We start from the raw sequence: 457,498 nt of genomic DNA, 5'->3' as shown, positions 1-457,498 counted from the left end.
CGGCATGCACCTGCATTGGCTGGGCTATGGCGGTTATCGCGAGCGGCATGCGCCGGGGTTCTGGTTGCCTTGGCATGAGCAGTATCCGCATTTGTACCCGGTGGCCGAAGGCGGTGGCGGATTGACCGGAGCGTTGGGTTGCGCGGTATTGCTCGAACAGGCGCAGGCGCAATTGGCGAACCTGGGCTGGGCCGACTACGACGCCTGGTGGCTGGCGGCTGGCACCGGCACCACCCTGGCCGGCCTGGCGCTGGCCGAGGCCGGCGCGCATGCGGTGTACGGGGCGATGGCGGTGCCGGATGATCACGGTGTGGCGCAGAACGTCAATGCCATCGTGCAGCACGGCTACCACTTGCTTGACGCCAGCCGTGGCGGCTTTGCCAGCGTCGACCCGCTATTGCTCGAATTCATCGACAGCACGCAACAGGCGTGTGGCATACCCCTGGAGCCGCTCTACACCGGCAAGGCGCTGCTGGCGCTGAAGCAGCAGATCGACGCCGGACGTTTTGCGGCCGGCACTCGGCTGATCTTCCTCCATACCGGCGGCTTGCAAGGCCGCCGAGGCTTCAACGCCTAGCTCAGCGAATACTCCGGCCCGGCATCATGCGCAGCGCCGTGTTATCGCGCAGCACATAATGATGAAAGATCCCCGCCAGCGCATGCAGCCCGATCAGCCAATAGCCGGCCTTGCCGAACCACACATGCCAGCCTTCGATCTGCTTGGCCAAGGCCTTGTTCTCGCCAATCAGCGGCGGCAACTCCATCCCATAGAACATCACCGAATGCCCCTCGGCACTGACGATCAGCCAACCGGCAATCGGCATGCCGATCATCAGGGCGTACAGCGCAGCGTGCGTCAGGGTTGCCAGCAGGCTCTGCCATTGTGGCGGCTGCGGCAGTATTTTCGGTGCAACGCCCAGGCTGCGCGCAAACAGGCGCAACCACACCAGCACGAACACGGTGAGGCCAAGCATGAAGTGCATTTCGACAATCAGCGTGCGTGCGCCGCTGCCTTTGGGGAACTGCCCGCGCAGTTCAATGCAGGCGTAAACCACCGCCAGCAGCACCACCATCAACCAGTGCAAGGCAATCGACATGGTGCTGTAGCGTGTATCGGAATTTTTCCACGGCATTACTGGGTTCCTCACTTGTCAGGGCATGCCTCCGTTCTTTGACGGAGTAGGGTAACTGTATGCCTGTTTCAAGCGCTTCGCCCGTTGCGAATGCGGTTGCCTTGACCTCGGTCAGTCGCTTTGCGGCATTTCCCCTCGCACCAGGCGCGCGTTGATATCGGCGATCACCTGCGGCAGCTCGATAATGGTGTCCACCTGGTAGTGCGGGCGTGAGCCTTCGAACAGCGCTTCGATTCGCTGGCGCTCGCTGGCCAGTGTGGCACTGTCCAAGCCCCGAAATTGCTCGTAGGTCAGGCCCAGGGCGTTGCCGGAGCAGGTCAGCGCCACGGTCCACATGCCTGCGCGGCGGCCTTCCAGTATGCCCGGCACGGTGTCGTCGACCTTCACGCACGCCGCCACATCGTCAATGCCCAGCGCGATCACATTGGCCAGGGCCTGTGCCGGCCACGGGCGGCCGTTGGGGACTTCGTCGGTGGCCACCACATGGTCGGCGACATAGCCGTTGCTGGCGGCCAGGGCGACCACTTTGTCCATCACTTGCCTGGGGTAGCCAGAGCAGGATCCTATCTTGATACCTTGTGCGCGCAGCCCGGCGAGGGTGTCGAGGGCGCCGGGGATCAGCGCCGAGTGCTCGGCGATTTTCTCGATCTGCAACGGCATGAAACGCTGGTAGATCGCCGTTACGTCGTCGTCGGTGGGCGTGCGACCGAACGCCTGGCGGTAGCGCTCGGCAACCTGCGGCTGGTTGCACAGCGTGCGGATGTGGTCCCACTTGCCCATGCCCATCGGGCCACGGGCTTCTTCGATGGAAACCTGTACGCCGAACTCGGCGAAGGCCTCGACGAAAATCTGCGTGGGCGCAAACGAGCCGAAGTCGACCACGGTGCCGGCCCAGTCGAGGATGACGGCCTGGAGGGTGGTGGGGTTTTGATAGTTCATGGTGCAGATCCTGTCGGTAAAGGGGAAATCAGATGTCCAGCACGTCCATGTCTTGCAGCACTTGGGCAATGGCGTTGACGGCGGCCTGCATGCCTGCGGCATCGACCTGGCCGATGCAGCCCACGCGGAAGGTCTCGACCTGGGTCAATTTGCCCGGATACAGGAGGAAACCCTTGGCCTTGACCCGTTCGTAGAATTCTGTGAACTGGTAGCGCGGGTCCTTCGGTGCGTGGAAGGTGACGATGATCGGTGCCTGGATCGCCGCTGGCAGGAAGCTGCGCAAGTGCAGTTCGGCCATGCCGTCCAGCAGTGTCCGGCAGTTAGTGGCGTAGCGTTGATAGCGGGCGCTCAGGCCGCCTTCTTCGTGGTATTGCAGCAGCGCTTCGTGCAGGGCAGCGACCACGTGGGTGGGCGGAGTGAAGCGCCACTGGCCGGTTTGGGCCATGTAGTGATGCTGGTCGAACAGGTCCATCGCCAGGGAGTGACAGTTGCCTCGGCTGGCGGCCAACGCGGTTTTTTCGACGAAGACAAACCCCATGCCCGGCACGCCTTCCAGGCATTTGCCGGAGGCGGCGATCAGCGCGTCGAACGGCACTTCGCGGGCGTCGATCGGCAATGCCCCGAAGGAACTCATGGCGTCGATGATCAGGCGCTTGCCGTGGCGTTTGACCACCTCGGCGATCTGCGCCAGCGGGTTGAGGATGCCGGTGCTGGTTTCGCAGTGGATCAGCGCGACATGGGTGATGGCGGCGTCGGCGTGCAGCAGGCGGTCCACATCGGCGGCGGCGGTGGGTGCGTCCTCCAGGGTTTCAAAGGTGCTGAACGCCCGGCCGAGCACGTCGCAGATTTTCGCCAGGCGCTTGCCGTAGGCACCGTTGATCAATACGAGCACCTTGCCGTTGCGCGGCACCAGGGTGCCGATGGCGGCTTCGACGGCGAAGGTGCCGCTGCCTTGCAACGGCACGCAATGATGACGCTCGGCACCCTGAATGATCGCCAGCAATTGCTCGCAAACGCTGGCGGTGAGTTGGTTGAAACGCTCATCCCATGAACCCCAGTCCACCATCATCGCCTGACGGGTGCGGTTTGACGTGGTCAGGGGGCCGGGGGTCAGCAGGATTGGCGTGGCAGTGCGCATCGCGGCAGTGCTCATCTTGGCTCCTCGTAAAACAACGGGTCGACTCTACGGCGCCTAAATTGCAGTTTGGCTTGTCATCAATCAAATTGTTTGTTGTTATGCGAGCCATCAGTGAGGCCGATAGCTATGAACCTGTTTCAACTGCGCGCATTCGATGCCGTGGCCCGCGAGGGCAGTTTTACCCGGGCGGCGGCCCGGCTGTTCATCAGCCAGCCGGCGGTGACCGGGCATATCAAGGCCCTGGAAGAGCACTACCAGATTCCCTTGCTGCGACGCACCGCGCGGCGAGTGGAGTTGACCGAAGAGGGCGCGCGCCTGGCGGCGATCACCCGCGCGATCTTCGGTCTGGTCGACGAGGCGCAGGCCATGCTTGAAGCCAATCGCCAATTGCTCACCGGGCGCCTGGAAGTGGCGGCGGACGGCCCGCATCTGGTGATGCCGATGATCGCCCGCTTGCGGGCCTGCTATCCAGGGATCACGGTGAACCTGCGCCTGGGCAATGCCCAGGAAACCCTCGCGGCCTTGTTGTCGGAGCATGCAGACGTGGCGGTGCTGACCGAAGTGGAACCGCGCAATGGCCTGCACCTGCAACCCTTGGGCGAGTCGCGTATCTGCGCGCTGGTGCCGGCCGCGCATCCCTGGGCGGCGCAGCCCGAGGGCATTGAACTGGCGCAGTTGAACGAGGTGATCATGGTGCTGCGCGAGCCCAGCTCCATCACCCGGCGTACGTTTGATGACGCGTGCCTGGCCGCCCAGGTGCGGCCCAGGGTGCTGCTGGAACTCGACAGCCGGGAAGCGGTGACCGAAGCGGTTGCCGCCGAGTTGGGCGTGGGGGTGGTGTCGTCGATAGAGGTCAGCCAGGACCCGCGCGTACACGCCGTGCCGATTCTCGGCGATGGCCTGCTGAACCGGCACAGTCTCGGCTGCCTGGAGCGGCGCCGGCCGCTGCGCTTGATCCAGGCGTTTTTCGAGTTGGCGCCTTGAGGGTTTTTTGGTGGAACGATGCGTGGCTGCGCTATAAACTCTGCCCCCAAAGCGCCGGCCAGTAGACGTTTCGGCGCCATGGATAGTAGAGAGTGAGTCATGGGCGCACAGTGGAAAGTCAAACATAAAGAAGCGGCAGCCAATGCCAAGGGCAAGATTTTCGGCAAGCTGGTGAAAGAAATCACCATCGCCGCCCGCAACGGTGCGGACACCTCGACCAACGCCCACCTGCGGCTGGTGGTGGAGCAGGCCAAGAAGGCCTCGATGCCCAAGGAAACCCTGGACCGCGCAATCAAGAAGGGCGCCGGTCTGCTCGGTGAAACCGTGCAGTACCACCGCGTGACCTACGAAGGTTTCGCCCCCCACCAGGTGCCGTTGATCGTCGAGTGCGTCACCGACAACATCAACCGCACCGTGGCGGAAATCCGCGTGGCGTTCCGCAAGGGGCAACTGGGCGCTTCCGGCTCGGTGGCCTGGGACTTCAACCACGTCGGCCTGATCGAAGCATCGCCGGACACCCCGGACGCTGACCCGGAAATGGCCGCCATCGAAGCCGGCGCCCAGGATTTCGAAGACGGCGAAGAAGCTGGCACCAGCCTGTTCATCACCGAAACCACCGACCTGGATGCGGTGCAGAAAGCCTTGCCGGAGCAGGGTTTCACCGTGCTGTCGGCCAAGTTGGGCTACATCTCGAAGAACCCGGTGACCGGCTTGAGCGAGGAGCAGATGGCGGAAGTCGAAGCCTTCCTGGAAGGCTTGGACAACCACGATGACGTGCAGGATATGTTCGTCGGCCTGGCGGGTTAAAACGCGGTAAAAAATGTGGGAGGGGGCTTGCTCCCGATCGCGGTGTATCAGCCACACTATCTGTGTCTGACCCACTGCTATCGGGGGCAAGCCCCCTCCCACATTGGTTAGTGGTGTTGGAAAGATTGCAGTACGGCTTCGATATCTTCGAAGCTCGGGCGCGCCAGCACATCGGGCTGGCAGCAGCGTGTTTGCAGCTGTTCCAGTTCGGCAGCGATCTTCGTATCAACCCGCTCCAGCAACTCCCCCAACAACACCCCAAAAGCGCGTACTTCAATGCGCTGCAACGCCCTGGTTTCCAGGGTGTCCGTCGTGGCATGAAACGACGCCGCGCCGAAATCCCCCAATAAACACTCGCCCGCGCTGTTCCACAAAATATTGTGGCCGTACAGGTCGCCATGGGTAATGCCGTGCCGGTGCAGGTGCGCCGCCACCGAGGCGATGCCGCGGGCCATGCGCAGCGCCACGTCGAGGCTCAGGCGCAGGCTCGGTTCGTAGATATCCCGCGTGCAGGACGCCAGACTCGGCAACGCCGCGAGGTTGCGGTAGCTCGGATCGATCAGGTCCATCACCAGCGCGGCCTGATCGGCGGGGTGGCCGACGATGCGCCCCTGCACCCTGATCAGGTTGGGGTGCAGCCCGGCGGCGATGCACGCTTGCATTTCGTGCAGCGGCGAGCCGTCGCTGGTGATCGTGCCTTTATACAGTTTGACCGCGACGGGTAACGCGCGGGGCTTCCACAAGGCCTTGCGAATAATCCCCGAGGCGCCTTCGCCGAGTACGTCACCCAGTTCCAGTTCGTCCCAGGGAATATCCGCTGTCTCGTCGTCACCGGCCACGTCCACGGCCATTTCCACCGGGTTGCCGGCATAGGCCAGCCACGTCAGGCTGGGCAGCGTCAGCAGCCAGTGCGGCAGGTGCGTCAGGCGGTTGGACGCGATGCGGATCAGCTCGAGGTTTTCGCATTGGGCCAGGCTGGGCGGCAAGTGCGTCAGTTGGTTGCCGGCCAGCATCAGCTTTTGCAGCAGCGGGCGCTGGCCGAGTTCGTCGGGCAGTTGGCTGATGCAGTTGTCGGTGAGGATCAGCCAGCGCAACTGCGGCGGCAGGGCGGCGGCGGGCACGTGGCGGATCTGGTTGGCCTTGAAGCCGATCATGCTCAGCGCGGCGCACTGGCCCAGGCATGCCGGCAGTTCGGTGAAAGCGTTATCCGAGCAGAACAGCACGTGCAGGTGTTTGAGGCGGTGCAGGTCGTCGGGCAGGCTGCTCAAGGCGTTGCCCGTGAGGTTGAGGATTTCCAGCGAGTCGGCCAGTTCGAAGATTTCCCGGGGAAATTCGGTCAGCCCGCAGGCCAGGTCCAGGCGTGTCGCACCGGCCAATTGGCCGGCCTTGAGTTGGGCGAGGGTATTGATCAACGGCGGTCACTCGGCAAGGGGCGTGAAAAGGCGCTCATGATACCGGGTCGGGCGCCGGTTGCACGCTGCTCACGTGCAATTGCCCCAGGCGGCTGGCGGTACGGGCAAGGTCGATGGCCTCGCCACTCAAGGCGTGCTCCAGGGGTTGTTCACCGATCAGGACCAGCTGTTTGTCGCGGTCGTAGAGCACGTCAATCAGGTTGATGAAGCGTTGCTGCACGGCAATCGGGCAGTCGGCGAGGTGGGGCAGGCCGTCGATGACCCAGTGGTCGTAGTCCTGGCACAGCAGCAGATAATCCATCACGGCGGTGAGCTGTTCGCACAGGTCGTTGAAGGTGAAGGCGATGCTGCGTGCTTCACAGCGACGGCACAGCAATTGCCGGTTGCCGACGGCCAAGGGCAGCGCCGGGCTATCGGCGGCGGGCAGGCCAAGCGCCGCACGTTGCGCCACGCTGCCGGGCCAGACGTACTGGCCAGTGCTGAAGCGCTGCTCGGCATGCGCTTGGGGCAGGCGGCGAAAATCCTCGGGAGCGCTGACTTCCAGCACGTCCATGCGCGCAGCGATCAGATCGATCACCGGCTTGAAGCGCTGGTGGTACAGCGGATTGGGCAGCAGGCCCTCGGGCGCATAGTTGGAGGTCACCAGTACCAGCACACCGCGCCGGAACAAGGCCTGGAACAAGCGGCTGATAAGCATGGCATCGCCGATATCGTGCACATGGAACTCGTCGAAACACAGCACGCGGCAGCCCGCCAGCAGTTCGTCGAGGGTGACGGCCAGCGCGTCGTTCTGCTCGCGGTGCCGGAACATGCCCCGGTGCAGTTCGGCAAAAAAGTCGTGGAAGTGCACGCGCTGCTTGTTGGTGATCGGCAGCGCCTGGAAAAAACCGTCGAGCAGCCAGCTTTTGCCGCGCCCCACCGGGCCGTGCAGGTACAGGCTGCGCGTGGGTCGGCCATCGAGCAGGTGCTGGGTCTCGCGGGCCATGGCCGCAATTGCCTGCACCTGGCCGGCACTGAGGGTGTAGCCCTGTTGCCGGGCCTTGTTGTGGAAAAACGCCGGAACGGGCGAGGCGTGCGAAACTCGATGGGTATTGCCCAGCAGGCGGCGGATCAGGGAAAGCACGGCCAATACAGCTCACTCGTTATTGCGTTGGTCGCTTACTTTAGGGCGCCTGATGCGATTTGACCAATAGAGAAGGCGGTGCATAGCTGGCCGGACGTGGGCGTCTAGAACTTGATTTGCGGCGGGGCGGCCTGATCCACCGGGCTGACCATCGCATAGTTGTACCCGCCGCCCGACCAGTAGTCGGCCTGCAAACCGTCGGCGCTGCGACTGCCACGGGGCAGGAAGCCGTTGTTCGGGCCTGGCGGACGAATGTAGAAGCTGATGCGCCGTCCTTGCGCGTCTTCGTACAGCACCATGGCCGCTGCGCCTTGGTCGGTGGTGAGCAGGCGCCCGCTGACCGGGGTGAACCCCGCCTGGCTCAAGTCGGGCAAGCGATGGGCCTGGTTGAAATAGCGGTCGAGCCAGGCTTGCATCGTGGTGCGGTCCTGGGCGTTGTAGTCGGCAGGCATGATGCCGTCCTGGGCAAACAAGCGATACGCCTGCATGGCATCGGCCATCGGCAGCAGCGCTGGCTGGGCGGCGTCGCGGGCGTGCCAGCCGCCGATCCCGCCGAGGCTGATGGCAATCAGCAGCAGCGCGGCCGTGGCGAGGTGGCGGCGGGACTGGCGCTTGATGCGCTGGCGAATCAGCGCCGGGTCCAGTGCCGGGTTACCCGGCTGTTGCAGGGCACCGCTTAAAGAGGCGCGCAATAATTGCGCATCCTGTTGCCAGGCATGCACTTGGGCAGCCACGTCGGGGTGGCTCGCCAGCCAGGTTTCAAGTGCCCGGCGATCACTGTCGAGCAATTGGTGATCGACGTAGGCGTGTAAGTCGCGTTCGCTGGGGGGTAGGCTGATCATTTGAGTATCCGCAGGGAAGGGCTGGCAATTTCGCCATCGCTGAGTTGACGCAGGGCCTGGCGGGCGCGGGACAGGCGCGACATCACCGTACCGATGGGCACGTCGAGTATTTCGGCGACTTCCTTGTAGCTCAAGCCTTCGACCGACACCCACAGCAGCAGGGCGCGTTGCTCGGTAGTGAGCTGGTCGAAGGCTTGCAGGGTGAATTGGGCCATCACTGTGCGCTCCACCGAGGGCTGCGCATCGTCGCGGCCGGTGAAGAATTCGAGCATGCGTGCGTAGCGTCGGCTGCGCCGGTGAGCATCGAGGAACTGCCGGTAGAGGATCGAAAACAGCCACGCACGCAGGTCGCCTTCGATGCGTTTGTCGGCCCACGCGATGATCGCCCGTTCCAGGGTGGCCTGCACCAGGTCGTCGGCGCTGCTGGCGTTACGGGTCAGGGACACGGCAAAGCGCCGCAGCCTGGGGATGAGTTCACGTAACTGTTCGTCGAGTTCATGCATGGGGGGCTGGCTGGTCGCTACGCTGGGACTAGGGAGACGTCCGGCGCTCAAGGTTATTCCATGGGGCTGAAAAATAAACGCGGCCAGGGAATAGAGCCTGTCGGCGTGCGTCTTTAGTGTTCCGACCTTATGTTTTACCCCCTAAGGCCTCTGGCCCTGGAGTTCTTTCATGGTAGATCACTCTTCACCGCCTCGTCCTGCGTTGAGCACTGCGAGCCTTATCGCGCGGCTCGCGGGTATTGGTGCGGTGGTTGCCGTTGTTGCCGGGGCATTTGCCTACGTCAACGGCACCCTCGACCCACAACGCCTGCGGCCAAAAACCTTGGTCAATGCCCTGGAAACCAATAACGGTGTGCACCCTGGCTTTCGACGTAACCATGCCAAGGGCGTGTGCGTAGCCGGCTACTTCCAGAGCAGCCCAGAGGTGCGCGCCTACTCCAGCGCCCAGCTGTTCAACGAGGCGAAAACTCCGGTGATCGGGCGGTTTGCCTTGCCCAGCGGCAACCCTTATGCACCGGACAACAGCGTGCCGATCCGCAGTTTTGCCGTGCAATTCAGCCAGGCCAACGGTCAGCAGTGGCGCACCGGGATGAACAGCATGCCGGTGTTCCCGGTGGGCACGCCCGAGGCGTTCTACCAACTGCTCAAGGCCGGCGCGCCGGACCCCGCCACCGGCAAGCCGAACCCTTCGAGCATGCCGGCGTTTTTTGCCGCACACCCGGAGACCGCAGCGTTCCTGGCGTGGGTTAAAACCGCCAAGCCATCGGCCAGCTACGCCACCGAAACCTACAACGGCATCAACGCGTTTTACCTGGTGAGCGCCGACGGCAAGCGCCAGGCCGTGCGCTGGGCCGTGGTGCCACAGAGCCGCGACGCCGCCGGAGATACTGCGCCCGAGGGCGGCGACTTCCTGGAAAAAGACTTGGTGCAGCGCCTGGCTGCCGGGCCGCTGCAGTGGCAATTAAACATGACGCTGGCCAACCCCGGCGACCCGCTGGATGACGCCAGCAAGACCTGGACCGGTGAACACAAAGTGCTCAATGCCGGCACCCTGGTGTTGCAGAGCAGCCAGCCACAAGCCGACGGCGATTGCCGCGATATCAACTTCGACCCGCTGATTCTGCCCAGCGGTATCGAGGCCTCCAATGACCCGCTGCTGGCTGCACGTTCAGCCGCCTATGCCAGTTCCTACCTGCGGCGTGCCGGTGAAGTCGGCCCGTTGCACAGTGCCTCCCAGGAGTCGAAGCCATGAATGTTCAACCAAGGTTTTTCGCCCCGTTGGCGCGTTTGCTGCACTGGCTGATGGCGCTGATGATCATCGCCATGCTGTTTATTGGCGCGGGGCTGGCGGCGTCGGTTTCCGAGCGCCACGAGTGGTTGATTCACCTGCACAAGCCGCTGGGGATCGCCATTCTGGCGCTGGTCATCGTGCGGCTGGTGGTGCGTTTTTCCACGCGCCAACCGCCGCTGCCGGCGGACTTGCCGCTGTGGCAAGTGTTGGCGGCCAAGGCTTCTCACGTGGTTTTGTACGGGTTGATGCTGGTGTTGCCGTTGCTGGGCTGGGCAATGATTTCGGCCGCCGACGACCCGGTGATGCTCAGCAGTGCCGTGCAACTGCCGGCACTGGTCTCGGCGAATGCGCCGTTGTTTGCGCTATTGCGCAAGGCCCACGGTTATCTCGCCTACCTGTTGTTCCTGACGGTGCTGGTGCATTTGGCGGCCGCGCTGTTTCACGGGTTGATCCGCCGTGACGGCGTGCTGCAAAGCATGACCGGCACCAAACACTGACCGAGCGTTAACGCACGTGGCCGATGATATCGGCCACGCTGCTCAACACATCCTTGCCCAGCTGCTTGGAGCGATCGCCGGACCAACCGGTTTTCGGGTTGGGTGCGTCGTCATTGTCCTTGAAGGGCATCTCCAGGGTCAGTGACAGGCAGTCGTATTTCTCACCCACCGCATTGCAGGCCAGGGTCATATTGGCTTCGCCGGGTAGGTCGCGGGTGTAGCCGTGGGTGGTCTGAAAGTCACGGGTCAGGTGGCTCAGGTGGCTGCGGAAACGGTTTTCCAAGGCTTCGATACGCGGGTTGTAGCCGGGATTGCCTTCGCAGCCGGCGGTGAAGACGTAGGGGATTTCTTCGTCGCCATGGATATCGAGGAACAGGTCGACACCGTGTTTTTCCATCTGCTGTTGCACGAACAGCACTTCCGGGCTGAGTGCCTGGCTGGCGCTCTGCCAGGCGCGGTTGAGGTCCTGGCCCATGGCGTTGGTACGCAGGTGACCATGGAACGCGCCATCGGGATTCATGTTCGGCACCAGGTACAGGTCGGCCACCGCCAGCAGCTTTTTCAGCTCGGCGTCACCGTCCTGTTGCAGGCGTTCGATGACGCCTTCCATGAACCATTCGGCCATGTGTTCGCCGGGATGTTGCTGGGCGATGATCCAGACCTTGCGGCGACCTTCGCCGCCTTTGCCACGGCGCAGCAGTTGGATATCGCGCCCCTCGACACTCTTGCCGGTGGCCAATAGCTTGACGCCAGCGTACTTCAGGGCCTGCTCGATCAACCAGTCGTGGCGTTCGCGGCTATAAGGCTCGAAGTAGGCGAACCACGCGTGTTTTTCCCGGGTCTGGAGGCTGATATGCAGGATTTCGCCGTCAAAGCGCGACGGCACGCGGAACCAATTGACATGATCATAGGACGCTACGGCGTTATAGCCGCTCCAGGCATGCTTGTAAGACGAGCGGCCCGCGTTGCTCAGGCGAAACGTGTGGGTGTGGCCCACGTGCATGCCTTCGGCCTTGAAGTGGAACCACTGATAGTGCTGGCTACGAGTGTCGGGCTTGATGGCCAGCAATAGCTGGTAGGCATCGCTGGCATCCAGGACCTGGATATTGCCGCTGTCGAAAGCACTGCTGATCTTGATGGAGGTCAAGGCCACGGTCATAGTCTGGTTGCCTGAATATGAGGATGTGGCGGCTATCTTACACAGGCGGTAGGCACATTCTGGAAGCAAAATTGTTGCACGGGGGAGGGGGCGTCATCCGTGACGCTGCGGCAGCTTAGGGTTTGTGAGATTGATTCTCAAGCGCTAAATCGCAAAGATCCGGGCTAGAGCGGTGCTGTGCCTTTCTTTTCGCAATGGGCTTTTGCTACCATGCGCGCCATCACGCACCACACAGTCTTCATTAGCCTGAAGCCACGCCAGGAAAAACTGGCAAAAAAAGACCCGGCCAAAGAGCCGGGTCAAAAACCGTGATTAGCCTGATGAGGAGATATTCCAAGAGTCCGACCTAAGGTCTCTTGGTCTATCGACTGATCTCGCGATCAGCTGGGTCCAATAATAATCATTATCATTTGCAAGTCAAATGTTTTTATCCGCTAGATAGAAATTTTTTCGTGCACGTCCTTTAAATGTTCGCCTGCGCCTCAGTCGCTCGCAACGACCGCTCCACCATCGCTTTCGCCATATCGATCAAGTAAACCACCGAAAACGCCAGGTCGCGATGATTGCCTTGATGGCTGCTCGCCGATTCGTAGGCCGTTGCCGCAGCACTGCGCAGCAGGTCAGAGGCATGCACCAGCGCTTCTTCCTGGCTGATGCCTGGCTTGATGGTGAAAAAGGCCTCGTCCACGTCTCGCGCAGACATATCTTCTTTCAAGTAATAGTCCAGCGCGCGCTGGGCGGCGCCGCTGCAGCGCATGTCATGCAGGTCAGTGTGTTCGGGTGTTTCAGGCAGATGATACGGGCTCGTCGTCATAAGAGGCGGTACTCCGGGTGGGTGTCGAAAACCTTATGTCGATGATAGTACGTATCGTATTTATGTCGTTTTATGGATTACTACAAACTGTTTATTGCCCTGGAAAATACGCAACGTATTGTCAGCGCCATGGATAACTGGATAGCGTTGGTGCGAGCCAACATGAAAGACCGCAAGGTCACGCAGGATGAACTGGCGGAGCGCCTGGGCATGTCCCAGGGCGGCGTCGGCCACTGGCTCAACAAGCGCCGCGTGCCGAGCCTGGCGGACATGAACCGGGTACTGGCGGAACTGGGGCTGGGCTACCTGGAGGTCGCGCTGGAGATTCGCGAGAGGGCGGACACCAAGGCGGCACTGGAGCATCACCACAACCCGTACTTTCGCTACCCGGTCAGCGATTGGAACGGCGTGTGCGAGCTGCGCGAAGAACGCGCCAGCTATGGGCCGGCACGTTTCGAATTGACGGATTACCATGCCCACGGCGACGCCTTCTGGCTGCCGGTGGTCGGCGACGCCATGACCGCGCCCAGTGGCCTGAGCATCAGCGCAGGCATGCTGATCCTGGTCGACCCGGCCATCGAGGCCGAGCCCGGTAAACTGGTGGTTGCGCAATGGCTCGACAACCCTCAGGCGACTTTTCGCCAGTTGCAGGCAGACAGCGGCCAGCTTTACCTGGCGCCGCTCAATCCCACCTATCCCAAGCTGCTGTTCACCGACGAGTGCCGCATCCTTGGCGTCGTCGTGCAAGCCACGGCGAAGTTCTAGTCCGCCGTTTCCAGCTCCACCAGCGCACTGCCTTCGGCGACCATCTCGCCCTCCTGGCAAAACAGCGCCTTGATCACACCCGCCTCAGGTGCGCGGATGCTGTGTTCCATCTTCATCGCTTCCAGTACCACCAGTTGCGCGCCGGCTTCGACGCGTTGACCGACCTCCACCAGCACGCGCACGATGCTGCCGTTCATGGGCGCGGTGAGGCCGCCTTGAGGGGAGTGGCTGGCCTCGGCCGCCGCAATCGGGTCGAACAGGCTGACCGCCTGCATCTCGCCGTCCCAGCGCAGATACACCGTGCCTTCATCGCGCACGGCCAGGTGGGAGCGGCGCACGCCCTGGTGTTCGATCACCAGTTGCTCGCCGGTGAGCTGCGACGATTGCCCGGCCAGTGTGACCAGGCGATCCTGCCCGTTACAGCTCAAATGCAGTGTAACCTGCGCCGGCAACCCCGCACGAAAGCCCCGGGTGTCTGCCCACGGCCCGTCACCGGCCGGCAGGCTCTGCATAAAGGCCGATCCCGCTGCCTGCCAGAACTCATCGTCCAGCGCGCCGGCCGCCGGCAGCAGCTCTTGCTGATAGCGCGGAATGAATCCGGTATCCAGTTCAGCCGCGGCAAAGGCCGGGTGACCAATGATGCGCCGCAGAAATCCCAGGTTGGTCTTGAGCCCACCCACCGCACATTCGTCGAGCATGCTCAGCAAGCGCAGCCGCGCCTGCTCACGGTCCTCGCCCCAGGCAATCAACTTGCCGAGCATCGGGTCGTAGAAGGGCGAAACGCTGTCGCCTTGCTCGACGCCGCTGTCCACGCGCCGACCCGGACCGGGGTTGGGCTCGCGGTACACCGCCAATCGTCCGGTTGCGGGCAGGAAATCATTGGCCGGGTCTTCGGCATACAGCCGCACCTCGATCGCATGCCCCATCAGCGGTACCTGCGCTTGAGTGATCGGCAGCACCTCGCCCTGGGCCACGCGAATCTGCCAGGCCACCAGGTCCAGGCCAGTAATCGCCTCGGTGACCGGGTGCTCCACTTGCAGGCGGGTGTTCATCTCCATGAAGAAAAACTCACCGCGCGCATCCAGCAGAAACTCCACCGTCCCCGCGCCCACATAGCCGATCGCCTGCGCCGCGCGGACCGCCGCTTCGCCCATGGCCTTGCGCTGTTCGCTGCCGAGCCCCGGCGCGGGGGCTTCTTCCACGACCTTTTGATGGCGCCGCTGGATCGAACAATCGCGCTCATTGAGGTACAGGCAGTTGCCGTGTTGATCGGCAAACACCTGGATTTCCACATGGCGCGGTTGCAGTAGGTATTTCTCCACCAGCATCTGCCCGTTGCCGAATGACGACAGGGCCTCACGCTGGGCCGAGGCCAGGGCTTGCGCCAACTGGCTGACATCCTCGACCACCTTCATCCCTTTACCGCCACCGCCGGCCGTGGCCTTGAGCAGCACGGGGTAACCGATGCGCGCACAGGCCTCGCGGAAGGTCTCCAGGTCCTGGGCCTCACCGTGATAGCCCGGCACCAGCGGCACGCCAGCGGTTTCCATCAGCGCCTTGGCCGCCGACTTGCTGCCCATGGCGTCGATCGCCGAGGCGGGCGGGCCGAGGAAGATCAAGCCCGCTGCCTCGATGGCCCGGGCGAACCCGGCGTTTTCCGAGAGGAAGCCGTAGCCCGGATGAATCGCCTGGGCGCCACTGGCGTGGGCGGCGGCGATCAGTTTGTCGATTTGCAGGTAACTGTCAGTGGCCTTGCTGCCGCCCAGGTCGACGCGAATATCCGCTTCGCGACTGTGCCGGGCGTCGCGGTCGATTGCGCTGTGCACGGCCACGGTGGTCAGCCCCATCGCCTTGGCGGTGCGCATGACGCGGCAAGCGATTTCGCCCCGGTTGGCCACCAGCACGGTAGTGAGTGTGCTCATGGGCGCGGCTCCCGGGATTGCCAGCTCGGCGTGCGTTTTTGCAGAAATGCGCGCAAGCCTTCCTGGCCCTCGACACTTACCCGGATACGCGCGATGGCGTTTTCACAGTAGCGGCGCAGCGCCGGGGTGAGGGCGCCGTTGCCCACCTCACGCAACAGGTCTTTGCTGGCGCGCATCGCCGCCGGGCTGTTTTGCAGCAGGTTGGCGACCCACTCATCCACCCGCTGGTCCAACGTATCGGCCGGGTAGCTTTCCGCCAACAGACCGATGTCGCGCGCGCGCTGGCCGCCAAACCGCTCGGCCGTCAAGGCATAGCGGCGGGCCGCACGTTCACCGATGGCCTGCACCACGAACGGGCTGATCACCGCTGGCGCCAGGCCGATACGCACTTCCGACAGACAGAACTGCGCGTCATCGGCGCCAATTGCCATGTCGCAGCAACTGATCAAGCCCAGCGCGCCGCCGTAGGCCGCGCCTTGCACCACCGCCAGCGTAGGGATTTTCAGCTTGGCCAGGTTGTACATCAGCTCGGCCAGCTCACGGGCGTCGTCCAGGTTGGTGTGGTAATCCAGCTCGGCCGACTGCTGCATCCAGGCCAGGTCGGCGCCGGCGCTGAAGTGTTTGCCGCGCCCGCGCAGGACCAGAAAGCGCAGGGCAGGGTCGGCCTGTACCTGGTCTAGGGCGATGATCAGTTCGCGGATCATCTGGGCGTTGAACGCGTTGTTCTTGGCTTCACGACTGAGCCACAGCGTGGCAAAGCCACGGCTGTCGGTGATCAGTTCGAGGGTGTTGAATTCGCTCATGCAAGAAGCTCCATGAAAATGAGAGGCCTCCTGTAGGAGCGAGCTTGCTCGCGAAGGTCGTCAACGATAACGCGGGTATCCAGGATGCACGCGTTGACTGGACGTTTTTCGCGAGCGAGCTCGCTCCTACAGGTTACATGCGGAACACGCCGAAGCGGCTCGGCTCGATAGGGGCATTCAGCGCGGCGGACAGCGCCAGGGCCAGCACATCGCGGGTCTGCAGCGGATCGATGACGCCGTCATCCCACAAGCGTGCGCTGGAATAATAGGGGTGGCCCTGGGTTTCATACTGGTCGAGGATCGGCTGCTTGATCGCCGCTTCATCGCTGGCACTGAATGCCAAGCCTGCGCGCTCTGCCTGCTCGCGCTTGACCTGCACCAGCACGCCCGCCGCCTGTTCGGCGCCCATCACGCCGATGCGTGCGTTGGGCCACATCCACAGGAAACGCGGGTCATAGGCGCGACCGCACATGCCGTAGTTACCGGCGCCGAAACTGCCGCCGATAATCACCGTGAACTTCGGCACCTTGGCACAGGCCACCGCCGTGACCAACTTGGCGCCATGCTTGGCGATACCGCCGGCTTCGTACTTCTGGCCGACCATGAAGCCGGTGATGTTCTGCAGGAACAGCAGCGGAATCCCGCGTTGGCAGGCCAACTCGATAAAGTGCGCGCCTTTTTGCGCGGCTTCGGCGAACAGGATCCCGTTGTTGGCCAGGATCGCCACCGGATAGCCGTGCAGGTGCGCAAAGCCACAGACCAGGGTGGCGCCGAACAGCGCCTTGAACTCATCGAATACCGAACCGTCCACCAGCCGGGCGATCACTTCGCGCACGTCGAACGGCTGCTTGGCATCGGCCGGGATCACGCCGTAAAGCTCTTCGCGGCTGTACAGCGGCGCCACTGGCGGACGTTGGCGCAACTCACCCAGCTTGCGCCAATTGAGGTTGGCCACGCTGCGACGGGCCAGGGCCAGGGCGTGTTCATCGTTGTCGGCATAGTGGTCGGCCACGCCGGAAATCCTGCAGTGCACATCGGCACCGCCGAGGTCTTCGGCGCTGACCACTTCGCCGGTGGCGGCCTTCACCAGCGGCGGGCCGGCGAGGAAGATGGTCGCTTGCTGGCGCACCATGATCGCTTCGTCGGCCATCGCCGGTACATACGCGCCACCGGCCGTGCACGAGCCCATCACCACGGCAATCTGCGGGATGCCCTGGGCGCTCATGTTCGCCTGGTTGAAGAAGATCCGCCCGAAGTGCTCACGGTCCGGGAACACTTCGTCCTGGCGCGGCAGGTTGGCTCCGCCGGAGTCCACCAGGTAAATGCACGGCAGGCGGTTCTGCTCGGCGATGGTCTGGGCGCGCAAGTGTTTTTTGACGGTCAGCGGGTAATAGGAGCCGCCTTTGACGGTGGCATCATTGGCGACGATCATGCATTCGACGCCTTCCACGCGGCCGATGCCGGCAATCACACCGGCGGCCGGCACATCTTCGCCATACACCTGATGGGCGGCCAACTGGCTCAATTCGAGGAACGGCGAGCCCGGGTCGAGCAAGCGATCGATGCGCTCGCGCGGCAGCAGCTTGCCGCGTGAGGTGTGGCGTTCCTGGGCCTTGGCGCCGCCGCCTTGTTGGACCTGGGCGAGCAGGTTGTGCAGCGCGTTGACCTGTTGGCGCATCGCCGCGCTGTTGGCGATAAATTCCGCCGAGCGTGGGTTGAGCTGGGTGTGCAGGGTGGCCATGGGCGCGCTCCTCAGCGGGTTTCGTTGAACAGTTCGCGACCGATCAACATCCGTCGAATTTCACTGGTGCCGGCGCCGATTTCGTACAGCTTGGCGTCCCGCAGCAGGCGCCCGGCGGGGAATTCATTGATGTAGCCGTTGCCGCCCAGGATCTGGATCGCATCGAGGGCCATTTGCGTGGCGCGCTCGGCGCTATAGAGGATCACCCCGGCCGCATCCTTGCGCGTGGTTTCACCGCGCTCGCAGGCCTGGGCCACCGCGTAGAGGTAGGCGCGGCTGGCGTTGAGCTGGGTGTACATATCGGCGACCTTGCCCTGGATCAGCTGGAATTCGCCAATGCTCTGGCCGAACTGCTTGCGGTCGTGGATGTAGGGCACGATCAGGTCCATGCAGGCCTGCATGATGCCGGTGGGGCCGCCGGAGAGCACCACGCGCTCGTAGTCGAGGCCGCTCATCAGCACTTTGACGCCGCCGTTGAGCACGCCGAGGATATTTTCCTCGGGGACGTGCACGTCATCGAAAAACAGCTCGCAGGTGTTGGAGCCGCGCATGCCCAGCTTGTCGAACTTGTTGCTGCGGCTGAAGCCTTTCCAGTCACGCTCGACGATGAACGCGGTGATGCCGTGGGCACCCTTTTCCAGGTCGGTCTTGGCGTAGATCACGTAGGTGTGGGCATCGGGCCCGTTGGTGATCCAGGTCTTGCTGCCGTTGAGCACGTAAGCGTCACCCTGCTTGTCGGCGCGCAGTTTCATCGAGACCACGTCGGAGCCGGCATTCGGCTCGCTCATGGCCAGCGCGCCGATGTGCTCGCCGCTGATCAGCTTGGGCAGGTACTTGAGTTTTTGTTCGTGGCTGCCGTTGCGGTTGATCTGGTTGACGCACAGGTTGGAGTGAGCGCCATACGACAACGCCACCGAGGCCGAGCCACGGCTGATTTCTTCCATGCTCACCACGTGCGCCAGGTAACCCAGGCCGGCACCGCCGTACTCTTCCGGCACGGTGATGCCCAGCAGGCCCATATCGCCGAACTTGCGCCACAGGTCGGCGGGGAACAGGTTGTCGATGTCGATCTGGGCAGCGCGGGGAGCAATTTCCTTGGCCACGAAGGCCTGCACCTGGTCGCGCAGCATGTCGATGGTCTCACCGAGGGCGAAGTTCAGGGACGGGTAACTCATGGACAGACACCTTAATGTGAGCTTTTGTTGTTGTGTCGGCGAGGCGCGGAGGAGGGCGCTTACCTTTACGTTAACGTAAGCTTGCGTTGAGGCGCTGTCAATCGTAGTTTACGTTTACGTCAACCTACAAAAAAGACAACAGGGGCCGTTATGGATCAACCGAACCTGAGCTACAGCCGTGGCTCCCAGGACAAGACCTTGCTGGCCGAGACCATTGGCCAGGCCTTTGATCGGACTGTCGCACGCTATCCCGAGGGTGAAGCGCTGGTGGTGCGTCATCAGCACTGCCGCTACACCTGGCGGCAACTGGCCGAGACGGTGCAAGTGCATGCCCGTGCGTTCATGGCCCTGGGGATGCAGGTCGGCGACCGCCTGGGTATCTGGGCGCCCAACTGCGCCGAATGGCTGATCTGCCAGGTGGCAAGCGCCAAGCTCGGAGTGATCCTGGTCAATATCAACCCGGCGTACCGCAGCAGTGAATTGGAATACGTGCTCAAGCAATCCGGCTGCGCGCGGCTGGTGTGCGCCGGTTCGTTCAAGACCTCCGATTACCACGCCATGCTGCAAGCGCTCCAGCCCGACCTGCGCGCCATCGTCAGTCTCGACCCCGACCCGCCCGCAGGATTCCTGCCTTGGTCACACCTGTCGGCGTTGGCGGCGCAGGTTGCGCCTGAACAACTGCACGCTCGCCAAGCCGGCCTGCACGCCGACCAACCGGTCAATATCCAGTACACCTCCGGCACCACCGGTTTCCCCAAGGGCGCCACCCTCAGTCACCACAACATTCTCAATAACGGCTACATGGTCGGCCAAAGCCTTGGCCTTACGGCGCACGACCGCCTGGTGATCCCGGTGCCGCTTTACCATTGCTTCGGCATGGTGATGGGTAACCTTGGCTGCATCACCCACGGCACCACCATGATCTACCCCAATGACGGCTTCGACCCACTGCTCACGCTTACCGCCGTCGCCGAAGAACGCGCCACGGGCTTGTACGGCGTGCCGACCATGTTCATTGCGCTGCTCGATCACCCGCGCCTTGGCGAATTCGACTTATCCAGCCTGCGTACCGGGATCATGGCCGGGTCGACCTGCCCGATCGAGGTGATGCGCCGCGTCATTGGCCAGTTGCACATGAGTGAAGTGCAGATTGCCTATGGCATGACCGAAACCAGCCCGGTGTCGTTGCAGACCGGCGCGGATGACGACCTGGAACGCCGCGTGACCACCGTGGGCCGCACCCAGCCGCAGCTGGAAAACAAGATCATCGACGCTGACGGCAACACGGTGCCACGCGGTGAGACAGGCGAACTGTGCACGCGCGGCTACAGCGTGATGCTCGGCTACTGGAACAACCCCGAGGGCACCCGCGATGCTATCGACGCGGAGGGCTGGATGCACACCGGTGACCTTGCGACCATGGACGAGCATGGCTATGTGTGCATCGCCGGGCGCAACAAGGACATGATCATTCGCGGTGGTGAGAACGTGTATCCACGCGAGCTTGAGGAGTTTTTCTTCACCCATCCGGCAGTGGCCGATGTGCAGGTCATCGGTATTCCCGATGAGCGCTATGGTGAGGAAATTGTCGCCTGGATCAAACTCCACCCAGGCCATGTGGCGAGCGAACTGGAACTGCAAACCTGGTGCAAGGGCCGCATCGCACACTTCAAGATGCCCAGGCACTTCAAGTTCGTAGACGCGTTTCCAATGACGGTGACGGGCAAGATCCAGAAATTCCGCATGCGCGAAATCTCGATTGAAGAGCTGCAGGCGCGCTAGATCGTTCCCACGCAGAGCGTGGGAACGATCAGCCAGAAAGCACAAAGGGGACCCGAAGGTCCCCTTTAATTTGTCGTTGCGTGCTCTTTTTTTATTATTGAGGGGCGGTTTATTGTTGTTTTTGGCAACCGTTACCCTTTACCGCTGTTTTGGCGACCCCCATCCGGGGTCAAGAGCAAACGTATTTTTTTGAACGCTGATCTGCTTCTTCGTAAACGATCCAACCAGTGGGCAGCTACCTGAGGTAGTTTTATTTTTCTCTGACCGGTTGCGGGTTTCGGCATGCCGTACCCTGCGAAGCACATCTTCTCCAAAAAAATCTGTTAGCTGCGTCTCTGCCGTGTTGTTTTTGTTATGTCAGAGTCGTTTCGTCTTATTTTTATTAGGTTTGGCGCTTTTTATTTTTGTTATGCAGGAGAGATAGCAGAAGCCGTGCCAACTTTTTAAATTCCTTTAAAATCAAGCAGTTGATTTTTTAGCACGTCATATCTTTCAAAAAACGCGACGGATTCTGTTCCCTCGTTACCCGCTGTGTCGGCGTGCGGTAACACATTGTCACATCCGTGCTACTCAACCGGCGTTACGCGCCTTCGCCACCCGTGAGCCGCTCGCCCGTCCCAGCACCTGGCTGATGTGCTGGCCTGCGTCAATCAAGCGTTCCAGGTCGATACCCGTGTCGATCCCCAGCCCATTGAGCAGGTACACCACATCCTCGGTGGCGACGTTACCGCTCGCGCCCTTGGCATAAGGGCAGCCGCCGAGGCCCGCGATAGAGCTGTCGAATACCTGGATACCTTCCAGCAGGCTGGCATAGATATTGGCGATCGCCTGGCCGTAGGTGTCATGGAAATGCCCTGCGAGCTTGTCGCGTGGCACCTGTGCACCGACCACCTCGAACAGCCGCCGGGTCGCGCCGGCCGTGCCGGTGCCGATGGTGTCGCCCAGGGACACTTCATAGCAGCCCATGGCATACAGTTCGCGGGCGACCGCCGCGACCTGCTGCGCGGCGATTTCGCCTTCATAGGGGCAACCCAACACACACGACACATACCCGCGCACGCTGACCCCATGCTGCCGGGCCGCCGCCATGATCGGTGCAAACCGCTCCAGGCTCTCGCTGATGGAGCAGTTGATATTGCGTTGGGAAAACGCTTCGGACGCCGCCGCAAATACCGCGACTTCCTTGACCCCAGCCGCCAGCGCATCTTCAAAGCCGCGCAGGTTCGGCGCCAGCGCACCGTAGGTCACGCCAGGCTTGCGCTGGATCTGCGCGAACACCTCGGCGGAGCCGGCCATCTGCGGCACCCATTTGGGCGACACGAAACTGCCGACCTCGATATAGCTCAAGCCGGCGCCGCTCAAGGCGTCCACCAACCGCACCTTGTCGGCCACGCTGATCGGCTGGGCTTCGTTCTGCAAACCGTCGCGCGGGCCGACTTCCACCAGGCGTACGTGTGAGGGGAGGGACATGACGGTTACCTTCTGATCAATGGCCGGCCTGGCTCATGGTAGTTGCCAGGGCCTGGGTGCAGCGCTCTTCGGCGGTGTCCAGTTCCAGCTTCATCTGTTCGATATCCAGCAACTGTTGCTCGAGCTGCTCGCGGCGTTCAGCGATTTTTGCGAGCATGCTGTTGAGTTGGACGTGGTTGCCGCTGGTGGGGTCATAGAGTTCGATCAGCTCGCGGCATTCAGCCAGGGAGAAGCCGATGCGCTTGCCGCGCAGAATCAGCTTGAGGCTGACCTTGTCCCGCGCCGAGTAGATACGCTCCTGGCCCCGACGTTCCGGGGCCAGCAGGCCTTGTTCCTCATAGAAGCGAATGGCGCGGGTGGTGATATCGAGCTCGCGGGCTAGGTCGGAGATGCTGTAGGTGGTGCTCATGGCGGTGCTCAAGAAGGTCTTGGCGCTAAGCTAATTGCAGGTTGACGTAAACGTCAAGGGCTGCTGCACAGCCCATCGGGGGCAAGCCCCCTCCCACAGGAGAACTCCTCCACCTCAGACTTGTTGTTTATCCAGCTTTTTTTCGTGGGCCGTCACCTGCTGGCACAACTCGATCATCTGCTCGCGCATCCAGCGGTTGGCCGGGTCCTGGTCGGTGCTTTCGTGCCAGTACAGGTGGGTTTCCACCGCTGGCACATCATTGACCGGCAGGTTGAACCAGTGCAGTTCATGGCGGCGGGCGAAGCGTTCGGGTACGGTCATGACCATGTCGGTCTGCTGCAATACCTGCGACGCCATCAGGTAGTGCTGGGAGCGCAGGGCGATCTTGCGCTGGATGCCCATCTTGCCCAGGGCCAGGTCGACATGGCCCAGGCCGTTGCGGCGGCTGGAAATATGGATATGGGTCAGGGACAGGTAGTCATCCAGGGTGAATTTGTCCTTGCCTGCCATCGGATGGCCCTTGCGCATGGCGCACACGTAGCGGTCTTCCATCAGCTTGACGTGACGCACCTGCGGGTCGGTGTTGAGCGGCGCATCCACGGCAAAGTCCAGGCGCCCGGCGGCCAGCTCCTTGGTGGTTTCGCGGCGTTTGGACAAAAAACTCTCGATGACCACCGTCGGCGCCAGGCGACGCAGGCGCTGGAACAGCGCTGGCAGAATGACCGCTTCGGTCAGGTCGGTCATGCTGATGCGGTAGGTCTTGGCCGCCTGTTGCGGATTGAAAATCCGGCTTTCCTGCACTGAAACCCGCAGCAACGACAACGCATTACGCACCGGGCCGATGATGTTCTGTGCCATCGGCGTGGGCACCATGCCCTGGGCGGTGCGCACGAACAGCGGGTCGTTGAAGGTCTCGCGCAGGCGTGCCAGCGCATTGGACACCGCCGGCTGGGTGATGCCGACAATCTGCCCGGCGCGGGTCAGGTTGGCTTCGGTATAGATCGCGTCGAAGACGATAAAGAGGTTGAGGTCGACCTTGCTCAGATTCATGTCGTTGCACTCTTATTGTTAGGTATTCATACGCCGATCATATATCGGTGATGAATGTTAATACACGCCGAGAATAGGCTAGGTAAATTATCAGCGCTGTTCTAGCATCGATTGCATGACTTAAACAACCTCTCAGAGAAGGGAGCTGCTCATGGATTTCGCCTATTCGCCCAAGGTTCAGGAACTGCGTGAACGCGTCAGCGCATTCATGGACGCTTACGTCTACCCGGCCGAGCCGGTGTTCGAACGCCAGGTCAGCGAAGGTGACCGCTGGCAGCCCACCGCGATCATGGAAGAACTCAAAGCCCGGGCCAAAGCCGAAGGGTTGTGGAACCTGTTCCTGCCGGAATCCGAGCTGGGCGCCGGCCTGAGCAACCTCGAATACGCACCGCTGGCCGAAATCATGGGCCGCTCGCTGTTGGGCCCGGAACCGTTCAATTGCTCCGCCCCCGACACCGGCAACATGGAAGTGCTGGTGCGCTACGCCAATGAAGAGCAGAAACAACGCTGGCTTGAACCGCTGCTGCGCGGTGAGATTCGTTCCGCCTTCGCCATGACCGAGCCGGACGTGGCCTCCTCGGACGCTACCAACATGGCCGCCCGCGCCGAACGCCAGGGCGATGAATGGGTGATCAACGGCAAGAAGTGGTGGACCTCCGGCGCCTGCGACCCGCGCTGCAAGATCCTGATCTTCATGGGCCTGAGCAACCCGGATGCACCACGCCACCAACAGCATTCGATGATCCTGGTACCGGTGGATACCCCCGGCGTAAAAATCCTGCGCCCGCTGCCGGTGTTCGGCTACGACGACGCGCCCCACGGTCACGCCGAAGTGCTGTTCGACAACGTGCGCGTGCCGTACGAAAACGTACTGCTCGGTGAAGGTCGTGGGTTTGAGATCGCCCAGGGCCGCCTCGGCCCTGGCCGTATCCACCACTGCATGCGCTCCATCGGCATGGCCGAGCGCGCGTTGGAATTGATGTGCAAGCGCTCGGTCAGCCGCAGCGCATTCGGCAAGCCCCTGGCGCGCCTGGGGGGCAATATCGACAAGATCGCCGACTCGCGCATGGAGATTGATATGGCGCGGCTGCTGACCTTGAAAGCGGCGTACATGATGGACACCGTGGGGAATAAAGTCGCGAAAAGCGAAATCGCCCAGATCAAGGTGGTCGCGCCGAACGTGGCACTGAAGGTGATCGACCGTGCGATCCAGATTCACGGCGGTGCCGGTGTGTCCAATGACTTCCCGCTGGCCTATATGTACGCCATGCAACGCACCCTGCGCCTGGCCGACGGCCCGGACGAAGTGCACCGCGCGGCGATCGGCAAGTTCGAGATTGGCAAGTATGTGCCCAAGGAGTTGATGCGCGGCGGGCAGTAGCACCGCGTCGCCTGCCATCGGGAGCAAGCCCCCTCCCACACTTAGATTTGTGAATACAGTCAAAATGTGGGAGGGGGCTTGCTCCCGATGAGGCCAGTCCAAGCACCACAAACCCCAAGATTCAGTACACCCAAACCTCCACCCGCCGATTCTTGATCCGCCCCTCATCCTCGGTATTCGCCGCCACCGGCATCTGCGCGCCAAACCCGCGAATATCACGCAGCACCACGCCGCTTTTCACCAGTTCCCTGCGCACCGCCATCGCCCGCAACTTGGACAGCAGGGCCGCCCGCTGCGGATCATTCTTGGCATCGCCGAAGCCCACCAGCGTCACCTGCTTGTGCAGTTTGTCGTGGCTTTCCAGATACGCCACCACCCGCTGCACATCCTGGCGCGCCTTGTTGTCCAGGCTGGCGCTGCCTTCCTCGAAACGAAAATTCACAGTCAGGCGCTGGGCGCTGCGCGCAATCGCCTGATACGCCTCGGGCATCGAGGCGCGTGGGGCTACGCCAATCGCCTGCACATGCTGGGCGACAAAGCCGTTGGCCGCCACGATCGCCTGGCCCTGATCGCTTTGGGCAAAGTCCACCAAGGCCTTGGCCCAGGGATTACGCGTCGCCGGCGGCAGATAAAAGTACAACCGCCGTGACAGCGGGTAATCCTCGGTGGCGATCAGGCTGTTCAGCGCCGGCATCGGTTGCGAGTCGCCATCGACAATCGCCACGGCCTTGGCTTGGCGTACGTAGGGCAGGCCGATAAAACCGATGCCTTGGGGGTCTTGGCTGACCGCATCGGACAGCGCTTCGCTGGACTCGAAACGGCGAGCTGACGTGGCCAGCGGTTTGCCGCGTCGGTTCAGCACCAGCTCCTTGAAGGTGTCATAGGTGCCGGACTGATCGTCCCGCGCATACAGATGAATGGCTGCGCCACTGCCGCCGAGTGTTTCCCAGGTGCTGATCTCGCCATTGAAAATCTGCGCCAGTTGCTCGGTGTTGAGGCTGTTCAGCGGATTACGCGGGTTAAGGATGATCGCCAGGCCATCAATGGCAATCACGTGTTCGGCGCCGGGGCTTTTCAGGTCGCCGAGGGGCGCGAGGGCTAGCCGTTCGCTGTCCTTGATCGGGCGGGACGAGGCGGCCAGGTCGGCGCTGTGGTTTTTCAGCGCGGCAAACCCGGTGCTGGAACCATGGGCGGCGACCTCGACCCTCACGGTTTTGCCCTCACGGGTCGTGCCGATCACACGCTGTTCATTTGCGCTCTCGGCGGGTTCGCTGTGCACGCCTTGCAAACCCTGCTGCTCCATCAAGCCCCTGACCAATGCCGGCACCAAACCCGCGCCAATGGTGTTGGAGCCCTGGATACGCAATGCCGGGCCTTGGTCAGGCAGGGGCAGCGGGGCGGACACTGCGAAGAAAGGGAAAAGGGCCAGCAGTAATAGAACGCGCAGCATCATGCCGACACCTTCGTCAGCCAAAGGGAGTGCCGCGAGATTAAGTCAGTTGGATTGCAGCAATGTGACTGACACACCATGGGTCAAAATGTGGGAGGGGGCTTGCTCCCGATGGCGGTGTATCAGCTACAGATCAGCTGGCTGACACACTGCTATCGGGAGCAAGCCCCCTCCCACATTGACCGAGTAGAGTCAGAGAAATCAGCTCAACTCCAACCAGATCGGCGCATGGTCCGACGGTTTTTCCAATGCGCGCAAATCGTAATCCACTCCCGCGTCCTTGAGCCGAGGCACCAGGCCGGTGGAGGCCATGATCACGTCGATGCGCAGCCCGCGCTTGGGCTCATCCTCAAAGCCACGACTGCGGTAATCGAACCAGCTGAAGCGGTCGGTCACCTCAGGATTCAAGTGCCGGAAGCTGTCCACCAGCCCCCAGTTTTTCAGGCGGGCCATCCATTCGCGCTCTTCCGGCAGGAAGCTGCACTTGCCGGTTTTCAGCCAGCGTTTGGCATTGTCGGCGCCGATGCCGATGTCGCAGTCCTGCGGGGAAATATTCACGTCGCCCATCACCACCAGTGCCTGGTCATTGCTGAACTGGCTCTCCAACAGCTGTTGCAGGTCTTCGTAGAAACGCTGCTTGGCCGGGAATTTGGTGGGGTGGTCGCGGCTTTCGCCTTGGGGAAAGTAGCCGTTCATGACAGTGACCGGGTGGCCGTTCTCGTCGGCGAAGGTGCCCCAGATGAAACGGCGCTGGGCGTCTTCTTCATCGCTGGCAAAGCCTTTGTGCAGGCTCAACGCCTCTTTGCGCGAGAGCAGGGCCACGCCGTAATGTCCTTTCTGGCCATGGTAATAAACGTGATAGCCCAGCGCCTGGACTTCGGCCAGCGGGAACTGGTCATCGTGGACCTTGGTTTCCTGCAGGCCAATGACATCCGGTTGATGCTTTTCAATCAGCGCCGCCAGCTGATGAGGGCGGGCACGCAGCCCGTTGATATTGAAGGAGACGATTTTCATGGTCGGCAGTCCAGTCTGGCAAAAGGGCGATGCTAGCCGACAAGTCGGACGGCGGCCAGCGTGGCGGTAGGGCGCATGCGCTGCTACTGTCTGGGAACGACTGGCGCTGCGCAGGTTCGTACCCATAAGAACGCCACCTTTTTGAGTGGCGTCCAGGAGATTGACTGTTATGCCTGACACTTCGACGGCCGCTGCCGAAATCCGTGTGCTCAATAGCGGCTATTCCCGCGAAGCGCGTTCCCTGCTGTACCAGGCCTACCGTCACGAACCGACCTTCGCCTACATCTTCGAGGCCGAGCGCCCCGGTTATGAACAGCGGGTACGCGCCACCGTGCGCGAGCTGGTCAAGCAACATTTCTTCCAGAAGCTTCCCGCCATTGGCCTGTTCGTCAACGACCGTCTGGTCGGCGTTGCCCTGATCGCCCCGCCGCAACGGCGCCTGGGCATCACCGAGAGCTGGGCCTGGCAAATCCGCATGTGGCTGAGCACCGGAGTACGCGGCACGCGGCGTTATCTTGAATACCATCAGGCCGTCCTGGCGTGCCTGCCCAGCGAGTCGGTGCATGTGTTGCCATTGCTGGGCATTCACCCGCAGTTGCAGGGCCACCACTACGGCGAACAATTGCTTGAAGCGGTTCACAATTGGTGCGCCGAAGACCCGCACTCATCGGGCGTGGTGCTCGACACGGGCAATTCCCGTTACCTGGAGTTCTATAAGCGCCAGGGCTATGAGGAAATCGGTGAAATTGCCGTAGGACCTGTACTGGAGCATGTGTTTTTCCATCCCAACCCCCAGCCGTTAAGTGCTGCAGCGACTTGAGACAGAATTATTCAGACAAATCCGGGTTCAAAGTTCCTCTCTCGCTCGTGTAGCATCCGCGCCTATGAAGTTTCCAGGAAGATTTACCAGCGGCTTGATCCTGCTGTTCACAAGCTGCGGCGCATGGGCGCAAAGCGAATTGGACGTGCGGATCAAGCCCTCTAACGACGCGCTGAAAGCCAACATCGAAGGCTACATCGGCGGGGTGGGCGATCGTGATGAAGAAGCGCTGCTGCGGTTCAGCCGTGGCGCCGAGGAGCAGGCGCGCAAAGCGGCCCAGGCCCTGGGCTTCTATCAGCCACAGATCGCCAGCGATGTGCAGGGCGGCAAGAACCCGCGCCTGATTCTCACCATCGACCCCGGCGAGCCCGTGCATTTGCGCAACGTCACCCTGCGGGTCGACGGCCCGGCGGCGAACCTCAAGGCGTTTCGCGTGCCTGCCAGTGACGATCTCAAGCCCGGCGCAGTGCTCAACCACGGCCATTACGATGATGCCAAGCGTCTGATCCAGAACCAGGCCTCGCGCTACGGCTTTTTCAGCGGGCGCTTTACGCGTCAGACACTCTCCGTCGATCCCCAGGCAGGCGTCGCCGATATCGAGCTGGTTTACGACAGCGGCCCACGCTACAGCATGGGCAAGGTCAGCTTTAGCGGCGACACTCCATTCGATGAAGAACTGCTGCAACGCATGGTGCCCTTTGAAAGTGGCACCCCTTACGACTCCGAACTGATCGCCGAACTCAACCAGAACCTGCAAGGCAGTGGCTTCTTCGACAGCGTGCGCGTGGACGCCAGCCCCACGGCCTCGACCAACGACGTAATTCCGGTGGCCGTGCAACTGGACACGCGCAAGCCACGCACGATGGGCCTGGGCCTGGGTTTTTCGACGGACGTCGGCCCGCGCGGCAAGGCCAACTGGACGCGGCACTGGGTCAATCCCCAGGGCCACAGTTATGGCTGGGAGGCCGAGCTTTCGGCGCCACGGCAGAACGTCGGCCTGTGGTATGACGTTCCGCTCGACCCACCGCTCACCGACAAATTGCGCTTCGCCGGCGGTTACCAGAATGAAGAGCTGGCCAACACCGACACCCTGAGCAAGCTGCTCACCGTCGGGCCCGAATGGCACAGTAAATTGCCCAGTGGCTGGACACGGGTTATCTCGCTCAAATACCAGCGTGAAGAGTACCGCCTGGGCAATGACTCGGGCCTGAGCAACCTGGTGATGCCGGGGATCAGCTACTCCTACCTGCGCAGCGACAATCGCATCGATCCGCACAACGGTTATCGCCTGATGTTCGACAGCAAGGTCGCCAAGGAAGGGCTCGGTTCCGACACCAATCTGCTGTACGGCACGGCCACGATCAAGGGCTTGACCACCTTGTGGGATAACCACCGGTTCCTGGGCCGCGCGCAGGTGGGCGGCAGTGCCACCAACGGCTACAAGTCGGTGCCGCCGTCGCTGCGCTTCTTTGCCGGTGGCGACCAGAGCGTGCGCGGCTATGAATACCAGACCCTGTCACCGGAAAACGATCGCGGTGACCGCATCGGCGGCCGCTATATGGTGGCGCTGAGTGCCGAGTATCAATATTCCATCGCCGACAAATGGCGGATCGCGACGTTTATCGACCAGGGCAACTCGTTCAATACCCTGGAAATGCCCAGCCTGAAAACCGGTGTCGGTGTGGGCGTGCGCTGGGTCTCGCCGGTTGGCCCGATCCGCCTCGACCTGGCCCATGCCCTGGAAGACCCGGGCGGCATTCGATTGCACTTTTCCATGGGGCCTGAGCTGTGATGCGTGGTTTGAAAATAGCGGGGCTGGTCCTGATGGCCATCCTCGCGGTGACGGTGTTGGCGCTGTGGTCGGTACTCGGAACCCAGGCGGGCAGTCGCTGGGCACTGGGCCAGGTGCCGGGTTTGAGCCTGGAAAACTTCCAGGGGCGCCTGGGCGGGCAGTGGAGCGCCGATCACCTGCTATGGCAGCAAGACAGCAGCCGCGTCGAGCTTGATGCGCCCAAGTTTGATTGGTCGCCGGGGTGCCTGTTGCGTATGACCCTGTGTATCGATCGCCTGGATGTGGAGCGGGTCAGCCTGCAATTTCCCCCCAGCGCCGAAGCGAGCAGCAGCGGGCCCATCGCGTTGCCCGACCTGAAGCTGCCGCTGGCCATCCAGTTGGGCGACGTTCGCGTCGGTAGCCTGTTGTTCAACGGCAGTGAAGAACTCAAGGGCCTGCAACTGGCGGCGCACTGGACCTCTGCAGGTATGCAGATCGACGCCGTGCACCTGCAACGGGACGGCCTGGTGCTGGACCTCGCCGGCCTGCTGCAACCTGTTGGCGACTGGCCTTTGATGGCCAGCGGTAATCTCAGCCTGCCTTACGCGCCGGGCGGCGCACCTTGGACGGTGGCCCTCAAGGTCGATGGCGACTTGCTCAAGACCCTCAAGCTCGACGCTGACAGCAGCGGCTATCTGCTGGCCAAGCTCAGTGGCGAGTTGCAGCCGCTGGTGGACAATCTGCCGGCGCAATTGCGCATCACCGCTGACGCCTTCAAACCCAGCGCCGACCTGCCCGACACCCTGCAACTCAATCAATTGGACCTGAGCGCCAAGGGCGACCTGAAACACGGTTACCAATTGCTGGGCAAAGCGGTACTGCCGGCGGAAAAAGGCCCGGTGGACCTGCTGCTGCAAGGCAAGGTCGACGCCAAGGGCGCACAGATCGCCGGCCTGGACCTGACAGCCGGCGACCAGCAAAGCCTCAAGCTCAGCGCCAACCTGGACTGGCAACAAGGTTTCAGCGCCGATGCCAAGGTCGCCTGGCTGGACTTCCCCTGGCATCGCTTGTACCCGCTGATCGACGAACCGCAGGTGACCTTGCGCACCTTCAACGGTGAAGTTTCCTATAAAGACGGCAACTACCTGGGCAACCTCAAGGCCGATCTCGACGGCCCGGCGGGCAAGTTCAACGTGGTCACGCCGTTCAGTGGCGACCTCAAGCAAATCTTCCTGCCCGAGCTCAAGTTGACAGCCGGCCAGGGCAAGGCCGAAGGCCGTTTGAACGTACAGTTCGCGGACGGCATCGCCTGGGACACCGCGTTGGATTTGACCGCGTTGAACCCGGCGTATTGGGTCGCTGAGTTGCCCGGCACCCTGGCCGGGCCGCTGCGCAGCAAAGGCGAATTCAACAACGGGCAACTCAAGCTCAACGCCGACCTTGACCTCAAGGGCCGTCTGCGCGGGCAAACCGCCGTGCTGGCCGCCAAGGCCGAAGGCGCGGGCGAACAATGGACCCTCGCCAACCTGGACATCCGCCTGGGCGACAACCGCATCAACGGCAGCGGCAGCCTGCAGCAACGCCTGGCCGGGCAGATCGACATCAAGCTGGCCCGCCTGGCCCAGCTATGGCCGCAACTGCGTGGGCAGATCAACGGCCGCGTCGATGTCACCGGCACTCTGAAAGCGCCGCAGGGCAAACTCGATCTCAAGGGCCAGCAACTGGCATTGGCCGACAACCGCCTGCAAAACCTTAACCTCAACGCGACACTGGACAGCGCCCAGCGCGCCAGGATCGACCTCAAGGGCAGCGGCATCCAGAGCGGCGAGACCCAGGTCGGTACGCTCACCGCCAGCGCCCAGGGTGATATCAAGAGCCAGAAGGTCCAACTGGATCTGGCCGGTCCTTTGCTCAAGCTGGCCCTGGCCCTGGACGGCAACCTCGATAAAGGCAACTGGCGCGGGCGCCTGGCCAGCGGCGACGTGCAAGCGGGTGGCCAGGACTGGAGGCTGCAAGCCCCGGCGAAAATCGAGCGCCTGGCCGATGGCAAGCTGACCTTTGCCGCCCACTGCTGGGTGTCCGGTGGCGCCAGCCTGTGCGGCGAAGACCAGCGCCTGATGCCCGAGCCGAAGCTGCGTTACCACCTCAAGCAATTCCCCCTCGACAGCCTCGCGGGCTTTTTGCCCAAAGACTTCGCGTGGCAGGGCAGGCTCAATGCCGACGTGCAGCTCGATCTGCCGGCCAGCGGCCCCAAAGGCGTGGTGTCGGTGGACGCCGGTGGCGGCACCCTGCGCGTCAAGGGCAAGAATCAGTGGCTGGATTTCCCGTACGACACCCTCAAGCTGGAAACCACCCTCAACCCCAAGCGCATCGACACTCAGTTGAACTTCCGTGGCGGCAAGCTCGGCGAGTTGCTGTTGCAGGCGCAGATCAATCCGCTGCCGGCCAACAAGCCGATCACCGGCAATTTCAGCCTCACCGGGCTGGACCTGGCGGTGGCGCGACCGTTCGTGCCGATGGTGGAAAAACTCACCGGCAAGCTCAATGGCAACGGGCGGATTTCCGGCGGCCTGCTCGCACCCCAGGTCAACGGTAGCGTCAATCTGGTCGACGGCGAAATCTCCGGGCCCGAGCTGCCAGTGAGCCTGGAAGGCCTGAACGTACAAGCGCTGATTGCCGGCGAAAGCGTGCAGCTTAATGGCGCCTGGCGCAGTGGCAAGGTCGGGCAGGGCAGCCTCAAGGGCGAGATCGACTGGGGCCGCGCCCTGGTGGTGGACCTGAGCCTCAAGGGTTCGCAACTGCCGGTGACGGTCGAGCCCTATGCCGTACTGGAAGTGGCGCCCGACCTGAAGATCAGCCTCAAGGACGACAAGCTGGCGATTGCCGGCAAGGTGCACATCCCGCGCGGCGATATCACCGTGCGCGAGCTGCCGCCGTCGACGGTCAAGGTGTCCGATGACACGGTGATCGTCGGCAGCCAGACCGAAGAGGGCAAGCCGCCGATGGCGATGGCCATGGATATCGACGTGGAAGTGGGCGAAGACCAACTCAACTTCGCCGGCTTCGGCCTCACCGCCAAAGTGCAAGGCCACGTGCATATCGGCGACAACATGGACACCCGTGGCGAACTGTGGCTCAACGATGGCCGTTACCGGGCCTACGGCCAGCGCCTGAATGTGCGCCGTGCGCGCCTGTTGTTCGCCGGGCCGTTGGATCAGCCGTTTCTGGATATCGAGGCGGTACGCGTGACCACCGAGTCCTCCCGCACGGTCACGGCCGGCATTCGGTTGAGCGGCAGTGCCGAGCAGCCGACCACGCAGATCTTCTCCGAGCCCGCCATGGCCCAGGAAGACGCGTTGTCCTACCTGGTGCTGGGGCGTTCGCGCACCAACAACGGTGAAGACAACAATATGCTCGCCGAAGCCGCCCTGGGCCTGGGCCTGATGGGCAGCGCTGGGGTGACCTCAGACATCGCCACCAAGTTGGGTATCCAGGATTTCGACCTGGATACCCAAGGCAGCGGCAACAGCACGGCGGTGGTGGCCAGCGGCAAGATCAACGAAAAACTCAGCCTGCGTTACGGGGTTGGGGTGTTCGAACCGGCCAATACCATCGCGTTGCGCTACCTGCTGAGCAAGAAGGTGTACCTGGAAGTCGCAACCGGCGTCGCCAGTTCGCTGGACATCTTCTACAAGCGCGATTTCTAAACACCGCTTGGTCAAAAATGTGGGAGGGGGCTTGCCCCCGATAGCGGTGGGTCAGCCAAAAAATATGCTGACTGGTCCACAGCCATCGGGGTGTAGAACCGTAGACATCGTTTACATCTGAAACCGGGGACATCGTTTACACATTTGAGGCTTGGACGCGGGTCATACCTCGCCCAAGCCTTCCCAGGGGATAATCACACAAGTACAAATCCCAAACATCATCCTCAGCCTCTTTAAGCCCTATCTGCTCCCCTGACAGCGCCTCGCTGATAAATACCAACTTGCCTTTCCACTTGATCGACCCGTCCTGCCTGACGCTTCGAACCTTCATTTCGGACGGATACGCCACATCCGGCAAGCATCCTGGGTAAATCCGGGTAGACGGCACATACACGTCCCCTGGACGCTTCATACCGAGCGCTTCATGAGGGCGCACGTAATTGAACTCATGCCTGAAATGCTCCAGCAAAAGCTGCTGCTCGATTAAGTTTTCTCCTAAAGGCAGCTCCAGTTTCAAGCTACGGTGCATCCGCTCATGGCGACCATTTTGGGCCGGTCTTCCTGGCATGGTGCGCTCCGGATAGATGCCCAGACGTATCCACCAAACTGCCAGCGTGGACATTCTTGCCAGGCCAGGAGAGGCAAACGGAACACCGTTGTCCGACCGAATAACTTCGGGCATGCCGTACTCCTCAAATAGTCTCTCAAAGGCGTGTTTAACAGGTTCAGTCTTGATCTTTGAATGAGCCCTGCACGCCAAAATCATCCGGGACGCGTGGTCTGTGATGGTCAAAGGGAAGCACATCTGCGCGTTATGCATTTTGAATTGCCCTTTGTAGTCGGCGCACCATGTCTGGTTAGGTTCGTTGGCCTCGCGCATTGCTACAGGGGAAGTACCGTGTCTGCGCTTGAAGCGCCGCTTTTGGACGAGCCCAAGTCGATCAAGCCATTGGCCTGCTGTACTTGGGGAAGGCCAGGCGATGGAGGGATCTTCAAGTCGCAATAGCTCGAGAAGCTTCTTCGGACCCCATTTATCGTGCGCCTCCTTCATCGCCACCACACGGGCCAGGATTTCATCGTCGATTTTATTGGGGCTGTTGTGAGGGCGTCGGGACAGTTCGGCTAAAGACTTTAAATCGCCATTGTGCCGGCCGATCCATTTGTCGACGGTAGGCCGACTTACGTTAAAGCGGCGCGCCAGCTGGCTTTTGGTGTAGTTACCAGAAAGCCAGTCAGCGACCAGTCTGATTCGTTGATTCATCGGAGACTCTTGGTTCCAGGGCATGATCAGTTACCTCCTGATCATGCGTATTAACCTGTAAACCATGTCCCCGGTTAGAAATGTAAACGATGTCCCCGGTTTGTACCGGGGCAAGCCCCCTCCCACATTGGTTCTTTATTTCACTCAAGCTTTCCGCCAATTACCAAGCAACCTAACTATTCCATTTGACATTCGCTGCCTAAGCAGTAATATCTCGTCACACATTCACTGCCTAGGCAGTAATAAGGTGACTTCCGATGCCGCATTTCACCCCTGAAAACTTCCACAACTGCCATCTCGGGCTGTTGCTGGGCCGCGCTGCGATCCTCAAAGACCGCATCATCGACACCCATATGGAACCCCACGGCATTACCGCCGCGCAGTTCAAGGTGTTGATCATCATGGCCCAGTTCGGTGTCGACACACCGGCCGAGCTATGTCGCAACCTGTCCCTGGACAGCGGCTCGATGACGCGCATGCTCGACCGGCTGGAGCAGAAAAAGCTGCTCAGCCGCAAGCGTTCCGACCTGGACCGCCGCCAGGTGCAGTTGGTGCTCACCGCCGACGGCCAGCGCCTGGCGGACATGCTGCCGCAGATCGGTGCCCAGGCCCTCAATCAGCTGGCCGGCGTACTCGAGCCGGGCGAGCTGGAAACCCTGGAACGGATCCTCAAGAAAATTCTGATAGCTGCGGGTGATCCCATCACCCTTCAGCGGGTAGGACAATGATGAACACACGCGCATTCAGCCTGGTGCTGATGGCGATGACGTTGGCCGGTTGTGCCAACTACAGCGGCCTTGACACCCAAGGCAAACGCCTCGACGCCAATAGCTTGCACACCGGCAAATCCCTGAGCGGTGTGAGCCTTTCCAGCGCCGCCTGGCCGGCCGCCGACTGGTGGAAAAGCCTCGGCGACCCACAGCTCGACGGCCTGATCCAGGAAGCTCTGCAATACAGCCCCGATATGCAGGTCGCCAGTGCCCGTGCGCACCAGGCCGAAGCTGCGGCCTATGCCGCCAACGCCGCGCGCATGCCCACCGTGGATGCCAGCGCTGGTGTCAGCCGTTCGCGGCTGGCCAAGGACCAGGACCCGCGCGGGGAGGGCGATGCCTATTCGACGGTGCGCAACATCGGCGCCAGCTTCAATTACGACTTCGACCTGTGGGGCGGCCAGCGCGCCGCCTGGGAAGCCGCCCTGGGCCAGGCCCGCGCCGCCGAAGTCGACCAGCAGGCCGCGCGCCTGACCCTGGCCGCCAACGTCGCCAAGGCCTACAGCGATCTGGGCCAGGCGCATATCGTGCGTGACCTGGCTGCCGACGACCTCAAGCGCACCCGCCAGATGCTCGACCTGAGCAAGCGCCGCCTGAGTTCCGGCATCGACAGCGAATACCAATACCAGCAAACCGAAAGCCTGGAAGCCAGCTCCCAGTCGCAGTTGATCGATGCGGAAAAACAACTGCAAAGCGCCAAGATCGCCCTGGCCGTGCTGCTCGGTAAAGGCCCGGACCGTGGCAACGAACTGGCGCGCCCGAACGTATTGAAACCCACGGCGGTCGCCGTGCCGTCGGTGTTGCCCGCCGAGCTGCTCGGCCGGCGCCCGGACCTGGTCGCCGCGCGCTGGCGGGTGGAAGCTGCGAGCAAGGACATCGCCGCCAGCAAGACCCGTTTCTATCCCAACCTCAACCTGAGCGCGAGCGCCGGCGCCGAATCGTTGTTGGGCGACGCCATGTTCGGTTCGGCCAGCCGCTTCTTCAATATCGCGCCGACGATATCGCTGCCGATCTTCGACGGTGGCCGCCTGCGCGCCGACCTCGACGCCCGCGACGCCGATTACGACCTGGCCGTGGCCCAGTACAACAAAACCCTGGTGCAAGCCCTGGGCGATATCGGCAGCACCCTGTCGCAACTGCGCGACACCGGGCGGCAGATCCAGGCGCAGCAACACGCCGCCGATATCGCCCAGCAGTCTTACGACACCGGGGTGCAGCGCTACAGCTCCGGCATCGGTAACTATCTGGATGTGCTCAGCATCGAGCAGCAATTGCTGCAGGCCCAGCGTCAGTTGGCGACCTTGAATGCTGCGCAGATCGATCTGTCGATTCAATTGATGCAGGCCCTGGGTGGCGGGTTCAACGCCAGCAACGTGGCCGCGACCACCCCAGCCAACCGCACGGAATAATTTGAGGTATTTGTCATGGCCACTGCCGACAGCAACACCGCACCCGAACAAACCAAAGACAACAACCCGCGCAAACGCAAAGTCATGCTGATCGGCCTGGCGCTGATCGTCATCCTTGGCGTCGTCGGCGTCTGGGCCTGGTACGAGTTCTACGGGCGCTTCAACGAAAGCACCGATGACGCGTACGTGAATGGCAACGTGGTGGAAATCACCCCGCTGGTCACCGGCACCGTGGTCAGCATCGGCGCCGATGATGGCGACCTGGTCCATGAAGGCCAGGTGCTGGTCAACTTCGATCCCAACGACGCCGCCGTCGGCCTGCAAAGTGCCCAGGCCAACCTGGCCCGCACCGTGCGCCAGGTTCGCGGTTTGTACAGCAACGTCGATGGGATGAAAGCCCAGGTCAACGCGCAGAAAGCGGACGTGCAGACCGCCCAGGACAACTACAACCGGCGTAAGACCCTGGCCCAGGGCGGGGCGATCTCCCAGGAGGAGCTGTCCCACGCCCGTGACAGCCTGACCGCCGCCAAAAACGCCTTGACCAACCTTGAGCAGCAACTCAAAACCAGCAATGCCCTGGTGGATGACACGGTGATTTCGTCCCACCCGGATGTGCAGGCCGCCGCCGCGCAACTGCGCCAGGCGTACCTGACTAACGCGCGCAGCACCTTGATCGCCCCGGTCACAGGCTATGTGGCCAAGCGCACCGTGCAACTGGGCCAGCGCGTGCAACCGGGTACCGCGCTGATGGCGGTGATTCCGCTGGACCAGCTGTGGATCGATGCCAACTTCAAAGAAACCCAGCTGCGTGATATGCGCATCGGCCAGCCGGTGGATATCGAATCGGACATTTACGGCAGCGATGTGAAGTACAGCGGCACCGTCGACAGCCTGGGCGCCGGCACTGGCAGCGCGTTTGCCTTGCTGCCCGCGCAGAACGCCACCGGCAACTGGATCAAGATCGTGCAGCGGGTACCGGTGCGCATCCATATCAACGCCGAAGAGCTGGCCAAGCACCCGTTGCGGGTCGGCTTGAGTACCGTGGTCAACGTGGACCTGCACGACCAGAGCGGCCCGGTGCTGGCGCAACAGGCGCCGCAGAAGGCCTCGTTTACCACCAACGTGTATGACCGCCAATTGGCCGAAGCCGATGCCATGATCAACCAGTTGATCCATGACAACAGCGTCGCCGCTCCCAAGGCTGCGCAACGCTGATGAGCAATAACGCCTCGTTCACGCCGCCCAGCCTGGTGATGGCCACCATCGGGCTGTCGCTGGCGACCTTCATGCAGGTGCTCGATACCACCATCGCCAACGTGGCGTTGCCGACCATTTCCGGCAACCTGGGCGTGAGTTCGGAGCAGGGCACCTGGGTCATTACCTCGTTTGCGGTGAGCAACGCCATTGCCTTGCCGCTCACCGGTTGGTTGAGCCGGCGCTTCGGCGAGGTGAAGCTGTTTCTGTGGGCGACCCTGCTGTTCGTGCTGGCGTCGTTCCTGTGCGGTATTTCCACCTCGATGCCCGAATTGATCGGCTTTCGCGTGCTGCAGGGCCTGGTTGCCGGGCCGCTGTACCCGATGACGCAAACCTTGCTGATCGCGGTGTACCCGCCGGCCAAGCGCGGCATGGCTCTGGCACTATTGGCGATGGTCACGGTGGTGGCGCCGATTGCCGGGCCGATCCTCGGCGGCTGGATCACCGACAGCTACAGTTGGCCATGGATCTTCTTCATCAACGTGCCCATCGGCATCTTTGCGGTGATGGTGGTGCGTGCGCAGTTGAAGAAACGTCCGGTGCAGACCAGCCACCAACCGATGGATTACGTCGGGCTGCTCAGCCTGATCGTCGGCGTCGGCGCCTTGCAGATCATCCTCGACAAGGGCAATGACCTGGATTGGTTCGAGTCCAACTTCATCATCATCGGTGCGGCCATTTCGGTGATCGCCCTGGCGGTATTCGTCATCTGGGAAATGACCGACAAGCACCCGGTGGTCAACCTGCGCTTGTTTGCCTACCGCAACTTCCGTATCGGCACCATTGTGTTGGTCGGCGGCTATGCGGGTTTCTTCGGCATCAACCTGATCCTGCCGCAATGGCTGCAGACCCAGATGGGCTACACCGCCACCTGGGCCGGCTTGGCGGTGGCGCCGATCGGTATTCTGCCGGTGCTGATGTCGCCGTTCGTGGGCAAGTACGCGCACAAGTTCGACCTGCGCCTGCTGGCGGGGCTGTCATTCCTGGCGATGGGCTTGAGCTGTTTCATGCGTGCGAGCTTCACCAACGAGGTGGATTTCCAGCACATCGCCCTGGTGCAGTTGTTCATGGGTATCGGCGTGGCGCTGTTCTTCATGCCGACCTTGAGCATCCTGATGTCCGACCTGCCGCCGCAGCAGATTGCCGACGGCGCCGGTCTGGCGACCTTCCTGCGGACCCTGGGCGGCAGCTTCGCGGCGTCGCTCACCACCTGGATCTGGATTCGCCGCGCCGACCAGCACCATGCCTACATGAGCGAGAACATGACCGTCTATGACTCGACTACGCGCGATGCCGTGCAGGCGCTGGGTGGGGCAGGGCACAAGGCCTATGCGCAACTGGACCAGATTCTCACCAGCCAGGCGTACATGATGTCTACCGTGGATTACTTCACGTTGATGGGGTGGGTCTTCGTGGGGTTGATGCTGTTGGTGTGGCTGGCCAAGCCGCCGTTTGGCGCCAAGGCCGGGCCGGAGGCGTCCGGGCATTGACCCGCAGAGGTTGGAGTGCAATCCAATGTGGGAGGGGGCTTGCTCCCGATTGCGGTGGGTCAGTTACAGATTGGCTGACTGACCCGCTGCTATCGGGAGCAAGCCCCCTCCCACATTTTGATCTCTGTTTACATTCAATAGGTGGTGTTTGAAGTTTAGGCGCCAGGCAATGCCAACTGCGGGTTGACGAAGTCAAACGCCGCCAGTTGAAAGCCTTGCTCATCCACCTGCAGCGCCCACCCTTGCTTGTCCCAATCCCCCAGCACAATGCGCCTGGCCGCCTGGTCACCAATCTGCAGCTTATGAATGGCGGGGCGGTGGGTGTGGCCGTGAACTAGGGTGCGCACGCCAAAGTGTTGCATGACCCGTGGCACTTCTTCCGGCGTGACGTCGACAATGTCGTTGGCCTTCATCCGTACCTGGGCACTGCTTTCACTGCGCAGCTTGCGTGCCAGCTGGTGGCGGGTACGCAGGGGCAGGTGGCGCAGGATGAACAGCACCATCGGGTTGCGCAGAATGCGCCGCAACTTCATATAGCCGAGGTCGCGGGTGCAGAGGCTGTCGCCGTGCATCAGCAGCACGGGTTCGCCGGCGAGCTGCACGACACTCGGGTCCTTGAGCAGCGTTGCGCCTGCCGCTTTGCAGAACGCCTTGCCGATCAGGAAATCGCGGTTGCCGTGCATGATGAAAATCGGGGTGCCGCTGTCGCTCAGTTCGCGCAGTGCGGCGCAGATCGAGCGCTGGAACGGTGTCATCCCATCGTCGCCAATCCAGGCTTCGAAGAAGTCGCCCAGAATGTACAACGCCTGGGCGCCACGGGCGCGGCCGTGGAGCAGATCCAGAAACGCCCGGGTGATGTCCGGGCGCTCCTCTTCCAGATGCAAATCTGAAATCAGCAATATCACGCTTCGATGATCTCGGCTTTCTCGACGATCACGTCTTCGGCTGGAACGTCCTGGTGGCCGGCCTTGGAGGTGGTCGACACGCCTTTGATCTTGTCGACAACGTCGGTGCCTGCGGTGACTTTACCGAACACCGCGTAACCCCAACCCTGTACGTTCTTGCCGGTGTGGTTGAGGAAGGCGTTGTCGGCCACGTTGATGAAGAACTGCGCGGAGGCCGAATGCGGCTCCATGGTACGGGCCATGGCGACGGTGTACTTGTCGTTGGAAAGGCCGTTGTCCGCTTCGTTCTGGATGCTTGGACGCTTGTCTTTCTTCTCTTTCATGCCGGGCTCGAAACCGCCGCCCTGGATCATGAAGTTGCCGATGACACGGTGGAAAACGGTGTTTTCGTAGTGGCCGGCTTTGACGTACTCGATGAAGTTGGCGACGGTGATCGGCGCTTTCTCGGCGTTCAGCTCGATGACGATGTCACCGTGGTTGGTGGTCAGTTTGACTTGAGTCATGTTCACTACTCTTTTCAGGGAATTCGTGGGGGTGGGCGAATAAACGCTTTACCTGCCTGGCTAAACGGCGGCCAAGTCGCGCAGTTTAGCGTGCCCTGCAGGAATTTCGAGGTGGTTTTTTACCGCCAAGGCAATTAAAGCAGCAGTTTTTGACCGCGCTCTGTCAGGCGGTTGACAGGTTCGGCTATGATAAGCCCTTTGTTTTATCTGGCCTCACCCGGCCACGAACCTGTCTGTTCAAGGATCCTATGAGCAAGCCCACTGTCGACCCTACCTCGAATTCCAAGGCCGGACCTGCCGTCCCGGTCAATTTCCTGCGCCCGATCATCCAGGCGGACCTGGATTCGGGCAAGCACACGCAGATCGTCACCCGTTTCCCGCCAGAGCCCAACGGCTACCTGCACATCGGTCACGCCAAGTCGATCTGTGTGAACTTCGGCCTGGCCCAGGAATTCGGCGGCGTCACGCACCTGCGTTTCGACGACACCAACCCGGCCAAGGAAGACCAGGAATACATCGACGCCATCGAAAGCGACGTGAAGTGGCTCGGTTTCGAATGGTCTGGTGAAGTGCGCTATGCCTCGCAATATTTCGACCAGTTGCACGACTGGGCCGTCGAGCTGATCAAGGCCGGCAAGGCCTACGTCGACGACCTGAGCCCGGAACAGGCCAAGGAATACCGCGGCACCCTGACCGAGCCGGGCAAGAACAGCCCGTTCCGCGACCGTTCGGTAGAAGAGAACCTCGACTGGTTCGCCCGCATGCGTGCCGGTGAGTTCCCGGATGGCGCCCGCGTGCTGCGCGCCAAGATCGACATGGCCTCGCCGAACATGAACCTGCGCGACCCGATCATGTACCGCATCCGCCATGCCCACCACCACCAGACCGGTGACAAGTGGTGCATCTACCCCAACTATGACTTCACCCACGGTCAGTCGGACGCCATCGAAGGCATCACTCACTCCATCTGCACCCTGGAGTTCGAAAGCCACCGTCCGCTGTACGAGTGGTTCCTGAGCAACCTTCCGGTGCCGGCACAGCCGCGCCAGTACGAGTTCAGCCGCCTGAACCTGAACTACACCATCACCAGCAAGCGCAAGCTCAAGCAACTGGTGGATGAAAAGCACGTATTTGGCTGGGACGACCCGCGCATGTCGACGTTGTCTGGCTTTCGCCGTCGCGGCTACACCCCGGCGTCGATCCGCAATTTCTGCGAGATGGTCGGCACCAACCGTTCCGACGGCGTGGTCGACTTCGGCATGCTCGAGTTCAGCATCCGCCAGCACCTCGACGCCAATGCCCCGCGTGCCATGTGCGTGTTGCGTCCGTTGAAGGTCGTGATTAGCAACTACCCGCAAGACCAGGTCGAAAACCTCGAACTGCCGCGTCATCCGCAGAAAGAAGAGCTGGGCGTGCGCAAGTTGCCATTCGCCCGTGAAATCTACATCGACCGCGATGACTTCATGGAAGAGCCGCCAAAGGGCTACAAACGCCTGGAACCCAACGGCGAAGTGCGCCTGCGCGGCAGCTACGTGATCCGTGCCGATGAGGCCATCAAGGACGCCGATGGCAACATCGTCGAACTGCGCTGCTCGTACGACCCGGACACCCTGGGCAAGAACCCCGAAGGCCGCAAGGTCAAGGGCGTGGTCCACTGGGTCCCGGCCGCTGCCAGCATCGAGTGCGAAGTGCGCCTGTACGATCGGCTGTTCCGCTCGCCGAACCCTGAGAAAGCCGAAGACAGCGCAAGCTTCCTCGACAACATCAACCCAGATTCGCTGCAAGTCCTCACGGGTTGTCGTGCCGAGCCATCGCTTGGCGACGCACAGCCGGAAGACCGGTTCCAGTTCGAGCGCGAAGGTTACTTCTGCGCGGATATCAAGGACTCCAAACCCGGTCAACCGGTATTCAACCGTACCGTGACCTTGCGTGATTCGTGGGGCCAGTGATTCTCTAAGGAAGCCGTTGTGCTAACGATCTACAACACACTCAGCAAGACCAAAGAAGTCTTCAAGCCGCTGGATGGCAACAAGGTACGCATGTACGTGTGCGGCATGACCGTGTACGACTACTGCCATATCGGCCATGGCCGCAGCATGGTTGCCTTCGACCTGGTGACCCGCTGGTTGCGTTTCAGCGGCTACGACTTGACCTACGTGCGCAACATCACCGACATCGACGACAAGATCATCAACCGCGCCAATGAAAACGGCGAGGCGTTCGACGTGCTGACCGAGCGCATGATCGCCGCCATGCATGAGGACGAGGCGCGCCTCAATATCCTCAAGCCGGACATGGAACCGCGCGCCACGGACCACATCCCTGGCATGCACGCGATGATCCAGACCCTGATCGACAAGGGTTACGCCTACGCCCCGGGCAACGGCGACGTGTACTACCGCGTCGCCAAGTTCATGGGCTACGGCAAGCTGTCGCGCAAGAAAATCGAAGACCTGCGCATCGGCGCGCGCATCGAAGTCGACGAGGCCAAGCAGGACCCGCTCGACTTCGTGCTGTGGAAAGCCACCAAGCCCGGCGAGCCGAGCTGGGAGTCGCCGTGGGGCGCCGGGCGTCCGGGCTGGCACATCGAATGCTCGGTGATGTCCACCTGCTGCCTGGGCGAGACCTTCGATATTCATGGCGGCGGCAGCGACCTGGAGTTCCCGCACCACGAAAACGAAATCGCCCAGAGCGAGGCGGCCACCGGCAAGACTTACGCCAATGCCTGGATGCACTGCGGCATGATCCGCATCAATGGCGAGAAGATGTCCAAGTCCTTGAACAACTTCTTCACCATCCGCGACGTGCTGGAAAAGTACCATCCGGAGGTTGTGCGTTATTTGCTGGTGTCCAGCCACTACCGCAGCGCCATCAACTACTCGGAAGACAACCTCAAGGACGCCAAGGGCGCCCTGGAGCGGTTCTACCATGCGTTGAAAGGCTTGCCTGTTGTGGCTCCGGCCGGTGGCGAAGCGTTTGTCGAGCGCTTCACCGCCGTGATGAACGATGACTTCGGCACCCCCGAAGCTTGCGCTGTCCTGTTTGAAATGGTCCGCGAGATCAACCGCCTGCGCGAGAGCGATCTCATTGCTGCGGCTGGCCTGGCGGCACGTCTCAAGGAACTGGCGAGCGTGCTGGGCGTGCTGCAAATGGAAGCCGACGACTTCTTGCAAGCCGGCGCCGAAGGGCGTGTGGATGCAGGCGAAGTCGACGCACTGATCCAGGCCCGCCTGAATGCCCGTGCCAATAAGGACTGGGCAGAATCCGACCGCATCCGCGACCAACTCACCGCCATGGGCGTGGTGCTGGAAGACGGCAAGGGCGGGACGACGTGGCGCTTGGCTGACTGACGGCGGATGGCTGCATGCTGAATAAAAACGCCCCGACTGGTTCGGGGCGTTTTTTTGCCATCATTTTAACGGTTCACTCAATCCAGTCCCGGGCTTGCTCGCGAATGCGGTGTGTCAGTCCGCTCATTTGCAACTGACCTAGAGTATTCGCGAGCAAGCCCGCTCCCACATTTTCACTGGGTCCGCTTTACAGATGCTTCGTTCTCAGATTTGCCCCTGAGTGGGGTTCTCGTTGAGGCTCATTGCTTTGTCCACCAACAATTGGACCCCCTCCAGCATCCTGCAGATGCCCAGTGCCACACTGCGAGGATTACCGTCGATCTCAAAAGCCAAATGACTTGCCAGTGCCTGAGCCGACGCAAGATCCTCCGACGCGTTGACCAGCAGCGTCTCGACGTCTAATCCTTCGCGCACGGCAAACACACCATGGTCCTCAGATGCAGGCTCTGGTTTCTCAGAAGTATTCAGATAATGGTTAATGGCTCGATGAGCAGTGGTGTGAAACGCGGTTGAATCCGATGGCGGATTCGGACTGTCTTTGATCATGGCGAAGCTCCTAGAGTATTGGAGTCACCACCCATCGCTGCGAAACGATACCCGGGTGGCAGCTGTACGCAGGTTCGCAGACCGGGACTCTAGGCACCCGGCATACCCGAAGGTATCCCGCGCACAGCCGCCATAACATCAGGCATAAAAAAGCGCCCGCTATCTGAGGTGGACGCTGTGCGTCTAGAGTTTAACCGGGCTGCGAAACCCGGTCGCTGAATTTGCAGCGACCACCGAAGATTAGGCAGCCATCTTCCGAGCGACAACCCTAAAACGCTGTCGGAAATTTCCTGCTGAGACTCATGCTTGATCTGAGTTGTTCGGCGGGACGCGGAGCGCCCCAGGCGGCATTACCACGCGGAGCGTGGGAACGATCAAAATGGGCGGCGCGCATCAGGTCTTTCGTCTGATGCAAAACCAACTGTGGGAGCGGGCTTGCTCGCGAATGCAGTCTTTCATTCAGAGCAGCAGTGGCTGACACACCGTATTCGCGAGCAAGCCCGCTCCCACATTTTTGACCGTGCTCACCTTGCGACGTCTTCGGTTTCACATTTATTGGGGATGCGCGCGCACTTCAATGTCCGGGCAGGCACGTAAAACCAATGGCTTACTTTGCAGTAAGCCCATTACCTTTTTGTGCGTTCTTGTGGCGAGTCCCGGCGGTTTCTATCCTGACGGCCTATCGAATGTTCAGGAGTACCCACCATGACCCTCGCGCTTCCTCCAGCCATCGCCCGTTACTTCGCCGCCGACGCCGCCAAGGCAGGCGATTTCAGCGAGTGTTTCACCGCCGACGCGGTGGTGAAGGACGAAGGCCACACCTATGTCGGATTGACGGCTATCCAGGCCTGGAAAACCGACACCGCCGGCAAGTACAGCTACACCAGCGAACCTTTTGCCTGTGAAGAGCAGGGCGGTAAAACCGTAGTGACCAGCCATCTGGTAGGGGATTTCCCGGGAAGCCCGCTGGACTTGCGGTATCGCTTCAGTCTGGAACGCGACAGGATTGCCGCGCTGGAGATCGGCGTATGAGCTTCGACCTCGGCCTGAAAGGCCTCCGCGCGCTGGTCACTGGCGGTACCAAGGGCATCGGCGCCGCCGTGGTAGCTGTGCTGCATGAACAGGGCGCCCAAGTGTTTTCGGTCGCACGTTCGGCGGCAGATTCGACACCCGAAGGCGTGCATTTCATCGCCGCCGACCTCGGCACTGCCGCCGGGTGTGCGAGCGCAACCGAGGCGGTGAAAGACCGGTTTGGCGGTGTGGATATCATCGTTAATGTGCTCGGTGGTTCCAGCGCACCAGGCGGTGGTTTTGCCGTGCTGGATGATGAGCAGTGGGCAAGTGCGCTGGGGCAGAACCTGATGGCGGCGGTGCGGGTGGATCGGGCGCTGTTGCCGGGGATGATAAAGCGTGGGGCTGGGGTGATTATTCATGTCACGTCCATTCAGCATGAGTTGCCGTTGCCCGAATCGACTACGGCGTATGCTGCCGCGAAGGCGGCGTTGGCGACTTACAGCAAAAGCCTGTCAAAGGAAGTGACGCCAAAGGGGGTTCGGGTGGTGCGGGTTTCGCCGGGCTGGGTGGAGACCGAGGCGGTGGTGGCTCTGGCAGAGCGCCTGGCGCACCAGGCGGGAACGGATTATGAGGGCGGCAAACAGATCACCATGCAGGCGCTGGGCGGCATTCCTCTCGGGCGTCCGGCCAAACCTCGGGAGGTGGCTGATTTGATCGCCTTCCTGGTATCGCCCCGGGCCGCTTCGATCAGCGGTACCGAGTACGTGATCGACGGCGGTACCGTGCCCACGGTCTAAATCGCCGGCTTGACCGCCTGCCATTTGAGCAGGCCATCGAGCACCGGGCACAGGCTCTGGCCCCATTCGGTCATGCGGTATTCGACCTTGGGCGGCACCACCGGGTAGACCGTGCGGTGCACCAGGCCGTCGGCTTCAAGCTGGCGCAGTTGTTGAGCGAGCATCTTCTGCGAGATATCCGGGATCAGCCGCTCCAGGTCGGAATAGCGCTGTACCTGGCCACCGAACAAGTGGAACAGGATGATCAGCTTCCAGCGCCCGCCGAGCCAGGCGAGGGTGGTTTCGACGTCGGCTGCGGCGGTGGCGGGGGTGTAGGCGTTGCTCATCGCTCGATTCCTGGAAGGTGGCAAAATGGGCGGCACGAATGCGATCCATCGCTTGGCATCGATTGCACATTTTACATCAGGCGTAAAAAACGCCCGCTACCCAGGTGCGGGCATTATGCGCTCGGAGTTTAACCGGGCCGCGAAACGCGGTCGATGAATTTGCAGCAACCGCCGAAGGGTGTGCAGCCATTTTCCAAGCAACACCCTAAACACTCTCGGAACTGACTGGCGGTCAAAATGTTGACTTTCGCTTTGATTATAGTCTTGCCGAATTAACCCGAGGTTTCAGAGTTTCCTTACAGTCTCCCCTCAAGCAGGGCAGCTAATGTTTTGTTTATTACTTGTCGTTGTAAGAAGGGAAACTATATGCAAATGCTTACAGAAACCAGAGACGCGGGTTCAGGCTTGCCGCCGCATGGCGGTAAGTTGATCGTCGGCCTCGCCAGTACATCAGAGCAACTGCGAGAAGTACAAGCCCTTCGTTATAAAGTGTTCAATGAAACTTTTCAGGCGCCAGCACTTACGAACGTGCAAGGTTTGAATGCCGATGCGTTTGATGATTATTGCGACCATCTTATAGTACGGGACATCACGACTGGCTGTGTGGTCGGTACCTATCGTTTAATGAGTCCTACGGCAGCCCGACACCTGGGATACTACTCGGAAAAGGAATTCGACCTGAGCCGATTGGATCATTTGCGCGATCGTATTACCGAAGTGGGGCATGCCTGCGTGCACCCTGACTACCGCAGCGGCAGCGTGATCATGATGCTGTGGTCGGGCTTGATAGCCTACATGCAACGTAAAGGATGTGATTATTTAATGGGGTGCGCCAGCGTCAGTTTGGCCGATGGCGGTTACCAAGCGTCGGCCATTTATCGTGCAATTACACCCAAACAATTCGCGCCGTCTGAATACCGTGTTACCCCTCATATACCCTTTGCACTTCATGACGTTAAAAATGAAAAACCTGTGCCCATGCCACCCTTATTAAAAGGTTATTTGCGCGGTGGTGCCTGGGTATGTGGCGACCCGGCCTGGGACTGTGATTTTCATACGGCTGACTTCTTTGTGTTGATGCCGTTATCGAATATAGATCAGCGCTATGCGCGCCATTACGTGAAGTAAATAAGCCGGCACTCCGTTAGTGTGAATCGGGATGCTGCATGAACCATCGAAGGGGTTAACGCTATGTTGTTGACAGAAGAACGAACCACTGCATTTGAACTGCTACCGCAATTGGCAGCCTTTCTTGAGTCCGCATCGCTTTTGGAACTGGAACAGGGCCCGTCCCAACGACTGGCCGATCTGTTTCGCACCGTTGGCCGGCCTGGGCTTGCCATTGCCGAAGCGCTGGGTGGTGGGGTGTCAGTGCACGCCAATTTGCGCAGTTGCACACGTGGGTCGGCGCACATTGCCCTTCACTGGCAGTGATGATGACCATGCACCACCACACCATCGCCGGCATGATGGCCGCCAGTTATTTCTTTCCTGATCTTGAGAAGTTGTTGAGCCTGGTTGCACGCAACGACTTGTTGGTGGCGTCCGGGTTCGCCGAAGGGCGTGCGCATTCGGATATTCTGGCCTCGACCATGACCGTGGAAAAAACCGCCGACGGCTATGTCGTGAATGGCAGTAAGAAACCCTGCACGATGACCCATCACTTCGACGTGATCACGTTTGGCGTCAATTACATCGATCCAGAAGGCCGCACGCATCTTGGCATCGGCGCGGGGTTGGCGGGTGATCCACGTATCGAGCGTAAGAAGTTCTGGGGCGTTCCTCATCTGCAAGCGGCGGACAGCCATGAGGTCATCTTCAATAACCTGGTGGTTCCCGAGTCCATGATGCATTTCAGCAACACGGTGGATGAGCAGCTCGATGAGGATCAACAGGGGATGGGTAACCACCTGTTTGCGATCTGGTTCCAGCTGCTGGCTGCGGCGTCCTACCTGGGCATGGCGTCCGCGTTGGTCTCGCGTGCTTTGACGGCGGGTAAAGGTTCGCCGGAAGACCGGGCACTGTTGCTGATCGACCTGCAAGGGGCGACGATGGCGTTGCAGGGGTTGGCCACTTCGATAGACGAAAACCGCTTCTTGCGCGCCGACCTGGCGCGTGCACAGGCCACACGCTTCTCGGTGCAGGAAGCGGTCAATCGTATCGGCACGCGTGCCTTCGAACTCATGGGCGGCATGGCGTTCATCTCGTCGGAAGAAGTCGCCTATCTGCTGGTGGCAACGCGTGTGTTGGCGTTCCACCCGACTTCCAGGGTCGCCAGCAGCGCATTTCTATGTGAGCAACTGGGCTAAAAAGGTTGGGGGGAACCAGATCTTTCGCCTGACACAAAACCAAATGTGGGAGGGGGCTTGCCCCCGATGGCGGAGTGTCAGTCACAGAGGGTCTGACTGAACCACCGCTATCGGGAGCAAGCCCCCTCCCACATTTTAAATCAACGGCGGCTGCTGACCTCGGCGGGCACGTCGTCACCGGCCATGCGCTTGCGGAACAGTGCTGTACGGGCCAGCAGCAAGGTGGTCACCGGCACGGTGATCGACAACAGAATAGGGATCAACCAGCCGTGCAACACCGGCCCGGACTTGAGCACCGAAAAGTAGATGATCGAGGCCAACGCCACGCACCACGCCCCAATCGTAGAGGCCAGGGCTGGCGGGTGCATGCGCTGGAAGAAGTCTTTCATCCTCAGCAAGCCAATCGCTCCGATCAACGCGAACACGCTACTGAGCACCAGCAGCACGGCCACGACGATTTCCATCCATAACGGCATCATTCAATCACCTCCCCACGCAGCAGGAATTTGGCCAGGGCGAACGAGCCGACGAAGCCGAACAGTGCGATCAACAGCGCGGCTTCAAAGTAGGTGTCACTGGCATAGCGAATGCCCAGCACCAGCATCATCAGCATCGCCAGGATGTACAGGTAATCCAGCGCCAGTACCCGGTCTTGGGCCGAGGGGCCTTTGAACAGGCGGATCAAGGTCAGCACCATGGCCAGGCTGAACAGGAACAGGCTGAACAGGATCGCATTGGAGAGCAGGGCGCTCATTCGAAGATCTCCATCAGGGGCCGCTCATAGGTGGCTTTGAAGTGCGCGATAAACGGCGCCTCCTCGTCCAGGTCGAATACGTGCAAGAGCAGGATGCTGCGGTCCAGCGCCAGTTCGGACCAGATGGTGCCGGGGATCACCGTGGTGATCATCGACAGCGCCGCGAGGCCGTTGGGGCTGCGCAGATCCAGGGGGATCTTGATAAAGCGCGAACGCGGCGGGCGTGAGCCACAGGTCAAGACGCCCCAGGCCACTTGCAGGTTGGACACAATCACGTCGCGGCCCACCAGCAGGAACAGGCGCAGGATCACGCCGGGACGGCGCAGGCTGATCGGTTGCGGGCGCAGTGGCGCCATCATCAACGGCGCAAGCACGCCCAGCAGCGCACCGAGCAGCAGGTTGCCGGGGCTGATGGACAGGTTCAGCACCAGCCATAAGCCCAATAACGCCAGCGACAGCCACGGCGCGGGAAACAGGCGTTTCATGGCTGCACCTCCAGGGCGGCGGCCTTGGCTTCAGGGCTGGGCACCGGACGCGTCGCCATCACTGCCATTACGTAATGCTCAGGGTTATTCAGGCTGTTGGCGGTGGCCAGGGTGTAGCGCATCAGGGGCTCGGCCTTGAAGGTCAGCGCAATGCTCAGGCCCAGCAGCAGGAAGATCGGTATACATTCGTAACGGCGCAGGGGCGATGGGCGCTCTTCGGGTGTCCAGAAGCGCTGGATGCCGAGCCGTGCGAAGGCGATCAGCGAGGCCAGGCCAGACAGGATCAACAGCGCCACCAGGCCCCAGGCCGCCGGGCGAATGGGTTCATCCAGCGCATTGCCCAGGCCCAGCGGATTGACCAGCGCGCTTAACAAACTGAGCTTGCCGATAAACCCGGACAGCGGCGGCATGCCGATGATCAGCAGCGCGCAGGCGACAAAACTCAACCCCAGGAACGCCATGGTCCAGGGAATCACCTGGCCGACCACGGCTTTCTGTTCATCGTCGAGGTTGACGCCGGGCCGTGGATGCAGGGATTCCATGGCCTTGGGCAGTGCGTCGATCTCTTCATCCAGCGGCAGGTCATTGGCTGAGCGCGAGCGTTCGATCAATTCAGCCAGCAGGAACAGCGCGCTCAGCGCCAGGGTGGAGCTGACCAGATAAAACAGCGCCCCCGCCGTCAGGCTCGGCTGGGCAAAGCCCACCGCCGACAGCAGGATGCCGGCCGAGACCAGAATGCTCAGGCTCGCCATGCGTTCCAGGCGCTGCGCCGCGAGCATTGCCAGTGCCGCGCAGACAATCGTGGCCATGCCGCCGTACACCAGCCAGTCACCGCCGAACAACGCCGAAGCGCCGGCCTGGCCGGAAAACAGCAGCGTCCACAAGCGCAGCACGGTGTACACGCCCACTTTGGTCATGATCGCGAACATCGCCGCCACCGGAGCACTGGCCGAGGAGTAGGCCGGGGCCAGCCAGAAGTTCAGCGGCCACATACCGGCCTTGGCCAGGAATGCGGTGGCCAGGATCGCCGCACCGGCGTGCAGCAGGCCGCGATCGGCCTCCGGCACCAGCGGGATTTTCAGCGCCAGGTCAGCGAAGTTCAGCGTGCCGGTGACCCCGTAGATCATCGCCGCGCCGATCAGGAACAGCGACGACGCCAGCAGGTTGATTGCGATGTAATGCAGCCCCGACGACACCCGCGCGCGGCCCGAACCGTGCAGCATCAAGCCGTAGGACGCCGCCAGCAGCACCTCGAAAAACACGAACAGATTGAACAGGTCAGCGGTGAGGAAGGCGCCGTACAGGCCCATCATCTGCACTTGGAACAGCGCATGGAAACTGGTGCCGGCACGGTCCCAGCGGGCCATGGCGAACAGCAGCGCGCTCACGCCGATGATCCCGGTCAGCACCAGCATCAGCGCCGACAGTTGGTCCACCACCAGCACGATGCCGAACGGCACTTGCCAGTTGCCCGGCAGGTACACGCCGATCGAGCCGGGGCCGCCTTTTTGCGTCCAGTACAACAGCAGCACGGCGATGCCCAGCCCCAGCATGCTCGAAACCAGATTGATTTTCGCCTTCAGCGGGCGGCGTTTCTCGCCGAGCATCAGCATCAGCGCGGCGGTCAGCAAGGGCAGCAGGATCGGCGCAACGATCAGTTGATTGACCCAATTCATGCCTTGGGCTCCCGGCCATCCACATGGTCGGTACCGGTCAGGCCCCGGGAGGCCAGCAGCACCACCAGGAACAACGCGGTCATGGCGAAGCTGATCACGATCGCCGTGAGCACCAGCGCCTGGGGCAAGGGGTCGGTGTAGTTGAGCAGGTCCTGGGGCACGCCGTCCTTGATGATCGGCTCCTTGCCGATAAACAGGCTGCCCATGCTGAAAATGAACAGGTTGACGCCGTAGGACAACAGGCACAGGCCCATCACCACCTGGAATGTCCGTGGCCGCAGGATCAACCAGACGCCGGAGGCCGCCAGCACCCCAATGGCAATTGCAATGACTTCTTCCATCAGGCGGCAGCTCCTTGTGGGTTGGCGACGGCTTTGAGCTGGTTGCTCGGTTTGTGCGCGCGCACCGATTGGTGACCGAGGGCGGTGAGCATCAGCAGGGTCGAACCGACGACCATGGCGTAGACGCCGACGTCGAAAAACAATGCGCTGGCGACATGGATATCGCCCAGCACCGGCACGCTCAGGTGCCAGGTATGGGTGGTGAGGAACGGGTACCCGGCGAACAACGCACCAAGCCCGGTGAGGGTCGCCGACAGCAGGCCGAAGCCCATCCAGCGCATCGGCCGCAGGCTCATCTGCGCCTCGACCCACTGCGTGCCGGCCACCATGTATTGCAGGATGAACGCCACCGACATCACCAACCCCGCGACAAAGCCGCCGCCCGGTTGGTTATGGCCGCGCATGAACAGGTAGAACGACACCACCAGCGCTATCGGCAACAGCAGGCGCACCAGCACCGCCGGCACCATCATGAAGCCCAGGGCGGTGTCGCTGGCCTGGCGCGGGTTGACCAGGTCGGTGGCGACATCGGGTGCGAGCTGGCGCTGTTGAGGCGGCAGTTCCATGCTTTCTTTCGACGGGCGGAAGCGCCGCAGCAGCGCGTACACGGTCAGCGCCACCGCGCCGAGCACGGTGATCTCGCCAAGGGTGTCGAAGCCGCGGAAGTCCACCAGCATCACGTTCACCACATTGCTGCCGCCGCCCTCGGGCAGGGCGCGGCTGAGGTAGAACGAGGAGATATCGTTGGGCGTCTGGCGGGTCAGCATCGCGTAAGACAGCAGCGCCATGCCGCCGCCCACCACGGTGGACAGCAGAAAGTCGCGCAGGCGCCGGATACGCGCCTTGCGCAGCGAGCTGGGCAGCGGCGAGACTTCTTCGATCCGCCGTGGCAGCCAGCGCAGGCCGAGCAGGATCAGCACGGTGGTCACCACTTCCACCACCAGTTGGGTCAGCGCCAGGTCCGGCGCCGAGAACCACACAAAGGTAATGCAGGTCATCAGGCCGCATACGCTGACCATGGTCAGGGCCGCCAGCCGGTGGTACTTGGCCTGCCAGGCGGCGCCCAGCGCGCAGGCAATCGCCAGCAACCACAGGGTGACGAACACGATGGAACCGGGGATTTTCGGCCGGTCGCCCCAGCTCAGGCCGCTGTTGAACATGGGGATCATGGCGCCGATCACCGCGACGATCACCAGCAGGAACAATTGGGTTTGCAGGCGCTTGGTGCTGATGCGTTTTTCCAGGCGACGCACGCCGCGCATCATCAGCACCAGGCAGCGCTCGAAGCCGCGCTTGCCGTTGAAATAGCCGACCAGGGGCGGGTAGGCGAAGCGGCCACGCTTGAGTTGTTTGCGTAGCATCAGGTACAGCACCACACCGCCGCACATGGCCACCAGGCTCATGATCAACGGTGCGTTCCAGCCGTGCCAGATCGCCAGGCTGTACTCGGGCAGCACGCCGCCCACCACGGGCAACGCGGCGGCGGCGAGGATCGAACCGACCATCTGGGCCGGGAAGATCCCCACCAGCAGGCAGGTGAACACCAACAGTTCAACCGGCGCGCGCATCCAGCGCGGGGGTTCATGGGGCGTGTGGGGCAAGTCGGTGGCAGGCGGACCGAAGAACACATCTACGGTAAACCGCAACGCATAGGCCACGCTGAAGGTGCCGGCGATGGTCGCGATCAACGGCAGCGTGATTTCCACCCATTTTGTCGCCGAGATAAACACCGTTTCGGCGAAGAACATCTCTTTGGACAAGAAGCCATTGAGCAATGGCACGCCGGCCATCGAGGCACTCGCCACCATCGCCAGGGTCGCGGTGAACGGGATCAGGCGCACCAGCCCACTGAGCTTGCGGATATCCCGCGTGCCGCTTTCGTGGTCGATGATGCCCGCCGCCATGAACAGCGAGGCCTTGAACGTGGCGTGGTTGAGGATGTGGAACACTGCCGCGACGGCCGCCAGCGGGCTATTGAGGCCCAGCAGCAGGGTGATCAGCCCCAGGTGACTGATGGTGGAATAGGCCAGCAGGCCCTTCAGATCATTTTGAAACATGGCGCAGTAAGCGCCGAGGAGGAGGGTGATGGCGCCGGCGCCGCCGACGATCCAGAACCATTCTTCGCTGCCCGACAGCGACGGCCACAGGCGGGCCAGCAGGAACACGCCGGCCTTCACCATCGTGGCCGAGTGCAGATAGGCCGACACCGGCGTTGGCGCCGCCATGGCGTGGGGTAGCCAGAAGTGGAAGGGAAACTGCGCGCTTTTGCTCAAGGCGCCGATCAGCACCAGGGCCAGCATCGCCGGGTACAGCGAGTGCGCGCGAATCTGCTCGCCCGCCGCCAGCACCTGGTCCAGGTCATAGCTGCCGACGATATGCCCCAGCAACATCACGCCCGCCAACAGGCACAAGCCGCCCGCGCCGGTGACCATCAGCGCCATATAGGCCCCACGGCGCGCATCGGCGCGGTGGTGCCAATAGCCGATCAACAGGAACGAGAACAGGCTGGTCAGTTCCCAGAAGAACACGATCTGGATCAGGTTGCCGGAGATCACCAGGCCGAGCATGGCGCCCATGAAAGCCAGGAAAAAAGCGAAGAAACGCGGCACCGGGTCGTCCGGCGACATGTAGTAACGCGCATACAGCGACACCAGCGCACCGATGCCCAGCACCAGCATCGAGAACAGCCAGGCGAAGCCATCCAGGCGCAGCACGAAGTTCAGGCCCAGGCTGGGCAACCACATGAATTCTTCACGGATAACGCCACCGTGGGCGATCTGGGGGTAAAGCATGGCGACTTGTATGGTGCCGACCAAGGCCACCAGGCCGGCCAGCAGGGATTCGGTGTTGCGTGCGTTGTGCGGCAGCAAGGCCGCCAGACAGCTGCCAATGAAGGGCAGAAGCAGTAGAACTATCAGGGACATAGGCTTCTAATCTGCGGGAGTTTGGGATGCATCATACGTGCCGCTTTCGTGATCACCAAACGGCAAGATGTGGCAGGATCCTACAAGAGCAGTAGAAAACAGCTACAACGTGGACGCGGAGCGTCCAGGTCGGCGTTACCACGCGGAGCGTGGGAACGATCAATCATCCGACCTTAGCCCTGGCGTTCCTGTTCCATCTCATCCTGCGCTTCGAAAGCCTTCTGCCCCTTGGTTTTCATTTCACTCACGATCACCGCCAGCACAATCAACGCCGCGCCCACCATCGCAATCGGCGGGAAGCGCTCGCCGGCAAGCCGTCCCACCACGCCCGCCCACACCGGCTCGCCGGCATAGATCAGGGTAGCCCGGGTCGGCGAAACACTCTGCTGCGCCCAGTTCATCGCCACCTGGATCACCGCGCTGGTCAAGCCCAGGCCCACCGCACTGAACAGCAGCAACCACGAAAAGCCCGGCAACGCCTCGCCCATCGGCACCACCATCAGGAACGACAACAGCGACGCCGTGGCCAGTTGCACCACGGTTACCCGACGCACGTCCACTTGCCCGGCATACGCGCTGATCAGAATGATTTCGGCGGCTACCGCCATTGCGCAGATCAGCGTGGCGATTTCACCGGGGCTGAAATTGAAAGAAGCGCCGGCCGGCCCGGTCAACAGCATCAACCCGGTAAACGCCAGCATGATGCCAATACTCGGCAGCAGTGCCGGGCGCCGCCCCAGTACCAGCCATTGCAATAACGGCACGAACGGCACATACAATGCGGTGATAAACGCCGACTGACTGCTCGGAATGCTCTGCAGGCCAATAGTCTGCAAGCCGTAGCCGAACATGATCGCCACGCCGATGAACACCCCGGCCTTCAACTCGAACAGGGTCAGGTCGCGCAAGGTACGCAAGGAAAAAAAGCCGACCACAATGGCCGCCGCCGCAAATCGCAGGCCGACGAAAAACATCGGTCCGCTGACGGTCATGGCATGCTGCACCAGCAAAAAGGTGGCGCCCCAGATCATGGTGATCACCACCAGGATGCATTCGGCTTTGCTCAAGCGATTGAAACGCGAAGGAGAGTTCGGGGCAGTCATGGCGGCTCGGTCTTGCAAGGGAAAGGCACGGACCGCACAATGCGCCGCACGCTGGGCAGTATACTGCGCACACCCACCCATTGAGCAATATAGTGCACAAAGAAAATCCACACCGGGCTTCGGTCCTGCAACACGTCAGCCAGAACGTGCGTCGCCTGCGCCATGCCGCCGACCTCAGCCAAACCGCGCTTTCGGAAAGATCCGGGGTCAGCCGGCGCATGCTGGTGGCGATCGAGGCGGGGGAGAAGAACGTCAGCCTCTCCACCCTCGACCGCGTGGCCGAAGCGTTGGATGTGGCGTTCAGCGACCTGATCCAGGCCCCGGATGCGCCCGACCACAGCCGCATCAACGAACTGGCCTGGGCCGGTGACATCCCCGGCAGCAAGGCCGTGCTGCTCGCCAAGGCCACTGCCCGGCGCGAAGTGGAGTTGTGGGAGATGCGTCTGGAGCCGGGAGACCGCTACAGCCCCGAACCGGACCCGGAAGGCTGGAGCGTGCAGGTGTTTGTGTTTGAAGGCAGCCTGAGCCTGCTTTTGGACGGGCAGGAAACACATGTTGCCGCGGGTGAGTTCTACATGTTTGCCAGCCGTCAGGCCCACGCTTATCGCAATGATGGCGACGTGGCCGTGCGTTTCGTACGCAACGTGGTGCTTTAGTTTTAATTTGAAGCAGCTACTGCATTGTCAACTGTCAACGTTCACAGGTGTCAAGGCGGCATTAACAGCTTATTATCGGCCGAGTAGTCTTCATAAAGAACATCGTGTGTTTGAATGCTTGCATGTTTTGTCCGTCTCGAGCGTTCTTAGTTGGCTACCTAACTCAGCATACGGAGATGGTCTAATGAGCGAAATATATATTGCATCGGATAGAACGGTTCCAGCACCTGCTATCGAACCTCTACATAATGGCGTTATTCATTATCAGGATATGTTGGACGGTAAGGGCGTATTGGTGATCAACCCCTATAAAGGGATGGCGCCAGGGCAAGAAATCAGGTGGAAAATCCGTGGTGATGGCACGTTGTATGGCTTTATTGATGTGACAGAAGTTAAACAGTACACCGCACGGCTGAGTGCTCGCGTTTTTAGTATTCATGAAGTCACTGCTTCTTATGTAGTGACGTTGGCGGGCGAACCAATACTTGACTCATCTGATGTGACTTACAGAGTACAAGGCTACCCGACCAAGTAAAAGTCGTTTGGTTTCCGGCAAGACTCCTGTTGTAGTTTTGGTACCTCTTCCATGCTTGGAGTCTGCCTGTCGGCCCGCGCATTCGCCCGTTATCCCCTGTTTTGGAACGCCTCTGCCAGCCCGGTCGCCGAACGCTGGAACGACTTACACTGTTCGCTGAACAACAGGCAACGAACAGTTTGCTGATTTATTGTATTCGGGCTGAGTGTTATTCGATTGTAACTTATTGAATTTATTTGATATTGGCTTTAGGCACGACTCCTGCAGTCACACAGGTCATCCCAATCGGAGCCTGGAGTCGGCTTATGTCAGCCCACCCTCAACACCCTGCCCACATCATTCGCTCGGACGCGGAGGCCATCGAGATCGCCACGCGCCTGGCCGAACGTTTTGCCGTCGACGCCAGCGCGCGTGACCGTGACCGCCGCCTGCCCGTTGCCGAACTCGACGAGTTTTCCGCCAGCGGCCTGTGGGGCATCACCGTTCCCAAAGCCTACGGCGGTGCCGGGGTGTCCTATGTGACGGTGGCCGAGGTGATCAAGTTGATCTCCGCCGCCGACCCGTCCCTGGGGCAGATCCCGCAGAACCATCTGGGCGTGGTGGATATCCTGCTGCAAACCGCCACTGAGGAGCAAAAGCGCTACTACTTCGGCAAGGTGCTGGCGGGCTATCGCTTCGGCAATGCGTTTTCCGAAGCCAAGAGCAAAAACGCCGGGACCTTCGACACGCAGATTCGCGTCGACGGCGACACCGCCCGCATTGACGGCGAGAAGTTCTATTGCACCGGCGCGCTGTTTGCGCACATCGTACCGACCGTCGGCAACAACGAGCACGGGCAGGCGCTGATTGCCTTCATCGAACGCGATGCGCCCGGCCTCACGGTGATCGACAGTTGGGATGGCTTCGGCCAACGCACGACCGCCAGTGGTGGCGTAACCCTCGACGGTGTGAGCGTGCCCTCGAGTGCGGTCATCCCCGCACACCTGGCGTTCGATCAACCCACCGCCAACGGCCCGATCTCGCAGATTATCCAGGCCTCAGTCGACACCGGCATCGCGCTGGGAGCTCTGGAGCAGGCGAAGATTCACGCCCGCCAGGCACGACCCTGGATCGACAGCCAGCAGGAACACGGCTGGCAAGACCCGTTCACTATTGCCGCGATCGGCGACCTGGAATGGCGCGTGCACGGCACCGAAGCCATTCTCGCCAAAGCCGGCAAGGCAGTGGACCAGGCGCTGGCCGAGCCGAGCGAAGACAGCGTGGCCCACGCCTCGTTGGTCGTCGCCCAAGCCAAAGTGCTGTCGGCGGAAACCGCCTTGCTCGCCAGCAGCAAGCTGTTCGAACTGGCCGGCACCCGCTCGGTGACCGGCAAGCACAACCTCGACCGCTTCTGGCGCAATGCGCGCACCCACACCCTGCACGACCCGGCGCGCTGGAAGTACCACCTGATCGGCAACTTCGTGCTCAACGGCGTGAAGCCTGCGCGCCACGCCTGGAACTGAGGAACCTTACCCATGACCGCACTGAATCAGGCGCGCCAACTGCTGGAAAGTACCCGACGTTTTGTCGCAAAAAGTGATGACCCTTACGTGATCAGCCGCTTCGGTGATTTGCAGATCCGCGTCGACGTGGCCGCCGCTTTGTTTGAACGCGCCGAAACCCATCCGAGCCCGGTCGCCTTGGCCGAAGCGCAAATCGCGGCTGCCGAAGCCCTCATCGTCGCCAGTAATGCCGAGTTCGAACTGACCGGTCAACGCACCGCGCTGCCACCCACACTCGATGACCCGCTGCGTTGGAAATACCAGATTGTCGGCAACTACCACCTCAACGGAGTGCTTTGATGTCCCGTGAAATCCGCTTGAATGCCTTCGACATGAACTGTGTCGGCCACCAATCCCCCGGCCTGTGGGCGCACCCGCGTGACCGCTCGTGGCAATACAAAGACCTGGAATACTGGACCGACCTGGCGAAGATCCTTGAGCGCGGCAAGTTCGACGGCCTGTTTATCGCCGACGTGCTGGGCATCTATGACGTGTACAACGGCAACGGCGACGCGGCGATTCGCCAGGCGACCCAGGTGCCGGTCAATGATCCGTTATCGCTGATCACGCCGATGGCGCTGGTCACCGAGCACCTGGGGTTCGGCCTGACCGCCTCGCTGTCCTTCGAGCATCCGTATCCGTTTGCACGCAGGCTCTCCACCCTCGATCACCTGACCAAGGGGCGCGTCGGTTGGAATATCGTCACGTCCTACCTGGAAAGCGGCGCCAAGAATCTTGGCCAGAAGGCCCAGACCGAACACGACGCACGTTATGACTACGCCGAGGAATACCTGGAAGTTTGCTACAAGCTCTGGGAAGGCAGCTGGGAAGAGGGCGCCGTGCTGCGTGACCGCAAACGCCGGATTTTCAGCGACCCGAGCAAGATCCACGAGATTCGCCATGTGGGCAAACACTTCCAGGTACCCGGCATTCACCTGTGCGAACCCTCGCCACAGCGGACACCAGTGCTCTACCAGGCGGGGGCCTCGAGCCGTGGCAAACAGTTCGCCGCCGAACAGGCCGAGTGCGTGTTCGTGGCCGCGCCGTCCAAGGTGCTGCTGAAAAAGACCGTGGCCGATATTCGCCGGCGCGCGGCCGAGGCAGGGCGTGATCCGCGCAAAATCCTGATCTTCAACTTGCAAACGGTGATCGTCGGCGAGACTGACGCGCAGGCCAAGGCCAAGTTCGATGAATACAAGTCCTATGTCAGCTACGAAGGCGCGATGGCGCTGATCTCTGGCTGGACCGGTATCGATTTCAGCCGGTTCAGGCCCGATGAGCCGCTCAAGCATGTGCATACCAACGCCATCCAGTCGGCCGTGGAAGCCTTCTCCACAGCGGACCCGAACAAGGTCTGGACGCCGAATGAACTGGCCGACTGGGTCGGCATCGGTGGTTTTGGCCCGCTGTTTGTCGGCGGACCGCAGACGGTCGCGGACCTGCTCCAGGAATGGGTGGAAGAGACCGATGTGGACGGCTTCAACCTGGCCTATGCGCTGACCCACGAAACCTTCATCGACGCGGTGGATTTGCTGGTGCCGGAGTTGCAGAAGCGCGGTGTGTACAAGACCGAATACGCCCAGGGCACTTTGCGTGAGAAGTTGTTTGGCGAGGGGCCGAGGTTGGGCGCCAATCACCCCGGCGCCGGCTACCGTGACCTCTCTGGTTCACACAAAACCCCTGTGGGAGGGGGCTTGCCCCCGATAGCGGTGGGTCAGCTTTAGATAGGTTGACTGACACACCGCCATCGGGGGCAAGCCCCCTCCCACAGTTGATTTGCATTGCCTGATAGAACCCAGCCAGCGGACCACCGCACGCCCACCACTGATAGGAGCATCACCCCTATGAGCGTGCCCGAACCCAAAGCCGCCCTGGAACGCCTGCACCACTGGGCACAGCTCACACCATTGCACATCGCCCTGCGCCACAAGCGCCAGGGCCACTGGCATGCCTGGCGCTGGATCGACGCGTTGCGCGACGTCGAACGCGTGGCTGACGGTTTGCGCCAGCAGGGCTTCAGCGAACAGTCGCGGCTGGCACTCAGCGGCGCATTCGAGCCGAACCTATTGTTGCTGGCGCTGGCCGCCCAGTCGGTGGGCGGGCAGGTGCTGACGCTGGCCGACAGCCTCGAGCCCCAGGCCTTGCAGCAACAGCTGTGGCGCATTCGCCCCAGCCACGCCTACGTGCAGGGTCGCCAACCCGATTGGGAGTTCACCCAACGGTTGGACTTCGCCCAGCTGCTTGGCCCCTTAGATCCCGCGCAACGCATCAGCCGCTGGTGGCACCCCACCGGCGAAACCCTGCTGTGGAGCGAGGAGGGCACCCACTGGCAAGGTGGCCTCGCCGTGGTGTTGGAACAATGGCTGAACAGCGGCCACGGCCTGGCCTTCCCGGAGACCCTGGCCTCGGCGCGGCGCGACCGCAGCGAAGTCGCCCCCACCGGTCTGCTGCTGTCGCCCGAACGCTTGCAGCACCTGGCCGACGACATCGAAAACCGCCTTGCCCCACGCGGCACCTGGCGTCGACGCCTGTGTGACTGGGCCATCGCCCATCCGCAAAGCGGCCTGCGCCGGTTGCTGAAGAATCGTGTGCGTACGCTGCTGGGCTTCCAGCGCCTGGGCTACATCTGGCAACCGCTTAAAGCCACCGCCGAGCCTACCTGGCTGGCCGAATTCAAACGGGACATTGCATGAGCCAGGCCATTCTCCAGGTGCGTGATATTTCGCTGTCGTTCAAAGGCGTCAAGGCCATCAACGCGTTGTCTTTCGAGGTGCGGCGCGGTGAGATCTGCGCGCTGATCGGCCCTAACGGCGCCGGCAAAAGCTCGCTGCTTAACGTGCTCAATGGTGTGTATCGCTTCGATGCCGGCGAGATCCTGTTCGAGGCGCAACACTTGCATCGCATCGACCCGCTGGGCGCTGCACGCAGAGGCATCGGCCGTACGTTCCAGAACAATGCGCTGTTCAAGAAAATGAGCGTGCTGGACAACCTTCTCACCGGCCTGTCGCGGCATATGCGCAGCACCTTCATCGAACAGGCCCTCGGCTTGCCCCGCGCGCGGCGTGAAGCCGAAGCGTTCCGTGAGCGCGCCCAGGGCATCCTGGACTTCCTGGAGTTGCAAGCCCATCGCGAGGTGCTGGTGGGCAACCTGTCCTATGGCTTGCAAAAGCGCGTGGAACTGGGCCGAGCGTTGATCGCCGGGCCCAGCCTGTTGTTGCTGGATGAGCCCATGGCCGGGATGAACGCCGAGGAAAAACAGGAAATGGCGCGCTTCGTCGCCGACGTGAACCGTGACCTGGGCACCACCGTGGTGTTGATCGAGCACGACATGGGCGTGGTCATGGGCCTGTCCGACCATGTGGTGGTACTCGATTACGGGCGCAAGGTCGGCGACGGCACACCCGGCGAGGTGCAGGCCAATCCCGAGGTGATTGCGGCCTACCTGGGAGTGACACATTGATGACCTTCTTCTTCGAAACCCTGCTCGGCGGCCTGCTCGCCGGGACCTTGTATTCGCTGGTCGCCATCGGCTTTGTGCTGATCTACAAGGCCAGCGGCGTGTTCAACTTTGCCCAGGGCGCGATGCTGCTGTTTGCCGCGCTGACATTCGTCAGCCTGCATGACCAGGGCGTACCGTTTGCCTTGGCGTTGCTGCTGACGGTGATCGTGATGGTCGTCGGCGCCTTGCTCATCGAACGCCTGGTGCTGCGGCCACTGGTGAACCGGTCGCAGATCACCCTGTTCATGGCCACCCTCGGCCTGTCGTTCATCATCGAGGGCCTGGCCCAAGGCTTGATGGGCTCGCAGGTGCGCGCGCTGGACCTGGGCATCGATGACGTGCCGCTGTTCGTCGGGCCGCTGATGCTCAGCCAGTTCGACCTGATCGCTGCGGCCACCGCCGTGGTGCTGGTGACGGTGCTCGCGCTGCTGTTCAACAAGACCCGTATCGGTGTGTCGTTGCGCGCGGTGGCGGATGACACCACGGCGGCGCTGTCCATCGGCATCAACCTCAACCGCATCTGGCAGATCGTCTGGGCAGTGGCCGGCATCGTCGGGCTGGTGGCCGGACTGTTGTGGGGCGCGCGCCAGGGCGTGCAGTTCTCCTTGTCGCTGGTGGTGCTCAAGGCCTTGCCGGTGCTGATCATCGGCGGCTTCACCTCGATTGGCGGGGCGATTGTCGGCGGGCTGATTGTCGGCGCGGCGGAGAACCTCGCCGAGGTGTATATCGGCCCGTGGATCGGCGGCGGCATCACGCCGTGGTTCGCCTATGTCGTGGCCCTGGCCTTTCTGTATATCCGTCCCGCCGGCCTGTTTGGCGAGCGCGCTATCGAGCGAGTCTGAAGCCATGTCGACTTCTGTTGCACAACCCACCGCGCCGCTGCTGCTGGTGCCGCGTCGCTTGCCCTTGGGTCTGTTCGCCTGGCTGGCGCTGGCGTTTATCGCGGTACCGCTGTGGGGCGATGATTATTGGCTCAATGCGATTCTGGTGCCGTTTTTGGTGCTGTCGCTGGCCGGGCTGGGCCTGAACCTGCTCACCGGTTACACCGGGCAGACATCGGTCGGCGCGGCGGGCTTCATGGCGGTCGGGGCCTTCGCCACCTACGGTTTTCTGTTGCGCCTGCCGGAGTTGGGCTTGCCGCTGGCGTTGCTCGGCGGTGGGATTATCAGCGCGCTGGTGGGCCTGTTGTTCGGCCTGCCCAGCTCGCGGATCAAGGGTTTCTACTTGATGGTGACGACGCTGGCGGCGCAGTTTTTCCTTGAGTGGCTGTTCGTCAAATTCCCCTGGTTCTATAACTATGGCTCTTCCGGGACGATTTCCGCCCCGCAGCTGACGCTGTTCGGCCACGACCTCAACACCCCGTTGGGCCGCTATTGGTTGACCCTGGTCACGGTGCTGCTGTTGACCTGGACCGCCGTCAACCTGGTGCGCAGCCAGGTGGGGCGCAACTGGATGGCGATCCGCGACATGGACACCGCGGCCGCCGTGGTCGGCATTCCGGTGGTGCGCTACAAGCGCCTGGCGTTCGCGATCAGCTCGTTCTATTTAGGCGTGGCCGGTGCGCTGTGGGCCTTCGCCTACCTGGGCACGGCCAGTGCCAGCAGTTTCGATATCAACCGCTCGTTCCAGATCCTGTTCATCATCATTATCGGTGGCATGGGCAGCATCGCCGGCAACTTCGTGGGCGCGGCCTTTATCAGCTTGCTGCCGATTCTGCTCAGCCACGCCGGGCAGGCGCTGTTCGGCGGCGCGGTGGATGCGGGGCAGTTGCAGAACCTGCAGAAAATCATCTTTGGCGTGTTGATCATCGTGTTCCTGATCAAGGAACCCGAGGGCCTGATTCGCCTGTTGCACAACCTGCGTGAGCGTCTGCGGCAGTGGCCGCTGCGCTTCTAACCTTCCCTCAAGAGAATCTCCATGCGTGCATCCCTGAAACGTTCCCTGGTCGGCACCGCATTCGCGCTGGCGGCCTTGACCGGCGCCGTGCCCCAGGCCATGGCTTCGCCCGACCAGCAATTCATTCCCCTGGCCACCTACCGGGTCGGCGCCTATGCCTCCAGCGGCGTGCAGGTGTGGGCCGGGATGATCGACTACCTGCGCTATATCAATGAAGTCGAAGGCGGCATCAACGGCGTGAAGCTGGTGTGGCAGGAGTGCGAGACCGAATGGACGGCGGAGAAGGGCATCGAGTGCTACGAGCGCTTCAAGAATGGCTTGGACGGCGCGCCGGTCGCGGTGTACCAGCCCAACGGCGCGCCGGCGGCCTACGCACTCAGCGAACGGGCGGAAGTGGACAAGATCCCGCTGATCACCTTGGGTTACGGGCGCACCGAAGCCACCGACGGCAGAGTGTTTCCCTACAACTTTCCGGTAATGCTGACCTTCTACAGCGAGGCCTCGACCCTGGTGAACTACATCGCCGAGCGCGAAGGCGGCTTCGACAAACTCAAGGGCAAGAAGATCGCCACGGTCTATCACGACTCGGCCTACGGTCGCGAAACCCTCGGCCCATTGAAGCTGCTTGCCGAAAAGTACGGCTTTGAAAATATCCAGATCCCGGTGGCCGACCCCGGCAACGAGCAGTCGGCGCAGTGGCGTCAGGTCCGCCAGGCCAATCCGGATTGGGTATTCCTGCGCACCTGGGGCGTGTCGACCCCGGTGGCGGTGAAGACGGCGGCGCGCTTCGGCTTCCCGGTCGACCATATCATCGGCGATATCTGGGCCAGTTCCAGCGAAGACGTGTTGCCCGCCGGTGTTGCCGCCAAAGGCTACCTGGCGCTTACGCCGTACCCGTCAGGCAGCGATTTCGAGATCCACAAACGCCTCAAGCAATACGTCCTCGACAAGGGCCACAGCGACCTCAAGGACCTGAAAAACTTCGGCAGTGTTTACTACAACTCAGGCCTGGTGAACGCCGCTGTGGCGGTGGAGGCGATCCGCACGGGCCAGGCCCGCTTCGGCAAGCGCCCGCTCAATGGCGAAGAGGGCCGCTGGGGCCTGGAACACCTGAATATCGACGATGCGCGCCTCAAAGACATGGGCTACCTGGGCCTGATGCAGAACCTCAAGCTGTCCTGCCGCGACCACGAGGGCGGCGGCTCGGCGCGGGTGCAGCAGTGGGACGGTGCCAACTGGGCGCTGATCAGCGACTGGATCGCCGCTGACCGTGCGCTGTTGCGTCCGCTGATCGATGAAAAATCCGCCGCGTTCGCCAAGGAAAAACACCTGACGCCACGCACCTGCAACGGGGATGAATAAACCATGAATCAGCCTGCCATCGAGCCAGGGCGCCCGGCGTTGCTGACGGTCGACGACATCGAGGTGATCTATGACGGTGCGATCCTGGCGGTGGCCGGGGTGTCGCTGAGTGTGCCCAAGGGCGCCATCGTTGCGTTGCTTGGCGCCAATGGCGCCGGCAAGAGCACCACTCTCAAGGCCATTTCCGGGTTGGTGCGGGCCGAGCGCGCCGAAGTCAGCCGTGGCCGCATCGAATACGCCGGCCACGACCTGGCGGGTGTGGACCCCAGCCAGCGCGTGCGCCAGGGCATGGTGCATGTGCTGGAAGGCCGTCATGTGTTCGGCCAGCTCACGGTGGAAGACAACCTGCGCAGCGGCGGCTTCGTGCGGCGCTTGAGTCGCAAGGAACTGGCCAGCGACCTGGAGCGTATCTACACCTGGTTCCCCAGGCTCAAGACCAAGCGCCACACCCGCGCCGGGCTGACCTCCGGGGGCGAGCAGCAAATGGTCGCCATTGGCCGGGCATTGATGACCCGTCCTGCGTTGGTGCTGCTCGACGAGCCATCAATGGGGTTGGCGCCGATGATCGTGCAGGAGATCTTCGCGATCATTGCGCAGCTCAACCGCGACGAGCAGGTGAGCTTTCTGATCGCTGAGCAGAACATCAACGTCGCGCTCACCTATGCGTCCCACGGGTACGTGTTGGATACTGGGCGGGTGGTGTTGAGTGGCAGTGCCGCCGAGCTGTTGGCACGGGGTGATTTGCATGACATTTATCTGGGTAAACGCTAAGGGCGAACGTGCATGAGTGAATCGATCCGCAACGCTGATGTACTGATCGTCGGCGGCGGCCTGAGCGGTACGATGCTGGCGGTGCAGTTGCTGCGCCTGCCAGGCCGGCGGCGCATCCTGGTGATTGAGCCGCGCGCGGAACTGGGGCGGGGCGAGGCCTACAGTGCGGTCGAGCTGGGCCACACCTTGAACGGCAATGCGGCGCGCATGAGTGTCGACCCGGACAATGCCGATGACCTGACCCAATGGCTCACCGCCTACATTGGCGCCGGGGGGTGGCCGGAATCGGCCCAACAGCCTGTGCCCATCAGCGAACTGTTCCCGCCACGCGGGATTTTTGGTCTGTACGCGCAGCAGCGCCTGGCTGAGGCCAAGGCGCTGTCGGCTTCCACGGTCGAGCATGTCCGTGCAGAGGTGGTCGACTTACAGGTTGAGGCTGCGGGCACCTTGGTGTCCCTGGATAACGGCGAACGCCTGCGTGGCACCTTTGCGGTATTGGCCACCGGCATGTTCCCGGCGGCACGCACACCGCAGACCGAATCCAGCGGACTGAACGCTGCGGCGCTAGACCCGTGGGACGTACAGGCCATGACCCAGCTCGACCCGCATGCGACCGTGCTGATCATCGGCTCCGGGCTGACCATGGTGGATGCCGTGGTGTCCCTGGAACACGCCGGGCACCGTGGGCCGATCGAGGTGTTCTCGCGCCATGGTCTGTTGCCCCATGTGCGCCGCCAGCCGCCGGGCTGGGACGACTTTCTTGGCGCTGATCCCGCGCTGCGCAGCCCTCGACAACTGTTGCGCGAAGTGCGACGTCAATGCCGTATCGCGCTGGACCGGGACATCGATTGGCAGGCGCCGCTGGACACGGTGCGGGTGCACATCGCGAGGTTGTGGAGCCAGGCCAGCGACCGCGAAAAACGCCAGTTCGTGCGGCATGTGCGGCCGTGGTGGGAAAGCCATCACCACCGTTCGCCGCCGTTGAGTGCGCAGTTGGTGGAACGCTTGCATGCAGAAGGACGCCTGCAGATTCACGCGGCGTCGTTCAAGGGGCTGGTGCCTTCGGCCAGCGGTGTGGCGATTCGCCTGCGCCATCGCGGTGAGCAGGCGCTCACCCAGGTGCACGGAGCGGCGCTGATCAACTCCAGCGGCATCGAATACGACTGGCGCCGCGTGGCCCGGCCGTTGCCGCAACAACTGCTCAAGCGCGGGTTGATCCGGCCGGGGCCGTTGGCGCTGGGGATTGCGGCGGATACGTCTGGCGCAGTGCTGGATGCCCAAGGCCAGGTGAGTGAGCGGCTGTTCGCCATGGGCCCGCCGTTGCGGGGTATGTGGTGGGAGAGCACCGCTGTCACGGACGTGGCGATTCAGGCCAAGGCACTGGCCTTGAAACTGACTCAAATCTAAATGTGGGAGGGGGCTTGCTCCCGATGGCGGTGGGTCAGTTAAAGCATGTGTGACTGATTCACCGCTATCGGGAGCAAGCCCCCTCCCACAGTTGGATCTTCATTTATCTTGAGGTCTTCACAAATCCTGGCTTGAGGCCGAACACCTCGACGCCTTGCGGCGTTGATTGCCCGGTCGTCACCTTCACCCGCTCCAATGGCTGGTCCATCGCCGCTCGGTACTCGACGGTGCTGTCCGGGCCGAGTGCCTCGCTCGGCACCACAATCGCCTGCGCATTGTTGTAAGTCACAATGGTCAAGCGCGCGCTCATTCCCAGCCGCACCCGCTGCAATTGCTGCGGCGTGAGCCTGGGGATCGACAAGGTCACCGCAAACTGCGCGCTGCCCTGGCTGTCGTTGGCGATCGCCAGGCCGCTGACCACGCTTACCGAACCGGTCAGGCGCTCACCGTCAAACCCATCGCCCATAACTTCCACCGCCTGCCCTTGATGCAGTTGGTTGATGTCCAGTTCAGAGACCTTCGCGACGATTTTCAAACGCTCGATATTGGCCAGGCCGAACAGCACCTGGCCCTGGCTGACCTTGCTGCCGGCTTGTACCGGTGCGTTGTTAGTGCTGCCGCCCTGGGACGAGGTGCTGATGCCGGGCGCGGGCACCACGATGCCGGAGAAGGGCGCCTTGACCTCCTTGCCTTCGAGCAGGGTGTGCAGGGCGTCATATTTGACCGTGGCGTTGGTCAGCTCCATATCGGCGATCTGCCGGTATACGCCCTTGCCCTGCTCCAGCGCCTGTTGCAGTTCACTGCGCGCCGCTGTCAGGTCCAGCTGTTGCTGCTGGGTCTGTTGCTTAAGGTCGTCGAGCTCGTTGCGCGGGATGATGCCGCGCTTGAACAGGTTTTCGCTTTCAGTGAGTTTGCGCTGGGTATTGCCGGCAGTCATTTCTGCGGTGCGCAGGCTGCGCCGGGCACGGCTGACGGCGGCGCTGCTGTCCCAGTCCTGCATTTCCTGCACGGTGCGCCGGGCCTTGAGCTGGGCCGAAAGGGCTTCGCGCAGTTGCACTTCTAAGGTGGCCGGGTCCATGCGCAACAGCACCTGGCCGGCCTCGACGCGTTGGCCTTGCTCGACCAGGTTGGCCAAGACATTGCCGTCGAACGGCGCGGTGAGCGTAACGGTGGTGTCGGGCTCGATCTTGCCCACCAGGCCGATCTGGTGCACCAGCGGGTCGGGCTTCACCGCCAGCCATTGTTCACGGGTGGCCGGCCCTTCGGCCGGGCTGCGCAGGGCGAGCCCCGCCGCTGCCAGCAGCACGATCAACCCAGCACCCAGCAGGCGTTTGCGATTAGTAGTCATTGAGGGCGATTTCCCAGCTTTCCAGGGTCATGCCCAGCGTCAAGTCAAGCTGGGTCTGAGCGTTCAAATAAGCGATCAGCGCATTGAGGCGCGCGTTTTCGGCGTTGCGCAGGTCAGTCTCGAAGCTCAGCACCTGAAAGTTGGTGGAGCGCCCGGCGCTGAGTTTTTCCCGTTCGATCTCGATCTTGCGCCGCGACAGCTCCACGGCGCGCTGGGAGATTTCATATTGGCGCCAACGGGTGCCGAGGTCGCGCACCACGTCGTTGACGTTGCGTTCCAGTTCCTGGCGGGCGTCGGTGATGCGGATTTCCTGGTCCTCGACATTCACCCGCGCGCGTACTTCTGCCTGGCGCGTGCTGATGTCACCAATGGGGATCTGCACCTGTACCCCGGCGTAGCTGTCCCAGGTGCGGTTATTGGTACGGCCGTTATCGTTATCGTAGGCGTCGCGCACCTGATTCGCACCGGCCACCAGGTCCACTTGCCAACGCCCGGAGTCCTTGGCGATCACCAGGTTCAGGTCGGCTTGCTGGCTGCCCAGCAGCGCGGCGAGGTATTCCGGTTGCTGGGTTTGCGCGAGGTTGAACGCTTGGCGCCTGTCGATTTGCATGGGCCTGGCCTCCAGGGCTTCGGTGGCGCGAATCGGCGTGGACAGGTCCAGGGCCAGCAGGCGCAGCAGGGCCAGGCGACTGGTATCGAGTTGGTTCTGCGCTTCTTCGACGCCCAATTGCTGGGTGGCGATGTCGGCTTCGGTCTGCACGATCTCGAACTCGGCCATGCGCCCGGCGCTGATCAATGCCTTGTTCACCTCCAGCAGGGTGTTGGAACGCTTGAGCGCGTCCTGGACGATCACCTGTTGTTCTTGGGCCCGCAGCAGCTCGCGGTAAGTCGCGATGATCTGGCTGATGGTTTGCGCCACGGTAGCCTTGAGGTTGAGACGGTTGGCCTGCTCCGCCAGGCGCGACAGGCGCAGCGGCGCCGTGGTGGCGTCCCAGCCGGCGCCGCGCATCAGCGGCTGGATGACGGCCAGGTCAAGGCCGTCGCTGCGGTAACGGCCGGCACGGTCGGCGTTGTTCAATTGCTGGGTCCAGGCCATGCTCAAACGGGTGCCGTATTCGCCGAGCAGGCTGGTGGACGGTGCGAGGTTGGCGTTGCGCGCGCTGTCCTGGGAACCGCGTGTGCCACGGTAATAACTGTTGAGGGTGAGCTTGGGGTTGAACACGTCTTCGGCGACCCGCAGGTCGAACTTCTGCGCGACCCGCTGCAGGTAAGCGCTGCGGATCGCCGGGTTGTTGCGCAGGCCCAGGTACACGGCGTCGCCCAGGGTCAAGGTCGTCACCTGGGCGTTCAGCGATATGCCGCGGTCATAGCCGCTGCGGGTGCTGCTGGGCGCCGAGGGTTTGACCACCACGTCGGCCGCCATGCCGTGCAGGCTGACCAGCGCCAGCAGCAGTAGCCCCTTATTCATCGCGCAAGGCCTCCACCGGTTGCAACCGTGAGGCCGAGACCGCCGGGTAGATGCCAAAGAACAGACCCACCAGCAACGTACTGCCGACGCCCAGGGGCAGGGCGGCCACCGCCAGGGAAAATGCCCAGCCCGACAGCCACGCGTAGAACCAGGCGGCGGTCATGCCCAGTACCGCGCCGCACAACGCGCCGACGGCGGTCAAGGTGACGGCTTCGAGCAGGAACAGGTTGCGGATATCCCGCTGGCGCGCGCCCAGGGCCATGCGAATGCCGATCTCACGGCGCCGCTCCGATACGTTCATCAGCATCACATTCATCACCCCGACACCGCCGCCCACCAGCGAAATCGCGCCGAGGGCCAACAGCAGATAGGCGAAGGTGCGGCTTTGGCGGGTCATGCCGTCGATCATTTGCTGGGGTACGGTGATGTCGACCGTGTGCTCAGTCAATTGCGGTTGCAGCGCGGCGGCGGCGTCCCGCGCCACACGTTCCATGTCTTGTCCAGGCTGGGCGCGGATGATCACATTGTTGATCTGCGGGCTGGCGAGGATACGCCGCATGCCCTCGACGGGAATGAACAGCGATTCATTGGCTTGCACCGGCATCAGCATCGCGCGGGGCTGGTTGTGCAGGATGCCGATGATCAGGAACAGGTAGTCGTTGATGCGCACGCGGTCGCCCAGTTTGAGCGGCTCACCGGGTGCGCCGAGCGCCTGGGCGACCTGGTCACCGATCACACCATAGGTTTCATTGGCATCGAAGGCGGACAGGAAACGCCCCTCGCGCAGCGCCAGGCGCATGGCGGCGTGTACATCCGGGGTGCTGCCGACGAAGTTGGCATTGGCGCTGCGGCCATGGAACACGATGGGCCCGCTGAACAGGCTGAGCGCGCCGATATGGGCGATGCCCGGCACAGCCTGGCGCACCGGTTCCAGGTCGATCTGGCTGCGCATCGCTACGTTGCTGGTGCCTTTGGGCGGGAACTGGACGACCAGGGTGTCGGTGCCCATGTCCTTGAAAATCATCGCGGCGTCGGTCGCGGCGTTATGGCCGATATTGATCAACGCCACCACCGATGAGCTGCCGATCACGATACCCAGCAGGGCCAGCACCGAGCGTTTGCCCAGGGTGCGCAGGCTGATGAACGCTTCATGCAGCAGTTGGCTCAGGCTCTGCTCGACCCGCAGGCTCATCGGCGCTGGTCCTCGTGCACTACGCCGTTGCGCACCCGGATCTTGCGCTCCAGCCGCTCGGCGATCTGCGCGTCGTGGGTGACGATGATCAGCGTTACCTGTTGCTCGCGATTGAGGGTGAGGAGCAGGTCCATGATGTCTTGGGCGGTGCTGCTGTCGAGGTTGCCGGTGGGTTCGTCGGCGAGGATGACCGAGGGCTTGCCGACCAGCGCCCGCGCGATGGCGACGCGCTGGCGTTGACCACCGGAGAGGTCAGCGGGACGATGATGGGCGCGCTCGGCCAGGCCGACTTGCTCGAGCATGCGCAAGGCCTGCTCCACCGATTCATGGCGAGATACGCCACGATAACTGAGCGGGAGCGCGACGTTGTCGAGGGCGCTGAGGCGCGGCAGCAGGTTGAAGCTCTGGAACACGAAACCGATCTGCTGGTTACGGATCGCCGCCAGTTCATCCGCCGTGGCGTTGAAAATGTCATGGCCGGCGAAGTGGTACTGGCCGCAGTTGGGCAAGTCCAACAGGCCGAGGATATTGAGCAGGGTGCTTTTGCCGGAGCCGGATGCGCCGAGGATGCCGCAGCTGTCACCGCTGGCGATGGACAGGCACACGTCATTCAGAATCGACAGCTGTTGCCCGGCAAGCTGATAGCTTTTGCCGATGCCTTGCAGGGAAATCAAGCTGGGGTGCGCGGGGGTCTCGGTCATCATGACTACGCCTGCAGTCTCGACGGTCTTGGGTGGCCCTGCAAATCTTTGTAACAAGTTTGCGGGGCTGCCGATGCCGTCACCGACTAGTTTAATTTCTTGTTTTTAAAAAATTGTTTGAATAGTAACCGCGTTCAATCCGCTTCGCCAGCTGTGGATGTAGAGCGGTTTGTTGCGTTGAGACGACGTTTGCGCAGGCCTTGCGAAGGGTTGAAAATCCGTTGGCGGCCATGAATATTCGCGCATGCAAGGCTTTTGCTCATATGGCACCGTGTCATTACTTGCATTCGAACGAAGGCCCCGGTATAAAAAATCAAATTATTTTTTAAAACAATATTTCCCCCGTGGAACCCTTATGGCCGCGAAGAAGCTCAGCGCTCCAAACATTACCAAGACTCGACTGCTGGATGCGACAGAGGCGCTCTTTATTAAGTACGGATATGACGCGGTTTTATTACGGCAGATTACCGAGCGCGCCCAGGTCAACCTGGCTGCGGTGAACTATCACTTCGGGGACAAGGACTCCCTGATGAAAACCCTGCTGATGCAGCGCCTGGAGCCGCTCAACGAGCAGCGCCTGGAATTGCTGGCGCGTTGCGAGGCCGAGTCCGATGGCCCGCTGGACTGCGACACGCTGCTCGGCGTGCTGTTCGCCCCGGCCATGGGCCTGGAACGCAGCGATCCAGCCAGTGGGGAAGGGCGTTCCTTCATCCGTTTTCTCGGTCGGGTGTACAGCGACACCTCGCCGTTTATCCAGGAATACCTCAAGGTGCATTACCAGCCGGTGTTCCAGCGTTTCTTCGAGGCGTTCGCCCTGGCATTGCCGGATTTGCCACGCAATGAACTGGGCGTGCGCCTGCAATTTGCGCTCAAGGCGATTTCCGGGGTGATGGCCGGCACTGAATTGCGCCTGCTGATGAACTCCATGAGCCTCGGGCGCCCGGCGACGGATGCCGAAGTGATGGCCAAGTTGATCACCCTGGTATCGGCGGCCATTCGTGTGCCGCAGCAGAGCGCTGAGGCCGAAACGGCCTTGGCCAAAGTGCTGGAGACCCAGCGGGCGATTCGTGAGCAGGCAACAACGCCTGCCGGCAAGGTTGCGCGCTAGGTCAAATCCAGGGCAAAAAAAAGCCCGCTGGGGCGGCGGGCTTGATATGCAACGTTTGTAACGGATGAGGCTTCACACTACGTCTCGGCTTGTGAATAAAACGTGAAAAATATGTAAGAGAAAGTGTGAATACGTTAATGCGAGCAAATTTACCCAACGGCCTTCTCTAGATTTTCCAGCGAGGGGCACTTTTCGCCAGCCGCTGGCGCATCTGATCCACGTTATCCGCCAGTTGTACGGTTAACAATCGATAACCATCCAGCGCACTGTATACGGGTGCATCCAGTTTGGTTTGGGTGCCGCTGGCGGTATGGGGGCGTTGCAGACGCTCCGTAACGCCCGATTTCAACGCCCGTGCCATTCCCACCAACTGCACCCGAATCTGCCGATGCTCGGCCTTGAGCATCACGCGCATCCGCGCGCTAGCTTGCTCATCACGCGGGTCCGGTCGGGTATTGCCAAGAATCTCCAGGGTGCTGATGCACATGCGCAGGTGCCGCTGGAGTTTATCCAGCTCGGTCATGGAAATTCGCACTTCCTTGGACACCGACGGCATCAGCGAGCGCAGTTGCAGCATGGCCGCGTTCAAGCGGTTGAGGAGTTTGAGGTGTTCGTCATCGGTGACCGATTGGCCATTGATGATCCGGCTGTAGATCGCTGCACAATCGCGTAAGGCACTGGCCAGGTTGTAGCGCCATGAGTACACCGCGTACAACGGCAGGGCGAAGGAAAACGCCAGGGCCAGCGCGATGCCGATCAGGATGTCGACGGTGCGCCACAACCCATCCGAGATCGGGTTGTCGCCGTGCCCGGCCACGATAAACACCGTGATCGCCGACAGCAGCGCGATATAGCCGCCCTTGCCGATGGCGTGGTAGGAAAAGAACCCGCACACCGCCGACATCAATAAGTAGGTGAGCAGCGGCATACCCAGCCAGGCATGTTGCACCACCACCAACAAGCCGACGCTGGCCCCGATCAACGTACCGTAGGCGCGTTCCACGGCTTTCTTGCCGATATTGCCGTGGTGCTGCAACCCGCCGATCACGATCAGCATGGTCACCGACGCCCACTCACCATGGGGCAGGTTGATGCCGGTGGTCAGCAGGATCGTTGCCAGCAAGCCGATGGACACGCGTACCGCGTGGATCAGCTTGGCATGGCGATAGCGGCGGTACGGGTCGAGCACAGGGCGCAGCAGGCGCCGGGCGAGCATAGGCAGGTTCATCGGTAGTAAAGGGGCCTCGATTGCAGGAGCGCGCGCGGTGCGCTCAAAAAATGTAGTCGGTGCTGATGAAGCTCGAGTCACGGTTGCGCAGAATCTCGCTGACCAAGGCTTTATTGCTCTCCTGGAACTTGGTCGCGACCAAGGTGCGGATCGAGAACACACGCAGCGCGTCATGTACCGACAACGTGCCCTCGGCCGAGTTCTTGCGCCCGTTGAAGGGGAAGGTGTCCGGCCCGCGTTGGCACTGGGCGTTGATATTGATCCGGCCGACCTGGTTGGCGAAGGTATCCACCAGGCGTCCGACTTCGACGGGGTTGGTACCGAAAATGCTCAACTGCTGGCCGAAATCCGAGTCCAGCACGTAGTCGATCACGGTATCCAGGTCACGGTAGGGCACGATCGGCACGACGGGGCCGAATTGTTCTTCGTGGTACACGCGCATCTGCGGGTTCACCGGGTATAGCACCGCCGGGTAGAAGAACGACCCACGGCTGCTGCCACCTTCGGCGTTGACAACCTTGGCGCCGTGCCGCGCCGCATCGGCCACCAGTTCGTTGAGATAATCCACCTTGCCCACTTCCGGCAGCGGCGTCAGCGCTACGCCATCGTCCCAAGGCATACCGGGCTTGAGCGTCGCTAGCTTGGCGTTGAACTTCTCGATAAAGCTATCGACCACATCCGCGTGCACAAACAGGATTTTCAACGCGGTGCAGCGTTGGCCGTTGAACGACAGCGAGCCGGTGAGCGCTTCGCTGACCGCGTTATCAAGGTCGACCTCGGGCAGCACGATGCCGGGGTTTTTCGCATCCAGGCCCAATGCGGCGCGCAGGCGGTGGGGTTTTGGATGCAGTTTTTTCAGGTCGCTGGCGGCTTTGTTGGTGCCGATGAAGGCAAAGATATCGATCTTGCCGCTGGCCATCAGCGCGCTGACGGTTTCGCGGCCGCTGCCGTAGATCACGTTGATCACCCCGGCCGGGAAGCTGTCGCGGAACGCCTCCAGCAACGGGCGGATCAACAGCACGCCGAGCTTGGCCGGCTTGAACACCACGGTATTGCCCATGATCAGCGCCGGGATCAGCGTGGTGAAGGTCTCGTTGAGCGGGTAGTTATAAGGCCCCATGCACAGCGCCACGCCCAGCGGTACGCGACGGATTTGCCCGAGGGTGTCCTGTTCCAGTTCGAAGCGGCTGCTGCGCCGGTCGAGTTCCTTGAGGGCGTTGATGGTGTCGGTGATGTAGTCACAGGTGCGGTCGAACTCTTTCTGCGAGTCCTTGAGGTTCTTGCCGATCTCCCACATCAGCAGCTTGACCACCGCGTCGCGCTGTTCGCGCATGCGCCGCAGGAAGGCTTCCACATGCTGGATGCGGTCGGCCACGCGCAGGGTCGGCCATTCACCCTGGCCCCGGTCATATGCGCGCACGGCCGCGTCGAGGGCGGTAAGGGCGGTCTCGGCATCCAGCAGCGGGGTGCTGCCGATGTGCACGCGTTCATCGCCAAGTTGCACCGGGCTTTGGATGCGCGCCAACGGGCCATTCCACACCCGCAACTGGCCGTCGACCAGGTAATCACGCTGTTCAATCGGCGCGCCCAGGCGAAATGGCTCGGGAATGTCGGCGGTAGAGGCGGGAAACAACTGGGCGAGCAGGTTACTGGTGGTCATGGCGCTACCCCTGGAATAGTTGCAAAACATGACTAGAGAGTCACCCATACCAGGGTTCTATGGCAAGGCTTGCGCGCTTTCCCCTGCGCATTCCGGGTGCTTCGGGATAAACTGCGCGGCTTTCTTGAAGGAGTTCACATGAGTCAGTACCAGCCGGGCATTCTTGCCGCACCGGTGCCGTTGCAGGCACGCCATCTGTTTTTTGCCATTGAGTCCCTGGACGCCTTGCCCGCTGCGCTGGACGCACTGGTGCAGTTGACGGACTCCGCGGCGGTGGTCGGTTTCGGTGAGCCGCTGGTAAACGCATTGGGTGCACGCATCGAAGGGCTGCGTAGCTTCCCGGCCCTCAGCGGCCCGGGCGCGCATAACCCCTCCACCCAGCAGGCCCTGTGGGTATGGCTGCATGGCGTGGACCGGGGTGAGTTGTTGCTGCGCAGTCGCGCGTTCGAAAAAGCCCTGGCGCCGGCGTTGCGCCTGGTACAAATGACCGAAGGCTTTCGCTACAAGACCGGTTTCGACCTGACCGACTACGAAGACGGCACCGAAAACCCTCACGACGACGCGGCCGTTGAAGCGGCCCTGACGGACAGCGGCGCCAGCTTCGCCGCTATCCAGCAATGGCAGCACGACCTCGACGGTTTCGCTGCGCTGCCTGCCCAGGAGCGCGACCACATCATCGGCCGCCGCCATGGTGACAACGAAGAGCTCGACGACGCCCCTCAATTTGCCCACACCAAGCGCACCGCACAGGAAAGCTTCACCCCGCAGGCCTTCGTGGTGCGTCGGTCGATGCCATGGGCCGAGAACGGTCAGGCGGGGCTGATGTTTCTCGCGTTCGGGCATTCCTTCGATGCATTCGAAGCGCAACTGCGCCGCATGAGTGGCCTGGAAGACGGGATTGTCGATGGTTTGTATCGCATCAGCACACCGTTGACCGGTGGCTACTACTGGTGCCCGCCGTTGAAACAGGGGCATTTGGACCTGAGCGCGATTACCCCGGCTACGCCGATCCACAGGTGACAGCTTGCCCCCTGAAGCCTTGGAACTGACCGATGGTCGCTGGCCACAGAACAGCGACCTCGGCAAACTTCCAGGAGCACTTAACCATGCTGATCTCAAGCATTTGCGTGTCGCACGTTTCACCGGCACGTCCGTCCCCCAGCAATTACTCGAGGATGTCGGATTCGGATCTGGCCAAGGCGTTTGGTGACAACTTCCAGGCGTTCAAGCACCCGACGACTCCGAATGCAACCACGGACAAAATCCGTGAAGTAGCGGGACGTTCGCTGACGGGCGATGCGCAAAAAGACAATGAAACCCAACTGGCCCGCGAAGTACTCAAACGTGACAACGTCCTGAAGGCACTGGATTCAGTGGATGACAACGGCAAGCGCGACGGCGTGATCGGCCCTTGGAATCCGCAGATGGCGGCTGATCAGTTAGCCTGTAATCGCTGCATGAGCCCGTCCGTTACCACCGTCCAAATCACCTATTGAGCCGGGCCAGGCCAGGCCAGGCCAGGCCAGGCCTCGGCGAACATGAAAAAATTGACAGCCACGCCAATGACCGCTGAAAAAAATCTGCACTGGTCGTAATCTGAGCGCCCTTGCCACCCGTGCGGATCGTTCATGTCTTCTGTTGCCGATGGGCTGCCCCTCAATAAACGCTTGCCGGCCGTGATTGCCCTGTCCTTGGGGATCGGCATGGCGACCCTCGACACCGCCATCGTCAATACCGCCTTGCCTACGCTGGCAGAGGGTATTGGCACTGACTCGGCTTCGGTGATCTGGGTGGTCAACGCCTACCAGTTGGCGATTGTCGCGACGGTGCTGCCGTTCGCGGCGCTGAGCGATGTACTGGGGCATCGCCGCGTGTACCTGGGCGGGTTGCTGCTGTTCATTGTTTCGTCGTTGTTGTGCGGGCAGGCCGATTCGCTGCTGACCCTGACTGCCGCACGGGTGGCGCAAGGCCTGGGGGCGGCGGCGCTGATGAGCGTCAACACCGCGTTGCTGCGGCATATCTACCCCGCAAACATGCTCGGGCGTGGCCTGGGCTATAACTCGCTGGTGGTGGGGCTGGCGTTCACCTTGGGCCCCACCGCCGCATCGGCGATCCTCTCGGTCGCCACCTGGCACTGGCTGTACCTGATCAATGTGCCGTTGGGGCTGCTGGCCCTCGGCCTGGGCCTGCGATCGTTACCCGTGCTGCCAATCATGGGTCACGCTTTCGACCGTTTGGCGGCGCTGTTGTGCGCAGGCTTGTTTGCCTTGCTGGTCTTGGGACTGGGCGCCGCCGTGCATGGCGCACAGGGCGCGCTGACCCTGGGGCTGATCGCGCTGGCGCTGGTGTTCGGCGCGTTGCTGCTGCGCCGCGAGGCCGGGCACCCGGCGCCGATGCTGGCGGTGGATTTGTTCAAGCGCCCGGTGTTTGCATTGTCTTCGCTGACCGCGATCTGTGCCTTCAGTGCCCAGGGCCTGGCGTTTGTGGCGCTGCCGTTTCTGTTGCAGACGACGCTGGGCCACAGCCAAGTGGAAACTGGTTTTCTGATGACACCGTGGCCGGCCGTGGTGGCGGTCATGGCCTTGATCGCAGGGCGCCTGGCCGATCGTGTGTCACTGGGCCTGCTGTGTGGCATTGGTTTGTTGATGCTCAGCGTCGGCATGGCTGCGCTGGCCACCTTGGGCACTGACGCCTCGGCCTTCGAAATCGGCTGGCGCATGGCCCTCTGCGGCGCCGGTTTCGGCTTTTTCCAATCACCCAATCTCAAGGCCTTGATGACCAGCGCACCGTTGGCTCGCAGCGGCGGGGCCAGTGGCATCGTGGCGATCTCGCGGCTGCTGGGGCAGACGCTGGGCGCATCGTTGGTAGCGTTGTGTTTTCATCTGTTCGTGGCCAGTGGCCCGCAATACGCATTGTGGCTGGGGTGTGTGTTCGCACTGGCCGGGGCCGTGGCCAGCGGCCTGCGTTTATTGCCCTATAAACGCACGGATCAGCCTTTATAGCTGTAGCCACGCCGGATCAAGGCGGGTCTGTTCGGTATCGATGCCCAGTGCCTGCATTTTCGCCGCATGCGCGTCGATCTCACCGGCCAGTTGCGCCTGGGCGCTGGAGTTGGCATCCAGGGCATGCATCTGCGTCAGGCCCAGGTGGTAGAAGCGCAGTAGCTTGATCGCGCTGGGGTCATTGGCCTGGACTCGTTCGCTGACCTTATGCATCACATTGGTCACGCTCATCAGGCTACGCTTGAGCTGCCAGCCGTATACCGCCGGCGCCAACCACGCCTGGTTCCAGAACGGGCCGCGCACCAGGGCGACGGTGATCAACACTCCGGCAAACACCCCGCCGACATTGAAGCGTAAGTTATCACCGCCCGGTTCACCGAACAGCATCACCGCCAGGCTCGACAGCAACATCGCCAGGGCCAGGAACACCACAGCGACGATCAGCGTGCTGCGGCGGGTCTGCTGCCGGTAGACAGCGGGGTCACAGGGTTTGAGTTCGAACATTCGGGTCAGGTCTCCAGCACGGGAGGGCATCTTCTCATGCTTGAAGCAATCAAGTTGAACGATGGCCACAAGGGGTTCCTCTAAATCCGTGAAGTCCCCATGAGGTAAGCCATCATGTCCGAACACAAGCAACCGCCACCTGGCACGCCTGATCCTGATCGAACGCCCGGTGAAGAGGAGCGCGATAACGATGCACTGCGCCCCAATGATCCGGCGGAGCGTCAAGACAACGACGACGTGGAGCGGGTCGAACACGACCTGGAAACCCTTCACGACAAAGCCCGCCCGTTGTAAGCAAGGAGGTCTTCATGAGTAATCCCCCGAACGGCCCGCGTTCCGACGAACACGCCAGCGGTAACGATGAGTTGGGTTTCGATCCCGATTCGCCTGATTTGGCTGACCCGCAGGTCGACCCCGTCGGCCCGGCCATCGCGCCGCTGGACAAGCAAAAAGAGCAGCCGGAAAAAAAGCCGCCCTACGATCCGCTGGGCGACTTGAAGAAGTGAACCAGGCCCCGCAATTTGCGGGGCTTTGTTTATTTGGAGGGGCTTATTTTGGAGGGTTCCAGCTCACGTCAGTGATGCCGTACTTTTCAGCCCAGGGCCGGGTGGTTTTCTTTACTTGCTCGTGCCCGACGCGGCCGATGCGGCTGACGTGCGCGATGTCGGCATCGACGGCCGCCCAATGCCAGGCTTCGGTGCTGTTCATCACCTCGGCGCGTACCACGAAAGACTTGGGTTTACCGTGTAGTTGATAGTGGATGGTGTAGATCTTAGCGGTACTCATGTTGCCTCCCTGTCTTGTTATAGATGGATAGGTAGGCGCGCGGAAAGGTTCATTCAAAATCACAATTCGCAGCGGCACTTGCGCGGGGACTTGAACACTGGCTCCTGGCCGATAGCGAAGAGTATTGACCTAGAGCCTTCGCTGAACCGTTTTTTGTCCATTTTGGTGCAAATCCGTTCGAACTTTTTGCAACCGCCGAGGTTCGAACCGATTCCTGAATACTTTGCTCACTCAAAAATGGAGATGTAAACGATGTCCAGACTATTCGGAAAATTTCTCAAGAACACCTCGTTGCTGGCCCTGGTGGCCGCGCCAACCGTGGTGTTCGCTGCGCCGTCCACCGACCCGATTTCCACCTTCGGGATTCTCGGCAGCTATAACGACTTCAAACTCGAAGGCGGTAGCGACAGCGACAAGGAGCACATGCCCGAAGCGGGCCTGTTCTATAACTTCGGCAACAAGCTCACCGCTGAATCCGGCTTTATCTACCAGGCCGGTATCGAAGCCAAGTACGGTGAGAAAAGCGACAACAAACTCAAGGAAGGCCAGGCCGACCTCGACCTCGGCTGGCGTGCCGCGCTGGATGCGCGCAACTTTGTCGATGTGATCGTCGGCGGTGGCTACACCTGGACCCGTTACGAGCCGGACACCAATGGCTACGACATGAAGCTCACCAACAAGTCGCCGTTCGCCAAGGCGGCCCTGGGCTACAACCACCAGTTCGATGACATGACCCTGCGCGTTGAAGCCGGCGCCCGTCATACCATCGATGGCCGCGCCAAACTCAAGGTGGACGGCGTCGGCAGCGACAGCGTCGACCTCAAGGACCGCACCAACCCTTACGCCGAAGTCAGCCTGCTGATGAACCAGAAGGGCGACCTGCCGGTAATGGCGGGCCTTTACTACACCCGCACCGAGTATAAGCTCGATGACGACTCCTATGTGGCCGACAACACCAAGCTCAAGCGTGATGAGTATGGCTTCAAGGTCGGTATCGCGTTCTGACGCTGTAGCCCTGTAAAAAACGCCCCGAACTGTCGGGGCGTTTTTTTTGAGGAGTTTTACAGGTCAGCCCAGCGCGGCAAGTTGCGCAACGGTTTCAGGAAAACGCGCCACCAGGCGTATCAGCGTGACCGCCTGTGCATTGGGCTTGGCGCGGCCCTGTTCCCAATTCTCCAGGGTGCGGGTATTGGTGCGCAGGTACATGGCGAATACCGAGCGGGAGAGGTTGAGTTGCTGGCGCACTGCGATCACTTCTTCGGCGGTGAGCGGCGCCAGTTTGTTGAGGTGGACTTTATGGGTGCGCAGGGTGATTTTGCCCTGGCGTTCGTCGGCCAGGGCGTCAAAGCCTTCGACCAGTTCGGAAAAAATTTCACGTTTCATTGTGTGCTCTCGCTTTGATTTCCCTGTCCAGCATGTGTTTAAGGGCTTTCTTGTGGTGTGGTGCCAGGTCGCTCTGTTCGTGTTTGCCGTACAAGGTGAATAACCAGAATTGCGTGCCGCCCGACCACCAGTAATAGATGACCCGCAGGCCACCGCGCTTGCCTTTGTTTCGTCGCTCATCGACGAAGCGAACCTTACGTAACCCTCCCGTTCCTTCGATCACGTCTCCCGCTTCCGGATTTTTCATCAGCTCCTGTTGAAAACCGTGGAAAAGCTCGTCACTCAGATAGTCCCTGCGATGCCGTTCGAATGCCGGCAGTTCGATAAATAGAGCATCCATGTTCTGTACGTAGCCTGCGTATAGTTTGGTGGCCCACTCGCGACCGGTCAAGTGACCTTGCTGTGGGAACTTTCTTAAAACGCAACCACCTTAAGGCCACTTCCGGCGGGCAGATGCCAGACGAAGCGGCAGGTCAAGGAGGAAAAGTCAGCGAGCAGGGAAGGGGAAAACCAGGCCTTGGAAACGCAAAACGGCGCCCGAAGGCGCCGTTCTGTTTACTGCATCAACTTAAGCGATCAAACCCCCAGCACCGCATGCTGCACCAGCGTCAGCAACGGTTGCGGGTACACACCCAGGAAGAAGGCGAGCAGGGCGATGGCCAGCAGCATCACGCCGCCTGCCTTCTGTTCCCAATGCAGCTCGGCATCCACACGGCGCAGGTTCGGCTCGATCAGGTACAGAGTGACCATCACGCGCAGGTAGTAGAACACGCCGATGGCGCTGCCCAGGACCAGGGACGCGACCAGCCACCACTGGTGGGCCTCGACGCCGGTGGCGACGATGTAGAACTTGCCGATAAAACCGGCAGTCAGCGGGATACCCGCCAGGGACAGCATCATCACGGTGAGTACGGCGGTCAGGTACGGACGGCGCCAGAACAGGCCGCGGTATTCGTACAGGGCGTCGGCATCACGGCCTTTGTATGGCGAGGACATCAGCGTAATCACACCGAATGCACCAAGGCTGGTGATCACGTAGGTGACCAGGTACACGCCGATGGCCTCCACGGCCAGGCCTTTGCTCGCCACCAGGGCGATCAGCAGGTAGCCGAAGTGAGCGATGGACGAGTAACCGAGCAGACGCTTGAGGTTGTTCTGGGTCAGCGCCAGCAGGTTGCCGAACAGGATCGACGCGATGGCGATCACAGTCAGTACATTGCTCAGCACGCCGGTATTGGCGGCAGGCGAGATCTGGAACAGACGCACCATCACCGCAAACACGGCCACTTTCGACGCAGTGGCCAGGAACGCGGCCACAGGCGCCGGGGCGCCTTCGTACACGTCGGGGGTCCACAGGTGGAACGGCACCAAGGAGAGCTTGAACGCCAGGCCGATCAGCATCATTGCCAGGCCCAGTTGGGCAATCGGCGCCGGGCTGTTGGTGGCGGCCAGGGCGTGGCCGATACCGGTGAAGCTCAAGCTGCCGGCTTCGGCGTAGAGCAGGGCCATGCCGAACAACAGGAACGCGGAACCGGCGGCCGACAGCACCATGTACTTGATGCCGGCTTCCAGGGAGCGTTTGTTGAAGAAGGCGTAGGCCACCAGGCCGTAGGTCGGGATCGACAGCAATTCCAGGCCGATGAACAAGCCGGCCAGGTGCTGCGCGCTGACCAGCACGATACCGCCGGCCGCAGCCAGCAGGATCAGCAGGTACAGCTCTTCCTTGTTGCCTGGGTAGCCGGTGCCGCCTTCGCCGAGGTAGGCGTGGGCGAGGGTGACGCAGGCCAGGGTCGCGACCAGGATCAGCGCGATATACAGCAGCGCGAAGTCATCGACCATCATCAATGGCGTGACCGCCAGTGGTGCGACCTTGAGGGCCGGGATGATCGACAGCAGGGCCAGGTTCAACCCGGCGCAGGACAGCAGGAACGTTTGCGAATGATTGCGGCGCCAGGCGATCGCCAGCATCACCACCACGATGGTGAGGCTGGTGATCAGCAGCGGCGCAAGCGCGATAAAGTGTTGGATCGTGAATTCCATAGCGCTCTTACCGGGCCGAAGCGAGTTGAGAGAAGGCGGTGCCGAACCACTGCTGCACGCCATGCATCGTTGCGGCAGAAGTGTCCAGGAACGGCTGTGGGTATACGCCGATGTAGATCAGCAGTACCGCCAGGCCGAGCACCATGATCAGTTCGCGCGCATCCATCCCTTGCAGGACGGTGTCGGACTTGGCCGGGCCGAAGTAGGCGCGGTGGATCATGATCAGCGAGTAGACCGAACCGAACACCAGGCCGGAGGTAGCAATGGCGCTGATCCACGGCGTCTGCACGAAGGCACCCATCAGGATCAGGAACTCGCCGATGAAGTTGCCGGTACCCGGCAAGCCCAGCGATGCAGCGGCGAAGAACAGGCTGATTGCCGGCAAGTACGCGATGCGCGACCACACCCCACCCATTTCACGCATGTCACGGGTGTGCAGGCGCTCATACAGCTGGCCACTCAGGATAAAGAGGGCAGCGGCCGAGACACCGTGGGCCAACATCTGGATCACCGCGCCCTGCAGCGCCAGTTGGCTGCCGGAGTAGATGCCGATCAGTACGAAACCCATGTGGGAAACGGACGAGAAGGCGATCAGACGCTTGATGTCGGTTTGCGCGAAGGCCAGGAACGCACCGTAGAAGATCCCGATCAGACCCAGGGTCATGGCGATCGGCGCGAACTCGGCCGAGGCATTCGGGAACAGCGGCAGGGCGAAACGCAGCAGGCCGTAGGCAGCGGTTTTCAGCAGGATACCGGCCAGGTCCACGGAGCCGGCGGTCGGCGCCTGGGCGTGGGCGTCAGGCAACCAGGAGTGGAACGGCACCACCGGCAGCTTCACCGCGAAGGCGATGAAGAAGCCCAGCATCAGCACGTACTCGGTGGTCAGGGACATCTTGGTTTTCAACAGGTCGGCGTAGTTGAAGGTAATCACGCCGGTGTTGTTGAAGTTGACCAGTACCAGGCCCAGGATCGCCACCAACATGATCAGGCCGGAAGCCTGGGTGAAGATGAAGAACTTGGTCGCCGCGTAGATCCGGGTTTTCTTGCCGTCCGAAGAACTGTGACCCCAGAGCGCGATGAGGAAGTACATCGGCACCAGCATCATTTCCCAGAAGAAGAAGAACATGAACAGGTCCAGCGCCAGGAACACGCCGACCACGCCGCCCAGGATCCACATCAGGTTCAGGTGGAAGAAGCCCACATGACGCTGGATTTCTTTCCAGGAGCAGAGTACCGAGAGGATACCCAGCAGGCCGGTCAGCAGGATCATCAACAGCGACAGGCCGTCGAGGGCCAGGTGCACGTTGATGCCGAAGCGCTGGATCCATACGTGCTTGAATTCAAGCGCGAAGGTCGGATCGACACCCGGAGCGGGGGCGAATGAATAGTCGCCATGGGCCCACAGCCAGAGGCCGAGCGCGAGTTCCAGGGACATGGTCAGCAACGCAATCCAGCGGGGGAGGGTGGCGCCGAAGCGTTCACCCATCCAGCAGAGCAGGCCGCCGATAAAGGGGATCAGGATTAGCCAGGGCAGAATCATGACGGGCTCGTTTCCTTTCGCAAGTTCGCAAAGTACGCAGTGCACTTAAACATAGTCAGACCGCTACCACGACGATGGCGCCGATCACCAGCACGGCACCCACTGCCATGGACGCCGCATACCAACGCAACTGGCCGGTCTCGCTGCGGCTCAGGGCGGTGTGACCGGCCTTGGCGGCGCGCGGGATCAAACCGATGGTCTGGTCGAGCGGGTCTTTGCGCAGCACGTGGCTGATCGCAAGGTAAGGTTTGACGAACAGTTTGTCGTAGATCCAATCGAAGCCCCAGGCAGCGAACCACCAGGCCGACAGGAAGCGGCCGATACCGCTGTTGGCCACGGCGGTGACGAAGCGACGCTTGCCGAGGAACAACAGGGCTGCCAGCAGGATACCGGCGATGGCAATGGCGCCGGAGGCGATTTCCAGGCTGTGCTTGGCTTCGCCGCCGGCATGGCCGACGCTTTCCGGCAGTACACCGGCCAGTGGCGGAGTGATCAGGGCGCCGATGAAGGTCGACAGGATGATCAGCACCGACAGCGGCAACCAGTGGGAGATGCCGTGGCCTGCGTGCGCTTCGGTCTTGGCTTCACCGTGGAAGGTGATGAAGATCAGGCGGAAGGTGTACAGCGAGGTCATGAACGCACCCACCAGGCCTGCGTACAGCAGGTTCTGGTTACCGCTGGCAAAGGCTTCCCAGAGGATTTCGTCTTTGGAGTAGAAACCGGCGGTCACCAACGGCAGGGCGGCGAGCGCGGCGCCACCGACGATGAAGCTGGCGTAGGCCAACGGCAGTTTCTTCCACAGGCCGCCCATCTTGAAGATGTTCTGCTCGTGGTGGCAGGCCACGATCACCGCACCGGAAGCAAGGAACAGCAGGGCCTTGAAGAAAGCGTGGGTCATCAGGTGGAAGATCGCCGCGTCCCAGGCGCCAACGCCCAGGGCCAGGAACATGTAGCCGATCTGGCTCATGGTCGAGTAGGCGAGGATGCGCTTGATGTCGGTCTGCACCAGCGCGGCGAAGCCGGCCAGTACCAGGGTCACGCCACCGACGATGCCTACCAGATGCAGGATGTCCGGCGCCAGGGTGAACAGGCCGTGGGTACGGGCGATCAGGTAGACACCGGCGGTGACCATGGTCGCGGCGTGGATCAGTGCCGACACCGGGGTAGGACCGGCCATCGCGTCCGCCAGCCAGGTTTGCAGCGGCAGTTGCGCGGATTTACCCACGGCGCCGCCCAGCAGCATCAGGGTGGCCAGGGTGATCCAGAAATCGCCGACCTGGAATTTCTGCGGTGCCAGCACCAGCAGTTCCTGGATGTTCAGCGTGCCCACCTGTTGGAACAGGATGAACAGGCCAATCGCCATGAACACATCGCCGATACGGGTGACGATGAAGGCCTTGAGTGCCGCGTTACCGTTGTTGCGGTTGCTGTAGTAGAAACCGATCAACAGGTACGAGCACAGGCCCACGCCTTCCCAGCCGAAGTACAGGAACAACAGGTTATCGCCGAGCACCAGGAACAGCATGCTGGCGATGAACAGGTTGGTGTACGAGAAGAAGCGCGAGTAGCCCGCTTCACCGCGCATGTACCAGGACGCGAACAGGTGGATCAGAAAGCCTACACCCACCACCACGCCGAGCATGGTGATCGACAGGCCGTCGACGTAGAGGGCGAAGTTGGGCTTGAAGCCTTCCACCGACATCCACTGCCACAGCACCAGGGTGTAGTGACCGCCTTCCGGCGGCGCTACGTTGAATTGCCAGATGACGTAGGCGGCCACGATGGCCGACAGGCCAATCGAGCCGACGCCGATCAGGGCCGAGAGGTTTTCCGACCAGCGTCCGCGGGAGAACGACAGCAGCAGGAAACCGATCAGGGGAAATACGAAAGTCAGAAAGATCATGTTCATCCGCGCATCTCACTGGCAGCGTCGATATCAAGCGTGTGGAAGCGACGATACAGTTGCAGCAGGATCGCCAGGCCGATACTGGCCTCGGCGGCTGCCAGGCTGATCACCAGGATGAACATGACTTGTCCATCCGGCTGGCCCCAACGCGCACCCGCCACGATGAACGCCAGTGCGGCAGCGTTCATCATGATTTCCAGGCTCATCAACACGAACAGAATGTTACGGCGAACCATCAGGCCGACCAGGCCAAGGCAGAACAGGATGCCGGCGACCGCCAGACCATGCTCCAAAGGGATAGCAGGCATCGTCATTGCTCCTTGGCTTCGTTGCGGCCCAAGTGGAAGGCGGTGATGGCTGCGGCGAGCAGCAGCATCGACGCCAGTTCGACCACCAGCAGGTATGGGCCGAACAGGCTGACGCCCACGGCTTTCGCGTCTACGGTGGTGTGGCCGATGGCCTGGCCGCTCTGGTGAGCGAACAGCACATACAGCAGTTCACCCAGCAGCAGCGCTGCCAGCACGACCGGGCCGAGCCAGATGCCGGGCTTGAGCCAGACGCGTTCCTGGGCGACCGAGGCCGGCCCGAGGTTGAGCATCATCACCACAAACACGAACAGCACCATGATGGCGCCGGCGTAGGCGATCACTTCCAGCACACCGGCGAACGGTGCGCCGAGGGCGAAAAAGGTCATGGCCACGGCGATCAGCGAAATGATCAGGTAGAGCAGGGCGTGCACGGGGTTGGTGTTGGTGATCACGCGAAGCGTGGACACCACTGCAATACCCGATGCGAAATAGAAAGCGAATTCCATCTTTCTTCCTTAAGGCAGCAAGCTCTTCACGTTGATCGGCTCGGCTTCGTTTTGTGCGGCGCCCTTGGGCTTACCGGCAACGGCCATACCTGCAACACGATAGAAGTTGTAATCAGGGTTTTTACCGGGACCGGAAATCAAAAGATCTTCTTTCTCGTACACCAGGTCCTGACGTTTGAACTCGGCCATCTCGAAATCCGGTGTGAGCTGGATCGCGGTGGTCGGGCAAGCTTCCTCGCAGAGGCCGCAGAAAATGCAGCGCGAGAAGTTGATGCGGAAGAAGTCCGGGTACCAGCGACCGTCTTCGGTTTCAGCTTTCTGCAGGGAGATACAACCCACCGGGCACGCCACGGCGCACAGGTTGCAGGCTACGCAACGCTCTTCGCCATCGGGATCGCGGGTGAGCACGATGCGGCCGCGATAGCGCGGCGGCAGGTATACCGCTTCTTCCGGGTATTGCAGGGTGTCGCGTTTGCGAAAGCCGTGACCGAACACCATCACCAGGCTTCGCAACTGGGTACCGGTACCCTTAACGATGTCGCCAATATATTTGAACATGGGTCAAATCCTCACTGAACCGCGGCTGCTGGCGTGTTCAACAACACGACGGCGGCCGTCACCAGCAAATTGATCAGGGTCAGCGGCAGGCAGAATCTCCAGCTGAAATCCATCACCTGGTCATAGCGCGGGCGCGGAATCGAGGCGCGCAGCAGGATGAACAGCATGATGAAGAAAGCGGTCTTCAAGAAGAACCAGAAGAAGGCCAACTGCGGCAGGATGCCGAACGGACCGTGCCAGCCGCCGAAGAACAGCGTGACCAGCAGGGCCGAGATCAAGATGATGCCGATGTACTCACCGACGAAGAACATGCCCCATTTCATGCCGGCATATTCAATGTGGTAACCGTCGGCCAGTTCCTGCTCCGCTTCCGGCTGGTCGAAGGGGTGACGGTGAGTCACAGCCACGCCGGCGATGAAGAAGGTGCAGAAGCCAAAGAACTGCGGAATGATGAACCACAGGTTCTGCGCCTGGTACTCGACGATATCGCGCATGTTGAACGAACCAACCTGCACCACGATGCCCATCAGCGCCAACCCCATGAACACTTCATAGGAGACGGTCTGCGCCGAGGCACGCAAGCTGCCCAGCAGGGCGAACTTGTTGTTGCTCGACCAACCGGCGAACAGCACCGCGTACACAGACAGGCCAGCCATGGCGAAGAAGAACAGCAAGCCGATGTTCAGGTCCGCCACGCCCCAGGTCGGGGTGATCGGGATGATCGCGAAGGCGATCAGCAAGGCGCTCATGGCCACCACCGGTGCCAGGGTGAAAATCACCTTGTCGGCAAACGGCGGGGTCCAGTCTTCCTTGAAGAACATCTTCAGCATGTCGGCGGCGATCTGGAACATGCCGAACGGGCCAACGCGGTTCGGACCGTAACGGTCCTGCCACCAGCCCAGCAGGCGACGTTCGACGAAGCTGAGCAGGGCGCCCGCGACGACCACGGCCAACAGGATCACGATGGCCTTGACGACCGAGATGATCACGTCGATCACTTCAGGGGTGAACCAGGTCATTGCGCTGCCTCCTGCAGACCGTCAACGGTTTGGCCAAAGATCGCTGGAGGAATACCGGCGATGCCTTTAGGCAGTGCAACCAGGCCGGCACCCAGCTCTTCGTTGATGCGCAGCGGCAGGCGCAAGGTCTGGCCGGCCACGTTCAGGCTGAGCAGGGCACCGTCGTTGACGCCCAGGCGGTCGGCTTCGGATTTGGCCAGGGCCACGTAGGCGGTTGGAATGCGTTCTTGAACCGGCGCGGCCTTGGAAGAAGTCTCTTCGCTGCCGAACAGGTGGAAGAACGGCACCACTTGCCAGGTACCCGGGGCCGGGTTGAACGGACGCGGTACGGCAGCGAACCAGTTCAGCGAGTCACCGCTGCTCTCGATCAGGCGGGTGCCTGGGTCGCCAGCGCGGATATGCCCACCGACTTCGTCCTGGAACTTGTTCCAGGCCTGCGGCGAGTTCCAGCCCGGCGACCAGGCGAACGGCACCTGCTGACGCGGTTCGGCCGAACCCGAATAGCCTTCCATGGAGAAGGCGAACGCGGTGTCGATGTCTTGCGGGGTACGCGGTTCATGCACGCTGATGTCGGCGCGCATGGCGGTACGCCCGGAATAACGCAGCGGTTCACGGGCCAGCTTCAGGCCCTTGATGCGGAACGTGGCGGACGGTGCGGCATCGACAATCCGCGCCAGCTGCGGTGCGCTTGCAGCGGTAGCGGCGGTGACGTGGTCGAGCTGGGTCCAGTCGATCGGCTGGTTCAGCAGGGTCGCGCGCAGGGCATGCAGCCAGCGCCAGCCTTCGTGAACCAGGATGCTGGCGTCCATGTACTTCGGATCGAACACCTGGAAGAAGCGCTGGGCGCGGCCTTCCTGGCTGACCAGGGTACCGTCGCCTTCGGCGAAGGTGGCCGCTGGCAGCACCAGGTCGGCACGCTCGCTGGTGGCGGTTTTCTGGTGATCGGCCACGATCAGCACCTTGGCGGCGTTGAGCGCAGCGTCAACCTTGGCCGCATCAGTGCGGGTGTACAGGTCGTTTTCCAGCACCACGATGGCGTCGGCGTTGCCGTCGGTCACCGCTTGCAGAGCGGCGTCCAGGGACTCGCCACCGAGCATGGCCAGGCCGAGGCTGTTGGCTTCCGGTACCACCAGGCTGATGGAGCCGTTCTTGTCGCGCAGCTTCAAGGCCTTGGCGATGTTGGCGGCGGCTTCGATCAGCGCCTTGGAACCCAGCGAGGTGCCGGCGATGATCAATGGGCGTTTGGCGGCCAGCAGGGCGCCGGCGATACGCTGGGCCAGTGCCACGGCTTCGGCGTCCAGGCCGTCGACGGCAGGCGCGCTGGCGTCAAGGGCGTGGGCCACGGCGAAACCGATGCGCGCCAAGTCGTCCGGTGCAGCGTGGACGCATTCTTCGGCGATGTCGTCGAGCTTGGTTTCAGCCAGGGAGGCGATAAACAGCGGGTTCAGCGCGTGCTGGCCGATGTTTTTCACTGCGGCGTCGAGCCAAGGCTGCACGCGCATGGCGTCGGCCATGGCTTCGGCCTTGCCTTTGACCGACTGGCGCAGCGACAGCGCGATACGCGCAGCGGTCTGGGTCAGGTCTTCACCGAGCACGAAGATCGCATCGTGGTCTTCGATGTCGCGCATGTTCGGCACTGGCAGCGGGCTGTCGTTCAGCACTTGCAGGACCAGGCGGATGCGCTCCAGCTCGCCGGCTTCGATGCCGCTGTAGAAGTGCTCGGCGCCGACCAGTTCGCGCAGTGCGAAGTTGCTTTCGAGGCTGGCGCGCGGCGAACCGATACCGACGATGTTACGGCCACGCAGCAGGTCGGCGGCTTTATCCAGCGCCGCGTCCAGGCTCAGCTTGGCGCCATCGGCCAGCAGTGGCTGGCGCGGGCGGTCTTCGCGGTTGACGTAGCCATAGCCGAAGCGGCCACGGTCACACAGGAAATACTGGTTGACCGAGCCGTTGAAGCGGTTTTCGATACGACGCAGTTCACCGTAGCGCTCGCCCGGCGAGATGTTGCAACCGCTGGAGCAGCCATGGCAGATGCTCGGGGCGAATTGCATGTCCCACTTGCGGTTGTAGCGCTCGGAGTGAGTCTTGTCGGTGAACACACCGGTCGGGCAGACCTCGGTGAGGTTGCCGGAGAATTCGCTTTCGAGCACGCCGTCTTCAACACGACCGAAGTACACGTTGTCATGGGCGCCGAATACGCCGAGGTCGGTGCCGCCGGCGTAGTCCTTATAGAAGCGCACGCAACGGTAGCAGGCGATGCAGCGGTTCATCTCATGGGAAATGAACGGGCCGAGGTCCTGGTTCTGGTGGGTACGCTTGGTGAAGCGATAGCGGCGCTCGTTGTGGCCGGTCATCACCGTCATGTCTTGCAGGTGGCAGTGACCGCCTTCCTCACAGACTGGGCAGTCGTGGGGGTGGTTGGTCATCAGCCATTCGACGACACTGGCGCGGAACGCCTTGGATTCATCATCGTCGATGGAAATCCAGGTGTTGTCGGTGGCTGGGGTCATGCAGGACATGACGATACGACCACGGGTGTCGTTTTCGTCGGTGTACTGCTTGACCGCGCACTGGCGACAGGCACCGACGCTACCGAGCGCGGGGTGCCAGCAGAAATACGGGATGTCGAGGCCGAGTGACAGACATGCCTGTAACAGGTTGTCTGCCCCATCGACTTCGAGCGCTTTGCCGTCTACGTGGATAGTGGCCATGGTTCAAAGTTCTTCGTTGGCCCGTTGTCAGCGGGCGTGGCTAATGGAATCTTGTTATTCATGTGCATCTACACAGCCATCAAGGCGTCCGCACATGAGAAAAGCGAAGGGCACGAACCCTTCGCTTCTTTAAGCGTTACGCACCGACCATGGTCGGTGATACCACCTGAGTGAGTTCGCCCGCGCGGGTTGGCGCGATGCCGGCCTCGAATTCAGGGCGGAAGTATTTGATTGCGCTGCCCAACGGCTCCACGGCGCCCGGTGCGTGAGCACAGAAGGTCTTGCCTGGACCGAGGAAACCGACCAGCCCGAGCAGCGTTTCGATGTCACCCTCGCGGCCTTCACCGTTTTCCAGGGCCATCAGCAGCTTGACGCTCCACGGCAGACCGTCACGGCACGGGGTGCAGAAGCCGCAGGATTCACGGGCAAAGAACTGCTCCATGTTGCGCAGCAACGAGACCATGTTCACCGTGTTGTCCACCGCCATCGCCAGGCCGGTCCCCATGCGGGTGCCCACCTTGCCGATGCCGCCGGCATACATCTGTGCGTCGAGGTGCTCGGGCAGCAGGAAACCGGTGCCGGCGCCGCCTGGCTGCCAGGCTTTCAAGGTGTAGCCATCGCGCATGCCGCCGGCGTAGTCCTCGAACAGCTCGCGCGCGGTCACGCCGAACGGCAGCTCCCACAGGCCAGGGTTCTTGACCTTGCCGGAAAAGCCCATGAGCTTGGTGCCCATGTCTTCGCTGCCTTCACGGGCCAACGATTTGTACCAGTCCACGCCGTCGGCCATGATCGCCGGGACGTTGCACAGGGTCTCGACGTTGTTCACGCAGGTTGGCTTGCCCCACACGCCCACGGCGGCAGGGAAGGGCGGCTTGGAGCGCGGGTTGGCGCGGCGGCCTTCGAGGGAGTTGATCAGCGCGGTTTCTTCACCGCAGATATAACGCCCGGCGCCGGTGTGCACGAACAGCTCGAAGTCAAAACCCGAACCGAGGATGTTCTTGCCCAGCAGGCCCGCCGCCTTGGCTTCGGCCACGGCACGGTTGAGGTGCTTGGCGGCAGTGGTGTATTCACCGCGCAGGAAGATATAGCCACGGTAAGTTTTCAGCGCGCGGGCACTGATCAGCATGCCTTCGATCAGCAGATGGGGCAGTTGCTCCATCAGCATGCGGTCTTTCCAGGTGTTGGGCTCCATTTCATCCGCGTTGCACAGCAGGTAGCGGATGTTGATGGATTCGTCTTTGGGCATCAGGCCCCACTTCACGCCCGTGGGAAAACCTGCGCCGCCACGGCCTTTGAGACCGGCGTCTTTCACGGTCTGGACGATGTCGTCCTGGGCCATGTCGGCGAAGGCTTTGCGCGCGGCTGCATAGCCGTTCTTGGCCTGGTACTCGTCGAGCCACACGGGTTCGCCGTCGTCACGCAGGCGCCAGGTCAGCGGGTGGGTCTCGGCCGAACGCTTGATCAGGTTGGCCGGGCCGAAGGAAGTCAGGGTCATGGGTAGCCCTCGAGCAATTGGGTCACGCCAGCAGGCTGCACGTCACCGAATGTGTCGTCGTCGATCATCAACGCCGGCGCCTTGTCGCAGTTGCCCAGGCAGCACACCGGCAGCAGCGTGAAGCGGCCGTCGGCGGTGGTCTGGCCGAGGCCGATGCCCAGCTTGGCCTGGATTTCGCTGACCACGGACTCGTGGCCACCGATGTAGCAGACCATGCTGTCGCACACGCGAATGATGTGGCGGCCGACCGGCTGGCGGAAGATCTGGCTGTAGAACGTCGCCACCCCTTCAACGTCGCTGGCGGGGATGCCGAGGATCTCGCCGATGGCGTAGAGGGCGCCGTCCGGCACCCAGCCACGTTCCTTCTGGACGATCTTCAAGGCTTCGATCGACGCCGCGCGCGGGTCTTCGTAGTGATGCAGCTCGTGCTCGATGGCCGAGCGCTCGGTTTCACTCAAGGTGAAACGGTCTGTCTGGATAAGCGTGCTGTTCATGCTTAGCGGTCCACGTCGGCCATAACGAAATCGATACTACCCAGGTACGCAATCAAGTCCGCGACCATCTCGCCTTTGATCACCGAAGGGATCTGCTGCAAGTGCGGGAAGCTTGGGGTGCGAATCCGGGTGCGGTAGCTCATGGTGCCGCCATCGCTCGTCAGGTAATAACTGTTGATGCCCTTGGTCGCTTCAATCATCTGGAAGGACTCGTTGGCCGGCATCACCGGGCCCCACGAGACTTGCAGGAAGTGCGTGATCAGGGTTTCGATGTGCTGCAGCGTGCGCTCTTTGGGCGGCGGCGTGGTCAGCGGGTGATCCGCCTTGTACGGGCCGGCCGGCATGTTGCGCATGCACTGCTCGATGATCTTCAGGCTCTGGCGCATTTCTTCGACGCGCACGATGCAGCGGTCGTAGGCATCGCCGTTGGCCGCCAGCGGCACTTCAAACTCAAAGTTTTCGTAGCCGGAGTAAGGGCGCGCCTTGCGCAGGTCGAAGTCCAGGCCGGTCGCGCGCAGGCTTGGGCCCGTGACGCCCCATTCCAGCGCTTCCTTGGTGTTGTACTGGGCGACGCCGATGGTACGACCCTTGAGAATGCTGTTGTCCAAGGCGGCTTTCTGGTATTCGTCCAGGCGCTTGGGCATCCAGTCGATGAATTCCTTGACCAGGCGTTCCCAGCCGCGTGGGAGGTCGTGCGCAACGCCGCCGATGCGGTACCAGGCAGGGTGCAGCCGGAAACCGGTGATCGCTTCGATCACGGTGTAGGCTTTCTGGCGGTCGGTAAAGGTGAAGAACACTGGCGTCATGGCGCCCACGTCCTGGATGTAGGTACCCAGGAACAGCAGGTGGCTGGTGATCCGGAAGAACTCGGCCATCATGATGCGGATGGTGTCGACGCGGTCCGGTACCTTGATGCCGGCCAGCTTTTCGACCGAGAGCACGTACGGCAGGTTGTTCATCACGCCGCCGAGGTAGTCGATGCGGTCGGTGTACGGAATGTAGCTGTGCCACGACTGGCGCTCGCCCATCTTCTCGGCACCACGGTGGTGGTAGCCGATGTCCGGTACGCAGTCGACGATTTCTTCACCGTCCAACTGCAGGATAATACGGAAGGCACCGTGGGCCGAAGGGTGGTTCGGGCCCAGGTTGAGGAACATGTAGTCCTCGTTGGTGCCGGAACGCTTCATGCCCCAGTCTTCCGGGTTGAAGCGCGCAGCTTCTTCCTCAAGCTGTTGCTTGGCCAGGGTGAGGCTGAAAGGGTCGAACTCGGTGGCGCGCGCCGGGAAGTCCTTGCGCAGCGGGTGACCTACCCAGGTCGGTGGCATCATGATGCGGGTCAGGTGCGGGTGCCCCGGGAAGTCGATGCCGAACATGTCCCAGACTTCACGCTCGTACCAGTTGGCGTTCGGCCAGATTCCGGTGACGGTCGGTACGCTCAGGTCGCTCTCGCTCAGGGCGACCTTGAGCATCACGTCGCTGTTACGTTCCAGCGACATCAAGTGGTAGAACACGGTGAAATCGGCGCCGCTCGGCAATCCCTGGCGCTTGGTGCGCAGACGCTCGTCCACGCCATGCAGGTCATAGAGCATGACGTAGGGCTTGGGCAGGTTGCGCAGGAAGGTCAGGACTTCGATGAGCCTGGCGCGGGCAACCCACAGCACGGGCATGCCGGTGCGGGTCTCCTGGGCGGTGAACGCCTCGGCGCCAAAACGGTTGTTCAGTTCGACGACCACGTCCTGGTCGTTTGCCTTATAAGGCGGGATGTACAGAGCACTGCCTGTAGTCATGGTTTTTTATCGCTTTCGGTCAACGTAAAGAATGAAGCCAGGTTTTCGTTCTATAAAAGAAGCGGGCTGGATCAGACTTCGTCGGGGCTGCGCAGATTGGTGACTGCGATTCGCTGTTCGCGGCGCTGTTCCTTTTGGGACGGCATCTCGGCGCGGTACACGCCTTGATCACCGACGACCCAGGAAAGCGGGCGACGCTCCTTGCCAATCGATTCCTGCAACAGCATCAAGCCTTGCAGGAAAGCTTCGGGACGGGGCGGGCAGCCGGGCACGTAGACATCCACGGGGAGGAACTTGTCGACCCCCTGCACTACGGAATAGATGTCGTACATACCGCCGGAATTGGCACAGGCGCCCATGGAAATGACCCATTTGGGTTCCAGCATCTGTTCATACAGGCGCTGGATAATGGGGGCCATTTTCAGGAACGGCGTACCGGCGATAACCATGAAATCCGCCTGGCGCGGTGATGCCCGGATGACTTCGGCGCCAAAGCGCGCGATGTCGTGTGGCGCCGTGAAGGCGGTGGTCATTTCCACGTAGCAGCACGAAAGACCGAAGTTGTACGGCCACAGGGAGTTTTTGCGCCCCCAGTTGACCGCGCCATTCAGCACGTCTTCCAGCTTGCCCATGTAGATGTTTTTGTGGACTTGGTCTTCTAACGGGTCGGAAACGGTTTCGCGTTCGCCGATGGGGTACTGCTCGTTAGGAGCGTCCGGGTTGATCCTGGTGAGATTGTATTGCATCGCCAAAGCCTCATTGTTTCAGCTTCGCTTGCCGCTTGCGACGAGCTTCCGGAGCCCAGTCAAGGGCGCCCACTCGGAACAGGTAGACAAGACCTGCCAACAGAATTGCTATGAAAACGAGAGCTTCGACGAATCCGGTCCAGCCGCTTTCGCGGACGGACACAGACCAGGCAAAGAGAAAGAGGGCTTCGATATCGAAGATCACGAAGAGCATCGCGACCAGATAGAATTTGGCTGAGAGCCGCAAGCGGGCGCCACCTGTAGGTAGCATGCCGGACTCGAACGGTTCGTTTTTGCTGCGGCCCCAGGCTTTTGACCCGAGGAGGCTGGAGACGCCGAGCATGAAAGCGCAAAGGCCTACAACACCGAGGAGGAAAATGGCAAAGCCCCAGTTGTGGGCCATGAGTCCTGTCGCGTCGGTCATGCTGGAAATCCTTAACAGAGAGCAAAGGTCTCTGAGCTCGAAAAAGTAACGATGCAGTGACGATATGTCGCACTGCAATCAATCGCGGTGATTTTATGGCTAAACACCGGGCAAGTAAAATTCCTGTGGCGAAATTATTCGATGGAATAAGCACATAGTGCACCGTTGTGGGGCTGTAGCCCTTGCAGCATGGGCATTAGCGGGCTTTTGAACAATTGCGTTTTGTTTGACCGGTAAGAAAGTTTTCATGGTTTAAATGATAATGAATATTGTTTGCGCAGGGTTTAAGCGAATGTTTCTCGTGTGGCGGGGGAAGTTGCCGTTACTTGTGTGATTGTCGCCGGTTGATGGAACGGATTTTGTAACCGATTTATCTGCAGCGAATACCGCTCTGGATCAAGGTTTTGCACAAAATCTTCAGGCTGATCGCATTCCAATGTGGGAGGGGGCTTGCCCTAATGCAAGTCAGCTAAGCGTACACCACCGTCTGTAGGAGCGAGCTTGCTCGCGAAAAACGTCAACGATAACGCGTGCTTCCTGAATAAACGCGGTGCCTGTGAGTTTTTCGCGAGCAAGCTCGCTCCTACAAAAAGCCTTAACTGACTGGCATTAGGGCTTGCCCCCGATGGCGGTGGATCAGCAACAGATGTGCTGACTGGCACTCAGCAATCGGGAGCAAGCCCCCTCCCACAGTTGATTTTGGGTGTGGCTGAAACAAAAAAAACGCCCCGAACCAGTCGGGGCGTGATTTTGTGCGGCACTGCGGTTAGGTCTTCCCTGGGGCCGCAATGGCCGGGTACTCAGTCACTCAGTGGAACTGCTCTTCTTCGGTCGAACCGGTCAGCGCGGTCACGGACGAGGTGCCGCCCTGGATCACGGTGGTCATGTCGTCGAAGTAGCCGGTGCCCACTTCCTGCTGGTGCGCCACAAAGGTATAGCCTTTGGCGGCGTCAGCGAACTCCTGCTCCTGCAGCTTCACGTAGGCGGTCATGTCGTTGCGGGCGTAGTCGTGCGCCAGGTTGAACATGCTGTGCCACATGTTGTGAATGCCGGCCAGGGTGATGAACTGGTGCTTGTAGCCCATGGCCGACAGTTCACGCTGGAACTTGGCAATGGTCGCGTCGTCCAGGTTCTTCTTCCAGTTGAAGGAAGGCGAGCAGTTGTAGGACAGCAGCTGGTCCGGGTATTCCTTTTTGATCGCTTCGGCGAAGCGGCGGGCTTCGTCCAGGTCCGGCTTGGCGGTTTCGCACCAGATCAGGTCGGCGTACGGTGCGTAGGCCAGGCCGCGAGCGATCGCCTGGTCGAGGCCGGCGCGTACTTTGTAGAAGCCTTCCTGGGTGCGTTCGCCGGTCACGAACGGTTGGTCGTACGGGTCGCAGTCCGAGGTCAGCAGGTCGGCGGCGTTGGCATCGGTGCGCGCCAGGATGATGGTCGGCGTACCGGCAACGTCAGCGGCCAAGCGGGCAGCGGTCAGCTTCTGTACAGCTTCCTGGGTTGGGACCAGTACTTTGCCGCCCATGTGGCCGCATTTTTTCACCGAAGCCAGCTGGTCTTCGAAGTGAACGCCGGCGGCGCCCGCCTCGATCATGCTCTTCATCAGCTCGTAGGCGTTGAGTACGCCACCGAAACCGGCTTCAGCGTCAGCCACGATCGGCGCGAAGTAATCGATGTAGCCTTGGTCGCCCGGGCCTTTACCGGCTTTCCACTGGATCTGGTCGGCGCGACGGAACGCGTTGTTGATGCGCTTGACCACGGTTGGCACCGAGTCCACCGGGTACAGCGATTGGTCGGGGTACATGGATTCAGCGGAGTTGTTATCCGCTGCCACTTGCCAGCCGGACAGGTAGATCGCCTGGATGCCGGCTTTTACCTGTTGCACTGCCTGGCCGCCTGTGAGGGCGCCCATGCAGTTGACGAAATCTTTGTCGGGACGGAAGGACGGCTTGGCGCCTTGGGTGACCAGGTTCCACAGCTTCTCGGCGCCGAGTTTTGCAAAGGTGTGCTCGGGTTGGACCGAGCCACGCAGGCGGACGACGTCAGCAGCGGAATAAGCGCGGGTCACGCCTTTCCAGCGTGGGTTTTCAGCCCAGTCTTTCTCAAGGGCTGCAATTTGCTGTTCACGTGTCAGTGCCATGTAGATAAACCTCGTCGTCGCGTCTTGTAGGGTTCGAAGGCCCTTGCCAGGGCCCCTGATAAGCGGGAGCGAGGCCATCATGCACAGCCTTTTTGAGGGCGTCAAATGTTTTGTAGTGCTTTTTTTCGAGCACTACATATTTGTTCCGGGACGACTCGGCGGTCAGTTTTTGGTGCTTCAGTTCAGCGTGTCGACCTTGACCCGCAAAGTCAGGTCATCGCGGCCCCGAGTAGAGTAGCTGCGGGTTGTAGAGGATTTGTCGGCTTGGGTTTCGCGGTTGACGCCGGCCAGGGAGATCCACTCGCCCAGGCGCCCGCTGACGCTTGTGTCGGTACTTTGCACGTTCACTACATCGGGACGTTCCTGGCTCATGCGGTCACGGTTGGTACTGATGGCGAGGTGAACGGTCTCGCCGGTGACGCTGGCGGTCACGTAGAAACCCTGGGTGACGTTGCGATACTGGGTCTGGTTCTGCAGGCGCCCGTAGCTGTCCTGCTGGGTCGTGGTCAGCGGTACGCTTTGACCGACCTGGATCAGCGCGGGTACGCCTTCGCTGGCCTGGATCTGCTGGATGCCCCCGTCGCGGCTGGTAGTGCCGTAGCTGATGATGCGGGTCTGGCTGTCGCCGCTGTTCTGCTGGTTGTTTTCGTTGGTGTCGACGGTGATCAGCAGGCGTTTGGCGGGGGTGTCGAGTTGAGAGAGCAGGGTGCGCAGGTCCTGGATTTTGCCGGGGGCGGCGTTAATGATCAGTTGATTGCCATAGGCACTCACGGTGCCGTCCTTGCCGATGAAGTTCTGCGCCACGGGCAGCAGGTCGGCGCTGGTGCGGTTGCTCAGGTTGACCACTTCGGTGTCGGCCATGGCTGATGCGCTGGCGGCCAGCAGGAGGGCGGTGAGCAGGGTGCGTAGGGACATGTCCGTTATCTCGGCGAGTCAAAGGCTGGATAGTGCCAGTTTGTCGGCCTGGCGGGTCGCAAGTTGAATACTAGACGGCAAAATGCCCTGGCAAGGCAGGGCATTCTGGGGTGTTGCTGGAATAGCCATCGGGGGCAAGCCCCCTCCCACATTTTGACCTGTGAACCCAATCAAGTGTGGGAGGGGGCTTGCCCCCGATGGCAGCGCTGCGGTCTCGGCTCAGCCCTCGCGCACCATATCAACATGCGGAATCCCGACCTCCAGGAACTCATCACTGACGATCCTGAAGCCCAGCCGCTCATAAAACGGTGCCGCGTACACCTGCGCACTGAGGAATTGCCGGGTCTGGCCACGCTTCTCGGCTTGGCCGATCACCGCTTCCATCAGCTTGTCGCCGACTTTAAGCCCGCGCCAGTCCTTGAGCACCGATACGCGTCCGATTTCGCCACTGGGCAGCAAGCGAGCGGTGCCAATCGGAAAGTCGCCTTCGAATGCCAGGAAATGCATTGCGCCGGCGTCGTCCGCGTCCCACTCCAGCTCCGGTGGGACCGATTGTTCAGCGATGAATACCGCTTCACGAATGCGCCGAATCTCGTCGATATCCTTTCGCCAGTCCGCGACACTTACGTGAATCTTATTCATCCGCAAACCCCAGGCTGCCTTGCTTGACCAGTTCGCACAGCAGGTCGCGACCGTCTTCGTCCGCCAGCCAAGCGCCCAGATTTTCGTTGTGCAGGGCGTCTGCCGAGCACACCAGTTTCAACAGTTCGCGCAGTTTGCCCGGCAGGTAACGGCTCTGGCCGCTGGCGAACAGCAGCACATCGTCGTCCACTTCCGACCAGGCCAGGCGCGCGCTCGGGTTGCGTACCAGGATCGCGCCGTCTTGCAGGCTGCTGATGAAATCGTCCTCGCCCAACTCTTCACCCGCCACCAGCTCCGGGTAGCGCGGTTCGGTCATGAACTGGCCGAACCAGGTCAGCAGCATGCGCTCGTCGCTCATGTGCTCGGCCAACAGGCTCTTGAGGCGGTCCAGGGCGTCGCTCTGGATCTGGTGCGGGTCGCTGACCGGTTGGACGTCGGCGTCGGTGTAGCGCTCTTCGTCGGTCAGGTACTGGCTGAGGAAGTCGGTGAAGTGGGTCAGCACTTCGGCGGCGCTTGGGGCGCGAAAGCCCACCGAATAAGTCATGCAGTCGTCTTCGGCGATGCCGAAGTGCGCCAGGCGCGGCGGCAGGTACAGCATGTCGCCCGGCTCGAGCACCCATTCGGCACTTTCTTCGAATTCGGCGAGGATGCGCAGGTCGGCGTGCTGCAGTAGCGCGCTTTCAGAGCTGCACATCTGGCCGATCTTCCAATTGCGCTTGCCCTGGGCTTGCAGCAGGAACACATCGTAGTTGTCGAAGTGCGGACCGACGCTGCCACCCGGCGCGGCGAAGCTGATCATCACATCGTCGATGCGCCAGCTCGGCAGGAAGCGGAAATGCTCGAGCAATTCGGCAACTTCCGGCACGAACTGGTCGACCGCCTGCACCAGCAGCGTCCACTCGCGCTCGGGCAGGGTGCTGAAAGCGTCTTCGGCGAACGGGCCGCGACGCAGTTCCCACGGACGCTCGCCGTGTTCGATCACCAGGCGCGATTCGACTTCCTCTTCCAGCGCCAGGCCGGCCAGTTCGTCGGCGTCGATCGGGCTTTCGAAATCAGGGATGGCCTGGCGGATCAACAGCGGTTTTTTCTGCCAGTAGTCGCGCAGGAATTCCCGTGCCGTGATGCCGCCCAGAAGTTGAAGAGGGATATCAGGATTCATGTGTAACCTATTGAAAAAAAGCACTTTTAAGACAGGAATAAAAACGCCCGGCGCGGCCGGGCGTCTCAAAGGGTCGCGCGATGGTCAGATGCGCTTGGCTTGCTCTACAGCGTTGCCGATGTAGTTGGCCGGGGTGAGCAGTTTCAGCTCGGCCTTGGCAGCGGCTGGCATGTCCAGGCCATCGATGAAAGTTTGCAGTGCGTCGGAGGTAATCCCCTTGCCGCGCGTCAACTCTTTGAGCTTCTCGTAGGGGTTTTCGATGTTATAGCGGCGCATTACGGTCTGGATCGGCTCGGCCAGCACTTCCCAGCAGGCGTCCAGGTCAGCGGCGATTTTCTGCTCGTTGAGTTCCAGCTTGCTGATGCCTTTGAGGCTGGCTTCGTACGCGATCACGCTGTGGGCAAAGCCCACGCCGAGGTTGCGCAGTACGGTGGAGTCGGTCAGGTCGCGCTGCCAGCGCGAGATCGGCAGCTTGCTGGCCAGGTGCTGGAACAGGGCGTTGGCGATACCCAGGTTGCCTTCGGAGTTTTCGAAGTCGATCGGGTTGACCTTGTGCGGCATGGTCGACGAACCGATTTCACCGGCAATGGTGCGCTGCTTGAAATAGCCCAGGGAGATGTAGCCCCAGATATCGCGATCGAAGTCGATCAGGATGGTGTTGAAGCGCGCGATTGCGTCGAACAGCTCGGCAATGTAGTCGTGGGGTTCGATTTGCGTGGTGTAGGGGTTGAAGCCCAGGCCCAGCTCGTCTTCGATGAAGGCGCGGGCGTTGGCTTCCCAGTCGATCTCGGGGTAGGCCGACAGGTGGGCGTTGTAGTTGCCCACGGCACCGTTGATCTTGCCAAGCAATGGCACGGCGGCGACTTGAGCGATCTGGCGCTCCAGGCGGTACACCACGTTGGCCAGTTCTTTGCCCAGGGTGGTCGGCGAGGCCGGCTGGCCGTGGGTGCGCGAGAGCATCGGCACGGCGGCGAAACGGATCGCCAGCTCGCGGATGGCCTCGGCGGTCTGGCGCATCAGCGGCAGCATCACCTCATCACGGCCTTCGCGCAGCATCAGGGCGTGGGACAGGTTGTTGATGTCCTCGCTGGTGCAGGCAAAGTGGATGAACTCGCTGACTTGGGCCAGTTCCGGCAGCTTGGCCGCCTGCTCCTTGAGCAGGTACTCAATGGCTTTGACGTCGTGGTTGGTGGTGCGCTCGATCTCTTTCACACGCTCGGCGTGCTCCAGGGAGAAGTTTTCCGCCAGGGTGTTCAAGACAGCGTTGGCTTCGGCGGAAAACGCCGGCACTTCGCTGATGGCAGGGTGAGCGGCCAGGCGCTGGAGCCAGCGCACTTCAACCAGGACACGGGCACGGATCAGGCCGTACTCGCTGAAAATAGGGCGCAGGGCCTGGGTCTTGCCGGCGTAGCGGCCGTCAACAGGGGAAACCGCAGTGAGCGAAGAAAGCTGCATGGGGTGTTCTCGGACAGTCGGGCAACGAAATGGGGCGCGTATCATACATGAAAATATTCGCCGGTCCGTCGCCAACTGACCGGCGTATTACGCGTAACAGCTTGAAAAAGGTCTGCTGGTGCGACTTATTCGTTGCGCATCAACGGGTAAAGCTCTTTGAGCAATTTGCGCCGGCTGATTACCAGTTGCCAGCGATGGCCACCCAACTGGCGCCACAACCGCGCCGAACGAATACCCGCCAGGAGCAGGGCGCGGATTTTCGAGGCGTTGTTCGGTTGCTGCAGGTTGCGCATGTCGCCGTGCACCTGAATGCGCTGGCGCAGGGTGCTCAGAGTGTCCTGGTACAGCGCGCCACAGGCGGCGATCACGTTCTCGTGGGCCGGGCCGAAGTGCTCCACCTGGGACTGGATCTGCGGCAGGCGCTTGCCAATGGTTTCCAGCAGGTCGTCGCGCTTGGCCAGTTGACGCTCCAGGCCGAGCATCGACAGGGCGTAGCGCAGGGGTTCGCGCTGCAGGGTGCTGGGGTCGCGTTCCAGGGCGCCGATCAGGGCGCGGTAACCTTCACGCAGCGCCAGGTCGTCGCCACCGTAGACTTCCAGGGTGTCCTTGGGGTCGCGGATCAGCAGGCTGCCGAGCATGCAGGTCAGGCCCGCCTCGGTGACCTGGCCGGTCTTGGCGATCTTGTCCACCAGCACCGCCGCAAGGAAAACCCCGCCCAGTGCGGTCAACTGCTCCTGGGTCGGGCTCATGCCGGGTTGCTCCAGGCTTGCGCAACTTCAATCACGCCGCCGCCCAGGCAGATGTCGCCGTCATAGAACACCACGGATTGGCCAGGGGTGACTGCGCGCTGCGGGTCATCGAAGGTGGCACGGTAGCCGGTAGCGGTTTTTTCCAGGGTGCAGGGCTGGTCGCTCTGGCGATAGCGCACTTTGGCGGTCAGGCGGCGCGGGGTGCTCAGGTCGATGGGGTTGACCCAATAGATTTCTGAAGCGAGCAGGGCGCCGGAGAACAGCAAGGGATGCTCATTGCCTTGGCCGACGATCAGCACATTGTTTTCCAGATCCTTGACCAGCACGTACCACGGCTCTTCGCCGGCATCTTTCAAGCCGCCGATGCCCAGGCCCTGGCGCTGACCAATGGTGTGGTACATCAGGCCGTGGTGACGGCCGATCACTTCACCGTCGGTGGTCTTGATCTCGCCCGGTTGTGCCGGCAGGTATTGCTTGAGGAAATCGCTGAAGCGGCGCTCGCCGATAAAGCAGATTCCGGTGGAATCCTTCTTCTTGGCGGTGGCCAGGCCGTGTTGTTCGGCGATCCTGCGCACTTCGGGCTTTTCCAGCTCGCCCACCGGGAACAGGGTCTTGGCGATCTGTTCACCGCCCACGGCGTGCAGGAAGTAGCTCTGGTCCTTGTTCGGGTCCAGGCCCTTGAGCAGTTCGGTGCGGCCATCGATATCGCGGCGGCGCACATAGTGGCCGGTGGCAATCAGGTCGGCGCCGAGCATCATCGCGTAGTCGAGGAACGCCTTGAACTTGATCTCGCGGTTGCACAGGATATCCGGGTTCGGCGTGCGCCCGGCCTTGTATTCGGCGAGGAAGTGCTCGAACACATTGTCCCAGTACTCGGCGGCGAAGTTGGCGGTGTGCAGCTTGATACCGATCTTGTCGCACACGGCCTGGGCGTCCGCGAGGTCGTCCATGGCGGTGCAGTATTCCGTTCCATCGTCTTCTTCCCAGTTCTTCATGAACAGGCCTTCCACCTCATAACCCTGCTCCATGAGCAGAACGGCGGAAACGGAAGAATCCACGCCGCCGGACATACCGACGATGACGCGCTTCTTTTGTGTGTCAGAAGGGGCTGGATCACGCATAGGGTTTCAACGGGTGTCTTGAAAAAGGACGCGATTCTAGCAGGCCTGGGCCCGCAAGGCTAAAGAGAAGGACGGATCAATTCCAGGCTGTGACGCTGGCCGCCAAGATAATCATCGATACAGCGGATGATCAGCTCGCTGCGCCAGTCGTCGCGCAGTTCCATCAGTTCGTCACGGGTCAGCCAGCGGGCGCGCAGGATGCCTTCGTCGAGTTGGTACTCCGGGTGGTGTTTCAGGGCCTTGGCGATGAAGCAGACCCGTTGATAGGTCACGCCATTGCTCGGGGCTGTGTACAGGTAGATGCCGACGATGCCGGTGGCTTCGACGTCCCAGCCGGTCTCCTCGAGGGTTTCACGCACCGCGGCTTCGGTCAGGGTTTCGTTCGGGTCGAGATGGCCGGCCGGCTGGTTGAGCACAGCGCGACCGCCCTTGAGTTCCTCGACCATCAGGAAACGGCCATTGTCTTCGACGATCGTGGCGACGGTGATGTGGGGGAGCCAGGTCATGGGATGCCTCTCGATTCTGAATGCAGCGCGGTCTTGGTGCAGGATTACAGTCAGTGTGGGAGGGGGCTTGCCCCCGATGGCGGAGTGTCAGGCTCAAATGTACTGGCTGACATACTGTCATCGGGGGCAAGCCCCCTCCCACATTTGGATTCGGTTTCGTCAGGTGAACGCTGGAAACAGAAACCCCGGCGCAGGGCCGGGGCTTCTTTGCATCCTTACAACCTTACTTCAACTTGGCAATCGCCGCATTCAGCGTGTTGCTTGGGCGCATGGCCTTGCTGGTCAGCTCCGGGTTCGGTGCGTAGTAGCCGCCGATATCCACTGGCTTGCCCTGTACGGCGTTGAGCTCGGCAACGATGGTTGCTTCGTTCGCGGCCAAGGTCTTGGCGAGTTCGCCGAACTGCGCTTGCAGTGCCGTGTCTTCGGTCTGGGCGGCCAGGGCCTGGGCCCAGTACAGTGCCAGGTAGAAGTGGCTGCCGCGGTTGTCGATGTTGCCGACTTTGCGCGATGGCGACTTGTTGTTGTCGAGGAACTGGCCGGTGGCCTGGTCCAGGGTCTTGGACAGGACCAGGGCTTTCGGGTTGTTGTACGTCACGCCCAGGTGCTCGAGGGACGCGGCCAGGGCCAGGAACTCGCCCAGGGAATCCCAGCGCAGGAAGTTTTCTTCCAGCAGCTGCTGCACGTGTTTCGGTGCCGAACCGCCGGCGCCGGTTTCGAACAGGCCGCCGCCGTTCATCAGCGGCACGATCGACAGCATCTTGGCGCTGGTGCCCAGCTCCATGATCGGGAACAGGTCGGTCAGATAGTCGCGCAGTACGTTACCGGTCACCGAGATGGTGTCCAGGCCCTTGCGGGTGCGTTCCAGGGTGAACTTCATCGCGTCGACCGGGGCCATGATGCGGATGTCCAGGCCTTCGGTGTTGTGGTCTTTCAGGTAGGCCTGAACTTTCTCGACCACCACGCCATCGTGAGCGCGCTGAGGGTCCAGCCAGAAGATGGCCGGGGTGTTGCTGGCGCGGGCACGGTTGACGGCGAGCTTGACCCAGTCCTGGATCGGCGCGTCTTTGGTCTGGCACATGCGGAAGATATCGCCGGCTTCGACGATCTGTTCCATCAGCAGGTTGCCCTTGCTGTCGGTGACGCGGACTACGCCGTCAGCCTTGATCTGGAAGGTCTTGTCGTGGGAGCCGTACTCTTCGGCTTTCTTCGCCATCAGGCCAACGTTTGGCACGCTGCCCATGGTGGTGGGATCGAAGGCGCCATTGGCCTTGCAGTCTTCGATGACCGCCTGGTAGATGGTGGCGTAGCAGCGATCCGGGATCACGGCCTTGGTGTCGTGCAGTTGGCCGTCGGTGCCCCACATTTTGCCGGAGTCACGGATCATGGCTGGCATCGAGGCGTCGACGATCACGTCGCTCGGCACGTGCAGGTTGGTGATGCCTTTGTCGGAGTTGACCATCGCCAGCGAAGGGCGAGCGGCATAGACCGCCTGGATGTCCGCTTCGATCTGCGCTTGTTGCTCGGCAGGCAGGGCCTTGATGCGCGCGTACAGGTCGCCGATACCGTTGTTCAGGTTGAAGCCGATCTGCTCCAGCACGGTCGCGTGCTTGGCCAGGGCGTCTTTATAGAATTCGGCAACGATCTGGCCGAACATGATCGGGTCGGAGACCTTCATCATGGTCGCTTTCAGGTGAACCGACAGCAGCACGCCTTGCTTCTTGGCGTCTTCGATCTCGGCGGCGATGAACGCGCGCAGGGCTTTCTTGCTCAGTACGGCGGTGTCGATGATCTCGCCAGCCTGTACCGAGGTCTTTTCTTTCAGGACGGTGGCGGTGCCGTCTTGAGCGATCAGCTCGATTTTGACAGCGTCAGCGGTTTCGATCTGTACGGCTTTTTCGCTGCCGTAGAAGTCGCCATTGCTCATGTGGGCAATGTGCGATTTGGAGTCGGCAGACCAGGCGCCCATCTTGTGGGGGTGCTTGCGTGCGTAGTTCTTGACCGACAGCGGTGCGCGGCGGTCGGAGTTGCCTTCGCGCAGGACCGGGTTCACGGCGCTGCCCTTGACCTTGTCGTAACGGGCACGGGTTTCTTTTTCCGCGTCGGTAGTTACGGTTTCCGGGTAGTCCGGCAGGGCGTAGCCCTGGGCCTGCAGTTCCTTGATTGCGGCTTGCAGCTGCGGGGTCGAGGCGCTGATGTTAGGCAGCTTGATGATGTTGGCTTCAGGCGTAACGGCCAGGTCGCCCAGTTCGGCGAGGTGGTCCGGGATAGCCTTGTCGCCCAGTTGCTCGGGGAAGCTTGCGAGGATGCGCCCGGCGAGGGAAATATCGCGGGTTTCCACGGCAATATCAGCGGAAGCGGTGAAGGCCTCTACGATAGGCAGCAGTGAATAGGTGGCGAGGGCTGGGGCTTCGTCGGTGAAGGTGTAGATGATCTTCGAGCGGGTGGGCATATTCGGATTAACTCTCTTCTTTGCTGAAAGCGTGCGCAGAAACTCGAGATGCGCCGGGTGGAGCGCGTTCGTTCAAAGTCATCCATGAGCGAAATGTCGAGGTTTCTTCGCGGTGATGTTGGGTTGCATCAGTCGAGCGTCAAGCGTTTGGACTATTGTAATAGTCCTGCTTTCTGGCTGAAGGCTACTGTCTAGAGCGGTCAACCGTCGTGACTCTTTGGTCAGCGGCGGCATTATACATAGGTCGCTATGCTTACGCTGAGCCTTCATACAAAAGGTGGGTCGTCCATTGGTCTAAAGGTCGCAGGCAGCGCCTGTGCGGCTAAAGTCGCACGGGGTGCTCAAGATTGGCGATTTTGCCTTTGCTTTCAGGCTTGTAGGCGACAATTTATGCTGTTTTCGATGCAAATGAGCATGGCGCAAGGTTTCAGTCGCCATTTATCTGGAGTAGGCTCGAACGCAGCCAGATGTTCAATCCATAGATGGAGTTCAGCATGGGATACAAGAAGATTCAGGTTCCGGCAGTCGGCGACAAAATCACCGTCAATGCAGACCATTCTCTCAATGTTCCTGACCAACCGATCATCCCCTATATCGAAGGTGACGGTATTGGCGTCGACATCAGCCCGGTGATGATCAAGGTGGTCGACGCAGCTGTTGAAAAGGCCTACGGCGGCAAGCGCAAAATCTCGTGGATGGAGGTGTACGCCGGTGAGAAGGCCACCCAAGTCTACGACCAGGACACCTGGTTGCCTCAGGAAACCCTGGATGCGGTCAAGGATTACGTGGTGTCCATCAAGGGCCCGCTGACCACCCCGGTCGGCGGCGGCATCCGTTCGCTGAACGTAGCCCTGCGCCAGCAACTCGACCTCTATGTATGCCTGCGTCCGGTGCGCTGGTTTGAAGGCGTGCCCAGCCCGGTCAAGAAGCCGGGGGATGTGGACATGACCATCTTCCGTGAGAACTCCGAGGACATTTACGCCGGCATCGAGTGGAAGGCCGGTTCGCCTGAGGCGATCAAGGTGATCAAGTTCCTCAAGGAGGAGATGGGCGTTACCAAGATCCGCTTCGACCAGGATTGCGGCATTGGTATCAAGCCGGTATCGCTGGAAGGCACCAAGCGCCTGGCGCGCAAGGCCCTGCAATATGTGGTGGATAACGACCGCGACTCGCTGACCATTGTCCACAAAGGCAACATCATGAAGTTCACCGAAGGTGCCTTCAAGGAATGGGCCTACGAAGTGGCGGCCGAGGAGTTCGGCGCGACCCTGCTCGATGGCGGGCCGTGGATGCAGTTCAAGAACCCGAAGACCGGCAAGAACGTAGTGGTCAAGGATGCGATTGCCGATGCGATGCTCCAGCAAATCCTGCTGCGTCCGGCTGAATATGACGTGATTGCGACACTTAACCTGAACGGCGATTACTTGTCTGACGCCCTGGCGGCAGAAGTGGGCGGCATCGGTATCGCGCCGGGGGCCAACCTGTCCGATACCGTGGCCATGTTCGAAGCCACCCACGGCACGGCACCGAAGTACGCGGGCAAGGATCAGGTCAACCCGGGCTCATTGATTCTGTCGGCGGAAATGATGCTGCGGCATATGGGCTGGGTAGAGGCGGCTGATTTGATCATCAAGGGCACCAACGGTGCGATTTCGGCCAAGACCGTGACCTATGACTTTGAACGCCTGATGGAAGGGGCGACATTGGTGTCGTCGTCAGGCTTTGGTGAGGCGTTGATCAAGCATATGTAAGCAGGTGCATGAAAACCGGCCATCCGATGACTGGAGTGGCCGGTTTCTTTGCCCGACGGGGAATCAGGCAGTTTCTTTTTTTTCTGCTTGAGTGGCCAGTGCCACAGACGCTTCGGTTGCAGGGCTCATGGACGCAAAAACGCCCTCGGCTTGCTTTCCTTTCCGTCCTTCAACAATTTTTTCGAACTGTACTGACTGGCCCGCTTTCAGCGTTTTATACCCATCCATTTTTATCTGCGAGAAATGCACGAAAATATCTTCTTCGTAGCCTTCTACCCTAAGGAACCCGAATCCTTTGGCGTTGTTGAACCAGCTGACCTTACCACTAGTCATTCCCTTATCCCTCTGCACCAGACTCCATCACTGGAGTATCATCCCGTTTATCCGTCCTAACCCGAATAAATAAGGTTGACTGCGCGGACCTTTTTTACCCACTGTGGGCTCTATTGGTTGTAACACCGATTTGCCGATAGTCAAGGCGACCGAAGGGTCAGAGTTGAAATTCTGACAGCTCGCCCCCACCACTGTATTTGAACCACTGACGAACCTTTCTTTCCATGCATGCAAATAGCCAGATTCGACTAACATTCAATCAGGATCGCCCGGATCAGGAACATGACGACGACGGTTCTGCAGGCATTGCTGTTCAGGAGGCCAAGCCTGCTTTACAGGCGCCGCCGATGTACAAGGTGGTTTTGTTCAATGATGACTACACACCGATGGATTTCGTGGTCGAAGTGCTCGAGGTGTTTTTTAACCTGAACCGCGAGTTGGCGACCAAGGTAATGCTGGCCGTTCACACAGAAGGACGGGCAGTATGTGGAGTGTTTACCCGCGACATCGCCGAGACAAAGGCCATGCAGGTCAACCAGTACGCCAGGGACAGCCAGCATCCGCTACTCTGTGAAATCGAGAAGGACGGTTAACGCCGACCACTTGGGTATGAGGTGAAGCTATGTTAAACCGCGAGCTCGAAGTCACCCTCAATCTTGCCTTCAAGGAGGCTCGTTCGAAGCGTCATGAATTCATGACCGTCGAACACCTGCTGCTGGCACTTTTGGATAACGAAGCTGCCGCCACCGTTCTACGTGCGTGCGGCGCCAACCTCGACAAACTCAAGCATGACCTGCAGGAGTTTATCGACTCCACCACGCCACTGATTCCCGTGCATGACGAGGACCGTGAGACCCAGCCGACCCTGGGCTTCCAGCGGGTATTGCAGCGTGCCGTATTCCACGTACAGAGCTCCGGTAAGCGTGAAGTCACGGGCGCCAATGTGCTGGTGGCGATTTTCAGCGAACAGGAAAGCCAGGCCGTATTTCTGCTCAAGCAGCAGAGCGTTGCCCGTATTGATGTCGTTAACTACATCGCCCACGGTATCTCCAAGGTGCCGGGGCACGGCGATCATTCCGAGGGTGAGCAGGATATGCAGGACGACGAGGGCGGTGAGTCTTCCTCTTCAAGCAATCCGCTGGATGCCTATGCCAGCAATCTCAATGAGTTGGCGCGCCAGGGGCGGATCGATCCGCTGGTGGGGCGTGAGCTCGAGGTTGAACGTGTAGCGCAGATCCTCGCGCGCCGTCGCAAGAACAACCCGTTGCTGGTGGGTGAAGCGGGCGTGGGGAAAACCGCGATCGCCGAGGGCCTGGCCAAGCGTATCGTCGACAATCAGGTGCCGGACCTGCTGGCCAACAGCGTCGTCTACTCCCTGGACCTGGGCGCGTTGCTCGCCGGGACCAAGTACCGTGGCGATTTCGAGAAGCGCTTCAAGGCGCTGCTCGGCGAGCTGAAAAAACGCCCGCAGGCGATTCTGTTCATCGACGAAATCCACACCATCATTGGTGCCGGCGCCGCGTCGGGCGGGGTGATGGACGCGTCCAACCTGCTCAAGCCGCTGCTGTCGTCGGGTGATATCCGCTGCATTGGCTCGACCACGTTCCAGGAATTCCGCGGGATCTTCGAAAAAGACCGTGCCCTGGCGCGTCGTTTCCAGAAAGTCGACGTGTCCGAGCCTTCGGTTGAAGACACCATCGGCATCCTGCGCGGGCTCAAGGGCCGGTTTGAAGCGCATCATGGCATCGAGTACACCGATGAGGCCTTGCGTGCGGCGGCTGAGCTGGCGTCGCGCTACATCAATGACCGGCACATGCCGGACAAGGCGATCGATGTGATCGACGAGGCGGGGGCCTACCAGCGCCTGCAGCCGGTCGAGAAACGTGTGAAGCGCATCGACGTGCCTCAGGTCGAGGACATCGTGGCGAAGATCGCGCGTATTCCGCCTAAACACGTCAACAGCTCCGATAAAGAGCTGCTGCGTAACCTGGAACGTGACCTCAAGCTGACCGTGTTTGGCCAGGACGCGGCCATCGATGCGTTGTCCACCGCGATCAAGCTGTCGCGAGCGGGCCTCAAGTCGCCGGACAAGCCCGTGGGTTCGTTCCTGTTCGCCGGCCCCACCGGTGTCGGCAAAACCGAGGCGGCGCGCCAATTGGCCAAAGCCATGGGGATCGAGCTGGTGCGCTTCGACATGTCCGAATACATGGAGCGACACACCGTCTCGCGCCTGATCGGTGCGCCACCGGGTTATGTCGGCTTCGACCAGGGCGGCCTGTTGACCGAGGCGATCACCAAGCAGCCGCATTGCGTATTGCTGCTCGATGAAATCGAGAAGGCGCATCCGGAAGTCTTCAACCTGCTGTTGCAGGTGATGGACCACGGCACCCTGACCGACAACAACGGGCGCAAGGCGGATTTCCGCAACGTGATCGTGATCATGACCACCAACGCCGGCGCTGAAACCGCTGCGCGGGCGTCGATCGGCTTTACGCATCAGGATCACTCCTCCGATGCGATGGAAGTGATCAAGAAGAGCTTCACGCCGGAGTTCCGCAACCGCCTGGACACCATTATCCAATTTGGTCGCCTCAGCCATGAGGTCATCAAAAGCGTGGTGGACAAGTTCCTCACCGAGCTTCAGGCGCAGTTGGAAGACAAGCGCGTGCAACTGGATGTGACGGAGGCAGCGCGCAGCTGGATTGCGGAAGGCGGCTACGACGCGGCAATGGGCGCTCGCCCGATGGCGCGTCTGATCCAGGACAAGATCAAGCGGCCGTTGGCCGAAGAGATCCTGTTCGGCGAGCTTTCCGACCATGGTGGCGTGGTGCATATCGATCTGAAGGACGGCGAACTGACCTTCGACTTCGAAACCACCGCTGAAATGGCCTGACCGTTCCTGCAATAACACAAAGGCGCCGAAAGGCGCCTTTTTGCTGGAATGCCATTACCAAAACGATGTGTTTCCAATGTGGGAGGGGGCTTGCTCCCGATAGCGGTATATCAGTCACCCATCTACTGGCTGAACCACCGCTATCGGGGGCAAGCCCCCTCCCACATTTGGTCATTGATGGCCCAAAAAATCCCACGCACACAAAAACGCCCGGCAGAACCGGGCGTTTTGTATTGACTTGCTTAGCGAGCGCGGTAAGTGATGCGCCCTTTGCTCAAGTCATAGGGCGTCAGCTCGACGCGCACTTTGTCACCGGTAAGAATACGAATGTAGTTCTTGCGCATCTTGCCGGAGATATGCGCGGTTACGACGTGCCCATTTTCCAACTCCACACGAAACATGGTGTTGGGCAGGGTGTCGACGACAGTGCCTTCCATTTCGAAGCTGTCTTCTTTCGACATGCAGTAAAGCCCTCGGTATCCAGTGAATGGCCCGGTGCAACTGCGCCAGGCAAAAGCGGCGTGCATTGTGCCCGAAAAAGGGTGTTCAAGCCAAGGGGTTCTAGTTAAGCGTTACCCATCTTTGATTAATCAGCAGCTCAATAGGCCGATATTGGGTCTTGTAGTTCATCTTTTTGCAGTTCTTGATCCAGTATCCAAGGTACACCGCCTCCAGTTCCAGGCGCAGTGCTTCACCTATCTGCCAGAGAATGGCAAAGCGTCCCAGGCTCCGGCGCTCTTCGGCGGGCTCATAGAAGGTGTACACCGCCGACAGGCCGTTGGGCAGCAGGTCGGTGACCGCCACCGCCAGTAGCCGTCCGTCGAGGCGGAATTCGTAGAAGCGCGAAAAAGGCAGGTCACGCACCAGGAAGGTGGAAAACTGATCGCGGCTGGGCGGGAACATATCGCCGTCGGCGTGGCGCTGTTCGATGTAGCGCTGATAAAGATCGAAGTATTCTTCGCTGTACTGCGGTTTGACCGCATCTACCGTCAGGTCGGCGTTGCGCTTGAGAATGCGTTTCTGGTTGCGATCCGGCACAAATTGCGCCACCGGAATCCGCGCCGGTACGCAAGCGTTGCAATTTTGGCAGTGAGGCCGATACAGGTGATCGCCGCTGCGCCGAAAGCCCATCTCCGACAGGTCGGCGTACACATGCACGTCCATCGGTTGGCTGGGATCGAGGAACAGCGTAGTGGCCTGCTCGTCGGGCAGATAGCTGCAAGAGTGGGCTTGAGTGGCATAGAACTTCAAGCGCGCCAGCTCGGTCATGATCAACCCTCGGGATAAGCTTTGAAATAAGTGTAAGCCAGGTACGCGAATGGCGCCTAAGAAACCCACGGCCCAGAGCTGGGCACGTCCAGATGATTGCGCAGCCACTGCGCGAACTCACTGCGCGGTATGGCGCGTGCGCCCAGGCTGTGCAGGTGGTCGTTGGGCATCTGGCAGTCAATCAGCACAAAGCCCCAGGCCTGCAATTGCCGGGTCAGCGTGGCGAAGCCGAATTTGGAGGCGTTGTCGGCGCGGCTGAACATCGATTCACCAAAAAACAACTGGCCCATCGCCAGGCCGTAAAGGCCTCCGACCAGTTCCCCCTGGTCCCACACCTCCACCGAGTGGGCGTAACCACGCTGATGCAGCTCCAGGTAGGCGCTCTGGATGCCTTGCGTGATCCAGGTGCCATCGGCATAGGCGCGTGGCGCCGCACAGCCTTGAATAACCGCAGCGAAGTCCTGGTCGAAGGTCACGCGATAGCGCTGTTGGCGCAATAATTTGCCGAGGCTGCGCGAGACGTGCAGCTCGTCGGGGAATATCACTGTGCGTGGGTCCGGCGACCACCAGAGGATCGGTTGGCCTTCGGAGAACCAGGGGAAGCAACCGTGACGATAGGCCTGGATCAACCGTTCGGCTGAGAGGTCGCCGCCGGCGGCAAGCAGGCCGTTGGGTTCGCGCATGGCCTTGGCCAGTGGCGGGAATGTGAGGGTGTCGCGTTGTAACCAGGTCAGCATGGCATCCAGGCTTACGGAAGGGGAGGGGAGTGGCAGGTTATTGGGCCTGCCCCAAGCGGTGATTATTGTCGACACAGCGCCACGGGGCCAGCCCGAATAGGTTTTCGGCGCGGATTAGCTTGTAGGGGTGTTTCTGCAACTCTGTGCATAAGGCGCGGTCGTAATCGGGTCTGGCCAGTGCAGGCCATTTGCCAAGCTTGCCTGGTTTACTCAATACAGCGCATAAGTCTTTGTCAGCAAAGACAATGCATGCTCAAATTGAACAGGCTGCAACACCTGGAGGTTCCGCGCTGCCGGGTGACGGGCAAGTGCGTGGCATCGCGCACGCAAACCCGTACAATGCGGCGATCGTGGCGTTATCGCCATTTCGCCTATGGGTTTGGCAGTGTTAAAAGTAGATTCAGCAACATTCGTCATTTTTCAGCTGCTCGGGACAGGGCAGTCGTGTGCAGTCATTCAACAGATGGACGCGCTAAAAGGCGCAGGAAAAGACCCGTTTTGAAGAAATCCGCCGCAACACCCAAAGCAGCAGTCGTGCCGGCCTGGCGTCAGCACCTGCATTACCGACTCAAGGAAGGTGCGCTGATCGCTATCGGCGCGCTGTGCCTGTTCCTTATGATGGCCTTGCTCACCTATGGCAAGGACGATCCTGGCTGGAGCCATAACAGCAAAATCGACGACGTGCAGAATTTCGGTGGCCCCGTGGGTTCCTACAGCGCCGATATCCTGTTCATGATTCTCGGTTATTTCGCGTACATCTTCCCGCTGCTGCTGGCGATCAAGACTTGGCAGATCTTCCGCCAGCGGCATGAGCCGTGGCAGTGGAGCGGCTGGCTGTTCTCCTGGCGCCTGATCGGGCTGGTGTTCCTGGTGTTGTCCGGCGCCGCCCTGGCGCATATCCATTTCCACGCGCCCACCGGTTTGCCGGCGGGTGCGGGCGGGGCGCTAGGCGAAAGCCTGGGTGACCTGGCGCGCCGTACCCTGAATATCCAGGGCAGCACCCTGATGTTCATCGCGCTGTTTCTGTTCGGCCTTACGGTGTTCACCGACCTGTCTTGGTTCAAAGTGATGGATGTGACCGGCAAGATCACCCTCGATCTGTTCGAGTTGTTCCAGGGTGCCGCCAACCGCTGGTGGGCGGCGCGTGTCGAGCGCAAGCAAATGGTTGCGCAGCTGCGCGAAGTGGACACCCGCGTCAACGAAGTGGTGGCTCCCAGCACGCCGGACCGCCGCGAGCAGGCCAAGGTCAAGGAGCGCCTGATCGAGCGCGAGCAGGCCCTGAGCAAGCACATGTCGGACCGCGAGAAGCAGGTGCCGCCGGTGATCGCTCCCGCGCCGCCCAAGGCGCCCGAGCCAAGCCATCGCGTGCAGAAAGAGAAACAGGCTCCGCTGTTCATCGACAGCGCCGTCGAAGGCACCTTGCCGCCGATCTCGATTCTCGACCCGGCGGAAAAGAAACAGCTCAACTACTCGCCCGAATCCCTGGCGGCCGTTGGCCACCTGCTGGAAATCAAGCTCAAGGAATTCGGCGTCGAAGTGTCGGTAGACTCGATTCACCCAGGCCCGGTGATTACCCGTTACGAAATCCAGCCGGCTGCAGGCGTCAAGGTCAGCCGTATTTCCAACCTGGCCAAAGACCTGGCCCGTTCCCTGGCCGTGACCAGCGTGCGCGTGGTGGAAGTGATTCCCGGCAAAACCACCGTGGGCATCGAGATTCCCAACGAAGACCGCCAGATCGTGCGGTTCTCCGAGGTGCTGTCGACCCCGGAATATGACAATTTCAAATCGCCGGTCACCTTGGCCCTCGGCCATGACATCGGCGGCAAGCCGGTGATCACCGACCTGGCAAAAATGCCGCACCTGCTGGTGGCGGGTACCACCGGTTCCGGTAAGTCGGTGGGCGTGAACGCAATGATCCTGTCGATCCTGTTCAAATCCGGCCCGGACGACGCCAAGCTGATCATGATCGACCCGAAGATGTTGGAATTGTCGATCTACGAAGGCATTCCGCACCTGCTGTGCCCGGTGGTCACCGACATGAAGGACGCCGCCAACGCCCTGCGCTGGAGCGTCGCCGAGATGGAGCGTCGCTACAAGCTGATGGCGAAGATGGGCGTGCGTAACCTGTCTGGCTTCAATGCCAAGGTCAAGGAAGCCCAGGACGCCGGCACACCACTGACCGACCCGCTGTACAAGCGCGAGAACATTCACGACGAAGCGCCACTGCTGACCAAGTTGCCGACCATCGTGGTGGTGGTCGACGAATTCGCCGACATGATGATGATCGTCGGCAAGAAGGTCGAAGAACTGATCGCGCGTATTGCCCAGAAGGCCCGTGCGGCCGGGATCCACTTGATCCTCGCGACCCAGCGGCCGTCGGTGGATGTGATCACCGGCCTGATCAAGGCCAACATCCCCACGCGCATGGCGTTCCAGGTGTCGAGCAAGATCGACTCGCGGACCATCATCGACCAGGGCGGCGCCGAGCAACTGCTGGGCCACGGTGACATGCTCTACATGCCGCCCGGCACCAGCCTGCCGATTCGTGTGCACGGTGCCTTCGTGTCCGACGATGAAGTGCATCGCGTGGTGGAAGCCTGGAAACTGCGTGGCGCACCTGAATATAACGATGAGATCCTCGCCGGCGTTGAAGAGGCCGGTAGCGGCTTCGACGGCGGCAGCGGCGGTGGCGACGATGACGCCGAAACCGACGCGCTGTACGACGAGGCCGTGGCGTTCGTGCTGGAAAGCCGTCGCGCCTCGATTTCTGCGGTGCAACGCAAGCTGAAGATTGGCTACAACCGCGCAGCCCGCATGATCGAAGCCATGGAAAACGCTGGCGTCGTCACTGCAATGAACACCAACGGCTCGCGTGAAATCATCGCCCCCGGGCAGATGCGCGACTGATCCCGCGCCGCGTGGCAGCACGCGGCGCGCCCTGATTACTCAATGAGGATTCCCATGCGCATTATCCGCATGCTGTTGTTGCCGGTACTGGCCCTGACCGCCGTTTCGGCTCACGCTGACCCGGCTTCCGTGGCCAGCCTGAAGAACCTGCTGGACAAATCCCAGACCCTGACCGCGCGCTTTTCCCAGCTGACCCTGGACGCCGGTGGCACCCAGTTGCAGGAAACCGCGGGTGAAATGGCTGTGCAGCGTCCTGGCCTGTTCTACTGGCATACCGAAGGCAAGGCCGAACAGACCATCGTTTCCGACGGCCAGAAAGTCACGCTGTGGGACCCGGACCTGGAGCAGGCGACCATCAAGAAGCTCGACCCACGGCTGAACCAGACGCCAGCGCTGCTGCTGTCGGGCGATGTATCGAAGATCAATGACAGTTTCGATATTACCTCCAAGCAAACCAGCAACGTGATCGAATTCACCCTCAAGCCCAAATCCAAGGACACGCTGTTTGACAGCCTGCAACTGTCGTTCGGCAATGGCGTGATCAATAACATGCGCCTGGTCGACAGCGTCGGCCAGCGCACCGATATCCTGTTCTCCGGGGTCAAGGCCAACCAGCCGGTGCCCGCGTCCAAGTTCAAGTTCGACATCCCCAAGGGTGCCGACGTGATCCAGGAATAAACTCCCCCAGAGGTTTCAAACGCTGCCCATGGATCTGTTTCGAAGTGACCCGATTGCCCAGCCTCTGGCCGCGCGCCTGCGCTCGACCAACCTGGACGAGTACGTCGGTCAGGAACACCTGCTCGCTCGCGGCAAGCCCCTGCGTGAAGCCCTGGAGCAGGGTGCGCTGCACTCGATGATTTTCTGGGGGCCGCCGGGGGTGGGTAAAACCACCCTGGCGCGGCTGCTGGCCAAGGTCTCGGATGCGCACTTCGAAACGGTCTCCGCCGTGCTGGCCGGGGTCAAGGAAATCCGCCAGGCGGTGGAAATCGCCAAGCAGCAGGCCGGGCAGTACGGCAAGCGCACCATCCTGTTCGTCGACGAAGTGCATCGCTTCAACAAGTCGCAGCAGGATGCGTTCCTGCCGTACGTCGAAGACGGCACGCTGATCTTTATCGGCGCCACCACCGAAAACCCTTCGTTCGAACTGAATAACGCGCTGCTCTCGCGGGCGCGCGTCTACGTGCTCAAGAGCCTGGACGAAGCGGCAATGCAGAAGCTGTTGCAGCGCGCCTTGAGCGAAGACAAAGGGCTTGGCAAGCGCCAGCTGAGCGTCAGTGAAGAGGGCTTCAAGATCCTGCTCACCGCCGCCGATGGCGATGGCCGGCGGTTTCTCAACCTGCTGGAGAACGCCTCGGACCTTGCCGAAGATGGCGGCGAGATTGGCGTCGACCTGCTGCAAAGCCTGCTGGGCGACACACGCCGGCGTTTCGATAAGGGCGGCGAAGCGTTCTACGACCAGATATCGGCGCTGCACAAATCCGTCCGTGGCTCCAACCCGGACGGCGCGCTGTACTGGTTTGCGCGCATGATCGACGGCGGTTGCGACCCGTTGTACCTGGCGCGCCGCGTGGTGCGCATGGCCAGCGAAGACATCGGTAATGCCGACCCGCGCGCCCTGAGCCTGTGCCTGGCCGCCTGGGACGTGCAGGAGCGCCTCGGCAGCCCGGAAGGCGAGCTGGCGGTGGCCCAGGCCATTACTTACCTGGCGTGCGCGCCCAAGAGCAACGCGGTGTACATGGGCTTCAAGTCGGCGATGCGCGCGGCGGCCGAACACGGTTCCCTCGAAGTGCCGATGCACTTGCGCAACGCACCGACCAAATTGATGAAACAACTGGGTTACGGTGATGAGTACCGCTATGCCCATGATGAGCCGGACGCTTACGCGGCCGGTGAGGACTACTTTCCCGATGAGCTGGAACCGTTGCCGCTCTATCAGCCGGTGCCCCGTGGCCTGGAGCTGAAGATCGGTGAGAAGCTCAATCACCTGGCCGCACTCGATCGTTTAAGTCCCAGGCAGCGGAGAAAATCATGATTCCTTTAGTGGTCGCCGTCTCGGCGGGCGGTATCGCGGGTACACTGCTGCGCTTTGCGACGGGTAACTGGATCAACGCGAATTGGCCCAAGCACTTCTATACCGCGACGCTGGCCGTTAATATCGTGGGCTGCCTGTTGATCGGTGTTTTATACGGCCTGTTCCTGGTGCGTCCCGAAGTACCGATTGAGGTGCGCGCCGGACTGATGGTTGGCTTCCTTGGCGGCCTGACGACCTTTTCATCATTTTCACTGGATACCGTACGCCTGCTGGAAAGCGGGCAAGTGCTGCTGGCGATTGGCTATGCAGCTATCAGCGTATTCGGCGGGCTGCTCGCCACCTGGGCCGGCCTGTCCTTGACCAAACTTTGATAAACGAGAGACCGACATGCTCGATTCCAAACTGTTACGTAGCAACCTTCAGGACGTAGCGGACCGCCTGGCATCCCGTGGCTTTGCCTTGGATGTTGCGCGCATCGAAGCGCTGGAAGAACAGCGCAAGACCGTCCAGACCCGCACCGAAGCACTGCAGGCTGAGCGGAATGCGCGTTCCAAGTCCATCGGTCAGGCCAAGCAGCGCGGCGAAGACATCGCGCCGTTGATGGCGGACGTCGAGCGCATGGGTACCGAGCTGTCCGACGGCAAAGCCGAGCTGGACAAGATCCAGTCCGAGCTGGATTCGATCCTGCTGGGCATCCCCAACCTGCCCCACGAATCCGTGCCGATTGGCGCGGACGAAGACGGCAACGTTGAAGTGCGCCGCTGGGGCACGCCCAAAGCCTTCGATTTCGATATCAAGGACCACGTTGCCCTGGGCGAATTGACCGGCGGCCTGGATTTCGAAACCGCCGCGAAAATGTCCGGCGCGCGTTTCGCCCTGTTGCGTGGCCCGATTGCGCGCATGCATCGCGCCCTGGCGCAGTTCATGATCAACCTGCACACCGCCGAGCACGGTTACGAAGAGGCCTACACCCCGTACCTGGTGCAAGCGCCGGCGTTGATGGGCACCAGCCAGTTGCCGAAATTCGAGGAAGACCTGTTCAAGATCAGCCGCGACGGCGAAGCCGACCTGTACTTGATCCCGACCGCCGAAGTGTCGCTGACCAATATCGTCGCTGGCGAAATCCTCGATGCCAAGCAACTGCCGCTCAAGTTTGTCGCCCATAGCCCGTGCTTTCGCAGTGAAGCCGGCGCCTCGGGGCGCGACACCCGTGGCATGATCCGCCAGCACCAGTTCGACAAGGTCGAGATGGTCCAGGTGGTCGAGCCGTCCAAATCCATGGAAGCGTTGGAAGGCCTGACGGCCAACGCCGAGCGCGTCCTGCAGTTGCTGGAGCTGCCGTATCGCGTGCTGGCGTTGTGCACCGGTGACATGGGTTTCAGCGCCGTGAAGACCTACGACCTCGAAGTGTGGGTGCCGAGCCAGGACAAGTACCGCGAGATTTCGTCGTGCTCCAACTGCGGCGATTTCCAGGCCCGACGCATGCAGGCGCGTTTCCGCAACCCGGAAACCGGCAAGCCGGAACTGGTGCACACCCTCAACGGTTCGGGCCTGGCGGTAGGCCGTACGCTGGTGGCAGTGCTGGAAAACTACCAGCAGGCCGACGGTTCTATTCGTGTGCCTGAGGTGCTCAAGCCCTACATGGCGGGCGTCGAGGTCATCGGCTAAATGGAATTTCTGCCGCTGTTTCATAACCTGCGCGGCAGTCGTGTGCTGGTCGTCGGCGGCGGGGAGATTGCCTTGCGCAAATCCCGGCTGCTGGCCGATGCCGGGGCGTTGCTGCGGGTGGTTGCTCCCCAGATCGAAGACCAGTTGCGTGAACTGGTGCTGGGCAGTGGCGGGGACCTGATGTTGCGCGGTTATCAGGAGACGGACCTCGACGGTTGCGTGCTGATCATCGCGGCCACCGACGACGAGCCACTGAACGCGCAAGTGTCCAGTGATGCCAAGCGGCGCTGTGTACCGGTCAATGTGGTGGATGCGCCGGCCCTGTGCAGCGTGATCTTCCCGGCGATCGTCGACCGTTCGCCATTGGTGATCGCGGTGTCCAGCGGCGGCGATGCGCCGGTACTGGCGCGCTTGATCCGGGCCAAGCTGGAAACCTGGATTCCGTCCACCTATGGCCAGTTGGCCGGGTTGGCGGCGCGTTTTCGTGCCCAGGTCAAAGGTTTGTACCCGGATGTGCAGCAGCGACGGGCGTTCTGGGAAGAAGTGTTCCAGGGCCCGATTGCCGACCGGCAACTGGCCGGGCAGGGCGATGAGGCTGAGCGCCTGTTGATCGAGAAGGTCAATGGCGCGCCGCCTTACGCGCCGGGTGAGGTGTACCTGGTGGGAGCAGGCCCGGGCGACCCGGACCTGCTGACCTTCCGCGCCTTGCGCCTGATGCAGCAAGCCGACGTGGTGTTGTATGACCGGTTGGTGGCACCGGCGATCCTGGAACTGTGCCGCCGGGATGCCGAGCGCGTGTACGTCGGCAAGCGTCGCGCCGACCATGCCGTGCCGCAGGACCAGATCAACCAGCAACTGGTGGACCTGGCCAAGCAAGGCAAGCGCGTGCTGCGCCTCAAGGGCGGCGATCCGTTCATTTTCGGGCGTGGCGGTGAAGAGATAGAGGAATTGGCGGCCCATGGCATCCCGTTCCAGGTGGTACCGGGGATCACGGCAGCCAGTGGTTGCGCGGCGTATGCGGGCATTCCGCTGACGCACCGTGACTACGCGCAGTCGGTGCGGTTTATCACCGGCCACTTGAAGAATGGCACCTCGGACCTGCCCTGGCAGGACCTGGTGGGACCGTCACAGACCCTGGTGTTCTACATGGGCTTGATTGGCTTGCCGATCATCTGCGAGCAATTGATCAAGCACGGGCGCGCGGCGGATACGCCGGCGGCGTTGATTCAGCAGGGCACCACCGCCAACCAGCGCGTATTCACCGGCACCCTGGCCGACTTGCCGCGCATGGTGGCGGAGCATGAAGTGCATGCGCCGACGCTGGTGATTGTGGGTGAGGTGGTGGTGTTGCGCGAGAAGCTTAAGTGGTTTGAGGGCGCCCAGGCCCAGGTCTGAGACCAATTGATCGTTCCCACGCTCTGCGTGGGAATGCCACCTTGGACGCTCCGCGTCACGCGGTACAGCTCAATGTGGACAAGTGACGCAGAGCGTCACGGGGTGCATTCCCACGCAGAGCGTGGGAACGATCAGTGTGGGAGGGGGCTTGCCCCCGAAGAGGCCATCAGCTTCAGCTCATCATCCGGATCAGCTCCACACACCTTTGCCATTCAACCGCTTCCGATCATGCCCAACATCAAACCGCTGCAGCGGCCCCTTCGGCACAATCCCCGTCGGATTGATGGTGCGGTGGCTGGCGTAGTAATGCCCCTTGATGTGCTCAAAATCCACCGTCTCGGCCACCCCCGGCCACTGATACATTTCCCGCAACCAATTCGACAGATTTGAATAATCGGCAATCCGCCGCAGGTTGCATTTGAAGTGGCTGTAATACACCGCATCAAAACGAATCAGCGTGGTGAACAGCCGCACATCCGCCTCGGTCAGGTATTCGCCGGCCAGATAGCGATGCTCGCCCAGGTGCTGCTCCAAATGGTCCAGCTCGGCAAACACGTCATCGAACGCACCTTCATAGGCCTGCTGCGAGGTGGCGAACCCCGCGCGGTACACGCCGTTGTTCACGGCCGGGTAGATGCGTTCGTTCAGCGCATCGATGGTCGGGCGCAGTGCGTCGGGATAGAAATCCAGGGTATTACCGGTCAGCTCATCAAATGCGCTATTGAACATGCGGATGATTTCCGCCGACTCATTGCTGACGATGCGTTTGAGCTTTTTGTCCCATAACACCGGCACCGTGACACGCCCGGTGTAGTCAGCGGTCTCAGCGGTGTAGCGCTGGTGCATGAAGTCGAAGCCGTCGAGCGCGTCGCCGCTGGAGCCGTGGGCCTTGTCGAAGGTCCAGCCGTTTTCCAGCATCAGCCAACTGACCACCGAGACGTCGATCAGGCTTTCCAGGCCCTTGAGCTTGCGCAGGATCAAGGTGCGGTGGGCCCAGGGGCAGGCCAGAGAGACGTAGAGGTGATAGCGACCCGCCTCGGCCTTGAAGCCGCCTTCGCCACTCGGGCCGGGCTGGCCGTCGGCGGTCACCCAGTGGCGGCGTTGCGCCTGTTCACGCTGGAACGCACCGTCTGCGCTACTTTCGTACCATTGGTCTTTCCAGTGTCCTTCGATCAGCAAACCCATGACTGGCTCCTTGGCTAATAAGCGTTGGAGCCCAGTCTAAAGGGATGAGTTCGAACTAAAAGCGCAAAGACCCGAGGTGAATGATCGATTAAATCGATTTGTCGCGCGCATCCCAATACTGCTGGGCCAGTTCAAATGCCTGCTCCCGGGTGTGTCCGAGGCCGCGCAAAGCCAGGGCCATGGTCGCGATCAGTGCCAGTTGCGGGTAGCTGTCCTCGACCTCGCCACGCCACAGGGCTTTGAGATGCTCAGGCGCAAGGCTCGCGGGTTTGACGTGGCGTTGGGCGGAGAGGGCGGGCCATTCTTCGTCCCAGCTCAGGCCACCGGTGGTGCCGTACAGGTGGCTGAGGGTGTCGGGGTTGATTTCGACTTCGCCGCCATCGCCCTTGACCACAATCACGTTGTCGCCCAGCAAGCCACTGGCATCGCGGTGCACGCCCTGGTAACCCGGATGGAAGATGCTTTGCAGGCCGCAACGGGCGTTCAGCGGGTTGAGCAAGCGTGCCAGGGAATGGATCGGCGAGCGCAGGCCCAGGGTGTTGCGCAGGTCGATCATGCGCTGCAACTGAGGCGCCCAGTCGCCCAGCGGGATAAACGCCAGGTTGCCTTGTTCATACGCCGCCTCGACCTGCTGCCAATTGCGGCACAGCGGTATCTGCAAACGCTCCAGCAATTGCTCGGTGTACAGGCGGCCCGCCGTATGCGCGCCGCCGCCGTGCATGAGGATGCGCACGCCGTTTTGCGCCAGGCATTTGGCCGCCAGCAGGAACCACGGCAAATGACGCTTTTTGCCGGCGTAGGTCGGCCAGTCGATATCCACCTTCAAGGCGGGCGGGTTCAAGCGCTCGCGCACCGCTTCGGTGAAACCGGCGAGCTCTTCCGGGCTTTCTTCCTTGTGACGCAACAGCATGAGAAAGGCGCCCAGTTGGGTGTCTTCGACTTTTTCATCGAGCAGCATGCCCATGGCTTCCCGCGCTTCCTCACGGGTGAGGTTGCGCGCGCCGCGCTTGCCTTTGCCGAGGATGCGCACGAACTGCGCAAAAGGGTGCTCTTCAGGCGTTGAGAGGGTCAGTGGGGCAAAGTCGGTCATAAGCAATTCGTCGGCCTGGGCAGGCCCGCCAGCTTGGCGGCAAGTTTGGCGGGAGTGCCGTTGAACAGTTTATTGAGGTGCAGGCTGTTGCCCTTGTCCGGGCCGAGCTTCAAGGCGGCGTACTTGATCAGCGGGCGCGTGGCCGGCGACAGCTGATATTGCGCGTAAAAGCCGCGCAGCAGTTCGAGGATTTCCCAATGGTCCGGGGTCAGTTCCAGCGATTCGGCGGCGGCCAGGGCGTCGGCAATCTCGGCAGACCACGCGTCGAGGTCGACCAGGTAGCCGTCCTTGTCCAGTTCGAGGGTGCGCGTGCCTACGGTCAGCGTATTCATAACCAGGTATTAACCTTGTCATAGTCGATCGACAGCTGCACGAAGCCCGGATAATCCACGCTGTCGGCCCAGTCCGGCAACGGCAGGTTGCGCGCCTGCATGTCTTCAGCCAGCACGAACACCTTCACGCCTTTGGTGTGCAGGGCCGGGTGGCGCAGGCCGTAGGCGCCGTCGCCGCACAGCAGGATCGCATCTGCGCTGGCGCAGACGCGCAGGCAGCTGTCGAGACGGCTGTCGGTAAAGGGGGAGTGGGACACCACATGTAAAGTCGACATCAGAGGGTAATCACCTGGTCGTAAACTTCAATCAGTTGGGAAATGGCGGCAGGGGCCAACGGCTGCGCGCTGGCCGGCACACCCAGCCCGCGTTCGGCCAGGCTGTGGCTGCAGGCGAACACGTCATCGATGCCGAACAGCCCCAGGGCTTGCAGGTTGGCGCTCAAATCCTTTTGTTGCACGGCCTTGGCGTCCTGGTGCGATGCGAGCTGGAACACGCCGTCGTCCAGAAACAGCAGGCCGATCGGCAGATCGAACGCGCCACCGGCCAGCACGATATCCAGCGCTTCTCGCGCACTGGGGCCGGACCACGGTGCCTGGCGGCTGATCACCAGCAATGACTTGGCCATGTCATGAACCTCCAAAACAGATCAGGCGGTCGGCGTCCTGGATCGCGTCATGCAGTTGCCCCAGCCCCGACAGCGCCCAGGGCGCCTCCAGGTTCACCGCGCTGCGTTGATAGCGCATGGCTTCCTCGGCGTTGAGCACGCCACGACGCAGGGCTGCAGCGATGCAGACGACGCCGTCGAGCTGGTGGGCGCTGACGAACTCGCGCCATTGGCGCGCGATGTCTTGCTCATCCTGGGGCGCGACGATGTTATTGGACGCGCTGTACACGCCATCCTGATAAAAAAACAGCCGCACAATCTCATGCCCACCGGCCAGCGCCGCCTGGGCGAACAACAGGGCGCGGCGCGAGGAGGGCGCGTGGGCGGCGCTGAACACTGCAATCGCGAACTTCATGGAACACTCTGCCAATAAAACGTGGGCCAATGATAAAGCCGTGGCGACGAAAAAGCCCGCCGTGATCAAAACGGTCAGGGGGGTTGATCGTTCTGACGATTGCCGTCGACGCTCAAGGCTGACTACGCTGTGAACCGTCGAATCGAAAACGGAGTTTGTATGTCAGGCCCCTTGGCGTCCCTCAAAGTGCTGGATTTTTCCACCCTGTTGCCCGGCCCGTTCGCCTCACTGATGCTGGCGGACATGGGCGCCGAGGTGCTGCGCATCGAATCGCCGACGCGCATGGATCTGTTGCGCGTCTTGCCGCCCCATGATCAGGGCACCTCGGCGAGCCATGCCTACCTCAATCGCAACAAGCGCAGCCTGGCGCTGGACCTCAAGCGGGCCGAGGCGCTGCAGATTGTGTTCGAGCTGGTCAAGGGCACCGACATCCTCATCGAGCAATTCCGCCCCGGCGTGATGGAGCGCCTGGGCCTGGGGTATGCGGCCTTGAACGCGATCAACCCGAGGCTGATCTACGTGTCGATCACCGGCTACGGCCAGACCGGCCCTTACAGGGATCGCGCCGGCCACGATATTAACTACCTGGCCGTGGCCGGTGTGGCCAGCCACACCGGGCGGCGCGACAGCGGGCCGTTGCCGTTGGGGGTGCAATTGGCGGATATCGGCGGCGGGTCGTTGCATGCGGTGGTGGGCTTGCTCGCGGCGGTCATCTCGCGGCAGCAGAGCGGCGTCGGCCAGTACCTGGATGTGAGCATGACCGACTGCGCGTTCAGCCTGAACGCCATGGCCGGTGCGGGTTACCTGGCCTGCGGGGTGGAACCGGCGTGGGAAAACCATGTGCTCAATGGCGGCAGTTTTTACGATTATTACCGCACCCGTGATGGGCGTTGGATGTCGGTGGGCAGCCTGGAACCGGCCTTCATGCAGCAATTGTGCGAAGCACTGGGGCGACCGGAGCTGGCGCTGCACAGCCTCAAGCCTGAGCAGCAGCCGGCCCTCAAGCAGGCGCTGCAGGTGGAATTCGAAAAACGCAGCTTTGATGAAGTGTGCGCGTTGTTTGCTGGAGTGGATGCGTGCGTGGAACCGGTGTTGAACTTGAGTGAAGCGGTAGCGCATCCGCAGCTGCAGGCGCGCGGGCTGATCAGCCAGGTGCCCAGGGGCGATGGCTCGACCCAGGCGCAGATTGCCTGCCCGCTGAAGTTTTCCGAGGGGTTGCCGGCGCCACGGCATATTGGTGCCGCCGTAGGGGCGCACAGTGAGGAGGTGCTGGTGGAGTTGGGGTTCAGTGCTCAGCGGATAGGGGAATTGCGCCAGGCCAAGGTTGTGGGGTGACAGTTCTGACCCCATCGGGGGCTTGCTCCCGATGAGGCGCTCATTCCACCCGCGTTTCCCCAGTAAACACCAAGGTCTGCCGACACCGTCGACACAAATACCGCCGCCCCTGGCCTACCAGCCCATGGCGCTGCGGCGAAAACGGGAAGTCGCTGTCGGCACACGGGCACCGGTAGATATAGCGCGTCACCTGGCGCCGCTTGACTTCATAGGTGTGGCAACGGTCCGGCGGCAGTTCGTAAACTCCACGCATGATCAACTGCCATTCCTCACCATGGGGCTGGATGCGCTCGCCAAACAGTTGGTGGGCGATCAGGTGCGCCACTTCGTGGGCCACGGTTTGTTTGAGGAAATGTTGGCTGTTTTCACGGTAAAGCTGAGGGTTGAAACGCAGCAGGTTTTCGTGCAAATGCGCGACACCGGCTTTCTGGCCCCGCAGCTTGAGACTGACCTTGGGGCGTTTGAAGCTTCGTTTGAAAAAGGATTCGGCTTGCAGGAAACAATCTTCGACGCGGGTATTGAGTTGCTCGGGCATGCTGTACATATCTCCAGAGATGTCCAGTATGCCGCAAAGCAGGGTGTTTCCGAATCTGTCAGGCGCCGAATGGTCACGCATAACGCACAAAGCCACCTTGTGGTGGCTTTGCCTGCGGTAAAAAAGGCTTAACTGGTGTAGATCGGCCCAACGCCCAGGCCCCAGACGATCACGGTAAACGCCATGATCGCCACCAGCACCACCAGTCCTACAGCCAGTACCGAGCTGGAAAACAGGAAGCCTTCATCCGGGTCGATGCTCATGAAGGTCGGCAGCCCCACATACAGCAGGTATACCGTGTAGCAGATCGCCGCCGTGCCCACGACCATGCCCAGCCACATGTGCGGATAGAGCGCCGCCAGCCCGCCAATAAACAAAGGGGTTGCCGTGTAGGTGGCGAAGGCCACGCAACGCGCCATGCTGGGGTTGGCGTCGTAGGTGCGGGCCATCCAGTGAATGAACGCGCCCATCACCGCCACGCCGCCGAGCATTGCAGCGTAGGACATCAGGGTCATCCACAGCGCGCTTTCCTGGGTCAGCATGACCGGTGCGCGGCTGCCGATGACCCAGCCGACCTGGGTGGTGCCGATAAATGCAGAAACGGCGGGAATCGCCGCGAGAACCAGGGTATGGGTGAGGTACATGTGGCTGATGCTTTCTTCTTTATCGCCACGAATTTCCCGCCATTCCTGATCGGGATGGGTAAACAGCCCCACGACGTGATGGATCATGCCAGTCACTCCTGTCGTTATTACCATCGCCCCCCAGCGGAGCGCTACCGGCCAAATGGCCTGCAAGGTCCGGATAGTTGTGCGACCTCTAGTCGCAGTATAGGAAGTGATGTCCTGGAAAACTGTAGGGCCTTTAGAGTAAATCGCGCTGTAAACATAGGTGCTAATCGCGGCACGGTCTGTAGCGGGCAATGGATTCAAAGGGAGCAAGCCCCCTCCCACATTGAATCCAGTGCGCTCAGGTCGCTAAAATACCCCGCTTTTCGTCACACACTTGCAGCGGATCCAAGCGCCATGGGCACTCTTACGGTCAACCAGAACAAACTGCAAAAACGCCTGCGTCGCCTGGCCGGTGAAGCGGTCGCCGACTTCAACATGATCGAGGAGGGCGACAAGGTCATGGTCTGCCTTTCCGGCGGCAAAGACAGCTATACCCTGCTCGATGTGCTGCTGCACCTGCAGAAGGTCGCGCCGATCAAGTTCGAGATCGTCGCCGTCAACATGGACCAGAAACAGCCAGGTTTTCCCGAGCACGTGCTGCCGGCCTATCTCAAGGAACTGGGCGTCGAGTACCACATCGTCGAGAAAGACACTTATTCGGTGGTCAAGCAGTTGATCCCCGAAGGCAAGACGACCTGCTCGCTGTGCTCGCGCCTGCGGCGTGGCACGCTCTATACCTTTGCCGATGAGATCGGCGCGACCAAGATGGCCCTGGGGCATCATCGCGACGATATCGTCGAAACCTTCTTCCTCAACATGTTCTTCAACGGTTCGCTCAAGGCCATGCCCCCCAAGCTGCGCGCCGATGACGGGCGCAACGTGGTGATCCGCCCGCTGGCGTATTGCAATGAGAAGGACATCCAGGCGTATGCCGACTTCAAGCAATTTCCGATCATTCCGTGCAACCTGTGCGGCTCCCAGGAAAACCTGCAGCGCCAGGTGGTCAAGGACATGCTGCTGGAGTGGGAACGCAAGACGCCGGGCCGCACCGAGAGCATCTTCCGCAGCCTGCAGAATGTGATCCCGTCGCAATTGGCCGACCGCAACCTGTTCGACTTCACCAGCCTGAAAATCGATGAAACCGCCGCGTCGCGTTTCGTCAATGTAGTGAACCTCTAACGCTCTACAACGCTCTGAAAGACGGCGCTCACGGGCGCCGTTTTCATTTCACCTGCCAGGAGAGGGCATGCGCGATTACAAGTGGCTGCACGAATATTGTCTGAACCGTTTTGGTTCAGCGGCCCAGTTGGAAGCCCATCTGCCGGTGCCCAAGACCCCGGCGCAATTGCGCAGGATCAGCGCTGACCGCTACCTGTCGACCCTGGCGCTGCGCGTGTTCCGTGCCGGCTTGAAGCACAGCGTGGTGGACGCCAAATGGCCGGCGTTCGAACAGGTGTTCTTCGGCTTCGACCCGGAAAAAGTCGTGCTGATGGGCGCCGAGCATTTGGAACGCCTGATGCAGGACACCCGTATCATCCGTCACCTGGGCAAGCTCAAGAGCGTGCCGCGCAATGCGCAGATGATCCTGGATATCACCCAGGAGAAGGGCAGCTTCGGCGCGTTTATCGCTGAGTGGCCAGTCACCGATATCGTTGGGCTATGGAAATACCTGAGCAAGCACGGTCACCAGTTGGGCGGCCTGTCGGCACCGCGCTTTTTGCGCATGGTGGGCAAGGACACTTTTGTGCCGAGCTATGACGTGGTGGCGGCATTGAATGCGCAGAACATCGTCGACAAGGTGCCCACCAGCCTGCGCGACCTGGCGACGGTGCAGGGCGCCTTCAACCAGTGGCATGCCGAAAGTGGGCGGCCGATGTGCCAGTTGTCGATGATGCTGGCTTACACCGTCAACCATTGATCGTTCCCACGCTCTGCGTGGGAATGCTGCCCAGGACGCTCTGCGTCCCAGGCCTTGCTGTATCAGGCTGGCGCCAACCGCCGATTCAACTGGTGGCGCCAGCGCACATACAGCAACGCCGTACAAAACAGCGCCAGGCTTGCCACCATCTCAAGCACCCCGAACCCTTGGCGGTTCGGGTCATACGCTGCCAGCGCGCCCTTGATGAAATACAGGTTCACCACAAAGCACATCCACGAATGCCCGCGTGCGCTGCCCAGGATCATGCCAGGCGCCAGCACCAGCAGCGGCACCAGCTCGATTAGCAGGATCACCCACGGACGCGCCCCGTGCAGGTCGGCGACGAACAGGTAGTACACGCACAACAAGCCCACCAGGCCAAAAAAAGCCAGAAGGCTGAGTGCGCGCGCGAGCTTGACCCGCGGCTCCAGCCACGCCTGGGGCGGCAGAACCTTAGGCTGCCTGGCCACGGCCGTTCTCCAGCAGTGTGGCGGTTTTTGCCAGGCGCAGGCCCAGGGCGCGGCACAGGGTGATTTCATGCGGGTCGAGCATGCGCTTGCCATCAGGCCCGGCATGGTGGCTGGCCCCATACGGCGTACCGCCGCCCTGGGTGTCGAGCAGCGCCTGCTCGCTGTAGGGCAGGCCGGTGATCAGCATGCCGTGGTGCAACAGCGGCAGCAGCATCGACATCAGCGTGGTCTCCTGGCCGCCGTGCAGGCTGGCGGTGGAGGTGAACACGCCAGCAGGTTTGCCGACCAGGGCGCCGGTGAGCCACAGGTTGCTGGTGCCATCAAGGAAGTACTTGAGCGGTGCGGCCATGTTGCCAAAACGCGTCGGGCTGCCGAGGGCCAGGCCCGAGCAGTTTTTCAGATCATCCAGGCTGGCATACAGCGCGCCTTCGTCCGGAATACTCGGCGCCACGGCTTCGCACTCGGTGGAGATCGCCGGCACGGTGCGCAGCCGGGCTTCCATGCCGCCTTGCTCGATACCCCGGGCAATCTGCCGGGCCATTTCGCTGACCGAGCCATTGCGGCTGTAATACAACACCAGCACATAGGGGGTAGTCACGGCAGCAGCTCCAGTACGTTTTCCGGCGGACGGCCAATGATGGCTTTATCGGCGGTTTCCAGGATGGGACGCTCCATCAGCTTGGGGTGTTCGGCGATGGCGCCGATCAACTGCGCTTCGCTGAGGCTGGCGTCGGCCAGGTTGAGGCTTTTGTATTCCTCTTCGCCGCTGCGCAACAATTGGCGGGCGCTTAGGCCAAGTTTGATCAGCAGCGCCTGTATTTGCGCCGCGTTCAGTGGGGTTACCAGGTAGCGCACCACGGTAGGCGTGAGGCCGCGGGCTTCCAGCAGTTCCAGCGCACCGCGGGATTTCGAGCAGCGCGGGTTGTGATAAAGCGTCAGATCGGTCATGTGCGGGTCGCATCTTGCGTAAGGTGGCGGGTATTCTACCTGCGCTGCGGGCCGTCCTTAAACCGTAAGAGGCGATAGGCCGCAGCCAACGTTCATTTTTACGAAGGATTACCCCATGACAAGGCGACTGATCGGTGCATTGGCGATCATCACAACCCTGCTGCTCAGTGGCTGCGGTAACGATTACGGCGTTGACCAGTATGGCCAGAAAATACCGGCCGAACGCCTGGACAAGCAGTGGCTGGTGGTCAATTACTGGGCTGAATGGTGTGGCCCGTGTCGCACGGAAATCCCCGAGCTCAACGCCTTGGCCGAGCAACTCAAAGCGCAGAACGTGGGCGTGTTCGGGGTCAATTTCGACAATGTGCAGGGTGAGGAGCTCAAAGCCGCCAGCGACAAGCTGGGCATCAAGTTCACCGTGCTGGCGCAGAACCCGGAAGGGATCTTCGATATTCCACGCAGCGAGGCGCTGCCGGTGACCTATATCATCGATGACAAAGGCAAGGTGCGCGAACAACTGATGGGTGAGCAGACGGCGCAAGGGGTGTTGGCCAAGCTCAAGGCCCTGCGCGGTTAAAGCAACAACGCAAACAAATGTGGGAGGGGGCTTGCCCCCGATTGCGGTGGGTCAGCTTGATAATTGCTAGCTGATACACCGCTATCGGGGCATAGGTATCTACACAACTTTGTAGCAGCATAAGTAACCACGATGCGAAGCGAGCCGCTCTTGATCTTGCTCTTGATCTAGGCGCCCCGTTAAACCACGCTGGCCGTAATCCGATAGTGATTTGGGGGGTAAACCGGCAGGGATGCCGGTTTAGCCGCCCCGCGCCATGGATGGCGCGTGGCGGCGGCCCCCCAAATCACTGTCGGATTACGGGCACACCGAGCCTAAGCGAGGTGCCGAGTGGTGGGGCAAGAGCGTTTTGCTTACTTTTGCGCTTTTCAAAAGTGAGACGCCGTAAGGGCGGAACCCATAGCAGCCGTTACCGCAGCAACGGATATGTACTCGCTCTGATCCAGCATCCTGGTCGGCTGTCAGGCCGCCATCGGGAGCAAGCCCCCTCCCACATTTTGATCCCACCAGATCAAAGATCGGTGCCGTCAGCCTTCTTCCAGCCACAAGCGGATCGGCTTGCCTTCGGCCGGCCAGAAGCGGGTCTGTTCGATCGGCGAGATGTCCCAGCGCTGTACGCCCTGCAGGGCCTGGAAGAAGCGGTGCTCCTGTTCCATCAACGCCTCGGCGCACATTTTGCGGGTGCTGCCGATCGGGCCGAAGCTGAGCTTGTCGCCTTCGAGGGTGTACGGCGCAAACCAGTGGTTGCAGCCGCCATTGCCATAGGCGCGCCCATCGGCACCGAGGGTGACGGTCAGGTGCGCGTAGTCCATCAAGGGCCGCTCACCTATCCACTCCACCACATAGCTGTGATCCTGCTTGAGCTTGGCCGCATCGCCGGCGCAGCCACTCAGGGCCGCGCCCACGGCGGCGAGCAGCAGCAGGCCCTTCATTGTGCGGCCCGCTGGCATTTCGGGCAGCGGTGGTGGTCGCCTTCGCTGGCCCAGCCGAGTTCTTTGATACGTGCGTTGGCGGCCGGCTGCAGCGGTTCTTTGGTCAGCTTGGTTTCCACCGCGAATTCAAACTCCAGCACGCTGTCGCAGCTGTCGCAATTGACCTTCCAGGTGTGAATCTCCAGCTCGCCGAATTTCGGCCCCAGGGCCATGGCGACCCATTGGCCTGCCGGGCGGATGGAGTAGCGCGCGTCACCTTCCACGGTCAGGCGCATCGACAGGGTTTTGCTGCCGCGCAGGGTGACGATCAGCACGTCGCCATGCTTGATCGAACCACCGTTGCCGGTGACTTGATAACGGCCCGGCACCAGGGCGCGGCATTCGATCAGGGTGTGTTGCGGGCTCAGCAAGCTGAAGCGGAAATCGTGTTCGGCCATGGATCCTCCAAATAGGCGCGGCATCCTATCACGGGTGCCGGCTCATCATGAGCCCGGTATGTGACCGCTGATCATCCCTCGACGAGGTTCTGCGCGCGGCCATCGGCCCACGCCGCAATATTGGCCAGCGTCGTGCCGGCAATCGCCGCCAGCGCCTCGCGGGTCAGGAAGGCCTGGTGGGCGGTGATGATCACATTGGGAAAGGTCAGCAGGCGGGCGAGCACGTCGTCTTGCAGGGGCAGGTCCGAGCGGTCCTCGAAAAACAGCTGCGCCTCTTCCTCATAGACATCCAGCCCCAGGTAACCGAGTTGGCCGTTCTTGAGCGCCTCGACCAGTGCCGGCGTGTCGACCAGGCCGCCGCGACCGGTATTGATCAGCATGGCACCCGGTTGCATGTGTGCCAGGGCGCGGGTGTCGATCAGGTGTTTACTCTCGGCGGTCAGCGGGCAATGCAGGCTGATGATCTGCGCCTCGGCGAGCAATTCGGGCAGGCTCACGTAGCGCGCGCCCATGGCTTGCACCTGAGGGTTGGGGAAGGGGTCGTAGGCCAGCAACTGGCAGCCAAAACCGGCCATGATCCTGGCGAAGGTGGCGCCGATCTGCCCGGTGCCGACCACGCCGACGGTTTTGCCGACCAGATCGAAACCGGTGAGCCCGTGCAAGCTGAAATCGCCATCGCGGGTGCGGTTGTAGGCGCGGTGCAGGCGCCGGTTCAGGGCGAGAATCAGGGCCACGGCATGCTCGGCCACGGCGTGGGGCGAGTAGGCCGGTACGCGCACCACGCTCAGGCCCAGGCGCTTGGCGGCGCGCAGGTCGACATGGTTGTAGCCGGCCGAGCGCAACGCAATCAGGCGCGTACCGCCACTGGCTAGTTGCTCGAGCACCGGGGCGCTGAGGTCATCGTTGATAAACGCGCAGACCACCTCGTGCCGTTCGGCCAGGGCGACGGTGTCGAGGTTGAGACGGGCGGGTTGGAATTGCAGCTCGATGCCCTGAGGGCGCGGCTCACCGAGAAAACTCTCGCGGTCGTAGGCCTGGCTGCTGAAAAGAATCACGCGCATTAAAAGGCTCCCTGCAATTTACGAATTGAAATGCGAGCTGAATGTGGGAGGGGGCTTGCCCCCGATAGCGGTGTATCAGTGACAGATATTTCGACTGACACATCGCCATCGGGAGCAAGCCCCCTCCCACATTTTGATTGGCGTCGTCCATAAAATCGGGTTAGGCGCTAACCCTGGCTTCACTGGCCAGCCGCGCAATCGCCATGTCCAGTTCATCCAGCGCGGCCATGGCCTTGGCGTCGTCCTGCTTGAGCAGGGTTTCGGCGCGTTGGCAGGCCGCGCGCAATTGCGGCACGCCGCAGTAGCGGGTGGCGCCATGCAGGCGGTGGACGCGCTCGATCAGGGCGTGGTTGTCATTGGCTTCGCGGGCGACCGTGATCGCCAGGCGATCGGCTTCCAGGGAGGCCAGCAGCATGGCGAGCATGTCGGCCGCCAGGTCTGCCTTGTTGGCGGCCAGGCGCAAGCCTTCCTCATGGTCCAGCACCAGCAGTTGCACGCCTGGCCCAAGGCCTTCGGGGAGGCGCTCGGGCCCCTGGTTGCGCAGGGCCAGGCCGGTCCATTTCAGCACCACCTGGGCCAGCTGCCGCTCGCTGATGGGTTTGGTCAGGTAATCGTCCATGCCGCTTTGCAGAAGGGCACGTTTTTCGTTGGCCATGGCATGGGCGGTGAGGGCGACCACCGGCAGCGGCGTGCCATGGCGTTCGCTCTCCCATTGGCGAATCGCTTCGGTACTCTGGCGCCCGTCCATGCCGGGCATCTGCACGTCCATCAGCACCAGGTCGAACGTTTCCTGCTTCACGGCGTCAATGGCCGCAAAGCCGCTTTCCACGGCATGGACCTTGGCGCCCATGTCTTCGAGCAGGGTTTGCACCAGCAACAGGTTCGCCGGGTTATCGTCCACGCACAGCACCCGCGGCGCACGGCTGGACAACGGCTCACCCGGCTCGCTGCGCGAGGGGCGCGGGCTGATCAGGTCGGCCAGGGAGCGGCGCAGCTTGCGCGTACAGGCTGGCTTGGCCTGCAACTGGCTGTTGGGGTTGGGCACCGACTGGTTGAACAACATTTGTTCGGTGGTCGGGCACAGCACCAGCACCTTGCAGCCCAGGTGTTCGAGGTCCCACAAGTGCTGGTTGAGGCGCTCGGGCGGGATGTCATTGGCGGTGACGCCGAGCACTGCCAAGTTGATCGCCTGTTCGGTCTGATGGGCGCTGGTAATGCCATTGGTCAGGCTTTCCAGGGTATTGAACAGCGTGACTTCCAGGCCGCAGTCTTCCAACTGGTGTTGCAAGGCCTGGCGCGCCAGCTCGTGGTTCTCCAACACGGCCACGCGGCGACCGAGCAGCGGCGCGCTGGGCAGGTCTTCGATGTCGTCGCGGGTCTTGGGCAGGTTCAGGCTGATCCAGAACTCCGAGCCTTCGCCCGGTGTGCTGTCGACGCCGATTTCGCCGCCCATCTGTTCGATCAGGCGCTTGGAAATCACCAGGCCCAAGCCGGTGCCTCCTGGCTGGCGCGACAGCGAATTGTCCGCCTGGCTGAAGGCCTGGAACAGTGCGCGCACATCCTGGTTGGACAGGCCGATGCCGGTGTCCTGCACGCTGATGCGCAGTTGTACGCTGTCTTCCTGCTCATCCTCGATCATCGCACGGGCCACGATAGTGCCTTCGCGGGTAAACTTGATCGCGTTGCTGATCAGGTTGGTCAGGATCTGCTTGAGGCGCAGTGGGTCGCCCACCAGCGCCAGCGGCGTGTCGCGGTAGACCAGGCTGACCAGTTCGAGCTGTTTGGCGTGGGCGGCCGGGGCGAGGATGGTCAGGGTGTCCTGCAGCAGGTCGCGCAGGTTGAAGGGCACGCTGTCGAGCACCAGCTTGCCGGCCTCGATCTTGGAGAAGTCGAGGATCTCGTTGATGATGCCCAACAGGTTGTCGGCGGATTTTTCGATAGTGCCCAGGTAATCCAGCTGACGTGGCGACAGCTCGCTTTTTTGCAGCAGGTGGGTGAACCCGAGGATGCCGTTGAGCGGCGTGCGGATTTCATGGCTCATATTGGCCAGGAACTCCGATTTGATCCGGCTGGCTTCCAGGGCTTCTTTGCGGGCCAGGTCCAGCTCGATGTTCTGGATCTCGATGGTTTCCAGGTTCTGGCGCACGTCTTCGGTGGCCTGGTCGATGCTGTGTTGCAGTTCTTCCTGGGCGTTTTGCAGGGTTTCGGCCATGCGGTTGATGCCCGACGCCAACTGATCCAGCTCCTGGCTGCCCAGGGGCGGCAGGCGGGTTTCCAGGTTGCCGTCTTTAAGCTGGGCCACGGCTTGCTTGATCAGGCCGATCGGCGAATTGATGGTGCGGCTGATGCGCAGGGCCAGTGCCGCGGTGCAGATCAAGCCGATGGCGATCAGCAGCAGGCTGGCGAACAGGCTGCGATAACCGCGCAGCAACATGCCGTTGTGGGACAGTTCCACCTCGACCCAGCCCAACAGGCGGTCGGACTCATCCGGAATCAGCTCTCCGGCGAGGTTGCGATGACGGCCAAACACTGGCATCAGGTAACGGGTGGCATCGTTGCCGGTACGCTGCAGCAGGTGCGAACTGTTGCCGGTGGGCGGTGGATTGAGCATGGTCGGGCCGGCATGGGCCAGGGAGGAGCGGTCCGGCGCCAGGAACGACACCGCGCGCACGTCCGGTTGTTCGAGGGATTGGGTCGCGATGCGTTCCAGCAGGTCGGTGTTCTTGCTGCTCAGGGCGGGCGCGACCAGCGGCGCCAACTGCTCGGCGATCATTTCACCGCGTTGCAACAGTTGAGTCTGCAGCTCGGAGAGCTGCATCCAGGTGAAATAGCCCCCCAACAGCAGCGCCATCAAGCTGGTCGGCAATAACGTCAGCAACAGTACGCGGCCTTTTATCCCCATTCTTCTCAGCACGCCACTCTCCTGCTACCACATTGATATCAATCTTCCACACGGGCGTCCGGCCCGCGCTACCTGCGCAGTGTAGCCATTTGCGGCGCCAGGAATCTCGTAAATTAATGACACACGGCAATCTTCGGGCCATTCGGTAGCGGCCTGCGATTGCCTGTAACACTTTAATCTTGAATAATCAGTCATTGAGAATGACTTGCAGACGCTAATGAATCCCGCAACCGTTGGCCTACCCAGTATCCTGACCATCGAGGATGACCCCGTGTTGGGCGCCTACGTCCATGAACATCTGGGCCGCTGTGGCTTCGAGGTCACCTGGTGCCGCAATGGCCAGCAAGGCTTGCAGCTGGCCCGCGACCAAGCGTTCGACCTGGTGCTGATGGACGTTCTGCTGCCAGGGCTGGACGGGCTGTCAGTCCTTACGCATCTGCGCCAGAGTCATGCCATACCGGTGATCCTGATGTCGGCCCTGGGCGCCGAAGCCGACCGTGTCAGCGGCTTTCGCCTGGGCGCCGACGATTACCTGCCCAAGCCGTTCAGCATGATCGAGCTGCGGGTGCGCATCGAAGCCATCCTGCGCCGGGTGGCCCTGGACCGTCGCCCGCCGCCGGGCCTTGCGCCCCTGCGCGATGATGCGCAGGTCCTGCGGTTTGACGAGGGGCTGTGCGATGTCGTCTACCACACGCACTGGGCCGGCCTGACACGCAGTGAGTACCGCCTGCTGGAAACCTTGCACCGCAACGCCGAAGAGGTACTCAGCAAAGCCTTCCTTTATCAGCACGTGCTGCAGCGCGGTTATGCCCCACACGATCGCAGTCTCGACATGCATGTGAGCCAGATTCGCCGCAAGCTCAAAGCGATCGGCTACACCGAGCGCGAAGTGCGCACGGTGTGGGGCAAAGGCTATGTGTTGAGCGGTCACGATGAAGGGCTTTGAGCGGTTGCCGGGCAGGCATTCGTTGTTCTGGAAGCTGGCGTGCCTGCTGATCGCGTTTTGTTTGCTGATGATCTGGCTCAGTTGGTCCTGGGGCCGTTACATGGAGCAGCAAAGTGCCTATCTCACTGACGAAGCCCGCGACACGCTTCGCGGCTATGCGGCGGGCGCCGAGTTGGCGTGGAGTACCCAGGGCAGTGCCGGTGTGGATGCGTGGTTGCAGCATATGGGCGAGCGTGAAACCACTTGGCTGGGCGTCATCGGCAATGACTTGCAATCCCTTGGCAGCGCACCGTTGAGCGACAAGCAAAGCCAGCGCCTGACCTTCTTGCGCGGACTGGACTGGCCGGTGAGCCGGCATGCCAAAGGCCTGCCCTGGTTGAAAATCGCCTTTCCGGTCGACCCCGATGCGGGGTCACTGGTGATCGAGTTGCCCAAGCGCTTTATGCCGGGGCGTTATCAACTGTTCTGGCGGGTCATCACCAACGGCCTGATTCCCGGGTTGTTTACCTTATTGCTATGTATCGGCCTGTATCGATTGCTGATCATGCCCCTCAATCAATTGCGTGCGCAGGCCAATGCCTGGCGTGCGGACCAATTGACGGCGCGAATGTCCCGTGACGCGACCAGCCGCCAGGACGAGTTGGGTGAATTGGGACGCGCCTTTGACCAGATGTCCGAACGCTTGCAGGGCACGGTGCAGTTGCAGCAACAGCTGCTGCGCGACATGTCCCATGAGTTGCGCACGCCCCTGAGCCGCTTGCGTGTGGCCTGCGACAGCGAACAGGACCTGGCGCGGTTGCGTGAACGCCTGAGCCGGGAAATCGACGCCATGCAGCGCCTGGTGGAAGACAGCCTGCAACTGGCCTGGCTCGACAGCGACCGGGCGCCACTGCCCCAGGAGGACATCCAGCTGCCGGCGCTGTGGGACATGCTGCGAGAAAACGCTTGTTTCGAAAGCGATTGGCCGGCATCGCGCTTGCCATGCCTGTTGCCAGCTGAGTGCTGGGTGCGAGGCAATCTCAATGCACTGGCCCAGGCTCTGGAAAACATCCTGCGTAACGCAATACGCCACTCACCAGGCCAAGGCCGGGTGACATTGGACGGCGCACGCGAAGGCGAGCACTGGCATGTGTGGCTGGAGGATCAGGGGGGCGGCATCGATGAGGCCGACCTGGAGCGTATCTTCGCGCCCTTTATCCGGTTGGACGGTTCCCGGCCCGGTGACGGCGGCTTCGGCCTGGGCTTGAGCATTGCGCGCAACGCGGTGCAGCGCCAGGGCGGGCGTATCTGGGCGGAAAATACCGGGCAGGGCCTGCGTGTACACCTGCGCCTGCCTGCCCGTTAGCCATCAGCGGCGGCGCAGTTTGCGTTTCTTCCACTGGTGCGCGACCCACCAGCGCCAATAGCCCATGGTCAGGCAATAGGCCAATGCGCCCAACACCAATCCGGATACCACCGAGCCCAACAGGAAAGGTTGCCACATCGTGCTCAATTCGCCGCTGATCCATTCCCAGGTGAGGTTATCGGGGAGGCTGCGTGGCGGCACATTCATCAACCAGGCACCGGTCATATAGGTGCAAACAAACACCACCGGCATCGTGATCGGGTTGGTCAGCCACACCAGGCTGACGGCAATCGGCATATTGCCGCGCACCACGATCGCCAGGATCGCGGCCAGCAGCATTTGCAAGGGAATGGGGATAAACGCGGCAAACAGACCCACGGCCATGGCACGGGCCACCGAGTGCCGGTTGAGGTGCCAGAGGTTCGGGTCATGCAGCAGGGTGCCAAGAAACTGTAATGACTTGTGTTCCCTGATACTGCTGGGGTCGGGCATGTACCGTTTGAATAAGCGCCGGGGCATAAGGGGTCCAGGTCAGTTCGAGGGGCAAGTATGCGCGTATTCTATAAACAGAAAATTCAGACTTTGTGACAAAACATCAAAGGCGCCCCTGGGAACCCCGGCTAAGAATGAGTGGATCATTATAAGGAATGATTCATGAGGACAGGGATGTTCGCGCTTGCGCTGGGGTTGCTGACCCTGCGTTTTCTACCGGCGTTGCCGCCGACCGGATGGCTGTTGGCCATGCTGGTGCTGGCATTGATGTTAGTGCCGTTTCGTACCTATCCGCTGGCGTTTTTCCTGATGGGCTTGAGCTGGGCGTGCATCAGCGCGCAGTGGGCACTGGATGATCGATTGCGACCAGCACTGGACGGCGAAACACGATGGGTGGAAGGGCGCGTCGTCGGCTTGCCTCAGCAGACCGACACCGGCGTGCGTTTTGACCTGGCCGACAGCCGGTCGCGCAAAGCCCGGCTACCCAAGCGCATCCGGGTGTCCTGGCACGGCGGGCCGCCGGTGCGCAGTGGAGAACGCTGGCGCCTGGCTGTCACCCTCAAGCGGCCGTCCGGCCTGCTCAATTTTCACGGTTTCGACCACGAGGCCTGGCTGCTGGCGCAACGCATCGGCGCCACGGGCTCGGTGAAAGACGGTGAGCGCCTCGCGCCAGCCCGCAATGCCCTGCGCGACAGCCTGCGCCAGCGCCTGATGGCTGCGGATGCGCAAACCCATGAAGCCGCCGTGGCGGCGTTGGTGCTGGGTGACGGTTCCGGGCTGCGCACGGAGCAATGGCAGGTGTTGCAAGACACCGGCACCGTGCACCTGTTGGTCATTTCCGGCCAACACATTGGTTTGCTGGCCGGGCTGATCTACGCACTGGTGGCCGGGATGGCGCGTTACGGTTGCTGGCCACGCAACCTGCCATGGCTGCCGTGGGCCTGCGGCCTGGCCTTTATGGCAGCGCTGGGTTATGGACTGCTGGCGGGTTTCGGCGTGCCGGTGCAGCGGGCCTGCGTGATGGTGGGCCTGGTATTGCTATGGCGGCTGCGCTTTCGGCATTTGGGCGCGTGGTGGCCGTTGCTGCTGGCCTTCAACGCTGTGCTGCTGCTTGAGCCCCTGGCCAGCTTGCAACCGGGGTTCTGGTTGTCCTTTGCGGCGGTTGCGATCCTGGTGCTGACGTTCGGCGGGCGGCTCGGGCCCTGGAGTGTCTGGCAGGCCTGGACGCGTCCTCAGTGGCTGATTGCCATCGGTTTGTTTCCAGTCCTGCTGGTGCTGGGTTTACCCATCAGCCTCACTGCGCCTGTGGCCAATTTATTCGCCGTGCCGTGGATCAGTCTGGTGGTGTTGCCTTTGGCGTTGCTGGGCACGGCGCTGCTGTGGCTGCCGTTGGCCGGTGACGGTTTGCTCTGGTTGGCCGGCGGAGCGCTGGAGGGATGGTTCAAGGGGCTGACCCTGCTGGCGGGGCAGTTGCCGGCCTGGACGCCGGCTGAGGTGCCGCTGGTTTATTGGCTGGTCAGCCTGGCGGGCGCGGTGTTATTGCTGTTGCCCAAGGGCGTGCCATTTCGGTTGCTGGGCTGGCCCATGCTGCTGTTGGCGGTGTTTCCACCCAAGGAATCGGTACCCCATGGGCAGGTAACGGTGGTGCAGCTGGATGTCGGCCAGGGGCAGGCATTGATCTTGCGCACCCGCAACCACGCCTTGCTTTACGACGCGGGGCCGCGTGCGGGGGCGGTCGACCTGGGCGCGCGCGTGGTTCTGCCGTCGTTGAAAAAGTTCGGAGTAGAGCGGTTGGACATGCTGCTACTGAGCCATGCCGACGCCGATCACGCCGGTGGTGCTGCAGCTATCGCCCGTGGGCTGCCCATCCGGCGCGTGGTTGGCGGTGAAACCGAAGGGTTGCCGGCGTTTCTGGGGACCGAGCCTTGTATCAGTGGCGAACGATGGGAGTGGGATGGTGTGTCGTTCGTGTTATGGCAGTGGTCCGGCGCCATCAGTGGCAACGCCAAATCCTGTGTATTGCAGGTGCAGGCCAGCGGTGAGCGGCTGCTGCTCACCGGGGATATCGACCGTGCGGCGGAGCGCGCACTGCTTGACACACCATTGGCGGTGCCCACCGATTGGTTGCAAGCGCCCCATCATGGTAGCCGCAGCTCGTCATCCAAGCCCTTTGTGCAACGGCTTGCGCCTGGATCAGTGCTGATCTCCAGAGGCCGTGGCAATGCCTTTGGTCATCCTCATTCGCAAGTGGTAGAACGCTATCGGGCCCTGGGCAGCCGGCTATACGACAGCGCCGAACAAGGTGCCGTGCGTCTTCAGTTGGGCGCGTTCCAACCCGCTGTTGTTGCGCGCAGTCAACGCCGGTTCTGGCGCGAACCGTTACCGTAATCCGGCGTTACCAAACACCGCGGGCTGCGACAGTCCGGTCCGCGGTCGACGAACCCCGCCGCTGAACCTATATGATAAAGTGGCGCACTTTTTCGAGGGGGCATTCACTGTGTGGGAATTGGTCAAATCCGGCGGCTGGATGATGTTGCCGATCATCATGAGTTCCATTGCCGCACTCGGCATCGTCGCCGAACGCCTGTGGACCCTGCGCGCCAGTCGCGTTACCCCCGAGCACCTGCTGGGGCAAGTCTGGGGCTGGATCAAGAACAAGCAGCTCGACAAGCAGAAGCTCAAGGAACTGCGCGCCAATTCGCCACTGGGTGAAATCCTCGCCGCCGGCCTGGCCAACTCCAAGCATGGTCGCGAGATCATGAAAGAGTGCATCGAGGAAGCCGCAGCGCGGGTGATCCATGAGCTGGAGCGCTACATCAACGCCCTCGGCACCATCGCCGCCATGGCGCCGCTGCTCGGTTTGCTGGGCACGGTGCTGGGCATGATCGACATTTTCAGCTCGTTCATGGGCTCGGGCATGACCACCAACGCCGCGGTGCTGGCCGGTGGTATTTCCAAAGCGCTGATCACCACGGCTGCGGGCCTGATGGTGGGGATCCCGTCGGTGTTCTTCCATCGCTTTTTGCAACGGCGCATCGATGAACTGGTGGTCGGCATGGAACAGGAAGCCATCAAGCTGGTGGAGGTGGTGCAGGGCGACCGTGATGTGGACCTGGTCGAGGGCAAAGCGTGAAATTTCGCCGCAAGCAACGGGAAAATGTCGATATCAACCTCGCGTCGCTGATTGACGTGGTGTTTATCCTGCTGCTGTTCTTCGTCGTTACCACCACGTTCACCCGGGAAACCCAGCTGCGCGTCGACTTGCCCGAAGCCGTGAGCGGCTCCCCAGCAGAAGACCAGCAGGTCAAGCAGCTGGACATTGCCATCAGCGCCGATGGCGTGTTTTCGGTAAATAACCAGTTGCTGGAGAAAAACGACCTGGCCAGCTTGATGGAGGCCTTGCAGAAGGAGTCCGGGGGCGACACCAACATGCCACTGTCGATCAGCGCCGACGGCAAAACCCAGCACCAGGCAGTGATTACCGCGATGGACGCTGCCGGCAAGCTCGGTTTCAGTCATCTGCGCATGACCACCGTCGAGGCGGCGAGCCCACCCTGATGGCCATGTCCGATCGTTTGCTCAAGGCCTGGTACGACGGGCATCCGGCCCTCGTGCTGTTAAAGCCGCTGGAGTGCTTGTATCGTCGGGTGGTGCAGCGCAAGCGCGCGCGCTTCCTGGCGGGTGAGGGCGCTGTCTACCAGTCACCGGTGCCCGTTGTGGTCGTGGGTAATATCACCGTAGGCGGGACTGGCAAGACGCCGCTGATCCTGTGGATGATCGAGCACTGTCGGCGCAGTGGGTTGCGCGTAGGCGTGGTCAGCCGTGGGTATGGCGCCAAGCCGCCACAGTTGCCGTGGCGGGTCGAGGCCAACCACAGTGCCGAAGTGGCCGGCGACGAACCGTTGCTGATCGTGCAGCGCTGCGGTGTACCGTTGATGATCGACCCGGATCGCAGTCGTGCGGTGCAAGCGCTGCTGGCCAGCGAAACCCTGGACCTGATTCTTTCCGACGACGGCCTGCAGCACTATCGTCTGGCCCGTGATCTGGAGCTGGTATTGATCGATGCCGCCCGTGGCCTGGGCAATCGCCGCTGCCTGCCGGCCGGGCCATTGCGCGAGCCGGTTGAGCGCCTGCAGAGCGTTGATGCGCTGCTCTATAACGGTGCGGCCTCGGACCGGGAAGACGGCTTTGCCTTCCGCCTGCAGCCCTCGGCACTGGTCAACCTGCACAGCGGCGAGCGGCAGCCGGTCAGCTACTTTCCAGTAGGCCAACCGGTACACGCGGTTGCCGGTATCGGCAATCCGCAACGTTTCTTCAATACCCTTGAAACGCTACACTGGCAGCCGATCCCCCATGCGTTTGCCGACCACGCGCCCTACAGCGCCGAGGTGCTGGATTTCACGCCGTCATTGCCGCTGGTCATGACCGAAAAAGACGCGGTGAAGTGCCGCGCCTTCGCCCGGCCCGACTGGTGGTACCTTGCGGTGGATGCGCTGCCGTCGCCAGCGTTTGTCGCCTGGTTCGACACGCAGTTGATGCGCTTGCTGCCCAACCGTCTTTTGCCTTAAACCGCTTATTTCCAGGAACTACTCATGGACACCAAACTGCTCGACATCCTTGCTTGCCCGATCTGCAAAGGCCCGCTCAAGCTCAGCGCCGACAAAACCGAGCTGATCAGCAAAGGCGCCGGCCTGGCTTACCCTATCCGCGACGGCATTCCGGTGATGCTGGAAAGCGAAGCCCGCACCCTGACGACCGATGAGCGCCTGGATAAATGACTACCGCCTTTACCGTGGTGATTCCCTCGCGCTATGCGTCGACCCGCCTGCCGGGCAAGCCGCTGCAAATGATCGGTGCCAAGCCGATGATCCAGCTGGTATGGGAACAGGCCTGTAAAAGCAGCGCTGAACGGGTGGTGGTGGCGACCGATGATCCGCGCATCATCGAAGCCTGCGAAGGTTTCGGCGCCGAGGCGGTGCTGACCCGCGAAGACCATAATTCCGGCACCGACCGCCTGGCCGAAGTGGCCACGCAACTGGGCCTGGCGCCGGACGCCATCGTGGTGAACGTGCAAGGCGACGAGCCGCTGATTCCGCCAAGCGTCATCGACCAGGTCGCCGCCAATCTGGCGGCCCATGGCGAAGCGCGCATGGCCACCCTGGCCGAACCGATCGAAGACAGCGAAACCTTGTTCAACCCGAACGTGGTGAAGGTCGTCAGCGATATCAACGGCCTGGCCCTGACATTCAGCCGCTCGATCCTGCCCTGGGCGCGGGATGCCTTCGCCAACAACCCCGACGCACTGCCGCAAGGCGTGCCGTACCGCCGCCATATCGGCATTTATGCCTATCGCGCCGGTTTCCTGCATGACTTCGTCAGCTGGGGCCCGTGCTGGTTGGAGAACACCGAGTCCCTGGAGCAGCTGCGGGCCCTGTGGCACGGCGTGCGCATCCACGTGGGCGATGCGCTGGAAGCGCCGCCTGCAGGCGTCGATACCCAGGAAGACCTCGAGCGCGTCCGTCGCCTGCTGGGGGCTTGATGGAGGTCCTGTTTGTCTGCCTGGGCAATATCTGCCGTTCGCCTACCGCCGAAGGCGTTTTGCGCCATAAGTTGCGCGAAGCAGGTTTGTCCGGCCAGGTTGAGGTGGCGTCAGCGGGGACTGGGCAATGGCATATCGGCAACCCACCGGACCAGCGCAGCCAACGTGCGGCGCTGGCGCGGGGCTATGACTTGTCATCCCAACGTGCCCAGCAGGTCTGCCGCGCCGACTTTGCGCGCTATGACCTGATCCTGGCCATGGACCACAGCAACCTGCGCCACCTCAAAGCCATGCAGCCTGCACAGGGCAAGGCGCAGTTGGATATATTCCTGCGCCGCTTCGGCGGTGAAGTGGACGAGGTGCCAGACCCTTATTATGAAGGCGAACAAGGTTTTGAGCGGGTCCTGGACCTGATCGAGCGCGCCTGTGATTTATTGGTGATCGAATTGAAGGGGCGGTTATGACCTTGCAGGTACTGGCGCAGGTATCGCTCAAGCCGTTCAACAGCTTTGGCATCGACGTGCGCGCCCAGCTATTTGCCGAGGCCCGCAGTGATGCCGACGTGCGGGAAGCCTTGGCCTACGCCGAGGCGCACAGTGTGCCGCTGCTGGTGATAGGGGGCGGCAGCAACCTGCTGCTGACTCAGGACGTGCCTGCCCTGGTGTTGCGTATGGCCACCCAAGGCATTCGCGTGCTGCACGATGATGGCGTGCAGGTGGTGGTCGAAGCCGAAGCGGGCGAAGCCTGGCACCCCTTTGTGTTATGGACCCTGGAGCAGGGCTTCTGCGGCCTGGAAAACCTCAGCCTGATCCCCGGCACGGTCGGTGCGGCGCCAATGCAAAACATCGGTGCCTACGGCGTGGAGGTCAAGGATGTGTTTGCCGGACTCACTGCGCTGGATCGTGAGACCGGTGAACTGCGGGATTTCAGCCTGCAGGAGTGCCGGTTTGCCTACCGCGACAGCCTGTTCAAGCATGAAGTCGGCCGCTGGTTGATCCTGCGGGTACGCTTTGCCCTGAGCCGCGCCAGTCACCTGAAACTCGACTACGGCCCGGTGCAGCAGCGTCTGGCCGGGCAGGGGATTACCAACGCCACGCCAGCGGATGTAAGCCGTGCGATTTGCAGCATTCGCCGCGAAAAGTTGCCCGACCCGGCGCAGCTTGGCAATGCCGGCAGCTTCTTCAAGAACCCGCTGGTGCCCGAGGCCTTGGTTACTGAGCTGAAAAGCCAGTATCCGGACCTGGTGGCCTACCCTCAGGCAGACGGGCAAACGAAGCTCGCCGCCGGTTGGCTGATCGACAAGGCGGGCTGGAAGGGCTTTCGTGAGGGCGACGCTGGCGTGCATGCATTGCAGGCGCTGGTACTGGTGAACTATGGCTCTGCCACCGGGCGTGAGATTGCCAACCTGGCGCTGCGTATCCAGCAGGATATTGTCGAGCGCTTCGGGGTGGAACTGGAAATGGAACCTAACCAGTACTGATCGTCCTTGGGCCGGAAATGAAAATGCCCCGTATCTCGCGATACGGGGCATTTTTTATAGCGTTAACAATCAGTCGTCACGGCTCATGATGCCGAAGATCTGCAACAGGCTGATAAACAGGTTGTAGATCGACACATACAGGCTGATGGTCGCCATGATGTAGTTACGCTCGCCACCATGGATGATGGCGCTGGTCTGGAACAGGATGCACACCGACGAGAACAGCACGAAACCTGCGCTGATCGCCAGTTGCAGGCCGCTGATCTGGAAGAACATGCCGGCTACCACTGCCGCCAGCAACACGAAGAAGCCAGCGGTGATGAAGCCGCCCAGGAAACTCATGTCCTTACGGCTGATCAGCACGTACGCCGACAGGCCACCAAACACCAACGCGGTCATGGCAAATGCCGAACTGACCACTTCCGCGCCGCCGGCCATGCCGAGGTAGCGGTTAAGGATCGGGCCCAGGATAAAGCCCATGAAACCGGTCAAGGCAAAGGCCGACACCAGGCCCCAGGCCGAGTCACGCAGCTTGTTGGTCAGGAAGAACAGACCATAGAAGCCGATCAACACGACAAAGATATTGGGATAACCGACGCGCATCTGTTGGGCCACATAAGCCATCACGCCGCTGAATGCGAGGGTAAGGGCGAGCAGGCCGTACGTATTGCGCAAGACGCGGCTGACTTCAAGCTGCTCAGCCTGCGCGTTGCCATTCACTGCGTAATTCTGTTCGCGCATGGCGACTCTCCTTCAGTTTTGAAACGTTCAGTCGCAAAGATCATAACAGACGCTCTGTAACAAGCTATGCAGAGAGTTTGACAGTGTGTTTCATTCGGGTATTATTGCGCCCGCTGACGCAGGATGAGCTACTATGATCCTGTAACGCACAAGGGAAATTGGCAGAGTGGTTGAATGCACCGGTCTTGAAAACCGGCGGACGTTAAGAGCGTCTCCAGGGTTCGAATCCCTGGTTTCCCGCCAAGATTCACACGAAAGCCCCGCACTGCGGGGCTTTTGCGTTTCTGGGGTCAGGCGCAATTGTCAGCCTCACAGCTGATCATTTCCGCATCATTACAGGCTGTTTCCGCAACTCGTTGCAAGTTGTGGTCACCGGGTCGGTTTCACGATCTTCCCGACACGTCGATAAACCGTCTCGGTTATCCGCTTGTCAGTGTGCCCCAGCAGTCGGCTTGCATCCCCAAGGTCGAGGATCTCACTGGCAGCTTTTTGCTTTGTATTTCCATGGTGTGCCCCTCTATGCCTCTGGTTGGTCGAAAGAGCCCGTGGGGAGCGCTGTCTTGATGATGTGAACGGCCAGGCCGAACGTGATCAGCAGCCAGGCGCAGGTGCCGGCGAAGGCGTAGATCAGTGCGTCGGTGCTGCCGGTCCAGCAGGTCGAGTCCGGTCCAGGTGAACCTGCAGTCGCTGGCGACCAAGTACAGCAAAGCGCCCAGCAGTATCAGGGTGAATTTAATCAGCGTGATGCCGTCGGCATGAGCCTTGGATGCTTTCACTGCCCGCCGCGTGACCGTCTTCCGGCCTTCCAGGATGGCGCGCACCATCGGCGCCAAGAACAGGGTGGGGCGTTCTTTGATAGGGATCATGAGGTCACCTGTTTCATGTTGGAGTCGACCCATTGGCGCATCCTGGTCCAGCGCTCTTCCGGCGTTTCAGGTCGCTATCCAATGGTTCCGTCGGCCCTGAGCCCGTAAACGCTTGGGCGCTCGTCGTTTTCCCAAACAATTCCCTGGTCATTGCAGTCCGGGTCGCCAGCTTCGAAATAGCGCTCAGACACCGCTTCGGCGTTGTGGTATTCGAGTTGTACCATCTTCACCTGCAAGCGTTGCGCAGCGACCCAGGCCTTGCACTTGTCACCGTCGCCCTCGTCGAAGTCGGGCATATCGGGGTGAGCGAACATGCCGTATTCATCGCGACGACCGGGGCTGAGTGGATCAATTTGATTTCTTCAAGCATGACTTCGTCCTCGCCGCTATAGCGGCTATCAAATTCATAGAGGGGAGAGGTATCGTTGCCACCTCAGATAGGGAGGTGTGATGTGGTCGTACACGGAGTTGAATACCGATTTTGCTGCGCTTCAAGCGTTGTCGAAGGACACGATGGCCTCGCGATGGAGTGCTGGAAAGGCGACAACGGACCTTTGTTTGAGATTTTTCGAAATGATGAAACGCTTCGATTTGAGGTGACTTTTTTCGTACCGGATGTACCGCTTGAGTTGCTTGAGTACGCGGTGCCGACAGCTCGAGAGTGGTTAGGAGATTTTGTTCCCTATCCCTGATGCCGAGCCCTTGCCGCTAGCGGCTGACTTTGAAGGGGGGATGGGGAGGGGTGAAACGAAAGAGTGAGGCGCTAATTCCAGCGAACGTCGAGTTCTAAAATTTGTTGCTGCAGCTGCGCTATGAGTTCAAACCAAGAATCGAAACCATTTAATTCGTTCTGGACCAAGTGTTCGGCGAACTGGATGTTGGATTCGTCTGGGTCGTTGGCCTCTAAGGAGTAGACCAGCATCTTGCGCGATGTCAGGCGCCGCCCTCCGTAATATCGGATGGAAGCGGAATGATTGATAGCGTTACTGGATGGGGAAACTTATAATTTCTATTTTATCACGGAGATGAATAGATGTTCCCCAAGTACGTGCGTTCGGTTGGCTATGGTCTGGTGGTAGTAGGAACGATCTCACTACTATTTTCGGCATTCGAGTTGTTTGCTGGAAGAGATTCTCTGTTTGCCGTGGCTAAATCAGCAGTATTTGTACTGGTTGGTATCTGGATTATCAAAGAAGCAGTAAAGGTCTAGCTACATCCCAAAGGCAATTTCACATAGCTGTCGCACTCCGTTACCGGATGCGGCGAGCAGGATGGAATTTTGGAAAAAGATAAGGTATCAATCCGCACCTTGGATTTGAGCCTATAAAGGAGCACTGATGCGACACGAGATTTATTGGCGCTTTATAGCAATGATTTTGTTCAGCTTCACGCTGACCGGGTGTATTCATTACGAACACAAAAGTGCAGAAGGAAAATCAAACTCCGAGATCGCTACGATTCAGCAGTTCGATAAATCTTTGACAATATTTAAGATTGACGACGATCAAACCCTTTATTGGTTGAGCCGCCAAAGCGAATACCGGCTGGGTGCAGGCAGGCATAAGATTCAAGTTCGTAAATTTATTACCGCGGAGCAGCAAACTGCTCCAATTGAAATGACTGTTGATCTGGTAGGCGGCCGTACTTATGGGCTCTATGGGATCTCTTCGTCAACATGGTGGCGATACGAGGTTCGTGACGTGCAAACTGGGCAGCCGGCAGATGTCGCGGATCCTGTTGTCAACGAAACGCCTCCGATATCAGTTAACTAGATAGCTCGAATCTTGTCGCCTGCGTCTTTCTGAAGGGCGAGCAGGCTTTTATTGCGAAATTCCCGCGCCACGTTTTCGGATATATCGATTTCGTGGCGCGGCGGATTCAAGAGTGGCAGGCACTTAGCTGAGCCCAGCGCATGAAGGTGATGAATCATCAGCGTCATCGCCTCGCTCTGCTCAGTAATGCCTGACCATTCCATCAGAGCGGCCAGGGCCTGCCGGGTGCCTGGCCTAACCCCCGAGCCTCAATTCCTCTTCGGCATTCGCCACGCGCGTCCTGGCAGACTTGGCCAAGCTATCTTTCTGCGGTACTGCTGCCATGGCCTACCTCTTCTATTCCGCCATACTAACCAATAAGGTGGTTTTTAAATCCCTGCTCAATTAAGTACTTCCAGGCCGCTAGGACTTTTTCCGGTAATTCTTCTTCGATCTGAAATCCCTTTTTTGGATACAGCATAATACGCTGTATATCCCCCACCATTTCATCGATTAATCCGAGCACCCCCACCTGGTTGGAAGTTTGCTCAGGGAAACAATACCTCGGCGCATCAACCCAAGCGTCAAGGCCCGCCCACTGGATAGGTAAAGTCAACCTTACTCGGCGGATTGAGTTTGGCTTGGTAAGAAAAGTAGCGCTCTTTATTTGTGGAAACATTTCTTTGGTAAAGGCAATATTTTCAGCAAAGTTAGTGGCTCGTTTTTCCAAGCTGAATTGCTCATGTAAAACTCCGAGATCTAGCGCGCGCTGAGCAAAAATTTCGGCTTCAGTCTTGTCCCATAAATGTCTAGTCCAGTTGCCGGTATTGCCTGTGAACAATAAATGTCCAGCTACTCCCTTGCGAAGCAATTCGCAAGCGTAATCGCAGACACGAAGATCATACGATCCACAGACTACTAACAAATCACAGTTCTCATGCTGACGTCCTTCAGATAAGAACTCCCAAAGAATAGCGGCGTACTTTAGTGTTGATGTCATTAAGAAGGTAATCTCCTAGAGCTATGGTTGCCGAGAATCAAGAATTTTTCATTAAAAAGAGAGGTTGGTGTCAAACGTTCGATTGTTGGCAGTGTGTTAAAGTCGGTATACACAGCCTTAGCGCCGTAATTGCTTAGCGAAACGTCACTGCCGATACCGATACACCATGCGCCGCTGCTGACTGCCGACTGCACACCGCTTACAGAGTCTTCGAAGACAAGGCACTCATTTATGGGGGTGTTTAGTTTTCGAGCCGCTAGCTGATAACAATCAGGAGCTGGCTTTCCATTGCTGACATCCTCGCGTGAGACTCTACAGTCAAAGCTAGTTTCCAAGCCATGTTGTTTGAGCACGTAGGCGATACGAGCGGGCCAACTACTAGTCACCAAAGCCAACGGAACTGAGCGTTCCCGCAATTGAGAAATTAGCTCTCTCACCCCAGGTACCAACAAACAGGCGGCTACCTCTTCAGCAGCATCTACTTGTTTTTTAATAATGCTGCGGGTGGGCTGATTGAAGTTAGGGAAGAGTGCGTGAAGCGTATACTCCCCTGGTCGGCCATGGATGTGTTCATGGATAAAATCTTGGCTAATTTCAACTCCGTATTCCCGTGCCACGCTCGTCCAGGCATGTTCAATAACTTGCCGTGACTGAATAAGAACACCGTCCATATCAAAACAGACCGCTGTAAACGTGTGTGTCATCATGTTTAGAGTTCCGCATTTTTTGATGAGCGATTAAAGCTAGCAGCGCGCCGAGCAAGGCTATAATGGCCATTACATAAAAAGAGCCATTGGGTATTATCTCGTAAAGGTAGCCGGAAAAAGGCGTGGCCACCCCCATCGGTATTGCTACTGCGAAAGAATAATAGAATCCCTGCGTTAAAGTCTGTATGTCTTGCGGAGCGTGATCTCGGATAAAGCGCATAATCGCCGTGTGATAAGCAGCAAAACTCAGCGCGTGCATGCATTGCCCTATAATGATTAGTGATAGGGCATCGCTATTAGAGAAAAATGCCCAGCGAAGTGATGCGCATAAGCTGGACAGAACTACAATAGATAGCGGGGAAAAAGATTTTAAAACTTTATTTGAGAACGCAAAGTATGTAATTTCAGCAATCACAGCGACTGACCAAAATAATCCAATTGTAGTTGATGAGTAGCCTTTGATTCCCCAATTTATTGAGGCTGTGGCAAAATATAGTGTGTGGCTTAATTGGATTATACTGGCAGAGGCGATTGCAAGTAGCAGTATTTTGTTTTCGAATAGTCGTCTCCAATCTGGTTTTTTAATGATCTGAGTATTGCCAGAGAAGTTTAAATTTGGAATTCGATATCTCAACCATAAGCAACTTAGCGCTGTAAAAATCATGCTTGCGGCAACGATGACAGGCACCCAAGAAAGCCCATAAACAGTAAAAAAAACACCACCAAGTGTTGACGTTAAAATAAAGGCTGAAGAGCCAACCGCTCTTACCCAGCCGTAATTTTGAATGGACTGTTTGTCTCGTTTGAGCAGATACGACTCGGACAGAGGCAGCACGACCATCCATAGTCCGCCAAACGAAATGCTCAGCGCGATAAAAGTGAATAGAGAGGGAGGTAGAAAATAAAACAGCAGAGTACTGATGGCTGCTGAAAAACTTAATAGTGCGGCCAAGTAAATTTGATCTACGCGCCAGTCCGCAACGTAAGTAATTAACACTCCTGTTACAATTTGAGGCCAATAAGCTGCCGCGATCAGCAAACCTATCTGACTGGCGCTAAATCCTAAAGTATCTAGCCAAGTTGGCCAGAATGGATAAATAATGCCCTCGGCTGCAAAAAAACCAAAAAATATCATGTACATCGTGTCACCAAATAAAACAGTTGAACACCAATCTTGAAAAAAAAGGGGCTTCAGGAAGCCCCTAAGCGCATCGGTTTTACTCAAAGCGCTGTAATGCGAAACTGTTCTTGTTTTTACGCCATATGATTAACGACTCGCTCATAACCACCAAATCGACCATGCCGTCTTTAAGGGCAGCCAAGGCATCTTGTGAAGAGCATACAATCGGCTCTTCATGCCGATTGAAGGAAGTATTTATCAAAGCAGATTGCCCTGTTCGGGAGTGCCAGGCATTTAGAAGCTTGTGCATAAAACCATCCACTTCAGGACGAATTACCTGCGGTCTAGCAGTACCGTCAATATGCACGACAGCAGGGCTGGCCTCGATAAACTGCGGATGGCAATCATATGTCATCGTCATGGTATCAGCGGCAATATGCTCTTCGGACCAGTCAATATAGCACTCGGCGGCCTGCTCGACAGCTGTCACTGGGCCAAACGGCATAAACTCAGTTCGGTGCATGCGTTTGTTGAGCCAGTCGTTCACGTCAGCATCTTTGGCATGGTAAACGATACTCCTGTTGCATAACGACCTCGGGCCAAATTCCATTTTTCCTTTGAACATTCCTAGAACTTGGTTTTCCATTAAAGCATCTACGAGCGTTTCAATGATATTAGTCGGATTGTGATAACCCAATTCAGGGTAGTCACGATTTATCAGGTTTATGTTTTGTGAAACGCTCCGTGCCGCTGGGCCCAGCGTCATCGCCGGGTTTTTGAATCGTGTACCCTTTTCTAAGTAAGCAGCCCCCACTGCAGCAGCCAATGCCAGGCCGCCGTCTCCCATGCATGGCAGCACATAAACGTTACGCACGTCAGGGATTTCTCGTAACCGCTGGTTAAGCTTCACGTTGCCAAATACACCACCCGCCAAGCAAAGGTTACTACTCCCTATCTTTTCTAGATGGTAAGTTACAACTTTAACTAGCATGTCTTCGACATGGCGTTGAACGGCGGCTGCGATATCTTCCGGTTTTTCCTTGGCCAGTAAACTTTGTAATATATCGCTATAACCAGTATATGAAGGTAGGAAAAGATCTCCGCATTTGGCTCTAATTCGCCCGTCCTCAACATTGATCATTTGTTGCATTACGCCAAGCAATTTCTCAGGATCGCCGAATGCAGCTAAGCCTGTGATCTTGCCTTCATGACGATTAGGTTTGTAACCTAGCAGATGGGTGATGCGTCCGTAGAAGTACCCCAGGCTATCAACGCTTGTTTCACGCTGTAATACCGTGGTTTCGTTGGGTGTGTAATGTGTTAGCGTCAGTGATTGAAAATCACCTCGCCCGTCACATGTTAGGGTTAAAGCTTCATCAAAGGGGGAGCATACATAAGCACCCAGAGCGTGACATTCATGGTGGTCTATGTAGTATGCGGACAGCGCATTATCTGCGATAAACTTATCGAACTCAGCTCTTTTTTCTTTGTCGTTGGTGATTTCGTCAGTAATACGTTTTCGAAAAAGAGGTAGCCCATCAGGGTTGTTCTTAACTTCATCTACAATGCGATCGAAATATAAAGGTAAGTGCTTTTCAGCGGTGAAGCCTGCGTTCCAGCCATAGGCGACATAGTCTACGTCCTCTAAACTTACACCCGCCTCACCTAGTACAAATGAAATAGATTGCGCAGGCCAGACTTTGTCATCTTTGATGCGGGTAAAACGTTCTTCACTCACCGCCGAGAGGATTCGGTCGTCGCGGACCAGGCAAGCACCTGATAAATCATTGTTAGTAATTCCTAAAACTATCATAACAACTCCATGTTTTGCAGTTCAGTGATTATCAGAGATCACTGCATCAGTACCGCCCATAATTCTGTCCTCAGAATATTCCCTGGCGTCCAGTGGGCCGTTTAATAGCTCCCAAGTGGGCGATCCTGCCCTCTGACACAAACAGCGTAGCAGTGGATTGTGACACCCGTATGAAGATTTTTCATAAAGAAAAATTTTGCATGGATTTTGGTTATAAATATTGATTGTCCGAGAACGCAGTTAAATTCTTGTAGTTGTACATGCTGAATATGAGCTTTGCCAACGCGAGACGCTCGGACTCAATCCCGCCAAGCCCTGCTTGATGTGCCCAGCGTTTTCACCTATTAGGAAAAAGAGCATCACGTACGTTATTACCAACCTCATTCAAGTCTTGCTTTTCGCTGTGGAGAGCCATGAGTCGACCTACCTACCGCTTCGAAGGTAGTTGCCGTCGGGCACGACCTCTACCGCCTGTTTAGCGGCTCCATTGGTCTAAAGCCAGATCTGAGACTCGCCACCGCGACTATGCTGAATTCACCAGCAATCGAGATAGAGGCTCCCATGAGAGAGGCGCAGCGAAGACTGACCCTGACAGCATGGCGCGAGCTTTCCGCACTGGGCGGAAATCGAATGGATGCCGAAGTTAAATACTTCGAATTGCTGCGGCGGGCTGACGCCATGGAGCGAGCCGACCTCATCTCGAGTGATGAGTGGCGAAGCCTTGTCAAACACGCCGGAGCATTACTCTGCAGTACTGCGCAGTGTATGGGCGGACCGGGGTAGGCCAGAAAGACGCTAGTCTCCTGACGTGACGCCCCCATCGATATCGATATGAATGCCCAAATCCTGACGGCCGGGCGCAAGATGCGGTTTGAGTGTCAATGCCGGAATGTCATAGTCACCGGCATTCTGGCGACGAAATGGCAACGGCTGATCAGTGAACAGGTTGCCCAGCCGAGCAGCATAGGCCGTGCATAGCTGTTCGAACCGCGCGGCGTCCATTTTGCTGGTTTTATAGATGGGGAAGGGCGGCACAACGGTGAACCCAGGATAGAAGAGCACCCCATGCTGGATAGGGAATAGCAGGTCATCCAGCGCACCGTTCACCCCTCGACCACTGTAGTGGGACTCCCAACCGCCCATGCTGACCACCAGCATCGCGCGCTTTCCAGTCATGCTGCCTTCGCCGTAGCGGTCGCCCCAGTGGCTTTCGCTGTGTTCGCCGACACCGTAGGCAAATCCGTAGGCGTAGACGCGTTCGACCCAGCCCTTGAGGATCGCCGGCATCGAGAACCACCACAGTGGAAATTGAAAGATCACGGCGTCCGCCCATCGCAGTTTGGCCTGCTCTTGCTCGATGTCTGCCGGTTGGGTGCCGGCGGCAAATACACGTTGCGATTCCATGGCCGGATTGAAGGGGGTTGCGTCGTCATAGCCGGGGGCGTCGTCCGTATCGATGGGCGCTTTCCAACGCATGGCGTATAGATCGGAGACCTTGACCTCATGGCCTGCGGCTTCCAGGTGGGCGATCGCGAAATCCCTGAGAGCGCCATTGAGCGAGCGAGGTTCAGGATGGGCGTAGATCAGTAGCAGCTTCATAGTGGGCTCCGAGTGGATGTATACCTCACCGTAGCGACCCACGCGGTATGATAGAAATGAATTTCCGAAACATATGGTATTTACATGCACAATACCTTGCGACGTCTGGATCTCAATTTGCTGGTCACGTTGGATGCGTTGTTGTCTGAGCAAAATGTGACACGGGCAGCGCGCTTGCTCAATCTCGCGCAATCGACCGTCAGCCTGCAACTGGGTCGGCTGCGAGAACTTCTCGACGATCCATTGTTGCTGCCCGGCCCGCGAGGGATGTCGCCTACCGAGCGTGCCCGTGAATTGCGCGGGCCGCTGCGTGACGCGTTGGTCGCGTTGGAAGGCGCGCTGAGTCCTGGCGGCACGTTTGAGCCCGCGCTGTCTGATCAGACGTGGAAGGTGGCGGCCAGTGATTACGCCGCGACGGCTTTGGTCTGGCCGTCACTGGCCCTGCTCAGGCGCCTGGCTCCGAATACCCGCTTGGCATTGCTGAACAAACATCCCGTCAGCCTCGCTAACGATCTGGAAAGCGGTCAGCTCGATCTGGCCTTGCACACGCGCGATGATGCGCCGCCAAAACTGCGCCAGCGGTCTCTGGTTCACGAACGCTATGTGCTGGCCGGGCGGCGCGGCCATCCTGCGTTGACAGCCAAGCTATCGCTCAAAGCGTTTTGCGGCCTTGAACACGCCGTTATGTCACCCAATGGCGGCGGGTTCGTTGGGAGTACCGACCAGGCGCTGGCCGCTAAAGGGCTGGAGCGACGCGTCGTATTGTCAGTGTCCAATTTCAACTCGCTTGTCTCGGCACTGGTGCACAGCGACCTGGTGGCGGTGGTGCCGGAAAGGCTGGTGCGGGATGAGCCGGCGCTGCACGTGCAGGCACCTCCACTGGCCATTCCGGGTTTTGAAATGCTCATGTTATGGCCCGAGCGGCTGCACCGCGATCCCGCCCATCGGTGGCTGCGCGATCTGATTGCCGCGACGTTGCAAGCGGCTCCCGACCCCGAGGTTTGATGGGGTCGTTACTCGACCGTGCAGATCCAGCGGTGATTATGCCGATAGGGCGCGCGGGTGAAGTGCACATCTGAAACCAGATTCAGGCCGCGCTTTTTCAGCGCTTCGGTCAGTTCTACGAGTGTCTCTGCCTGGATAGTCATTGCGGTTACCTCGTCAGATTTACTGCGTTCATAATTCTTGACCGAGGGGGCAACTCGCTAATTCAAATTTTCTACACGCTTAATAGTTGAAGGCCGGGCCTGTAGTCCGATGCTTATCTGGCCCCCAGGGCTGCACTTTTTTCCATTCTCCTGATCTACCTCTGTCCCAGCCACCCATATCCTGCGGGTGGCCAACAGCCACAGACCCGGTACCGATGCATCGAACGCTAACTGTTTTTATCACCCAATGGCCGCGGTGGCTGGTTGCGATACTGGCGCTGTGTGCCGTCGGTTGCAGCCAGCAACAGGGGCGCGACATTGCCAGGCAGTTCAGCGATGGCAAACCCGATGAGTTTTTTCAAACCAGCGTTGATCGCATGGCCACCCTGGGCATGCGCGACAACCTGCAAAGCCTTTATCTGCTGATGAGCAAGCTTTACCTGCGTAACCCCAACCAGTGGCGCCAGTCCGGTTATCCGGATGCGGTAACTGCTGCGCGCACTATTCGCCAGGCTATCGAAAACCGTCAGCCATTGCCTGCGCTGGGGGAACGTCGTGATCTGGCGGCCTTGAGTTACTCCCTGAGCCCGGAGTTTCGGGGTGATCGGGTGGGGGCGTTCATCTACGCGATCGGCAGCATGCTGGTGACCGCACACGGTGGGCGCACGCAATTTTATGTGACCGACTCGATCAACCCGCAGTTTGTCAGCAACGCCGCACGGAATATCGAGAAAGCCACCTGGTTGCTCGGCCAGCGCCAGGACGCCAATGGCGTGTTGCTGCTGTTTTCCAATGAAATATCGGAGGAGGGCAGCAATCTCAGTTTCGCCGTCGAATTCGGCAAGATCGTCGCGCGCCTGGATCTGTTGACCCAGATACTCGATGAGCGCTACCGACGCATCGGCCTCAATTATGCGCAAAGTCTGTTGCTGATGAATTTCCTGCCTGTGCAGTGACAGGGCCAATGGGTGCGGTGTTTCCCTTTCCTCTGTAGGAAACTGCCTTTCATGCCCTGGACCGCTTGAACCACGCCCCGGTCAGCCCTAGCCTCGGACTTTTCTTAAACATGAGTGCCTACCTTGGGTAAGCGAAAAACGGTTTGGCCTACTGATCGCGAAATCCGCCTGCGATTTATCCTGTTTGCTGTAATCGACGCCGCGAGCGCTCAAGGAGTCGCTTCGGAAGTGTTGTTACCCGCGCACAAACTGCTGCGCGGCTCGCCTACGGAGGTGCAGCTGCGCGATACGCTTGCCGAGATCCTGGCCACCGATGAAATGTATGGATTCAGATTCCCCATCGGCTCGGATGCTGACGACTTGATGCAGACGCTGGAGTTGCCGGGCAATCAGGACCACACGTGACCTGACGGGTGTGGGCGTCTTCCCATGACTGTTCGCGTGCCGGCGCTGCCGTCCCCGCCCCCGTATTCCAAGGACCTGCCCATGCTGTTGCGACAACCTGCGCTACTGTTCGCCGCCCTGACCCTCAGTTCTCAGGTACAGGCCGAAGACCTGCAATTGGCGCCGGTCGAAGTCACTGCGTCTGAAGCCAGCGCCGGCGAAATCGCCCAGGCACAGCTCAAAAGCGTGCCCGGCGGCACTAATTTTATCGACATGGACAGTGTGCAACAGGGCCGGGTGAGCTCCAACGAGGATGTCTTCAAGTACCAGGCCGGGGTGTACGCCAAGGCGGCGAACAATGAAGGGGTCAAGCTGTCCATTCGCGGTTCGGGCTTGAACCGCAGCCCCGGTGCCCATGCCTCCGGGTTGTACGAAATGTTCGACGGCCTGCCGCTCACCGGCCCCGGCGGTACGCCCTATGAGCTCAAGGACCCGCTTTGGCAAAGCCGGGTAGAAGTGCTGCGCGGCGCCAATGGCTTCGACCGGGGCGCGTTGGCCCTGGGCGGCGCGGTCAACTACGTCAGCCGCACCGGTCTTGATGCGCCCAAACTGCAACTGCGCTATGAGGCGGGCAGCCATGGTTACGCCCAGCGCGAGATCAGTTCCGGCCAGGTGCTCGGGGATGCCGATTACTACATCAGCCTCACCGATTCTGCGTCCGACGGTTACCAACACCAGAGCGCCGGCACCGGCAAGGGCGTTGCGGCCAACTTTGGCTATCGCTTCAACCCGGACCTGGAAACGCGCTTCTATTTTCGCTACCGCGAAACCACCAACGACACACCAGGCAAGCTCACGCGTTACCAGATCAGCCATGACCCGCGTGCCGCCAACAGTCTCAACGCCGCCCGCGATTCCAAGCGCTTGCAACCGGGTTCCACCTGGATTGCGAACAAGACCACCTTGCAATTGGATGACGCTTCGCGCGTCGAAGTCGGCCTGGCTTATCACGACTACCCGATGGACCTGCGCGAAGGCACCAACCGCCTGAAAGTCGCCTACACCGACATCAGCGGCACCCTCAATTACATTCGCCAGGACAGCCTGTTCGGCCACGACAGCCACACCACGCTCGGCCTGCGCACCACCCAGGCGATGCCGAACAACGGCGCCTCGGAGTACGTGCGCACCCCGGCGGGCAATACGGCCGGCTACGCTCCGGGCACCAAGACCCGTGACTACACCTACCTGGGTTCCGACGCCGTGCTGCATATCGGCAACGAACTGGAGCTGGTGCCTGACCTATGGCTGACCAGCGGCCTGGCCGCGATCTATACCCGCCGCGAAACCCAGGTCACCTATCCAGACGGCCAGGCACCGACCAGCCAACACGATTGGGACTACGCGCCACGCATTGGCCTGCGCTATGACTTCACCCCGCAATTGCAGGTGTACACCAACCTGAGCCGTTCAGTGGAACCGCCGCACGCCTGGTCGATGATCTGGGGTTCCAACAAGTATTTCGGTACCGGCAGTGGCGCGGCCACCGGCTTGCAGCGCGAAGGCGTGAAGTTGCGCAACCAGACGGCGACGACGCTGGAAGTCGGTGGCCGCGGTGAGGCTTGGCTCGGCCAGTGGGACCTGGCGCTCTACCGCTCTGAAGTGCGCCACGAGCTATTGATCGTGGAAACCCAGGCCCAGACCGCAACCAGCAATGCCATCGTCGCCGAAGCCAACGCCAGCCCCACCGTGCATCAGGGCGTGGAACTGAGCCTGCTCAGCCCGCTGTGGGAGGGCGGTCGCAACGGCCAGCTTGCGCTGCGCCAAGCCTACACCTTCAGTGATTTCCACTACCGCGATGACGAGCGTTTCGGTGACAACACCTTGCCGGGCATTCCCAAGCACTATTACCAGGCGCAGTTGCGCTACAGCCATCCGAGCGGTTTCTACACCAGCCTCAACACCGAGCATGCCTCGCGGGTGGCGGTGGACTACGCCAACTCTTACTACGCCGCAGCCTACACCACCCTGGGCGCCACGTTCGGCTTTGACGCGCCCAAGCAGGATTGGCAGGCCTGGGTCGACCTGCGCAACCTGACCAACCGGCGTTATGCCAACACCGTTACCCCGGGCTATGACGACAAAGGCCTGGATGTCGCGCGCTCCACACCGGCCGATGGCCTTGGCCTCTACACCGGCGTGTCGTGGCGTTGGCGCTGAAGGGACATCTGGCTGACTGACGCGCCCGCTCAGCCTTCGTTCTGGCGCAGGCGCTTGTACAGGGTATTGCGGCTCACCCCGAGTTCGCGGGCGAGGTGCGATATGTTGCCGCCTGCCGCCTTCAAGCGTTGCGTCAGGTCGATGCTGTCATCCAGTCGCTCGCTGGCGGGCTGCGGTATCGGCCCCTGCAAATCCACAAAAAAGTCATCGGGCAGATGCTCCGGGCGGATCGGCTGTTCCTCAGCCATCGCCAATGCCACCTGCAACACACTGCTGACCTGGCGCAGATTACCCGGCCATGGATGCTGTTCGAACAGCTTCAGTACCTCGGCGCTCAGGCCGGCCCACTGCGTGGGGTCGCGGTGTCGCTGCCACAGTTGCTGGAACAACGCCTGCTTGTCGCTGCGCTCGCGCAACGGCGGCAGTTCCAGGGTCAGGCCACCAATGCGGTAATACAAATCCTCCCGAAAACGCCCGGCCTGCACCAGCTCCCGTAGCGCACGGTTGGTCGCCGAGATGATGCGCAAGTCCACCGGGAACACCTCACTGCTGCCCACCGGTTGCACGCAGCGCTCCTGCAGTACCCGCAACAGTCGCGCCTGGGTGGGAAGAGGCATATCGCCGATCTCATCGAGAAACAGCGTGCCCTTGTCGGCCTTGCGGATGAGGCCGATGCTGCCCTTTTGATTGGCGCCGGTGAACGCGCCTTTTTCATAGCCGAACAGTTCCGATTCCACCAGTTCAGCCGGAATCGCCGCACAGTTCACCGCGATCAATGCCTGGCTGCTACGGGAACTGGCCTGGTGCAGGGCTTTGACGAATACCTCTTTGCCCACCCCGGTCTCGCCGTGGATCAACAACGGAATGTCCTTCTCCAGCAGGCGCTCGGCCTGGCGCACGGCTTTCTCCACACGCATATCGCCAAAATGCAGGGTGGTGAGGCTGACGGCGCTCGGCTTCGACGGCGCCGGCTCATTGAACACCCGCGCCTGTACCGGCGTCTGCCTGGGGCGCTTGAGCAGGCATTGGAAGCGATTGCGTCCCGCTGCTTGCAGGGAAAACGCCAGCCCCTCCGGCTGATTCAACAACTCCAGCAGCGACACCTTGAACAAGCTGTCGATCATCACCCTCGACAAGCTGATCCCCAGCAGGTTGTCCGCGCGCCGGTTGGCCGACAGCACCTGGCCGCTTTCATCAAAAATCAGCAGGCCTGCCCACTGGCTGTCGAGGTTGCTCAGGCCGGTGTTGAACGTCAGCTGGAAATGCTCGCCGCGAAACAGGTTGAGGATCAGCCGGTTTTCCACGGTCTGGCTCATCATCTTGACCATGCCCAGGGTGTGGGAGGGCGGCAGGTAGCTGTCGCTGGAGACATCCAGCACCGCGATGATTTCGCGTTGTGCGTCGAAAATCGGCGCCGCCGAACCGGTCATGAAGCGGTTGGCCTTCAGGAAGTGTTCGTCGTGCTCGATATGCACCGCCTGGGCACAGGCCAACGCGGTGCCGATGGCGTTGGTGCCGCTGGCGTGTTCCATCCAGCTGGCGCCCGCGCTGAAACCACGGGCCAGCCCGGGCTCGATAAAGCGCTGGGTACCCCACGACGTCAGGACCTGGCCCTGGTTGTCGGCCAGCATGATCAGGCAGTTGGAATTGCTCAGGATGTTCTCGTAGTAGGGCAGCACTTCCTGATGGGTGGTCTGCACCAGTGAATGCTGGCTCTCCAACAACTGCCGAATGCCCTCGGCGGGCAGTTGGTCGAAGCTGGGGACGCTCTGGTGATCCAGGCCGAACGCGCGGCAACGGCGCCAGGAGTCCTGGATGATGGTGTCGTGAGTCAGTGGTTCGGCCATGTATTGACCTTCATTTTTATTGTTTTGGGGTCTTGCACAATCCAATGGATGTAACCAAGTCAATGTGGGAGGGGGCTTGCCCCCGATAGCGGCGGGTCAGTCAGCACGTTTTTCACCGATGTACCGCCATCGGGGGCAAGCCCCCTCCCACATTTGGCCTTTGTTGGGATCTGAAGAGTGTTGTTCAGAACTGTTCATTGTCAACCCCCCTGGCTGTTCAGTTGCGCAGTCAAATTGTTCACTCCCGAACAGCATATTTACCCATTCTCTTACGAATCAACCACCTGCCATTTCTGGCACGAAACTCGCTCTGATAACTGGCCAGATTCATTCCAATAATAAAAAGGTCGTGTCATGTCATTGACCCTGGAACATGTCTCCCGCGTTGTCGAAGGTCAAACCTGGATCGACGACGCCAACCTGCGCTTCGAGGCGGGCTCCTTCAACGTATTGCTCGGTCGTACCCTGTCCGGCAAAACCAGTTTGATGCGCCTGATGGCCGGTCTGGATAAGCCCGACAGCGGTCGCATCCTGATGAACGGTGTGGATGTCACGCAAAAGCCGGTGCGCCTGCGCAACGTGTCGATGGTGTATCAGCAGTTCATCAACTATCCGACCATGACCGTGTTCGAGAACATCGCCTCGCCTTTGCGCCAGGCCGGTGTGTCCAACGAGCTGATCCAGAGCAAGGTGCTGGAAACGGCGCGGATGCTGCGCATCGAGAAATTCCTGCAGCGCCACCCGCTGGAACTGTCCGGTGGCCAGCAGCAGCGTACGGCCATGGCCCGGGCGTTGGTGAAGGACGCCGAGCTGATCCTGTTCGATGAGCCGTTGGTCAACCTGGATTACAAGTTGCGCGAAGAGTTGCGCCAGGAAATGCGCGAACTGTTCAAGGCGCGCCACACCATCGCCATCTACGCCACCACCGAGCCGAACGAAGCGCTGGCGCTGGGCGGTACTACCACCATCCTGCACGAAGGCCGGGTGATCCAGAGCGGCAAGGCCGCCGAGGTCTATCACCAGCCACAAAGCGTATTAGCGGCCGAGTTGTTTTCCGAGCCACCGATCAACCTGATGCCCGGTCGCATCAGTGGCAACGAAGTGAGTTTCGCCAACTTCGTGCATTTCCCGCTCAATGTCGACCTGCGCCCCATCGGCGAAGGTGAGTTCCGCTTTGGCGTGCGCCCCAGCCATATCAGCCTGGTGCCGAGCAACGACGATGACCTGGAACTGGCGGTGACCGTGGAAGTCGCCGAGATCAGCGGTTCGGAAACCTTCCTGCATGTGCGCAGCGAACACTTCCTGCTGGTGTTGCACCTGCCGGGGGTGCACGAGTACGACGTCGATGCGCCGATCCGCGTGTACATCCCCACCCATAAACTGTTTGTGTTCGATGGCCAGGGACGTTTGGTCCAGGCCCCGGGCGCCGTGTCGCGAGGGTTGCCTGATGGCCGAGATCCATTTGCAGAACCTGGCGCACAGCTACAGCGCGACCCCGAGCGGCCCAGAGGATTACGCCATCCGGGAAATGAACCATGTGTGGGAGCAGGGCGGCGCCTACGCCTTGCTCGGGCCGTCGGGCTGTGGCAAGTCGACTTTGCTCAACATCATTTCCGGCCTGCTCAGCCCGTCCGAGGGCCAGGTGTTGTTCGACACCCAAGTGGTCAACGACCTCACCCCGGAAAAGCGCAATATCGCCCAGGTGTTTCAGTTCCCCGTTGTGTACGACACCATGACGGTGTTCGATAACCTGGCGTTTCCCTTGCGCAACCAAGGCATGGCCGAGGCGAAAATTCACAGCAAGGTGCAGGAAATTGCCGAGGTTCTCGACCTGCAAAACCTGTTGAGCAAAAAAGCCCGCAACCTCACCGCCGACGAAAAACAGAAAGTCTCCATGGGCCGTGGCCTGGTGCGCGACGACGTGTCGGCGATCCTGTTCGATGAACCGCTGACAGTGATCGACCCGCACCTGAAGTGGAAACTGCGGCGCAAGCTCAAGCAGATTCACGAGCAGTTCAACATCACCATGGTCTACGTCACCCACGACCAGCTCGAGGCATCCACCTTCGCCGATAAAATCGCCGTGATGTACGGCGGGCAGATCGTGCAGTTCGGCACGCCGCGCGAGTTGTTCGAGCGGCCGAGCCACACCTTTGTCGGTTATTTCATCGGCAGCCCTGGGATGAATCTGATCGAGGTGCAGGCCGAGGCGGGTGGCGTGCGGTTTGCCAACACGTCGTTGCCGTTGTCCGAGGCATTGCAGCAACGCCTCGCTGCCACCGATTACAAAAAGCTTCAGGTGGGCATTCGCCCGGAATTCATCCATGTGTGGGACGAGCATAACCCTGGCGCCTTGCAGGCCGAAGTCACACATCTGGAAGACCTCGGCACCTACAAAATCATGACCCTCAACCTCGACGGTGCCACCCTCAAAGTGCGCCTGGCTGAAGACAAACCGGTGCCCGAAGGCCGCGCCTGCATCAGCTTCCCCGCGCAATGGCTGATGCTCTACGCCGACGATTACCTGCTGGAGGAACTGCCATGAACAAGGTGCAGAACAACAAGGCCTGGTGGCTGGTATTGCCGGTGTTCCTGCTGGTGGCGTTCAGTGCCGTGATTCCGATGATGACCGTGGTCAACTACTCGGTGCAGGATATTTTCGACCAGTCCAGCCGCTACTTCGTCGGTGCCGACTGGTACAAACAGGTGCTGCTCGACCCGCGCCTGCATGACTCGCTGCTGCGCCAGTTCATCTATTCAGCCTGTGTGCTGCTGATTGAAATCCCGCTGGGCATCGCCATCGCCCTGACCATGCCGACCAAGGGGCGCTGGTCGTCGCTGGTGTTGATCGTGCTGGCGATTCCCTTGCTGATTCCGTGGAACGTCGTCGGCACCATCTGGCAGATTTTCGGTCGCGCCGATATCGGCCTGCTCGGTTACAGCCTCAACGCCTTGGGTATCAGCTATAACTATGCGGCGAACACCATGGATGCCTGGGTCACCGTGCTGGTGATGGACGTGTGGCACTGGACTTCCCTGGTGGCGTTGCTGTGCTATTCGGGGCTGCGGGCGATCCCGGACGTGTACTACCAGGCTGCGCGCATCGATCGGGCGTCGGCCTGGGCGGTTTTCCGACACATCCAGTTGCCCAAGATGAAAAGCGTGCTGTTGATCGCGGTGATGCTGCGCTTCATGGACAGTTTCATGATCTACACCGAGCCGTTCGTACTCACCGGTGGCGGGCCGGGCAATGCCACCACCTTTCTGAGTCAGACCTTGACCCAGATGGCCGTAGGCCAATTCGATCTCGGCCCGGCGGCGGCGTTTTCGCTGGTGTACTTCCTGATCATCCTGTTGGTGTCCTGGCTGTTCTACACCGCCATGACCCACTCCGACGCCAACCGCTGAGGCCGCCAACATGAGCAAGCGCAAGCTAATACCGCTTTTGATCTACATCCTGTTCCTGCTGGTGCCGATCTACTGGCTGCTGAACATGTCGTTCAAGAGCAACACCGAAATCCTCGGCGGGTTGACCCTGTTTCCGCAGGATTTCACCCTGGCCAACTACAAGGTGATCTTCACCGACCCCAGCTGGTACACCGGCTACCTCAACTCGCTGTACTACGTGAGCTTGAACACGGTGATTTCCCTGAGCGTGGCATTGCCGGCGGCCTACGCGTTTTCGCGCTACCGTTTCCTGGGCGACAAGCACCTGTTCTTCTGGCTGCTGACCAACCGCATGGCGCCGCCGGCGGTGTTTCTGCTGCCGTTTTTCCAGCTGTATTCGTCCATCGGCCTGTTTGACACGCATATCGCGGTGGCGCTTGCGCATTGTTTGTTCAACGTGCCGTTGGCGGTGTGGATCCTGGAAGGTTTCATGTCCGGGGTGCCCAAGGAAATCGACGAAACCGCCTACATCGATGGCTACTCGTTCCCCAAGTTCTTCGTGAAGATTTTCATCCCGTTGATTGGCTCCGGTATCGGCGTCACCGCGTTTTTCTGCTTCATGTTTTCCTGGGTCGAACTGTTGCTGGCGCGCACCTTGACCTCGGTCAATGCCAAGCCCATCGCAGCGGTGATGACCCGCACGGTCTCGGCCTCGGGTATCGACTGGGGCGTGCTGGCGGCGGCGGGGGTGTTGACCATCCTGCCGGGCATGCTGGTGATCTGGTTTGTTCGTAACCACGTGGCCAAGGGCTTTGCCCTGGGCCGGGTCTAGAGGAATCGACGATGGAATGGATGGCCTGGACCACCCCGACTGCACTGTTCTTTGGCGGCATCGCGCTGATTCTGGCGGGCATGACCACCTGGGAGTTGCGCGCGCCGAGTATCCCTCGGCGTGGTTTTCTGCCGATCAGCACCACCCGTGGTGATCGCTTGTTTATCGGTCTTCTCGGCAGCGCCTACCTGCATTTGCTGGTAATCGGCGCCACCGGCTGGAGCATCTGGGTGGCGACTGCGCTGTCCCTGGTGTGGCTGTTGAGTGTGATGCGCTGGGGCTAGGTGTGCACACCCTGTAGGAGCGAGCTTGCTCGCGAAAATCGTCAACGATAACGCGGTGTTCCTGGTAGCCCGCGGTGTCTTTGAGTTTTTCGCGAGCAAGCTCGCTCCTACAAGAGAGGGGTGTCTGCGAGTCCCGTCTGAAAATAACCAGGAGGTCTCTATGTTGAATAAAAACAATAAGCTGCGACATAGCATTTCATTGGCCGCCGTACTGGCCCTCAGTGGTTTGAGCGCTACGGCCTGGGCCGATGCGTATGAAGATGCCGCGAAAAAATGGATCGGCAGCGAGTTCAAGCCGTCCACCCTCACGGCCGAACAGCAATTGGAGGAATTGAAGTGGTTTATCAAGGCCTCGGAGCCGTTCCGTGGGATGAAGATCAACGTGGTGTCGGAAACCCTCACCACCCACGAGTATGAATCCAAGGTGCTGGCCAAGGCCTTCAGCGAAATCACCGGGATCAAGCTGACCCACGACCTGCTGCAAGAAGGCGACGTGGTGGAAAAGCTGCAAACCCAGATGCAGTCCGACAAGAATATCTACGACGGCTGGGTCAACGACTCGGACCTGATCGGTACGCACTTTCGCTACGGCAAGACCGAGTCCATCACTGACCTGATGGCCAACGAAGGCAAGGATTTCACCTCGCCAACCCTGGACCTCAAGGACTTTATCGGCCTGTCCTTCACCACCGCCCCGGACGGCAAGATCTACCAGCTGCCCGACCAGCAGTTCGCCAACCTTTACTGGTTCCGCGCCGACTGGTTCGAGCGCCCGGAGCTGAAAGCCAAGTTCAAGGAAAAGTACGGCTATGACCTCGGCGTGCCGGTGAACTGGTCGGCCTATGAAGACATCGCCAAATTCTTCAGCGAAGACGTCAAGGAAATCGACGGCAAGCGCATTTACGGGCACATGGACTACGGCAAGAAAGACCCGTCCCTGGGCTGGCGCTTCACCGATGCCTGGTTCTCCATGGCCGGCGGCGGCGACAAGGGCTTGCCCAACGGCTTGCCCGTGGACGAGTGGGGTATTCGCGTGGAGGACTGCCACCCGGTGGGCTCCAGCGTCACCCGTGGCGGTGACACCAACGGCCCGGCCGCGGTATTTGCCACGCAGAAATACGTGGACTGGATGAAAGCCTACGCGCCACCGGAAGCGGCGGGCATGACCTTCTCCGAATCCGGCCCGGTGCCATCCCAGGGCAACATCGCCCAACAAATCTTCTGGTACACCGCGTTTACCGCCGACATGGTCAAGCCGGGCCTGCCGGTGGTGAATGCCGACGGTACGCCGAAATGGCGCATGGCGCCGTCACCGGTCGGACCGTACTGGGAAAAGGGCATGAAAAAGGGCTATCAGGACGTAGGGTCCTGGACCTTCCTCAAGTCCACGCCCGAGAAGCAGAAACTCGCGGCCTGGCTCTACGCGCAGTTCGTGACCTCGAAAACCGTGTCGCTGAAGAAAACCATCGTCGGCCTGACGCCGATTCGTGAGTCCGATATCAACTCCCAGGCCATGACCGACATGGCCCCCAAACTCGGCGGCCTGGTGGAGTTCTACCGCAGCCCGGCCCGCACCGAGTGGTCGCCGACCGGCACCAACGTGCCGGACTACCCACGCCTGGCGCAACTGTGGTGGAGCAACATCGCGGCCGCCGCCAGCGGCGAGAAAACCCCGCAACAGGCCCTGGACAACCTGGCCAAGGAACAGGACGCAATCATGACGCGCCTGGAGCGCTCCAAAGTGCAACCGGTGTGCGGCCCGAAAATGAACCCCGAGCGTGACGCGCAATACTGGTTCGACCAGCCAGGCGCACCGAAGCCGAAACTGGCGAACGAGAAGCCTAAAGGCGAGACCGTGAACTACAACGACCTGCTCAAGCAGTGGGAGGCGGCGCGTAAATAATAGGGCTACGACAACCCTGGATGCGCTGAGTACCAGTGTGGGAGGGGGCTTGCCCTAATGCCAGTCAGTTAAGGCGACACCGAACCTGTGGCGAGGGAGCTTGCTCCCGCTGGACTGCGCAGCAATCCCATTGTTTGGGGCCGCTTCGCGCCCCAGCGGGAGCAAGCTCCCTCGCCACAAGTTAGTTCTCGCTCCTGCTACTTCTTAACTGACCGGCATTAGGGCTTGCCCCCTCCCACATCACTTGGGACAGAACGGAACCGTGTGTGCCATTTTTCATCTTGCGGGTAAGCTCGCCTGCATTTCATCTGGTGGTTCAAGACAGCTTCCCGGGTTGCGGCTAAACTGCTGAGCATTCATCCAGGAGATGACCTGATGGCAGTTCCACTTTCCCCAATTGTTTCGGAGTTTGAAACCGAAGAGCAGGCGAGTAGCCATGATCTCTGGTTTCGTAAAAAAGTCGAAAAAAGCCTGAACAATCCTGGCCCCGGTGTGGCGCATGATGAGGTCATGGCAAGGGTAGAGGCGATTATTCAACAAGCTGAGCATGATTAGCTGCCAACGCCTGCTGCTTGAAGGAAATCGCGACCGCTTATCCCCCCTTTTACAACCTCATTTGAATTTTCTGCACATTCCGATGCTCTGCATTCCATAAGCGTGTGTTTTGAAGCGCTTTTGCGGGGCCGCCTTGCAGGGTGGCCCGTTGTAACGGACTTTGCGGAAACTGCCACCATGACACTCCTCACTGCGCTGTCGGGCCAACCGGCCTCTCTCACCGACTCGGCCCCTGGCCGGCATCAACGGGTGTATCAACAGCTGTATGGCGAAGCTCCAGGCGCGGCGGCATTGGCGCGTGACTACCTGCAGGATCAACTGGCGCACGTGGAAAGCACCGCCTGCGACCTGCCCGAAGTGCCCGAGCAGTTGCTGGCCTGGGTCGAACAGCGTTGCGCCGCCGTGGCCGAGGCCTATGCCGAGTACCTGGAGCAACGCCAACAGGGCCGGCCGCGTCGCTATTTCCACAACAAGGCGCACGCGTTGTATGTGCTGCAGCGCGTGGCCCCGACCAAACAGGTCGACGGCGCCTGGCTCTACGGCCTGCTGCGCTATTGGCAGGACCAGCGTTTCGACGGCCTGCTGACCACCTACCTCGAAGAGTTGGGCGACGGCGAAGCGGCGCAGAACCACGTGGTGATCTATCGCAAGCTGCTCAGTGAGCACGATGCCGACAGCGAGGCCGGGCTTGAAGACGGCCACTACCTGCAAGGCGCCCTGCAACTGGCCCTGGGCCTGTGCGCCGACGAGTTCCTGCCGGAAGTCATCGGTTACAACCTGGGTTACGAGCAGTTGCCACTGCACCTGCTGATTACGTCATACGAACTCAGTGAGCTGGGCATCGACCCCTATTACTTCACCCTCCACGTGACCATCGACAACGCCAGCAGCGGCCACGCCAGCAAAGCCGCGCAATCGGTGTTGAACCTGCTGCCGCTGGGCGAGGGCAGGGAGGCGTTCTACCGTCGCGTCGCGGCCGGGTATCGCCTCAACGATCTCGGCCCAGGCACCACGGCGGTCATCGCAGATTTCGATCTGCAGGACGAAGTGGTGGCCATGCTCGAACGCAAGCGCACCTTTGGCCAGCACATGCATTCGGACTACTGCCGCTTCGAAGGCAAGACCGTCAACCAATGGCTGGCCAAGCCCGGCCAGATCGGGGATTTTCTCCGGGCGATGGAAGACAAGGGCTGGATCAAGCGCAACCAGGACCCCGCCGAGAGCCGTTTCTGGCAGTTGATCGAGGGGGCAGGGGCGGCGATGTTCGGCGTGTTCAGCGGGTATGAAAAACAGGTGCTGCATGACTGGATCGCCGGGGACTGGATCAGCAGCCAGCGCGTGCCGCCGGTTCGTCCGGGCCGTGGCAGCCGTTTCTCCCGCGAGCAGCATCGCCCTGCGGATCCTGACACCCAGGCCCTGGTGGATTCGTTATGGAACTTGCCCGATGACCAGCAGCTCACCGCGCTGATCCCGTGGATGTCAGCGCGACGCCACTGCAGTCCCGCAGGGTTGTACGCCACCCGCCGCTTTATCCAACTGCGCGCACGCCTGCGCTAAGGAAACATCCATGTCTGCACAACAACTGGCTGACCGCGCCCTGCTCAACCTCGGCCGAGGTTTGAAGGAGAGCGGTTACCGTTTTATCACGCCGACGCCGCTGACCCACGAACGCGTGTACCGGCGCCTGGGCACGCCGCTGGCGATGAATATGCGTGACGTATTCGGCTGGTCGATGCCGTTTGACAACGAGCTGTTGCCCGAGGCGTTTCGTGACGAGTTGCAGCAGGCCGAGGTGATCGAAAAACATGATGCGCTGTGGCGCAGCAGCGTGCGCTGGTCGAGCCTGGATGACCTGTTGTTTGCCCATTCGCCGTATCCCACCGTCGAGGCGGATGCGGTGTTCTTCGGCCCCGACAGCTATCGATTTGCGCAGGTTATCGAGGCCCATCTGCAGCAGCGTTTCGAACCGCTCAAGCGTGCGGTGGACATCGGTTGCGGGGCAGGTGTCGGCGCGCTGGTCATCGCCCATGCGCGGCACGACGCCGAGGTGCTGGCGGTGGATATCAATCCCCGTGCGCTGCGCCTGACTGCGGTGAATGCCGAGCTGGCCGGCCTGGCGAATGTCAGTGTGTACCAGAGTGATGTGCTGACCAGCGTCGACGGCGAATTCGACCTGATCGTCGCCAACCCGCCGTACATGAATGACGACCGCCAGCGCGCCTATCGCCACGGTGGTGGCGCGTTGGGCGAACAGCTGTCGGTGCGCATCGTCAGCGAATCGCTCCCACGCCTCGCCATTGGCGGTAGCCTGGTGTTGTATACCGGCGTGGCGATGGTGGCGGGCGGCGATGCGTTTCTGGAAGCGGTCAAGCCGCTGCTGACCAGCGATGCGTATGGCTGGACCTACCGTGAACTGGACCCCGACGTCTTCGGCGAAGAACTCGATAAACCCGGTTATGAACGCGTCGAGCGGATCGCTGTGGTTGCACTCACCGTCACACGCCTGCGCTGAACGCTCATGCTCACCTTCGGTATCGAAGAGGAGTATTTCATCACTGACCTGCACACGCGCCAGATGCTCGCCGCACCCCCGGCAACCGTAATCGCGGCCTGCCGAGAAGCCATCGGTGAGGGCTTTACCCATGAAATGTTCCAGGGCCAGATAGAGGCCGCCTCACCGGTGTTTCACTCCGGCGAAGAGGCGGCCCACTACCTGGCAACGGTGCGCCGCAACCTGGCGCGGGCCTTGGCTGACTTCGGCCTGGGCGTGGTGTGCGCCGGCAGCCATCCCTTGGCCGATTGGCGTGAGCAACGGCCAACCGAGCACGGGCACTTCCGGCAATTGTTCGAGGACGTGCAGTACGTGGCGCGACGCAGTGTGTTGTGTGGCTTGCACGTGCATGTCGAGGTACCGGCACGGGTCGATCGCATCGCGGTGATGAACGAGGTGTTGCCCTGGTTGCCGTTACTGCTGTTGTTCAGCTGCTCCTCACCCTTCTGGAACGGTGCGCCCACTGGCTTCATGAGCTACCGCCAAGCCGCTTGCGATGAGTGGCCGCGCATGGGTGTGCCGGAGCATTTTGCCGACTGGGACGAGTACCAGCGCTACCTGGCAATGTTGCAGCGCATGGGCGCGATCGAAGCCGATGGCAACGGCTGGTGGGGCATTCGCCCGGCGGCGCGCTATCCCACCCTTGAACTGCGCATGACCGATGCATGCCCACGGCTGGAAGATGGCCTGGCCCTGGCGACGTTATTTCGGGTGATGGTCAGCCATGCCTGCGCGATGCGGCAGCCCGGTGCGGGCTTCACCCCCGAGACGCGTTGGCTGCTCAAGGAAAACCGCTGGCAAGCCAAGCGCTTTGGCGCAGCCGGGACCTTTGCGCTGGACGCCTCAGGCGCCCTTTGCAGCGCGCACCAGTGGTTGCAACGCGCTTGCCAGAGGTTCGCCGACACGGCCGACGCCCTGGGCGAAGGCCAGCTGTTCGACAGCCTGCACAGGTTGCTGCGGCGTGGTAACAGTGCAACCGAGCAGTTGCATTGGTACGCGCAGGCGCGCAGCGCGGGTGCCGATGCGTCGGGCGGCTTGTGCCGCGTGGTGGATGGACTCCTGGCCCAGAGCCGCGGCGACCATTTATCGGTTGCCGCAGCAGGTTGAGGGAACACTGGGCACTGCATGCGCCCTTAACTAATAAGCCCAACCACAGGAGTGCAGAGCATGCGCGCGATGACCTACCAAGGCGCCCACAAAGTCCAGGTCGATACGGTACCTGACCCCATTATTGAACAACCCGACGACATCATTTTGCGCGTCACCGCCACCGCGATCTGCGGTTCGGATTTGCACCTGTACCGAGGCAAAATCCCCACCGTGGAGCATGGCGATATCTTCGGGCACGAGTTCATGGGCATCGTCGAGGAAACCGGCCCGGCCGTGACGGCGGTGCAGCGCGGCGACCGCGTGGTGATCCCCTTCGTGATTGCCTGTGGCGACTGTTTTTTCTGCCAGCTGCAGCAGTACGCTGCCTGCGAAACCACCAACGACGGGCGCGGTGCAATCCTGAATAAAAAGGCGATCCCGCCGGGGGCCGCGCTGTTCGGCTATAGCCGCCTGTATGGCGGCATTCCCGGTGGCCAGGCCGAGCTGGTGCGCGTGCCCAAGGCCAACGCCGGGCCGTTCAAGGTGCCCGGTGTGCTGGCGGATGAAAAGGTGTTGTTCCTTTCCGACATCCTGCCCACCGCCTGGCAGGCGGTGACCAACGCCGGTATCGGCAAAGGCTCGAGCGTGGCGATCTATGGTGCTGGCCCGGTGGGCTTGCTCAGCGCCGCGTGCGCACAGATGCTCGGCGCCGAACAGATTTTCATGGTCGACGACCATCCCTATCGATTGGCCTACGCGCAAAAGATGTACGGCGTGATCCCGATCAACTTCGAAGAGGATGACGACCCCGCCGACACCATCATCCGCCAGACCGCCGGCATGCGCGGTGTCGATGGCGTGGTGGACGCGGTGGGTTTCGAAGCCAAGGGCAGCACCACCGAAACGATCCTCACCACCTTGAAGATCGAAGGCAGCAGCGGCAAGGCCCTGCGCCAATGCATCGCCGCCGTGCGCCGTGGTGGCGTGGTCAGCGTGGCCGGAGTGTATGCCGGTTTTATCCACGGCTTCATGTTTGGCGACGCGTTCGACAAGGGCCTGACCTTCAAGATGGGCCAGACTCACGTGCAGCGCTTCCTGCCGGAGCTGCTGGAGCATATTGAACTGGGCCACCTGAACCCGGAAGCGATCATCACCCACCGGCTGTCGTTGGAACAGGCGGCACGCGGCTATGAGCTGTTCGATAAGTGCGAGGAGGAGTGCCGCAAGGTGATTCTGGTGCCGGGGAGCAGCGATCGGCCGCTGACCGAGCCGCTGGAAGAACTGACGCCTGAGATCCGGGTGCAAGGCGTTCCCGGTTTTTAATTTGCTAATACAAAACCAATGTGGGAGGGGGCTTGCCCTAATGCCAGTCAGTTAAGCGTACACCGCCGTCTGTAGGAGCGAGCTTGCTCGCGAAAAACGTCAACGATAACGCGTGCTTTCTGAATGAACGCGGTGCCTGTGAGTTTTTCGCGAGCAAGCTCGCTCCTACAAAAAGCCCTAACTGACTGGCATTAGGGCTTACCCCTCCCACATTTGAAGTGCGTTCAAGTCAATGCTTGTGGCTGAATGTGCAATTGGTCATCGACATCCTTCACCAACCCGCTGGCCAATAGCAGTGGCGCCACGCGCTTGTGCAACTGCGGCTCGACAAATTCCTTCACCGTCTCCAGCACCAGCACGCCGCTGAGCGGCAACTCCGCCTTGGTGTAGGACAACCAGGCTTTCTTCAGCACCATCACCACATCACTGCCCGCCGTGGAGGCGAAGCGGCGGTGTGTGGGCTTGCCGTCGAAATTGAAGGTGTGCTGAAACGCGTAACCGGTCTCATCGCCGCCGCTGGCGCTGCAGCGGATGCAGGTGCACGGGCCGTCGCCGAAAGCGCTGCGCAGGTAGGCGTTGAAGTCCACCACGGGCTTGAGTGACAGGCGCTTATCAACCTCGAACAGGTCCCCGGTCATTTTTTCGTCAGTGTTCAACGTCCATTTCCTCGCAAGTCGGTAGCGGTCTTTCAAAGCGCGGCACAATACCAGCCGAGCGCGTGTTTGGGGATTATTTGAACGCGGCGCTTGGTCAAGTGGACAACGCTCAGCGAAAAAACTCACCGGGCGTAGCCTCGAACTGCTGGCGAAACGCGTTGATAAACGCCGAAGTCGATTCATAACCACAGCCCAGCGCCACATCCGTCACCCGTTCACCTTGCTCCAGGGCGGGCAGGGCGCTCAACAGTCGCAGGCGTTGGCGCCACGCGCGAAACGTCAGCCCTGTGTCGCGCACAAACAAACGGCTGAGGGTCTTTTCGCTCACCCCCAGCTTGCGGCTCCACTCGCCCAGGGTGGTCTGCTGCTCCGGATGCAGGTTCAGGCTGCGGTAAATCTGGCGCAGGCGCGGGTCATGGGGCAAGGGCAGCATCAAATCCACATGGGGCGCTGCAGCTAGTTGGTCCAACACCACTTGGGCCAGGCGGCCGTCGGGGCCATCCTCGGCATATTCCACGGGCAGTTCGCTGAAGCTGCGGATCAATTCGCGCAACAAATTGCTCACCGCCAGCACTTGGCAGCGCTCGGCCGCCCAGGCGGTTACGCGGCAATCGAGGTAGAGGCTGCGCATTTCCGTATGGGGCGAGCTATAAACGCGATGGGGCATGCCCGCCGGAATCCACACCGCACGCTGCGGCGGCGCAACGAAGCGACCGGCGCTGGTCTGGATCTCCAGCACCCCGGAAATCGCATACGACAATTGCACCCATGGATGGCTGTGCCGCCGCGTCAGCGCGCGGTTGGGCAAGGATTCGGTGCGCCCATACACCGGTCGTGGCAGGCTGGACAGCCCGGGTACGCTGCGGCGGACGGTTTTTTCGTGTCCTTTAGGCGGCATTTACTGGCTCATTGGCGTTAGTCGGTAACAGGTCGTTACGTTAGAGTCGCCAAGATGCTCTTGGCAACCCCTGGAAGATTTGCTTATGACCCGTCCACGTTTCCTGCCCGACAACTTCACCCTGACGCTGATCGCCACGGTGACCCTCGCCTCCTTGCTGCCGGCCAGCGGCCAGACCGCCGTGGCCTTCGGCTGGGTCACCAACCTCGCCATCGCGCTGCTGTTTTTCCTCCACGGTGCCAAGCTGTCACGCCAGGCCATCGTCGCCGGGGCCGGACACTGGCGTCTGCACCTGCTGGTGTTCAGCCTGACCTTCTTGCTGTTTCCGCTGCTCGGCCTGGCGCTCAAGCCGCTGCTGTCACCGCTGATCGGCAACGAGCTGTACATGGGCATGCTTTATCTCTGCGCGCTGCCGGCCACGGTGCAATCGGCGATTGCCTTCACCTCCCTGGCGCGCGGCAACATCCCGGCGGCGATCTGCAGCGCGGCGGCCTCGAGCCTGTTCGGGATCTTCTTGACACCGTTGCTGGTGACCCTGCTGCTTGATGTGCACGGCGATGGCGGCTCCACCGTCGACGCGATCCTGAAGATCAGCGTGCAGTTGCTGCTGCCGTTCGTCGCCGGCCAAATCGCCCGGCGCTGGATCGGCGACTGGGTGGGCCGCAATAAAGCCTGGCTCAAATTCGTCGACCAGGGCTCGATCTTGCTGGTGGTGTACGGTGCCTTCAGCGAAGCGGTCAACGAAGGCATCTGGCACCAGATTCCGCTGTGGGAACTGGGCGGGCTGGTGGTGGCGTGCTGCGTGTTGCTGGCCCTGGTGCTGATGGCCTCCGCGCTGCTGGGCAAGGCGTTCGGCTTTAACCAGGAAGACCGCATCACCATCCTGTTCTGCGGTTCGAAGAAAAGCCTGGCCACCGGCGTGCCCATGGCCCAGGTGCTGTTCGCCGGGGCGACCATGGGCGTGCTGATCCTGCCGCTGATGCTGTTTCACCAGATCCAACTGATGGTGTGCGCGGCGTTGGCCCAGCGCTATGCAAATCGACCGGAAAGCATTCCTGAGTTGATGACGCAGGTGGATCCGTGAGTCAGGCTTGATCGACGGGCGGCCTTTGCCCTGAGACTGCGCGCGATTGTCGCAGGATCGGCGCCAACAGCACCGCAGGAAACCTATAGAATGCTCAACGGCCCCGCGTGTCCTGCGCGGCCGTTTGATCACTGTCAGAGTACCTCGCCCGTCAATGAGCCTTTCAGCCGCAACCCCTCAAGCCAATTGGCAACCGGTCATCGCCCTGGCGCTGGCCGCGTTTGTGTTCAATACCACCGAATTCGTGCCGGTCGGCCTGCTCAGCGCCATCGGCGCCAGCTTTGATATGCCCGTGGCCAGCGTCGGCCTGATGCTCACTATTTACGCGTGGATCGTGTCGCTGACATCGTTGCCGGTGATGCTGCTCACGCGTAACGTCGAACGGCGCAAGTTGCTGATCGTGTTGTTTGGCTTGTTTATCGCCAGTCATATTCTGTCCAGCGTGGCGACCAGCTTCGGCCTGCTGATGGTCAGCCGCATCGGTATCGCCCTGGCCCATGCATTGTTCTGGTCGATCACCGCGTCCCTGGCGGTGCGCCTGGCACCGGTGGGCAAGCAGGTGCAAGCCCTTGGCCTGCTCGCCACCGGCACCTCCCTGGCGATGGTGCTGGGCATTCCCCTTGGCCGCCTGCTCGGCGAAGCCATGGGCTGGCGCACCACCTTCCTGGTGATCGCCGCGTTTGCGGCCGCACTGGTGTTCTGGCTGGCGCGCACCTTGCCGCTGCTGCCGAGCCAGAACTCCGGCTCGCTGCGCAGCCTGCCGTTGCTGTTCAAGCGCCCGGCATTGGTGGCGCTCTACGTGCTGACCGCGATGACCGTCACCGCACAATTCACCGCCTACAGCTACATCGAACCCTTCGTCGAAGGTGTCGCCGGCCTGGGCGGCAGTGCGGTCACCCTGATCCTGCTGGTGTTCGGCGGCGCCGGCATCATCGGCTCGCTGCTGTTCAGCCTGGTGCATCGGTTCAATCCGCACCTGTTCGTGATCAGCTGCGTGTTCCTGCTCGCGGCCTGCCTGGCGCTGATGCTGCCGTTGAGCGGCGGCCAATCCTACCTGGTGGTGCTGAGCGTGTTCTGGGGCATGGCGATCATGGGCTTCGGCCTGGCGATGCAGTCCAAGGTACTGGTGCTCGCGCCGGACGCCACGGACGTGGCGATGGCGATGTTTTCCGGCATCTACAACATCGGCATCGGCGGCGGCGCGCTGATGGGCAGCTGGGTCGGCAGCCACTTCGGCTTCGCCTGGATCGGTGCGGCGGGCGGGTTGCTGGCGGCGCTGGGGTTGATAGGGTATTGCCTGGCGATTCGGCGGTTTGGGACGGGTGTGGTGCAGAGCTGAACGGGAAAAATAGAGGGCGGCCCTGGGGCTAATGCCAGTCAGTCAAGGCTTTTTGTAGGAGCGAGCTTGCTCGCGAAAAACGTCAACGATAACGCGTGCTTCCTGAGTAAACGCGGTGCCTGTGAGTTTTTCGCGAGCAAGCTCGCTCCTACAGACGGCGGTGTACGCTTAACTGACTGGCATTAGGGCAAGCCCCCTCCCACACGAAACCGGACAATTCCTACAGGGTTCATCGATGTCCATTGCTACCGTCACGCGGGACCGCCCACCCCCCGTGTGACGGCATGAACTGCAATGGAGTCGAGTGTGCAAAAGCGTTTGATCGCAGAGCTTCTGGGTACTTTCTGGCTGACCTTCGGCGGATGTGGCAGTGCCATTCTGGCGGCGGCGTTTCCAGAGTTGGGTATTGGTTTTGCAGGAGTGTCGCTGGCGTTTGGTCTTACGGTATTGACCATGGCCTACGCAGTGGGCGGTATTTCCGGCGGGCATTTCAACCCGGCGGTGACCATTGGCTTATGGGCGGGGCGTCGAGTGTGTGGTGCTGATGTGTTGCCTTACATCGCGGCGCAGGTGATTGGCGCAATTCTGGCGGCCGCAGCACTGTACTTGATCGCCAACGGCCAGCCCGGTTTCGAACTCGGCGGTTTTGCCGCCAACGGTTATGGCCCGCTGAGTCCCGGGCACTTCGACATGAAGTCCGCTGCATTGGCCGAGCTGATCGCCACATTCTTTTTTGTGTTGATCATCATGCGCGTCACGGCGCCGGGCGCGGTTGCCGGCTTTGCACCCATCTCCATCGGCCTGGCGCTGACCCTGATTCACCTGGCGCTGATCCCGGTGACCAACACGTCGGTCAACCCCGCGCGAAGCACGGGCCCGGCGTTGTTTGCCGGGGCGCACTACCTGTCACAGCTCTGGTTGTTCTGGCTGGCGCCAATCGCAGGCGGGGTGATGGGGGCGTTGGCGGCGCGTGCGTTGGATGAACGCGATCCGGCTTGATGTGCCTGGGGCTCCTTATAGCCCGTTACCACAGCCCGACGGTTACTTCACCGCGTGCGCGGCCAGCAACGTTGGACGCGCAACCGCACGGGCACACTTGCCCAGTGCCTGTTGCACATCCGCCAACAGGTCGGCGACGTCCTCAAGCCCCACCGACAAGCGCACCAGGCCTTCGCTGATGCCGTGTTGCGCGCGTTCCTCGGGGGTGTAGGTGGAGTGGGTCATGCTGGCCGGGTGCTGGGCCAGTGATTCGGCGTCGCCCAGGCTGACCGCACGGGTAAACAGTTTGAGCGCGTTCATGAAGCGCCGCCCGGTGTCGATTCCGCCTTTGAGCTCGAAGGCAATCATGCCGCCGGATTGCTTCATTTGCCGCGCAGCCAGTTCGTATTGTGGGAAAGACGCCAGCCCAGGGTAGGTCACCCACTGCACGGCGGGATGCGCCTGTAGGGCTTCGGCCACCGCCTGGGCGTTGCTGCAATGGCGGTCCATGCGCAGGGCGAGGGTCTTGAGGCCGCGCATCAGCAAGGCGGCGTCCTGCGGCGACATCACCGCGCCGGTCAAGTCCTTGAGCCCGTGCAGGCGGATGCGTTGCGCTATCGCGTGACTGCTCACCGCAATGCCTGCGGTGATGTCGCCATGCCCGCTGAGGTACTTGGTGGCCGAGTGCACCACTACATCGGCGCCCAGTTCCAGGGGCCGTTGCAGGTAGGGCGTGCAATAGGTGTTATCGACTACCACGGTGACATTCGGTTGCTGGTGGGCGAGCCGGGCCACGGCGGCGATGTCCACCAGGCGCAGGGTGGGATTGGCCGGGGTCTCGCAGTAGATCATGCGGGTTGCGGGGCAGAGTGCCGCTTGCAGGGCGGCCAGGTCGGTGAGGTCGACATGGCGCACCTTGATACCGAATTCGCCGATGCCGTGCAGCAGGGCGAAGGTGCAGCCGTACAGCGTCTGGCTGACGATCACCTCGTCGCCTGGGCGCAGCAGGGTCCAGAACGTCGCAGCAATCGCGCCCATCCCGGAACTGAACGCCACCGCCGCCTCGCCGTTTTCCAGGGCGGCCATGCGCGACTCCAGCAGGGCGAGGGTCGGATTCGAAATACGCGTATAGAAGTGACCGGAGGCCTCCCCGGCAAAGCAGGCGGCGCCGTACTCGGCGGTCGGAAAAGCGAAGGTGGCCGACAGGTAGATCGGCGGTACCAGGGCGCCGTGATGGTCCTTGGGATCGTAACCGTGGTGAATCGCGCGGGTAGAAAAACCGAACCCAGGGCGTTTATTGTTCATGTCGGGCACTCCTTATTTCCTACAATGCTATGCTCATAACCACAGTTGAACGTTGCAAAAAAGCCTGGAAACGCCGGCGTTCATGGATGAAAACCCGATAAAAATAATGAATAGAGGCACGTTATGCCTGTCAGCCTGGACCGCACCGATAAAGCCCTTTTAAACGCGTTGCAGGGCAACGCCCGCCTGACCGTGGCCGAACTGGCCGAGCGCGTTGCGCTGACCACGTCGCCGTGCTGGCGACGGGTGCGCAACCTGGAAGAGAGTGGGGTGATCAGCGGTTACCAGGCGATCCTGTCTCCCAAGGCCCTGGGCTATGGCGTGACCGCCTTCGTCAGCATCATGATGGAAAGTCACACCCAGGAAATCGCCCGGGCGTTCGAGCAGCGGCTGTTGGCGATTCCAGAGATTGTGGCCTGCCACAACGTGTCGGGGCGCTATGACTTCCTGCTGGAAGTGGTGGCCAAGGACCTGGAGTCATTCGGCGAATTCGCCAGGGAAGTCCTGCAGACGTTGCCCTGTGTGAAAGAAATCTATTCGAGCTTTTCCTACAAGTCGGTGCGGCCGTTGCGGGTGATGCCGTTGCCGGGGTGACGGCACCGCCACTCAAGCTGCCCGTACCGCCTGCACCAACAATGCCTCAAATACCCGCTGCACCCGCGGCTCATCACTGTGGGCCACATTGAACCGCATCAGGTCGCGATGCGCCGGGTCGTAGCCGAACAGCGTGCCGGGCGCCAGCACCATGCTGCGCTTCAAGGCTTCCTGGGCCAGCAGTTCGCCGTTGACGCCGGTCGGCAGGCGCGCCCAGATAAACATGCCGCCTTCAAACGCCATCGGCAGTTCGCAACCGCAGCGCTTGAGCCACTGCTCGACGCGCCCACCGGCTTCCATCAGGCGCTGGACCATGCGCTTGCGGTGCTTGGCATAACTGCCTTCACTGAGCATGCGGTACACGATCTGCTCGAACAGCTCCGAGGTCACGCCGCCGCTCATCAACTTCATATTGGTCAGGTTGGCGGCCAGTTGTGGCGCGGCCACCACGTAACTGACGCGGGTGTTGGCGCTGAGGATCTTGGAGAACCCCGACAGGTAGGTGACCTGATCCAGCCCGGCGACGGCGGCCAGGCGTGGCGGCGGGTTGGGGTGCAGGTCGCCGTAGAGGTCATCCTCGACGATATGGCAGTGGTATTGCTGGGTCAGTTGCAGCAGGCGAAACGCCTGGCTGGGACTGAAGGAATGACCGGTGGGGTTATGCAAGACGCTGGTGGTCAGGTACAGGCTGGGCCGGTGTTCGGCCAGCAGGTGTTCCAGGGCGGTGAAGTCGAAGCCGTCGGGGCGACGTTCCAGGGTCACCACCTTGACCCCATGCAGGGCCAGGTTGGCGTGGAAGTTGAAGTAGCACGGCGCGTCCAGCAGCACCGTGTCGCCGGGACGCACCAGCAGGCGCATGAGCATGTCCAGGCCTTGCACGGTGTTGGGCGTGGTGATGATCTGTTCCACCGGCACCGACAGGCCCTCGCCGTGCAGTTTCTGTTGCAGCGCCTGGCGCAACGGCAACAGCCCGGCCGGCGTGCCGAGCCCGGCGATGCGCAGCGACGGCGCGCGCACCACGCTGCGCATGGCCTGGCGGATGGCTTCGCCGTTCAACCAGTCTTCCGGCAAGTGCCCGCCGCCGGGGCGCAGCTCGCCACTGGCGGTCGTCAAGGGGCGGCGCAACACGCTGAGCAGGTCCTGGGGCAGCAGGTCGACCCAGGTCACCGACGCCGGGCGCGCAGTGTCCATCGCCACGAAATAGCCACGGCCCTGGCTGGAGGCGAGCAGATTGCGCCCGCGCAGACGGTCCAGGGCCTCATTGAGGGTGAATTTGCTGACGCCGAGGATTTCGGTCAACGCCCGCACCGACGGCAACTTGCTGCCGGGCGCCCATTCACCGGCCTCGATGGCCTGGCTGAAGGCCTCCACGATCTGCTGGACCTTGGGTGTGCCTTCCACAAAGGCGATGGCGGATACCAACATGAAGCGTCCTTTTGTTTGCCGGTACTTTTACCGGTGAAGTCAGGCCCGATTAGGCATCACTTTACCTGCCTGTCGCAATGCCATTCCCCCAGACTGCGCGCCATCTCGCCAGCAATTGACCGTTGTTGTTGCCCTATCCATTCAAGGTCCCTGACCATGACAAGTGCGTTAACGCTGTCTTCGTTTCTCTACTTCCTGTTGTTTTGCGCGACCATGACCTTCAGTCCCGGCCCCATGACCCTGTTGTTATTGAGCCTGGGCCTGAAGGACGGCCTGCGCAGTTCGATCCCGGCGCAGCTCGGTGCCAGTGTGTCGTACCTGATTTCGATCCTGATCTTCGCCGTGGGCTTTTCCGAGCTGATCAAGGGCAACCTCGCGATTACCCAGGCCATCCAGTTTGTCGGCGTGGCCTACATTCTTTACCTGGCCTACAAGCAGTGGACCAGCAGCGGCGTGTCGATTGACAAGGCCGGCGCGGTGGAGGGCTCGCGCAGCCTGTTCGGCAAGGGCTTGTTGACCGGCTTTTCCAACCCCAAGACCATCATCATGTTCAGCGCCGTCTTCCCGCAGTTCGCCGGGGCCGGGGAGCACAGCTCGGCGGCGGATATCGCGATCCTCGGCTTGACCTTCCTGTTGCTGCAATTTGCCAGTGGTTGCCTGTACTGCTATTTCGGCCAGCGCATCAAACATGTGCTGGAAAACCCCAAGCGGCGCGTGATGTTGCAGCGGATCACGGCGGTGATGTTGCTCGGCGTGGCATTGATGCTGGCACGCGGGTTTTCGCACTGAAGTAGCAGCCTGTAAGCAGTAGTGGCGATTTGCCGTCGCCCTGATAGACTCCAGGGACTCACCCAGGATTACCCCCCATCATGGCAGCCGTCGGAGGAAATGGACTTCCGCTCGCTTCGCGCTTGTACAAATCCCGCCTCCTGGGGCTGGGGCTCGGCTTTGTTTGTGTGGCGTTCGGCATGTATCCGCTGAACCCGTCCCCATGGGTGTGGGCCTGGATGCTGATCAACGCGTTTATCTGGCCGCACCTGGCGTTCCAAGCGTCTTTGCGTGCCGCTCATACCCTGCGCAGTGAGCGCCGCAACCTGCTGTTCGATTCCTTCTGCGGCGGCTTCTGGGTCGGCGCGATGCACTTCAACCCGCTGCCCAGCGTCACCACCTTGTCGATGATGAGCATGAACAACGTCGCCATCGGTGGGCCGCGCTTCTTGCTGGCGGGGTGGGTGGCCCAGGCCCTGGGCATCGCCACCGCGCTGCTGATAGTCGCGCCCGCATTCATCGGCGTCACCACCCAGGCCCAGCTGTATGCCTGCCTGCCGATCCTGACGCTGTATCCCCTGGCCCTGGGCTGGATCTGCTACCGCCAGGCCGTGACCCTGGCGCGGCACAAGCGCGAATTGCTGACCCTGAGCCGCACTGACAGCCTGTCGGGCCTGCTCAACCATGGCGCCTGGAAGGATCACCTGGAAATCGAGTTCCAACGTTGCCGCCGCGGCCAGGCCGGTGCGGCCATCGCGCTGATCGATATCGACCACTTCAAAATCATCAACGACACCTATGGCCATGTCACCGGCGATATCGTCCTGCGCCAGTTGAGCCGGGTATTGCGCCAGAACCTGCGCGCCACCGACCTTGCCGGCCGCTACGGCGGCGATGAGTTCTGCGTGATCCTGCCGGACATGCCGCTCAACCGTGCCACTGAAGTGATGGACGCCCTGCGTGATCGTTTCAACGCCCTGGCCTATGCCCAGGACCCGACCTTGCGCGCCAGTTTGAGTATCGGCCTGGCGCCATACCTGCCGAGCCACGCCGACGCCACCAGCTGGCTCAACGACGCCGACCAGGCTTTGTACGAGGCCAAAAGCAGCGGGCGCAACCGGGTCAGTTCGCTGCAGGGGGCTTGGTTGCGGTCCGTTTAGTGGGGTAGGGTGTGGCGGCACCCCCTCAACAAAAAACAAGGATCGGTCCATGCTCTTCACCTTCCCCCGTACCCTGCTGGCCGCCACCCTGGCCTTGTCCTTCGCCGTGCCGGCCTACAGCGCCGAACCCCACAAGCCGATCCAGGCGGACGCCGAACAGTACAAGGCCGAGGCCCTGAAACTGCTGGAGCGCCTGGTGAATATCGACTCCGGCTCCGGCTACGAGCCCGGCCTGACCCAAGTGCGCGACATCGCCGTGGATGAATTGAAACAGCTGGGTTTCAGCATCGAGCTGGTGCCGGACAAAGCCGCCAACAACAGCCATGTGATCGCCACCCTCAAGGGCACCGGCAAGGCCAAAATCCTGCTGATGGCGCACATGGACACCGTGTTCAAGGAAGGCTCGGCCGCCGAACGCCCATTCCACATCAAGGACGGCCGCGCCTATGGCCCCGGCGTGATGGACGACAAGGGCGGCATCGTCGCCGGTATCTACGCGTTGAAAGTCCTGAAAAACCAAGGCTTCAAGGACTATGCACAAATCACCTTCCTGCTCGACGCCAGCGAAGAAACCGGCTCCGACGCCGCCTCCGAACTGATCCGCACCACCGCCAAGGGCCACGACGTAACCCTCAACCTGGAACCCGGCCGCCCAGCCGACGGCTTGGTGGTCTGGCGCAAAGGCAGCGCCACCGCCGTGGTTGAAGTCAAAGGCAAAGCCGCCCACGCCGGCGTCGCACCTGAACTGGGGCGCAACGCCGCTATGGAAGCCGCACACCAGATCCTGCAACTGGGCAAACTGGGAGACGCCGAGAAAAAAACCACCATCAACTTCACCGTACTCAAGGCTGGCGACCGCACCAACGTCATCCCCGACCAAGCCACCGCCAAGGCCGACGTACGCGCCGCGCTGCCGGAAGAGTTCGACCGCATCGAGAAGGACCTGGCGCGGGTCTCCGCGAACAAGCTGATCCCGGACACCGAAGTGAAGACCAGCCTGCAACGCGGCTTGCCACCGATGCCGCAAACGGCGGAGTCAGACAAACTGGTCGCGATTGCCCAAGGCATCTACGGCGAACTGGGCAAAACCCTGACCATCGAAGGCAGCGGCGGCGCGGCGGATGCAAGCTTGTCGGCCGGGGTAGGGACGCCGACGCTGGACGGGTTTGGCATAGTGGGCGGGAATATTCACACGCCGGAGGAATATGCCGAGGTGGAGAGTGTGGTGCCTCGGGTGTATTTGTTGAGTCGGATGATTATGGAGCTTTCCAAGCGCTGAGCGGGTCGTGTACTTGTGGCGAGGGAGGTTGCTTGCTCGCCACAGGGGGATGTTATTTCAGGGGGCTACCAGGTTGATTGGTCTTCGCGGCTGGCTTTTTCGAGTTCGTCTTTCCAGGCCTCGTTAGCGAGTCGGTAGATGTCAGCGAAGAAACCTCGGGGGTCGGCTATTTCAGTTTCGTCCCAGGCCATTGTTATATATTCGTCGTAATCGCTTTCGAATTCCTTGGCGAAGTCAAATTCAGGGTTTTTTAAAGCAGTTTGAAGCATTGTTATTAATATGAAGCGATGCCTGTAAGTAAGGTACATAAGGTCTTTGAGAATAAAGTCCTTTATTATTGTTTCTCGCTCTTTGGCGTCGTTAGGATTATATCTCCAGAGCGCTTCGCCTTTGGTCTCCTCTAGGTCGTATATTGACAGTGCTGCCAAAATATAAGAGATCTTGGGAGTAAAAGGCATATTTCCAAATGGCGATTTCAATATTGTGACCTCAGTACGGAAATGCAGTGAATGGGCGAATTGTCCTCGTTGTCGAATCTGACTTCGACGTTATTCAGGCTTTTATATATTACTTCTAAACCACTTGACACATCTCATCGCCTTGATTGGGGCAGCTTCGCGGGCCAGCGCAAGCATGGCATTGCTCGATTCTTGAGAATGCGTTGTAGGATTTTTCGATTTTATCGGCTGGATCTTGTTGTCGAGGGTTTCTTGCATTAGGGGTGGGGTAATCTGAATTATTGATGCTTAGCTGTTAGATGCATTTAGCTACAAATCGGTAAACGCACTGACGGCGTGCGTTACAGGTCTGTGCGCAAGACATTGCGCATTTAATCTGAGGTATAACATGTTTTAATGCGAGACCACCGATCACAGTAATCATAAGGATAAAAATGCAATCTCCGTTTCTTTTAACTGTTGTTGAACACGAACGAACCACCTCTTTACGTGAACGCATGCGCACCGCAGGTTGTGTATTTGAATTTGTAGTCTTTTCTCCAAAGCCCAACACTGTTGTTGATGAGCATATCCATCGGCAGGCTTTATTAGGTATGGATTACTATCAGGGTGCAGCATACAAAACTCCAGAGCTGGCCGAGATAGGCGACTACCTTCCTTCTCAATATGCTCCGATTCCAGATTGGGATTGGGATGTAGAACGTGCGGAGGCTACGCCGTTGACCTTAGCTGAAGTCCAAAACCTGACGGTTATGCAAAAAAGTCAATTCGATTCTACTGCGCTCTATAGTGCTTTTTGCCATCCACCTTATAGCGCTCGGTTTAAAAGAGGCGAGAGTGAGGCTCAGTCTCTATATTGTGAGTGGTTGCAATTGCTCGGTATTGAGGTACAGGACGACGTCGTGGTCATAAATTGGGTGGATGCGTATGAGGAAAAATGGGAGCGATTACCAGATGGCAGTCTGCAAATGGAGCGGCCTTGGGGTGAGTTTTTCGAGTGGGGGCTGGAGTGGTGGGGCATTTGGTGCCTGACCGTGTGGAATTCAAGGAAGAATACTCTAAGTGTATTGGTTGCAAGCACTTCAGATTAATTCTTATCCTGCTGGCGTCGCTCGCAGCCGAGGGCGGGCAAGTTTGTGCACTGCAAGGTGTGGCGTTGTCTTGCAGAGCGGTGTTAGTTTTACCAAGTTGATTGATCTTCGAGGCCGGCTTTTTCGAGATCGTCTTTCCAGGCCTCATTGGCTAGGCGATAGATATCGGCGAAGAAACCTCGGGGGTCGGCTATTTCGGTTTCGTCCCAGGCCATAGTAGAGCACTTTTCTGGGTCATCCTCAAAATAAGAGTGGAAGTTGAAACTCTGGGTGTTTAGTGCGATAGATAAGTTTTCTGTTAATTTATACCTGTGTCGATAGGACAATTTTTTGTATGGATCCAGGCAGTATTTTACTATGAGAGTTTCTCTATCTTCACGGTCATTAGGATTGAAGCAGGCGAGCTCCTTCCCCTTGGTTTCCTCCCTGTCATAAGTATCAAAAGTTCCCACGAAATAGTAAAGGCTGGCGTCGAAGGGGATAGTGTCGGAGTCTGGGTGAAATAACATTTTTTCATTTCTTGGTTGGAAAGTTTACGGGTTTATTTGAAGCGCGCTTGTTGCTACAAGCACAGGTCTTTGGCTGACGAGTTTTTTGTAGCGGACGCGCGGCCTCGCTCGCCCGAGGAAATTTATTTTTCCGGAAAAGTGTCGGCATTTCTACCAAGTTGACTGGTCTTCGCGGCTTGCTTTTTGAAGGTCGTCTTTCCACACATCTTTAGCTAGAAGATAAATCTCTCTTAGAAAATCTTTTGGGTTATCCAGTTCATACCATTCGGCTCTTGGCCACGATCCTGTGTCGTCTTCGCTTATCTCAAATAAGCTATGGAAGTTGTAAGTTTCGTCATTCAGTTTGTCTTTTAAGTTTTCAGTTAGCGCGTACTTGTGCCTATACGATAGGTAGCTCAAATTCAATGCGTAATGCTTTATTAGTTCCTCTCTGTCTGACTTGATATTTGGGTCATATTTACTGAGCTCCATACCGAGCTCTTGCTCGCGGTCGTAAATATCAAATACCCCGATAAACCACATTAGGCTTGGGTCAAACGGCTCATTTAAAAATGGGTCTTTCAGCATTATTTTTTCTCGGTAGGAAATGCGGTGAATGGTCGATTTTTATTGTTTTTATCAAATTTTACTTCAAACCAATTCATATTTTCGTTCAGGTGTGGGTTTTCCGCATCTTTTTTGTTAGGTCTGTATCCTCTTCCCGCTCCAGTTAGCTCCAGCCTGAGTATGGGGTTTTTGTTGTGGTCTTGACCATTGAACGGATCGAGCCCAAGAGACTTACGTGTCAATGCCTTATTCAAGGCGTTTAGCTGCATTTTCCAACTATGAAATTGAGAGCTTAAATTTCCTTTTCCATCCGGTTTGGGCAAACCGGTGATGGGATCTGTTCCGTCAATAGCTCTTTGTCTCAACGCCGTATCGGTGATCTCAGGTCCGTGTTTGGTCACTGTGTGCATGTCATATTTCTCTTCAAGTTCCAGCACGCGCCGTTTTGCGTTTTCCTCGGTCAAGGCTTCGATGCGTGCTCTTCGTTCATTTGCCCTGGGTAGCGTTGGTTGGGCCCCGTCGACCTTAGCCTTTTTTATAGGATCTTCTAAGCCATTGGTGGGTTTGCATCCATCACTAGCGGGACATGAATTTAACCCTAGCGGATCTACCCATCCCGTAGGATTGGGCACGTACTGGTACGCGTTGATCCCACCCGCCAGCTTCACCGGATCAGGCGTCAGGTAACGACCAATATCAGGATTGTAGTAGCGATGACGGTTGTAGTGCAGGCCGCTTTCTTGATCAAAGTATTGGCCCTGGAAACGTAGCGGGTTGTCGACTTTGCCTACGTCGAGGCGGCTGATTTCTCCGTAGGCGCGGTAGTGGGCGGACCAGACGATTTCACCTTCGGGCGTGGTGAGTTCCTGTGGGGTGCCGAGGTGGTCGAGTTGGTAGTGGTAGGGCTTGGTTTCTTGTGGGCCGAAGCCTTCCAGCAGTGCCAGTGGGCGGAAGCTGTCGGGTTCGTAGAGGTAGCTACGATGACGATCCGCGTGATGCTCAGCGACTACTTTGTCGCCTTGCCAGAAGAACTCCGTGGTGATGCCGTCGACGGTTTTGTTGATACGCCGCCCAAACGGATCGTAGCGATAACTGGCGGTTTGGCCGTTGGGCTTGGTGATGCCGATCAACCGATGCTGGCAGTCGTAGCGGTATTCGGTAACGAGTTGATGGCCCTTGCCACGCCGCTCGCGGATCAGGTTGCCGAAGGCGTCATAGTCGTAATGGTGATCGCCTTGGATCACCAGCCGATTGCCCGCGACGATATCCGGGCCCGGCCTGTCCTGCATCAGCAAGTTGCCGGCCGGGTTGTGGCCGAAGCGTTCCTGGACGTCTTGCGAGTGATCGGCGCGGGCCAGGCGGTGGAGTGGGTCGTAGCGGTAAAGGTGTTCGCCTTTGCGGGTGTCGTGCAGGCGGGTGAGGTTGCCGGTTTTGTCGTAGTCGTAGTGGCGTTGGTAGAGGTGGTTTTGCTGTTGCGTGACGGCGTGGGTATGTAGCCGGTTTTGCTCGTCGTAGTGGTAGTGGCTGAGGAGTTGGCCTTGTTGGCGTTGGTGTTCGCGACCGCTCTTGAACAGATGCGAGGTGAGCACTTCTCCGTTCAGTTCGACAGTGGCAAGGTGGCCGCCTTTGTCGTGGTTGAAGGTGAGGCGGTTGTTGTCTGGCAGGCGCAGGTTTTTTAACTGGCCGCAGGCGTCGTAGCCGTAGCGCAGCGTGCCCCAGCCTTGGTGTTCGGCAGTGAGGCGGTTTTGGCGGTCGTATTCGTAGGCCAGGAACCAGTGGCCGTCGTCGACGCTGAGGAGGTTGCCTTGGCGGTCGTAGGTGTATTCAACCGTATTGCCGTCGGGCAGGGTTTTTCTTACGAGGCGACCGGCATGGTCGCGATGGTATTGAGTGACGAGCTGACTGCCGTCGTCGCCGTGTTCCGTTTTCTCCAGCAGGTTGCCGTTGAGGTCGTAGGCGTAGGCGGTGCGTTGGCCGTCAAAGCCGGTTTCCTGGTGGATCAGGCCGTTGGGGTGGTAGTCGAGCTGGTAGGTTTCGCCGACTTCGTTTTCGATGGCGGTCAGCAGTAAGCGGGCGTTGTCGTAGCGATACTTGACCTGGGTGCCGTCGGCATTGATGCGGCGGCTGATCAGGTGCAGGCCGTCGGCATATTCGTAGCGGGTAACGTGGCCCAATTCATCGCGTTCGGCGATGATTTTTCCATAGGGGTTGTAGCTGAACTCTCGCGTGGCACCGTCCGGCAGTACCAAGCGAGTTAACCGACCTACGGCGTCCCATTGATACTGGGTCAGCGCGCCTTGTTCATCCTCACGCGCAACCTGCCGGCCCAGGTCGTCATAGCGATAGCGCTTGATCCCGCCATTCGGTAACTGCTCTTCAACGAGCTGCCCGCGCTCATTCCACACCAAGCGATGGCAGCTGTTGTCGGGGTACCAAACCCCGGTCAATTGCCCCTGTTTGTCGTAGCTGTAGTCAGTCGCGTTGCCATCCGGATCGATCTTGCGAATGACATCGCCCTGGTCATTACGCTCGTATTTCCAGACCGCTTGGCCACGGCGCATAACCCGTACGAAACCGTTGTCATGCTCGTAGGCCGTTGGCTCGTCATCCCCCGGAAACAGCGCGACCAAGCGTCCGGCGTCGTCGTATTGATAGGCCGTCACCGCACCCAGCGGGTCCTGCTCGACGGTCAGGCGGCCCTTGTCATCGTAGGATTTGAAGTGCTGGGCGCCGTCGGGATCGATGCGCTGTATCAGCCGCGCCCGCTGGTCATGTACGTAAACTTCCTGGCTGCCGTCGGCGTTGTGCACGGTGACTCGACCGTCATCGCCCCAGACATACCGCGTGTCCATCTGCGAAAAACTGGCCCAATGCCGGACACAGCGCGCTGCCTTGCCAGCGCGCTCCCATTCCCAAAAGAAACTCGCCCCACCGGCCAGCTGCCGTTCAAGAATGACGTGCTGATCGTCGTACCGATAAATCTCGCTTTCACCGACAGCGTTTGTCGCTGAAACCAGTCGTCCAGCATCGTCATAGGCGTAGGAAACGACGTTCTGCTCGGTCACCCAGACGAAGGGTTCATGCCCTGTGGCGCGATGAACCTGGTAGTCCACCGCCACGATGCGATCCAGCTCGTAGCGCAAGAGCAAAGAGCGGCCCACGCCGTTATCCAGCCGCTCAATCCGTCCCAACCGATCCCGAACAACCAACAACCGGTTGTCATACGCATCGCTGATCGCCGTCAGCACTCCGTCGCGAAAGTGGTAGAAGCGCGACCCCTGGGCCAGCACCAGTTCACCAGGCAACGACCCCAAATAAATCGCCGTTTCCGCCAGGCTGTTGGTAATCGCCGGCCGAGCCACCGTCGGCAAGGGCAGGGTGGTCGAGCGATTCTCATGGTCGGTCCACACCACCGAGTCGCCCGCCACCACAAGCCTGTGCGCCAGCGCATGACTCCAACCAAACCCCAAGCCACAGTCCACTTCCACCGCACTGGTGCGATACAAGCGCGTCCACTCGAACGACAAGATCCCATCCAGCGCGCCATCGGTAAGGGTCAGCAGTTCCTCGCCGGTGACCATCGACACCGGGCAGCCGTGGGTGACGGTCTTGTCCGCCGGAGCCGCCGCATCGCCCTTCGGATTCGACGCAACAGCAGGCACATCATCCACATGCTCCTGCCGAACCAGCGCCGTACGCTGGGTCTTGCTGCGCACCGCCGGCACCGGATTCGAAACCAGCGTGTCGCCCGCCTTCAACGGGGCCACCGGCACCGCCTTGATCGGCGTCGCCGCACTGCTCAGCAGCGACGGCTTGGCCGCCTCCACATGGGTTTCCAGCCCAGGCCCCACAACCTGCTTGGCCAGCAGCTCCAACAACGCCCGCGCCCGCCCGGATCTAACATGACTGAGTACCTGGGGCCCCAACCGCACCGCCAACCCCATCGCCCCTAACACGCGAATCAGCAGCAGGTTGATCAGCACCTCACCAGTGATTTCGCCCCATAGTTCAGTCATCTCCGGCGGCGGCAGCATGCGCATCCAGCTGACCATCGCCGACAAATGGATAAACAACAGTGGCTCATCACTGAGCACGAGCAGCCCCTGGGCAAGCGTCTCCTTGCCCAGCTTCAGCAGCTCATCGAGTTCGACTTGAGAGAGGTACTGCAATAACTTTTCGCTGTCGGGCTTGAGGTCCGCCAGCAGGTCGTACAGCTCGGTAATGTTGTCCCACAGGCTATAAAGCGCTTTGCCCATGCCACTGAGAAACGCCGTTTCCAGCAGCCGTCGTCGGTCGAGGGGGCTAACGTCTGTGTAGTTTTTCCACTGTGCCTCAAAGGTGCCGGTCCACTCTTTGCGCAGCCGCGTTTCCAACTCCGCGATCACCGACTGGTAGGACGCGTACAGTGCCTTGACGTGATCCTGGGAAACGTTGGGGTAAAAGCTGACCCGGTAGCGCTGGTTGCGATCACACTCGGAAACTTCGAGGATGCCGCTTGGGCCGATGGTCTTGTGAATGGGCTCGCCCAACGGGCCGCCGTTTGGGTCGACGCGTTGCAGCAGCACCGGCGTGTTGCCGATAGGCACGAAGCGCGTGCTCTGGAACATGTGCGCCAGGGTCAAGGTACCCGTGGCCTGGCATGTAGCGACGGTGCTGCTGGGGAAGATCGAACGGTTGATGGGGGCGACCAACGTCACCTCATCCCCAACCTTGAATACCTGTTCGACATCCAGCGCCGAGACGCTCCAAAAACTCAAAGCCCATTCGTCAAATGTATTCAGGCAAGCGCGAAAGTCACGGAAGACGCTCTCAATGTCGAGCTTCTTCACGTCCATGGGCGTCAGGGCCAGCCTGCCAATAGCCGGGTTCAAGCGATGGCCCCGTTAAACAGGGCCCTAACGAAAAAAACCATCTGCATTCCCTCGCACTGTTTAATCAGGCGAAGGACTTTGCAGAGGTTTTCAGGGCAGGGGAGTAGAGCTTATCCGGCGGTTACGTGGGAAGTTTCAGCAACCCTGTCGCGCAGCACCAGGCTGCATAGCGCCGGCAGGAACAGCAGCGTCAAGACCGTGCCCACCAGCACGCCGCCGATCAGTACATAAGCCAGGGACGACCAGAACACCGACAGCGTCAGCGGAATGAACGCCAGCGCCGCCGCCAGTGCGGTGAGGATCACCGGCCGCGCTCGGCGCACGGTGGCCTCGACGATGGCCTCGCGGATCGGCATGCCGTGGTCCTGGTTCTGGCGAATCTGGTCGGTGAAGATCAGTGTATTGCGCATCAGAATGCCGCCGATGCCGATCAGCCCGAGGATCGCGTTGAACCCGAACGGCTGGTTGAACAGCAACAAGGTCGGCACCGCGCCAATCAGGCCCAGCGGCGCGGTGGCGAAGACCATCAACATCACGCCGAAGGAGCGCACCTGGAACATGATCACCGTGAGGGTCAGCAGGATCATGATCGGGAACAGCGCCGCCAGGGCGACGTTGGCCTTGGCGCTTTCTTCCACCGGGCCGCCGATGTCGATCCGGTAGCCGGTGGGCAGTTGGGCGATCAGCGGCTGCAGGTCTTTGTACACGGCCATTTCCACATCGGGCGGTTGTACGCCGTCGATGATGTCGGCGCGCACTTCCACGGTGGTGGCGCGGTTGCGGCGCTTGAGGATCGGTTCTTCCATCACCGCCTGGAAATGCCCGACCTGGGCCAGCGGCACCGACGTGCCGGCGCTGTTGGTCAGGGTCATGTTGTTGAGGTTGCCGAGGTCTTCGCGTTGGCTGCCCTGGGCGCGGGCCACCACGGACACGGTGCGGTTGCCTTCACGCACTTCGGTGATCGGGTTGCCGCTGAGCAGGGCGTTGAGCTGGGACTTGACCTCGTCCGGGGTGAAACCCAGCAGGCGCAGGCGATCCTGGTCGAGCACCAGGCGGTATCCGCTGGCGCGCTCGCCCCATTCGAGAAAGGCGTCGCGAGTCAGCGAGTTGCCGGCCACCACTTGACGCACCTGCTCGGACAGCCCGCGCAGCGTGTCAAGGTCCGGCCCGGACACACGGAACACCACGGGGAACGGCACCGGCGGGCCGAACACCAGTTGCGTGACGCGCACCCGCGCCGCTGGAAACTCGCCGGCAGCGATGCGCTCGCGCATGCGCACTTTCAAGGCATCGCGGGCGTGGGAATCCGGGGTTTGCACGATCAGCTTGGCGAACGCCGGGTCCGGCAGCTCAGGGTTCAACGACAGGAAAAAGCGCGGCGCGCCGCCGCCTACATAGGTGTCGACCAGGCTTGTCTGCGGTTCCTGCAGCAGGGCTTTTTCCACCTGCGCCGCCACCGCTTCGGTGCTTTTGAACGCGCTGCCGGGCGGCATGTACACCTCCAGAATCAGCTCGGAACGGTCGGAATCGGGAAAGAACTGTTTCTTCACCACCGCCATCCCCAGGCCGCACAGCACAAACGCCGCCACCACCAGCCCGGTCACCAGCCAGCGCCCTCGTACACAGGCCTCCACCAGGCCGCGCAGTTTCTGGTAATAGCGCCCGGCGTAAATCGCATCATGCCCGCCGGGCACCGGCTTGATCTGCGGCAACAGCTTCACGCCCAGATACGGCGTGAACACCACCGCCACCAACCAGGATGAAATCAAGGCAAAGCCTACGATCCAGAAGATATTCCCGGCGTACTCGCCCGCACCGGATCGCGCGAACCCCACGGGTAAAAAGCCGATGATCGTTACCAGCGTGCCGGTCAGCATGGGCGCCGCCGTGGAGCTCCAGGCATAGGTGGCCGCATGGATGCGGTCAAAGCCTTCTTCGAGTTTCACCACCATCATTTCGATGGCGATGATGGCGTCGTCCACCAACAGGCCCAGGGAAATGATCAGGGCACCGAGGGTGACGCGGTCGAATTCACGGCCGGTGACGAGCATGATCACAAACACGATCGACAGCGTCAGCGGCACGGCCGCCGCCACCACCAGCCCGACGCGAAAGCCCAGGGCCAACAGGCTGATCAGCATCACCACGGCCAGGGCGACGAAGAACTTGAGCATGAACTCGTTCACCGCCAGGCTGATGTTTTTCGCCTGGTCGGACACCTTGGCAAAATTTACGCCCAGGGGCAGGTCGGCCTGGATTCGGGCTTCCTGGGCCTGCAGGCTTTTGTCCAGTTCCAGGCCGTTCCAATGCTTCTGCATGATGACCCCGAGCATCAGCGCCGGGTCGCCCTGGTGGCGGATGCGGTAGCTGGGCGGGTCTTCATAGCCACGCCTGACGGTGGCCACATCGGCGATGCGCAGCACCCGGCCATTGGCTTGCACCGGCACGTTCTCGATCAGCGCCAGGCTGTCGAAGGCGCCATCGATACGGATGTAGGCGCGGGCGCCGGCGGTTTCGACGAAGCCCGAGGGCGCCACGGCGTTTTGCGCGGCGAGGGCGGCGAAGATCTGTTCGGGCTTGATGCCCAGGGTCGCCAGGCGCTCATAGGAGAACTCGACAAACACGCGCTGAGCCTGCTCGCCAAGGATATTGACCTTCTTCACTCCCGGCAGGTTGAGCAGGCCCTGGCGCAGCGCTTCGGCCATTTGCACCTGCTGGCGATGGGGCAGCTGTTCGGCCTCCAGGGCATACAGCGCAAAGTAGACGTCCGAATACTCATCGTTGAAAAACGGCCCGATCACGCCCTTGGGCAGTTTCGCGGCTTCGTCGCTGAGCTTTTTACGGGTCTGGTAGAACAGCTCCTGTATCTCGCTCGGGCGCGTGGATTCAAGAAAGGTCATGCGCATCGAGAGGAAACCCGGTTGGGCGATGGTCTCGACGCGGTCGTAGTAGTCCAGTTCCTGCAGGCGCTTTTCCAGGCGGTCGGCCACTTGTTCCTGCATTTCTTCGGCAGTGGCGCCGGGCCAGGCGGCGGTGATGGTCATGACCTTGACCGTAAACGAGGGGTCTTCGGCGCGCCCCAGTTTGCCGAACGAGAAGATCCCGGCAGCAATAATCGCAATGATCAGGAACAGCGTGACGGCGCGGTGCTTGACCGCCAGTTCCGAAAGGTTGATTCCACGCATGCTCATTGGTCCTGTTTGCGGTTGAGGGCCAGCGCCTGGGCGGGCAGCAGGCGTACTTTGTCACCGCTGTGCAACAGGTGCGCGCCGAGGGCGACGATGGTTTGGCCGGGCGTGACGCCGCTGTCGAGCAGGGCCTCTTCCTGGCCGAGACTGGCGACTTTCACCGGGGCGAAGCTGATCCGATTGTCTTCACCGATCAGCCACACGCCGGTGCCTTGCCCCGCATCCTGCAACGCACCGATGGGCACGCGGGTTTGTTGGGCCTGGCCGTTGCCTTGCAGGCGTACGGTGATGGTGGAGCCGAGGGCGAAACGTTCGAGCGGGCCATGCAGCACATAGCGTGCGCGGTAGGTGCGGGTGGTGGGGTCGGCGCTGGCGGACAGCTCGCGCAAGGTGGCGGTGACGGCCTGGTCCGGGGCACCGAAGGGGAAGGCCAAGGCGTTTTGCGTGGCCTGGGCGCGCTGCTGTTCCGGCAGGTTGACGATGGCTTCGCGGGCGCCGTCATGGGCCAGGCGCGCGACGATCTGCCCTTCGGCCACCACCTGGCCGCGATCCGCCAGGACGTCAGTGATGACGCCGTCGCCATCGGCCTTGAGCACGCTATAAGTGCGACGGTTTTCGATCTGGCTGGCATCCGATTGCGCCGCCGCCAGTTCCGCTTCGGCGACGCGCAGGTTGGTCGCCGACTGGTCGAAAATCTGCCGCGACACCGCGCCGGTACTGGCCAGGCGCTGGTAGCGGTTTTCGTCGTCGCGGCGCTGGCGCAGTTGCGCCTGCGCGGCGTTGACGCGGTTTTTTGCCGAGCGCAACGCCAGTTCGAAATCGCCGATATCCAGCACCAGCAGGGTGTCGCCCCGAGAGACATGCTGGCCGGGATCGACCTTGCGTTCGATCACCTTGCCGCTGACCCGAAAGCCCAGGTTGCTTTCGGTGCGGGCGGCAACCACACCGGTGTACGCGCTTTGCTGGGTGCCGCCAGCCTCGACCTTGACGGCGAGTACCGGACGCGGCGGGGAGATTTGAGCGGCGCTGTCGGCCTTGCTGTTGCAGCCACTGAGGAGCATCAACAGGGCCAGGGGCGTTAGGAGACGAAGAGGGAGGGGCGGCATGACGGACTCCAGGGTGACCATAGGGCAAAAAATTATGGACATAATTTTTCGCTCATATTATGGTCGAAATATAAATTAATCCAGCCCCGGATATTCCCTATGGCAAACGCCCCGGCACCCTCGCGCCGCTTGTTGTTCTTACTGGTTGCGCTGACAGCGCTGGGTGAAGTCTCGACGCAATTGATCATCCCGGGCCTGGGCGCCATCGAGCAGGCGTTGGCGGCGCCGCCAGGCTCGGCGTTGATGGCACTGTCGGCATTTGTGGCCGCGTTCGGCCTGGGGCAGTTGCTGTTCGGGCCGTTGTCGGACCGTATCGGCCGCCGTCCGGTATTGATCGGTGGCCTGACGCTGTACGTGCTGGCGACGCTGTCGATGCTGCTGGTGACGGACATCCAGCAATTTATCGCCGCCCGCGTGCTGCAAGGCCTGGGCGCCTGCGCCGCGTTGGTGCTGGCACGCACGGTGGTACGCGATGTATGGAAAACCGAGGCGGGCCCGGCCCTGGCGCTGACCATGATCGGCATGCTCTATGCCATTGTCGTGGCGCCGATGGCGGGCGGCTTGCTGATCAAACTGTTCGGTTGGCATGCGCCCATCGTGCTCGCTGTGGTCATCGGCAGCGTCGTGTGGCTGCTGGCGGTGGCGTTCTTTCGCGAGAGCAACCCTCACCTCGATCCCAAGGCCGCACATTGGCGCACCCTCGGCGGGCAATACCTGGATTTGCTCAAGGGCCGCCAGTACCGCGCCTATGCCGTGGCGCTGGCCTGTACCTACGGCGCGATGTTTGCGGTGATTGCCGGTTCGTCGGCGGTATTCATCAACCTGCTGGGGTTGAGCAGCCTGGAGTACGGCATCAATTTTGGCCTGATCGTGTCGATGCTGATCGTCGGTTCCACCTATACCCGGCGCAACATTTTGCGCCTGGGACCGCAGCGGATTGTGACGATGGGCGTGACGCTGGTGGCCGCCGGCGGGGTGTTGGCATTGGTGATTTATGCGCTGTTCGGGCTCTCGGTGGTCGGCCTGGACCTGCCCATTGCCCTGGCCACGCTCGGAGGCGGGCTGGTGCTGCCCGGTGCGGTCACGGGCGGGGTAATGCCCAACGCCCATCGTGCCGGGCTGGCGGCCGGGTTGATGGGGTTTGCGCAGATGTTCGGCGCCACCTGCAGCGGCGTGCTGTTGAGCCATTTACGTGATGGCAGCGCAACGCCGATGATCGTTATTCAAGCCGTTTTTGCCGTCGCGGCCTTCGTCGCGTTCCACCTGTTGCGCCAGCGCACGTCCAAGGTATTGTCCTATACGTAGAACGCTCAAAGCCGCGTTCGCCGCCTAGTGTTCAACGGTTGGGAGACTTATGGTGTAGGCACTTTGGAGGTACACCATGAAAAAACTGATCGGTATCTACACCAGCCCCCGCGCCCATTGGGTCGGCGACGGCTTTCCGGTGCGCACCCTGTTTTCCTACGACACGATGGGCAAACACATCAGCCCCTTCCTGTTGCTGGACCACGCCGGCCCGGCCGATTTCACGCCCACCGAAACCCGTCGCGGTGTCGGCCAGCACCCCCATCGCGGCTTTGAAACGGTGACCATCGTCTATGACGGCGAAGTCGAGCACCGTGACTCCACCGGTGCCGGCGGCAAAATCGGCCCGGGTGACGTGCAATGGATGACAGCCGCCAAAGGCATTCTCCATGAAGAGTTCCACTCCGAAGCCTTTGCGCGCGCAGGCGGGGCGTTGGAGATGGTGCAGCTGTGGGTCAACCTGCCCGCCAAGGACAAAATGGCCGACGCCGGTTACCAGACCATTGTCGATGGCGAGATTCCGGTGTTGGGGCTGCCGGGCGACGCGGGGCAACTGCGCTTGATCGCCGGTGAATTCGGCGGTACTCAAGGGCCTGCGCGGACCTTCACACCGATTGACGTGTGGGACTTGCGCCTGAAGGCCGGTAAGGCCGTTACGCTGGACCTGCACGCCGGGCGTAACACCGCGCTTGTGATCCTGAGCGGAACGGTGTTGATCAATGGCGAGGAAGTCGCGCGCCAAGGGCAACTGGCACTGTTCGAGCGTGACGGTGACCGGCTCACCCTTGAGCCCAATGACGACGCCAAGGTGCTGTTGCTCAGCGGCGAGCCGATCGACGAACCCATCGTCGGCCACGGGCCGTTCGTGATGAACAGCGAGCAGGAAATCCACCAGGCTTTTGCCGACTTCCAGTCGGGCAAGTTCGGGCGGATGCAGGCCTGACAGCCCGTGGGAGGGGGCTTGCCCTAATGCCAGTCAGTTAAGAAGTAGCAGGAGCGAGAGCTAACTTGTGGCGAGGGAGCTTGCTCCCGCTGGGGCGCGAAGCGGCCCCAAACAATGGGACTGCTGCGCAGTCCAGCGGGAGCAAGCTCCCTCGCCACAGGTTCGGTGTCGCCTTGACTGACTGGCATTAGGGCTCGCTCCCTCCCACATTTTTTTCTGCGCTATACCCGCCATCGCCATTTCATGCGATCTTCTCGGCATTCGCCCTGGAGTCGCCTGGATGCCCTCATTTATCGCTGATCACCCGATGTTGTGCGCCGTGGCGCTGATCCTTATCGACATCGCTGTGTGGCGCCTTATCTCGCCCAACCTCGCCAACTGGAAACTCGCGGCGCGGCTGGTGATCTTTGCGGTGTTCAGTGCGGTGTTGTTCAACGACGGCATGAACCCCATGCAAGCGGCGCCCTACGCCGATGACACCACCCTGCACCTGGCGGCCACCGCGTTGCAGATCGGCTGGTGGCTGTTCGCCGCGCGCACCCTCACGGTATTGCTCGGCGCGGTGATGATGCAGCGGGTCGGCCATACCGGGCGGTTGTTGCAGGACCTGATGGGCGCCGTGATTTTCCTGATCGCGATCATCGCCGCCATGGCTTACGTGCTTGATCTGCCGGTCAAAGGCGTGCTCGCCACCTCGGGCGCCGTGGCGATCATCGTCGGCCTGGCGCTGCAAAGCACCCTGAGCGACGTGTTTTCGGGGATCGTCCTCAACACCACCAAGCCTTACCAGATCGACGACTGGATCTCCATTGACGGCACCGAAGGCCGCGTCACCGACATCGATTGGCGTGCCACGCGGTTGCAGACGTCCCAGGGCAGCCTGGCGGTCATCCCCAATTCCCTGGCGGCCAAGGCCAAGATCATCAACTTCTCGCGCCCGGCGGACATGTTCGGCCTGGCAGTCAGCCTGCAAGTGAGCCCCCATGCGCGCCCGCAAACGGTGATCGAGGCCCTCGAGCGGGCGATGCAGGGCTGCCGGGCGCTGCTGGCCAAGCCGGCGCCCAGCGTGGCGTTCAAGGTGTCGAGCAGTGGCGGCGTGGAGTATGAAATCAGTGGCTTCGTGCCGGCCATGGGCCTCAAGCGCGAAGTGCGCAACCAGCTTTACGACCTGGCATTCCGGCACTTGCAGGCGGCGGGCGTGGGCCTGTTGTCTGCCACCGAAGGCAGCACGCCCGCCACGGTCTCCGGCGCGCGAGCCTTGCTTGAGCGTTCGTCGATCTTTTCCACGCTGCGCCAGGAGGAAAAAGACACCTTCAGCCAGAACATGACCCTGCACACCTACCGCGCCGGTGACATGATCCTGCCGGCGGGGGAGGTCAGCGACCATTTGTTCATCATTGAATCCGGCGTGGTTTCGGTGATGTTGCTCAAGGGTGGCCATAAGTTCGAAGCCGGGCGCATGGGACCGGGGGAGGTGATTGGCGAGTCCGGCATCCTGTCCGACCAGGCCACGCTGGCGGACTTCACCGCCAAGACTTATTGCACCCTGTACCGCATCGAAAACGAATACCTCAAGCCCTGCCTGGATGCACGGCATGACATCGGCGAAGCCATGAAGGCGCTGTTGGATTTCCGCGTGCATGCCGCCCAGGCGCTGACCGAGGACGCGCCGGTGGTGCCGGTGAAGAAGGGTTTCCTGCAGTGGTTGAAGAATCGTGGCCTGTAGATTGGTCACCTGTTCTTCGCCCGGATTGGCTATTTCTCCAGAACGCCCAGGTGACTAATCTGCTCACCAATCCCACCGTTCTGGAGTTCCACCATGCAAACCCGTACCGATTTCTACACCGCTTCCCCCGACGCCATGAAAGCCATGCTTGCCCTCGAGGCGGCGGTCGGCAAACTGTCCATCGAACTGCCGCTGCTGGAACTGGTGCGCCTGCGCGTCTCGCAGATCAACGGCTGCGCATTCTGCCTCGACATGCACACTGCCGACGCACGCAAGGGCGGCGAAACCGAGCGCCGCCTGTACACCCTGTCGGCCTGGCGTGAAACGCCGTTCTTTACCCCGCGTGAACGCGCCGCCCTGGCCTGGGCCGAAAGCCTGACCCTGCTCAGCCAGACCCACGCCCCGGACGCAGACTTCAACGCACTGGCCGCCGAATTCAGCCCGCAGGAACAGGTTGACCTGAGCGTGGCGATCGCCACCATCAACAGCTGGAATCGCCTGGCCGTTGGCTTTCGCAAGATGCCCAAGTAACCCTTAGAAATTCACCGAGGCACTCAGGCGCGCCGTCAGCGGCGCGCCCTGGAACAGGTAGTCATCGCCCATGTATTCGCCCGCGTCGCGCCAGTAGCGCTTGTCGAACAGGTTGTCGACGCTCAGGCGAAACACCGTTTCATAGCCATCGACCCGGGTGGTATAGCGGCTGCCGATATTGACCACCGCGTAATCCCCCACCTCCACATTGCCGGTGCGGTTGGCGTACTTTTTGGCGCTGTATTGCACACCACCAAGCACCGCCAGGCCATTGACCCAAGGCAGCGCATAGTCGGCATACACACTGGCGCGCAGTTTGGGCACGTTGATCGCCTGGTGCTCTTCGTATTCCGGCGTACCGCTGCCGTTCACCCGCGCCCGGATCGCCGCGACGCTGGTGGAAACCTGCAGGCGCTCGGTGGCCCAGCCGTTGGCCGACAGTTCGATCCCGGTGTTTTTCTGCTCGCCTTGTTGCACGTAGGTGAACTCGCCGTCTTCGGGCTTCGCGTACTGATAGGCCTGGCGTGTCTGGAACACAGCGGCGGCGAAGCTGATGCGGCGCCAGTCGTATTTCACCCCGGCTTCGATTTGCCGCGAGGTGGTAGGCGCCAGGGTTTCATCGGCGTTGTTCGCAAACCAGGGCGCGGTGCCGCCCAGGGACAGCCCTTTGCTATAGCTGGTGTACAGCGAGATGTTTTCAATCGGTTTGTAGATCAACGAAGCCTGCGGCAGGAACACATACTGTTGGGTGTGGCGGGCCTGGTTGCCGGTGACGCCGTCGAAGGCTGTTTCGTCCAGGCGTACTTCGCGGCCGCCGAGGATGGTTTGCCAGTGCTCGTTGAAGCGGATGCGGTCGGAGACGAACAGGCCGTACTGGCGGCTGTCGAGGTTGCGGTGGCTGTCGTTCAACGGTTTGTCAGTCGGCGGGAAGCTCGGCGCATCTGCGTCGATATTGGCGGTGCCAATGAGCTCATTGACCGACTTGCGCTTGTCGATCACCCGGCGAAACGCGCTGGTGCCGAAGGTCAGCTCATGGCCTATGCCTGCGGTGTCGAACAGGCCGGTCATGGCGGCCTGGACTTCGTCGTCACGCCGCGTGTCGTCAGGGCTGCGGTAGTCGTAGACGTCGTAATTGCCTTCGGGGCTGAAGTAGTTCGGCACGCTTGCCGAGCTGCAGCTGGCCGAGCCGTAGCAGCCCCACGCAAATGAGCTGTAATCGTCAATCACCACCTTGCTGCGCGCCGCGCTGATGTTGCCTTTCCACTGATCGCTGAAACGATATTCGAATTTGCCGTTGAGGTTCAGTGAGTCGATGCCCACTTGTCTGGAACCGGTCTGGTGGCCGAGCAGTTTTTTCGGCGAGGCGTCGTGGGGTACCTCGGTACCGCCCAACAATTGATAACCCGGCACCGAGCGCTGCTGTTTGTTCTGGTATTCGGCATCCAGTTGCAGCACGGCATCCGGGCTGATATTCCAGTCGAAGGCCAGGGACACAAAATCGCGCTGGCCGTTGGCATGCTCCACGTACGAATTCAGATCCTCGTGGGCGACGTTGGCGCGCAGGCCGAACTGCTGCTCACTGCCGAACCAGCCGCCGACATCGGTGGCCACATAACCGCTGCCGCGATCATCGCTGGACACCGTCACCGAACGCACGTCCTCAGGGCGCTTGGTCACGTAGTTGATCACCCCGCTGGGCTCGGAAATTCCGCTTTGCAACCCGGCCAGGCCCTTGAGCACTTCCACCTGTTGCTTGTTTTCCAGGGCGACGTTCTGCTCGCCGGTGATGGTGCGCCCATTGATCTTGTAACTGCTCGCCGCATTCAGCGAGAAGCCGCGCACCACGAAGTTTTCGTAGTAGCCGATCGGCGCGTAGCTGTCGCCCACCGAGGCGTCATTGCGCAGCACCTCACTGAGCAGGCGGGCCTGCTGGTCCTTGATCAGCGCGGCGTTGATCACACTGATCGAGGCGGGCGTATCGAGCAGGGGCGCCTCATCGAAGCCACCGACCGCGGCGGTTTGCGTGCGATAGCCGGCCTCATCCTGGCCCTGGATCTGCACCGCCGGCAGTTCAACCTGCGCCGCCAGGCTGTGACCGATGCCTCCACTGAACAACAGGCCAAGGGCGAAACGTGAAGTGACGACGGGACGAAAACGCAAAACCATGGGGCAAGGCCTTAAAGCGCTGGGCGGGGGGGCGCATAAGCTAGGGGGAAGTGCGGGAATTTACAAGATGCCAGTATGGACTCGGTCAAACTGTGGGAGGGGGCTTGCTCCCGATTGCGGTATATCAGCCATAGATGAGCTGACTGACCCACCGCTATCGGGAGCAAGCCCCCTCCCACAGTTTGGATTGCGTCAGCCTTGGGGTTCGGTCAGCACTTTGCGAAACGTCTCCACCAACGGCCGCAGGTTGATCCGGTGCCAGGCCGCCCACAGCGGGGTGGTGTAGTTCAGCCAGGGCAGTTCGCGCAACACCACGCCTGGTGGTGCGTTGCGGCTCAGGCCTTTTTGGACCATGGCCACGCCCAGTCCGGAGGCCACCAGGCCCAGTGCGGTGAAGGGCTCGCTGGCTTCCATGGGAATCTGCGGGGTGAAACCGGCACGGATGCACGCGGCGACGAAGTCATCAGCCGGGCTGGCGCCGGGTTTGCGCTGTACGCCGATCCATTGTTGATCGGCCAGGTGCTCGGGCAGCAGCTCGTGTTGCTGCGTCAGCGGGTGATGTTCGGGCAAGGCCAGCAGCATGGGTTCATCGAGCACCTGGCGGGCAGTCAGGTCCGGGTCGTCGGCCGCTGGTGGTTCGCCCACCAGGGCAATGTCCAGGCTGCGCTGGCGCAGGCCTTCCAACTGTTCAAGGGAGGGCAGGTTATACAGCTTGATATGCACGTTAGGCCGGTCATCGCGCAGCACGCGCAAGGCAGTGGGCAATACCCCGGCGTGCATGGCGTTCTCGATATAGCCGATGCACAAACCGCCTTCTTCCCCCCGGCCCAGGCGCTTGCCCAGGGACTCCAGCCGGTTGGCGTGGGTCAGCAGCGCCTTGGTTTCGGCGAGGAAGGTCTGGCCGTCGCGGGTCAGGCGGATGCGTTGCTGGCTGCGTTCGAACAGGGTCAGGCCCAGGCGTTCTTCAAGCTGGGCGATCTGCCGGCTCAATGGTGACTGGGAGATGTGCAGGCGCTCGGCGGCGCGGCCGACGTGTTGTTCTTCGGCGACCACTTCGAAGTAGCGCAGTTGGCGTAGATCAATCATGTAAGACCTATCGGGACTCAAGTTGGTCGTAGTATGTCTTGGACGGTCCGATCCAGGCAATCTAGGATCTGCTCAACGGTCATCGCGACCCTGAACCGATTGAGGAACCACCATGAGCTTGAAAGACAAACTGCCCGGCGTCCTGGGCTTTGGCACCGCACCGCTGGGCAATATGTTCCGCGCGATTCCTGAAGAAGAAGCCCAGGCCACCGTCGAGGCCGCCTGGAATCACGGCGTGCGTTATTTCGATACCGCGCCGTTCTACGGTTTGGGGTTATCGGAAATCCGCTTGGGCCAGGCCTTGTCCCATTACAACCGCGACGACTATGTGCTCAGCACCAAGGTCGGCCGGGTGATTCTCGACGAGGTCGAAGACAGCGCCCGTGACCTGGGCGAGAAAAGCGGCGTGTTCGAGCACGGCCGTCCGAACAAAATGCTCAATGACTACAGCGCCGACGCCACCTTGCGCTCGATCGAAGACAGCCTTGAGCGCCTGCGCACCGACCGCCTGGACATCGTGTGGATTCACGACATTGCCCAGGATTTCTACGGCGATCAGTGGCTGGAGTACTTCAACCAGGCGCGTACCGGCGCGTTCAAGGTGCTGACGCGCTTGCGCGAAGAAGGCGTAATCAAGGCCTGGGGCCTGGGTGTGAACCGCGTCGAACCGTGCGAGCTGACGCTGGACCTGGCCGAAGCCCAACCCGACGGCTTTCTGCTGGCCGGGCGCTACACCCTGCTCGACCACGAGCGTGCCTTGCAGCGCCTGATGGAAGCGGCCCTCGCACAGCACGTTGAGATTGTGGTCGGTGGCCCTTACAGCTCCGGCATCCTTGCCGGCGGTGCGCACTTTGAATACCAGCAGGCCAGCCCGGCGATCATCGGCAAAGTCGAGCAGATCAAGGCGATTGCCCAAGCGTTTGGCGTCAGCGTCAAGGCCGCTGCGCTACAGTTTTCCCTGGCTCACCCGGCCGTGGCCGCGGTGATTCCCGGTGCCAGTCGTCCGGGGCGTATTGCCGAAGACGTGGCGGCGTTGTCAGAGCAGATTCCAGCAGCCTTCTGGCAGGCGTTGCGCGATGCGCAGTTGATCTCGCTTCGCGCGCCTCTGCCGCTTTAACTTCAGGAGTTCAACCATGAAAATCGATGTGAGCGGCAAAGTAGCCATCGTCAGCGGCAGCACGGCCGGGATCGGCCTGGGCATCAGTCAGGCCCTGGCGCAATCCGGTGCCACCGTGGTGGTGATCGGGCGTGACAGCGGCAAAGTCGACGCGGCGCTGGCGAGCATCCGCCAGGCGGTGCCGGGCGCCGATCTGCGCGGGTGCGTGGCCGACCTGGGCACGGTCGAAGGCGCCGAGACACTGTTCGCCGCCGAACCCCGCGCCGATATCCTGGTCAACAACCTGGGCATCTTCAATGATGTGGATTTTTTCGAGGCACCGGACAGTGAATGGACGCGCTTCTATGAAGTCAACGTGATCTCCGGCGTACGCCTGGCGCGGCATTACGTACCGGGCATGGTCGAGCAGGGCTGGGGGCGGGTGATCTTTGTGTCGTCTGAATCCGGCGTGGCAACCCCGGCAGACATGATCAATTATGGCGTGACCAAAAGCGCCAATCTGGCGGTGTCCCATGGCCTGGCCAAGCGCCTGGCAGGTACCGGTGTGACGGTCAACGCGATCCTGCCGGGGCCGACGTTCACCGATGGCCTTGAGCACATGCTCAAGGACGCCACGCAACAATCCGGGCGCACCGCGCGGGATGAGGCCGATGTGTTCGTGCGCAACGCGCGGCCGACGTCGATCATCCAGCGCGCGGCGAATGTGGATGAAGTGGCCAACCTGGTGGCGTACATTGCTTCACCGCTGTCGTCTGCCACTACCGGCGCCGCGTTGCGGGTCGACGGTGGTGTTGTCGACAGCATGGCGATCTGATTTTTTAACGGTCTGGAGTATTTATTGTGGCAACAGCGTCTTCTGTGATCGAAATCCCTGCGTCGGCTGACCAGGTCTGGAAACTCATCGGTGGCTTCAACAGCCTGCCTGACTGGCTGCCCTTCATCGCCAAAAGCGAGCCGAGCGACGGTGGCCGCGTGCGTCACCTGCATACTGCCGATGGCGGCCAGATTGTCGAGCGGTTGCAGACCTTCGACAACGTGGCGCGCACCTACAGCTACACCATTGAGCAGTCGCCGTTTCCGGTGAGCGCTTACTTGGCGACCGTGCAGGTCGAAGCGCTGACCGAATCGTCTGCCAAAGTAACCTGGTCCGGCGTGTTCACGCCGGCCGAGGGCACCACGGATGCAGCGGCGGAGACGTTGTTTGCCGGCGTGTACAGCGATGGCCTGGAGGCGTTGCGCGCCAACTTCCCCGGCTGACGCCAACCCTCTGTCAGGGCTCGTTCCCACGCTCTCGCGTGGGAATGCCTGCTGGGAAGCTCCCCGTCCCCTTGCGCAGGTGACGCAGAGCGTCACGGGCTGCATGCCCACGTGGAGCGTGGGGACGATCAAGCTGTGCGTGGGCCGACGCGATGGCCTGTGCGGGTGTGAGCCGCGCCGTATCGAGCAGGTACGGCGGCTCATCCCAGGCTTCGTATTCATGTGCCAGCACCGACTGCCAAGTCGGCGGCAGCAACCCTGGAATATCGCTTTCACGGCTCTCGACCCTGCGCCGATGCTCCTGCTGATCAGAACAAATCACCTGAATATCGACCAGCTCAACGCCCGCCGCCCGCGCCACGCCTCGCCAGGCCTCGCGGCTCTCCCTCACCGGGTTCACACAGTCAGCGATCACTCGTTGCCCCAGGCGCACATTACTCAGTGCCAACGCATTCGCCACGCCATACCCGCTGGTACCCACATCGCCCGCCAACCCGCCAGCCTCCCGCAACGATTGCTCGATCACGTCGATGCGCAGGTAAACCGCACCCATCTGCCGGGCCAGCTCCCGGGCAATCGTGGTCTTGCCGGTGCCGGGCAGGCCGCTGAATACGATAAGCATGGTTGATCTCCTCGCTGCTACGGGGGTGTTAGAGTGGGGCTGTTTCGTTCGACTACAGGACCGTTCATGACCTTGCCCTTCGTGAAAATGCACGCCCACGGCGACGACTTCATCATCATCGACCGCCGTGGCCAGGATAACCCTATCACGGCGCAGATCGCCCGGCGCCTGGGCGACCGGCACACCGGCATCGGTTTCAATCAACTCGCGGTCATGCTCGACTGTGACGACGCCGCCGCCCGCATTCAGTTCTGGAACTGCGACGGCACGCCGCTGCAAACCTGTGGCAGCGCCACACGAGGCGTGGCCGACCGCCTGATGCATGAGGCCGGCACCCATGCCGTGGTGCTGCGTACCGACCGTGGGTTACTCACCTGCGTGCGCGTGGACGGGCAGCGTGTGTCGGTGGACATGGGCGAACCTTCGTTGGCGTGGGAGGCGGTGCCGCTGGCGCGGGCGATGGACACCCGCGTGCTGCCCATCGACGGTGAGCCGGCCGCCTGCGGCATGGGCAATCCGCACTGTACGTTCTTCGTGGAAGACATCGCTGCGGTGGATGTCGAAGCGGTGGGCCCGGCCCTGGAATATCACCCGCTGTTCCCGGCCAGGACCAATGTGCATTTCGTGCAGGTGCTCGAGCGTAACCGTATCCGCCTGCGGATCTGGGAGCGTGGCGGCGGCGTACCGCTGGGTTCCGGGTCATGTTGCTGCGCGGCGGTGGTCAATGGCGTTCGACGCGGGCTGCTGGATGACAAAGTGGAGGTCGAATGCGATGGCGGAACCCTGACGGTGCAATGGGACGGGCAGGGCGGGGTGGTATTGACGGGCAGCGTCGAGCCGATCATGCAGGGTGCGGCGTACCTGCCTGGAACGTCACGCTGAACGTGGTGCCGCGCGTCGCGCAGGAGTTCACCGCCACATCGCCGCCATGCACCCTGGCCAGTTCGCACGTTAGAGAGTCGCTGGCCCTGGGTCGCGTTTGCGCGTAGATAAGGTAAAGTCGGCGCCTTCAGGAAGAAACTTCAGGTAACAATACATGATGCTGATGCTGCGGCAATCCGTCTTGAGTTTGCTGGCCCTGGTGTTTGCCAGTCTGTGGAGCACCGCCCAGGCCGACACGTTGCCCATCGGCGTTGCGCTGGATAAGCGGGTCATAGACCTGACAAACACCCTCGACGCGGGCAGCGTCTTGCGCCTCAAGCAGCAACTGGCTGACCTTGAGCAGCGCAAAGGCGCGCAGCTCGCGGTATTGCTGGTGCCCAGCACCGGCGACACCGGCATCGAAGACTACGCCAACCAACTGTTCCGCGCCTGGAAGCTGGGGCGCAAGGACGTCGACGACGGCATCCTGCTGGTGGTGGCCAAGGCTGACCGCACCGTGCGCATTGAAGTGGGCTATGGCCTGGAAGGCACCGTCACCGACCTGCTGGCCCATCGCATCATCGAAGAGCGCATCACCCCGGCATTTCGCCAGGGCGACTTTGCCGGCGGCGTTCAACAGGGTGTGGACGCCCTGACCGTGCTGGTGGACGGCGGCGACCTGCCCAAAGTGGCCGGGCCTGGGATCAATCCACAAATCATCGCGGTACTGGCGGCGTTTGTCCTGGGCGGCCTCATTGGGGCGCTGCTCGCCGCCGGCAAGGTGCATTGGCGCAAGGCCTTGATCGTCACCGTGGCGGCCACGTTATTGCTGGCGCTGCTGGGCGGTGGTCGGGAATGGCCGATGTTTCTGTTCGTAATGCCGCTGACCCTGTTGATTGGCGGCGCCACCTTCGGCGCGTTGTGGCAGCTACGGCCGCTGTTTTACGGCGTGGTCGGGCTGCTGGTCTACAGCGCCGCGTTGGGGGTGGCGGACCAGTATGTGGACGTCAGTTTTATCCATTGGCTGGCGTGGCCGCTGGCTGCGTTGGTGGTGCTGGGGTTGTATCTGCTGCTGTTGATGATCATGAGGCACACCTGGAGGACCAGCCGCACAGGCTTTGTCGTGCGGCTGCTGGCGGCGGTCGCGGTCTATGGGGTGGCCGGGTGGATGCTGGATGACGGTCGCGACGGTTGGCTGCTGGCGTTTCCTATTGCGTCGTTCGTGGCGCTGATTATTTTCGGCAAGATCGGCGAGGGTTCGGGCTCGGGGTCTGGCGGTGGGTCGGGTTCGAGTTCCAGCGGTTCAAGTTCCAGTTCCAGTAGCAGCTCGTCCGGTGGTGGAGGTTCCAGTGGCGGTGGTGGGGCGTCGGGGAGTTGGTAGCGCGCCGCTGAGGTGGCTGCCAGGTCTGCCTGATGTATGAAGATTCAATGTGGGAGGGGGCTTGCTCCCGATAGCGGTAGGTCATTCATTCCACCAGTGACTGATCCACCGCTATCGGGAGCAAGCCCCCTCCCACAGTTTTGACCGAGTTCGCCATACTAACTTTGCCAAGGCGCACCATGCGCTTGTATCAGACCCCAGCCGCCAACTTGCCCCCCTCCATCCGGCGCTTATACGCACTGTCCCGACTCGCCAACCAGAAGTACAACGGCGACGTCACCACCAACCCCACCACCCAGGACAGATCCGCGCCGTTGATGTGTTCGGAAATCGGCCCGACGTACAGCGGCGTATTCATGAACGGAATCTGCACCGCGATCCCCACCGCATACGCCAGCAGCGCCTGTGGGTTGTACTTGCCGTAGATCCCGCCATCCACGCGAAAGATCGAGGCGATGTCATATTGGCCTTTGTGGATCGCGTAGAAGTCGATCAGGTTGATCGCCGTCCACGGCACCAGGACCACCAGCAGCACCAGCACCATGTCGACGAAGTGGCCGATGAAGTCCTTGGAGGCGAATACCGCCGCAATCGCGCAGGCGGCCAGCACCACCACCGAGATCACCGCGCGGCTTTTCGCCGTAGGGATCCAGCGGTAGGCGAAGGTCTGCACCAGGGTGATGATCGACAGCACCGCGCCGTACAGGTTGAGGGCGTTGTGGCTGATCACGCTGAGCAGGAACAGCACCAGCATCAGCGGGCCAATGGCGCCGGTGGCGAGTTTGACGGCGTCCATGGTGTCCATGCCCACGGGGGTGGCGAGCACGGCGACGGCGCCGAAGATGAAGGCCAGGCTCGAACCCAGCGCGGAGCCCAGGTAGGTGGTCCAGAAGGTGGACGCGACGGGCACATCGGCGGGCAGGTAGCGGGAATAATCCGAAACATACGGCGCAAAGGCGATCTGCCACAGCGCGGCGAGGGAAACGGTGGCCAGCCAACCGGAAATGTTGAAGCTGCCGCGGGTCAGGAAATCCGTGGTCTGCACATGGGTGAAGATGTAGCCGAAGCCCAGCACGATGCCGGCGCCAAGTACCCAGGTGCCGATGCGGTTGAGCACATGAATGAAGCGATAGCCGATGATGCCGATGATGCCCGAACCAATGGCGCCGATCACGATGCCGACGGGCACCGGCACCGCATCGACCACGCCATGCAGGGATTTGCCGGCCAGCACGATGTTGGAGGCGAAGAAGCCGATGTACATCACGCCGGCAATCACCACCACCAGCAACGCGCCGAGGGAGCCGAACTGGGCACGGCTCTGGATCATTTGCGGAATGCCCATTTGCGGGCCCTGGGCCGAGTGCAGTGCCATCAACACACCGCCGACCAGATGGCCGACCAGAATGGCAACGATGCCCCATACCAGGTTGAGGTGGAACAACTGCACCCCCAATGCGCCGGTGACGATCGGCAGCGGCGCGATGTTGCCGCCGAACCACAGGGTGAACAGGTCTCTTACCTTTCCATGGCGATCTTCCGGGGGCACGTATCCAATCGTGTGTTTTTCGATAAGCGGGGCGGAGGATGTTGCAGTGGTAACCATGACGAGCTCCAAGGCAAGGTGAGTACGTGGACGTACTTCGCTGTGCGCAGCAACGGCGGCGCTTTGTTGTTGGAGTGATCATCTGCAATGGGCACGGGGAGGTAAATTAGTAAGTTTGTTGCTATAGACCTTAAAAAAAGTATCTCGCGGCAGTTTTTGCTCCGGTATGTTGCATGGGCTTGAATCGATGAAAAAAGCCGGATTTTCTTGCACGTTCTTGGGGCGAAAACCCCCGTTTTCGGAGGCCCCGATGGCTGCCTACAACCTGCGCCAACTCAGATATTTCGTCACCACCGCCGAATGCGGCAGCGTCGCCGAGGCGTCGCGCAAGCTGTATATCGCCCAGCCGTCTGTGTCCACTGCCATCAAGCAGTTGGAAGACAGTTTTGGTGTGCAGTTGTTTATCCGCCATCACGCCCAGGGTGTGTCGCTGACCCCCAGCGGCGCGCGGTTTTATCGCAAGGCGCTGGAGCTGCTGCGAGTGGCCCATGAGTTCGAACAGAACGCCTTGGCCGACAATGATGTGGTGGCCGGGCAGATCGATATCGGCTGCTTTGAAACCGTGGCGCCGTTGTACCTGCCGCGCCTGATCGCCGGGTTCAAGACACGCTGGCCGGGGGTGGAAATCCGCCTGCGTGACGGTGAGCAACAGGAGTTGGTGCAGGCGCTGACGGCGGGCACCATCGATGTGGCGATGCTGTTCGAGCACGACCTGGGCGGCGCCATCGAAACCACGCCCTTGATGCCGCCGCAGCAGCCATACGCGTTGTTGCCGGCCGATCACCGTTTTGCACGGCAGGCCAAGGTGTCGTTGGTCGACCTGGTGCTGGAGCCGATGATTCTGCTGGACGTGCTGCCGAGCCGGACTTACTTCGTGAGCATCTTTGATGAGCGTGGGTTGACGCCGAATATCGTGTTCAGCTCGCCGTCGATCGAGATGGTGCGAGGCATGGTGGGGCGCGGGTTCGGGTTTTCGATCCTGGTGACCAAGCCGTTCAGCGAGTACACCTATGATGGGCAGAAGGTGGTGTGTATCCCGCTGGTGGAAACCGTCACTGGCTCGGGGTTGTCGGCGGTGTGGCTCAAGCGCGCCCCGCTGACCAAACCGGTGCAACTGTTCGTTGATTACTGCCGCGAAGAGCTGGCGCGATTGCTCGGCTGAACACAGAGCCCAATGTGGGAGGGGGCTTGCTCCCGATTACGGTGGGTCACCTACAGATAAGTTGACTGATACACCGCAATCGGGGGCAAGCCCCCTCCCACATTTGATTTGTGGTGTATTCAGAGGCGGATCGAATTCAGCATCCGCTGTAACAGGGCATCACACCCTGCCAGCTGCTCCACGCTCACAAACTCATCCGGCTTGTGCCCCTGGTCCATGCTGCCAGGCCCGCACACCACCGTGGGAATACCCGCTGCATCAAACAGCCCACCCTCAGTGCCAAACGCCACGGTGCCAAACGCACTGGAGCCGCAAAACGACGCAATCAATTGCGCGGCCTGGCTGTGCTCATCGGTGACCAAGCCCGGGTAGGCGGACAACTCGGTGAACCGGATCGAACTCTGCTTGCTCACGGCCTGCATGCGCGGCAGTACTTGCTGCATGGCGTAGGTGTGCAGTTCGTGCGCCACTTCACCCGGATCCATCGAGGGCAGGGCGCGTACTTCGAAATCAAACCGGCAGTCGGCGGGCACGATATTCAGGGCCTTGCCGCCGCTGATCACGCCGGTTTGCACGGTGCTGAACGGCGGATCGAAGCGAGGGTCCTGGTGTGCACGCAAGCGTTGGCCAATGCGCCCCAGTTCGCCGATCAACTCGGCGGCGTGCTCGATCGCATTCACGCCGGACGGTGCATACGCCGAGTGGCACGCCTCGCCCTGTACATCGCAGCGCATCGCCAGCTTGCCCTTGTGGCCGAGCACCGGTTTGAGCTCAGTCGGTTCGCCAATAATGCACAGCATCGGCTTCACCGGACGTTGCGCCAACACGTCGAGCAGCGAGCGTACCCCGAGGCAGCCGACTTCTTCGTCGTAAGACAGGGCGATGTGTACCGGCAGGCGCAACCGCGCCTCGACCAACTCCGGCACCAGCGCCAGCACGCAGGCGATGTAGCCTTTCATGTCGGCGGTGCCACGGCCGTACAGCTTGCCGTCACGCTCGGTCAGTTGAAACGGCGGCAGCGTCCAGGGCTGTCCATCCACCGGCACCACATCGGTATGCCCCGACAACACAATGCCGGGTAACTCCACCGGGCCGACGCTGGCAAACAGGTTAGCCTTGCTGCGCGACGCGTTGTAGATCAGCTCGCTGGCAACGCCGAACCCCTCCAGGTAGTCGCGCACGAACGCGATCAACTGCAGGTTGGACTCGCGGCTGGTGGTATCGAACCCCACCAGCGTCTGCAACAACTCGCGGCTGCGACTCATCGCTCGTCTCCGGCCACGCCATAGCCTGGGGAGCGATCCGGGGCAAGGGCGCGGTCGATGTAGTCCTGCACTTGCGGACGGTAGGCGTCCCACAGTGTTTGCAATTGACCGATGGGGGCTTCATCGGCCCAGTCCACGCGCAGGTTGATGATCGGCCAGGTCAGCTCACCCACCACCACCAGCGCGGCGGAATGCACCGGTCCGGCTTCGCCACCGGCGCCGATGGCGGCATGCATTGCCGCGAGCAAGCGGTCCGCCAACTGGCCTTCGCCGTGTTCGAAGGCGCTGACCATCGCCTCGATCACCCCTCGGTCGGCGAGCATATTCCCCGCCGCCACGCATTGCTCGCCCGACACGGCATTGTGGGTGCCGAGGGTTTCGCTGCCGCTGAAATGCACGCTGCGGCCCAGGTGATCAATTGCGGTCAGCTGGCGGTATTGGCTGTAGCCGTTGCGCGTCAGGGCTGTGTCGACGGCATCCGCCGGCGTGAGGCCTTGCTCCAGGCAGTCGAGCACTTGCGGGCCAAGGGCCGGCAGCGTGATGTTCTGGGTGGCGACCGCACCTACACCCGGCCGCAGCCATGGGCAACGCGCGCCCACGGCGATGCTCGAGGAGCTGATGGCGATGCCCAGCTGGCCGGTCTCCGCGCAGCGACCCACGATTGAAAAGGTCATGGCTAGTCTCCTTACTCTGGAATAACCGCGATCACATCGATTTCCATCAGCCACTGCGGCTGGCCCAGCGCTGAAACCACCAGCCCGGTGGAGATCGGGAACACGCCCTTGAGCCACTTGCCGACTTCTTGATACACCGGTTCGCGGTAGCGCGGGTCGATCAGGTAGGTGGTGGTCTTGACGATATGCGACAGATCGGAGCCCGCTTCCTCAAGCAGTTGCTTGACGTTGCGCATGGCTTGTTCGGCCTGGGCACGCGGGTCGCCCAGGCCGATCAGGTTGCCGTCGAAATCGGTGCCCACCTGGCCGCGCACATACACGGTATTACCGGCACGTACGGCTTGGCACAGGTCGTTGTCCAGGCTTTGGTTGGGGTAGGTTTCTTTGGTGTTGAACATGCGGATGCGAGTATGAGTAGGCATCAAAAAAACTCCGGCAAAGGGATCAGGCGCTGACAGGGGAGGGGCGAGCCACTGGGGCGGCTTCGCGGTACTCAAGGTATTGACGCTGAATGGCGATATGGTCGGCCACGTACTTGGCGTCGTGCCACACACCCCAGATAAACGACGAGCCACGGCGCGACTGCCACGGCAACCCCAGGAAATAAATCCCGGCTTCGCTGGCTACGCCGCGCTGGTGCCGGGGCTTGCCGGCTGCGTCGAATGCGTCCACCTTGAGCCAGCTGTAGTCCACGGCAAACCCGGTGGCCCAGATAATCGAAGTGATGCCGGCCTGGGCAAGGTCAAGTTCCAGGATCGGATGCTTGATGCAGTCGGCATCCGGGAATACGCGGCGGGCGTCGGGCTCAAGCGGCAGGTCGAGGCCGTTGCGCTCTATGTATGCATCGGCCGCATCCAGCAGGGCCAGGTAGTTCTCATCGCCACGGGCCAGATTCTCTGCCAGGTTCGGTTGGAACGTGGCGACGCTGCCGTTAAACGCTTGGGTGAGGCCGACCAGGGTCATGCCTTGCTGGGCCAGTTCCCGAAAGTCGATGGTCTTGCCGCCGTGGGCGCCGCTCACCGCGATGGTCACGTGCTCGCGGCCGGGTTTCATCGCGGCCTGGTCCCACTCGCCCAGCACCCCCAGCCACCAGCAGAAATCCCGGTTGCGATAAGCCCGAGGCGGACGGTCATGGGCGCCGACCGACAGGTACACCTGACGACCGGAACGTTGCAGTTCATCGGCGATTTGCACGCCGGAAGAGCCCGCACCCACCACCAGCACGGCGCCCGCCGGCAGTTGCGCCGGGTTGCGATAATCGGCGGAATGCAGCTGATGCAGCGCGGTATCTGTCGGCGCAATCGCCGGAATCACCGGCTTCTGAAACGGCCCGGTGGCGGCCACCACGCGGTTGGCTTCGATCACGCCTTGGCTGGTGTGTACGGTAAAGCCTGGACGGCCTTCATTGCGCACCACCGACGTCACCTCCACGCCCGTACGAATCGGCGCATTGAACTTGCGCGCATAGGCTTCAAAGTAGTCCGCCACGCGCTCCTTCGGCGCAAAGCCATCGGGGGCCACATCATCGAATTCCAGGCCGGGAAAACGGTCATGCCAGGCCGGCCCGTTGGCCACCAGTGAATCCCAGCGCCCGGTGCGCCAGCGCTCGGCGATACGACTGCGCTCCAGCACCAGGTGCGGCACGCCGTGCTTGCTCAAATGCTCGCTCATGGCCACGCCGGCCTGGCCGGCGCCAACCACCAGGGTGTCGGTTTTTGTTATTGATTCAGTCATGTGTCTGTCCTTGCGTCATGCAGTTGGATTCAACGTGGGCATGGCTTCAAGGCTAGGGGGAGGGTGGTTTTTAATAAAATATTATTAAGCTTGGGAGTGAGCATAAATATCGGATGCAGCGTCAGAGTTCGCCGTAATATTTCACCGCCGCCGCAGCCCGCGACGGCACCTTCAAACTGCGCAGCAACGACGACACATGAATGCGCACGGTAAACGGCGAGATCGCCAGGGCCTTGGCGATTTCCTTGTTGGTCTTGCCCTCGGCGATCAGGCGCAGCACTTCTCGCTGGCGGGCGGTAAGCGTGTGGATATCGAGGGGCAACAGGCCCGAGGGGGCGAACTTGACCAAAACTTCACCTTCACGGATCGCCAACAGCGCCTGGCCGATCTCGTCGGGGGCGATGTTCTTGCCGATAAAACCGTCGACGCCCAGGTTCATCACCTGTTCGATCAGCGCCGGGTCATCCACCATCGACACGACCACCAGCGTGGTGCGCCGCAGTTGTCGGCGCAGGTCGGCGAGCTGGCTCATGCAGGTCAGGCCGGGGAAGCGCAGGTCGAGGATCAGCGTGTCGATGTCGTTGGGGTCAAGCAGTAATCCATGCACGTCATCCAGGGTGCCGGCTTCCTGTACCACGGCCTCGGGTAGCAGGCGCTGTACGGTGCGCGCCATGCCTTCGCGAAACATCGGATGGTCGTCGGCGATGATGATCCTGTCGGTCATGGTGGGCTCCTTCCTGGGGCATGGCTGTGCTGAGGCATGTTACTTTACCACCGCGCCCGCAAAGGGCATGTCAAGGATATGACTATGAGTCTTGAGACCAACTCCGAACTCGACCAGGCCAACCTGCGCATCATGGTGGCCGCGATCGCCATTGTGTATATCGGCGTGCTGGGTTTTTTGCCCGGGCATTCGCTGGACACCTATCTGCCGGTAATTCTGTACATTTTCGTGTTCTTGCTCGCGTCCATCGCTCTGCGCCAGGTGATTGCGCGCTGGCCAGGGCATTACCCTGCGCGGCGGATTTTCGGCATGCTGCATGATTACACTGGCACCTCATTCGGCCTGGTCGTGGGTGGTGAAGCGGCGTTGCCGCTGTATGCGGTGATGGTGTGGGTCAACTTGGGCAATGGCATGCGTTACGGCTCGCGTTACCTGGCGATTGCCACCGGGCTGGCGTTGCTGGCGCTGCTGGTGGTGTACCGGCTTACGCCGTGGTGGCAGGCGCAGCCGTTCATGGTGCTGATGCTGATGATCACCAGCACGGTGATCCCGGTCTACGCGCACATACTGTTGGAGCGCACGCGCAAGGCCTCCGAAGAAGCCATCGCCGCCAACCTGGAAAAATCCCGCTTCCTGGCCCAGGCCAGTCATGACCTGCGTCAGCCGATCCACTCCATCGGCCTGTTCACCGCCTGCCTGCGCGAAGCCCGGCTGGGCGATGAAGAGCGGCGATTGGTGGACAATATCGACCGTTCGTTGCTCAACGTGTCGCAGCTGTTCCGCTCGATTCTTGACCTCTACACCCTCGATAACGCTCGGCTCCTGCCCAAGTACCAGGTGATCGATCTGGGGGAGTTCCTCTCCGACCTGGTGCGCCAGAACGCCGAGGCGGCGCGCTGGGCCGGGGTGCACTTGCAGCTGCGTCCGTGCGCGCACTGGGTGCAGGTGGATCCGGCGTTGTTGGCGACCATGGTGCAAAACGTGCTGTCCAATTGCTTCAAATACGGTGCGCAACGGCCGGTGTTGATCGGTGTGCGCAGGCGTGGCGGTGGTTTGGCGGTGGAGATTCATGACCGTGGGCGGGGAATTGCCGAGGAGCATCTGTCAAAGGTCTTCGAAGAATTTTATCGGGTGCGCCACGTGCGCGACAAAGACGTGGAAGGCGTGGGCCTGGGGCTGTCGATCGTCAAGCGCCTGGGACGCTTGATGGACCTGCAGGTAAGTCTGCGCTCGCGGGTGGGACATGGCACTTCGGTCAGCCTGTACGGCCTGACGCCAGTCTCCGCGCCACGTCAGCCGGCACCGCGCGATGAGGCGCGCCAGGCTGGGCTGCTGACGGGTTTGAAAGTCTGTCTGGTGGAAGATGACCACAACGTATTGCTCGCTACCCAGGCCTTGCTGGAGCGCTGGGGCTGCCAGGTGCAGGCAGAGTCATCAGGGCATGACCTGGTCAGCGACTGCGACATCATCGTCGCTGACTACGACCTGGGCAATCATGCTACCGGCATCGAATGCATCGACCATCTGCGCCGGCAACGCGGTTGGGCGGTGCCGGCGCTGATCCTCACCGGGCACGACGTGGAGAAAATCCAGGCCGCGTTGCACGATCGTCAGATCGCGATCCTGTCCAAACCGGTACGACCTGCGCAATTGCGCGGCACCCTGCGTGAGCTCAGTCGGGAACAAATTACTGCATAAATGGGGTCAGCGCGTTGCCACGTGCCCCTTTGGGTTGGCAGAAAGCGGCAGGCTTTATCAGGCCAAAGCTGCCGACTGCATGCAGTGCGCCACCCACGCCGGTTGAGAGCACGCAGTTATAGTCACCGGACGCGGTGCTCGCGATGTAATAGGTTGTCATGGAGTCGCTGCGCACATTGGCAATACGCTTCACGGGTTCACCCAAGTTGGTCTCCGACAGCGTCTTGAGATGGTCTTCGGTGGGTTTGATATTGCTGCAACCGGCGACGCCGATGATCAGTGCGCCAAGCAGGGCGAGACGAGTAACGGGGGAATGGAGTTTCATGGTGCTTCTTCCTTGGGTTGTTATGGTTTTTCCAATGCGCAACGGCGCCTCACGCGCTGAATGCGTGGTGTTGGTTGGGCGTTGGAAGTGCTGAGGAATATAGCGCTGGGGGAGGAGTGGGTCGATTAGCACAAATGGGCTAATGGCAGTTTGAATCCTGGAGAAGGGGAGCGCTGTGCTGGAGATAAAACGAGCCACACCAGACGAGCTCGGCTGACGCAGAGCGTCACGCGCTGCATTCCCACGCGGTGAGCTTTTATAGAGCGTGCGGGTATGTGGGGCATGAGCAGGCGGTGTATCGCTCGCCAGCGGGACTGGTGTTGGCGTGTGTGCCGATGGTGAAAAAGCTTGCGCAGAATTCCAGTGCGGCAGGCGACCAAAGCGAGTGCCTGGTTACGTAATCGCCTGCTCCGTCGATCACCGTATAGCCCTGATCGTTCCCATGCTCTGCGTGGGAATGCCTTCCGGGACGCTCTGCGTCCTGCCAGCCACTGCGCTCAGGTGACGCAGAGCGTCACGGGCTGCATTCCCACGCGGGAGCGTGGGAACGATCTTTACAAACAGCGTCAGTTCAGCCCCATCGGTCAGGGTTTTGGCCTGTGCTTGCGAGCCGAAATTGTGCAGTATGCGATAGCGTTCATCCTGCCAGAAGGCTTGCTCTACCCAGTCATAGACAGGGATGAAATGAAAGTGCAGCGCGAATCCAGGCATATGCCCGTAGCGGCTGATATACAGCCACGGCCGGGTTCGAGCCTCAATGCATCTTGCTGTGGTCCATCTGGCTGTGGTCCATCCCGTCAACACCCCGCGCAGCAGCCTTCACTTCAATGCTTTGCTCAGCGCCCTTGGCATCTTTTACCGTAAGGGTCAGCGGCACCTGGTCGCCTTCCTTGATCTGGCCGGTCAGGCCCATCAGCATGACGTGGTAGCCATTCGGGTCGAGCGTGACGGCTTTGCCGGCGGGCAGCGCCACCGAGTCCACCGGGCCCATGCGCATTACGTCGTCCTTCATGCTCATTTCATGGATCTGCACGTCCTTGGCCACGGGCGACGCCAAGCGCAGCAACTGGCTGTCGCTGTCGGCGGTGACGGTCATGAACGCGCCGCTGGAGGGCTGGCCCGGCACGGTGGCGCGGACCCAGGCGTCGGTCACTTGCACCTGGGCGCTGGCGTGGGCGGCGAGGCCGAGCAGGGTGAGGCCGAGGGTGAGACGCTTGAGGTGTTGAACGGCAGTCATTAGCAGACCTCCATGACGGTGAGCAGGTCTTCTGCGCACTCTTTAGCGGTAAGGGACGCCTGCAAGCCAAGGCGCAGGTTGCCACGGGTGTCGAACACGAAGCTGGTGGCGGTGTGGGACAGGGTGTAGGTGTCGCCGGCGGGGATCTTTTCATAAAAGATCCCGAACTCCTTGGCGGCCACGGCGATTTCCTGCGAGGTGCCGTAGAGGGCTTCAAAGCTTGGGTCGAAGGCCTTGACGTATTTGTCGAGAATCTCGGGGGTGTCGCGCTCGGGGTCCAGGGTGATGAACACCACTTGCATGATTTCACCGTCGCGGCCCATCAGCTTCTTGGCCTGGGCGGCGCGTGCCAGGGTGGTCGGGCAGACCGCCGGGCATTGGGTAAAGCCGAAGAACACCACGGGCATCAGGCCACGGTACGAGCTGAGGGTGACGGTTTCGCCGGCGGTATTCTTGAGCTTGAAAGTGCGCCCCATGATCTTGTCACTGAGGTCCTTGCCGTACTTGAAATTCAGCTTGGGGCTGTAGTCACAGCCGCCCAGCAGGCTGCCCAGGCCTAACAGGCCCATGCCGGTCAGCACTTTGCGACGGGTGAATAACGTACTCATCAACGGTGCGTCCTGTGAAACGCCTGAATGGCTGTGCAGCGGCCCACCCGGCTTTGAAAAGGAGTAACGAGAAGGGTGCAGAGTCTACCAACCTTGGCCACCGCGCGTAATCTGCGACGTTCTGCCACAGGGCAGCATTGCGCTGCGTCCTTTTGCGGGTTCGGTGGTAGCGGCGGCGCATGAAAAGGGGCGTCTCGGTTTCCGATAAAGGGTTGGCTGACCGGTGTTCCAGTAACATCCCGAACTACTTTGCCTGCTCGAGTGCAGCGCCGTTACCGTCGCGATCATATTCATGATTTTTCAGTTGCGATGGAACGCGACAGGGCCTGTGAGCAGGCCTGTCGCTACCGCAAATCAGGGAAGGGTTTGAAAACAGGGATCATGCGGCCAATGGCTTACTCGCCAGAGATTTCTTGTGAGTTGCTTTCATCGCTTCCATTTCCGCACCCAGCTCGTCCAGCTTCGCCTTGCCCAGCAGTTTCTTGGCCTGGGGAAACATCTCGGTTTCTTCTTCTTCGATATGGTGTTCCAGCAGCTCCTTGACCACTTTGACGCGGCCGGAAAACTCGGTGGAAGACGGATCGGTCTGCTTCAGGTCAGGCAGCACCAGTGAATCGACAGTGCGGTGCTCTTCCTTGGCTTCGTGGTACATGATGTCCTGTTCCTTGCCGCCGGCTTCCCTGAAAGCCGGGTAGAGGATTTCTTCTTCCAGCTTGGTATGCAGGGTAATTTCCATCTCCAGCTTGGCCAGCAACTCGGTGCGTTTTTTCACCCCGCGCTCGGTGGATTCGCTCAGTTGGGTCAGCAGGGTCTTGACGCGTTCATGGTCGGCTTTGAGAAGGTCGATGGCATTCATGTGGAACCTCACGGGTAGTCGTCGGGCATGTCGAAACGCACGCCTCGTGAGTCAGAAGATTGCATTACGCGTACCAACTTTTACGCAAAATAAATTGTCTTAAAAATCATATATATAGCGTCAAGCTAGCGTTTCGCTGTCGTGCAGCTTGCATGATCGGTCGTTGCCGGGATTGCACAACGCACATTTACCGCGTCGGCCCAGCTTCCGGTTGAAAAAATCCAATGGAACCCTTGGCGCTTCTGCTTGACCTAAGCCTTAGACCTCAGGAGGTGAAGCATGGAAATAAACTATATCTGGATCGTACTGGCGGTGATTCTGCTGCTCTTGGAACTGTGGGCGATCAATATCGTATTGCGCAGCACTGGGGGCTGGGAAACCAAGGGGTTGTGGGTGGTGGTGCTGGTCTTCGTACCGCTGCTGGGGCTGATCGCCTGGGCGATGTTCGGGCCCAAGCGTGAGATGGCGCAAGAGCGCAAAAACTAACAGCATTCAGCGATAAAAAAACAGGCGCCCCATGGGGCGCCTGTTTTGGTTGCGGCCTGAAGATCAGCTCGCGACTGCCTTGGCAATCGCTTCATTGAACGCCGGCAGATCGTCCGGCGTTCGCGAGGTGATCAAGGTCCAGCCATTGGCTTTGCATTCCTGCACCTGGGCATCGACCACGCCGGCGGCACCGGCGTTTTCCAGATCGATACGCACGCTTTTATACGCGGTGAGGGTCTTGCCTTTGACCACGCCGGCGTCGATCAACGCCCACGGGCCGTGGCAGATCGCCGCGATGGTCTTGCCGGCCTGGGCGAACTCATTGATCAAGCGCAGCGCAGCGGCGTCCTGGCGCAGGGTGTCGGCATTCACGGTGCCGCCGGGAATGACCAGCGCATCGAAGTTGCCGCCGACCACGTCCGACAGTTGCACGTCGGATTCCACGGTCTGGTCCTTTTCCGTATCGCCGACAAAGGTCTGGGTGGTGCCGCCTTTGCTGGAAGCGTGCGTTACCGTCGCGCCGTAGCTACGCAGGGTTTGCAGGGGCTTGAGCAGTTCGTCACGCTCGATGCCGGTGTTGGAGGTGATGACGAGGATGTGCTTGCCGTTGAGTTGCGAACTCATGGTCGAGTGTCTCCTTGGGTCATGGAAGGATTAATGGGCGTGTTTGGCTTGCAGCTCCTTGGCCATTTTCAGGTGTGCTTCCAGGGTTGGCAGAGTCTTGGTGGCGAAGGCCTTCAACTCGGCATTGTCCGAGGACTCAGCTTCCTTCTTGAACAGGTCGACGGTTTTTTGATGGGCGTCGACTTGGTTGTTGGCGTACGCCTTGTCGAACGATTCATCGCGCATTTCCAGGATGGCTTTCTTCGCCTTGTCGGTCAGGGCGGCGTCATCCGGTACTTCGATGTCGAGTTTTTTCGCCAGGGCCATCAGTTCCTGATTGGCCTTGGTGTGGTCAGTAATCATATGTTGGGCAAAAGTTTTCACGTCTGCCGAGCTGCTTTTTTCCAGGGCCAGCTTGCCGGCTTCCACTTCGGTGATACCACCCTCGGCGGCATTGTCGACAAAGTCGTTGGACGTGGCGGCCATCGCGGTGGAAATCGAGCCCGCAACCAGCGCGAATGTCAGGCCCATTTGTTTCATCAGTCGAGTCGTCATGGTGTCTCTCCTTGGGAAATGGCGTGATGCCGTTACATCAGTGTTGAGCCGCGCCCTGCGCAAAAGGTTTAAATTTTTTTTGCGTGAATTGACCCAACGGCCAAGCGGGCAATTTCCTTGAACTAATCCAAATTCCCAAGGTTCTGCTGCATAGGGCCGCCGCTGTGGGCGGCCGCCATTGCCAGGAGATAGCACTGTGACCGATCACGCGCCCGCCGATAAAACCCCCGCACCCATCAGTTCCGAAGACGCGCAAAAAGGCCATGCCGACGGCGCCAAGGGGCAGACCCTGGAACGTCCGAACCCCAAGACCGAAACTATCGACAAGGTTGTGACGCCAACCTCGATCAAGGATATCGAGCGCCAGACGGATGCGATCAACGAGAAGCTCAGCAAGGGGCAGTGAGCATGGCCCGTTCCATCAGCGCGGCCGAGTTGGGCATCGCGCTCAAGCCTGACGATGACAGCAGCCTGTTCAAGTGGTTTATCGCCAGTTTCCTGATGGGCAAGCGCATTCAGGCGCCCATTGCCGCGCAAGCCTACAAGGTGATCGTTGAAGAGGAGGGCCGCGACACCCCGCGCAAATTGCAGCACTGCACATCGCGGGAGCTGGTGGCGATGTTGGGGCGCGCGCATTACGTGCGCTACGACGAAACCACGGCGCAACGCCTGTTGGACCTGAGTGCGAAGCTCAACGCCGAGTACAGCGGCAAGATCACCCGCATGCTCGAGGCCAGCGATAACCGCCAGGCGTTCGAAAAACGCTTGGGTGAGTTCGAGGGTGTCGGCCCCAAGACCATCGAGATTTTCATGCGCGATGCCGCCACGGTGTTGTTTTGACAGCACCTCTGTATGTGGGCTGCGCCGGCTGGAGCTTGCCTCGCGAGCATTGGCCGGCGTTCGCTGAGCAGGGCACGCATTTACAGCGCTATGCCTCGCGTTTCAACGCGGTGGAAATCAACAGCTCGTTTTATCGGCCTCACCTGCCGAAAACCTACGAACGTTGGCGCGAGTCGGTGCCTGCGGGGTTCCGTTTTTCCGTCAAGGTGCCCAAGCGGATCACCCACGAACTGCGCTTGCAGCAGTGCGACACTGCCTTGGACGAGTTTCTCGCGCAATGCCTGCAACTGGACGAGAAACTGGGGTGCCTGTTGGTGCAGCTGCCGCCGTCCCTGAGGTATGAGCCTTTGGTTGCCGGCGCTTTTTTCGAGGCGCTGCGCCAACGGTTTGCCGGTACCGTGGTGCTGGAACCGCGCCATGCCAGTTGGCTCGCGGCTGGGGCTTTGTTGCAGTCGCTCGAAATCGGTTGGGTCAGCGCCGACCCTGCGGTGATCGCTGCCGGTGATGCCTGGCACGGCGTGCGTTATTGGCGTCTGCATGGCTCGCCGCGGATTTATCACAGCGCCTATGGGCACGAGCGGGTGCAGGCGTATGCGCGGTTGCTGCGCCAGTCGATTGAAGAGGGCATTCCCACCTGGTGCATTTTCGACAATACCGCCAGCGGCCATGCGGTCGCCGATGCCCTCGACCTGCTCGACGTCTACCCGCACCTCGACACTCGGCGAGGCTTATAAACGCAACGGCTGGTTAGCTGGGCGAGGGCCGGGTACTCTTTGTTTTCAGTGCAGTCTGTTCTCAGTTCAGTCTGTTCACAGTCCAGGGAGAGGTGACCCGATGTCGTTGATCACAACCATCGAAGACTTACGCAAGCTTGCGCAAAAACGTGTCCCGCGGATGTTCTACGACTACGCCGATTCCGGCTCCTGGACTGAGAGCACCTACCGGGCCAATGAAAGCGACTTTGCCCGGATCAAGTTCCGCCAACGCGTGGCACGCAATATCGATGAGCGTTCGATTCGCGCCAGTATGATCGGCCAGGACATGGCCATGCCGGTAGCCCTGGCACCCACCGGCCTGGCGGGCATGCAGCACGCCGATGGCGAGATTCTCACCGCTCGCGCCGCTGCGGCGTTTGGCCTGCGCTATACCTTGTCGACCATGAGCATCTGTTCACTGGAAGACATTGCCGAGCACGTCGGCCAGCCCTTCTGGTTCCAGTTGTATGTGATGCGCGACCGTGGGTTTATCGAGCGTTTGATCGAGCGGGCCAAGGCGGCTGGCGTTGATGCATTGGTGTTGACGCTGGACCTGCAGATCCTCGGGCAGCGCCACAAGGACTTGATCAACGGCCTGTCCGCGCCGCCCAGGCTGACCCTGCCGAACATCCTCAACATGATGACCAAGCCGCGTTGGGTGATGGGCATGCTGGGCACCCAGCGACGGGGCTTCGGCAATATCGTCGGGCATGTGACGGGGGTGGCCGATATGAGTTCGCTGTCGGCGTGGACCGCCCAGCAGTTCGACCCGCGCCTGAGCTGGGACGATGTGGAGTGGATCAAAAAGTGCTGGGGCGGCAAGCTGATCATCAAGGGCATCCTCGATGTGGAGGACGCGCGCCTGGCGGCCAATACCGGCGCCGATGCGTTGGTGGTCAGCAACCACGGCGGCCGCCAGCTGGATGGCGCGCCGTCGAGCATCAGCCAGCTGCCGGCGATTGTCGAGGCGGTGGGCAAGCGGATTGAAGTGTGGCTCGACGGGGGTATCCGCTCCGGCCAGGATGTACTCAAGGCCATGGCGCTGGGCGCCAAGGGCACCATGATCGGGCGCCCGCACCTGTATGGCTTGGGGGCGATGGGCGAAGCGGGCGTGACAAAAGCGCTCGAGATCATCGCCCGTGAGTTGGATGTGACGATGGCACTGTGTGGCTATAACGATATACGCGAGGTGAATCGCGAGATCTTGCTGCCTGGCACGTTTCCTGACGGCGCGTGATGCGCAAAAAAACCTGAAAAAGTAAAAAGAGTTGTCCACGAAAACCGTGGGTATCTCTGTGGATAACTTTGCAAGGGCCCGGCAGCGTTGGCGATTTAACCTGCGGTCAATATTTGATCAACTTTCAATGTGGGCCAATATGGCCAGGGTTTGCGCTTGACAGGCCTGAGCGAACCCAGTGCCGAAAAGCGCATTTATGAGTCACCCACGCGGCCTGTGGAGTGCGTGACCAGCGGTGAAGGCATGCTCGTTTGCATCAGCTTGTGCAGCGCCTGGCCATAATCGCGCCCGGCCAGGCTCATGCTGTTGTTATGACTGGCACCCGGCACCAGTAACAGCCGCTTGGGCTCCTGGGCGGCTTCAAATAATTGCTGGCTGAAACGCGGTGGCACGTAGCGGTCATCGAGGCCATGCACCACCAGCAAGGGCATATGGATATCGGCCATCTTGTCGATGGAGTCGAATTTCTGCGAGAGCAACCAGCGTACCGGCAACGAGGTATTGGCAACCGCCGTGGCAACATCTCCCAGGGAAGTGAACGTGGATTCGATCACCAGCCCGCGCACCGGCAGCGGTACCTGTTTGCTCAGCTCTGCGGCGAGGTCGATAGCCACTGCGCCACCCAGGGAATGCCCGTAGAGCAGGCGTTTGCCGGGGTCGGGTTGCAAGGTCTGGAAGCGCTCCCAGGCGATGCGTGCGTCTTCATACACCGTGGTTTCCGAAGGCAGGTCGCCCTGGCTTTTGCCAAAACCGCGATAGTCGATGGCCAACACCGAAAAGCCCATGGCGTGCAATTGTTCGATGCGAAACAGCTGGCCGGTGAGGTTCCAGCGTACGCCGTGCAAGTAGAGGATGGCGGGCGCATCTTTCTGCGCGGCCGGGTACCACCAGCCATGAATATTCTGGCCGGCTTTGAAAGCGGCGGGCTTGATATCGAACTCCTGTACGGCGTTGGGCAGCCCGGTGTACCAGCCTGCGGTGCCCGGCTCGATGCGAAATACCAGTTCGCGCTCCTTGTGTTGCAGCACGGCGCAGCCCACCGGCAGGCCGACGATCAACACGGCCATGCACAGCAGCGCCAGCCAGCGCAGGCCCCGGCGGGGCATAGAACGAGATGACATGAAGGTTCCATTACAAAGGGCGAAGCACGGGTTGTACCAGATGAGCCGGGAGGGGGAGAAATTAATGCGACGGCCGTGACCCAGGATTGCTTGCAAAGTGTTGCAGCGATGCAGCGGGGCGACCGGCTTGACGCTGCATGACCTGCACGCGATGCTCCGTTTCTTTGAGAAAAGGCCCGACCATGGACAACAGCCCCGTGCGCATCACCGCCGAAGAAACCCTTTCGGACAACTGGTACCTCCTGAAGAAATACAGCTTCGAGCTGCGCCGCCGTGACGGCAGTTGGCAAGCCCAGACCCGCGAGGTGTACGACCGGGGCAACGGTGCGACCATCCTGTTGTACAACCGCGAGCAGCGCACGGTGCTGTTGATCCGCCAGTTCCGCATGCCCACGTTTGTCAACGATTACGCCGGCTACCTGATCGAAGCGGCGGCCGGGTTGCTTGACAACGCCAGCCCCGAAGAGCGCATCCGCCTGGAGGCCGAGGAAGAAACCGGCTACCGCGTGGGGCATGTCGAGAAAATCTATGCGGCGTTCATGAGCCCAGGGTCGGTGACCGAACGGATTCACTTTTTTATTGGTGAATACCAGCCGGGCGACCGGGTTGGGGCTGGCGGCGGCCTGGCGGAGGAGGGCGAGGATATCGAAGTGCTGGAACTGGGGTTCGAGCAGGCGCTGGAGATGGTGGCCAGTGGGGAAATCGTGGATGGCAAGACCATCATGCTGCTGCAGCATTTGGAACTGCGCATGTTGAAAGAACGGTGGTAGCTCGATCGAGCATGAAGATCAAAAGGTGGGAGAGGGCTTGCTCCCGTGGCGGCCTATAGCTATCTGACTGATGCCGCGCGATCCAAATGTGGGAGGGGGCTTGCCCTAATGCCAGTCAGTTAAGCGTACACCGCCGTCTGTAGGAGCGAGCTTGCTCGCGAAAAACGTCAACGATAACGCGTGCTTTCTGAATGAACGCGGTGCCTGTGAGTTTTTCGCGAGCAAGGGCTAGCCGCCCGCCTCGTTCCTACAAAAAGCCTTAACTGACTGGCATTAGGGCTTGCCCCCGATGGCGGCCTGACAGCCGACCAGGATGTTGGATCAAGGCGAGTACATATCCGTTGCTGCGGTAACGGCGGCTTAGGGTTCCGCCCTTACGGCGTCTCACTTTTGAAAAGCGCAAAAGTAAGCAAAACGCTCTTGCCCCACCACTCGGCACCTCGCCTAGGCTCGGTGTGCCCGTAATCCGACAGTGATTTGGGGGGCCGCCGCCACGCGCCATCCATGGCGCGGGGCGGCTAAACCGGCATCCCTGCCGGTTTACCCCCCAAATCACTGTCGAATTGCGGCCAGCGTGGTTTAACGGGGCGCTTAAGATCAAGAGCAAGATCAAGAGCGACTCGCTTCGCATCGTGGTTACCGTAAGCTGTTACACAGTTGTGTAGATACCCATGGTCATCGAGGGCAAGTCGAATCGTCGCACCGCCCCTCCCACATTTGGACCGAGGTGTATCAGTGGGTCACCGCCGACTGACGGCTATTGTCAGAAATTTCCCACAAGAGTACAAATGTACTCCATGACGACCCTGACCCCCCGCCGTACCGCCATCCTGACCTTCATCCGCGAGCGCATCGCGCAGCAAGGTCAGCCTCCGAGCCTCGCCGAGATCGCCGAGGCGTTCGGCTTTGCCTCGCGCAGCGTCGCCCGCAAGCATGTGGTGGCCCTGACCGAAGCCGGCTTTATCGAGGTCAACCCCAACCAGGCCCGGGGTATTCGCCTGCTCAACCAACCGCCGCGCCCGGAATGGCTGGACATCCCGGTGCTCGGCCGTGTGGCCGCAGGTCTGCCCATCGGCGCGGATGCCGAAGTGCACAATCGCCTGCAGCTGGACCCCGCCACCTTCGCCAAGACCCCGGACTACCTGCTGCGCGTGCAGGGCGATTCGATGATCGAAGACGGCATTCTCGATGGTGACCTGGTGGGCGTGCGGCGCAGTGCCGAGGCCTTGAACGGGCAAATTGTGGTGGCGCGCCTGGACGGTGAAGTCACCATCAAGCGTTTCGAGCGCCATGGCGACAAGGTGCGCCTGCTGCCGCGCAACCCGGCGTATCAACCCATCGTGGTCGGGGTCGATCAGGACCTGGCCATCGAAGGGGTGTTCTGCGGCCTGGTGAGGCAAGGCTGATGGGCGCCGTGGTTGCCCTGGACTCGCTGTTCAATGGCGGGCGAGTCTGGAAGGGCCGGCCCGCCGCGCCACCGGCCAGTGTGTATCCCACCGGGCTTGCGGCGCTGGATGCGGTGCTGCCCAGCGGCGGCTGGCCGGAGGCGGCCTTGAGTGAAATCCTGATGGCCAAGGACGGTGTGGGCGAGCTGCAACTGGTGCTGCCGACTCTGGCGCGCTTGTCGGCGATGGGCGAACGTATTGTGCTGGTGGCACCGCCCTATACGCCGTATCCCCATGCCTGGCAGAACGCCGGGGTGGATGTGCGTCAGCTCGCGGTGATCCAGACCCAGGAGCGCGACGCGCTGTGGGCGGTGGAGCAATGCCTGCGCTCCGGCAGTTGTGGCGCGGTGTTGTGTTGGCCGCGCAAGGCCGATGACCGTGCCTTGCGCCGTTTGCAGGTGGCCGCGGAAACCGGGCAAACCCTGGCGTTTGCCTGGCGCGCCTTGAGTGAAGCGATCAACCCATCGCCGGCCGCTTTGCGCCTGGCGGTCGAGGCAAGGCCTGCGCAAGTGCGCGTGCTCAAATGCCGGGGCGGCCTGGCCCATCCGGCGCCGATTGCCCTGGCGGGGCATTGAGGTTGCCATGCGCTGGGTCTGTATTGTCTTCCCGCAATTGGCGCTGGACGGGGTGCTGCGGGCCCATCCCGAGCCCGACCAACCGCTGGCACTGCTGGCCGGTACGCCGCAGCGGCGCGTGCTGCAAACCGTCAATGCCGCCGCCCGCGCTCTGGGGTTGCGCCCCGGCCAGTCGCTGACGGCGGCGCATGCGCTGGCCAAAACCTTCGCCTGTGCCGAGTACGACCCGCTGGAAATCGAGCGTTGGCAGCAGTTTCTCGCCGCCTGGGCCTACCGCTTCAGTTCCCAGGTCAGCGTGTATTACCCACGCGCCTTGCTGTTCGAGATCGAGTCGAGCCTGGGCCTGTTCGGGCCCTGGCCGCAGTTCGAGGCGCGTTTGCGCAAAGAGTTGACCGAGCTGGGCTTCCGTCACCGCATCGTTGCCGCGCCCAACCCGGCGGCGGCACGGGTGTTGGCCAACCGTTACGATGGCCTGGCGGTGGCCGACGACAGCGCCTTGATGCAGGCCCTGGCGCCGTTGCCGGTCGACCGCGCCGGGATTGATCCGCAAGCCGCCACCGCGTTGTCGCGCATGGGCCTGCGCACCTTGGCCCAAGTGCAAGCGCTGCCCCGGCACACCCTGGCGCGGCGCTTTGACGCCAGCCTGCTCAAGCACCTCGACGCCCTGAGCGGGCAGCGGCCGTTGGCCCTGGGTTTCTATCAGCCGCCGGACCAGTTCGATGTCCGTATCGAGTTGAATTTCGATGTGCAATCCCACCAGGCGCTGCTGTTCCCCCTGCGCCGTCTGACCGCCGACCTGGCCGCCTTCCTGTGCGGGCGAGACAGCGGCGTGCAGCGTTTCGACCTGCACCTGGAACATGCCCAGGCAGCGGACAGTGTGATCAAGGTCGGCCTGCTGAGCGCCGAGCGCGAGCCTTCGATGCTGTTCGAACTGGCCCGGGGGCGATTGGAGCAGGTGCAAGTCACTGCACCGGTGCGCGGGTTTCGCCTGGTGGCCCAGGACTTGCCGGTATTCGTGCCGCAGCGCCAGGACCTGTTCGACGACCGCCCGCAACAGTCCCTGCCCTGGGAGCAATTGCGCGAACGCCTGCGCGCGCGCCTGGGCGATGAGGCGGTGCAGGGCCTGCGTTTTCACGCCGACCATCGCCCTGAATGCGCCTGGCAAGCCGTCGTCGACAACCACCCATGCCCGAGCTTGAACAAGGTCCGGCGCCCTGGCTGGTTGTTGAACCAACCGACCTTGCTGGCCGAGCAGGGCGTACAGATCCTGATGGGCCCGGAACGCATCGAATCCGGCTGGTGGGATGGCGCTGATATTCGCCGCGACTATTACCTCATCCAGACCCGCGCCGGTCAGCAAGGCTGGGCCTACCGCACGGTGGGGCAACAGGATGGCCTGTGGCTGCAAGGCTGGTTTGCATGAAAGCCCATAGGCCACCACCCCCTGTAGGAGCGAGCTTGCTCGCGAAAAACTCCAGGGCACCGCATTCATTCTGGTGTCCCGCGTTATCGTTAACCCCCTTCGCGAGCAAGCTCGCTCCTACAGGGGCGGGGCAGGCATGAATTACGCCGAGCTGCATTGCCTGTCCAACTTCAGCTTCCAGCGCGGTGCCTCCAGTGCGCTGGAACTCTTCGAGCGGGCTAAACGCCAAGGCTACAGCGCCCTGGCGATCACCGACGAATGCACCCTGTCGGGCATCGTGCGCGCCTGGCAGGCGGCGAAAGCGCTGGAGTTGCCGCTGATTATCGGCAGCGAAGTGCGCATCGAGAACGGGCCGAAACTGGTGCTGCTGGTGGAAAACCTGAGCGGTTACCAGCACCTGTGCCGGTTGATCACCCTGGCCCGCCGCCGCGCCGAAAAGGGCAGCTATCGCCTGCTGCAGGAAGACTTCGAGCAACCGCTGCCCGGCCTGCTGGCGTTGTGGGTGGCGCAGGACAGCGACACCCAAGCCAGCATCCAGTGGCTGCGCTGTACCTTCGCCGAGCGCCTGTGGCTGGCGGTGCACTTGCACTGCGGGCAGGACGATGCACGGCATCTGGAGCAACGCCTGCAGCTGGCGGCCAGCCTGAAAATCCCGGCCGTCGCCTGCGGTGATGTGCACATGCATGCGCGCGGGCGCCGCGCCCTGCAAGACACCATGACCGCCATCCGCCATCACGTACCGGTGGCCGAAGCCGGCCTGCATCTGCATCCCAATGGCGAGCGGCACCTGCGCAGTCTCGACGCCCTGGCCGCGCTGTACCCGCAAGCCTTGCTCGATGAAACCCTCGCCATCGCGCGGCGCTGCAGCTTCGACCTCGGCCAGTTGCGTTACCACTATCCACGCGAGCTGGTGCCCGCAGGCCATGATGCCGAATCCTGGCTGCGCACCCTCACCAAGGAAGGCATCGCCCAGCGCTGGCCCGACGGCATCGATGCCAAGACCCTGAAGCAGATCAACACCGAGCTGGAGCTGATCAGCGAGTTGGGTTACGAAAGCTATTTCCTCACGGTGCACGACATCGTGCGCTTTGCCCGCAGCCGTTCGATCCTGTGCCAGGGCCGTGGCTCGGCGGCCAACTCGGCGGTGTGTTTTGCCCTGGGCATCACCGAGATCAACCCGAGCCTGAGCAACGTGCTGTTCGAACGTTTCCTGTCCAGGGAACGCAACGAGCCGCCGGATATCGATGTGGATTTTGAGCACGAGCGCCGCGAAGAAGTGCTGCAATACGTGTTCCAGCGCTATGGCCGCACGCGCGCGGCGTTGACGGCAGTGGTCAGCAGTTACCACGCGACCGGCGCGGTGCGGGATGTGGCCAAGGCCCTCGGCCTGCCAGCAGACCAGGTCAACGCGTTGGCCGAGTGCTGCGGGCGTTGGAGTGACGACGCGCCGCCGTTGGAGCGCCTGCGTGAAAGCGGCTTCGACCCGGACAGCCCACTGCTGCGCCGCGTATTGACCTTGACCCAGCAGTTGATCGGCTTTCCTCGGCATTTGTCCCAGCACCCCGGTGGCTTCGTGATTTCCGAACATCCGCTGGACACCCTGGTGCCGGTGGAGAACGCCGCCATGGCCGAGCGCACCATCATTCAGTGGGACAAGGACGACCTCGACGCCGTCGGCCTGCTCAAGGTGGATATCCTCGCCCTGGGCATGCTCAGCGCGATCCGCCGCTGTTTCGATCTGCTGCGCCGCCATCGCAACCTGGACTTGAGCCTGGCAGGCATTCCCCAGGAGGATGCGGCCACCTACGCGATGATCAGCAAGGCTGACACCATCGGCGTGTTCCAGATCGAATCGCGGGCGCAGATGTCGATGCTGCCCAGGCTCAAGCCGCAAACCTTCTATGACCTGGTGATCGAAGTTGCCATCGTGCGGCCGGGGCCGATTCAGGGCGGCATGGTGCACCCGTATTTGCGTCGCAGGAATAAAGAGGAGGAAGAAACCTATCCGTCGCCGGCATTGGAAGTGGTGTTGAAGCGCACCCTGGGCATCCCCTTGTTCCAGGAGCAGGTGATGCAGATCGCCATGGTCGCCGCCGACTACGGCCCTGGCGAGGCCGACCAGTTGCGCCGCTCCATGGCCGCCTGGAAACGTCACGGCGGCCTGGAGCCGCATCAAAAGCGCCTACGCGAAGGCATGCTGAAAAACGGCTACACCGAGGCCTTTGCCGCGCAGATTTTCGAGCAGATCAAAGGCTTTGGCAGCTATGGTTTTCCCGAGTCCCACGCGGCCAGTTTTGCCTTGCTGACCTACGCCAGTAGCTGGCTCAAATGCCATGAGCCGGCGGCCTTTGCCTGCGCACTGATCAACAGCTGGCCGATGGGCTTCTACAGCCCGGACCAGATCCTGCAGGATGCGCGCCGGCATCGCCTGCAGATCCGCCCGGTGGACGTGCAGGCCAGTGACTGGGATTGCAGCCTGGAACCCATCGACGGCCAGCAGCCGGCGATCCGCATGGGCCTGCGCATGATCTGCGGGTTTCGCGAAGAAGATGGCCGGCGCATCGAGGCCGTGCGCCAGCACCGCGCCTTCAGTGACATCGCCGACCTTGACGCCCGCGCCGGTCTGGATGCGCGCGCCCAAGCGCTGCTGGCGGATGCCGGCGCCTTGCGCGCGTTAGCCGGTAACCGCCACCAGGCGCGCTGGGAAGTGGCCGGCGTGCACACGCAACTGGGCCTGTTTGCCGGCCTGCCGAGCCCCGATGAAGCGCCGGTGGCTTTGCCCCAGCCCACGGTCGGCGAGGACTTGCACGCCGATTACGCCACGCTCGGCACCACGCTTGGGCCGCATCCCCTGACATTGCTGCGCGCGGAACTGCGCAGGCGCCGCTGTCGCAGTTCCCGGGAGCTTTTGACTGTGGAGCATGGGCGCAATGTCAGCGTCGCCGGCCTGGTCACCGGGCGCCAACGCCCGGGCACCGCCAGCGGCGTGACCTTTGTCACCCTGGAAGATGAATTCGGCAACCTCAATGTGGTGGTCTGGCGCGACCTGGCCGAACGTCAGCGCCAGGCCCTGGTCGGGTCGCGCCTGCTCAAGGTGGACGGGCGCTGGGAGGCGGTGGGCGAGGTGCGGCATTTGATCGCTGGGCGCCTGACCGACCTGACGCCGCTGCTGGACGGCATTGTGGTGCGCAGCCGGGATTTTCACTGAGGCCAGTGGTTTCTTCGGCTTAAGTTAGCCAAGATGAAACCATCTATCGCCGCTGCGCTCCAAAACTTGCGACTGTCCTCTCACTGCCCAGAGCCCGAACATGCAATTCTTATCCAACCCCCACGGCTGTGAAGGCTGGTCCGGTGAAATGGCCCAGCGGATTCGCGGGTTTGACTGGTCAACCACCGACCTCGGCCCGATTGATCGCTGGTCCACCAGCCTGGCCTGCACCGTGCAGATGATGCTCGCCTCGCCCGTACCCATGGTGATGTTGTGGGGGCGGGTGGGTTACATGATCTACAACGACAGCTACTCGAAGTTCGCCGGCGGACGGCATCCATACTTGCTGGGCACGCCGGTGGAACTGGGGTGGCCGGAAGTGGCCGAGTTCAATCGGCATGTAGTGGATACATGCCTGGCGGGCGGCACCTTGTCGTTCAACAACAAGGAGCTGGTGTTGTCGCGCAACGGCAAGCCGGAAACCTTGTGGATGGACCTCTATTACAGCCCCGTGGCCGGGGACAACCAGCAACCGGCCGGGGTGCTGGCGATCGTGGTAGAGACCACTGAACTGGTGCAGTCCGAGCGCGTGCGCCAGGAGCTGACCCACAATCTGGAGCAGCGCGTAGCCGCCGAAGTGCAGGCGCGTTCCGCCGCCGAAGAGCAGTTGCGCCAGTCGCAGAAGCTGGAAGCGATTGGCGGCCTGACCGGCGGTGTGGCCCACGACTTCAACAACCTGCTGCAAGTGATCGCCGGCAACCTGCACCTGCTGGCCCGGCATGAGCCGGACAACGCGCAGGTGCAGCGGCGTGTTTCTGCCGCGATTGCCGCGGTGGAACGCGGCGCCACCCTGTCCTCGCAACTGCTGGCGTTTGCCCGGCGTCAGCCCTTGTCGCCGGCGGTGTACAACCCGCAACGTATCTACGCCGGTCTCGGTGAACTGCTGCAACGCGCGCTGGGCGAAACCATTCATATCGACGTGCAATTGCCGCAGGATTCCTGGTGCATCAACGTCGACCGCAACCAGCTGGAAAACGCGCTGCTCAACCTGGCGATCAATGCCCGCGATGCCATGCACGGCGAGGGCGTGATTCGTATCACCGGCGAAAACATCATTCTCAACCCGGCCGAATGCGCGGGCAAAAGCATCAAGCCCGGCGAGTATGTGCGCCTGGCTGTCACCGACACTGGCACTGGAATGCCGCCGACCGTGCTCAAGCGTGCGTTCGAGCCGTTTTTTACCACCAAGCGCGAAGGGCAGGGCACTGGCCTGGGGCTGAGCATGGTGTTTGGCTTTGTTCGGCAAAGCGGCGGGCATGTGGACATCTGGAGCGAGGAAAACAAAGGTTCGGTGGTGCAGATGTATTTCCCGCGCAGCCTGGAACCGGAGCATCTGGAGCCGGACATTGGCCAGGAGAGCCCTTGCACCGGCCAGGAAACCATCCTGGTGGTGGAAGACAATGAAGGCGTGCGCCTGGCCGTGGTAGAGCTGCTGCAACAATCGGGCTACACGGTGCTGACGGCCGAAGACGGCGACCAGGCCATGGCCAAGCTGCAGACCGGCCTGCAGCCGGACTTGATTTTTACCGATGTGGTGATGCCCGGCCGCATCAAGAGCATCGACCTGGCCAACTGGGCGCGTGAGCAGGTGCCGCCGATCCCGGTGCTGTTCACCTCCGGCCACACCCGCGACATTCTTTCCTCCAATCATCTGCTGAGCGCTGATATTCACCTGCTGAGCAAGCCCTACAGCCCCGATGCCCTCACGCAACGGGTGCGCAGCGTTCTCACCGCCAGACAAGGTTGTCCATGACTTCACAACGCAACATCCCTGCACCGACCGCCCAGCACACCGGCTTCGTGCGGGTGCGCGGCGCCCGCGAACACAACTTGCGTAACGTCGATGTGGATATTCCCCGGGATGCCCTGGTGGTGTTCACTGGCGTGTCCGGTTCCGGCAAATCGTCCCTGGCCTTTTCCACGGTCTACGCCGAGGCCCAGCGCCGCTATTTCGAGTCGGTGGCGCCCTATGCGCGGCGCTTGATCGACCAGGTCGGCGTGCCGGATGTCGACAGCATCGAAGGCTTGCCACCCGCCGTGGCCCTGCAACAGCAGCGGGGCACGCCGAGTGCGCGTTCATCGGTGGGCAGCGTGACTACCCTGTCGAGCCTGATTCGCATGCTGTATTCCCGTGCCGGCAGCTACCCGCCGGGGCAGGCGATGCTGTATGCCGAGGACTTTTCGCCGAACCTGCCCCAGGGCGCGTGCCCGCAATGCCATGGCCTGGGCCGCGTGTATGAAGTGACCGAAGCGCTGATGGTGCCCGACCCGTCGCTGACCATTCGCCAGCGCGCGGTGGCGGCCTGGCCGCTGGCCTGGCAGGGGCAGAACCTGCGCGACATTCTCGTGACCCTGGGCTACGACGTGGATATCCCGTGGCGCGACCTGCCGAAAAAACAGCGCGACTGGATCCTGTTCACCGAAGAAACTCCCACCGTACCGGTGTACGCCGGCTTCACCCCGGCGCAGACCCGCGATGCCTTGAAACGCAAGCTGGAGCCCAGTTACCAGGGCACCTTCAGCGGCGCGCGGCGCTACATCCTGCACACCTTCGCTCACACCCAAAGTGCGCTGATGAAAAAGCGCGTGTCGCAGTTCATGCAAGGCAGCGCCTGCCCGTTGTGCGAGGGCAAGCGCCTGACCAAGGCGGCGCTGTCGGTGAAGTTTGCCGGGGTGGATATCGGTGAGCTGTCGCAACTGTCCCTGACCCGCCTGGCCGAGTTGCTGCGGCCGGTGGCGGCGGGGCAGGACAAGATGAAGTTGTCAGTGGAAAAACGCCTGGCCGCCCAACGGATCGCCGAGGACCTGCTCGAACGCGTGAGTACGTTGATCGAGCTGGGGCTGGGCTATCTGGCCCTGGAGCGCAGCACGCCGACGCTGTCGTCCGGAGAGTTGCAGCGCTTGCGCCTGGCCACGCAACTGGGCTCGCAGTTGTTCGGCGTGATCTACGTGCTCGACGAGCCGTCTGCAGGCCTGCATCCTGCCGATGGCGAGGCCTTGTTCAGCGCATTGGCGCGTTTGAAAGCGGCCGGCAATTCGCTGTTTGTGGTGGAGCATGACCTGGAAACCATGCGCCGCGCCGACTGGCTGATCGATGTCGGCCCGGCCGCTGGCGAACACGGCGGGCAAGTGCTGTACAGCGGCCCGCCGGCGGGGTTGGCGGATATTTCCGCGTCGCAGACCCGTGAATACCTGTTTGCCGAGCCGCGCCCGGCGAACCCGGCGCGGCGTCAACCCAGCGGCTGGCTGAAGCTGCAAGGCGTGACGCGCAACAACTTGAAGAATCTTGCGGTGGATTTCCCGCTGGGCTGCTTCACGGCAGTGACCGGGATTTCCGGTTCGGGCAAGTCCAGCCTGGTCAGCCAGGCGCTGTTGGAACTGGTCAGCAGCGGCCTCGGGCGCGTGTTGGAAAACGTCGAGGAGCCCAGCCTGGAAGACGCTGCGCCTTCCGCCAGCGAGGGCCGCATCAGCGCCGGGCTGGAGCATATCCGCCGTCTGGTGCAGGTGGACCAGAAACCCATCGGCCGTACACCGCGCTCCAACCTGGCGACCTATACCGGGCTGTTCGACAACGTGCGCAAACTGTTCGCCGCCACGCCAGCCGCGAAGAAGCGCGGTTACGACGCGGGGCAGTTCTCCTTCAACGTCGCCAAGGGCCGTTGCCCGAACTGCGAAGGCGAAGGCTTTGTCAGCGTCGAATTGCTGTTCATGCCCAGCGTGTATGCGCCATGCCCGACCTGCCACGGTGCGCGCTATAACCCCGAGACCCTGGCGATCACATGGCAAGGCTTGAACATCGCCCAAGTGCTGGGGTTGACGGTGGAGCAGGCCGTCGACGTATTTGCCGAACAACCGGGCGTGCTGCGCGCTCTGCAGGTGCTGCGCGATATCGGCCTGGGCTATCTGCGCCTGGGCCAACCGGCCACTGAGTTGTCGGGCGGTGAAGCGCAGCGCATCAAGCTGGCGACCGAGCTGCAACGCAATGCGCGGGGCGCCACGTTGTACGTACTGGACGAACCCACCACTGGGCTGCATCCCAGGGATGTCGACCGCTTGCTCAGCCAGCTCAACCAATTGGTCGAGGCGGGGCATACGGTGGTGGTGGTCGAGCATGAGATGCGCGTGGTGGCGCAGAGTGACTGGGTGATCGACATCGGCCCGGGTGCCGGGGACGCGGGCGGCAAGGTGGTTGCCAGTGGTACGCCGCAAAAAGTTGCCAGCAGCAAAACCAGCCGCACGGCGCCGTTCCTGGCGCGGGAACTGCGCTAGTCGCCAGAAATGTGGGAGGCACGAACGTCCTCCCGGCTGTTCTCAAGCGACTTGCCTGGCCCGCTCGCGTTCCGCGACCAACTGGCGGGTCAGCGGTATCAGCGCCTTGCCATAGTCGATCGCATCATTGAGCGGATCGAACCCACGAATCAGGAATGTGGTGATACCCAGATCGTAGTAATCGAGCAACGCCTGCGCGACTTGCTCGGCCGTGCCCACCAGCGCCGTGGAATTGCCCTGTGCGCCGAGCAAGGCGGCAATCCCGGTCCACAGGCGTTTATCCAGGCGCGAGCCTCGCGCCGCCGCCGCCAGCAACCGGCGCGAGCCCTCATTGGGCGGTTCGCGCCGCACAAAGCCGCTCTGTTCGGCCAGCGCCGTGGCTTGCTGCAAAATAGTGTCTGCCCGCTGCCACGCCAGTTCCTCGGTCTCGGCCAGGATCGGGCGCAATGACAAGCTGAAACGAATCGTACGCCCATGCCGGGCCGCTTCGGCACGCACCTGGGTCACGACCTCGCGCACTTGCTCATAGGTTTCGCCCCACAGCGCATACACATCCGCATGCTTGCCCGCCACCGCAATCGCCGCCGCCGACGAACCGCCGAAGTACAACGGGATATGCGGCTGCTGCGGCGACTTCACCGTGGAGTGCGCGCCTTCGACCTGATAGTAGGTGCCGGCGAAGTCGAAGGGCTTGTCGCTCGTCCATTCCTGGCGCACCACGCTCAAATATTCGTCGGTGCGCGCGTAACGCGCGTCCTTGCCGATATGGCTGCCATCGGCGCGCAGTTCGCGGTCGTCGCCGCCGGTGATGATATGCACGGCGGTACGTCCGCCGTTGAACACATCCAGCGTGGCGAACTGGCGCGCGGCCAAGGTGGGCTGGGCAAAGCCGGGGCGGTGGGCGATCAGGAATTTCAGGCGCTGAGTCACGCTGGCGGCATGGGCGGCGATCAGCGTGCTGTCCGGGCTGGTGGAGTGGAAGGCCACCAGGGCGCGGTCGAAACCGGCCTCTTCATGGGCGCGCGCCACGCGCTCAACGTAGTCTGGCTGCAGCGTCGGGCCGCTGCGCGGGTGGATCTCGGAGGCGTGGTGGCCGCCGATGTAGCCGATGAATTCGATGCTCATGGTCAGGTCCTTGTTGAAGTCGATAAACAAGCCTCCACCGGGCAGGGGGTCGGTCCGTAGCGTGAAAGTAGGCCGCACGGGCGCGTCTGTAAAAGGCCGATTGGTTCTAACCTAATTATTAAATTATGGAATTATAGTTTTTACTATTATCAGTAGATTGCATTTAGTCGGCGGTCTTGCGTACGCTTTCACTTGACGCTGCAAGTTGTTGATCGTGATTTACCTGGTGGTTGCCGAGCGGGTCGTAGAGATTTTGTGGGGCTATCGCGCCCATTGAAGTATCCTCCGCGCCTCGCTCACCACTGATCCAAAGAAGATGACAGGACAAGACATGCAGGCGCTGCTGGAGTCGATCCTCGACGAAGTGCGCCCCCTGATCGGCCTCGGCAAAGTCGCCGACTACATCCCCGCCCTGGCCGACGTGCCCGCCAACCAGTTGGGCATCGCGGTCTACGGCAACGACGGCGCGGCCTACTGCGCCGGTGATGCCGACACGCTGTTCTCGGTGCAGAGCATTTCCAAGGTGTTCAGCCTGGTGCAGGCCATCGACCACGGCGGCGAAACCATTTGGGAACGCCTGGGCCACGAACCGTCGGGGCAACCGTTCAACTCCATGGTGCAGCTGGAATTCGAACGCGGCCGCCCGCGCAATCCGTTTATCAACGCCGGCGCGCTGGTGATCTGCGACATCAACCAATCACGCTTCGCCGTGCCGATTCTGTCGATGCGCGATTTCGTACGACGCCTGTCGGGTAACCCGCAGATTCTGGTCAATAGCGTCGTCGCCGATTCGGAAGCGCAGCACGGCGCGCGCAACGCGGCCATGGCTTACCTGATGAAGGCTTTCGGTAACTTCCACAACGATGTGGACGCGGTGCTGCACAGCTACTTCAATTACTGCGCGTTGCAAATGAGCTGCCTGGACCTGGCCAGGGCGTTCAGCTTCCTGGCCAACGAGGGCGTGAGCGCCCACAGTGGCGAGCAGATTCTGACGGCGCGCCAGACCAAGCAGGTGAACTCGATCATGGCCACCAGCGGGCTGTATGACGAGGCCGGCAATTTTGCCTATCGGGTCGGGCTACCGGGCAAGAGCGGGGTAGGCGGCGGGATTGTCGCGGTGGTGCCGGGGCAGTTTACGGTGTGTGTCTGGTCGCCGGAATTGAACGCGGCGGGGAATTCACTGGCGGGGATGAAGGCGCTGGAGTTGTTGAGTGAGCGGATTGGGTGGTCGGTGTTTTAATATCGTCGCCACGCTTCTCGTGGGAACGATCCCAACACGCGCACGCGCCTGACAAAAGCCCTGCGTGACGGGTATTCTTCAACCCAACCCCAAACATCAGGTTGAGTCAGGAGACTGCACATGGACAGAGTCGTCATCATTACCGGAGGCAGTCGCGGGATTGGCGCCGAAACAGCCTTGCTGGCCGCTCGCCAGGGCTATCGCATCTGCATCAACTACCAGTCCGACGAAAAAGCCGCCCAGCGTGTACTGGAGCAAGTGCGCGGCCTTGGTGCACAGGCAATTGCGGTACGCGCGGACGTCAGCAGCGAAGATGAAGTGATCGCCCTGTTCAACCGTGTCGATACCGAGCTGGGCCGCGTCACGGCGCTGGTGAATAATGCGGGCACCGTCGGCCATAAGTCGCGGGTCGATGAGATGTCTGAGTTCCGTATCCTGAAAATCCTCAAGACCAACGTACTGGGCCCGATCCTCTGCGCCAAGCATGCGCTGCTGCGCATGTCGCCCAGGCATGGCGGGCAGGGCGGCAGTATCGTCAACGTCTCGTCGGTGGCGGCGCGCCTGGGCTCGCCGGGGGAATACGTTGACTATGCCGCGTCCAAGGGCGCGCTCGACACCTTCACCCTCGGCCTGTCCAAGGAAGTCGCGGGCGAGGGCATTCGCGTCAACGCGGTGCGCCCCGGCTATATCTTCACCGACTTCCACGCCCTCAGTGGCGACCCGGACCGGGTCAGCAAGCTGGAGTCCGGCATTCCCATGGCCCGTGGCGGGCGCCCGGATGAAGTGGCAGAGGCGATTATCTGGTTGCTGTCGGACAAGGCCTCGTATGCTACCGGTACGTTTATCGACTTGGGCGGCGGTCGCTGATTACACGGTGCCTGTACCCGCGCTACTCAAAACGAGCGTACGATCCGGCCCAGGGTCTCCATCGCCTGCTCCGACGCTTCGGTCCACGGGCTGCCGTAGTTCAAGCGGATGCAATTGCGAAAGCGCCGGGTTGCCGAAAAGATCGGCCCCGGTGCGATGCTGATGCCTTGTGCCAGGGCCATCTGAAACAACTTCAATGAATCGGTGTGCTCCGGCAGTTCCAGCCATAGGAAATACCCGCCGGCCGGTTGGCTGACCCGGGTCTGCGCCGGGAAGTAACGGCCGATCGCCGCGAGCATCGCGCTTTGCTGTTCTTCCAGGGCATAGCGCAGTTTGCGCAGGTGCCGGTCGTAGCCGCCGTGTTGCAGGTAATCGGCAATCGCGGCCTGGGCCGGCATCGACGGGCACAGCGATGTCATCAGTTTCAAGCGCTCGACCTTCTGCGCGAAGCGACCGGCCGCCACCCAGCCAATGCGATATCCCGGCGCCAGGCTCTTGGCAAAGGAGCCGCAGTGCAGCACCAGCCCCTCGGTATCGAAAGCCTTGGCCGGTTTCGGCGCATGCTGCCCGTAATACAGCTCGGCATACACGTCATCTTCGATCAGTGGCACCTGGTGGCTGCGCAGTAGCTCGACCAAGGCGCGCTTTTTTTCTTCCGGCACCGTGGCGCCCATGGGGTTCTGGAAGCTGGTCATGCTCCAGCAGGCTTTGATCGGGTAACGCGCAAGGCTCTGCGCCAGGGCGTCAAGGTCGATGCCGTCGCGCGGGTGCACCGGAATTTCCACGGCCTTGAGCTTCAGGCGCTCGAGCACTTGCAGGCAGGCATAAAACGCCGGTGCTTCAATCGCCACCAGGTCGCCCGGCTCGGTGACGGCTTGCAGGCACAGGTTCAGCGCTTCCAGGGCGCCGTTGGTGATCAGCAGTTCTTCCATGGGCAGCATCAGCCCGCCGACCATGTAGCGCAGCGCAATCTGACGGCGCAGTTGCGGGTTGCCGGGGGACATGTCGGTGACCACCAGGCGCGGGTCCATCGCACGGCTGGCACTGGCCAGGGAGCGGGCCAGGCGCGGCAACGGGAACAGCATCGGGCTGGGGAAGGCCGAGCCGAAGGGCACGGTGTTCGGGTCTTTGATCGAATCCAGCACCGAAAACACCAGCTCACTCACATCGACTTCGGTGCTCTCGTGCACCTGCGCGCTCACCACCGGCTCGGAAAACGGGCTGGGCGCATGGGTATTGACGAAGTAACCGGAGCGCGGTCGCGCGCGGATCAGGCCACGGCGCTCCAGCAGGTAGTAGGCCTGGAACACTGTGGACGGGCTGACTCCGTAAGTCCGGCTGGCGTAGCGCACCGAAGGCACGCGCTGGCCGGGGCCGAGCACGCCGGAGCGGATCAGTTCTGCGATGTCTTCGGCGAATTTTTCGTAGCGTTTCATGGGGGCCTTGGGTGCTGATTTCCCCCGGGGACTATACCCGCACCTCTGTTTGCATAACAGAATCAAGTAGTGCGACAAAAAGCGGATCAGATGGCGCAACCCGCCTCAAAATGTGGGAAGGGGCTTGCCCTACTGTAGGAGCGAGCTTGCTCGCGAAGAACTCCGGGCCCCCGCATTTATTCAGAATGAACGCGTTGCCTGGGCGTTTTTCGCGAGCAAGCTCGCTCCTACAGGTACAGGTTAAATCACCGAGCCAGGTGCATCAGCCTTCACATGCTGACGCCCATCATGGGCCCCCGCAACGGTCAGGGCGTCGGCCTCGGCTTCGGTGATGTAGATCCGCTCGGCCGCCAATTCTACGTACGACATGGATTTTTCGGTGTCGGTCGCGATATTGACTCGGGTCGCAGGCACGCTGTGTTCCTGAGCATTGTCACCGAGCGTGAAATAGCACAGCTGATCTTCAATACGTAGGGACATGCCGGTCTCCTTTGTTCATGGGCGATGAAGGTTAGGGCGTTGCGGTTGTATGCAGGTTCCGCGCAACTGACTGGCGGTCGCCGCTGTCCATCCTTTACCTATAAAAAACACAGGAGGGCATCCATGGACGCTTGGTTGCATGAAGCGTGGCAAACACTGCAGGCTGAATTTGCCGATATCGGCGACGCCAGGCAGCTCACCCAGATGACCGTGCGCCTGCTGATGGCCGCGCTGCTCGGCGGCATCCTCGGGTTTGAACGGGAGAGCAAGGGCAAGGCCGCCGGGGTGCGCACCCATATGCTGGTGGCGTTGGGCGCGGCGCTGTTTGTGATGGTGCCGCAGATGTCCGGCAATCAGGCCGATGCCATGAGCCGGGTGGTCCAGGGCGTGATTGCCGGCATTGGCTTCCTGGGGGCCGGCACCATCATCAAGGGCAAGGATGACGATGCCGGCCACGTCAAGGGCCTGACCACCGCCGCCGGTTTGTGGATGACCGCTGCGATTGGGGTCTCGGCTGGTCTGGGCCGGGAATCGACAGCGGTACTCAGTACCTTGCTGGCCCTGGCGGTGTTCAGCGTGATGCCGAAAATCGTCAAGCGTTTCGAGAAGGACTGACGATCACAGGCGGCATCGTGGTCGGCGGTTCCTGCACCGGTGGCGGCTCGTTCTCCGGCGGTTCTTTTTCCGGAATCGGTGCAGGCTCGGTGGGGGGCAGCGTCGGGTTGTCGATGTTCGGGTCCGGGGTTTCAGCCGGGATGGGGATATTCATCGGTATGGCCTCCTTTGTGCTTTGCTCTATGGGTGGACAGCCGTCGGTGGGAATTGATTCCCCGCCGGGTGGCGGCATATTCACCTGAACTTTTGCCCGAAGCCCAGGCTCGGACCTAATACGGGCCTGCTCAGCGAGCGCGCCGCCATCTCAAGAATTCGGATCAAGCACAGAGCGTCCACAGGGCGTAAGGGGAATATGCTCGATGACTGCTGAAACACTGGTTCCAGAAGAGTCTTTATTGCCGTTGTCCCAGGCGCTGCTATTACCCAGAATTGCGATTGAAAGCACCATGCCGGTGATCGATGGTGGCGAGTTTGCCGTCAAGGCGGTCGTTGGCCAGCGCGTCAACGTGACCAGTAAAGTGTTCGCCGATGGCCATGACCAGCTGGCGGTGCTGGTGCGCTGGCGCCCGCGCGGGCAGGAAAACTGGCACAGCGTGGTCATGAGCGATGTGGGCAACAACGGCTGGGAAGGTGCATTCACCGTCACCACCCAGGGGCCCCATGAATACTGCATCGAGGCCTGGATCGATACCTTCGCCAGCTTCTGCTATGAATTGCGCAAAAAACATGAAGCCGGGGTGCCGGTCAGCCTGGAACTGCAGGAAGGCCGCAGCCTGGTGCTGCAGGCCGCCGAACGCAGTGACAACGAACTGCGCGACCGCTTGATGCTGCTGCATCACGAACTATCCGGCCTGCTGGAAACCGAGCAGGTCGCGCAGTTCCTGCACGAAGACAGTGCACACCTGATGACCCAGGCCGACCACCGCGCCTATTTGAGCATTAGTCGCGTATACCCGATCGACGTGGAGCGCGAGCGCGCCCAGTTCGCCAGCTGGTACGAGCTGTTCCCCCGCTCGATCACCGACGATCCGGCCCGGCATGGCACCTTCAACGATGTGCATTCACGCTTGTCGATGATCCATGACATGGGCTTTGACGTGCTGTACTTCCCGCCGATCCATCCCATCGGCCGTAGCCATCGCAAGGGTAAGAACAACTCCCTGAATGCCGGCCCCGATGATCCCGGCAGTCCCTACGCAATCGGCAGCGAAGAGGGCGGGCACGAGGCGATCCACCCGCAACTGGGCAGCCGCGAGGATTTCCGCCGTCTGGTCAAGGCCGCTGCCGACCACGGCCTGGAAATCGCCCTCGACTTCGCCATCCAGTGCTCCCAGGACCACCCGTGGCTCAAGCAGCATCCGGGCTGGTTCAACTGGCGCCCGGACGGCACGATCAAATACGCGGAAAACCCACCGAAAAAGTACCAGGATATCGTCAACGTCGATTTTTATGCGGCGGATGCGATTCCCGGCCTGTGGACCGAACTGCGCGACGTCGTGGTGGGCTGGGTGGAAGAGGGCGTGAAGACCTTTCGCGTGGACAACCCGCACACCAAGCCGCTGCCGTTCTGGCAATGGTTGATCAGCGATGTGCGGGCCAAATACCCGGAGGTGATCTTCCTGGCCGAAGCCTTTACCACCCCGGCAATGATGGCGCGCTTGGGTAAAGTCGGCTATTCCCAGAGCTACACCTATTTCACCTGGCGCAATACCAAGGCCGAACTGAGTGAGTATTTCACCGAGTTGAACCAGTCGCCGTGGCGCGAATGCTACCGGCCGAATTTCTTCGTCAATACGCCGGACATCAACCCTGGCTTCCTGCACGAGTCTGGCCGCCCAGGATTCCTGATCCGCGCCGCGCTGGCCACCATGGGCTCGGGCCTGTGGGGCATGTACTCCGGGTTCGAATTGTGCGAGTCCGCGCCGGTGCCGGGTAAAGAGGAATACCTGGACTCGGAGAAGTACGAAATCCGCCCGCGCGACTTCACTGCGCCCGGCAACATCATTGCCGAGATCGCCCAGCTCAATCGCATCCGCCGGCAAAACCCGGCGTTGCAGACGCACCTGGGGCTCAAGCTGTACAACGCCTGGAACGACAACATCCTGTACTTCGGCAAGCGCAGCGAGGACGGCAGCAATTTCGTGCTGGTGGCCGTCAACCTCGACCCGCACAACGCCCAGGAAGCGCACTTCGAGTTGCCGCTATGGGAGATGGGCTTGCCGGACGACGCCCAGACCCAGGGTGAAGACTTGATGAACGGCCATCGTTGGACCTGGTATGGCAAGACCCAATGGACTCGGCTGGAGCCGCAGATGCCGTTCGGGATCTGGCGCATCACTGCTTCCTGAGTCTTGCGCAGATCAACTGTGGGAGGGGGCTTGCTCCCGATGGTGGTGTGTCAGTCACTGAACATTTATCTGAACCGCCGCCATCGGGAGCAAGCCCCCTCCCACATTGAACGCGTTCAGTCTGTAAGAGTTTGAGCATTCCAGGAGTTTCCAATGGCGAAAAAACCCAAGGCTGCCACCTTTATCAAGGACCCGCTCTGGTACAAGGACGCGGTGATTTACCAGGTGCATGTCAAATCCTATTTCGACTCCAACAACGACGGCATCGGCGATTTTCCCGGGCTGATTGCCAAGCTCGACTACATTGCCGACCTCGGCGTGAACACCATCTGGCTGCTGCCGTTCTACCCCTCGCCACGCCGTGATGACGGCTACGACATCGCCGAGTACCGTGGCGTACACAGCGACTACGGGACCATGGCCGACGCCAAGCGCTTCATAGCCGAGGCCCATAAGCGTGGGCTGCGGGTGATCACCGAACTGGTGATCAACCACACGTCCGACCAGCACCCCTGGTTCCAACGCGCCCGCAAGGCCAAACCGGGTTCGGCGGCGCGGGACTTCTACGTGTGGTCAGATGATGACCAGAAATACGACGGTACGCGGATCATCTTCCTCGACACCGAGAAGTCCAACTGGACCTGGGACCCGGTGGCCGGCCAGTACTTCTGGCACCGTTTCTATTCGCACCAGCCCGACCTTAACTTCGACAACCCCCAGGTGATGAAAGCCGTGCTGTCGGTGATGCGCTACTGGCTCGACCTGGGCATCGACGGCCTGCGCCTGGATGCGATTCCCTACCTGATCGAGCGGGATGGCACCAACAACGAGAACCTCGCCGAAACCCATGGGGTGCTCAAGCAGATCCGCGCCGAAATCGACGCGAATTACCCAGACCGCATGCTGCTGGCCGAAGCCAACCAATGGCCCGAAGACACCCAACTCTATTTCGGTGACAGGAAGGGCGACGACGGCGATGAATGCCATATGGCCTTCCACTTCCCGCTGATGCCGCGCATGTACATGGCCCTGGCCCAGGAAGATCGCTTTCCGATTACCGACATCCTGCGCCAGACCCCGGAGATTCCAGCCAATTGCCAGTGGGCGATCTTCCTGCGCAACCACGATGAACTGACCCTGGAGATGGTCACCGACAAAGAGCGCGACTACCTGTGGAACTACTACGCCGCGGACCGTCGTGCACGCATCAACCTGGGTATTCGCCGGCGCCTGGCGCCGTTGGTGGAGCGCGACCGGCGCCGCGTGGAACTGCTCAACAGCCTGTTGCTGTCGATGCCCGGCACGCCGACCCTCTACTACGGCGACGAAATCGGCATGGGCGACAACATTTACCTGGGCGACCGCGATGGCGTGCGCACGCCGATGCAATGGTCTATCGACCGCAATGGCGGTTTCTCCCGCGCCGACCCGGCCAGCCTGGTGCTGCCGCCGATCATGGACGCGCAATACGGCTATCAGTCGGTCAACGTCGAAAGCCAGGCCCAGGACCCGCATTCACTGCTGAACTGGACGCGGCGCATGCTGGCGGTGCGCAAGCAATCCAAGGCGTTTGGCCGGGGCAGCCTGAAAATGCTGTCGCCGAGCAATCGCCGCATCCTGGCCTATACCCGTGAATACACCGGGGAGGACGGCCGCACTGAAACCATCCTGTGCGTGGCCAACGTCTCGCGCAGCGCCCAGGCGGCGGAGCTGGACCTGTCGGCGTTCGCCGGCATGGTGCCGGTCGAGATGCTCGGCGGTAACGCGTTCCCGCCCATCGGCCAACTGAATTTCCTGCTGACCCTGGCGCCCTATGGCTTTTATTGGTTCGTGCTGGCGGCGGAAAACCAGATGCCGAGCTGGCATGTGGAACCGGCCCAGAGCATTCCTGACTTCACGACATTGGTGTTGAAAAAACGTATGGAAGAGTTACTGGAAGAACCCTGTCGCACCACCCTGGAGCACACTTCGCTGCCGGCCTGGCTGCCCAAGCGCCGCTGGTTCGCCGGTAAGGACGCCACCATCGACAGTGTGCATATCGCCTACGGCGTGCGCTTCGGCGACGCCCAGCACCCGGTGCTGCTCAGCGAGATCGACGTCACCAGCGCGGGCCAGACCAGCCGGTATCAGCTGCCGTTCGGCTTCCTTGGCGAAGACCAGCTCACCAGCGCCTTGCCGCAGCAATTGGCAATGGCCCGGGTACGGCGCAGCCGCCAGGTAGGGCTGGTCACCGATGCGTTCAGTCTCGAGCATTTTGTGCGCAGTGTGATCCAAAGCCTGCAGGCCGGTACCGTGCTCAATAGCAGCGAGGGTGACCTGCGCTTCGAAGCCACACCGCATCTGGCAGCCTTGCAACTGACGGATGAATCAGCGGTGCGCTACTTGTCTGCCGAGCAGTCCAACAGTTCGGTGGTGGTCGGCGAGAGCCTGGTGCTCAAGCTGATCCGCAAAGTCAGTGCCGGGGTGCACCCAGAACTGGAAATGAGCGCCTACCTGACCGCAGCCGAATACCCGAACATTTCGCCGTTGATGGGCTCGATGAGCCGGCGCGACGTCCAGGGTCAGGACAATCTGCTGATGATCGCCCAGGGCTACCTGAGCAACCAGGGCGACGCCTGGAGCTGGACCCAGAACAACCTCGAACGCGCCATTCGCGACGAACTGGCCGAGGCGATTTCCGAACAGGAGCAGCATTACAACGCCCTGGGCGAACTGGCCGACTTTGCCGGCCTGCTCGGCCAGCGTCTGGGCGAGATGCACGTGGTGTTGGGCGCGCCTACCCAGAACAAGGACTTCAAGCCCGAAGTCACTTCGGTCAAGGACACCCAGGCCTGGGCCAAGGATGTGGGGGCGCAGATCGAGCGGGCCCTGCAGTTGCTCAAAGTAAATCAAAGCCAGTTGAACCCCGCCGATCAGGCGCTGGTCAGTGAATTACTGGCGCAGAAAAAAGCCATCGGCAGCCATGTCCAGGTGCTGGCGAAAGCCACGCTGGGCGGGTTGCGGATTCGCGTCCACGGTGACTTGCACCTGGGCCAGGTACTGGTGGTCAAGGGCGATGCCTATTTGATCGACTTTGAAGGCGAACCGGCGCGGCCGCTGCATGAACGGCGCGGCAAGCACAGCCCCTACAAGGACGTGAGTGGGGTGTTGCGCTCCTTCGATTACGCAGCGGCCATGGCCCTGAATGTGCAAGGGGTTGATCATTCGCCGGAAGCCGACGCCGCGCGTCGTCGCGTGACCGAGCGTTACCTGAGTGAAGCCCGCCAGGCATTTACCCAGGCTTATCAGGCGGCGACGGCTACACTGGCGCATGACTGGCAGGATGCCAACGGCCAGGACGCCGCGCTGACGTTGTTCAGCCTGGAGAAGGCCGCGTATGAAGTGGCCTACGAAGCGGAAAATCGCCCGAGCTGGTTGCCGGTGCCCTTGCAAGGGTTGCACGGTTTGCTCAGCGGGCTTACACCTGAATCGAAAACTGCACGCGGTGGGGAGACGTCATGAGTTTTACGCAAAGAGAACCGCTGCAGCCCAAGTTGACTGCAATGCCGGCGTCCAAGGACGTCGAGGCGCTGGTACGCGCCGAGCACCACGATCCATTCTCGATCCTTGGGCCGCATGATGATGAGCAGGGCGGGCAATTTATCCGCGCGTTCCTGCCCGAAGCCTTGAGTGTCCAGGTACTGGCACGTGACAGTGGCGAGCCTATCGGCAGCCTCGACGCCAGCCAGGTGCCGGGGCTGTTCGTCGGGCACTTCAGCACGCGTCAGGCCTACCTGCTCAAGATCCAGTGGGCCGGCGGCGAGCAGATCACTGAAGACCCGTACAGCTTCAACCAATTGCTGCTCGGTGAAATGGACCTGTACCTGTTTGCCGAAGGCAACCACCGCGACCTGGGCAGTTGCCTGGGGGCTCAAGTGACCACGGTCGACGGCGTGCAGGGCGTACGTTTCGCCGTGTGGGCGCCGAATGCCCGACGGGTCTCGGTGGTGGGCGACTTCAACATCTGGGACGGTCGCCGGCATCCGATGCGCTTGCGCCATCCGTCGGGCGTGTGGGAGATTTTCATCCCGCGTCTGCAACCGGGGGCGGCCTACAAATACGAGATTCTCGGTGCCCACGGCATTTTGCCGCTCAAGGCCGACCCGATGGCCCTGGCCACCCAGCTGCCGCCGGACACCGCCTCAAAGGTCGCCGCGCCCTTGCAGGTGGACTGGCAGGACCATGAGTGGATGCAGGCCCGAGGTGACAAACAGAAATCCACCGCGCCGCTGTCGATCTACGAGTTGCACGTAGGGTCATGGCAATGCGAGCTGGACGAGGCCGGAGAAGTGTCACGCCAGTACGGTTGGCGCGAACTGTCCGAGCGGCTGATTCCCTATGTGCAGCAACTGGGCTTCACCCATATCGAGCTGATGCCGATCATGGAGCATCCCTTCGGCGGTTCGTGGGGCTATCAGGCCTTGTCCCAGTTCGCGCCTAGCGCACGCTTTGGCTCGCCGGAAGATTTCGCATATTTCGTCAACGCCTGCCACCAGGCGGACATCGGCGTGATCCTTGACTGGGTGCCGGCGCATTTCCCGACGGACACCCACGGCCTGGCGCAGTTCGACGGCACCGCGCTGTACGAATACGCCAACCCGCTGGAAGGTTTCCACCAGGACTGGGACACGCTGATCTACAACCTGGGCCGTACCGAGGTGCACGGTTTCATGCTCGCCTCGGCATTGCATTGGCTCAAGCACTTCCACGTCGACGGCCTGCGCGTGGATGCGGTGGCGTCGATGCTGTATCGCGACTATTCGCGCAAAGCCGGTGAATGGGTGCCCAACCGTCACGGTGGCCGCGAAAACCTGGAAGCCATCGATTTTCTGCGCCACTTGAACGACGTGGTGGCGCTGGAGGCGCCGGGTGCCCTGGTGATCGCCGAGGAATCCACCGCGTGGCCGGGGGTGAGCCAAAGCACCCAGCAAGGTGGCCTGGGCTTCAACTACAAATGGAACATGGGCTGGATGCACGACTCGCTGCATTACATCCAGCAAGACCCGGTGTACCGCGCCCATCACCACAACGAGCTGAGTTTCGGCCTGGTGTATGCCTGGTCCGAGCGGTTTATCCTGCCGATTTCCCACGACGAAGTGGTACACGGCAAGCACTCGCTGATCGACAAGATGCCCGGCGACCGCTGGCAGAAATTCGCCAACCTGCGTGCCTACTTGAGTTTCATGTGGATGCACCCTGGCAAGAAGCTGCTGTTCATGGGCTGCGAGTTCGGCCAGTGGCGCGAGTGGAACCACGACCAGCAACTGGACTGGTACCTGCTGCAATATCCCGAGCACCGTGGGGTGCAAAAGCTGGTGGGCGACTTGAACCGCCTGTACCGCGAGGAACCGGCGCTGCACGAGCAGGATGACGCACCCCAGGGCTTCCAGTGGCTGATTGGCGACGACGCGATCAACAGCGTCTATGCCTGGCTGCGCTGGAGCAAGGACGGCAAGCCAGTGCTGGTCGTCGCCAACTTCACCCCGGTGCCCCGTGAGGCCTATGCGGTCGGTGTTCCTTTCGCCGGACGCTGGAGCGAAGTGATCAACAGTGACGCCGACATGTATGCCGGGTCCAACTTCGGTAATGGCGGTGCGGTACAGACCCTGGATGAGCCCCGCCACGGGCAGCCGGTGTCGCTGTCGCTGAACCTGCCGCCCTTGGGTGTGTTGATTCTGCGACCACAGGAGAGTTAAACGCGCCTGGCGCGACGGATGCTGTTGTCCGGGCTACTGGCAGGGTGCCACAATGGCACCTTTGTCGTAGCACTCAGACAGGCGAATCGCATGAATAGCCATGGGCTTGGGCAAGACCCGGACCGTGTTATCGAACAGCAGGTGCGCACCGACCGTTTGCACCAGCTGTTTCGCCAGTCATTCCCGGCGCTGTTTGGCAGCTACCTGGCCGCTCTCATGCTGTGCTGGCTGTGCTGGGAGCGCTTCGACCAGCAGCTGATCCTGGTATGGCTGGTGCTGCTGGCCGGTTCCTCACTGCTGCGCCTGCAATTGTTCCTTGAATGGTTCCGCTGCCCCGACAGCGAGCGCACGCCGGCGCGGTGGGAGCGGCGTTACTGGGTGACGCTGATGCTGTCGGCGGGCATCTGGGGGGCGGGGCGCTGGCGGTGATGCCGGTGGATGACCGCGTGTCCCAGGTGCTGGTCATGCTGTTCGCCGTGGGCATGTCGGTCGGCGCGGTGTCCTGCTATTCGGCCTATCGCTACATGTCGCTGGGGTCCATGGGCCTGGTGCTGTTGCCTTGTACCCTGTGGTTGCTGTTCCAGCCATCGCCGATGCAGGTCGGCGTGGCGCTGGCGGTATTGGTGTTCTCGTCCTTTGTGGCGGCCGCCACGCACAAACTGTCCGACGCCCTGGAAAAAGCTTTTCGCCTGACCCGGCAAATGGAGCGCGCCCACACCATTTCAACCCATGCCTCCCAGACCGATGAGCTGACCGGGTTGATGAACCGTCGGGCCTTTTTCGAACAGGCCCAGGCGCTCTATGCCCAGTGCCGGCGCGAGCAGCAGCCGCTGTGTGTGCTGATGCTGGACATGGATCACTTCAAAACCATCAATGACACCTACGGGCACCAAGCCGGTGATCAGGTGTTGCGCCAGATTGGCAGCGTGATCAGCACCTCGTTTCGCCAGGTTGATGTGTACGGCCGCCTGGGGGGCGAAGAGTTCGCAATATTGCTGCCCAATACCTCCCTGGAGACCGCGCGCAGCATCGCCGAGCAACTGGTCCAGGCCATTGGCGATTTGCGGGCCGACCCGGTGCAGGGCTTGAGTGCCAGCCTGGGCCTGGCTTCGACCCATACCCAGGCGCTGGACTTGTATGGCTTGATGGACAGCGCCGACAAGGCGCTGTACCGGGCCAAGGCGCTGGGCCGCAATCAGGTGGCCGTGGCGGGCTGATCCTTGGCCATGGCCTTGGCCAACGCGCGCGCAACCTGTTCGGCGGAGTAGGGTTTGGCGAGGAACTCAAAGCCTTCATAGCCACTGTCCGCCAGTTCTTCGCTGTATCCGGAGACCAGCACCACCGGCAGGTCCGCCCGGCGCTGGCGCATCAGTTTGGCCATGGCGACGCCAGTCATCCCAGGCATCACCACATCCGAGAACACCGCGTCGAAGGCCCCGGCATCGTTGCCGGCCAGCGTCAGCGCCTGTTCGGCGTTGGTGGCCCAAGTGGTCTGGTAACCCAGATCCTTGAGGATCTGGCTGGCGAAGCGTCCCACCTCCAGATTGTCCTCCACGATCAGTACATGCCGTTGGGCCAGGTCCAGCGGCGGTGGAAGGTCTTGCTCTGCGTCCTGCCGGGGCGCGGCTTCGCCTTCCACCTCGGGCAGGTACAGGGTGAACACCGTGCCTTGCCCCAGGGTACTGGCCACATCGATATTGCCGCCCGATTGCTTGGCAAAGCCGAACACTTGCGACAAGCCCAGGCCGGTGCCCTTGCCGACGGCCTTGGTGGTGAAGAACGGCTCGAAAATGCGTTCGACGGTATCGCCGGGAATGCCCACGCCCGTGTCGGCCAGGGAAATAGCGATGTAGGGCAGGCGCGACTCGGCATCCCCGCGGATGCGCGGTAGCGGCTGCTGGGCGGCGACCTTGATGGTCAGGCTGCCCTGGCCGTCCATGGCGTCGCGGGCATTGAGGGCGATGTTGATCAGGGCGGTTTCGAACTGGCTGGGATCGATGCGCGCATAGCAGGGCTGGTCGGGCAATTGCACCTGCACATGAATGCGTGCGCCGGTGACGCTCTCGAGCATGTCGCCGATGTTGCGCACCCGTTGGCTGACATCGAACACCTGCGGATTCAACGGCTGGCGGCGGGCGAAGGCGAGCAGCTGGCTGGTGAGCTTGCTGGCCCGCTCGACGGTGTCGGACACCGCGGACATGTAGCGTTGCCGGCGTTCTTCCGAGAGCCCCGGCTGGCGCAGAAAGTCCACGGATGAGCGAATGATCGTCAGCAGGTTATTGAAATCATGGGCGACGCCGCCAGTGAGTTGGCCGATGGCCTCGAGCTTTTGCGACTGGCGCAACGCGGCTTCGGCCTGGGCGAGGGCGCGGGTGCGTTCTTCGACGCGCTGTTCCAGGGTTGCATTGAGTTCGGTATAGGCCGCCAGGCCCTCACGCACCACAGCATCGGCGCGTACGCGCTCGATATGCGCCCAGGAACGTTCGGTGACTTCGCCCAACAGCGCCAGGTCATAGGAGGACCAGTGGCGGGGCTGTTTGTCGTGCACGGCCATCAGCGCGGTGAGGCGGCCGTCTTTGATCAACGGCATACAAATGGTCGCCGTTACACCGAGTGCCTGGAAGTTCGCGGCTTCATGGGGCGGCAACTCGAGCAGGTTATTGCCGATCACCAGGGGCTCGCCGGCGCGCAGGCAGGCCACCGCGCGCTCACCGAACGCAGCCAGGCTGTAATGGCCGATGATGCTCGGCGAGCCTTGCGCCGACCAGTCGCCACGAATGGTAAAGCCGTCTTGATCGTCTTCCATGTCGGCGTAGGCGCAAATCGACACTTGCAGGTGTTCGGCCAGCAAGCGGGTGGTCGACATCATGATCGCTTCGGGGTCGGTGGCCGTGGCGACGCTGTTGCCGATGGCGTCCAGCACGGCCAGGCGCCGGGTGAGGAAGACCGTGGCGGTGGTTTCGGTGACGGTATCGAGCAACCCCACCACCGCGCCTTTCGCATCACGGATCGGGCTGTAGCAAAAGGTGAAATATGCTTGTTCAGGCGTGTCGTCACGCAGGATCAACAGCGGAAAGTTTTCGATATAGGTGGCCTGCCCGGCGAACGCGGTGTCGGCGATAGGGCGGATGTCATCCCATGCCTCGTGCCACACCTCGTTGAACGGACGGCCCAGGGCGTCGGGCTTGTTGCCCAGGATCGGCACGAATGCATCGTTGTGGAGGGTGATCAACTGAGGCCCCCAGACGATGGCTTGGGGAAAGCTGGAGGCAAAACACAGCGCAACGGTTGTCTTCAACACGTCCGGCCAGTATTCAATCGGCCCCAGGGGCGTACTGGCCCAATCATGCCGACGAACCCGCTCTGCCATTACGCTGCTGCCTTGCAGCCAATTCATCATTGGGTTCACATCTTGCTCGCTACGCGTTGTTAGGCTTTGAAGAGGTCAGACCACTTGCAACAGACCGGAATGACCTGGATCAGTTCAGCGCGATTATCTCCTAGATAGCACTTTGATTTCATTGCCCATTTGGCGGGGCGAGTCGTCGCAGGGCCGGGCCGCCGCCCACCGTTATTGCGCGCCGAACAGCCCCGTCCAGTAGATGCCCGCATCGCTTTTCGGGTCCATTGCATAGGCCGCGCCCAATTCACGAAATTGCGGGTTCATCAGGTTGGCGCAATGGCCGGGGCTGGCGAGCCAACCGTCGAGCACCTTGCGTGGGGTATCGAGGCCGGCGGCGATGTTTTCGCCGATGTTTTTTGCGATATACCCGGCCAGCTCGGCGCGATCGCCGGGGGTACGGCCGTCGTGGTCGAGATGATCGAAAAAGTTGCCGTTGGCCATGTTGCGGGTATGGCTGTTGGCGGCACCGGCCAGATCGTCGTTCCACGACAGCGGCGTGGTCGCGGTGAACGCCTGGGTGCCGCACTGGCGCGGCTGGGCGCGGGCGGCGTTGATCAGGTCGAGCAGTTTGCGGCCTTCGGTCTGCCAGTCGCCCAGGCCGCTGGTCAGCAGCGGGCGGGCGAGCACGATGCGCCAGTCCTGGCCGCTGTTGCTCACGCCGATGTCGACGAATTGCGGGTCGAGTACCACGCGACAGAAGCTTTCACGCACCGCTTTCATGGCGGCCTCGGCATCCCTGGGCCCGGACAGGCTGATGGCCTGCACGTTGACCATGGGGTACGCGGCCCGCGCCAGCGACTGCTGCAAATCGCCGACATTGGTGGCCGGCAGCACTAGCCGTGTATCGCTGTTGAGCGGCGGCAATTCCTGGGAACCCTGGTCACCGCAACGCTGCACCTGGCTGCGGTACTGGTTGATCTGTTGCACCAACTGACTTTCTTCATTCGCCATCGCGCTGGCGCAGAACACCGTACTGGCGGCCAGCGTCGTAAGACCCATCATCAATGACAGAACGCGCATGGACGTTACCCTTGAGCTTGAAAGTGCCCATGATGCGCGATCCAGGTGCGTGCATGCACCCGTTGGTCCGAACTTTTTTTGTTCAATGCTTGAGTGCCGGCTGTTGAGGGCCGAGGCTTCACGGCGTGCAACAGGTACAATCGCCACTGCCTTGACGTGAAACCCCAGGAATTTGCATGTTCAGCCTTACCCGCTACACCACGCCGTGCCCCGAACCGGTCAACAGCCAGATCCTGCAGCTGGTGGTCGACAACCTCACCGACATCAGCAGCGTGGCACTGGCGCCCAGCAACCTGCTCTACAACATTTACCAGTACGCCATCGGGTTTGAGGTGCACCTGTACCTGGAGGCGCTGGATGGATCGAAGGGCGTCAGCGTTGAGCTGCTCGTGGCGATGCAGGAGGAGACCGTCGTTGGCTTTTGCCTGTACCTCCCGGTGAAGGACGACCCTCAAGCCTGTGGCGTGGCCTTTATGGCCGTGCACTCGGGGTTCAGGCGCCAAGGCGTGGCCCGGGCCATGCTGGGTGACGTGTTGGCGCGCTATCCCCATGGGGAGCTGGCGTGCTCGGTGGAGAAGGTTCCGGCATTCGAAGCGATGGGCTTGCAGGTGCGCGGCGCGCGTGGCACCCAAGTGCTGATGAATACGCGGGACTACGGCACCGATGGGTTGATGGGCGTGCTCGACGTGGCGGCTATCTACAGCTCATTGGAAGTGCGGCAGATCCATACCTACCTGCTGCAAAAGCACGGAAAGCGCGCGATGGTGGACGCGGAAAAGCAGCGCGACCGGCACCTGGATCAATTGACGCGCAAGGTGCAGCGGTTTGTAGACGAACGCTTGGGTTGAGAACCGATGACAGTGTGGGAGGGGGCTTGCTCCCGATGGCGGTGTGTCAGTCACCTATCAATCGACTGAACCACCGCTATCGGGAGCAAGCCCCCTCCCACATTGATCTGCTTTTAGCCGATGACCTTTCCAGCCTCAGGCGGCGCCGCGCTTGACCATCGCCAGGATGGTCGCCAGCAGTTCCTGTTGCGCTTCTTCGCGGCTGATTTCCGCGCTGGCTGCGGCATGGGACAAGGCTTCGGCCGCGCCCAGCATGGCGCGCAGGCCCGCTTGGGAAAGCGTGCCACCCGGCGCGAACGGCGCCAGGGCATCGCGGCATTTATCGAGAAAGATGGCCTCGTACTTGCGCTTGAGCGCCTCCAGCTCCGGCGAGCCACTGAGCGCCGCAGTCACCCCCGGGATCTCGCGACCCTGCAGTAACACGCAATCCACATAGGACGAGGCGATCACCCACGCACGCGCTTCAAGCGTCGCGCTGCTGGCCTCGATGGCGTCGACAAACACCTGGTTCTGCCGCCCATCGAAATCTTCATACAGCGCGGCCAACAGGCCCGAGCGGGTGGCGAAATGGTCGTACACCACCGGTTTGGTCACTCCGGCCAACTCGGCCAGGCGGCCCAGGGTCAGGGCGTCGGTGCCTTCCTCGCGCACCAGTTGCCAGGCGGTTTCCAATAACTGTTGCAGGCGTTCTTCGCGGGAAAGACGCCGACGCGGGGCAGGGGATTGTTCGCTTGACATGCTTATATACCAAAAGTAACTTAAATAAGGTAACTTACTAAAAGTAGCTTAAGCTTAAAAGGAGTCAATGTCATGCATGCACTCATCGTTGTGGCTCATCACGACAGCCAATCCCTGACCCACAGCGTGGCCGCGCACGTGGGTGCCGGTTTGAGCGCCTCCGGGCACACCTTTGAAATCGCCGACCTGGCGGCCGAAGGCTTCGACCCGCGCTACACCGCCGCCGACCACCGCGTACACCGCAGCCACGCCACGCCGCCGGCGGATGTCCTCGTCGAACAGGCCCGCATCGAGCGCGCCGACGCGTTGGTCGTGGTGTTTCCGATCTACTGGTGGTCCATGCCGGCGTTGCTCAAGGGCTGGATCGACCGTGTCTTCGTCAACGGCTGGGCGATCGATTACGGCCCGGATACCCCGGTGACCAAGAAGTTGCGGCACTTGCAGGTGCACCTGCTGGCCTTGGGGGCTGCCGATGCCGATGCCTTCGACCGGCACGGTTATGCCCAGGCCATGCGCACGCAGATCGATTACGGGATCTTCGACTACTGCGGAGCGCAGGTGCTGACCTCGCAGTTGCTGCTGGAATCGGAAAGCGACAGTGCCGAGGCGCATCTGCGCAAGGCCAGGGAGACAGGGCAGACGCTGTTTGTGCGCGAGACGGTAGCGGGGTGATTCAAGCGTCGCGAAACAGGTCGTGGGCATCCAGCAAGCGGTAGGCAATCTCGGGCTGCTTCTCCAGGCCGCGACGGATCGCCGCTGGAATCGATTGGCGGGTCTTGCGACACAGGCCGGGCAGCTCGTCGATGACGATCTGGATCCCGCGCATGCTCTTGACCTCGGTGTGGCCCGGCGCGATATGCAGGCGGATGCCCAACTGTTCGAACATCCGCTGCTGCATATGCTCGAGGTCCTGCAGGCTCTTGAGGTTCTCCAGGCGCTCGAGCAGGCGTTTTTCTTCCTGGCGTGTGAGGTGGAGAATGCGCAGGTCGGGCTCGGGCGCCTCCAGCAAGCGTTCGCGCTCGCAGTCACAGACGCCGGGCGGGCAGGGTTGGCGAATGGTCATGTGCGTGCCCTCCCTGAACCTGCGCTGTTGTCTCAGTAGCTGAGCGTTACGCCCAGGCTGCCCAGGGCTTTCCAGTACCCAGGGTAGGTCTTGGCCACGCAGTCCGGGTCCTGGATGCGAATGCCCGCGACTTTCAGCCCGGCCAGGGCAAAGCACATGGCGATGCGATGGTCGGCGTGGGTATCGATCAAGGCGTTGCAGGACGTGCCCGCCAGGGCCGGGTCAGCCGCAATCAGCAGATCGTCGCCCTCGATGGTCGCCAGGCCCGGCCGGATTGCGTTGAGGCCGTCGTGCAGCGCCTGCACGCGGTCACATTCCTTGACGCGCAGGTTGGCCAGTTCCGTGAAGCGCACCGGCGTATTGTTGAACGCGGCGAGCACCGCCAGGGTCGGGATGGCGTCCTGCATTTGCGAGCCCACCACCGTGGCCTGCATGTTCGGGAACTGGGCGATCACCGCCTGGGCCTTGGCGTCCGGCTGGGTGAACGCCTCGGCGGCGACACCGATGTCGATACGGCCGCCGGTCAATACTTCTGCGGCCCACAGGTAGGTGGCTGCGGAGGCGTCGGGTTCGATCAGGTAATCATGGGCGGTGTAGCCGGTCGGGGCCACGCGCCAGGTGGTGTCGTCGACGGCTTCCACCTGGGCGCCGAAGGCACGCATGCAGTCCAGCGTCAGGTCTACGTAGCCACGGGCGCCGATGTCCTTGCCGGTCAGGGCGACTTCAATCGGTGCTTCACCGCATGCCGCGAGCATCAGCAACGCCGAGACATACTGGCTGGACAGGCCGCCATCAATCTCGAAACGCTTGGCCTGGACCTTGCCCACGCCGTGCACGGTCACCGGTGGGCAGCCGGTCGGGCTGTCGACCTGGATGCCGTTCTGCCCGAGGGTGGCGAGCAGCGGCCCGATCGGGCGCTTTTGCATGTACTCGTCGCCGTCCAGCACCACGGTGCCGTGCACGGTTGCCACGGCAGCGGTGAGAAAGCGCATGGCGGTGCCGGCATTACCGAGGAACAGCGGTTGTGGCGGCAATTGCAGTTTGCCCTGGCCGGTGACCACGAACGTGGTGTCGTCCGGCTCTTCAATGGTCACGCCCATCTGCCGCAAGGCCACCGACATGTGACGGGTGTCGTCGCTCTTCAGGGCGCCGCTCAAGCGGCTGGTGCCCTTGGCCAGGGCCGCCAGCAGCAGGGCGCGGTTGGTAATGGATTTGGAGCCGGGGGGCGCGACCTTGCCATTGAGAGGAAAGTTGGGCGGGGTAACGGTCACGGTTTTCTGCGAACTCAAGGGACAAGGCTCCTGATCAAGGCGAGGTGGCATGGAGTGGCCGACGGGGCGGACCCGAATAATCGGCCAAAGGTGCGGTGCTTGTCGAGATTTAGCGCTTGCTCAGCCAGTAATCGTGCAGCGCCCGCGCCGCCGGTTCGATTTCGCTGACCCGCTGCTGATGGGCCCGCACATCCAGGTCCGCTGGTAATTCGAAATTATCCTGCTCGGCGCACCAGGAGATTCTCTCGAACTGAGTGGCCAGTTCGGCGGGCAGCGGCGGCCAGTTGCCGATGGCCGCGCCACGGATATAGCCGAAGCACCATTCTTCGGCGAGGGTCACGGACTGGCCGTGGTGCTCTTTTTCATCGAACAGCGCCTTGAACGCCTTGGAATTGCCGGCCAGTTGCGCCGCCAGCGTATTGAAGTGGCGTACACACAGGTCCAGGACCTGCCCGGCCTCTTCGGGGCTTTCCCAGTCCGGGTTCTGCCCGCCCCAGATGGCCGGAAACCACTCGGCGATATCCACCTGTGTCGGGCTCGATACCAGCGCGGTGAAGTAGCCGTCGAGTTCGGCGACGTTGAGCACCGAATGGTCGTCGCCGTACTTGAGCAGGGTTTCTTCGATCAGGTCGAACTCGGCGGGTGTGAGCGGCTGGGCGTGCATGGGGCATATCCTTCAAACGTCGAACGCCGCGTTGGGGCGGCTTAAAGCGCCAAGGATGGCGCCTGGCAAGGTTTTTTGCCAGTCCCGCTTTTGGCCGATGCGCCGTTGCCTGCCCTTGTTATAGTTCGACCCTTATCACTCGCCAGTCAGGGATCACGGCCATGTCCGAATACCAAGCGTTCGTAGTGGAACTCAGCGGCAACGTTGCCCATGTGCAGATCAATCGCCCGGAAAAGATCAACGCGATGAACGCGGCGTTCTGGAGCGAAATCATCGAGATCTTCCAATGGGTCGACGACACCGATGCCGTGCGCGCCGTGGTGCTCAGTGGCGCCGGCAAGCACTTTTCCTCCGGCATCGACCTGATGCTGCTGGCCTCGGTGGCCAATGAGTTCGGCAAGGACGTGGGCCGCAATGCGCGCCTGCTGCGGCGCAAGATCCTCGATTTGCAAGCCTCGTTCAACGCGGTCGACAACTGCCGCAAGCCGGTACTGGCGGCGATCCACGGCTACTGCATCGGCGGCGCCATTGACCTGATCAGCGCCTGCGACATGCGCTACGCCGCCGAGGACGCGCAGTTCTCGATCAAGGAAATCGACATGGGCATGGCCGCCGACGTCGGTACCTTGCAACGCCTGCCCCGCATCGTCGGCGACGGTATGTTGCGCGAACTGGCCTACACCGGTCGTCAGTTCGGTGCCGAGGAGGCGCGCAGCATCGGCCTGGTCAATCGCGTGTTTGCCGACCAGCAAAGCCTGTTGGCCGGCGTCATGACCATTGCCCATGAAATCGCCGCCAAGTCGCCGATTGCCGTGGCCGGTACCAAGGCGATGATCAGCTATATGCGCGACCACACTGTCAATGATGGCCTGGAATACGTTGCCACCTGGAACTCGGCTATGTTGCAATCCAACGACCTGCGCGTGGCCATCGCCGCCCATATGAGCAAGCAGGCACCCGAATTCTTGGATTGATCGATATGACCCCAGGCTGGATTACCACAACGCTGTTGGACAATGACGCTGCCGGCGGCTGGGCCGTCGCCCGCAGCCGCGACGGCTTTTTGCAGGATGCCAATGGGCCTCTGTTCCCTCGGGAATGGCTCAAGCGCCAGGACCTGTCAGTGTTTGCCGAACACGGCATCGGCCACCTCGATGGCGAGCCGGTGTACCTGCTGGAACTCGACAGCGCCGGCGAAGTACCGGGTTGCAGCTGGCAGGGCCTGCGCGGCTTTATGCTGCAAGGCGACCACACCCTGTACAAAGTGCTGGGCTATGCCGCGCAGATCGGCACCTGGGCGCGCGAGCATCGGTTCTGCGGCAGTTGCGGCCAGGCGATGGTCAAGGTGCCACGCGAGCGCGCGATGTATTGCCAACCCTGCGACCTGCGCAGCTATCCGCGAATTTCGCCGAGCATGATCGTGCTGGTGACCCGTGGCGATGAGGTTCTGCTGGCGCGCTCGCCACGCTTTGTCACCGGGGTCTACAGCACCCTGGCCGGCTTTGCCGAGCCGGGTGAGTCGGCCGAAGACTGCCTGATCCGCGAAGTGCGCGAGGAAGTGCAGCTTGAGGTGAAGAACCTGCAGTACATGGGCAGCCAGTGCTGGCCGTTCCCGCATTCGATGATGCTGGGTTTCCATGCCGAGTATGCCGGTGGCGATATCATGCCCCAGGCCGACGAGATCGAAGATGCGCAGTGGTTCAACATCCACCACCTGCCGCCGCTGCCGGCGTCACGCTCGATTGCGCGTTACCTGATCGACCTGTATGTGGCCCGTCGCTTAGGCCACGCTGAACCAGTGCTGCCAGGCTAGGCGCACCGTCAGGCCGAGCACCACGGTGATGAATACCGGGCGAATGAACTTGGCGCCGCCGCTGATTGCGCTGCGCGCGCCAAAGAACGCGCCGCCCATCACCGAGATACCCATTGCCAGGCCGACGACCCAGTCCACCGAGCCATTGATGATAAACACCGTCAGCGCCGCGGCATTGCTGACGAAGTTCATGCTGCGCGCCACGCCGCTGGCCTTCACCAGGTCGATCGGGTGCAGCAGCATGGTGCTCACGGTCCAGAACGCACCGGTCCCGGGCCCGGCCACGCCGTCGTAGAAGCCCAGGCCGAAGCCCTGGGTGGCCTGCCATTTCTTCTTGATCGGCGCCTCGGCGTCCAGCGGTGCCTTGGGCGTGCCGCCGAACAGCAGGTACACCCCGCAGGCGAACACGATCACCGGCAGCATCTTGTTCAGGGTCTCAGCGGGCAAATAGTGCGCGACCACAGCGCCGGTCAGCGCGCCGATCAAGGTGCCGACGATGGCATGCACCCACTGGCGCGGGTGGAACAGCTTGCGGCGGTAGAAGGTGAAGCTGGCGGTGGCCGAGCCAAAGGTGGAACTGAGTTTATTGGTGCCCAGCACCAGATGCGGCGGCATGCCAGCGGTCAACAGGGCAGGGGTGGTAAGCAAGCCACCTCCGCCAGCGATGGCGTCGATGAAGCCGGCGATAAAAGCCACGACGGCGAGAATGGCGAGGGTAGTCAGGTCAACGCTGAGTTCGAAGGGCATGGGCAGGGCTTATTGTTGGGTGAGCACGCAGGCCCGCCATCTTACCTGCCGGATGTGCGCATAACCAAATGTGGGAGGGGGCTTGCTCCCGATGGCGGTCTGTCAGTGACAAATAAGCTGACTGATCCACCGCTATCGGGAGCAAGCCCCCTCCCACATTTTACTGTGTTCGCCTGGCTATTTATGGGTTCCCATCCACTCCAACGCCGTGCGCCAGATGCAAATGCCCAGGAAGTACGCCGACATCAGCGACCATAAGCCGAACGTCCACGGGTTGGTGTTCGGATAATCCACCACCATCAGGAAGCTGCACAGCAGCCAGATTGTGGTTACCGCGATATTGATCGGCATGAACCGCTTGACCCGGAACGGGTGCAGGAACTTCATCGGCGTCACGGTCAGCAGCGCCAGGCCGATTACAGTGAGCAAGGTGATCCAGGCGTCGGGCTGGATGATGTACACACACAAGGCCACCACGTTCCATGCCGCCGGGAAGCCGACGAAATAGTTGTCCTTGCTTTTCATATTGACGTTGCAGAAGCAGAACAGCGACGACACCAAAATCACCGACACCGCAAACAGATGGGTGAAGTCCGGCAGGTCGATATAGCGGTAGATAAACAGCGCGGGGATGAATACGTAGGTGAGGTAATCGATCACCAGGTCCAATACCGAGCCGTCAAAGCTGGGCAATACCGTGCTGACATTGACCCGTCGCGCCAGGGAGCCGTCGACGCCATCCACCACCAGTGCCAGGCCCAGCCACAGCAGGCAGGCCTTGGGGGAGTTTTCCAGCAGCGCCAGGGTGGCCAGGAATGCCAGTACCACACCGGTGGCGGTAAAGCCGTGGGCGCCCCAGGCTTTGATTCTGGCTACATGCAGGGTCGATATCACGGGCGGTTCTCCAAAGGGTCAAACGGGGCAGCCGACAGCGTAACGCTGTCGAGTCTGGCCGGGGAATGCAGGTATCGACCGGGAAGGCAGGGATAAGGTTCACCGCCCGGCGTATGCCTTAGCGTAGCAAGCGTAGGACTTTTCGGCATCAGCCTTGGCGAAACACCAGGGCCTTCAACCCGCTTTGCGGGTCGATATCCGGGAATTCCGGTGGGTTTGCCAAGCGTTCTACAAAGCCCAGGCCCGGTGCCTCGCGGGTGACGCCGTCGATCAGGAAGTCTTCGCCAAACGCCGGATCGTTCATGCACGCCAGCACCGTGCCTTGGGTCGTGAGCAAATCCGGCAGGCGGCGCAGTACGCGCTGGTAATCCTTGGTCAGCAGAAAGCTGCCCTTCTGAAAGGACGGCGGGTCGATGATCACCAAGTCATAGGGGCCGCTGTTGGTGACTTTGGCCCAGGACTTGAACAGGTCGTGGCCCAGAAAGCTTACCTTGCTCAGGTCGTGGCCATTCAGGCGATGGTTGTCGCGGCCACGGCTCAGGGCGCCACGGGCCATGTCCAGGTTCACCACGTGGTCGGCGCCGCCTTCGATAGCGGCCACGGAGAATCCGCAGGTGTAGGCGAACAGATTAAGCACGCGCTGGCCCCTGGCTTGCTCGCGCACCCAGTTGCGCCCGTAACGCATGTCGAGGAACAGGCCGCTGTTCTGCTTTTTACCCAGATCGATCAGGTAACGCAGGCCGCCTTCGGTGATGGTCAACTCGTCGATGGCATTGCCTACCAGCCATTCGGTGGTGCTCTGCGGCAGGTAGCGGTGTTGCAGCGCCACGGTATGGGCGCCGAAGCCGGCCCAGTCGATCTGCAACAGCTGCTGCTTCAAGGCCTGCAGATGCTCGGTTTCCTTGAACAGCGCTACCAGCACCACGCCTTGCAGCCAGTCCACCGTCACCTGCTCAAGGCCCGGCCAGCAGCGGCCACGGCCGTGAAACAGGCGCCGGGTTTCAGCCGGAGCGCTGGCCAGGGCGGTGAGCAGATGGGCGTGCAGGGTAGCGAGTGCGTCTGGGGTCATCGTTGAGCGTCAGTCGTTGAGCGGGCGGCATTTTAAACACAATTGCGCGTCAGAGCGTGGCGATCAGGGCTGGACCAAAGGAATCGCGCAGAAAAACCGGCGCGATATAGCGCTCGTAATGCGCCTCGGACAGCAGGAAAAACTCCCGGTCAATCGCATCGCGCAGGTCCGTGAGGCTACGTTCACGAAACTCCGGCAGCAACGCCAACCCATAGGCGTCCAGCTTCGACATCACCCGCGCACCCCGCGCAATCAGCTGGTATGCCCAGCAATACGGCGACTGTTGCGGCATGAAGCGAATCTTGCGGTCTTCCAGTTGTTGGCGCAGACGCTGCGGGTCGAACACTTCCAGCTTGCTGACCATGACCTGCACCAGCAACTGCTCGAGGCGCAGCCACACCGCGTGTTTTTCCTCGGCGTTATAGCCGTTCCACTGGATCACTTCGTGGTGGTAACGCTTGCAGCCCCGGCAGACCAGGTCACCGTAGACGGTGGAGCACAGGCCTACACAGGGCGTCTTGATGGTTTGGTTGGGCATAAAGGGCAATTTCGTTCTCAATGTGGGAGGGGGCTCGCTCCCGATAGCAGTGGTTCAGTTAAAGCAGCTGTGACTGATACACCGCTATCGGGAGCAAGCCCCCTCCCACATGTTGGATCTGTGCTGTTAAATCAATCCCAGCTCAACGCGCCGCCGGTCTGATACTCGATTACACGGGTTTCGAAGAAGTTCTTCTCCTTCTTCAAGTCCATGATCTCGCTCATCCAGGGGAACGGGTTGGTCGTGCCTGGATACTCTTCCTTCAACCCAATCTGCGACAAACGACGGTTAGCGATGAACTTGAGGTAATCCTCCATCATCGCCGCATTCATGCCGAGCACGCCGCGTGGCATGGTATCCCGCGCATATTCGATCTCCAGCTGGGTCCCTTGCAGGATCATCTGGGTCGCTTCTTCCTTCATCTCGGCATCCCACAGGTGCGGGTTTTCGATTTTGATCTGGTTGATCACATCGATCCCGAAGTTCAGGTGCATCGACTCGTCGCGCAGGATGTACTGGAACTGCTCGGCCACGCCGGTCATTTTGTTGCGGCGGCCCATGGAGAGGATCTGGGTGAAGCCGCAATAGAAAAAGATGCCTTCCAGCACGCAGTAGTAGGCGACCAGATTGCGCAGCAGTTCCTTGTCGGTGTCGACGGTGCCGGTTTCGAACTTGGGATCGGAGATCGAGCGGGTGTATTTCAGGCCCCAGGCCGCTTTCTTGGCGACCGATGGAATCTCGTGGTACATGTTGAAGATCTCGCCTTCATCCATGGCCAGCGATTCGATGCAGTACTGGTAGGCGTGGGTATGGATCGCTTCTTCGAAGGCCTGGCGCAGGATGTACTGGCGGCACTCCGGGTTGGTGATCAGGCGGTACACGGCCAGCACCAGATTGTTGGCGACCAACGAATCCGCCGTGGAGAAGAAGCCCAGGTTGCGCATGACGATGCGGCGTTCGTCGTCGGTCAGGCCTTCGGGGTCTTTCCACAGGGCGATGTCGGCGGTCATGTTGACCTCTTGCGGCATCCAGTGGTTGGCGCAGCCGTCGAGGTACTTCTGCCAGGCCCAGTCGTACTTGAAGGGCACGAGTTGGTTGAGGTCGGCGCGGCAGTTGATCATGCGTTTTTCGTCAACGGCGACGCGGGCGGAGGCGCCTTCGAGTTCGGCGAGGCCTTCGGCGACGTCGAGTTTGTCCAGGGCGGCCTTGGCGCGCACGATGGCGGCGGAGTCATTGGCGGTGACGGCGCGGGCTTCGATGGCGGCGGCAGCGCCGGCACCGTCGAGGCGGTCCATGTTGGCTTCGGTGGCGTGGCCGGCGTTGGCGCCTTTGATCACGGGGGCAACGCTGTCTTCGCTGTCGACTTCATCCCAACTCAGCATCGAAATACTCCTTCCTGATCTGTTTTGACGGTGCGTGGAACCGTCCAAAAAATATGCGGTTTGCAGGCTTCAAGGCATTGAAATACGGCGCATAGTGTGGTCGGAAATTACCGAGGCTGCACACTATATAGTGGTCCGTTCTGTTTGTGGGCACACTATATGGTGTGTGGCGGCGATGGTCAACGCGCAAGTCGGAGCCTGGGCGTTGACCGCTGGAAGGGAAAACTCAGATGACGTGGGCGTGTTGCAGCTCGGTCAGGCACAGCGCCTTGAGCCGAGCCAGCGACGGATCGCGCCGGTCCCGCGGGTGCGGCAAATCCACCGCCAGCACCTGGCGAATGCTGCTGGGCCGATTGCCCATCACCAATACTCGGTCGCTGAGGTACAGCGCCTCGTCCACATCATGGGTCACCAGCAGCAAGGCGATGGCATGGTGTTCGGCCAGTTGCAGCAGGAGGTCCTGCAGCTTCATGCGCGTGAACGCATCCACGGCGCTGAACGGTTCATCCAGTAGCAACACCTGCGGCCGTGAATACAGGCCCCGTGCGATCGCGACCCGTTGCGCCATGCCGCCGGACAAGGCCTTGGGCAGCGCCTGGGCAAAACCCGTGAGGCCGACTTCTTCGATCAACTGCGTGACCCAGGCCTTGTCGTAGTGATTGTCCGCGCTGAATCCGATGTTTTGCTCCACCGTAAGCCAGGGCATCAACCGTGGTTCCTGGAACACGAAGGCCACCTCGCCGTTGGGGCTGCGCAGTTCGCCCTGGTAGTCGTTGTCCAGTCCCGCGACAATGCGCAACAAGGTGCTTTTGCCGCACCCGCTGGGCCCCAGCAGGCTCACGGCTTCGCGCGGTTGCAAGGCCAGGCGCACATCGTTCAAGACGGTGGCGCTGTCGAAGCTTTTGCGCACAACGTGAATGTCCAGCAGCGGTTGCACACTCATTGTCCGGCTCCCTGGAAGGTGTCGCGCCAGGCCAGGCAGCGCTTTTCCAGTGCCGCGAGCAGGCCATCGCTGACCTTGCCGAGCAGCGCCAGTACGATGATTGCCGCCAGCACGATATCCGGCCGCGAGGTTTCCCGCCCATCGCTGAGCAGGTAACCCAGCCCTTTGGTGGCCGCGATCAACTCGGCCGCCACCAGAAACATCCAGGCCAGGCTCAGGCCGCTGCGCAACCCGGTAAACAGGCCGGGCAGGGCCGCCGGTAAGAGGATGCGACGTACCAGGCGGCGCCGATTGAACCCATACATTTGCCCGACTTCCACCAGCTTGCGATCGATATCGCGGATGGCCGCAACGCCATTGAGGTACACCGGGAAGAACGCGCCAATCGCGATCAGCACGATCTTGGAGGTCTCGTCGATGCCCAGCCACAACAGCAGCAATGGCACCCAGGCCAGGCTCGGGATCGAGCGCAACCCGGCGAAGGTCGGCTCCAGATAGGCCTCGGCTTCGCGGCTCAAGCCTACCCAGGCGGCGAATACCAAGGCCAGGCTCGCACCAATGGCAAAACCCAGCAGCACCCGCACCAGGCTGGCGCTGATGTGTTTCCACAGGGAGCCTTCGGCGAGGTCCGCCAGGGTCACGGCGATCTCGCTGGGCGCCGGCATCTGGTACGACGGCAGCCAACCCACACGCACCACCGCCTCCAGCACCAGCAGAATCAGTACTGGCAACACCAGGCCCTTGAGCCGTTGCGGCCAGGCGCTGCGCTTGATCTGCCGTGGCGGGGCGAGTGGCAGGGCTTGGGTTTTGCTGGTCATCACGCGCTCCTCAGCGGCCGAACGAGGTGTCGAGCAACTGGTCGATCACCTGGTCCACGTTCACCCCTTTGCGCACCAGCTCTTCGGACACCAGGATCGGCGCGGCGGCCTTGGAGGCGAGCACATCCTTGCTGCTCAAGAACGGTGTGCTCAGGTCGGTACGCGACAGCTGCAGCTTGGCCACTTCCAACGGCAGGCCGGATTCATCGGCGAGCAGCTTGGCGAACTCATCCGGGTGCTTGACCGCCCAATCCCGGGCCTTTTCATAGGCGCCCAGTACCGTGGTGATGGTCTGCGGATGCGCCTTGGCGAACTGCTCGGTGACGCTGACCACGCCGTAGCTGTTGAAGTCCTTGTTGCGATACAGCAGGCGCGAACCGGCCTGTATCTGGCTGGCGGCCATATGCGGGTCGAGGCCGGCCCAGGCGTCAACGTCACCTTTTTCCAGGGCGGTGCGGCCGTCCGGATGCTGCAGGTGCACCAGTTCCACATCGTCCTTGTTCAGCCCGGCCTGTTGCAGGCTGCGCAGGGTGAACAGGTAGGGGTCGGTGCCTTTGGTAGCGGCGATTTTCTTGCCCTTGAGGTCGGTGACGCTGTTGAAGGGCGAATCCTTGCGCACCACCAGGGCCGTCCACTCGGCGCGGCTGTACACATACACCGATTTGATCGGGCTGCCGTTGGCCCGGCTCAGCACCGCGGACAAACTGGCGGAAGAGGCGAAATCCACGCCGCCGCTGTTGAGGTATTCCAGCGAACGGTTACTGCCCTGGCTCAATACCCAGCCTACCTTGGAATTCGGCAAGGCTTGTTCAAGCCAACCAAAATGCTTGAGCACCAGGCTGACGGGCGAGTAGTAGGCGTAGTCGAGATTGACTTTTGCGGGATCGGTGTCGGCGGCCTGGGCCATTGGTTGCAGGCACAGGGCGAGGGCGCATGCGCCAAGTAAGCGTTGGGCGAAGGGTTTCATGGAACAGCTCCGGGCACGTGGGCGTTTAGAGTTTTCTTATATTCAGAAAATTAGTTTGCATGTTCCATCATGCTTTTGAGGAATATGCAGTCTCTGTGCCAGCTGCGTTGTCGCGTGTTTGCGCATGTGTGCCGAGTGGAGGCTGTGGCGGATGCAGGCAGATTGTTGAAGTGCTGTTGGCTGGGCAACAGTTTGTATATATCAATATCGAATAAATAAAGAGTTATATATTCCTTTTATTGTTCTTTCCGAAAGCGCATTTTGAGTGCCTGCGCATTCGTGCGGATTGACTCAACAGCCAAAAGGAAAGCCGACATGACCATTAAAGCGATCAATGTGCGCAACCAGTTCAAGGGCGTGATCAAGGAAATCCTGCTGGGTGAAGTGGTGTCGGAAATCGACGTGCAAACCGCGTCCGGCATCGTCACGTCGGTGATCACCACCCGCTCGGTGCGTGACCTGGAGTTGAAGGTGGGCAGTGAAGTAATTGCCTTTGTGAAATCCACCGAAGTGTCGATCGCCAAGCTTTAAAAAGCCTCAGGCGGGCGCTTTCAGTCGACGCGATCAAACACGCTGGCGACGTCTTCGCGACTGAGTACCCCTTTACCGGGTCCGTCGAGCAATTTGAAGGTGCCATCGGCATTGATTGTGATGCCGGTGGAACTGGCCAGAGTCACTGCCGCGTCTGAGCGGCCGATGAGCAGGTCCCGTAGCGGCTGCTCGCCGTGCAGGGTTTGCCCGATGGTCGTTGCCATGCCTTGCAGGGAACTTGAATTCACCCCGGCTACCAGGATCACATGACTGTTCTTGTCCAGCGATGCCTGCAATCTGTGCATCAATGCTCGAGTATCGCTATTTCCCGGATTCAGGCCCAGTTCCAGATTACTGCCGGTAAGATGCATCAAGGTGCGATTCTGGTAGGTGGATCCGTTCCAGCCGGTGAGCACTGCCAGCGCCGAGCAGTCCGACAACCCGCGGGTAGCGAGCGGGTCGTGGCCTCCATTCAAAGAGACTGACCGGCCCATTTCAACCTCCACAGTCTTGATGTCTGAACGCGCGCCGGGCGGGTTAGCCAGAGGATGTTTCAGCCCCACAAAGCGCATCAATCGATGCGATGCGGTGGAGGCAGCGGCCTTTAGAGCCGAGCCCGTTGGTGCAGGTTCGCGCGGTGACGGGTTCGGCTTGAATGATTCTGTGAATTGCACAGGGCCGTTGGTTGCAGGGCGTGTCGACAGCATAGGGCGCAAAGCTCCGGGAAAGGTTCAGCCGCACAAGGGGATTCCCTTGAGTGCTGAAAAAGCCTTTCGCGGTTCCAGCCCATTCAGCGGTTTTTCAGGCTGCGTTCCATACGTTGCAGACCCTCTTCCAGCATCGACCGTGGGCAGCCGAAGTTCAGGCGCACGAACTGCTGGCTGTCATCGCTGAACTCAATGCCGGCGCTCAACCCGACCTTGGCCTGTTCCAGGAAGAACTGCTGCGGGTCTTCCAGGCCCAGGGCGCTGCAATCGAGCCAGGCGAGGAAGGTGCCTTGTGGTGCATGCATCACCACGCCGGGCAGGCGGGTGTGCACGGCATCGAGCAGGTAATCACGGTTGGCTTGCAGGTAGTGCTTCAGCGCGTCGAGCCAGGCGCCGCATTGGCTGTAGGCGGCGCGGGTAGCTTCCAGGCCCAGGGGGCTGACGCTGTCGACCATGCCGCAACGGGCCTGGTTGAGACGCTCGCGGACCTCGGCATTCTGCACCACGGCAAAACAGGTCTTCAGACCGGCCACGTTATAGGCCTTGCTCGCCGACATCAGGGTGATGGTGCGCTGGGCAATCTCTTCGCTGAAGCTGGCGATCGGGATATGCCGACGGCCGTCAAAGCACAGTTCGGCATGGATTTCGTCGGAGATGATCAGCGCACCGCTTTCCATGCAGGCGTTGGCCACAGCCAACAGTTCTGAGCGGGGGAAGACTTTGCCGATGGGGTTGTGCGGATTGCTCAACAGCAGCGCACCGGCGCCGGTCAGGGCCTGGCGCAGCGCCGGCAGCGGCGTGCGGTATTCGCCCTCGATCCACTCGAACGGGAGTTCAATGCGTGGCAAATTCCAGTGGCCGGGCGCCAGGCGAATCGGCCGATAGTTGGGCGTTTGCAGCACCACCGGCTGGCCTGGCTGGACAAACGCGTGCAGGGCCATATTGAAACCCGGCTCGACGCCCGGCAGGAACAGCAGCTCATCCGGTTGCACGCGCCAGGCGTACTTGGCCCACAGGTCGGCGATGATCGCCTCGCGCACATCCGGGCCGGCGACGCTGTAGCCGAGCACCTGCTGGTCGAGGCGCGCATGCAATGCCTGAAGGATGGCAGGTGGGGTGGCGATGTCCATGTCGGCGATCCACATCGGCAAAACGTCTTGCGGGTAGCGGTTCCACTTGGTGCTGCCGGTGCCGAGGCGTGGGTGGATCGTGTCGAAATCAAAGCTCATGGAGGGGCTCGTATGAGGCGGCGAATAAAGAGTGGCGCTGATTCTAGCGCCATTCAATTTATAGGCCAGTGCTGATTGTTTCAGGTAGCCGTTCCATGACCGACAGGTTCTGTAACAAAAGCGCCATCGCGCTGGGGATTGAATAAGGGAAGGGCTATTTTGGTGCATCTCAATAAATAGAGTAGCCATGGATGAAATACCAACCCTTCAGCCGCACCTTGATTGCCACTGCCCTGGTGTTGACGGTCAGTGGCGTGCACGCCGCTTCCCAGGCCCCGGTGGCCGGTGAAAATGGCATGGTGGTCACCGCCCAGCATCTGGCCACCCAGGTCGGCGTGGAGGTGCTCAAGGCCGGCGGTAACGCGGTGGATGCGGCGGTGGCCGTGGGCTACGCGCTGGCGGTGGTGTACCCGGCGGCGGGCAACCTGGGCGGCGGCGGTTTCATGACCGTGCAGCTGGCGGACGGGCGCAAGACCTTCCTCGACTTTCGCGAAAAAGCCCCGCTGGCGGCCACGGCCGATATGTACCTGGACAAGGACGGCAATGTCGTCGAAGGCCTGAGCGCCAAGGGCCACCTGGCCGTCGGTGTACCTGGCACTGTCTCGGGCATGGAGTTGGCGCTGAGCAAGTACGGCACCCTCAAGCGCGCCCAGGTGATCGCGCCGGCGATCAAACTGGCGGAGAACGGCTTTGCCCTGGAGCAGGGTGATATCGACCTGCTGCACACCGCCACCGGCGAATTCGAGAAAGACCAGGATCTGCGCGGGATCTTCCTGCATAACGGCCAACCGATGCAGGTCGGCCAGAAACTGGTGCAGAAGGACCTGGCCAGGACCCTCAAGGAAATTTCCGCCAAGGGCAGCGATGGCTTCTATAAAGGCTGGGTCGCCAACGCCCTGGTGGAGTCGAGCCAGGCCGGCAAGGGCCTGATCACCCAGGCTGACCTGGACACCTACAAGACCCGCGAACTGGCGCCTATCGAGTGCGATTACCGTGGCTACCATGTGGTCTCGGCGCCGCCGCCAAGCTCTGGCGGCGTGGTGATCTGCCAGATCATGAACATCCTCGAAGGCTACCCGATGGCAGACCTGGGGTACCACTCGGCCCAGGGCTTGCACTACCAGATCGAAGCGATGCGCCACGCCTATGTAGACCGCAACAGCTACCTCGGCGACCCGGATTTCGTGAAGAACCCGATCGCCCATCTGCTGGATAAAAATTACGCGGCCAAATTGCGCGACGCGATCGAGCCACACAAGGCCGGGGATTCCCAGGCGATCAAGCCGGGCGTGTCGCCCCATGAAGGCAACAACACCACCCACTATTCCATCGTCGACACTTGGGGCAACGCCGTTTCCGTCACCTACACCCTCAATGACTGGTTCGGCGCGGGCGTGATGGCGAGCAAGACCGGGGTGATCCTCAACGATGAAATGGACGACTTCACCGTCAAGGTCGGCGTGCCGAACATGTACGGCCTGGTCCAGGGTGAAGCCAACGCCATTGCGCCGGGCAAGGCGCCGCTGTCGTCGATGAGCCCGACTATCGTGACCAAGGATGGCAAGACGGTGATGGTGGTGGGCACGCCAGGCGGCAGCCGCATTATTACCGCGACCTTGCTGACCATCCTCAATGTCATCGACTACAAGATGAACATTCAGGAGGCCGTGGACGCGCCGCGCTTCCACCAGCAGTGGATGCCGCAGACCACCAACCTTGAAACCTTCGCGGTGAGCCCGGACACCCAGAAGATCCTCGAGAGCTGGGGGCATACGTTCGCCGGTCCCCAGGACGCCAACCACCTGGCCGCGATCCTGGTGGGCGCGCCGGCCCTGGGTGGCAAGCCGGTGGGCAACAACCGCTTCTATGGTGCGAATGACCCGCGTCGCAACACCGGCCTGTCGTTGGGTTACTGAGGCCGACTCGCTCGCGCATGGAACATCTGCGGCATTTCGGGGCTCTATCCCAAGAGCCCCGAAAGGACCCCACCCCATGAAAGCGCTGAAAATCGCCACCTTCAACATCAACGGTATTCGTGCCCGTCTGCCTAACCTGCTGCAATGGCTGGCCCGCGAGCAGCCGGACATCGTCTGCCTGCAAGAACTCAAGGCGCCGGAAAGCCTGTTTCCCTATGCTGATTTCGAAGCGGCCGGCTACGGCGCGATCTGCCTGGGCCAGGCCTCATGGAACGGTGTGGCGATTCTGGCCAAGGACGCGCAGCCGCTGGAAAGCCGGCGGGGCCTGCCCGGTGACGAGAGCGACCAGCAAAGCCGCTATATCGAGGCGGCTGTGCACGGCGTGTTGGTTGGCTGCCTGTACCTGCCCAACGGCAACCCGCAACCCGGGCCTAAATTCGACTACAAACTGGCCTGGTTCGAGCGCCTGATCGACTATGCCCAGGCGTTGCAAGCCAGTGATCACCCGGTGGTGCTGGCCGGGGATTTCAATGTGGTGCCCACCGACCTGGACATCTACAACCCACGCTCCTGGCTCAAGGATGCGCTGTTGCAACCCGAGAGCCGCGCCTGCTATCAACGCCTGCTTGACCAGGGCTGGACCGACTCAGTGCGTCATTTGTACCCCGAAGAGCGGGTGTATACGTTCTGGGACTATTTCCGCCAGCACTGGCAGAAAAATTCCGGCCTGCGCATCGACCACCTGTTGCTCAACCCTGCGCTCAAGCCCTACCTCAAGGACGCGGGCGTCGATGCCTGGGTGCGTAACGAGGCGCATGCCAGCGACCACGCGCCGACCTGGATTCAGCTCGGCACGCGCAAAAAGCGTTAACCGACAGTTGTCGCCCCAAGCAAGCGCTCGACCGCAGCAAACGCGGCGTTCCGGCGCGCTTGCCAGTCTCCCCGGATCACCACCACAGGCTGTTGGTGCGCATGCAGCCAGTCCAGGCTGGCCTGGAAGAACGCTCGGCGGTCGGCCAGGTCGGGTTGGCAGCGCTGGCCGTCGGCGCTCCATTCCACGTCTTCGGGCGACAACAGCAGATGCAGGTCGTAGTGACGGGCCAGCAGTTCGCTGTCGAGCCAGCTGGGGCAGTCGCCGAACAGGGTCTGGCTCCAGAGTGTGTTGGTCAGCAGGTGGGTGTCGAGGATCAGCAAATCAGGCTGCGCTGCGCGCGCGGCGTCTTCCCAGGCCAACTGGCCCTGGGCTATCGCCGGGATATCCGCCAGGCAGGTATCGCGCTGGTGGTGGTCGATGAAATAGCGCACATATTCACCCACCATCAGCCCGCCGAAGTGGGCGTGCAGCTCAGCCGCCAGCCAACTTTTGCCGCTGGATTCAGGGCCCGCCAGTACCACCACTTTCATGCGTGCAACGCCGGGTCGGCGCGCCATTCACGCCAGCCCTGCACGGCGATTACGGTGAAGAGTGCGTAGAGCGCGGCGGTGAGGTAGAGGCCTTTGTAGAGGAATAGCCCGACGAAAATCACATCCACCACGATCCACAGCGGCCAGCACTGCACGCGTTTTTGCGCCATCCACAACTGCGCTACCAGGCTGAAACCCGTCAGGGCCGCGTCGAGCCAGGGTTGGGCGGCGTCGGTCCAGTGGGCCATGGCGGCGCCGAGCAACAGGCTGAACACCGCGCCGACGACCAGGGCGGTCAAGATGGCCGGCCAGCCCAGGCTGCTGACCTGACGGCCTTGCTTGACCGTGCCGGCACGGGTCCATTGCCACCAGCCGTAGACTTGCAGCACGGCGTAGACCCCCTGCAGCAGCATGTCGGAATAGAGCTTCACGTCAAAGAACACCCAGGTGTAGAGCAATACCATCACCAGGCCGATAGGCCAGCACCAGGGATTTTGCTTGACCGTCAGCCACACAGCGATCACCCCCAGGGCGGCGGCGAACAGTTCAAGCCCGGACATGGCGGTTCCTTGGGAGAGTGGAAGAGGGCGCTGATTGTACCTACAGGTCATCCATCCTCAAACAGCAGAGGGTAAATGTGGCAATGGGCGGGTTCCCGAAGGCTGGGATCAGTCGCTGGTGGCGGTGACTGACACACTCCCATCGGGGCATAGGTATCTACACAACTTTGTAGCAGCCTACGGTAACCACGATGCAAAGCGAGTCGCTCTTGATCTTGCTTTTGATCTAGGCACACCGAGCCTAGGCGAGGTGCCGAGTGGTGGGGCAAGAGCGTTTTGCTTACTTTTGCGCTTTTCAAAAGTGAGCCGCCGTAAGGGCGGAACCCATAGCAGCCGTTACCGCAGCAACGGATATGTACTCGCTCTGATCCAACATCCTGGTCGGCTATCAGGCCGCCATCGGGGGCAAGCCCCCTCCCACATTTTGGTCGCGGGGCATAAGTTAGAGAGGCTTCGGGTCCCGAGCCGCCACAGATTCAGGGCCATACCAAAGTTGTGTAGATACCCATGGCCATCGGGGGCAAGCCCTAATGCCAGTCAGTCAAGCGAAAGTGGTCCACTGTATTGATCTTCATTGTCTGTGAAAATCTTCATTCGCCACATTCGCTTCCAGCTTCTACCCTGAGTGCAAGCCCTCAGGAGTAGGAGCGCCCATGTACAAAGACCTGAAGTTTCCCGTCCTTATCGTGCACCGCGACATCAAGGCCGACACCGTTGCCGGTGATCGGGTTCGAGGCATCGCCAGGGAGTTGGAGCAGGAGGGCTTCAGTATCTTTTCCGCCGTGGACTACGCCGAAGGGCGATTGGTGGCGTCCACCCACCACGGCCTTGCCTGCATGCTGATCGCCGCCGAGGGCGCCGGGGAAAATACCCACTTGCTGCAAAACATGGTCGAGCTGATCCGCCTGGCGCGTGTGAGGGCGCCCAACCTGCCGATCTTCGCGCTGGGCGAGCAAGTCACCCTGGAAAACGCCCCGGCGGATGCCATGAGCGAACTCAACCAGTTGCGCGGCATCCTGTATCTGTTCGAAGACACCGTACCGTTTCTCGCGCGCCAGGTCGCGCGTGCGGCGCGCGCCTACCTCGATGGTTTGTTGCCGCCGTTCTTCAAGGCCCTGGTGCAACACACCGCCGACTCCAATTACTCCTGGCACACCCCGGGCCACGGCGGTGGCGTGGCGTATCGCAAAAGCCCGGTGGGGCAGGCGTTTCACCAGTTCTTCGGGGAAAATACGTTGCGTTCGGACTTGTCTGTCTCGGTCCCCGAGCTGGGTTCGCTGCTCGATCACACCGGGCCGCTGGCTGAAGCCGAAGCCCGCGCGGCGCGCAATTTTGGCGCTGACCACACGTTTTTCGTGATCAACGGCACCTCCACCGCCAACAAGATCGTCTGGCACTCCATGGTCGGTCGCGATGACCTGGTCCTGGTCGACCGCAATTGCCACAAGTCGGTACTGCATTCGATCATCATGACCGGCGCGATCCCCTTGTACCTGTGCCCGGAGCGCAATGAGCTGGGGATCATCGGCCCCATCCCCTTGAGCGAATTCAGTGCCGACTCGATCCGCGCCAAGATCGACGCCAGCCCGCTGACCCATGGCCGTCCGGCGAAGGTAAAGCTGGCGGTGGTCACCAATTCCACCTACGACGGCCTGTGCTACAACGCCGAGCTGATCAAGCAGCAACTGGGTAACAGCGTCGAGGTACTGCACTTCGATGAGGCCTGGTATGCCTACGCGGCGTTCCACGAGTTTTTCGCCGGGCGCTACGGCATGGGTACCTCGCGCACGCCGGACAGCCCGCTGGTGTTTACCACGCACTCCACCCACAAACTGCTGGCGGCCTTCAGCCAGGCGTCGATGATTCACGTGCAGGACGGCGGAGCGCGGCAACTGGACCGTGACCGCTTCAACGAAGCGTTCATGATGCATATTTCCACCTCGCCGCAATACAGCATCATCGCCTCCCTGGACGTGGCGTCAGCGATGATGGAAGGCCCGGCGGGTCGCTCGCTGTTGCAGGAAATGTTCGATGAGGCCCTGAGTTTCCGTCGTGCGCTGGCCAACCTGCGTCAGCATATCGCCGCTGATGACTGGTGGTTTTCGATCTGGCAGCCGCCGTCGGTGGCCGGTATCGACCGGGTCGTCACCGCGGACTGGCTGCTGCACCCTCAGGATGACTGGCATGGTTTTGGCGACGTGGCTGAAGATTATGTGCTGCTGGACCCGATCAAAGTCACCCTGGTAATGCCCGGCCTCACCGCCGGCGGCGCCTTGAGCGATCACGGGATTCCCGCCGCCGTGGTCAGCAAGTTTCTCTGGGAGCGCGGCCTGGTGGTGGAAAAAACCGGGCTGTATTCTTTCCTCGTGCTGTTTTCCATGGGCATCACCAAAGGCAAATGGAGTACCTTGCTCACCGAATTGCTGGAATTCAAGCGCAGCTATGATGCCAATACCAGCCTGGCCAGTTGCCTGCCCTCGGTCTATGCCCAGGGGTCGGTACGTTATCAGGGCTTGGGGTTGCGGGACCTGTGCGACCAGTTGCACAGTTGTTATCGCAGCAACGCGACGGCCAGGCATCTGAAGCGCATGTATACGGTGTTGCCGGAGATTGCGATGAAGCCGGCCGATGCCTACGACCAGTTGGTCAGGGGCGAAGTGGAAGCGGTATCCATCGATGCCTTGCCAGGACGCATCGCAGCCGTGATGCTGGTGCCGTATCCGCCGGGTATCCCGCTGATCATGCCGGGCGAGCGCTTTACCGAGTCAACCCGTTCGATCATCGACTATCTGGCGTTTGCCCGGACGTTCGATAGCAGTTTTCCCGGTTTTGTCGCCGATGTGCATGGGTTGCAACACGAAGATGACGGCAGTGGTCGTTGTTACACCGTCGATTGCATCAAAGGTTAAGGAACGTTATGCAAGCTGTCATGAACCCGAAGTATCCAGGGCTCAGTGTGCGAGTCGCCGACGAAGGCTTCGACGCTTATGTATGGGGCAATGACTTCAGTTTTGAGGTCAGCGCCTATGGTGTGCCGCAGATGGGCAAGCGGGTCGATCAATGGCCGGTGGAGCGCATCCTGCCGTACCGCAAGTGTTACGGCATCGACCCTGAAGAATTCGCCAGCTTTCGCAGTGCGGCCGACAGCGCGGTCTTCATGGCCTATCTGGATGATTGCGCGGTGGGCCACGTCGTGATCAGTACCAACTGGAACGGTTTTGCCCATGTCGACGAGTTGGCGGTGGCGCTGCCTGCGCGGCGTCACGGTGTCGCCAAGGCGCTGTTGGACGTGGCGCAGTTCTGGGCACGCAAGAAGAACCTGCCGGGCATGATGCTCGAAACCCAGAACAACAACCTTGGTGCCTGTCGCCTGTATGAACGTAGCGGGTACGTGATGGGGGGTATCGATCAACTGCGCTATCGTGGCATCGACCCGCAAACCCGCGAAGTGGCGATTTTCTGGTATCGGCTGTTCAAGAGCGAAGTCGAATCGATCTGAGACGGGGTAGCACGTCAGCTCGCGTCTACTGCGGCTTGGTGTCGTTGGACAGCAGGTTCTCGGCCTTTTGCGTGACGATCTCCAGCAGTGCATTCAGGGCCGGTGAAGCGGCCCCGTCCTGCAAGGTCAATGCATACAGGTTGACGCTGATCGGGGGTGATATCGGGCACACATCCAGCCCCGCGTCCCGCGCACCGAAGGCGGTGAACGGGTCGACCACCGCCAGGCCTTCTCCCGCCTCGACCATGCTGCGCATCATCTGGTAAGTCTGTACCCGCGTCTGCACCACCGGCAGCGGGCGCAAAGCTAGCAGCTTGGCGTCCAGCAGACGGCTCAACGGGTCGTGGCCCTCCAGGCCAATCATCGACTGTCCCGCCAGATCCTGCAGCGCAATGTACTTCTGCTTGGGTTTCAGCCAGCCATGGGGGGCAAGCAATTGAAGTTTGCCTTGGGCCAGCACGCGACTCTGAATGTGCGGGTGTTGCGGGTCATGCAGGCTCAGGCCCACATCGGTTTCATGCAGCAACAGGCGCCTGACGATCTCCCGGGTCGGCTGGCTCGACAGGTTGCACGGCGTATCCTGGAACCGTCGGCGCAGCAGGGCGATGCTCTGGGGCAGTAATTGGTTGGCCAGCGGCGGGGTGCACAGCACACGCAAGGTCGGCGCGTGATGGTGTTTCAAGCGGCTCGCCAGGCGCTGTATCGGCTCAAGCGCGTCGTACAGGGGGGCGATTTGCGCTTGCAGCTCCAGGGTTTCACGGGTGGCTTGCAGGCGCCCGCGGATACTGGCAAACAGCATGAACCCCAGTTGCAGTTCGGCATCCTTGAGCGTGGCGTCTACCTCGCCCACGGAGAGTTGCAACCACTCGGCGGCCGTGCCGAGGTGTCCGGTCTGCAAGATGGCCTGAATCACTTCGATATGACGTAAACGCATGGCCGGAGTCTAGGTGCAGTGGGTTGGGGATTCAATGGTGCAGGGCCCCGTGCGCAAAAAAGACTGCACGGGTCGCCCCTGCCTATGGCGTTAAGCCAGGACCTCACTAGAATGAGGCGTCTGATCAGCAACGACCAATGCCGGGTACCCGGTACTTACAACAAAAACAGGTCTGGTCTCAAATGCCTCTACCCTCGACGCTTTTCGGGGTAACGGCCAAGCAACTCCTGGTCCTGGTGACCGTGGGGTGCCTGGCGGCTTACTTCTTCAATAATCACGATGAATACGCGCCGGAAAACCTCGCACTCGAAGCGTTTATCCGTTCCCAGGAACAGGTCGCCGAGCAGGTGGGCGCGGTGCTCGGTATGACGTTGATCAGGCAGGTGGAGGCGTACCCCGCTTACGATCGGTCGGGCTACAAGCGTTCGATGTATGCGGTGGAAGGGGAGAGAGGGCAGTTGGTGGTGACGCTCAAGCAGGGCGAGCAGGGCATTGAAGTAACGGAAATCCGCAGCCCGTAAGCATCCCCAGCCCAGTCGCGAGGACTGGGCAGGTGGACAGGGCGAAATCTTATGACACGAGGGAGGTCGGAGATTCGCGGACGATAATCGTGCCCGACTGGATCAATTTGAACTCATCACCTTCCAGTTTTTCTACACGGTCGCCAATGGCCAGCTTGTAGGAGGTGGTAGGCGCCGAGCCAGCCAGGTCGTCGTGCGCCGGGTTGGATTCCTGGAACTCATGCACCGAATACACGCGGCCTTCCGCGTCTCTGGCATGAAACTGTCCGACTAATACTGCTGCCATCTGTTTAGAACCTCTGGAGATAAACACTCGATTTGCGGTTCTGTAGACCGTCAGTGAGCGGGGTAGTTTACCTATAAGAAAAAAATACTATTCGTTTAAAGTTTCAGATGTTTCCTACGCGGGCGCGAGCGTGGCGACTTCTTGGGCATTCGCAAAACACTCTGGTGCACGCGCCGCGAAGCCTTTATAACTACTCGCTCCTTTAGTCACACGTCGGGAAACCTCAATGAGCAAGGTCTACACGATTGCCGTCCTGGTTGGCAGCCTGAGAAAAGAGTCGATCAACCGCAAGGTCGCCCTGGCATTGGCCGAACTGGCCCCCGCCAACCTCAAGTTGAATATTGTCGAGATCGGCGATCTGCCGCTCTACAACGAGGACATTGAAGGTGCGGCAGCGCCCGAAGCCTACAGTACTTTCCGCAAACAGGTGAGTTCATCCGACGCAGTGCTGTTCGTGACCCCGGAATACAACCGTTCCGTGCCCGCGCCGTTGAAGAATGCCATCGACGTAGGCTCCCGCCCTTATGGGCAGAGTGTCTGGGGCGCCAAGCCGGGGGCGATCATCAGCGTGTCGCCGGGCGCCATGGGTGGCTTTGGTGCCAACCATCACCTGCGCCAGTCTTTGGTGTTTCTGGATGTTTGGTGCATGCAAGCGCCGGAAGCCTACCTGGGCGGCGCGGGCAGTGTGTTCGACGAGGCGGGCAAGCTGTCGGAGAAGACTAGGCCGTTCCTGCAGGCATTTATCGATGCCTTCGGCCAGTGGGTCGAAAAACAAAAGGGCTGAATTGACAAGGCGTGCTGATGTGGGAGGGAGCAAGCTCCCTCCCACAGGGCATCATCGCAGCCAGTTGGTGCGTGCCAGCTCGATCACTTCATCGCCACGCCCGCTCATCACGGCCTTGAGCATATACAGGCTGAACCCCTTGGCCTGTTCCAGCTTGATGCTCGGCGGCATCACCAGCTCCTGAGTCGCGGTCACCACATCTACCAGCACCGGGCCGTCGTGGGCCAGGGCGCGGCGCAGGGCCGGCTCCAGGTCTTCGGATTGCTCCACACGGATCCCCAGGATGCCCATGGCGTTGGACATGGCCGCGAAGTCCGGGTTTTTCAGCTCGGTTCCTGTGTCCAGGTAGCCTGCCGCCTTCATCTCCATCGCGACGAAACCCAGTGACGCGTTATTGAACACGATCAGTTTCACTGGCAGGTTCAATTGCGCTAGAGAAATGAAATCCCCCATCAACATGGTGAAACCGCCGTCGCCAGACATCGAGATCACCTGGCGCCCAGGGAATGCCGCCTGTGCGCCGATGGCCTGGGGCATGGCGTTGGCCATCGAACCGTGGTTGAACGAGCCGATCAGCCGGCGCTTGCCGTTCATTTTCAAATAGCGCGCGGCCCATACGGTCGGTGAGCCGACATCGGCGGTGAAGATCGCGTCGTCATCGGCCAGCTCGCTGAGCAGGCGTGCCACGTATTGGGGGTGGATCGGCCGATCTGCCTTGGACGGTTGCGCCAGGTCATCCAGACCCTGGCGGGCTTTTTCGTAGTGCTTCAACGAGGTTTCGAGAAAACTGCGATCTGTCTTGCGGGTCAGGCGTGGCAGCAACGCGTCGAGGGTTTCACTGACATCGGCGGCGATGCCCAGGTCCAGGGTCGTACGTCGTCCCAGGGCCTGGGGGTCGCGGTCGACCTGAACGATCGTCGCGTCGGTCGGGTAGAACTGGCGGTAGGGGAAGTCGGTGCCGAGCATGATCAGGGTGTCGCAATCGAGCATGGCGTGGTAGCCGGAGCTGAACCCGATCAGGCCGGTCATGCCGACGTCGAACGGGTTATCCCACTCCACATGCTCCTTGCCGCGCAGTGCGTGCACCACCGGCGCGCCGAGGGCATCGGCCAGCGCGACCACTTGATCATGGGCGCCGGCGCAACCGCTGCCGCACAGCAGGGTGACTTTTTCACTGCTTTGGAGGATCTCGCTCAGCCGCTGCAGATCGGCCTCTGCCGGCAAGGTGCGCGGTGCATGCAGCGCCGGCCACGGCTTGAGCTTGTCCTCCACTTCCAGCAGCGAGACATCCCCGGGGATCACCACCACCGCCACGCCCCGATTGAGGATCGCCGAACGCATGGCGCGATGCAGCACCTGGGGCATCTGCTCGGGGTTGCTCACCAGCTCGATGAAATGGCTGCACTCCTTGAACAGCTCCTGGGGATGGGTTTCCTGAAAGTAGTTCAGGCCGATCTCCGAGGACGGAATTTGCGCGGCAATCGCCAGTACCGGCACATGGTTGCGATGGCAATCGAACAACCCATTGATCAAGTGCAGGTTACCCGGCCCGCAACTGCCAGCACACACCGTCAGCTCACCGGTGGCGGCGGCTTCGGCACCGGCGGCGAACGCGGCCACTTCTTCGTGGCGCACATGCATCCACTCGATGCTGTCCATGCTGCGCAGGGCGTCGGTAAGGCCATTGAGGCTGTCGCCGGTCAGGCCCCAGATGCGCTTGATACCCGCCTGTTCAAGGGTGGTTGCCAACTGCTGGGCCAGATTGATTTTCGCCATGAAGAACTCCAATCGTCAGTGAGATGAATAACTGCTGATCAGTAGAGGACAGTTCGATCACGGCGAATGCTCCGCCTCTAATGTGAAGATTGCGTCATGGCTGCGCGGTATTGGCGGGTGCGTCGAGTGAGGAGCCATTGGTTACTTGACCGTGTTCGCCTGGCTATATGTGGGTTGCTATCTATTCCAACGTCGTGCGCCCGCCGCAAAAGCTGCCGGATGTACGCAGATCCAAATGTGGGAGGGGGCTTGCTCCCGATGGCGGTGTGTCAGTCCCACCTAAGCTGGATGACCCACCGCAATCAGGAGCAACCCCCCTCCCACATTTTTTTACTCAGCGGCGTCGGAATAGCGGTAGCGGCTCATCCGTTGCAGCCTGGTACGTCACCGAAAAGTCTTTAAGGCTTTCCAGCGCTTCGTACGGGTCTTTGTCGGCGCGCAAGGCGAAGGCATCGAAGCCGCAGCGGCGCAGGTAGAACAGTTGGTCGCGCAGCACGTCGCCAATCGCCCGCAGTTCGCCCTTGTAGCCATAGCGCTCACGCAGCAGGCGGGCGTTGGAGTAGTTGCGTCCGTCGGTGAAGGCCGGGAAGTTCAGGGCGATGACCTGGAAATGCTCCACGTCATCACCGATCTCCTCGGCTTCTTCATCGGCGTCCAGCCACACGCCCAGGCCGCCGTCGCGGGCCTTGAGGGCGTGGCCGTGTTCGCGCCACAGCGCCAATGGGACGATCAGATCGTCGCAGTTGGAAATGCCGTCGAAGCTCGCGTCCTTGGGCAGCAGGTGCCAGGTTTCGTCGACGACTTCGTTGTGCTTAATGATTCGCTGCATAGACGCGCTCCTTGAACAGGTCAATGCCGATGCGCTGGTAGGTGTCGATGAAACGCTCATCTTCGGTGCGCTGTTCGATGTACACGTCGATCAGCTTGCCGATCACCCCGGGCATGGCTTCCTGGGCGAAGGACGGGCCGAGGATCTTGCCCAGGCTCGCATCACGGTTGGCGCTGCCACCCAGGGACACTTGGTAGAATTCTTCGCCTTTCTTGTCCACGCCCAGGATGCCGATGTGGCCGACGTGGTGGTGGCCGCAGGCGTTCATGCACCCGGAGATGTTCAGGTCCAGCTCGCCGATGTCGAACAGGTAGTCCAGGTCGTCGAAACGGCGCTGGATCGATTCGGCGATCGGGATCGACTTGGCGTTGGCCAGGGAGCAGAAGTCGCCGCCCGGGCAGCAGATGATATCGGTCAACAGGCCGATGTTCGGCGTAGCGAAACCGCCTTCGCGCAGTTCGCCCCACAGGGTGAACAGTTGGCTCTGCTCGACGTCCGCGAGAATGATGTTCTGCTCGTGGGAGGTGCGCAGCTGGCCGAAGCTGTAGCGGTCGGCCAGGTCGGCGACGGCGTCCAGCTGCTTGTCGGTGATGTCGCCCGGTGCCACGCCGGTGGGTTTGAGCGACAGGGTCACCGCCACATAGCCCGGTTGTTTATGCGCCAGGGTATTGCGCGTGCGCCAGCGGGCGAAGCCCGGATGCTGCTGGTCGAGCGCCGCGAGCTCGGCGTCCTGATTGCTCAGGGTTTTGTATTGGGGGTCGACGAAGTGCTTGGCCACGCGCTGCACTTCGGCTTCGGTCAAGGTCGTCTGGCCGCCGCGCAGGTGTTCCATCTCGGCGTCGACTTTCTGCGCGAACACCTCAGGGGTCAGCGCCTTGACCAGGATCTTGATCCGGGCCTTGTACTTGTTGTCGCGGCGACCATAACGGTTGTAAACCCGCAGGATCGCGTCGAGGTAGCTCAGCAGGTCCTGCCACGGCAGGAACTCGTTGATAAAGGCGCCGACCACCGGGGTACGCCCCAGGCCGCCACCCACCAACACCCGGAAACCCAGCTCGCCGGCGGCGTTGTGCACCGGCTCCAGGCCGATGTCGTGGACTTCGATGGCGGCGCGGTCCGACGTCGAGCCATTGATGGCGATCTTGAACTTGCGCGGCAGGTAGGCAAATTCGGGATGGAAGGTGGTCCATTGACGCACGATTTCACACCAGGGACGCGGATCGATCACTTCATCGAAGGCGACGCCGGCGAATTGGTCGGTGGTCACGTTGCGCAGGCAGTTACCGCTGGTCTGAATGGCGTGCATCTGCACGGTCGCCAGTTCAGCCAGGATGTCCGGCACGTCCTCCAGGGCCGGCCAGTTGAACTGCACGTTCTGGCGGGTACTGATGTGGGCGTAGCCTTTGTCGAAGTCGCGGGCGATCTTGGCCATCATGCGCGTCTGGCGCGAGGTCAGCTGGCCATAGGGCACAGCCACCCGCAGCATCGGCGCAAAGCGCTGAACATAAAGGCCATTTTGCAGGCGCAGAGGGCGGAACTCTTCTTCGCTCAGTTCACCTGCTAAGTAGCGTCGGGTCTGATCACGGAACTGCTTGACGCGGTCCTCGATGATGCGCTGATCGTATTCGTCGTATACGTACATATAGGTCCTGTTCTCGGCAAATCTGCGCGCACGGCCGCGCACTCCCAACGGAGCCGGCGCACGATACCAGTTTGCGTTTATGCGCAAAAGTGATGTTTGAGTATATGCACATAACCAAAATGACTAATGGGAAGGGTTATTGCGATATCCACATTTGTCATAGGGGCAAGTCTGGTCTTTACTGGTGTCGAGTCTTAGGGCAATCACCTACAAAACCGACAAGAGGCGATGCGATGAGCAATTCGACAAAAATACGTAAACCCGACAGCACCGTGGACGCCTGGGCGATTCTGTTCCTGATCATCCTTGTGGTGGGCACCGCTGTGTTCTGGGTCAGCCACCAGTAAGTCATCCCTTCAGCTTGCAGTCCTTGCCGCCTCGGCCGGCTTCATACCCCGGCCAGGTGCAGCACCAGCTTGACAATGCCAAACAGCGTCAGCGCAAACACTGCCGTGAATACAATACCCATGATCACGAAATGGCTCGGCTTGCCGTGAGTGAAGTCGCGGGCGCGGTTCTTGCCGCTTTGCACGCCAAAGGCGGCGGCCATGACGCTGTGGAGCATCTGCCAGAACGTGGGCGGTTTGTGCTGTGGGTCGTCCATGGATTCCTCGCAATGAGGTGCGACTGAGTGAGGTACGACAAAGCATAGCCGAGCCCCCGCATCATGGCGGCCCATATAGCTAACTACCGCCTACACGATTACCGGTGCTTACCCGTTTGGGTTTGTAGACCGCAACGCCCGTGCAGGGGCTCGACAAGCCCCTGCATGGGTGCAAGAGCCTATCAGTTGTCGTAGCCCAGGTTCGGCGCCAGCCAACGCTCGGTCACGCTCAGGTCCTGGCCCTTGCGCGCGGTGTAGCTCAGCACCTGGTCCTTGTCGACCTTACCCACGGCAAAGTACTGCGCCTGCGGGTGGGCGAAGTACCAGCCGCTGACGGCTGCCGCCGGGAACATCGCATAGTGCTCGGTGAGGAACACACCGCTGCGGCCGGCCTGCATTTCCCGGGCCTCTGGGTCGAGCAGCTGGAACAACTGGGCCTTCTCGGTGTGGTCCGGGCACGCCGGGTAGCCTGGGGCAGGGCGGATGCCGCTGTATTGCTCCTTGATCAGCGCATCGTTGTCCAGCTGTTCGTCCTTGGCGTAGCCCCAGTGTTCTTTACGCACTTGCTGGTGCAGCCACTCGGCGCAGGCTTCGGCCAAGCGGTCGGCGAGGGCCTTGACCATGATCGAGTTGTAGTCGTCGCCGGCGTCCTGATAGGCCTTGGCGACCTCTTCGGCGCCGATGCCGGCGGTGGTGATGAAGCCACCGATGTAGTCGGTCACGCCGCTGTCCTTGGGCGCGACAAAGTCGGCCAGGGAGAAATTCGGCTTGCCGTCGGTCTTGATGATCTGCTGGCGCAGGTGGTGCAGCCGCGCAATCGGCTGGCCGTCTTCGCCATAGACTTCCAGGTCATCGTCCTGCACCTGGTTGGTCGGCCAGAAGCCGAACACCGCGCGGGCGCTGATGAGTTTTTCATCGATCAACTTCCTGAGCATTTCCCGGGCATCGGCATACAGCGCGGTGGCCGCTTCACCCACCACTTCATCGGTAAGGATGCGTGGGAATTTGCCGGCCAGGTCCCAGGAAATGAAGAACGGCGTCCAGTCGATGTACTCGGCCAGCACGTTGAGGTCGATATCCTCCAGCACCCTGGTGCCGGTAAAGGTCGGCTTGACCGGGGTGTACGTGCTCCAGTCGAACTGCGGCTTCTTGGCAATCGCCGCCGGGTAGCTCAGGCGTTCGGTGCGGGCGCTGCGGTTGGCGGTACGCTCGCGTACGTCGATGTATTCCAGGCGGGTTTTCTCGACGAAACCGGCTTTCAATTCCTTGGACAGTAACTGCGTGGCCACGCCCACGGCACGCGAGGCGTCGGTCACGTAGATCACCGCGTCATTGCTGTACTTGGGCTCGATCTTCACCGCCGTGTGCGCCTTGGAGGTAGTTGCGCCGCCGATCATCAGCGGCAGGTGGAAGTCCTGGCGCTGCATCTCGCGGGCCACGTGCACCATCTCGTCCAGGGACGGGGTGATCAAGCCGGACAGGCCGATGATGTCGCACTTCTGTTCCTTGGCCACTTGCAGGATCTTTTCCGCCGGGACCATCACGCCGAGGTCGACGATGTCATAGCCGTTGCACCCCAGCACCACGCCGACGATGTTCTTGCCGATGTCGTGCACGTCGCCCTTGACCGTGGCCATCAGGATCTTGCCCTTGGCCTCCGGCTTGTCGCCCTTTTCCAACTCGATAAAGGGAATCAGATGGGCCACGGCCTGCTTCATCACACGGGCGGACTTGACCACCTGGGGCAGGAACATTTTGCCGGCGCCGAACAGGTCACCGACGATGTTCATCCCGGACATCAGCGGGCCTTCGATCACCTCGATCGGGCGCGCGAACGACAGTCGCGACTCTTCGGTGTCTTCGACAATGTGTGTGGTAATGCCCTTGACCAGCGCGTGTTCCAGGCGCTTGTTCACCGGCCAGCCACGCCACTCTTCGGTCTCGGCTTCCTTGACGCTGCCGTCGCCCTTGTACTTGTCGGCAATGGCGAGCAGGGCGTCGGTGCCGTCCGGGGTGCGGTTGAGCACCACGTCTTCCACCGCATCGCGCAGCTCGGCCGGGATCTGGTCGTAGATCTCCAGTTGGCCGGCGTTGACGATACCCATGGTCAGCCCGTTGCGGATCGCATACAGCAGGAACACCGAGTGGATCGCCTCGCGCACCGGGTTGTTACCACGAAACGAAAACGACACGTTGGACACGCCACCGGAGGTCAGCGCGTAGGGCAATTCGTCGCGGATGTAGGCGCAGGCGTTGATGAAGTCGACGGCGTAGTTGTTGTGCTCTTCGATGCCGGTGGCGACCGCGAAGATGTTCGGGTCGAAGATGATGTCTTCCGGCGGGAAGCCCACTTCATTGACCAGGATGTCATAGGAGCGTTTGCAGATTTCCTTCTTGCGCGCTTCGGTGTCGGCCTGGCCGGCTTCGTCGAACGCCATCACCACCACGGCTGCGCCATAGCGCTTGCACAGCTTGGCGTGGTGAATGAACTGCTCCACGCCTTCCTTCATGCTGATGGAGTTGACGATGCCCTTGCCCTGGATGCACTTGAGGCCGGCTTCGATCACTTCCCACTTGGAGGAGTCGATCATGATCGGCACGCGGGAGATGTCCGGTTCGCCGGCGATCAGGTTGAGGAAGGTCACCATGGCCTTCTTCGAATCGAGCATCCCCTCGTCCATGTTGATGTCGATCACCTGGGCGCCGGCTTCCACCTGCTGCAGGGCGACTTCCAGGGCTTCGGTGTAGTTGTCTTCACGGATCAGCCGGGCGAACTTGGCGGAACCGGTGATGTTGGTGCGCTCGCCGACGTTGACGAACAACGAGCTGCGATCGATGGTGAACGGCTCCAGGCCGGACAGGCGGCAGGCCTTGGGAATGTCCGGGATCGAGCGCGGCGCATAACCGGCCACGGCCTTGGCGATGGCTTCGATATGCCCCGGCGTGGTGCCGCAGCAGCCACCGACGATATTGAGGAAGCCGCTCTGGGCGAACTCTTCGATGACCTTGGCCGTTTCCGAGGGCAGTTCGTCGTACTCGCCGAACTCGTTGGGCAGGCCGGCGTTAGGGTGCGCGGAAACGTGGGTATTGGCCTTGTTCGACAATTCTTCCAGGTACGGGCGCAGTTCGCTGGCGCCGAGCGCGCAGTTCAAGCCGACCGAAATCGGCTTGGCGTGGGCTACGGAGTTCCAGAACGCTTCGGTGGTCTGGCCGGACAACGTACGCCCGGAGGCATCGGTGATGGTGCCGGAAATCATGATCGGCAGCGCTACGCCCAGTTCCTCGAACACGCCTTGCACCGCGAAGATCGCGGCTTTGGCGTTAAGGGTGTCGAAGATCGTTTCGATCAGGATCAGGTCGGCGCCGCCTTCGATCAGGCCCTTGGTGGCCTCGGTGTAGTTTTCCACCAATTGATCGAAAGTCACGTTGCGGTAGCCGGGGTTGTTCACGTCCGGCGACAGCGAGCAGGTGCGGCTGGTGGGGCCGAGAACGCCGGCGACGAAGCGCGGCTTGGCCGGGTTCTCGAGGGTCTTGGCGTCGGCCACTTTACGGGCCAGGCGCGCGCCTTCCACGTTTAACTCGTAGGCCAGCTCTTCCATGCCGTAGTCGGCCATGGAAATGCGCGTGGCGTTGAAGGTGTTGGTTTCAAGGATGTCGGCACCGGCATCCAGGTAGGCCTTTTCAATTCCACCAATCACGTCAGGGCGGGTGAGCACCAGCAAGTCATTATTGCCCTTGACGTCGCTTGGCCAGTCGGCGAAGCGTTTGCCACGGTAGTCCTGCTCCTCAAGCTTATAGCTCTGGATCATCGTGCCCATGCCACCGTCAAGGATCAGGATGCGTTCCTTGAGGGCGTGGTGGAGGGCTTGCAGACGAGCGCTACGATCGGACATGGGACTACTCTAAGTCAGGCATTACGAAGGGTATCGATCATACCAAACCTGTGCGAATTTTAAGCGTGTCGGGATTAACATGAATATCACTCATGTTGGCGAAGGCGCTGGCCGTTGGGATCGCCGCCACTTAATAGAGCGCATACATTGAACCCGGACCGGGTACCTATACGCTTGGTGTAATCGTCAGCGCCGTCCTGGTGCTGGAGAAGGAAAGGAAACCTATCGCTCGCTCAAGCGTTGGCTAGGCGTGGAGGATCGGGTAATTATTTCCCGACAAAAATACTAGGACTTTGTACCTCTGTAATGATTTGGCGTAAACTGCCGGCAAGCCTGTGAGGAGTTTCCATGACTGCCATAACCATTACCGACGCCGCCCACGATTACCTGGCTGACCTGCTGTCCAAGCAGAACACCCCAGGCATCGGCATCCGCGTCTTTATCACCCAGCCCGGCACCCAGTACGCCGAGACGTGCATTGCCTACTGCAAGCCTGGGGAAGAGAAACCTGAAGACACCGCTCTGGGGCTGAAAAGCTTCACCGCGTATATCGACAACTTCAGCGAAGCCTTCCTCGACGACGCCGTAGTCGACTACGCCACCGACCGTATGGGCGGCCAGTTGACCATCAAGGCGCCGAACGCCAAGGTGCCGAACGTCAACGCCGACAGCCCGGTCAACGAGCGCATCAACTATTACCTGCAGACCGAGATCAACCCGGGGCTGGCCAGCCACGGCGGTCAGGTCAGCTTGATCGATGTGGTTGAGGACGGCATCGCCGTATTGAAATTCGGCGGCGGCTGCCAGGGCTGTGGCCAAGCGGATGTGACCCTGCGCGAAGGCATCGAGCGCACCCTGCTGGAGCGTATTCCAGAGCTCAAGGGCGTACGCGACGTGACTGACCACACGCAGAAAGAAAACGCCTACTACTGAGTAAGGTGTTCACTGCGAGCATAAAAACGGCGCCCGTGAGCGCCGTTTTTTATTGTTTTTTTTCAAGTAGTTGCGCGACATTGCTGACGCAGAACATTAACTGTGGGAGCAAGCCCCCCCTCCCACAGTTTTGGCGGTGTTTATCCGGGGCGATAGAGATGGGCATGGCCGGCACGGTAAAGCGATGACCCGCTGAAGCTGTCATTGGTCAGCACGCGGCCCACCAGGATCAGCGCGGTACGCCGGAAACCTTTTGCCTCAACCTTGGCCACAATATCCTCAAGCGTGCCAACTGCCCAATCCTGATCTGGCCACGTCGCCCGATGCACCACGGCAATCGGGCAGTCCGCGCCGTAATGCGGCAACAGTTCGGCGACGATCTTCTCCAGGTGGTTGACCCCCAGGTGAATCGCCATGGTCGTGCCGTGTCGCGCCATGCTGTCGAAGTCTTCGCCCGCCGGCATGCTGGTTTTATCGGCGTAGCGCGTCAGGATTACGCTTTGGGCGATGTCCGGCAGGGTCAGCTCGGTCTCAAGCAGCGCTGCACACGCCGCTACTGCGGTGACGCCAGGAATGATCTGGAACGGTATGCCCAGCTCGCGCAAGTAACGAATCTGCTCGCCAATCGCGCCGTACAGGCTCGGATCTCCGGAGTGCACGCGTGCCACATCCTGGCCATTTGCATGGGCGACCTTGATCAAGTCGATGATCTGCTCCAGGTGCAGTTCAGCGCTGTTGACCACGTGTTCGGCGTTATGACCTTCCAGGACCGCCGTTGGCACCAGCGAGCCCGCGTAGATGATCACCGGGCAACTGCGAATCAGCCGCTGGCCTTTGACGGTAATCAGTTCCGGATCGCCGGGGCCGGCGCCGATGAAGTAGACGGTCATGGGAGATTCCTGTCGAAAAACGGGCGAGCATGAAGACTGCTCATGATCGGAAGGGACGATTATCGAGGTTTTAACCGGCGCAGGCCAATGCAAAGGTGGCCTGGGCGGTTTTTTTGCGGGTGATCAGCAGGCGTGCGGGGGCGTTGGCAAGATGTTCGGCGAGGGCCAGGGCAGCGCTTTCGGCGACCCCGTGGCAGCCGGTATGCGTAAAGGCAACGGCCGATTTATGGCTCAGCCGATCTTCATAGACGGCCAGTTGTTCAGCGCTGAAACACTGCAACGGCAAGCCCAGCAATCGGGACAGGGCGAGCAGCCCCGGTTCCTCGCGCTTGAGGTCGATACTTGCCAGTGCGGTAATGCCTTGGCGTTCAATCCCGCCCTCGGTGAGGGCGGTGTCAAAGAGGCTCAGCAGGGTGTGAAGATCACAACCGCGCTGGCAGCCCAGGCCGACCACCAGGGTCATGCCGAGTATTGATCGTCGCGGTTGCGGCGAAACAGCCAGGCGCTGATCAGGCCCAGTGCCAGCCAGAACGCCACGTTGGTCAGCTGCGACGCGATCTTGAACTGGGCCTCCAGGGCTTCTGGCGCGAGCATCGAATGCACTTGCGGTTGCGGCGCACCGACCACATGCGGCACGGCCAGGATCGCCACGCCCAGCACTTTGAGCAGCCAGTTGCGGCCGAACACGATCAGCGCAATACCGGCGGCGGTAGAGGCTGCAGTACCGATCCACCAGATCTGGCGTTGGGCCAGGTCAGCGGCAGCGGTGCCCGGCAGCTCTGGCGGCAGGCCCAGGGTCGGCGCCAGCACGAAGGTCGCGTAACCGGCCAACCCCCATAGCAGGCCTTGGGCCGTGCGGGTCGGTGCGCGCAGCGTGTAGAGGCCGGCCAGCATCAGGGCGAACCCGACGGCAACTACCAGGTTGCCACCGGTTGTGGACAGCACGCGCTGCCAGCCGTCTTCCGGCTCCCAGGCTTCGGCATCGTGGGTATGGGCGGCGGCGCCTGCGGCATGTTCATGCGCTGGTTCGGTGGCTGCCGGGGCGTTTTCAAAGGTTTCCGCCTGCAGAATCAGCGGGGCGACCCAGAAGCTTTGCAGCAGGGTCAGCAGCAGGGCGGCCAGCGGGCCTGTGAAACCTGCGGTTTGGGCAATACGCTTGATCATGTCGGCAGGTCTCAGTGGCACGGGAACGCGGCGCTGTGGCGGGTATCGTGAGCAGCGTTGTGCACGGCTTCGATGTGTGAGAAACCCGCGAAATACACCAGGCACGCGCCGAGGATCGACGCCCCGATAGCGGCGGTCAGGCGTTGGCTCAGGGTGGCGGAGCTGCTGGCGGTGTGCGAGGTGCTGCTGATGATCGACATGGCGCGTCCCTTCTGGGTGTCAGGGTGAAACGAGCGCATGAAAACCCCGCGAGCCGGGCACGCAGGGTTCTGAACAGCGCCCGCCCACCGCGGGTTTGTTATCTGAATTTTTCGGGCCGGTCTCCGGGCTTGCGAGGGGCGCTAGGCCTGTCAAGCATCTCCTTCCCATGCACAGCACAGTGGATTTGACGCTTCGCTCGCTTACCGTTGCGGGGGCAGCACCGGACTTGCCATGGGTCTATGGCGCACCGGTTTCCCGTTTCACCCTGTGAAGGGCACCCGAAACAAGTTGCATAGGAAAACACGGGCGAGACCTGGGCGTCAATTGAGGTGGGGGCGGGCGCTGGATGGGGAGGGCGTGAGCAGCTGATGAGTAATATCTTTAATTGGTTTGTGTGGGTGTCGCGCTTTATTTTGAATGTTTCTTGTTGGAAGCTGGGCGCCTTGAATGTTGATGTGTCATTTATGAGGCTTAGTTCACGATGAGTGTATCTCGCGCCAAGTTTAATCCGGGTAATGTTTGCGCACATACGGATCAACCGCACAAGTTGCCCGAGTCCCAGCAAGCATTCTCAAGCGTTAACGCCCCTGCGCATGGAGATCGCTCCCAGCGCGCTGATGATCCGTATTCCCGCGCAAGCTTCAATAAACCTGTGTGGTCGCTGAGCGATATGGCGCACCAGATCGATCGTAAGGGGCGTAGATTGAATGACAGTAATGGCGACCACACAGTGCAACTCTCTTATACGTTTAATGAAGTTGCAAAAAATGAAAGTAAGTTTAATGAAACACAAAAAAATCAGGCCCGACGCTCAATGCAGTCCTGGGCGGATGTTGCGAAGGTTACTTTTAAAGAAGATGCCATTGAATCCGAAGGCCGGTTACGGTTTGTCAACGACAAGGCGCCCACAGTCGCCGACGCTTTGTTCTCACATTATCAGGGCCGGGTGCGTGTGAACCCCGGCTATGCGGATAACCGTGCACCGCAGGTCAACGGCTTCGGGCGCCAAACGCTCACGCACGAGATCGGCCACATCCTGGGCGCCGCACATACAGGCGATTATGACGCTACTCGTGGCCCCGCCACCTACCACGCGCAGGCCGCCTATGCACAAGACAGTCGGGCCTACTCAGTCATGAGCTATTTTGACGTGAGCCATACTCATCAGGATTTCAAGGGGCAACACGCCTCCTCGCCATTGATGGCCGACATCGCCTGGGCTCAGAGGGTGTTTGGTGCCAACCATCAGACGCGCAATACCGATACTACCTACGGGTTCAACTCCAATACCCAGCGAGACGATCTGTCCTTGAATTCGTCTCGCGACGGTGCTGTGTTTTGCGTCTGGGACGGCGGCGGCAACGATACGTTGGACTTCTCTGGATATCATCAGGACCAGGTGATCAACCTGCGCGCCCAGTCTTTTTCCGATGTAGGAGGAATGAAGGGCAATGTTTCCATCGCCAAGGGCGTTACCCTGGAAAACGCCATCGGTGGTTCAGGTAAAGACGTGCTGATCGGAAATGACGCTGACAACCGCCTCACCGGCGGCGCCGGCGCGGACCACATGCGAGGAGGCGAGGGCAGCGATACGTTCATCTACCAGCATGCCAGTGATTCGACGTTATACGCCCCGGACCAGTTGATGGACTTTGTCAGTGGGCAGGACAGCATCGATATTTCCCCGCTGTTGCGCAGGCATGGCCTTGGCTCGCTGATTTTTGTCAGCCAGTTCACTGGGCGGGCAGGCGAGGTGGGCGTGGGTTACGATCCGCAGACGGACGAGTCATGGGTTGTACTCGACCTGACCGGCAACGGCGAAATTGATTTCTATCTCCAAAGCCACGGGCAGATACGGCATACCGACATTGTTGGCGATGTGCCTGTCAGCTTTCATCACGCGTGAACCCTGCCTCCCGGGTAGGGGACATTGACCGCCGACCCTGCACTGCGTAGCCTTGCTCGCTCGAGGTTCTTCGGCCCAGGCCGAAGCTAAGAAGGGAACGCGGTTCAAGCCGCGGCTGCCCCCGCAACTGTGAAGGGTTCTACTGACTGCCACGCCACTGCCGATCCGGCGGGAAGGCGCAGTCAGCGCCGGTCGCAAGACCCGCAAGCCCCAAGCCAGGAGACCTGCCTCGCACTCGATTTTTCAATTCAACCGGGCGGGGTGATCCGGTGACGAAATCCGCTGCTGCGCGCCGTCGCAGGGCCTATCGTCCCGTATGCCCGCCCCAAAGGGCATCCGATGAAAACACTGGCCAAACTCCCCGTCACCATCGTTACCGGTTTCCTCGGCTCGGGAAAGACCACCTTGCTGCGCCATATGCTCGACAACGCCCAGGGCCGTCGCATTGCGGTGATCGTCAACGAATTCGGCGAGCTGGGCATTGACGGGGACATCCTCAAGCAGTGCTCCATCGGTTGCACCGAAGAAGAAGCCAACGGCCGCGTGTACGAGCTGGCCAATGGCTGCCTGTGCTGCACCGTGCAGGAAGAGTTCTTCCCGGTGATGCGCGAACTGGTGGCCCGGCGTGGCGACCTCGACCATATCCTCATCGAAACCTCGGGCCTGGCCCTGCCCAAGCCGCTGGTCCAGGCGTTCCAATGGCCGGAAATCCGCAATGCCTGCACCGTGGACGCGGTGATCACCGTGGTCGACAGCCCGGCCGTGGCCGCCGGCACCTTCGCCGCGTTCCCGGACCAGGTCGACGCCCAGCGCAAGCTCGACCCGAACCTGGACCACGAGTCGCCCCTGCACGAGCTGTTCGCCGACCAACTGGCCAGTGCCGACCTGGTGATCCTCAACAAGGCCGACCTGATCAGCGCCGAAGACCTGGCCCGCGTGCGCCTGGAAGTGGCCGAGGAGTTGCCGCCGGCGGTGAAAGTCATCGAAGCCAGCAGCGGTCGCGTACCACTGGACGTGCTGATCGGTCTGGGCGCCGGCTCCGAGGCGCATATCGACGCGCGCCATAGCCATCACGACCATCATCATGAAGGTGAGGACGATCACGACCACGACGCGTTCGACTCCATCTCCATCGACCTGCCGCCAGCCGACGAAGCCCTGCTGCTCGACGCCCTGACGCAATTGGTGGTGCAGCACGGCATCCTGCGCGTCAAGGGCTTCGCCGCCATTCCGAACAAACCGATGCGCCTGCTGATCCAGGGTGTGGGCACACGTTTCGACAAGCATTTCGACCGTGCCTGGGGCGCCGATGAGGCACGCACCACACGCCTGGTGCTGATCGGCCAGGCGCTTGACGCGGCAGGCCTTGAAGCGCAACTGCGCGCCGCCATCAGCGCCTGACCCATGCACCTGCTCAGGACCCAGCCCGGTGGCTTCGTCGCGGACGACAACATCGCCGACCTTGGCCAAACCCCCGCCGAGTTGGTGATCCTGTGCAGCGGCGATTCCAGCCTGGCGCTGCTTGCCGAGGCGGCCCGGCAGTTGCCCGAGGATTATCCCAGCCTGCGCCTGGCCAACCCGATGCAGGTGCAGAACCATGCCTCGGTCGACCTGTACGTCGATGAAGTGCTGCGCCACGCCAAGGTCATCCTGATTTCGCTGCATGGCGGCATCGGTTACTGGCGCTATGGCGTCGAGCGGCTGGTGGCGTTGGCCGAGCGTGGCGTCACGCTGATCCTGGTACCGGGGGATGATCGCCCAGACCCGGAACTCAGCGGCTTGAGCAGCGTGGAGGCGCCCGAGCGTGACCGGTTGTGGCAGTTCCTGCGCCAGGGCGGCCTGGGTAACGCGCTGGACTTCTACCGGTGCCTGGCCGCCGGCTATCTGGGGCGCGACTATGCCTGGGCTGAGCCGCAAAGCCTGCCGCGCACCTCGATCTACCACCCGCTGACCGCCAACGCCCACCTGGCTGATTGGCAGGCGCAGTGGCGCGTGGATTATCCGGTGGCGGCGGTGCTGTTCTACCGCTCGCACTTGCAGGCCGCCAATACCGGGTTCATCGACGTGTTCTGCCAGCGCCTGCAGGCAGCGGGCCTTAACCCCTTACCGATCGCAGTCGCCAGTTTGAAAGAGCCCGGTTGCCTGGAGGTGGTCGAAGACCTGTTGGATGAGGTGCAGGCGGCGGTGATCCTCAACACCACCGGCTTTGCTCAATCGAGCCCCGAAGCGCCGCATCTGCGCCCGTTTCGCCGCAATATCCCGGTGATCCAGGCGATCTGCGCCCAGGACAACCAGCCCGGCTGGCAGGCCAGCGAACAAGGCCTGGGCCCTCGCGACCTGGCGATGCACATCGCCTTGCCGGAGTTGGACGGGCGCATCATCAGCCGGCCGATCAGCTTCAAGGACCTGGCCTGGCGCAGTGAGCGCAGCCAGTCGGATGTGGTGTGCTACCGCGCCGCGCCCGAACGCATGGACTTTGTCGCCGAACTGGCGCGCCGCTGGGTCGAGCTGGCGCGGGTGCCGAATGCGCACAAGCGCGTGGCCTTGATCCTGGCCAATTATCCAACCCGTGACGGCCGTATCGGCAACGGCGTGGGCCTGGATACGCCGGCGGCGGCGCTGAATATCCTGCGCGCGCTGCACGCCGAAGGGTATCCGGTGCCTGCCACCTTGCCGGACAGCGGCACCGCCTTGATCCACGCGTTGCTGGGCGGCGTCACCAACGACCTCGACAGCCTCGACCTGCGCCCGTGTCATCAGAGCCTTGCGCTGGACGACTACGCGGCGATGTTCCAGCGCCTGCCCGAAGCCAATCGCCAGGCGGTGCTGGAGCGCTGGGGCGCGCCCCATCAGGACCCGATGTGCCGCGACGGTCGCCTGATGATCGCCGGCCTGCGCCTGGATCAAACCTTTGTGGGCATCCAGCCGGCGCGCGGTTACCAGGTCGACCCGAGTGCGGTGTATCACGACCCCGACCTGGTGCCGCCCCACGGCTATCTGGCGTTCTATTTCTGGCTGCGCCATACCTACGGCGCCCATGCGCTGATTCACGTTGGCAAGCACGGCAACCTCGAATGGCTGCCGGGCAAGGGCGTGGGCCTGTCGGAGAACTGCTGGCCGGACGTGCTGCTCGGCCCGCTGCCGAATATCTACCCGTTTATCGTCAACGATCCCGGCGAGGGCGCCCAGGCCAAACGTCGCACCCAGGCGGTGATCATCGACCACCTGATGCCGCCCCTGACCCGCGCCGAAACCTACGGCCCGCTGCGCAACCTGGAGCTGCTGGCCGACGAATATTATGAAGCGCAGTTGCTCGACCCACGACGCGCGCTGGAACTGCAGAAAGACATTCTCAAGCTGGTGCGCGAAACCCATATCGACGAGGAGCTTGAGCTGGACGGCAATGCCGATGCCGACAGTTGGTTGCCGCGCCTGGATACCTACCTGTGTGACTTGAAGGAATCCCAGATCCGCGACGGCTTGCATATCTTTGGCGAGTCGCCGGCGGGGCGCTTGCGCATCGATACCTTGCTGGCCTTGTTGCGCATCCCTCGGGGCGATGGCCGTGGCGCGCAATCGAGCCTGTTGCGGGTGCTGGCCAAGGCGCTCGAGCTGGGCTTCGACCCTCTGGACTGCGCGCTCGCCGAACCGTGGACCGGGCGTCGGCCCGAGGTGTTGCGCGACCTTGACGCGCAGCTGTGGCGCACCGCCGGCGACACCCGCGAGCGTCTGGAGCTGTACGCGGCGCGCTTGATCGAGCAGGCGCTGGAAGGGCCGCTGGAAGAGCTGGAGGAACCTGGCTGGGAGGACGTGAAGGCCGTTGTCGAAAGCCTGCGCGCGGTCGTGGCGCCGCGTCTGGATGCCTGCGGCCCGGCAGAAATGCGCGGCCTGCTGGACGCCTTGAGCGGTCGCTTCGTGCCGGCCGGCCCCAGCGGCGCGCCGAGCCGCGGCCGCCTGGATGTGCTGCCCACGGGGCGCAATTTCTTCACGGTGGACGTGCGCAACCTGCCGACCACCACGGCCTGGCGCATTGGGTTCCAGTCGGCCAACCTGCTGCTCGAACGGCATCTGCAGGACCAGGGCGACCATCTGCGCCAGATGGGCCTGTCGGTGTGGGGCACGGCCACCATGCGCACCGGCGGCGACGATATCGCCCAGGCCATGGCGCTGATGGGCGTGCGGCCGGTCTGGGCCACCGGCAGCCAGCGCGTGGATGACTTCGAGATCCTGCCGATCAGCCTGTTGGATCGTCCCCGCGTCGACGTGACGTTGCGGGTGTCCGGCTTCTTCCGCGATGCGTTCGCCAACCTGATCCGCCTGTTCGATGCGGCGGTGCAAGCGGTCGCCGCCCTGGACGAGCCGGACGACATGAACCCGCTGGCCGCCAAGGTGCGCAGTGAGCGCCAGGCCTTGCGCGAATCGGGCCTGGATGAAGAGGCTGCGGCGAAACAGGCCGGTTGGCGCATTTTCGGCGCCAAGCCGGGCGCCTATGGCGCGGGCGTGCAGGGCGCGATTGACGGCCGCCTGTGGCAAAGCCGCGAAGACTTGGCCGAGGTCTACCTGAACTGGGGCGGCTACGCCTATGGCGGCGCTGACGAAGGCACCGCCGCCCGCGAGCAGTTCGCCCAGCGCTTGGGCCAGGTGCAGGCGGTGTTGCAGAACCAGGACAACCGCGAACACGATGTGCTCGACTCCAACGATTACTATCAATTCCAGGGCGGCATGCTCGCCGCCGTGGAAACCCTGAGCGGCGCCAAGGCCGCCAGCTACCATGGCGACCACAGCCAGCCGGACCTGCCGAAGATCCGCACCTTGAAGGAAGAGCTCAACCGAGTCATTCGTTCCCGCGCGGCCAACCCGAAGTGGATCGAGGGCGTGAAGCGTCACGGCTATAAAGGCGCGTTTGAAATGGCCGCGACCGTGGACAACCTGTTCGCCTTCGACGCCACCACGGCACTGATCGACGACCACCAGTACGCGTTGCTCGCCGACGCCTACCTGCTCGACCCTGACACCCGCGCTTTTGTGCAACAACATAACCCCGACGCCCTGCGCGACATGACCGAGCGCCTGCTCGAAGCCCAGCAGCGCGGCCTGTGGCAAGAACCGGGCGCCTACCGCGAAGCCTTGGAAAACCTGTTGCTGGATATAGAAGAAGACCGCTGATGACCGATATTCCGCATTTCCCGCTGGCCGCCGTGGTCGGTGCCGACGCGCTGAAACTGGCGCTATGCCTGACCGCTATCGATCCTAAAATCGGCGGCGTGCTGATCGAAGGCCCGCGCGGCATGGCCAAGTCCACCCTGGCCCGTGGCCTGGCGGACCTGCTCGCCAGTGGGCAGTTTGTCACCTTGCCCCTGGGCGCTACCGAAGAGCGCCTGGTGGGTACGCTGGACCTGGACGCCGCGCTCGGCGAGGGCCGCGCACAGTTTTCCCCCGGCGTGCTGGCCAAGGCCGATGGCGGCGTGTTGTATGTCGATGAAGTCAACCTGTTGCCCGATCACTTGGTCGATCTGCTGCTGGATGTGGCCGCCAGCGGCACCAACCTGATCGAGCGTGACGGCATCTCCCATCGGCACTCGGCGCGGTTTGTGCTGATCGGCACGATGAACCCGGAGGAGGGCGAGTTGCGTCCACAGCTCCTCGACCGCTTTGGTTTCAACGTGGCATTGAGCGGGCAAACGCTGCCCACCGAGCGTGGGCAGATTATTCGTCGTCGCCTGGATTTCGACCGTGATCCCGCTGCGTTCTGTCAGCAGTGGCATGAGCCGCAGGCGGCGCTGCGCGAGCGCTGCACCCAGGCGCGGGCACGGCTGGACGGTATTGAACTGGATGATCACGCCTTGGCGCAAATCACCGAGCGCTGCTTTGCTGCGGGGGTCGACGGTTTGCGTGCCGACCTGGTCTGGCTACGCGGCGCCCGCGCTCATGCCGCGTGGCGGGGCGCTGACAGGATTGCCGAAGAAGACATTGAAGCCGTTGCGGAATTTGCCTTGCGTCATCGGCGCCAGGAACAGTCGCCACCGGCCAGCCCGCCGAATCCAGGGCAGTCGCCGCAACCCTCGGACACCTCGCCGGGCCAAGGCCAATGGGGCGACATGCCTGCGCCGGCCCTGGCCACCGGTTCCCGTCGCGATGTGCCCACCTGGCCAAAAAAGCCCTAGGCATTCGCCCCCGACCTGACGCGGGGGCGGATGCCCGGCCCAAGGCGGGGCGACTGGACAATGGCAGGCAGGGCAAGGCGCGCAGTGCGAAGCTGGGGTTGATCAACTGGCCGGGCACCTTGCTCGGTGGCAGGCCGCAGCGCCATGAGGATCTGCGCTGGCAGGTGCGCAACCGTTCGGCCCATGAGCTGTGGCTGGTGATTGTCGACGCCTCGGCCTCCACCCGACGGCACCGGGCGTTGAGCGATGCCAAGGGCCTGTTGGCGCAGCTGTTCGATGACGCCTACCGGCAACGGGCGCGCCTGGCGTTGTTGACCGCCAGCGGGCAGTCGCCGCAGTGGCAGGTGCAGGGTTTGAAGGCCTCGAAAGGCTTGGCGGATTGGCTGGAACAGCTAGGCGCCGGTGGCGGTACGCCGTTGCTGGCAGCCTTGAGCGAGGCGGCCCATTGGTTGGTGGCGCGGCGTAAGCGTTACCCGGCGGAGCAGCAGCGGATGCTGGTGATGACCGATGGGCGGCTCAAGGCGATCGACGGGTTGGCGCAGTTGGCGTGTCCGGGGTTACTGGTGGACATCGAGCGCGGGCCGATCAGGCTGGGGCGGGCGCAGGAGCTGGCTGCCGGGTTGCAGCTGGAGTATCGGCATATCGATGAAGTGTAGTGCCGGCACCGCCGCTATCGGGGGCAAGCCCCCTCCCACATTTGGAATGCATTCCCCTGTGGGAGGGGGCTTGCTCCCGATAGCGGTCGCCAGTACAGCACAGATTTATCAGCCAGCCCCCGGCACATTCGGCCAAAGATCCGCCACTAGAAACAGCCGCTCGGCTTCCTCCCAATCCTCATCCTTCTGCACCAGCCGCACCAGTAACTGCGCCGGCGCCATCGGGTCCAGGTCTGCCAGCCAGCCCTGCATCTGGTCCTCGCTCCACACCTCGCTTGCCGGGTAATGCGCCGGCGCCAACCAGGCATGCCGGGGCAAGGGTTGCCAGCGGCCTGCGGCGCTCGCGCTGACAAAGTCCGGCCAATCCCGCTGATGCAACCAACGCCCACGCAAATGCTGCGGATGGGCGCCATGGGGTGATTCGGCCTGGCCCGGCCACGGATACAGCAGATACCCACCCAGCCACAGGTGTGCATCGAACTGCTGGATATCCAGCGCCGCCAGGGCTTCGCGGCTCTCCGGGCGTGCTGAGATCGGCAGTTGATGCTGGGCCAGGTGCGCGAGTTTGCGGTCGAGCCGGTCATGGCAGCCCGGGCCCAGCCACTGCGCCGTGTCGCGGCCGTTGCCAGCCTGCGGGCCCAGATACAGCTTGATCGCCAGTTCCAAGTGATGCACGCCATCGCGGTCGCGCAGCAGCATGTCCAGTTCGCCCAGGGTGTGCCCGGCGCGGCGGATCGGCAGGTTGGCCGCCAGCAGCTCCACGCCCGGCGCATGTTGCACGGCAAACTGCCACAGGCGCTCATAATAAAGGCCCAGACGCCGGGTGCGCGCCAGGCTCAGCCATTGCTGCAGCGCGCTGCTGTCCTGATCGAGCGCACGCAACCAGGCTTCGAGCAACTGCGGCGCCTGTACCCAGTCACTGCCAGCCAGCGGATGGCGCTGCGGCCATGGCGTGTGTGCGAGCATCGGTGGCGCCAGCATCACCCACGCCAGGTCGCGCACTTCGGGGTGTCGCAGTTGGCGGGGCAGGGCGTGCAGGTCGGGGAACAGAGTCATGGTGCGAGCATAGCCTCTTACGTTGCGTGCAGGTGCTGAGGGCCGCCTGAGAACCATTGTCATCAAGGCTGGGCGGCGACAAAGGATTTTGCCTGAGCCGGCCTTTCGCCCATAATCCTTTCTTTTTGCCACACCCCTATGCCCGCAGGAGCCCCATGGAGCAATTTCGCAATATCGGCATTATCGGTCGCCTGGGCAGTACCCAGGTGTTGGACACCGTCCGCCGGCTGAAAAAATTCCTGCTGGAACGCCACCTGCATGTGATCCTCGAAGACACCATCGGCGAAATCCTGCCGGGCCACGGCCTGCAGACTTCCTCGCGCAAGATGCTCGGCGAAGTGTGCGACATGGTCATCGTGGTCGGTGGCGACGGCAGCCTGCTCGGCGCAGCCCGGGCGCTGGCACGGCATAACGTGCCGGTGCTGGGGATCAACCGTGGCAGCCTGGGGTTTCTTACCGATATCCGTCCGGATGAGCTGGAAGTCGAAGTGGCCAAGGTGCTCGACGGCCATTACCTGGTGGAAAACCGCTTCCTGCTGCAGGCCGAAGTACGCCGCCACGGCGAAGCCATCGGCCAGGGCGATGCCCTTAATGACGTGGTGCTGCATCCGGGCAAATCCACGCGGATGATCGAGTTCGAGCTGTATATCGACGGCCAGTTCGTGTGCAGCCAGAAGGCCGACGGCCTGATCGTCGCCACGCCGACCGGCTCGACCGCGTATGCATTGTCGGCGGGTGGCCCGATCATGCACCCCAAGCTCGATGCCATTGTGATCGTGCCGATGTACCCCCATATGTTGTCGAGTCGGCCGATTGTGGTCGATGGCAACAGTGAGCTGAAGATCGTGGTGTCCAAAGATATGCAAATCTACCCACAAGTGTCCTGCGACGGGCAGAACCATTTCACCTGCGCTCCCGGCGACACCATCACCGTGAGCAAGAAGGCACAGAAGTTGCGCTTGATCCACCCGCTGGACCACAACTACTACGAAGTGTGCCGCACCAAGCTGGGCTGGGGCAGCCGCTTGGGGGGTGGAGGCGACTGATGCTCGATCCCGCGCGTAGCTACGACCTGATTGGTGACGTGCACGGTTGCGCCCACACGCTGGAGCACTTGCTCGACCAGATGGGTTACCACAAGCAGGGCGGCACCTGGCGCCACCCGTCGCGCATGGCGGTGTTTCTCGGCGATATCATCGACCGTGGCCCGCGCATCCGCGAAGCGCTGCATATCGTCCACGACATGACCGAGGCCGGCCAGGCGCTGTGCATCATGGGCAACCATGAGTTCAATGCGCTGGGTTGGACCACGCCGGCACCGCCGGGCAGCGGCAAGCAGTTCGTGCGCGAGCACACCCCGCGCCATGGGCGGCTGATCCAGGAAACCCTGACCCAGTTCGAACAGCACCCGGCCGACTGGCACGACTTCCTCGGCTGGTTCTACGACATGCCGCTGTTTGTCGACGCCGGGCGTTTCCGGGTGGTGCATGCGTGCTGGGATGAGGGGTTCATCCAGCCGCTGCGCGCCACGTTCCCGGATGGCTGCATCGATCAGCATTTCCTGCAGGCCGCCGCCGTACCGGGCAGTTTCGCCTGCAACGCGTTCGATCGCCTGTTGCGCGGCACCGACATGCGCCTGCCCCACGGCCTCACCCTGACCGGTGGCGATGGCCTGACGCGCTCGTTCTTTCGCACCAAATTCTGGGAAGACGACCCGAAAACCTACGGCGACATCGTGTTCCAGCCCGATGCCTTGCCCGAGCCGGTGGCGCGCACGCCATTGTCTTCCACTGAAAAAAATTCCCTGCTGCGCTATGGCGTCGACGAGCCGCTGTTGTTCGTCGGCCATTACTGGCGCAGCGGCAAACCGGCACCGATCCGCCCGAACCTGGCCTGCCTGGACTACAGCGCGGTGCTGTACGGCAAGCTGGTGGCGTATCGCCTGGACCAGGAAACCCAACTGGATCCGCATAAATTCGTCTGGGTCGACGTTGAGCGACCTGAGGTTAGTCAATGAGTACCGTGGCTGTATTGCGCCTGCCCCTGAGCGTCGACCTGGGCGGTTTCGTCAAGTTGCTGCAACGTATGCAGGTGCCTCATCGGGTCAGCGAGGAAGCCGGCGAACAAGTGCTGTGGGTGCCCGAGAGCATCAGCGACGATGTGCGCGTGTTGTACCAACGCTTTCCCGCAGGTGATCCGGACCAGCAACTGGACATTCCTGAACAGGCGCCCATGGCGCGGCCAGGGTTTGTCCAGCAGGTACGCCACAGCCCGGTCACGGCGCTGGTGCTGTTGGCCAGCCTCATCGTGGGTGCGGTGACGCTGCTCGGCGAAAACCTGCAGACCATGGCCTGGCTGACCTTCCTGCCGTTCCGGGTGCTGGGCGAATACATCCAGTTCACGCCGCTGGCCGACAGCCTGGCGTCCGGGCAGTGGTGGCGGCTGGTCACGCCAATGCTGATTCACTTCGGCATCCTGCACCTGGCCATGAATGGCATGTGGTACTGGGAGCTGGGCCGGCGCATCGAAGCGCGCCAGGGCAGCATCAACCTGCTGGGCCTGACCCTGTTGTTCAGCCTGGTCTCCAATTACGCGCAGTATGCGTACGGCGGCCCTGGCCTGTTTGGCGGTTTGTCCGGCGTGTTGTATGGCCTGCTCGGGCATTGCTGGATCTTTCAACTACTCTCGCCCAACCCGGCATATCGCCTGCCCCGTGGGGTGCTGGCGATGATGCTGGTGTGGCTGGTGCTCTGCCTGTCGGGGCTGGTCTCGATGATCGGTTTCGGCGAAATCGCCAACGCGGCCCATGTGGGCGGCTTGGTTATCGGTTGCCTGACCGGTTTGCTGGGCGGGCTGTACAACCGTCGCAAATCGTCTATTTGATAAGGAAGAGCCTTATGTCCTCTTTTGCTGAAATGATCGAAAACATCACCCCGGACATCTACGAGAGCCTCAAGCTCGCCGTGGAAATCGGCAAATGGTCCGACGGCCGCAAGCTCACCGCCGAACAGCGCGAGCTGTCGCTGCAAGCGGTGATTGCCTGGGAACTGCAGAACCTGCCCGAAGACCAGCGCACCGGCTATATGGGCCCGCAGGAATGCGCGTCGAAATCGGCACCGGTGCCGAACATCCTGTTCAAGTCGGATGCGATCCATTGATTGAAATCGGTCGCGGTGCAGTCAGCAAAATGTCGGCGAAACTCGGTGAGCCGACCGTTCAATACGCGTTTCGTCTTGGCGACACCGAGGTTGCGGTCAACCCGTTGATCGGCACGCATATTCGCCTGGAATACCTTGGTGCCATTCATTGCAGCCATTGCGGGCGCAAGACCAAAAACAGCTTCAGCCAGGGTTATTGCTACCCATGCATGACCAAGCTGGCCCAGTGTGACCTGTGCATCATGAGTCCCGAGCGCTGCCATTACGACGCTGGCACCTGCCGCGATCCGGGCTGGGGTGAAACCTTCTGCATGACCGACCACGTGGTGTACCTGGCCAACTCGTCGGGGATCAAGGTCGGCATCACCCGCGCCACGCAGTTGCCGACCCGCTGGCTCGACCAGGGCGCCAGCCAGGCGCTGCCGATCATGCGCGTGGCCACCCGCCAGCAATCGGGCTTTGTCGAAGACCTGTTTCGTAGCCAGGTGGCCGACAAAACCAACTGGCGCGCGCTGCTCAAGGGCGACGCGCAGTCGGTCGACCTCAAGCAGGTACGCGATGAGTTGTTCGCCTCCTGCGCCGAAGGCTTGCTGGGGTTGCAGGAACGCTTTGGCCTGCAGGCCATCCAAACCATTGCCGACATCGAACCGATCGAGATCCGTTACCCGGTGCAGCAGTACCCGGCCAAGATCGTCAGCTTCAACCTGGACAAGAATCCGATTGCCGAAGGCACGCTGCTGGGGATCAAGGGCCAATACCTGATCTTCGATACCGGCGTGATCAATATTCGTAAATACACGGCCTACCAGCTCGCCGTGCATCAGTAGAAGGATGCCACCCATGCGCACCGAACAACCGAAGATGATTTACCTGAAGGACTATCAGGCGCCGGACTACCTGATCGACGAGACGCACCTGACCTTCGAGTTGTTCGAGGACCACAGCCTGGTCCACGCGCAGCTGGTGATGCGCCGCAACCCCGAGCGCGGCGCCGGGCTGCCGCCGTTGGTGCTGGACGGCCAGCAACTGGAGCTGCTGAGCGTGAACCTCGCCGATCAGGCGCTGACGGCTGCTGACTACCAGTTGACCGACAGCCACCTGACGCTGCAGCCACAGAGCGAAACCTTCACCCTCGACACCACGGTCAAGATTCATCCGGAAACCAACACCGCCCTCGAAGGCCTGTACAAATCCGGTGGCATGTTCTGCACCCAGTGCGAGGCCGAAGGCTTTCGCAAGATCACCTACTACCTCGACCGTCCGGACGTGATGAGCGTATTCACCACCACGGTGATCGCCGAGCAGCATCGCTACCCGGTGCTGCTGTCCAACGGCAACCCGATTGCCAGCGGCCCCGGCGAAGACGGGCGGCACTGGGCAACCTGGGAAGACCCGTTCAAGAAGCCGGCCTATCTGTTTGCCCTGGTGGCCGGTGACCTGTGGTGTGTCGAAGACAGCTTCACCACCATGACCCAGCGCGAAGTCGCGCTGCGCATCTATGTCGAGCCGGAAAACATCGACAAGTGCCAGCACGCCATGACCAGCCTGAAGAAATCCATGCGCTGGGATGAACAGACCTACGGCCGTGAGTACGACCTCGACATCTTCATGATCGTGGCGGTCAACGACTTCAACATGGGCGCCATGGAGAACAAGGGCCTCAATATCTTCAACTCCAGCGCCGTGCTGGCCCGCGCCGAAACCGCTACCGATGCGGCCCACCAGCGTGTCGAAGCCATCGTCGCCCACGAATACTTCCATAACTGGTCGGGCAACCGCGTGACCTGCCGCGACTGGTTCCAGCTGTCGCTCAAGGAAGGCTTTACCGTGTTCCGTGACTCGGGCTTTTCCGCCGACATGAACTCGGCCACGGTCAAGCGCATCCAGGATGTGGCGTACCTGCGTACCCACCAGTTTGCCGAAGACGCCGGCCCCATGGCCCACGCGGTGCGCCCGGACAGCTTTATCGAAATCTCCAATTTCTACACCCTGACGGTGTACGAAAAGGGTTCGGAAGTCGTCGGTATGCTCCACACCTTGCTCGGCGCCGAAGGCTTTCGCAAAGGCAGCGACCTGTATTTCGAGCGCCACGACGGCCAGGCCGTGACCTGCGATGACTTCATCAAGGCCATGGAAGACGCCAACGGCGTCGACCTCAGCCAGTTCAAGCGCTGGTACAGCCAGGCCGGCACGCCGCGTTTGGCGGTGAGCGAGTCCTTCGATGCGGCGGCCAAGACCTACAGCCTGACCTTCCGCCAGAGCTGCCCGCCAACCCCGGACAAGGTAGAAAAACTGCCGTTCGTGATCCCGGTCGAGCTGGGCCTGCTGGACGACAAGGGCGCCGGTATCGCCTTGCGCCTGGAAGGTGAAGCCACGGCAAGCGGTACCTCCCGTGTGATCTCGGTGACCGAAGCCGAGCAGACTTTCACCTTTGTTGACGTCGCGCAAAAACCGTTGCCTTCACTGCTGCGTGGCTTCTCGGCACCGGTGAAACTGAGCTTCCCGTATGACCGCGACCAACTGATGTTCCTGATGCAGCACGACAGCGACGGTTTCAACCGCTGGGACGCCGGCCAGCAATTGTCGGTGCAGGTGCTGCAGGAACTGATCGGCCAGCATCAGGCGGGGCAGCCGCTGAAGCTCGATCAACGCCTGATCGACGCGTTGCGCACGGTATTGAGCGACGAACGCCTGGACCAGGCCATGGTCGCCGAGATGCTCTCGTTGCCGAGCGAAGCCTACCTGGCCGAAATCAGTGAAGTGGCGGATGTCGATGCGATCCACGCCGCCCGCGAATTTGCCCGCAAGCAACTGGCCGACAACCTGTTCGAAGGGCTGTGGCTGCGCTATCAGGCCAACCGTGACCTGTCCCGGAAAACGCCCTACGTGGCAGAGGCCGAGCACTTTGCCCGGCGTGCCCTGCAGAACATCGCATTGTCCTATTTGATGCTCAGCGGCAGGCCTGAAGTGCTGGCGGCGACGCTGGACCAATTCGACACCAGCGACAACATGACCGAGCGCCTGACGGCCCTGGCCGTGCTGGTGAACTCTCCATTCGAAGCGGAAAAAGCCCAGGCGCTGGCGGTGTTTGCCGAGAACTTCAAGGACAACCCGCTGGTCATGGACCAATGGTTCAGCGTACAGGCCGGCAGCACCCTGCCGGGCGGGCTGGCGCGGGTCAAGGCGTTGATGGAACACCCGGCATTCACCATCAAGAATCCGAACAAAGCGCGCGCCCTGATTGGCGCCTTTGCCGGGCAAAACCTGATCAACTTCCACGCGGCGGATGGTTCGGGCTACCGCTTCCTGGCGGACCTGGTGATCCAGCTCAACACGCTGAACCCACAGATTGCGTCGCGCCAGTTGGCACCGCTGACGCGCTGGCGTAAATACGACGCCGCGCGGCAAGCGCTGATGAAGGCGGAACTGGAACGCATCCTGGGCGCGGGCGAGCTGTCCAGCGATGTGTTCGAGGTGGTCAGCAAGAGCCTTGCCTGACAATGTAGGAGGGGGCTTAGTCTGTAGGAGCGAGCTTGCTCGCGAAAAACTCACAGGCACCGCGTTCATTCAGAAAGCACGCGTTATCGTTGACGTTTTTCGCGAGCAAGCTCGCTCCTACAGGAAGCCAGGGCAAGCCCCCTACCACATTGATCGGAACGGGATGCAGCTTATTGGGCAAGCGGCGTCAGCACCTCGGCCTTGTCATCCAGCACCATCACCACCAGCAGCCTGGCAGGCTGGGTCTGGCTGGCGTTGCTCGATTCGAAGTGCCGTGAACCGGCGGGCTCGTAGAACGACTCGCCGGCCTTGTAGGTCACGGCTTTCTCATCGTTGACCCGTGAAGTGACTGCGCCTTCCAGCACATAAGCCACGGCAGTGCCGGTGTGGCTGTGGGGCACGGTGGCCTGGCCGGGGGCGTAATCGACGGTGAGCATGATGGTTTTTTTGCCGGGTACGTTGGTCAAGGCGTGCGCTTGCAGCACCTTGAGGGTTTCCTGGTTGTACACCGGCTCGTGGCCGTAGGCCGTGAGCGAGGCAAGTATGGCAGCGGTGGCGAGCAGTCGTTTCATGATGGGGTTCCACGGGGTTGGAGACCTGTTCACCCTACGCCCGGGGGCAGGATCGACCAATGACCAATCCGCCGGAAAACCCCCTAGCCAATCCGCAACAGGATGTCGCGCACCCTATCCAGCGCCGGGTCGATATCGAGGGTTTCGATGGCACCGAAGCCGAGAATCAGCCCCGGCCGTGGCGCAACGTCGTGGAAAAAACCATCCAGGGGGTACAAACCCACCTCCACCTCACGCGCCAGCTGCATCAACAGCGGGATGTCCACCGCCACCTTGCACAGTGCCGCCAAGTGGAACCCGGCCACTGTCGGCACCGCCTCGAACCAGGGCGACAGGTCGCCCGCCAGGCGCTGCAGGATCCGTTCGCGGCGCCCCGCATACACGCTGTGGCAGCGGCGGATATGCTTGAGCAGATAGCCTTCGCTGATGAACTTGGCCAGCGCCCATTGCGGCAGGGTGGAGCTGTGCTGGTCGGTCAATTGCTTGGCCTTGAGCACCGCGCCATGGATCGCCGGCGGCAGCACCGCGTAGCCCAGGCGCAACTCGGGTAGCAGGGTTTTCGAAAAGGTCCCGACGTAGGTCACCACGCCTCGCGTGTCCAGGCTTTGCAGGGAGTCGGTGGGGCGGCCCTGGTAGCGGAACTCACTGTCGTAGTCGTCTTCGATGATGATCGCGCCGAGTTCGATCGCGCGGTCCAACAAGGCTTTGCGCCGCGCCAGGCTCATGGGCATGCCGAGGGGAAACTGGTGGGACGGCGTCACGTAGACGAGCCGCGTGCCCTCGGGGATCTGGTCGACCTGAATGCCCTGTGCATCGACCGGAACGCTGGCGACCTTCGCCCCCATCGCCACGAACAACTGGCGCGCCGGGCTGTAGCCAGGGTCTTCCATGGCGACAATGCTGCCTGGCTCGAGGACCACACGGGCGATCAGGTCCAGCGCCTGCTGCGCGCCATTGGTGACCACGATGTCACTGGCGCGGCATTTCACCCCGCGTGAAAACGCGATATGCCCGGCGATGGCCTCGCGCAGTGCCGGCAAGCCCTCCGGTTGGCTATAGAAACCGCTGTTCTTGGCGATACGGCGTAACGCATCCTGGGTGCAGCGCCGCCATTCTTCCTGGGGGAACTGACTGCGCGTGGTTGCCCCGCCGATGAATTCGTAGCGCAGGATGTCGCCGCTGGCGGGGTGGTGCATAGGCGAGGGCAGTGCCGCCCATTTGCTCAGGTTGGCGGCGCAAGCCAGGTCGGTGGCGGTCTGTACACGGTCGGGCTGCGGGGCCCAGGCGTTGACGAAAGTGCCTCGGCCAATCCTGCCGACCAGCAGGCCTTCATACGTCAAGGTGGCGTAGGTATCCGAGACCGTTTTGCGCGATACGCCCAATTGCTCGGCGAGCAGCCGGCTGGGCGGCAATTGCGCGCCGGCTGCCAGCCGCCCGGTGGCGATGGCTTCGCGCAGTTGCTGGTAAAGCTGGGCCGCCAGGTCCTTGCGGCCATTGATGACGAGGTGCAGTTCCATGTTTCATCCTGGGGCAGATCGATCTGCGCCAAGGTTACGCGCAAATCGATCGGAAGAAACCCGGCGGCCTCAGGACAGGAAACCACCGTCCACGTTCAACGACACGCCAGTGGTGTAGCTCGACGCATCACTGGCCAGGAACAGCACCGCGCCAGCCATTTCGCTGGGGTCGGCCACGCGCTTGAGCGGGATCTGCGCCAGGGCCATCTTCAGGATCGCGTCGTTCTTGACCAGCGCCGAGGCGAACTTGGTGTCGGTCAAGCCTGGCAGCAGCGCGTTGCAACGAATGCCGAATTCGGCGCATTCCTTGGCGAACACTTTGGTCATGTTGATCACGGCGGCCTTGGTCACCGAATAAATGCCCTGGAACACGCCAGGGGAAATGCCGTTGATCGAGGCGACGTTGATGATGCTGCCACCGCCGTTGCCACGCATCAGCTTGCCGGCTTCCACCGACATGAAGAAGTAGCCGCGGATGTTCACGTCGACGGTTTTCTGGAACGCGCCGAGGTCAGTGTCCAGCACGTTGCAGAACTGTGGGTTGGTCGCGGCGTTGTTGACCAGGATGTCCAGGCGGCCGAACTGTTCACGGATACCGGCGAACACTTGGGTTATCTGCTCCATTTCACCGATATGGCAGGCCACCGCAGTGGCCTTGCCGCCGTCGGCGATGATCGCGTCGGCAACGTGCTGGCAGCCTTCGAGTTTGCGGCTGGAGACAATCACATGGGCGCCTTGCTGGGCCAGCAGCTTGGCGATGGCCTCGCCGATGCCACGGCTGGCGCCGGAAACGAAAGCGATCTTGCCGTCGAGGTCGAACAGGTGGGTCTTGGACATGAAGGGTTCCTTGTGATTGTTATCAGAGGGCGGATTTGCCGATGACCGCCAGGCTCATCTGCTCCAGCAGCTTGTTCATGTGGATGAACTGGGCAAAGCGTTTGTCCTGGGTCTGGCCATGGAAGAAACGGTAGTAGATCTGCTGCACGATGCCGGCCAGGCGGAACAGGCCGTAGGTGTAGTAGAAGTCAAAATTGTCGATCTGGATGCCCGAGCGTTCGGCGTAGTAGTCGACGAACTGGCGGCGGGTGAGCATGCCGGGCGCATTGCTTGGCTGGCGACGCATCAACTGCACGGGCGCGGGGTCAGCGGCTTCGATCCAGTAGGCGAGGGTGTTGCCCAGGTCCATCAACGGGTCGCCGAGGGTGGTCAGCTCCCAGTCGAGCACGCCGATGATCTGCATCGGGTTGCGCGGGTCGAGAATCACATTGTCGAAGCGATAGTCGTTGTGCACGATGCTGGAGGTCGGGTGGTCGGCCGGCATTTTATCGTTGAGCCAGGCGCGCACGGCTTCCCAGCGCGGGGCATCGGGGGTCAGGGCTTTTTCGTAGCGCTCGCTCCAGCCGCGGATCTGGCGTTCCACGTAGCCTTGGGGCTTGCCCAGGTCGGCCAGGCCGCAGGCGGTGTAGTCGACCTGATGCAGTTCGACGAATTTGTCGATAAAGCTTTTGCACAACGCTTCGGTTCGGCTCGCGTCCAGGCCCAGTTCGGCCGGCAGGTCGGAGCGCAAAATAATCCCATTGACCCGTTCCATGACATAGAACTCGGCGCCGATCACCGTTTCATCGGTGCAGTGCACGTAGGCCTTGGGGCAATACGGAAAGCCATCCTTGAGCTGGTTGAGAATGCGGTATTCACGCCCCATGTCGTGGGCGGACTTGGCCTTGTGGCCGAATGGCGGGCGACGCAACACAAATTCCCGGTCCGGGTATTCCAGCAGATAGGTCAGGTTGGAGGCGCCGCCGGGAAACTGGCTGATCTTGAGCGTGCCGTGCAGGCCGGGAATATGGGCCTTGAGGTAGGGATCGATCAGGCCGGCATCAAGTTCTTCGCCGGGGCGAATCTGGGTCGATTGGTCGTTAAGCGGCATGCTTATCCCTTCTGCTTATTTTAAAGGCCTTGGACTATTGGCTAATCTAATGCGCGTCACCGCCCAGCGACAAGGTCGGGGCGGCTTAATAGGTTAGCGTGTTGGGGAATGATCAGCGGGCCTGATCCACGCAAATCACCAGGGCGGCACGGCCCCGGCGCGGGTATTCGCTACGGGTTGCGCGACGGGAGTGTCACGGGAGTCAGTACAGGGCGACCGGCAAAGTATTCCACCAGATTGTCGGCGACCCGTTGCACGGTGTCGTGGGTGGCTTCGGGCGACAGGCCGGCTACATGGGAGGTCAGCACGGTATTGTTCAGGCGCTTGAGCGCATCGGGCACCTTGGGTTCGTCGTCGAAGACGTCCAGCGCGGCGCCGCCGATACGTCGCTGTTCCAGCGCAGCCACCAGGTCGGCGGTGACCACCACGCTGCCACGACCGATATTGACCAGATAACCGTTCGGCCCCAGGGCGTCGAGGGCGTGGCGATCGATCAGGTGGCGAGTGCTGGCGCCACCGGGCGTGGCCAGGATCAGGAAGTCCGAGGTGCGCGCCAATTCCACGGCGGTTGAGCAGTAGGTGTAATCCACGTCATCGCGGGGTTGGCGGTTGTGGTAGCTGACCTCCATGCCAAACCCCAGGGACGCGCGCTTGGCGATCTCCAGGCCCACGGCGCCCAGCCCGAGAATCCCCAATTGCTTGCCGCCCAGGGAAGGGCGCATCACCTTCGGCCATTCACTACGGCGCACGGCGGCGTCAGTCTGGGGGATACCGCGCACCAGCGACAGCAGCAAGGCCATGGCATGGTCAGCCACCGACGGCGCATTCACCCCGGCTCCGTTAGTCACCACAATCCCACGGTTGGCGGCGGCCTGCAGGTCTACATGTTCGTAGCCGGCACCGATCACGCAGATAATCTCCAGCAGCGGCAGCGCGGCGATTTCCTCGGCATACAGCCCAAGCGGGCCACGGGTGAGCACAGCCTTGATCTGCCCGCCATGGACCTTGATCGCCTGGGCTCGTTCGACAGGCGTCGGTGCCAGGATCACATGGAAATCATTGCTCTCGATGATTTGCAGGTATTCGTTGATGGTCTCAACCAGGACCAGAACAGTGGTAGTCATGCAAGGTTCTTCCTGAAGTGCTTGAGCGCATGAGTATGCGGGATTTGTAAGACAGAACGTAGGTTGCTGTAGGAGCTGGCGCTCCTACGGTAGTTTCAAAAGCCAATCTCGGCGGCTTGCATGCGCTTCACAAACGCTCCGGCCAACGTCTCATTGTGGTGATCAATGATCGCCTTGGCCGTCAACGCCGGGGTATCCATGCACGTATGGGCGTCCTCCGGCAACATCACCGAGAAGCCCAGCTCTACCGCCACTCTGCAGGTGGTGTCGACACAGAACTGGGTTTTCATGCCCACAGTCACCAGTTCATCGACCTGCGCTTGCTTCAATTGTTGCGCCAGATCGGTGCCCAGGAAACAGCTCGGGCGGGTTTTGTCGAACAGGTAATCGCGGGATTCGTCGACCTCCAGGCCTCTCCATAGCTGCCACAGCGGGCTGCCCGCTGCGATGGGCGAACCGGCGGGTCCGGTATGACGTGCGACGAAAATCGGGGCGCCGGCCGTGCGGGCGCGCCGGATCAGCTGGTTGATGGTGTGCAGCACCCGTTCACGCTCGAAGGGTTTGTGCGGTCCGTCGTACAGCCCAGTTTGCATGTCGATGATCAAAAGGGCGGCTGCCATGGTGTTGCTCCTGGTGAATGCCGGATGGCGGAGCAATAAAAAGGCCCCGTCCATCGCTGGCGGGGCCTTTGGGTGCTTCAGGGTGTCGTTAGATGAACCACCCACAGCAACCGCACGGCCCGCCATAAGCGGTCGTGGTGGTGGTGCGGGTAAGGAACAACTGAATAGGGCTCATGTACCGATCATGCTGGTGTGGGTGAAAGACTGTCAACGGATGTTTCCGGTTTCTTCCACGGCCAGCGACGCCTGATGCCAGGCTGGGACAGCTGCACCACCGAACTATTCCTCAGCTAAGTCTTTGCTTATGCACGAGAATCCCGGACAATCGCGTCCCTGTTGAGGTCGGGGCGCTGCCTGTCAGGTCTTTCTGACTCGTCCCGGCCGTGTGAATGCGGAGATCCGACCGGATGAATGATCAGGCCAATAGCGTCGATGAACGCTATGCAACGACACCTGCAATGCTCACAAGCTGGAGCCGCCAGGACACCACCTGGATGCTTGGGCTGTTCGGCACCGCCATCGGCGCCGGTACTTTGTTCTTGCCGATCAACGCGGGCCTGGGGGGCTTCTGGCCGCTGGTGATCCTGGCGCTGCTGGCCTTTCCAATGACGTTCTTTGCCCACCGTGGGCTGACCCGTTTCGTACTCTCCGGCCGGGAAGGTTCCGACATTACCGATGTGGTCGAAGAGCATTTCGGCATTAAAGCCGGCGCGTTGATCACCTTGCTGTACTTCTTTGCGATCTTCCCGATCCTGCTGATCTATAGCGTGGCCCTGACCAACACCGTCAGCAGCTTCATGGAACACCAACTGCACATCATGCCGCCGCCTCGGGCAGTCCTGGCGTTTGTGCTGATCCTGGGCTTGCTGGCGGTGGTGCGTTGCGGCGAAAAGGTGATCGTCAAGGCCATGAGCCTGATGGTGTATCCGTTTATCGTTGCCTTGCTGTTCCTTGCCGTGTACCTGGTGCCGCATTGGACGGGCGGCATCCTCAGTACCGCCCGTGAGATTCCGGCGCCGTCGGCCTTGCTCAACACCTTGTGGCTGGCGATTCCGGTGATGGTGTTCTCGTTCAACCACTCGCCGATCATCTCGGCCTTCGCGGTAGACCAGAAACGTCAGTATGGGGCACACGCCGACGAGCGTAGCTCGCAGATCCTGTCCCGCGCGCACCTGTTGATGGTGGTGATGGTGCTGTTCTTTGTGTTCAGCTGCGTGCTGACCCTGTCACCGGCGCAGTTGGCCGAGGCGAAAGCGCAGAACCTGTCGATCCTGTCGTACCTGGCCAACCACTTTGACAACCCGACCATTGCCTTCGCCGCGCCGTTGATTGCATTCGTGGCAATTGCCAAGTCATTCCTGGGCCACTACATCGGTGCCAGCGAAGGCCTCAAGGGCCTGGTGCTGAAGACCGGCCGCCGTCCGGCAGCCAAGTCTCTGGACCGCATGACCGCCGCCTTCATGCTGGTGGTGTGCTGGGTCGTCGCCACGCTTAACCCGAGCATCCTCGGCATGATCGAGACCCTGGGTGGGCCGGTCATTGCATCGATCCTGTTCCTGATGCCGATGTACGCCATCCGCAAAGTGCCGGCCATGGCCAAGTACCGGGGGCAAGCGTCGAATGTGTTTGTCACGGCGGTGGGGTTGGTGGCGATTACTGCGTTGGTGTATTCGCTGATGGCTTAAGGCCTGACGCAATCTCCAAGGCTGTCCCAGAACCAAATGTGGGAGGGGGCTTGCCCCGATGGCGGTGTATCAGTCACCTATGAATTGACTGAACCACTGCCATCGGGAGCAAGCCCCCTCCCACATGTGTTTGGTGGTGTTGCTGGGATTGTATTCCAGGCATGAAAATGCCGCCTATCTCTGCTCTGGTTGACTCGCTGATGGCTTAAGGTCTGACACAGCCCGCAAGGACTCCAGAGATCCAATGTGGGAGGGGGCTTGCTCCCGATGGCGGTGTATCAGTCACCTATGAATTGACTGAACCACTGCTATCGGGGGCAAGCCCCCTCCCACATTTGTTTGTATTCCAGGCATAAAAAACGCCGCGTACCTTGCGATACGCGGCGCCTATCACATCAACACACCGTTAAGCTTGAATCACCGGGATGTTGGCGCTTGCCGCGATCTTGCGGAACTCGGCGATCTGGTCGAAGTTCAGGTAGCGGTAGACGTCACTGGCCATGGTGTCCAGTTTCGCCGCGTAGCCCATGTACTCTTCGACGGTCGGCAGGCGACCCAGGGTAGAGGCGACTGCCGCCAGCTCGGCCGAGGCCAGGTAGACGTTGGCGCCATCGCCCAGACGGTTCGGGAAGTTACGGGTCGAGGTCGACACGACGGTCGAATTCGGCTCTACACGTGCCTGGTTACCCATGCACAGCGAGCAGCCCGGCATTTCCATGCGCGCGCCAGCCCTGCCGTAGATGCCGTAGTAGCCTTCTTCGGTCAGCTGGTGAGCGTCCATCTTGGTCGGCGGCGACAGCCATAGGCGGGTTGGCAACTGGCCCTTGACCTGCTCCAGCAGCTTACCGGCAGCGCGGAAGTGACCGATGTTGGTCATGCACGAACCGATGAACACTTCGTCGATCTTCTCACCGGCAACGCTCGACAGCAGACGGGCATCGTCCGGGTCGTTCGGTGCGCAGAGGATCGGCTCGTTGATTTCCGACAGGTCGATCTCGATGATTTCGGCGTATTCGGCGTCGGCATCGGCTTCCATCAGCTCCGGGTTGGCAACCCAGGCTTCCATCGCTTGGGCGCGACGTTCCAGGGTGCGTGGATCGCCGTAGCCTTCGCCGATCATCCAGCGCAGCAAGGTGATGTTGGAGTTCAGGTACTCGGTGACGGAGTCCTTGGATAGCTTGATGGTGCAACCGGCAGCCGAACGTTCAGCCGAGGCGTCGGACAGCTCGAAAGCCTGTTCCAGCGTCAGGTCGTTCAGGCCTTCGATTTCCAGGATGCGGCCGGAGAAGGCGTTTTTCTTGCCTTTCTTCTCTACGGTCAGCAGGCCAGCCTGGATCGCGTAGTAAGGAATGGCATGCACCAGGTCACGCAGGGTGATGCCAGGCTTCATCTTGCCTTTGAAGCGCACCAGGATCGATTCCGGCATGTCCAGCGGCATCACGCCGGTGGCAGCGGCGAACGCGACCAGGCCGGAGCCGGCCGGGAACGAGATGCCCATCGGGAAGCGGGTGTGGGAGTCACCACCGGTACCGACGGTGTCCGGCAGCAACATGCGGTTCAGCCAGCTGTGGATGATGCCGTCGCCTGGACGCAGCGATACACCGCCACGGGTCATGATGAAGTCAGGCAGGGTGTGGTGGGTGGTCACGTCGATCGGCTTTGGATAGGCCGCGGTGTGGCAGAACGACTGCATCACCAGGTCGGTCGAGAAGCCCAGGCACGCCAGGTCTTTGAGTTCATCACGGGTCATTGGACCGGTGGTGTCCTGGGAACCGACGGTGGTCATCTTCGGTTCGCAGTAGGTGCCAGGGCGCACGCCTTTGCCTTCCGGCAGGCCGCACGCCTTGCCGACCATTTTCTGCGCCAGGGTGAAGCCCTTGCCGGTGTCGACAGGCGCTTCAGGCAGCTTGAACAGGTCGGTAGGGCCCAGGCCCAGTTCGGCACGGGCCTTGTCGGTCAGGCCGCGACCGATGATCAGCGGAATACGGCCGCCGGCGCGTACTTCGTCCAACAGCACTGGGGTCTTCATTTCGAAGGTGGTGATGACTTCATCGGTGCCGTGTTTGCAGACTTTGCCAGCATGCGGGTACAGGTCGATCACGTCGCCCATGTGCATGTTGGTGACGTCGAACTCGATCGGCAGTGCGCCCGCATCTTCCATGGTGTTGTAGAAGATCGGAGCGATTTTGCTGCCGAAGCAGAAACCGCCGGCGCGCTTGTTCGGAACAAAGGGAACGTCGTCGCCGAAGAACCACAGCACGGAGTTGGTCGCCGATTTACGCGACGAACCGGTACCGACCACGTCGCCAACGTAGGCGATCGGGAAGCCTTGGCCGCGCATTTCTTCGATCTGCTTCATCGGGCCGGTCTTGCCTTGCTCGTCCGGCACGATGCCTTCACGGGCCATTTTCAGCATGGCCAGGGCGTGCAGCGGGATGTCAGGGCGCGACCAGGCGTCCGGGGCAGGGGACAGGTCGTCGGTGTTGGTTTCGCCGGTGACCTTGAACACGCGCAGGCTGATCTTGTCGGCCAGGGTCGGACGGTTGCGGAACCATTCGCCGTCGGCCCAGGACTGGATCACGCCTTTGGCGTGTTCGTTGCCATTGCGGGCTTTTTCCGCCACGTCGTGGAACGCATCGAACATCAACAGGGTGTGCTTGAGTTGGGCGGCCGCGACAGGCGCCAGCGTGGCGTCGTCCAGCAGCTCGACCAACGTCACGATGTTGTAGCCGCCTTGCATGGTGCCAAGCAGTTCAACAGCGCGCTTTTTGTCGATCAGGGGGGAGGTGGCTTCGCCCTTGGCCAGGGCGGACAGGAAACCGGCCTTGACGTAGGCAGCTTCGTCAACGCCCGGTGGAATGCGGTTGGTGATCAGGTCAACGAGGAATTCTTCTTCGCCAGCCGGGGGATTTTTCAGCAGCTCGACCAGGCCTGCGGTTTGTTCGGCGTTAAGCGGCTGGGGCACGATACCCAGGGCGGCACGCTCTTCGATATGTTTGCGGTAGGCTTCAAGCACAGTTATTACCCTCATCAGTGGTCCCACGGGACGCTCATCCAGGAATGACCGGCACGCGTGCGCTCGGGGGCTTTTTGGGCCGCAAAGCCAGCGCTGCCGACCGTCCTTACAGAAGCTGCTTTCAAAGTTTTACGCCTGCAGAACGGAGCTGATGAGGGTTGGCGCAAGTGTTGACCTACCTGGGTCAAACCTGCGCCAACACCGTTCTGAAGGAACGACTGTGCTCGTGACGCTTTGAAAACAGCTTCCAGCGGATTATTGGCGCCTTACAAGGCCGGGTGATTCTACGGCAAAAAAAATCTAAAGGTAAGTTGCGTCACCAAGTTTGCAGGGTGATCAACCTTAGACAAAGGGCTAACATGGCGCACTGTTTCGCTGATCTGCGTGTTTTCGCCCATGTCCAACCAAACCATCAAGACCCCCTGCGTCGGCCTGTGCTCCACGGTCTACGGCGATCTCGTGTGCCGCGGCTGCAAGCGCTTTCACCACGAAGTGATCCAGTGGAATGGCTATAACGAAGAAGAAAAGCGTGCGGTCTGGCTCAGGCTCGGGCAATTGCTGGTGCAGGTGATGGCCGGCAAAGTCGAGGTTTTTGCCCCCAAGACCCTGCGCGGGCAGTTGGAACAGCGCAAGATTCGCTTCGTGCCGCACCAGTCCGAGTATTGCTGGGCCTATCAGTTGATTGCGCGTGGGGCGCGGGTGATCAATAACCTGGAGGCCTATGGCATGGTGCTGCTGCCGGAGTTCCGCGACTGGCCCTTGCCAGACCTGCGCGATGCGATTGATCGGGAGTTCTTTATCTTGTCCGAGGCGCATTACCAGCGTTATATCGCACCGGGATTCCTGAAGGATGCGCTATCTACCTGACGGTACAGGGGCCCCTGTAGGAGCGAGCTTGCTCGCGAAAAACGCCCAGGCAACGCGTTCATTCTGAATAAACGCGGGGGGCCTGAGCTCTTCGCGAGCAAGCTCGCTCCTACAGAAAAGCCTTGAGGCAAGCCCCTCCCACATTTGATCTTCATTAGCTCAGGCTTGGGTGGCGAGTTCTTCCAAATGGTCCATCAGCGTCTGCGGCTTGAGCACCAGCACATCGCTTTCCACCGCATCCAGCACCACCTCTGCCGTATTGCCGATTAACGCCCCGGAAATTCCAGTGCGCGCCACGGTGCCGATAATTGTCAGTGCCGCCTGCAACTGGTGGGCGATATGGGGAATCAGCACATCCGCCGGGCCTTCCTTGATATGCAGGTGTGCATCATCCACGTCGAATTCGGCCTGGAAGGCCTGGCACTGCTCGCGATAACGCGCCTCGATGGTTTCCCTGAGTTGAAACGTCGGGTCCGCAGCGGAGAGCATCGGCGAGGGATGCGCGCTGATCACATGCAACTGCGCCTTGGCCAGGCTGGCGATATCAAAGCCGTGGTCGATGATGGAATTGTGCAGCGAGCGGTGTTCGCCGTCGGAATTGCCCACGTCGACGGCCGCCAGAATCACGCCGCCGGCCCAGGGCGTGGCGGTCTTGACCAGCAGCACGGGCGTCGGGCAATAGCGCAGCAGTTTCCAGTCTGCCGGGGTCAGCAGGGCCTTTTTCAGCGGGCTGTCGGCAAAGTGCTGCTTGATCACCAGGCCGCAGCCCTCGGCCTGCTGCACGTCGACGATGGTTTCATGCAAGCTGTCGTTCCACGCCTGTTCGGTCGTGACGCTGTACCCGTCCTCCTGCAGGCCGGATTTGAGCAGGCTCAGCAGCGCCGAATGTTCATGCTTTCTGTCACAGACCAGCAAATGCAGGTGCGCGTCGGTGACCCCGGCGATCAGCTTCGCGCGCTTGAGGGCCAGGCTTTCGGGATGCTCGGGCTCGATGACCACCAGGATGCTGCGGATGGCTTGCATGGTCGGTTCTCCAGGAGTGGGCCTGCAACAACTATAGTTGCTGCACGCGTGCCGTCATCTTGATGTACATCAAGGCCCATGGCTGGTGGTCTGCGGCGTGGTCGGTATAATCGGCGCCCTTTTGTGATCCTTTGCCCGTGAGCCCGATGATCCTGCCCGAAATCCACGAATTCCTCGGTTGCCGCACCCCCGACGCCTGGGTCCAGGCCGCGCTGGCCGACCAGGACACCCTGCTGATCGACCACAAGAACTGCGAATTCAAAGCCGCCAGCACCGCCCTGAGCCTGATCGCCAAGTACCACGGCCACCTCGACTTGATCAATATGATGTCGCGCCTGGCCCGTGAAGAGCTGGTGCACCACGAGCAGCTCATGCGCCTGATGAAAAAACGCAAGGTTGAACTGCGCCAATTGTCCGCCGGCCGCTACGCCTCGGGTTTGCGCAAGGTGGTGCGCAACCATGAGCCGGTCAAACTGGTGGATACCCTGGTGGTGGGGGCCTTTATCGAAGCGCGCAGTTGCGAGCGTTTCGAGGCGCTGGTGCCACATTTGGACGAAGAACTCGGCAAGTTCTACTTCGGTTTGCTCAAAAGCGAAGCGCGGCACTTTCAGGGTTACTTGAAACTGGCCTACCAGTACGGTGACGCCCAGGACATCGCCCAGGTTATCGAGCGGGTGAGGGCGGCCGAGCAGGCGTTGATCGAGTCAGCCGACGTCGAGTTCCGCTTTCACAGTGGCGTGCCAGCCTGAGGCCACGGCTACGCCGATCAAGGCGCTGAATCCGGTCAGCAGCAGAATCACCGTTTGCGTGCCAAGCGGCGCTGCCAGCACCGCAATCAGCAAGCCCGCCAATGGCTGGGCGAGGTTGTTGAGCAGGGTGATCACTCCCACCGTTTTGCCGAAATCCTGCACCGGAATCACCCGCTGGCGGGTGCTGCGCATGTACACGTTGAACATCTTGTCGAAACCGCTCACCAGCAGGAAGCCCACGGCGTACACCCATACGCCTGGGCTGAGGGCGGTGATCAGCGCGCCCACGGCAATCATCGAATACGACAACCCGCCGAGCACCTTCAGCGCCAGGCTCGAACGCGCGAGGTAAAATAGAATTACCAGGGTGACCACCGCGCCAGCGGCTTGCAGCTGGGCGTAGGCGTCCTTGTCCGCCGCGTATTGCCCGGTGACCAGGGCCGCCGACGTGGCCAGCGTCACGCCGACGATCAGGTTCACACCGATGGCCAGGGTAATGATGCGCTTCAACTCCACCCGGTTGCGGATGTGGCCCAAAGCGGTGCGCAGCGGCTGCAGCCAGAGGCCCGGGTGCTGCGGCGCATGGGGCTGCAGGTGCACGCGGGTGTTGCGCTGCCAGGCCAGCATCGCCAGGTCCGCCAGCACAAACAGTGCGGCGATGCCCAGCACCACCCAAGGCCACGCCCAGACTTCCAGCATCAGCGCCGCCACCAACGGCCCGAGTACCAGGCCGCTCTGGTCGGCGATCTGCGAATAAGACAACGTCTTGGTATAGGTGTAATGCTGGAAAATATGCGGCATCAGCACTTCCCGCGCCATGATGCCCTGGGTGGTCAATACCCCGCACAACGCCGACAGGATCACCAGCCATTGGATACCGTCGAACAGCCCGTACAGCGCCACCGCTACCACGCAGGCCAGCGCCCGATACACTTGGCTGACATGCAGGATGCGCGCGGGTGAAAACCTGTCGCACAACGCCCCGCACACCGGAAAGGCCAGGTAGCGCGGCAGTGACTCGACAAAGAACGCCAGGCCCGCCCAAGACACACTCTGGGTGGTTTGGAACACGATCAGCGGCACGATGAACAGCAGAATCTGGTCCGCCAGCCGCGACAGGAACAGTGAAACGAAGAACGCCAAATAATCCTTGCGCATATAACTCCCTGTGAATGGCGTAAAAGAGTGCAGGCTATTTGTTAAAAACTCTTAAAAGCATGAAGCTTGCTGGCACCCTGCGTGCGGCGGCTCCCGTTGGGCAGCTTGCCACCTATACTGCCAGCCTTTCAATCGGCGTTCCTACACTGAGAACTTATGGAAAACCTGGGTCTGGGCAAAGTCCTGCTCGTCGAGGACGATGAGAAGCTGGCAGGGCTGATCGCGCATTTTCTGTCGCAACATGGTTTCGAGGTGCAGGCGGTGCACCGGGGCGATTTGGCCTTGGCGGCATTCCTGGCGTTCAAACCGAAAATGGTCGTGCTCGACTTGATGTTGCCGGGCCAGAGCGGCCTGCATGTGTGTCGCGAGATCCGCGCGGTGTCCGACACACCGATTGTGATCCTCACCGCCAAGGAAGATGACCTGGACCATATCCTGGGCCTGGAGTCCGGTGCCGATGACTATGTGATCAAACCCATCAAGCCGCCGGTATTGCTGGCGCGCCTGCGGGCGCTGCAACGTCGGCAAGTGCCCGAGACGACGGTACGCGATTACCTGGAATTCGGCCGGTTGTCGATCAACCGCAGTTGCCGGGTGGTCAGCCTGGGCGATGAAAAAATCGACCTCACCACCATGGAGTTCGAATTGCTCTGGCTACTGGCGAGCAGCTCGGGAACCATCCTTTCACGCGACGACATCCTCAACCGCATGCGCGGCATTGCGTTCGATGGCCTGAACCGCAGCGTCGATGTGTACATCAGCAAACTGCGCGGCAAGCTCAATGACAACCCGCGCGAGCCGGTGTGCATCAAGACCATCTGGGGCAAGGGCTACCTGTTCAATCCGTTCGCCTGGGAGATGTAGATGCTGCGCCTGTATCTGCGCTTGTACCTGATCCTCGCGCTCGGGTTGGCCGGTGCGATCTGGTTGGTCAACTATGGCCTGGACGCGTACATGCCCGAGTCCAATGAAACCTATAATCGCGAGGCCCTGCGCGGTCCGGCGTGGGCCCTGGTGGAACAACTGCGGCCGGTGCAGGGCGAGGCGCGCCAGGCGCGTCTGGATCAGTTGCAACCGCATTACGGCCTGCGCCTGCAACTGGTGCAGCGCGACAGCCAGCACCTGAGCGCGCGCGAACAGGCACTACTGGCGGCCGGCCAAGTGGTGGTGCGCGAGGACTTCATGAAGTTCCTCGCGCCCATCGACGATGGCCCGCAATTGCTCGAAATCCAGTTGCCGGAAGAACCGAAATGGTTGTACCTGTGGGCCTACGGGCTCCTGGGCGTGAGCCTGGCCATCGTGTTGTACTTCTGGGTGCGCCCGCACTGGCGCGACCTGGAGCACATCCGCCTGGCGGCGCAGCGCTTTGGCGACAACGACCTCGGCTCGCGCATCCTGTTGCCGCGTCGCTCCACCGTGCGTGCGCTGGCCGGGCACTTCAACCAGATGGCCGAGCGCATCGAAAGCCTGATCGCCAACCAGCGCGAACTGACCAACGCGGTATCCCACGAACTGCGCACGCCCATTGCGCGCTTGTCCTTCGAGCTTGACCAGCTCAAGCAACAGGCCGATCCGCGCCAGAGCCGCGAACTGATCGCCGATATGTACGCCGACCTTGGCGAGCTGGAAGAAATGGTCTCCGAGCTGTTGACCTACGCCAGCCTGGAGCGCGGCGCGACCCAGGTTACCCGCGAAAGCATCGAGGCCCACAGTTGGCTGGACAGCGTGATCGGCAGCGTGGCGCTGGAGGCCGAGGCCGCAGGTGTGCAGTTGTCGCTGCGTACCTGTGAGGTCGATGTGATTCGCATCGAGCCACGATTCATGGCGCGCGCGGTGATCAACCTGCTGCGCAACGCCATTCGCTATGCCGACCGGCGGGTTGAAGTGTCGTTGATCAAGTTCGGCAGCGGTTACGAACTGCAGGTCAGCGACGATGGTCCCGGTATTCCGGTGGAGGGCCGCGCCAAGATCTTTGAACCCTTCATGCGCCTGGACTCAAGCCGCGACCGCCGTACCGGCGGCTTCGGCCTGGGCCTGGCGCTGGTCCAGCGGGTCAGCCAATGGCATGGCGGACAGGTGCAGGTGCTGGACTCGGAGTGGGGTGGCGCGTCGTTTCGGATGACCTGGGCGTATGCCGAGTAAGTATCCGTAAAACACCGGCAAGCCAGCGTGGGAGGGGGCTTTCCCTAATACCAATCAGTTAAGGCGACACCGAACCTGTGGCGAGGGAGCTTGCTCCCGCTGGACTGCGCAGCAGTCCCATTGTTTGGGGCCGCTTCGCGCCCCAGCGGGAGCAAGCTCCCTCGCCACAAGTCAGCTCTCGCTCCTGCTACTTCTTAACTGACTGGAATCAGGGCTTGCCCCCGATTGCTTCCTTTAAAAATTCAACGTGTCGAGGGGCGAGTGCAGACGTTTGAAGGCGTAGCCCGAAGCGCTCAGGCCATTGACCTGGCGGCTGACGGTATCGCCCAGGCCATAGCCGCTGCCGGCTACGACCGCGTGGGCGTTATCGACGGGCAGCAGGATGTAGTCGGTCAGGGCTTCATCGTGCAGTTGGCCGCGAATCACCAGGAAGCCTTCCTCCAGGCGCACGCTGACGCCGCTCAGCGGCGCATCGGGCTCGTGGGTATTGAGCACCTGGTAAGTGCCGACGGTGTCCGCCCACGCCAGGGGCAGCGGCGGCGGCTCGATGCGTTCGCCCACGGCAACGCGTTGGCCGTGGCTGCGGGCGGTGAGGATCTGCCGGCCCTGTACCCTCACCACGTCCAATTGCACGCGGCCCAGTTCGCCAAGGTCTTTCAGCCAGAAGCCGAAAACTTTTTTCTGCGCGCGCAGCCAGCCTTGATCGTCGCGCATCAGCTCGAAATCGCACCCGCCCAGTTCTCCGGATAAGCGCCCGTGATCATCCTTGATACGCAACACGCCCCATGAGGTCGCGTAGAACCCGGCCAGGCGCTTGCGGTCGATTGCGGCCGGCACTTGGCGCAGCTTGAGGCCGTGGTTTGGGGCCTGGCAGTCGTCGGCACAGACCGCCTTGCCGGTCTGCGCCTGGAGCATCAGGCGCAGGGTGTCGGTGGACAACGTCACCACCAGCTGTTCGGCATTGCTGTCATTGGCCATGATGATCACGGCCAGTTGCTGATCCGGGAGGATGCTCAACTGCGCGGCGAAATCATCGCCGCCGCCGCTGTGCTGATAGGCCCGTATGCCAGGGCCCACCGGTTCATCCCCGCACGGTGCCAGAAACCAGCCGAGACCCATCTGGCAATCGAAATCCAGGGCATTGCCGGTGTTCTGCTGGGTGAACATCTCATCGATCGAAGCGCTGCCCAGTACCCGGTTGCCTTTGTAGACCCCTTTGGCGAACAGCATGTGTACGTAATGGCTGAGGTCTTTGGGGCTGGCCCACAGGCTGGTGGCGGCGAGGTCACGGACCTGCGCGTCGTTGCTGGCCTTGCCCTCTTCGTAGCCCAAAGCGCGGTAGCTCAATTGGGTGCCGGTGCCGACGAAACTTGACTGGTTCATCTCCAGGGGCTTGAGCAGGCTGCCTTGCAGTTGCGCCTCGAAGCTTTTGCCGGTGCTGCGCTCGATGGCCGCCCCCACCAGGGCGTAGCCCAGATTGGAATACGCCACCTGGGAGCCCGGCGGGCTGCTCAGCCACACGCCCGAAACGCGTTGCGGCATCTGGCCCATGGCGTAGTTACTGCGCAGGTCGCGCAAATGCTCGCTGGGCAAGCCGGATTGATGGCTGAGCAAGCGGCGCAAGGTAATCGCATGGTCCGCCTCGGCCTGGTCGCTGTGAAACCGCGAGCGTACGTGGAACTCGCGCAAGGTTTGCTGAAGCGGCGCATCCAGCGCCAGGCGCTGTTGTTCCACCAGTTGCAAGGCCGCCGTGGCGGTGAGCAACGTGGAGATGCCCCCGGCGCGAAATGCCGTGTTAGGGGTGACCGGCACCCCTCGGGCCTTGTCTGCCAGGCCGAAGCCACGGGCCCAGATCAGTTCCTGGCCACTGACCAGGGCAATCGACAAGCCCGCCACATTGTCCCGGGCCATCTCACGGGGTATACGGCTTTGCAGGTAGCGGATGATCGCGCCGTAATCGCCTTTTTGAATCGACGGCGGGGCGGGCGGTTGCCCCTGGCAACCGAGCGTGCCCAACAGGCAACCGAGCAGCGGGATACCGCGTAACGTGCGAAACATGAAGAGCACCCGGATGGTGGTTTGGATGCTCGAATGCTAGGGCCGTGGCGGCACGCAATCTTTGAGTGCTTTGTCGGGAAACTGTCAAAGACTGTTAACGCCGGCCTCGACCATAGGGTTATGTGTCAAGTCAGTTATCCAGGGCACTCAAGATCGCATGCGCCACTTTCACCCGTTCGGCATTCGGGTAGTTCCTGTTGGCCAGGATCACCACGCCAATATCCCTGCTCGGTACATACGCCACGTAGGCGCCGAAACCATTGGTTGAACCGGTTTTGTTGTAGAGCACATTGGCCGGTCGGGCCTGCGCCGGTTGCAGCCACTTGACGGTGTGCGACTCCAGCGCCATCGGTGTGGAGTTGCCCTCTATCAAGGCCTGCTGGGTGATGGGGTAGGGGTAGTATTCCCAACCCAGGCCCTGGGTCATGCCGTCGACGCTGTAGTAACCGCTGTGTGTGGTGGCGATCGCCTGTTGCAGCGGCGCGCTCAAGGTCTCGGGGTGCAGGTTGAGCATCACGTAGCGCGCCAGGTCCTGGGTGCTGGTCTTGATGCCGTAGGCTTCGCTGTCGAGTGCGCCTGGGCCCACGCGCACGGGTTTGTCCTGCTTGTCGTAGCCTTGGGCGTAGCGGCCCAGCTTGTCGGCGGGCACGTTGAGGTAGGTGTTCTTCAAGCCCAGCGCCGGCAGCAAGGTCTGTTCCATGGCGACATTGAACGGCTGGCCCAGGCTTTTCGCCGCGAGGTAGCCGAACAGTCCGATGCTCGGGTTGGAGTAGAGGCGTCGCGTACCGGGGGTCTCGGTGGGTTGCCAGTGCCTGTAGTAATCGAGCATGGTCGCGGCGCTGTCGGCCGCACCTGGGAATTGCAGCGGCAGGCCGCCTGCGGTGTAGGTCGCCAGCTGCAACAGGCTGATGTGATCGAACGCGCTGCCGGCCAGTTCGGCCCAGTGCTGGCTGGCGCGGTCCGACAGCTTCAACTTGCCGCTGGCCTGGGCATAGCCACCGAGGGTTGAAGTGAAGGTCTTGGACACTGAGCCGACTTCGAACAAGGTGTCTTGCGTGACGGGCTGCTTGCCTTCCCTGGACGCCACGCCGTAGTTAAAGTATTGCGCCTGACCCTTCTTCACCACGGCCACCGACAGCCCGACGATGCCCTGTTGCTGCATCAGCGGTTTGACGCGACTGTCCACCACTTCGCGCAGGTCGGTCGCAGCCAGGCACGGAGCAGCAACCAGCAGAGACGCTGAAATCAGCAGGCTTCGTACGCTAAAACGGGATTTTTCCTGCATGTTATTTTCGTTTCCCTGTAACGGATTGACTTAGGGTGAAGCCTGCGCGGGTGCCGCCATCGGGGGCAAGCCCTAATGCCAGTCAGTTAAGGCTTTTTGTAGGAGCGAGCTTGCTCGCGAAAAACGTCAACGATAACGCGTGCTTTCTGAATGAACGCGGTGCCTGTGAGTTTTTCGCGAGCAAGCTCGCTCCTACAGACGGCGGTGTACGCTTAACTGACTGGCATTGGGGCAAGCCCCCTCCCACAGCTGGAGTGTGTCAGGCAAGGTACTTGCGAAACCATCCCAGGGTGCGCTCCCACGCCAGGTTCGCTGCTGCCTCGTCATAACGCGGCGTCGAATCGTTGTGAAAGCCGTGGTTGGCTCCCGGGTAGATAAATGCCTCATACGTCGTGCCGGCGGCTTTCAGCGCCTGCTCGTAGGCCGGCCAACCTTCGTTGATGCGCGCATCCAGCTCCCCGTAATGCAGCATGATCGGTGCCTTGATGCGGGGTACGTCCTTGGCCTCGGGTTGACGCCCGTAGAACGATACGGCCGCCGCCAGTTCCGGGTAGGCCACCGCCGCCGCATTGGTCACGCCACCGCCATAGCAGAAACCGGTGATGCCGACTTTGCCGGTGCTGCTGTCGTGGTGCATCAGCCACTCAATGGCCGCGAAAAAGTCGTTCATCAGTTTGGTGGGGTCGACGGTCTGCTGCAGGGCCACGCCTTTTTCATCGTTGCCGGGGTAGCCGCCCACCGAGGTCAGGCCATCGGGCGCCAGGGCGATAAAGCCGGCTTTGGCCAGGCGCCGCGCCACGTCTTCGATATACGGGTTGAGGCCTCGGTTTTCATGCACGACCACCACCGCAGGCAGTTTGCCGGCGGCCTTGGCCGGGCGCACCAGATAGCCGCGCACCGTGCCGTTACCCTTGGGTGACGGGTAGGTGACGTAGTCGGCAACGATAGCGGGGTCGGTGAATTTCACCTGTTCGGCGAGTGCGTAGTTGGGGCTCAAGGCGGCGAGCAGGGCCGAGGCGGTCAGGCCACCGAAGGTAAACAGCGCGGCGCGGTCGAGAAATTCGCGGCGGTTCAGCGTGCCGTGGGCGTAGCCATCGTAGAGTTCCAGCAGTTCGGGAGCGAAGTCTTTGGCGGTGAGACGAGTCATCGGTGCAGTCCTCGATTAGCGGTTGCCGTCAAATGTAGACCAGGATCAACCCGTGCGGCCACGGGCGCGGACGCCATTTCTGTTTAGCAGCCCCTGGCCCCTAGCGCTAGCGCGCGAAGCGCTTCGCGCCTGCCACGCAGCCGATCACCGCCACCGTGACCAGCAGCATGCCCAGGCTGACCTGCTCATGCAGCAGGCCCGCCGCCAGCGCCAAACCAAAGAACGGTTGCAGCAACTGCAACTGGCCGACCGCCGCGATGCCACCCTGGGCCAGGCCGCGATACCAGAATACAAAGCCGATCAACATGCTGAACAGCGCGACGTAACCTAGGCTCAGCCAGGCCGGCAGGCTGATGCCGGTGAACGACGCGGGCGCCAGCAGCCAGCTCAACGGCGCGACGACGGGCAGCGACATTACCAGGGCCCAGCAAATCACCTGCCAGCCACCCAGGCTGCGCGACAGCTTGGCGCCTTCGGCATAGCCCAGGCCGCAGACCAGCACCGCCAACAGCATCAGCAGGTCCCCGGCGGGCGCAGCGCTCAGGCCCTGGGCGAAGGCGTAACCCATCACCAGCGCACTGCCCAGCCCCGAAAACAACCAGAACACCGGTCGCGGCCGCTCGCCGCCGCGCAGCACGCCGAAGATCGCCGTCGCCAGCGGTAGCAGGCCGATAAACACAATGGAGTGCGCGGAGGTCACGTATTGCAGCGCCAGCGCCGTGAGCAGCGGAAAACCGATCACCACGCCGAACGCGACGATAGCCAAGGGCGCCCATTGCGGGCGGGTGGGGCGTTTTTCGCGGAACCACCACAACAGGCACAGCCCCAGGATGGCCGCAAGCGTCGCGCGGATCATGGTCAGGAACACCGGGTCGAATTCCATCACCGCCAGGCGCGTGGCCGGCAACGAACCGCTGAAGATCACCACGCCAATAAAACCGTTGATCCAGCCTTGGGTGCTGCTGTCCAGGGTGCCGAAAGGCGAGGTGCGTTCCATAGGGGTATGTCCGAAAAGGGAAGTTGCGTACTCGGCATCCTAGGGCTGAAGATTAAGGCAATCAAAAAATTGTCATGGATACATCGCCAATGCCGCGCGCCCGCTACAAGTCGCTGGTCGATACCTTCGCCGAGGCCATTCGTGCGGGCAAAATGCCGCCCGGCACGCGCCTGCCCACGCACCGCCAACTCGCCGCCGAGCATGGCCTGGCGCTGGTCACCGCGAGCCGCGTGTACGCCGAGCTTGAGGCGATGGGGCTGGTCAGTGGTGAAACCGGGCGTGGCACTTTTGTACGCGAACTGGCGCTGCCGCCGGGCCAGGGCAGTGGGCAGATGCCCGTCGCCGCGGGCATGCTCGACCTGAATTTCAACTACCCGTCATTGCCCGGCCAGGCCGAGCTTTTGCGTGGCGCACTGCGCCAGTTGGCGCTGTCTGGCGACCTGGAAGCGCTGTTGCGTTACCAGCCCCATGCCGGCCGCCTGCATGAACGCGCCACGGTCGCGCAGCACCTGTTGCAGCGCGGGCTGGCGGTGCAGGCCGAACAGGTATTGCTGGTCAGCGGAGCCCAGCACGGCCTGGCGGTAACCCTGATGGCGCTGCTCAACCCTGGCGATGTGATCGCCGTCGACGCATTGACCTATTCGGGCTTCAAGGTATTGGCCGAGACCCTGCACCTGGAAATCGTCGCGATCCCGGCCAGCGCCACCGGCCCGGACCTCGATCACCTGCAGGCCCTGTGCCGCAAGCGGCCGGTGCGCGCGGTCTACAGCATGCCCACCCTGCATAACCCGCTGGGCTGGGTGATGAGCCTGGCGCAGCGCGAGCGCCTGGTGGCGATTGCACGAGAGCACCACTTGATGATCATCGAGGACGCCGCCTACGCCTTCCTGGCCGAACACGCACCGCCGCCGCTGGCGAGCCTGGCGCCTGAATGCACTGTCTACGTGGGTGGGTTTTCCAAAAGTGTCGCCACCGGCTTGCGCGTCGGTTTTATCGCGGCGCCCCTGGCTTGGGTCAAGGTATTGGAGCGCACCGTCATGGCCACCACCTGGAACGTGCCGGGGGTGATGAGTGCGATTACCGTGGCCTGGATCGAAGATGGCACCGTTGCGCAGCTGGAGGCGCAAAAACGTGCAGATGCCCAGGCGCGACAAGGTTTGGCGGCGCAAGTGCTGACGGGGCTGAGCTATATCAGCCATCCCTCATCGTATTTTTTGTGGCTGCCGCTGGCCGAAGATGTCCGCGCCGATCAGGTGGCCATGACCTTGCAGCGCGAAGGTATTGGCGTTTCCACCGCCGAGCCGTTTGCCGTCTCGGCCCATGTGCCCCATGCGCTGCGCCTGGCGTTGGGGTCGGTGTCGATGACGGCGCTGCGTGAGGCGTTGCTCAAGGTGCGCAAAGTAGTGCAATGGTGAGCCGTGGCTGAGCGGCTCACCGGCAAGGGTCAGTATTTGTAGGCCTGGCGGCCGATCAGCAGCCATTGGCCTTTCTGTTTCTGCCAGACCTGGAAGTTATCGATATCGGTCGGCACTTCGACGCCACTGTTCACCGCCAGGGCGTGAAAGTGGTTGCGCACCAGAGCGGTATCGCCATTGAGGGTGATGCTCTGGTTTTGCATTTCCAGGGTCTTGAACGCGCTCTTGTGAGTTTCCAGGTCTTCGATGAACTGCGCCTTGTTCTGCACCTTGCCGCTGGAATGGCCGTAGGTGAGGGTGTCTGCGGTCAGCGCATGCAGTTGCTTGAGGTCCAGGTGCAACATAGCCTGGGTCAGTTGGTCGACCGCCTGGGCTACTTCCTTCTCGGCGGGCGCCGGTGCGGCCGCAACGTAGCCGGAGAACAGGCACAGGAAAGCGATCAGCACTTTGAGATTTTGCATGGGGAGTCCTTATTGTTGTTGGGGAGCGACACGATGAGGTCTGTCGTCGTACAACCATGCAATAAATTGGCAGGGGAAGGAAAGGGGGTTCTTGAAATATTCTGAAATTACTTATTTGCCGACGTGGAACTCGGCTGAACCTGTGGGAGGGGGCAAGCCCTAATGCCAGTCAGTTAAGGCGACACCGAACCTGTGGCGAGGGAGCTTGCTCCCGCTGGACTGCGCAGCAGTCCCATTGCTTGGGGCCGCTTCGCGCCCCAGCGGGAGCAAGCTCCCTCGCCACAAGTTAGTTCTCGCTCCTGCTACTTCTTAACTGACCGGCATTAGGGCAAGTCCACACCCACATGGGGCGGTGATCAGCCGGCTGACAACGGCGGTGTACGCGGTGGAATTATGCGTTTGCTGCCGGTGGCTTCGTACGCTGACGCCAAGCGCAACAGAGCCGAATCGTCATACGCCCGCCCGGCAAATGTCAGCCCGACCGGCATGCCGATATCGGCCATCACGCCCATCGGCACGGTGACGGTAGGCACGCCAAGATGGCGAATGGCGAGGTTGCCGTTGGCCACCCACACGCCATTGCTCCAGGCGATATCGGCGGAGGCTTCGTTGACATCGGCATCGGCCGGGCCCACGTCGGCCACGGTGGGGAACAGCACCGCGTCGAGCCCCAGGCGGTCCATCCAGTCTTCCAGGTCCAGCCGGCGGGTTTGCTCGAGGCCGCGCAAGCCGTCGGGCAAGCTGCTGATCTCGTTCCACGGCGTGATGCCGCGCTGGGCCATGCGCACGTATTCATCCATGCCGGCGGCCAGGTCGTCTTCGCGGTTGGGCAGGGTGCCGGGGTCGTGGGGGAAGATCTTCGGGCCATCGACATCTGCCAGGCGGTTCAACGCCGGGTCGCCGTTGGCACGCAAAAAGTCATCGAACGCCCAGGCCGACAATTCCCACAGTTCATCGTGGAGGAATTGCCGGGACACCAGGCCACGGTTGAACACTGTGGGCGCGCCGGGGCGGTCGCCTTCGCAATTGGACACCAGTGGGAAATCCACTTCGATGACTTCGGCGCCTGCGGCTTCCAGGGCGTGGCGTGCGGCTTGCCACAGCTCGATCACTGAGGCGCGGGTGTGGATTTTCTGCCCGGTCGGTCCGCCGATCCCTGGTTTCTCACTGGTGCCGGCCTCAGGGTCGGCGTTGATGTACATGCGCGGCACGCCGAAGCGTTTGCCGGCCAGGGCCGCGCTGCCCGCCGCGAGTTCGGCGTAGGACGCCGGGCGCACCGAACTGACGCTGGGGATCGGCACCCAGGGTTGCAGGCGCCACAGGTCGCCACGGGTGTGCGGGTCTTCGGCGACCACCACGTCGAGTACTTCCAGCAGGTCAGCCATGGTGCGCGCATAGGGCACCACCACGTCCATGGTCGGGGTCAGCGGCCAGTTGCCGCGTACCGAAATCACCCCACGCGAAGGCGTGTACGCACACAAGCCGTTGTTAGAGGCCGGGCCGCGACCGCTCGACCAGGTTTCTTCGGCCAGGCCAAACGCGGCGAAACTTGCCGCCGTGGCCGTGCCGGCGCCGTTGGACGAACCCGAGGCGAACGGTGCGGTGAGGTAATCGGCGTTATACGGGCTTTCGGCGCGGCCATAGACGCCGCGTTGCATGCCGCCGTTGGCCATGGGCGGCATATTGGTCTTGCCCAGGCAGATGGCCCCGCCAGCGCGCAAACGCTCGATGGTGAAGGCATCACGCTGGGCGACCAGCTTGGCGAACGCCGGGCTGCCGGACGCAGCGGTGAGGCCCTTGACCAGGTAACTGTCCTTGGCCGTATAGGGAATGCCATCCAGCGGCCCCAGCGTCTGGCCTTTTGCCCGGCGTGCATCGGACGCCTCGGCTTCCTGCAAGGCCTCGGGGTTGCGCACCACCACGGCGTTCAGCGCGGTGGCGGTCTGCGGGCCGTCATAGGCGTCGATCCGCGCCAGGTAGGCCTGCACCAGTTCAACGGCGCTGGTCTGGCCGGATCCAAGCGCAGCGCGCAATTGGGCAATGGAGACTTCGGTAACTTGCATCAGGTTTTTTTCGCCGCCTTCAAGTGGGGGTATGGCGGCAGTCTACGTACAGATATTTCTCAGTGCCAGCTTACTGCTAAGGTAAGCGGCCTGATGATTCACATTGCACTCCAAGGAGGAGAACATGCCCAGACCCTATATCGCCCTGGCCGGTTTGCTCGGGTTTTCGTTGTATACCGCGGCTACCATGTTGACGGCCGAGCAATCGCTCATTGCGTTTGGGCAGCAATTGTTGTCGCGGCCAGATACGGCGCAGGTGGTGATTGACCTGTACCTGATGGCGATACTGGCGTGTGTGTGGATGTACCGGGATGCGCGGGGGCGGGGGCGCTCTGTGGCGTCGTTGATCCCCTATTTCCTGCTGACGGCGGTGTTCGTGTCGGTAGGGCCGCTGCTGTATATCGTCGTCAATGGGTTCACGCGACGCACCTGACGACAAAATACCAATGTGGGAGGGGGCTTGCCCCCGATGGCGGTGGTTCAGTCACATCCTCTATAACTGACATACCGCCATCGGGAGCAAGCCCCCTCCCACATTGTTTAAGCGTCTCCCGCCTGGATAGCGGCAGGCCTACACGCCTTTTGTCGATGGCAACAATATCGTCAGGATGCCCGCCAACGGCAGGAACGAGCAGATTTTGTAGACGTATTCGATACCGTGGCTATCGGCGAGCAAGCCCAGCAGTGCCGCGCCGATCCCGCTGAAACCGAACATCAGGCCGAAGAAGATCCCGGCGATCATGCCGACATTGCCCGGCACCAGTTCCTGGGCAAACACCACGATAGCCGAGAACGCCGAGGCGATGATGAAACCAATGACCACGCTGAGTACGGCGGTCCAGAACAGGTCGACATAGGGCAGGGCGAGGGTGAACGGTGCGGCGCCAAGAATCGAAAACCAGATGACTGTCTTGCGCCCGATCCTGTCGCCGATCGGCCCGCCGGCGAAGGTGCCCACGGCCACCGCGCCTAGGAACAGGAACAGGTACATCTGGGAGCTGGCGACCGACAGCTGGAATTTTTCGATCAGGTAGAACGTGAAGTAGCTGGTCAGGCTGGTCATGTACCAATATTTGGAGAATACCAGCAGCGCCAGCACCACCAGGGCAAAGGTCACCCGGCCTTTGGACAGGCCATGGGTCGGTTTGCCGCCTTGCTTGAGCTTGAACAGGTTGAGGTGGTGGCGGTACCAGCGGCTCAAGCCGTACAGCACCAGGATCGCGAACACCGCGAACAGGCCGAACCAGGCGATATGGCTCTGGCCGTAAGGAATGATGATAGCCGCCGCCAGCAGTGGACCGAAGGCACTGCCGGTGTTACCGCCGACCTGGAACGTCGATTGCGCCAGGCCATAGCGGCCGCCGGAGGCCAGGCGTGCCACGCGGGACGTTTCCGGGTGGAACGTCGACGAGCCGACACCGACCAGCGCCGCCGCCAGCAAAATCAGCGGGAAGCTGCCGACAAACGCCAGCATCAGAATGCCGATCAAGGTGCAGACCATGCCCGCCGGCAGCAGCCAGGGCTTGGGATGACGGTCGGTGTGGTAGCCGATCCAGGGCTGCAGCAGCGATGCGGTGAGTTGGAAAGTCAGGGTGATCAGGCCGACCTGGGTAAACGTCAGGCCGTAGTTGGCCTTGAGCATTGGGTAGATCGACGGCAGCACGGCCTGGATCAGGTCGTTGATCAGATGCGCCAGGGCGCAGGCGCCGAGCACGCGCATGACCAGAGGGCTGACCTGGGGCGTCGTGGTGGCAGCGGCGGGTGTCGCGGTGAGGGTCGACATGCAGGCATTCCATACAAGGCAGCGAACAGGGGCCGACGCTACTTGAGCGGGCGGCCCATTTCTAATTATTTCGGGAGCCATGCTAGAGTCGACGCAAATGCCTGTCTCGCGCAATTCGGGCGTAATTCATCGCAAAAAGGGCGAAATCATCAAATCCCTCGACAAATTCCTCCAGGAGATCGATGAAGGCGATTGGGCCGTCATCAGCTCGGCCACTGACTACCCGGAAAACTGGGTGATTCCCGAGCACAGCCACAACAAGCATCAACTGCTCTACGCCATTGGCGGCGTGATGGTGGTGTATTCGGCGTTGAACCAGTGGACCGTGCCGCCCAATCGCGGGTTCTGGATGCCCTGTGGCCAGGTGCATGCGCTGCGTTGCGTGGGCACCTTGAAAATGCGCAGCGTATTCGTGCGTCCGGACAGCTTTCCGGACCTGCCGACCGAGCCGAAGACGGTGACGGTGTCGCCGCTGCTGAGTGAATTGATCAAAGTCTCGGTCAGCTTGAAACCGCCCTTTGCCGAGGATTCGCGCGACGCCAGGATCATGCGCCTGATCCTCGATGAGCTGGCTATCCTGCCCGCGCTGCCGTTGTCACTTCCTCAGCCCGCCGACCCGCGCATCAATCACATCTGCCTGACGCTGCAGCAAGATCCGGGCGATGCGTCCACCGTCGCCGATTGGAGCCAGCGCCTGGACCTGGATCAAAAAACCATTCAACGCCTGTTCCGCCGCGAAACCGGGATGACCTTCGGCCAGTGGCGCCAGCAGGCCCGTTTGCTGTTGGCGCTGGAGCGCATCGCGGTGGGCGAGAAAATTATCGATGTGGCCCTTGAGTTGGGCTACGAAAGCCCCAGCGCCTTTACCAGCATGTTCAAGAAACAGTTCGGCAAGACGCCGAGTCAGTTTTTCAGCTAGTGCTGCTGATAACGCGGGCAGGCCGCGGGCGGCGTGACGCCAGGTAGGCCAGCACGGTGGCGACCACCAGCAAGGCCGCGCTCAGTTCGAAGGTCGCCTGGTAACCGCTCAGGTCGAAAGCCACGCCGCCGACCGTGGCGCCTGCGGCAATCGCCAACTGAATGATGGCAACCATCAAGCCACCGCCAGCCTCGGCGTTGTAAGGCGTGGTTCTCGATAACCATGTCCACCAGCCCACCGGCGCGGCGGTCGCCACCAGGCCCCAGCTGCCCAGCAACACGCTGGTCATGAGGGTGGAACTGCCGAACGCCACCAGTGCAAGGGCGATGCCTGCCATTATCAGTGGGATGGCAATCAGCGTCGGGTACAGGTGGTGCTTCAGGAAGCGTTCAATCAGGAACGTCCCCGCCAGGCCCGCCAGGCCGAGCACCAGCAGCATCAACGACAGCGTGGAGACGTCAACCCGGGTCACGCTTTCCAGGAACGGTCGCAGGTAGGTGAACAGCATGAACTGGCCCATGAAGAACACGCTGACGGCCACCATCCCCAGGGCTACGGTGGGGTTTTTCATCAGGCTCAGGACATTGCCGGCTTTCGCCTCGGCCTTGTTCTTCAGCGCAGGCAGGCTCACCAGCAGCCACACCAGTGCAATCACGGCCACCGGCACCACACAGAAAAACGCGCCACGCCAGCCGATGATGCCGCCCAGAAAGCTGCCCAGCGGCGCCGCAATCACCGTCGCCAGTGCATTGCCGCCGTTGACGATGGCCAAGGCACGCGGCTCCTGGGCCTGGGGCACCAGGCGCATCGCCGTGGCCGCCGACAGTGACCAGAAGCCGCCAATCGCCACGCCGATCAACGCACGACCGAGCATGAACACCAGGTAGTTCGGGGCGAACGCCACCACGCTGCCGGAGACGATCATCAGCAGTGTCAGCGCCATCAGCAGGCGCTTGCGATCCACCCGCGCGGCGATCGAGGCGATCACCAGGCTGGTGAGCAGGGCAAACACCCCGGACACCGAAATGCCCTGGCCGGCCTGGCCTTCGGTGATGTGCAGGTCGGCGGCCAGGGGTGTCAGCAGGCTCACCGGCATGAATTCGGAAGCGACCAGCGCGAACGCCGCCAGCGACATCGCCAGCACGGCGCCCCAGCGTTGGGTTTGTGGCGTAGCGGACATCACTTCAAATAGCCCTGGAAGAAGGTGGTGAGTTTGGCGAACGGGATCAGGTTGACCCGGTCGTAGAGATCGACGTGCCCCGCGTTCGGGATGATCAGCAATTGCTTGGGCTCGGCGGCGCGCTGGAAGGCGTCTTCGCTGAATTCACGGGAGTGCGCGTCGGCCCCGGCAATCAGCAGCAGCGGGCGTGGGGAGATCGTCTCGATGTCGTTGAACGGGTAGAAGTTCATGAACTTCACGTTGCTGGTCAACGTCGGCCGGGTGGTGGTGAGCTTGGAGGCGCCTGGCGGCGTGACTTCACCGCGCGGGGTGCGGTAGAAATCGTAGAACTCATCGCCCACCGCGTCGCCGGTGAGGGTCTGGGGCGTGCCGCCGGTGTAGACGGTCTCGCCGCCCTGGAACTCGACATAGCGCTGGTTGGCAGCCTGGCGCAACACCTGCTGGCGCTGTTGCAGCGTCACGCCGTGCTTGAGGCCGTTGCGGTTGGCGGCGCCCATGTCGTACATGCTGACGGTCGCTATCGCCTTGATGCGCGGATCGATCTTCGCCGCGCTGATCACGAAGCTGCCGCTGCCGCACACGCCAATGGCACCGATGCGTTCACGATCGACCTGGGGGCGGGTGCCGAGGAAGTCCACGGCGGCGCTGAAGTCTTCGGTGTAGAGATCGGGGAGTACGGCGTTGCGCGGCGTGCCGGCGCTTTCGCCCCAGAACGACAGGTCCAGGGACAGCGTGACGAAGCCCTGTTCGGCCATTTTGGTGGCATAGAGGTTGGCGCTTTGTTGCCTGACGGCGCCCATGGGATGGCCGACGACAATGGCGGCGCTTTTGGATCCGGCGGCGAGGTGTTTAGGCGTGAACAACGTGCCCGCCACCTGCATGCCGTATTGATTGTTGAAGGTGACGTTCTCGGCCGTCACCGTGTCGCTTGTGTAGAAGTTATCAGCACCGTTGGACATATCGGCTCCTAATGAGGAAAGGGAAGTCACCAGCAAACCCAGCGCGAGCAGGAGGCGTTTCATAGGGATGTTCCTTGCGAAGTGTCCGAGCATTTTCCCGATGGCGGCAGGGCTTCTGTAGTGCATTTGAGTGGATTACTTGCCTGATCCTCTGAGTTTCACGGTTTGGCGGCGACGCCTGGGGCTGGCGCGGGTAAAGTCCTGCCAAGACATTCAGTGAAGCAGTGGAAGGGCCCTATGACGATCCATCAATCGCCGCTGGACGCGCTGATCCAGGCCATCGGCTCGCGCATCCCGGCGCCCGGCGACTTCCCGATGCCGATCCCGGGCCTGGGGTTCTATCGGCGTGAACAACCGGCCGCGCCGGTGGTGTGCATGGTCGAACCGAGCATCGTGCTGGTGGTACAGGGCGAGAAGCGGTTGTGGGTCGGCGGTGAGGGCTATCCCTACGACACAGCGCGATTTCTGGTGACCTCACTGGATATTCCGGCCAACTCCGAAGTGCTGGTCGCCAGCCCCGGGCAACCGTGCCTGGGGCTGATGTTCAAGCTGGACCTGCGCATGCTGGCCGAGCTGATCGCCCAGGGCGGCCTGCCGCCAACCCGTGAACGCGCGATGATGAAAGGCGTTGGCATCGGCTCGGTGACGGACGGCATGCTGGCGGCATTCGCGCGCCTGGTGGCGCTGCTGGATGAACCTGACGCCATCGCGGTACTGGCGCCGTTGATCCAGCGCGAGATCCACTACCGGTTATTGAAGAGCGACCAGGCCGGCCGACTGCGCCAGATCTGTTCAGTGGACGGGCAGGGGTATCGGATTGCCAAGGCCATCGATTGGCTGAAACTGAATTTCGACAGCCCACTGCGCGTGGAAGAACTGGCCGCACGCGTGCAGATGAGCGCGGCAACCTTTCACCATCACTTCCGCCAACTGACCTCGATGAGCCCGTTGCAGTATCAGAAATGGCTGCGCTTGAACGAGGCCAGGCGCTTGATGTTGAACGAGCACCAGGACGTGTCCAGTGCCGCGTTCAAAGTCGGTTATGAAAGCCCGTCGCAGTTCAGCCGTGAGTACAGCCGTCTGTTTGGCGTGCCGCCCAAGCGCGACATGGCCGCGCTGCGGGGCAGGGCGGGTGTTACTGCTCTGACGGCGTCAAGTTAGCGTAAAAGATGCACCCGATCAGTCGCGCGAACAGGCTCAGGGTTTCCGGCAGGTTGGGGTCGTCGAACAGCATGGCGCGTGAATCCAGCGCGCACAGTGCGCCGAACAGGCGCCCGTCGGGCAGGAAAATCGGCGCGCCGGCATAGCTCTCGATGGCGTATTGCTTGACCACCGGGCGTGCGGCAAAGCGGCCGTCGAGGCTGATCTGCGGGACGAACAAGGCTTGGGGATCGACGCAGAACTCACTGCACAGGGTGGTTTCCAGGTCGAGCACGTCATCGACATGGATGCCCATCTGCATGGGGTCGTAGGCCGAGCAGACTATCCATTCCAGGTCAGTGAATTTGGCGATGCCGGCGAAGCGCATGCCGGTCAGGCGGGTGACCAGTTTAAGGATGTTGGTGGTCGCTTCGATTTCTGCGATGGCAGCGCGTTCGTCGGCGCTCAGCAGCGATTGGGCAGAGGTGACGCTTGGAATCATGTGAACGCTCCAAAGGCGTGGCCGCAGACAGCGACCACGCACAGCCAGGTCTTAATTGATCCGTGGATGCTGCTGCACCAAGTTTTCGCGCTTGGCCTGGAGCGCCGCAATCTCAGCATCGATGTCTTCGATCTTCTGCTCGATATTGTCATGGTGCTCCTGCAACAGTTCCTTGGCTTCTTCCATGTCGGAGGCCGCCGGGGCCGCTCCTCGCAGTGGTTTATTGGCAGTTTCCTTCATGGTCAGGCCCGTGACCAGACCGACCACGGCGAACACCATCAGGTAGTAAGCCGGCATGTACAGGTCGTTGGTGCTTTCTACCAGCCAGGCCACTGCAGTGGGCGTGATACCGGCGATCAATACCGAGACGTTGAAGGCACTCGCCAGCGCGCTGTAGCGCAGGTGAGTGGGGAACATCGCCGGCAGCGTCGATGCCATCACGCCAATAAAGAAGTTAAGCACAATTGCCAGAATCAGCAGGCCGCTGAAGATCAGCCCGGTCTTGCCGCTGGTAATCAGCATGAAGGCGGGGATCGACAAAAACAGCAAGCCGATGCTGCCGGCGATGATGAAGGGCTTGCGGCCGATCTTGTCGCTGACAAAGCCAATGAACGGCTGCACGAACAGCATGCCGACCATGATCGCGATGATGATCAGCACACCGCTGTTTTCGGCGTAATGCAGGTTGTGTGACAGGTAGCTGGGCATGTAGGTGAGCAGCATGTAGTAGGTCACGTTGGTGGCCGCGACGATACCAATGCAGGTCAGCAGGCTGCGCCAATGCTTGGTGGCGATCTCTTTGAAGGACACCTTGGGGCCATGGCTGAGGCCTTCGCGGTCACCCTGTTCGAGTTTTTCGACATGTTGCTGGAACGCCGGAGTCTCTTCCAGCGCGTGGCGCAGGTACAGGCCGATGATGCCCAGGGGCAGGGCCAGGAAAAACGGCAGGCGCCAGCCCCAGGCCTCGAAATCCGCCTCGCCGAGCACGGTGGAAATCAATACCACCACGCCGGCGCCCAGCACGAAGCCGGCAATCGAGCCGAAGTCCAACCAACTGCCGAGGAACCCGCGCTTGCGGTCTGGGGCGTATTCGGCGACGAAAATCGACGCGCCGGTGTATTCGCCGCCCACCGAGAAGCCCTGGGCCATTTTGCACAACAGCAACAGGATCGGCGCCCAGATGCCAATGGACGCGTACCCCGGAATCAGGCCGATGGCGAAGGTGCTCAAGGACATGATCACGATGGTGGCAGCGAGGACTTTCTGTCGTCCGTACTTGTCACCCAGAGCGCCGAAGAACAGACCGCCCAGTGGGCGGATCAGGAAGGGCACCGAGAAGGTGGCCAGTGCCGCGATCATTTGTACGCTGGGGGACGCGTCGGGGAAGAACACCTTGCCCAGCACATAAGCGACAAACCCATAGACGCCAAAGTCGAACCATTCCATGGCGTTGCCCAGTGCGGCGGCGGTGATTGCCTTGCGCATCTTGTTGTCGTCGACAATGGTGATGTCGTTCAAACCGATGGGTTTGACGCGTTTCTTACGTAATTTCATGCGGGCCACTCTAGAAGCTGAACGGGAGGCGCCATCGCCGCGATGGCACCGCTCTGTCACTTCAGATACAAGCGGACACTAAATAATTCACCCATCGCGGGATTTTTTCTCGCATTGGCGAAATATCGTTGGTGTGAGGCCTGTGGGAGGGGGCTTGCTCCCGTTGCGGTGTATCAGTCAGCAAATTCGCCGCTGACCCACCGCAATCGGGAGCAAGCCCCCTCCCACATTGTCCAGTGCTGTGCATGACAGAGGTGTGTCTTTGCTGGTTACACTGGGCTCGCAGCGTTATGCCGCCAATAGGGACGTCATTTGTATGCCAAACAACCCTTCACGCCTCATCTACCGCCAACCACAGCCTGCTGACGTGGGGCGATTATTCGCCATCTACAGCGACCCCCAGACCAACCTGTTCAACCCTGCCGGCCCCATGGCCAGTCTTGACGATGCGCAGTGCCTGCTGCAGCGCTGGCTCGACCAATGGTCTGCCCTGGGCTACGGCTGGTGGTCGGTTGCACGGCGTGAGGCTCCCGAACACATCATCGGCTTCGGCGGCATTGCGCCGCTCAACTACCTGACAGTGCCGCGCATCAACCTCGGCTATCGCTTCGCCGTCGAAGCCTGGGGGCAGGGCTATGCCACTGAGTTGGGGCACGATGCCTTGGTGCTGGCATTCGAAACACTGGGCTTGCCGGAGGTTTTCGGGCTGGTACGACCGGAGCACGCGGCGTCGATTCGCGTGCTGGAGAAGATCGGCATGCAGCCATTCGGCCTGCTCGATGATGTGCCCGGCCAAGCACCCAGCCGGGTGATGCGTGTTTGTCATCCTACAACTGCGTCAGCCTGACAGTTTTCACACCTCTGTAAATCCTCGTTCACAGCAATCTTTCAGATTGACACTGCCCAGGCAGCCCGATATAAAAGCCACAGTTGTACGACGACATATGACGTTACATATGTCCTACCTAACAAAAATAAAAAGTGATGCCATGAATCTGAACGAGCCCATCAGTGCCCATCGTGTCGGCCAGGCGGTCGGCAGCTATCGCTGGACGATCTGCGCGATGCTGTTTTTCGCCACTACCGTCAACTACCTCGACCGCCAGGTGCTCAGCCTGTTGGCGCCGCAGTTGTCCACGCAATTTGGCTGGAGCAACACCGATTACGCCAACATCGCGGCGGTGTTCCAGTTCGTCTATGCGATTTCCATGCTGTTTGCCGGGCGGTTTGTCGACAAGATCGGCACCAAGGCCGCCTACGTCGTGGCGATTGGCATCTGGTCCACCGGCGCGATCATGCATGCCTTCTCGGTGCAGATGGGTGAGGGCCTTGCGGCGATCAGCACTGCGGTCGGGCTGGCGGTGATTCCGGTGTCGATTGCCGGTTTCATGCTGTCACGCGCGGTGCTGGCGATTGGCGAGGCGGGCAACTTTCCCATCGCGATCAAGGCCACGGCCGAGTACTTCCCCAAGAAAGAGCGTTCCTTCGCCACCGGGATCTTCAATTCGGGCGCCAACGTAGGCGCGATTTTGGCGCCCATCTGTGTGCCATTGATCGCCGGGATGTGGGGCTGGGAAGCGGCCTTCATGGTCATCGGCATGCTGGGCTTCGTGTGGGTGGCCGTGTGGGCCGCCGTGTACGAAAAACCTGAGCAGCAAAAACGCCTGTCGGCCGAAGAACTGGCCTACATCCGCAGCGACCAGACCGTACAACCCTTCACGCCATTGGCTGCGGGCGCAACACCGAAAAAAGTCTCGTGGTTCAAATTGCTGACCTATCGCCAGACCTGGGCCTTTGCCTTCGGCAAGTTCATGACGGACGGCGTCTGGTGGTTCTTCCTGTTCTGGCTGCCCACTTACCTGTCGGCGCAATACGGCATGAAGGGCGCCGATATCGTGATGCCGCTGGCCGTGCTGTACAGCATGACCATGGTCGGCAGTATCGGGGGTGGCTGGTTTCCCAGTTACTTCATGGCACGGGGCGACGCGCCCTATGATGGCCGCATGAAAGCCATGCTGGTGATCGCACTGTTCCCGCTGGTGGTGCTGCTCGCGCAGCCGTTGGGCTACATCAGCTTCTGGGTCCCGGTACTGCTGATCGGCGTGGGTGCCTCGGCACACCAGGCGTGGTCGTGCAATATCTTCACCACGGTATCGGACATGTTCCCGCAGAAAACCGTCGCGTCGGTGGTCGGTATCGGCGGCATGGCGGGAGGCTTGGGCGGAGTGGTGATGACCAAGATCGGCGGCTGGGTGTTTGACTACTACAAATCCATCAACGACATCCACACCGGCTACATGATCATGTTCGCGATCTGTGCCCTGGCGTACCTGGTGGCGTGGAGCGTGATGAAGACGCTGGTGCCGCGCCATAAGGAAATCACCGACCTCTGAATGAGTGTGCCGGAGCGGGCAAGCCGCTCCGGCAGTGTCGGTTCATCGATTACGCGTTACCCGCCACACTGTGTTGGCCAAATCATCGGCAATGATCAGCGCACCTTTCGGGTCCACCGTCACACCGACCGGGCGACCACGGGTCTTGCCATCCTCCCCGCGAAAACCGGTGGCGAAGTCCACAGGCTCGCCAGCCGGTTTGCCGTTGCTGAACGGTACGAAGATCACCTTGTAGCCCACCGGATTATCGCGGTTCCAACTGCCGTGTTCGCCAACGAACACGCCGTCGGCGAATTTTTCGCCCATGGCCGGGATGGAGAAATCCACACCGAGTGCCGCAACGTGCGAACCGAGGCTGTAATCGGGCTTGATCGCCGCAGCCACTTTGGCCGGGTTCTGCGGTTGCGCACGCGGGTCGACGTTCTGGCCCCAGTAGCTATAAGGCCAGCCGTAGAAGGCGCCTTCGCGCACCGAGCTGAGGTAATCCGGCACCAGGTCCGGGCCCAGTTCATCGCGCTCGTTGACCACCGTCCACAGCTGCCCCGAACCCGGTTGGATAGTCAGCGCCGTCGGGTTGCGCAGGCCGGTGGCATAGGGCTTGTGCGCACCGGTCGCGGCATCGATCTGCCAGACCATCGCCCGGTCGATTTCCACTTCCATGCCGCGCTCGGTGATGTTGCTGTTGGAGCCGATCCCGACATAGAGCTGGCGACCGTCCTCGCTCACCGCCAGGGATTTGGTCCAGTGGTGATTGATCTGCGCCGGTAGGTCGGTGACCTTGACCGGGGCGCCGCTGGCCTTGGTCTGGCCGTCGGCATAGTCGAAGCGCACCAGCGCATCCTGGTTGGCCACGTAGATTTTCCCATCGGCGTAAGCCAGGCCATAGGGCGCGTTGAGGTTGTCGGCGAACACGGTCTTGAGTTCATAAGTGCCGTCACCATCGGCATCGCGCAACAGCGTGATGCGGTTGCCGCTCTTGACCTTGGTATTGCCCTCGGCCTTGATCAGGCTGGCGATCACATCCTTGGGCTTGAGCTTGGCCGCGCTGCCGCCACGGCCTTCGGCGACGAGGATGTCGCCGTTGGGCAGTACCAGGGTCTGGCGCGGGATGGCGAGGTCGGTGGCGATCGCCGTGATGCTGTAGCCCTCGGGTACCTTGGGTTTCTGGTCGCCCCAGGCGACGGGCTCGGCGATCTTCATGCTCGGCAGCAGGCTGCTTTGTTGGGCCGGTAACTTGGGGTCGGGGCCGTGGACCTGAGTCTTGTCGCCTTCGCCGCCGCACGCGGCCAGCAGCAACGCTGCGCTTAACAGGGTCAAGGTGTGGGTGGTTTTCATTGGTCAGCTCCCGAACGCAGGTTAGTCAGGCCGATCCACGTCGCCACCATCGCCAGCAGCGTGACGATCACTGACAGCACCAGGCCGGTCGGCATCATGGCGTAGGCATCCTTGGCGTGCTGGAAGGCGTTGATCAGCCCCAACACCCAAGCGGCCAACAACAGCAGAAAGTAGGCGGCAGGGCGCCCGGCCTTGCGTTCGGCGCGCAGCAGGTTGACCAGGGCGAATAACAGGGCAAACCCACTGAACACCAACGCACCGGCAATCAGCCAGGAGGCGAAATTGGCCCACTGAATCTGGTAGGTCTGGCCGTAGGCAATGTCACTGAGCGTAGCGCCGAGGAACAGCGGCACGCTGCCGGCGAGCAAGGTCGCATGCAGCGGGCCTGGCGTGCAGCGGTAGGCGGGAAGGGTAGTCATGGGGGATGCAGCTCCTTATCGTTCGGCACGCCTGGCTAGGCGTGCGATGACTTTGCATAGGCTTTGCACATAGGCTTTGCATAGGAAAGGAGCGCGCTGTTTGTGAGAAAGTTCACCGAAGGTTCGTGTCCGGATGTTTTTCGAACCCTTGGCCGCCGGATTCACCTAAGCCTCTAACCTTCATTGCTTATTACAGGCGTTCCCATGACCCACCCGCGCATCGGCTTTGCATGCCAGTACAAGCATCCCGAACGACTGCCTTCGGCCAGTGCCTTGAAGCTGATCGAAGGCCCGTTCAACCCGCGTACCACCACGTTGCGCTGGATGAACAGCGTCGAGCCCAAGGTGGCGCGGGATAAACTGGTCGAGGTAGTCACCCACAACCTCGCCGCCCAATTGCGCCTGCTGGCCTACGTCGCCGAGCTGCCGCCGACCTTGCGCATGCTGCGCCTGAGCAGTGACCTGTTGCCGTTCTACAGCCACCCCGACGTTGCCGCTGTGTATCAGGACCCGGCGATCCAGCGCCAATTGCAGGAAGGGTTTGCCGCCATTGGCGAGCTGGCGCGGGCGTCGGATATCCGCCTGTCGTTTCATCCCGGCCAGTACTGTGTGCTGGCCTCGGAAAACCCCGGCGTGGTGGAGAACAGCCTGGCCGAATTCGAATACCACGCCGACATGATTCGCATGATGGGTTACGGCCGGCGCTTCCAGGACCTCAAGTGCAACGTGCATATCGCCGGGCGCCTGGGTGTGGAGGGCACGCGGGCGGTTTGGTCGCGCCTGTCCGAAGTGGCGCGCAATTGCATCACCTTTGAGAATGACGAGAAAACCTACGGCCTGGACCATTGCCTGCAAGTCGCCGACCTGGCGCCGGTGGTACTGGACATTCACCATTGCTGGATCAACGAAGACCTCTACATCGACCCCGACTCCCCACGCGTCGCCCAAGTCATCGACAGCTGGCGTGGCGTGCGGCCCACGATGCATTACTCCCAGCCCCCGGAAAGCCTTCAGGCACTGGGCTTTGATGCCGAGCACAAACTGGAAATGGCGGCCTTGTTGAAAGTGGTGTCCAAGCGCGACCTCTACGCCCACAGCGCGCAAATGTGGAACCGCTGGACCAACGACTATGCACTGCAGTTTCTGGATCGCTTCGACATCATGCTCGAAGCCAAGGACAAGAACATCGCCGCCCTGGCGTTTCATACGTATTGGCAGCACCGATCCGCCTGAAACATGGCATGCTTTGCGGCCCCACAAAGGAACCGTCCCATGGCTACCCTGCATCTGCTTTGCGGCAAGATCGCGTCCGGCAAATCTACGCTCGCCAGCAGTCTTGCCACCGATCACGCTGCCATCTTGCTCAGCGAAGACCATTGGCTCGCCACGCTGTATCCCGGTCAGATCAAGACGATTGCGATTACCTGGCCTGTGCCCGGCAGATCCGCAGTGTCGTGGAGCCGCTGGTGATCGATCTGCTGAAGTCGGGCGTCAATGTGGTGCTGGATTTTCCGGCCAACACCCTGGCTAATCGCGAATGGCTGCTCACCCTGGCGCAGGCCGCCCAGGCACCGCATTGCCTGCATTACCTGGCGCTGGATGACGCCACCTGCCGGACTCGACTGCACGCACGCAACGCCAGCGGCGAGCATGATTTCGCCGCCACCGATGCCGAATTCGACCTGATTACCCGCCACTTTCGTGTGCCGAGCGAAGAGGAAGGCCTGGTGATCGAGGTGCATAGCTTATGAGTGCTGAACCACCTGTGAGCGCCGCGCCTGCGCAGGCTGACTTCGAGCCTTTACTGATGGATGTGCTGACCCGCTATCGAACAGACATTGCGCAAGCCGAGAACACCTCGCAGCGCCTGTGTTTGCAGGGCGAAGCTGCGAGCAAGTTGATCCGCTCCACGCATACGCTGCGGTCACCAGTAGCCTCGATGTGCCCGCAGACGCTGGAGGACCATGTGGCACTGTTCCGGCAGCGTTACCCGACCATGATTACCCAAATCGCCTACTTCCTGTTTGAGGCCAGAAATCCAAGCGCCGAGGGTGAAGCGTTCCTGCTGCGTCTTGATGCATTCCTTGACTGGATGGCCTCGCAGCGGCAATAAACCCATAACCTGTGGCGAGGGAGCTTGCTCCCGCTGGGGCGCGAAGCGGCCCCGCTCTTCGCTTTAAAAGAATGGGACTGCTGCGCAGTCCAGCGGGAGCAAGCTCCCTCGCCACAGTGACAGTCGTGATCAGAAAGGAATCAATTTAATGCGCGAGCGCAAAGCCTCACGTCTACTGGTAATAAGCCCCTCGAACGAAGTACTTCTTTTCAGGTTTGTCCATAAAGCAGGCGCCCTGGCCGGTAACGACTATTGGGCCACGCCAGGCGGAGGCGTTGAAGCCGGCGAAACCTTCGAGGCTGCAGCGATTCGCGAGCTGCGCGAGGAAACCGGCCTTACGGTCAGCGGTGTGCAGCCCCCTGTAGCAGAGCGCAGCTTCCCCTTGAGGCTGCCGAGCGGCGAAACGGTGCTGGCGATTGAACGCTACTTCGTCGTGCATGCGCCAAGTGAGGCAGTGTCCCGTGCCGAATGGACTGAACAGGAAGCGCAGGTCATGGCCGATCATCGCTGGTGGTCGGCCCAGGCACTGCGTTCGACGGATGACACCGTATGGCCGCAAGGGTTGGCCGAGATGTTGGTGGATGCCGGGGTTTTTCGATCTGCGCCTTGAGCGGTTTACGCCTGAACAAGCGCTCAGGCCAGCAGCGCTTGGGCCTCGACCACCCTCGCATAGTCCATCGCCAGGTTACTCAACGACAACGCATGTACATCTTCCGCCGGCCACAGCCGCCCCGATAGATCAGTCTGATCGAAGGTAAAGCAGGCATCCGCGACCACGATCACGTCAAAGCCCAGGTTGCCAGCCGAGCGTGCCGTGGACTCCACGGAATTGTTGGTGATGACTCCGACGATCACCACTTGCCTGATCGAGCGCGTGTGCAGCCAGCGCTCAAGGCCCGTGGCGATGAACGCATCCGGGACGTTTTTTTCCATCACTTGTTCGTGGGAGAGGGGCTGCAGCGCGTCCTGGAATTCGCAGCCTGGTTGACCAGGCCAGAACACCGAGCCAGGGGAACGAGAGATATGCCGCACATGAATAATTGGGCGTTGCGCCTGTCGCCACGCGGTAAGAAGCTGCTGCATGCGCAGTTCGGCGTCTGGGTTGTTGCGTCGACCAAGAGTGGGGTCGCCCATGCCTTTTTGCATATCGATGATCACCAGCGCCGCATTTATCGCTAACGGTTCCATGGGCTGTCCTTTTGCGTGTGAGGCGCGAAACATAGCAGTCAGGGCCTGTATTCAAACAGTAATTCATCAAGCCTGCGCCGTTTGCTTTTAAACCCAAGTGATTGCCCACCTGCTCCCTGAACCGTTACCCTCGGTCCACATCCCCACCCACCGACCGTAACAGTGAGTCACGGTCTGCACTGAATCAGGACGATGAACGATTATTCTCTGAAGCTTGCCAACTACTGGCGCACCTCGCTGGCCGACGCGGAAAACGGCAATGGTGCGTTATCCCCGAGCCATGTCAAAACCTACTCCGCAGTACCCTTGGCTTCACTGGCCGCTGGTTGTTTGCCGGTTGAGCAAGTGGACAGCCTATTTGCCGGCGAACCGGCACAACTGCTCCAGGTGGAGGTCACGCTACGCCCGTTCGTGTACGCCTCACGCCAGGAGCACCGCCAGGCGCGCAACGGGCTGCCGGCGTTCATCACGCCGATCATTTGCCGCGTGTCGGTCACCCGCGACGGGCTTATCTATCCGACCGGGCCCACGCTGGTGCCGCGCGATATTCTGGAGCCGTTGGATCGTGACAACTTCACCATCGGCGCCCAGCATGACCTGGATACGTTTCTAACCGCACAAGATGCGCCGCAGTTCGAGCCGCCACCCGCCGGCACAGAGGTGCAGCCGGAGCACTACCGCGAGCAGTGGATCACCCACCTGCGCTATTGCAAGACGATGTTCCAGACGGTCTGCAACGCCTGGAACGGCGCGGACGACGGTTTTGATCCGGTCAACTATTGCTATGTGTTCAAGGAACAGAAAGCCGAAGGTTTCAGCCGCAATATCGTGGCGCTGTACGATCATTTGCGCCTTGGCAAACCGGATGCGCCGTTGTTCGAGCGGTTCGCACAACGCGAGCGCATGCCCGATGAGCCGTGCCTGGCCGCCAACAGCCTGTTCGCCGAGCGAGGAGGGCATGCCGGTGACGAATACGCGCTGGCGCCTGCCCAACGCGACAGCCTCGCGCACCTGCTGGCGGGTAACGCCGGGGATATCCTGGCGGTCAACGGGCCGCCGGGTACCGGTAAGACCACGTTGCTCTTGTCGGTCGTCGCCTCGCTTTGGGCCAAGGCCGCTGCCGAGGGCGGCGAGCCGCCGGTGATTGTCGCCAGTTCTACGAACAATCAGGCGGTCACCAATATCATCAAGGCATTTGGCAAGGACTTCTCGGCAGGCATTGGCCCCTTTGCTGGGCGCTGGCTTCCGGATATCAACAGCTTTGGCGCTTACTTTCCAAAGGCCGCTGCGGAAGCGGAGATGGCCCGCACCTACCAGACCAAAAGCTTTTACCTGGAGCTGGAGACGCAGGACTATCTGGATAAAGCGCAGCAGGCTTATCTGGAGCATGCCGCCATCGCCTTTCCCGGGCCGTCGCAGCCCACGCTCAAGGGCACCGTCGACAAGCTGCAGGCCCTGATTCAACTGCGTCAGCAGCAACTGGGCGATATCGAGAAGGGCTGGGCAAGATTGAACGCGGCGCGCGACGCCATGAAGGCCTTGCTCGGCGATAATCCATACACGGCAATTGCGGCGCTTGAAGGGCAATGTCGGGCGCAGTCCGATCAGTTGGCAAACGCCAAGGCACGCCTGAAAGATTTCAAGCATTACCTGGCCCATGAGTCATTGATTTACACGCTGTTCGGCTGGTTCGGCCCGATTGCCGCCAAGCGCCTGCGCTTGGCCAAACTGCACATCGATGAAACTGATGCACAGCTGCAGAGCGCCAGCGACGTGCATGAGATAGAGCGCCTGCTGACGGCCGCCGTGGCGCACATCGCCCAAAGCCTGAAAATCCTTGAAACCCAGCGTGAGCGTGTGGAGCAATTGCGGCGCGATGAACAGCGCGAGCTGTCGAACTGGCAGGCGGTGATTGCCCGGTTACCCGATGCCATCGGCAAGCCCGCCGCCGAGGTGACGCTGGAGGACTGCGACCGTTGGGCGGACACCTCGCTGCGCTTCGAGACGTTCCTGCTGACCACGCATTATTGGGAGGGCCGCTGGCTGTTGGAAGTCGCCGATGAGCTGCCACTGATTCTTAAAAGCCGCAAAAAAAACGGCCGCAAGACCCTGGAAAAAAACTGGCGGCGCTGGATGAAGCTCACGCCTTGCGTGGTGGCGACGTTCTACCGCTTGCCGGCCGAGCTGTCGTGCAGCCGCCGTGACGGCAATGGTTATGTCGCCGATTACGCGCTGAACTTCATCGACCTGCTGATTGTAGACGAGGCGGGCCAGGTGCTGCCCGAGGTGGCGGCGCCGTCTTTCGCCCTGGCGCGGCAGGCGTTGGTGATTGGCGACACGCAACAAATCGAACCCATTTGGTCGGTGCCGCCGTCGGTGGATATCGGCAACCTGCTCGCTGCCGGCCTGCTGTCGCGCAGCCGCGTGGACGATGACTACGAAGCTTTCTGTGACAGCGGGCGCAGTGCCGCCAGTGGCAGCGTCATGGCGATTGCGCAGTCCACCAGCCGCTATCACTACGACCGCGACCTGGCCCGCGGCCTTTACCTGTATGAACACCGCCGTTGCTATGACTCGATCATCGATTACTGCAATGCGCTCTGCTACAAAGGCAAGCTGCAACCGCGACGCGGCGCCAAACCGCAGGGTGGCTTGCCGGGCCTGGGTTACCTGCATATCGACGGGCTGTGCCAGCAGAAGCAGGGCGGCAGCCGCCATAACCTGCTGGAAGCACAGACCATCGCTGCCTGGATCAAGGCCAATGAACAGCAGCTGACCCAGCGCTATAACAAGGAACTCTGGGAAATCCTCGGGGTGATCACCCCCTTTGGCGCGCAGACCCAGGCCATTACCGAGGCGTGCGCCGCCCTGGGTATCCGTACCGGCAAAGGCGACGGTGAAATGACCGTTGGCACCGTGCACTCTTTCCAGGGCGCCGAACGCCCGGTGGTGATTTTTTCTGCAGTGTATTCCAAGCATGCCGACGGTGCGTTTATCGACCGTAGGGACAGCATGTTGAACGTGGCGGTTTCCCGCGCCAAAGACAGTTTCCTGGTGTTCGGCGATATGGACCTGTTCAGCCAGATCCCCGCCAGCAAGCCGCGTGGCCGGTTGGCGCAGTACTTGTTGAACAGCGCGGACAATGCGCTCACGTTTGATTTCCAGCCTCGGGCGGATTTGCTGACGGCGCGCACCGGGTTGAGCCACCTGCATGAGTTTGCCGAACATGATCAGTTCCTGTTGCAGACCCTGGAGACGGCGCAGCAGCAGGTGCAGATCGTGACGCCCTGGGTGCGCCTGAGGGGGATGCGCGAAAGCGGCGCCCTTGAGGCCATGTGCGGCACCGTGCGGCGCGGGGTGCCGGTCACGGTGTATACCGATTTGCACTTCAACACTGGCATCGGCCGCAGCAAGTCCGACGGTGACCCCGGCAAAGTCGCCGAATTCAAGGATGCGCTGGCCACTTTGAAGCACCACGCGGTGCAGGTGCGTGTGGTCAACAAGGTGCACAGCAAACTGGTGATGGCCGATGAAGCGCTGTTGTGCGTGGGCTCGTTCAATTGGCTGAGCGCGGCGCGTTCGGGCGATTACGTGCACCATGAAACGTCCATGGTCTATCGCGGGCCGGACGTCAGCAGCGAGTTGGCGATCAATCGAACCAGCCTGGCGCAACGCCTGATTTCGCGCGAACTCTGACCGGCCATCACGTTATGCCAGCGGCTCAAGCGCTGCTGGCATAGCGATACCGATCAGCAGCCCACACGCAAAACCCTGAGACTTCCCGGCGAAAATCTTCATAATGGCGGCCATTTTGTTTAGCCCGTTATTCTGGTGTGCCCGCATGGAAATTAAGGTCAACTTTCTCGACAACCTTCGGCTTGAAGCCAAGTTCGATGATTTCACGGTGATTGCCGACCAGCCGATTCGCTACAAAGGCGACGGTTCGGCGCCGGGGCCATTCGATTACTTCCTGGCTTCGTCGGCGTTGTGTGCGGCGTACTTTGTGAAGTTGTACTGCGCCACGCGCAATATTCCCACGGAGAATATTCGCCTGTCGCAGAACAACATCGTCGACCCGGAAAATCGCTACAACCAGATTTTCAAAATCCAGGTCGAGCTGCCGGCGGATATCTCGGACAAGGACCGCCAGGGCATCCTGCGCTCAATCGACCGGTGCACTGTGAAAAAAGTGGTGCAGGCTGGGCCCGAGTTCGTGATCGAGGAAGTGGACAACCTCGACGCCGACGCCCAGGCGCTGTTGATGCCCAACTCGACGTCCCAGGCGGGCACCTACATCGCCGGCAAGGACCTGCCGCTGGAGCAGACCATCGCCAACATGTCCGCGATCCTGGCGGGCCTGGGCATGAAGATCGAAATCGCCTCGTGGCGCAATATCGTGCCCAACGTGTGGTCGCTGCATATCCGCGATGCCCACTCGCCGATGTGTTTTACCAACGGCAAGGGCGCGACCAAGGAAGGCGCGCTGGCGTCGGCGTTGGGCGAGTTCATCGAGCGGCTCAACTGCAACTTCTTCTACAACGACCAGTTCTGGGGTGAGGAACTGGCCAACGCGCCCTTCGTGCATTATCCCGACGAGCGCTGGTTCCAGCCGGGCCCGAACGACGAGTTGCCGAGTGAAATTCTGGATGCCTACTGCCTGAAGGTCTACAACCGCGACGGCGAGCTGCGCGGTTCGCACCTGTTCGACACCAACTCGGGCAACGAAGCGCGGGGCATCGTCTCACTGCCGTTCGTGCGCCAGTCCGATGGCGAGGTGGTGTATTTCCCCTCCAACCTGATCGAAAACCTTTACCTGAGCAACGGCATGAGCGCCGGCAACACCCTGGCCGAAGCCCAGGTGCAGTGCCTGTCGGAGATTTTCGAGCGGGCGGTGAAGCGCGAAATCATCGAAGGCGAATTTGCGCTGCCGGATGTACCGGCTGAGGTGCTGGCCAAATACCCCGGCATTCTGGCCGGTATCGAAGGCCTGGAAGCCCAGGGCTTCCCGGTGCTGGTCAAGGACGCGTCCCTGGGCGGTGAATTCCCGGTGATGTGCGTGACCCTGATGAACCCGCGCACCGGCGGTGTATTCGCCTCGTTTGGCGCGCACCCGAGCCTGGAAGTGGCGCTGGAGCGCAGCCTCACCGAACTGCTGCAAGGCCGCAGTTTCGAGGGTTTGAACGACTTGCCGCAGCCGACCTTCGAAGCCCAGGCGGTGACCGAACCGAACAACTTCGTCGAGCACTTTATCGACTCCAGCGGCGTGGTGTCGTGGCGCTTCTTCAGCGCCCAGTCCGATTATGAATTCGTCGAATGGGACTTCTCCGGCCACGGCGAAGACTCCAACGCCCAGGAAGCCGCGACGCTGTTCGGTATTCTGGAAGGCATGGGCAAAGAGTCGTACATGGCGGTTTACGAGCACCTGGGCGCCACCGCCTGCCGCATCCTGGTGCCGGACTACTCGGAAATCTACCCGGTGGACGACCTGATCTGGGACAACACCAACAAAGCGCTGTTTTTCCGTGATGACATCCTCAACCTGCACCGCCTGGACGAAGCGCAGTTGCAAGCGCTGGTGGAGCGTTTGATCGAAAGCGAGCTGGACGACTACACCGACATCACTACGCTGATCGGCATCGAGTTCGACGACAACACCGCCTGGGGCCAACTGACCATTCTGGAGCTGAAGCTGCTGATCTTCCTCGCGCTGCAGCAGCACGAGGAGGCCAAGGAATGCGTGGAAATGTTCCTGCAGTACAACGACAACACCGTCGAACGCGGGCTGTTTTACCAGGCGGTGAATGCGGTGCTGGAGATGGAGCTGGACGAAGATCTGGAGCTGGCCGACTACGAAGCCAACTTCCGCCGCATGTTCGGTAACGAACGCATGGACGCGGTGATTGGCTCGGTCAACGGCGGCGTGCGGTTTTATGGGCTCACGCCGACCAGCATGAAGCTGGAAGGGCTGGACCGGCATTTGCGCTTGATCGAGAGCTACAAGAAGCTGCACGCGGCAAGGGCAAACGCTACCTCGGCACATTGATAGCTATCTGATGTATGAGGGGCAAAATGTGGGAGGGGGCTTGCCCTAATGCCAGTCAGTTAAGAAGTAGAAAGGGTAAAAAGTAACCTGTGGCGAGGGAGCTTGCTCCCGCTGGACTGCGCAGCAGTCCCATTTTTGGGGCCGCTTCGCGGCCCAGCGGGAGCAAGCTCCCTCGCCACCGGTACAGTGTTCGTCCTTAACTGACTGGCATTAGGGCTTGCCCCCGATAGCGGTGGTTCAGTCACCTGACCCAGTGGCTGACAGACTGCTATCGGGAGCAAGCCCCCTCCCACATTTGATCGATTTCTGACTTTAGATGCGGGCCAGGGCTTGGGCCAGATCCGCGCGCAAATCCTCTATATCTTCAACTCCCACCGACAACCGCACCAACCCATCGCCAATCCCCAACTGCGCCCGCGTCGCTGCCGGGATGCTGGCGTGGGTCATGATCGCCGGGTGTTCGATCAGGCTCTCCACGCCACCCAGACTCTCGGCCAGGGCGAAGATCTTTACGTTTTCCAGGAAACGCGTGGCGCCCGCCAGGTCAGTGTTCAGGTCCACTGAAATCATCCCGCCAAACCCGCGCATCTGCCGTTGGGCCAGTTCATGCTGTGGGTGGGATTTCAGGCCCGGGTAATACACCCGCGACACCTGCGGTTGCTGCTCCAGCCAGGTCGCCAGTTCCAGCGCGTTGCGGCAATGGCGCTCCATGCGCAGGGCCAGGGTTTTCACGCCGCGCAGGGTCAGGAACGCATCGAAGGGCCCGGCGATGGCGCCCACCGAGTTCTGCAGGAAGCCCAGGCGCTCAGCCAAATCAGGGTTGTCGCCGACGATGGCGATGCCGCCGATCACGTCCGAGTGGCCGTTCAGGTACTTGGTGGTGGAGTGCACCACGATGTCGCACCCCAGCTCCAACGGGCGTTGGATCCACGGGCTGGCGAAGGTGTTGTCGGCCACGCAAAGGATGCCGCGGGTGCGGCAGAGGCGGGCGATGGCGCTGAGGTCGGTGAGGCTCAGCAACGGGTTACTGGGCGTTTCGACCCAGACCATGCGCGTGTCGTCCCGCAGCGCCGCTTCAAACGCCGATACATCACTCAGGTCCACATAGCTGAACGTATGCCCGGCGCTGCGCTGACGCACCTTGTCGAACAGGCGGAAGGTGCCGCCGTACAGGTCATTGCCGGAAACGATATGCGCACCGGCATCGAGCAATTCGAGCACCGTGGAAATCGCCGCCAGCCCCGAGGCAAACGCGAAGGCCCGAGTGCCGCCTTCAAGGTCGGCAACGCAACGTTCCAGGGCAAAGCGCGTGGGGTTATGGGAACGGCCGTAGTCAAAGCCCTTGTGCACGCCGGGGCTATCTTGCAGGTAGGTGGAGTTGGCGTAGATCGGCGGCATCAGCGCGCCCGTGGTTGGGTCCGGCGACTGTCCGGCATGGATCACACGGGTGGCGAATGCGCTTTTATCGGGCTGGCTCATGCAAGGGATCTCCGTAGGTGGTTGAGCAGGTCGACGCGGGTGATCAGGCCATGGAAGCCCGAGGCGTCGGCAATGATGGCGACCAGGCCGCGATCCAGCTCCGCCTGCAGTTCGGCCAGGCTGGCGCTGGGGGCCAAGGTGTGCAGGGTGCGGGTCATGGCGCTGGCCACGCTCATGGAAAAATGCGTGGCGTCCTGATGCAGGCCCAGCAGCAGGTCGGACTCATCGATAACGCCCGCCAGTTGCTTGCCGTCCACCAGCACCGGCAGTTGCGAGACATCCGCCAGGCGCATGCGCTGGAAGGCGGTGAGCAGGGTGTCGTCGGGGCTCACGCTGATCACCCGACCATCTTCGAAGCGGCGGGCGATCAGGTCGCGCAGGTCGCCGTAGTGCTTGTACTGCAACAGGCCGGCGTCGTTCATCCATTGGTCGTTGTAGACCTTGGACAGGTAGCGCGTGCCGGTGTCGCACACGAAGGTGACCACGCGTTTGGGCTCGGTCTGCTCGCGGCAATAGCGCAGCGCGGCGGCGAGCAGGGTGCCGGTGGACGAGCCGCCAAGAATGCCTTCGGCCTTGAGCAGTTGGCGGGCGTGGTCGAAGCTTTCTTCATCGCTGATGGAGTAGGCCTGGCGCACGCTGGACAGGTCGGCAATCGACGGGATGAAATCCTCGCCGATGCCTTCCACCGCCCAGGAACCAGGGGTTTCAAGCCGACCGCTGCGGCTGTACTCGGCCATCACCGAACCCACCGGATCGGCCAGCACCATGGCCAGCTCGGGCTGCACGCGCTTGAAGAAACGGGTTAAGCCGGTGAGGGTGCCGGCCGAGCCGACGCCCACCACAATCGCATCCACATCATGCTGGGTCTGAGCCCAGATCTCCGGCGCGGTGCTGGTTTCATGGGCCAGCGGATTGGCCGGGTTGTTGAACTGGTCGGCGAAGAACGAACCCGGAATGTCCTTGGCCAGGCGCGCGGCCACGTCCTGGTAATACTCGGGGTGGCCCTTGCCCACATCGGAGCGAGTGATATGCACCTCAGCGCCCATGGCCTTGAGGTGCAGCACTTTTTCCGTGGACATCTTGTCCGGTACCACCAGCACCACCCGGTAGCCTTTGGCTCGGCCGACCAGTGCCAGGCCCAGGCCAGTGTTGCCGGCGGTGGCCTCGATAATCGTGCCGCCGGGGCGCAGGCGACCGTCACGCTCGGCGGCGTCGATCATCGCCAGGCCGATGCGGTCCTTGATGGAACCGCCGGGGTTTTGCGATTCAAGCTTGAGAAACAGGGTGCAAGGGCCAGTGTCAAAGCGGCTGACCTTGACCAGCGGCGTGTTACCGATCAGTTCAAGTACGGCGGGGCGGGGGAGGTTAGGCATGTCGTCACCTGGTTACGGAATGGGCGTAGGGTGGGGGACAGCAACAGCATGGCTTGAAACATAGGCCGCTATCGCCAGGCTCGCAACCAGGCGGTCCGATGCATGACTTTTTTTGGCGCATGGAGGGTGAGGGGGGAGGTGGATGGCGGGCACAGCACCCGCAGGCAATGCAGATCAAATGTGGGAGTTGTCGAGCCCCAGCGAGGCTACGAAGGCGGCGGTACTGCTGGCCTATAAACCACCTGACCCACCGCTATCGCGGCCTCGCTAAAGCTCGTGCGCTCCCACATTCATACACCCCATCAGCGCCCGGCGATGGCGGCTTCGATGGTGGCGATGTCAATTTTGCGCATGGTCATCATCGCGTCAAAGGCTCGCTTGGCGACCGCCGGGTCCTTGCTTGTCACCGCATCGACCAACACCCGTGGCGAGATCTGCCACGACAGGCCCCATTTATCCTTGCACCAGCCACAAGCGCTTTCCTGGCCGCCATTGCCGACGATGGCGTCCCACAACCGGTCGGTCTCCGCCTGGTCATCGGTCGCCACCTGAAAGGAAAACGCTTCACTGTGCTTGAACATAGGGCCGCCATTCAGGCCCAGACAAGGGATGCCCAGCACAGTGAACTCCACGGTCAATTCATCGCCCTGCTTACCGGCCGGGTAGTCGCCAGGCGCGTAGTGCACCGCCTTCACTTCGCTATCGGGAAACGTCTGGGCGTAGAAGGTCGCCGCCTCCAGCGCATCGCCGTTGTACCAGAGGCAAATCGTATTTTTGTTGTTCATCGCAGGCTCCTCAGGTTGAAAGGTGCCTGGAGTCTAGACGATCGTTACGCCAGGGCGTCTTTACCACAAGCACCCCCGCGCCGCGAACGCCAGCCCAACCCGAGCACCATCAACAAACCCAGGCCAGCCATCAGTGCGCCTGCCAGGGAAACGGCGGGGTAGCCCAACCCGGCATTGATCACCGCACCGCCCAGCACCGCGCCGATGGCATTGCCGAAATTGAACGCGCCGATGTTCATTGCCGAGGCCAGGTTAGGCGCATCTTTGGCGGCCTCCATCACGCGCATCTGCAACGGCGGCACCAGGGCAAAACTCGCGGCGCCCCACAGCAGGATCGACAGCGCGGCGGGCAGCGGCCATTGCATGAGCACCGAAAAGGCCAACAGCACGGCGATCAACACCACCAGCGATGTAATCAACGTGCGGTCTACCGAACGGTCCGCCGACTTGCCACCCCACACGTTGCCCAGGGTCAGCCCGATACCGAACAGCACCAGCATGCCAGTGACAAAGTTGGTCGACGCATGGGTGACATCGCGCAAAATCGGCGCGATGTAAGTGAACACCGTAAACATTGCACTGGAGCCCACCACGGTCAGCGCCAACGCCGCCAGCACCGGCCCGCGCCCGAGTACGCGGATTTCCGCCATCAGGCTGCCACCCTTCGGCGCGGGTGCATTCGGCAGTGCCCACCACAGCGCGGCCATCACCACCGCGCCCAGCCCGCTGATGCCCCAGAACGCCGTGCGCCAGCCGAAGTTTTCGCCAAACCAGGTGGCCAATGGCACGCCGCCAATGGTCGCCAATGTCAGCCCCAAAAACATCGCGGCCACAGCCCCGCGCGCTTCTCCGGCGCGACCACACTGGCCGCCACAATCGAACCGATACCGAAAAACGCCCCGTGGTTCAGCGACGTCACCAGCCTGGCGATCATCAAGGTGTGGTAATTGGTTGCCAACGCCGACAGCAGATTTCCCAAGGTGAAAATTGCCATCAGCCCGATCAACAGATACCGGCGCGGCACCCTGGCCGTCGCGAGCGTCATGATCGGCGCGCCGATCAGCACGCCGATGGCATAGGCACTCACCAACAGCCCGGCGGCGGGGATGGATACGCCAAGGTCGGCGGCAATACCGGGCAACATGCCCATGGGGGCAAACTCCGTGACCCCGATGCCAAAGGCACCGATGGACAAGGCTACAAGGGGTGGATTGATACGCATGGGTGACTCCTCATCTGTGTGCCGAATGCTACAATCCAGCCTTTTGCAGCAGTAGCCCCTGGTTGGGAACTACACCTTTGCGCAGGAGGCACAAATGGACATCGGCGGCCGCTCGGGAGAGATGGAAGTGTTCGTCATGGTCGCCGAGCACGGCAGCCTGTCGGGCGCCGCGCGCGCCCTGGGGCTGACGCCGTCGTCCATCAGCCGCATCATCACCCGTACCGAACGACGCATCGGCACCCGGCTATTGCTGCGCACCACCCGTGCCATCACCTTCACCGCCGAAGGCGAAGCCTACCTGCGCGGCGCCCGTCGCATCCTGGCCGACATGGCCGAAGTCGAAGACGCCATCACCGACCAGGGCGCCCCGCGAGGACGCCTCAGAGTCAGCGCAGCCCTGGCCCACGGCCGCCTGACCGTCGTGCCACTGATCGCCGCCTTCAGCGCCCGCTATCCCGCCATCGTGGTCGACCTGATGCTCGGCGATGAACTCGTGGACATCCTCGCCGGCCAGGCAGACGTCGCGATCCGCTTCGGCCAACTCCCCGACAGCCCCCTGACCGCCCGCCCCATCGGCTCCACCGGCCAGGTCATCGTCGCCTCACCCGACTACCTGGCCCGCCACGGCACCCCGGTGACGCCGCAGGATCTACTCGAGCACAACTGCCTGCGCTTCAACTTCCGCAGAGCGGCGCCAGATTGGCCGTTTCGGGTGGATGGGAAGGATTTTTCGTTGAAAGTGGCGGGGACGATTGAAGGGAACAGCGGAGAGGCGTTGGCGCAGTTGGCGAAGCTGGGCGCGGGGATTGCGCGGGTGGGGGCGTTTAGTGTGGCGCAAGATCTGGAGCGGGGGGAGTTGGTGCCGTTGCTGGAAGCGTATAACCCGGGGGATGTGGAGCCGATTCATGCGGTGTTTGTGGGTGGGGCGGCGATGCCGGGAAGGGTTAGGGCGTTTGTGGATTTTTTGGTGGGGGGGATGGGGTGTGAAGGGGGAGTGTGGGTTGGATGTAGAAGAGGAGCGTGACTGGCGGATTTCGGCCAAAAGCGGACACGGAGAATCTCAAATATCTACGCATGAGAGGCTACATTCAGGGTGTCATAGCAATTTTTCAAAATGACGGTGCAGAGGCTAAATTCCGCTAGTATCTATTTGCTACCTAGCTGCCTCCTTGCTTATCCGTCCATGGAAGTGAAAATTTCGATACTCAATGATGTATTGCTCTGGTCTGAGAAGGATCTATCACTGTGGCTGAGAGACGCCGCGCGTCGACTCTTGCTAAACCAGCAATTGGATTTGCAGGACTTCAGGGACCTGTATGCATTACTGAAGCATGATAAAGGCATTGAAATCCCTGGAGGGCTAAAAGCGGTGCCTTTGAGCGCTGACCATATTCCCGCAGGCGGCGAAGCCGCATTCAGCGTTACGCTTCATTCGATGAGCAATTTGCAAAACGTCAACAGAATCATGCCGGGACAAACGCTCCCATTCTCGGAGAAGGGAGTCACGGTGATTTATGGAGGCAATGGCGCAGGAAAGTCAGGGTATGCGCGAGTTCTGAAGCATGCTTGTCGAGCGCGTGATAGGGGAGGGGATATTCTTGGCGATGTGACCAAGGCTGGAGTACCAGGTGGAAAGCCTAGGGCGACGTTTACGGCGTGCCTGAATGGAGACGTAAAGAGTTTCCATTGGACCAGTGGCTCAGTAGCACCTCCCGAGCTGTCCTACGTCAGCGTCTTTGACTCATTTTGCGCCAACGCCTACCTCCTCGAAGGCGATGCGGCTTATCTACCTCGCGGCTTAGATGTTGTGGAAGCTCTCGCGGGTAAAGTTGTACCAGAAGTGCTAGCGCTCTTGAACGAAGAACTCAATAGTGTCGAAGTGTCACTTGATATTCTTTCAGGCTTCGATAAAAAAAGTGCTGTGGGCAAGCTTTTTCAGGGATTTGGCGAGGACACCAACCGAGATGAAATATCTCGATTGGGAACACTGTCGTCGGAGGAGGTTGAGCGGCTTGGTGAGCTGGAACTAGCAATTGCTGAGCCAGACCCGATACTCAAGTTTCAAAGCCTGAAAACTTCTGCATCCCATATCAAAAGTTTGGCGAAAACAATCAAGGAAAAAGAGAAATTCACTACTCAAAAAGCATTGGAAAAATTGCAGCGTTTCGCCAAGGAGTCAGCCGATGCCAAGGCGGGAGTTGACGCGGCTGCACTACTGCTTAGGGCTGAGGATGAGCTGTTGCCCGGTACGGGGGAGACCATTTGGAAAGAGTTGTTCCTAGCTGCGAAAAAATATTCAATTGAAGTTGCTTATGTTGGGCATGACTTTCCAAGCGAAGGTGAGGGAGCTGCATGTGTACTCTGCCAACAACCGGCTAAGTCTGTAATCGGTAGAATGCAGCGCTTCAATAATTTCATTAGCGAAAATGCCACCAAGGTAGCATCTGAAAAAAAAGCTGCATTAGAAAAAATTTTAGATCAGATAGATCGTTCAAGTTTTGACTTTGGGCTTAATCAAGCATTGGCTGTAGAGTTGGAGGGTGCGTCAGCGAATCTAGTAGGAAATTTAGAGTTGTATCAGAAACAGCTAGATGCATACAAAGTATGGATGCTTGAGGCCGCAAAATCCTTAGAATGGGAAGTGGTTCCAAAGCTGGCTAAAAGTCCAGTGGCTGAATTGAGGCAATTTGCTGCCAGTAAAATTTGGAAAGGGCGAGTATATAAAAGAGCTTCAGATCCAGAAAAGTTAAAGAAGCTATCTGAAGAACTGGTTGAGCTTAAAGCTAGGCGGCTGCTTGTGCCTCTAACAGAAGCAATCTTAGCGCTGCACGATAGGGTAATTTATCGAGCTAAACTCGAAACCTGTAAGGCCGATTTGAATCCTAGGGTTTTGTCTGCGAAGTCTAAGGAAATTGCAGGGAAAATTATCACCGACTCGTTACGAAAAGCACTTGATGAAGAGTTTACAAAGCTCGGCATTGGGCACATTAAGACGAAGCTAAAAGAACGAGTCGATCGTGGGACTGTAAAGTTTACTCTGCTGTTAGATCTTCCAGCGGCAAAGAAAATTGAGCACGTACTGAGTGAGGGTGAGCAGCGTGCTGTATCACTAGGTGCATTCTTGGCTGAGCTTAAACTATCAGAGCATCGAGGGGGATCATATTTGATGACCCTGTTTCCTCGTTAGATCATGTAAGGCGACGCCTCGTGGCAAAACGTCTCGTGGAGGAAGCGGCTAACCGCCAAGTTATAGTCTTGACCCATGACATCTCTTTCCTAAGCGAACTTATCGATACTCTTAATGAGGAAAAGCAAATTCCCCATCTTGTCCATCACTTAGAATGGGTCGGCGAAGCAGCTGGAGTAGTCAAACAAGGACTACCTTGGGATAAAACTGGTTATAAAGAACGGGTAAAGCAGCTGGGGGATCGAGCGAAAAAAATGGAGCCTTGGCCTATTTATCCTGGTGAGGATTTAGTTAGAGATGTTCGACTGTTATACAGCGATATTCGCTCCACTGTTGAGCGAGTTGTCGAAGATGTAGTGTTAAATGGTATTGTGACGCGGTTTAGTGATATGGTTGGTGTAGGGAATCTTCATAAAATCACTGGTCTACGAAAGCAGGACGCTGATGACATCGTTGCGCTCTGGAAGAAAGGTCATCGAATCACTGAGGCGCATTTCCAAGCCCCTAACAAGGAGATGCCTGTGGCTAACTTGGACGAAATAAAAAATGATATTGAGTCTATTCAAAGGTTGGCTGATAACGTCAATAAGTTTCGCGTTAAACCAATTGAGGTCTAACAGTATCGGGTCCTAGTACGCCACATAATCATGGTGGACGATGTTTGAACGATTTTTTCAATCGTGCTCTGCCCCGATTCAACGACTAACTTGAGCCCGCTCGATAGCTAATCGCTAGATAAATGAGGGTGTTATATGACTCCGGTTTACAGGTGGAACGGTGAGTATTTTGGATTCTTTAATAGTTCTGGTCGCCTATTCAATGCAGCATCGAGGTATTTAGGGTGGGTTACAGACGATGGGCGTGTTTGGGGTGCTAATGGGCGTTTTTTGGGGGAGGTTGTGAGCGAGAACTACATACTCCGGCGCACCTCTACGGCTACGCCAGCAACAAAAGCATCCAGGGCAACTCCCGCAACACCTGCCACTCCAGCGCGTAAAGCAAATCGAGCCGGTAAGGCTGGAAAAGCAGGCTGGGTGGATGCGTTAGATGAGTTTGCGGCAGCCTAATAGTGTGCTTAATTGCAACTCACTTCGTTCACTTGACAGTCAAAGTCTGAGCGACCGCTTCTGGCCGATTGCAGCCGATTGCGACAGGCAGAAAACGGCCATTAGCGGACACTAAGGCCGTACGTGAAACCTGAGACGACTCATACAACGCCTTAGATCAGCCAAAGCAGAGAGTTTCTAGCGCCCTAGATTAAACCCGTTGACTTGGCGGTATTGATTTCGACCCATGCAGCAAAGGCGTCAATGAATTTTTTCAAGAACTGAGTAGTTCCGTCGTCATTCAAATTTCCGCCTGGCCCCAGTAGCCTTGTCGCCCCACCGATATACGCTTCCGGCTGCTGCAAAAGTGGCATGTCCAGAAATACCATAGACTGACGTAAATGATGGTTAGCACCGAAGCCGCCGCTGGCACCGGGCGATACGCTTATGATAGCTGCAGGTTTGCCTGCCCACACAGACTCGCCGTAAGGGCGAGAACCAATATCAATGGCGTTCTTCAATACACCAGGAACTGACCTGTTGTATTCGGGAGTGAAAAACAGTACTCCATCTTTCGACGCCATATTTTGGCGAAAACGAGTCCAGGCTTCAGGGGCACTCTTACCGTTTTCTTCCAAGTCTTGGTTAAACAGATTCAGTTCATTGATCTCGACTATTTCTAATAAAAGGCTCGGTGGCGCAAGCGCGATTACTTCTTGAGCAAATAGGCGGTTCAACGACTCTTTGCGCAGGCTGCCGACAATGACGGCAATCTTTTTAGGCGACATGATGGGACCTTGATTTAAGTGGCTTTAAAGGGGGTAATCAATTTGAAAAGAACAAAAAAACGGACGTCGAACGGTGGCCGAACGATGAGGACTGCCCCACCGCCTGGTCATGCGGGTCTGCCCTATACTTTGGCGGCGCCGTTGACAACCAGGTGATGACCGGAAATCCAAGCTGCATCGTCACTTGCCAGGAAAAGCACGGCGCCTTCGACATCGGAGACAGAGCCCAAGCGCGCAAATGGCGACAACTGTGCCAATGCCTGATAGTCATTTTCCTGAAGGTTAGCGATGACACCGGCGTCACGTAGCGGCCCCGGTACCACACCGTTCACCGTGACGTTACGCTTGCCCATTTCCTGCGCGAGACATTCAACGTAAAGCCGGCCGGCGGCTTTGCTTCCGGCATACGCGGTGAAGCCTGCGTTCGGTACGATCGTCGTAGTGGACGAAATCACGATGATGCGTCCACCATCGGTAACATGGCGCGCACTTTCGCGAAGCGTATAGAAGGTGCCAAACACATTGGTTTTGGTGACAGCCTCGAACATCGCGTTATCGATTTCCGTGATCGGTGTGTCGATAAGCTCCCGCCCAGCATTGGCCACGACAATATCGATGCGCCCAAATCGAGCCAGCACTGCTGCGAATATGGCTTTGACAGCGTCCGGGTCGCTGATGTCTCCCCCGATGGCCATTGCTTGAGCGCCCTCAGCAACGAGCGCCTCGACATTTCGGTCGGCTGCGGCAGCGTCAGTGTTGTACGTCAACGCAACGGAAGCCCCCTCTCTGGCAAAACGACGTGCCAGTGATAATCCGAGCCCGCGCGATGCGCCGGTAATCAGTACAACTTTGTTGGTCATTCGCATGATCAGATTCCGTTGATGCTGCGTTCTGTAGAGGTTGCGTTGCCCTGCCACTGGACAAGTTCCTGCTCGACTTTGGCCATTTTTGCACGCATTCCGCCCATCGCATCGGCACCCAAGGCCGCGTGTACGGGTGGATGATCCGACTCCATCAGGTTGATAATCGCCAACGCCCCTTTTCCTGGAACATTCGGCTGCTTACCTTGCAGACCACCTATAGCTACACGGAACTTACCGACGGGTGTGCCTTCATAGTCATCGATTTTTTGCTCGACGTAAGCCAGTGAGCGACCCGCAAATTGGGTCTCGAATACACCGATGGTCAACACAGTCGTGGCGATGTTAAAGGGTGCAAGTTCACCTGCCAGTGCTTCCCCCAGGATGTCAGTAGCGCCCTTCGCGGCCGAGTACACGCCCATGCCCGGGTAGCCAATGAAGCCACCGATTGCAGAGAATTGAATGATGTGCCCGCTGCGCTGCTTGCGCATCGCAGGGGTTACAGCGCGAATGATGTTCAGGCCGCCAAAGAAATTCAGATCGAATACACGCCGCGCTTCTCGATCCGTCATTTCTTCAACTGCACCCACTGTGCCAGCACCCGCACAGTTGGCGACAATGTCGATACGGCCAAAGTGATCCAGCACCTGGGCCACACCCGTTTTGACCGCCACATCGTCTGTCACGTCTACCAAAACGCCCATGCCCTGCGCAGCATGTTTACCGTTATAGAAATCCACTTCTTCTTGCTTGCGAAAGGTGGCTGCGACTAGCGCACCTTTTTCCAGCAGTTGATGCACTAACTCGCGCCCCAATCCCGATGAGGCACCAGTAACGAGGACGACTTTGCCATTTATTGATTTCATTCTCTGCTCCGGGGTTTGGCTATTCACCGGATGTTAGGTATTGGGCCTCCCCCCAACAAGCCGGTTTGTCCAGATTCAACTTCCCGCTCATTGGACGCTCATTCCCAGCGAAACATTGCCAAATAACCACATAGTTCTAGACGGTACCCTTGGAAATCTTCAAGATTAAAAATTGCCTTCCTATGATTGGGCCATACGTGAATCGGCTGGACCTGAACGATCTGTTTATTTTTGTCAATGTGGTCGATCGCGGTGGGTTTACTGCCGCAGTTGCAAGTACCGGTATGCCCAAGTCAACGCTTAGCCACCGCATGCAACAATTGGAGGGCGAATTAGGTGTGCGTTTGCTCAGCCGAACGTCGCGTCGCTTCGGTATGACCGAGGCAGGAGAAGAGTTCTACCAGCACGCGCTGGCCGCGCTGCGAGAAGCGGAGATGGCAGAAATGTCAGTGCGTCAGCGGTTGTTGGAACCCGTCGGGACCATCCGGTGTACCGCTGGAGTCGCGACCATGAATTTCGCCATGGCGGGCATGATCGCTGACTTCCTTCGTGTCTATCCCAAGATCAATATGGTCGCTCATGCGGCCGATCGAACCATCGATATTGTTGGCGAAAATTACGACGTCGCCATCCGGGCGCATGAGGCTCCATTGCCGGACTCCGATCTTGTCCAGCGCATGCTCGGGGTCGCTCCCTGGTTTCTGTTCGCCGGATCAAGCTATCTGGCCGAACATGGCGCACCGGCCACGCCAGCGGAGCTAAGCAGCCACGCCTCGATTTTCTTTGCGCGAGCTAATGCCCCCATGAACTGGCGGTTGCGCCATGTCACTCTATCGATCGAAGAAATTGCTGTGCCCATCATGCCGCGGCTGCAAAGCGAAGACATGCTCAGCCTGCAACATGCAGCTATCAGCGGGCTTGGGATTGTGGCCCTGCCGAGTTACATCGCGCGGGCGGCCGTTGCGCGTGGTGAGCTTCATCGAGTTCTGCCCGAATGGATAGCTGGCGATGCCAGGATCACTGCACTGGTACCTTCCCGCAAAGGATTGCTGCCGTCAGTACGTGTTTTCTTGGATCACTTGGCTTCGGAGTTTCCCAAGATCCTCTAGCTGTAAAGCCATCCTTAATACGCTGGGCAAATCGTTGCAGCGGCTTCTCCATGAATACAGCACATTTTTTTACCGAATACAGCAACTACGGCGGCACTACCGAGCGGGTAGGCGCCGAAGATAGGGGGAGTTCTCGACGTCCATACCACCGGACACAGATTCCAGAAACCCCGTCTTGCTGGGTCAGGTACGCATTCCTACCATGGTTTCTTGCCTCTCATCCTCGACGGCACAAACGATACCTGATCTGGAATCTATGACTTTGACAATCACACGACGCGGCGCGATAGCTTTGGGAGCACAGGCAGTGCTGGTTGCAATGACGGCAGGCGCTGCTACGTTTGCCTCTGGTGCAACGCGCAGCTCCAGTAAAACTAAAGAGACCACTCGGACTGGCAAGCAGTTTGACGTGGTGATCGTCGGTGGTGGATCTGCCGGTGCCGTCCTTGCAGCACGTCTCAGTGCCGACCCGCTGCGCAGTGTGCTGCTGCTCGACGCAGGTCCCGACTTTGCGCCCGATCGGTATCCAGCAGTGCTGACGAACGCCGACCTAGTTGCCGCCTCTCCCGAATACGACTGGCATTACCATAGTGACGACTCAGCTCGGATAGGTCACGACATAGCCATCCCACGCGGCCGAGTGATCGGTGGTAGCTCCGCGGTCAATGCTGCTGTGGCGATGCGTGCGCGTCCTGCCGACTTTGCGCGCTGGGCCGGACGCGGAATCGAAGGTTGGGCTTGGCCGGAAGTGCTGTCCGCCTACCGAGCGATGGAAAACACGCCCACTGGCGAAGATGCATGGCATGGACGTACCGGCCCATTTCCAGTGCGTCAGCGCACTGCTGCGCAGAATACTATCTCAATGCGTGCTTTCGTGGCGGCTGCCGAGTCAGTTGGACTGCCGCTCGTGGATGACTTCAACGGCGCGCGCCAGCACGGCGTAGGTCCCTACCCGTTGAATGTCATCAACGGCACCCGAATCAATACCGGCATGGCTTACCTAAGTGCAGACGTGCGGGCTCGCGCCAACCTCACTATCCGCGGCCACGCTGAAGCCGACCGCGTCCTGATAGAACGAGAACGCGCCATAGGTGTATTGCTAGTAGACGGCGAGATAGTTCCAGCCGGCGAAGTGATCTTGTCGGCCGGTGCCATAGGCAGCCCCGCTATCCTGCTACGCTCCGGTATCGGCCCACAAGGCCATCTTCGCGAGATGGGAATCGCCACCGTCGCTGATCTACCGGTAGGTGAACGGTTGCAAGAACATCCGTTTTTCTTCAACGTCTACGCGCTGAAGACCTCCGCAATTGCTATGACCCCAGCCGGCGGCGCCATCGCCTGGACTCGTTCGCAACACGCCGCACCGGACGATCTGGACTTACATATCTCCGGTACACACCTGATCGACCCAAAGGCAAGCCCTACCGGCGGTGCGATAGTGCTGGCATGCGCCGTCACATTACCTAAATCCAACGGTAGCGTACGCTTGACCAGCCGTGACCCCCGAGTTGCGCCGAACATCCGGTACAACTTTTTTGAACAGGAAAATGACTTGGATCGCATGGTCGAAGCTGTAGAACTGTCTCGCAAGATTGGCCGCAGTGCACCGTTTGCTGACTTGGTTGACCATGAAATGACACCGGGTAGCAGCGTACTTGAAGGCAAGGCTTTGCGACAAAACATCGTAAACAATGTCGCCGGCTATCAGCACCCCACGTCGAGCGTGCCGATGGGCGCGGACGGTGACAAGGCCGCCGTAGTCAACAATTGGGGCGCGGTGCGAGGTATAGCGGCACTGCGTGTTGTGGATGCCTCTATCATCCCGGATATCCCATCGGTGGCGACAAATCTTACTACTATCATGCTAGCCGAACGGATTGGTGCCCACCTGACTCGATAATTTCCCCGAACGCAGCGTAAAACTGGAGCATCAATCATTGGATCGCTAAAGCCGAACTCTGCAATAAGAACCACAATCTGAAATTGAATAAAATATACGGAGACCGTTGAGCAAACGCAGTCAATAGACGATAAATTGGAGATTAGGAGTTTGACCGAAACAGCGGCGCAACTGCGGCGCGAGCCAAGAATGGTTTACTTTTATGTCAGACATATCTAGTGCTTATAAAAAAGAGTCAAACCACAGAAAGACCATTTATAATTACCTTAACTATCATACATATAACTATAACCATTAAATAAGATAACTACAGCTAGGAAGTTAATGCCTTACATTAAGAGAATTGAAATCTTAGAGAACTATAGAGAAGAGAATAATTTCCCCTTCTATTTGCCTTCAATTCAATCAATTAGCAAAATCGAGCTTCACCCCGTGATAAATTTTTTCGTTGGAGAAAACGGTAGCGGTAAGTCAACCCTCTTAGAGGCTATTGCAGTTTCATGTGGCTTTAATCATGAGGGAGGCAGTAAGAATTTCAAGTTTTCTTCCAGCGATGAAAAATCCCTACTGTCCAAGGCATTGCGCTTGTCACGCACCGCAAAGCGACCTCGAGATGGCTATTTTTATCGCGCAGAAAGTTTTTATAATGTAATTACAGAGATGAATAAGTTGGATTGCGGACCTGGCGGGCCAGCTATTAAGGACTCATACGGGGGGAACGATCTTCATACGAGGTCTCATGGGGAGGCTTTTATGGATCTGATTTTACATCGGTTCGGAGGAAACGGATTGTATTTACTAGACGAGCCTGAATCTGCGCTATCTCCCCAACGCCAATTATCTCTGCTGGTACGTATAGCGGAACTCGCAAAACAAAATTCGCAGTTCATAATTGCAACTCACTCACCAATTTTAATTGCTTACCCGGGCGCCAGAATTTGGGAGTTTACCAATAGTGGATTGGAAGAGAAGGAATATTCAGAAACTGAAAACTACCTAATTATGAAAAGTTACTTTGCTAGCCCTGAAAGCTTTATGAGCAAGCTATTTGATGAAAAGCATGATTTTTAGTTAGTCCAGGCACTAAATAACATCGATGGTTAGAGCGTTTATCAAGTTCGCTGGCGCAAAAAAATGAATTGTTGCCGATCGCGACTTAATAGATACGACGGCATTACTGCCTTGTTTAGCGTAGATCGAGATGCCGCCGATTTCGAGGAGAATGGCCGCTTCTGGCCGATTGCAGCCGATGAGAAAGCACCCACTGCTTTCACCACACGCTGGCCTAGTTGCGCCAGCGCGTGGAGATTTTTCATTATCCCGGCGTAGCAACAGACCCCGCTTCCATCTCCGAAACCTGCTCGCGCAACCGCCGCCCAATTACCTCCATCAAATCACACCCGTCCCGCAACGGTATCGCCAGCAGCTGCGCAAAATCCGAAAGCACGACGCAATCAGCGTCCACCTCACCCCGGAAAGCGATGTTTTCCAACACCTGAGTCACAGTGCGCATGCGATAGTCAGCCATCGCTTGCAGTACATCGAGCGGTGCTTCTGAATCAATGAGCAGGGATGCTGGAACCAGATCGATTCCGGTAAGGGGGATGTATCTTTCCATTTTTGAATCTCCGATAAGTGCAGTGGCTTACCACCACCCAGTCGTCGCCAAACGATGGGGTGGCAGCTGTACGCAGGTTGGCGAACCGGTATCGGAGACCCGGCAGACCCGAAGGTCTCCCGCGCACAGCCGCCATTGAGGCAGCTTTGCGTATGTGCAGCAGCATCTGCAAAAAAGCACAGTGCTTTTGCATCCGATAGTCAGGTCGCCAAACCTGATCGCTATATGAGCGACGGGGCAGACTATAAGCGTCAATGCGCGGGAGGATCAACCTTGAGGTTGTAAACAGCATCGATACGCTGAGATTCATGACGATCAGGCAGGGTGGATAAATCCATTCCCTTTTCTCTCCAGTCTCATCGCAATGACATCGCCTAACCCTCCCAATCAGTTTCACTCCCTGCTCGGCATTTCCCCTCGCCGTCTCGCTTTTTAAGCTTGCTGAAACGTTTAATCGAGTCTATAAAACTGCCACAACTCCAAGAAAGGCTACCGCCATGACCCCACTCAAATTCGCTGTCGCCCTCACCGCACTCTCCGCCGCCTCCCACGCCATGGCCTGGGACTATGTGCTCCTCGACACCGACAAAGCCGCGCAGAATTGGCAGGTCACCAGCCAGCAACTCGGCGTGCAAACCGACAAACCCTTCAGCGTTACCCTGCGCACGCTGCACGGCGGTCGGCAGGAGGGGGTGAGCATTGTCGACATCGATAACGGCACGATGAAGCTCTCGGTGGTGCCGACTCGCGGTATGAACGTGTTGCAGGCTTCGGTCGGCGATGTGCGCATGGGGTGGGATTCGCCGGTCAAGGAAGTGGTCAATCCTTCCTTCATTGAGCTCAATGGTCGCGGCGGGCTGGGCTGGTTGGAAGGTTTCAACGAGCTGGTCACCCGTTGCGGCTATGAATGGGTCGGTCACCCTGGCATCGACAACGGCGAATTGCTGACGCTGCATGGCAGGGCCGCCAATATTCCTGCGAACAAAGTCACCCTGCACATCGATGAAAAGCCGCCGTACGCCATCACTCTGCGCGGCGAACTGAAAGAGCAGGCGTTCAAGAAGGTCGATTTTTCCGTGGCGACCGAACTGGTCACCGAGCCCGGCAGTGTAGTGTTCGCTCTCAACGACACCCTGACCAACAACGGCGACTATCCGAAGGAATACCAGGCGCTGTATCACAGTAACTTCAGCACCCCGTTCCTGGAGCAGGGCGCGCGTTTTGCCGCACCGGTGAAGCAGGTGTCGCCGTTCAACGACAAGGCCAAGGGCGAATTGGCCGATTGGCAAACCTACCGCGCACCCACCAAGGACTACGACGAAACGGTTTACAACGTGGTGCCCTATGCCGATGCCAAGGGCGATACCTTGACCGTGCTGCATAACAAAGCTGGCAGCCTGGGCGTGTCGGTCGGTTTCAATACGCAGACGCTGCCGGTGTTTTCCCTGTGGAAGAACACCGATACTCAAGGGCAGGGCTATGTCACGGGGCTGGAGCCGGGGACGAGTTTTTCCTACAACCGCCGTTATCAGCGGCCACTGAACCTGGTGCCCACCATTGGGCCCAAGGAACACAAGCAGTTCCGCATCAGCTACAGCTTGTTGGCGGATAAGGCGGCTGTGGACAAGGCCTTGAAGCAGGTCAGCGAGATTCAGGCTGGGCGCGAGACTGAGGTGCGGCAGACGCCGTTGGTTGATTTGACCAAAGGGTAGGGCGCCTGCACTGCTGGCCCGGGAGTTACGCCCGGCGCGCCGTCAACAACACCGTTGCGGCCGCCGACAACAGCCCCGCGCAGCACCGATTGAAGATCCGCTTACCCCTCGGCTCGGCAAACCAGCGGCGCATATGCAGGCCCATATAGGCGTATGCGCTGATGGCGATCCATTCCAGGGCCAGGAACATTGTGCCCAACAAAGCGAATTGCGCGGTAATAGGTTGGCCGGGCACCACGAACTGCGGGAGGAAGGCGGTGAAGATCAGGATGGCTTTGGGGTTGCCTGCCGCCACCAGAAACTCTTGCCGTGCCAGGGCCCATAAGCCCACCTTGTTGGCGGCTATTTCCGCTTCTGCCCGCGGGTCTGCGCGCCACAGCTGATAGGCCAGGTAAAACAGATAAGCCGCACCAAGCAGCTTGATCCCGTAGAACAACAACTCCGAGGTTTGCAGCACCACCGCCAACCCGGCGGAGGCGAGGGCGATCATGCCGGCGAAGGCCAGCAAACGGCCGAGACCGGCGAGGCAGGAAGTGCGGTAGCCGTAGCGGGTGGCGTTGCTCACCGACAGCAGATTGTTGGGGCCGGGCGCCATGTTCAGGGCAAAGCAGGCGGGCAGGAAGAGGGCGAGGGTGGCGAGCTCCATGGCGGCTCCGGAGTGGGTCGGACGGGAGCGTCGAGGATAAGGGGAGTGGGGGCGGTGCGGCAATCGCGGCCGCGTTATGTCGACTAAGGTACAGGTTGTCCTTGACCTAAGCCCTCGTCCCAAACAGCCGATCAGCCAGTTCCCGACCGCGCTCCAGCCCTTGTGGCGTCAACCAGACCGATTTGTTCTTGTTTACCGGGTTATCGATAAAACCCTGTTCATGTAATCGGTTCATTATCTGGAAATCGTGCCCCTTCCATGAGTTTCCGTCATCGGTGCTGAAGACTGTCAGCAGGGCCAGCACGGCTTCCTCTATCAGCTTTTCGTCGTATTCCATAGTGGTTACACCCCTCGCGAATCGGGCGCGGCTCGTTTCAAGCAACACTGTTCTCTGGCTTATCAATCGGCACTCTCACACTAAACACCGTCCCCTGTTCCGTATCGGAACTCACCTCAATCGCCCCACCATGAGACGCCACGATTTCCGAGGCAATGAACAGGCCCAAACCCAACCCCTCTGTGGGGCCGTGATTGATCGCGGTACGCTGGGAGAAGCGGCCCATGGGGTTGAAGATGAACGGGAGGACGTCCTCGGGGATCGCTTCACCGCTGTTGTGCACGGTGAAGACCGCGAAGCCCTCGCGTATGCCCAGCTCGACTTGGATCGGCCGGGTGGTGTCCCCATGCTGCACCGCGTTGCTGACGATGTTCGAGAAGACCTGCTCCATGCGCGGGCCGTCGAATTGCCCAGCAACTGGCGTTTTGGCGTCGAACATCACGATGGCCTCGGGATGAAAGGTGCGGATTTCTTCTATGACGCGTTGGCACAGCGGTGAAAGGTCGATATCGGCGGTTTTGACCGGGATGCCCGGCCCCATCTGGCAGCGGGTCAGGTCGAGCAGGTCGCCGACGATCTGGCTCGCGCGGCGTACGCTGGTGTAGATCTGGTTGGCGATTTTGGTCGCGCGGGCGCCGGCGTCCTGTGAACGGCGTAGCACGTCGGACCCCAGCAGGATCGCGCCGAGCGGGGTGCGCAAGTCGTGGCCAAGGATGCCCAGGAACATATTGCGTGACGCCTCGACCGCGCGGGAGTAGCTGGCGACGGACTCGGCCAGGGCCTGATCGATGGCTTCGTGGAAGCGGGTCATGTCGTCGACATTGATCGGGGTGCCGTCCTTGATCTGGCGCATCCACTGGCTGACCACGCTGGTGCGCAACGCGCGGTATTCCGAGACCATCTGATCGATGGTGAAACCCGCCATCAGCCGCGTCATGGCATGGGTTTCCGCCGCGGTTTCCTGGTCGTCCGTCGGCGCTTGGCCCTGGGCCTTGGCTATTTGTTCCTGGCGGGTCTGCTTGGTTCGCAGGTCGCTGACGATGGCCCGCAACATCTGCTCGGCATGGTCGCGCAGCCCGACACTGTCGAGCTCCTCGCCCGGTGTCTCGATGGTTCTGGCGAAATCTTCCCAGGCCTGCAGGATCGGCTCGAGGTTTTCCAGGATGAAATCGGGCAGGCGCATGTCTGTAAATCCTGATGCGAGTCGGGCAGAAGAGCGAGGCTGCGCAGATGAAGGGAAATTCCCGGCAGTGTAGGAGGTTGTTCGCCGCTTTTAAAGCGCGGCCGATGCCGGGGCTGCCGTGGATCCAATCTACGCGCGCACAGCGCTCATGCGCCTGACCTTACAGGCCCAGTGTCAGCGCCCTCAGCCTCTGTTCCACCACGCTGTCGAAATGGCTCGCCAACTGCTCGCAGCGCTCCGACGTCAGCCCTTCACAGCAGGTGATGCCCAGCACGAACCCCTGGGCTTTGGCACCGCTTTTAACGGCCAGGATCATCGACCCTGCCAGTTCGATCTCACGCAAAATTCGGTCAGCCTGTCGTTTTATAGGGCCGGGCAAATCGCTAATGGCTTCTTTCATGGCCGTCTCCGCAGGCATTCACTACACACACAAAGCACCCGAGGCACTGTCGGCCTCTTGAAAGCATCGACCGGCGGAAGGTTCAGGAGTTTCGTAGTGCGCGAGCGGGAGGCGATGACTTGCAGTTGCGCAGGTACAGTTGTTCGCTAGTTTCAGGCCGCCATCGGGGGCTTGCCCTAATGCCGGTCAGTTAAGAAGTAGCAGGAGCGAGAACTAACTTGTGGCGAGGGAGCTTGCTCCCGCTGGGGCGCGAAGCGGCCCCAAACAATGGGACTGCTGCGCAGTCCAGCGGGAGCAAGCTCCCTCGCCACAGGTCCGGTGTCGCCTTAACTGGCGGGCATTAGAGCAAGCCCCCTCCCACATTTGGAGCGCGGGGCATCAGTTAGAGAGGCTTCGGCGGCTGCCCCGATGGCGTGAATCACGGATGAAACCTGCGCCCCAGCGCATCCAGGCGCACGGCGATTGGTGGCAGGCGTTCGCTGCTGCGGGCCAGGGTTTCCACGTCGTCGGCGGTGTTTTGCGCGATGTGCTGCACCGATTGCAGGCGCTCGACAATTTCCAGGTTCGCCGAGGTCTGCTCGCGGGTGGTGGTGACGATGCGGCCGTTGAGTTGGTCGATATGCGCGATGTCTTCGCCCACGGCGCGTAGCATGTCGACGGCCATCTGGCTGTCTTCCACGCACCGCTCCACACCCTGGCGACTGTCATGCATGGCTTCGACGGCCTGGCGGCTGCCTTGCTGCAGGCCTTCGATGATGGTCTTGATTTCCTGGGTGGAGAGGGCGGTGCGTTGGGCCAGGCTGCGCACTTCGTCGGCGACCACTGCAAAGCCACGGCCTTGCTCGCCGGCGCGGGCGGCCTCAATGGCGGCATTGAGGGCGAGCAGGTTGGTCTGGTTGGCGATGCTGCTGATCACCTCCAGCACCGAGCCGATTTGCTCGGCCTGCACCGCCAACGACTGTACGGTGGATTGCGTGCCATTGATGCGCGAGGCCAGTTGGGTGATTTCATGCTGGGCGCGGCCGACGCTTTCCTGGCCGCGCACGATCTGCCGGCTGGCTTGGCCGGCGTGTTCCACGGCTTGTTCGACGTGCAGGGTGATGTGGCCCATGGAGTCTTCCATGCGCTGCATCGAGCCGGTCATCTCATTGATCTGTGCCAGTTGATGCCGCGCGCCCGTTTCCAGGGTGCCGCTGGCCGTGGCCAGTTCCTGGCCGAGTTGGCCGAGGCCATGGGAGTCGCGTGCGACGCCGTCGATCAGGTGGGTGAGTTGCTGCAGGAAGTGGTCGAAGCGCTTGGCGAGGGACACACGCACCTTGTCTTCACCCTTGGCGGTTTCTGCGTCGAACTGCGAGGTGACGGCGAGCATTTTTTCGAGCATTTCCTGGCTTTCGACCGCCTCGGCGTGGCTGTGCACGGCGAGGTAGAGCAGGGCGACCGTTTCCATCACTACGTAGAACGCGTGCACGAAAATCATCGTCCAGCCGCCGTGATGCGCCATCACAAACACGGGCAGGCCTTGATGCTGCAGGGCATGGAATACCAGGTGATGCACGGCGATGGTCAGCGCCGCCACCAGGATCGGCAGCCAGTCACGGTAGAACGTCAGCACCGCCAGCAGCGCGAAAATACCGAAGTGCGCTTCGATCACCCCCTGCGCCTGATTGATGTGCAAGGCTGCCATCACCATCAGGCCGGCACCCAGCACACACCGCATTACACGGGTGCCGCCAATGGCGCGGTAGAGCGCGGTCAGCACCACGCCGGTGCCGCCCCCGACGATCAGCGCCTGGGTGAAGGTGTCATGCCAGAACGCCAGGCCCAAGGAGAACAGGAACATCAGCCAGATCAACGCCAGCATGATGCGGTCGGCCTTGCGGTAGTGCTCCATAAAGCGTGTGCGGTTGAGCATTCACGTGTACTCCATGTGGTTTGGCCAGGAACCAAGCATGCGGCGTGCCACGCTGGCCGCAGGAAAAGCAGGTGTGGCGAAGGGGGCCGGACAAGATCCGACAGACGGTTATCGGCAGGCCGGTGGGGGACTTTAAGCACGGCCGCCCGAGCGGGCAGCCGCGGATGACGATCAGAAGCTGTACTTGGCCGTCAGCATCATGTTGCGTGGGCTGCCGTAGGAATCGCCGCCATAGGTAACGGCTTCGGAGATGGACTGGTAGTAGTGCCGATCAAAGATATTGTTGGCGTTGAGCTGCAGGTCCAGATTCTGGTTGACCCGGTAGCCGGCCATCAGGTCGGTGACGGCGTACCCGCCTTGTTTGAGGCGATAGGTGCTGCCGTCCGCCAGCTGGATGTCGTTGTACATGCGGCTCTGCCAGGAGATGTTGCCGCCCACGCGGAGTTTTTCCAGCGGGCCCTGGAAGTTGTAGCGGGTGGTGACCTTGAACAGGTGCTCCGGGGTGTCGGTGTCGAACTGCTTGTTGACCTTCTGCGGGTTGGCGGCGTCCTTGATGGTGTGGGTGCGCGCATAGGTGTAGCCACCGCCGACCTGCCAGTTCTCGGTCAAGGCGCCCTGCAGTTCGAAGTCGATACCCTGGCTGCGAATCTCGCCCGAGGCCTGGTAGCAGGAGGCCTGCGGGCAGTCCGGCACGACGATCTGCACGGCGCGGTTTTCCTGGTCGACCCGGAACAGCGCCACGCTGGCATTCAGCGCGCCGCCCAGGTATTCGCCCTTGATGCCGACTTCATAGTTTTTGCCGACGATGGGCTTGAGCGGGGTGGCGCCGGTGCTTTTTTCACGTTGCGGCGTGAAGATGTCGCTGTAGCTGGCATACACCGAGTGCTGGTCGTCCAGGTCGTAGATCAGGCCCGCGTAGCGGGTGAGGTTACGGGTGACTTTATAGTCGCCGTCGCCATCGCGGTTGTCGTAGTCATACCAGTCCAGGCGCCCGCCGAGGATCAGCTTGAGCGGGTCGGCCAGGCTCAGGCGGGTGGTGACGTACACACCGTCCTGAGTGGTGACATCGCGCTGGTTGTTGGTGTGGGTAAAGTTCGGTTTGCCGGCATTGATCGGCCAATTCAGATCGTACGGGCTGTAGTTGCGGGTGGTCAGGTCGTAGATGCGCTTGCTGGTGCCCACGACCAGCTCATGGGTGCGCCCGAACGCCTGGAACGGGCCGCTGGCAAAGGCGTCGAACCCGGCCTGCTTTTCATCGGCGGCGGACTGGTACACGGTGCGGGCCAGGGTGTTGTCGGTCCAGCGCGACTGGTAGGAGCCGGAGAACAATGCGTCTTGTACGGCGTAGTTGGCGTTGACCTGCAGCGCCCAATCATTGGCCAGCTGCTGGCGCAGTTCGACGAAGACGGTGTTGATCTCCTGGTCTTTATTCTCCCAGTCGGTGCCGGGATTGTACGAACGCGACAGGTCGAGGTGATGACCGTCCAGGCCGATCATCGACGAGCCCCAGAAGTAGTTGGTCTTGTCTTTCTGGTTGGAGTAGCCGAGGGTCAGGCGGGTGTCTTCGCTCAGGTCGGCTTCGGTCACGGCGTAGAACAAACCGTGATCCTGCTCGGCCTTGTCGATGAAACTGTTGGCGTCGCGGTAAGAGGTGACCACTCGGCCACGCCAGGTGCCGCTGTCATTGAGCGGGCTGGACGCGTCGAGTTCGCCACGGTAGTCGTCCCAACTGCCGGCGGCGCCGGTCAAGGTGACTTTCTGCTCGGCCAGGGGCCGCTTGCGAATCAGGTTGATCGCCGCCGAGGGGTTACCGGCGCCGGTCACCAGGCCAGTGGCACCGCGAACCACCTCGACGCGATCGAACATCGCCAGGTTCGGCTGGGCACCGACGTTAACGCCGTCATAGCCACTGGGAATGCCGTCGTACATGAGGTTGTCGACGTTGAAACCACGTGCGGTGTAGCCCTGCCGGCCGGGGCCGCTGGAGTAGTTGAGGAACAGTCCTGGCGTGGCGTTGACCACGTCGTTGATGCTGGTCATCGCCTGGTCATCCATGCGTTGACGAGTAATCACGGTGACGGCCTGTGGGGTTTCACGCAGGGTCAGGGGCAGTTTGGTTGCGGTTTTCATCGAACCGGTGGTGTACGACTCGCTGCCTTCAGTGGTTTCGCCAAGCTGGTGCCCCGATACCTCGGTAGCACCGAGCTCAATGGTAGTGGGCGGGGCGTCGGCTTCGGCCGCGAAGGTCGCCTGGGTGGTGGTCAGGCAGATAGCCATTGCTATCGAACTCGGTGAAAACCCTTTGCCGCCTTGGTGTCGCACAGACATGAATGTAGCTCTCCCGGAACGCCATCCTTAGCGAATAATAAATCTGTTGATAATTATTCGCATCAGTGTGGCAGATTGAGTCTGTGGGAAAAAGCCTACGAGATGAATCAGTTAACGAAATTTTCATGCGCTGGGCACCGGCGTTTTGCCACCTTTGCCTAGATGAACACAATTTCGTAGGGCTCGCGCATGCGCTCCAGCAACACCTGGGCAAGCATTGGCGCAAGGCCGATCGCGGGGTCGCCCATCAGCTGGCTGGCGTAGGCGTGCACGGCGTGCAGCTTGTGCGCCACGCTCCAAGTGTCGAGGCACAACTTGCGCGCGCGTTGCCAAGGCATCACCGAGCCTTCGCGTGCCGGCCAGTGCCAGGCCCACATCGGCAGTTCATAGAGTTGCGCGCCCACCAATTTGCACGCGTTGGCGCTGGCACGGCCGACGGCTTCGTGGTCATCGTTGCCATCATGGCGCCAGGTGGTGAACACCACGTCACCTGGCTGCAGGTAGCGGGCGATGAACTGGCTGATCGGTTGTTCATGGCTGGCCAGGGCGTTATCGCGAAACCCGCCACGAATCCATTTCAGGCTGTGCAGTGGCACGCCCAAGCGGCGCAGGGCCTCGGCGCTTTCCTGGGGGCGCACCGCGCTCAGGCGGTTGGCCGACCAGACCTGGGAGCCAGGGTGGCTGGCGCTGCCATCGGTGATGGAAATTAATTTCAACGGGTGCGCGCGGGTGCTGAGCAGCTGCAGCAGGCCCCCGCAGGCGAGCACTTCATCGCCGGGGTGAGGGGCAATCACCACCACCCGGGCGCCGGGCGGTACCAGGCTGGTCAGCGAGATAGCGGGAATATGCGCCAACTGCGGCGCGCTGTTCCAGATTTGCGCGGGGCCGCGACGGCCCTCGCTTAACGAGGCGGTTTTCATCGAGTGTCACATCCTTGTCGGTTCAAGCGTGTGTGTTCACCCCAGGCTCCGCTGCGGTGAGTGCGCGGCGCTCCGATCCTGGAGCGCTGTGCGATAGGTTATAAGCATAGACAAGAAATGTGGTTCTTTTTAAGAAACCTGCATCAGGCTCTTCAAATAGTCACCGAAACCACCCTGGGCGCGACACTCCAGGCGTGCGCTGGTGATCACTTGCGGGCTGTGGCTCCAGGCGATGGAAGCGCCGCAACGTTCCCGGTTACGCATCAACGGCTCGTCGTTGCCGGCGAACATCTGGTCGAAATAAGGGGTTGTCACACTCAAACGAACACCACTTCAAAAGGTTGCAGCAAGCGCTCCACCACATAGGGCGCCAGTACGGGGGGGAGGCCGATCTGGGGGTCGCCCTCCAGCTGGCTGGCGAAGGCGTGGATGGCATGGCGTTTGCGCGCCACCCTCTCGGGCGTCAAAGGGATCTTGCGCGCACGGTGCCACGGCACCATGCCGTCTTCGGCGGTCGCCCAGTGCCAGGTCCACACGGGCAGTTCGTACAAGGTGGCGCCCACGGCCTGGGCGGCTTTCGCACTGGCGCGGCCGACAGCCTCATGGTCGCAATGGCCGTCTTCGCGCCAGGTGGCGAATACCACGTCGTCGGGTTTGAGGTGGCGCTGGATGAACACGGCCAGTTCTTCCTCGCGCTCGGCAACTTTGCTGTCGCTGAACCCGGCGCGCAGCCACTTCAGACTGTGCATCGGCAAGCCCAGGCGATGCAGGGCCTGGGCCGACTCCTGAGGGCGCACCACGCTCAAACGTTGCACCGGCCAGCGTTGCGAGCCTGGATGGCTGGCGCTGCCGTTGGTGACCGAGATCAACTGAATGGGCCGGCCCAGATCGGCCAGGCCTTGCAGCAAACCGCCGCAGCCGAGCACTTCATCGTCCGGGTGCGGGGCGATGATGACCGCACGGTGCCCCTCCGGTACCAGTTGCTCAACGCTGATATGCGGCAGTTCAGCAAGGCGCGACGAGGTTTGCCAGTAATGTAGGGAGGTGCCTTGGCCGACAATCGGGTTGGGTTTCATAACTGCCACCTCCCTGAAGGTTCGCCGGCGACCTGCATGCCCAGGGCGGCCAAGTCGCGTTCGGCGTGGCTTTGGCGTACGTACACCGGCAAGTCCGCCATCAATTGGGCGAAGTGCGGGTCCTTGCAGTAAGGCCCCGCGCCTACGCCACGGCCGACATGCTGGATCACCTGCTCGACGGTTTCCTCGACGCACGCGCGCACTTGCTGGGCCAGCAACCGGGCATCGGCGGTCGGTGCCCGGTCGATCTGCTCGGCACTGGCGCGCAGCACGCAGGCTGCGCTGTTCAATGCACTGTCCACCGCGCCGAGGTGGGCCGGGGCATGCGGCTCAGGGTGCTTGCTGCACTGCTCGCGCAGCACTTCGGCCAGGCGCTGCGCCGCGCCATACCAGCACGCCGCAATGCCAATGCCGCCATGCCAGAACCCCGGACGCGCCAGATAGTCGCCCGGCCCGCCGACTGCGAGGCCCCTGGCCTCGCTGAAGACGATCTCGACACTGCCGGTGGCGGCCATGCCCACCGCATCCCAACCTTCATCCGTTACCGTGACGCCCGGCTGGTCCATTTCCACGGCCACCAGTTGCTGACGGTCCTCCTCGTCCCACGCAGTCAACAACCCGTGCGAGACCACAGACGCACCGGAACACCAGGCTTTACGCCCGTCGACGATCAAGCGCTGGCCGTCGCGCCGCACGCGCACCTTGGCGCTCGGCGGCTCGGCGGCCCACATCCCCCAGGTGCTGCCCAAAGGCGGCAGCGGGCTGTCGAGTTCAGCAATGATCGCCAGCGCATCGGTGTGGCCTTCGAACAGCTTGCACAGGCGCAGGTCATGGCCGGCGACTTGCGCCAGCCCGCTATAGCGCGAAAGCGTCTGGCCGCTGCCGGGCAACGGCAGTTGGTCCAGGCCCTCTTCCTGAAGGTCCTTCAAGGCCTTGCCCAGGGCTTGCGTGTCCGCATAGCCCCGGTAGCCGGAAAGGAATCCGTGCAACGCCATCTCACACCTCGTCGTCGTGTTGCAGCTCAAACAGGAGCAGCGAGCGGCCGGTGGCAGCGTACTCGTGTTCGAAGTCAAAGCGCTCCTGGCCACGCACCGCAGGGTCGTTGGTATCGAGCAGGCAATTCCAGAACTCGCCCTGGGGTACCGGTGGCAGGCGGAAATTGACCATGTCGTGATGGGCATTCACCACCAGCAACAGAGTGGCATCGGCACCGGCACGCCGAATCCCGGTCTCTTGGGCGCGGCCATCCATCAGCATGCCCAGGCAACGACCGTTGCTGTCTTCCCACTGCTCAGTGGTCATTTCATTGCCATCCGGCGCCAGCCAGGTGACGTCCTTCACGCCGATGTCTTCGTTGTAGTCGCCGACCAGGAAGCGCCCGCGACGCAGGATCGGGTAAGCCAGGCGCAACTTGATCAAGCGTTTGACGAACTTGAGCAGCGCCTTGCCGTCGTCGTCCAGGTCCCAGTTGACCCAACCGATTTCGCTGTCCTGGCAGTAGGCATTGTTGTTGCCGTGCTGGGTGCGGGCGAATTCATCGCCAGCCACGATCATCGGCGTGCCTTGGGCCAGCAGCAGGGTGGCGAAGAAGTTGCGCATCTGGCGCAGGCGCAGTTCGTTGATTTCCGGATCGTCGGTAGGGCCTTCGACGCCATGGTTCCACGACAGGTTGTTGTTGCTGCCGTCCTGGTTGTTTTCGTCGTTGGCTTCGTTGTGCTTGTCGTTGTACGACACCAGGTCGTGCAGGGTAAAACCGTCGTGGGCGGTGATGAAGTTCACCGAGCTGTAAGGCCGGCGCCCACGGTGGTTGAACATCTCACCCGAGGCCGTCATGCGCCCGGCGAAGTCTGCCAGCTGGCCGTCGTCGCCTTTCCAGAAGGCACGCACGGTATCGCGGAAACGGTCGTTCCATTCTGCCCAGCCAGGTGGGAAATTGCCCACCTGATAGCCGCCGGGCCCGCAGTCCCAGGGTTCGGCGATCAATTTGAGCTGGCGCAGGATCGGGTCCTGGCGGCATGCCACGAGGAAGCTGTGACGTTCGTCAAAGCCGTCGCGGTAGCGCCCCAGAATCGTCGCAAGGTCGAAGCGGAAGCCGTCGACGTGCATCTCGGTGGCCCAGTAACGCAAGGAGTCGGTGACCATCTGCAGCACGCAGGGGTGACTCAGGTCCAAGGTGTTGCCGGTGCCGGAATCATTGATGTAGAAGCGCTTGTCATCGGGCATCAACCGGTAGTACGAGGCATTGTCGATGCCGCGCATCGACAGGGTAGGGCCGCGCTCGTTGCCTTCGGCAGTGTGGTTGTAGACCACATCGAGGATCACTTCGAGCTTCTGCTCATGCAGGTGCGCGACCATCTCCTTGAACTCGGCGATCTTGCCGCTGGCCAGGTAGCGCGGGTCGGGCGCAAAAAATGCGATGCTGTTGTAGCCCCAGTAGTTGGTCATGCCTTTTTCCAGCAAATGCTGGTCATTGACGAAGGCGTGGACCGGCAACAGCTCGACCGAAGAAACCCCCAACTGGCGGATGTGTTTGAGCACGTCATCTTCCATCAGCCCGGCGCAGGTACCGCGCACGGATTCGCCGACCGAAGGGTGGCGCATGCTGATGCCGCGCAGGTGGGTCTCGTAAATAATGGTGCGGTCCCACGGCACGCGCACCGGCTGGTCATTGCCCCAGGTGTGCGCCGGGTCGATGACCTTGCATTTGGGCACGAAGGGGGCACTGTCGCGCTCGTCGAAGCTGAGGTCGTCGTCGGGGTGGCCGATGGTGTAGCCGAACAGGGCTTCAGACCATTTGAGTTCGCCCACCAATTGCTTGGCATAGGGGTCGATCAGCAATTTGTTGTGGTTGAAACGATGGCCGTTGGCCGGGTCGTAAGGACCATACACACGGTAGCCGTAGATCAGCCCGGGGTGGGCGTCGGGCAGGTAGCCGTGGAAGATCTCGTCGGTGTATTCGGGCAGTTCGATGCGCTCCAGTTCCACCTCGCCAGCATCATCGAACAGGCACAGTTCGACCTTGGTGGCGTTGGCCGAAAACAGCGCGAAGTTGACGCCCAGGCCGTCCCAGGTGGCGCCAAGAGGGAAGGGCAAACCTTCACGAATCCGCGACGGCTCGTGGTCCGGCGTCGTTGAGGCTTTTTCGGGCTTGCTCATGGTGTTGCTCCTGCAGGGATTCTTTTTTTCGGGCCGAACGCGGCCGTACTGACAGTTATTCAGCGTATGACGTAAAGAGATAAAAGCTCCCCCGACAGCAAGGCAGTCAGGGGGCGCGGCGATCAATGAGCGGGAGGTTTGGGCTTTTTCGGCGCAGCGGGCTTCTTTGGCGCCGGTTTGGCGGCGGCAGGCTCAGCCGGCTTGGCTTTGGCCGTTGCCTTTGGGGCCGTCTTCGGCTTGGCGGCCGGCTTGGGCTTGCTTGGCGTCAGCGCCTCGGCTTCGGCCAGCTTGCGCGCCATCTCCCAATGACGGGCATCTTCACCGTGAGGCTTGCCTTCGGACTCCCAGATCTGATGCGCCAGTTCGCGGATGCGTTTGTCTTCATTACTCATCACACACTCCTCAGAGAAAATGTTCAGCTTTCTTGACTATCGGAATTGATAAAGACATTGACCGGGAAATCCCCCAGGGCAGCGCTGATCAACAGCTCCTTGTCTGGTGTGACTACGCTCGTCTGAAAAAGTCCCTTCCAGTTTTGCGTTGCGGCGGCGAACGGTAACTTCACCCGCGTATCGCCCCAAACCTGCGCAGGAATCAACGGCTGCAGCGCATTTTCGAGCAAGCGCCGGGACCAACGTGGCACCACTACCAGCACATGGTTGCCTTGGTGTTCGCGGCAGAAGGCCACGACGTGCTCGGCCTGTTGCCCAACCACCTCCAGGGCAGTGTAGGCACCGTCGCTGAACACCTCGAGGTTAGCCTTGCGCAAGGTCAGTACCTGTGCGATCAGCGCCTGTTTGATACGCCCGTCGCGCCAGTTGGCCAACAGTTCAGCGGTGTCCACTGGCGCCTCCAAAGCGCGTTGCCGCGCCTGGAAGTCCACCGGGCGGCGGTTGTCCGGGTCTACCAGGCTGAAGTCCCAGAACTCATCGCCTTGATAGACATCCGGCACGCCCGGCACGCTCAGGTGAAGCAAAGACTGCGCCAGCCCGTTCAAGGCACCAGCGGGTGCAATCGCCTCGGCTGCAGCGGTAAGGGCGCTGCGCAGCGGGGCGCCGGCCTCACTGAGCAACACGCGCTTCAGGAACGCTTCGACGCCCTGTTCGTAGGCCTCGTTGGGCGCGCTCCAACTGCTCTGCAGCTTGGCTTCGCGCAGGGCTTTCTGTTGCCATTGCCACAGGCGTTGCTGATAGGCCTCAAGGTCGGGGTTCGGCTCCAGCGGCCAGCTGCCGAGCAGCACCTGATACAGAATCAGTTCATCGCCTGCCGAAGGGCTGTCGGCGCTGTCGCGCAGCGGCGCGGCCAGGCTGCGCCAGTGTTCGACCTGCTCGGCATACCAGGAAGCGCACTCGCTCAGCACCGCCAGACGGGCGCGGGTATCTTCGCCGCGTTTATGGTCGTGGGTGGCGGTGGCCAGCAGGTTGTGGGGAAAGCACTGCAGCCGCTGCTGGTTGACCGCGTGAAAATCGGCCAACGGCGCGCTGAACTGCTCGGTGCTGAAGCCCACATCGTTACGCGACAACAGCACCGCCGAACGGTAGAACGCCGTGTCTTCCACAGCCTTGGCGGCGGCGGGCGAGGTCAGTTGCTGGAAGCGCACGCAGGCATGCTTGAGCATCTTGCGCTCGCGGCCCAGCGGGCGATTGCGCCAGGGTTGCCCACCGAGCCATTTTTCCAGGTGATCGAGCACCGGCCAGTCACCTTCGCTCAGGGTGCTGCGCGCTCCTTCCATGGCCTGCTGGAATACCTTGTCGTCAGCCGCGCTGCGCCCGCGTGCGCTGATATAGGTGCGGTACACCGGGAAGTGCACGATCAGTTCCTGCAAGGCGCGCCGGATCGCGCCCAGGGTCAGGTCGCGGGTCATTACGTCGTCACGCGCCACCTGCAACAGCGCCTGGGCCACGCTTTCGAAATCGCCGCCCAACGAGCCATTGAGAATCTGCTGGCGCGCCAGTCGGGCCTCTTCGATAAATGCCGAGGGCCGTTCGCTGTGGCGTGACCACAACTCGGCCAGCGGCGCGAAACCGTCCGGATGGTGTTGCAGCAACGACAGTTGGTTCATGAATTCGTAGCCGGTGGTGCCGTCCACTTGCCAGTCTTCGCGCAGGGTCTCGCCTTCGCCGAGGATCTTCTCCACGAAGATCGGCAAATGCCGCTGCGGCGACAGCGCATCCACCCGACGCCGAAGCTTGCGGCAGTAACCGCGCGGGTCGGCCAGCCCGTCGATGTGGTCGATGCGCAGGCCGTCGATCAAGCCTGCGCTGATCAACTCGAAAATCTTGCCGTGGGTGGCCTCGAACACCGCCGTGCGCTCCACGCGCAGGCCGCCCAGCTCGTTCACATCGAAGAAACGCCGCCAGTTGATGTCGTCCGCCGCCGTGCGCCAACTGGCCAGGCGGTAGCTTTGTTGTTCCAGCAGTTGATGCAGGCGCGCGAAACCTTCCGGCGTACGCCCGTCGAACGCGGCGAGGCGCTGTTCGATGGCGGGCAGCAGTTCATTGGCGCGCTCGGCCAGGGCCTGTTTGAGCAGAGCGGCTTCGGCGTAGGCGTCATCCTGATAAGCCAGGGTGGCGAAGCGATCGGCCAAGGGCTTGAGCCCCTCGTCGCCGCCAAGCACCAGGGCGTAATCCCGCGGGCAGATCGGGAAGCGGTGTTCGTAGTGCTCGACGTAAAACGCACCCTGCGCCGCGTCAAACTTCAGCACCAGGCTGCCGCTCTGCAGTGCTTCGCCGTAATCGCTGCCAAGGAACGGCATCAGCAATTGGCCTTTGAGCAGCGGGTCCGGGGAGTGCCACTGAATATCGAAGAATTCGCTGTAGGGGCTCAGGCGCCCCCATTCCAGCAGGTCCAGCCACCAGGGGTTGTCGGCGCCGCCGACGGCCATATGGTTGGAAACGATGTCGAGGATCAGGCCCATGTCGTGTTCGCGCAACGCGGCCACCAGCCGGTGCAGTGCCGCCTCGCCGCCCAGTTCCGGGTTGACGCGGGTGGGGTCGACCACGTCGTAGCCGTGCATCGAACCGGCACGGGCTTTGAGCAGGGGCGAGGCATATAGGTGGCTGATGCCCAGTCGGGCGAAATACGGCACTAATGGCACCGCGTCATCCAGGGTGAAGCCTTTATGAAATTGCAGGCGCTGGGTAGCGCGCAAGGGCAGTGCTTTCATCGGTCACGCTCATAAGCTTGGTTGCGCGCGACGGCCAGCAGCTCGAGACGGCGCGCAGCGCCCACATTGTCGAGCAGGCTGGACGCTTCGCCTGGCAGGCGGCGGCGCCAATTGGGGTGGGTGTCGGTGGTGCCGGGCAGGTTGGGTTGTTCCTCCATGCCCAGCGCATCCTCCAGCGGCAGCAACACCAGCGGCGCACGGGTGTGGCCGAGGTAGCGCACGCTGGCATCGATCATGTGGTCGGTGTCGTTGCGGATCTCATCGACGAAGTTCTGCGGGTCCTGGCTCAAGGCCTGGCGCAGGGCCTGACGTTCGCGCAGGCGGTGTTCGCTCCACTGGTCTACGGTTGGCGCGTCGATCAGGCCCAGCTGGATATTCCATTCGATATCGCGGCTGTGCCACCAGCCATTGAGGGTCGGCAAGTCGTGGGTGCTGGTGGTGGCCAGGGCGTTGTCGGGCCAGTCGAGGATAGGCCTGAACTGGCCCTCATGGTTTTGCTCGAACAACAACACGCGCATGCCGAGGATCGCCCGGCTGCTGAGTTTTTCGCGCAGGCCGTCGGGCACGGTGCCCAAGTCTTCACCGAGCACAATGGCCTGGTGACGATGGGATTCCAGGGCCAACAGGCGCAACATGTCGTCCACCGGGTAATACAAATAGGCGCCTTCGCGCGGCGATGCGCCGTTCGGGATCACCCACAGGCGTTGCAGGCCCATCACATGGTCGATGCGCAGGCCGCCCGCGTGGGCGAAATTGGCCCGCAGCATTTCAATGAACGCGCGGAAACCGTTGCGTTTGAGGCCCTCGGGGGAAAATGCGGAAATGCCCCAACCCTGGCCTGCACGGTTGAGAATGTCCGGTGGCGCGCCGACGGTCAGGTCGGCGAGCAATTCATCCTGGCGACTCCAGGCCTGGCTGCCGGCACCGTCCGCGCCCACCGCCAGGTCGGCGATCAGGCCGATACCCATGCCGCTGCCACGCGCCGCCTGTTGCGCACGTTGCAGGCTGCGCGCGATCAGCCATTGGGTGAAGGCGAAATAGCCGATCTCCTCGCGGTGCTCCTCGGCGAACTGCACCAGCGCCGGGCTCTGCGGTGTACGCCAGTCTTGCGGCCAGTGGCGCCAATCGAGCTCTTCGCCGGCGGCGGCGCGCAACGCTTGCACGGCTTCGAAACGGCAGTGGTTTTCCAGGGCTTCGCCGCCAGTCTGGCGAAAGCTCTGGAAATCGGCGTGTTGCGGATGGTGACCGTGGCGGAAATCTTCATACAGGGCCCGCAGCAGACGTTGCTTGGCCTTGGCGGCGACGGGCCAGTCGATCAGCGTGAGCTGTTCCAGCTCATGCAGCTCCTCGGCCAGGCCTGCGGTTTCGATGGCATTGCGCACTTCACGCTCGCCCAAAATGCAGGCCGGCGAGGCATACAGGCTGTTGAGAAACAACCGGCTGGAAGGCGAATAAGGGCTGTAGCGCTCGGCGTCGGCGCTGAACATGGCATGCATCGGGCTGATCGCCAGGGCGTCGGCCCCGCGCTCGGCGGCCGAGCGGGCCAGGTGCTCCAGGGCCAGGGTGTCGCCGAAACCACCGTCGCCCAGGCGGCGCAACGAGTAGAGCTGGGCGCTCAGGCCCCAGGCGCGGGCGGGGTTGGTGTCGACCGCTTCGGCCACGCTATAGCATTGGGCGGGTGCAACCGCGAGGGTAAACGTCTGGTCGTCGATATGCGCTTGATGGTAGCCCACTGCGATAACGCCAGGCAGCACGGCATCTCCGTCCAGACGCAGTTCCAGGGTTTCACCGTTTTCCAGATGGACGCGGCACGGCGTGTCGGGTGCAAAGAATCGCGCCAGGTCCAGGCCTTCACCGCTGTCGACGGTCAGAAGCGGCGGCAGATGCTTGTCCTGCTGGGCCTGTTCCAGTTCTCGCAGGCTGGCGTCGATCTCGGCCTCGGTATCGGCCGGGTGCCCCAGCCCTTTGAGCACGGCGCGCAGGGCGTCGGGCTGCACATGTTGCGGGCGACCGTTGGCATCGATCCAATCGACGGCCAGGCCCGCGCGGCTGGCGAGTAGTTCCAGGTTCGCTTCGCTCAAAACTCTTCTCCGACGGGGAATAAGGACACGCGTGCGCTCAACGGCGGCAGGTGCGCCACGGGCTCGGCAGGCGTTTGAAAGATCACATGTGCCGAGGCGGGCTGGTCGATAGGCTCGGCGCTCAGGTTCAGGTCGATTTGCAACACGCTGCCATCGCCCAGGCGCCAGCGCGCAGTCACCGCGCTGTCCGCCAGCACCTGCGCGCCCAGGGCCACGCTGCCGGGCAGATGGGGCACCACGTATTGACGGCGCAGGCCCAGCAAGTGGCGATAGAGCTGGGTATGCTCGTTTTCGACCAGGGACGGCTTCGATTGCAGGAACGTCGTCAATGCGTTGGGATCGGGAATCCGTTCGCGCTGCTCGGGGTCATGAAACGCGGCGAAATCGGCGAACTCGTTACGTCGGCCCTCACGGACAGCCTGCGCCAGCTCACCGTGATGGTCGGTGAAGAACAGGAACGGCTGCGCGGCATTGACTTCATCGCCCATGAACATCAGCGGGATCATCGGCGACAGCAGCAACAGCGCGGTCGCCGCCTTCAACGCCTGGGGCGAGCATAGTTGATGCAAGCGTTCGCCCAGGGCGCGGTTGCCAATCTGGTCGTGGTTCTGCAGGAACGCCACGAAAGCGGTCGGCGGCAGCTCCGCACTGGGTTCGCCGCGTGTATGGCCGTGGCGGGTGGGCTCGCCCTGGTAGATAAAGCCTTCACCCAGGCAGCGTGCCAGTTTGACGGTAGGCTGCTCGGCGAAATCGCTGTAGTAGGCATCGGTTTCGCCGGTGAGCAGTACGTGCAGCACGTTATGGAAGTCATCGTTCCATTGCGCGTCGAAATCCTGTTCGAGCAGGCTGGCCTGGTTCAGCTCGTTCTCCAGCATCAGCCACACGTGGCGGCCGGTGTCGACCTGCTGGCGCACCCGTTGCGCCAGTTCCCGCAGGAACTCGGGGTTGTCGATGGCGTGCACCGCGTCCAGGCGCAGGCCATCGAAGCGGTATTCAAGCAGCCACATCAAAGCGTTATCCAGGAAGAAATCCCGCACTTCACGGCGTTCGAAATCAATCCCCGCGCCCCATGGGGTGTGCACGTCTTCCTGGAAGAAACCCTTGGCGTACTGGCCCAGGTAGTTGCCATCCGGGCCGAAGTGGTTGTAGACCACGTCAAGGATCACCGCCAGGCCATGCCCGTGGGCACTGTCGATCAAGTGCTTGAGTTGTTCGGGTGTGCCATAGGTAGAGTGGGGTGCGTAAGGCAGTACCCCGTCGTAGCCCCAGTTGCGCTCACCGGGGAATTGCGCCAGGGGCATCAGTTCGATGGCGGTTACACCCAGCTCGGCCAGGCGCGGCAGCTGCTTCTCGACTTCAGCGTAACCGCCCATGGCGCCGACATGCAGTTCGTAGATAACCGCTTCGTGCCAGGGGCGGCCTTGCCAGTGGCTGTGCCGCCACTCATACGCAAGCGGGTCGACGACGCGGCTCCAACCGTGCACGTCCAGCGCCTGGGCCCTGGAGGCGGGGTCGGGAACATCCCGTTCGCCGTCGATATTGAAGCGGTAAAGCGTTCCGGCAGGGCAGGCCACTTCTACTTCGAACCAGCCATTTGCCTGGGGCAACATGGCGATGGATTTCCCGTCCTGCAATTCAACGCTGACATAAAACGCGTCTGGCGCCCACAAGGCAAAACGCGTGTGTTGCGCGTCCAGCATCAGTGCGCCGTGGGGCCAGGTTTCCAGAGTCCGTAACGGCATCTATGAAGACCTCTCTTGATTATTTAGTCGATTTCCCCAGTGCTTTAACCACCAGTTGTTCGTACAGCTCGGCGTAGGGTTCCACCGCCTGTGACCAGTTGAAGGGTTGGGTCATGGCGCGGCTGCGCATGGCGTTGAGCAGGCCTGGGAACGAAAACACTTTGAACGCGCGCTCCAGGGCTGCTTTGTAGCTGTCGACGGTGGATTCGTTGAACAGGAATCCGGTGACGCCGTCTTCAATGGTGTCGGCTAGGCCGCCAGTGTTGCGCGCTACCGGCAACGAGCCGAAACGCTGGGCATACATCTGGCTCAGGCCGCAGGGCTCATAGCGTGATGGCATCAGCAGGAAGTCGCTGCCGGCGAACATGCGGCGGGCGTCGGTTTCGTTGAAGCCGATGCGCACGCCAACCTGGCCTGGGAAGCGCAGCGCCAGCTCACGCATGGCCTGTTCTTCTTCCGGCTCGCCACGCCCGATGATCGCGATCTGGCCACCGTTTTCAACGATGAAGCTGGCGACCGCTTCGGTGAGGTCCAGGCCTTTCTGGTAGACCAGGCGCGACACCACGGCGAACAACGGGCCGGTGGAATCATGCAGGCCGAACAGCTCGCGCACTTGGGCGGCGTTGATGGCCTTGCCTTCCCAGTCACCAATATTGAAATTATGGGTCAGATGGGGGTCGGTCGACGTTTCCCAGCTTTCGTCAATGCCGTTGGGAATCCCGCTGAGCAGGCCTTGCTGGGTTTTACTGGCCAGGAAGCCATCGAGGCCACAGCCGAATTCCGGCGTGGTGATTTCCTCGGCATAGGTGGCGCTGACCGTGGTGATGTGGCTGGAATAAGCCATGCCGGCCTTGAGGAACGACATCTTGCCGTAGAACTCCATGCCTTCCTGTTGCAGGGCATGGGGCGGAATACCCAGTTCGGGGGTGCAGCCCAGGCTCACCACGCCCTGGTAGGCGAGGTTATGAATGGTGAACAGGGTCGGTGTGCGTGAACCACGCCAGTGCATATACGCCGGGGCTAGGCCAGCGGGCCAGTCGTGGGCGTGCACCAGGTCCGGGCACCAGTGAATCTGCGCCAGGTTGGCGGCCATGTCGGCGGCGGCCAGGCCCAGGCGGGCGAAGCGGATGTGGTTGTCCGGCCAGTCGCGGCCATTGTTGGCGCCGTAGGGCGTGCCTTCACGCTCGTACAGCTCAGGGCAGATCAGTACATAGATGACCAGGCCGTCCTTGAGGTCCATGCGCCCGATCTTGCACGGTGGCAGTGCCGCGTGGCCGCCCAGCTCACCGACGATATGGATCGGGTTGTCGCTCTCCATCACCTGCGGGTAACCGGGAATCAGCACCCGCACATCGTGCAGGTGCGCCATGGCGCGGGGCAGGGCGGCGGAGACGTCGCCCAGGCCACCGGTCTTCACCAAGTCGGCAAACTCGGAGGTAACAAACAGCACTTTCTTTCGATTCGGGTTCTTACTCACGATCGGCCGCACAGTGTTGGGCAGGTCGGCCAACGATGTAGGCCCCCCTGCCGGCTGACTAAAACGCTCTCCCTGAGTTACTACTGCGGCACTGATCATAATGCACTCCCCTTGTTTCGTTGGTCGGCTAATGGCCCGCTGCCATCAGCTCCGATTGACCGCATCCTGCGGCCAGGCGCACAAGCGCAATACAAACTGGCAAGGCGTATGCCAGTTGCACGGTTAGCTGAAATAGTTTGGATGGGCGGGCATGCGGCCTGAACCGGATATGTTCGCCTTACCTAAAACTGGACCTGCGGCAGAGTTCGAAAGTTTCGATTTTTTGCGGGGTTTTTGTTTTGGAACGGACCCATCGGTCATCAGTCTAGGACAGATTCCAGCGCCTGCAGGGTTTATTCGGGGAAATTGTAGGACAAAAACTTATAAGATTAAGCAGGCTTAAACAGTGTGGCGAGGGAGCTTGCTCCCGCTGGAGTGCGTAGCGCTCCCTTATTTTGGGGGCGCTGCGCGCCCCAGCGGGAGCAAGCTCCCTCGCCACAAGTGGGCGCCTGCACTGAAACGGTGCGTCAGCCGAGCACCCGAATGGGCACGCCGTTCGTCCAGGCCTGGATGTCTTCGATCATCTGCTGATAGAACTGCCGGTAGTTCTGTTCGCTCACATAACCGACATGGGGCGTTGCCAGCACATTCGGCAGGGAGCGGAAGGGATGTTCAAGCGGTAGTGGCTCTTGGCTATATACGTCCAGCGCCGCGCCGGCCAGTCGCCCGCTGCTCAATGCCTCAACCAGCGCCTGTTCATCCACAATCGGCCCGCGTGCCGTGTTCACCAGCCGGGCAGAGGGTTTCATCCAGCTCAACGCCTGCGCATCGACCAGGCCGCGACTACGCTCGCTGAGTACCAGGTGAATGGTCAGAATGTCAGCCTGTTCGAACAGCTCGCGCTTGCTCACCCAGGTCACGCCGGACTCAGCCGCCCGTTGCGGCGTGAGGTTTTCGCTCCAGGCAATCACGCGCATGCCGAAGACCTGGGCGAACTGCGCGACTTTTTGCCCGATGCTGCCCAATCCAAGGATGCCCAGGGTCTTGCCATACAGATCGCCGCCCAGGCCGACTTGCCAACCGCCTGCGCGCAGGGAATTGGCCTCGGCCAGCAGGTTACGTGTCGAGGCCATGATCAGCGCCCAGGTCAGCTCCGGCGCGGCCTGCTTATAGCTGTCGGTGCCGCACACCTGGATACCCAATGCCTTGGCGGCGGCGATGTCGATGGCGGCGTTGCGCATGCCACCGGTCACCAGCAATTTGAGCCTGGGCAGCCCTTGCAGTAAGGCCTGGTCGAAGAGGGAGCGCTCGCGCATCACGCAAATGGCGTCGAACGTCTGCAGACGCTCGACCATCGTGGCGGTATCGGCGGGGTAGTCATGGAGAAAATGCACCTGGCCCAAGGGATCCAGCACCGACCAATCCACCACGCTGCTGGCCACTTGCTGCCAATCATCAATGACTGCGATCTGTAGCGACATGCACGCGTGCCTCACTCAGGTTAAAGGGCCTTCAAACCCTGCAACAGCGCTTGATGAAACCGCGCCGGTTCTTCCATCTGCGGCGCATGGCCCAAGCCGTCGAACTCCACCAAGGTCGCATGGGGAATCAGCTTGGCCACCTGTTTGCCCAGCACCTGGTAGTTGCCGACCCTGGCCTTCACGTCCGGTGGCGCCAGGTCTTTGCCGATGGCGGTGGTGTCGCTGGTGCCGATCAGCAGCAGGGTGGGCGCTTGCACGTCCTTGAACTCGTAGTACACCGGCTGGGTGAAGATCATGTCGTAAATCAACGCCGAGTTCCAGGCCACCAGGGTATGCCCCGGCCCTTGATTCAGGCCGACGAGCATGTCCACCCAGCGCTCGTACTCGGGCTTCCAGCGGCCCACGTAATAGGTGTCGCGCTCGTACTTGCGCACGCCGTCTGCGTTCAGTTTCAACTCGCGCTGATACCACTGGTCAACGCTTTGGTGGGGCACGCCCAAGGCCTTCCAGTCTTCCAGGCCGATCGGGTTGACCAGTGCCAGTTGTTCGGTTTGTTCGGGGTACATCAAGGCATAGCGCGTGGCGAGCATACCGCCGGTGGAGTGGCCGAGCAGCGTGGCTTTTTGAATGCCGAGCTTTTCCAGTAACTGGTGGGTGTTGAGCGCCAGTTGCTGGAAGCTGTATTGGTAATGTTCGGGCTTGCTGGAGGTGCAAAAGCCAATCTGGTCTGGCGCGATCACCCGGTAACCCGCGTCGCTCAAGGCTTTGATCGAGTCTTCCCAGGTGGCGCCGCAGAAGTTCTTGCCGTGCATCAGCACCACGCTGCGGCCGTTGGCTTTACCTTTGGCCGGGACGTCCATATAGCCCATCTGCAGGCTTTTGCCTTGGGATTCGAAGTTGAAGCGTTCGACCGGATAGGGGTACTGGAAGCCCTGGAGTTCAGGGCCGTAGGTGGCGGCGAACACAGGCGCGGCGCTGGCGGTAAGCAGGCCGGCGACGCATAAGTCACGGATGGAAGGCATGGGCATCAACTCCGGGAAAAAGATGCTCCGAATGCTGTTTGGGGGGATTAACGGGGGATTAACACACCCGCTGCAGGGTTACTGCGTCGAGCCGCTGGCGTGTTCCAACCGATGCTTGAGCCGGTCCAGCGCGATACGCGAGAGCTCGATCATGCGCTCATGCAAGGTCATCAGTTGCAGTTCGGTCTCATAGGTCAGTACCCGCGTAAACAGCGTGCCGCCAGGCTGTGTCTGTAGGCAATAATGCAGGGAACCGTCGACCACCACTGAGGTGAACACGGTCATGAACTCAAAGGGGCAGCGCGCAATGTGTACGCGGTAGCTCAGCGGCACGCGGATACCCAGCAGGTCGATGATTTCGGTAAAACGCGCACCGGTCGGCAGGGAGCCGTGGGTGCCGGTGTCGGCGCTGAGGGAGGTGGGGTGCCATTCGTGCCAGCGGTCGGGTTGGGTCACGTAGTCGTAGACGGCCTCGACCGGGGCGTGGATGAACCGTTCCTGGCTGATTCGCTCCACGCGGATCGGATGCTCGATAGCGTGCATGACACACCTCCTGTGTGACGGGTTTTAAACCAGGAGCTGTGAGAATAGTCCGACTCCCGCGCTTTGCACGGGAGTATTCAGGCGTGGATCAACGCACTTTGAAGCGCCCCATCAAGGCAATCACCCGGCCATTTGCTTCCAGCAGGCTGTGGGTATTGGTTTCAGTGGCATGGCCGCTTTCGACCAGCTCTTCTACCATATGTCGGATCTGTACCATGCTGCGGTTGATCTCTTCGGTCACCGCGCTTTGTTGCTCGGCGGCCGTCGCGATCTGGGTGCTGAGGTTGTTGATATGGCTGACCGAACCGGCCATTTCATCGAGCCCGCTGTTCACCCGCGCGGTGGCATCCGCCGCCGACTGGCAGCTGGCCTGGGTGTTTTCCATGGCGGTGACCGATGAGCTTACGCCGGTGGTCAAGCGCGCCAGCATCTCGTTGATCTGCGAGGTGCTGGCCTGGGTGCGTGCGGCGAGTGCGCGCACTTCATCGGCCACCACGGCAAAACCGCGGCCTTGTTCGCCGGCCCGCGCCGCTTCAATTGCGGCGTTGAGCGCCAACAGGTTGGTCTGACCGGCGATGGCGCCGATCACGCCGAGGGTTTCGGTGATACGTGCGGCGTCCTGGCGCATGTTCTCAACGGTGTGGGTCGCGCTGGCGACTTCACCGATCAAGGCGCTGACACTGGTGGACGCTTCGCCCACCACCACCCGGGAACGATCGGCGTGTTCGTTGGCGCGCTGGGTGAACGCTGCGGTTTCAGCGGCGTTTTGCGCGACGGTGTCGGCGGTGGAGCTCATTTCGGTGATGGCGGTCACCGTCTGGTCGGTTTCTGAAGCGTGGCGCACCAGGATCTGGTTGGTGTGCGCCGAGGTCTGCTGCAGCTGCGCAAGGCCCGAGGCCATGGCGCCGGTGGCCTGGGTCACTTCACCGATCATGTTTTGCAGGTAGACGATAAAGTGGTTCACCGAGTGACCGATGGCGCCCAGTTCGTCTTCGGCACGGATGGTGATGCGCCGCGTGAGGTCGGCGTCGCCGGCGGACAGCGCGTCGATATTGCCCTTGAGCGCTTTCATGCGCTGTACCAGCTGGCGAATGGCATACGCCGCGAGCAGCACCAGCAGGATCACCATCGGGATTTGCAGCAACGCCAGGCTGCCGAGCACGTCATTGCGTTGGGCGGTGATCAGCGAGGTGGGCAGGGCGGTCGCCAGGAACCACGGGGTGCCCTCGATCGGACGCATGTAGAACGTGCTGGCCACGCCCTGGTTGTCGAACTCGCTGCGTTGCAAGGCCTGGTCACGATGGGCCAGGGCTTTGCTGACCTGGGCGGCAAAGGCCGAGGTGCCGGTCAGTTCGCTGATGTTCTTCAACACTACCGGGCTGCTGATGCGCGAGCTGTTGCTGATGATCTTGCCGTCGCCTTCGACGATCAGCATTTGCCCGCCGATGTCTTTTTCCTTGCTGGCCACCAGGTCATTGAAGAAGCCCAGGGTCACGTCGATGGTCGCCACGCCATAGGCGGCGCCGTCACGCTGGATCGCCATGGCGCAGTTGGTGCGCGGCTCCTGGCTGGCGTCATCCTTGTAGGCGGCGGCCCAGGCGCATTGGCCACGGGGCGAGGCGAGGCCGCCCTTGTACCAGCTCTGGTCGTAATAGTTGGGCGCGGGGTCACTGTTCCAGAAGGTGTTGACCGCCAACTTGCCCGACGCGTCACGGTGCCAGAACGTGCTGTGTTTGTTACGCCCAGGCGTGCGCTGGTTGGGCAGCGGCCAGATACCGCCGCCGAATACTTTCAGCTCGCCGTACTGATCCACCAGGCCGGGCAGGACCTTGTCGATGGCGTCGCTGTCGAGCAGCGGAATCGTTTGCGTGATGGTGCGTTGCTGGGCCTGAACCTTGTTCAGTTCGCCCTGGATCTGTTCGGCCACTTCGCCGATGCGATTGAGTACCACCTGTTCTTCGGTGTATTGCAGCTTGGGTGCGACCAACTGGCCGATACCCACGACAGTCAACACCAATAACACCAGGACGAACAGCACCAGGAACAGGGTATAGCGAGCTTGGATGGAGCGCAGTGGGGGCATGGGATCGTCCTTACGAAGCGTTATTGTCGGCGCGGCTTTGTTAGAGCTTCGTAGGGCTATCGGCTTGGACGGTAGGAGCTTTAGGTAGGTGTGTGTAAGAAAGTGCCGACGCCGTCGAGCGGCGCCGCCAGGTCAGATATTGAGCATCGCCATCACGTCCTCGGGGTAACGCATGCCGGCGGTTGCGTGCGCCGGGAAGATCGCTGCCAGCGCCGACACTTCAGTCGGCGTCAGGCTGATCGACACGGCCGCCACGTTCTCTTCCAGGTATTTGCGCTGCTTGGTGCCTGGGATCGGTACGATGTAGTCGCCCTGCGCCAATACCCAGGCCAGCGCCAGTTGGCCCGCCGTGATGCCTTTATCCGCCGCCAGCGCTTGCACCTGTTTGACCAGTTGCAGGTTTTTCGAAAAATTCTCGCCCTGGAAACGCGGGTTGAACCGCCGGTAGTCGTCAGCGCCGAAATCTTCCGGGCTTTTCAGTGCGCCAGTCAGAAAGCCCCGGCCCAACGGGCTGTAAGGCACGAAGGCGATGCCCAGCCGTTGGCAGGCGGCGAGGCAGCCGTTGTCTTCCTGCTCGCGGCTCCACAGTGAGTATTCGCTTTGCAAGGCGCTGATGGGGTGGACCTTATGCGCCCGTTCCAACGTGGCAGCAGACGCTTCGCTCAGGCCCAGGTAGCGCACCTTGCCCTGTTGCACCAGCTCGGCCATGGCGCCGACGGTTTCTTCGATGGCCACCTCGGGATCGATGCGGTGCTGGTAGTACAGGTCCAGGGTTTCAATGCCCAGGCGTTGCAGCGTGCCGTCGATGGACGTGCGAACGTACTCGGGGCGCCCATTCACACCGCGCAGCGCCGGGTTCGCCGGATCGCGCAGGATGCCGAACTTGCTGGCCAGGAACACCTGATCGCGCTTGCCGGCGATGGCCCTGCCGATCAACTGTTCGTTGGTGTGGGGGCCGTACATGTCGGCGGTATCGAGGAAGTTGACCCCCAGTTCAAGGGCGCGGTGCAGGGTGGCGATGGCTTGCGTGGTATCGAGGCCGGGGGTATAGAAGTCGCTCATGCCCATGCAGCCGAGGCCGATGGCGGAGACGTGTGGGCCGTTCTTACCGAGTTGACGAGTGCGCATGGTTCAGCTCCTTGGATGAAGGCGCCTATTGTCGCCCTCGACAAAACCTGGATAAACCGGCTAAAAGCACTATCACTATTTGGAAATTCTTAATAATCCTCAGAGGCTCACCGTGGACCGTTTCAATGCCATGCGCGTTTTCACCCGGATCGTGGAGTTGGGCGGGTTCGCCAAGGCGGCGGACAGCCTGCAACTGCCGCGCGCCTCGGTGACTGTGCTGATCAAGCAACTGGAGGCACACCTCGGTGTGCAACTGCTGCAACGCACCACGCGCCAGGTCAGCCCGACCCTCGACGGTGCGGCGTACTACGAGCGCTGCGTGCAGTTGCTCACGGACCTGGAGGAAACCGAGGCGGTGTTTTCCTCGCGCCGGCAAAACCCGCGAGGCAGGCTGAGCATCGATATGCCGTCGGGCATTGGCCGTCTGATCGTGATTCCGGCGCTGCCGACGTTCACCGCGCTTTACCCGCAGATCGAGCTGGATATCGGGCTCAATGATCGCCCGGTGGACTTGATCCGCGAAGGGGTCGATTGCGTGCTGCGCGGTGGCCTGGCGTTGGACGAATCGCTGGTGGCGCGACCACTGGCGATGATGGACCAGTTGACCCTGGCCAGCCCCGCGTACCTGCAGCGCATGGGTGTGCCCACCAGCCTGGACGACCTGGCCCGGCACCAGATGATCGAGTACGTCTCCAGCGCCAGCGGCAAGCGCTTTGGCCTGGAATTCCAGCTCGGCACCGAACTGCGCACGGTCAACTTGGCGAAGCTGGTCGCGGTGAACAGCTCCGATGGGTATTTCGCCGCCTGTGAAGCCGGCTACGGGCTGATCCAGGCGCCGCATTATCACGCCATGGAGCAACTGGCCGAGGGCACGCTGGTGGAGGTATTGCCGCAGGTGGCGGTGCCGACCATGGCGCTGACCGCGCTGTACCCACCGCATCGTCAGCTGTCCCTGCGGGTGCGCGTGTTTGTCGATTGGCTGGTGCAGCTGTGCGCCGCGCCGGGCAATGGATTGCGGCGCTAGCTTTGCGCGCGGCGGTAGGCGCCCGGTTGTTGCCCGGTGACTTTATGGAAGGCGCGGGTAAACGCCGCCACCGATTGATAGCCCACCGCCAGCGATACATCCGCCACGGTCTGGTCCGCCTTGAACAACTGGCAGGCGTGGCGCATGCGCATCATCAACAACACCTGGCCGGGTGATTGTCCGCACAGTTCATTGAAACGCTTGAAAAACGCCGAGCGTGACAGCCCGGTGCAGGCGGCCATGCTCTCCAGCGTCCAGTTTTCGGCCGGGCGTGCAATCAGCTGTTCCAACAAATTGGAAAATGCCGGGTGCCGAGCGAGTGCCGCCAGCCCGCCCAATTCGCGGTTATCCAGCACTTGTTGACGCAGCACATACAGAAACAACAGATGGCACAGCCGTTCGAGCAGGGCCGAGGAGGGCGCCGGCTGGCGCTCGCACTCTTGCAGGATCAGTTCGAACAGATTGCGCGCGGCAGTCAACGACGGGTCGCCGGCGCGCAGGATAATCCAGGCGGGCAGGTTGTCGACGATCATCGCCGACAGCCCGGACTGGAAATGAAAGAAGCCGCAGACCAGGCCCACACCGTCCGTGGCGTTGTTGTCGAGCGCCAGCATCGGGCGGCGCGGGCATTCCTGCGCGCCCGCTGCGGTGTCTGCACCGGACAGCCGATATTCCAAGTCGCGCAGCAGGAATACCGCATCGCCGTTGTTCAGGTACTGCGCCGGCTGGCCGTGGATGTGCAGCCAGCATTCGCCTTGCACAATCAGATGAAAACTCGCCCTGGCCAGGCCATGGGTACTCGCATGCCAGTCGCCACAATAGCGGCCGACATGGAACAGACTAGTGTTGAGTTCGAGGCTGTCTAATAACCAATCGACGAGTGCGCTGGACGAATTCATCTAATGAAAAGACTCTAGAGCAAGTAATCGCTACTTTAGCCTATTGAGCGGTTTTTTTATAACCAACAGACTGGAGTCATTCACCCATGAGGAGACCACTCCATGTCCCGCGTACCGCTGCTCACCCCTGAAACCGCGCCGCAAGCTGCCAGGCCCTTTCTGGAAAACGCGCTGAAAGGCTCAGGGTTCATTCCCAATCTGCTCGCCGTGCTGGCCAATGCTCCGGCCGCGTTGGAAACCTACATCACCGTTTCCGGCCTGAATGCCAAGTCGGAACTGAGCCTGGCTGACCGCGAAGTGGTGCAACTGATCGCTGCCACCCAGCATGGTTGCGATTTTTGCGTGGCCGGGCACACCGCCGTCGCGCGTAACAAAGCCAAACTGCCCGAAGACGTGATTGACGCGCTGCGCCAGCGCGGCGAATTGCCCAATGCACGCTATGAGACACTCGCCGCGTTCACCCGCGAAGTGATCGCTACCCGTGGCGATGTCAGCGATGCAGGCTATGACGCGTTCCGCGCCGCCGGCTACAGCGACGGGCATGCGCTGGAAGTGATCCTGGGCGTCAGCCTGGCCACGCTGTGCAATTTCGCTAATGTGTTTGCGCGCACGCCGCTGAACCCGGAGCTGGCGCAATACCGTTGGGAAAAACCGGCAAGCTGAACCGGCGATGGTCCACCTGTAGGAACAAGGAGAAACGTACATGCTTGACCCAATCTTGAGCCGTTGGCTCGATGTTCAAGCGCAGGCCCTGGACGTGGGCAGTTGCGATCCACAGGAAGTGCTGCCACGGCTGGCAGAGGCCAATGTGTTGCGCGTTGGCGTGCCCAAAGCCCTGGGTGGCCTGGGCGGCGACGTGGCCGGGGCCGTGGAGGCCATCGCCAATATCGCCAGCCATTCCCTGGCGGCCGCGTTCGTTTGCTGGGGCCAACGCTCGTTTATCGAATACCTGCTGCAGAGCCCCAACGCGCCGCTGCGCGAGCAACTGCTGCCGGACTTGCTCAGCGGCAAGCTGGCCGGCGCCACCGGGCTGTCGAATGCGATGAAGTTCCTGTCCGGCATCGAGACGCTGCAGATCAGCGCCGAACCCAACGATCACGGCTGGACCCTCAATGGTCGCCTGCATTGGGTGACCAACCTGCGCAAGAGCGGCTTCGTCGCCGCAGCGGCCGTTGAACACGCGGCTGGCGGCGCGCCGTTTATCCTGGCGATTCCGGATTCGGTGGCCGGCTTGCTGCGCTCTCGTGACCTGGAGTTGCTCGGGCTGCAGTCGAGCAATACCGCCGCCCTCGGCCTGGAAGGCGTGGAGCTGAGCCGCGACTGGTTATTGCATGAGGACGCGCGCCAGTTCCTGCCCGCCGTGCGCCCGGCGTTCCTGGGTTTGCAATGCGGCCTGTCGATCGGGCTGGCGCGCCGCTCCCTGGCGGAGGTGGCTCATCATTTGGGCGCTTCGCGCACCGTGCTGCGCGAAGAACTCGAAGCGCTGCGCGTGACCCTCGATCACTTGGGCAACGAACTCAAGAACGGCCTGCTGGCCGGGCGATTCGCCGCTGAACCGGTGCCGTTGTTCAAATTGCGCATCGCCCTGGCGGAAACCGCCGCCAGCGCTGTGCAGCTGGAATTGCAGGCCAGCGGCGGCAAGGCCTACCTCACCGCCCACGGCAGCGGCTTTGCCCGGCGCTGGCGGGAATCGGCGTTTGTGCCCATCGTCACGCCCAGCCTGGTGCAGCTGCGCACCGAGCTGCACCGCCAGGCCAACCTATGAGCCTCGCGGTATTGACGGCGCAGGGCGTTTGCCTGGGGTATGCCAGTGGCCCGGTGTTGGAAGGCTTCGACCTGCAGTTGCAGCCTGGCGAAGTGGTGTCGATCCTCGGCCCCAGCGGCGTGGGCAAGTCCAGTCTGTTACGTGTGCTGGCCGGTTTGCAGGCGCCCCAGGGCGGCAGCGTACGCGTGCTGGGTGAGCCTTTGAACGGCCCGCATCCTCGGGTGGCGGTGGCGTTTCAGGACCCGAGCCTGCTGCCGTGGCTGAACCTGGAAAAGAACGTCGCCTTCGGCCTGGATTTCGCCCGGCAACCGCACCTGGGCAATGAAGAGCGCCGCCAGCGTGTGGACCATGCGATCGCCGCTGTCGGCCTGGAACACGCCCGCCACCAATTTCCCGCGCAGCTGTCCGGCGGCATGGCCCAGCGCACCGCATTGGCCCGCTGCCTGGCCCGCCAGCCACAGGTGTTGCTGCTGGACGAGCCCTTCGGCGCCCTCGACGAAGTGACCCGCGCGGACATGCAGCACCTGCTGCTCAAGGTCAATCGCGAACAGGGCTCGGCAGCCGTGCTGATCACCCACGATATCGACGAAGCCTTGCTGCTGTCTGACCGCATCCTGCTGCTGGGGAACCGCCCCGCGCGCACGTTGGGCGAGTGGCAAATCGACTTGCCGCAACCGCGTGAGGACCAGGTCGAAGCCATTGGCGCATTGCGCATCGACATTCTTAAAACCCTGCGGCAGGCGAGCCGCCCTCAATCCAACCCCCTTGATCTGCTGGAGCTTAGCCATGTGTCTGGATGACCTGTCCCACTCGCGTCGCGACTTTCTCAAACTTTCGGCGGTGCTCAGCGCTGCCGGTGCCTTGCCGTTGCTGAGCAGCCTGCAGGCGCGCGCCGCCAGTGAGCCCGACGCGCCGGTGCGCATCGGCTACCTGCCGATCACCGACGCCACGCCGCTGTTGGTCGCGCACAATAATGGGCTGTTCGAAGCCGAAGGCATCAAGGCTGAACGCCCGGTGTTGCTGCGCAGCTGGGCCCAGGTGATCGAAGCGTTCATCTCGGGGCAGGTCAACGTGATTCACCTGTTGTCGCCCATGACCGTGTGGGCGCGCTATGCCAGCAAGGTGCCGGCCAAAGTGGTGGCATGGAACCACGTCGGCGGTTCGGGCCTGACCGTGGCGCCGGGGATCACCGACGTGAAGCAGCTGGGCGGCAAGTCGGTGGCGATTCCGTTCTGGTATTCGATTCATAACGTGGTGGTACAGCAGTTGTTCCGCGATAACGGGCTGACGCCGGTGGCACGCGCGGCGGGCGGTGTGATTGGCGCCAATGAAGTCAACCTGATCGTGCTGCCACCGTCGGACATGCCACCGGCATTGGCCAGCAAGCGCATCGACGGTTACATCGTCGCCGAGCCGTTTAACGCGTTGGCGGAGAACCTCAAGGTCGGCCGGGTGCAGCGCTTTACCGGCGACATATGGCGCAACCATGCCTGCTGCGTGGTGTTCATGCATGAGCATGACCTGACCAACCGCCCTGAATGGTCGCAGAAAGTGGTGAACGCCATCGTCAAGGCCCAGGTCTGGACCCGTGACCATCGCGAAGAGGCGGTGAAGCTGCTGTCCAAGGACGGCCCGAACCGCTACACGCCGCATGCCGAACCGGTATTGAGCAAGGTGCTCGCGCCTGCCGCCGCCGATCGCGCCGGGTACCTGGCCGATGGCGCGATCCAGCACGCCAACTGGGACGAGCACCGCATCGACTTCCAACCTTACCCATTCCCCAGCTACACCGAAGAACTGGTGCGCCGCCTCAAAGACACCTTGATCGAAGGCGACAAGCGATTCCTCGCCGACCTCGACCCGGCCTTCGTCGCCAAGGACCTGGTGGACGACCGCTTTGTGCGCAACGCCATCGAGGCCGTCGGCGGCATGCAGACCTTCGGCTTGCCCGACGGTTACGCGCGGCATGAGGAGATTGGCGTTTGAACAACGGAAAAACCGGCGCGTGGCCGGGCTGGTTGCTCGGGTTCGGCGGCCTGGCCGGATTGTTGGTGTTGTGGTGGCTGGGGGTGAAACTGTTTGGCGTGGCGGACGGGCTGTCGGCGCGCTTTTCCCTGGCAGCGACGTTCAGCAGCCTGTGGGAATTGCTCGGGCGCGGTGAGGTGTATGTGCACATCGCGGTGAGCCTCAAGCGCATCTTCGTCGGGCTGTTCCTGGCCTTGCTGGTGGGGGTGCCGTTGGGCTTATTGGTCGGCAGTTCGCGCAACCTGGAGGCGGCGACCACGCCGGCCTTCCAGTTTTTGCGGATGATCTCGCCCTTGTCGTGGATGCCGATCGTGGTGATGCTGATGGGGGTGGGGACCAGCCGATCTATTTCCTGCTGGCGTTCGCCGCCGTGTGGCCGATCATGCTCAACACGGCGGCGGGCGTGCGCCAGCTCGACCCGCGCTGGCTGCAATTGAGCAAGAGCTTGAGCGCGACGCGCTGGGAAACGTTGCGACGAGTGGTCATTCCGGGCGTGGTGGGGCATGTGTTGACGGGCGTGCGCCTGGCCATCGGCATTCTGTGGATTGTGCTGGTGCCGTGCGAGATGCTTGGGGTCAGTGCGGGGCTTGGGTATTACATCCTCGATACCCGTGACCGGCTGGCGTATTCGGAACTTATGGCGATGGTGTTGCTGATCGGGCTGCTGGGGTTTGCGCTGGATACGTTGGCGCGGTGGCTGCATCAGCGCTGGGTGCATGGCGGGTAGCGGTTTTTCCAGGGTGAGCGTCTCGCCGGCAGCGAGACGCTCGTTCATTCAGCGGTGCTCGTAGCCTGGGCCACCGCCGTAGCGATGGTCATGCCAGCCGCCGCCACCTCGTGGGAAAAAGAAGCAGCCGCTCAGGGTCAACATGATCAGCAAGGGAATCAGCAGGGTGATGCGACGCAGCATTTGGGCAATCCTCCAGGGGCTCACAAGGTCAATCGGGCGCGGAACGAGCCAAAGCTTTTCATCGCCTGTAACATGAGACCTTGCCGCCCTGCGTCCATCCCCGTTTTCGGGTATGTGCTTGGCATCTGCGGCGATACACACTGGATACATTCTTTAAGGTTCAGGAACTCGTCATGACCCAGAAACAACGCTTGAAATACTCGATTCTGATTGCCCTGGCCGTGCTGGCCTCGATGTTCGGCCTGTCCTACCTGCAGAACATTGGCGCCATCAGCGAAAAAACCTTCCAGTACCTGGCCATTGCGATTGCCGTGGTGGTGGTCGTGATCAACGGCATCATGCGTCGCAAGGTCAAGCCACACTTCTGATGCGCGCGTGATTCAGGCGCGTCCCTCGAGCACTTTGGCGGCCTCTTCGTGGAGGCTGTAGCTTTTGTCGGCATTGAGGGTGATCACGCCCTCGCTGCACAGGCGCTTGAGCACCTCGCGCACACTGAGAAACGACAACGGGATGCCCAGCTCCAGCAAATGGCTGTGCACGCCGCGCACGCCGAGGGTGCGCTGGTTGCCGGCAGCGGTGAGCAGGGCGTCGATGACCTTCAGCCGGATCAGGCTGGTGCGCAGACCGAAACACTTGAGCAAATGGCGAATACGCTGGTTGCCCTGCTGTTCGGGGGTTTTGCCGAACCCTGGGGGGTGTTGCCGACATTGGCCTCGGCGGTCGATGAATGTCCATCCGTGGGCACTTGCGGGTTGTACATGCAAAACTCCTTATCAGAGCCTGATCAGGAAAATGATGGTGCTCTTATTCATTAAGACGAACGAACGCGCAAAATCATGAAGTGCAGGATGTAGAAATTTTGTCGGTATCGGGTTTGTCACAGTGCGAGCGCCTGGAATAAACCGCCCACGCCATTAAATTATTTTCGGTTGGCTGCGTCCTTACGGTGGGGGAGTTGTCCCTACCGAGGGTGTTCAATTTGACTGTGGAGTCGGCGTGATTATTTTCAACGGGTTGTCCAGGGTATGCGTGGCAGGGCTGTTGCTGGGAATGAGCCTGGCGGCATCGGCGCGGGAGCCGGTGGCGCAGGCGTCCACAGAGATTCGGCGTACCACCTACGGCGTGCCGCATATCCGCGCCAATGATGAGCGCGGCCTGGGTTTCGGCATCGGCTATGCGTATGCCCAGGACAACCTGTGCCTGTTGGCCAATGAAGTGATTACGGTGAATGGCCAGCGCGCCCGGTTCTTCGGCCCCGAGCAGGCAACCCTGGAGGAACGCAACAACCTGGCCAGCGATGTGTTCTTTACCTGGCTCAACACACCGGACGCGGTGGAGGCGTTCTGGAAGGCGCAAACGCCGCAGATCCGCCAGCGTATCGAAGGCTATGTGGCCGGTTACAACCGTTATCTGAAAGAGCAGGGCGCGCCGGCGCAGTGTCAGGCGGCGTGGGTGCGTCCGCTGGTCAAGGAAGACCTGATCAAGTTGACCCGCAGGCTGCTGGTAGAAGGCGGTGTCGGCCAATTCGCCGAAGCCTTGGTGGGCGCGACGCCACCCCAGGCCACCGCCGCCGTGCAGCCCGACGCCAAGGCATTCGAAGTGGCCGCTGCCAATCAACAGCGCTTCACCCTCGACCGGGGCAGTAACGCCGTGGCGGTGGGCCGCGATCGCTCCTTCAATGGGCGTGGCATGTTGCTGGCCAACCCGCATTTCCCGTGGGTGGGCGGCATGCGTTTTTACGAGATGCACCTGACGATCCCCGGCCAACTGGATGTGATGGGCGCGGCGCTGCCTGGGTTGCCGGTGGTGAACATCGGCTTCAACCAGCACGTGGCCTGGACCCATACGGTGGACACCTCCAAGCATCTCACCCTGTATCGCCTGACGCTCGACCCCAAGGACGCCACCCGTTACCTGCTCGATGGCAAGTCCGTGCCCCTGGATAAAACCACGCTGACGCTACAGGTCAAGCAGGCCGATGGCAGCGTCAAGGACGTCACCCATACGGTCTACAGTTCACAGTTCGGCCCGGTGGTGCAGTGGCCCGGCAAGCTGGATTGGGACAACCATTACGCCTTCAGCCTGCGCGACGCCAACCTCGGCAACGACCGCGTGCTGCAGCAGTGGTACGCCATGAACCGCGCCGGCAGCCTCGCGGAGTTGCAAACTTCGGTGCACACCCTGCAAGGCATCCCCTGGGTCAACACCCTGGCCGCCGATGATCAGGGCCAGAGCCTGTACATGAACCTGTCGGTGGTGCCCAACGTCAGCGCTGCCAAACTGGCGCAATGCAGCGACCCGCGCGCCGGCCTGCAAATGATCATGCTCGACGGCAGCCGCAGCGCCTGCGCCTGGGACATTGACCCACAGGCCGCCCAGCCCGGCATCTTCGCGGCTGCCCAGTTGCCGCAACTGCAACGCACGGACTATGTGCAGCATTCCAACGACTCCGCGTGGATGGCCAACCCCAAGGCGCCGCTTACCGGCTTCTCCCCGGTAATCAGCCAGGACCACATCGGCCTCGGCCCCCGCGCCCGATTCGCCCTGCAACGCCTGCAATCCCTGGAGAAACAACCCATCACCGTCAGCACTCTGCAAAACATGGTCATGGACAACGAGGTGTACCTTGCCGGGCAAGTCATGCCCGACCTGCTGCAGTTCTGCGCCAAACAGCTTGGCAACGATGCTGCCGCGCTCCAGCCGCTGTGCACCAGCCTGAAAACCTGGGACCAACGCGCCAACCTCGACAGCGGCCTGGGCCTGGTGCACTTCATCAACCTGGTGGAACACCTGCAGCAAATACCCGATGCCTGGCGCGTCGCCTTCGACCCGGCCCACCCGCTGACCACCCCCAGCGGCCTGGCCATCGACCGCGCACCCGTGGCCAAAGCCCTGCGCGAAGCCATGCTGGCCTCTAGCACCGCTGTCGACAAACTCGGCCTGAGCCGTTGGGGTGACATCCAAGTCTCCGGCCAAACCCCCATCCACGGCGGCCCGCAAGAGCTGGGCATCTACAACGCCATGCAAACCGTGCCCCGCGCCGACGGCAAACGCGAAGTCGTCAGCGGCACCAGCTATTTGCAAATCGTCACCTTTGACGACAAAGGGCCCCAGGCGGTAGGCGTACTGGCGTTCTCCGAGTCCAGCAACCCTGAGTCAAACTATTCCAAGGACCAGACCCAATCATTCTCCGCGAAAAATCTGCGCCCACTGCCATTCACCGACGCCCAAATCAAAGCCGACCCGCACTACCAGGAGCAACGCATCCAGGAGTAGGGCAGGCACGCAACCCCTTGATGCCAATGCGAAATATTTTTGAAATCAAGGGGTTGCAGGCAAAAGCAAATGAGTACATAATGGCGCCCATCGAACGCAATGAAGCATTAAAAACTTCAATGTATTCAATGAGTTAGAGTAGGGGCGCGCTTCACAGAGCCCACTCAAGTTTGTATACGATGAGTGCCGGCAACACAGGCATTGATCGTTTGAGGCCGAGTAGCAAAATGGTTATGCAGCGGATTGCAAATCCGCCTACGCCGGTTCGATTCCGACCTCGGCCTCCACTCTTAGAAACCCCGTAGATTAACGTCTGCGGGGTTTTTTATTGGGTGGGATTTGGTTATCTATCCGCTGAAAGATAGTGCTGGGCAGGAGAAGGGCTAGCGATTGCGACGATCACCGTCACGAACTGAGTGGAGGCGGTGATCGAGAGGTCTGTGGCGAAGGTAGCTTTCGGCCAAAAGCGGCCATTAGCCGACATTCACGAAAGACGGCCTTCGACCTAGAGTGTGTAAAAACGCTCCGTCATTGATCCGTGCCGCGACACATTGGTTGCTTTGGACTGGTCAGACCGTCGAAAGAGCAATCGCTTTTTCTAAGACGGCTTGTAACATCTGCTCCGGTGATTGTTCCTTGTTGAAGAAGCTCGGGGACAATTTATCAGAGTCGTTTTCAGTCGATTGCCTGAGCAGGGCGAGCGGCCCCGATTGTCCTAACTGCTCTTGGTAAAGACTTTTTATACTGCCCCTAAAGCCATCAGGGTATGCCGCTTTCTCGACCTCTGGAAGATCATCGAAATAGTCCATGATGCCTTTGAAGATTTCACTGTTGTCACCGCCGTTCGTTATATTGGCGTACAACTTGGAAAAATATGTTTCATCCTGCTTACTAAGCTCCCCATAAGCGGCATATCGTTCTGCATCCGTATAGGTTCCTGAATCATCATAAACAATATTGCTTAGCCCGTTTCGGGCCATACCTTCAAATGGGTTTGGAAGTTTTTCTGGGGGGGCTTAGACAGCCCAACTGCGTAATCTAGTGACTGTTGACCTAACGCCAAACGGGTAGGGTCGTCTGTTTTGGGAAGTAGATCCTTATTATTAAGATTCCCACCAGCAATCCGCTGCCCGAAATTGTACATATCGCTCTGACCCTTTGCATATTGTCCTTTTAAATCCCCATTGGACATAGAGGCTTGTTTGCCATCAGCGTTACTTAATGCGTACAGTGCCCGTGCAGAATCGGAGATTGTGACGGTCTCGGTCGTCTTGAGGGTGGCATCCCCTGAAGGTAAATTTACAGGGTTGGACGAAGGAAGCTTCTCTTGTGTAGGAGCCTTTGCCTGTGTACTTGCTTGATACGATTTGATCGAAATATCCATGATAATACTCCATGCGCTGAGGAGAGCTCGAGAGCTGTCTTCAGCTAGGGTGCCTATACAAATGTCGGATTATTTTATTTCAAATTCGACAGTGTAGTTATAGGGAGGCGCCGATTGAATTGCTGTGATATTGGCGTTGCAAGTAGCGTTATCGGAACCAGCCTCTATAGCGGCAGGTAACCAGAATTCTTTAAGCCAAGGGTTGCTGTTTTTGATACATCGGATGAATAAAGATTTCACAACCTACAGGAACTAACACACATCCAGCCTGTAACTCTTCAATTTCAATAGCTTGCGCAGTGGTCCTGGTTGCCGCTACCGGGTATCACCATAGTCATAGTGCATAGGTCGAGTTACTAATTTTCGCCATTGCCCGTCGGCACCGTTATGCTCTGCTCGTTTCGGTAGAAAGATGACCGCCTGTCGATGCGCAGAGGTTGCTGGCACGATCCAGCCAATGATTTCTATGCCTTCGGTCTCCCACCAGCTGACGTGCCTAATACACTTTCCAATGTCTGATAGTGAGAAGAGGCCAGTGCCAGCGGTCGGTGATTGCGTCAGGCGTGTCCCTCCATCCGCAGCGAGGGCAGGATATATAACGCTTGCGCATTAAGCTCAAGGTAAACCCCGCCTACGCCAGCGCTCAAGCAACAACCACTTGTACGATGTCCTACCACAAGGTATTACTAAGTCTCCAACAAAAATAAAACGACGGAGACCACTCATGGACTCAACCCTGTCCGCCACGCCTGAAACCCTTACCCAAGCAAAAGGCAATACCCGCCGCAGCTTCCTGAAAACATCCCTCGCTGTTTCCGCCACGCTCGCCACCGTCGGCAGCACCACACTGACCCGGCTCTCCGAGGCCGCCGAACCCTTGAGCCAGCGTTACCCTGATCCACTGGTTCATATCCTCGACGACAGTTTTCTCGAGCTACGCGTATTCAACGCCAGCGTTGAAAAACTCGCCACCGGTATGCGCTGGGCCGAAGGGCCGGTGTGGGTCGGTGATGGCCGCTATTTGTTGGTCAGCGACATTCCCAATAATCGCATCATGCGCTGGGACGAAATCAGCGACACCTTCAGCGTTTACCGCGAACACTCGAATTTCTCCAACGGCATGTGCCGGGATCGCCAGGGGCGTCTGATCGTCTGCGAAGGTTCGACCACCACCGGCGAAGGCCGTCGCATTACGCGCACCGAATACAATGGCGCGATTACCGTGCTGGCCGACAGCTTCGACGGCAAGCGCTTCAATTCGCCCAACGACATTGTCTGCAAAAGTGACGGATCGATCTGGTTCACCGACCCGCCATTCCAGACCGGCAACAACTACGAAGGGCACAAAATCACCCCGACCCAACCCCACGCCGTGTACCGCATTGATGGCGAGAGCCAAGCAGTCACGCGGGTGATCGACGACCTCAATGGTCCCAACGGCCTGTGCTTTTCTCCCGATGAAAAGACCCTGTACGTCGTCGAAGGTCGCGCCAAGCCCAATCGCCTGATCTGGGCGATTGCCGTGAAGGATGACGGCACACTGGGCGAACGGCGCAAGCACATCGAGGGGCTGGACTATGCCGCAATCGACGGCATCAAATGCGACGAAGCCGGCAACCTGTGGTGCGGCTGGGGCGGCAATGGGGATCCCAAGGCTGACCTGGAAAAACTCGATGGCGTGCGCGTGTTCAATCCGCAGGGCAAGCCCATCGGGCATATTTCGCTGCCAGAGCGCTGCCCGAATGTGTGCTTTGGGGGGCGTGAAGGGAATCGGCTGTTCATGGCCAGTAGTCATTCGATCTACGCGCTGTTTGTGAATACGCGTGGGGCTACGTTTGTGTTGTGAAGACGACATCCCGCCGCGCATCCGAGGATGCGCGGCCTTCAGGCCCGTTCTGACGAGCGCGCAATTCTGTCATCGTTCGCCAGCAATCCCGGCATGTAGTCTTGAAGGAACGCCACCCAGGTTTTGATTTTGGCATCGACGAATTTTCGTGAAGGGTAGATCGCAAACAGGTTCAACTCTTCGAAACGATATTTCGGCAGCACCCGCACCAGGGTGCCTGCCTTGAGGCCGGCCACGGCGGACGCGATCGGCTGGATGCCAATGCCCATGCCAAGCGTGATGGCGACGGTCATGGCATCGGCGGTGTTGACGTGGAACGGCGACAGCGGCGTGGTCACGGTTTCCACGCCTTCAGGCCCTTCGAAAATCCAGTGTTCAGCCGGCATGACCGTGTTGACGATTCTCAAGCAATCACGCTCACCCAGCGAACCCGGGGTGTCGGGCATTCCGCGTTTGTTCAGGTAGTCAGGCGAAGCGCACAGGATGCTGTAGGTGGTGCCCAGCCGCTGCGCAACGAAGCCCGAATCCGGCAGGTCCCGCGCCAGCACGATCGACATGTCGTAGCCTTCCTCCAGCAGATCCGGCAGCCGATTGTTCAGCGTCAAATCAAACAGTACCGAGGGATAGGTCTCTCGGTATTTTGCGATGGCGTCGATCACGTAGTGATTGCCGACGGCCGCCATGGCGTGGATTTTCAAGCGGCCCACGGGCGTGACCTGTGCGGTGCCGGCTTCCTCGTCGGCCTCCCGCAGCTCGTCCAGAATCTTCTCGCAGCGTTGCAGGTAACGTGTGCCGGCCTCGGTCAGCGCCAGGCGCCGGGTCGTGCGGTTGATCAGGCGGGTTTGCAGGCGGGCCTCGAGGTGGGTGACCGCTTTGGAAACGTGGTTCGTGGTGGTGTCCAGCAACTGGGCCGCCGCAGTAAAACTGCCGCTTTGGGCGACCGCCAGGAAACAGCGCATGGTCTGGAAAACATCCATCATTATCACCTCAAGGGAAAAAGGAACGGCCAGCGCCGTCCCTGTCGCGTACTAGTGTTTGCGCGGGATGAAACCCGGAACCCCCGTCTCGACCACCGAGTTGAAGCGTATGCGCGTGGTGATCTCTTCGCGAATTTCCTGCATGGCCCTATGGGGCAGGGTGGTGATGTTGAAGTTTTCGCGGATATGGCTCGGTGTCGCCGAGGTGGTCAGGAACGCGGCGCCGCGCTGTACCGCCCAAGCCAGCAATACTTGGGCCGGCGTGCGATGCAAATGCCGGGCGATACTGGTAATCACCTCGTCTTCCAACACGTTCGGCTCCATGCCATGCCCGAGTGGGGCAAAGGCGAGGACGACGATTCCATGCTGTTTGCAGAATTCCAGCAGTTCCCATTCCGGCAGGTAAGGGTGGGATTCGACCTGCACCACGGCAGGCTTGATCCGCGCCTGGGCGACAAGCTCCTTCAGCGCTTGGAGCGTGATATCGGACAGGCCGATAGATCCGCAACGGCCTTCATCCACCAGTTGCTCGAGCGCCCGCCAGGTGTCGATCAGCTTCACGTCGTTGTCGTAGAGGACATGACCGAACGCATCGCGTGGGTCCTGATCGTCACCTGCCTTGAATGCGAAGGGCGTGTGGATCAGATAGCAATCGATGTAGTCCACCTGAAGCCGACGGCAACTGGCCTCGAACGCAGGCAATACGCGCTCGGGACGGTGGTTGGTGTTCCACAGCTTAGTGGTGATGAACAGGTCTTCGCGCCGCGCCTTGCCCGTGTCCATGAAGGCTTTGAAGGCAACGCCTACACGTTCTTCGTTGCGATACCGCTCGGCGCAATCAAAATGGCGGAACCCGGTTTCCAGCGCGTGGGTGACCGCCTCGGTGGTGACGCTGAGGTCTTTGAACAGGGTGCCGAAACCGACGGCGGGCATTTTGCCCGTGCCGTGATTCAGCGCAAATGTTGTAGCGCGCAGTTCATCGTGAAACGCTTCGTAGGACATGTCATTACTCCAATATCGAGGCCGCAGCCTCTACTGATAGGCACGTTGTGGGGCTTGGTGGCGAGCAATCCGTTGCTCACCGACGCCGACGGTGTTGCCGCCGAGGGCGACAAACAGCTGCACGATGTCGAGGTACTGCGCGGTCTTCGCGCGGACATGGCCCAGCAACGACTGTTGATAGGCGCGCTCGGCTTCCAATACCTGGAGGATGCTGGTTTCACCCAGGGCGTAGGCTTGCTGGTTCAGCCCCAGGCTGGTTTGCGCCGCTTGCAGGGCCTCTTCTTGGGCGCGCAACTCTTCGGCGTCATGGTTGATCGCTTGCAGCGTGTCCGCGACCTGGCCGAACGAGCTGATGACGGTCTGCTGATAGCCGGCCAGCGCCGCGTTGTAGCCTTCAATCGCTGCCTGCTGCTCGGCCTTGAGGCTGCCGCCATTGAAGATCGGCCCGGCGACGCCCGCCGCGAAACCCCAGAGCGCAGCAGCGCCATTGCCTGACGCCGCCTGGGCGAACGAGGCGGACAACGTCACCCGTGGATACAAATTGGCGGTGGCCACGCCGACAGCGGCGCTGGCAATGTGCAGCCCGGCCTCGGCCTGGCGTACGTCCGGGCGGTTGTGCGCCATTTCCGAGGGCAGGCTCACCGGCACGTTTGATGGCAAGGTGAATTCATCGAGATGGAAGTCCGGCGCGATCCAGTCAGCCGGTCCCTTGCCGGCCAGGATCGACAGCGCATGGCCGGCCGCCTGCCGTTGCTGGGCCAGCGGTGGCAGCAGGGTGCGGTCCTGGGCCAGACGCGTTTCGGCCAACGACACGTCGATTCGCGTGGCACTGCCGTTGAGACGGGCCGCGCGCACCAGTTCGAGGTTTTTGCTGTCATTGGCCAGCAGTTTTTCCACGGCCAGGATTTGCGCATTGGCCGAGGCCACCCGCAAGGCCTGACTGGCGACTTCGCCGGTCAGGGTCAGGTACGCCGCTTCGAAACGATGCCGTTGCAGCTCGGTAAACGCTTGCCGCTGTTCGACCAGCCGTTGATTGCCGCCGAACACATCCAGATCAAAACCGACCCTAGGCCCGACCGCGTAGATATTGGCGGTCGAAGGTGCCTGGGCGTTGTGCACGCGCTGGCGACCCGCCGTGGCGCCGAAGTCGGCTTGCGGGTACAGCGCACCTTGTGCCGCTGCCACGGCTTGAGACGCCTGGCGAAGGGTTGCGTCGGCAGCAACCAGTTCAAGGTTGCCATCAATGGCACGGCGCATTACCTGGTCCAGCTTGGCTGAGCGCAAGGCAGACCACCATTGCCCGCTGACTTTTTGACCGAGCGCAATGCGTTGCTGAGCGCCCAGACGTTGTTCGGCCTGCGGGTCGTAATGCTGCGAAGGGCTCGGTTCAGGTGCTTTGAAGTCAGGGCCAACGCTGCAGGCCGAGAGAAAAGCCAGTGCCGACAGTGCCGCGAGTTTCGGTTGGAACAGGTGGATGGATTTCATTGGGCACACTCCACGAAGCTAGTTGGCCGCAGCAGGTTTGCGAAGAAAGAGCATCAGCGGGCACACCACCAGCATGGCCACCATCAGGATCTTGAATTGGTTGACCACAGCGATGAACGCCGCCTGGTGGGTGATCAGGTGGTTGAGCCCTTCAAGCGCCTGCAGCGACAGCGGCGCGCTGCCGAAATGGGCAGCAGCGCGATAGGCCGTCACGTTGCTGGCCAGCGCCGAGTGCATCGCCTGGGTGGTGTTGAAGAAGAAAATCTGCACGATCGCCACGCCGAGAGTGCTGCCGTATACCCGCGACAGATTGAACAGGCCGGTGCCTTCGGCACGCAACGCGGGGTCGAGGGTGCTGAACGCAACCTTGGTCAGCGCCGGCATCAGGATGCCGATGCCGATTCCCTGTATCGCACCGGTTACCGCAACGGGCCAGCCGTCCATCAACGGCGAATAGCCGAGCATCAGCCAGTTGGCATAAATCACCGCTCCCGCGCCTGCCGCCACGAACAGTCGACGGTCGAAGCGCTCAGGCACACGCCCCATCAACAGGAACCCGCCGACCAGGGCGATGCCCCGTGGCAGGGTCAGCGCACCGGTGGTGTCAGGCGGGTAGCCGAGAATCTCATTGAGCATCGGCGACGTCAGGGCCATGGTCGACAGCAGCACAAAACCCACGGCGAAAAAAATGATCGTCGACAGCACGAAATTGCGATCACCCAGTAGACGCTTGTTGAGGAAATGAGCCTTTCTGGTCAATACATGCGCCAGGAACCCATACAGGCCCAGCGCACTGGCCAGCGCCTCGGCCCAGATTTCCGGCGAGTCGAACCAGTCCATGCGCTCGCCACGGTCGAGCAGCATTTGCAGGCTGATCAATGCCAGGGTGAAGGTACCAAAACCAAAGAAGTCGAACGCCGGGGCCTTCGTGGCTTTTTTCTCGGCCAGCAGCAATGCCACGACCAGGAAGATGTAGGCCGACAACGGCAGGCTGACGTAGAAAATCGGGCGCCAGTCGTAATGCTCGGCAATCCAGCCACCGATGGCCGGGCCGCTGACGATGCCCACCAGCACGATGGCCGTCCAGGTTGCGCCGAACTTCAGGCGTTTTTCGGGGGCCAACGTCTCCATGGCAATTCCCATCGACAGGGGCGCCAACACGCCACTGGCCAGGCCCTGGATGACTCGTGCGCCGATGAACGCCAGCGCAGTGCTGGAAACCGTAGCCAGCAGCAAGCCGAGCACAAAGAAGGCCAGCGCGGCTTGATACACCCGCTTCAAGCCAAAACGTGCGGTAAGCCATTGCGCGACCGGCAGGGTGATCGCGCTCGCCGCCAGGTACGCGGTGAAGATCCAGCCCGCCTGGTCGTCGGTCATCGACAGGCTGCCTTGAATCAACCGCAGTACCGCGTTCGGCAACGGCAGGTTCGCCGACTGCATGTAGGTCGCGAGCAGAACGGCCAACCTGAGCGAGCGCGCACTGCTTGCATGCGGGGTTGTCTGAGCATGGGCGTTCATTGCAAGTGACCTGCCGACAGTAACGATTTGAGCGGGTGCCACCATGGCGTGCGATGTCCGGTATCCACCGTGACCGTAGCGCTGGTGCCTGAAAACAGCGGCAGGGCAGGGTCTGCGTCATCCAGTTCAAGGCGAACCGGGACGCGCTGGACCACTTTCACCCAGTTGCCGGTGGCATTTTCCGGCGGCAGCAGGGCGAAGTCCGAACCGGCGCCGGGGCTCATGCTGGTGACGTGGGCCTTGAACACGCGGTCCGGGTAGGTGTCGATGCGGATGGTCGCTTCCTGGCCGGGGCGCATGTGCGTCAGCTGGGTTTCGCGGAAGTTGGCCTCAACCCAGGTTTGGCGGTCGTCAATCAACGCAAAGGCCGGCGCGCCGCTGTCGAGGTGGTTGCCCACCTGAACGTCATCGACCTTGGCAACGATACCGTCAGCCGGCGCGTAAACCGTGGCATACGACAGGTAGAGCTGCGCCTCGTCCAGAATGGCCCTGGCCTCTCGGACGCTGGGGTGAGTGTCGGCTTCGATGTTCGGGTTGCCGTTCAACGCTGAAACGGTGGCGGCGATCTGTTGTTCGATGGACGCGATGCGCTGCAGCGCCACCTTGAGGTCGGTTTCCGAGCGTTCATAAAGGGAACGGGACACGAACTCGGTTGCCACCAACGCTTTCTTGCGGGCAAATTCCTTGCGGTCGAAGCCCGCCGACGCTTTCGCCGACTGCAGTTGCGCCTGTTGCTGGCGATAGCTGGCCTTGAGGCCATCGATGCGCAGCCGTGCGACACCCAGTTGCGCTTCGGCACGATCGATCGCGATCTGCAACGGCTTGGGGTCGATGCGAAACAACGCTTGGCCTTGGGCCACCTTTTGATTGTCGTCAACCATGATTTCCACTACCTGCCCGGAAATACGTGCGTTGATCGTGGCCTTGGCTACCCGGGCGTAGGCGTTATTGGTCGTGATGAAAGGCACGCCGGCCACGTAGTACGCGTAGCCAACGACGGCGAAGAGCGCGGGCACGCCGACCATCAGCCAGGGCCGCACCTTTTCCTTCAAGGAGGTGTTGATGGGCGATGGGGTTTCAAAGGCCTGCGAAGCCGGGAGGTCGATTTGCGTAGTCATGATCGAGTGCACCTTTAACCGGGAAGCCGGGCCTGGCGTCGTCGCCTGGCACCGACAGGAATAACTGCTGTTGGAAAGCAAACCCGCAGGTGGTTGGGAGGGTTGCTCCGCCACCTCTGTTTCGTCGTTGCAACACCCGGTTTGAGCTTCGCGTGAACAAACATGGATCAAGGAATTTGTGATTCCTTGTTTTTGTGCGATGGTGTAAAAATATCCCCACATTCACCTTCCTGCAAGGATTTTGTACGATATGGCACAAAATAAACCGACAGAGGGTAAAGGCCGCGGCCGACCCCGTGCATATGACCCGCAGACAGCGCTGCAACAAGCGCTCGATGTGTTCTGGAGTACCGGCTACTCCGGCGCGTCTCTGGACAGCATCGCCACAGCGGCAGGCATGAATCGCCCGAGCCTTTACGCGGCCTTCGGTGGCAAGCATTCGCTGTACATCAGGGCGCTGGAGCAATATTGGGACGTTGCCGGCGCCGAGATGCAGGCGGCGCTGACGGATAGCAGCCTGACATTGCGTGAGGCGTTGCTGCGTTTCTATGAGGGGCAGTTGTCGATCTACTTTTCGGGCGAAGGTCAGCCGCGTGGCTGCTTCGCGATCGGCACGGCGACCACCGAAGCGGTCGAGGACCCGGAAATTCGCGCGGTGCTGTCGGACCGCCTCGGCCGCCTCGATGCCGACCTGGAAGTGCGGCTGCGAGCGGCTATTGAATCTGGAGAGTTGAGAGGCGATGTTGACGCCGCAGCGCTGGCGGTACTGGCGTCATCGTTGCTGCACAGCATCTCTATCCGTGCACGGGCGGGTAAACCCCGCGATGAGCTGACCGAGTTGGTACGCAAGGCGGTAAGCGTGATCTGCGGTGAATGAAGGCCTGGAAGACATACTGGCCGAGCAGTTGGCGGTGGTGTTTTGCGGAATCAACCCCGGCATGACCGCTGCCGCTCAAGGGCATCACTTTGCGGGCCGAGGCAATCGTTTCTGGCGCACGCTGCATCTGGCCGGGTTTACGCCTGGGCAAGTGCCTGCGCAAAGTGATCGCACCCTGCTTCAGTACCAGTGCGGACTGACCGCCGTGGTCGAACGGCCAACGGCACGGGCCGATCAATTGTCCAGGCAGGAGTTCATCGCAGCGGCCGTGGCTTTCGAACAGAAGATCGCTCGTTATGCACCGCGCTATGTGGCGTTTCTCGGCAAGGCGGCGTATGCGGCGTTATCCGGGCAGCGCCACGTGGAGTGGGGCCTGCAGAGCAGGACGTTCGGCAATGCTGCCGTGTGGGTCTTGCCCAATCCCAGTGGGCGAAACCTGGCGTTCAGCCTGGAGCAGCTGGTGGTTGCCTACCGGCAGCTCAGGCAGGTCGCATGCAACTAAGGGCGCGTTTGCGCCGATTCCGGAAACGCTGAGCCGACCACCATTCGTCTAACAGCCGGCACTCTGCGCGGCATGCCGTCTCTGAATATCAAGCGCGGATATCCCGAGCGTTTGAACGGAGAGCCAGCATGCACATCAATGAAAATGCCCCAGGAAACCTTTCCCAGCAGGCAGTGACCCGCAGCACGGACAACGAAACCGGGCACGATCCCAAGCGCGACGAAGATGGCATTCCGTTGCCGCCGGACGACGAGGCGCCTCTGGAGGAGGATATGTCCGATGTGGATGCGGCCGACTCAGTGGCGAGTGAGCATCCGGATAACTAGTGCAAGTTTCCGAACCCGGCTTGGCGGCTGGCCTCAACCAGCCGCTTCGGCTCTGCTGATCCGCTGCGCTTTGACTTTCTGCGCGTAGGCTTCAATACGTTGCTGCTGGACGGCTAACAGCGCGCATACCTTCAGCAACAGCGGCGCCTGATCACAAGCGTTGTCGGCGGCTGCCAGGGCCGTCAGCTCAACCACCGACCAGCCGATGACAGCGCTGGCATCTTCAAGGTCGTAGAACAATTCCTGCTGCGCGGTCCTGGGGCCGTCCAGATTCTCTATCACCGTGTCCACCGCGTTATTCGTAGGCAAAGAAAAGCCCGCGATGGGGGAGCGGGCTAAAAGGGTGTTCATGTAGGAGCTGGGTTAACCTTAGGCCTGCGTCTGTGAAAGCTTTGTGAAACCCACGTCATCAAAGTGTATTCCTCGATCCAACATCAGCTGTATGGGGCGATAAACTGCGCAACCCTCTACTGTCGCAGGACATCAACTCCGCTTGGATGCCGCGCCATGTTCATGTCCACCAGCCTTCTGTCAGCCTTTGTGCTGTTCGCCTTCGTCTCCTCGATCACGCCGGGCCCCAACAACACCATGTTGCTGGCCTCTGGCGTGAATTTCGGCTTTCGGCGTTCGATGCCTCATGCACTGGGTATCAGTATTGGCTTCATGGTGCTGGTGATTTGCGTGGGGTTGGGCCTGGGCGAAGTGTTCAAGCTGTTCCCCTGGGCGTACACGCTGTTGCGCTATGTCGGTGCTGCTTATCTGCTGTACTTGGCCTGGAAGATCGCCAACGCTGGCGGTATGGCCGACAGCACTGACGAACAGGGCAAGCCGATGACTTTTCTCGGCGCGGCGGCCTTCCAGTGGGTCAACCCCAAGGCGTGGATCATGGCGCTGGGCGCGATCACTACCTACACACCGGCCGAGGGTTATGTGACCAATGTGCTGGTGATTGCGCTGGTGTTTGCCGTGGTCAACTTGCCCAGTGTGTGCGTGTGGGTCGGCTGCGGCAGCGGCTTGCGCAGCGTATTGCGCGAACCGCGCTGGTTGAAGGTGTTCAACTGGACGATGGCGGGTCTGTTGGTGCTGTCGTTGTATCCGATGCTCGTTGTCGGGTGACAGCGCACTAGACCGGCGAGATGGTCGCCAGCAAGCCGATGCCGATGGTCAGCACCAGAAAACCGAACAGGAAAATAGCCATCTTGGTCATAAGGCCTCCGAAGGGAAGGGGGGCGACAGAAATGTCGGGGTGGCGCCATTGTCCGCCTCGGGCGGTTTTCGATACAGACCCAGATGGCGCGCAAAAAACCGTATCAGATTGCGCTGCAGCGGCTGAACCGGGGGGTTGAAAGCCCCACGGTTTTTAAAGATCAGCGGCATGGATTGAGACAGGTACCCCATTTGCCCCTAAGATAGCGCCCATTGCATCAACAAGAAGAGTGGGCCAACCCTCGATGGAACGACGCCAGTTCAGCGGTGGCATGAAGGGCAAGAATCTGCGCTACCTCAATGACAACCCCCGGCAGCCGGCTGCGGTCACCCGCATCGGCTTTTTGTTGCTCGAACACTTCTCCCTGCCTGCCTTCACCCAAACCCTCGACACCCTGGTCACCGCCAACCTGCTGCGCCCCGAGCTGTTCGCGACGCGCACGTTCGGTTGGGACGAGCGTGAAGTCATCAGCGACCTTGGGCTGGTCATCCGCCCCGATGCGCGCCTGGAACTGGCCGTGCTGGCGGAGTTGGACCTGCTGGTGATCTGTGGCGGGTTTCGCACCGAACTCAAGGCCAGTGAAGACTTCATTCAGATCCTGCGCGCCGCAGCCGAACACGGCATCGGGCTTGCCGGTTTGTGGAACGGCTCGTGGTTCCTCGGCCGTGCCGGGTTGTTGCAGGGCTACCGCTGCGCCATCCACCCGGAGCATCGCCCGGCGCTGGCGGAGGTGTCCAAGGCCGCGCAGGTGACCAGCGAGCCCTATGTGATCGACCGCGACCGCCTGACCGCTTCCAGCCCGTCGGGCGCCTTCCATATGGCCCTGGACTGGATCAAGAGCCTGCACGGCAAGGCGCTGGTCGAAGGCATCGAAGACATCCTCGCCTTCGAAGAGTCGCGCTACCGGCGCATCAAACCGACCGAAAACGTCTGCGTCAGCGCACCGCTGCGCGAAGTGGTCAAGTTGATGGACGCCAACCTCGAAGAACCCCTGGAACTCGACCAGCTCGCCGTCTACGCCGGCCGCTCGCGCCGCCAGCTGGAGCGTCTGTTCAAGGAACAACTGGGCACCACGCCGCAACGCTATTACATGGAATTGCGCGTCACCGAAGCGCGGCGCCTGTTGCAGCACACCGAGCTGTCGCAAGTCGACGTACTCGTGGCGTGCGGGTTCGTGTCGCCGAGTCATTTCAGCAAGTGTTACAGCGCGTATTTCGGCTACAGGCCATCGAAAGAAAAAAGGTTAGTCAAGTAGCGCGAGTGAACTGCATGGCTGAGAGTTTGGTGGCCAGGTACGCATGGTCGGGAGCGATTGATGAACTGGCCAAAACCTGCAGATGCAACGTGTCGCTCTTTAAATCCAGAATCCCGCTCAGGCTGGAAACTGTTGAGTCTTGCGTAGTGGCGACGGTGATGCTGACTGACTGCAAGGTGAGTTTGCTGGCCAGCGCATGGATGTCGGTAAAGCCGGAAATTTCAGTGGCTATGCTTGAGTGGACGCTGGTGAAATGGCCGTGAACGCTTCCAAAGCGCTGCTGGCTATCACTGCGCACACTCAGTACCAACGATGTGCCATCAGCGGCGTTCCATCTGCCTGCCAGGGCGTTTTCAACCGGCAGCCATTCTGAGGGGGCAACCGGCGCATGACGCAGTGACGGTTCAGCGCGATGATAAATCAGCTTGTCGACATAGGTACCACAGCTCGCAAACTCAGGGAAATCGCCACTGGCAACCAACAGGTGGGAAAGGGTCAGCACATCACCCTCGGGCGAGACGCTCAATTGGCCACTGAGTCCCGAGGTCCAGTTCCAGCTGGGATCGGGCTTTTCATTACCTAGATCGTGCCATTCAATGGCTAATGCGACTGGCTGACTCTTGGTACGGGTTGCGCCTGGCCCCGCTGAATATCCGGTGATCCGGTACTCGCCCGTCGAGCCGGTCGAGGAACGATACGACCCGTGGATGTTGTGTCCCGATACCGCCAGGCTCATGACTGATCCATAGTCGTTTTTCCAGATGCCCGCCACCGAAGTCGTTTTAGCCATAGGGCCTGGGAGGGTGACTTTATGGTTGAGTACCGCTCGCGCTCCAGGTACGAAGCGTTTCGAAGAGGATCGCGTAATGATCTGCGGGCCGTCGGGCCGATTGAACAACCAAACACCTACGGGCGCCAACGAATAGACCTCGCGATCACATTTGACCACCTGATACTCATACACGGTGTAGCAGTGCTCCATCACCAGCGACCCGACCAACACCAGGTCAGTCATGCCCAACGGTGCGAACTGAGGCAGCCTTTGGCCTTTTTGCGGACCTTCCTCGATCAGGCAGTTATAAAGGTCTGCGCCTAAGGTTATTTCTCCATCGGTGAACCCGAGCACGATATCTGGGTGCTCCCCCTGTGCAATAAGCGCCAATGTTTGACGCATAAGTGAATCGTCGCCCTTGAATTGTGAAGAGCCGGAATCGAGTGCGAATTGAATGTCCCTCGCCAATAAGTGCGAGCCGACCGAATAGGATTCCAGCGCTGTTGACCAGATGTATTCCACTCCGGGCAACTTGTTATAGACGGACCAAGGTAAAAACAGATGGGGCCCTTGGGTTTTTGACGGATCGACAGCGCCCATTTGGCAAGTGCCGTTGCGCGACCGGCTATTCCAATCAAACGTCACGTAGGGACAGGTAAGGGCCAGTTGACCCTCACGCATTAATGACTGAAGCACAAACGAACTGCGGTTTTCCAGGTAGGCACTGCTGCACGGCAGGCCCAGGCCGCCGTCCCAGTCCAGCTGTTTGAATTGCTCTCCCTCGTAAGCGGCCGTCAAGAACAACTGGATATCCACGAGGTCGTCGCCGGGAACGTCCAATACGTCGCAGGCGGCCTCGACCTGCATCGTGCCCCAGGGTCCGAAGCTGTAGGGGCGTCGCAGGCAATCGGTAAAGGCGAAGGTGCTGGAAGCCGCGAAATCGAAACGGCCACCGGAAAAGTGCACGCACTGGTCGGCAGGGCACAGTGTCGAGGTAATCCAATTCATATTCGTACCCGTGTCAATCGCGAACCTGAGCGGTTGAGCCGGGGTGCCAAGTTTCAGGGTGCAGAACCAGGGTGAAGCGCCGTTGTTTTGATAAGCCCCGCGCTGCATGGGCACTACCAGGCGGGTTGGGGGGTGTTGATTGTCCATGGGAACTCCGTTTCCAAGGGGAGAAGGATTGTTGGGTGTGGCGGCTGTCATTCAGCCTGGTTTTGAAGTGGGGCACAGTCAGCGCAGAGTCCTGCGACGCGTCGGATTCTGCGCTGAACAGGTGACTTCAACGTAATGCCTTGCCCTCGGTTTCGGGCATGAACGCGGTGAGAACCACCGTGACCACCAGGAACGCGTTGATGATCGTCGTCGTTTGGTTGAACGACGAACCGTATGCGATCAGCGCACCAATCAGCGAGGGCGCCAGTACGTTCGCCATACGTTGCGCGAAAATCGCCCAGCCATAGCCCACTGTGCGCAACGCTGTCGGGTACAGCTCACCGATCCACGCGCCCCATACGCCCCATGCCCCCAGGCTGAAGAATGCCAAGGCGAAGTTGCTCAGGTAGAGCATTTCCAGGCTGGTGGAATTGGCAAAACCGTAGCCGGCCAGCACGGAGGCGCTGATAAAACCCACGATGATTTTCTTGCGCCCGAAACGTCCTGTCAGGTACGACGCGGTCATGTAGCCGGGGATCATGCAGAGCGCCGACAGCGCAATGAAACCGTAGCTTTGCGGCAGGTTGAGGCCACGTTGTTGCAGCAACGTCGGGAGCCACGTCTGTAAGCCCCAGTAGCCCCAGGAGAAGGTGAAGTTGACGGTGATCTGCAGCAGGCTGATGCCGAGCAAGCCGCCCTTGAACAATTCCCGGTGCAGGCCCGAGGTACTGCGGTCAACCTGCAATACACATTCATCATCGAGCTTCACTGCGCCCCGGCTCAAGGCATTGATCGATGCCCGGGCATCCTGTTGTCGACCCACCGAGGCCAGCCAGTAAGGCGACTCCGGAACCCAGCGCGCGACCGCGATGGCCCAGAGCCCACCGAGCGAGCTCAAGATGATGATCGCTCGCCATCCTTGGGGCAGCAACCAGACCGTCGCGCCGAGGGCCAGCAGCATGCCGATGGGCCAGCCGGACGCGAGATACACGGTCAGTGCACCTCGGTGGCGTATCGGCAACAGCTCCTGGAAATGCGCAAAGGTCACCACCATCATCCCCACCGCTGCAACGCCCGACAGCAGGCGCAAGGCGTATAGCGTCGTGTAGTCTGGCGAAAATGCGCTGGCCAGCGAAACCACCCCATACGAGGCCAGGCTCCAGATAATTGCGCGTTTACGGCCAATGCGTTCAGCGAGCCTGCCCCACGCCAGCGCGCCGAGCAGCATGCCGATGAACATCGCGCCGATCAGGTTGCCTACGGCAAGCGCATCCAGGGAAAACTCTTCTGCAATCAGCGGCGCGGTGTAGACGATGATCATCATCTCCCAGGCTTCGATCGCAAATACCAGGAACAGGACAAGGCAGCATCGCAGATGCGTGCGTGTCAGGGGGACGTCTTTGAACACATCACCCACGTTGGGGGCGAGCGTCGACGGTATCTCACTCATGGTGACGATCCTCTTTAGTGTCAGGCTTCAACGCGGTTGCCGATGGGGGCAGGGCCCTGAAAGAGTCCGAACCGTGCGATTTCGGCTTCAGGCGGCGGTTCACAACTGCCCACCCGACTGGGCCGCCATCCAAACCGGCGCTTCATTCCTGCCATGGATTCCGCGACCTTGAAGGCAGCGACGACGGGGTCTATCACCGGTACGCCCACTTCCCGTTGTACCTGCTCGAAAAAACCGAACTCGATGGTGCAACCGAGGATGACGGCCTCGGCGCCGTCTTCCTGTACCGCGCGATGGGCTTGCTCGATAATCTTGCGTCGCGTCAGGGCAGGGTCACGCTGGAATTCATCCACACCCATGTCCAACGATCGCATTGACGCCAGTCGATTGCCTGCGCCGTAGCCGCTCACTCGCGTACGCATCTGTTCGATCCATTTGGTCCGGCCGACAATCACCGAAAACCGATTGGCCAGATGCTCCATGACTTGCAGGCTCGCCTGGCACGGCCCGACTACCAGGGTTTCACCTGATATTTCACGGGCATCTTCCAGTGCCGGATCGTAGAAGCAGCCCAGTACCAGCGCATCCACGCCCGACGGCTCGCAGTCACGGGCAATGCGCACGATGCGCTCATAGGTGAGTGCCTCATAGGCACGATATTCCAGGTGTGTCGGGCTGGGATTCATGTCAAACGACACCACCTCGATCCGTGTGGAGGGTTGTTTGATGCTATGCAGCAGTTGCGCAATGGGTGTGTCGAACGTCGAGCAGCCAATCGGGTTGAGCCAGCGTACGGTCACGGGTACGTCTTGCGCGGGGTTGTTCGAACTTGAATTGTCCATAGGGTATTCCTCTCTCGGTGGGCTGATGGCACTAGAAAAACTTCACCAGAGCCATGGTCAAACTATTGGAATAGGGCAGGTTATCGCTGTGGTAGTAGTCAAAATTCAGGTTGGCGGACAGGTAGAACTTCTGTTTGCTGAAACCTGTGTAGGTCATCGCCGGACCGATCTTGCCTTGCCGGGACTCCTTGAAGTCCGATGCCGAGCGGTTGTTGATGTGGTAGGCGTGATGCACCCCGAGCCAGAGGTCGTCCGTCACCGCATACCCGGCGGCGATATTGGCCAGCCAGTAACTGACGCCACCGCGCAGTTGGCTCGGGTTGCCGTCGCCTAGGTCGGTGGCGTGTCGATTGCGTGCCGCGTAGTGGATGCCGGCGGGGGTGACCGTGGCGGCAAAGCGGCCCATGCGAACGTAGAAGGGTAGGCTGAAGCTGGCGCCGTAACGGTTGGCAAAAGCGCCATAACCCGTTCCTTGATCATTGCCGTTGGGAAACTCAAGGGAGAGCGTCGGATTGACCCAGAAGGTGGTGTAGTCATCCGAACCATAAGCGCTGGTGGGCTCAAGCACGTTGTAGTAATAAGCCAGGCCCAGGTTCGGTGATGCGACGCTCCATGGATCATCGTTGCGGGTGCCATTGGTGCTGGCATACCCCGTATCGGCGCCCACCCAGAATTGCAATTGGTCACGCTGCGTTCCCGTAACGCCGGTTTCCGAAAAGTACGCCAGAACGGTATTGCTGCCGGCGCGAACGTCGCCTTTTGCGGTGCGGTTGAACACTGGAAACGATTCCAGGGCCCACGTCCCGGGTAAGCCTGGTTGAGCAAATCCAATGAACTGATCGCCCCGAGCTGCTGGGCTGATTGCTAAAACCAAGGCAAGGGTGGGCGCTACCCATAAACGCGATGAGTACTGCGGTTTCATAGTGCTGCTCTCTTTTTTGTTGTTGTTCTTGAGGTCTGTGCGGGAGGTCAGTCTCTCCCAGGGATCACGTCACCAGGCCGTACACCTGTCGCGCCGTGGCGGCGTCGACATAGCCGTTTTTAAGGTCGTCGCGTACGGCGTCCGGATCACGTTGGCTGGCAGGGCCGTATCCACCACCGGCTCCAGTGCGCACTCTGACCAGGTCCCCGGCGCTCAGGGCGATACCACTGGCCATGCAATAGCGTTCGCTGTCGCCGTTGGTACGGACGACTTCGACGTAATTGGGCGTGCCTTCGGCCCCCTGTTCCAGGCCCCAGGGCGGAATGACCGAGCGCGTATAGCCGCAAGTCAGGAAGCTGCCGTCGGCACGAATGCGGTAGTCAATGCACACACCGCGCCCGCCGCGAAACTGCCCATGCCCGCCGGGTTCATCATTGAGTGTCATACGTTCGACATACAGCCCATAGCGGGCCTCACAGACCTCAACCGGGCAGTTGTAAGTTTCGCCATGTAATCCGGAGTAAACAGCGTTATTGCCGTCGCGCCCTGGTTCGGCGCCCCACCCACCGATTTCCGGTTCGACAAGGGTGAACGTGCGGCCGGAGTCCGGGTGCACGCCGCCAATGATCGTGGCGCACACCGAGGCAAAGTTTCCGGCGGGCAGCCGGTCGGGGAAGTGTTGCGCCAGGCAACACAGGATCAAGTCATGCACGCGAATCAGGTTTTCGAAATAGAAGCCTTCAGCGGCAGGCGGCAATGCGTCGAACAGCGACCCGGGGCGGGTCAATACCCGGAGCGGGCGAAACGTGCCGCCATTGGTGATGCCTTGCGGGGCGGTCAACGCCTTGAAGGCCATCTGTGCCGCGACCACAGTACCGTCACGGCTGAGGTTGGTCGGGCCCAGGCATTGGTCGGGATTATCCCGAAGGTCAATCACCAATTCGGTGTTGCGTATATCGATACGCACCTTGAACAGACTGCCGTCGTCTTGCAGTTCTTCCAGGTTCAATTGCCCGGCGGGCAACGCGGCAAGGGCTCTGAGCGAAACTTTTTCGCCAAGGTCCATGAAGTCTTGCATGGCCAGTAGAAACAGCGCGCTGCCGTACTTGTTCACCAACTCCCGCAATCGCGTGGCCCCGCCGCGCACCGCAGCCATTCCCGCCCATAGGTCGCCTTCCATGAAGTCCGGCATTCGCGTGTTGGCGTGCAGGATCTGCAACACCGAGCGAATCGGTTGCCCTCGGCTGATCAATTTGACCGATGCCAGGCGCAAGCCCTCCTGGAAAATATCCGTGGCATCCGTGGACAGTGATCCGGGGACTCGGCCGCCGACATCATTCCAGTGCGCGATGTTGGCGGTCCAGGCGACCAGTTGACCGTCTGCGAACACAGGCATCGCCAGCACCACATCATTGAGGTGGGTGACCGCGCCGTCATGTGGGTCGTTGCTGATGAAAACGTCACCATCTTCGATGTCTTGAGGCAAAGGGTGATGCAGCAGGATTTTCTTGACTGCTTTGTCCAGCACACCGACAAACGCCGGGATACCCGCGCCGGAGCTGGCGATTTCGCCCTGGGCGTCGGTAATCCCGGTGCCCATGTCCAACACTTCGTAGATCACCGGGCTCATTGCGGCTTTGCGCATGACGGTGAACATTTCGTCCGCGATCGCCTGGAGTGAGTTTTGAATGATGTCGCGAGTGAAAATATCGAGACTACTCATGGCAGTGCTCCCTTAGCCGTTGATCATGATGTGCAGGTTGCCGAGGCGGTCTACGTGCACGCGGTTGCCGGGGTGAACCACTACGGTGGTGCCCGCGTCCTCGACGATGGCCGGCCCGAAAAATGTCATCAGGGGTTCGAGCAGGCTGTAGTCGTAAAGGCTGGCCTCATGAATGCCTTCCTGGGCGTAATCCACCAGGCGCTGGCCTTTGCAGGCTTCGCTGACCCGGCGGCCGGTAATCGGCAGTGCATGGGGCGTCAACTTGTCAATCTGGCCAACGGCGACGATGTGAAAACCGATGATTTCCAAAGGTGCCTGCAGACGATAGGTGTAGTGCTGTTCGTAAAGGTCATGGAAGCGTTGCTCGATCGCCGCCCAATCGATGTGCAGGGACTCAAGCGAGTTGAGGGGGACCTCGACGGAATGTTCCTGGTTCTGATAGCGCAGCTTGCACAGAACCTGGAGTTCGACCTGTTGCGGATGGATCGCTTCAGTGACGAACTGCTCGCGGGCGCGGCCTGTCAGCTCATCGAGGAACTGCTGTGTCTGCGCAAGACTGCCGTCTTGTGTGGTATCCACGAAGCGGTTGATAAACAGGTCCCGCCGCAGGTCCGAGAGCGTCATGCCCCAGGCGGAGAAGACCGACGCGCTGCGTGGAACGATAACTTTCTCCACGCCCAGTTCTTGCGCAAGCGCGACAGCGTGCATGGCACCGCCGCCGCCGAACGCCATCAGCGTCAATTCTCGTGGGTCATGTCCACGGCTCAAGGACACGAGCTTCAAGGCGTTGACCATATTATCGTTGGCCAGGCGCACGATGCCCCGGGCCACTTCAGCGGTCGGCAGTTGCAAGCGTTGCCCAAGGTCATTCAGGCCGCGGGTTACAGCCGGCAGGTCGGCAACTATGCTGCCGCCACAAAAGTAATCCGGGTTGATGCGCCCGAGCACCAGGTTGGCGTCGGTGGTGGTGATCATGGTGCCACCGTTGCCATAAGCGGCCGGGCCCGGTACGGCGCCGGCAGAGAGGGGGCCGACGTGCAGCTTGTCGAAATCGTCGACCCAGGCAATTGACCCGCCACCGTTGCCGATCTCGACCAGGTCGACCACTGGCACCATGATGGGATAGCCCGCATTGATTCGATTGCGCTCGATCCAGTAGTCGGTTTTTATCGATACCTGGCCGTTGCGAATCAACGCACATTTAGCGGTAGTGCCGCCAATATCGAGGCCCAATATATTGGGCTCGTCGATTAGTTTTCCCAGTTCGGCCGCAGCCCAAAAACCACTTGCAGGGCCCGACTCGACCATGGTGATCGGCGTTTCCCGTGCATGCTCCACGCTATCGACGCCGCAGTTGGACTGCATGATGTACAAGGGGGCTTTATACCCGCCCTCGCGCAATCCGTCGGCGAGGTCATCGAGATAACGCGCAGCGATAGGTTGTATGTACGCACAGAGTGCGGTGGTACTTGAGCGCTCATACTCACGCCATTCGCGGGTGATCTGATGGGACGCTACGACCGATACGGTCGGCCAAAGCCTGCGGACTTCGCGCAACAGTGCCTGCTCATGCGCCGGGTTGGCGTAAGCGTGCAGCAGGCAGATCGCAATGGCTTGGACCTTGTCGGCACGAAACGCCTCAAGGATTTCAGGCAGTTGCGAGAGGTCGAGCGGCTCGCGTTCCTGGCCCGAGGTGCCTAGGCGGCCGGCAACCTCGCGGCGCAAATAGCGCGGCACGAAAGGCGCCGGCTTGACCCATTTAAGGTTGAAATAGTCGGGGCGATTGGCCCGGGCGATCTCCAGTACGTCACGGAAACCCTGGGTCGTGATCAGGGCTGTCTTGACACCCCGGCGCTCGGTGAGGGCATTGATGACAACCGTGGTGCCGTGTGCCAGGAAATCCACGGTGTCGAGGTCGACGTTGGCTTTGCGAATCACGTTGAGCACCCCGTCGGCGAAGTTCGGCGCGGTGGTATCGACTTTGGCGGTACGAATTGTCTGTTCGCCAGTGATCGAATCGCTCTCGAAATACACAAGGTCAGTGAAGGTTCCACCGACATCGGTGGCCACACGCACTGTTTTGCCGTTCATACCCATAGGGAGTCTCCTGTTGTCTTTATTGTTTTCGCAGCCAGGAGAACGCCTCTCGCTGGTGTTGATAAAAGACTAGGGGCGCGGCTGGGGAGACGGCTACACGGGTGGCGGGTAGGGCGTGATGCACAGGGCAGGTCGACTACCCGTCCGGGTAGGTTGGTGGGTCAATCAAGTGCGGCAACGAGGCCCAGGCGCAACGCTGCAGCCACAGCCGCTGTGCGGCTTTCTACATTGAGCTTGGTGAATACGTGTTTGAGATGGAACTTCACGGTGTTCTCGGAAATAGCCATGGCCTGGGCGATCGCCTTGTTCGATTGCCCTTCGGCAAGCAGGATCAGAATCCGGGTTTCCTTGGCGCTGAATGAGGAGCGTGGGCGAATAGGGTGCGCGCGCCATCCCCTTATGCGTGTGATAACTGCCTGCTGGTTGGCGCGGGTGGTGGGGCTCGCTTCCAGTGCAGTGAGTAAGCATGGGCCGGCCTCCAGCAGCAGCCCTGGCAACACATACGCTGGAATGGACGCCAGGACTGCATCCTGGCTGACGGCGTGGCCCTTTGCGTAGCCTGCGAGGGTCAGTAGTTGCAGGCGCCAGGCGGGCAATTGCAAGCCTTTGTCCTGCAGAGCCTTGGCCCCGGCTCGTAAACCATTGAGCGCGACGCCGGATGCGCCTGTCGCGAAGTTAAGCCTGGCCAACGCCAGCGTGGCGGCCTCCTGGTTGCGCCAGTCGTCCGGGCTCGCTGCCGCCTTTTCCAATTGGGCCGCCAGCGCCTCTTGGCGCGCCTGGGTCAATGAACCACTCTGTACCAGCGCATCGACTCGCCAGGTACGCACCAACCGGGCCAGGCGTTGCCAGTTGCGCGAGGCCGCCAATTGACTGGCGTGCTCAAGCTCCAGCAAGGCCGGTTGCAAGCCCAGGTTTCTCAACGCTATACGCCATGCGACTTCCGCAGTGACGGCTGCGATATCCAGCCAGCCATCCGTGTGCTCCAGCGACACCCAGCCATCGCGAAACCAGGGCGTTGCCTCGGTCCATAAGCCCTGCCAGTACAGATGCTGTGCCTTGAGGCAGCCCACTAGCGCTCGTACAGAACTTTCGCTGCCGAACTCCCTGTCGGCCATTGCCAACGTTTCATCGACCGTCCTGGCTGACACACGCACATCGCCCGCGATGGCCAGCACCTGTGCTTCATGCACCCTGCAATAGTGTTCGCCGCGCAAGCTGGCGACCAGGCGCATCTTCAGGTGCGCCGCGCGGATGGTCTCCAAAGCCTGCGGCAACTGCCCCTCCACTAACGCTTGCAGCGCATGCACACACGCGAGCGTGGCCTGTGCCAGCGAGCCGTCGCCTACGATGTCTGTGCAGGGATGGCGCTCAAATTGATCCACGTAGGCGTTGGCCAGTGTCTGGATTACGTGAAAGTCGCGTGCCAGGCGCGGAGCGTCCTTGATCCGACGTCCGGCTTCATCAAGCCATTGAGCGGCGAGGGCGTAGTCGCCGAGTTTGGCGTGCAAGTAGGCCTGGAGCAGGAGCAGATCGGGTTCTGTCCTGCGGGTATGTTCTTCGAACAAGTGCAGCAGGCTTTGGGCGTAGCGAATGCCGTGGTACAGCACCACCTCCCAGCCCCCTGCACGCACCAGCAAGTCGACCGCTAGCCGTGTGTCGCATGCGCCCAATGCGTGGGCGATTGCCGCTGCCCAGTGTCGTTCTTCAGCGAACCATTGCGCCGCCGCGTAATGGATAGTGCGCGCCGCCTCGGCATCGATGCTTTGCTTGAGAAAGTCCCGCAGAAGGCGATGGTGACGAAACCACTGGCGCTTGGCGTCCAGTGGCACGAGGAGGGCGTCCAGATGGGCCATCTGCATCAATAACCGTGAGCTGTCACTGCGCCCGCGCACAGCGTTGGCCAGTTCGGCATTGAAGCGTTCCAGCAGTGCCATGTCACGCAGGAGGTCCTGACATTCAGGCGACAGTCGCTGTACCACTTGCCCTGTCAGGTAGTCGGTCATGTCGGTAATGCGCCCGTTAAAATCCGCCAGGCCATACATGGATGTATCACCCTCGGCGCGCCACAGACGGGCCAGTTGCACAGCCACCGGCCACCCTTCGGTTATTTCATGAACATGTTGAAGTTCGCGAGGCGCAACCTCGGTCCCCAGGATTTCACCGGTCTCGGCCATTGTCAGTTTCAGTGCCTGGGCGGACACCTCATGCACCCAGCCATGGGCCTTCCACTGTGCCAATGGCCAATTCGGCCGTATCCGCGTGGACACTACCCATTCCAGCCAAGGTGCGGCCTGTTCGAGCAGGGCCTGCACAAGGGGGTCAAGATCACGATTTGCGGCGGCGTGATAGTCATCGACAAACAATGTGATCTGGCGGTTCTCCCTGGCCAGTGCGTGAAGCAGGGCGGTCAGCGTGCGCTTGGGCTGTGCATCCAGTGATTGGTTGTGCGCCAGGCGTGGCAAGTGACCCAGATCGAACCCGGCGCGGTCCAGGGTAAGGATCAGATAAGACAGGAAACGATTAGGGGCCGCGTCAGCTTCGTCCAATGACAACCAGGCTACGGATGCCGGTGGAGTGCTCGCCAGCAACGCTTGTCGCCATTGCATCAAGAGTGTCGTCTTGCCGTATCCGGCCGGTGCGACCACCAACACCAACGTGCCTTTGGTGCGCATACGCAAAGTGTCGAGTAAGGCTGTGCGTGGCAAGGTTGTCAGTAACGTCAGGGGCGGCGTCAGTTTGCCCACCCAGCACCAGGCGCTGATCGAGTCGTTAGAGGACGGGGTTTTCACGGCGTTGTTCTCGTGGAGAGGGGCCCGCCTATGGTTTTATCAGCAACGTTTCCAGCGCACGGGTTGAATTATTGCTTGATGTTTAAACGTGCCGTTTATGGGGCCAACGCCAGAGCGCGTGTGACCTTCATCCGCCCGCTAAGCCTTGTTTTTAAGCTGCGGCGGAGGCTTCAACGGCTCTTTGTAGGGATTCTCCTCGTTTTTCGTAAGTTGCTGCCGTATCAAAATCGCCCGAGGCGATAGGGCGCAATAAAGGATGTGTCGCGCTGTTCCACATCAGCTGCTGCCAACCGCCCAACCAGCTCTGCCGTCACCGCCGCCTGAGTCAACCCCAAATGCTGATGACCGAACGCAAGCAACACCTTGCCATCGCACACCCGATCAATGATCGGCAATGAGTCGGGCAGCGACGGCCGGAAACCCATCCATGGCGTGGCTTCGTCAGCATTCAACGGCTGGCGGAACAGTCCGTTGGCCAAGCGATGCAACTGCCACGCCCGCTGCATGTTCGCCGGGCGTTGCAGGCCGGCGAATTCGACGGTGCCGGCCAGGCGCAGGCCGCCGGGCATGGGGGTCATGATGAATTTGCGCTCCAGCGAGGTGACGGCGAAGGGCAAGCGCGCGTGTTCGTGGGGCAGCATCAGGTGATAGCCGCGCTCGGTGTCCAGCGGCACGCGTTTGCCGGTGAGTGCGGCGGTCAGCGCCGCCGAGTGGGCGCCGCAGGCGATCAGGACCTGGCGCGCCGTGACTGCGCCTTGGTCGGTCAGCAGTGACACGCCGCTGCCGTCCACGCGGGCGTCCAGCACGCGCTGCTGCAGGAAGTCCACGCCCAGGGCTTTGGCCGCGTCTACCAAGGCGCCAACCACCGTGTACGGGTCGAGAAAATGCCCCGTACTGGGGAAAAACAAGCCGCCCTGTATGGCCTCGCTCAACTGCGGCGCCGCCGCGTGCACCGCTTCAGCCGACCAGAACGCCACCGGCACGCCTTGCGCCATCATGCGTTGCTGCAAGGCATCCAGCGCTGCGCGGGATTCGGCGCGCTCATACACCAGCAGCGAACCGTCTTCGCGTAACAACTGAGGTTGCCCGATGGACTGCAACAAGCGCTGCCACGCGCCGAGGCTGGCTTCATTCAATGCACGAATACCGGCCACGCTGCGCTGGTAGGGCCCCGGTCGCAGGTTCAGCAGCAAGCGGATAAACCAGGGCAGGGCACGGGGCAGGTAGGTCCAGTCCAGGCGCAGCGGGCCCGTGGGATCCAGCAGCATGGCCGGCAAGCGCTTGAGGATCGACAGGTCGGCGATGGGAAACACCTGCTCGGTCGCCAGGTGCCCGGCATTGCCATAGGAGGCGCCCAGCCCGGGCGCCTGCGCGTCGATCACCCGCACCTGGCGCCCTTGTCGCGCCAATTGCACGGCACAGGCGAGGCCGATGATGCCGGCGCCGACCACGACGATATCCGCTGAGTTGGGCTTGGCCATCGTCTACGCCTCTCTCTGGCCGTCGAGCAAGCGGCGCAATCGCAATGGGTTGCCCTGCTGCAGTGCGGCGGGCAGCAAAGCGTCCGGGAAGTCCTGGTAGCACACTGGGCGCAGGAACCGCAGGATCGCCGCCGTACCCACCGAGGTGCTGCGCGCATCCGAGGTGGCCGGAAACGGCCCGCCATGCACCATGGCGTCGCACACTTCCACGCCTGTCGGCCAGCCGTTGACCAGCAGGCGACCGGCCTTGCGCTCCAGCACCGGCAACAACGCCTGTGCCTGCGGCAGGTCAGGTTCATCCAGGTGCAGGGTGGCGGTGAGTTGGCCTTCCAGGCGTTCAGATACCTCGCGCACCTGCTCGGCATCGCGGCATTCCACCACCAGCGAGGCCGCGCCGAAGACTTCGGCTTGCAAGTGTGGATTGCTCAGGAATGCCTCGGCCTGGGTCACGAACAACTGGGCCTGGCCCTGGTTCGGTCCGCTCGCCGCTAAGCCCTGTGCGGCCGTTCGCGCATGCTGGGTCAGACTGGCTACGCCGCGTTCGTAGGCGTGGAAGATACCGGGGGTGAGCATGGTCTGCGCCGGGCAGCGCTGGAGCGCGTCGCTGGCGCTGTGGATGAAGCGCTCCAGGGCGGCGCCCTGCACGGCGATCACCAAGCCTGGGTTGGTGCAGAACTGGCCGGCGCCCTGGGTCAGTGAGGCGACAAAAGCCTCGGCCAGCGCCGCGCCCCGGGCTTGCAGCGCAGCTGGAAACAGGTACACCGGGTTGATCGAACTCATTTCCGCATACACCGGGATCGGCTCGGGGCGTGCCTGGGCCGCCCGGCACAACGCGATGCCGCCGCTGCGCGAACCGGTAAAGCCCACCGCCTTGATACGCGGGTCGGTCACCAGCGCGGTACCCACCTCATGCCCGGCGTCGTAGAGCAATGAAAACACCCCGTGTGGCAAGCCGCAGTGTTGCACCGCCTGGGCGATGGCGTGGCCCACCAGCTCACTGGTACCGGGGTGGGCCGGGTGGGCCTTGACAATCACCGGGCAACCGGCAGCGAGCGCCGATGCGGTATCGCCGCCGGCCACCGAGAAAGCCAGGGGAAAGTTGCTGGCGCCAAACACCGCCACCGGGCCCAGGGGAATGTGGCGTTGGCGCAGGTCTGCGCGGGGCAAGGGCTGGCGCTCGGGTTGCGCGGGGTCCACCCGCACATCGAGCCATTCACCCAGGCGCACGGTGCGGGCAAAGGTGCGCAACTGCCCGCAGGTGCGGCCGCGTTCGCCCTGGATTCGGGCACGGGGCAGGCCGGTTTCAGCAATGGCGCGGTCGATCAGGGCATCGCCCAGGGCTTCGATGTTGTCGGCGATGGTCTCGAGAAACGTGGCACGGGCGGCCAGGGAAGTTTCGCGGTAAGCGTCAGCAGCGGACCACGCCAGCGCGCAAGCCTGTTCGACATGCTGGCTGTCGCCGCCGGCATAGGCGGGCTCCAGGGGCATATCGGTGGCGGGGTCAATGGCCCGGATCGCTTCGCGCGTGCCGCAAAGGGATTGCTGGCCGATCAGCATATTGCCCGTCAGAGTCATGGGGTCATCCTGTAGAACACAAAGAGTAAGTAGGCGCGAGACATTTGTGGCGAGCAAGCTTGCTTGCGCTGGGGTGCGCAGCGCCCCCCAATAAAGGCCGGAGGCTGCTATGCAGCCAACGGGAGCAAGCTCCCTCGCCACACGGATCAGTCAACGTTCTGCTCGGTCGACCAGTTGGCGTACCACTGGCGGAACAGCGCGAACTGCTGCTCGGCATAGCGGCGTTGAGCGTCGCTGAGCACGTCGGTTTCGTTGAAGTGCAGGGCATAGCCTTGGTCACCGTTGAGCACCATCAAATGCTTGTAATACAGCACCAGGTCGCAGCCTTCATCGAATGACGACAGCACCGCAAGCGCCGCTTCCAGCTCCCGGGCCTGGCGACGCGCCTTGGCATCGCCCTTGGCGGCCTTTTTGCTCAGTGCCACCAGTTGCAGCACTTCCCGTGGCAATGCGTTGCCGATGCCGGTGATCGCGCCGGTGGCGTTGCAATTGACGAAGCCGTGCACTACCTGGGTATCGACGCCCACCATCAGGGTCACGTCATCGTCCTGGGAGGTGATGTTTTCCGCTGCATAGCGCAGGTCGGCAGCGCCGCCGAACTCCTTGAAGCCGATCAGGTTCGGGTGCTCGCGGCGCAGTTCGAAGAACAGCTCGGCGCGGGTGGCGAAACCGTAATACGGGCTGTTGTAGATCACCGCCGGCAGGTTCGGCGCCGCGTTGAGGATCGCCGCGAAGTGGGCCTTTTGTGCGGTGGCGGAAGCGCCACGGGATAGCACGCGCGGAATCACCATCAAGCCATGCGCGCCGACCTTGGCGGCATGCGCGGCGTGGGCCACGGCCTCGCGGCTGTTGACCGCACCGGTGCCGACGATGGTCGGTACGCCGGCGGCCACCAGGCGCGCCACGCCTTCCTGGCGCTCGGCTTCGGTGAGCAGCGGCCAGTCGCCCATGGAGCCGCAATACACCACGGCGCTCATGCCGATATCGACCAGCTCGCGACCCTTGGCCACCAGGGCATCGAAGTCGGGTGTGCGCGCCGGGGTGCAGGGCGTCATCAGGGCGGGCATGCAGCCGGTGAAGATGTTGTCGCTCATGGTGCTGACTCCTTGGTACTCGAGTAGGAAGAGGGGCTCAGATGCCCCAGGCAAAAGGGTCTTGCTCGTCGATCAGCAAGGTGCTGTCGGCGGTCATGTGGGCGCGGCCGGTGATGAACGGGCGTATGCGTTCGCCGTCCCATTCATAGCGGGCCTGGAACTGGCTGCCGGTGATGCTGGCCTGAACCCACGGCTCGCCGGGGCCGAGTGTGCCGTCGGCGGCCAGGCAGGCGAGCTTGGCGCTGGTGCCGGTGCCGCAAGGGGACCGGTCGTAGGCCTTGCCGGGGCACATCACAAAGTTGCGGCTGTCGGCATGGGCGTCATCGGCGAACAGTTCGATGTGGTCGATCAGCGCGCCGTCTGCGCCATGGATACCTTGGGCCTCAAGGGCCTTGAGCATGGCCCAGGTGTAGTCGGTGAGGGCGTCGACGTTGCTCATCTGCAACGCCTGGCCGTGGTCGGACACCAGGAAGAACCAGTTGCCGCCCCAGGCAATGTCACCCATCACCGCGCCATGGCCGGGCACGTCCACCGCGACGTGCCGGCGATAGCGATAGGCGGGCACGTTGCGCAGGGTCACCGTGCCGTCGTCGTGCAGCGTGGCCGCCACCGGGCCAACCGGGGTGTCGAGGGTGTGTACGCCTGGCTCGATCAGCCCCAGGTAGTGCAGCGAGGCCACCAGGCCGATGGTGCCGTGGCCGCACATGCCGAGGTAGCCGGCGTTGTTGAAAAAGATCACGCCGCAGGTGGCGCCTGGGGTGACCGGCGCGCAATACAGCGCACCCACCAACACGTCGTTGCCGCGCGGCTCCAGCAGACAGGCGCGGCGCCATTGGTCGTGGTGGCTGCGCAGGTCGTCGAGCTGGTCGGCGACGGTGGCCCCCGCCAGCGCCGGGAAGCCGTTCATGATCAGGCGCGTAGGTTCGCCGCCGGTGTGGGAGTCGATGACGTGCAGGCGTTTCATGCAAAGCTCCATCAGTGAGTGGCTGCAGAAAGGGGTGGGCTGTAGCGATCGTCACTGACGGCTTCGCTTTCATCGTCTTCGCTTTCCAGGCGCACCAGGTGGGCCGGTACGCCGGTGGCAGCGCCCCAGTAGTAAATGCCCAGGGCGCAGACCGCCACGACGACGGTGTCGAACGGATGGCTGATAAGGCCGATGCCGCCGAAACTGCCGAGCTTGGAGAGCAGGATAGTCACCGCATAGAAACCGATCAGCCAGGCCGACGAGCGCACCTGTTGCTTGAGGTTCAGGTGCGCGGTGGGCACCCAGCGTGCGCACAGCAGGTACACCACGAACATCAGGATCTGCAGGCCGAGCAACCACGACACCGTGCTCCAGCCCGACCAGTACACAATCAGCGCGGCGATGATGAACGACAGCGGGCCCAGTAGCGCCATGCCCTTGACCCGGAACGGCCGCGCCAACTGCGGTGCATTGCGGCGCAGCGCGGCAACGGTGACCGGGGCTACGGCGTAACTCAGGATCAGCGCAGCGGAGACCACGTTGATCAGCGCTTCCCAGGACGGGAAGGGCAGGGTCCAGAACACCGACAGGCCGAAGGTCAGCCACAGGGCCGGGCGCGGGATGCCGGATTTTTCATCGATGCGAGTGAAAATCTTGAAAAACGTGCCGGTCTGCGCCCAGCCATACACCACACGCGGGGTGGCGTTCATGTAGATATTGCCGCAGCCGCTGGGGGAGATCACCGCATCGGCCACCACCAGGTAGGCCAGCCAGCCTACGCCGAGTGCCAGGGCGATATCGCGGTAGGGCAGCGCCAATTCCTTGCTGATCCCGGCCCAGCCGTTGGCGAGCATCTCGGTGGGCACGCCACCCAGGAACGCGGTTTGCAGCAGCACGTAGATTGCCGTCGACAGCAGTACCGAAAGGATCAATGCAATCGGAATCGTACGTTGCGGGTTCTTTACTTCACTGGCCACCGAAATGATCGGCGTCAGCCCCAGGTAGGCGAAGATCACCCCGCCGGCCGACACCGCCATCTCGATGCCCGACAGCCCGAACGGCGCAAAGCCCTGCACCTGGAAATTCGCCGGCTTGAAGAAGGTGAACAGCACGCCGATCACCAGCAGCGGCACGATGAACTTGAACACGCTCACCAGGTTATTGGCGATGGCGAAGGTCTTCACGCTGCGGTAGTTGAGGATGAAGAACAGGCACAGCAAGGCGAACTGCACCAGCCAGCCCAGGGTGGTCGGGTCGCTGGAGCCGGCCTTGGTCAGCTCGGGAAACCACGCCGCAGCGTATTGGCGCGAGGCGACCACCTCGATCGCCACCAGGCTGGAAAATGCGATCAGCGTGATAAACCCCATCAGGTAACCCAACAGCGGGCCATGGGAATACACCGGGTAACGCACCACGCCACCGGCACGGGGCAGGGCGGCGCCGAGTTCGCAATAGACAATGCCCAGCAGCAGCACGGCGAAGCCACCGATGAGCCAGGAGATAATCCCGGCGGGACCGGCGATTGCAGACACATGACTGGCGGCGAATAACCAACCCGAACCGAAGATGGCACCCAACCCGATAAAGGTGAGGTCCATCAATGACAGCTGTTTCTTGAACTTGCCTTGGCCTGACATAGCGGCGCCTTCTTGTGAGTTATTGGATAGGCATGCAGGGGCCCTATCGTGAGCCCGATAAACCCACGGCGATTGATGTTTTTTGTGGGGATGGATGACGAATTCAGCACAATCGCCGGCGCTCGACAGCGTCCCGGGCATGGGGCACTCTGCTCGGCGTCGGGGTCAGAAACGGGCGATGAATGTCATGGTGCAGAACATGCTTGCGAGTCTCTTGCAGGGCAGCCGCCCCCACAGCATCGAGCAACTGCTGACGGGCGCCGCGCAGCTGTTGCCGTTGCTGGACGTGATCCCCAACGCGGCGATCTTCATCAAGGACATCGACGCCCGCTACGTGCTCGCCAACCGCACCCTGGTGCAGCGCTGCGGCCTGCGACACCTGCAACCGCTGCTGGGCAAGACCAGCGCCGAAGTGTTCCCTGCGCAACTGGGGCCGGGATATACCGAGCAGGACCGACGGGTGCTGCAACAGGGGTTCGTCCTGCAAGACCAGCTTGAGCTGCACCTGTACGGCAGCCGCGAACCCGGCTGGTGCCTCACGCACAAATGGCCGCTGTATAGCGATAGCGGCACGATCATCGGCCTGGCCGGTATCTCGGTCGACCTGCAGTCGGCCAGCGAAACCCACCCGGCCTACCAGCGCCTGGCGGCAGTGGACGCGCATATCCGCGCGCACTTCAACCGCCGTGTCACCCTCGGCGAGCTGACGCGCATTGCGGGCATTTCCGTGGCGCAGCTGGAGCGCTACTGCAAGCGCGTGTTCCACCTCACGCCCCGGCAGATGATCCAGAAGGTGCGGCTGGAGCATGCCCACCGATTGCTGCATACCACGCTGCCAATCACCGACGTGGCGTTGCAGTGCGGGTACACCGACCACAGCGCGTTTACCCGGCAGTTCAAGGCGTCGACGGGGTTCACGCCGAGGCAGTACCGCCAGGCGACGCATCCAGTGTGGGAGGGGGCTTGCTCCCGATGACGATCGTTCCCACGCTCCCGCGTGGGGATGCAGCCCGTGACGCTCTGCGTCACCTATGCGCAGTCGCTCCCAGGTGCAGCGGTCGGCGGGACGCGGAGCGTCCCAGGAGGCATTCCCACGCAGAGCGTGGGGACGATCAGCAAGCCCCCTCCCACAGTTGAATCTGCATCTCAATGCAACGAATCGCCCCGCGCGTCGCTCCTATGCGTACGAGTAACCTTTCACGACCACAGGTATCAGGCTTATGACGGCGGCGGACAACGATCATGTGAATTGGCTGGTGCAAGGCTCCATGCTGCACGCGGCGCGCCAGCGGGCCAAACTCTATTCGGGGCAGGGGCGGATGTGGCAGCAGCCCTTTGCGCAAACCCGGCCGCGTGATGCGTCGGCCCTGTCCTCGGTGTGGTTCACGGCGTATCCGGCATCGATCGTGACCCGCGAAGACGGCACGGTGCTGGAAGCGCTGGGCGACGAAACCCTGTGGCATGTGCTGTCGAAGATCGGCATCCAGGGCATTCACAACGGGCCGTTGAAGAAATCCGGCGGTTTGTCCGGTACCGAACATACGCCGACCATCGACGGCAACTTCGACCGCATCAGCTTCGACATCGATCCGCAACTGGGCACCGAGGCGCAGTTGCAGGCGCTGACACGCATGGCCGCCGCGCACAACGCGGTGATCATCGACGACGTGATCCCCTCGCACACTGGCAAGGGCGCGGATTTTCGCCTGGCGGAAATGGCCTATGAAGACTACCCCGGCCTGTACCACATGGTCGAAATCCGCGAAGAAGACTGGCCGTTGCTGCCGGACGTCGCCGAGGGCCGCGACGCGCAGAACCTAAGCCCACCGCAGGTGGATGCGCTACGCGACAAGCACTACATCGTCGGCCAATTGCAGCGGGTGATTTTCTTCGAGCCCGGCGTCAAGGAAACCGACTGGAGCGCCACGCCGGTGGTGGTGGGCGTCGACGGCAAGCCGCGCCGCTGGGTGTACCTGCATTACTTCAAGGAAGGGCAGCCGTCGCTGAACTGGCTCGATCCATCCTTCGCCGCCCAGCAGATGATCATCGGCGACGCGCTGCACGCCATCGACGTAATGGGCGCAAAGATCCTGCGCCTGGACGCCAACGGCTTCCTCGGCGTGGAGCGCAAGCTCGACGGCAGCGCCTGGTCGGAAAGCCATCCGCTGTCGATCACCGGCAACCAGTTGCTGGGTGGGGCAATCCGCAAGGCCGGCGGTTTCAGTTTCCAGGAACTCAACCTCACCGTGGACGACATCGCTTCCATGTCCCATGGCGGCGCCGACCTGTCCTATGACTTCATCACCCGGCCGGCCTACCAGCACGCGTTGCTGATGGGCGACACTGAATTCCTGCGCCTGATGCTGCGCCAGATGCACAGCCTCGGCATCGACCCTGGCTCGCTGATCCACGCGCTGCAAAACCACGATGAACTGACCCTGGAGCTGGTGCACTTCTGGACGTTGCATGCCCATGACAGCTTTATGTTCCAGGGCCAGACCTTCCCCGGCAACATCCTGCGCGAGCATATCCGCGAGCAGATGTACGAACGCCTGACCGGTGAACACGCGCCGTATAACCTCAAGTTCGTCACCAACGGCGTGTCCTGCACCACCGCCAGCATCATTACCGCCGCCCTCGGAATTCGTGACCTGGAGGCCATCACCGCAGCCGATATCCAACAGATTCGCCAGATCCATTTGCTGTTGGTGATGTACAACGCCATGCAGCCTGGGGTGTTTGCGCTATCGGGTTGGGACCTGGTGGGCGCGCTGCCGTTGGCCGCCGAAGACGTCGCACATCTGATGGCCGATGGCGACACGCGCTGGATTCATCGTGGCGCCTACGACCTGGTCGACCTCAACCCCGACGCCGAGCTCTCGGCCGGGCAGATGCCGCGTTCCAGAAGCCTGTATGGCAGCCTGAACAGCCAGTTGCAGGACCCGGACTCATTCGCCTCGCAACTGCAGAAAATCCTCGGCGTGCGCCGCGCCTACGACATCGCCGCCAGCCGCCAGATCCTGATCCCGGATGTGGAGCACCCAGGCCTGCTGGTCATGGTTCACGAATTGCCGGCGGGTAAGGGCACCCAGATCACCGCGCTGAACTTCGGCGCCACGCCGATTACCGAATCCCTGCACCTGCCCAACATCGCACCGGGGCCGGTGGTGGACATCATCAATGAGCGGGTGGAAGGGGACCTGACGGAAGAGGGGACGTTCACGATTACGCTGGATGCGTATGAAGGGCTGGCGTTGCGCGTGGTCAGCAGTACGCCGATGTAAGGCTGGCAGGCCGGGCTGAACGGCGCTCAGCGTCGTTCAGCCCGGGCAGCGTCAGATCAACGGTGCTTGTTCTTGTGTTTATGCTTGTTGCCGTTGTGCTTGCGGCCGTCGGAGCGATGGCTGCTCTCGTCATCCGCCAAGTTGTTGCCTACCGCGCCACCGGCGGCGCCACCCAGGCCTGCGCCGATGGTCGAACCGGTACTGCCGCCCAGGTGGTTACCGATAACCGACCCCCCTGCAGCCCCGACCCCGCCGCCAAGCGCTGCTTCCGTGCGATTGCCTTTCTGCGCGCCCACCGCACCGCCGGCTGCGCCACCTACACCGGCGCCGATGGCCGCGCCGGTCGAACCACCCAGTTGCTGGCCCACGACATTGCCCAGCACGCCGCCGACACCACCGCCCAGGGCGGCAGTGCCATCCCCGGCGGCCATGGCGCCTTGGGAGATCAGGACGCCCAACGCGAGGGCAGGGAGAGTCATTTTCATTTTTTTATACCTCAAGGGCTGTCTCAGGCGCTCACGGGTTAAAGCACGCCTGGTGTTGAGATTAGAGCACAAGCGGTGACGTCGCAGTTCTCGCGATAGAGGTATCCACCAGATAAAAATTTTTTCTCAGCCCTCTTGAATTCTTTTTGTGCGTCCATAAATTTTTGATCACGCGATGCCGAAGACGGGTCGTGTACTAAATCACTTGGAGAAACTCAGGAGATTTTAAAATGGCTACTACCCTTTCGTTGGCCCCACTGTTCCGTCAATCGGTGGGCTTTGACCGCTTCAATGACCTGTTCGAGTCGGCGCTGCGCAGCGAGGCTCCGAATTCCTATCCACCTCATAATGTGGAAAAGCACGGTGATGACGCCTACCGGATTGTCATCGCAGTGGCTGGACTGACCGAGGAGGATCTGGATATCCAGGTCGAACGAGGCGTTCTGACGGTTTCCGGCGGAAAACGCGAAACCGACGAGAAGGTCGCTTACCTGCACCAGGGCATCGCCCAACGTGCGTTCCGGCTGTCGTTCCGCCTGGCGGACCACATCGAAGTGCGTGGCGCATCCCTGAACAACGGCTTGCTGAGCATCGACCTGCTGCGCGAGGTGCCTGAAGAGGCCAAACCCAAACGCATCACGATTGGTAGCGAGGCAAAGCCTGAGTTGCGTCAGGTGAGTTTGCAGTAACGCAATCGGCGGTAAGAAGGCGCTCTACGGAGCGCCTTTTTTTGTTTGAATCGCGCAGGGCTGCCCAGCGAAACAAATTTCTACATTTAATTGACGCCATCAAAATGCCACTTTAAGATCCGCGCCCGTTGGTGGCACTGAGCCACATAGAGGGATCTAGACATGTGGCGTTCGATACGTCTGGGCGGCCTGTCCGTTATCGTTTGCTTGAGCACCACCGGGTGGGTGCAAGCCGCCACGGCGCAGAACACGCCGGGCATCACCGACCTGATTCGCGACCGCCAGGACCGTTTGCTCGAAGAGCAGCAACGGCGCATCGACGAACTCAAAGACCTGCCGGGCAAGTCCGCTGCGACAGCAGCACCGGCCACCCCGTCGACACCCGCTGCTTCCCGATCAGAACCCTCGAGCTGGGCGGTGCCGAAGCGCTGACCGAGGCTGAGCGCACGCGTCTGATCAAACCACAGTTACACCGAAACTGAATACCGTTCCCAGGCCGAGGCCAATCATGCAAGTTCTAGCAGGCCGGCGGTTGAGGCGCTTGGCTCGAAGGAGACGAGGCTGGGACTTTTGACGCGAGTATGAAACGTATAGGCGATTGACATGAACGACAAAAAAACACCCGAATGGATTACCCGTGGAAAAACCATTGCCGAGCTAATTGAGGAGTTACAGTCTTTTGAGGATCAAAGTCTCATGGTTGAACTTTCGACTGATGATGGGATGAATAAAAAGCCAATAAGCTTGGTGGGAAAGGAGAATGGTGTATGTGTCTTGTTTAATTGCGAATTCAGTCAGTGACAAGAGTCATGATTAAATCAAGGAATCTGCAGCGATCGAGCTCGCTGCTAAGCTGACAGACCGTCCCGTTGAAACCATGAAGCAGTTTCATGAGGAAGCTAAAGCTGACGCTGATAGTATCCTGCATGGCGATGAGTATATTGTCGCCACCGAGTTTTTGATTGATGCTGTGCTCGGGGAGGTTAAGTCTTTAGGTATAAAGGCGGGGGGAGGTTTTTGTAAATGGTACAAAAGTAATAGATTCCAGGCCCACGCAATGCAGGCAACCTTGCGGGCGGTCCGCTACAAGGCGCAACCCAGATAAGCGGGCGTTTTAAGCTGATGGCGGGCCGGCAAATGGGACGTTGTATAGAGAAGATAATCAGGGGAACAGTACCAGCTATGCGGTATATGACTCAAAGGGATGATTGTTAAGAGAGTCGACGTTACTGGAGCGGCACATGCAAATGTATCAACGCCCGATGTGGTCGAGTACGGGAGAAATGAATTACCTGATGGGACGATAAGAGTTCAGTCGCCCTCGACAAAACTAGCACCCAGGCCCGCTAAACGGACGAGATTCCATAATGAAAATCAACACAATTAATCCTTTGGTCGGCTTGGCTCGTTATGAGTCCTGGAAGTCGGAGTGGGTGGAAAAAGACACGATTGACGAGTTTTCTTATATAAGTAGTAAGTGTCATCCTGAGGACGTGCTGTTGTCGTGCAAGCTATTTTTCCCTGATTTTGTTGTGGTTGGAGATGGAGTATTTTTAGAAAATAAATATGATGGTAATGTTTTTGAATGTTGGCTCAAGCAATTTGGTGGCGACTTGCAAGCAACTGAGAAAATGATTAATCACACTCATTTATATGATGTTTTCGAAGGGTGCTCTGAGGATGTTGATGATAGAGTTTTTGAGCAGCTGGCGGTGGCGGTGGCGTTATCGTGGAGGTTAGTTTTGAGTGATAAGTTTCCTGGAAGAAAATTTACTGTAGATATTTCTAACTCTGATCAGGATTACGGGCCGGTAGTTACTTTTTGGCAAGTGGCTTGACAGTGAAAAAGGTGCAATCAAAGCGAGTAAAACTATTGGTCAACCTGTAGCGGCACTAATAGCAGGGGCACAAGGAAAAAGTGACAAATTTATTTGATTAAGTCTGGGATTTCAAAAAGCTAAAAAAATAAATCTGTCCCTTTTCCTGGTTCTATGAGGAAGCTAACACTGACGCTGATAACCTCCTACATGCCAATGATGCAAAACGCGCTGGAATACCCCCTATAATGAACAAACCGTTGGGCTTGGGTTCGACGGGGAGATCCACGTCTGCTAATTTGAATGAAAACTTGCAATGAGCAGGCTATTTCAAATCCTGCTGCAGGTCGTTCGCTGCCCGTTCCGATGACTGATGCTCGATGGCCGGCAACTGATGGCAGGGTGAAATCGGCGCAAAACATCAATGGAATCGAAATTCACCATGTAAGAAACTCCATTGCTGGAGCAATTGATGACTTCAAATTTAAGTGAGTAAACATATGCTTGCCTTTTGCCGAACTAATCTCGGTAGCGCTATTCCACCCAGGGAGCGCTATTTAGGTGAGGTGGATGAAACTGACTATTCTCCTTTGTGTGTTGGGGAGAGTTACGTGGTATATGCTCTTCTATTCATTTTTGACCGAGTGGATTTTTTGGTGCGGGCTCCTGAGCAACCACCTTTTTGGGTTCCTAGCAGTCTATTTCGTTTGGTTGATGCTAGTGTTCCAGCAGGCTGGGAGTTTTGTATTACTCAGTCGCACCCTGACTACAAGTCTCTTTTTGATGTGTTTAAAATCAGCTGTGTGATGGGCTACCCGCTACTAGTGAATGAGTATAAGCATTATATTGGCATTATTGAGCGAGACCCCGTAGAGGTGCTGCGATTTATGGAGATAGAGCTGTTTTGATAATCAGAAGATACGTTGCTTATTGGAAGCTATTGGCGGGATA

General features: G+C 61.2%; 409 protein-coding genes, 2 tRNA genes, 12 pseudogenes and 2 riboswitches (1 of these 425 running past the window's edge). Of the genes and pseudogenes, 192 read left to right on the top strand and 231 right to left on the bottom strand.

Annotated features, from left to right (window positions below):
* A protein-coding gene (locus tag C4J87_RS15435; protein WP_124367492.1) for a 1-aminocyclopropane-1-carboxylate deaminase/D-cysteine desulfhydrase crosses the window boundary here: on the top strand, positions 1-577 show its 3' portion. 314 nt of this gene lie to the left of the window's left edge; 577 of the gene's 891 nt are visible here — the last part of the coding sequence; the start codon falls outside the window, past its left edge; the stop codon is at positions 575-577.
* Position 578: 1 nt separating this feature from the next.
* On the opposite strand, the gene C4J87_RS15430 is transcribed toward C4J87_RS15435, so the two are convergent.
* The 3 genes from C4J87_RS15430 to C4J87_RS15420 form a co-directional block, all read right to left on the bottom strand.
* On the bottom strand, positions 579-1,133 hold the full coding sequence (locus C4J87_RS15430; RefSeq protein WP_124367491.1) for a cytochrome b: 555 nt from the start codon (positions 1,131-1,133) through the stop codon (positions 579-581).
* A 111-nt stretch (positions 1,134-1,244) separates the two neighbouring features.
* Positions 1,245-2,072, bottom strand: coding sequence for a phosphonoacetaldehyde hydrolase (gene phnX / locus C4J87_RS15425; RefSeq protein ID WP_124367490.1), 828 nt, complete (start codon positions 2,070-2,072; stop codon positions 1,245-1,247).
* A gap of 28 nt (positions 2,073-2,100) precedes the next feature.
* A complete protein-coding gene (locus tag C4J87_RS15420) occupies positions 2,101-3,210 on the bottom strand; it encodes a 2-aminoethylphosphonate--pyruvate transaminase (protein WP_124368985.1) in 1,110 nt (369 codons plus the stop codon).
* A gap of 126 nt (positions 3,211-3,336) precedes the next feature.
* On the opposite strand from C4J87_RS15420, the gene C4J87_RS15415 reads away from it, so the two are divergent.
* Positions 3,337-4,194, top strand: a complete 858-nt coding sequence (locus C4J87_RS15415; protein WP_124367489.1) for a LysR substrate-binding domain-containing protein — start codon at positions 3,337-3,339, stop codon at positions 4,192-4,194.
* Positions 4,195-4,293: 99 nt separating this feature from the next.
* Positions 4,294-5,001 carry a YebC/PmpR family DNA-binding transcriptional regulator gene (locus C4J87_RS15410; protein WP_124367488.1) on the top strand — a complete coding sequence of 236 codons (708 nt, stop codon included), beginning with the start codon at positions 4,294-4,296 and terminating at the stop codon, positions 4,999-5,001.
* Between the two features lie 107 nt (positions 5,002-5,108).
* Here the strand turns inward: C4J87_RS15410 and C4J87_RS15405 are convergent, their stop codons facing one another.
* The 4 genes from C4J87_RS15405 to C4J87_RS15390 form a co-directional block, all read right to left on the bottom strand.
* Entirely contained in the window at positions 5,109-6,410 is a 1,302-nt protein-coding gene (locus C4J87_RS15405) for a protein kinase (RefSeq protein WP_124368984.1), read from the bottom strand.
* 37 nt (positions 6,411-6,447) lie between these two features.
* Complete coding sequence (gene zapE / locus C4J87_RS15400; RefSeq protein WP_124367487.1) at positions 6,448-7,542, bottom strand: cell division protein ZapE; 1,095 nt, start codon at positions 7,540-7,542, stop codon at positions 6,448-6,450.
* A gap of 98 nt (positions 7,543-7,640) precedes the next feature.
* Positions 7,641-8,378 (bottom strand): anti-sigma factor, encoded by a 738-nt coding sequence (locus tag C4J87_RS15395; protein WP_124367486.1) that lies wholly within the window; start codon positions 8,376-8,378, stop codon positions 7,641-7,643.
* On the bottom strand, positions 8,375-8,881 hold the full coding sequence (locus tag C4J87_RS15390; RefSeq protein ID WP_124367485.1) for an RNA polymerase sigma factor: 507 nt from the start codon (positions 8,879-8,881) through the stop codon (positions 8,375-8,377). Before C4J87_RS15390 ends, C4J87_RS15395 begins: the two co-directional genes overlap by 4 nt.
* A 169-nt stretch (positions 8,882-9,050) precedes the next feature.
* On the opposite strand from C4J87_RS15390, the gene C4J87_RS15385 reads away from it, so the two are divergent.
* Positions 9,051-10,133 (top strand): catalase family peroxidase, encoded by a 1,083-nt coding sequence (locus tag C4J87_RS15385; protein ID WP_124367484.1) that lies wholly within the window; start codon positions 9,051-9,053, stop codon positions 10,131-10,133.
* Complete coding sequence (locus tag C4J87_RS15380) at positions 10,130-10,669, top strand: cytochrome b (protein WP_124367483.1); 540 nt, start codon at positions 10,130-10,132, stop codon at positions 10,667-10,669. The genes C4J87_RS15385 and C4J87_RS15380 overlap by 4 nt, the downstream gene beginning before the upstream one ends.
* A 7-nt stretch (positions 10,670-10,676) precedes the next feature.
* Here the strand turns inward: C4J87_RS15380 and C4J87_RS15375 are convergent, their stop codons facing one another.
* Both C4J87_RS15375 and C4J87_RS15370 read right to left on the bottom strand, forming a co-directional pair.
* Positions 10,677-11,828 (bottom strand): M14-type cytosolic carboxypeptidase, encoded by a 1,152-nt coding sequence (locus tag C4J87_RS15375; RefSeq protein WP_124367482.1) that lies wholly within the window; start codon positions 11,826-11,828, stop codon positions 10,677-10,679.
* A 463-nt stretch (positions 11,829-12,291) separates the two neighbouring features.
* Positions 12,292-12,642: a DUF6124 family protein gene (locus tag C4J87_RS15370; protein WP_124363358.1), complete on the bottom strand. Its 351-nt coding sequence runs from the start codon at positions 12,640-12,642 to the stop codon at positions 12,292-12,294.
* Between the two features lie 129 nt (positions 12,643-12,771).
* Here C4J87_RS15370 and C4J87_RS15365 point away from each other — a divergent pair, with 129 nt between their 5' ends.
* Positions 12,772-13,407 (top strand): LexA family transcriptional regulator, encoded by a 636-nt coding sequence (locus C4J87_RS15365; protein ID WP_124368983.1) that lies wholly within the window; start codon positions 12,772-12,774, stop codon positions 13,405-13,407.
* Here C4J87_RS15365 and C4J87_RS15360 read toward each other — a convergent pair.
* From C4J87_RS15360 to C4J87_RS15345, 4 genes are all read right to left on the bottom strand, one after another.
* On the bottom strand, positions 13,404-15,329 hold the full coding sequence (locus C4J87_RS15360) for an acetyl/propionyl/methylcrotonyl-CoA carboxylase subunit alpha (protein WP_124367481.1): 1,926 nt from the start codon (positions 15,327-15,329) through the stop codon (positions 13,404-13,406). The genes C4J87_RS15365 and C4J87_RS15360 overlap by 4 nt on opposite strands.
* The gene (locus tag C4J87_RS15355) at positions 15,326-16,132 is read right to left on the bottom strand and encodes a gamma-carboxygeranoyl-CoA hydratase (protein WP_124367480.1); all 807 of its coding nucleotides are present in this window, start codon (positions 16,130-16,132) and stop codon (positions 15,326-15,328) included. The genes C4J87_RS15360 and C4J87_RS15355 overlap by 4 nt, the downstream gene beginning before the upstream one ends.
* A 133-nt stretch (positions 16,133-16,265) precedes the next feature.
* The gene (locus C4J87_RS15350) at positions 16,266-17,873 is read right to left on the bottom strand and encodes a carboxyl transferase domain-containing protein (RefSeq protein WP_124367479.1); all 1,608 of its coding nucleotides are present in this window, start codon (positions 17,871-17,873) and stop codon (positions 16,266-16,268) included.
* 11 nt (positions 17,874-17,884) lie between these two features.
* Positions 17,885-19,048 carry an isovaleryl-CoA dehydrogenase gene (locus C4J87_RS15345; protein WP_124367478.1) on the bottom strand — a complete coding sequence of 388 codons (1,164 nt, stop codon included), beginning with the start codon at positions 19,046-19,048 and terminating at the stop codon, positions 17,885-17,887.
* 150 nt (positions 19,049-19,198) lie between these two features.
* Here C4J87_RS15345 and C4J87_RS15340 point away from each other — a divergent pair, with 150 nt between their 5' ends.
* Entirely contained in the window at positions 19,199-20,830 is a 1,632-nt protein-coding gene (locus tag C4J87_RS15340; protein WP_124367477.1) for an AMP-binding protein, read from the top strand.
* A 570-nt stretch (positions 20,831-21,400) separates the two neighbouring features.
* Here the strand turns inward: C4J87_RS15340 and C4J87_RS15335 are convergent.
* From C4J87_RS15335 to C4J87_RS15325, 3 genes are all read right to left on the bottom strand, one after another.
* Positions 21,401-22,300, bottom strand: coding sequence for a hydroxymethylglutaryl-CoA lyase (locus C4J87_RS15335; RefSeq protein ID WP_124363352.1), 900 nt, complete (start codon positions 22,298-22,300; stop codon positions 21,401-21,403).
* A gap of 16 nt (positions 22,301-22,316) precedes the next feature.
* The gene (locus C4J87_RS15330; protein ID WP_124367476.1) at positions 22,317-22,709 is read right to left on the bottom strand and encodes a MerR family DNA-binding transcriptional regulator; all 393 of its coding nucleotides are present in this window, start codon (positions 22,707-22,709) and stop codon (positions 22,317-22,319) included.
* Positions 22,710-22,823: 114 nt separating this feature from the next.
* On the bottom strand, positions 22,824-23,759 hold the full coding sequence (locus tag C4J87_RS15325) for a LysR family transcriptional regulator (protein ID WP_124367475.1): 936 nt from the start codon (positions 23,757-23,759) through the stop codon (positions 22,824-22,826).
* Positions 23,760-23,910: 151 nt separating this feature from the next.
* On the opposite strand from C4J87_RS15325, the gene C4J87_RS15320 reads away from it, so the two are divergent.
* A complete protein-coding gene (locus C4J87_RS15320) occupies positions 23,911-25,140 on the top strand; it encodes an acyl-CoA dehydrogenase (RefSeq protein ID WP_124363349.1) in 1,230 nt (409 codons plus the stop codon).
* 121 nt (positions 25,141-25,261) lie between these two features.
* On the opposite strand, the gene C4J87_RS15315 is transcribed toward C4J87_RS15320, so the two are convergent.
* The gene (locus tag C4J87_RS15315) at positions 25,262-26,593 is read right to left on the bottom strand and encodes a substrate-binding domain-containing protein (protein ID WP_124367474.1); all 1,332 of its coding nucleotides are present in this window, start codon (positions 26,591-26,593) and stop codon (positions 25,262-25,264) included.
* Between the two features lie 198 nt (positions 26,594-26,791).
* Entirely contained in the window at positions 26,792-27,604 is an 813-nt protein-coding gene (gene xthA, locus C4J87_RS15310; protein WP_124363347.1) for an exodeoxyribonuclease III, read from the bottom strand.
* Positions 27,605-27,773: 169 nt separating this feature from the next.
* Here xthA and C4J87_RS15305 point away from each other — a divergent pair, with 169 nt between their 5' ends.
* From C4J87_RS15305 to C4J87_RS15295, 3 genes are all read left to right on the top strand, one after another.
* On the top strand, positions 27,774-28,424 hold the full coding sequence (locus C4J87_RS15305) for an N-acetyltransferase (protein ID WP_124367473.1): 651 nt from the start codon (positions 27,774-27,776) through the stop codon (positions 28,422-28,424).
* Between the two features lie 64 nt (positions 28,425-28,488).
* Positions 28,489-30,216, top strand: a complete 1,728-nt coding sequence (locus tag C4J87_RS15300) for an autotransporter assembly complex family protein (protein WP_124367472.1) — start codon at positions 28,489-28,491, stop codon at positions 30,214-30,216.
* Positions 30,216-33,902 (top strand): translocation/assembly module TamB domain-containing protein, encoded by a 3,687-nt coding sequence (locus C4J87_RS15295; RefSeq protein WP_124367471.1) that lies wholly within the window; start codon positions 30,216-30,218, stop codon positions 33,900-33,902. The genes C4J87_RS15300 and C4J87_RS15295 overlap by 1 nt, the downstream gene beginning before the upstream one ends.
* A 136-nt stretch (positions 33,903-34,038) precedes the next feature.
* Here the strand turns inward: C4J87_RS15295 and C4J87_RS15290 are convergent, their stop codons facing one another.
* Positions 34,039-35,187, bottom strand: coding sequence for a DDE-type integrase/transposase/recombinase (locus tag C4J87_RS15290; protein ID WP_124365247.1), 1,149 nt, complete (start codon positions 35,185-35,187; stop codon positions 34,039-34,041).
* A gap of 233 nt (positions 35,188-35,420) precedes the next feature.
* On the opposite strand from C4J87_RS15290, the gene C4J87_RS15285 reads away from it, so the two are divergent.
* From C4J87_RS15285 to C4J87_RS15270, 4 genes are read left to right on the top strand one after another with little or no spacing between them, the layout of a single operon-like run.
* Positions 35,421-35,891, top strand: a complete 471-nt coding sequence (locus C4J87_RS15285) for a MarR family winged helix-turn-helix transcriptional regulator (RefSeq protein ID WP_124367470.1) — start codon at positions 35,421-35,423, stop codon at positions 35,889-35,891.
* Complete coding sequence (locus tag C4J87_RS15280; RefSeq protein WP_124367469.1) at positions 35,891-37,342, top strand: efflux transporter outer membrane subunit; 1,452 nt, start codon at positions 35,891-35,893, stop codon at positions 37,340-37,342. The genes C4J87_RS15285 and C4J87_RS15280 overlap by 1 nt, the downstream gene beginning before the upstream one ends.
* 15 nt (positions 37,343-37,357) lie before the next feature.
* A complete protein-coding gene (locus tag C4J87_RS15275) occupies positions 37,358-38,557 on the top strand; it encodes an efflux RND transporter periplasmic adaptor subunit (RefSeq protein ID WP_124367468.1) in 1,200 nt (399 codons plus the stop codon).
* Positions 38,557-40,086 (top strand): DHA2 family efflux MFS transporter permease subunit, encoded by a 1,530-nt coding sequence (locus C4J87_RS15270; RefSeq protein ID WP_124367467.1) that lies wholly within the window; start codon positions 38,557-38,559, stop codon positions 40,084-40,086. The genes C4J87_RS15275 and C4J87_RS15270 overlap by 1 nt, the downstream gene beginning before the upstream one ends.
* A 155-nt stretch (positions 40,087-40,241) precedes the next feature.
* Here C4J87_RS15270 and lpxH read toward each other — a convergent pair whose 3' ends face one another.
* Together lpxH and C4J87_RS15260 are read right to left on the bottom strand one after the other, a co-directional pair.
* On the bottom strand, positions 40,242-40,991 hold the full coding sequence (gene lpxH / locus C4J87_RS15265) for a UDP-2,3-diacylglucosamine diphosphatase (RefSeq protein WP_124367466.1): 750 nt from the start codon (positions 40,989-40,991) through the stop codon (positions 40,242-40,244).
* Entirely contained in the window at positions 40,988-41,494 is a 507-nt protein-coding gene (locus tag C4J87_RS15260) for a peptidylprolyl isomerase (protein ID WP_124367465.1), read from the bottom strand. Before C4J87_RS15260 ends, lpxH begins: the two co-directional genes overlap by 4 nt.
* Positions 41,495-41,742: 248 nt before the next feature.
* On the opposite strand from C4J87_RS15260, the gene C4J87_RS15255 reads away from it, so the two are divergent.
* Both C4J87_RS15255 and cysS read left to right on the top strand, forming a co-directional pair.
* Positions 41,743-43,443, top strand: coding sequence for a glutamine--tRNA ligase/YqeY domain fusion protein (locus tag C4J87_RS15255; RefSeq protein ID WP_124367464.1), 1,701 nt, complete (start codon positions 41,743-41,745; stop codon positions 43,441-43,443).
* A gap of 18 nt (positions 43,444-43,461) precedes the next feature.
* Positions 43,462-44,844 carry a cysteine--tRNA ligase gene (gene cysS, locus C4J87_RS15250; RefSeq protein ID WP_124367463.1) on the top strand — a complete coding sequence of 461 codons (1,383 nt, stop codon included), beginning with the start codon at positions 43,462-43,464 and terminating at the stop codon, positions 44,842-44,844.
* A gap of 204 nt (positions 44,845-45,048) precedes the next feature.
* On the opposite strand, the gene C4J87_RS15245 is transcribed toward cysS, so the two are convergent.
* Entirely contained in the window at positions 45,049-45,390 is a 342-nt protein-coding gene (locus C4J87_RS15245; RefSeq protein WP_124367462.1) for a DUF6124 family protein, read from the bottom strand.
* Between the two features lie 705 nt (positions 45,391-46,095).
* On the opposite strand from C4J87_RS15245, the gene C4J87_RS15240 reads away from it, so the two are divergent.
* Complete coding sequence (locus C4J87_RS15240) at positions 46,096-46,422, top strand: nuclear transport factor 2 family protein (RefSeq protein ID WP_124367461.1); 327 nt, start codon at positions 46,096-46,098, stop codon at positions 46,420-46,422.
* Positions 46,419-47,201 (top strand): SDR family oxidoreductase, encoded by a 783-nt coding sequence (locus tag C4J87_RS15235; protein ID WP_124367460.1) that lies wholly within the window; start codon positions 46,419-46,421, stop codon positions 47,199-47,201. The genes C4J87_RS15240 and C4J87_RS15235 overlap by 4 nt, the downstream gene beginning before the upstream one ends.
* On the opposite strand, the gene C4J87_RS15230 is transcribed toward C4J87_RS15235, so the two are convergent.
* On the bottom strand, positions 47,198-47,527 hold the full coding sequence (locus C4J87_RS15230; RefSeq protein WP_124367459.1) for a helix-turn-helix domain-containing protein: 330 nt from the start codon (positions 47,525-47,527) through the stop codon (positions 47,198-47,200). The two genes, C4J87_RS15235 and C4J87_RS15230, sit on opposite strands and share 4 nt — an antisense overlap.
* A gap of 366 nt (positions 47,528-47,893) precedes the next feature.
* On the opposite strand from C4J87_RS15230, the gene C4J87_RS15225 reads away from it, so the two are divergent.
* The 3 genes from C4J87_RS15225 (at position 47,894) to C4J87_RS15215 (ending at position 49,836) form a co-directional block, all read left to right on the top strand.
* Entirely contained in the window at positions 47,894-48,655 is a 762-nt protein-coding gene (locus C4J87_RS15225; protein WP_124367458.1) for a GNAT family N-acetyltransferase, read from the top strand.
* A 63-nt stretch (positions 48,656-48,718) separates the two neighbouring features.
* Entirely contained in the window at positions 48,719-48,961 is a 243-nt protein-coding gene (locus C4J87_RS15220; protein WP_124367457.1) for a hypothetical protein, read from the top strand.
* 2 nt (positions 48,962-48,963) lie between these two features.
* The gene (locus C4J87_RS15215; RefSeq protein ID WP_124367456.1) at positions 48,964-49,836 is read left to right on the top strand and encodes an acyl-CoA dehydrogenase; all 873 of its coding nucleotides are present in this window, start codon (positions 48,964-48,966) and stop codon (positions 49,834-49,836) included.
* Positions 49,837-49,976: 140 nt separating this feature from the next.
* Here the strand turns inward: C4J87_RS15215 and C4J87_RS15210 are convergent, their stop codons facing one another.
* The 7 genes from C4J87_RS15210 to C4J87_RS15180 form a co-directional block, all read right to left on the bottom strand.
* A complete protein-coding gene (locus tag C4J87_RS15210; protein WP_124367455.1) occupies positions 49,977-50,315 on the bottom strand; it encodes a Na+/H+ antiporter subunit G in 339 nt (112 codons plus the stop codon).
* A complete protein-coding gene (locus C4J87_RS15205; protein WP_005789171.1) occupies positions 50,312-50,590 on the bottom strand; it encodes a K+/H+ antiporter subunit F in 279 nt (92 codons plus the stop codon). Before C4J87_RS15205 ends, C4J87_RS15210 begins: the two co-directional genes overlap by 4 nt.
* Entirely contained in the window at positions 50,587-51,075 is a 489-nt protein-coding gene (locus C4J87_RS15200; RefSeq protein ID WP_124367454.1) for a Na+/H+ antiporter subunit E, read from the bottom strand. Before C4J87_RS15200 ends, C4J87_RS15205 begins: the two co-directional genes overlap by 4 nt.
* A complete protein-coding gene (locus C4J87_RS15195) occupies positions 51,072-52,751 on the bottom strand; it encodes a monovalent cation/H+ antiporter subunit D (RefSeq protein WP_124367453.1) in 1,680 nt (559 codons plus the stop codon). Before C4J87_RS15195 ends, C4J87_RS15200 begins: the two co-directional genes overlap by 4 nt.
* A complete protein-coding gene (locus tag C4J87_RS15190) occupies positions 52,748-53,092 on the bottom strand; it encodes a Na+/H+ antiporter subunit C (protein ID WP_124363330.1) in 345 nt (114 codons plus the stop codon). Before C4J87_RS15190 ends, C4J87_RS15195 begins: the two co-directional genes overlap by 4 nt.
* Positions 53,092-56,016, bottom strand: a complete 2,925-nt coding sequence (locus tag C4J87_RS15185; protein WP_124367452.1) for a monovalent cation/H+ antiporter subunit A — start codon at positions 56,014-56,016, stop codon at positions 53,092-53,094. Before C4J87_RS15185 ends, C4J87_RS15190 begins: the two co-directional genes overlap by 1 nt.
* A gap of 173 nt (positions 56,017-56,189) precedes the next feature.
* Positions 56,190-57,119, bottom strand: a complete 930-nt coding sequence (locus C4J87_RS15180) for a DMT family transporter (protein ID WP_124367451.1) — start codon at positions 57,117-57,119, stop codon at positions 56,190-56,192.
* Between the two features lie 92 nt (positions 57,120-57,211).
* Between C4J87_RS15180 and C4J87_RS15175 the strand changes: the two genes are divergently transcribed.
* The 12 genes from C4J87_RS15175 to C4J87_RS15120 all read left to right on the top strand — a co-directional run bounded on the left by C4J87_RS15175 (position 57,212) and on the right by C4J87_RS15120 (position 68,786).
* Entirely contained in the window at positions 57,212-57,775 is a 564-nt protein-coding gene (locus tag C4J87_RS15175) for a helix-turn-helix domain-containing protein (protein WP_124367450.1), read from the top strand.
* A gap of 184 nt (positions 57,776-57,959) precedes the next feature.
* On the top strand, positions 57,960-58,310 hold the full coding sequence (locus tag C4J87_RS15170; protein ID WP_124367449.1) for a hypothetical protein: 351 nt from the start codon (positions 57,960-57,962) through the stop codon (positions 58,308-58,310).
* Positions 58,311-58,615: 305 nt separating this feature from the next.
* Positions 58,616-59,812: an SfnB family sulfur acquisition oxidoreductase gene (locus tag C4J87_RS15165; RefSeq protein ID WP_124367448.1), complete on the top strand. Its 1,197-nt coding sequence runs from the start codon at positions 58,616-58,618 to the stop codon at positions 59,810-59,812.
* 12 nt (positions 59,813-59,824) lie between these two features.
* Complete coding sequence (locus C4J87_RS15160) at positions 59,825-60,151, top strand: acyl-CoA dehydrogenase (RefSeq protein ID WP_124367447.1); 327 nt, start codon at positions 59,825-59,827, stop codon at positions 60,149-60,151.
* The gene (locus C4J87_RS15155) at positions 60,151-61,575 is read left to right on the top strand and encodes an LLM class flavin-dependent oxidoreductase (RefSeq protein WP_124367446.1); all 1,425 of its coding nucleotides are present in this window, start codon (positions 60,151-60,153) and stop codon (positions 61,573-61,575) included. Before C4J87_RS15160 ends, C4J87_RS15155 begins: the two co-directional genes overlap by 1 nt.
* Positions 61,576-61,695: 120 nt before the next feature.
* On the top strand, positions 61,696-62,544 hold the full coding sequence (locus C4J87_RS15150; protein WP_124367445.1) for an AMP-binding protein: 849 nt from the start codon (positions 61,696-61,698) through the stop codon (positions 62,542-62,544).
* Positions 62,541-63,311: an ABC transporter ATP-binding protein gene (locus C4J87_RS15145; RefSeq protein WP_124367444.1), complete on the top strand. Its 771-nt coding sequence runs from the start codon at positions 62,541-62,543 to the stop codon at positions 63,309-63,311. Before C4J87_RS15150 ends, C4J87_RS15145 begins: the two co-directional genes overlap by 4 nt.
* Positions 63,311-64,192: a branched-chain amino acid ABC transporter permease gene (locus C4J87_RS15140; protein WP_124367443.1), complete on the top strand. Its 882-nt coding sequence runs from the start codon at positions 63,311-63,313 to the stop codon at positions 64,190-64,192. The genes C4J87_RS15145 and C4J87_RS15140 overlap by 1 nt, the downstream gene beginning before the upstream one ends.
* A 4-nt stretch (positions 64,193-64,196) precedes the next feature.
* Complete coding sequence (locus C4J87_RS15135; RefSeq protein WP_124367442.1) at positions 64,197-65,246, top strand: branched-chain amino acid ABC transporter permease; 1,050 nt, start codon at positions 64,197-64,199, stop codon at positions 65,244-65,246.
* A gap of 21 nt (positions 65,247-65,267) precedes the next feature.
* Positions 65,268-66,608, top strand: a complete 1,341-nt coding sequence (locus tag C4J87_RS15130) for an ABC transporter substrate-binding protein (protein WP_124367441.1) — start codon at positions 65,268-65,270, stop codon at positions 66,606-66,608.
* A gap of 3 nt (positions 66,609-66,611) precedes the next feature.
* Positions 66,612-67,379 carry an ABC transporter ATP-binding protein gene (locus tag C4J87_RS15125; protein ID WP_124367440.1) on the top strand — a complete coding sequence of 256 codons (768 nt, stop codon included), beginning with the start codon at positions 66,612-66,614 and terminating at the stop codon, positions 67,377-67,379.
* Between the two features lie 12 nt (positions 67,380-67,391).
* Positions 67,392-68,786, top strand: coding sequence for an FAD/NAD(P)-binding protein (locus tag C4J87_RS15120; RefSeq protein WP_124367439.1), 1,395 nt, complete (start codon positions 67,392-67,394; stop codon positions 68,784-68,786).
* 103 nt (positions 68,787-68,889) lie between these two features.
* On the opposite strand, the gene C4J87_RS15115 is transcribed toward C4J87_RS15120, so the two are convergent.
* From C4J87_RS15115 to C4J87_RS15100, 4 genes are read right to left on the bottom strand one after another with little or no spacing between them, the layout of a single operon-like run.
* Entirely contained in the window at positions 68,890-70,134 is a 1,245-nt protein-coding gene (locus tag C4J87_RS15115) for an efflux RND transporter periplasmic adaptor subunit (protein ID WP_124367438.1), read from the bottom strand.
* Entirely contained in the window at positions 70,124-71,602 is a 1,479-nt protein-coding gene (locus C4J87_RS15110) for a TolC family protein (protein ID WP_124367437.1), read from the bottom strand. Before C4J87_RS15110 ends, C4J87_RS15115 begins: the two co-directional genes overlap by 11 nt.
* Positions 71,595-72,794 carry an ABC transporter permease gene (locus tag C4J87_RS15105; RefSeq protein ID WP_124367436.1) on the bottom strand — a complete coding sequence of 400 codons (1,200 nt, stop codon included), beginning with the start codon at positions 72,792-72,794 and terminating at the stop codon, positions 71,595-71,597. Before C4J87_RS15105 ends, C4J87_RS15110 begins: the two co-directional genes overlap by 8 nt.
* Positions 72,791-73,498 (bottom strand): ABC transporter ATP-binding protein, encoded by a 708-nt coding sequence (locus tag C4J87_RS15100; protein WP_124367435.1) that lies wholly within the window; start codon positions 73,496-73,498, stop codon positions 72,791-72,793. Before C4J87_RS15100 ends, C4J87_RS15105 begins: the two co-directional genes overlap by 4 nt.
* 352 nt (positions 73,499-73,850) lie before the next feature.
* Here C4J87_RS15100 and C4J87_RS15095 point away from each other — a divergent pair, with 352 nt between their 5' ends.
* On the top strand, positions 73,851-74,603 hold the full coding sequence (locus tag C4J87_RS15095) for a TetR/AcrR family transcriptional regulator (RefSeq protein ID WP_124367434.1): 753 nt from the start codon (positions 73,851-73,853) through the stop codon (positions 74,601-74,603).
* Between the two features lie 166 nt (positions 74,604-74,769).
* On the opposite strand, the gene C4J87_RS15090 is transcribed toward C4J87_RS15095, so the two are convergent.
* Entirely contained in the window at positions 74,770-75,831 is a 1,062-nt protein-coding gene (locus C4J87_RS15090; RefSeq protein WP_124367433.1) for an FUSC family protein, read from the bottom strand.
* A 43-nt stretch (positions 75,832-75,874) separates the two neighbouring features.
* Complete coding sequence (locus C4J87_RS15085) at positions 75,875-77,491, bottom strand: NADP-dependent glyceraldehyde-3-phosphate dehydrogenase (protein WP_124367432.1); 1,617 nt, start codon at positions 77,489-77,491, stop codon at positions 75,875-75,877.
* A gap of 138 nt (positions 77,492-77,629) precedes the next feature.
* Between C4J87_RS15085 and C4J87_RS15080 the strand changes: the two genes are divergently transcribed.
* From C4J87_RS15080 to C4J87_RS15070, 3 genes are all read left to right on the top strand, one after another.
* Positions 77,630-78,511, top strand: coding sequence for a Dyp-type peroxidase (locus tag C4J87_RS15080; RefSeq protein ID WP_124367431.1), 882 nt, complete (start codon positions 77,630-77,632; stop codon positions 78,509-78,511).
* Positions 78,512-78,597: 86 nt separating this feature from the next.
* Positions 78,598-78,987, top strand: coding sequence for a hypothetical protein (locus C4J87_RS15075; RefSeq protein ID WP_124367430.1), 390 nt, complete (start codon positions 78,598-78,600; stop codon positions 78,985-78,987).
* Positions 78,988-79,119: 132 nt separating this feature from the next.
* Positions 79,120-80,493 (top strand): MFS transporter, encoded by a 1,374-nt coding sequence (locus C4J87_RS15070; RefSeq protein WP_124367429.1) that lies wholly within the window; start codon positions 79,120-79,122, stop codon positions 80,491-80,493.
* On the opposite strand, the gene C4J87_RS15065 is transcribed toward C4J87_RS15070, so the two are convergent.
* Positions 80,488-80,997, bottom strand: a complete 510-nt coding sequence (locus C4J87_RS15065; protein WP_124368982.1) for a DUF3087 family protein — start codon at positions 80,995-80,997, stop codon at positions 80,488-80,490. The genes C4J87_RS15070 and C4J87_RS15065 overlap by 6 nt on opposite strands.
* Positions 80,998-81,111: 114 nt before the next feature.
* Here C4J87_RS15065 and C4J87_RS15060 point away from each other — a divergent pair, with 114 nt between their 5' ends.
* Positions 81,112-81,291, top strand: coding sequence for a hypothetical protein (locus C4J87_RS15060; protein ID WP_124367428.1), 180 nt, complete (start codon positions 81,112-81,114; stop codon positions 81,289-81,291).
* A gap of 14 nt (positions 81,292-81,305) precedes the next feature.
* Positions 81,306-81,503: a DUF6021 family protein gene (locus C4J87_RS15055; RefSeq protein WP_124367427.1), complete on the top strand. Its 198-nt coding sequence runs from the start codon at positions 81,306-81,308 to the stop codon at positions 81,501-81,503.
* A 43-nt stretch (positions 81,504-81,546) separates the two neighbouring features.
* On the opposite strand, the gene C4J87_RS15050 is transcribed toward C4J87_RS15055, so the two are convergent.
* Complete coding sequence (locus tag C4J87_RS15050; protein WP_124363304.1) at positions 81,547-81,783, bottom strand: DUF6555 family protein; 237 nt, start codon at positions 81,781-81,783, stop codon at positions 81,547-81,549.
* Positions 81,784-82,035: 252 nt separating this feature from the next.
* Between C4J87_RS15050 and C4J87_RS15045 the strand changes: the two genes are divergently transcribed.
* Entirely contained in the window at positions 82,036-82,788 is a 753-nt protein-coding gene (locus C4J87_RS15045) for an outer membrane beta-barrel protein (protein WP_124367426.1), read from the top strand.
* Between the two features lie 63 nt (positions 82,789-82,851).
* Here the strand turns inward: C4J87_RS15045 and C4J87_RS15040 are convergent, their stop codons facing one another.
* From C4J87_RS15040 to C4J87_RS14925, 24 genes are all read right to left on the bottom strand, one after another.
* The gene (locus tag C4J87_RS15040; RefSeq protein WP_124367425.1) at positions 82,852-83,166 is read right to left on the bottom strand and encodes a DNA-binding transcriptional regulator; all 315 of its coding nucleotides are present in this window, start codon (positions 83,164-83,166) and stop codon (positions 82,852-82,854) included.
* Positions 83,156-83,506: a toxin gene (locus C4J87_RS15035; protein ID WP_124367424.1), complete on the bottom strand. Its 351-nt coding sequence runs from the start codon at positions 83,504-83,506 to the stop codon at positions 83,156-83,158. The genes C4J87_RS15040 and C4J87_RS15035 overlap by 11 nt, the downstream gene beginning before the upstream one ends.
* A gap of 236 nt (positions 83,507-83,742) precedes the next feature.
* Positions 83,743-85,206: an NADH-quinone oxidoreductase subunit NuoN gene (nuoN, locus tag C4J87_RS15030; protein WP_124367423.1), complete on the bottom strand. Its 1,464-nt coding sequence runs from the start codon at positions 85,204-85,206 to the stop codon at positions 83,743-83,745.
* Positions 85,207-85,213: 7 nt separating this feature from the next.
* Positions 85,214-86,746, bottom strand: a complete 1,533-nt coding sequence (gene nuoM / locus C4J87_RS15025; protein ID WP_025858974.1) for an NADH-quinone oxidoreductase subunit M — start codon at positions 86,744-86,746, stop codon at positions 85,214-85,216.
* Between the two features lie 55 nt (positions 86,747-86,801).
* Positions 86,802-88,655: an NADH-quinone oxidoreductase subunit L gene (nuoL, locus tag C4J87_RS15020; protein WP_124367422.1), complete on the bottom strand. Its 1,854-nt coding sequence runs from the start codon at positions 88,653-88,655 to the stop codon at positions 86,802-86,804.
* Positions 88,652-88,960: an NADH-quinone oxidoreductase subunit NuoK gene (gene nuoK / locus C4J87_RS15015; RefSeq protein WP_003174727.1), complete on the bottom strand. Its 309-nt coding sequence runs from the start codon at positions 88,958-88,960 to the stop codon at positions 88,652-88,654. Before nuoK ends, nuoL begins: the two co-directional genes overlap by 4 nt.
* 2 nt (positions 88,961-88,962) lie before the next feature.
* Positions 88,963-89,466, bottom strand: coding sequence for an NADH-quinone oxidoreductase subunit J (gene nuoJ / locus C4J87_RS15010; protein ID WP_065884950.1), 504 nt, complete (start codon positions 89,464-89,466; stop codon positions 88,963-88,965).
* Between the two features lie 9 nt (positions 89,467-89,475).
* The gene (gene nuoI, locus C4J87_RS15005) at positions 89,476-90,024 is read right to left on the bottom strand and encodes an NADH-quinone oxidoreductase subunit NuoI (protein WP_003174725.1); all 549 of its coding nucleotides are present in this window, start codon (positions 90,022-90,024) and stop codon (positions 89,476-89,478) included.
* 11 nt (positions 90,025-90,035) lie between these two features.
* Positions 90,036-91,043 carry an NADH-quinone oxidoreductase subunit NuoH gene (nuoH, locus tag C4J87_RS15000; protein ID WP_003174724.1) on the bottom strand — a complete coding sequence of 336 codons (1,008 nt, stop codon included), beginning with the start codon at positions 91,041-91,043 and terminating at the stop codon, positions 90,036-90,038.
* Positions 91,040-93,754, bottom strand: coding sequence for an NADH-quinone oxidoreductase subunit NuoG (gene nuoG / locus C4J87_RS14995; RefSeq protein ID WP_124367421.1), 2,715 nt, complete (start codon positions 93,752-93,754; stop codon positions 91,040-91,042). The genes nuoH and nuoG overlap by 4 nt, the downstream gene beginning before the upstream one ends.
* A 136-nt stretch (positions 93,755-93,890) precedes the next feature.
* Entirely contained in the window at positions 93,891-95,249 is a 1,359-nt protein-coding gene (gene nuoF / locus C4J87_RS14990; RefSeq protein ID WP_124367420.1) for an NADH-quinone oxidoreductase subunit NuoF, read from the bottom strand.
* Positions 95,246-95,743, bottom strand: coding sequence for an NADH-quinone oxidoreductase subunit NuoE (gene nuoE, locus C4J87_RS14985; RefSeq protein ID WP_003232080.1), 498 nt, complete (start codon positions 95,741-95,743; stop codon positions 95,246-95,248). The genes nuoF and nuoE overlap by 4 nt, the downstream gene beginning before the upstream one ends.
* A gap of 2 nt (positions 95,744-95,745) precedes the next feature.
* Positions 95,746-97,530 carry an NADH-quinone oxidoreductase subunit C/D gene (nuoC, locus tag C4J87_RS14980; RefSeq protein ID WP_124367419.1) on the bottom strand — a complete coding sequence of 595 codons (1,785 nt, stop codon included), beginning with the start codon at positions 97,528-97,530 and terminating at the stop codon, positions 95,746-95,748.
* A 71-nt stretch (positions 97,531-97,601) separates the two neighbouring features.
* Entirely contained in the window at positions 97,602-98,276 is a 675-nt protein-coding gene (locus tag C4J87_RS14975) for an NADH-quinone oxidoreductase subunit B family protein (RefSeq protein WP_124367418.1), read from the bottom strand.
* A 10-nt stretch (positions 98,277-98,286) separates the two neighbouring features.
* A complete protein-coding gene (locus C4J87_RS14970) occupies positions 98,287-98,700 on the bottom strand; it encodes an NADH-quinone oxidoreductase subunit A (protein WP_003192109.1) in 414 nt (137 codons plus the stop codon).
* Between the two features lie 808 nt (positions 98,701-99,508).
* Positions 99,509-100,834, bottom strand: coding sequence for an isocitrate lyase (gene aceA, locus C4J87_RS14965; RefSeq protein ID WP_124367417.1), 1,326 nt, complete (start codon positions 100,832-100,834; stop codon positions 99,509-99,511).
* Between the two features lie 177 nt (positions 100,835-101,011).
* Entirely contained in the window at positions 101,012-101,749 is a 738-nt protein-coding gene (locus C4J87_RS14960) for a secretin N-terminal domain-containing protein (RefSeq protein ID WP_124367416.1), read from the bottom strand.
* Positions 101,750-101,968: 219 nt separating this feature from the next.
* Positions 101,969-102,391, bottom strand: coding sequence for a GNAT family N-acetyltransferase (locus tag C4J87_RS14955; protein ID WP_124367415.1), 423 nt, complete (start codon positions 102,389-102,391; stop codon positions 101,969-101,971).
* Entirely contained in the window at positions 102,384-103,550 is a 1,167-nt protein-coding gene (locus tag C4J87_RS14950; protein ID WP_124367414.1) for a cupin domain-containing protein, read from the bottom strand. Before C4J87_RS14950 ends, C4J87_RS14955 begins: the two co-directional genes overlap by 8 nt.
* An 84-nt stretch (positions 103,551-103,634) precedes the next feature.
* On the bottom strand, positions 103,635-105,005 hold the full coding sequence (gene purB, locus C4J87_RS14945) for an adenylosuccinate lyase (protein WP_124363294.1): 1,371 nt from the start codon (positions 105,003-105,005) through the stop codon (positions 103,635-103,637).
* Between the two features lie 125 nt (positions 105,006-105,130).
* Positions 105,131-105,754 carry a high frequency lysogenization protein HflD gene (gene hflD, locus C4J87_RS14940; RefSeq protein WP_017137510.1) on the bottom strand — a complete coding sequence of 208 codons (624 nt, stop codon included), beginning with the start codon at positions 105,752-105,754 and terminating at the stop codon, positions 105,131-105,133.
* Positions 105,751-106,875: a tRNA 2-thiouridine(34) synthase MnmA gene (gene mnmA, locus C4J87_RS14935; RefSeq protein ID WP_124367413.1), complete on the bottom strand. Its 1,125-nt coding sequence runs from the start codon at positions 106,873-106,875 to the stop codon at positions 105,751-105,753. Before mnmA ends, hflD begins: the two co-directional genes overlap by 4 nt.
* A 59-nt stretch (positions 106,876-106,934) precedes the next feature.
* Complete coding sequence (locus C4J87_RS14930) at positions 106,935-107,381, bottom strand: NUDIX hydrolase (RefSeq protein WP_124367412.1); 447 nt, start codon at positions 107,379-107,381, stop codon at positions 106,935-106,937.
* A 223-nt stretch (positions 107,382-107,604) separates the two neighbouring features.
* Positions 107,605-109,830 (bottom strand): NADP-dependent isocitrate dehydrogenase, encoded by a 2,226-nt coding sequence (locus C4J87_RS14925; protein WP_124367411.1) that lies wholly within the window; start codon positions 109,828-109,830, stop codon positions 107,605-107,607.
* A gap of 494 nt (positions 109,831-110,324) precedes the next feature.
* Between C4J87_RS14925 and icd the strand changes: the two genes are divergently transcribed.
* Positions 110,325-111,581: an NADP-dependent isocitrate dehydrogenase gene (gene icd, locus C4J87_RS14920; protein ID WP_124367410.1), complete on the top strand. Its 1,257-nt coding sequence runs from the start codon at positions 110,325-110,327 to the stop codon at positions 111,579-111,581.
* A gap of 63 nt (positions 111,582-111,644) precedes the next feature.
* Here icd and C4J87_RS14915 read toward each other — a convergent pair whose 3' ends face one another.
* Positions 111,645-111,914, bottom strand: coding sequence for a cold shock domain-containing protein (locus C4J87_RS14915; protein ID WP_124367409.1), 270 nt, complete (start codon positions 111,912-111,914; stop codon positions 111,645-111,647).
* Positions 111,915-112,138: 224 nt separating this feature from the next.
* On the opposite strand from C4J87_RS14915, the gene clpS reads away from it, so the two are divergent.
* Both clpS and clpA read left to right on the top strand, forming a co-directional pair.
* On the top strand, positions 112,139-112,507 hold the full coding sequence (gene clpS, locus C4J87_RS14910; protein WP_124363288.1) for an ATP-dependent Clp protease adapter ClpS: 369 nt from the start codon (positions 112,139-112,141) through the stop codon (positions 112,505-112,507).
* Positions 112,508-112,536: 29 nt separating this feature from the next.
* Positions 112,537-114,807 carry an ATP-dependent Clp protease ATP-binding subunit ClpA gene (clpA, locus tag C4J87_RS14905; RefSeq protein ID WP_124367408.1) on the top strand — a complete coding sequence of 757 codons (2,271 nt, stop codon included), beginning with the start codon at positions 112,537-112,539 and terminating at the stop codon, positions 114,805-114,807.
* A 242-nt stretch (positions 114,808-115,049) separates the two neighbouring features.
* On the opposite strand, the gene infA is transcribed toward clpA, so the two are convergent.
* From infA to aat, 3 genes are all read right to left on the bottom strand, one after another.
* Positions 115,050-115,268: a translation initiation factor IF-1 gene (infA, locus tag C4J87_RS14900; protein WP_002553999.1), complete on the bottom strand. Its 219-nt coding sequence runs from the start codon at positions 115,266-115,268 to the stop codon at positions 115,050-115,052.
* Positions 115,269-115,368: 100 nt separating this feature from the next.
* Positions 115,369-116,076 carry an arginyltransferase gene (locus C4J87_RS14895; RefSeq protein ID WP_124367407.1) on the bottom strand — a complete coding sequence of 236 codons (708 nt, stop codon included), beginning with the start codon at positions 116,074-116,076 and terminating at the stop codon, positions 115,369-115,371.
* A 56-nt stretch (positions 116,077-116,132) separates the two neighbouring features.
* A complete protein-coding gene (aat, locus tag C4J87_RS14890; RefSeq protein WP_124367406.1) occupies positions 116,133-116,813 on the bottom strand; it encodes a leucyl/phenylalanyl-tRNA--protein transferase in 681 nt (226 codons plus the stop codon).
* Between the two features lie 498 nt (positions 116,814-117,311).
* On the opposite strand from aat, the gene C4J87_RS14885 reads away from it, so the two are divergent.
* Genes C4J87_RS14885 through cysG form a run of 6 tightly spaced genes read left to right on the top strand, consistent with a single transcriptional unit; the run spans position 117,312 to position 124,815 of the window.
* Entirely contained in the window at positions 117,312-119,720 is a 2,409-nt protein-coding gene (locus C4J87_RS14885) for a DNA translocase FtsK (RefSeq protein WP_124363284.1), read from the top strand.
* A gap of 54 nt (positions 119,721-119,774) precedes the next feature.
* The gene (lolA, locus tag C4J87_RS14880; RefSeq protein ID WP_124367405.1) at positions 119,775-120,398 is read left to right on the top strand and encodes an outer membrane lipoprotein chaperone LolA; all 624 of its coding nucleotides are present in this window, start codon (positions 119,775-119,777) and stop codon (positions 120,396-120,398) included.
* A gap of 28 nt (positions 120,399-120,426) precedes the next feature.
* The gene (locus C4J87_RS14875; protein WP_124367404.1) at positions 120,427-121,752 is read left to right on the top strand and encodes a replication-associated recombination protein A; all 1,326 of its coding nucleotides are present in this window, start codon (positions 120,427-120,429) and stop codon (positions 121,750-121,752) included.
* Positions 121,749-122,123, top strand: a complete 375-nt coding sequence (crcB, locus tag C4J87_RS14870) for a fluoride efflux transporter CrcB (RefSeq protein ID WP_124363281.1) — start codon at positions 121,749-121,751, stop codon at positions 122,121-122,123. Before C4J87_RS14875 ends, crcB begins: the two co-directional genes overlap by 4 nt.
* Positions 122,124-122,139: 16 nt before the next feature.
* Positions 122,140-123,420, top strand: coding sequence for a serine--tRNA ligase (gene serS / locus C4J87_RS14865; protein WP_124363280.1), 1,281 nt, complete (start codon positions 122,140-122,142; stop codon positions 123,418-123,420).
* On the top strand, positions 123,421-124,815 hold the full coding sequence (gene cysG, locus C4J87_RS14860; protein ID WP_124367403.1) for a siroheme synthase CysG: 1,395 nt from the start codon (positions 123,421-123,423) through the stop codon (positions 124,813-124,815).
* A 189-nt stretch (positions 124,816-125,004) separates the two neighbouring features.
* On the opposite strand, the gene C4J87_RS14855 is transcribed toward cysG, so the two are convergent.
* From C4J87_RS14855 to tusD, 6 genes are all read right to left on the bottom strand, one after another.
* A complete protein-coding gene (locus C4J87_RS14855) occupies positions 125,005-126,000 on the bottom strand; it encodes a glutathione S-transferase family protein (RefSeq protein WP_124367402.1) in 996 nt (331 codons plus the stop codon).
* A gap of 88 nt (positions 126,001-126,088) precedes the next feature.
* On the bottom strand, positions 126,089-127,090 hold the full coding sequence (locus tag C4J87_RS14850; RefSeq protein WP_124367401.1) for a glycosyl transferase family protein: 1,002 nt from the start codon (positions 127,088-127,090) through the stop codon (positions 126,089-126,091).
* On the bottom strand, positions 127,087-127,422 hold the full coding sequence (locus C4J87_RS14845; RefSeq protein WP_124367400.1) for a TusE/DsrC/DsvC family sulfur relay protein: 336 nt from the start codon (positions 127,420-127,422) through the stop codon (positions 127,087-127,089). Before C4J87_RS14845 ends, C4J87_RS14850 begins: the two co-directional genes overlap by 4 nt.
* Entirely contained in the window at positions 127,419-127,697 is a 279-nt protein-coding gene (tusB, locus tag C4J87_RS14840) for a sulfurtransferase complex subunit TusB (RefSeq protein WP_124363275.1), read from the bottom strand. Before tusB ends, C4J87_RS14845 begins: the two co-directional genes overlap by 4 nt.
* Complete coding sequence (gene tusC, locus C4J87_RS14835; RefSeq protein ID WP_124367399.1) at positions 127,697-128,047, bottom strand: sulfurtransferase complex subunit TusC; 351 nt, start codon at positions 128,045-128,047, stop codon at positions 127,697-127,699. The genes tusB and tusC overlap by 1 nt, the downstream gene beginning before the upstream one ends.
* Before the next feature lies 1 nt (position 128,048).
* Positions 128,049-128,441: a sulfurtransferase complex subunit TusD gene (tusD, locus tag C4J87_RS14830; protein ID WP_124367398.1), complete on the bottom strand. Its 393-nt coding sequence runs from the start codon at positions 128,439-128,441 to the stop codon at positions 128,049-128,051.
* 159 nt (positions 128,442-128,600) lie between these two features.
* Between tusD and C4J87_RS14825 the strand changes: the two genes are divergently transcribed.
* Positions 128,601-129,776, top strand: coding sequence for a CaiB/BaiF CoA-transferase family protein (locus C4J87_RS14825; protein WP_124367397.1), 1,176 nt, complete (start codon positions 128,601-128,603; stop codon positions 129,774-129,776).
* A 40-nt stretch (positions 129,777-129,816) separates the two neighbouring features.
* On the opposite strand, the gene C4J87_RS14820 is transcribed toward C4J87_RS14825, so the two are convergent.
* Together C4J87_RS14820 and C4J87_RS14815 are read right to left on the bottom strand one after the other, a co-directional pair.
* Complete coding sequence (locus C4J87_RS14820; protein WP_124367396.1) at positions 129,817-130,311, bottom strand: SprT family zinc-dependent metalloprotease; 495 nt, start codon at positions 130,309-130,311, stop codon at positions 129,817-129,819.
* A 128-nt stretch (positions 130,312-130,439) separates the two neighbouring features.
* Positions 130,440-131,042, bottom strand: a complete 603-nt coding sequence (locus C4J87_RS14815) for a Yip1 family protein (protein WP_124367395.1) — start codon at positions 131,040-131,042, stop codon at positions 130,440-130,442.
* A 294-nt stretch (positions 131,043-131,336) separates the two neighbouring features.
* On the opposite strand from C4J87_RS14815, the gene ttcA reads away from it, so the two are divergent.
* On the top strand, positions 131,337-132,161 hold the full coding sequence (gene ttcA, locus C4J87_RS14810; protein WP_124363269.1) for a tRNA 2-thiocytidine(32) synthetase TtcA: 825 nt from the start codon (positions 131,337-131,339) through the stop codon (positions 132,159-132,161).
* A 67-nt stretch (positions 132,162-132,228) separates the two neighbouring features.
* Positions 132,229-132,900, top strand: coding sequence for a DNA-3-methyladenine glycosylase I (locus C4J87_RS14805; RefSeq protein ID WP_124367394.1), 672 nt, complete (start codon positions 132,229-132,231; stop codon positions 132,898-132,900).
* A 62-nt stretch (positions 132,901-132,962) separates the two neighbouring features.
* Here the strand turns inward: C4J87_RS14805 and C4J87_RS14800 are convergent, their stop codons facing one another.
* From C4J87_RS14800 to arsC, 3 genes are read right to left on the bottom strand one after another with little or no spacing between them, the layout of a single operon-like run.
* Positions 132,963-133,370 carry a DUF2069 domain-containing protein gene (locus tag C4J87_RS14800; RefSeq protein ID WP_124367393.1) on the bottom strand — a complete coding sequence of 136 codons (408 nt, stop codon included), beginning with the start codon at positions 133,368-133,370 and terminating at the stop codon, positions 132,963-132,965.
* Complete coding sequence (wrbA, locus tag C4J87_RS14795) at positions 133,354-133,968, bottom strand: NAD(P)H:quinone oxidoreductase (protein WP_124367392.1); 615 nt, start codon at positions 133,966-133,968, stop codon at positions 133,354-133,356. The genes C4J87_RS14800 and wrbA overlap by 17 nt, the downstream gene beginning before the upstream one ends.
* The gene (gene arsC / locus C4J87_RS14790) at positions 133,965-134,318 is read right to left on the bottom strand and encodes an arsenate reductase (glutaredoxin) (protein ID WP_124367391.1); all 354 of its coding nucleotides are present in this window, start codon (positions 134,316-134,318) and stop codon (positions 133,965-133,967) included. Before arsC ends, wrbA begins: the two co-directional genes overlap by 4 nt.
* 115 nt (positions 134,319-134,433) lie before the next feature.
* Between arsC and C4J87_RS14785 the strand changes: the two genes are divergently transcribed.
* Positions 134,434-134,895: a TlpA disulfide reductase family protein gene (locus tag C4J87_RS14785; RefSeq protein ID WP_124363264.1), complete on the top strand. Its 462-nt coding sequence runs from the start codon at positions 134,434-134,436 to the stop codon at positions 134,893-134,895.
* Positions 134,896-135,422: 527 nt separating this feature from the next.
* Here C4J87_RS14785 and C4J87_RS14780 read toward each other — a convergent pair.
* The 4 genes from C4J87_RS14780 to C4J87_RS14765 all read right to left on the bottom strand — a co-directional run bounded on the left by C4J87_RS14780 (position 135,423) and on the right by C4J87_RS14765 (position 140,239).
* Entirely contained in the window at positions 135,423-135,827 is a 405-nt protein-coding gene (locus tag C4J87_RS14780) for an META domain-containing protein (protein WP_124367390.1), read from the bottom strand.
* Positions 135,824-136,264 carry a hypothetical protein gene (locus C4J87_RS14775; protein ID WP_124367389.1) on the bottom strand — a complete coding sequence of 147 codons (441 nt, stop codon included), beginning with the start codon at positions 136,262-136,264 and terminating at the stop codon, positions 135,824-135,826. The genes C4J87_RS14780 and C4J87_RS14775 overlap by 4 nt, the downstream gene beginning before the upstream one ends.
* Positions 136,265-136,335: 71 nt before the next feature.
* Positions 136,336-137,325, bottom strand: coding sequence for a 2-hydroxyacid dehydrogenase (locus C4J87_RS14770; RefSeq protein ID WP_124367388.1), 990 nt, complete (start codon positions 137,323-137,325; stop codon positions 136,336-136,338).
* Positions 137,326-137,485: 160 nt separating this feature from the next.
* Entirely contained in the window at positions 137,486-140,239 is a 2,754-nt protein-coding gene (locus C4J87_RS14765) for a response regulator (RefSeq protein WP_124367387.1), read from the bottom strand.
* Between the two features lie 205 nt (positions 140,240-140,444).
* Between C4J87_RS14765 and C4J87_RS14760 the strand changes: the two genes are divergently transcribed.
* Positions 140,445-141,173 carry a response regulator transcription factor gene (locus tag C4J87_RS14760; protein WP_124367386.1) on the top strand — a complete coding sequence of 243 codons (729 nt, stop codon included), beginning with the start codon at positions 140,445-140,447 and terminating at the stop codon, positions 141,171-141,173.
* Positions 141,160-142,518, top strand: coding sequence for a sensor histidine kinase (locus C4J87_RS14755; RefSeq protein ID WP_124367385.1), 1,359 nt, complete (start codon positions 141,160-141,162; stop codon positions 142,516-142,518). Before C4J87_RS14760 ends, C4J87_RS14755 begins: the two co-directional genes overlap by 14 nt.
* Positions 142,519-142,521: 3 nt before the next feature.
* Here C4J87_RS14755 and C4J87_RS14750 read toward each other — a convergent pair whose 3' ends face one another.
* Positions 142,522-143,037: a DUF2062 domain-containing protein gene (locus C4J87_RS14750; RefSeq protein WP_124363258.1), complete on the bottom strand. Its 516-nt coding sequence runs from the start codon at positions 143,035-143,037 to the stop codon at positions 142,522-142,524.
* 135 nt (positions 143,038-143,172) lie between these two features.
* Between C4J87_RS14750 and C4J87_RS14745 the strand changes: the two genes are divergently transcribed.
* From C4J87_RS14745 to murB, 8 genes are all read left to right on the top strand, one after another.
* Positions 143,173-145,398, top strand: a complete 2,226-nt coding sequence (locus C4J87_RS14745) for a DNA internalization-related competence protein ComEC/Rec2 (RefSeq protein WP_124367384.1) — start codon at positions 143,173-143,175, stop codon at positions 145,396-145,398.
* A 109-nt stretch (positions 145,399-145,507) separates the two neighbouring features.
* Positions 145,508-146,143, top strand: coding sequence for a MotA/TolQ/ExbB proton channel family protein (locus tag C4J87_RS14740; protein WP_122676958.1), 636 nt, complete (start codon positions 145,508-145,510; stop codon positions 146,141-146,143).
* Positions 146,140-146,568 (top strand): biopolymer transporter ExbD, encoded by a 429-nt coding sequence (locus C4J87_RS14735; RefSeq protein WP_124367383.1) that lies wholly within the window; start codon positions 146,140-146,142, stop codon positions 146,566-146,568. The genes C4J87_RS14740 and C4J87_RS14735 overlap by 4 nt, the downstream gene beginning before the upstream one ends.
* Complete coding sequence (gene lpxK / locus C4J87_RS14730; RefSeq protein WP_124367382.1) at positions 146,568-147,578, top strand: tetraacyldisaccharide 4'-kinase; 1,011 nt, start codon at positions 146,568-146,570, stop codon at positions 147,576-147,578. Before C4J87_RS14735 ends, lpxK begins: the two co-directional genes overlap by 1 nt.
* A gap of 24 nt (positions 147,579-147,602) precedes the next feature.
* Positions 147,603-147,788: a Trm112 family protein gene (locus tag C4J87_RS14725; protein ID WP_003174668.1), complete on the top strand. Its 186-nt coding sequence runs from the start codon at positions 147,603-147,605 to the stop codon at positions 147,786-147,788.
* Positions 147,785-148,549, top strand: coding sequence for a 3-deoxy-manno-octulosonate cytidylyltransferase (gene kdsB / locus C4J87_RS14720; RefSeq protein ID WP_124367381.1), 765 nt, complete (start codon positions 147,785-147,787; stop codon positions 148,547-148,549). Before C4J87_RS14725 ends, kdsB begins: the two co-directional genes overlap by 4 nt.
* On the top strand, positions 148,549-149,013 hold the full coding sequence (locus C4J87_RS14715) for a low molecular weight protein-tyrosine-phosphatase (RefSeq protein ID WP_124367380.1): 465 nt from the start codon (positions 148,549-148,551) through the stop codon (positions 149,011-149,013). The genes kdsB and C4J87_RS14715 overlap by 1 nt, the downstream gene beginning before the upstream one ends.
* On the top strand, positions 149,010-150,029 hold the full coding sequence (murB, locus tag C4J87_RS14710; protein WP_124367379.1) for a UDP-N-acetylmuramate dehydrogenase: 1,020 nt from the start codon (positions 149,010-149,012) through the stop codon (positions 150,027-150,029). Before C4J87_RS14715 ends, murB begins: the two co-directional genes overlap by 4 nt.
* A gap of 69 nt (positions 150,030-150,098) precedes the next feature.
* Here the strand turns inward: murB and C4J87_RS14705 are convergent, their stop codons facing one another.
* Positions 150,099-150,770, bottom strand: a complete 672-nt coding sequence (locus C4J87_RS14705) for a Bax inhibitor-1/YccA family protein (protein ID WP_053256786.1) — start codon at positions 150,768-150,770, stop codon at positions 150,099-150,101.
* 152 nt (positions 150,771-150,922) lie between these two features.
* On the opposite strand from C4J87_RS14705, the gene C4J87_RS14700 reads away from it, so the two are divergent.
* Positions 150,923-151,013, top strand: a tRNA-Ser gene (locus C4J87_RS14700).
* A gap of 126 nt (positions 151,014-151,139) precedes the next feature.
* Here the strand turns inward: C4J87_RS14700 and C4J87_RS26425 are convergent.
* The 3 genes and pseudogenes from C4J87_RS26425 to C4J87_RS14685 form a co-directional block, all read right to left on the bottom strand.
* A pseudogene (locus C4J87_RS26425) lies at positions 151,140-151,265 on the bottom strand (integrase); the annotation flags it as partial.
* A 22-nt stretch (positions 151,266-151,287) separates the two neighbouring features.
* Positions 151,288-151,516 (bottom strand): annotated as a pseudogene (locus C4J87_RS14690) (hypothetical protein).
* 194 nt (positions 151,517-151,710) lie between these two features.
* Positions 151,711-151,950 (bottom strand): hypothetical protein, encoded by a 240-nt coding sequence (locus C4J87_RS14685; protein WP_372237995.1) that lies wholly within the window; start codon positions 151,948-151,950, stop codon positions 151,711-151,713.
* Positions 151,951-152,669: 719 nt separating this feature from the next.
* On the opposite strand from C4J87_RS14685, the gene C4J87_RS26140 reads away from it, so the two are divergent.
* The gene (locus C4J87_RS26140) at positions 152,670-152,846 is read left to right on the top strand and encodes a hypothetical protein (protein WP_164487663.1); all 177 of its coding nucleotides are present in this window, start codon (positions 152,670-152,672) and stop codon (positions 152,844-152,846) included.
* 127 nt (positions 152,847-152,973) lie between these two features.
* Positions 152,974-153,408 carry a hypothetical protein gene (locus C4J87_RS14675; RefSeq protein WP_124367377.1) on the top strand — a complete coding sequence of 145 codons (435 nt, stop codon included), beginning with the start codon at positions 152,974-152,976 and terminating at the stop codon, positions 153,406-153,408.
* Here C4J87_RS14675 and C4J87_RS14670 read toward each other — a convergent pair.
* From C4J87_RS14670 to C4J87_RS14640, 6 genes and pseudogenes are all read right to left on the bottom strand, one after another.
* Positions 153,405-153,732, bottom strand: a pseudogene (locus tag C4J87_RS14670) (hypothetical protein). The gene C4J87_RS14675 and the pseudogene C4J87_RS14670 sit on opposite strands and share 4 nt — an antisense overlap.
* Before the next feature lie 25 nt (positions 153,733-153,757).
* Complete coding sequence (locus C4J87_RS14665) at positions 153,758-154,387, bottom strand: YdcF family protein (RefSeq protein WP_124367376.1); 630 nt, start codon at positions 154,385-154,387, stop codon at positions 153,758-153,760.
* Entirely contained in the window at positions 154,387-155,094 is a 708-nt protein-coding gene (locus C4J87_RS14660) for an HAD family phosphatase (protein ID WP_256679875.1), read from the bottom strand. The genes C4J87_RS14665 and C4J87_RS14660 overlap by 1 nt, the downstream gene beginning before the upstream one ends.
* Complete coding sequence (locus C4J87_RS14655) at positions 155,060-156,319, bottom strand: MFS transporter (protein ID WP_256679874.1); 1,260 nt, start codon at positions 156,317-156,319, stop codon at positions 155,060-155,062. The genes C4J87_RS14660 and C4J87_RS14655 overlap by 35 nt, the downstream gene beginning before the upstream one ends.
* Positions 156,312-158,027 (bottom strand): carbamoyltransferase N-terminal domain-containing protein, encoded by a 1,716-nt coding sequence (locus tag C4J87_RS14650; RefSeq protein WP_124367374.1) that lies wholly within the window; start codon positions 158,025-158,027, stop codon positions 156,312-156,314. Before C4J87_RS14650 ends, C4J87_RS14655 begins: the two co-directional genes overlap by 8 nt.
* Before the next feature lie 795 nt (positions 158,028-158,822).
* Positions 158,823-159,626, bottom strand: a complete 804-nt coding sequence (locus tag C4J87_RS14640; RefSeq protein WP_124367372.1) for an NAD(P)H-dependent oxidoreductase — start codon at positions 159,624-159,626, stop codon at positions 158,823-158,825.
* A gap of 84 nt (positions 159,627-159,710) precedes the next feature.
* On the opposite strand from C4J87_RS14640, the gene C4J87_RS14635 reads away from it, so the two are divergent.
* Positions 159,711-160,631, top strand: coding sequence for a LysR family transcriptional regulator (locus C4J87_RS14635; RefSeq protein WP_124367371.1), 921 nt, complete (start codon positions 159,711-159,713; stop codon positions 160,629-160,631).
* Positions 160,632-160,639: 8 nt separating this feature from the next.
* Here C4J87_RS14635 and C4J87_RS26420 read toward each other — a convergent pair whose 3' ends face one another.
* Positions 160,640-160,774, bottom strand: a complete 135-nt coding sequence (locus C4J87_RS26420; RefSeq protein ID WP_256657416.1) for a hypothetical protein — start codon at positions 160,772-160,774, stop codon at positions 160,640-160,642.
* 215 nt (positions 160,775-160,989) lie between these two features.
* On the opposite strand from C4J87_RS26420, the gene C4J87_RS14630 reads away from it, so the two are divergent.
* From C4J87_RS14630 to C4J87_RS14620, 3 genes are all read left to right on the top strand, one after another.
* Complete coding sequence (locus tag C4J87_RS14630; protein WP_124367370.1) at positions 160,990-161,730, top strand: hypothetical protein; 741 nt, start codon at positions 160,990-160,992, stop codon at positions 161,728-161,730.
* Positions 161,731-161,853: 123 nt separating this feature from the next.
* Positions 161,854-162,135: a hypothetical protein gene (locus C4J87_RS14625; protein WP_124367369.1), complete on the top strand. Its 282-nt coding sequence runs from the start codon at positions 161,854-161,856 to the stop codon at positions 162,133-162,135.
* 81 nt (positions 162,136-162,216) lie between these two features.
* Complete coding sequence (locus tag C4J87_RS14620) at positions 162,217-164,334, top strand: TonB-dependent receptor domain-containing protein (protein WP_124367368.1); 2,118 nt, start codon at positions 162,217-162,219, stop codon at positions 164,332-164,334.
* Positions 164,335-164,363: 29 nt separating this feature from the next.
* Here the strand turns inward: C4J87_RS14620 and C4J87_RS14615 are convergent, their stop codons facing one another.
* A complete protein-coding gene (locus C4J87_RS14615; protein ID WP_124367367.1) occupies positions 164,364-166,181 on the bottom strand; it encodes a sigma-54-dependent Fis family transcriptional regulator in 1,818 nt (605 codons plus the stop codon).
* 354 nt (positions 166,182-166,535) lie between these two features.
* On the opposite strand from C4J87_RS14615, the pseudogene C4J87_RS14610 reads away from it, so the two are divergent.
* The 11 genes and pseudogenes from C4J87_RS14610 (at position 166,536) to C4J87_RS14560 (ending at position 178,105) form a co-directional block, all read left to right on the top strand.
* Positions 166,536-167,629: pseudogene (locus C4J87_RS14610) on the top strand (ABC transporter ATP-binding protein).
* Positions 167,629-168,726 carry an ABC transporter ATP-binding protein gene (locus C4J87_RS14605; protein ID WP_124367366.1) on the top strand — a complete coding sequence of 366 codons (1,098 nt, stop codon included), beginning with the start codon at positions 167,629-167,631 and terminating at the stop codon, positions 168,724-168,726. The pseudogene C4J87_RS14610 and the gene C4J87_RS14605 overlap by 1 nt, the downstream one beginning before the upstream one ends.
* Positions 168,723-169,589 (top strand): carbohydrate ABC transporter permease, encoded by an 867-nt coding sequence (locus tag C4J87_RS14600; RefSeq protein ID WP_017527241.1) that lies wholly within the window; start codon positions 168,723-168,725, stop codon positions 169,587-169,589. Before C4J87_RS14605 ends, C4J87_RS14600 begins: the two co-directional genes overlap by 4 nt.
* Before the next feature lie 10 nt (positions 169,590-169,599).
* Entirely contained in the window at positions 169,600-170,400 is an 801-nt protein-coding gene (locus C4J87_RS14595) for a carbohydrate ABC transporter permease (protein WP_003232361.1), read from the top strand.
* Positions 170,401-170,411: 11 nt separating this feature from the next.
* Positions 170,412-170,684, top strand: a complete 273-nt coding sequence (locus C4J87_RS14590) for a DUF2160 domain-containing protein (protein WP_124363237.1) — start codon at positions 170,412-170,414, stop codon at positions 170,682-170,684.
* A gap of 160 nt (positions 170,685-170,844) precedes the next feature.
* The gene (locus C4J87_RS14585) at positions 170,845-172,587 is read left to right on the top strand and encodes an ABC transporter substrate-binding protein (RefSeq protein WP_124363236.1); all 1,743 of its coding nucleotides are present in this window, start codon (positions 170,845-170,847) and stop codon (positions 172,585-172,587) included.
* Positions 172,588-172,962: 375 nt separating this feature from the next.
* The gene (locus C4J87_RS14580) at positions 172,963-173,142 is read left to right on the top strand and encodes a stability determinant (protein ID WP_124367365.1); all 180 of its coding nucleotides are present in this window, start codon (positions 172,963-172,965) and stop codon (positions 173,140-173,142) included.
* Positions 173,143-173,319: 177 nt separating this feature from the next.
* Complete coding sequence (locus C4J87_RS14575) at positions 173,320-174,699, top strand: iron-containing redox enzyme family protein (RefSeq protein ID WP_124367364.1); 1,380 nt, start codon at positions 173,320-173,322, stop codon at positions 174,697-174,699.
* A 10-nt stretch (positions 174,700-174,709) separates the two neighbouring features.
* Positions 174,710-175,654 carry a class I SAM-dependent methyltransferase gene (locus C4J87_RS14570; protein WP_124367363.1) on the top strand — a complete coding sequence of 315 codons (945 nt, stop codon included), beginning with the start codon at positions 174,710-174,712 and terminating at the stop codon, positions 175,652-175,654.
* Between the two features lie 6 nt (positions 175,655-175,660).
* Positions 175,661-176,800: a carboxylate-amine ligase gene (locus tag C4J87_RS14565; RefSeq protein ID WP_124367362.1), complete on the top strand. Its 1,140-nt coding sequence runs from the start codon at positions 175,661-175,663 to the stop codon at positions 176,798-176,800.
* A gap of 60 nt (positions 176,801-176,860) precedes the next feature.
* Positions 176,861-178,105 carry a zinc-dependent alcohol dehydrogenase gene (locus tag C4J87_RS14560; protein ID WP_124363232.1) on the top strand — a complete coding sequence of 415 codons (1,245 nt, stop codon included), beginning with the start codon at positions 176,861-176,863 and terminating at the stop codon, positions 178,103-178,105.
* A 224-nt stretch (positions 178,106-178,329) separates the two neighbouring features.
* Here the strand turns inward: C4J87_RS14560 and C4J87_RS14555 are convergent, their stop codons facing one another.
* Positions 178,330-178,761: a hypothetical protein gene (locus tag C4J87_RS14555; RefSeq protein ID WP_124367361.1), complete on the bottom strand. Its 432-nt coding sequence runs from the start codon at positions 178,759-178,761 to the stop codon at positions 178,330-178,332.
* Positions 178,762-178,870: 109 nt separating this feature from the next.
* Complete coding sequence (locus C4J87_RS14550) at positions 178,871-179,659, bottom strand: helix-turn-helix domain-containing protein (protein ID WP_124367360.1); 789 nt, start codon at positions 179,657-179,659, stop codon at positions 178,871-178,873.
* A gap of 85 nt (positions 179,660-179,744) precedes the next feature.
* Here C4J87_RS14550 and C4J87_RS14545 point away from each other — a divergent pair, with 85 nt between their 5' ends.
* The 3 genes from C4J87_RS14545 (at position 179,745) to aqpZ (ending at position 183,081) form a co-directional block, all read left to right on the top strand.
* A complete protein-coding gene (locus tag C4J87_RS14545; protein ID WP_124367359.1) occupies positions 179,745-180,743 on the top strand; it encodes a bile acid:sodium symporter family protein in 999 nt (332 codons plus the stop codon).
* A 154-nt stretch (positions 180,744-180,897) separates the two neighbouring features.
* Entirely contained in the window at positions 180,898-182,082 is a 1,185-nt protein-coding gene (locus C4J87_RS14540) for a sugar transporter (protein WP_124367358.1), read from the top strand.
* 294 nt (positions 182,083-182,376) lie between these two features.
* On the top strand, positions 182,377-183,081 hold the full coding sequence (gene aqpZ, locus C4J87_RS14535) for an aquaporin Z (protein ID WP_124367357.1): 705 nt from the start codon (positions 182,377-182,379) through the stop codon (positions 183,079-183,081).
* A gap of 42 nt (positions 183,082-183,123) precedes the next feature.
* Here the strand turns inward: aqpZ and C4J87_RS14530 are convergent, their stop codons facing one another.
* Positions 183,124-184,365 carry a methionine gamma-lyase gene (locus C4J87_RS14530; protein ID WP_124367356.1) on the bottom strand — a complete coding sequence of 414 codons (1,242 nt, stop codon included), beginning with the start codon at positions 184,363-184,365 and terminating at the stop codon, positions 183,124-183,126.
* Positions 184,366-184,488: 123 nt separating this feature from the next.
* On the opposite strand from C4J87_RS14530, the gene C4J87_RS14525 reads away from it, so the two are divergent.
* Positions 184,489-184,959, top strand: a complete 471-nt coding sequence (locus C4J87_RS14525) for an Lrp/AsnC family transcriptional regulator (protein WP_124367355.1) — start codon at positions 184,489-184,491, stop codon at positions 184,957-184,959.
* A gap of 12 nt (positions 184,960-184,971) precedes the next feature.
* Here the strand turns inward: C4J87_RS14525 and C4J87_RS14520 are convergent, their stop codons facing one another.
* Positions 184,972-186,384, bottom strand: a complete 1,413-nt coding sequence (locus C4J87_RS14520) for a PLP-dependent aminotransferase family protein (RefSeq protein WP_124367354.1) — start codon at positions 186,382-186,384, stop codon at positions 184,972-184,974.
* Between the two features lie 156 nt (positions 186,385-186,540).
* Here C4J87_RS14520 and C4J87_RS14515 point away from each other — a divergent pair, with 156 nt between their 5' ends.
* The 3 genes from C4J87_RS14515 (at position 186,541) to C4J87_RS14505 (ending at position 189,591) form a co-directional block, all read left to right on the top strand.
* Positions 186,541-187,173 carry a LysE family translocator gene (locus tag C4J87_RS14515; protein ID WP_124367353.1) on the top strand — a complete coding sequence of 211 codons (633 nt, stop codon included), beginning with the start codon at positions 186,541-186,543 and terminating at the stop codon, positions 187,171-187,173.
* A gap of 80 nt (positions 187,174-187,253) precedes the next feature.
* The gene (locus tag C4J87_RS14510; protein ID WP_124367352.1) at positions 187,254-188,312 is read left to right on the top strand and encodes a diguanylate cyclase; all 1,059 of its coding nucleotides are present in this window, start codon (positions 187,254-187,256) and stop codon (positions 188,310-188,312) included.
* 49 nt (positions 188,313-188,361) lie between these two features.
* A complete protein-coding gene (locus C4J87_RS14505; protein ID WP_124367351.1) occupies positions 188,362-189,591 on the top strand; it encodes a M20/M25/M40 family metallo-hydrolase in 1,230 nt (409 codons plus the stop codon).
* Between the two features lie 65 nt (positions 189,592-189,656).
* Here C4J87_RS14505 and C4J87_RS14500 read toward each other — a convergent pair whose 3' ends face one another.
* Positions 189,657-190,070 carry a hypothetical protein gene (locus tag C4J87_RS14500; RefSeq protein WP_305955276.1) on the bottom strand — a complete coding sequence of 138 codons (414 nt, stop codon included), beginning with the start codon at positions 190,068-190,070 and terminating at the stop codon, positions 189,657-189,659.
* Between the two features lie 413 nt (positions 190,071-190,483).
* On the opposite strand from C4J87_RS14500, the gene C4J87_RS14495 reads away from it, so the two are divergent.
* Entirely contained in the window at positions 190,484-191,140 is a 657-nt protein-coding gene (locus tag C4J87_RS14495; RefSeq protein ID WP_124367349.1) for a hypothetical protein, read from the top strand.
* A gap of 89 nt (positions 191,141-191,229) precedes the next feature.
* On the opposite strand, the gene C4J87_RS14490 is transcribed toward C4J87_RS14495, so the two are convergent.
* The 5 genes from C4J87_RS14490 to C4J87_RS14470 all read right to left on the bottom strand — a co-directional run bounded on the left by C4J87_RS14490 (position 191,230) and on the right by C4J87_RS14470 (position 201,360).
* Positions 191,230-191,649: a hypothetical protein gene (locus tag C4J87_RS14490; protein ID WP_124367348.1), complete on the bottom strand. Its 420-nt coding sequence runs from the start codon at positions 191,647-191,649 to the stop codon at positions 191,230-191,232.
* Positions 191,650-191,799: 150 nt separating this feature from the next.
* Positions 191,800-192,216, bottom strand: coding sequence for a hypothetical protein (locus C4J87_RS14485; RefSeq protein WP_164487662.1), 417 nt, complete (start codon positions 192,214-192,216; stop codon positions 191,800-191,802).
* Entirely contained in the window at positions 192,216-197,030 is a 4,815-nt protein-coding gene (locus C4J87_RS14480; protein WP_124368980.1) for an RHS repeat-associated core domain-containing protein, read from the bottom strand. Before C4J87_RS14480 ends, C4J87_RS14485 begins: the two co-directional genes overlap by 1 nt.
* 146 nt (positions 197,031-197,176) lie before the next feature.
* A complete protein-coding gene (locus tag C4J87_RS14475; RefSeq protein WP_124367346.1) occupies positions 197,177-200,251 on the bottom strand; it encodes an efflux RND transporter permease subunit in 3,075 nt (1,024 codons plus the stop codon).
* 2 nt (positions 200,252-200,253) lie between these two features.
* The gene (locus C4J87_RS14470) at positions 200,254-201,360 is read right to left on the bottom strand and encodes an efflux RND transporter periplasmic adaptor subunit (protein WP_124367345.1); all 1,107 of its coding nucleotides are present in this window, start codon (positions 201,358-201,360) and stop codon (positions 200,254-200,256) included.
* A 99-nt stretch (positions 201,361-201,459) separates the two neighbouring features.
* On the opposite strand from C4J87_RS14470, the gene C4J87_RS14465 reads away from it, so the two are divergent.
* The 4 genes from C4J87_RS14465 to C4J87_RS14450 all read left to right on the top strand — a co-directional run bounded on the left by C4J87_RS14465 (position 201,460) and on the right by C4J87_RS14450 (position 205,865).
* Positions 201,460-202,665 carry a multidrug effflux MFS transporter gene (locus tag C4J87_RS14465; protein ID WP_124367344.1) on the top strand — a complete coding sequence of 402 codons (1,206 nt, stop codon included), beginning with the start codon at positions 201,460-201,462 and terminating at the stop codon, positions 202,663-202,665.
* Positions 202,666-202,741: 76 nt separating this feature from the next.
* A complete protein-coding gene (locus C4J87_RS14460) occupies positions 202,742-203,608 on the top strand; it encodes a pirin family protein (protein ID WP_124367343.1) in 867 nt (288 codons plus the stop codon).
* 280 nt (positions 203,609-203,888) lie between these two features.
* On the top strand, positions 203,889-205,334 hold the full coding sequence (locus tag C4J87_RS14455; protein WP_124367342.1) for a mechanosensitive ion channel family protein: 1,446 nt from the start codon (positions 203,889-203,891) through the stop codon (positions 205,332-205,334).
* 93 nt (positions 205,335-205,427) lie between these two features.
* Positions 205,428-205,865, top strand: a complete 438-nt coding sequence (locus tag C4J87_RS14450; RefSeq protein ID WP_124363208.1) for a carboxymuconolactone decarboxylase family protein — start codon at positions 205,428-205,430, stop codon at positions 205,863-205,865.
* Between the two features lie 3 nt (positions 205,866-205,868).
* On the opposite strand, the gene C4J87_RS14445 is transcribed toward C4J87_RS14450, so the two are convergent.
* Both C4J87_RS14445 and C4J87_RS14440 read right to left on the bottom strand, forming a co-directional pair.
* A complete protein-coding gene (locus C4J87_RS14445; RefSeq protein ID WP_124367341.1) occupies positions 205,869-208,031 on the bottom strand; it encodes a TonB-dependent siderophore receptor in 2,163 nt (720 codons plus the stop codon).
* A gap of 192 nt (positions 208,032-208,223) precedes the next feature.
* The gene (locus C4J87_RS14440; RefSeq protein WP_124367340.1) at positions 208,224-209,117 is read right to left on the bottom strand and encodes a LysR substrate-binding domain-containing protein; all 894 of its coding nucleotides are present in this window, start codon (positions 209,115-209,117) and stop codon (positions 208,224-208,226) included.
* A gap of 112 nt (positions 209,118-209,229) precedes the next feature.
* Between C4J87_RS14440 and C4J87_RS14435 the strand changes: the two genes are divergently transcribed.
* From C4J87_RS14435 to C4J87_RS14425, 3 genes are read left to right on the top strand one after another with little or no spacing between them, the layout of a single operon-like run.
* Positions 209,230-210,234: an aldo/keto reductase gene (locus tag C4J87_RS14435; RefSeq protein ID WP_124367339.1), complete on the top strand. Its 1,005-nt coding sequence runs from the start codon at positions 209,230-209,232 to the stop codon at positions 210,232-210,234.
* Between the two features lie 16 nt (positions 210,235-210,250).
* The gene (locus C4J87_RS14430) at positions 210,251-211,048 is read left to right on the top strand and encodes an SDR family NAD(P)-dependent oxidoreductase (protein ID WP_124367338.1); all 798 of its coding nucleotides are present in this window, start codon (positions 210,251-210,253) and stop codon (positions 211,046-211,048) included.
* A gap of 26 nt (positions 211,049-211,074) precedes the next feature.
* Positions 211,075-211,491, top strand: a complete 417-nt coding sequence (locus C4J87_RS14425) for an SRPBCC family protein (RefSeq protein ID WP_124367337.1) — start codon at positions 211,075-211,077, stop codon at positions 211,489-211,491.
* Between the two features lie 13 nt (positions 211,492-211,504).
* Here the strand turns inward: C4J87_RS14425 and C4J87_RS14420 are convergent, their stop codons facing one another.
* Positions 211,505-212,113: an AAA family ATPase gene (locus C4J87_RS14420; protein ID WP_124367336.1), complete on the bottom strand. Its 609-nt coding sequence runs from the start codon at positions 212,111-212,113 to the stop codon at positions 211,505-211,507.
* Between the two features lie 66 nt (positions 212,114-212,179).
* Between C4J87_RS14420 and dapF the strand changes: the two genes are divergently transcribed.
* Both dapF and C4J87_RS14405 read left to right on the top strand, forming a co-directional pair.
* Positions 212,180-212,995 carry a diaminopimelate epimerase gene (gene dapF / locus C4J87_RS14415; protein ID WP_124363201.1) on the top strand — a complete coding sequence of 272 codons (816 nt, stop codon included), beginning with the start codon at positions 212,180-212,182 and terminating at the stop codon, positions 212,993-212,995.
* Between the two features lie 154 nt (positions 212,996-213,149).
* Positions 213,150-214,355, top strand: a complete 1,206-nt coding sequence (locus tag C4J87_RS14405) for a YgcG family protein (protein WP_124367335.1) — start codon at positions 213,150-213,152, stop codon at positions 214,353-214,355.
* A 190-nt stretch (positions 214,356-214,545) separates the two neighbouring features.
* Here C4J87_RS14405 and C4J87_RS14400 read toward each other — a convergent pair whose 3' ends face one another.
* Entirely contained in the window at positions 214,546-215,961 is a 1,416-nt protein-coding gene (locus C4J87_RS14400) for a cytosine permease (RefSeq protein ID WP_124363198.1), read from the bottom strand.
* Positions 215,962-216,211: 250 nt separating this feature from the next.
* Between C4J87_RS14400 and C4J87_RS14395 the strand changes: the two genes are divergently transcribed.
* Entirely contained in the window at positions 216,212-217,123 is a 912-nt protein-coding gene (locus C4J87_RS14395; RefSeq protein ID WP_124367334.1) for a LysR substrate-binding domain-containing protein, read from the top strand.
* Between the two features lie 119 nt (positions 217,124-217,242).
* Here C4J87_RS14395 and argE read toward each other — a convergent pair whose 3' ends face one another.
* From argE to C4J87_RS14370, 5 genes are all read right to left on the bottom strand, one after another.
* Positions 217,243-218,388 (bottom strand): acetylornithine deacetylase, encoded by a 1,146-nt coding sequence (argE, locus tag C4J87_RS14390; protein WP_124367333.1) that lies wholly within the window; start codon positions 218,386-218,388, stop codon positions 217,243-217,245.
* Positions 218,385-219,062: a DUF1028 domain-containing protein gene (locus C4J87_RS14385; protein WP_124367332.1), complete on the bottom strand. Its 678-nt coding sequence runs from the start codon at positions 219,060-219,062 to the stop codon at positions 218,385-218,387. The genes argE and C4J87_RS14385 overlap by 4 nt, the downstream gene beginning before the upstream one ends.
* Before the next feature lie 11 nt (positions 219,063-219,073).
* Positions 219,074-219,484 carry a RidA family protein gene (locus C4J87_RS14380; RefSeq protein ID WP_063030874.1) on the bottom strand — a complete coding sequence of 137 codons (411 nt, stop codon included), beginning with the start codon at positions 219,482-219,484 and terminating at the stop codon, positions 219,074-219,076.
* Between the two features lie 22 nt (positions 219,485-219,506).
* Entirely contained in the window at positions 219,507-220,796 is a 1,290-nt protein-coding gene (locus C4J87_RS14375; protein ID WP_124367331.1) for an NAD(P)/FAD-dependent oxidoreductase, read from the bottom strand.
* A gap of 121 nt (positions 220,797-220,917) precedes the next feature.
* The gene (locus C4J87_RS14370) at positions 220,918-221,520 is read right to left on the bottom strand and encodes a response regulator transcription factor (protein ID WP_124367330.1); all 603 of its coding nucleotides are present in this window, start codon (positions 221,518-221,520) and stop codon (positions 220,918-220,920) included.
* An 84-nt stretch (positions 221,521-221,604) separates the two neighbouring features.
* Between C4J87_RS14370 and C4J87_RS14365 the strand changes: the two genes are divergently transcribed.
* On the top strand, positions 221,605-223,218 hold the full coding sequence (locus C4J87_RS14365) for a hybrid sensor histidine kinase/response regulator (protein ID WP_124367329.1): 1,614 nt from the start codon (positions 221,605-221,607) through the stop codon (positions 223,216-223,218).
* On the opposite strand, the gene C4J87_RS14360 is transcribed toward C4J87_RS14365, so the two are convergent.
* The 5 genes and pseudogenes from C4J87_RS14360 to C4J87_RS14340 all read right to left on the bottom strand — a co-directional run bounded on the left by C4J87_RS14360 (position 223,208) and on the right by C4J87_RS14340 (position 226,244).
* Positions 223,208-223,543 (bottom strand): hypothetical protein, encoded by a 336-nt coding sequence (locus C4J87_RS14360; protein WP_124367328.1) that lies wholly within the window; start codon positions 223,541-223,543, stop codon positions 223,208-223,210. The genes C4J87_RS14365 and C4J87_RS14360 overlap by 11 nt on opposite strands.
* Before the next feature lie 417 nt (positions 223,544-223,960).
* Positions 223,961-224,308, bottom strand: a pseudogene (locus tag C4J87_RS26725) (hypothetical protein); the annotation flags it as partial.
* On the bottom strand, positions 224,298-224,780 hold the full coding sequence (locus C4J87_RS14350; protein ID WP_124367327.1) for a copper chaperone PCu(A)C: 483 nt from the start codon (positions 224,778-224,780) through the stop codon (positions 224,298-224,300). The pseudogene C4J87_RS26725 and the gene C4J87_RS14350, both read right to left, overlap by 11 nt.
* Entirely contained in the window at positions 224,780-225,388 is a 609-nt protein-coding gene (locus tag C4J87_RS14345) for an SCO family protein (RefSeq protein ID WP_124367326.1), read from the bottom strand. The genes C4J87_RS14350 and C4J87_RS14345 overlap by 1 nt, the downstream gene beginning before the upstream one ends.
* Before the next feature lie 379 nt (positions 225,389-225,767).
* Positions 225,768-226,244 carry a hemerythrin domain-containing protein gene (locus C4J87_RS14340; protein ID WP_124367325.1) on the bottom strand — a complete coding sequence of 159 codons (477 nt, stop codon included), beginning with the start codon at positions 226,242-226,244 and terminating at the stop codon, positions 225,768-225,770.
* A 279-nt stretch (positions 226,245-226,523) separates the two neighbouring features.
* Here C4J87_RS14340 and C4J87_RS14335 point away from each other — a divergent pair, with 279 nt between their 5' ends.
* The gene (locus C4J87_RS14335) at positions 226,524-226,730 is read left to right on the top strand and encodes a hypothetical protein (protein WP_124363189.1); all 207 of its coding nucleotides are present in this window, start codon (positions 226,524-226,526) and stop codon (positions 226,728-226,730) included.
* A 63-nt stretch (positions 226,731-226,793) separates the two neighbouring features.
* Here C4J87_RS14335 and C4J87_RS14330 read toward each other — a convergent pair whose 3' ends face one another.
* Entirely contained in the window at positions 226,794-227,354 is a 561-nt protein-coding gene (locus C4J87_RS14330; protein WP_124367324.1) for a type 1 glutamine amidotransferase domain-containing protein, read from the bottom strand.
* A gap of 30 nt (positions 227,355-227,384) precedes the next feature.
* Positions 227,385-227,888, bottom strand: a complete 504-nt coding sequence (locus C4J87_RS14325) for a DUF4142 domain-containing protein (protein ID WP_124363187.1) — start codon at positions 227,886-227,888, stop codon at positions 227,385-227,387.
* A gap of 196 nt (positions 227,889-228,084) precedes the next feature.
* Here C4J87_RS14325 and C4J87_RS14320 point away from each other — a divergent pair, with 196 nt between their 5' ends.
* From C4J87_RS14320 to C4J87_RS14305, 4 genes are all read left to right on the top strand, one after another.
* On the top strand, positions 228,085-228,294 hold the full coding sequence (locus C4J87_RS14320; protein ID WP_124367323.1) for a hypothetical protein: 210 nt from the start codon (positions 228,085-228,087) through the stop codon (positions 228,292-228,294).
* Positions 228,295-228,296: 2 nt separating this feature from the next.
* On the top strand, positions 228,297-228,728 hold the full coding sequence (locus C4J87_RS14315) for a DNA methylase (protein WP_124367322.1): 432 nt from the start codon (positions 228,297-228,299) through the stop codon (positions 228,726-228,728).
* A complete protein-coding gene (locus tag C4J87_RS14310) occupies positions 228,725-229,462 on the top strand; it encodes a DUF72 domain-containing protein (RefSeq protein WP_124367321.1) in 738 nt (245 codons plus the stop codon). The genes C4J87_RS14315 and C4J87_RS14310 overlap by 4 nt, the downstream gene beginning before the upstream one ends.
* Before the next feature lie 100 nt (positions 229,463-229,562).
* A complete protein-coding gene (locus C4J87_RS14305; RefSeq protein ID WP_124367320.1) occupies positions 229,563-230,720 on the top strand; it encodes an alpha-hydroxy acid oxidase in 1,158 nt (385 codons plus the stop codon).
* Positions 230,721-230,914: 194 nt separating this feature from the next.
* Here the strand turns inward: C4J87_RS14305 and C4J87_RS14300 are convergent, their stop codons facing one another.
* Positions 230,915-231,841: an alpha/beta hydrolase gene (locus C4J87_RS14300; RefSeq protein WP_124363182.1), complete on the bottom strand. Its 927-nt coding sequence runs from the start codon at positions 231,839-231,841 to the stop codon at positions 230,915-230,917.
* Between the two features lie 182 nt (positions 231,842-232,023).
* On the opposite strand from C4J87_RS14300, the gene C4J87_RS14295 reads away from it, so the two are divergent.
* The 7 genes from C4J87_RS14295 to uvrA all read left to right on the top strand — a co-directional run bounded on the left by C4J87_RS14295 (position 232,024) and on the right by uvrA (position 243,591).
* The gene (locus C4J87_RS14295) at positions 232,024-232,611 is read left to right on the top strand and encodes an NUDIX domain-containing protein (protein WP_124367319.1); all 588 of its coding nucleotides are present in this window, start codon (positions 232,024-232,026) and stop codon (positions 232,609-232,611) included.
* A gap of 788 nt (positions 232,612-233,399) precedes the next feature.
* A complete protein-coding gene (gene lexA / locus C4J87_RS14290; protein WP_124367318.1) occupies positions 233,400-234,017 on the top strand; it encodes a transcriptional repressor LexA in 618 nt (205 codons plus the stop codon).
* Positions 234,017-234,631, top strand: a complete 615-nt coding sequence (gene imuA, locus C4J87_RS14285; RefSeq protein WP_124367317.1) for a translesion DNA synthesis-associated protein ImuA — start codon at positions 234,017-234,019, stop codon at positions 234,629-234,631. Before lexA ends, imuA begins: the two co-directional genes overlap by 1 nt.
* A gap of 7 nt (positions 234,632-234,638) precedes the next feature.
* A complete protein-coding gene (locus C4J87_RS14280) occupies positions 234,639-236,054 on the top strand; it encodes a DNA polymerase Y family protein (protein ID WP_124367316.1) in 1,416 nt (471 codons plus the stop codon).
* A gap of 136 nt (positions 236,055-236,190) precedes the next feature.
* Positions 236,191-239,262 (top strand): error-prone DNA polymerase, encoded by a 3,072-nt coding sequence (locus tag C4J87_RS14275; protein ID WP_124367315.1) that lies wholly within the window; start codon positions 236,191-236,193, stop codon positions 239,260-239,262.
* Between the two features lie 100 nt (positions 239,263-239,362).
* Entirely contained in the window at positions 239,363-241,075 is a 1,713-nt protein-coding gene (locus C4J87_RS14270; protein ID WP_124367314.1) for an ATP-binding protein, read from the top strand.
* A complete protein-coding gene (uvrA, locus tag C4J87_RS14265) occupies positions 241,072-243,591 on the top strand; it encodes an excinuclease ABC subunit UvrA (protein WP_124367313.1) in 2,520 nt (839 codons plus the stop codon). Before C4J87_RS14270 ends, uvrA begins: the two co-directional genes overlap by 4 nt.
* A gap of 42 nt (positions 243,592-243,633) precedes the next feature.
* On the opposite strand, the gene C4J87_RS14260 is transcribed toward uvrA, so the two are convergent.
* The gene (locus C4J87_RS14260) at positions 243,634-244,716 is read right to left on the bottom strand and encodes an LLM class flavin-dependent oxidoreductase (RefSeq protein WP_124367312.1); all 1,083 of its coding nucleotides are present in this window, start codon (positions 244,714-244,716) and stop codon (positions 243,634-243,636) included.
* Between the two features lie 331 nt (positions 244,717-245,047).
* Between C4J87_RS14260 and glsB the strand changes: the two genes are divergently transcribed.
* Together glsB and C4J87_RS14250 are read left to right on the top strand one after the other, a co-directional pair.
* Positions 245,048-245,956: a glutaminase B gene (gene glsB / locus C4J87_RS14255; RefSeq protein WP_124365164.1), complete on the top strand. Its 909-nt coding sequence runs from the start codon at positions 245,048-245,050 to the stop codon at positions 245,954-245,956.
* A gap of 120 nt (positions 245,957-246,076) precedes the next feature.
* Complete coding sequence (locus tag C4J87_RS14250; protein WP_124367311.1) at positions 246,077-246,823, top strand: SDR family oxidoreductase; 747 nt, start codon at positions 246,077-246,079, stop codon at positions 246,821-246,823.
* Positions 246,824-246,849: 26 nt separating this feature from the next.
* Here the strand turns inward: C4J87_RS14250 and mapR are convergent, their stop codons facing one another.
* Positions 246,850-248,259 carry a GntR family transcriptional regulator MpaR gene (mapR, locus tag C4J87_RS14245; protein ID WP_124367310.1) on the bottom strand — a complete coding sequence of 470 codons (1,410 nt, stop codon included), beginning with the start codon at positions 248,257-248,259 and terminating at the stop codon, positions 246,850-246,852.
* Positions 248,260-248,499: 240 nt separating this feature from the next.
* Entirely contained in the window at positions 248,500-248,739 is a 240-nt protein-coding gene (locus tag C4J87_RS14240; protein WP_124367309.1) for a DUF3203 family protein, read from the bottom strand.
* A 123-nt stretch (positions 248,740-248,862) separates the two neighbouring features.
* Between C4J87_RS14240 and C4J87_RS14235 the strand changes: the two genes are divergently transcribed.
* Entirely contained in the window at positions 248,863-249,354 is a 492-nt protein-coding gene (locus C4J87_RS14235) for an MgtC/SapB family protein (RefSeq protein WP_124367308.1), read from the top strand.
* Here C4J87_RS14235 and C4J87_RS26135 read toward each other — a convergent pair.
* Positions 249,332-249,508 (bottom strand): hypothetical protein, encoded by a 177-nt coding sequence (locus tag C4J87_RS26135; protein WP_164484545.1) that lies wholly within the window; start codon positions 249,506-249,508, stop codon positions 249,332-249,334. The two genes, C4J87_RS14235 and C4J87_RS26135, sit on opposite strands and share 23 nt — an antisense overlap.
* A 205-nt stretch (positions 249,509-249,713) precedes the next feature.
* Here C4J87_RS26135 and C4J87_RS14230 point away from each other — a divergent pair, with 205 nt between their 5' ends.
* The 4 genes and pseudogenes from C4J87_RS14230 to C4J87_RS14215 all read left to right on the top strand — a co-directional run bounded on the left by C4J87_RS14230 (position 249,714) and on the right by C4J87_RS14215 (position 258,654).
* On the top strand, positions 249,714-251,702 hold the full coding sequence (locus C4J87_RS14230; RefSeq protein WP_124367307.1) for an alpha-1,4-glucan--maltose-1-phosphate maltosyltransferase: 1,989 nt from the start codon (positions 249,714-249,716) through the stop codon (positions 251,700-251,702).
* A gap of 153 nt (positions 251,703-251,855) precedes the next feature.
* Positions 251,856-255,203 (top strand): maltose alpha-D-glucosyltransferase, encoded by a 3,348-nt coding sequence (treS, locus tag C4J87_RS14225; RefSeq protein WP_124367306.1) that lies wholly within the window; start codon positions 251,856-251,858, stop codon positions 255,201-255,203.
* Positions 255,200-257,437, top strand: coding sequence for a 1,4-alpha-glucan branching protein GlgB (gene glgB, locus C4J87_RS14220; RefSeq protein ID WP_124367305.1), 2,238 nt, complete (start codon positions 255,200-255,202; stop codon positions 257,435-257,437). The genes treS (C4J87_RS14225) and glgB overlap by 4 nt, the downstream gene beginning before the upstream one ends.
* A gap of 90 nt (positions 257,438-257,527) precedes the next feature.
* Positions 257,528-258,654: pseudogene (locus C4J87_RS14215) on the top strand (diguanylate cyclase).
* Here C4J87_RS14215 and C4J87_RS14210 read toward each other — a convergent pair.
* Both C4J87_RS14210 and C4J87_RS14205 read right to left on the bottom strand, forming a co-directional pair.
* Positions 258,633-260,837: a GAF domain-containing protein gene (locus tag C4J87_RS14210; RefSeq protein WP_124367304.1), complete on the bottom strand. Its 2,205-nt coding sequence runs from the start codon at positions 260,835-260,837 to the stop codon at positions 258,633-258,635. The pseudogene C4J87_RS14215 and the gene C4J87_RS14210 sit on opposite strands and share 22 nt — an antisense overlap.
* Before the next feature lie 171 nt (positions 260,838-261,008).
* Positions 261,009-261,860, bottom strand: coding sequence for a CAP domain-containing protein (locus C4J87_RS14205; RefSeq protein ID WP_124363163.1), 852 nt, complete (start codon positions 261,858-261,860; stop codon positions 261,009-261,011).
* A gap of 176 nt (positions 261,861-262,036) precedes the next feature.
* Here C4J87_RS14205 and C4J87_RS14200 point away from each other — a divergent pair, with 176 nt between their 5' ends.
* Positions 262,037-262,708 carry a GNAT family N-acetyltransferase gene (locus C4J87_RS14200; protein WP_124367303.1) on the top strand — a complete coding sequence of 224 codons (672 nt, stop codon included), beginning with the start codon at positions 262,037-262,039 and terminating at the stop codon, positions 262,706-262,708.
* A 135-nt stretch (positions 262,709-262,843) separates the two neighbouring features.
* Here the strand turns inward: C4J87_RS14200 and C4J87_RS14195 are convergent, their stop codons facing one another.
* On the bottom strand, positions 262,844-263,446 hold the full coding sequence (locus C4J87_RS14195; protein WP_124367302.1) for a TetR/AcrR family transcriptional regulator: 603 nt from the start codon (positions 263,444-263,446) through the stop codon (positions 262,844-262,846).
* Between the two features lie 72 nt (positions 263,447-263,518).
* On the opposite strand from C4J87_RS14195, the gene C4J87_RS14190 reads away from it, so the two are divergent.
* Positions 263,519-264,118: an NAD(P)H-dependent oxidoreductase gene (locus tag C4J87_RS14190; RefSeq protein ID WP_124367301.1), complete on the top strand. Its 600-nt coding sequence runs from the start codon at positions 263,519-263,521 to the stop codon at positions 264,116-264,118.
* Position 264,119: 1 nt separating this feature from the next.
* Here C4J87_RS14190 and C4J87_RS14185 read toward each other — a convergent pair whose 3' ends face one another.
* The 3 genes from C4J87_RS14185 to C4J87_RS14175 all read right to left on the bottom strand — a co-directional run bounded on the left by C4J87_RS14185 (position 264,120) and on the right by C4J87_RS14175 (position 266,444).
* Positions 264,120-264,509, bottom strand: a complete 390-nt coding sequence (locus C4J87_RS14185; RefSeq protein ID WP_124367300.1) for a hypothetical protein — start codon at positions 264,507-264,509, stop codon at positions 264,120-264,122.
* Positions 264,510-264,541: 32 nt separating this feature from the next.
* Entirely contained in the window at positions 264,542-265,798 is a 1,257-nt protein-coding gene (locus C4J87_RS14180) for a 3-phosphoshikimate 1-carboxyvinyltransferase (protein WP_124367299.1), read from the bottom strand.
* Positions 265,799-265,889: 91 nt separating this feature from the next.
* Positions 265,890-266,444: a UPF0149 family protein gene (locus C4J87_RS14175; protein ID WP_124367298.1), complete on the bottom strand. Its 555-nt coding sequence runs from the start codon at positions 266,442-266,444 to the stop codon at positions 265,890-265,892.
* A 161-nt stretch (positions 266,445-266,605) separates the two neighbouring features.
* Between C4J87_RS14175 and C4J87_RS14170 the strand changes: the two genes are divergently transcribed.
* Together C4J87_RS14170 and nudC are read left to right on the top strand one after the other, a co-directional pair.
* Positions 266,606-267,418 carry a crotonase/enoyl-CoA hydratase family protein gene (locus C4J87_RS14170; RefSeq protein WP_124367297.1) on the top strand — a complete coding sequence of 271 codons (813 nt, stop codon included), beginning with the start codon at positions 266,606-266,608 and terminating at the stop codon, positions 267,416-267,418.
* A gap of 5 nt (positions 267,419-267,423) precedes the next feature.
* On the top strand, positions 267,424-268,257 hold the full coding sequence (nudC, locus tag C4J87_RS14165; protein ID WP_124367296.1) for an NAD(+) diphosphatase: 834 nt from the start codon (positions 267,424-267,426) through the stop codon (positions 268,255-268,257).
* Here the strand turns inward: nudC and C4J87_RS14160 are convergent.
* The 8 genes from C4J87_RS14160 to C4J87_RS14125 all read right to left on the bottom strand — a co-directional run bounded on the left by C4J87_RS14160 (position 268,225) and on the right by C4J87_RS14125 (position 275,615).
* Positions 268,225-269,004 carry a TSUP family transporter gene (locus tag C4J87_RS14160; protein ID WP_124367295.1) on the bottom strand — a complete coding sequence of 260 codons (780 nt, stop codon included), beginning with the start codon at positions 269,002-269,004 and terminating at the stop codon, positions 268,225-268,227. The genes nudC and C4J87_RS14160 overlap by 33 nt on opposite strands.
* Positions 269,005-269,181: 177 nt before the next feature.
* A complete protein-coding gene (pcsA, locus tag C4J87_RS14155; protein ID WP_124363153.1) occupies positions 269,182-269,898 on the bottom strand; it encodes a phosphatidylcholine synthase in 717 nt (238 codons plus the stop codon).
* 148 nt (positions 269,899-270,046) lie between these two features.
* Positions 270,047-270,967: a class I SAM-dependent methyltransferase gene (locus C4J87_RS14150; RefSeq protein WP_124367294.1), complete on the bottom strand. Its 921-nt coding sequence runs from the start codon at positions 270,965-270,967 to the stop codon at positions 270,047-270,049.
* Between the two features lie 49 nt (positions 270,968-271,016).
* Positions 271,017-271,505, bottom strand: coding sequence for a DUF1289 domain-containing protein (locus C4J87_RS14145; protein WP_124367293.1), 489 nt, complete (start codon positions 271,503-271,505; stop codon positions 271,017-271,019).
* Positions 271,506-271,636: 131 nt separating this feature from the next.
* Complete coding sequence (locus C4J87_RS14140) at positions 271,637-272,887, bottom strand: ribonucleotide-diphosphate reductase subunit beta (protein ID WP_124367292.1); 1,251 nt, start codon at positions 272,885-272,887, stop codon at positions 271,637-271,639.
* A 226-nt stretch (positions 272,888-273,113) separates the two neighbouring features.
* Entirely contained in the window at positions 273,114-273,830 is a 717-nt protein-coding gene (locus C4J87_RS14135; RefSeq protein WP_124367291.1) for an ABC transporter ATP-binding protein, read from the bottom strand.
* Entirely contained in the window at positions 273,827-274,648 is an 822-nt protein-coding gene (locus tag C4J87_RS14130; RefSeq protein ID WP_124367290.1) for an ABC transporter permease, read from the bottom strand. Before C4J87_RS14130 ends, C4J87_RS14135 begins: the two co-directional genes overlap by 4 nt.
* A 10-nt stretch (positions 274,649-274,658) precedes the next feature.
* Positions 274,659-275,615, bottom strand: coding sequence for an aliphatic sulfonate ABC transporter substrate-binding protein (locus tag C4J87_RS14125; RefSeq protein ID WP_124367289.1), 957 nt, complete (start codon positions 275,613-275,615; stop codon positions 274,659-274,661).
* A gap of 315 nt (positions 275,616-275,930) precedes the next feature.
* On the opposite strand from C4J87_RS14125, the gene C4J87_RS14120 reads away from it, so the two are divergent.
* Positions 275,931-276,146 (top strand): molybdopterin-binding protein, encoded by a 216-nt coding sequence (locus C4J87_RS14120; protein ID WP_003173733.1) that lies wholly within the window; start codon positions 275,931-275,933, stop codon positions 276,144-276,146.
* Positions 276,147-276,166: 20 nt separating this feature from the next.
* On the opposite strand, the gene C4J87_RS14115 is transcribed toward C4J87_RS14120, so the two are convergent.
* The gene (locus C4J87_RS14115) at positions 276,167-276,853 is read right to left on the bottom strand and encodes a hypothetical protein (protein WP_124367288.1); all 687 of its coding nucleotides are present in this window, start codon (positions 276,851-276,853) and stop codon (positions 276,167-276,169) included.
* Positions 276,854-276,936: 83 nt separating this feature from the next.
* Positions 276,937-278,082 carry a MalY/PatB family protein gene (locus tag C4J87_RS14110; protein ID WP_124367287.1) on the bottom strand — a complete coding sequence of 382 codons (1,146 nt, stop codon included), beginning with the start codon at positions 278,080-278,082 and terminating at the stop codon, positions 276,937-276,939.
* Positions 278,083-278,273: 191 nt separating this feature from the next.
* Here C4J87_RS14110 and ggt point away from each other — a divergent pair, with 191 nt between their 5' ends.
* A complete protein-coding gene (gene ggt / locus C4J87_RS14105) occupies positions 278,274-279,998 on the top strand; it encodes a gamma-glutamyltransferase (protein ID WP_124367286.1) in 1,725 nt (574 codons plus the stop codon).
* A 76-nt stretch (positions 279,999-280,074) separates the two neighbouring features.
* Positions 280,075-280,869: an exodeoxyribonuclease III gene (xth, locus tag C4J87_RS14100; RefSeq protein ID WP_124367285.1), complete on the top strand. Its 795-nt coding sequence runs from the start codon at positions 280,075-280,077 to the stop codon at positions 280,867-280,869.
* Here xth and C4J87_RS14095 read toward each other — a convergent pair.
* Both C4J87_RS14095 and pnuC read right to left on the bottom strand, forming a co-directional pair.
* Positions 280,866-281,402, bottom strand: coding sequence for an AAA family ATPase (locus C4J87_RS14095; protein ID WP_124368979.1), 537 nt, complete (start codon positions 281,400-281,402; stop codon positions 280,866-280,868). The two genes, xth and C4J87_RS14095, sit on opposite strands and share 4 nt — an antisense overlap.
* Entirely contained in the window at positions 281,399-281,962 is a 564-nt protein-coding gene (pnuC, locus tag C4J87_RS14090; RefSeq protein WP_124367284.1) for a nicotinamide riboside transporter PnuC, read from the bottom strand. The genes C4J87_RS14095 and pnuC overlap by 4 nt, the downstream gene beginning before the upstream one ends.
* Positions 281,963-282,615: 653 nt before the next feature.
* Here pnuC and C4J87_RS14080 point away from each other — a divergent pair.
* Complete coding sequence (locus C4J87_RS14080) at positions 282,616-284,871, top strand: Orn/Lys/Arg decarboxylase N-terminal domain-containing protein (RefSeq protein WP_124367283.1); 2,256 nt, start codon at positions 282,616-282,618, stop codon at positions 284,869-284,871.
* A gap of 8 nt (positions 284,872-284,879) precedes the next feature.
* On the top strand, positions 284,880-285,461 hold the full coding sequence (locus tag C4J87_RS14075; RefSeq protein ID WP_124367282.1) for a GNAT family N-acetyltransferase: 582 nt from the start codon (positions 284,880-284,882) through the stop codon (positions 285,459-285,461).
* 25 nt (positions 285,462-285,486) lie between these two features.
* On the opposite strand, the gene C4J87_RS14070 is transcribed toward C4J87_RS14075, so the two are convergent.
* Positions 285,487-286,395, bottom strand: coding sequence for a LysR substrate-binding domain-containing protein (locus C4J87_RS14070; RefSeq protein WP_124367281.1), 909 nt, complete (start codon positions 286,393-286,395; stop codon positions 285,487-285,489).
* Between the two features lie 182 nt (positions 286,396-286,577).
* On the opposite strand from C4J87_RS14070, the gene C4J87_RS14065 reads away from it, so the two are divergent.
* Positions 286,578-286,916, top strand: a complete 339-nt coding sequence (locus C4J87_RS14065; protein ID WP_124367280.1) for a hypothetical protein — start codon at positions 286,578-286,580, stop codon at positions 286,914-286,916.
* 49 nt (positions 286,917-286,965) lie between these two features.
* On the opposite strand, the gene C4J87_RS14060 is transcribed toward C4J87_RS14065, so the two are convergent.
* Positions 286,966-287,202 carry a hypothetical protein gene (locus C4J87_RS14060; protein WP_124367279.1) on the bottom strand — a complete coding sequence of 79 codons (237 nt, stop codon included), beginning with the start codon at positions 287,200-287,202 and terminating at the stop codon, positions 286,966-286,968.
* A gap of 226 nt (positions 287,203-287,428) precedes the next feature.
* On the opposite strand from C4J87_RS14060, the gene C4J87_RS14055 reads away from it, so the two are divergent.
* Complete coding sequence (locus tag C4J87_RS14055; protein WP_124367278.1) at positions 287,429-287,986, top strand: NADPH-dependent FMN reductase; 558 nt, start codon at positions 287,429-287,431, stop codon at positions 287,984-287,986.
* A 51-nt stretch (positions 287,987-288,037) separates the two neighbouring features.
* Here the strand turns inward: C4J87_RS14055 and poxB are convergent, their stop codons facing one another.
* The 5 genes from poxB to metH all read right to left on the bottom strand — a co-directional run bounded on the left by poxB (position 288,038) and on the right by metH (position 296,730).
* A complete protein-coding gene (gene poxB / locus C4J87_RS14050; protein ID WP_124367277.1) occupies positions 288,038-289,762 on the bottom strand; it encodes a ubiquinone-dependent pyruvate dehydrogenase in 1,725 nt (574 codons plus the stop codon).
* Between the two features lie 334 nt (positions 289,763-290,096).
* Positions 290,097-290,591, bottom strand: a complete 495-nt coding sequence (locus C4J87_RS14045) for a DUF934 domain-containing protein (RefSeq protein ID WP_124367276.1) — start codon at positions 290,589-290,591, stop codon at positions 290,097-290,099.
* Positions 290,575-292,233: a nitrite/sulfite reductase gene (locus C4J87_RS14040; RefSeq protein WP_124367275.1), complete on the bottom strand. Its 1,659-nt coding sequence runs from the start codon at positions 292,231-292,233 to the stop codon at positions 290,575-290,577. The genes C4J87_RS14045 and C4J87_RS14040 overlap by 17 nt, the downstream gene beginning before the upstream one ends.
* A 388-nt stretch (positions 292,234-292,621) precedes the next feature.
* Positions 292,622-292,837 carry a DUF2970 domain-containing protein gene (locus C4J87_RS14035; RefSeq protein WP_124367274.1) on the bottom strand — a complete coding sequence of 72 codons (216 nt, stop codon included), beginning with the start codon at positions 292,835-292,837 and terminating at the stop codon, positions 292,622-292,624.
* 182 nt (positions 292,838-293,019) lie between these two features.
* On the bottom strand, positions 293,020-296,730 hold the full coding sequence (metH, locus tag C4J87_RS14030; protein ID WP_124367273.1) for a methionine synthase: 3,711 nt from the start codon (positions 296,728-296,730) through the stop codon (positions 293,020-293,022).
* A 348-nt stretch (positions 296,731-297,078) separates the two neighbouring features.
* Between metH and nfuA the strand changes: the two genes are divergently transcribed.
* Positions 297,079-297,663, top strand: coding sequence for a Fe-S biogenesis protein NfuA (nfuA, locus tag C4J87_RS14025; RefSeq protein WP_017136914.1), 585 nt, complete (start codon positions 297,079-297,081; stop codon positions 297,661-297,663).
* Positions 297,664-297,803: 140 nt separating this feature from the next.
* On the opposite strand, the gene cobM is transcribed toward nfuA, so the two are convergent.
* The 4 genes from cobM to C4J87_RS14005 form a co-directional block, all read right to left on the bottom strand.
* Positions 297,804-298,553, bottom strand: coding sequence for a precorrin-4 C(11)-methyltransferase (gene cobM / locus C4J87_RS14020; RefSeq protein ID WP_124367272.1), 750 nt, complete (start codon positions 298,551-298,553; stop codon positions 297,804-297,806).
* A 70-nt stretch (positions 298,554-298,623) separates the two neighbouring features.
* Positions 298,624-299,016 (bottom strand): cobalamin biosynthesis protein, encoded by a 393-nt coding sequence (locus tag C4J87_RS14015; RefSeq protein WP_124367271.1) that lies wholly within the window; start codon positions 299,014-299,016, stop codon positions 298,624-298,626.
* On the bottom strand, positions 299,013-299,717 hold the full coding sequence (locus tag C4J87_RS14010) for a CbtA family protein (protein ID WP_124367270.1): 705 nt from the start codon (positions 299,715-299,717) through the stop codon (positions 299,013-299,015). Before C4J87_RS14010 ends, C4J87_RS14015 begins: the two co-directional genes overlap by 4 nt.
* 11 nt (positions 299,718-299,728) lie before the next feature.
* A complete protein-coding gene (locus C4J87_RS14005; RefSeq protein ID WP_027606475.1) occupies positions 299,729-299,917 on the bottom strand; it encodes a CbtB-domain containing protein in 189 nt (62 codons plus the stop codon).
* A 96-nt stretch (positions 299,918-300,013) separates the two neighbouring features.
* Positions 300,014-300,215, bottom strand: a riboswitch (cobalamin riboswitch).
* 406 nt (positions 300,216-300,621) lie between these two features.
* On the opposite strand from C4J87_RS14005, the gene C4J87_RS14000 reads away from it, so the two are divergent.
* The 5 genes from C4J87_RS14000 to C4J87_RS13980 all read left to right on the top strand — a co-directional run bounded on the left by C4J87_RS14000 (position 300,622) and on the right by C4J87_RS13980 (position 308,644).
* Positions 300,622-301,824 (top strand): M10 family metallopeptidase C-terminal domain-containing protein, encoded by a 1,203-nt coding sequence (locus tag C4J87_RS14000; protein ID WP_177412796.1) that lies wholly within the window; start codon positions 300,622-300,624, stop codon positions 301,822-301,824.
* Between the two features lie 46 nt (positions 301,825-301,870).
* Positions 301,871-302,071: riboswitch (cobalamin riboswitch) on the top strand.
* Positions 302,072-302,163: 92 nt separating this feature from the next.
* Entirely contained in the window at positions 302,164-303,225 is a 1,062-nt protein-coding gene (gene cobW / locus C4J87_RS13995; RefSeq protein WP_124367269.1) for a cobalamin biosynthesis protein CobW, read from the top strand.
* 3 nt (positions 303,226-303,228) lie between these two features.
* The gene (gene cobN / locus C4J87_RS13990) at positions 303,229-306,990 is read left to right on the top strand and encodes a cobaltochelatase subunit CobN (protein ID WP_124367268.1); all 3,762 of its coding nucleotides are present in this window, start codon (positions 303,229-303,231) and stop codon (positions 306,988-306,990) included.
* On the top strand, positions 306,990-307,988 hold the full coding sequence (locus C4J87_RS13985; RefSeq protein ID WP_124367267.1) for an ATP-binding protein: 999 nt from the start codon (positions 306,990-306,992) through the stop codon (positions 307,986-307,988). The genes cobN and C4J87_RS13985 overlap by 1 nt, the downstream gene beginning before the upstream one ends.
* Before the next feature lie 53 nt (positions 307,989-308,041).
* Positions 308,042-308,644 (top strand): VWA domain-containing protein, encoded by a 603-nt coding sequence (locus C4J87_RS13980; RefSeq protein ID WP_124368977.1) that lies wholly within the window; start codon positions 308,042-308,044, stop codon positions 308,642-308,644.
* A 108-nt stretch (positions 308,645-308,752) separates the two neighbouring features.
* On the opposite strand, the gene C4J87_RS13975 is transcribed toward C4J87_RS13980, so the two are convergent.
* Positions 308,753-309,700, bottom strand: a complete 948-nt coding sequence (locus tag C4J87_RS13975; protein WP_124367266.1) for a DUF1853 family protein — start codon at positions 309,698-309,700, stop codon at positions 308,753-308,755.
* 155 nt (positions 309,701-309,855) lie between these two features.
* Between C4J87_RS13975 and C4J87_RS13970 the strand changes: the two genes are divergently transcribed.
* Genes C4J87_RS13970 through pepN form a run of 6 tightly spaced genes read left to right on the top strand, consistent with a single transcriptional unit; the run spans position 309,856 to position 316,356 of the window.
* On the top strand, positions 309,856-310,746 hold the full coding sequence (locus C4J87_RS13970) for an NAD(+) kinase (RefSeq protein WP_057725186.1): 891 nt from the start codon (positions 309,856-309,858) through the stop codon (positions 310,744-310,746).
* Positions 310,746-311,717 (top strand): metallophosphoesterase, encoded by a 972-nt coding sequence (locus tag C4J87_RS13965; protein ID WP_124367265.1) that lies wholly within the window; start codon positions 310,746-310,748, stop codon positions 311,715-311,717. Before C4J87_RS13970 ends, C4J87_RS13965 begins: the two co-directional genes overlap by 1 nt.
* Positions 311,714-312,583 carry a rhomboid family intramembrane serine protease gene (locus tag C4J87_RS13960; protein WP_124367264.1) on the top strand — a complete coding sequence of 290 codons (870 nt, stop codon included), beginning with the start codon at positions 311,714-311,716 and terminating at the stop codon, positions 312,581-312,583. The genes C4J87_RS13965 and C4J87_RS13960 overlap by 4 nt, the downstream gene beginning before the upstream one ends.
* A 14-nt stretch (positions 312,584-312,597) precedes the next feature.
* Positions 312,598-312,858 carry a YeaC family protein gene (locus tag C4J87_RS13955; protein WP_124367263.1) on the top strand — a complete coding sequence of 87 codons (261 nt, stop codon included), beginning with the start codon at positions 312,598-312,600 and terminating at the stop codon, positions 312,856-312,858.
* A complete protein-coding gene (locus C4J87_RS13950; RefSeq protein ID WP_164487684.1) occupies positions 312,855-313,685 on the top strand; it encodes a DUF2797 domain-containing protein in 831 nt (276 codons plus the stop codon). Before C4J87_RS13955 ends, C4J87_RS13950 begins: the two co-directional genes overlap by 4 nt.
* A 13-nt stretch (positions 313,686-313,698) precedes the next feature.
* Positions 313,699-316,356: an aminopeptidase N gene (gene pepN / locus C4J87_RS13945; RefSeq protein ID WP_124367261.1), complete on the top strand. Its 2,658-nt coding sequence runs from the start codon at positions 313,699-313,701 to the stop codon at positions 316,354-316,356.
* A 170-nt stretch (positions 316,357-316,526) separates the two neighbouring features.
* Here pepN and C4J87_RS13940 read toward each other — a convergent pair whose 3' ends face one another.
* From C4J87_RS13940 to C4J87_RS13915, 6 genes are all read right to left on the bottom strand, one after another.
* The gene (locus C4J87_RS13940) at positions 316,527-316,928 is read right to left on the bottom strand and encodes a cupin domain-containing protein (RefSeq protein WP_124367260.1); all 402 of its coding nucleotides are present in this window, start codon (positions 316,926-316,928) and stop codon (positions 316,527-316,529) included.
* Positions 316,929-317,011: 83 nt separating this feature from the next.
* Positions 317,012-318,445 carry a PLP-dependent aminotransferase family protein gene (locus tag C4J87_RS13935; protein WP_124367259.1) on the bottom strand — a complete coding sequence of 478 codons (1,434 nt, stop codon included), beginning with the start codon at positions 318,443-318,445 and terminating at the stop codon, positions 317,012-317,014.
* A 69-nt stretch (positions 318,446-318,514) separates the two neighbouring features.
* Positions 318,515-319,282: an SDR family oxidoreductase gene (locus C4J87_RS13930; protein ID WP_124367258.1), complete on the bottom strand. Its 768-nt coding sequence runs from the start codon at positions 319,280-319,282 to the stop codon at positions 318,515-318,517.
* A gap of 22 nt (positions 319,283-319,304) precedes the next feature.
* The gene (locus C4J87_RS13925; protein WP_124367257.1) at positions 319,305-320,372 is read right to left on the bottom strand and encodes a phosphotransferase family protein; all 1,068 of its coding nucleotides are present in this window, start codon (positions 320,370-320,372) and stop codon (positions 319,305-319,307) included.
* Positions 320,373-320,542: 170 nt separating this feature from the next.
* A complete protein-coding gene (locus tag C4J87_RS13920; protein ID WP_124367256.1) occupies positions 320,543-321,496 on the bottom strand; it encodes a 2-hydroxyacid dehydrogenase in 954 nt (317 codons plus the stop codon).
* Between the two features lie 95 nt (positions 321,497-321,591).
* Entirely contained in the window at positions 321,592-322,116 is a 525-nt protein-coding gene (locus C4J87_RS13915) for a cysteine hydrolase family protein (RefSeq protein ID WP_124367255.1), read from the bottom strand.
* Between the two features lie 407 nt (positions 322,117-322,523).
* Here C4J87_RS13915 and C4J87_RS13910 point away from each other — a divergent pair, with 407 nt between their 5' ends.
* Positions 322,524-323,801: a serine/threonine transporter gene (locus tag C4J87_RS13910; protein WP_124367254.1), complete on the top strand. Its 1,278-nt coding sequence runs from the start codon at positions 322,524-322,526 to the stop codon at positions 323,799-323,801.
* Positions 323,802-324,207: 406 nt separating this feature from the next.
* On the opposite strand, the gene acnB is transcribed toward C4J87_RS13910, so the two are convergent.
* Positions 324,208-326,817: a bifunctional aconitate hydratase 2/2-methylisocitrate dehydratase gene (gene acnB, locus C4J87_RS13905; protein WP_124368976.1), complete on the bottom strand. Its 2,610-nt coding sequence runs from the start codon at positions 326,815-326,817 to the stop codon at positions 324,208-324,210.
* Positions 326,818-327,213: 396 nt separating this feature from the next.
* Here acnB and C4J87_RS13900 point away from each other — a divergent pair, with 396 nt between their 5' ends.
* The gene (locus C4J87_RS13900; protein WP_124367253.1) at positions 327,214-327,684 is read left to right on the top strand and encodes a DUF1289 domain-containing protein; all 471 of its coding nucleotides are present in this window, start codon (positions 327,214-327,216) and stop codon (positions 327,682-327,684) included.
* A 159-nt stretch (positions 327,685-327,843) separates the two neighbouring features.
* Here C4J87_RS13900 and C4J87_RS13895 read toward each other — a convergent pair whose 3' ends face one another.
* Positions 327,844-328,707 carry a universal stress protein gene (locus tag C4J87_RS13895; RefSeq protein ID WP_124367252.1) on the bottom strand — a complete coding sequence of 288 codons (864 nt, stop codon included), beginning with the start codon at positions 328,705-328,707 and terminating at the stop codon, positions 327,844-327,846.
* A gap of 146 nt (positions 328,708-328,853) precedes the next feature.
* Between C4J87_RS13895 and C4J87_RS13890 the strand changes: the two genes are divergently transcribed.
* Positions 328,854-329,456 (top strand): tRNA-(ms[2]io[6]A)-hydroxylase, encoded by a 603-nt coding sequence (locus C4J87_RS13890; RefSeq protein ID WP_124367251.1) that lies wholly within the window; start codon positions 328,854-328,856, stop codon positions 329,454-329,456.
* Here the strand turns inward: C4J87_RS13890 and C4J87_RS13885 are convergent.
* Positions 329,412-330,614, bottom strand: a complete 1,203-nt coding sequence (locus tag C4J87_RS13885) for an MFS transporter (RefSeq protein ID WP_124367250.1) — start codon at positions 330,612-330,614, stop codon at positions 329,412-329,414. The genes C4J87_RS13890 and C4J87_RS13885 overlap by 45 nt on opposite strands.
* A gap of 156 nt (positions 330,615-330,770) precedes the next feature.
* On the opposite strand from C4J87_RS13885, the gene C4J87_RS13880 reads away from it, so the two are divergent.
* The gene (locus C4J87_RS13880; RefSeq protein WP_124363094.1) at positions 330,771-331,478 is read left to right on the top strand and encodes a response regulator; all 708 of its coding nucleotides are present in this window, start codon (positions 330,771-330,773) and stop codon (positions 331,476-331,478) included.
* Complete coding sequence (locus tag C4J87_RS13875; RefSeq protein ID WP_124363093.1) at positions 331,479-332,756, top strand: ATP-binding protein; 1,278 nt, start codon at positions 331,479-331,481, stop codon at positions 332,754-332,756.
* Between the two features lie 234 nt (positions 332,757-332,990).
* On the opposite strand, the gene C4J87_RS13870 is transcribed toward C4J87_RS13875, so the two are convergent.
* The 4 genes from C4J87_RS13870 to C4J87_RS13850 form a co-directional block, all read right to left on the bottom strand.
* A complete protein-coding gene (locus C4J87_RS13870) occupies positions 332,991-334,814 on the bottom strand; it encodes a serine hydrolase (protein ID WP_124367249.1) in 1,824 nt (607 codons plus the stop codon).
* Positions 334,815-334,944: 130 nt separating this feature from the next.
* Positions 334,945-336,099 carry a class C beta-lactamase gene (gene ampC, locus C4J87_RS13865; protein WP_124367248.1) on the bottom strand — a complete coding sequence of 385 codons (1,155 nt, stop codon included), beginning with the start codon at positions 336,097-336,099 and terminating at the stop codon, positions 334,945-334,947.
* A 259-nt stretch (positions 336,100-336,358) separates the two neighbouring features.
* A complete protein-coding gene (yghX, locus tag C4J87_RS13855; protein ID WP_124363090.1) occupies positions 336,359-337,246 on the bottom strand; it encodes a YghX family hydrolase in 888 nt (295 codons plus the stop codon).
* A gap of 106 nt (positions 337,247-337,352) precedes the next feature.
* Positions 337,353-338,243, bottom strand: a complete 891-nt coding sequence (locus C4J87_RS13850) for a DMT family transporter (RefSeq protein ID WP_124367246.1) — start codon at positions 338,241-338,243, stop codon at positions 337,353-337,355.
* An 89-nt stretch (positions 338,244-338,332) separates the two neighbouring features.
* Here C4J87_RS13850 and C4J87_RS13845 point away from each other — a divergent pair, with 89 nt between their 5' ends.
* Complete coding sequence (locus tag C4J87_RS13845; protein WP_124367245.1) at positions 338,333-339,658, top strand: PLP-dependent aminotransferase family protein; 1,326 nt, start codon at positions 338,333-338,335, stop codon at positions 339,656-339,658.
* Positions 339,659-339,687: 29 nt separating this feature from the next.
* On the opposite strand, the gene C4J87_RS13840 is transcribed toward C4J87_RS13845, so the two are convergent.
* Both C4J87_RS13840 and C4J87_RS13835 read right to left on the bottom strand, forming a co-directional pair.
* Positions 339,688-340,119 (bottom strand): nuclear transport factor 2 family protein, encoded by a 432-nt coding sequence (locus tag C4J87_RS13840; RefSeq protein WP_124367244.1) that lies wholly within the window; start codon positions 340,117-340,119, stop codon positions 339,688-339,690.
* A 356-nt stretch (positions 340,120-340,475) separates the two neighbouring features.
* Positions 340,476-342,185 (bottom strand): amidase, encoded by a 1,710-nt coding sequence (locus C4J87_RS13835; protein WP_124367243.1) that lies wholly within the window; start codon positions 342,183-342,185, stop codon positions 340,476-340,478.
* 121 nt (positions 342,186-342,306) lie between these two features.
* On the opposite strand from C4J87_RS13835, the gene C4J87_RS13830 reads away from it, so the two are divergent.
* Entirely contained in the window at positions 342,307-342,615 is a 309-nt protein-coding gene (locus C4J87_RS13830; RefSeq protein ID WP_124367242.1) for a DUF2834 domain-containing protein, read from the top strand.
* Between the two features lie 138 nt (positions 342,616-342,753).
* Here C4J87_RS13830 and C4J87_RS13825 read toward each other — a convergent pair whose 3' ends face one another.
* On the bottom strand, positions 342,754-343,965 hold the full coding sequence (locus C4J87_RS13825; RefSeq protein ID WP_124367241.1) for an MFS transporter: 1,212 nt from the start codon (positions 343,963-343,965) through the stop codon (positions 342,754-342,756).
* A gap of 97 nt (positions 343,966-344,062) precedes the next feature.
* Here C4J87_RS13825 and C4J87_RS13820 point away from each other — a divergent pair, with 97 nt between their 5' ends.
* The gene (locus tag C4J87_RS13820; protein ID WP_124363083.1) at positions 344,063-344,884 is read left to right on the top strand and encodes a helix-turn-helix domain-containing protein; all 822 of its coding nucleotides are present in this window, start codon (positions 344,063-344,065) and stop codon (positions 344,882-344,884) included.
* On the opposite strand, the gene C4J87_RS13815 is transcribed toward C4J87_RS13820, so the two are convergent.
* Complete coding sequence (locus C4J87_RS13815) at positions 344,877-346,064, bottom strand: MFS transporter (RefSeq protein WP_177412794.1); 1,188 nt, start codon at positions 346,062-346,064, stop codon at positions 344,877-344,879. The genes C4J87_RS13820 and C4J87_RS13815 overlap by 8 nt on opposite strands.
* Positions 346,064-347,086 (bottom strand): alpha/beta hydrolase, encoded by a 1,023-nt coding sequence (locus tag C4J87_RS13810; RefSeq protein WP_124367239.1) that lies wholly within the window; start codon positions 347,084-347,086, stop codon positions 346,064-346,066. Before C4J87_RS13810 ends, C4J87_RS13815 begins: the two co-directional genes overlap by 1 nt.
* Before the next feature lie 174 nt (positions 347,087-347,260).
* Between C4J87_RS13810 and C4J87_RS13805 the strand changes: the two genes are divergently transcribed.
* Entirely contained in the window at positions 347,261-348,184 is a 924-nt protein-coding gene (locus C4J87_RS13805) for an AraC family transcriptional regulator (protein WP_124367238.1), read from the top strand.
* Here the strand turns inward: C4J87_RS13805 and C4J87_RS13800 are convergent.
* Positions 348,159-348,665, bottom strand: coding sequence for a GAF domain-containing protein (locus C4J87_RS13800; protein WP_124367237.1), 507 nt, complete (start codon positions 348,663-348,665; stop codon positions 348,159-348,161). The two genes, C4J87_RS13805 and C4J87_RS13800, sit on opposite strands and share 26 nt — an antisense overlap.
* A 51-nt stretch (positions 348,666-348,716) precedes the next feature.
* Positions 348,717-350,219, bottom strand: a complete 1,503-nt coding sequence (gene proP, locus C4J87_RS13795; protein ID WP_124367236.1) for a glycine betaine/L-proline transporter ProP — start codon at positions 350,217-350,219, stop codon at positions 348,717-348,719.
* 316 nt (positions 350,220-350,535) lie between these two features.
* On the opposite strand from proP, the gene C4J87_RS13790 reads away from it, so the two are divergent.
* Positions 350,536-351,066: a GNAT family N-acetyltransferase gene (locus tag C4J87_RS13790; RefSeq protein WP_124367235.1), complete on the top strand. Its 531-nt coding sequence runs from the start codon at positions 350,536-350,538 to the stop codon at positions 351,064-351,066.
* A 142-nt stretch (positions 351,067-351,208) separates the two neighbouring features.
* Positions 351,209-352,612 carry an MFS transporter gene (locus C4J87_RS13785; RefSeq protein WP_124367234.1) on the top strand — a complete coding sequence of 468 codons (1,404 nt, stop codon included), beginning with the start codon at positions 351,209-351,211 and terminating at the stop codon, positions 352,610-352,612.
* Between the two features lie 42 nt (positions 352,613-352,654).
* On the opposite strand, the gene C4J87_RS13780 is transcribed toward C4J87_RS13785, so the two are convergent.
* Both C4J87_RS13780 and C4J87_RS13775 read right to left on the bottom strand, forming a co-directional pair.
* Positions 352,655-353,947: a sorbosone dehydrogenase family protein gene (locus C4J87_RS13780; protein WP_124367233.1), complete on the bottom strand. Its 1,293-nt coding sequence runs from the start codon at positions 353,945-353,947 to the stop codon at positions 352,655-352,657.
* Positions 353,944-354,366: a DUF2231 domain-containing protein gene (locus tag C4J87_RS13775; protein WP_124367232.1), complete on the bottom strand. Its 423-nt coding sequence runs from the start codon at positions 354,364-354,366 to the stop codon at positions 353,944-353,946. The genes C4J87_RS13780 and C4J87_RS13775 overlap by 4 nt, the downstream gene beginning before the upstream one ends.
* A gap of 204 nt (positions 354,367-354,570) precedes the next feature.
* Here C4J87_RS13775 and C4J87_RS13770 point away from each other — a divergent pair, with 204 nt between their 5' ends.
* The 4 genes and pseudogenes from C4J87_RS13770 (at position 354,571) to C4J87_RS13750 (ending at position 357,089) form a co-directional block, all read left to right on the top strand.
* Positions 354,571-355,599: a UV damage endonuclease UvsE gene (locus C4J87_RS13770; protein ID WP_124367231.1), complete on the top strand. Its 1,029-nt coding sequence runs from the start codon at positions 354,571-354,573 to the stop codon at positions 355,597-355,599.
* Positions 355,600-355,638: 39 nt separating this feature from the next.
* Positions 355,639-356,117, top strand: a pseudogene (locus C4J87_RS13765) (AAA family ATPase).
* Positions 356,114-356,479 carry a hypothetical protein gene (locus tag C4J87_RS13760; RefSeq protein WP_124367230.1) on the top strand — a complete coding sequence of 122 codons (366 nt, stop codon included), beginning with the start codon at positions 356,114-356,116 and terminating at the stop codon, positions 356,477-356,479. The pseudogene C4J87_RS13765 and the gene C4J87_RS13760 overlap by 4 nt, the downstream one beginning before the upstream one ends.
* Before the next feature lie 148 nt (positions 356,480-356,627).
* Positions 356,628-357,089 (top strand): NUDIX hydrolase, encoded by a 462-nt coding sequence (locus C4J87_RS13750; RefSeq protein ID WP_124367229.1) that lies wholly within the window; start codon positions 356,628-356,630, stop codon positions 357,087-357,089.
* A gap of 23 nt (positions 357,090-357,112) precedes the next feature.
* Here C4J87_RS13750 and C4J87_RS13745 read toward each other — a convergent pair whose 3' ends face one another.
* Positions 357,113-357,667 carry a cysteine hydrolase family protein gene (locus C4J87_RS13745; protein ID WP_124367228.1) on the bottom strand — a complete coding sequence of 185 codons (555 nt, stop codon included), beginning with the start codon at positions 357,665-357,667 and terminating at the stop codon, positions 357,113-357,115.
* Between the two features lie 192 nt (positions 357,668-357,859).
* Here C4J87_RS13745 and C4J87_RS13740 point away from each other — a divergent pair, with 192 nt between their 5' ends.
* Together C4J87_RS13740 and C4J87_RS13735 are read left to right on the top strand one after the other, a co-directional pair.
* Positions 357,860-361,363 carry an AAA domain-containing protein gene (locus C4J87_RS13740; protein ID WP_124367227.1) on the top strand — a complete coding sequence of 1,168 codons (3,504 nt, stop codon included), beginning with the start codon at positions 357,860-357,862 and terminating at the stop codon, positions 361,361-361,363.
* Between the two features lie 145 nt (positions 361,364-361,508).
* Positions 361,509-363,710 carry an OsmC domain/YcaO domain-containing protein gene (locus C4J87_RS13735; RefSeq protein WP_124367226.1) on the top strand — a complete coding sequence of 734 codons (2,202 nt, stop codon included), beginning with the start codon at positions 361,509-361,511 and terminating at the stop codon, positions 363,708-363,710.
* A gap of 312 nt (positions 363,711-364,022) precedes the next feature.
* Here the strand turns inward: C4J87_RS13735 and C4J87_RS13725 are convergent, their stop codons facing one another.
* From C4J87_RS13725 to C4J87_RS13710, 4 genes and pseudogenes are all read right to left on the bottom strand, one after another.
* On the bottom strand, positions 364,023-365,189 hold the full coding sequence (locus C4J87_RS13725; protein WP_124367224.1) for a cystathionine gamma-synthase: 1,167 nt from the start codon (positions 365,187-365,189) through the stop codon (positions 364,023-364,025).
* Entirely contained in the window at positions 365,186-366,562 is a 1,377-nt protein-coding gene (locus C4J87_RS13720) for a cystathionine beta-synthase (RefSeq protein ID WP_124367223.1), read from the bottom strand. Before C4J87_RS13720 ends, C4J87_RS13725 begins: the two co-directional genes overlap by 4 nt.
* Before the next feature lie 302 nt (positions 366,563-366,864).
* A complete protein-coding gene (locus tag C4J87_RS13715; RefSeq protein ID WP_124367222.1) occupies positions 366,865-367,347 on the bottom strand; it encodes a VOC family protein in 483 nt (160 codons plus the stop codon).
* A 44-nt stretch (positions 367,348-367,391) separates the two neighbouring features.
* Positions 367,392-368,569: pseudogene (locus C4J87_RS13710) on the bottom strand (MFS transporter).
* A gap of 94 nt (positions 368,570-368,663) precedes the next feature.
* On the opposite strand from C4J87_RS13710, the gene C4J87_RS13705 reads away from it, so the two are divergent.
* From C4J87_RS13705 to C4J87_RS26720, 4 genes are all read left to right on the top strand, one after another.
* Positions 368,664-369,593: a LysR family transcriptional regulator gene (locus C4J87_RS13705; RefSeq protein ID WP_124367221.1), complete on the top strand. Its 930-nt coding sequence runs from the start codon at positions 368,664-368,666 to the stop codon at positions 369,591-369,593.
* A 159-nt stretch (positions 369,594-369,752) separates the two neighbouring features.
* A complete protein-coding gene (locus C4J87_RS13700; RefSeq protein WP_124367220.1) occupies positions 369,753-371,756 on the top strand; it encodes a hypothetical protein in 2,004 nt (667 codons plus the stop codon).
* Positions 371,757-371,776: 20 nt separating this feature from the next.
* On the top strand, positions 371,777-372,373 hold the full coding sequence (locus C4J87_RS13695) for a hypothetical protein (protein WP_124367219.1): 597 nt from the start codon (positions 371,777-371,779) through the stop codon (positions 372,371-372,373).
* A 135-nt stretch (positions 372,374-372,508) separates the two neighbouring features.
* Positions 372,509-372,823: a 4-fold beta flower protein gene (locus tag C4J87_RS26720; protein ID WP_372238416.1), complete on the top strand. Its 315-nt coding sequence runs from the start codon at positions 372,509-372,511 to the stop codon at positions 372,821-372,823.
* A gap of 185 nt (positions 372,824-373,008) precedes the next feature.
* Here C4J87_RS26720 and C4J87_RS13690 read toward each other — a convergent pair whose 3' ends face one another.
* From C4J87_RS13690 to C4J87_RS13680, 3 genes are all read right to left on the bottom strand, one after another.
* Entirely contained in the window at positions 373,009-373,590 is a 582-nt protein-coding gene (locus C4J87_RS13690) for an NADPH-dependent FMN reductase (RefSeq protein WP_124367218.1), read from the bottom strand.
* 122 nt (positions 373,591-373,712) lie between these two features.
* Positions 373,713-374,456, bottom strand: coding sequence for an SDR family NAD(P)-dependent oxidoreductase (locus C4J87_RS13685; RefSeq protein ID WP_124367217.1), 744 nt, complete (start codon positions 374,454-374,456; stop codon positions 373,713-373,715).
* A 2-nt stretch (positions 374,457-374,458) separates the two neighbouring features.
* Complete coding sequence (locus tag C4J87_RS13680) at positions 374,459-375,316, bottom strand: SDR family NAD(P)-dependent oxidoreductase (RefSeq protein WP_124367216.1); 858 nt, start codon at positions 375,314-375,316, stop codon at positions 374,459-374,461.
* Positions 375,317-375,465: 149 nt separating this feature from the next.
* Here C4J87_RS13680 and C4J87_RS13675 point away from each other — a divergent pair, with 149 nt between their 5' ends.
* From C4J87_RS13675 to C4J87_RS13665, 3 genes are all read left to right on the top strand, one after another.
* Entirely contained in the window at positions 375,466-376,425 is a 960-nt protein-coding gene (locus C4J87_RS13675) for a LysR substrate-binding domain-containing protein (RefSeq protein WP_256657781.1), read from the top strand.
* Positions 376,426-376,681: 256 nt separating this feature from the next.
* Complete coding sequence (locus C4J87_RS13670) at positions 376,682-378,325, top strand: GMC family oxidoreductase (protein ID WP_124367215.1); 1,644 nt, start codon at positions 376,682-376,684, stop codon at positions 378,323-378,325.
* A 324-nt stretch (positions 378,326-378,649) separates the two neighbouring features.
* On the top strand, positions 378,650-379,396 hold the full coding sequence (locus tag C4J87_RS13665; protein ID WP_124367214.1) for an AAA family ATPase: 747 nt from the start codon (positions 378,650-378,652) through the stop codon (positions 379,394-379,396).
* 244 nt (positions 379,397-379,640) lie between these two features.
* Here C4J87_RS13665 and C4J87_RS13660 read toward each other — a convergent pair whose 3' ends face one another.
* Positions 379,641-379,943, bottom strand: coding sequence for a hypothetical protein (locus C4J87_RS13660; protein WP_124367213.1), 303 nt, complete (start codon positions 379,941-379,943; stop codon positions 379,641-379,643).
* Positions 379,944-380,440: 497 nt separating this feature from the next.
* Between C4J87_RS13660 and C4J87_RS13655 the strand changes: the two genes are divergently transcribed.
* Positions 380,441-381,655, top strand: a complete 1,215-nt coding sequence (locus C4J87_RS13655; RefSeq protein ID WP_124367212.1) for an aldose 1-epimerase family protein — start codon at positions 380,441-380,443, stop codon at positions 381,653-381,655.
* Positions 381,656-381,680: 25 nt separating this feature from the next.
* Here the strand turns inward: C4J87_RS13655 and C4J87_RS13650 are convergent, their stop codons facing one another.
* The 21 genes and pseudogenes from C4J87_RS13650 to C4J87_RS13545 all read right to left on the bottom strand — a co-directional run bounded on the left by C4J87_RS13650 (position 381,681) and on the right by C4J87_RS13545 (position 408,375).
* Positions 381,681-382,301, bottom strand: coding sequence for a LysE family translocator (locus tag C4J87_RS13650; protein ID WP_124367211.1), 621 nt, complete (start codon positions 382,299-382,301; stop codon positions 381,681-381,683).
* 106 nt (positions 382,302-382,407) lie between these two features.
* Positions 382,408-382,638: a DUF6429 family protein gene (locus C4J87_RS13645; protein ID WP_124367210.1), complete on the bottom strand. Its 231-nt coding sequence runs from the start codon at positions 382,636-382,638 to the stop codon at positions 382,408-382,410.
* Positions 382,639-382,675: 37 nt separating this feature from the next.
* Positions 382,676-383,821, bottom strand: coding sequence for a sensor histidine kinase (locus C4J87_RS13640; RefSeq protein ID WP_124367209.1), 1,146 nt, complete (start codon positions 383,819-383,821; stop codon positions 382,676-382,678).
* A gap of 160 nt (positions 383,822-383,981) precedes the next feature.
* Positions 383,982-384,221 carry a hypothetical protein gene (locus tag C4J87_RS13635; protein ID WP_124363049.1) on the bottom strand — a complete coding sequence of 80 codons (240 nt, stop codon included), beginning with the start codon at positions 384,219-384,221 and terminating at the stop codon, positions 383,982-383,984.
* Positions 384,222-384,639: 418 nt separating this feature from the next.
* Positions 384,640-385,332, bottom strand: coding sequence for a methyl-accepting chemotaxis protein (locus C4J87_RS26715; RefSeq protein WP_256657503.1), 693 nt, complete (start codon positions 385,330-385,332; stop codon positions 384,640-384,642).
* Positions 385,333-386,304: 972 nt separating this feature from the next.
* Positions 386,305-388,461: a TonB-dependent siderophore receptor gene (locus C4J87_RS13625; protein ID WP_124367207.1), complete on the bottom strand. Its 2,157-nt coding sequence runs from the start codon at positions 388,459-388,461 to the stop codon at positions 386,305-386,307.
* A 158-nt stretch (positions 388,462-388,619) separates the two neighbouring features.
* Positions 388,620-389,381, bottom strand: coding sequence for a PIG-L deacetylase family protein (locus C4J87_RS13620; RefSeq protein ID WP_124367206.1), 762 nt, complete (start codon positions 389,379-389,381; stop codon positions 388,620-388,622).
* Positions 389,382-389,510: 129 nt separating this feature from the next.
* Positions 389,511-389,642: pseudogene (locus C4J87_RS13615) on the bottom strand (glycosyltransferase family 2 protein); the annotation flags it as partial.
* A gap of 56 nt (positions 389,643-389,698) precedes the next feature.
* A complete protein-coding gene (locus C4J87_RS13610) occupies positions 389,699-390,457 on the bottom strand; it encodes a PIG-L deacetylase family protein (protein ID WP_124367205.1) in 759 nt (252 codons plus the stop codon).
* Positions 390,454-391,452: an acyl-CoA dehydrogenase family protein gene (locus tag C4J87_RS13605; RefSeq protein WP_124367204.1), complete on the bottom strand. Its 999-nt coding sequence runs from the start codon at positions 391,450-391,452 to the stop codon at positions 390,454-390,456. Before C4J87_RS13605 ends, C4J87_RS13610 begins: the two co-directional genes overlap by 4 nt.
* A 1-nt stretch (position 391,453) precedes the next feature.
* A complete protein-coding gene (glgX, locus tag C4J87_RS13600; protein ID WP_124363041.1) occupies positions 391,454-393,613 on the bottom strand; it encodes a glycogen debranching protein GlgX in 2,160 nt (719 codons plus the stop codon).
* A gap of 122 nt (positions 393,614-393,735) precedes the next feature.
* Entirely contained in the window at positions 393,736-394,005 is a 270-nt protein-coding gene (locus tag C4J87_RS13595; RefSeq protein ID WP_124367203.1) for a DUF2934 domain-containing protein, read from the bottom strand.
* Positions 394,006-394,028: 23 nt separating this feature from the next.
* Complete coding sequence (locus C4J87_RS13590) at positions 394,029-396,779, bottom strand: malto-oligosyltrehalose synthase (protein ID WP_124367202.1); 2,751 nt, start codon at positions 396,777-396,779, stop codon at positions 394,029-394,031.
* Positions 396,776-398,860, bottom strand: coding sequence for a 4-alpha-glucanotransferase (malQ, locus tag C4J87_RS13585; RefSeq protein ID WP_124367201.1), 2,085 nt, complete (start codon positions 398,858-398,860; stop codon positions 396,776-396,778). The genes C4J87_RS13590 and malQ overlap by 4 nt, the downstream gene beginning before the upstream one ends.
* Positions 398,857-400,602, bottom strand: a complete 1,746-nt coding sequence (gene treZ / locus C4J87_RS13580; RefSeq protein ID WP_124367200.1) for a malto-oligosyltrehalose trehalohydrolase — start codon at positions 400,600-400,602, stop codon at positions 398,857-398,859. Before treZ ends, malQ begins: the two co-directional genes overlap by 4 nt.
* 19 nt (positions 400,603-400,621) lie before the next feature.
* Complete coding sequence (glgA, locus tag C4J87_RS13575) at positions 400,622-402,178, bottom strand: glycogen synthase GlgA (protein ID WP_124367199.1); 1,557 nt, start codon at positions 402,176-402,178, stop codon at positions 400,622-400,624.
* A 467-nt stretch (positions 402,179-402,645) separates the two neighbouring features.
* On the bottom strand, positions 402,646-403,599 hold the full coding sequence (locus C4J87_RS13565) for a D-2-hydroxyacid dehydrogenase family protein (RefSeq protein WP_124367198.1): 954 nt from the start codon (positions 403,597-403,599) through the stop codon (positions 402,646-402,648).
* A 20-nt stretch (positions 403,600-403,619) separates the two neighbouring features.
* Entirely contained in the window at positions 403,620-404,621 is a 1,002-nt protein-coding gene (locus C4J87_RS13560; RefSeq protein ID WP_124367197.1) for an alpha/beta fold hydrolase, read from the bottom strand.
* A gap of 78 nt (positions 404,622-404,699) precedes the next feature.
* Positions 404,700-405,164 (bottom strand): SRPBCC family protein, encoded by a 465-nt coding sequence (locus C4J87_RS13555; protein ID WP_124367196.1) that lies wholly within the window; start codon positions 405,162-405,164, stop codon positions 404,700-404,702.
* A gap of 88 nt (positions 405,165-405,252) precedes the next feature.
* Complete coding sequence (locus C4J87_RS13550) at positions 405,253-407,247, bottom strand: methyl-accepting chemotaxis protein (RefSeq protein WP_124367195.1); 1,995 nt, start codon at positions 407,245-407,247, stop codon at positions 405,253-405,255.
* Between the two features lie 132 nt (positions 407,248-407,379).
* Entirely contained in the window at positions 407,380-408,375 is a 996-nt protein-coding gene (locus C4J87_RS13545) for an aldo/keto reductase (RefSeq protein WP_124367194.1), read from the bottom strand.
* 112 nt (positions 408,376-408,487) lie between these two features.
* Between C4J87_RS13545 and C4J87_RS13540 the strand changes: the two genes are divergently transcribed.
* Complete coding sequence (locus C4J87_RS13540; protein ID WP_124367193.1) at positions 408,488-409,399, top strand: LysR family transcriptional regulator; 912 nt, start codon at positions 408,488-408,490, stop codon at positions 409,397-409,399.
* On the opposite strand, the gene C4J87_RS13535 is transcribed toward C4J87_RS13540, so the two are convergent.
* Positions 409,396-410,298 carry an AraC family transcriptional regulator gene (locus C4J87_RS13535; RefSeq protein WP_124367192.1) on the bottom strand — a complete coding sequence of 301 codons (903 nt, stop codon included), beginning with the start codon at positions 410,296-410,298 and terminating at the stop codon, positions 409,396-409,398. The genes C4J87_RS13540 and C4J87_RS13535 overlap by 4 nt on opposite strands.
* Positions 410,299-410,400: 102 nt before the next feature.
* On the opposite strand from C4J87_RS13535, the gene C4J87_RS13530 reads away from it, so the two are divergent.
* The 5 genes and pseudogenes from C4J87_RS13530 (at position 410,401) to C4J87_RS13510 (ending at position 414,815) form a co-directional block, all read left to right on the top strand.
* A complete protein-coding gene (locus C4J87_RS13530; RefSeq protein WP_124367191.1) occupies positions 410,401-410,961 on the top strand; it encodes a carboxymuconolactone decarboxylase family protein in 561 nt (186 codons plus the stop codon).
* Positions 410,962-411,001: 40 nt separating this feature from the next.
* Positions 411,002-412,063: an acyl-CoA dehydrogenase family protein gene (locus tag C4J87_RS13525; RefSeq protein WP_124367190.1), complete on the top strand. Its 1,062-nt coding sequence runs from the start codon at positions 411,002-411,004 to the stop codon at positions 412,061-412,063.
* A complete protein-coding gene (locus C4J87_RS13520) occupies positions 412,060-412,863 on the top strand; it encodes an ABC transporter ATP-binding protein (protein ID WP_124367189.1) in 804 nt (267 codons plus the stop codon). Before C4J87_RS13525 ends, C4J87_RS13520 begins: the two co-directional genes overlap by 4 nt.
* Positions 412,850-414,049, top strand: a complete 1,200-nt coding sequence (locus tag C4J87_RS13515) for an ABC transporter substrate-binding protein (RefSeq protein ID WP_124367188.1) — start codon at positions 412,850-412,852, stop codon at positions 414,047-414,049. The genes C4J87_RS13520 and C4J87_RS13515 overlap by 14 nt, the downstream gene beginning before the upstream one ends.
* A 32-nt stretch (positions 414,050-414,081) precedes the next feature.
* Positions 414,082-414,815, top strand: a pseudogene (locus C4J87_RS13510) (ABC transporter permease).
* A 48-nt stretch (positions 414,816-414,863) separates the two neighbouring features.
* Here the strand turns inward: C4J87_RS13510 and C4J87_RS26405 are convergent.
* A complete protein-coding gene (locus tag C4J87_RS26405) occupies positions 414,864-414,998 on the bottom strand; it encodes a hypothetical protein (protein WP_256657411.1) in 135 nt (44 codons plus the stop codon).
* A 173-nt stretch (positions 414,999-415,171) separates the two neighbouring features.
* On the opposite strand from C4J87_RS26405, the gene C4J87_RS13505 reads away from it, so the two are divergent.
* Positions 415,172-415,366 (top strand): hypothetical protein, encoded by a 195-nt coding sequence (locus tag C4J87_RS13505; protein ID WP_124363023.1) that lies wholly within the window; start codon positions 415,172-415,174, stop codon positions 415,364-415,366.
* 12 nt (positions 415,367-415,378) lie between these two features.
* Here C4J87_RS13505 and C4J87_RS13500 read toward each other — a convergent pair.
* Positions 415,379-415,758 (bottom strand): annotated as a pseudogene (locus tag C4J87_RS13500) (fe2+ zn2+ uptake regulation protein).
* 236 nt (positions 415,759-415,994) lie between these two features.
* On the opposite strand from C4J87_RS13500, the gene C4J87_RS13495 reads away from it, so the two are divergent.
* Both C4J87_RS13495 and C4J87_RS13490 read left to right on the top strand, forming a co-directional pair.
* On the top strand, positions 415,995-418,274 hold the full coding sequence (locus C4J87_RS13495) for an acylase (protein ID WP_124367187.1): 2,280 nt from the start codon (positions 415,995-415,997) through the stop codon (positions 418,272-418,274).
* 213 nt (positions 418,275-418,487) lie between these two features.
* Positions 418,488-418,561, top strand: a tRNA-Cys gene (locus C4J87_RS13490).
* Between the two features lie 282 nt (positions 418,562-418,843).
* On the opposite strand, the gene C4J87_RS26400 is transcribed toward C4J87_RS13490, so the two are convergent.
* Together C4J87_RS26400 and C4J87_RS26395 are read right to left on the bottom strand one after the other, a co-directional pair.
* Positions 418,844-419,254 carry a hypothetical protein gene (locus C4J87_RS26400; protein ID WP_256679873.1) on the bottom strand — a complete coding sequence of 137 codons (411 nt, stop codon included), beginning with the start codon at positions 419,252-419,254 and terminating at the stop codon, positions 418,844-418,846.
* Complete coding sequence (locus C4J87_RS26395) at positions 419,236-419,658, bottom strand: hypothetical protein (protein ID WP_256679872.1); 423 nt, start codon at positions 419,656-419,658, stop codon at positions 419,236-419,238. The genes C4J87_RS26400 and C4J87_RS26395 overlap by 19 nt, the downstream gene beginning before the upstream one ends.
* A 724-nt stretch (positions 419,659-420,382) precedes the next feature.
* Between C4J87_RS26395 and C4J87_RS13480 the strand changes: the two genes are divergently transcribed.
* A complete protein-coding gene (locus C4J87_RS13480; RefSeq protein WP_124367186.1) occupies positions 420,383-421,504 on the top strand; it encodes an SMP-30/gluconolactonase/LRE family protein in 1,122 nt (373 codons plus the stop codon).
* 38 nt (positions 421,505-421,542) lie between these two features.
* On the opposite strand, the gene C4J87_RS13475 is transcribed toward C4J87_RS13480, so the two are convergent.
* Genes C4J87_RS13475 through C4J87_RS13455 form a run of 5 tightly spaced genes read right to left on the bottom strand, consistent with a single transcriptional unit; the run spans position 421,543 to position 427,604 of the window.
* Positions 421,543-422,481: a LysR family transcriptional regulator gene (locus C4J87_RS13475; RefSeq protein WP_124367185.1), complete on the bottom strand. Its 939-nt coding sequence runs from the start codon at positions 422,479-422,481 to the stop codon at positions 421,543-421,545.
* 51 nt (positions 422,482-422,532) lie between these two features.
* The gene (locus C4J87_RS13470; RefSeq protein WP_124367184.1) at positions 422,533-423,483 is read right to left on the bottom strand and encodes an aldo/keto reductase; all 951 of its coding nucleotides are present in this window, start codon (positions 423,481-423,483) and stop codon (positions 422,533-422,535) included.
* A gap of 30 nt (positions 423,484-423,513) precedes the next feature.
* Positions 423,514-424,968, bottom strand: a complete 1,455-nt coding sequence (locus C4J87_RS13465) for an efflux transporter outer membrane subunit (RefSeq protein WP_124367183.1) — start codon at positions 424,966-424,968, stop codon at positions 423,514-423,516.
* 18 nt (positions 424,969-424,986) lie between these two features.
* On the bottom strand, positions 424,987-426,486 hold the full coding sequence (locus tag C4J87_RS13460) for a DHA2 family efflux MFS transporter permease subunit (RefSeq protein WP_124367182.1): 1,500 nt from the start codon (positions 426,484-426,486) through the stop codon (positions 424,987-424,989).
* The gene (locus C4J87_RS13455; RefSeq protein WP_124367181.1) at positions 426,483-427,604 is read right to left on the bottom strand and encodes an HlyD family secretion protein; all 1,122 of its coding nucleotides are present in this window, start codon (positions 427,602-427,604) and stop codon (positions 426,483-426,485) included. Before C4J87_RS13455 ends, C4J87_RS13460 begins: the two co-directional genes overlap by 4 nt.
* Positions 427,605-427,854: 250 nt before the next feature.
* Here C4J87_RS13455 and C4J87_RS13450 point away from each other — a divergent pair, with 250 nt between their 5' ends.
* From C4J87_RS13450 to C4J87_RS13440, 3 genes are all read left to right on the top strand, one after another.
* Complete coding sequence (locus C4J87_RS13450) at positions 427,855-428,481, top strand: TetR/AcrR family transcriptional regulator (RefSeq protein ID WP_124367180.1); 627 nt, start codon at positions 427,855-427,857, stop codon at positions 428,479-428,481.
* Positions 428,474-428,983 carry a G/U mismatch-specific DNA glycosylase gene (mug, locus tag C4J87_RS13445; RefSeq protein ID WP_124367179.1) on the top strand — a complete coding sequence of 170 codons (510 nt, stop codon included), beginning with the start codon at positions 428,474-428,476 and terminating at the stop codon, positions 428,981-428,983. Before C4J87_RS13450 ends, mug begins: the two co-directional genes overlap by 8 nt.
* 128 nt (positions 428,984-429,111) lie before the next feature.
* Positions 429,112-429,309 carry a hypothetical protein gene (locus tag C4J87_RS13440; RefSeq protein WP_124363016.1) on the top strand — a complete coding sequence of 66 codons (198 nt, stop codon included), beginning with the start codon at positions 429,112-429,114 and terminating at the stop codon, positions 429,307-429,309.
* A gap of 33 nt (positions 429,310-429,342) precedes the next feature.
* On the opposite strand, the gene C4J87_RS13435 is transcribed toward C4J87_RS13440, so the two are convergent.
* Positions 429,343-429,600 carry a hypothetical protein gene (locus tag C4J87_RS13435; protein ID WP_124368975.1) on the bottom strand — a complete coding sequence of 86 codons (258 nt, stop codon included), beginning with the start codon at positions 429,598-429,600 and terminating at the stop codon, positions 429,343-429,345.
* Between the two features lie 216 nt (positions 429,601-429,816).
* On the opposite strand from C4J87_RS13435, the gene C4J87_RS13430 reads away from it, so the two are divergent.
* Both C4J87_RS13430 and C4J87_RS13425 read left to right on the top strand, forming a co-directional pair.
* Positions 429,817-430,425 (top strand): LysE family translocator, encoded by a 609-nt coding sequence (locus tag C4J87_RS13430; protein ID WP_124367178.1) that lies wholly within the window; start codon positions 429,817-429,819, stop codon positions 430,423-430,425.
* Positions 430,426-430,787: 362 nt separating this feature from the next.
* Positions 430,788-431,771, top strand: a complete 984-nt coding sequence (locus C4J87_RS13425) for a GlxA family transcriptional regulator (protein WP_124368974.1) — start codon at positions 430,788-430,790, stop codon at positions 431,769-431,771.
* Here C4J87_RS13425 and C4J87_RS13420 read toward each other — a convergent pair.
* The 12 genes from C4J87_RS13420 to C4J87_RS13365 all read right to left on the bottom strand — a co-directional run bounded on the left by C4J87_RS13420 (position 431,764) and on the right by C4J87_RS13365 (position 450,272).
* Positions 431,764-433,698 (bottom strand): avidin/streptavidin family protein, encoded by a 1,935-nt coding sequence (locus C4J87_RS13420; protein ID WP_124367177.1) that lies wholly within the window; start codon positions 433,696-433,698, stop codon positions 431,764-431,766. The genes C4J87_RS13425 and C4J87_RS13420 overlap by 8 nt on opposite strands.
* Positions 433,699-433,825: 127 nt before the next feature.
* A complete protein-coding gene (locus C4J87_RS13415) occupies positions 433,826-435,148 on the bottom strand; it encodes an MFS transporter (protein WP_124367176.1) in 1,323 nt (440 codons plus the stop codon).
* Positions 435,149-435,168: 20 nt separating this feature from the next.
* Complete coding sequence (locus C4J87_RS13410; protein WP_124367175.1) at positions 435,169-435,990, bottom strand: aspartate/glutamate racemase family protein; 822 nt, start codon at positions 435,988-435,990, stop codon at positions 435,169-435,171.
* 31 nt (positions 435,991-436,021) lie between these two features.
* On the bottom strand, positions 436,022-436,768 hold the full coding sequence (locus tag C4J87_RS13405) for a hypothetical protein (RefSeq protein WP_256679871.1): 747 nt from the start codon (positions 436,766-436,768) through the stop codon (positions 436,022-436,024).
* Positions 436,769-436,976: 208 nt separating this feature from the next.
* Positions 436,977-438,635: a hydantoinase B/oxoprolinase family protein gene (locus C4J87_RS13400; RefSeq protein ID WP_124367173.1), complete on the bottom strand. Its 1,659-nt coding sequence runs from the start codon at positions 438,633-438,635 to the stop codon at positions 436,977-436,979.
* 12 nt (positions 438,636-438,647) lie between these two features.
* The gene (locus tag C4J87_RS13395) at positions 438,648-440,726 is read right to left on the bottom strand and encodes a hydantoinase/oxoprolinase family protein (RefSeq protein ID WP_256679870.1); all 2,079 of its coding nucleotides are present in this window, start codon (positions 440,724-440,726) and stop codon (positions 438,648-438,650) included.
* Positions 440,727-440,893: 167 nt separating this feature from the next.
* Positions 440,894-443,521, bottom strand: coding sequence for a LuxR C-terminal-related transcriptional regulator (locus tag C4J87_RS13390; RefSeq protein WP_256679869.1), 2,628 nt, complete (start codon positions 443,519-443,521; stop codon positions 440,894-440,896).
* A 221-nt stretch (positions 443,522-443,742) separates the two neighbouring features.
* On the bottom strand, positions 443,743-445,002 hold the full coding sequence (locus C4J87_RS13385; protein ID WP_124367171.1) for an FAD-binding oxidoreductase: 1,260 nt from the start codon (positions 445,000-445,002) through the stop codon (positions 443,743-443,745).
* A gap of 3 nt (positions 445,003-445,005) precedes the next feature.
* On the bottom strand, positions 445,006-446,577 hold the full coding sequence (locus tag C4J87_RS13380; RefSeq protein WP_124367170.1) for an aldehyde dehydrogenase (NADP(+)): 1,572 nt from the start codon (positions 446,575-446,577) through the stop codon (positions 445,006-445,008).
* 146 nt (positions 446,578-446,723) lie between these two features.
* Entirely contained in the window at positions 446,724-447,671 is a 948-nt protein-coding gene (locus C4J87_RS13375; RefSeq protein WP_124367169.1) for a dihydrodipicolinate synthase family protein, read from the bottom strand.
* Positions 447,672-447,708: 37 nt separating this feature from the next.
* Positions 447,709-448,635, bottom strand: a complete 927-nt coding sequence (locus tag C4J87_RS13370; protein WP_124367168.1) for a 4-hydroxyproline epimerase — start codon at positions 448,633-448,635, stop codon at positions 447,709-447,711.
* Between the two features lie 11 nt (positions 448,636-448,646).
* Positions 448,647-450,272: an APC family permease gene (locus C4J87_RS13365; RefSeq protein ID WP_124367167.1), complete on the bottom strand. Its 1,626-nt coding sequence runs from the start codon at positions 450,270-450,272 to the stop codon at positions 448,647-448,649.
* A gap of 187 nt (positions 450,273-450,459) precedes the next feature.
* On the opposite strand from C4J87_RS13365, the gene C4J87_RS13360 reads away from it, so the two are divergent.
* Both C4J87_RS13360 and treS (C4J87_RS13355) read left to right on the top strand, forming a co-directional pair.
* The gene (locus C4J87_RS13360; RefSeq protein ID WP_124368972.1) at positions 450,460-451,248 is read left to right on the top strand and encodes an AraC family transcriptional regulator; all 789 of its coding nucleotides are present in this window, start codon (positions 450,460-450,462) and stop codon (positions 451,246-451,248) included.
* Positions 451,249-451,492: 244 nt separating this feature from the next.
* The gene (gene treS, locus C4J87_RS13355; protein WP_124367166.1) at positions 451,493-453,556 is read left to right on the top strand and encodes a maltose alpha-D-glucosyltransferase; all 2,064 of its coding nucleotides are present in this window, start codon (positions 451,493-451,495) and stop codon (positions 453,554-453,556) included.
* A 56-nt stretch (positions 453,557-453,612) separates the two neighbouring features.
* On the opposite strand, the gene C4J87_RS13350 is transcribed toward treS (C4J87_RS13355), so the two are convergent.
* Positions 453,613-454,041: a hypothetical protein gene (locus C4J87_RS13350; protein ID WP_124367165.1), complete on the bottom strand. Its 429-nt coding sequence runs from the start codon at positions 454,039-454,041 to the stop codon at positions 453,613-453,615.
* Positions 454,042-454,271: 230 nt separating this feature from the next.
* On the opposite strand from C4J87_RS13350, the gene C4J87_RS13345 reads away from it, so the two are divergent.
* The 7 genes and pseudogenes from C4J87_RS13345 (at position 454,272) to C4J87_RS13315 (ending at position 457,455) form a co-directional block, all read left to right on the top strand.
* Positions 454,272-454,730 carry an Hsp20 family protein gene (locus C4J87_RS13345; RefSeq protein WP_124363001.1) on the top strand — a complete coding sequence of 153 codons (459 nt, stop codon included), beginning with the start codon at positions 454,272-454,274 and terminating at the stop codon, positions 454,728-454,730.
* Between the two features lie 162 nt (positions 454,731-454,892).
* A pseudogene (locus C4J87_RS13340) lies at positions 454,893-455,200 on the top strand (ShlB/FhaC/HecB family hemolysin secretion/activation protein); the annotation flags it as partial.
* A 133-nt stretch (positions 455,201-455,333) separates the two neighbouring features.
* Positions 455,334-455,531: a hypothetical protein gene (locus C4J87_RS13335; protein WP_124367164.1), complete on the top strand. Its 198-nt coding sequence runs from the start codon at positions 455,334-455,336 to the stop codon at positions 455,529-455,531.
* Between the two features lie 76 nt (positions 455,532-455,607).
* Positions 455,608-455,835 carry a hypothetical protein gene (locus C4J87_RS13330; RefSeq protein ID WP_124367163.1) on the top strand — a complete coding sequence of 76 codons (228 nt, stop codon included), beginning with the start codon at positions 455,608-455,610 and terminating at the stop codon, positions 455,833-455,835.
* A 99-nt stretch (positions 455,836-455,934) separates the two neighbouring features.
* Complete coding sequence (locus C4J87_RS26710; protein WP_124367162.1) at positions 455,935-456,117, top strand: polymorphic toxin type 24 domain-containing protein; 183 nt, start codon at positions 455,935-455,937, stop codon at positions 456,115-456,117.
* Positions 456,098-456,568 (top strand): hypothetical protein, encoded by a 471-nt coding sequence (locus tag C4J87_RS13320; protein ID WP_256657775.1) that lies wholly within the window; start codon positions 456,098-456,100, stop codon positions 456,566-456,568. Before C4J87_RS26710 ends, C4J87_RS13320 begins: the two co-directional genes overlap by 20 nt.
* Before the next feature lie 467 nt (positions 456,569-457,035).
* A complete protein-coding gene (locus C4J87_RS13315; protein ID WP_124367161.1) occupies positions 457,036-457,455 on the top strand; it encodes a hypothetical protein in 420 nt (139 codons plus the stop codon).
* Positions 457,456-457,498: the final 43 nt, after the last annotated feature.

Origin of the sequence: Pseudomonas sp. R1-43-08 (genome assembly GCF_003852255.1) — a bacterium.
In the GTDB taxonomy this organism is placed as follows: Bacteria; Pseudomonadota; Gammaproteobacteria; order Pseudomonadales; family Pseudomonadaceae; genus Aquipseudomonas.
Note: the sequence above shows the minus strand (reverse complement) of the source record. Positions and strands in the feature narration are given on the sequence as shown.

Excerpts from the sequence above, each read along its gene's own strand:
- C4J87_RS15430 (WP_124367491.1), bottom strand. The coding sequence starts at position 1,133 with ATGCCGTGGAAAAATTCCGATACACGCTACAGCACCATGTCGATTGCC.
- phnX (WP_124367490.1), bottom strand. The coding sequence starts at position 2,072 with ATGAACTATCAAAACCCCACCACCCTCCAGGCCGTCATCCTCGACTGG.
- C4J87_RS15420 (WP_124368985.1), bottom strand. The coding sequence starts at position 3,210 with ATGCGCACTGCCACGCCAATCCTGCTGACCCCCGGCCCCCTGACCACG.
- C4J87_RS15415 (WP_124367489.1), top strand. The coding sequence starts at position 3,337 with ATGAACCTGTTTCAACTGCGCGCATTCGATGCCGTGGCCCGCGAGGGC.
- C4J87_RS15410 (WP_124367488.1), top strand. The coding sequence starts at position 4,294 with ATGGGCGCACAGTGGAAAGTCAAACATAAAGAAGCGGCAGCCAATGCC.
- C4J87_RS15395 (WP_124367486.1), bottom strand. The coding sequence starts at position 8,378 with ATGATCAGCCTACCCCCCAGCGAACGCGACTTACACGCCTACGTCGAT.
- C4J87_RS15390 (WP_124367485.1), bottom strand. The coding sequence starts at position 8,881 with ATGCATGAACTCGACGAACAGTTACGTGAACTCATCCCCAGGCTGCGG.
- C4J87_RS15385 (WP_124367484.1), top strand. The coding sequence starts at position 9,051 with ATGGTAGATCACTCTTCACCGCCTCGTCCTGCGTTGAGCACTGCGAGC.
- C4J87_RS15380 (WP_124367483.1), top strand. The coding sequence starts at position 10,130 with ATGAATGTTCAACCAAGGTTTTTCGCCCCGTTGGCGCGTTTGCTGCAC.
- C4J87_RS15375 (WP_124367482.1), bottom strand. The coding sequence starts at position 11,828 with ATGACCGTGGCCTTGACCTCCATCAAGATCAGCAGTGCTTTCGACAGC.
- C4J87_RS15370 (WP_124363358.1), bottom strand. The coding sequence starts at position 12,642 with ATGACGACGAGCCCGTATCATCTGCCTGAAACACCCGAACACACTGAC.
- C4J87_RS15365 (WP_124368983.1), top strand. The coding sequence starts at position 12,772 with ATGGATAACTGGATAGCGTTGGTGCGAGCCAACATGAAAGACCGCAAG.
- C4J87_RS15360 (WP_124367481.1), bottom strand. The coding sequence starts at position 15,329 with ATGAGCACACTCACTACCGTGCTGGTGGCCAACCGGGGCGAAATCGCT.
- C4J87_RS15355 (WP_124367480.1), bottom strand. The coding sequence starts at position 16,132 with ATGAGCGAATTCAACACCCTCGAACTGATCACCGACAGCCGTGGCTTT.
- C4J87_RS15350 (WP_124367479.1), bottom strand. The coding sequence starts at position 17,873 with ATGGCCACCCTGCACACCCAGCTCAACCCACGCTCGGCGGAATTTATC.
- C4J87_RS15345 (WP_124367478.1), bottom strand. The coding sequence starts at position 19,048 with ATGAGTTACCCGTCCCTGAACTTCGCCCTCGGTGAGACCATCGACATG.
- C4J87_RS15340 (WP_124367477.1), top strand. The coding sequence starts at position 19,199 with ATGGATCAACCGAACCTGAGCTACAGCCGTGGCTCCCAGGACAAGACC.
- C4J87_RS15335 (WP_124363352.1), bottom strand. The coding sequence starts at position 22,300 with ATGTCCCTCCCCTCACACGTACGCCTGGTGGAAGTCGGCCCGCGCGAC.
- C4J87_RS15330 (WP_124367476.1), bottom strand. The coding sequence starts at position 22,709 with ATGAGCACCACCTACAGCATCTCCGACCTAGCCCGCGAGCTCGATATC.
- C4J87_RS15325 (WP_124367475.1), bottom strand. The coding sequence starts at position 23,759 with ATGAATCTGAGCAAGGTCGACCTCAACCTCTTTATCGTCTTCGACGCG.
- C4J87_RS15320 (WP_124363349.1), top strand. The coding sequence starts at position 23,911 with ATGGATTTCGCCTATTCGCCCAAGGTTCAGGAACTGCGTGAACGCGTC.
- C4J87_RS15315 (WP_124367474.1), bottom strand. The coding sequence starts at position 26,593 with ATGATGCTGCGCGTTCTATTACTGCTGGCCCTTTTCCCTTTCTTCGCA.
- xthA (WP_124363347.1), bottom strand. The coding sequence starts at position 27,604 with ATGAAAATCGTCTCCTTCAATATCAACGGGCTGCGTGCCCGCCCTCAT.
- C4J87_RS15305 (WP_124367473.1), top strand. The coding sequence starts at position 27,774 with ATGCCTGACACTTCGACGGCCGCTGCCGAAATCCGTGTGCTCAATAGC.
- C4J87_RS15300 (WP_124367472.1), top strand. The coding sequence starts at position 28,489 with ATGAAGTTTCCAGGAAGATTTACCAGCGGCTTGATCCTGCTGTTCACA.
- C4J87_RS15295 (WP_124367471.1), top strand. The coding sequence starts at position 30,216 with ATGCGTGGTTTGAAAATAGCGGGGCTGGTCCTGATGGCCATCCTCGCG.
- C4J87_RS15290 (WP_124365247.1), bottom strand. The coding sequence starts at position 35,187 with ATGCCCTGGAACCAAGAGTCTCCGATGAATCAACGAATCAGACTGGTC.
- C4J87_RS15285 (WP_124367470.1), top strand. The coding sequence starts at position 35,421 with ATGCCGCATTTCACCCCTGAAAACTTCCACAACTGCCATCTCGGGCTG.
- C4J87_RS15280 (WP_124367469.1), top strand. The coding sequence starts at position 35,891 with ATGAACACACGCGCATTCAGCCTGGTGCTGATGGCGATGACGTTGGCC.
- C4J87_RS15275 (WP_124367468.1), top strand. The coding sequence starts at position 37,358 with ATGGCCACTGCCGACAGCAACACCGCACCCGAACAAACCAAAGACAAC.
- C4J87_RS15270 (WP_124367467.1), top strand. The coding sequence starts at position 38,557 with ATGAGCAATAACGCCTCGTTCACGCCGCCCAGCCTGGTGATGGCCACC.
- C4J87_RS15260 (WP_124367465.1), bottom strand. The coding sequence starts at position 41,494 with ATGACTCAAGTCAAACTGACCACCAACCACGGTGACATCGTCATCGAG.
- C4J87_RS15255 (WP_124367464.1), top strand. The coding sequence starts at position 41,743 with ATGAGCAAGCCCACTGTCGACCCTACCTCGAATTCCAAGGCCGGACCT.
- C4J87_RS15245 (WP_124367462.1), bottom strand. The coding sequence starts at position 45,390 with ATGATCAAAGACAGTCCGAATCCGCCATCGGATTCAACCGCGTTTCAC.
- C4J87_RS15240 (WP_124367461.1), top strand. The coding sequence starts at position 46,096 with ATGACCCTCGCGCTTCCTCCAGCCATCGCCCGTTACTTCGCCGCCGAC.
- C4J87_RS15235 (WP_124367460.1), top strand. The coding sequence starts at position 46,419 with ATGAGCTTCGACCTCGGCCTGAAAGGCCTCCGCGCGCTGGTCACTGGC.
- C4J87_RS15230 (WP_124367459.1), bottom strand. The coding sequence starts at position 47,527 with ATGAGCAACGCCTACACCCCCGCCACCGCCGCAGCCGACGTCGAAACC.
- C4J87_RS15225 (WP_124367458.1), top strand. The coding sequence starts at position 47,894 with ATGCAAATGCTTACAGAAACCAGAGACGCGGGTTCAGGCTTGCCGCCG.
- C4J87_RS15220 (WP_124367457.1), top strand. The coding sequence starts at position 48,719 with ATGTTGTTGACAGAAGAACGAACCACTGCATTTGAACTGCTACCGCAA.
- C4J87_RS15215 (WP_124367456.1), top strand. The coding sequence starts at position 48,964 with ATGACCATGCACCACCACACCATCGCCGGCATGATGGCCGCCAGTTAT.
- C4J87_RS15210 (WP_124367455.1), bottom strand. The coding sequence starts at position 50,315 with ATGATGCCGTTATGGATGGAAATCGTCGTGGCCGTGCTGCTGGTGCTC.
- C4J87_RS15205 (WP_005789171.1), bottom strand. The coding sequence starts at position 50,590 with ATGAGCGCCCTGCTCTCCAATGCGATCCTGTTCAGCCTGTTCCTGTTC.
- C4J87_RS15200 (WP_124367454.1), bottom strand. The coding sequence starts at position 51,075 with ATGAAACGCCTGTTTCCCGCGCCGTGGCTGTCGCTGGCGTTATTGGGC.
- C4J87_RS15195 (WP_124367453.1), bottom strand. The coding sequence starts at position 52,751 with ATGAATTGGGTCAATCAACTGATCGTTGCGCCGATCCTGCTGCCCTTG.
- C4J87_RS15190 (WP_124363330.1), bottom strand. The coding sequence starts at position 53,092 with ATGGAAGAAGTCATTGCAATTGCCATTGGGGTGCTGGCGGCCTCCGGC.
- C4J87_RS15185 (WP_124367452.1), bottom strand. The coding sequence starts at position 56,016 with ATGTCCCTGATAGTTCTACTGCTTCTGCCCTTCATTGGCAGCTGTCTG.
- C4J87_RS15180 (WP_124367451.1), bottom strand. The coding sequence starts at position 57,119 with ATGACTGCCCCGAACTCTCCTTCGCGTTTCAATCGCTTGAGCAAAGCC.
- C4J87_RS15170 (WP_124367449.1), top strand. The coding sequence starts at position 57,960 with ATGAGCGAAATATATATTGCATCGGATAGAACGGTTCCAGCACCTGCT.
- C4J87_RS15165 (WP_124367448.1), top strand. The coding sequence starts at position 58,616 with ATGTCAGCCCACCCTCAACACCCTGCCCACATCATTCGCTCGGACGCG.
- C4J87_RS15160 (WP_124367447.1), top strand. The coding sequence starts at position 59,825 with ATGACCGCACTGAATCAGGCGCGCCAACTGCTGGAAAGTACCCGACGT.
- C4J87_RS15155 (WP_124367446.1), top strand. The coding sequence starts at position 60,151 with ATGTCCCGTGAAATCCGCTTGAATGCCTTCGACATGAACTGTGTCGGC.
- C4J87_RS15150 (WP_124367445.1), top strand. The coding sequence starts at position 61,696 with ATGAGCGTGCCCGAACCCAAAGCCGCCCTGGAACGCCTGCACCACTGG.
- C4J87_RS15145 (WP_124367444.1), top strand. The coding sequence starts at position 62,541 with ATGAGCCAGGCCATTCTCCAGGTGCGTGATATTTCGCTGTCGTTCAAA.
- C4J87_RS15140 (WP_124367443.1), top strand. The coding sequence starts at position 63,311 with ATGACCTTCTTCTTCGAAACCCTGCTCGGCGGCCTGCTCGCCGGGACC.
- C4J87_RS15135 (WP_124367442.1), top strand. The coding sequence starts at position 64,197 with ATGTCGACTTCTGTTGCACAACCCACCGCGCCGCTGCTGCTGGTGCCG.
- C4J87_RS15130 (WP_124367441.1), top strand. The coding sequence starts at position 65,268 with ATGCGTGCATCCCTGAAACGTTCCCTGGTCGGCACCGCATTCGCGCTG.
- C4J87_RS15125 (WP_124367440.1), top strand. The coding sequence starts at position 66,612 with ATGAATCAGCCTGCCATCGAGCCAGGGCGCCCGGCGTTGCTGACGGTC.
- C4J87_RS15120 (WP_124367439.1), top strand. The coding sequence starts at position 67,392 with ATGAGTGAATCGATCCGCAACGCTGATGTACTGATCGTCGGCGGCGGC.
- C4J87_RS15115 (WP_124367438.1), bottom strand. The coding sequence starts at position 70,134 with ATGACTACTAATCGCAAACGCCTGCTGGGTGCTGGGTTGATCGTGCTG.
- C4J87_RS15110 (WP_124367437.1), bottom strand. The coding sequence starts at position 71,602 with ATGAATAAGGGGCTACTGCTGCTGGCGCTGGTCAGCCTGCACGGCATG.
- C4J87_RS15105 (WP_124367436.1), bottom strand. The coding sequence starts at position 72,794 with ATGAGCCTGCGGGTCGAGCAGAGCCTGAGCCAACTGCTGCATGAAGCG.
- C4J87_RS15100 (WP_124367435.1), bottom strand. The coding sequence starts at position 73,498 with ATGATGACCGAGACCCCCGCGCACCCCAGCTTGATTTCCCTGCAAGGC.
- C4J87_RS15095 (WP_124367434.1), top strand. The coding sequence starts at position 73,851 with ATGGCCGCGAAGAAGCTCAGCGCTCCAAACATTACCAAGACTCGACTG.
- C4J87_RS15090 (WP_124367433.1), bottom strand. The coding sequence starts at position 75,831 with ATGAACCTGCCTATGCTCGCCCGGCGCCTGCTGCGCCCTGTGCTCGAC.
- C4J87_RS15085 (WP_124367432.1), bottom strand. The coding sequence starts at position 77,491 with ATGACCACCAGTAACCTGCTCGCCCAGTTGTTTCCCGCCTCTACCGCC.
- C4J87_RS15080 (WP_124367431.1), top strand. The coding sequence starts at position 77,630 with ATGAGTCAGTACCAGCCGGGCATTCTTGCCGCACCGGTGCCGTTGCAG.
- C4J87_RS15075 (WP_124367430.1), top strand. The coding sequence starts at position 78,598 with ATGCTGATCTCAAGCATTTGCGTGTCGCACGTTTCACCGGCACGTCCG.
- C4J87_RS15070 (WP_124367429.1), top strand. The coding sequence starts at position 79,120 with ATGTCTTCTGTTGCCGATGGGCTGCCCCTCAATAAACGCTTGCCGGCC.
- C4J87_RS15065 (WP_124368982.1), bottom strand. The coding sequence starts at position 80,997 with ATGTTCGAACTCAAACCCTGTGACCCCGCTGTCTACCGGCAGCAGACC.
- C4J87_RS15060 (WP_124367428.1), top strand. The coding sequence starts at position 81,112 with ATGTCCGAACACAAGCAACCGCCACCTGGCACGCCTGATCCTGATCGA.
- C4J87_RS15055 (WP_124367427.1), top strand. The coding sequence starts at position 81,306 with ATGAGTAATCCCCCGAACGGCCCGCGTTCCGACGAACACGCCAGCGGT.
- C4J87_RS15050 (WP_124363304.1), bottom strand. The coding sequence starts at position 81,783 with ATGAGTACCGCTAAGATCTACACCATCCACTATCAACTACACGGTAAA.
- C4J87_RS15045 (WP_124367426.1), top strand. The coding sequence starts at position 82,036 with ATGTCCAGACTATTCGGAAAATTTCTCAAGAACACCTCGTTGCTGGCC.
- C4J87_RS15040 (WP_124367425.1), bottom strand. The coding sequence starts at position 83,166 with ATGAAACGTGAAATTTTTTCCGAACTGGTCGAAGGCTTTGACGCCCTG.
- C4J87_RS15035 (WP_124367424.1), bottom strand. The coding sequence starts at position 83,506 with ATGGATGCTCTATTTATCGAACTGCCGGCATTCGAACGGCATCGCAGG.
- nuoN (WP_124367423.1), bottom strand. The coding sequence starts at position 85,206 with ATGGAATTCACGATCCAACACTTTATCGCGCTTGCGCCGCTGCTGATC.
- nuoM (WP_025858974.1), bottom strand. The coding sequence starts at position 86,746 with ATGATTCTGCCCTGGCTAATCCTGATCCCCTTTATCGGCGGCCTGCTC.
- nuoL (WP_124367422.1), bottom strand. The coding sequence starts at position 88,655 with ATGAACATGATCTTTCTGACTTTCGTATTTCCCCTGATCGGTTTCCTG.
- nuoK (WP_003174727.1), bottom strand. The coding sequence starts at position 88,960 with ATGCCTGCTATCCCTTTGGAGCATGGTCTGGCGGTCGCCGGCATCCTG.
- nuoJ (WP_065884950.1), bottom strand. The coding sequence starts at position 89,466 with ATGGAATTCGCTTTCTATTTCGCATCGGGTATTGCAGTGGTGTCCACG.
- nuoI (WP_003174725.1), bottom strand. The coding sequence starts at position 90,024 with ATGTTCAAATATATTGGCGACATCGTTAAGGGTACCGGTACCCAGTTG.
- nuoH (WP_003174724.1), bottom strand. The coding sequence starts at position 91,043 with ATGACCTGGTTCACCCCTGAAGTGATCGACGTGATCATCTCGGTCGTC.
- nuoG (WP_124367421.1), bottom strand. The coding sequence starts at position 93,754 with ATGGCCACTATCCACGTAGACGGCAAAGCGCTCGAAGTCGATGGGGCA.
- nuoF (WP_124367420.1), bottom strand. The coding sequence starts at position 95,249 with ATGACCCTGACTTCCTTCGGCCCGGCCAACCTGATCAAGCGTTCGGCC.
- nuoE (WP_003232080.1), bottom strand. The coding sequence starts at position 95,743 with ATGAACAGCACGCTTATCCAGACAGACCGTTTCACCTTGAGTGAAACC.
- nuoC (WP_124367419.1), bottom strand. The coding sequence starts at position 97,530 with ATGACTACAGGCAGTGCTCTGTACATCCCGCCTTATAAGGCAAACGAC.
- C4J87_RS14975 (WP_124367418.1), bottom strand. The coding sequence starts at position 98,276 with ATGCAATACAATCTCACCAGGATCAACCCGGACGCTCCTAACGAGCAG.
- C4J87_RS14970 (WP_003192109.1), bottom strand. The coding sequence starts at position 98,700 with ATGACCGACGCGACAGGACTCATGGCCCACAACTGGGGCTTTGCCATT.
- aceA (WP_124367417.1), bottom strand. The coding sequence starts at position 100,834 with ATGGCACTGACACGTGAACAGCAAATTGCAGCCCTTGAGAAAGACTGG.
- C4J87_RS14960 (WP_124367416.1), bottom strand. The coding sequence starts at position 101,749 with ATGTCCCTACGCACCCTGCTCACCGCCCTCCTGCTGGCCGCCAGCGCA.
- C4J87_RS14955 (WP_124367415.1), bottom strand. The coding sequence starts at position 102,391 with ATGAATAAGATTCACGTAAGTGTCGCGGACTGGCGAAAGGATATCGAC.
- C4J87_RS14950 (WP_124367414.1), bottom strand. The coding sequence starts at position 103,550 with ATGAATCCTGATATCCCTCTTCAACTTCTGGGCGGCATCACGGCACGG.
- purB (WP_124363294.1), bottom strand. The coding sequence starts at position 105,005 with ATGCAGCTTTCTTCGCTCACTGCGGTTTCCCCTGTTGACGGCCGCTAC.
- hflD (WP_017137510.1), bottom strand. The coding sequence starts at position 105,754 with ATGAGCCCGACCCAGGAGCAGTTGACCGCACTGGGCGGGGTTTTCCTT.
- mnmA (WP_124367413.1), bottom strand. The coding sequence starts at position 106,875 with ATGCGTGATCCAGCCCCTTCTGACACACAAAAGAAGCGCGTCATCGTC.
- C4J87_RS14930 (WP_124367412.1), bottom strand. The coding sequence starts at position 107,381 with ATGACCTGGCTCCCCCACATCACCGTCGCCACGATCGTCGAAGACAAT.
- C4J87_RS14925 (WP_124367411.1), bottom strand. The coding sequence starts at position 109,830 with ATGCCCACCCGCTCGAAGATCATCTACACCTTCACCGACGAAGCCCCA.
- icd (WP_124367410.1), top strand. The coding sequence starts at position 110,325 with ATGGGATACAAGAAGATTCAGGTTCCGGCAGTCGGCGACAAAATCACC.
- C4J87_RS14915 (WP_124367409.1), bottom strand. The coding sequence starts at position 111,914 with ATGACTAGTGGTAAGGTCAGCTGGTTCAACAACGCCAAAGGATTCGGG.
- clpS (WP_124363288.1), top strand. The coding sequence starts at position 112,139 with ATGCATGCAAATAGCCAGATTCGACTAACATTCAATCAGGATCGCCCG.
- clpA (WP_124367408.1), top strand. The coding sequence starts at position 112,537 with ATGTTAAACCGCGAGCTCGAAGTCACCCTCAATCTTGCCTTCAAGGAG.
- infA (WP_002553999.1), bottom strand. The coding sequence starts at position 115,268 with ATGTCGAAAGAAGACAGCTTCGAAATGGAAGGCACTGTCGTCGACACC.
- C4J87_RS14895 (WP_124367407.1), bottom strand. The coding sequence starts at position 116,076 with ATGACCGAGCTGGCGCGCTTGAAGTTCTATGCCACTCAAGCCCACTCT.
- aat (WP_124367406.1), bottom strand. The coding sequence starts at position 116,813 with ATGCTGACCTGGTTACAACGCGACACCCTCACATTCCCGCCACTGGCC.
- lolA (WP_124367405.1), top strand. The coding sequence starts at position 119,775 with ATGCGCATTATCCGCATGCTGTTGTTGCCGGTACTGGCCCTGACCGCC.
- C4J87_RS14875 (WP_124367404.1), top strand. The coding sequence starts at position 120,427 with ATGGATCTGTTTCGAAGTGACCCGATTGCCCAGCCTCTGGCCGCGCGC.
- crcB (WP_124363281.1), top strand. The coding sequence starts at position 121,749 with ATGATTCCTTTAGTGGTCGCCGTCTCGGCGGGCGGTATCGCGGGTACA.
- serS (WP_124363280.1), top strand. The coding sequence starts at position 122,140 with ATGCTCGATTCCAAACTGTTACGTAGCAACCTTCAGGACGTAGCGGAC.
- cysG (WP_124367403.1), top strand. The coding sequence starts at position 123,421 with ATGGAATTTCTGCCGCTGTTTCATAACCTGCGCGGCAGTCGTGTGCTG.
- C4J87_RS14855 (WP_124367402.1), bottom strand. The coding sequence starts at position 126,000 with ATGGGTTTGCTGATCGAAGGACACTGGAAAGACCAATGGTACGAAAGT.
- C4J87_RS14850 (WP_124367401.1), bottom strand. The coding sequence starts at position 127,090 with ATGACCGACTTTGCCCCACTGACCCTCTCAACGCCTGAAGAGCACCCT.
- C4J87_RS14845 (WP_124367400.1), bottom strand. The coding sequence starts at position 127,422 with ATGAATACGCTGACCGTAGGCACGCGCACCCTCGAACTGGACAAGGAC.
- tusB (WP_124363275.1), bottom strand. The coding sequence starts at position 127,697 with ATGTCGACTTTACATGTGGTGTCCCACTCCCCCTTTACCGACAGCCGT.
- tusC (WP_124367399.1), bottom strand. The coding sequence starts at position 128,047 with ATGGCCAAGTCATTGCTGGTGATCAGCCGCCAGGCACCGTGGTCCGGC.
- tusD (WP_124367398.1), bottom strand. The coding sequence starts at position 128,441 with ATGAAGTTCGCGATTGCAGTGTTCAGCGCCGCCCACGCGCCCTCCTCG.
- C4J87_RS14825 (WP_124367397.1), top strand. The coding sequence starts at position 128,601 with ATGTCAGGCCCCTTGGCGTCCCTCAAAGTGCTGGATTTTTCCACCCTG.
- C4J87_RS14820 (WP_124367396.1), bottom strand. The coding sequence starts at position 130,311 with ATGCCCGAGCAACTCAATACCCGCGTCGAAGATTGTTTCCTGCAAGCC.
- C4J87_RS14815 (WP_124367395.1), bottom strand. The coding sequence starts at position 131,042 with ATGATCCATCACGTCGTGGGGCTGTTTACCCATCCCGATCAGGAATGG.
- ttcA (WP_124363269.1), top strand. The coding sequence starts at position 131,337 with ATGGGCACTCTTACGGTCAACCAGAACAAACTGCAAAAACGCCTGCGT.
- C4J87_RS14805 (WP_124367394.1), top strand. The coding sequence starts at position 132,229 with ATGCGCGATTACAAGTGGCTGCACGAATATTGTCTGAACCGTTTTGGT.
- arsC (WP_124367391.1), bottom strand. The coding sequence starts at position 134,318 with ATGACCGATCTGACGCTTTATCACAACCCGCGCTGCTCGAAATCCCGC.
- C4J87_RS14785 (WP_124363264.1), top strand. The coding sequence starts at position 134,434 with ATGACAAGGCGACTGATCGGTGCATTGGCGATCATCACAACCCTGCTG.
- C4J87_RS14780 (WP_124367390.1), bottom strand. The coding sequence starts at position 135,827 with ATGAAGGGCCTGCTGCTGCTCGCCGCCGTGGGCGCGGCCCTGAGTGGC.
- C4J87_RS14775 (WP_124367389.1), bottom strand. The coding sequence starts at position 136,264 with ATGGCCGAACACGATTTCCGCTTCAGCTTGCTGAGCCCGCAACACACC.
- C4J87_RS14770 (WP_124367388.1), bottom strand. The coding sequence starts at position 137,325 with ATGCGCGTGATTCTTTTCAGCAGCCAGGCCTACGACCGCGAGAGTTTT.
- C4J87_RS14760 (WP_124367386.1), top strand. The coding sequence starts at position 140,445 with ATGAATCCCGCAACCGTTGGCCTACCCAGTATCCTGACCATCGAGGAT.
- C4J87_RS14755 (WP_124367385.1), top strand. The coding sequence starts at position 141,160 with ATGAAGGGCTTTGAGCGGTTGCCGGGCAGGCATTCGTTGTTCTGGAAG.
- C4J87_RS14750 (WP_124363258.1), bottom strand. The coding sequence starts at position 143,037 with ATGCCCCGGCGCTTATTCAAACGGTACATGCCCGACCCCAGCAGTATC.
- C4J87_RS14745 (WP_124367384.1), top strand. The coding sequence starts at position 143,173 with ATGAGGACAGGGATGTTCGCGCTTGCGCTGGGGTTGCTGACCCTGCGT.
- lpxK (WP_124367382.1), top strand. The coding sequence starts at position 146,568 with ATGGCCATGTCCGATCGTTTGCTCAAGGCCTGGTACGACGGGCATCCG.
- C4J87_RS14725 (WP_003174668.1), top strand. The coding sequence starts at position 147,603 with ATGGACACCAAACTGCTCGACATCCTTGCTTGCCCGATCTGCAAAGGC.
- kdsB (WP_124367381.1), top strand. The coding sequence starts at position 147,785 with ATGACTACCGCCTTTACCGTGGTGATTCCCTCGCGCTATGCGTCGACC.
- C4J87_RS14715 (WP_124367380.1), top strand. The coding sequence starts at position 148,549 with ATGGAGGTCCTGTTTGTCTGCCTGGGCAATATCTGCCGTTCGCCTACC.
- murB (WP_124367379.1), top strand. The coding sequence starts at position 149,010 with ATGACCTTGCAGGTACTGGCGCAGGTATCGCTCAAGCCGTTCAACAGC.
- C4J87_RS14705 (WP_053256786.1), bottom strand. The coding sequence starts at position 150,770 with ATGCGCGAACAGAATTACGCAGTGAATGGCAACGCGCAGGCTGAGCAG.
- C4J87_RS14685 (WP_372237995.1), bottom strand. The coding sequence starts at position 151,950 with ATGTTCGCTCACCCCGATATGCCCGACTTCGACGAGGGCGACGGTGAC.
- C4J87_RS26140 (WP_164487663.1), top strand. The coding sequence starts at position 152,670 with ATGTTCCCCAAGTACGTGCGTTCGGTTGGCTATGGTCTGGTGGTAGTA.
- C4J87_RS14675 (WP_124367377.1), top strand. The coding sequence starts at position 152,974 with ATGCGACACGAGATTTATTGGCGCTTTATAGCAATGATTTTGTTCAGC.
- C4J87_RS14665 (WP_124367376.1), bottom strand. The coding sequence starts at position 154,387 with ATGACATCAACACTAAAGTACGCCGCTATTCTTTGGGAGTTCTTATCT.
- C4J87_RS14660 (WP_256679875.1), bottom strand. The coding sequence starts at position 155,094 with ATGATGACACACACGTTTACAGCGGTCTGTTTTGATATGGACGGTGTT.
- C4J87_RS14650 (WP_124367374.1), bottom strand. The coding sequence starts at position 158,027 with ATGATAGTTTTAGGAATTACTAACAATGATTTATCAGGTGCTTGCCTG.
- C4J87_RS14640 (WP_124367372.1), bottom strand. The coding sequence starts at position 159,626 with ATGAAGCTGCTACTGATCTACGCCCATCCTGAACCTCGCTCGCTCAAT.
- C4J87_RS14635 (WP_124367371.1), top strand. The coding sequence starts at position 159,711 with ATGCACAATACCTTGCGACGTCTGGATCTCAATTTGCTGGTCACGTTG.
- C4J87_RS26420 (WP_256657416.1), bottom strand. The coding sequence starts at position 160,774 with ATGACTATCCAGGCAGAGACACTCGTAGAACTGACCGAAGCGCTGAAA.
- C4J87_RS14630 (WP_124367370.1), top strand. The coding sequence starts at position 160,990 with ATGCATCGAACGCTAACTGTTTTTATCACCCAATGGCCGCGGTGGCTG.
- C4J87_RS14620 (WP_124367368.1), top strand. The coding sequence starts at position 162,217 with ATGCTGTTGCGACAACCTGCGCTACTGTTCGCCGCCCTGACCCTCAGT.
- C4J87_RS14615 (WP_124367367.1), bottom strand. The coding sequence starts at position 166,181 with ATGGCCGAACCACTGACTCACGACACCATCATCCAGGACTCCTGGCGC.
- C4J87_RS14605 (WP_124367366.1), top strand. The coding sequence starts at position 167,629 with ATGGCCGAGATCCATTTGCAGAACCTGGCGCACAGCTACAGCGCGACC.
- C4J87_RS14600 (WP_017527241.1), top strand. The coding sequence starts at position 168,723 with ATGAACAAGGTGCAGAACAACAAGGCCTGGTGGCTGGTATTGCCGGTG.
- C4J87_RS14595 (WP_003232361.1), top strand. The coding sequence starts at position 169,600 with ATGAGCAAGCGCAAGCTAATACCGCTTTTGATCTACATCCTGTTCCTG.
- C4J87_RS14590 (WP_124363237.1), top strand. The coding sequence starts at position 170,412 with ATGGAATGGATGGCCTGGACCACCCCGACTGCACTGTTCTTTGGCGGC.
- C4J87_RS14585 (WP_124363236.1), top strand. The coding sequence starts at position 170,845 with ATGTTGAATAAAAACAATAAGCTGCGACATAGCATTTCATTGGCCGCC.
- C4J87_RS14580 (WP_124367365.1), top strand. The coding sequence starts at position 172,963 with ATGGCAGTTCCACTTTCCCCAATTGTTTCGGAGTTTGAAACCGAAGAG.
- C4J87_RS14575 (WP_124367364.1), top strand. The coding sequence starts at position 173,320 with ATGACACTCCTCACTGCGCTGTCGGGCCAACCGGCCTCTCTCACCGAC.
- C4J87_RS14570 (WP_124367363.1), top strand. The coding sequence starts at position 174,710 with ATGTCTGCACAACAACTGGCTGACCGCGCCCTGCTCAACCTCGGCCGA.
- C4J87_RS14565 (WP_124367362.1), top strand. The coding sequence starts at position 175,661 with ATGCTCACCTTCGGTATCGAAGAGGAGTATTTCATCACTGACCTGCAC.
- C4J87_RS14560 (WP_124363232.1), top strand. The coding sequence starts at position 176,861 with ATGCGCGCGATGACCTACCAAGGCGCCCACAAAGTCCAGGTCGATACG.
- C4J87_RS14550 (WP_124367360.1), bottom strand. The coding sequence starts at position 179,659 with ATGCCGCCTAAAGGACACGAAAAAACCGTCCGCCGCAGCGTACCCGGG.
- C4J87_RS14545 (WP_124367359.1), top strand. The coding sequence starts at position 179,745 with ATGACCCGTCCACGTTTCCTGCCCGACAACTTCACCCTGACGCTGATC.
- C4J87_RS14540 (WP_124367358.1), top strand. The coding sequence starts at position 180,898 with ATGAGCCTTTCAGCCGCAACCCCTCAAGCCAATTGGCAACCGGTCATC.
- aqpZ (WP_124367357.1), top strand. The coding sequence starts at position 182,377 with ATGGAGTCGAGTGTGCAAAAGCGTTTGATCGCAGAGCTTCTGGGTACT.
- C4J87_RS14530 (WP_124367356.1), bottom strand. The coding sequence starts at position 184,365 with ATGAACAATAAACGCCCTGGGTTCGGTTTTTCTACCCGCGCGATTCAC.
- C4J87_RS14525 (WP_124367355.1), top strand. The coding sequence starts at position 184,489 with ATGCCTGTCAGCCTGGACCGCACCGATAAAGCCCTTTTAAACGCGTTG.
- C4J87_RS14520 (WP_124367354.1), bottom strand. The coding sequence starts at position 186,384 with ATGTTGGTATCCGCCATCGCCTTTGTGGAAGGCACACCCAAGGTCCAG.
- C4J87_RS14515 (WP_124367353.1), top strand. The coding sequence starts at position 186,541 with ATGACAAGTGCGTTAACGCTGTCTTCGTTTCTCTACTTCCTGTTGTTT.
- C4J87_RS14510 (WP_124367352.1), top strand. The coding sequence starts at position 187,254 with ATGGCAGCCGTCGGAGGAAATGGACTTCCGCTCGCTTCGCGCTTGTAC.
- C4J87_RS14505 (WP_124367351.1), top strand. The coding sequence starts at position 188,362 with ATGCTCTTCACCTTCCCCCGTACCCTGCTGGCCGCCACCCTGGCCTTG.
- C4J87_RS14495 (WP_124367349.1), top strand. The coding sequence starts at position 190,484 with ATGCAATCTCCGTTTCTTTTAACTGTTGTTGAACACGAACGAACCACC.
- C4J87_RS14490 (WP_124367348.1), bottom strand. The coding sequence starts at position 191,649 with ATGTTATTTCACCCAGACTCCGACACTATCCCCTTCGACGCCAGCCTT.
- C4J87_RS14485 (WP_164487662.1), bottom strand. The coding sequence starts at position 192,216 with ATGCTGAAAGACCCATTTTTAAATGAGCCGTTTGACCCAAGCCTAATG.
- C4J87_RS14480 (WP_124368980.1), bottom strand. The coding sequence starts at position 197,030 with ATGGACGTGAAGAAGCTCGACATTGAGAGCGTCTTCCGTGACTTTCGC.
- C4J87_RS14475 (WP_124367346.1), bottom strand. The coding sequence starts at position 200,251 with ATGCGTGGAATCAACCTTTCGGAACTGGCGGTCAAGCACCGCGCCGTC.
- C4J87_RS14470 (WP_124367345.1), bottom strand. The coding sequence starts at position 201,360 with ATGCCGCCCCTCCCTCTTCGTCTCCTAACGCCCCTGGCCCTGTTGATG.
- C4J87_RS14465 (WP_124367344.1), top strand. The coding sequence starts at position 201,460 with ATGGCAAACGCCCCGGCACCCTCGCGCCGCTTGTTGTTCTTACTGGTT.
- C4J87_RS14460 (WP_124367343.1), top strand. The coding sequence starts at position 202,742 with ATGAAAAAACTGATCGGTATCTACACCAGCCCCCGCGCCCATTGGGTC.
- C4J87_RS14455 (WP_124367342.1), top strand. The coding sequence starts at position 203,889 with ATGCCCTCATTTATCGCTGATCACCCGATGTTGTGCGCCGTGGCGCTG.
- C4J87_RS14450 (WP_124363208.1), top strand. The coding sequence starts at position 205,428 with ATGCAAACCCGTACCGATTTCTACACCGCTTCCCCCGACGCCATGAAA.
- C4J87_RS14445 (WP_124367341.1), bottom strand. The coding sequence starts at position 208,031 with ATGGTTTTGCGTTTTCGTCCCGTCGTCACTTCACGTTTCGCCCTTGGC.
- C4J87_RS14440 (WP_124367340.1), bottom strand. The coding sequence starts at position 209,117 with ATGATTGATCTACGCCAACTGCGCTACTTCGAAGTGGTCGCCGAAGAA.
- C4J87_RS14435 (WP_124367339.1), top strand. The coding sequence starts at position 209,230 with ATGAGCTTGAAAGACAAACTGCCCGGCGTCCTGGGCTTTGGCACCGCA.
- C4J87_RS14430 (WP_124367338.1), top strand. The coding sequence starts at position 210,251 with ATGAAAATCGATGTGAGCGGCAAAGTAGCCATCGTCAGCGGCAGCACG.
- C4J87_RS14420 (WP_124367336.1), bottom strand. The coding sequence starts at position 212,113 with ATGCTTATCGTATTCAGCGGCCTGCCCGGCACCGGCAAGACCACGATT.
- dapF (WP_124363201.1), top strand. The coding sequence starts at position 212,180 with ATGACCTTGCCCTTCGTGAAAATGCACGCCCACGGCGACGACTTCATC.
- C4J87_RS14405 (WP_124367335.1), top strand. The coding sequence starts at position 213,150 with ATGATGCTGATGCTGCGGCAATCCGTCTTGAGTTTGCTGGCCCTGGTG.
- C4J87_RS14400 (WP_124363198.1), bottom strand. The coding sequence starts at position 215,961 with ATGGTTACCACTGCAACATCCTCCGCCCCGCTTATCGAAAAACACACG.
- C4J87_RS14395 (WP_124367334.1), top strand. The coding sequence starts at position 216,212 with ATGGCTGCCTACAACCTGCGCCAACTCAGATATTTCGTCACCACCGCC.
- argE (WP_124367333.1), bottom strand. The coding sequence starts at position 218,388 with ATGAGTCGCAGCCGCGAGTTGTTGCAGACGCTGGTGGGGTTCGATACC.
- C4J87_RS14385 (WP_124367332.1), bottom strand. The coding sequence starts at position 219,062 with ATGACCTTTTCAATCGTGGGTCGCTGCGCGGAGACCGGCCAGCTGGGC.
- C4J87_RS14380 (WP_063030874.1), bottom strand. The coding sequence starts at position 219,484 with ATGCCTACTCATACTCGCATCCGCATGTTCAACACCAAAGAAACCTAC.
- C4J87_RS14375 (WP_124367331.1), bottom strand. The coding sequence starts at position 220,796 with ATGACTGAATCAATAACAAAAACCGACACCCTGGTGGTTGGCGCCGGC.
- C4J87_RS14370 (WP_124367330.1), bottom strand. The coding sequence starts at position 221,520 with ATGACCGACAGGATCATCATCGCCGACGACCATCCGATGTTTCGCGAA.
- C4J87_RS14365 (WP_124367329.1), top strand. The coding sequence starts at position 221,605 with ATGAGTCTTGAGACCAACTCCGAACTCGACCAGGCCAACCTGCGCATC.
- C4J87_RS14360 (WP_124367328.1), bottom strand. The coding sequence starts at position 223,543 with ATGAAACTCCATTCCCCCGTTACTCGTCTCGCCCTGCTTGGCGCACTG.
- C4J87_RS14350 (WP_124367327.1), bottom strand. The coding sequence starts at position 224,780 with ATGACTGCCGTTCAACACCTCAAGCGTCTCACCCTCGGCCTCACCCTG.
- C4J87_RS14345 (WP_124367326.1), bottom strand. The coding sequence starts at position 225,388 with ATGAGTACGTTATTCACCCGTCGCAAAGTGCTGACCGGCATGGGCCTG.
- C4J87_RS14340 (WP_124367325.1), bottom strand. The coding sequence starts at position 226,244 with ATGAATGCCATCGACCTTCTCAAAGCCGACCATGAACGCGTCAAGACC.
- C4J87_RS14335 (WP_124363189.1), top strand. The coding sequence starts at position 226,524 with ATGGAAATAAACTATATCTGGATCGTACTGGCGGTGATTCTGCTGCTC.
- C4J87_RS14330 (WP_124367324.1), bottom strand. The coding sequence starts at position 227,354 with ATGAGTTCGCAACTCAACGGCAAGCACATCCTCGTCATCACCTCCAAC.
- C4J87_RS14325 (WP_124363187.1), bottom strand. The coding sequence starts at position 227,888 with ATGACGACTCGACTGATGAAACAAATGGGCCTGACATTCGCGCTGGTT.
- C4J87_RS14315 (WP_124367322.1), top strand. The coding sequence starts at position 228,297 with ATGGCCCGTTCCATCAGCGCGGCCGAGTTGGGCATCGCGCTCAAGCCT.
- C4J87_RS14305 (WP_124367320.1), top strand. The coding sequence starts at position 229,563 with ATGTCGTTGATCACAACCATCGAAGACTTACGCAAGCTTGCGCAAAAA.
- C4J87_RS14300 (WP_124363182.1), bottom strand. The coding sequence starts at position 231,841 with ATGTCATCTCGTTCTATGCCCCGCCGGGGCCTGCGCTGGCTGGCGCTG.
- C4J87_RS14295 (WP_124367319.1), top strand. The coding sequence starts at position 232,024 with ATGGACAACAGCCCCGTGCGCATCACCGCCGAAGAAACCCTTTCGGAC.
- lexA (WP_124367318.1), top strand. The coding sequence starts at position 233,400 with ATGTACTCCATGACGACCCTGACCCCCCGCCGTACCGCCATCCTGACC.
- imuA (WP_124367317.1), top strand. The coding sequence starts at position 234,017 with ATGGGCGCCGTGGTTGCCCTGGACTCGCTGTTCAATGGCGGGCGAGTC.
- C4J87_RS14280 (WP_124367316.1), top strand. The coding sequence starts at position 234,639 with ATGCGCTGGGTCTGTATTGTCTTCCCGCAATTGGCGCTGGACGGGGTG.
- C4J87_RS14275 (WP_124367315.1), top strand. The coding sequence starts at position 236,191 with ATGAATTACGCCGAGCTGCATTGCCTGTCCAACTTCAGCTTCCAGCGC.
- C4J87_RS14270 (WP_124367314.1), top strand. The coding sequence starts at position 239,363 with ATGCAATTCTTATCCAACCCCCACGGCTGTGAAGGCTGGTCCGGTGAA.
- uvrA (WP_124367313.1), top strand. The coding sequence starts at position 241,072 with ATGACTTCACAACGCAACATCCCTGCACCGACCGCCCAGCACACCGGC.
- C4J87_RS14260 (WP_124367312.1), bottom strand. The coding sequence starts at position 244,716 with ATGAGCATCGAATTCATCGGCTACATCGGCGGCCACCACGCCTCCGAG.
- glsB (WP_124365164.1), top strand. The coding sequence starts at position 245,048 with ATGCAGGCGCTGCTGGAGTCGATCCTCGACGAAGTGCGCCCCCTGATC.
- C4J87_RS14250 (WP_124367311.1), top strand. The coding sequence starts at position 246,077 with ATGGACAGAGTCGTCATCATTACCGGAGGCAGTCGCGGGATTGGCGCC.
- mapR (WP_124367310.1), bottom strand. The coding sequence starts at position 248,259 with ATGAAACGCTACGAAAAATTCGCCGAAGACATCGCAGAACTGATCCGC.
- C4J87_RS14240 (WP_124367309.1), bottom strand. The coding sequence starts at position 248,739 with ATGTCCCTACGTATTGAAGATCAGCTGTGCTATTTCACGCTCGGTGAC.
- C4J87_RS14235 (WP_124367308.1), top strand. The coding sequence starts at position 248,863 with ATGGACGCTTGGTTGCATGAAGCGTGGCAAACACTGCAGGCTGAATTT.
- C4J87_RS26135 (WP_164484545.1), bottom strand. The coding sequence starts at position 249,508 with ATGAATATCCCCATCCCGGCTGAAACCCCGGACCCGAACATCGACAAC.
- C4J87_RS14230 (WP_124367307.1), top strand. The coding sequence starts at position 249,714 with ATGACTGCTGAAACACTGGTTCCAGAAGAGTCTTTATTGCCGTTGTCC.
- treS (WP_124367306.1), top strand. The coding sequence starts at position 251,856 with ATGGCGAAAAAACCCAAGGCTGCCACCTTTATCAAGGACCCGCTCTGG.
- glgB (WP_124367305.1), top strand. The coding sequence starts at position 255,200 with ATGAGTTTTACGCAAAGAGAACCGCTGCAGCCCAAGTTGACTGCAATG.
- C4J87_RS14210 (WP_124367304.1), bottom strand. The coding sequence starts at position 260,837 with ATGATGAATTGGCTGCAAGGCAGCAGCGTAATGGCAGAGCGGGTTCGT.
- C4J87_RS14205 (WP_124363163.1), bottom strand. The coding sequence starts at position 261,860 with ATGCGCGTTCTGTCATTGATGATGGGTCTTACGACGCTGGCCGCCAGT.
- C4J87_RS14200 (WP_124367303.1), top strand. The coding sequence starts at position 262,037 with ATGTTCAGCCTTACCCGCTACACCACGCCGTGCCCCGAACCGGTCAAC.
- C4J87_RS14195 (WP_124367302.1), bottom strand. The coding sequence starts at position 263,446 with ATGTCAAGCGAACAATCCCCTGCCCCGCGTCGGCGTCTTTCCCGCGAA.
- C4J87_RS14190 (WP_124367301.1), top strand. The coding sequence starts at position 263,519 with ATGCATGCACTCATCGTTGTGGCTCATCACGACAGCCAATCCCTGACC.
- C4J87_RS14185 (WP_124367300.1), bottom strand. The coding sequence starts at position 264,509 with ATGACCATTCGCCAACCCTGCCCGCCCGGCGTCTGTGACTGCGAGCGC.
- C4J87_RS14175 (WP_124367298.1), bottom strand. The coding sequence starts at position 266,444 with ATGCACGCCCAGCCGCTCACACCCGCCGAGTTCGACCTGATCGAAGAA.
- C4J87_RS14170 (WP_124367297.1), top strand. The coding sequence starts at position 266,606 with ATGTCCGAATACCAAGCGTTCGTAGTGGAACTCAGCGGCAACGTTGCC.
- nudC (WP_124367296.1), top strand. The coding sequence starts at position 267,424 with ATGACCCCAGGCTGGATTACCACAACGCTGTTGGACAATGACGCTGCC.
- C4J87_RS14160 (WP_124367295.1), bottom strand. The coding sequence starts at position 269,004 with ATGCCCTTCGAACTCAGCGTTGACCTGACTACCCTCGCCATTCTCGCC.
- C4J87_RS14150 (WP_124367294.1), bottom strand. The coding sequence starts at position 270,967 with ATGACCCCAGACGCACTCGCTACCCTGCACGCCCATCTGCTCACCGCC.
- C4J87_RS14145 (WP_124367293.1), bottom strand. The coding sequence starts at position 271,505 with ATGCCCAACCAAACCATCAAGACGCCCTGTGTAGGCCTGTGCTCCACC.
- C4J87_RS14140 (WP_124367292.1), bottom strand. The coding sequence starts at position 272,887 with ATGCTGAGTTGGGATGAAGTCGACAGCGAAGACAGCGTTGCCCCCGTG.
- C4J87_RS14135 (WP_124367291.1), bottom strand. The coding sequence starts at position 273,830 with ATGAGTGTGCAACCGCTGCTGGACATTCACGTTGTGCGCAAAAGCTTC.
- C4J87_RS14130 (WP_124367290.1), bottom strand. The coding sequence starts at position 274,648 with ATGACCAGCAAAACCCAAGCCCTGCCACTCGCCCCGCCACGGCAGATC.
- C4J87_RS14125 (WP_124367289.1), bottom strand. The coding sequence starts at position 275,615 with ATGAAACCCTTCGCCCAACGCTTACTTGGCGCATGCGCCCTCGCCCTG.
- C4J87_RS14120 (WP_003173733.1), top strand. The coding sequence starts at position 275,931 with ATGACCATTAAAGCGATCAATGTGCGCAACCAGTTCAAGGGCGTGATC.
- C4J87_RS14115 (WP_124367288.1), bottom strand. The coding sequence starts at position 276,853 with ATGCTGTCGACACGCCCTGCAACCAACGGCCCTGTGCAATTCACAGAA.
- C4J87_RS14110 (WP_124367287.1), bottom strand. The coding sequence starts at position 278,082 with ATGAGCTTTGATTTCGACACGATCCACCCACGCCTCGGCACCGGCAGC.
- ggt (WP_124367286.1), top strand. The coding sequence starts at position 278,274 with ATGAAATACCAACCCTTCAGCCGCACCTTGATTGCCACTGCCCTGGTG.
- xth (WP_124367285.1), top strand. The coding sequence starts at position 280,075 with ATGAAAGCGCTGAAAATCGCCACCTTCAACATCAACGGTATTCGTGCC.
- C4J87_RS14095 (WP_124368979.1), bottom strand. The coding sequence starts at position 281,402 with ATGAAAGTGGTGGTACTGGCGGGCCCTGAATCCAGCGGCAAAAGTTGG.
- pnuC (WP_124367284.1), bottom strand. The coding sequence starts at position 281,962 with ATGTCCGGGCTTGAACTGTTCGCCGCCGCCCTGGGGGTGATCGCTGTG.
- C4J87_RS14080 (WP_124367283.1), top strand. The coding sequence starts at position 282,616 with ATGTACAAAGACCTGAAGTTTCCCGTCCTTATCGTGCACCGCGACATC.
- C4J87_RS14075 (WP_124367282.1), top strand. The coding sequence starts at position 284,880 with ATGCAAGCTGTCATGAACCCGAAGTATCCAGGGCTCAGTGTGCGAGTC.
- C4J87_RS14070 (WP_124367281.1), bottom strand. The coding sequence starts at position 286,395 with ATGCGTTTACGTCATATCGAAGTGATTCAGGCCATCTTGCAGACCGGA.
- C4J87_RS14065 (WP_124367280.1), top strand. The coding sequence starts at position 286,578 with ATGCCTCTACCCTCGACGCTTTTCGGGGTAACGGCCAAGCAACTCCTG.
- C4J87_RS14060 (WP_124367279.1), bottom strand. The coding sequence starts at position 287,202 with ATGGCAGCAGTATTAGTCGGACAGTTTCATGCCAGAGACGCGGAAGGC.
- C4J87_RS14055 (WP_124367278.1), top strand. The coding sequence starts at position 287,429 with ATGAGCAAGGTCTACACGATTGCCGTCCTGGTTGGCAGCCTGAGAAAA.
- poxB (WP_124367277.1), bottom strand. The coding sequence starts at position 289,762 with ATGGCGAAAATCAATCTGGCCCAGCAGTTGGCAACCACCCTTGAACAG.
- C4J87_RS14045 (WP_124367276.1), bottom strand. The coding sequence starts at position 290,591 with ATGCAGCGAATCATTAAGCACAACGAAGTCGTCGACGAAACCTGGCAC.
- C4J87_RS14040 (WP_124367275.1), bottom strand. The coding sequence starts at position 292,233 with ATGTACGTATACGACGAATACGATCAGCGCATCATCGAGGACCGCGTC.
- C4J87_RS14035 (WP_124367274.1), bottom strand. The coding sequence starts at position 292,837 with ATGGACGACCCACAGCACAAACCGCCCACGTTCTGGCAGATGCTCCAC.
- metH (WP_124367273.1), bottom strand. The coding sequence starts at position 296,730 with ATGTCCGATCGTAGCGCTCGTCTGCAAGCCCTCCACCACGCCCTCAAG.
- nfuA (WP_017136914.1), top strand. The coding sequence starts at position 297,079 with ATGACTGCCATAACCATTACCGACGCCGCCCACGATTACCTGGCTGAC.
- cobM (WP_124367272.1), bottom strand. The coding sequence starts at position 298,553 with ATGACCGTCTACTTCATCGGCGCCGGCCCCGGCGATCCGGAACTGATT.
- C4J87_RS14015 (WP_124367271.1), bottom strand. The coding sequence starts at position 299,016 with ATGACCCTGGTGGTCGGCCTGGGCTGCCAGCGCGGTTGTGATCTTCAC.
- C4J87_RS14010 (WP_124367270.1), bottom strand. The coding sequence starts at position 299,717 with ATGATCAAGCGTATTGCCCAAACCGCAGGTTTCACAGGCCCGCTGGCC.
- C4J87_RS14005 (WP_027606475.1), bottom strand. The coding sequence starts at position 299,917 with ATGTCGATCATCAGCAGCACCTCGCACACCGCCAGCAGCTCCGCCACC.
- cobW (WP_124367269.1), top strand. The coding sequence starts at position 302,164 with ATGAAAACACTGGCCAAACTCCCCGTCACCATCGTTACCGGTTTCCTC.
- cobN (WP_124367268.1), top strand. The coding sequence starts at position 303,229 with ATGCACCTGCTCAGGACCCAGCCCGGTGGCTTCGTCGCGGACGACAAC.
- C4J87_RS13985 (WP_124367267.1), top strand. The coding sequence starts at position 306,990 with ATGACCGATATTCCGCATTTCCCGCTGGCCGCCGTGGTCGGTGCCGAC.
- C4J87_RS13975 (WP_124367266.1), bottom strand. The coding sequence starts at position 309,700 with ATGACTCTGTTCCCCGACCTGCACGCCCTGCCCCGCCAACTGCGACAC.
- C4J87_RS13970 (WP_057725186.1), top strand. The coding sequence starts at position 309,856 with ATGGAGCAATTTCGCAATATCGGCATTATCGGTCGCCTGGGCAGTACC.
- C4J87_RS13965 (WP_124367265.1), top strand. The coding sequence starts at position 310,746 with ATGCTCGATCCCGCGCGTAGCTACGACCTGATTGGTGACGTGCACGGT.
- C4J87_RS13960 (WP_124367264.1), top strand. The coding sequence starts at position 311,714 with ATGAGTACCGTGGCTGTATTGCGCCTGCCCCTGAGCGTCGACCTGGGC.
- C4J87_RS13955 (WP_124367263.1), top strand. The coding sequence starts at position 312,598 with ATGTCCTCTTTTGCTGAAATGATCGAAAACATCACCCCGGACATCTAC.
- pepN (WP_124367261.1), top strand. The coding sequence starts at position 313,699 with ATGCGCACCGAACAACCGAAGATGATTTACCTGAAGGACTATCAGGCG.
- C4J87_RS13940 (WP_124367260.1), bottom strand. The coding sequence starts at position 316,928 with ATGAAACGACTGCTCGCCACCGCTGCCATACTTGCCTCGCTCACGGCC.
- C4J87_RS13935 (WP_124367259.1), bottom strand. The coding sequence starts at position 318,445 with ATGGAACTGCACCTCGTCATCAATGGCCGCAAGGACCTGGCGGCCCAG.
- C4J87_RS13930 (WP_124367258.1), bottom strand. The coding sequence starts at position 319,282 with ATGTCCAAGACCCACCTGTTCGACCTCGACGGCAAGATCGCTTTCGTT.
- C4J87_RS13925 (WP_124367257.1), bottom strand. The coding sequence starts at position 320,372 with ATGCCGCTTAACGACCAATCGACCCAGATTCGCCCCGGCGAAGAACTT.
- C4J87_RS13920 (WP_124367256.1), bottom strand. The coding sequence starts at position 321,496 with ATGACTACCACTGTTCTGGTCCTGGTTGAGACCATCAACGAATACCTG.
- C4J87_RS13915 (WP_124367255.1), bottom strand. The coding sequence starts at position 322,116 with ATGGCAGCCGCCCTTTTGATCATCGACATGCAAACTGGGCTGTACGAC.
- C4J87_RS13910 (WP_124367254.1), top strand. The coding sequence starts at position 322,524 with ATGAATGATCAGGCCAATAGCGTCGATGAACGCTATGCAACGACACCT.
- C4J87_RS13900 (WP_124367253.1), top strand. The coding sequence starts at position 327,214 with ATGTCCAACCAAACCATCAAGACCCCCTGCGTCGGCCTGTGCTCCACG.
- C4J87_RS13895 (WP_124367252.1), bottom strand. The coding sequence starts at position 328,707 with ATGCAAGCCATCCGCAGCATCCTGGTGGTCATCGAGCCCGAGCATCCC.
- C4J87_RS13890 (WP_124367251.1), top strand. The coding sequence starts at position 328,854 with ATGATCCTGCCCGAAATCCACGAATTCCTCGGTTGCCGCACCCCCGAC.
- C4J87_RS13885 (WP_124367250.1), bottom strand. The coding sequence starts at position 330,614 with ATGCGCAAGGATTATTTGGCGTTCTTCGTTTCACTGTTCCTGTCGCGG.
- C4J87_RS13880 (WP_124363094.1), top strand. The coding sequence starts at position 330,771 with ATGGAAAACCTGGGTCTGGGCAAAGTCCTGCTCGTCGAGGACGATGAG.
- C4J87_RS13875 (WP_124363093.1), top strand. The coding sequence starts at position 331,479 with ATGCTGCGCCTGTATCTGCGCTTGTACCTGATCCTCGCGCTCGGGTTG.
- C4J87_RS13870 (WP_124367249.1), bottom strand. The coding sequence starts at position 334,814 with ATGTTTCGCACGTTACGCGGTATCCCGCTGCTCGGTTGCCTGTTGGGC.
- ampC (WP_124367248.1), bottom strand. The coding sequence starts at position 336,099 with ATGCAGGAAAAATCCCGTTTTAGCGTACGAAGCCTGCTGATTTCAGCG.
- yghX (WP_124363090.1), bottom strand. The coding sequence starts at position 337,246 with ATGACTCGTCTCACCGCCAAAGACTTCGCTCCCGAACTGCTGGAACTC.
- C4J87_RS13850 (WP_124367246.1), bottom strand. The coding sequence starts at position 338,243 with ATGGAACGCACCTCGCCTTTCGGCACCCTGGACAGCAGCACCCAAGGC.
- C4J87_RS13845 (WP_124367245.1), top strand. The coding sequence starts at position 338,333 with ATGCCGCGCGCCCGCTACAAGTCGCTGGTCGATACCTTCGCCGAGGCC.
- C4J87_RS13840 (WP_124367244.1), bottom strand. The coding sequence starts at position 340,119 with ATGCAAAATCTCAAAGTGCTGATCGCTTTCCTGTGCCTGTTCTCCGGC.
- C4J87_RS13830 (WP_124367242.1), top strand. The coding sequence starts at position 342,307 with ATGCCCAGACCCTATATCGCCCTGGCCGGTTTGCTCGGGTTTTCGTTG.
- C4J87_RS13825 (WP_124367241.1), bottom strand. The coding sequence starts at position 343,965 with ATGTCGACCCTCACCGCGACACCCGCCGCTGCCACCACGACGCCCCAG.
- C4J87_RS13820 (WP_124363083.1), top strand. The coding sequence starts at position 344,063 with ATGCCTGTCTCGCGCAATTCGGGCGTAATTCATCGCAAAAAGGGCGAA.
- C4J87_RS13815 (WP_177412794.1), bottom strand. The coding sequence starts at position 346,064 with ATGTCCGCTACGCCACAAACCCAACGCTGGGGCGCCGTGCTGGCGATG.
- C4J87_RS13810 (WP_124367239.1), bottom strand. The coding sequence starts at position 347,086 with ATGAAACGCCTCCTGCTCGCGCTGGGTTTGCTGGTGACTTCCCTTTCC.
- C4J87_RS13805 (WP_124367238.1), top strand. The coding sequence starts at position 347,261 with ATGACGATCCATCAATCGCCGCTGGACGCGCTGATCCAGGCCATCGGC.
- C4J87_RS13800 (WP_124367237.1), bottom strand. The coding sequence starts at position 348,665 with ATGATTCCAAGCGTCACCTCTGCCCAATCGCTGCTGAGCGCCGACGAA.
- proP (WP_124367236.1), bottom strand. The coding sequence starts at position 350,219 with ATGAAATTACGTAAGAAACGCGTCAAACCCATCGGTTTGAACGACATC.
- C4J87_RS13790 (WP_124367235.1), top strand. The coding sequence starts at position 350,536 with ATGCCAAACAACCCTTCACGCCTCATCTACCGCCAACCACAGCCTGCT.
- C4J87_RS13785 (WP_124367234.1), top strand. The coding sequence starts at position 351,209 with ATGAATCTGAACGAGCCCATCAGTGCCCATCGTGTCGGCCAGGCGGTC.
- C4J87_RS13780 (WP_124367233.1), bottom strand. The coding sequence starts at position 353,947 with ATGAAAACCACCCACACCTTGACCCTGTTAAGCGCAGCGTTGCTGCTG.
- C4J87_RS13775 (WP_124367232.1), bottom strand. The coding sequence starts at position 354,366 with ATGACTACCCTTCCCGCCTACCGCTGCACGCCAGGCCCGCTGCATGCG.
- C4J87_RS13770 (WP_124367231.1), top strand. The coding sequence starts at position 354,571 with ATGACCCACCCGCGCATCGGCTTTGCATGCCAGTACAAGCATCCCGAA.
- C4J87_RS13760 (WP_124367230.1), top strand. The coding sequence starts at position 356,114 with ATGAGTGCTGAACCACCTGTGAGCGCCGCGCCTGCGCAGGCTGACTTC.
- C4J87_RS13750 (WP_124367229.1), top strand. The coding sequence starts at position 356,628 with ATGCGCGAGCGCAAAGCCTCACGTCTACTGGTAATAAGCCCCTCGAAC.
- C4J87_RS13745 (WP_124367228.1), bottom strand. The coding sequence starts at position 357,667 with ATGGAACCGTTAGCGATAAATGCGGCGCTGGTGATCATCGATATGCAA.
- C4J87_RS13740 (WP_124367227.1), top strand. The coding sequence starts at position 357,860 with ATGAACGATTATTCTCTGAAGCTTGCCAACTACTGGCGCACCTCGCTG.
- C4J87_RS13735 (WP_124367226.1), top strand. The coding sequence starts at position 361,509 with ATGGAAATTAAGGTCAACTTTCTCGACAACCTTCGGCTTGAAGCCAAG.
- C4J87_RS13725 (WP_124367224.1), bottom strand. The coding sequence starts at position 365,189 with ATGAGCCAGCCCGATAAAAGCGCATTCGCCACCCGTGTGATCCATGCC.
- C4J87_RS13720 (WP_124367223.1), bottom strand. The coding sequence starts at position 366,562 with ATGCCTAACCTCCCCCGCCCCGCCGTACTTGAACTGATCGGTAACACG.
- C4J87_RS13715 (WP_124367222.1), bottom strand. The coding sequence starts at position 367,347 with ATGAACAACAAAAATACGATTTGCCTCTGGTACAACGGCGATGCGCTG.
- C4J87_RS13705 (WP_124367221.1), top strand. The coding sequence starts at position 368,664 with ATGGACATCGGCGGCCGCTCGGGAGAGATGGAAGTGTTCGTCATGGTC.
- C4J87_RS13700 (WP_124367220.1), top strand. The coding sequence starts at position 369,753 with ATGGAAGTGAAAATTTCGATACTCAATGATGTATTGCTCTGGTCTGAG.
- C4J87_RS26720 (WP_372238416.1), top strand. The coding sequence starts at position 372,509 with ATGACTCCGGTTTACAGGTGGAACGGTGAGTATTTTGGATTCTTTAAT.
- C4J87_RS13690 (WP_124367218.1), bottom strand. The coding sequence starts at position 373,590 with ATGTCGCCTAAAAAGATTGCCGTCATTGTCGGCAGCCTGCGCAAAGAG.
- C4J87_RS13685 (WP_124367217.1), bottom strand. The coding sequence starts at position 374,456 with ATGCGAATGACCAACAAAGTTGTACTGATTACCGGCGCATCGCGCGGG.
- C4J87_RS13680 (WP_124367216.1), bottom strand. The coding sequence starts at position 375,316 with ATGAAATCAATAAATGGCAAAGTCGTCCTCGTTACTGGTGCCTCATCG.
- C4J87_RS13670 (WP_124367215.1), top strand. The coding sequence starts at position 376,682 with ATGACTTTGACAATCACACGACGCGGCGCGATAGCTTTGGGAGCACAG.
- C4J87_RS13665 (WP_124367214.1), top strand. The coding sequence starts at position 378,650 with ATGCCTTACATTAAGAGAATTGAAATCTTAGAGAACTATAGAGAAGAG.
- C4J87_RS13660 (WP_124367213.1), bottom strand. The coding sequence starts at position 379,943 with ATGGAAAGATACATCCCCCTTACCGGAATCGATCTGGTTCCAGCATCC.
- C4J87_RS13655 (WP_124367212.1), top strand. The coding sequence starts at position 380,441 with ATGACCCCACTCAAATTCGCTGTCGCCCTCACCGCACTCTCCGCCGCC.
- C4J87_RS13650 (WP_124367211.1), bottom strand. The coding sequence starts at position 382,301 with ATGGAGCTCGCCACCCTCGCCCTCTTCCTGCCCGCCTGCTTTGCCCTG.
- C4J87_RS13645 (WP_124367210.1), bottom strand. The coding sequence starts at position 382,638 with ATGGAATACGACGAAAAGCTGATAGAGGAAGCCGTGCTGGCCCTGCTG.
- C4J87_RS13640 (WP_124367209.1), bottom strand. The coding sequence starts at position 383,821 with ATGCGCCTGCCCGATTTCATCCTGGAAAACCTCGAGCCGATCCTGCAG.
- C4J87_RS13635 (WP_124363049.1), bottom strand. The coding sequence starts at position 384,221 with ATGAAAGAAGCCATTAGCGATTTGCCCGGCCCTATAAAACGACAGGCT.
- C4J87_RS26715 (WP_256657503.1), bottom strand. The coding sequence starts at position 385,332 with ATGGGCCACATCACCCTGCACGTCGAACAAGCCGTGGAACACGCCGGC.
- C4J87_RS13625 (WP_124367207.1), bottom strand. The coding sequence starts at position 388,461 with ATGTCTGTGCGACACCAAGGCGGCAAAGGGTTTTCACCGAGTTCGATA.
- C4J87_RS13620 (WP_124367206.1), bottom strand. The coding sequence starts at position 389,381 with ATGAAAACCGCCTCGTTAAGCGAGGGCCGTCGCGGCCCCGCGCAAATC.
- C4J87_RS13610 (WP_124367205.1), bottom strand. The coding sequence starts at position 390,457 with ATGAAACCCAACCCGATTGTCGGCCAAGGCACCTCCCTACATTACTGG.
- C4J87_RS13605 (WP_124367204.1), bottom strand. The coding sequence starts at position 391,452 with ATGGCGTTGCACGGATTCCTTTCCGGCTACCGGGGCTATGCGGACACG.
- glgX (WP_124363041.1), bottom strand. The coding sequence starts at position 393,613 with ATGAGCAAGCCCGAAAAAGCCTCAACGACGCCGGACCACGAGCCGTCG.
- C4J87_RS13595 (WP_124367203.1), bottom strand. The coding sequence starts at position 394,005 with ATGAGTAATGAAGACAAACGCATCCGCGAACTGGCGCATCAGATCTGG.
- C4J87_RS13590 (WP_124367202.1), bottom strand. The coding sequence starts at position 396,779 with ATGAAAGCACTGCCCTTGCGCGCTACCCAGCGCCTGCAATTTCATAAA.
- treZ (WP_124367200.1), bottom strand. The coding sequence starts at position 400,602 with ATGCCGTTACGGACTCTGGAAACCTGGCCCCACGGCGCACTGATGCTG.
- glgA (WP_124367199.1), bottom strand. The coding sequence starts at position 402,178 with ATGATCAGTGCCGCAGTAGTAACTCAGGGAGAGCGTTTTAGTCAGCCG.
- C4J87_RS13565 (WP_124367198.1), bottom strand. The coding sequence starts at position 403,599 with ATGTCGCTACAGATCGCAGTCATTGATGATTGGCAGCAAGTGGCCAGC.
- C4J87_RS13560 (WP_124367197.1), bottom strand. The coding sequence starts at position 404,621 with ATGCCTTCCATCCGTGACTTATGCGTCGCCGGCCTGCTTACCGCCAGC.
- C4J87_RS13555 (WP_124367196.1), bottom strand. The coding sequence starts at position 405,164 with ATGCACGCTATCGAGCATCCGATCCGCGTGGAGCGAATCAGCCAGGAA.
- C4J87_RS13550 (WP_124367195.1), bottom strand. The coding sequence starts at position 407,247 with ATGCCCCCACTGCGCTCCATCCAAGCTCGCTATACCCTGTTCCTGGTG.
- C4J87_RS13545 (WP_124367194.1), bottom strand. The coding sequence starts at position 408,375 with ATGCGCACTCGTCAACTCGGTAAGAACGGCCCACACGTCTCCGCCATC.
- C4J87_RS13535 (WP_124367192.1), bottom strand. The coding sequence starts at position 410,298 with ATGAATTCGTCCAGCGCACTCGTCGATTGGTTATTAGACAGCCTCGAA.
- C4J87_RS13530 (WP_124367191.1), top strand. The coding sequence starts at position 410,401 with ATGTCCCGCGTACCGCTGCTCACCCCTGAAACCGCGCCGCAAGCTGCC.
- C4J87_RS13525 (WP_124367190.1), top strand. The coding sequence starts at position 411,002 with ATGCTTGACCCAATCTTGAGCCGTTGGCTCGATGTTCAAGCGCAGGCC.
- C4J87_RS13520 (WP_124367189.1), top strand. The coding sequence starts at position 412,060 with ATGAGCCTCGCGGTATTGACGGCGCAGGGCGTTTGCCTGGGGTATGCC.
- C4J87_RS13515 (WP_124367188.1), top strand. The coding sequence starts at position 412,850 with ATGTGTCTGGATGACCTGTCCCACTCGCGTCGCGACTTTCTCAAACTT.
- C4J87_RS26405 (WP_256657411.1), bottom strand. The coding sequence starts at position 414,998 with ATGCTGCGTCGCATCACCCTGCTGATTCCCTTGCTGATCATGTTGACC.
- C4J87_RS13505 (WP_124363023.1), top strand. The coding sequence starts at position 415,172 with ATGACCCAGAAACAACGCTTGAAATACTCGATTCTGATTGCCCTGGCC.
- C4J87_RS26400 (WP_256679873.1), bottom strand. The coding sequence starts at position 419,254 with ATGGCCCGAAACGGGCTAAGCAATATTGTTTATGATGATTCAGGAACC.
- C4J87_RS26395 (WP_256679872.1), bottom strand. The coding sequence starts at position 419,658 with ATGGATATTTCGATCAAATCGTATCAAGCAAGTACACAGGCAAAGGCT.
- C4J87_RS13480 (WP_124367186.1), top strand. The coding sequence starts at position 420,383 with ATGGACTCAACCCTGTCCGCCACGCCTGAAACCCTTACCCAAGCAAAA.
- C4J87_RS13475 (WP_124367185.1), bottom strand. The coding sequence starts at position 422,481 with ATGGATGTTTTCCAGACCATGCGCTGTTTCCTGGCGGTCGCCCAAAGC.
- C4J87_RS13470 (WP_124367184.1), bottom strand. The coding sequence starts at position 423,483 with ATGTCCTACGAAGCGTTTCACGATGAACTGCGCGCTACAACATTTGCG.
- C4J87_RS13465 (WP_124367183.1), bottom strand. The coding sequence starts at position 424,968 with ATGAAATCCATCCACCTGTTCCAACCGAAACTCGCGGCACTGTCGGCA.
- C4J87_RS13460 (WP_124367182.1), bottom strand. The coding sequence starts at position 426,486 with ATGAACGCCCATGCTCAGACAACCCCGCATGCAAGCAGTGCGCGCTCG.
- C4J87_RS13455 (WP_124367181.1), bottom strand. The coding sequence starts at position 427,604 with ATGACTACGCAAATCGACCTCCCGGCTTCGCAGGCCTTTGAAACCCCA.
- C4J87_RS13450 (WP_124367180.1), top strand. The coding sequence starts at position 427,855 with ATGGCACAAAATAAACCGACAGAGGGTAAAGGCCGCGGCCGACCCCGT.
- C4J87_RS13440 (WP_124363016.1), top strand. The coding sequence starts at position 429,112 with ATGCACATCAATGAAAATGCCCCAGGAAACCTTTCCCAGCAGGCAGTG.
- C4J87_RS13430 (WP_124367178.1), top strand. The coding sequence starts at position 429,817 with ATGTTCATGTCCACCAGCCTTCTGTCAGCCTTTGTGCTGTTCGCCTTC.
- C4J87_RS13425 (WP_124368974.1), top strand. The coding sequence starts at position 430,788 with ATGAAGGGCAAGAATCTGCGCTACCTCAATGACAACCCCCGGCAGCCG.
- C4J87_RS13420 (WP_124367177.1), bottom strand. The coding sequence starts at position 433,698 with ATGGACAATCAACACCCCCCAACCCGCCTGGTAGTGCCCATGCAGCGC.
- C4J87_RS13415 (WP_124367176.1), bottom strand. The coding sequence starts at position 435,148 with ATGAGTGAGATACCGTCGACGCTCGCCCCCAACGTGGGTGATGTGTTC.
- C4J87_RS13410 (WP_124367175.1), bottom strand. The coding sequence starts at position 435,990 with ATGGACAATTCAAGTTCGAACAACCCCGCGCAAGACGTACCCGTGACC.
- C4J87_RS13400 (WP_124367173.1), bottom strand. The coding sequence starts at position 438,635 with ATGAGTAGTCTCGATATTTTCACTCGCGACATCATTCAAAACTCACTC.
- C4J87_RS13395 (WP_256679870.1), bottom strand. The coding sequence starts at position 440,726 with ATGAACGGCAAAACAGTGCGTGTGGCCACCGATGTCGGTGGAACCTTC.
- C4J87_RS13385 (WP_124367171.1), bottom strand. The coding sequence starts at position 445,002 with ATGGCCAAGCCCAACTCAGCGGATATCGTCGTGGTCGGCGCCGGCATC.
- C4J87_RS13380 (WP_124367170.1), bottom strand. The coding sequence starts at position 446,577 with ATGACTCTGACGGGCAATATGCTGATCGGCCAGCAATCCCTTTGCGGC.
- C4J87_RS13375 (WP_124367169.1), bottom strand. The coding sequence starts at position 447,671 with ATGAGCGACAACATCTTCACCGGCTGCATGCCCGCCCTGATGACGCCC.
- C4J87_RS13370 (WP_124367168.1), bottom strand. The coding sequence starts at position 448,635 with ATGAAACGCCTGCACGTCATCGACTCCCACACCGGCGGCGAACCTACG.
- C4J87_RS13365 (WP_124367167.1), bottom strand. The coding sequence starts at position 450,272 with ATGTCAGGCCAAGGCAAGTTCAAGAAACAGCTGTCATTGATGGACCTC.
- C4J87_RS13360 (WP_124368972.1), top strand. The coding sequence starts at position 450,460 with ATGGTGCAGAACATGCTTGCGAGTCTCTTGCAGGGCAGCCGCCCCCAC.
- treS (WP_124367166.1), top strand. The coding sequence starts at position 451,493 with ATGACGGCGGCGGACAACGATCATGTGAATTGGCTGGTGCAAGGCTCC.
- C4J87_RS13350 (WP_124367165.1), bottom strand. The coding sequence starts at position 454,041 with ATGAAAATGACTCTCCCTGCCCTCGCGTTGGGCGTCCTGATCTCCCAA.
- C4J87_RS13345 (WP_124363001.1), top strand. The coding sequence starts at position 454,272 with ATGGCTACTACCCTTTCGTTGGCCCCACTGTTCCGTCAATCGGTGGGC.
- C4J87_RS13335 (WP_124367164.1), top strand. The coding sequence starts at position 455,334 with ATGAACGACAAAAAAACACCCGAATGGATTACCCGTGGAAAAACCATT.
- C4J87_RS13330 (WP_124367163.1), top strand. The coding sequence starts at position 455,608 with ATGAAGCAGTTTCATGAGGAAGCTAAAGCTGACGCTGATAGTATCCTG.
- C4J87_RS26710 (WP_124367162.1), top strand. The coding sequence starts at position 455,935 with ATGATTGTTAAGAGAGTCGACGTTACTGGAGCGGCACATGCAAATGTA.
- C4J87_RS13320 (WP_256657775.1), top strand. The coding sequence starts at position 456,098 with ATGAAAATCAACACAATTAATCCTTTGGTCGGCTTGGCTCGTTATGAG.